At 49.5% G+C, this 461,373-nt stretch carries 408 protein-coding genes, 6 tRNA genes and 7 pseudogenes (2 of these 421 cut by a window edge); 59 read left to right on the top strand and 362 right to left on the bottom strand.

The window, feature by feature from the left end:
• The 13 genes from MCJ35_RS17880 to MCJ35_RS17940 all read right to left on the bottom strand — a co-directional run.
• On the bottom strand, positions 1–178 hold the start of the coding sequence (locus tag MCJ35_RS17880) for a DUF7088 domain-containing protein (protein WP_025486116.1). Its footprint begins 2,087 nt before the window's first position; the window shows 178 of its 2,265 coding nt (coding positions 1–178); it begins with the start codon at positions 176–178; the stop codon falls past the left edge of the window.
• Positions 175–1,113, bottom strand: coding sequence for an ABC transporter ATP-binding protein (locus MCJ35_RS17885; protein WP_025486114.1), 939 nt, complete (start codon positions 1,111–1,113; stop codon positions 175–177). The genes MCJ35_RS17880 and MCJ35_RS17885 overlap by 4 nt, the downstream gene beginning before the upstream one ends.
• A gap of 64 nt (positions 1,114–1,177) precedes the next feature.
• Positions 1,178–2,581 carry a Sapep family Mn(2+)-dependent dipeptidase gene (locus MCJ35_RS17890; RefSeq protein WP_025486112.1) on the bottom strand — a complete coding sequence of 468 codons (1,404 nt, stop codon included), beginning with the start codon at positions 2,579–2,581 and terminating at the stop codon, positions 1,178–1,180.
• 25 nt (positions 2,582–2,606) lie between these two features.
• Positions 2,607–3,683, bottom strand: coding sequence for a M24 family metallopeptidase (locus MCJ35_RS17895; protein ID WP_025486110.1), 1,077 nt, complete (start codon positions 3,681–3,683; stop codon positions 2,607–2,609).
• Positions 3,684–3,691: 8 nt separating this feature from the next.
• Positions 3,692–5,086 carry a Sapep family Mn(2+)-dependent dipeptidase gene (locus MCJ35_RS17900; protein ID WP_025486108.1) on the bottom strand — a complete coding sequence of 465 codons (1,395 nt, stop codon included), beginning with the start codon at positions 5,084–5,086 and terminating at the stop codon, positions 3,692–3,694.
• A gap of 106 nt (positions 5,087–5,192) precedes the next feature.
• Entirely contained in the window at positions 5,193–6,398 is a 1,206-nt protein-coding gene (locus MCJ35_RS17905) for a M20 metallopeptidase family protein (protein ID WP_034577720.1), read from the bottom strand.
• Between the two features lie 9 nt (positions 6,399–6,407).
• Positions 6,408–7,745 carry an ABC transporter permease subunit gene (locus tag MCJ35_RS17910; protein WP_025486104.1) on the bottom strand — a complete coding sequence of 446 codons (1,338 nt, stop codon included), beginning with the start codon at positions 7,743–7,745 and terminating at the stop codon, positions 6,408–6,410.
• A 2-nt stretch (positions 7,746–7,747) separates the two neighbouring features.
• Complete coding sequence (locus tag MCJ35_RS17915; RefSeq protein ID WP_008718891.1) at positions 7,748–8,830, bottom strand: ABC transporter permease subunit; 1,083 nt, start codon at positions 8,828–8,830, stop codon at positions 7,748–7,750.
• A 2-nt stretch (positions 8,831–8,832) separates the two neighbouring features.
• On the bottom strand, positions 8,833–10,434 hold the full coding sequence (locus MCJ35_RS17920) for a sugar ABC transporter ATP-binding protein (protein WP_008718892.1): 1,602 nt from the start codon (positions 10,432–10,434) through the stop codon (positions 8,833–8,835).
• A 157-nt stretch (positions 10,435–10,591) separates the two neighbouring features.
• Positions 10,592–11,812: a DUF3798 domain-containing protein gene (locus MCJ35_RS17925; protein ID WP_025486102.1), complete on the bottom strand. Its 1,221-nt coding sequence runs from the start codon at positions 11,810–11,812 to the stop codon at positions 10,592–10,594.
• A gap of 396 nt (positions 11,813–12,208) precedes the next feature.
• The gene (locus MCJ35_RS17930) at positions 12,209–12,889 is read right to left on the bottom strand and encodes a FadR/GntR family transcriptional regulator (RefSeq protein WP_025486100.1); all 681 of its coding nucleotides are present in this window, start codon (positions 12,887–12,889) and stop codon (positions 12,209–12,211) included.
• 421 nt (positions 12,890–13,310) lie between these two features.
• Positions 13,311–13,841, bottom strand: a complete 531-nt coding sequence (locus MCJ35_RS17935) for a GNAT family N-acetyltransferase (RefSeq protein ID WP_025486099.1) — start codon at positions 13,839–13,841, stop codon at positions 13,311–13,313.
• A gap of 258 nt (positions 13,842–14,099) precedes the next feature.
• Positions 14,100–14,738: a hypothetical protein gene (locus MCJ35_RS17940; RefSeq protein WP_025486098.1), complete on the bottom strand. Its 639-nt coding sequence runs from the start codon at positions 14,736–14,738 to the stop codon at positions 14,100–14,102.
• A gap of 311 nt (positions 14,739–15,049) precedes the next feature.
• Between MCJ35_RS17940 and MCJ35_RS17945 the strand changes: the two genes are divergently transcribed.
• Complete coding sequence (locus MCJ35_RS17945; protein WP_008718902.1) at positions 15,050–15,559, top strand: DedA family protein; 510 nt, start codon at positions 15,050–15,052, stop codon at positions 15,557–15,559.
• Positions 15,560–15,571: 12 nt separating this feature from the next.
• The gene (locus MCJ35_RS17950) at positions 15,572–16,840 is read left to right on the top strand and encodes a glycosyltransferase (protein ID WP_025486097.1); all 1,269 of its coding nucleotides are present in this window, start codon (positions 15,572–15,574) and stop codon (positions 16,838–16,840) included.
• Between the two features lie 39 nt (positions 16,841–16,879).
• Here MCJ35_RS17950 and MCJ35_RS17955 read toward each other — a convergent pair whose 3' ends face one another.
• The 67 genes and pseudogenes from MCJ35_RS17955 to aguA all read right to left on the bottom strand — a co-directional run bounded on the left by MCJ35_RS17955 (position 16,880) and on the right by aguA (position 94,231).
• Complete coding sequence (locus MCJ35_RS17955; RefSeq protein WP_162158544.1) at positions 16,880–17,437, bottom strand: transglutaminase domain-containing protein; 558 nt, start codon at positions 17,435–17,437, stop codon at positions 16,880–16,882.
• A 260-nt stretch (positions 17,438–17,697) separates the two neighbouring features.
• On the bottom strand, positions 17,698–19,101 hold the full coding sequence (locus MCJ35_RS17960; RefSeq protein ID WP_025486093.1) for a sugar transferase: 1,404 nt from the start codon (positions 19,099–19,101) through the stop codon (positions 17,698–17,700).
• Between the two features lie 77 nt (positions 19,102–19,178).
• Complete coding sequence (locus tag MCJ35_RS17965; protein ID WP_025486092.1) at positions 19,179–19,688, bottom strand: hypothetical protein; 510 nt, start codon at positions 19,686–19,688, stop codon at positions 19,179–19,181.
• Positions 19,689–19,738: 50 nt separating this feature from the next.
• The gene (locus MCJ35_RS17970; protein WP_008718910.1) at positions 19,739–19,915 is read right to left on the bottom strand and encodes a hypothetical protein; all 177 of its coding nucleotides are present in this window, start codon (positions 19,913–19,915) and stop codon (positions 19,739–19,741) included.
• A gap of 38 nt (positions 19,916–19,953) precedes the next feature.
• Positions 19,954–21,627, bottom strand: coding sequence for an EAL domain-containing protein (locus MCJ35_RS17975; protein WP_025486091.1), 1,674 nt, complete (start codon positions 21,625–21,627; stop codon positions 19,954–19,956).
• 24 nt (positions 21,628–21,651) lie between these two features.
• Positions 21,652–22,650: a radical SAM protein gene (locus tag MCJ35_RS17980; RefSeq protein ID WP_025486089.1), complete on the bottom strand. Its 999-nt coding sequence runs from the start codon at positions 22,648–22,650 to the stop codon at positions 21,652–21,654.
• An 11-nt stretch (positions 22,651–22,661) separates the two neighbouring features.
• Complete coding sequence (locus MCJ35_RS17985; protein ID WP_240299601.1) at positions 22,662–23,867, bottom strand: glycosyltransferase; 1,206 nt, start codon at positions 23,865–23,867, stop codon at positions 22,662–22,664.
• Positions 23,868–23,888: 21 nt separating this feature from the next.
• A complete protein-coding gene (locus MCJ35_RS17990; protein WP_008718915.1) occupies positions 23,889–24,554 on the bottom strand; it encodes an acylneuraminate cytidylyltransferase family protein in 666 nt (221 codons plus the stop codon).
• Between the two features lie 40 nt (positions 24,555–24,594).
• Entirely contained in the window at positions 24,595–25,611 is a 1,017-nt protein-coding gene (locus MCJ35_RS17995) for a glycosyltransferase family 2 protein (protein ID WP_025486087.1), read from the bottom strand.
• Positions 25,608–26,462: a 6-hydroxymethylpterin diphosphokinase MptE-like protein gene (locus MCJ35_RS18000; RefSeq protein WP_025486085.1), complete on the bottom strand. Its 855-nt coding sequence runs from the start codon at positions 26,460–26,462 to the stop codon at positions 25,608–25,610. Before MCJ35_RS18000 ends, MCJ35_RS17995 begins: the two co-directional genes overlap by 4 nt.
• A 30-nt stretch (positions 26,463–26,492) precedes the next feature.
• Positions 26,493–28,187, bottom strand: coding sequence for a glycosyltransferase (locus MCJ35_RS18005; protein WP_162158543.1), 1,695 nt, complete (start codon positions 28,185–28,187; stop codon positions 26,493–26,495).
• 15 nt (positions 28,188–28,202) lie between these two features.
• Positions 28,203–30,002, bottom strand: coding sequence for a diguanylate cyclase domain-containing protein (locus tag MCJ35_RS18010; RefSeq protein ID WP_008718922.1), 1,800 nt, complete (start codon positions 30,000–30,002; stop codon positions 28,203–28,205).
• Entirely contained in the window at positions 29,999–31,270 is a 1,272-nt protein-coding gene (locus MCJ35_RS18015) for a hypothetical protein (protein ID WP_008718924.1), read from the bottom strand. The genes MCJ35_RS18010 and MCJ35_RS18015 overlap by 4 nt, the downstream gene beginning before the upstream one ends.
• Positions 31,267–32,535 (bottom strand): O-antigen ligase family protein, encoded by a 1,269-nt coding sequence (locus MCJ35_RS18020; RefSeq protein ID WP_025486080.1) that lies wholly within the window; start codon positions 32,533–32,535, stop codon positions 31,267–31,269. Before MCJ35_RS18020 ends, MCJ35_RS18015 begins: the two co-directional genes overlap by 4 nt.
• A gap of 4 nt (positions 32,536–32,539) precedes the next feature.
• Complete coding sequence (locus MCJ35_RS18025; protein WP_227796255.1) at positions 32,540–33,583, bottom strand: glycosyltransferase family 2 protein; 1,044 nt, start codon at positions 33,581–33,583, stop codon at positions 32,540–32,542.
• The gene (locus MCJ35_RS18030; protein WP_240299602.1) at positions 33,580–35,109 is read right to left on the bottom strand and encodes a lipopolysaccharide biosynthesis protein; all 1,530 of its coding nucleotides are present in this window, start codon (positions 35,107–35,109) and stop codon (positions 33,580–33,582) included. Before MCJ35_RS18030 ends, MCJ35_RS18025 begins: the two co-directional genes overlap by 4 nt.
• Positions 35,110–35,147: 38 nt before the next feature.
• The gene (locus MCJ35_RS18035; RefSeq protein ID WP_025486072.1) at positions 35,148–36,272 is read right to left on the bottom strand and encodes a glycosyltransferase family 4 protein; all 1,125 of its coding nucleotides are present in this window, start codon (positions 36,270–36,272) and stop codon (positions 35,148–35,150) included.
• A 62-nt stretch (positions 36,273–36,334) separates the two neighbouring features.
• Positions 36,335–37,531 (bottom strand): nucleotide sugar dehydrogenase, encoded by a 1,197-nt coding sequence (locus MCJ35_RS18040; protein ID WP_268812678.1) that lies wholly within the window; start codon positions 37,529–37,531, stop codon positions 36,335–36,337.
• 21 nt (positions 37,532–37,552) lie between these two features.
• A complete protein-coding gene (locus tag MCJ35_RS18045; protein WP_025486068.1) occupies positions 37,553–39,811 on the bottom strand; it encodes a hypothetical protein in 2,259 nt (752 codons plus the stop codon).
• Entirely contained in the window at positions 39,808–40,752 is a 945-nt protein-coding gene (locus MCJ35_RS18050; RefSeq protein WP_008718939.1) for a sugar phosphate nucleotidyltransferase, read from the bottom strand. The genes MCJ35_RS18045 and MCJ35_RS18050 overlap by 4 nt, the downstream gene beginning before the upstream one ends.
• Before the next feature lie 31 nt (positions 40,753–40,783).
• Positions 40,784–41,263, bottom strand: coding sequence for an AfsR/SARP family transcriptional regulator (locus MCJ35_RS18055; protein ID WP_008718940.1), 480 nt, complete (start codon positions 41,261–41,263; stop codon positions 40,784–40,786).
• A 43-nt stretch (positions 41,264–41,306) separates the two neighbouring features.
• Positions 41,307–43,160, bottom strand: a complete 1,854-nt coding sequence (glmS, locus tag MCJ35_RS18060) for a glutamine--fructose-6-phosphate transaminase (isomerizing) (RefSeq protein WP_025486066.1) — start codon at positions 43,158–43,160, stop codon at positions 41,307–41,309.
• Between the two features lies 1 nt (position 43,161).
• The gene (gene glmM / locus MCJ35_RS18065) at positions 43,162–44,520 is read right to left on the bottom strand and encodes a phosphoglucosamine mutase (RefSeq protein ID WP_025486064.1); all 1,359 of its coding nucleotides are present in this window, start codon (positions 44,518–44,520) and stop codon (positions 43,162–43,164) included.
• Between the two features lie 80 nt (positions 44,521–44,600).
• A complete protein-coding gene (locus MCJ35_RS18070) occupies positions 44,601–44,897 on the bottom strand; it encodes a VanZ family protein (RefSeq protein ID WP_025486061.1) in 297 nt (98 codons plus the stop codon).
• A gap of 181 nt (positions 44,898–45,078) precedes the next feature.
• On the bottom strand, positions 45,079–46,344 hold the full coding sequence (locus MCJ35_RS18075; protein ID WP_025486059.1) for a nucleotide sugar dehydrogenase: 1,266 nt from the start codon (positions 46,342–46,344) through the stop codon (positions 45,079–45,081).
• Positions 46,341–47,453, bottom strand: a complete 1,113-nt coding sequence (locus MCJ35_RS18080) for an NAD-dependent epimerase/dehydratase family protein (protein ID WP_025486057.1) — start codon at positions 47,451–47,453, stop codon at positions 46,341–46,343. The genes MCJ35_RS18075 and MCJ35_RS18080 overlap by 4 nt, the downstream gene beginning before the upstream one ends.
• Before the next feature lie 82 nt (positions 47,454–47,535).
• Positions 47,536–48,054 carry a VanZ family protein gene (locus MCJ35_RS18085; RefSeq protein ID WP_081739224.1) on the bottom strand — a complete coding sequence of 173 codons (519 nt, stop codon included), beginning with the start codon at positions 48,052–48,054 and terminating at the stop codon, positions 47,536–47,538.
• Positions 48,055–48,062: 8 nt separating this feature from the next.
• Positions 48,063–49,259 (bottom strand): polysaccharide biosynthesis C-terminal domain-containing protein, encoded by a 1,197-nt coding sequence (locus MCJ35_RS18090; RefSeq protein ID WP_025486055.1) that lies wholly within the window; start codon positions 49,257–49,259, stop codon positions 48,063–48,065.
• Between the two features lie 60 nt (positions 49,260–49,319).
• On the bottom strand, positions 49,320–50,519 hold the full coding sequence (gene wecB, locus MCJ35_RS18095) for a non-hydrolyzing UDP-N-acetylglucosamine 2-epimerase (protein WP_025486053.1): 1,200 nt from the start codon (positions 50,517–50,519) through the stop codon (positions 49,320–49,322).
• 23 nt (positions 50,520–50,542) lie between these two features.
• A pseudogene (locus MCJ35_RS18100) lies at positions 50,543–50,683 on the bottom strand (UDP-glucose 4-epimerase); the annotation flags it as partial.
• Between the two features lie 677 nt (positions 50,684–51,360).
• Positions 51,361–52,392 carry a polysaccharide biosynthesis protein gene (locus tag MCJ35_RS18105; protein WP_025486051.1) on the bottom strand — a complete coding sequence of 344 codons (1,032 nt, stop codon included), beginning with the start codon at positions 52,390–52,392 and terminating at the stop codon, positions 51,361–51,363.
• 366 nt (positions 52,393–52,758) lie between these two features.
• Positions 52,759–54,261, bottom strand: a complete 1,503-nt coding sequence (locus MCJ35_RS18110) for a lipopolysaccharide biosynthesis protein (RefSeq protein ID WP_025486048.1) — start codon at positions 54,259–54,261, stop codon at positions 52,759–52,761.
• A gap of 10 nt (positions 54,262–54,271) precedes the next feature.
• Positions 54,272–55,612, bottom strand: a complete 1,341-nt coding sequence (locus tag MCJ35_RS18115; RefSeq protein WP_025486046.1) for a hypothetical protein — start codon at positions 55,610–55,612, stop codon at positions 54,272–54,274.
• 126 nt (positions 55,613–55,738) lie between these two features.
• Positions 55,739–56,893, bottom strand: a complete 1,155-nt coding sequence (locus MCJ35_RS18120; protein ID WP_130789699.1) for a glycosyltransferase — start codon at positions 56,891–56,893, stop codon at positions 55,739–55,741.
• The gene (locus MCJ35_RS18125; protein ID WP_025486043.1) at positions 56,890–58,065 is read right to left on the bottom strand and encodes a glycosyltransferase family 4 protein; all 1,176 of its coding nucleotides are present in this window, start codon (positions 58,063–58,065) and stop codon (positions 56,890–56,892) included. Before MCJ35_RS18125 ends, MCJ35_RS18120 begins: the two co-directional genes overlap by 4 nt.
• A 19-nt stretch (positions 58,066–58,084) precedes the next feature.
• Positions 58,085–59,170 carry a glycosyltransferase family 4 protein gene (locus MCJ35_RS32185; protein ID WP_025486042.1) on the bottom strand — a complete coding sequence of 362 codons (1,086 nt, stop codon included), beginning with the start codon at positions 59,168–59,170 and terminating at the stop codon, positions 58,085–58,087.
• Between the two features lie 39 nt (positions 59,171–59,209).
• Positions 59,210–59,731, bottom strand: a complete 522-nt coding sequence (locus tag MCJ35_RS31675; RefSeq protein WP_025486041.1) for an acyltransferase — start codon at positions 59,729–59,731, stop codon at positions 59,210–59,212.
• A 60-nt stretch (positions 59,732–59,791) separates the two neighbouring features.
• Positions 59,792–60,874, bottom strand: coding sequence for a glycosyltransferase family 4 protein (locus MCJ35_RS18140; protein ID WP_025486040.1), 1,083 nt, complete (start codon positions 60,872–60,874; stop codon positions 59,792–59,794).
• A 19-nt stretch (positions 60,875–60,893) separates the two neighbouring features.
• A complete protein-coding gene (locus MCJ35_RS18145) occupies positions 60,894–61,928 on the bottom strand; it encodes an acyltransferase family protein (RefSeq protein WP_025486039.1) in 1,035 nt (344 codons plus the stop codon).
• A 75-nt stretch (positions 61,929–62,003) separates the two neighbouring features.
• Positions 62,004–63,224, bottom strand: coding sequence for a glycosyltransferase family 4 protein (locus tag MCJ35_RS18150; RefSeq protein WP_025486037.1), 1,221 nt, complete (start codon positions 63,222–63,224; stop codon positions 62,004–62,006).
• On the bottom strand, positions 63,217–64,167 hold the full coding sequence (locus tag MCJ35_RS18155; protein WP_025486035.1) for a transketolase family protein: 951 nt from the start codon (positions 64,165–64,167) through the stop codon (positions 63,217–63,219). The genes MCJ35_RS18150 and MCJ35_RS18155 overlap by 8 nt, the downstream gene beginning before the upstream one ends.
• Positions 64,164–65,165, bottom strand: a complete 1,002-nt coding sequence (locus tag MCJ35_RS18160; protein ID WP_240299603.1) for an acyltransferase family protein — start codon at positions 65,163–65,165, stop codon at positions 64,164–64,166. Before MCJ35_RS18160 ends, MCJ35_RS18155 begins: the two co-directional genes overlap by 4 nt.
• Positions 65,166–65,185: 20 nt before the next feature.
• Complete coding sequence (locus MCJ35_RS18165) at positions 65,186–66,196, bottom strand: transketolase (protein ID WP_234852308.1); 1,011 nt, start codon at positions 66,194–66,196, stop codon at positions 65,186–65,188.
• A complete protein-coding gene (locus tag MCJ35_RS18170) occupies positions 66,193–66,864 on the bottom strand; it encodes a sugar transferase (RefSeq protein WP_025486031.1) in 672 nt (223 codons plus the stop codon). Before MCJ35_RS18170 ends, MCJ35_RS18165 begins: the two co-directional genes overlap by 4 nt.
• A gap of 43 nt (positions 66,865–66,907) precedes the next feature.
• Positions 66,908–67,666: an SDR family NAD(P)-dependent oxidoreductase gene (locus MCJ35_RS18175; RefSeq protein ID WP_025486030.1), complete on the bottom strand. Its 759-nt coding sequence runs from the start codon at positions 67,664–67,666 to the stop codon at positions 66,908–66,910.
• Between the two features lie 483 nt (positions 67,667–68,149).
• Complete coding sequence (locus MCJ35_RS18180; RefSeq protein WP_081739219.1) at positions 68,150–68,440, bottom strand: sugar transferase; 291 nt, start codon at positions 68,438–68,440, stop codon at positions 68,150–68,152.
• Between the two features lie 70 nt (positions 68,441–68,510).
• The gene (loaP, locus tag MCJ35_RS18185; protein WP_025486027.1) at positions 68,511–69,023 is read right to left on the bottom strand and encodes an antiterminator LoaP; all 513 of its coding nucleotides are present in this window, start codon (positions 69,021–69,023) and stop codon (positions 68,511–68,513) included.
• Positions 69,024–69,260: 237 nt separating this feature from the next.
• The gene (locus MCJ35_RS18190) at positions 69,261–71,204 is read right to left on the bottom strand and encodes a polysaccharide biosynthesis protein (RefSeq protein WP_051400673.1); all 1,944 of its coding nucleotides are present in this window, start codon (positions 71,202–71,204) and stop codon (positions 69,261–69,263) included.
• 95 nt (positions 71,205–71,299) lie between these two features.
• Positions 71,300–71,977, bottom strand: coding sequence for a hypothetical protein (locus MCJ35_RS18195; protein ID WP_025486025.1), 678 nt, complete (start codon positions 71,975–71,977; stop codon positions 71,300–71,302).
• A gap of 62 nt (positions 71,978–72,039) precedes the next feature.
• Positions 72,040–73,113: an LCP family protein gene (locus MCJ35_RS18200; protein ID WP_025486024.1), complete on the bottom strand. Its 1,074-nt coding sequence runs from the start codon at positions 73,111–73,113 to the stop codon at positions 72,040–72,042.
• Between the two features lie 8 nt (positions 73,114–73,121).
• Positions 73,122–73,850 carry a CpsD/CapB family tyrosine-protein kinase gene (locus MCJ35_RS18205; protein ID WP_240299604.1) on the bottom strand — a complete coding sequence of 243 codons (729 nt, stop codon included), beginning with the start codon at positions 73,848–73,850 and terminating at the stop codon, positions 73,122–73,124.
• A 15-nt stretch (positions 73,851–73,865) separates the two neighbouring features.
• Positions 73,866–74,642, bottom strand: a complete 777-nt coding sequence (locus MCJ35_RS18210) for a Wzz/FepE/Etk N-terminal domain-containing protein (protein WP_025486022.1) — start codon at positions 74,640–74,642, stop codon at positions 73,866–73,868.
• Positions 74,643–74,673: 31 nt separating this feature from the next.
• The gene (locus tag MCJ35_RS18215) at positions 74,674–75,405 is read right to left on the bottom strand and encodes a CpsB/CapC family capsule biosynthesis tyrosine phosphatase (protein ID WP_025486021.1); all 732 of its coding nucleotides are present in this window, start codon (positions 75,403–75,405) and stop codon (positions 74,674–74,676) included.
• Positions 75,406–75,778: 373 nt separating this feature from the next.
• Positions 75,779–76,660, bottom strand: coding sequence for a tyrosine-type recombinase/integrase (locus MCJ35_RS18220; protein ID WP_240299605.1), 882 nt, complete (start codon positions 76,658–76,660; stop codon positions 75,779–75,781).
• Positions 76,661–77,561: 901 nt separating this feature from the next.
• Entirely contained in the window at positions 77,562–78,131 is a 570-nt protein-coding gene (gene hxlB / locus MCJ35_RS18225) for a 6-phospho-3-hexuloisomerase (protein WP_353656080.1), read from the bottom strand.
• 20 nt (positions 78,132–78,151) lie between these two features.
• Positions 78,152–79,111, bottom strand: coding sequence for a ribokinase (locus MCJ35_RS18230; RefSeq protein WP_025486016.1), 960 nt, complete (start codon positions 79,109–79,111; stop codon positions 78,152–78,154).
• Between the two features lie 14 nt (positions 79,112–79,125).
• The gene (locus tag MCJ35_RS18235) at positions 79,126–80,109 is read right to left on the bottom strand and encodes an ABC transporter permease (RefSeq protein ID WP_025486015.1); all 984 of its coding nucleotides are present in this window, start codon (positions 80,107–80,109) and stop codon (positions 79,126–79,128) included.
• Between the two features lie 12 nt (positions 80,110–80,121).
• Entirely contained in the window at positions 80,122–81,081 is a 960-nt protein-coding gene (locus tag MCJ35_RS18240; RefSeq protein WP_025486014.1) for an ABC transporter permease, read from the bottom strand.
• Positions 81,074–82,591 carry a sugar ABC transporter ATP-binding protein gene (locus MCJ35_RS18245; protein ID WP_034577692.1) on the bottom strand — a complete coding sequence of 506 codons (1,518 nt, stop codon included), beginning with the start codon at positions 82,589–82,591 and terminating at the stop codon, positions 81,074–81,076. Before MCJ35_RS18245 ends, MCJ35_RS18240 begins: the two co-directional genes overlap by 8 nt.
• Positions 82,592–82,790: 199 nt before the next feature.
• Positions 82,791–83,822 (bottom strand): ABC transporter substrate-binding protein, encoded by a 1,032-nt coding sequence (locus tag MCJ35_RS18250; RefSeq protein ID WP_025486013.1) that lies wholly within the window; start codon positions 83,820–83,822, stop codon positions 82,791–82,793.
• Between the two features lie 631 nt (positions 83,823–84,453).
• The gene (locus MCJ35_RS18255) at positions 84,454–86,061 is read right to left on the bottom strand and encodes a response regulator transcription factor (RefSeq protein WP_025486011.1); all 1,608 of its coding nucleotides are present in this window, start codon (positions 86,059–86,061) and stop codon (positions 84,454–84,456) included.
• Positions 86,054–87,841, bottom strand: a complete 1,788-nt coding sequence (locus MCJ35_RS18260; protein ID WP_025486010.1) for a cache domain-containing sensor histidine kinase — start codon at positions 87,839–87,841, stop codon at positions 86,054–86,056. Before MCJ35_RS18260 ends, MCJ35_RS18255 begins: the two co-directional genes overlap by 8 nt.
• A 290-nt stretch (positions 87,842–88,131) precedes the next feature.
• Positions 88,132–89,073: a carbamate kinase gene (gene arcC, locus MCJ35_RS18265; RefSeq protein WP_025486008.1), complete on the bottom strand. Its 942-nt coding sequence runs from the start codon at positions 89,071–89,073 to the stop codon at positions 88,132–88,134.
• Positions 89,074–89,090: 17 nt separating this feature from the next.
• Positions 89,091–90,149, bottom strand: a complete 1,059-nt coding sequence (gene ptcA, locus MCJ35_RS18270) for a putrescine carbamoyltransferase (RefSeq protein ID WP_353656081.1) — start codon at positions 90,147–90,149, stop codon at positions 89,091–89,093.
• A gap of 28 nt (positions 90,150–90,177) precedes the next feature.
• The gene (locus tag MCJ35_RS18275) at positions 90,178–91,686 is read right to left on the bottom strand and encodes an amidohydrolase (protein ID WP_025486006.1); all 1,509 of its coding nucleotides are present in this window, start codon (positions 91,684–91,686) and stop codon (positions 90,178–90,180) included.
• A gap of 22 nt (positions 91,687–91,708) precedes the next feature.
• On the bottom strand, positions 91,709–93,109 hold the full coding sequence (locus tag MCJ35_RS18280) for an MATE family efflux transporter (RefSeq protein WP_025486005.1): 1,401 nt from the start codon (positions 93,107–93,109) through the stop codon (positions 91,709–91,711).
• Between the two features lie 15 nt (positions 93,110–93,124).
• Complete coding sequence (gene aguA / locus MCJ35_RS18285; RefSeq protein WP_008719024.1) at positions 93,125–94,231, bottom strand: agmatine deiminase; 1,107 nt, start codon at positions 94,229–94,231, stop codon at positions 93,125–93,127.
• Positions 94,232–94,456: 225 nt separating this feature from the next.
• Here aguA and MCJ35_RS18290 point away from each other — a divergent pair, with 225 nt between their 5' ends.
• Positions 94,457–95,254 carry a helix-turn-helix transcriptional regulator gene (locus tag MCJ35_RS18290; protein ID WP_025486003.1) on the top strand — a complete coding sequence of 266 codons (798 nt, stop codon included), beginning with the start codon at positions 94,457–94,459 and terminating at the stop codon, positions 95,252–95,254.
• Between the two features lie 74 nt (positions 95,255–95,328).
• On the opposite strand, the gene MCJ35_RS18295 is transcribed toward MCJ35_RS18290, so the two are convergent.
• From MCJ35_RS18295 to MCJ35_RS18315, 5 genes are all read right to left on the bottom strand, one after another.
• On the bottom strand, positions 95,329–96,876 hold the full coding sequence (locus tag MCJ35_RS18295; RefSeq protein ID WP_025486002.1) for a glycoside hydrolase family 28 protein: 1,548 nt from the start codon (positions 96,874–96,876) through the stop codon (positions 95,329–95,331).
• A 72-nt stretch (positions 96,877–96,948) separates the two neighbouring features.
• A complete protein-coding gene (locus MCJ35_RS18300) occupies positions 96,949–100,095 on the bottom strand; it encodes an alpha-mannosidase (protein WP_025486001.1) in 3,147 nt (1,048 codons plus the stop codon).
• Positions 100,096–100,141: 46 nt separating this feature from the next.
• Complete coding sequence (locus MCJ35_RS18305) at positions 100,142–100,987, bottom strand: carbohydrate ABC transporter permease (RefSeq protein ID WP_008719031.1); 846 nt, start codon at positions 100,985–100,987, stop codon at positions 100,142–100,144.
• 2 nt (positions 100,988–100,989) lie between these two features.
• Positions 100,990–101,883 carry a carbohydrate ABC transporter permease gene (locus tag MCJ35_RS18310; protein ID WP_008719033.1) on the bottom strand — a complete coding sequence of 298 codons (894 nt, stop codon included), beginning with the start codon at positions 101,881–101,883 and terminating at the stop codon, positions 100,990–100,992.
• Between the two features lie 78 nt (positions 101,884–101,961).
• Positions 101,962–103,305 (bottom strand): ABC transporter substrate-binding protein, encoded by a 1,344-nt coding sequence (locus tag MCJ35_RS18315; RefSeq protein WP_025485998.1) that lies wholly within the window; start codon positions 103,303–103,305, stop codon positions 101,962–101,964.
• Positions 103,306–103,523: 218 nt separating this feature from the next.
• Between MCJ35_RS18315 and MCJ35_RS18320 the strand changes: the two genes are divergently transcribed.
• Positions 103,524–105,290 carry a sensor histidine kinase gene (locus MCJ35_RS18320; protein ID WP_025485997.1) on the top strand — a complete coding sequence of 589 codons (1,767 nt, stop codon included), beginning with the start codon at positions 103,524–103,526 and terminating at the stop codon, positions 105,288–105,290.
• Positions 105,283–106,779, top strand: coding sequence for a response regulator transcription factor (locus MCJ35_RS18325; RefSeq protein ID WP_025485996.1), 1,497 nt, complete (start codon positions 105,283–105,285; stop codon positions 106,777–106,779). Before MCJ35_RS18320 ends, MCJ35_RS18325 begins: the two co-directional genes overlap by 8 nt.
• Before the next feature lie 91 nt (positions 106,780–106,870).
• Here the strand turns inward: MCJ35_RS18325 and MCJ35_RS18330 are convergent, their stop codons facing one another.
• The 26 genes from MCJ35_RS18330 to MCJ35_RS18455 form a co-directional block, all read right to left on the bottom strand.
• A complete protein-coding gene (locus tag MCJ35_RS18330) occupies positions 106,871–108,280 on the bottom strand; it encodes a right-handed parallel beta-helix repeat-containing protein (protein ID WP_025485994.1) in 1,410 nt (469 codons plus the stop codon).
• 41 nt (positions 108,281–108,321) lie between these two features.
• Positions 108,322–109,815: a glycoside hydrolase family 32 protein gene (locus MCJ35_RS18335; protein WP_025485992.1), complete on the bottom strand. Its 1,494-nt coding sequence runs from the start codon at positions 109,813–109,815 to the stop codon at positions 108,322–108,324.
• 13 nt (positions 109,816–109,828) lie between these two features.
• Complete coding sequence (locus MCJ35_RS18340) at positions 109,829–110,659, bottom strand: carbohydrate ABC transporter permease (RefSeq protein ID WP_025485990.1); 831 nt, start codon at positions 110,657–110,659, stop codon at positions 109,829–109,831.
• 23 nt (positions 110,660–110,682) lie between these two features.
• Positions 110,683–111,567, bottom strand: coding sequence for a carbohydrate ABC transporter permease (locus tag MCJ35_RS18345; RefSeq protein ID WP_025485989.1), 885 nt, complete (start codon positions 111,565–111,567; stop codon positions 110,683–110,685).
• A 36-nt stretch (positions 111,568–111,603) separates the two neighbouring features.
• Positions 111,604–112,836, bottom strand: coding sequence for an ABC transporter substrate-binding protein (locus MCJ35_RS18350; RefSeq protein WP_025485988.1), 1,233 nt, complete (start codon positions 112,834–112,836; stop codon positions 111,604–111,606).
• Positions 112,837–113,098: 262 nt separating this feature from the next.
• The gene (locus MCJ35_RS18355) at positions 113,099–114,082 is read right to left on the bottom strand and encodes a LacI family DNA-binding transcriptional regulator (protein WP_008719049.1); all 984 of its coding nucleotides are present in this window, start codon (positions 114,080–114,082) and stop codon (positions 113,099–113,101) included.
• A 149-nt stretch (positions 114,083–114,231) separates the two neighbouring features.
• A complete protein-coding gene (locus tag MCJ35_RS18360; protein WP_025485987.1) occupies positions 114,232–114,846 on the bottom strand; it encodes a dihydroxyacetone kinase subunit L in 615 nt (204 codons plus the stop codon).
• Between the two features lie 11 nt (positions 114,847–114,857).
• Positions 114,858–115,868, bottom strand: coding sequence for a dihydroxyacetone kinase subunit DhaK (locus MCJ35_RS18365; RefSeq protein ID WP_025485986.1), 1,011 nt, complete (start codon positions 115,866–115,868; stop codon positions 114,858–114,860).
• A gap of 30 nt (positions 115,869–115,898) precedes the next feature.
• Entirely contained in the window at positions 115,899–116,630 is a 732-nt protein-coding gene (locus MCJ35_RS18370; RefSeq protein WP_025485983.1) for an ABC transporter ATP-binding protein, read from the bottom strand.
• Positions 116,623–117,384: an ABC transporter ATP-binding protein gene (locus tag MCJ35_RS18375; protein ID WP_025485982.1), complete on the bottom strand. Its 762-nt coding sequence runs from the start codon at positions 117,382–117,384 to the stop codon at positions 116,623–116,625. The genes MCJ35_RS18370 and MCJ35_RS18375 overlap by 8 nt, the downstream gene beginning before the upstream one ends.
• A 19-nt stretch (positions 117,385–117,403) precedes the next feature.
• Positions 117,404–118,381, bottom strand: a complete 978-nt coding sequence (locus MCJ35_RS18380; RefSeq protein ID WP_025485981.1) for a branched-chain amino acid ABC transporter permease — start codon at positions 118,379–118,381, stop codon at positions 117,404–117,406.
• 12 nt (positions 118,382–118,393) lie between these two features.
• Positions 118,394–119,287, bottom strand: a complete 894-nt coding sequence (locus tag MCJ35_RS18385; RefSeq protein ID WP_025485979.1) for a branched-chain amino acid ABC transporter permease — start codon at positions 119,285–119,287, stop codon at positions 118,394–118,396.
• Between the two features lie 75 nt (positions 119,288–119,362).
• Complete coding sequence (locus tag MCJ35_RS18390) at positions 119,363–120,604, bottom strand: ABC transporter substrate-binding protein (protein ID WP_025485978.1); 1,242 nt, start codon at positions 120,602–120,604, stop codon at positions 119,363–119,365.
• Positions 120,605–120,635: 31 nt separating this feature from the next.
• Positions 120,636–121,646, bottom strand: coding sequence for a zinc-dependent alcohol dehydrogenase (locus MCJ35_RS18395; RefSeq protein ID WP_025485976.1), 1,011 nt, complete (start codon positions 121,644–121,646; stop codon positions 120,636–120,638).
• Positions 121,647–121,830: 184 nt separating this feature from the next.
• Positions 121,831–123,609: a sigma-54 interaction domain-containing protein gene (locus MCJ35_RS18400; RefSeq protein WP_025485975.1), complete on the bottom strand. Its 1,779-nt coding sequence runs from the start codon at positions 123,607–123,609 to the stop codon at positions 121,831–121,833.
• Between the two features lie 38 nt (positions 123,610–123,647).
• Entirely contained in the window at positions 123,648–123,881 is a 234-nt protein-coding gene (locus tag MCJ35_RS18405; protein ID WP_025485974.1) for a hypothetical protein, read from the bottom strand.
• Between the two features lie 207 nt (positions 123,882–124,088).
• Positions 124,089–125,612, bottom strand: a complete 1,524-nt coding sequence (locus tag MCJ35_RS18410) for a Na+/H+ antiporter NhaC family protein (protein WP_240299606.1) — start codon at positions 125,610–125,612, stop codon at positions 124,089–124,091.
• Positions 125,613–125,667: 55 nt separating this feature from the next.
• A complete protein-coding gene (locus MCJ35_RS18415) occupies positions 125,668–126,618 on the bottom strand; it encodes a N(5)-(carboxyethyl)ornithine synthase (protein WP_025485970.1) in 951 nt (316 codons plus the stop codon).
• Positions 126,619–126,859: 241 nt separating this feature from the next.
• Positions 126,860–127,447: a 50S ribosomal protein L25 gene (locus MCJ35_RS18420; RefSeq protein WP_025485969.1), complete on the bottom strand. Its 588-nt coding sequence runs from the start codon at positions 127,445–127,447 to the stop codon at positions 126,860–126,862.
• 183 nt (positions 127,448–127,630) lie between these two features.
• The gene (locus MCJ35_RS18425) at positions 127,631–128,293 is read right to left on the bottom strand and encodes an RraA family protein (RefSeq protein WP_025485967.1); all 663 of its coding nucleotides are present in this window, start codon (positions 128,291–128,293) and stop codon (positions 127,631–127,633) included.
• Between the two features lie 28 nt (positions 128,294–128,321).
• A complete protein-coding gene (gene uxaC, locus MCJ35_RS18430; protein WP_008719052.1) occupies positions 128,322–129,719 on the bottom strand; it encodes a glucuronate isomerase in 1,398 nt (465 codons plus the stop codon).
• A gap of 18 nt (positions 129,720–129,737) precedes the next feature.
• Positions 129,738–131,027: a TRAP transporter large permease gene (locus MCJ35_RS18435; protein ID WP_025485965.1), complete on the bottom strand. Its 1,290-nt coding sequence runs from the start codon at positions 131,025–131,027 to the stop codon at positions 129,738–129,740.
• On the bottom strand, positions 131,027–131,527 hold the full coding sequence (locus MCJ35_RS18440; RefSeq protein ID WP_008719056.1) for a TRAP transporter small permease: 501 nt from the start codon (positions 131,525–131,527) through the stop codon (positions 131,027–131,029). The genes MCJ35_RS18435 and MCJ35_RS18440 overlap by 1 nt, the downstream gene beginning before the upstream one ends.
• A 109-nt stretch (positions 131,528–131,636) precedes the next feature.
• Complete coding sequence (gene dctP / locus MCJ35_RS18445; protein ID WP_025485964.1) at positions 131,637–132,713, bottom strand: C4-dicarboxylate TRAP transporter substrate-binding protein; 1,077 nt, start codon at positions 132,711–132,713, stop codon at positions 131,637–131,639.
• Positions 132,714–132,765: 52 nt separating this feature from the next.
• Entirely contained in the window at positions 132,766–133,536 is a 771-nt protein-coding gene (locus tag MCJ35_RS18450) for an SDR family NAD(P)-dependent oxidoreductase (RefSeq protein WP_034577687.1), read from the bottom strand.
• Positions 133,529–134,641, bottom strand: a complete 1,113-nt coding sequence (locus MCJ35_RS18455) for a mannonate dehydratase (RefSeq protein WP_240299607.1) — start codon at positions 134,639–134,641, stop codon at positions 133,529–133,531. Before MCJ35_RS18455 ends, MCJ35_RS18450 begins: the two co-directional genes overlap by 8 nt.
• 120 nt (positions 134,642–134,761) lie before the next feature.
• Here MCJ35_RS18455 and MCJ35_RS18460 point away from each other — a divergent pair, with 120 nt between their 5' ends.
• From MCJ35_RS18460 to MCJ35_RS18480, 5 genes are read left to right on the top strand one after another with little or no spacing between them, the layout of a single operon-like run.
• Positions 134,762–135,667, top strand: a complete 906-nt coding sequence (locus tag MCJ35_RS18460; protein WP_008719063.1) for an AraC family transcriptional regulator — start codon at positions 134,762–134,764, stop codon at positions 135,665–135,667.
• Positions 135,660–136,631: an ABC transporter ATP-binding protein gene (locus MCJ35_RS18465; protein ID WP_025485961.1), complete on the top strand. Its 972-nt coding sequence runs from the start codon at positions 135,660–135,662 to the stop codon at positions 136,629–136,631. The genes MCJ35_RS18460 and MCJ35_RS18465 overlap by 8 nt, the downstream gene beginning before the upstream one ends.
• On the top strand, positions 136,612–137,316 hold the full coding sequence (locus tag MCJ35_RS18470) for an ABC transporter permease (RefSeq protein ID WP_025485959.1): 705 nt from the start codon (positions 136,612–136,614) through the stop codon (positions 137,314–137,316). Before MCJ35_RS18465 ends, MCJ35_RS18470 begins: the two co-directional genes overlap by 20 nt.
• A 12-nt stretch (positions 137,317–137,328) precedes the next feature.
• Complete coding sequence (locus MCJ35_RS18475) at positions 137,329–138,693, top strand: DUF7088 domain-containing protein (protein WP_025485958.1); 1,365 nt, start codon at positions 137,329–137,331, stop codon at positions 138,691–138,693.
• The gene (locus tag MCJ35_RS18480; RefSeq protein ID WP_025485957.1) at positions 138,690–140,051 is read left to right on the top strand and encodes a DUF4340 domain-containing protein; all 1,362 of its coding nucleotides are present in this window, start codon (positions 138,690–138,692) and stop codon (positions 140,049–140,051) included. The genes MCJ35_RS18475 and MCJ35_RS18480 overlap by 4 nt, the downstream gene beginning before the upstream one ends.
• A gap of 274 nt (positions 140,052–140,325) precedes the next feature.
• Here MCJ35_RS18480 and MCJ35_RS18485 read toward each other — a convergent pair whose 3' ends face one another.
• Positions 140,326–141,423, bottom strand: coding sequence for a GGDEF domain-containing protein (locus tag MCJ35_RS18485; RefSeq protein WP_025485954.1), 1,098 nt, complete (start codon positions 141,421–141,423; stop codon positions 140,326–140,328).
• Between the two features lie 199 nt (positions 141,424–141,622).
• On the opposite strand from MCJ35_RS18485, the gene MCJ35_RS32190 reads away from it, so the two are divergent.
• Positions 141,623–142,396 carry a LytTR family transcriptional regulator DNA-binding domain-containing protein gene (locus MCJ35_RS32190; protein ID WP_025485953.1) on the top strand — a complete coding sequence of 258 codons (774 nt, stop codon included), beginning with the start codon at positions 141,623–141,625 and terminating at the stop codon, positions 142,394–142,396.
• A 552-nt stretch (positions 142,397–142,948) separates the two neighbouring features.
• On the opposite strand, the gene citG is transcribed toward MCJ35_RS32190, so the two are convergent.
• Genes citG through MCJ35_RS18530 form a run of 8 tightly spaced genes read right to left on the bottom strand, consistent with a single transcriptional unit; the run spans position 142,949 to position 152,908 of the window.
• Positions 142,949–144,313 carry a triphosphoribosyl-dephospho-CoA synthase CitG gene (citG, locus tag MCJ35_RS18495; RefSeq protein WP_025485952.1) on the bottom strand — a complete coding sequence of 455 codons (1,365 nt, stop codon included), beginning with the start codon at positions 144,311–144,313 and terminating at the stop codon, positions 142,949–142,951.
• A gap of 18 nt (positions 144,314–144,331) precedes the next feature.
• The gene (gene citC, locus MCJ35_RS18500) at positions 144,332–145,387 is read right to left on the bottom strand and encodes a [citrate (pro-3S)-lyase] ligase (protein WP_025485950.1); all 1,056 of its coding nucleotides are present in this window, start codon (positions 145,385–145,387) and stop codon (positions 144,332–144,334) included.
• A gap of 2 nt (positions 145,388–145,389) precedes the next feature.
• Positions 145,390–146,934 carry a citrate lyase subunit alpha gene (citF, locus tag MCJ35_RS18505; RefSeq protein ID WP_008719111.1) on the bottom strand — a complete coding sequence of 515 codons (1,545 nt, stop codon included), beginning with the start codon at positions 146,932–146,934 and terminating at the stop codon, positions 145,390–145,392.
• 1 nt (position 146,935) lies between these two features.
• On the bottom strand, positions 146,936–147,835 hold the full coding sequence (locus MCJ35_RS18510) for an aldolase/citrate lyase family protein (RefSeq protein WP_008719112.1): 900 nt from the start codon (positions 147,833–147,835) through the stop codon (positions 146,936–146,938).
• Complete coding sequence (gene citD / locus MCJ35_RS18515; protein ID WP_025485948.1) at positions 147,835–148,134, bottom strand: citrate lyase acyl carrier protein; 300 nt, start codon at positions 148,132–148,134, stop codon at positions 147,835–147,837. The genes MCJ35_RS18510 and citD overlap by 1 nt, the downstream gene beginning before the upstream one ends.
• Before the next feature lie 21 nt (positions 148,135–148,155).
• Positions 148,156–149,421 carry an SLC13 family permease gene (locus MCJ35_RS18520; RefSeq protein ID WP_040380069.1) on the bottom strand — a complete coding sequence of 422 codons (1,266 nt, stop codon included), beginning with the start codon at positions 149,419–149,421 and terminating at the stop codon, positions 148,156–148,158.
• A 44-nt stretch (positions 149,422–149,465) separates the two neighbouring features.
• On the bottom strand, positions 149,466–150,620 hold the full coding sequence (locus MCJ35_RS18525) for a 2-methylaconitate cis-trans isomerase PrpF family protein (protein WP_025485946.1): 1,155 nt from the start codon (positions 150,618–150,620) through the stop codon (positions 149,466–149,468).
• On the bottom strand, positions 150,620–152,908 hold the full coding sequence (locus tag MCJ35_RS18530; RefSeq protein WP_025485945.1) for a hydratase: 2,289 nt from the start codon (positions 152,906–152,908) through the stop codon (positions 150,620–150,622). The genes MCJ35_RS18525 and MCJ35_RS18530 overlap by 1 nt, the downstream gene beginning before the upstream one ends.
• Before the next feature lie 355 nt (positions 152,909–153,263).
• Here MCJ35_RS18530 and MCJ35_RS18535 point away from each other — a divergent pair, with 355 nt between their 5' ends.
• Positions 153,264–154,190 (top strand): LysR family transcriptional regulator, encoded by a 927-nt coding sequence (locus MCJ35_RS18535; RefSeq protein ID WP_008719118.1) that lies wholly within the window; start codon positions 153,264–153,266, stop codon positions 154,188–154,190.
• Here MCJ35_RS18535 and MCJ35_RS32195 read toward each other — a convergent pair.
• Positions 154,185–154,313: pseudogene (locus MCJ35_RS32195) on the bottom strand (DUF6783 domain-containing protein); the annotation flags it as partial. The gene MCJ35_RS18535 and the pseudogene MCJ35_RS32195 sit on opposite strands and share 6 nt — an antisense overlap.
• On the opposite strand from MCJ35_RS32195, the pseudogene MCJ35_RS32200 reads away from it, so the two are divergent.
• Positions 154,290–154,502 (top strand): annotated as a pseudogene (locus tag MCJ35_RS32200) (DUF6783 domain-containing protein); the annotation flags it as partial. The pseudogenes MCJ35_RS32195 and MCJ35_RS32200 sit on opposite strands and share 24 nt — an antisense overlap.
• A 238-nt stretch (positions 154,503–154,740) precedes the next feature.
• Here MCJ35_RS32200 and MCJ35_RS18540 read toward each other — a convergent pair.
• The 4 genes from MCJ35_RS18540 to MCJ35_RS18555 all read right to left on the bottom strand — a co-directional run bounded on the left by MCJ35_RS18540 (position 154,741) and on the right by MCJ35_RS18555 (position 159,773).
• Complete coding sequence (locus MCJ35_RS18540; RefSeq protein ID WP_008719120.1) at positions 154,741–156,192, bottom strand: 4Fe-4S dicluster domain-containing protein; 1,452 nt, start codon at positions 156,190–156,192, stop codon at positions 154,741–154,743.
• A gap of 163 nt (positions 156,193–156,355) precedes the next feature.
• Positions 156,356–157,534 (bottom strand): SpoIIE family protein phosphatase, encoded by a 1,179-nt coding sequence (locus MCJ35_RS18545; RefSeq protein ID WP_008719122.1) that lies wholly within the window; start codon positions 157,532–157,534, stop codon positions 156,356–156,358.
• On the bottom strand, positions 157,534–159,531 hold the full coding sequence (locus tag MCJ35_RS18550; protein WP_240299608.1) for a [Fe-Fe] hydrogenase large subunit C-terminal domain-containing protein: 1,998 nt from the start codon (positions 159,529–159,531) through the stop codon (positions 157,534–157,536). The genes MCJ35_RS18545 and MCJ35_RS18550 overlap by 1 nt, the downstream gene beginning before the upstream one ends.
• Positions 159,532–159,533: 2 nt before the next feature.
• On the bottom strand, positions 159,534–159,773 hold the full coding sequence (locus MCJ35_RS18555; protein ID WP_008719124.1) for a (2Fe-2S) ferredoxin domain-containing protein: 240 nt from the start codon (positions 159,771–159,773) through the stop codon (positions 159,534–159,536).
• Positions 159,774–159,938: 165 nt separating this feature from the next.
• On the opposite strand from MCJ35_RS18555, the gene MCJ35_RS18560 reads away from it, so the two are divergent.
• From MCJ35_RS18560 to MCJ35_RS18570, 3 genes are read left to right on the top strand one after another with little or no spacing between them, the layout of a single operon-like run.
• Positions 159,939–161,105, top strand: a complete 1,167-nt coding sequence (locus MCJ35_RS18560; RefSeq protein WP_025485944.1) for an ABC transporter substrate-binding protein — start codon at positions 159,939–159,941, stop codon at positions 161,103–161,105.
• A gap of 56 nt (positions 161,106–161,161) precedes the next feature.
• Complete coding sequence (locus MCJ35_RS18565; RefSeq protein WP_025485943.1) at positions 161,162–161,899, top strand: ABC transporter permease; 738 nt, start codon at positions 161,162–161,164, stop codon at positions 161,897–161,899.
• Between the two features lie 32 nt (positions 161,900–161,931).
• Positions 161,932–162,564 (top strand): ATP-binding cassette domain-containing protein, encoded by a 633-nt coding sequence (locus tag MCJ35_RS18570; RefSeq protein WP_008719129.1) that lies wholly within the window; start codon positions 161,932–161,934, stop codon positions 162,562–162,564.
• A 101-nt stretch (positions 162,565–162,665) separates the two neighbouring features.
• On the opposite strand, the gene MCJ35_RS18575 is transcribed toward MCJ35_RS18570, so the two are convergent.
• The 7 genes from MCJ35_RS18575 to MCJ35_RS18605 all read right to left on the bottom strand — a co-directional run bounded on the left by MCJ35_RS18575 (position 162,666) and on the right by MCJ35_RS18605 (position 172,465).
• The gene (locus MCJ35_RS18575) at positions 162,666–163,757 is read right to left on the bottom strand and encodes a type I phosphomannose isomerase catalytic subunit (RefSeq protein WP_240299609.1); all 1,092 of its coding nucleotides are present in this window, start codon (positions 163,755–163,757) and stop codon (positions 162,666–162,668) included.
• Positions 163,758–163,797: 40 nt separating this feature from the next.
• The gene (locus MCJ35_RS18580) at positions 163,798–165,141 is read right to left on the bottom strand and encodes a hypothetical protein (RefSeq protein ID WP_025485942.1); all 1,344 of its coding nucleotides are present in this window, start codon (positions 165,139–165,141) and stop codon (positions 163,798–163,800) included.
• Positions 165,142–165,651: 510 nt separating this feature from the next.
• On the bottom strand, positions 165,652–167,328 hold the full coding sequence (locus tag MCJ35_RS18585; protein WP_034577671.1) for an Hsp70 family protein: 1,677 nt from the start codon (positions 167,326–167,328) through the stop codon (positions 165,652–165,654).
• The gene (locus tag MCJ35_RS18590) at positions 167,325–170,927 is read right to left on the bottom strand and encodes a tetratricopeptide repeat protein (RefSeq protein WP_025485941.1); all 3,603 of its coding nucleotides are present in this window, start codon (positions 170,925–170,927) and stop codon (positions 167,325–167,327) included. Before MCJ35_RS18590 ends, MCJ35_RS18585 begins: the two co-directional genes overlap by 4 nt.
• A 270-nt stretch (positions 170,928–171,197) precedes the next feature.
• Positions 171,198–171,815, bottom strand: coding sequence for a manganese catalase family protein (locus tag MCJ35_RS18595; RefSeq protein ID WP_025485939.1), 618 nt, complete (start codon positions 171,813–171,815; stop codon positions 171,198–171,200).
• On the bottom strand, positions 171,816–172,088 hold the full coding sequence (locus MCJ35_RS18600; protein WP_008719139.1) for a spore coat protein CotJB: 273 nt from the start codon (positions 172,086–172,088) through the stop codon (positions 171,816–171,818).
• The gene (locus MCJ35_RS18605) at positions 172,085–172,465 is read right to left on the bottom strand and encodes a spore coat associated protein CotJA (protein ID WP_025485938.1); all 381 of its coding nucleotides are present in this window, start codon (positions 172,463–172,465) and stop codon (positions 172,085–172,087) included. Before MCJ35_RS18605 ends, MCJ35_RS18600 begins: the two co-directional genes overlap by 4 nt.
• Positions 172,466–172,635: 170 nt before the next feature.
• Between MCJ35_RS18605 and MCJ35_RS18610 the strand changes: the two genes are divergently transcribed.
• Both MCJ35_RS18610 and MCJ35_RS18615 read left to right on the top strand, forming a co-directional pair.
• On the top strand, positions 172,636–173,004 hold the full coding sequence (locus tag MCJ35_RS18610; RefSeq protein ID WP_025485937.1) for a hypothetical protein: 369 nt from the start codon (positions 172,636–172,638) through the stop codon (positions 173,002–173,004).
• A gap of 197 nt (positions 173,005–173,201) precedes the next feature.
• Positions 173,202–173,636, top strand: a complete 435-nt coding sequence (locus MCJ35_RS18615) for a PaaI family thioesterase (protein WP_025485936.1) — start codon at positions 173,202–173,204, stop codon at positions 173,634–173,636.
• A gap of 295 nt (positions 173,637–173,931) precedes the next feature.
• Here the strand turns inward: MCJ35_RS18615 and MCJ35_RS18620 are convergent, their stop codons facing one another.
• From MCJ35_RS18620 to MCJ35_RS18635, 4 genes are read right to left on the bottom strand one after another with little or no spacing between them, the layout of a single operon-like run.
• Positions 173,932–175,215, bottom strand: coding sequence for a TRAP transporter large permease (locus tag MCJ35_RS18620; protein WP_008719147.1), 1,284 nt, complete (start codon positions 175,213–175,215; stop codon positions 173,932–173,934).
• Positions 175,212–175,724, bottom strand: coding sequence for a TRAP transporter small permease (locus tag MCJ35_RS18625; protein WP_008719148.1), 513 nt, complete (start codon positions 175,722–175,724; stop codon positions 175,212–175,214). Before MCJ35_RS18625 ends, MCJ35_RS18620 begins: the two co-directional genes overlap by 4 nt.
• A 38-nt stretch (positions 175,725–175,762) precedes the next feature.
• Positions 175,763–176,851, bottom strand: a complete 1,089-nt coding sequence (locus MCJ35_RS18630) for a TRAP transporter substrate-binding protein (protein WP_051400668.1) — start codon at positions 176,849–176,851, stop codon at positions 175,763–175,765.
• Positions 176,852–176,878: 27 nt separating this feature from the next.
• On the bottom strand, positions 176,879–177,901 hold the full coding sequence (locus MCJ35_RS18635; RefSeq protein WP_025485934.1) for an aldo/keto reductase: 1,023 nt from the start codon (positions 177,899–177,901) through the stop codon (positions 176,879–176,881).
• 253 nt (positions 177,902–178,154) lie between these two features.
• Here MCJ35_RS18635 and MCJ35_RS18640 point away from each other — a divergent pair, with 253 nt between their 5' ends.
• Positions 178,155–178,955, top strand: a complete 801-nt coding sequence (locus MCJ35_RS18640; RefSeq protein ID WP_025485932.1) for an AraC family transcriptional regulator — start codon at positions 178,155–178,157, stop codon at positions 178,953–178,955.
• Between the two features lie 100 nt (positions 178,956–179,055).
• Here MCJ35_RS18640 and MCJ35_RS18645 read toward each other — a convergent pair whose 3' ends face one another.
• The 17 genes from MCJ35_RS18645 to MCJ35_RS18725 form a co-directional block, all read right to left on the bottom strand.
• Positions 179,056–179,478, bottom strand: coding sequence for an amino acid-binding protein (locus MCJ35_RS18645; RefSeq protein WP_025485931.1), 423 nt, complete (start codon positions 179,476–179,478; stop codon positions 179,056–179,058).
• 17 nt (positions 179,479–179,495) lie between these two features.
• Positions 179,496–180,794: a phenylacetate--CoA ligase family protein gene (locus tag MCJ35_RS18650; protein ID WP_008719159.1), complete on the bottom strand. Its 1,299-nt coding sequence runs from the start codon at positions 180,792–180,794 to the stop codon at positions 179,496–179,498.
• A gap of 54 nt (positions 180,795–180,848) precedes the next feature.
• Positions 180,849–181,424, bottom strand: coding sequence for an indolepyruvate oxidoreductase subunit beta (locus MCJ35_RS18655; RefSeq protein WP_008719161.1), 576 nt, complete (start codon positions 181,422–181,424; stop codon positions 180,849–180,851).
• 1 nt (position 181,425) lies between these two features.
• Positions 181,426–183,174, bottom strand: a complete 1,749-nt coding sequence (gene iorA / locus MCJ35_RS18660) for an indolepyruvate ferredoxin oxidoreductase subunit alpha (protein ID WP_008719163.1) — start codon at positions 183,172–183,174, stop codon at positions 181,426–181,428.
• Positions 183,175–183,230: 56 nt separating this feature from the next.
• Positions 183,231–184,547, bottom strand: a complete 1,317-nt coding sequence (locus MCJ35_RS18665) for a phenylacetate--CoA ligase family protein (RefSeq protein ID WP_120057752.1) — start codon at positions 184,545–184,547, stop codon at positions 183,231–183,233.
• Positions 184,548–185,051: 504 nt separating this feature from the next.
• Complete coding sequence (locus MCJ35_RS18670) at positions 185,052–185,843, bottom strand: class I SAM-dependent methyltransferase (protein WP_025485928.1); 792 nt, start codon at positions 185,841–185,843, stop codon at positions 185,052–185,054.
• A gap of 91 nt (positions 185,844–185,934) precedes the next feature.
• Complete coding sequence (locus MCJ35_RS18675) at positions 185,935–186,522, bottom strand: TetR/AcrR family transcriptional regulator (protein WP_008719171.1); 588 nt, start codon at positions 186,520–186,522, stop codon at positions 185,935–185,937.
• A gap of 265 nt (positions 186,523–186,787) precedes the next feature.
• Entirely contained in the window at positions 186,788–188,095 is a 1,308-nt protein-coding gene (locus tag MCJ35_RS18680; RefSeq protein WP_051400666.1) for an amidohydrolase family protein, read from the bottom strand.
• A complete protein-coding gene (locus MCJ35_RS18685; RefSeq protein WP_025485925.1) occupies positions 188,092–189,453 on the bottom strand; it encodes an amino acid permease in 1,362 nt (453 codons plus the stop codon). The genes MCJ35_RS18680 and MCJ35_RS18685 overlap by 4 nt, the downstream gene beginning before the upstream one ends.
• 155 nt (positions 189,454–189,608) lie before the next feature.
• Positions 189,609–190,829, bottom strand: coding sequence for a MerR family transcriptional regulator (locus tag MCJ35_RS18690; protein WP_025485924.1), 1,221 nt, complete (start codon positions 190,827–190,829; stop codon positions 189,609–189,611).
• 18 nt (positions 190,830–190,847) lie between these two features.
• Complete coding sequence (locus tag MCJ35_RS18695) at positions 190,848–191,216, bottom strand: MerR family transcriptional regulator (protein WP_025485923.1); 369 nt, start codon at positions 191,214–191,216, stop codon at positions 190,848–190,850.
• Positions 191,217–191,311: 95 nt separating this feature from the next.
• The gene (locus MCJ35_RS18700; RefSeq protein ID WP_008719176.1) at positions 191,312–191,821 is read right to left on the bottom strand and encodes a CBS domain-containing protein; all 510 of its coding nucleotides are present in this window, start codon (positions 191,819–191,821) and stop codon (positions 191,312–191,314) included.
• Between the two features lie 156 nt (positions 191,822–191,977).
• Positions 191,978–192,442: a hypothetical protein gene (locus tag MCJ35_RS18705; RefSeq protein ID WP_025485922.1), complete on the bottom strand. Its 465-nt coding sequence runs from the start codon at positions 192,440–192,442 to the stop codon at positions 191,978–191,980.
• Positions 192,420–193,307, bottom strand: a complete 888-nt coding sequence (locus MCJ35_RS18710; RefSeq protein ID WP_025485921.1) for an AraC family transcriptional regulator — start codon at positions 193,305–193,307, stop codon at positions 192,420–192,422. Before MCJ35_RS18710 ends, MCJ35_RS18705 begins: the two co-directional genes overlap by 23 nt.
• Positions 193,308–193,457: 150 nt before the next feature.
• Positions 193,458–194,213, bottom strand: coding sequence for a M23 family metallopeptidase (locus MCJ35_RS18715; protein WP_025485920.1), 756 nt, complete (start codon positions 194,211–194,213; stop codon positions 193,458–193,460).
• 40 nt (positions 194,214–194,253) lie between these two features.
• A complete protein-coding gene (locus MCJ35_RS18720) occupies positions 194,254–195,207 on the bottom strand; it encodes a SpoIID/LytB domain-containing protein (protein ID WP_025485919.1) in 954 nt (317 codons plus the stop codon).
• A gap of 178 nt (positions 195,208–195,385) precedes the next feature.
• Positions 195,386–196,882, bottom strand: coding sequence for a carboxypeptidase M32 (locus MCJ35_RS18725; RefSeq protein WP_240299610.1), 1,497 nt, complete (start codon positions 196,880–196,882; stop codon positions 195,386–195,388).
• A 257-nt stretch (positions 196,883–197,139) separates the two neighbouring features.
• Between MCJ35_RS18725 and MCJ35_RS18730 the strand changes: the two genes are divergently transcribed.
• The 4 genes from MCJ35_RS18730 to MCJ35_RS18745 all read left to right on the top strand — a co-directional run bounded on the left by MCJ35_RS18730 (position 197,140) and on the right by MCJ35_RS18745 (position 201,597).
• A complete protein-coding gene (locus tag MCJ35_RS18730) occupies positions 197,140–197,787 on the top strand; it encodes a GntR family transcriptional regulator (protein ID WP_008719198.1) in 648 nt (215 codons plus the stop codon).
• Between the two features lie 112 nt (positions 197,788–197,899).
• The gene (locus MCJ35_RS18735) at positions 197,900–198,868 is read left to right on the top strand and encodes an aminopeptidase (protein WP_025485917.1); all 969 of its coding nucleotides are present in this window, start codon (positions 197,900–197,902) and stop codon (positions 198,866–198,868) included.
• Between the two features lie 14 nt (positions 198,869–198,882).
• Positions 198,883–200,442 carry an AbgT family transporter gene (locus MCJ35_RS18740; RefSeq protein WP_008719202.1) on the top strand — a complete coding sequence of 520 codons (1,560 nt, stop codon included), beginning with the start codon at positions 198,883–198,885 and terminating at the stop codon, positions 200,440–200,442.
• A 15-nt stretch (positions 200,443–200,457) separates the two neighbouring features.
• Complete coding sequence (locus MCJ35_RS18745; RefSeq protein WP_034577661.1) at positions 200,458–201,597, top strand: M20/M25/M40 family metallo-hydrolase; 1,140 nt, start codon at positions 200,458–200,460, stop codon at positions 201,595–201,597.
• Between the two features lie 75 nt (positions 201,598–201,672).
• On the opposite strand, the gene MCJ35_RS18750 is transcribed toward MCJ35_RS18745, so the two are convergent.
• From MCJ35_RS18750 to MCJ35_RS18775, 6 genes are all read right to left on the bottom strand, one after another.
• Positions 201,673–202,611, bottom strand: a complete 939-nt coding sequence (locus tag MCJ35_RS18750; protein ID WP_025485915.1) for an AEC family transporter — start codon at positions 202,609–202,611, stop codon at positions 201,673–201,675.
• Positions 202,612–202,742: 131 nt separating this feature from the next.
• Positions 202,743–203,621, bottom strand: a complete 879-nt coding sequence (gene lsrF, locus MCJ35_RS18755) for a 3-hydroxy-5-phosphonooxypentane-2,4-dione thiolase (protein WP_008719209.1) — start codon at positions 203,619–203,621, stop codon at positions 202,743–202,745.
• Between the two features lie 62 nt (positions 203,622–203,683).
• Positions 203,684–204,868: a substrate-binding domain-containing protein gene (locus tag MCJ35_RS18760; protein WP_025485914.1), complete on the bottom strand. Its 1,185-nt coding sequence runs from the start codon at positions 204,866–204,868 to the stop codon at positions 203,684–203,686.
• 82 nt (positions 204,869–204,950) lie between these two features.
• Positions 204,951–205,940 carry an ABC transporter permease gene (locus MCJ35_RS18765; protein WP_008719212.1) on the bottom strand — a complete coding sequence of 330 codons (990 nt, stop codon included), beginning with the start codon at positions 205,938–205,940 and terminating at the stop codon, positions 204,951–204,953.
• Positions 205,937–206,956, bottom strand: coding sequence for an ABC transporter permease (locus MCJ35_RS18770; RefSeq protein WP_008719214.1), 1,020 nt, complete (start codon positions 206,954–206,956; stop codon positions 205,937–205,939). The genes MCJ35_RS18765 and MCJ35_RS18770 overlap by 4 nt, the downstream gene beginning before the upstream one ends.
• A 16-nt stretch (positions 206,957–206,972) precedes the next feature.
• The gene (locus MCJ35_RS18775; RefSeq protein ID WP_025485913.1) at positions 206,973–208,496 is read right to left on the bottom strand and encodes a sugar ABC transporter ATP-binding protein; all 1,524 of its coding nucleotides are present in this window, start codon (positions 208,494–208,496) and stop codon (positions 206,973–206,975) included.
• A gap of 428 nt (positions 208,497–208,924) precedes the next feature.
• On the opposite strand from MCJ35_RS18775, the gene MCJ35_RS18780 reads away from it, so the two are divergent.
• The 3 genes from MCJ35_RS18780 to MCJ35_RS18790 are packed head-to-tail and all read left to right on the top strand — an operon-like array spanning position 208,925 to position 211,803.
• Positions 208,925–209,839, top strand: a complete 915-nt coding sequence (locus MCJ35_RS18780) for a sugar-binding transcriptional regulator (protein WP_025485912.1) — start codon at positions 208,925–208,927, stop codon at positions 209,837–209,839.
• 28 nt (positions 209,840–209,867) lie between these two features.
• A complete protein-coding gene (lsrK, locus tag MCJ35_RS18785) occupies positions 209,868–211,433 on the top strand; it encodes an autoinducer-2 kinase (RefSeq protein ID WP_025485911.1) in 1,566 nt (521 codons plus the stop codon).
• Between the two features lie 19 nt (positions 211,434–211,452).
• Entirely contained in the window at positions 211,453–211,803 is a 351-nt protein-coding gene (locus MCJ35_RS18790) for a cupin domain-containing protein (protein ID WP_008719223.1), read from the top strand.
• 173 nt (positions 211,804–211,976) lie between these two features.
• Here MCJ35_RS18790 and MCJ35_RS18795 read toward each other — a convergent pair whose 3' ends face one another.
• Genes MCJ35_RS18795 through MCJ35_RS18810 form a run of 4 tightly spaced genes read right to left on the bottom strand, consistent with a single transcriptional unit; the run spans position 211,977 to position 215,932 of the window.
• Complete coding sequence (locus MCJ35_RS18795; RefSeq protein WP_025485910.1) at positions 211,977–213,248, bottom strand: TRAP transporter large permease; 1,272 nt, start codon at positions 213,246–213,248, stop codon at positions 211,977–211,979.
• A 4-nt stretch (positions 213,249–213,252) separates the two neighbouring features.
• Positions 213,253–213,741 (bottom strand): TRAP transporter small permease, encoded by a 489-nt coding sequence (locus tag MCJ35_RS18800; RefSeq protein WP_034577667.1) that lies wholly within the window; start codon positions 213,739–213,741, stop codon positions 213,253–213,255.
• Between the two features lie 14 nt (positions 213,742–213,755).
• A complete protein-coding gene (gene dctP, locus MCJ35_RS18805) occupies positions 213,756–214,781 on the bottom strand; it encodes a TRAP transporter substrate-binding protein DctP (RefSeq protein WP_025485907.1) in 1,026 nt (341 codons plus the stop codon).
• A 14-nt stretch (positions 214,782–214,795) separates the two neighbouring features.
• The gene (locus MCJ35_RS18810) at positions 214,796–215,932 is read right to left on the bottom strand and encodes an amidohydrolase family protein (protein WP_025485906.1); all 1,137 of its coding nucleotides are present in this window, start codon (positions 215,930–215,932) and stop codon (positions 214,796–214,798) included.
• Between the two features lie 265 nt (positions 215,933–216,197).
• Here MCJ35_RS18810 and MCJ35_RS18815 point away from each other — a divergent pair, with 265 nt between their 5' ends.
• Complete coding sequence (locus MCJ35_RS18815; RefSeq protein ID WP_025485905.1) at positions 216,198–217,127, top strand: LysR family transcriptional regulator; 930 nt, start codon at positions 216,198–216,200, stop codon at positions 217,125–217,127.
• A 22-nt stretch (positions 217,128–217,149) separates the two neighbouring features.
• Here MCJ35_RS18815 and MCJ35_RS18820 read toward each other — a convergent pair whose 3' ends face one another.
• Positions 217,150–218,067, bottom strand: a complete 918-nt coding sequence (locus tag MCJ35_RS18820) for a LysR family transcriptional regulator (RefSeq protein WP_025485904.1) — start codon at positions 218,065–218,067, stop codon at positions 217,150–217,152.
• A 180-nt stretch (positions 218,068–218,247) separates the two neighbouring features.
• Between MCJ35_RS18820 and MCJ35_RS18825 the strand changes: the two genes are divergently transcribed.
• The 3 genes from MCJ35_RS18825 to MCJ35_RS18835 are packed head-to-tail and all read left to right on the top strand — an operon-like array spanning position 218,248 to position 221,260.
• On the top strand, positions 218,248–219,270 hold the full coding sequence (locus MCJ35_RS18825; protein WP_240299611.1) for a C-terminal binding protein: 1,023 nt from the start codon (positions 218,248–218,250) through the stop codon (positions 219,268–219,270).
• Between the two features lie 5 nt (positions 219,271–219,275).
• The gene (locus MCJ35_RS18830) at positions 219,276–219,983 is read left to right on the top strand and encodes an RraA family protein (RefSeq protein ID WP_025485902.1); all 708 of its coding nucleotides are present in this window, start codon (positions 219,276–219,278) and stop codon (positions 219,981–219,983) included.
• A complete protein-coding gene (locus MCJ35_RS18835) occupies positions 219,980–221,260 on the top strand; it encodes an SLC13 family permease (protein WP_025485901.1) in 1,281 nt (426 codons plus the stop codon). The genes MCJ35_RS18830 and MCJ35_RS18835 overlap by 4 nt, the downstream gene beginning before the upstream one ends.
• Before the next feature lie 214 nt (positions 221,261–221,474).
• Here MCJ35_RS18835 and MCJ35_RS18840 read toward each other — a convergent pair whose 3' ends face one another.
• The 9 genes from MCJ35_RS18840 to MCJ35_RS18880 all read right to left on the bottom strand — a co-directional run bounded on the left by MCJ35_RS18840 (position 221,475) and on the right by MCJ35_RS18880 (position 230,226).
• Entirely contained in the window at positions 221,475–221,927 is a 453-nt protein-coding gene (locus tag MCJ35_RS18840) for an NUDIX hydrolase (protein ID WP_002567924.1), read from the bottom strand.
• 566 nt (positions 221,928–222,493) lie between these two features.
• On the bottom strand, positions 222,494–223,264 hold the full coding sequence (locus MCJ35_RS18845; protein WP_025485899.1) for a sugar phosphate isomerase/epimerase family protein: 771 nt from the start codon (positions 223,262–223,264) through the stop codon (positions 222,494–222,496).
• An 18-nt stretch (positions 223,265–223,282) separates the two neighbouring features.
• Entirely contained in the window at positions 223,283–223,801 is a 519-nt protein-coding gene (locus MCJ35_RS18850) for a VOC family protein (protein WP_008719244.1), read from the bottom strand.
• Between the two features lie 17 nt (positions 223,802–223,818).
• The gene (locus MCJ35_RS18855) at positions 223,819–224,280 is read right to left on the bottom strand and encodes a VOC family protein (RefSeq protein ID WP_008719245.1); all 462 of its coding nucleotides are present in this window, start codon (positions 224,278–224,280) and stop codon (positions 223,819–223,821) included.
• A gap of 18 nt (positions 224,281–224,298) precedes the next feature.
• On the bottom strand, positions 224,299–225,261 hold the full coding sequence (locus MCJ35_RS18860; protein ID WP_025485896.1) for a sugar phosphate isomerase/epimerase family protein: 963 nt from the start codon (positions 225,259–225,261) through the stop codon (positions 224,299–224,301).
• 134 nt (positions 225,262–225,395) lie between these two features.
• Positions 225,396–226,541, bottom strand: coding sequence for a Gfo/Idh/MocA family protein (locus tag MCJ35_RS18865; RefSeq protein WP_025485894.1), 1,146 nt, complete (start codon positions 226,539–226,541; stop codon positions 225,396–225,398).
• A gap of 49 nt (positions 226,542–226,590) precedes the next feature.
• Complete coding sequence (locus MCJ35_RS18870) at positions 226,591–227,589, bottom strand: ABC transporter permease (protein WP_008719250.1); 999 nt, start codon at positions 227,587–227,589, stop codon at positions 226,591–226,593.
• A 26-nt stretch (positions 227,590–227,615) separates the two neighbouring features.
• Positions 227,616–229,121, bottom strand: a complete 1,506-nt coding sequence (locus tag MCJ35_RS18875) for a sugar ABC transporter ATP-binding protein (RefSeq protein ID WP_008719252.1) — start codon at positions 229,119–229,121, stop codon at positions 227,616–227,618.
• Positions 229,122–229,191: 70 nt separating this feature from the next.
• Positions 229,192–230,226: a sugar ABC transporter substrate-binding protein gene (locus tag MCJ35_RS18880; protein WP_008719253.1), complete on the bottom strand. Its 1,035-nt coding sequence runs from the start codon at positions 230,224–230,226 to the stop codon at positions 229,192–229,194.
• 319 nt (positions 230,227–230,545) lie between these two features.
• Between MCJ35_RS18880 and MCJ35_RS18885 the strand changes: the two genes are divergently transcribed.
• Both MCJ35_RS18885 and MCJ35_RS18890 read left to right on the top strand, forming a co-directional pair.
• Positions 230,546–231,562, top strand: coding sequence for a LacI family DNA-binding transcriptional regulator (locus MCJ35_RS18885; RefSeq protein ID WP_051400664.1), 1,017 nt, complete (start codon positions 230,546–230,548; stop codon positions 231,560–231,562).
• 25 nt (positions 231,563–231,587) lie between these two features.
• Positions 231,588–232,529, top strand: a complete 942-nt coding sequence (locus MCJ35_RS18890) for an alpha-hydroxy acid oxidase (protein WP_025485891.1) — start codon at positions 231,588–231,590, stop codon at positions 232,527–232,529.
• On the opposite strand, the gene MCJ35_RS18895 is transcribed toward MCJ35_RS18890, so the two are convergent.
• The 17 genes and pseudogenes from MCJ35_RS18895 to ruvA all read right to left on the bottom strand — a co-directional run bounded on the left by MCJ35_RS18895 (position 232,526) and on the right by ruvA (position 253,605).
• Positions 232,526–233,494, bottom strand: a complete 969-nt coding sequence (locus tag MCJ35_RS18895) for a transketolase family protein (protein ID WP_025485890.1) — start codon at positions 233,492–233,494, stop codon at positions 232,526–232,528. The two genes, MCJ35_RS18890 and MCJ35_RS18895, sit on opposite strands and share 4 nt — an antisense overlap.
• Positions 233,495–233,496: 2 nt before the next feature.
• Positions 233,497–234,342: a transketolase gene (locus MCJ35_RS18900; RefSeq protein ID WP_025485888.1), complete on the bottom strand. Its 846-nt coding sequence runs from the start codon at positions 234,340–234,342 to the stop codon at positions 233,497–233,499.
• Between the two features lie 11 nt (positions 234,343–234,353).
• Positions 234,354–235,343 (bottom strand): ABC transporter permease, encoded by a 990-nt coding sequence (locus tag MCJ35_RS18905; RefSeq protein WP_034577666.1) that lies wholly within the window; start codon positions 235,341–235,343, stop codon positions 234,354–234,356.
• Positions 235,343–236,839, bottom strand: coding sequence for a sugar ABC transporter ATP-binding protein (locus MCJ35_RS18910; protein ID WP_025485885.1), 1,497 nt, complete (start codon positions 236,837–236,839; stop codon positions 235,343–235,345). Before MCJ35_RS18910 ends, MCJ35_RS18905 begins: the two co-directional genes overlap by 1 nt.
• Before the next feature lie 59 nt (positions 236,840–236,898).
• On the bottom strand, positions 236,899–237,936 hold the full coding sequence (locus tag MCJ35_RS18915) for a substrate-binding domain-containing protein (RefSeq protein ID WP_025485884.1): 1,038 nt from the start codon (positions 237,934–237,936) through the stop codon (positions 236,899–236,901).
• A gap of 13 nt (positions 237,937–237,949) precedes the next feature.
• Positions 237,950–239,413 (bottom strand): glycoside hydrolase family 32 protein, encoded by a 1,464-nt coding sequence (locus MCJ35_RS18920; protein WP_025485883.1) that lies wholly within the window; start codon positions 239,411–239,413, stop codon positions 237,950–237,952.
• 35 nt (positions 239,414–239,448) lie between these two features.
• On the bottom strand, positions 239,449–240,690 hold the full coding sequence (locus MCJ35_RS18925) for an ROK family transcriptional regulator (protein WP_025485882.1): 1,242 nt from the start codon (positions 240,688–240,690) through the stop codon (positions 239,449–239,451).
• Positions 240,691–241,013: 323 nt separating this feature from the next.
• Positions 241,014–243,329, bottom strand: coding sequence for a xanthine dehydrogenase family protein molybdopterin-binding subunit (locus MCJ35_RS18930; protein ID WP_025485880.1), 2,316 nt, complete (start codon positions 243,327–243,329; stop codon positions 241,014–241,016).
• Positions 243,330–243,439: 110 nt separating this feature from the next.
• A pseudogene (locus MCJ35_RS18935) lies at positions 243,440–243,886 on the bottom strand ((2Fe-2S)-binding protein); the annotation flags it as partial.
• On the bottom strand, positions 243,883–244,677 hold the full coding sequence (locus MCJ35_RS18940) for an FAD binding domain-containing protein (RefSeq protein WP_008719264.1): 795 nt from the start codon (positions 244,675–244,677) through the stop codon (positions 243,883–243,885). The pseudogene MCJ35_RS18935 and the gene MCJ35_RS18940, both read right to left, overlap by 4 nt.
• A 137-nt stretch (positions 244,678–244,814) precedes the next feature.
• Positions 244,815–244,910: a DUF6783 domain-containing protein gene (locus tag MCJ35_RS32205; protein ID WP_353511658.1), complete on the bottom strand. Its 96-nt coding sequence runs from the start codon at positions 244,908–244,910 to the stop codon at positions 244,815–244,817.
• Positions 244,911–245,126: 216 nt separating this feature from the next.
• Positions 245,127–246,581, bottom strand: coding sequence for a peptidoglycan D,D-transpeptidase FtsI family protein (locus MCJ35_RS18945; RefSeq protein ID WP_240299612.1), 1,455 nt, complete (start codon positions 246,579–246,581; stop codon positions 245,127–245,129).
• Positions 246,571–247,917 carry an FtsW/RodA/SpoVE family cell cycle protein gene (locus tag MCJ35_RS18950; protein WP_025485875.1) on the bottom strand — a complete coding sequence of 449 codons (1,347 nt, stop codon included), beginning with the start codon at positions 247,915–247,917 and terminating at the stop codon, positions 246,571–246,573. Before MCJ35_RS18950 ends, MCJ35_RS18945 begins: the two co-directional genes overlap by 11 nt.
• Positions 247,918–247,922: 5 nt before the next feature.
• Positions 247,923–250,250 carry a U32 family peptidase gene (locus tag MCJ35_RS18955; RefSeq protein ID WP_240299613.1) on the bottom strand — a complete coding sequence of 776 codons (2,328 nt, stop codon included), beginning with the start codon at positions 250,248–250,250 and terminating at the stop codon, positions 247,923–247,925.
• A 122-nt stretch (positions 250,251–250,372) separates the two neighbouring features.
• Entirely contained in the window at positions 250,373–251,485 is a 1,113-nt protein-coding gene (locus tag MCJ35_RS32585) for a cell division protein ZapA (protein ID WP_025485874.1), read from the bottom strand.
• A 323-nt stretch (positions 251,486–251,808) separates the two neighbouring features.
• Positions 251,809–252,816: a Holliday junction branch migration DNA helicase RuvB gene (gene ruvB / locus MCJ35_RS18965; RefSeq protein WP_025485873.1), complete on the bottom strand. Its 1,008-nt coding sequence runs from the start codon at positions 252,814–252,816 to the stop codon at positions 251,809–251,811.
• A 159-nt stretch (positions 252,817–252,975) separates the two neighbouring features.
• A complete protein-coding gene (gene ruvA, locus MCJ35_RS18970; protein WP_025485872.1) occupies positions 252,976–253,605 on the bottom strand; it encodes a Holliday junction branch migration protein RuvA in 630 nt (209 codons plus the stop codon).
• A 268-nt stretch (positions 253,606–253,873) separates the two neighbouring features.
• Here ruvA and MCJ35_RS18975 point away from each other — a divergent pair, with 268 nt between their 5' ends.
• Positions 253,874–254,956 carry an exonuclease gene (locus tag MCJ35_RS18975; RefSeq protein WP_008719281.1) on the top strand — a complete coding sequence of 361 codons (1,083 nt, stop codon included), beginning with the start codon at positions 253,874–253,876 and terminating at the stop codon, positions 254,954–254,956.
• Between the two features lie 58 nt (positions 254,957–255,014).
• On the opposite strand, the gene MCJ35_RS18980 is transcribed toward MCJ35_RS18975, so the two are convergent.
• The 11 genes from MCJ35_RS18980 to MCJ35_RS19030 all read right to left on the bottom strand — a co-directional run bounded on the left by MCJ35_RS18980 (position 255,015) and on the right by MCJ35_RS19030 (position 266,932).
• Positions 255,015–256,601 (bottom strand): M56 family metallopeptidase, encoded by a 1,587-nt coding sequence (locus tag MCJ35_RS18980; RefSeq protein WP_025485871.1) that lies wholly within the window; start codon positions 256,599–256,601, stop codon positions 255,015–255,017.
• Complete coding sequence (locus MCJ35_RS18985; RefSeq protein ID WP_008719284.1) at positions 256,598–256,969, bottom strand: BlaI/MecI/CopY family transcriptional regulator; 372 nt, start codon at positions 256,967–256,969, stop codon at positions 256,598–256,600. Before MCJ35_RS18985 ends, MCJ35_RS18980 begins: the two co-directional genes overlap by 4 nt.
• A 255-nt stretch (positions 256,970–257,224) precedes the next feature.
• Positions 257,225–258,109, bottom strand: coding sequence for a site-specific tyrosine recombinase (locus MCJ35_RS18990; protein WP_025485870.1), 885 nt, complete (start codon positions 258,107–258,109; stop codon positions 257,225–257,227).
• A gap of 219 nt (positions 258,110–258,328) precedes the next feature.
• Positions 258,329–259,735 (bottom strand): lipase family alpha/beta hydrolase, encoded by a 1,407-nt coding sequence (locus MCJ35_RS18995; protein ID WP_025485869.1) that lies wholly within the window; start codon positions 259,733–259,735, stop codon positions 258,329–258,331.
• Between the two features lie 33 nt (positions 259,736–259,768).
• On the bottom strand, positions 259,769–260,329 hold the full coding sequence (locus tag MCJ35_RS19000; protein ID WP_240299801.1) for a hypothetical protein: 561 nt from the start codon (positions 260,327–260,329) through the stop codon (positions 259,769–259,771).
• Positions 260,330–260,376: 47 nt separating this feature from the next.
• Positions 260,377–260,967: an NUDIX domain-containing protein gene (locus tag MCJ35_RS19005; protein ID WP_025485867.1), complete on the bottom strand. Its 591-nt coding sequence runs from the start codon at positions 260,965–260,967 to the stop codon at positions 260,377–260,379.
• A 272-nt stretch (positions 260,968–261,239) separates the two neighbouring features.
• Complete coding sequence (proC, locus tag MCJ35_RS19010; protein WP_240299614.1) at positions 261,240–262,037, bottom strand: pyrroline-5-carboxylate reductase; 798 nt, start codon at positions 262,035–262,037, stop codon at positions 261,240–261,242.
• Positions 262,038–262,190: 153 nt separating this feature from the next.
• The gene (locus MCJ35_RS19015; protein WP_025485866.1) at positions 262,191–263,459 is read right to left on the bottom strand and encodes a diaminopimelate decarboxylase; all 1,269 of its coding nucleotides are present in this window, start codon (positions 263,457–263,459) and stop codon (positions 262,191–262,193) included.
• Between the two features lie 127 nt (positions 263,460–263,586).
• Positions 263,587–265,023, bottom strand: coding sequence for a pyruvate kinase (gene pyk, locus MCJ35_RS19020; protein ID WP_025485864.1), 1,437 nt, complete (start codon positions 265,021–265,023; stop codon positions 263,587–263,589).
• A gap of 102 nt (positions 265,024–265,125) precedes the next feature.
• A complete protein-coding gene (locus MCJ35_RS19025) occupies positions 265,126–265,974 on the bottom strand; it encodes a hypothetical protein (RefSeq protein WP_025485862.1) in 849 nt (282 codons plus the stop codon).
• 16 nt (positions 265,975–265,990) lie between these two features.
• Entirely contained in the window at positions 265,991–266,932 is a 942-nt protein-coding gene (locus MCJ35_RS19030; RefSeq protein ID WP_008719300.1) for a magnesium transporter CorA family protein, read from the bottom strand.
• A 366-nt stretch (positions 266,933–267,298) separates the two neighbouring features.
• On the opposite strand from MCJ35_RS19030, the gene MCJ35_RS19035 reads away from it, so the two are divergent.
• Positions 267,299–271,624, top strand: coding sequence for an acyl-CoA dehydratase activase-related protein (locus tag MCJ35_RS19035; protein ID WP_240299615.1), 4,326 nt, complete (start codon positions 267,299–267,301; stop codon positions 271,622–271,624).
• 108 nt (positions 271,625–271,732) lie between these two features.
• Here the strand turns inward: MCJ35_RS19035 and MCJ35_RS19040 are convergent, their stop codons facing one another.
• The 14 genes and pseudogenes from MCJ35_RS19040 to MCJ35_RS19105 form a co-directional block, all read right to left on the bottom strand.
• The gene (locus MCJ35_RS19040) at positions 271,733–273,430 is read right to left on the bottom strand and encodes a methyl-accepting chemotaxis protein (RefSeq protein ID WP_025485861.1); all 1,698 of its coding nucleotides are present in this window, start codon (positions 273,428–273,430) and stop codon (positions 271,733–271,735) included.
• 148 nt (positions 273,431–273,578) lie between these two features.
• Positions 273,579–274,072, bottom strand: a pseudogene (locus MCJ35_RS19045) (helix-turn-helix transcriptional regulator); the annotation flags it as partial.
• A 130-nt stretch (positions 274,073–274,202) separates the two neighbouring features.
• The gene (ade, locus tag MCJ35_RS19050) at positions 274,203–275,963 is read right to left on the bottom strand and encodes an adenine deaminase (protein ID WP_025485858.1); all 1,761 of its coding nucleotides are present in this window, start codon (positions 275,961–275,963) and stop codon (positions 274,203–274,205) included.
• Positions 275,964–276,003: 40 nt separating this feature from the next.
• Complete coding sequence (locus tag MCJ35_RS19055) at positions 276,004–277,365, bottom strand: NCS2 family permease (RefSeq protein ID WP_240299616.1); 1,362 nt, start codon at positions 277,363–277,365, stop codon at positions 276,004–276,006.
• Positions 277,366–277,441: 76 nt separating this feature from the next.
• Positions 277,442–278,473: an adenosine deaminase gene (gene add / locus MCJ35_RS19060; RefSeq protein WP_025485856.1), complete on the bottom strand. Its 1,032-nt coding sequence runs from the start codon at positions 278,471–278,473 to the stop codon at positions 277,442–277,444.
• A 174-nt stretch (positions 278,474–278,647) separates the two neighbouring features.
• Positions 278,648–279,460, bottom strand: coding sequence for a GntR family transcriptional regulator (locus tag MCJ35_RS19065; RefSeq protein ID WP_025485855.1), 813 nt, complete (start codon positions 279,458–279,460; stop codon positions 278,648–278,650).
• Positions 279,461–279,704: 244 nt separating this feature from the next.
• Positions 279,705–280,622, bottom strand: a complete 918-nt coding sequence (locus MCJ35_RS19070; protein WP_008719313.1) for an ABC transporter permease — start codon at positions 280,620–280,622, stop codon at positions 279,705–279,707.
• Positions 280,622–281,689 carry an ABC transporter permease gene (locus tag MCJ35_RS19075; protein WP_025485853.1) on the bottom strand — a complete coding sequence of 356 codons (1,068 nt, stop codon included), beginning with the start codon at positions 281,687–281,689 and terminating at the stop codon, positions 280,622–280,624. Before MCJ35_RS19075 ends, MCJ35_RS19070 begins: the two co-directional genes overlap by 1 nt.
• On the bottom strand, positions 281,686–283,200 hold the full coding sequence (locus MCJ35_RS19080; RefSeq protein WP_025485852.1) for an ABC transporter ATP-binding protein: 1,515 nt from the start codon (positions 283,198–283,200) through the stop codon (positions 281,686–281,688). Before MCJ35_RS19080 ends, MCJ35_RS19075 begins: the two co-directional genes overlap by 4 nt.
• Before the next feature lie 37 nt (positions 283,201–283,237).
• Entirely contained in the window at positions 283,238–284,314 is a 1,077-nt protein-coding gene (locus MCJ35_RS19085) for a BMP family ABC transporter substrate-binding protein (RefSeq protein WP_025485851.1), read from the bottom strand.
• Between the two features lie 14 nt (positions 284,315–284,328).
• Positions 284,329–284,988, bottom strand: coding sequence for an HAD family hydrolase (locus tag MCJ35_RS19090; RefSeq protein WP_025485850.1), 660 nt, complete (start codon positions 284,986–284,988; stop codon positions 284,329–284,331).
• A 13-nt stretch (positions 284,989–285,001) separates the two neighbouring features.
• Positions 285,002–285,781 carry an MTAP family purine nucleoside phosphorylase gene (locus MCJ35_RS19095; RefSeq protein ID WP_008719322.1) on the bottom strand — a complete coding sequence of 260 codons (780 nt, stop codon included), beginning with the start codon at positions 285,779–285,781 and terminating at the stop codon, positions 285,002–285,004.
• Positions 285,778–285,957: a hypothetical protein gene (locus MCJ35_RS19100; RefSeq protein ID WP_155858475.1), complete on the bottom strand. Its 180-nt coding sequence runs from the start codon at positions 285,955–285,957 to the stop codon at positions 285,778–285,780. The genes MCJ35_RS19095 and MCJ35_RS19100 overlap by 4 nt, the downstream gene beginning before the upstream one ends.
• Before the next feature lie 72 nt (positions 285,958–286,029).
• Positions 286,030–287,046 carry a LacI family DNA-binding transcriptional regulator gene (locus MCJ35_RS19105; protein ID WP_025485846.1) on the bottom strand — a complete coding sequence of 339 codons (1,017 nt, stop codon included), beginning with the start codon at positions 287,044–287,046 and terminating at the stop codon, positions 286,030–286,032.
• A gap of 176 nt (positions 287,047–287,222) precedes the next feature.
• Between MCJ35_RS19105 and MCJ35_RS19110 the strand changes: the two genes are divergently transcribed.
• A complete protein-coding gene (locus MCJ35_RS19110; RefSeq protein WP_025485844.1) occupies positions 287,223–287,681 on the top strand; it encodes a hypothetical protein in 459 nt (152 codons plus the stop codon).
• 15 nt (positions 287,682–287,696) lie between these two features.
• Here MCJ35_RS19110 and MCJ35_RS19115 read toward each other — a convergent pair whose 3' ends face one another.
• The 15 genes from MCJ35_RS19115 to MCJ35_RS19185 form a co-directional block, all read right to left on the bottom strand.
• Entirely contained in the window at positions 287,697–288,626 is a 930-nt protein-coding gene (locus tag MCJ35_RS19115; protein ID WP_008719330.1) for a CPBP family intramembrane glutamic endopeptidase, read from the bottom strand.
• A 43-nt stretch (positions 288,627–288,669) separates the two neighbouring features.
• Positions 288,670–289,527, bottom strand: a complete 858-nt coding sequence (locus MCJ35_RS19120) for a hypothetical protein (RefSeq protein WP_240299617.1) — start codon at positions 289,525–289,527, stop codon at positions 288,670–288,672.
• Positions 289,528–289,616: 89 nt separating this feature from the next.
• The gene (locus MCJ35_RS19125; RefSeq protein ID WP_025485841.1) at positions 289,617–291,527 is read right to left on the bottom strand and encodes a sigma 54-interacting transcriptional regulator; all 1,911 of its coding nucleotides are present in this window, start codon (positions 291,525–291,527) and stop codon (positions 289,617–289,619) included.
• A gap of 155 nt (positions 291,528–291,682) precedes the next feature.
• Positions 291,683–292,642: a D-2-hydroxyacid dehydrogenase gene (locus MCJ35_RS19130; RefSeq protein ID WP_025485839.1), complete on the bottom strand. Its 960-nt coding sequence runs from the start codon at positions 292,640–292,642 to the stop codon at positions 291,683–291,685.
• Positions 292,643–292,671: 29 nt separating this feature from the next.
• Positions 292,672–293,574 carry a sugar phosphate isomerase/epimerase family protein gene (locus tag MCJ35_RS19135; RefSeq protein ID WP_025485838.1) on the bottom strand — a complete coding sequence of 301 codons (903 nt, stop codon included), beginning with the start codon at positions 293,572–293,574 and terminating at the stop codon, positions 292,672–292,674.
• Between the two features lie 57 nt (positions 293,575–293,631).
• A complete protein-coding gene (locus tag MCJ35_RS19140) occupies positions 293,632–294,543 on the bottom strand; it encodes a sugar phosphate isomerase/epimerase family protein (RefSeq protein ID WP_025485837.1) in 912 nt (303 codons plus the stop codon).
• A gap of 54 nt (positions 294,544–294,597) precedes the next feature.
• Positions 294,598–295,533 carry a transketolase family protein gene (locus tag MCJ35_RS19145; protein WP_025485835.1) on the bottom strand — a complete coding sequence of 312 codons (936 nt, stop codon included), beginning with the start codon at positions 295,531–295,533 and terminating at the stop codon, positions 294,598–294,600.
• The gene (locus MCJ35_RS19150; protein WP_025485834.1) at positions 295,533–296,384 is read right to left on the bottom strand and encodes a transketolase; all 852 of its coding nucleotides are present in this window, start codon (positions 296,382–296,384) and stop codon (positions 295,533–295,535) included. Before MCJ35_RS19150 ends, MCJ35_RS19145 begins: the two co-directional genes overlap by 1 nt.
• Entirely contained in the window at positions 296,381–297,046 is a 666-nt protein-coding gene (locus MCJ35_RS19155; protein WP_025485833.1) for an aspartate/glutamate racemase family protein, read from the bottom strand. Before MCJ35_RS19155 ends, MCJ35_RS19150 begins: the two co-directional genes overlap by 4 nt.
• Positions 297,043–297,897, bottom strand: a complete 855-nt coding sequence (locus MCJ35_RS19160; protein WP_025485832.1) for a sugar phosphate isomerase/epimerase family protein — start codon at positions 297,895–297,897, stop codon at positions 297,043–297,045. The genes MCJ35_RS19155 and MCJ35_RS19160 overlap by 4 nt, the downstream gene beginning before the upstream one ends.
• A 419-nt stretch (positions 297,898–298,316) precedes the next feature.
• Complete coding sequence (locus tag MCJ35_RS19165; protein ID WP_025485831.1) at positions 298,317–299,303, bottom strand: tripartite tricarboxylate transporter substrate-binding protein; 987 nt, start codon at positions 299,301–299,303, stop codon at positions 298,317–298,319.
• Positions 299,304–299,339: 36 nt separating this feature from the next.
• A complete protein-coding gene (locus tag MCJ35_RS19170) occupies positions 299,340–300,848 on the bottom strand; it encodes a tripartite tricarboxylate transporter permease (RefSeq protein WP_025485829.1) in 1,509 nt (502 codons plus the stop codon).
• A 17-nt stretch (positions 300,849–300,865) separates the two neighbouring features.
• Positions 300,866–301,315, bottom strand: coding sequence for a tripartite tricarboxylate transporter TctB family protein (locus MCJ35_RS19175; protein WP_025485828.1), 450 nt, complete (start codon positions 301,313–301,315; stop codon positions 300,866–300,868).
• 22 nt (positions 301,316–301,337) lie between these two features.
• Positions 301,338–302,339, bottom strand: a complete 1,002-nt coding sequence (locus MCJ35_RS19180) for a PdxA family dehydrogenase (RefSeq protein WP_025485827.1) — start codon at positions 302,337–302,339, stop codon at positions 301,338–301,340.
• Positions 302,340–302,560: 221 nt separating this feature from the next.
• A complete protein-coding gene (locus tag MCJ35_RS19185) occupies positions 302,561–304,477 on the bottom strand; it encodes a sigma 54-interacting transcriptional regulator (protein WP_025485826.1) in 1,917 nt (638 codons plus the stop codon).
• A gap of 292 nt (positions 304,478–304,769) precedes the next feature.
• Here MCJ35_RS19185 and MCJ35_RS19190 point away from each other — a divergent pair, with 292 nt between their 5' ends.
• The gene (locus MCJ35_RS19190) at positions 304,770–305,837 is read left to right on the top strand and encodes a 2-keto-3-deoxygluconate permease (RefSeq protein ID WP_025485824.1); all 1,068 of its coding nucleotides are present in this window, start codon (positions 304,770–304,772) and stop codon (positions 305,835–305,837) included.
• Between the two features lie 41 nt (positions 305,838–305,878).
• The gene (locus MCJ35_RS19195) at positions 305,879–307,054 is read left to right on the top strand and encodes an amidohydrolase family protein (protein WP_025485822.1); all 1,176 of its coding nucleotides are present in this window, start codon (positions 305,879–305,881) and stop codon (positions 307,052–307,054) included.
• Positions 307,055–307,151: 97 nt separating this feature from the next.
• Here the strand turns inward: MCJ35_RS19195 and MCJ35_RS19200 are convergent, their stop codons facing one another.
• From MCJ35_RS19200 to MCJ35_RS19260, 13 genes are all read right to left on the bottom strand, one after another.
• Entirely contained in the window at positions 307,152–307,793 is a 642-nt protein-coding gene (locus tag MCJ35_RS19200) for an RpiB/LacA/LacB family sugar-phosphate isomerase (RefSeq protein WP_025485820.1), read from the bottom strand.
• A 10-nt stretch (positions 307,794–307,803) separates the two neighbouring features.
• Positions 307,804–308,724 carry a transketolase family protein gene (locus MCJ35_RS19205; protein ID WP_025485818.1) on the bottom strand — a complete coding sequence of 307 codons (921 nt, stop codon included), beginning with the start codon at positions 308,722–308,724 and terminating at the stop codon, positions 307,804–307,806.
• Entirely contained in the window at positions 308,724–309,545 is an 822-nt protein-coding gene (locus MCJ35_RS19210) for a transketolase (protein ID WP_025485816.1), read from the bottom strand. Before MCJ35_RS19210 ends, MCJ35_RS19205 begins: the two co-directional genes overlap by 1 nt.
• Positions 309,546–309,580: 35 nt before the next feature.
• Positions 309,581–310,267, bottom strand: coding sequence for a FadR/GntR family transcriptional regulator (locus MCJ35_RS19215; protein WP_025485814.1), 687 nt, complete (start codon positions 310,265–310,267; stop codon positions 309,581–309,583).
• Positions 310,268–310,314: 47 nt separating this feature from the next.
• On the bottom strand, positions 310,315–310,971 hold the full coding sequence (locus MCJ35_RS19220) for an RraA family protein (protein WP_025485813.1): 657 nt from the start codon (positions 310,969–310,971) through the stop codon (positions 310,315–310,317).
• A 23-nt stretch (positions 310,972–310,994) separates the two neighbouring features.
• Positions 310,995–311,672, bottom strand: coding sequence for an RraA family protein (locus MCJ35_RS19225; RefSeq protein WP_025485812.1), 678 nt, complete (start codon positions 311,670–311,672; stop codon positions 310,995–310,997).
• A gap of 10 nt (positions 311,673–311,682) precedes the next feature.
• Complete coding sequence (locus tag MCJ35_RS19230; RefSeq protein ID WP_240299618.1) at positions 311,683–312,405, bottom strand: carbohydrate ABC transporter permease; 723 nt, start codon at positions 312,403–312,405, stop codon at positions 311,683–311,685.
• Positions 312,406–312,570: 165 nt separating this feature from the next.
• A complete protein-coding gene (locus MCJ35_RS19235) occupies positions 312,571–313,863 on the bottom strand; it encodes an extracellular solute-binding protein (RefSeq protein WP_162158541.1) in 1,293 nt (430 codons plus the stop codon).
• Positions 313,864–313,957: 94 nt separating this feature from the next.
• Complete coding sequence (locus tag MCJ35_RS19240; RefSeq protein WP_025485808.1) at positions 313,958–314,791, bottom strand: carbohydrate ABC transporter permease; 834 nt, start codon at positions 314,789–314,791, stop codon at positions 313,958–313,960.
• 362 nt (positions 314,792–315,153) lie between these two features.
• The gene (locus tag MCJ35_RS19245; protein WP_008719354.1) at positions 315,154–316,293 is read right to left on the bottom strand and encodes a glycerate kinase family protein; all 1,140 of its coding nucleotides are present in this window, start codon (positions 316,291–316,293) and stop codon (positions 315,154–315,156) included.
• A gap of 113 nt (positions 316,294–316,406) precedes the next feature.
• Entirely contained in the window at positions 316,407–317,585 is a 1,179-nt protein-coding gene (locus MCJ35_RS19250) for a CdaR family transcriptional regulator (RefSeq protein ID WP_025485807.1), read from the bottom strand.
• A gap of 114 nt (positions 317,586–317,699) precedes the next feature.
• On the bottom strand, positions 317,700–318,947 hold the full coding sequence (glyA, locus tag MCJ35_RS19255; protein ID WP_008719357.1) for a serine hydroxymethyltransferase: 1,248 nt from the start codon (positions 318,945–318,947) through the stop codon (positions 317,700–317,702).
• 186 nt (positions 318,948–319,133) lie between these two features.
• Positions 319,134–319,343, bottom strand: coding sequence for a hypothetical protein (locus MCJ35_RS19260; RefSeq protein ID WP_025485806.1), 210 nt, complete (start codon positions 319,341–319,343; stop codon positions 319,134–319,136).
• Positions 319,344–319,673: 330 nt separating this feature from the next.
• Here MCJ35_RS19260 and MCJ35_RS19265 point away from each other — a divergent pair, with 330 nt between their 5' ends.
• The 3 genes from MCJ35_RS19265 (at position 319,674) to MCJ35_RS19275 (ending at position 321,974) form a co-directional block, all read left to right on the top strand.
• Positions 319,674–320,012, top strand: coding sequence for a hypothetical protein (locus MCJ35_RS19265; protein WP_025485805.1), 339 nt, complete (start codon positions 319,674–319,676; stop codon positions 320,010–320,012).
• 182 nt (positions 320,013–320,194) lie between these two features.
• Positions 320,195–321,445 carry a DUF2157 domain-containing protein gene (locus MCJ35_RS19270; protein ID WP_025485804.1) on the top strand — a complete coding sequence of 417 codons (1,251 nt, stop codon included), beginning with the start codon at positions 320,195–320,197 and terminating at the stop codon, positions 321,443–321,445.
• The gene (locus MCJ35_RS19275; RefSeq protein ID WP_240299619.1) at positions 321,426–321,974 is read left to right on the top strand and encodes a GDYXXLXY domain-containing protein; all 549 of its coding nucleotides are present in this window, start codon (positions 321,426–321,428) and stop codon (positions 321,972–321,974) included. Before MCJ35_RS19270 ends, MCJ35_RS19275 begins: the two co-directional genes overlap by 20 nt.
• 93 nt (positions 321,975–322,067) lie before the next feature.
• Here MCJ35_RS19275 and MCJ35_RS19280 read toward each other — a convergent pair whose 3' ends face one another.
• The 8 genes from MCJ35_RS19280 to MCJ35_RS19315 all read right to left on the bottom strand — a co-directional run bounded on the left by MCJ35_RS19280 (position 322,068) and on the right by MCJ35_RS19315 (position 331,761).
• Positions 322,068–323,174, bottom strand: a complete 1,107-nt coding sequence (locus MCJ35_RS19280; RefSeq protein WP_025485803.1) for a mandelate racemase/muconate lactonizing enzyme family protein — start codon at positions 323,172–323,174, stop codon at positions 322,068–322,070.
• Positions 323,175–323,189: 15 nt separating this feature from the next.
• Positions 323,190–324,191: a LacI family DNA-binding transcriptional regulator gene (locus tag MCJ35_RS19285; protein ID WP_025485802.1), complete on the bottom strand. Its 1,002-nt coding sequence runs from the start codon at positions 324,189–324,191 to the stop codon at positions 323,190–323,192.
• A gap of 34 nt (positions 324,192–324,225) precedes the next feature.
• Positions 324,226–325,509, bottom strand: a complete 1,284-nt coding sequence (locus MCJ35_RS19290; protein WP_025485801.1) for a TRAP transporter large permease — start codon at positions 325,507–325,509, stop codon at positions 324,226–324,228.
• Entirely contained in the window at positions 325,509–326,054 is a 546-nt protein-coding gene (locus MCJ35_RS19295) for a TRAP transporter small permease (protein ID WP_025485800.1), read from the bottom strand. Before MCJ35_RS19295 ends, MCJ35_RS19290 begins: the two co-directional genes overlap by 1 nt.
• A gap of 29 nt (positions 326,055–326,083) precedes the next feature.
• Positions 326,084–327,181, bottom strand: a complete 1,098-nt coding sequence (locus MCJ35_RS19300; protein WP_025485799.1) for a TRAP transporter substrate-binding protein — start codon at positions 327,179–327,181, stop codon at positions 326,084–326,086.
• Between the two features lie 301 nt (positions 327,182–327,482).
• Positions 327,483–329,273, bottom strand: coding sequence for a single-stranded-DNA-specific exonuclease RecJ (locus tag MCJ35_RS19305; RefSeq protein ID WP_025485798.1), 1,791 nt, complete (start codon positions 329,271–329,273; stop codon positions 327,483–327,485).
• Positions 329,274–329,336: 63 nt separating this feature from the next.
• Positions 329,337–330,698: a branched-chain amino acid transport system II carrier protein gene (gene brnQ, locus MCJ35_RS19310; RefSeq protein ID WP_008719373.1), complete on the bottom strand. Its 1,362-nt coding sequence runs from the start codon at positions 330,696–330,698 to the stop codon at positions 329,337–329,339.
• A 142-nt stretch (positions 330,699–330,840) separates the two neighbouring features.
• On the bottom strand, positions 330,841–331,761 hold the full coding sequence (locus MCJ35_RS19315) for a LysR family transcriptional regulator (RefSeq protein ID WP_025485797.1): 921 nt from the start codon (positions 331,759–331,761) through the stop codon (positions 330,841–330,843).
• Positions 331,762–331,914: 153 nt separating this feature from the next.
• On the opposite strand from MCJ35_RS19315, the gene MCJ35_RS19320 reads away from it, so the two are divergent.
• Entirely contained in the window at positions 331,915–333,258 is a 1,344-nt protein-coding gene (locus MCJ35_RS19320) for an enolase C-terminal domain-like protein (RefSeq protein ID WP_025485796.1), read from the top strand.
• A 96-nt stretch (positions 333,259–333,354) separates the two neighbouring features.
• Positions 333,355–334,656 carry an SLC13 family permease gene (locus MCJ35_RS19325; RefSeq protein ID WP_025485795.1) on the top strand — a complete coding sequence of 434 codons (1,302 nt, stop codon included), beginning with the start codon at positions 333,355–333,357 and terminating at the stop codon, positions 334,654–334,656.
• Here MCJ35_RS19325 and MCJ35_RS32210 read toward each other — a convergent pair.
• A pseudogene (locus MCJ35_RS32210) lies at positions 334,585–334,860 on the bottom strand (DUF6783 domain-containing protein); the annotation flags it as partial. The gene MCJ35_RS19325 and the pseudogene MCJ35_RS32210 overlap by 72 nt on opposite strands.
• On the opposite strand from MCJ35_RS32210, the gene MCJ35_RS32215 reads away from it, so the two are divergent.
• The gene (locus MCJ35_RS32215) at positions 334,777–334,950 is read left to right on the top strand and encodes a DUF6783 domain-containing protein (RefSeq protein ID WP_329602257.1); all 174 of its coding nucleotides are present in this window, start codon (positions 334,777–334,779) and stop codon (positions 334,948–334,950) included. The pseudogene MCJ35_RS32210 and the gene MCJ35_RS32215 sit on opposite strands and share 84 nt — an antisense overlap.
• A gap of 510 nt (positions 334,951–335,460) precedes the next feature.
• Here the strand turns inward: MCJ35_RS32215 and MCJ35_RS19330 are convergent.
• The 6 genes from MCJ35_RS19330 to MCJ35_RS19355 all read right to left on the bottom strand — a co-directional run bounded on the left by MCJ35_RS19330 (position 335,461) and on the right by MCJ35_RS19355 (position 342,455).
• Positions 335,461–336,435 (bottom strand): ABC transporter ATP-binding protein, encoded by a 975-nt coding sequence (locus MCJ35_RS19330; RefSeq protein ID WP_025485794.1) that lies wholly within the window; start codon positions 336,433–336,435, stop codon positions 335,461–335,463.
• The gene (locus tag MCJ35_RS19335) at positions 336,425–337,552 is read right to left on the bottom strand and encodes an ABC transporter ATP-binding protein (RefSeq protein ID WP_025485792.1); all 1,128 of its coding nucleotides are present in this window, start codon (positions 337,550–337,552) and stop codon (positions 336,425–336,427) included. The genes MCJ35_RS19330 and MCJ35_RS19335 overlap by 11 nt, the downstream gene beginning before the upstream one ends.
• Positions 337,553–337,563: 11 nt before the next feature.
• Positions 337,564–338,469, bottom strand: a complete 906-nt coding sequence (locus MCJ35_RS19340) for an ABC transporter permease (protein WP_008719388.1) — start codon at positions 338,467–338,469, stop codon at positions 337,564–337,566.
• Positions 338,469–339,392, bottom strand: coding sequence for an ABC transporter permease (locus tag MCJ35_RS19345; protein WP_008719390.1), 924 nt, complete (start codon positions 339,390–339,392; stop codon positions 338,469–338,471). The genes MCJ35_RS19340 and MCJ35_RS19345 overlap by 1 nt, the downstream gene beginning before the upstream one ends.
• 176 nt (positions 339,393–339,568) lie before the next feature.
• Complete coding sequence (locus tag MCJ35_RS19350; protein WP_025485791.1) at positions 339,569–341,263, bottom strand: ABC transporter substrate-binding protein; 1,695 nt, start codon at positions 341,261–341,263, stop codon at positions 339,569–339,571.
• A gap of 127 nt (positions 341,264–341,390) precedes the next feature.
• Positions 341,391–342,455, bottom strand: a complete 1,065-nt coding sequence (locus MCJ35_RS19355) for a hypothetical protein (RefSeq protein ID WP_025485790.1) — start codon at positions 342,453–342,455, stop codon at positions 341,391–341,393.
• A 203-nt stretch (positions 342,456–342,658) separates the two neighbouring features.
• On the opposite strand from MCJ35_RS19355, the gene MCJ35_RS19360 reads away from it, so the two are divergent.
• A tRNA-Arg gene (locus MCJ35_RS19360) sits at positions 342,659–342,732 on the top strand.
• Positions 342,733–342,970: 238 nt separating this feature from the next.
• On the opposite strand, the gene MCJ35_RS19365 is transcribed toward MCJ35_RS19360, so the two are convergent.
• The 24 genes from MCJ35_RS19365 to MCJ35_RS19480 all read right to left on the bottom strand — a co-directional run bounded on the left by MCJ35_RS19365 (position 342,971) and on the right by MCJ35_RS19480 (position 359,447).
• The gene (locus MCJ35_RS19365; protein ID WP_025485788.1) at positions 342,971–343,282 is read right to left on the bottom strand and encodes a hypothetical protein; all 312 of its coding nucleotides are present in this window, start codon (positions 343,280–343,282) and stop codon (positions 342,971–342,973) included.
• Positions 343,283–343,387: 105 nt separating this feature from the next.
• Complete coding sequence (locus MCJ35_RS19370) at positions 343,388–344,662, bottom strand: dicarboxylate/amino acid:cation symporter (RefSeq protein WP_034577637.1); 1,275 nt, start codon at positions 344,660–344,662, stop codon at positions 343,388–343,390.
• 71 nt (positions 344,663–344,733) lie between these two features.
• Positions 344,734–345,627, bottom strand: a complete 894-nt coding sequence (gene rfbD / locus MCJ35_RS19375) for a dTDP-4-dehydrorhamnose reductase (protein ID WP_025485786.1) — start codon at positions 345,625–345,627, stop codon at positions 344,734–344,736.
• A 127-nt stretch (positions 345,628–345,754) separates the two neighbouring features.
• Complete coding sequence (locus tag MCJ35_RS19380) at positions 345,755–346,351, bottom strand: GTP pyrophosphokinase (RefSeq protein WP_025485785.1); 597 nt, start codon at positions 346,349–346,351, stop codon at positions 345,755–345,757.
• Positions 346,352–346,615: 264 nt separating this feature from the next.
• Positions 346,616–346,687 (bottom strand) — tRNA-Gln (locus MCJ35_RS19385).
• Positions 346,688–346,724: 37 nt separating this feature from the next.
• Positions 346,725–346,798: transfer RNA gene (locus tag MCJ35_RS19390), tRNA-His, on the bottom strand.
• 38 nt (positions 346,799–346,836) lie between these two features.
• Positions 346,837–346,910, bottom strand: a tRNA-Arg gene (locus MCJ35_RS19395).
• 155 nt (positions 346,911–347,065) lie between these two features.
• Positions 347,066–347,476, bottom strand: a complete 411-nt coding sequence (locus MCJ35_RS19400; protein ID WP_025485784.1) for a PTS sugar transporter subunit IIA — start codon at positions 347,474–347,476, stop codon at positions 347,066–347,068.
• Positions 347,477–347,558: 82 nt separating this feature from the next.
• Entirely contained in the window at positions 347,559–348,428 is an 870-nt protein-coding gene (locus tag MCJ35_RS19405) for a PTS system mannose/fructose/sorbose family transporter subunit IID (protein WP_025485783.1), read from the bottom strand.
• Positions 348,425–349,210, bottom strand: a complete 786-nt coding sequence (locus MCJ35_RS19410) for a PTS mannose/fructose/sorbose/N-acetylgalactosamine transporter subunit IIC (RefSeq protein WP_025485782.1) — start codon at positions 349,208–349,210, stop codon at positions 348,425–348,427. Before MCJ35_RS19410 ends, MCJ35_RS19405 begins: the two co-directional genes overlap by 4 nt.
• Before the next feature lie 18 nt (positions 349,211–349,228).
• Entirely contained in the window at positions 349,229–349,717 is a 489-nt protein-coding gene (locus tag MCJ35_RS19415) for a PTS sugar transporter subunit IIB (RefSeq protein ID WP_025485781.1), read from the bottom strand.
• A 14-nt stretch (positions 349,718–349,731) separates the two neighbouring features.
• On the bottom strand, positions 349,732–350,664 hold the full coding sequence (gene murQ / locus MCJ35_RS19420; RefSeq protein WP_025485780.1) for an N-acetylmuramic acid 6-phosphate etherase: 933 nt from the start codon (positions 350,662–350,664) through the stop codon (positions 349,732–349,734).
• Positions 350,658–351,338 carry a PIG-L deacetylase family protein gene (locus tag MCJ35_RS19425; RefSeq protein ID WP_025485779.1) on the bottom strand — a complete coding sequence of 227 codons (681 nt, stop codon included), beginning with the start codon at positions 351,336–351,338 and terminating at the stop codon, positions 350,658–350,660. The genes murQ and MCJ35_RS19425 overlap by 7 nt, the downstream gene beginning before the upstream one ends.
• Before the next feature lie 15 nt (positions 351,339–351,353).
• Positions 351,354–352,292 carry a GNAT family N-acetyltransferase gene (locus MCJ35_RS19430; protein WP_008719412.1) on the bottom strand — a complete coding sequence of 313 codons (939 nt, stop codon included), beginning with the start codon at positions 352,290–352,292 and terminating at the stop codon, positions 351,354–351,356.
• A gap of 92 nt (positions 352,293–352,384) precedes the next feature.
• Positions 352,385–353,230, bottom strand: a complete 846-nt coding sequence (locus MCJ35_RS19435; protein WP_008719414.1) for a MurR/RpiR family transcriptional regulator — start codon at positions 353,228–353,230, stop codon at positions 352,385–352,387.
• Between the two features lie 232 nt (positions 353,231–353,462).
• Positions 353,463–353,533 (bottom strand) — tRNA-Gly (locus MCJ35_RS19440).
• Between the two features lie 39 nt (positions 353,534–353,572).
• Positions 353,573–353,647, bottom strand: a tRNA-Pro gene (locus MCJ35_RS19445).
• A 201-nt stretch (positions 353,648–353,848) separates the two neighbouring features.
• Positions 353,849–354,349: a YfcE family phosphodiesterase gene (locus MCJ35_RS19450; protein ID WP_008719415.1), complete on the bottom strand. Its 501-nt coding sequence runs from the start codon at positions 354,347–354,349 to the stop codon at positions 353,849–353,851.
• Positions 354,346–354,966: an RdgB/HAM1 family non-canonical purine NTP pyrophosphatase gene (rdgB, locus tag MCJ35_RS19455; protein WP_008719419.1), complete on the bottom strand. Its 621-nt coding sequence runs from the start codon at positions 354,964–354,966 to the stop codon at positions 354,346–354,348. The genes MCJ35_RS19450 and rdgB overlap by 4 nt, the downstream gene beginning before the upstream one ends.
• 62 nt (positions 354,967–355,028) lie before the next feature.
• Entirely contained in the window at positions 355,029–356,723 is a 1,695-nt protein-coding gene (locus MCJ35_RS19460) for a lectin like domain-containing protein (RefSeq protein ID WP_051400661.1), read from the bottom strand.
• A 44-nt stretch (positions 356,724–356,767) separates the two neighbouring features.
• On the bottom strand, positions 356,768–357,931 hold the full coding sequence (locus tag MCJ35_RS19465) for a THUMP domain-containing class I SAM-dependent RNA methyltransferase (RefSeq protein ID WP_008719421.1): 1,164 nt from the start codon (positions 357,929–357,931) through the stop codon (positions 356,768–356,770).
• Between the two features lie 20 nt (positions 357,932–357,951).
• Positions 357,952–358,509 carry a phosphodiesterase gene (yfcE, locus tag MCJ35_RS19470; protein WP_025485775.1) on the bottom strand — a complete coding sequence of 186 codons (558 nt, stop codon included), beginning with the start codon at positions 358,507–358,509 and terminating at the stop codon, positions 357,952–357,954.
• A 49-nt stretch (positions 358,510–358,558) separates the two neighbouring features.
• On the bottom strand, positions 358,559–358,891 hold the full coding sequence (locus tag MCJ35_RS19475) for a rhodanese-like domain-containing protein (RefSeq protein ID WP_025485773.1): 333 nt from the start codon (positions 358,889–358,891) through the stop codon (positions 358,559–358,561).
• Between the two features lie 289 nt (positions 358,892–359,180).
• On the bottom strand, positions 359,181–359,447 hold the full coding sequence (locus tag MCJ35_RS19480; protein ID WP_025485772.1) for a hypothetical protein: 267 nt from the start codon (positions 359,445–359,447) through the stop codon (positions 359,181–359,183).
• Positions 359,448–360,119: 672 nt separating this feature from the next.
• Between MCJ35_RS19480 and MCJ35_RS19485 the strand changes: the two genes are divergently transcribed.
• The gene (locus MCJ35_RS19485; protein WP_008719434.1) at positions 360,120–360,323 is read left to right on the top strand and encodes a cold-shock protein; all 204 of its coding nucleotides are present in this window, start codon (positions 360,120–360,122) and stop codon (positions 360,321–360,323) included.
• 166 nt (positions 360,324–360,489) lie between these two features.
• On the opposite strand, the gene MCJ35_RS19490 is transcribed toward MCJ35_RS19485, so the two are convergent.
• From MCJ35_RS19490 to MCJ35_RS19505, 4 genes are all read right to left on the bottom strand, one after another.
• Positions 360,490–361,212 carry an NlpC/P60 family protein gene (locus MCJ35_RS19490; protein WP_025485771.1) on the bottom strand — a complete coding sequence of 241 codons (723 nt, stop codon included), beginning with the start codon at positions 361,210–361,212 and terminating at the stop codon, positions 360,490–360,492.
• A 192-nt stretch (positions 361,213–361,404) separates the two neighbouring features.
• The gene (locus MCJ35_RS19495; protein ID WP_025485770.1) at positions 361,405–362,097 is read right to left on the bottom strand and encodes a C40 family peptidase; all 693 of its coding nucleotides are present in this window, start codon (positions 362,095–362,097) and stop codon (positions 361,405–361,407) included.
• Between the two features lie 199 nt (positions 362,098–362,296).
• Entirely contained in the window at positions 362,297–362,806 is a 510-nt protein-coding gene (locus MCJ35_RS19500) for an HAAS signaling domain-containing protein (protein WP_025485769.1), read from the bottom strand.
• A complete protein-coding gene (locus MCJ35_RS19505; protein ID WP_025485768.1) occupies positions 362,806–364,743 on the bottom strand; it encodes a fructose-bisphosphatase class III in 1,938 nt (645 codons plus the stop codon). The genes MCJ35_RS19500 and MCJ35_RS19505 overlap by 1 nt, the downstream gene beginning before the upstream one ends.
• A gap of 142 nt (positions 364,744–364,885) precedes the next feature.
• On the opposite strand from MCJ35_RS19505, the gene MCJ35_RS19510 reads away from it, so the two are divergent.
• On the top strand, positions 364,886–365,689 hold the full coding sequence (locus MCJ35_RS19510; protein ID WP_025485767.1) for an MBL fold metallo-hydrolase: 804 nt from the start codon (positions 364,886–364,888) through the stop codon (positions 365,687–365,689).
• A 170-nt stretch (positions 365,690–365,859) separates the two neighbouring features.
• Here the strand turns inward: MCJ35_RS19510 and MCJ35_RS19515 are convergent, their stop codons facing one another.
• From MCJ35_RS19515 to MCJ35_RS19540, 6 genes are all read right to left on the bottom strand, one after another.
• On the bottom strand, positions 365,860–367,074 hold the full coding sequence (locus MCJ35_RS19515) for an iron-containing alcohol dehydrogenase (protein WP_025485766.1): 1,215 nt from the start codon (positions 367,072–367,074) through the stop codon (positions 365,860–365,862).
• A gap of 84 nt (positions 367,075–367,158) precedes the next feature.
• Positions 367,159–367,941 carry a sugar phosphate isomerase/epimerase family protein gene (locus tag MCJ35_RS19520; protein WP_025485765.1) on the bottom strand — a complete coding sequence of 261 codons (783 nt, stop codon included), beginning with the start codon at positions 367,939–367,941 and terminating at the stop codon, positions 367,159–367,161.
• Positions 367,910–369,091, bottom strand: a complete 1,182-nt coding sequence (locus tag MCJ35_RS19525) for an ABC transporter ATP-binding protein (protein WP_025485764.1) — start codon at positions 369,089–369,091, stop codon at positions 367,910–367,912. The genes MCJ35_RS19520 and MCJ35_RS19525 overlap by 32 nt, the downstream gene beginning before the upstream one ends.
• Positions 369,092–369,104: 13 nt before the next feature.
• Positions 369,105–369,929: a carbohydrate ABC transporter permease gene (locus MCJ35_RS19530; RefSeq protein WP_008719450.1), complete on the bottom strand. Its 825-nt coding sequence runs from the start codon at positions 369,927–369,929 to the stop codon at positions 369,105–369,107.
• The gene (locus MCJ35_RS19535) at positions 369,919–370,809 is read right to left on the bottom strand and encodes a carbohydrate ABC transporter permease (protein ID WP_025485761.1); all 891 of its coding nucleotides are present in this window, start codon (positions 370,807–370,809) and stop codon (positions 369,919–369,921) included. The genes MCJ35_RS19530 and MCJ35_RS19535 overlap by 11 nt, the downstream gene beginning before the upstream one ends.
• A 158-nt stretch (positions 370,810–370,967) precedes the next feature.
• Positions 370,968–372,377, bottom strand: a complete 1,410-nt coding sequence (locus MCJ35_RS19540) for an ABC transporter substrate-binding protein (protein WP_025485758.1) — start codon at positions 372,375–372,377, stop codon at positions 370,968–370,970.
• 341 nt (positions 372,378–372,718) lie between these two features.
• Between MCJ35_RS19540 and MCJ35_RS19545 the strand changes: the two genes are divergently transcribed.
• Positions 372,719–373,708, top strand: a complete 990-nt coding sequence (locus tag MCJ35_RS19545) for an Rpn family recombination-promoting nuclease/putative transposase (protein ID WP_240299620.1) — start codon at positions 372,719–372,721, stop codon at positions 373,706–373,708.
• Positions 373,709–373,898: 190 nt separating this feature from the next.
• Here the strand turns inward: MCJ35_RS19545 and MCJ35_RS19550 are convergent, their stop codons facing one another.
• The 9 genes from MCJ35_RS19550 to MCJ35_RS19590 all read right to left on the bottom strand — a co-directional run bounded on the left by MCJ35_RS19550 (position 373,899) and on the right by MCJ35_RS19590 (position 383,380).
• Positions 373,899–375,089, bottom strand: coding sequence for a BMP family ABC transporter substrate-binding protein (locus MCJ35_RS19550; RefSeq protein ID WP_227797080.1), 1,191 nt, complete (start codon positions 375,087–375,089; stop codon positions 373,899–373,901).
• A gap of 2 nt (positions 375,090–375,091) precedes the next feature.
• Positions 375,092–375,679, bottom strand: coding sequence for an AAA family ATPase (locus MCJ35_RS19555; protein WP_025485757.1), 588 nt, complete (start codon positions 375,677–375,679; stop codon positions 375,092–375,094).
• Between the two features lie 24 nt (positions 375,680–375,703).
• A complete protein-coding gene (locus MCJ35_RS19560) occupies positions 375,704–376,660 on the bottom strand; it encodes an ABC transporter permease (protein ID WP_025485756.1) in 957 nt (318 codons plus the stop codon).
• Positions 376,657–377,760: an ABC transporter permease gene (locus MCJ35_RS19565; protein ID WP_008719459.1), complete on the bottom strand. Its 1,104-nt coding sequence runs from the start codon at positions 377,758–377,760 to the stop codon at positions 376,657–376,659. Before MCJ35_RS19565 ends, MCJ35_RS19560 begins: the two co-directional genes overlap by 4 nt.
• 3 nt (positions 377,761–377,763) lie before the next feature.
• Positions 377,764–379,287 carry an ABC transporter ATP-binding protein gene (locus MCJ35_RS19570; RefSeq protein WP_155858472.1) on the bottom strand — a complete coding sequence of 508 codons (1,524 nt, stop codon included), beginning with the start codon at positions 379,285–379,287 and terminating at the stop codon, positions 377,764–377,766.
• The gene (locus MCJ35_RS19575; protein WP_025485754.1) at positions 379,287–379,769 is read right to left on the bottom strand and encodes a nucleoside 2-deoxyribosyltransferase; all 483 of its coding nucleotides are present in this window, start codon (positions 379,767–379,769) and stop codon (positions 379,287–379,289) included. Before MCJ35_RS19575 ends, MCJ35_RS19570 begins: the two co-directional genes overlap by 1 nt.
• A 34-nt stretch (positions 379,770–379,803) precedes the next feature.
• Entirely contained in the window at positions 379,804–380,778 is a 975-nt protein-coding gene (locus MCJ35_RS19580; protein WP_240299621.1) for a nucleoside hydrolase, read from the bottom strand.
• 61 nt (positions 380,779–380,839) lie between these two features.
• Positions 380,840–382,330: a YjjI family glycine radical enzyme gene (locus tag MCJ35_RS19585; RefSeq protein ID WP_240299622.1), complete on the bottom strand. Its 1,491-nt coding sequence runs from the start codon at positions 382,328–382,330 to the stop codon at positions 380,840–380,842.
• Positions 382,331–382,345: 15 nt separating this feature from the next.
• Positions 382,346–383,380 carry a LacI family DNA-binding transcriptional regulator gene (locus tag MCJ35_RS19590; RefSeq protein ID WP_025485753.1) on the bottom strand — a complete coding sequence of 345 codons (1,035 nt, stop codon included), beginning with the start codon at positions 383,378–383,380 and terminating at the stop codon, positions 382,346–382,348.
• A 480-nt stretch (positions 383,381–383,860) separates the two neighbouring features.
• Here MCJ35_RS19590 and MCJ35_RS19595 point away from each other — a divergent pair, with 480 nt between their 5' ends.
• On the top strand, positions 383,861–385,087 hold the full coding sequence (locus MCJ35_RS19595; RefSeq protein ID WP_130790305.1) for a M23 family metallopeptidase: 1,227 nt from the start codon (positions 383,861–383,863) through the stop codon (positions 385,085–385,087).
• 20 nt (positions 385,088–385,107) lie between these two features.
• On the opposite strand, the gene MCJ35_RS19600 is transcribed toward MCJ35_RS19595, so the two are convergent.
• Genes MCJ35_RS19600 through MCJ35_RS19620 form a run of 5 tightly spaced genes read right to left on the bottom strand, consistent with a single transcriptional unit; the run spans position 385,108 to position 390,505 of the window.
• Positions 385,108–386,556 (bottom strand): four-carbon acid sugar kinase family protein, encoded by a 1,449-nt coding sequence (locus MCJ35_RS19600; protein ID WP_025485751.1) that lies wholly within the window; start codon positions 386,554–386,556, stop codon positions 385,108–385,110.
• A gap of 14 nt (positions 386,557–386,570) precedes the next feature.
• Entirely contained in the window at positions 386,571–388,070 is a 1,500-nt protein-coding gene (locus MCJ35_RS19605; protein WP_025485750.1) for a tripartite tricarboxylate transporter permease, read from the bottom strand.
• A gap of 10 nt (positions 388,071–388,080) precedes the next feature.
• Positions 388,081–388,557 carry a tripartite tricarboxylate transporter TctB family protein gene (locus MCJ35_RS19610; protein ID WP_025485749.1) on the bottom strand — a complete coding sequence of 159 codons (477 nt, stop codon included), beginning with the start codon at positions 388,555–388,557 and terminating at the stop codon, positions 388,081–388,083.
• An 18-nt stretch (positions 388,558–388,575) separates the two neighbouring features.
• A complete protein-coding gene (locus tag MCJ35_RS19615) occupies positions 388,576–389,667 on the bottom strand; it encodes a tripartite tricarboxylate transporter substrate binding protein (RefSeq protein ID WP_025485748.1) in 1,092 nt (363 codons plus the stop codon).
• 43 nt (positions 389,668–389,710) lie between these two features.
• Positions 389,711–390,505 carry an HpcH/HpaI aldolase family protein gene (locus tag MCJ35_RS19620; RefSeq protein WP_025485747.1) on the bottom strand — a complete coding sequence of 265 codons (795 nt, stop codon included), beginning with the start codon at positions 390,503–390,505 and terminating at the stop codon, positions 389,711–389,713.
• 294 nt (positions 390,506–390,799) lie between these two features.
• On the opposite strand from MCJ35_RS19620, the gene MCJ35_RS19625 reads away from it, so the two are divergent.
• Positions 390,800–392,716 carry a sigma 54-interacting transcriptional regulator gene (locus tag MCJ35_RS19625; protein ID WP_240299623.1) on the top strand — a complete coding sequence of 639 codons (1,917 nt, stop codon included), beginning with the start codon at positions 390,800–390,802 and terminating at the stop codon, positions 392,714–392,716.
• Positions 392,717–392,822: 106 nt separating this feature from the next.
• Here the strand turns inward: MCJ35_RS19625 and MCJ35_RS19630 are convergent, their stop codons facing one another.
• Positions 392,823–394,061, bottom strand: coding sequence for a DUF1015 domain-containing protein (locus MCJ35_RS19630; RefSeq protein WP_025485745.1), 1,239 nt, complete (start codon positions 394,059–394,061; stop codon positions 392,823–392,825).
• Positions 394,062–394,111: 50 nt separating this feature from the next.
• Here MCJ35_RS19630 and MCJ35_RS32220 point away from each other — a divergent pair, with 50 nt between their 5' ends.
• Positions 394,112–394,177 carry a DUF6783 domain-containing protein gene (locus MCJ35_RS32220; RefSeq protein WP_353656125.1) on the top strand — a complete coding sequence of 22 codons (66 nt, stop codon included), beginning with the start codon at positions 394,112–394,114 and terminating at the stop codon, positions 394,175–394,177.
• Positions 394,178–394,374: 197 nt separating this feature from the next.
• Here MCJ35_RS32220 and MCJ35_RS19635 read toward each other — a convergent pair whose 3' ends face one another.
• The 11 genes from MCJ35_RS19635 to MCJ35_RS19685 all read right to left on the bottom strand — a co-directional run bounded on the left by MCJ35_RS19635 (position 394,375) and on the right by MCJ35_RS19685 (position 407,916).
• Positions 394,375–395,538, bottom strand: a complete 1,164-nt coding sequence (locus MCJ35_RS19635; RefSeq protein ID WP_025485744.1) for a phosphoglycerate dehydrogenase — start codon at positions 395,536–395,538, stop codon at positions 394,375–394,377.
• A 62-nt stretch (positions 395,539–395,600) separates the two neighbouring features.
• The gene (gene serC / locus MCJ35_RS19640; RefSeq protein ID WP_025485743.1) at positions 395,601–396,686 is read right to left on the bottom strand and encodes a 3-phosphoserine/phosphohydroxythreonine transaminase; all 1,086 of its coding nucleotides are present in this window, start codon (positions 396,684–396,686) and stop codon (positions 395,601–395,603) included.
• A gap of 250 nt (positions 396,687–396,936) precedes the next feature.
• Complete coding sequence (gene ilvB / locus MCJ35_RS19645; RefSeq protein WP_025485742.1) at positions 396,937–398,619, bottom strand: biosynthetic-type acetolactate synthase large subunit; 1,683 nt, start codon at positions 398,617–398,619, stop codon at positions 396,937–396,939.
• Between the two features lie 38 nt (positions 398,620–398,657).
• On the bottom strand, positions 398,658–400,322 hold the full coding sequence (ilvD, locus tag MCJ35_RS19650) for a dihydroxy-acid dehydratase (protein ID WP_025485741.1): 1,665 nt from the start codon (positions 400,320–400,322) through the stop codon (positions 398,658–398,660).
• Between the two features lie 52 nt (positions 400,323–400,374).
• Positions 400,375–401,460 (bottom strand): 3-isopropylmalate dehydrogenase, encoded by a 1,086-nt coding sequence (gene leuB, locus MCJ35_RS19655; protein ID WP_025485739.1) that lies wholly within the window; start codon positions 401,458–401,460, stop codon positions 400,375–400,377.
• 160 nt (positions 401,461–401,620) lie between these two features.
• Positions 401,621–402,967, bottom strand: a complete 1,347-nt coding sequence (locus MCJ35_RS19660; protein WP_330507694.1) for an HD-GYP domain-containing protein — start codon at positions 402,965–402,967, stop codon at positions 401,621–401,623.
• 215 nt (positions 402,968–403,182) lie between these two features.
• Complete coding sequence (locus tag MCJ35_RS19665; protein WP_008719491.1) at positions 403,183–404,157, bottom strand: hypothetical protein; 975 nt, start codon at positions 404,155–404,157, stop codon at positions 403,183–403,185.
• A gap of 100 nt (positions 404,158–404,257) precedes the next feature.
• Positions 404,258–404,893: a GNAT family N-acetyltransferase gene (locus tag MCJ35_RS19670; protein ID WP_008719493.1), complete on the bottom strand. Its 636-nt coding sequence runs from the start codon at positions 404,891–404,893 to the stop codon at positions 404,258–404,260.
• A 44-nt stretch (positions 404,894–404,937) separates the two neighbouring features.
• Positions 404,938–406,980: a M28 family peptidase gene (locus MCJ35_RS19675; RefSeq protein ID WP_025485735.1), complete on the bottom strand. Its 2,043-nt coding sequence runs from the start codon at positions 406,978–406,980 to the stop codon at positions 404,938–404,940.
• 22 nt (positions 406,981–407,002) lie between these two features.
• Complete coding sequence (locus MCJ35_RS19680; RefSeq protein ID WP_025485734.1) at positions 407,003–407,383, bottom strand: ACT domain-containing protein; 381 nt, start codon at positions 407,381–407,383, stop codon at positions 407,003–407,005.
• 53 nt (positions 407,384–407,436) lie between these two features.
• Positions 407,437–407,916 carry a GNAT family N-acetyltransferase gene (locus MCJ35_RS19685; RefSeq protein WP_025485733.1) on the bottom strand — a complete coding sequence of 160 codons (480 nt, stop codon included), beginning with the start codon at positions 407,914–407,916 and terminating at the stop codon, positions 407,437–407,439.
• Positions 407,917–408,161: 245 nt separating this feature from the next.
• On the opposite strand from MCJ35_RS19685, the gene MCJ35_RS19690 reads away from it, so the two are divergent.
• Together MCJ35_RS19690 and MCJ35_RS19695 are read left to right on the top strand one after the other, a co-directional pair.
• Complete coding sequence (locus tag MCJ35_RS19690; protein WP_025485732.1) at positions 408,162–408,710, top strand: DUF6323 family protein; 549 nt, start codon at positions 408,162–408,164, stop codon at positions 408,708–408,710.
• Between the two features lie 50 nt (positions 408,711–408,760).
• Positions 408,761–409,645: a DUF6179 domain-containing protein gene (locus MCJ35_RS19695; protein WP_025485731.1), complete on the top strand. Its 885-nt coding sequence runs from the start codon at positions 408,761–408,763 to the stop codon at positions 409,643–409,645.
• Here MCJ35_RS19695 and MCJ35_RS19700 read toward each other — a convergent pair.
• The 6 genes from MCJ35_RS19700 to MCJ35_RS19725 are packed head-to-tail and all read right to left on the bottom strand — an operon-like array spanning position 409,608 to position 414,515.
• Positions 409,608–410,333 carry a phosphatase gene (locus tag MCJ35_RS19700; protein ID WP_025485729.1) on the bottom strand — a complete coding sequence of 242 codons (726 nt, stop codon included), beginning with the start codon at positions 410,331–410,333 and terminating at the stop codon, positions 409,608–409,610. The genes MCJ35_RS19695 and MCJ35_RS19700 overlap by 38 nt on opposite strands.
• A 38-nt stretch (positions 410,334–410,371) precedes the next feature.
• The gene (locus MCJ35_RS19705; protein WP_025485728.1) at positions 410,372–411,238 is read right to left on the bottom strand and encodes a metallophosphoesterase family protein; all 867 of its coding nucleotides are present in this window, start codon (positions 411,236–411,238) and stop codon (positions 410,372–410,374) included.
• Between the two features lie 17 nt (positions 411,239–411,255).
• Positions 411,256–412,038, bottom strand: coding sequence for a phosphonate ABC transporter, permease protein PhnE (gene phnE / locus MCJ35_RS19710; protein ID WP_008719508.1), 783 nt, complete (start codon positions 412,036–412,038; stop codon positions 411,256–411,258).
• On the bottom strand, positions 412,035–412,814 hold the full coding sequence (phnE, locus tag MCJ35_RS19715) for a phosphonate ABC transporter, permease protein PhnE (protein ID WP_008719510.1): 780 nt from the start codon (positions 412,812–412,814) through the stop codon (positions 412,035–412,037). Before phnE (MCJ35_RS19715) ends, phnE (MCJ35_RS19710) begins: the two co-directional genes overlap by 4 nt.
• Positions 412,804–413,577 (bottom strand): phosphonate ABC transporter ATP-binding protein, encoded by a 774-nt coding sequence (phnC, locus tag MCJ35_RS19720; RefSeq protein WP_025485727.1) that lies wholly within the window; start codon positions 413,575–413,577, stop codon positions 412,804–412,806. Before phnC ends, phnE (MCJ35_RS19715) begins: the two co-directional genes overlap by 11 nt.
• Positions 413,578–413,600: 23 nt before the next feature.
• Positions 413,601–414,515 carry a phosphate/phosphite/phosphonate ABC transporter substrate-binding protein gene (locus MCJ35_RS19725; protein WP_025485726.1) on the bottom strand — a complete coding sequence of 305 codons (915 nt, stop codon included), beginning with the start codon at positions 414,513–414,515 and terminating at the stop codon, positions 413,601–413,603.
• A gap of 234 nt (positions 414,516–414,749) precedes the next feature.
• On the opposite strand from MCJ35_RS19725, the gene MCJ35_RS19730 reads away from it, so the two are divergent.
• A complete protein-coding gene (locus MCJ35_RS19730) occupies positions 414,750–415,436 on the top strand; it encodes a cyclic nucleotide-binding domain-containing protein (protein WP_008719515.1) in 687 nt (228 codons plus the stop codon).
• A gap of 140 nt (positions 415,437–415,576) precedes the next feature.
• Here the strand turns inward: MCJ35_RS19730 and MCJ35_RS19735 are convergent, their stop codons facing one another.
• The 5 genes from MCJ35_RS19735 to MCJ35_RS19755 are packed head-to-tail and all read right to left on the bottom strand — an operon-like array spanning position 415,577 to position 421,574.
• Positions 415,577–417,805 (bottom strand): CehA/McbA family metallohydrolase, encoded by a 2,229-nt coding sequence (locus tag MCJ35_RS19735; protein WP_025485725.1) that lies wholly within the window; start codon positions 417,803–417,805, stop codon positions 415,577–415,579.
• A 13-nt stretch (positions 417,806–417,818) separates the two neighbouring features.
• Positions 417,819–418,403: an AAA family ATPase gene (locus MCJ35_RS19740; RefSeq protein ID WP_051400660.1), complete on the bottom strand. Its 585-nt coding sequence runs from the start codon at positions 418,401–418,403 to the stop codon at positions 417,819–417,821.
• A 46-nt stretch (positions 418,404–418,449) separates the two neighbouring features.
• Positions 418,450–419,277, bottom strand: a complete 828-nt coding sequence (locus tag MCJ35_RS19745) for a carbohydrate ABC transporter permease (RefSeq protein WP_025485723.1) — start codon at positions 419,275–419,277, stop codon at positions 418,450–418,452.
• Positions 419,274–420,176 (bottom strand): carbohydrate ABC transporter permease, encoded by a 903-nt coding sequence (locus tag MCJ35_RS19750; RefSeq protein ID WP_025485722.1) that lies wholly within the window; start codon positions 420,174–420,176, stop codon positions 419,274–419,276. Before MCJ35_RS19750 ends, MCJ35_RS19745 begins: the two co-directional genes overlap by 4 nt.
• 12 nt (positions 420,177–420,188) lie before the next feature.
• On the bottom strand, positions 420,189–421,574 hold the full coding sequence (locus tag MCJ35_RS19755) for an ABC transporter substrate-binding protein (protein WP_025485721.1): 1,386 nt from the start codon (positions 421,572–421,574) through the stop codon (positions 420,189–420,191).
• 204 nt (positions 421,575–421,778) lie between these two features.
• On the opposite strand from MCJ35_RS19755, the gene MCJ35_RS19760 reads away from it, so the two are divergent.
• The 4 genes from MCJ35_RS19760 to MCJ35_RS19775 all read left to right on the top strand — a co-directional run bounded on the left by MCJ35_RS19760 (position 421,779) and on the right by MCJ35_RS19775 (position 429,070).
• Positions 421,779–423,563: a cache domain-containing sensor histidine kinase gene (locus tag MCJ35_RS19760; protein WP_025485719.1), complete on the top strand. Its 1,785-nt coding sequence runs from the start codon at positions 421,779–421,781 to the stop codon at positions 423,561–423,563.
• Positions 423,556–425,205 carry a response regulator transcription factor gene (locus MCJ35_RS19765; protein WP_025485717.1) on the top strand — a complete coding sequence of 550 codons (1,650 nt, stop codon included), beginning with the start codon at positions 423,556–423,558 and terminating at the stop codon, positions 425,203–425,205. Before MCJ35_RS19760 ends, MCJ35_RS19765 begins: the two co-directional genes overlap by 8 nt.
• 515 nt (positions 425,206–425,720) lie before the next feature.
• Complete coding sequence (locus tag MCJ35_RS19770; protein ID WP_025485716.1) at positions 425,721–428,165, top strand: hypothetical protein; 2,445 nt, start codon at positions 425,721–425,723, stop codon at positions 428,163–428,165.
• Between the two features lie 53 nt (positions 428,166–428,218).
• A complete protein-coding gene (locus MCJ35_RS19775; RefSeq protein ID WP_025485715.1) occupies positions 428,219–429,070 on the top strand; it encodes a hypothetical protein in 852 nt (283 codons plus the stop codon).
• A 103-nt stretch (positions 429,071–429,173) separates the two neighbouring features.
• Here the strand turns inward: MCJ35_RS19775 and MCJ35_RS19780 are convergent, their stop codons facing one another.
• Both MCJ35_RS19780 and MCJ35_RS19785 read right to left on the bottom strand, forming a co-directional pair.
• Entirely contained in the window at positions 429,174–429,533 is a 360-nt protein-coding gene (locus MCJ35_RS19780) for a hypothetical protein (RefSeq protein WP_025485714.1), read from the bottom strand.
• A 146-nt stretch (positions 429,534–429,679) separates the two neighbouring features.
• Positions 429,680–429,760, bottom strand: a pseudogene (locus MCJ35_RS19785) (maltose acetyltransferase domain-containing protein); the annotation flags it as partial.
• Positions 429,761–429,976: 216 nt separating this feature from the next.
• Here MCJ35_RS19785 and MCJ35_RS19790 point away from each other — a divergent pair.
• The gene (locus tag MCJ35_RS19790; RefSeq protein ID WP_240299625.1) at positions 429,977–431,737 is read left to right on the top strand and encodes an RnfABCDGE type electron transport complex subunit G; all 1,761 of its coding nucleotides are present in this window, start codon (positions 429,977–429,979) and stop codon (positions 431,735–431,737) included.
• A gap of 112 nt (positions 431,738–431,849) precedes the next feature.
• On the opposite strand, the gene MCJ35_RS19795 is transcribed toward MCJ35_RS19790, so the two are convergent.
• From MCJ35_RS19795 to MCJ35_RS19950, 31 genes are all read right to left on the bottom strand, one after another.
• On the bottom strand, positions 431,850–433,031 hold the full coding sequence (locus MCJ35_RS19795) for a DUF6070 family protein (protein ID WP_488473302.1): 1,182 nt from the start codon (positions 433,029–433,031) through the stop codon (positions 431,850–431,852).
• 196 nt (positions 433,032–433,227) lie between these two features.
• Positions 433,228–433,746 (bottom strand): DUF6070 family protein, encoded by a 519-nt coding sequence (locus tag MCJ35_RS19800; RefSeq protein ID WP_025485712.1) that lies wholly within the window; start codon positions 433,744–433,746, stop codon positions 433,228–433,230.
• A gap of 60 nt (positions 433,747–433,806) precedes the next feature.
• Positions 433,807–434,088 (bottom strand): hypothetical protein, encoded by a 282-nt coding sequence (locus MCJ35_RS19805; protein WP_025485711.1) that lies wholly within the window; start codon positions 434,086–434,088, stop codon positions 433,807–433,809.
• 119 nt (positions 434,089–434,207) lie between these two features.
• Positions 434,208–434,423, bottom strand: coding sequence for a hypothetical protein (locus tag MCJ35_RS19810; RefSeq protein ID WP_025485710.1), 216 nt, complete (start codon positions 434,421–434,423; stop codon positions 434,208–434,210).
• A gap of 278 nt (positions 434,424–434,701) precedes the next feature.
• Positions 434,702–436,393 (bottom strand): ATP-binding protein, encoded by a 1,692-nt coding sequence (locus tag MCJ35_RS19815; RefSeq protein WP_120055386.1) that lies wholly within the window; start codon positions 436,391–436,393, stop codon positions 434,702–434,704.
• A gap of 305 nt (positions 436,394–436,698) precedes the next feature.
• Positions 436,699–437,109, bottom strand: a complete 411-nt coding sequence (locus MCJ35_RS19820) for an MmcQ/YjbR family DNA-binding protein (protein WP_025485705.1) — start codon at positions 437,107–437,109, stop codon at positions 436,699–436,701.
• 139 nt (positions 437,110–437,248) lie between these two features.
• Complete coding sequence (locus MCJ35_RS19825) at positions 437,249–437,737, bottom strand: cysteine hydrolase family protein (protein WP_025485703.1); 489 nt, start codon at positions 437,735–437,737, stop codon at positions 437,249–437,251.
• Positions 437,738–437,782: 45 nt separating this feature from the next.
• The gene (locus tag MCJ35_RS19830; protein ID WP_240299626.1) at positions 437,783–438,394 is read right to left on the bottom strand and encodes a DUF6709 family protein; all 612 of its coding nucleotides are present in this window, start codon (positions 438,392–438,394) and stop codon (positions 437,783–437,785) included.
• A 67-nt stretch (positions 438,395–438,461) separates the two neighbouring features.
• Positions 438,462–438,845 carry an ACT domain-containing protein gene (locus MCJ35_RS19835; RefSeq protein WP_025485701.1) on the bottom strand — a complete coding sequence of 128 codons (384 nt, stop codon included), beginning with the start codon at positions 438,843–438,845 and terminating at the stop codon, positions 438,462–438,464.
• 49 nt (positions 438,846–438,894) lie between these two features.
• Positions 438,895–440,169: an MFS transporter gene (locus tag MCJ35_RS19840; protein WP_034577590.1), complete on the bottom strand. Its 1,275-nt coding sequence runs from the start codon at positions 440,167–440,169 to the stop codon at positions 438,895–438,897.
• A 4-nt stretch (positions 440,170–440,173) separates the two neighbouring features.
• Entirely contained in the window at positions 440,174–440,347 is a 174-nt protein-coding gene (locus MCJ35_RS19845; RefSeq protein WP_081739201.1) for a helix-turn-helix domain-containing protein, read from the bottom strand.
• A gap of 166 nt (positions 440,348–440,513) precedes the next feature.
• Complete coding sequence (locus tag MCJ35_RS19850) at positions 440,514–441,065, bottom strand: YcxB family protein (RefSeq protein ID WP_240299627.1); 552 nt, start codon at positions 441,063–441,065, stop codon at positions 440,514–440,516.
• A gap of 37 nt (positions 441,066–441,102) precedes the next feature.
• Positions 441,103–441,435 carry a PH domain-containing protein gene (locus MCJ35_RS19855; protein WP_025485699.1) on the bottom strand — a complete coding sequence of 111 codons (333 nt, stop codon included), beginning with the start codon at positions 441,433–441,435 and terminating at the stop codon, positions 441,103–441,105.
• 15 nt (positions 441,436–441,450) lie between these two features.
• Positions 441,451–441,975: a hypothetical protein gene (locus MCJ35_RS19860; RefSeq protein ID WP_025485698.1), complete on the bottom strand. Its 525-nt coding sequence runs from the start codon at positions 441,973–441,975 to the stop codon at positions 441,451–441,453.
• A 113-nt stretch (positions 441,976–442,088) separates the two neighbouring features.
• A complete protein-coding gene (locus tag MCJ35_RS19865) occupies positions 442,089–442,631 on the bottom strand; it encodes a hypothetical protein (protein WP_025485697.1) in 543 nt (180 codons plus the stop codon).
• 80 nt (positions 442,632–442,711) lie between these two features.
• Positions 442,712–443,749 carry an SMI1/KNR4 family protein gene (locus MCJ35_RS19870; RefSeq protein ID WP_025485696.1) on the bottom strand — a complete coding sequence of 346 codons (1,038 nt, stop codon included), beginning with the start codon at positions 443,747–443,749 and terminating at the stop codon, positions 442,712–442,714.
• A gap of 363 nt (positions 443,750–444,112) precedes the next feature.
• A complete protein-coding gene (locus MCJ35_RS19875; protein WP_025485694.1) occupies positions 444,113–444,385 on the bottom strand; it encodes a hypothetical protein in 273 nt (90 codons plus the stop codon).
• Between the two features lie 127 nt (positions 444,386–444,512).
• Entirely contained in the window at positions 444,513–444,797 is a 285-nt protein-coding gene (locus MCJ35_RS19880) for a hypothetical protein (RefSeq protein WP_025485693.1), read from the bottom strand.
• 88 nt (positions 444,798–444,885) lie between these two features.
• Positions 444,886–445,638, bottom strand: a complete 753-nt coding sequence (locus tag MCJ35_RS19885; protein WP_025485692.1) for a hypothetical protein — start codon at positions 445,636–445,638, stop codon at positions 444,886–444,888.
• Between the two features lie 67 nt (positions 445,639–445,705).
• On the bottom strand, positions 445,706–447,130 hold the full coding sequence (locus tag MCJ35_RS19890) for a HAMP domain-containing sensor histidine kinase (protein ID WP_120055368.1): 1,425 nt from the start codon (positions 447,128–447,130) through the stop codon (positions 445,706–445,708).
• Positions 447,127–447,786 carry a response regulator transcription factor gene (locus MCJ35_RS19895; RefSeq protein WP_025485691.1) on the bottom strand — a complete coding sequence of 220 codons (660 nt, stop codon included), beginning with the start codon at positions 447,784–447,786 and terminating at the stop codon, positions 447,127–447,129. Before MCJ35_RS19895 ends, MCJ35_RS19890 begins: the two co-directional genes overlap by 4 nt.
• An 800-nt stretch (positions 447,787–448,586) precedes the next feature.
• On the bottom strand, positions 448,587–449,297 hold the full coding sequence (locus tag MCJ35_RS19905) for a LytR/AlgR family response regulator transcription factor (protein ID WP_025485690.1): 711 nt from the start codon (positions 449,295–449,297) through the stop codon (positions 448,587–448,589).
• Between the two features lie 363 nt (positions 449,298–449,660).
• Positions 449,661–451,214: a ribonuclease Y gene (gene rny, locus MCJ35_RS19910; protein WP_025485688.1), complete on the bottom strand. Its 1,554-nt coding sequence runs from the start codon at positions 451,212–451,214 to the stop codon at positions 449,661–449,663.
• Between the two features lie 125 nt (positions 451,215–451,339).
• Positions 451,340–451,966, bottom strand: coding sequence for a regulatory protein RecX (locus MCJ35_RS19915; protein WP_025485687.1), 627 nt, complete (start codon positions 451,964–451,966; stop codon positions 451,340–451,342).
• On the bottom strand, positions 451,963–453,132 hold the full coding sequence (gene recA, locus MCJ35_RS19920; RefSeq protein WP_025485686.1) for a recombinase RecA: 1,170 nt from the start codon (positions 453,130–453,132) through the stop codon (positions 451,963–451,965). Before recA ends, MCJ35_RS19915 begins: the two co-directional genes overlap by 4 nt.
• A 317-nt stretch (positions 453,133–453,449) precedes the next feature.
• Entirely contained in the window at positions 453,450–454,502 is a 1,053-nt protein-coding gene (locus MCJ35_RS19925; protein ID WP_025485685.1) for an acyltransferase family protein, read from the bottom strand.
• 213 nt (positions 454,503–454,715) lie between these two features.
• Positions 454,716–455,885 (bottom strand): ribose-phosphate pyrophosphokinase, encoded by a 1,170-nt coding sequence (locus tag MCJ35_RS19930; RefSeq protein ID WP_008719563.1) that lies wholly within the window; start codon positions 455,883–455,885, stop codon positions 454,716–454,718.
• Between the two features lie 120 nt (positions 455,886–456,005).
• Complete coding sequence (locus MCJ35_RS19935) at positions 456,006–456,986, bottom strand: ATP-binding protein (protein ID WP_025485683.1); 981 nt, start codon at positions 456,984–456,986, stop codon at positions 456,006–456,008.
• A 19-nt stretch (positions 456,987–457,005) separates the two neighbouring features.
• Entirely contained in the window at positions 457,006–458,418 is a 1,413-nt protein-coding gene (locus tag MCJ35_RS19940) for a DnaD domain protein (protein ID WP_240299628.1), read from the bottom strand.
• 315 nt (positions 458,419–458,733) lie between these two features.
• Positions 458,734–460,119 (bottom strand): UDP-N-acetylmuramate--L-alanine ligase, encoded by a 1,386-nt coding sequence (gene murC, locus MCJ35_RS19945; protein ID WP_025485682.1) that lies wholly within the window; start codon positions 460,117–460,119, stop codon positions 458,734–458,736.
• A gap of 150 nt (positions 460,120–460,269) precedes the next feature.
• Positions 460,270–460,794 carry a QueT transporter family protein gene (locus tag MCJ35_RS19950; RefSeq protein WP_008719572.1) on the bottom strand — a complete coding sequence of 175 codons (525 nt, stop codon included), beginning with the start codon at positions 460,792–460,794 and terminating at the stop codon, positions 460,270–460,272.
• A 380-nt stretch (positions 460,795–461,174) separates the two neighbouring features.
• On the opposite strand from MCJ35_RS19950, the gene MCJ35_RS19955 reads away from it, so the two are divergent.
• A protein-coding gene (locus tag MCJ35_RS19955; protein ID WP_240299629.1) for a sensor histidine kinase crosses the window boundary here: on the top strand, positions 461,175–461,373 show its beginning. The gene runs 1,097 nt beyond the window's last position; only the first 199 of its 1,296 coding nucleotides appear in the window; its start codon is at positions 461,175–461,177; its stop codon lies beyond the right edge, outside the window.

A 461,373-nucleotide genomic window follows, 5' to 3' on the forward strand; every position in this document is an offset into this window, starting at 1 on the left:
TCACGATCAGCAGCACAACGGTCGTATTGCCCAGCACATACCCGAACTCCGGCACGCCGCCCTGAAGGTTGAAGGCAGTGAAGAATACCCCTGCAATCAGCAGCAGGAACGCCGTATACAGGTACCCCATCATGGAGCGGTAGAATGAAAGCACCTCTTTTTTATAAATCGCTATCATGATCTGTCCCTCCCCGTCAGTTCCAGGAACACGTCCTCCAGGCTCATGGCGGCGGACTGAAGCTCCATTATGGGACAGTCGGCTCCTGCCAGCAGCCGGAACACCTGTGCCCTGGGGTCCGTCTCCTCATCCGTCTCCAGGTGGACGGCTGCAAAGCCTGATTCATGGGGCGCCGTGGTAATGGCCCGCAGCCCCCGGATTCCTTTCAGCAGTTCCCGCAGAAGTCCCGGTTCACCCTGGACCAGCATATCATAGACATTGGTGCGCTGCATCCGTCTTCCAAGGCCCTCCGGCGTATCGCTGGCCACCAGTTTCCCCTTTGACAGGATCAGTATATGGTCACATACGGCGCTGACCTCAGACAATATGTGGCTGCTGAGGATCACGGTATGTCCTTTCCCCAGTGATTTTATGAGTTCCCGGATGTCGATGATCTGTCTGGGATCCAGCCCCACGGTGGGTTCGTCCAGGATAATGACCTCCGGGTCCCCTAACAGGGCGCAGGCAAAGCCCACCCTCTGCCTGTACCCTTTGGACAGGTTCTTAATCAGGCGCAGCCTCATGTGGGTGATGCCGGTCAGCGCCATCACCCGCTCCACTTCCCCGGGAAGTCCCTTTCTTGGGACACCTTTCAGTTCCCCTGCAAATTTCAGGTACTCCTGGGGATTCATATCCGGATACAGGGGAGGGATCTCAGGCAGGTACCCGATATGGCGTTTGGCCTCCTCCGGCTCCAGAAAAATGTCATGTCCGTCAATAAGCACGGTTCCCTCGGTGGCAGACAGATAGCCGGTAATTATATTCATGGTTGTGGATTTACCTGCTCCGTTAGGTCCCAAAAAACCGTATATCTGTCCTTTTTCCACTGTGAAGCTCAAGTGGTCCACTGCCCGGAAGCTCCCATATTGTTTTACCAGGTCCTTTACTTCTATCACTGGTCCATTTCCTCCCTCATATCTGGCACTTAGTGCCTCCCGGCGCGTCAACGCCAGTCAGGCCCTAGTTCCTGGTCAAAGCATACATGGCATTTCCAAACAGCTTTGCGTCCAGGATATATTCATCAATGTCAATACACTCATCCGGCCTGTGGCACAGATCCGGGGTTCCCGGGAAAATGGAGCCGAAGGGCACGATATTCGGCACCACCTGCGCATAGGTCCCGCCCTCATGGCTGGGGGTCGAATCCCTGCCCGTCAGTTCCTCGTAAACGCCCCGCAGCGTCCGGATCATGGGGTGGTCCATGGGGAACCTGTATGTGTTATGGGCATCCACCTCGTCTATCACCATTCCCGCCGGAACAACCTGGGCAGTAAAATCCGCTGTCACCTGGTCCTTGTAGGTATAGGGATAGCGGATATTGACCACCCATTTCAGTCCGTCCTCATCCACATCCATCTTCGAAAGGCTGAACGTAAGCCTGCCGCACTCATCCTCGCGTTTCATGCCAAGAAGGCTTCCGTCCGTGGTCATTCCTATCTTCTCAGCAAAGAACCGCAGGAAGGTCCCCATGGAGCCGTCAATGCCCAGCCCGTCTAAGAACATCAGGATTGCCACAATGGCATTCTTACCGTTAAAAGGCGTACAGGAATGGGCGCACAGTCCCCTGGAGGTAAGCCGTATCCTGGTTCCCTCCCGGCTGGCCGTCACATCCCTTCCGGTGGTCCGGCGGTACTCCTCAACCAGTCCCATCACGCGCCCTGCCTCTGTTTCATCCGAGGCCTCCAGCTCTGCCGAAGCCCTGTCCGGTACCATGTTGAGGATTTCCCCTCCATGCAGTCCCACGACCCTGACCTTGGAAGTGGATTTCCCAGTCAAACCATAGGACATGAAATAATAGTTAATCCCCCTTTCCGTAAAGGACATGGGGAAAAGTCCGTCCGGCGTGAATCCGGCGTCAGGCGCCCCGCACTGGGATACATAATACTTCATGTCATCCATGCCCTTTTCCTCATTGGTCCCGCCCACGATGCGGATACGGTAATCCCCAAGGGGCAGTCCGCATTCCTTAATGGCATGAAGGGCATAAAGAGAAGCGATGAAGGGGCCTTTATTGTCCACGGTGCCACGTCCGTAAACCCGGTTATTGTGGATTTCACCGCCAAAGGGAGGATACGTCCATCCATCCCCCTCCGGCACAATATCCAGATGGGCAAACACCCCAACCACCTTGCTTCCTGTGCCGTATTCAATATAGCATACCCTGTCTCCCACATTTACAACCGTCTCAAAGCCCAGCTTCCTGCCCAGGTCCATGGCAAACTGCAGGGCCTGCCGGGACGCCTCCCCGTAGGGCGCGCCTTCCTTCGGCTCGCCGTATTTGCTGGGTATGCGTACAATCTCAGAAAGCGACTCCACCATCTGCGCGCTGTTCTTTTCAATACAACTGTTTAATTCTTCCATCATCGTCCTGATCCATCCTTTCTCCCTGTCAGACAATCTCCAGTTCCTTGCTGTAGGAATTAAGTATCTCGCACCCATCCCCGGTCACCAGCACCAGGTCCTCAATGCGCACGCCCACATTTCCTTCCAGATAGATGCCTGGTTCTATGGAGAAGATATTGCCCGGACGGGCTGTTTCCTGGTTCGCACTGGACACATCCCCATAATCATGGACCTCAATCCCGATAAAATGCCCCAGCCTGTGGGTGAACTTATCGCCGTAACCAGCGTCCTCAATTACCTTCCTGGCCGCCGCGTCAATATCACAGAACCTGACGCCTGGTTTTATGATTGCCTCTGCTGCCCGGTTGGCCTGAAGCACCAGTTCATACACCCTGCGGTGTTCTTCATCGGACACTTCCCCGCAGAAAAAGGTTCTTGTCATGTCCGCGCAATAACTGTCCTTCTTGCATCCCACATCCAGAAGTATGCAGTCCCCTCTTTTAAGGGCAACGTCCCCGCAGCGGTAATGGCCTATGGCCGCATTGGACCCAAAACACACGGAAGGAGGGAATGACAGGTCATCGGCCCCCAGCCTCTGGTATATCTCTTTTATCTGGTTGGACACTTCACGCTCCGTCACGCCTTCCTTTAACAGCGCCTTAAATTCAGCCATGGCCCTGTCATTGATGGCGGAAATCCTGCGCATGGCCTCCATTTCCTCCTCATCCTTCACGGCCCTGGCCCCGTCCACGCAGATGGATGCATCCACATATTCCGTGCCGCATCCCATGGACATCAGGGGCAGAAGGAAACGCGCCGGCATATTTTTATCCACCCCCAAGGGTTTGGCATGGTCCGTACAGTCTGCCAGCATCTGAAGATACGGGTCCGTGTCAGAAAAACGCACGGTCTTCACGCCGGGATCTGGCGGAAGGGTGAACATATTGTTCACAAAGAAGCAGTCATCCCTGTGACGGCCCAGGTATAATGCCACCAGGCGCTCCCCTGCATCCACCCAGATGCCTGTCAGGTAAAAGATGGAGTTGGCGTCGGTTATGATCATCTGTTCCAGTCCCATCCGTTCCAGCCTGTTAAGTACTTCATCCACTCTCGTCTTCTTCATATGCCCTCCTAAAATTCAATCTGCATCAGCCTGTACAGCGCAAGGATATAGATCTTCAATGACATCTTAAGCCGGTCAATGCCGATTCCCTCATCAAATGTATGTATCTTCCCCACAAAATCAGGAAGCGGCTCAGCCGGGATCTCAGTCCCAAAGCTGATTGCGTTCTTAAAATGACGGGCATAGGTGCCTCCGCCCATGGTAAAAGGCTTGCCGTCCACCCCGCGGATTTCATTGCCGGCATCCAGGCAGGCTTTGATTTCCGGCTTATCCACACCGATATAGAAGGGAACGCTGTCCTCCACATCCGTTACCTTTACCCCATACCGGGCGCCCAGATCGGACAGCTTTTTCACCAGGTCACTGCCAGTGGTATTGGTTGGATATCTGGAATCAAAGTTCTGCTTCAGCACACCGTCCTCCATCCTTATCATCCCGCCGATGATGCTTAACGGCGGGAAAATGCCATCGTCACACTGGATACCCAGCCCATGCCCCTGGTAGTCCTCACACAGCAGGGAAACGACCTTCAGGAATTTTTCTTCCTCTTTGGTCACAAGGCTGTTTTCCAGGAGATAATCCGCAATCAGGCCGATGGCATTAATGGTCCCCTCTGCATGGGAGGCATGGCCTCCAATACCGGCAGCCTCAATCCTTACGCCCCCGTCCACGGCAGTAACCATAATCCGGTCTGCCTCCGGGCACTGTTCCGGATTGGCGCGGATAACCGCGGACGCCTGATCGGCTACCGCGTTATGGGCCATACCGCCCTGGAAATCCATGATTGCCCCGTCTTCAAACCGCCCGCTTGTAAAATTGCCGCACAGGCAGCCTTTCTCCCCGTTACACAGCGGGAACTCCGAATCCGGTGTAAAAAGGAATACCGGCTCCTCATAGTGATGGATATAGTATTCCACATCCTCCATGCCGCTTTCCTCATCACAGCCCGCCATCATCCGCAGACTGTAGGGAAGGGGGGCGCCCAGGTCCTTAAAAAACTTTCCCATATAATAGGTGAGGATCAGGGGGCCTTTATTATCCACAACGCCCCGTCCCATCAGGTAACCGTCCTTTACCACCATGTCATACGGGTCTGTATTCCATCCATTGCCCGCAGGAACCACATCCAGGTGTGCAATGGTGCCGATGTACGCCTCTTTTTCGCCGGGAAGCTCCGCGTAGCCCAGGTAATCCTCACAGTTCACGGTCTTAAATCCCATACGGCCTGCAATCTCCAATGCCTTGTCCAGGGCGCGCCTTATCTCCCTGCCAAAGGGGGCGCCTGTTTCCGCCTCCGACTTCACACTTGGGATATCCACCACTGCCTTTATATCCTTTATGATATCCTCCATGTTTGCCTCTATGAACGCATCTGCCTTGCGCAGTAATTCCTGTTCTGTCATATCTCTCCTCCTTATGGGCATGTAATGTGCTTTTCTTTTAACAGGACCCCTGCCGAACCGTATGGTCAGGCAGGGGTCCGTATGATGATACGTATGGATTGGGGGTTTACATATCCTGCCAGTCAAAGGCGAACTGGGTCATGACTGCCACACCGGACCAAAGGGTCTGTTCATTCAAATCGAATCTGGAACTGTGCTGCGGGAAATCCCTTTCATCCCCAAAGTTTCCCCCATGATAATAATACACGCAGGGAACCCGTTTTGTAAACTCACTAAAATCTTCCCCGCCAGGGATTGCGATTTTTACCTCTATCACATTTTCCTTTCCCAGGGCTTTTTCGGCAATGGGGACAAACCTTCGCACCATCTCAGGGTCGTTGTCCGTGGTGCCCAGGTAATGGCCGTATCCAACTTCAGCCGTACAGCGCATGGTCTTGGCCACGCCCTCGAAGATTTCCGTCAGACGCTGGTAATAGAACGCCTGGTCCTCCTCGTTGTTGGAGCGGATGGAACCTTCCAGGCAGCAGGTATCGGGGATGATATTATTCTTATCCCCTGCATGGAACATGCTCACCGCACAGATGGCCGGCTTGTTGGGCTGCTTTTCCCGGCTGAGCACGGCCTGAAGCTCTGTTACCGCGTAGCAGGCGGCCAGCAGCGGGTCCGCCCCAAGATGGGGCTCCGCGATGTGGGCGCTCTTTCCATGGAATTTAGCCCACCAGCCAGTGATACAGAAGGAGGAAGGTTCCGGTGTCCAGCCAATCTGGGCAGGCCCTACCTCCTGGAAACGGCTGGTGCCTGAATGATGGCCGATCATGGCGTCCACCTTCGGATTTTCCAGCACACCGTCCTCTATCATCTTAAGCGCCCCGTTATCCCCTTCCTCGCCTGGCTGCCATATCATTTTCACGGTGCCGCGAAGCTTATCCCTGTTCTCGAACAGGATTTTTGCGATTCCCAGGCCCATGGCCGTGTGACCGTCATGGCCGCAGGCATGCATACAGCCGGGATTCCTCGAGGCAAACGGAAGTCCTGTTTCTTCCAGGATGGGCAGGGCGTCACAGTCAGCCCGGATTCCAAGGCATTTCCCCGGAAGGCTGCCACGGATCACGGCCGCCACGCCGTGGCAGTCCTCCCCGCCGATTCCTGAACGCACTTCCTCTATCCCGATTTCCTTTAACACCCTGAGGATGATTTTCTCGGTTTCCACGGTCTTCATCCCAAGCTCCGGGCACTGGTGAAGTTCCCTTCTCCAGTCAATGACCAGATCCTCCACTGATTTAGCAAGATCTTTTGTAATGATATCTGACATATGTCCCTCCTATTTTGCATCCAGTTCAGCCAGCTGCTGACGGTTTTCTTCTTCAATCCTTCTCCTGTCCGCTGCAATCTTCTTCCATGCATACAGGATCAGCGATACCGCGATGATGCCGTAACACAGGAATACCCGGAAATACTCGCCCAGCTGGGGATCGTTAAAGAGCACCTTGCCGGCCAGGGGGGTGATGAAGAACAGGATATGGAACAGGATGGTTCCTGAGAACACCTGGCCCATGGTTGCCTTGTCAATGGACGCGCCGCCCACCAGCAGGGCTGCCACGGCATAGGTCCCCACCTGTTCGTGGCTGTTGAAGGTCTGCACATTACCGATGTTCTGAAGGAAAATGATCTGCCCCCAGGACGCAATCACGGTTGACAGCACGGTCGCCACGATACGCGTCTTATCCACATTGATACCGGCCGCCGTGGCCACCTGCATGTTCATGCCCACGGTCCTGATGTCCTGTCCAAGCTTTGTCTTTGTGATGAACACCACCAGAAGGCAGACAACCGCAATCACGATGGCTGTAAGCATGGGAATCTGTACAATGAAAAATGCCTTCTGCACGGATTTAACGGTCTTCATGAGGATCTGGAGCACTGCAAGGAGAATGCTGGCCGCCAGAAATCCTTTGGTCGTAAACAGGGCTTCCCTGACATCTGATTTCTTTTTCACTATCTTATAAGCCAGGATACACACGGTCACCGCCGCAAAAGCAGCCAGCAGCCATGGAAGCAGCTTCACGAACATCACCTTCCATGCATTGTCCACCGCGTACTTTGTCTCGGCGTGGAAATCAATGGTGTTCCTCAGGCCCACATAGATGGTCTCGCCTGCCTCGTTCTGGGAATTCAGCATGATTTCGGGGTTTACCATCGGGATGACGCTTCCTACCATGAAGATGAAAATCAGGTCATATACACCCACGGCAAAGAACCCAAGTATCATGCCCGTGATCATTTCCTGTCCCTTTACCTTATTAAAAAGGATTCCTGTAAGGGTTCCAAGGACAATGGACAGGACCGTTGCAATGATGCCAGCCAGGATGATACCCTTTAAGCCGTCATAACTCCAGTGGGTAATCAGGATCAGTCCGATTTCACCTGCCATGGCGCCCAGCACGATACTGAAGTTCAGTCCCATGCCGCACAGCACCGGGAGGATCAGGGATACAATGAGGATTGCGTTCCTGCCAACACGTGATACGGTCTCTGTGATCACATAGCCCGCATTCTGTCCGGATATCTTAATGCTTGCCAGACACAGTACGGTGAAAAGGATAGGGACCATATTGCCCTGAAGGAAGTCTAACACTTTATTACGTTTCTTATTTTCCATGGTTATTTTCCTCCATTCGCTCTAATTTTGGTCAATGCGTACAGGATGATGCCGTTCTGGACAATGATGCGGACCACCTCAGAGATACTTCCCGCATTGATGACCGCATTGGCAACCGGGGTTGCCAGGGTCAGAAGGCACTGGAACAGGATGACCCCCAGGACCACATTGAATACGCTTGCTTTTTTCGGTGTGGCGCCGCCAATCAGGATTGCTGCCATGGCTGGAAACGCCATCATCAGCGGAGCTGAATAGAACTGGTAAAAACCATAACTCTGTGAATAGATGTTAATGCCGATGGCCGCAATCACGGTGGAGGCCACGATACCCATGGTGCGGACCTTGTTGTTATTCACGCCCAGGGTCCTGGAAAAGCCCGGGTTCACGCCGCTGCAGCGCATGATGACCCCTGCCTTTGTCTTCATGAACAGCCACATGAGAAGGCAGCCCACTGCAAATACCAGCAAAAGTCCGGTTGACACGGAGAAATCCTTCCAATACGGATTGTTCTGCAGGATACCCATCTGCTTAAAATCAATCCTCAGGAAATTATCCAGCACTTTGTCATAGTTTTCTTCCAGCGTCATGGTCGTACGCAGTCCCACGCCCGTGATGGGCCACACAATCTTGGGATTGTTGTACGGAAGCACCAGCCAGGCAATGGACATCAGGGATACGATGGAGAACGCCATATAGTTTCCGACCGTCATCTCAGAGCCTTTTACATTATTAAGCAGCACCGCGTAAAAATACCCCGCTATGAGGGCAAATGGCACCGATACGATACACGCGCCCCAGAACCCCGCCAGACCGCTCCAGTTAAACTGGACCGCGATGGAGCCGCCCAGAAGGCCGCAGAGGATGCCGATGGGAAGGCCGAAGTTCAGTCCGGCCCCGCAGACAATGGAGACCATCATGGCCAGGACCAGGAATCCGTTCATGCCGATACGCACCAGGCAGTCTGAATATATCATGCCGGGATTGATTCCCAGAGGGAATACGGAAACCATGAGCACCAAAAGGAATCCAATTACCACAAGGCGCGAAACGCCCAGGAAGTTAACAGCTCTTTTTATCTGGTTCATTCTTATATCGCCTCCTCATCTGCATCTACCAGCTTAGAACCGCTCATCAGCAGTCCGAATTTGTAGTCCTTATCATCGGAACGGAGGATTCCGGCTATCTTTCCCTCCGTGACAATGGCAATGCGGTTGCACACGGAACGCAGCTCTGCCAGCTCACTGGAGGTAATGATGACTGTAACCCCTTTTTCCTTATTCAGCTTCATCAGGGAATCCAGTATCATCTTCTTTGCGCCGATATCAATACCCCTGGTGGGCTCCGATACAAACAGGATATCCGGCTCCAGGGTCAGTGCCCTGGCAATACACACCTTCTGCTGGTTGCCTCCTGATAAACTCTTTACCGGCTGTGCATGTCCGGTACAGCGGATATCCAGGTCCTTAATCATCTTTTTTGCATATTCAACGGCGCCCTTCTTATCATAAAAGGGGATGCCGAACTTTTTCACGATGAACTTGTCCTTTGTCTTAAGGGCCGCAATGGAAATGTTCAGCTCAATGGACTCGTCCAGCATCAGGCCCACGCCGCGCCTGTCCTCAGACACAAATGCAATCCCGTCGTCCAGGGTGTCCTTTGTCTTTGTCACATCCAGGACCTTGCCGTGTACCTTCACCTCACCCTTGGAAGGATAAAGCCCCATGACCCCGTTGGCAATGCTGATTTTCCCATGTCCGGCCAGTCCTCCGATTCCGAAAATCTCGCCTTTCTTTACCTGGAAGGACACATCCCTGGCAACCTCGCCGGGCATGCTGACCCCGAAATGGTTGAATTCCAGGCAGATTTCCTCATTTTCCACCTCATGGCCCATCTCACGGTTCAGTATCTCAACCTCGCGGCCTACCATAAGCTGTGACATCTTAACCGTGCTCAGGTCAGCCGTGTGGTAATCCCCCACCATCTCGCCGTCCCTGAGGACAAACACGTGATGGGTATTATTCTTCACCTCATCCAGCTTATGGCTGATGAAAATGAAAGCAATCCCGCGTTCAGCCACGGAGCGCACACAGGCCAGGAACTGCTCTGCCTCTGTCTCGGTAAGCACCGCGGTGGGTTCGTCCAGCACGATCAGCTTGGTATTCTTTTTATCCAGCTCCCTGGCAATTTCCACAAACTGCTTATATCCCACCGGAAGGCTTCCCACCCTGGTCCTGTCGCTGAGTTCAATTCCCAGGGAATCCAGGGTGGCCCTGGACTCCTTGTGCATGGACGCCCTGTCCACCAGGTCCAGGCGTTTGCCAAAGACCAGGCTGGCCGGTGTCTTTTTCACATTCTCCCTGTTCAGCTTAATGTTTTCAGCCACATCATAGCCGTCAATCAGCATGAACTCCTGATGCACCATGCCGATTCCGTATTTCATGGCCTCTATGGGGGATTTGATATGTACTTCCTCTCCGTCAATCAGGACGCTGCCCTTAAAGCCTCCCGTCTGCTGGATTGCGGGCATGCCGAAGAGGATATTCATGATGGTGGATTTTCCAGCGCCGTTTTCCCCAATCAATGCCACAATCTCACCTGGCTTCACTTTTATGCTCACATCCTTCAGGACTTTATTTCCAAAGAAATCCTTTTCAATGTGATTCATCTCTAATATGTATTTACTGCTCAATGTTCTTCTCCTTTCCAGTAACCCGTAGCTATCCCAGGGTTTTACTTACCTGTCTTTTATAAAAGGAAGGGATGCTGCTTATCTGCATCCCTTCCTTTTGAAAGCATCAGGGAAGTTTCGTTCCCCATATAAAAATTGATAGAGAGAGATTTAATCCTTAAAATCTTTCGTAGCTACACATGATGAAGAAGCCGTTGTCATATGTGGTTCCGCCGTCCGTGATGTTCTCTACGTCCACTTCGCCGCCTGCTGCTTCGCTCAGGGTCTGCTTAAATACTTCTGCATCCAGCTTCTCTCCGTTTGTCTTGCCTTCACAGAACGCTTCAGCATAAGCATAGCTTCCTGTCATGAACAGGGTCATAAGCGGTGCGGTCCATGTTCCCATGTGGCCTGTCATATCTGCCTCTGCCAGTTTCTCAGAAATGGCGTTCATCATGTAATCGGAATCATATAACTTGTCAGCCGGTACCTCAATGCCCAGGGCTGATGGGAAACCGACGAATGGGGAAGGATCGGACGGCATGGTGAAGTAGGACTTTGTGTTAACCACGCACTTGATCATCGGCTCCTGCTGGCTGGTATTGGTGCCAAAGAAAGCGGTCTCCGTGCCATACTGGTCAACTGCGCGCGGAACATCCTCTAATACGAACTGCTGTGTTCCGGAGGTACCTGCATCTGACATGGGGTCAGGTGTGGTGGTCTCTACCAAGGTCAGGCCCAGCTCTGCGCAGCGGTCCTTCATGTTCTGCAGACGGTCAGCGGTTGGCTGCCATGCCAGATGACGGGGGAAGGAGTAGTGCACGAATGTCTTAGCGCCCATATCGCTTAACTCATCCACCATCTGGAAGCCCATCTTCGGAACGTTGGAATGATAGAAAACGTCACAGTTTGAAGATGTTGTGGCGGAATCATCCTGGTAGCCTGCTGCAATCAGAAGGATGTCAGGACGTACCTCACGGATCTTCTGGCATGCTGCCGCAGTGCCCTGTACGGCCTGGCTGAAGATGATTGCCTTCACATCCGGGTCAGAGGCAAGGCTCAGGGCTGTGGAAATGGTTGTCTCCTGCTCAGTTGCAAATTTATCAGGGAAGGTTGCCAGCACAACCGTATCCGGATGCTGTTCCTGAAGCATCTCAGCCGCACGGTAGCTCTCCTCACTCTGTGAAACTGTCGTGGTCATGATACCGATCTTGTAATCGCCTGCTGCTTCCGCAGGAGCCTCGCTGCCCTCAGCTGCCCCGCTGTCTGCCGCTGCCTCGGCTGCCGTTGTCCCGGACGCTGCTGCTGTGGTAGCCGGTGCCTGGGAGCCGCCGCCACAGGCCACAAGACCTGCCATCATGGTGATTGACAGCATTACTGATAGAATTTTCTTTCTCATAATCAAAATCCTCCTTTTGTATGATGCTTAACGTTTCATTAAGCTGGCATTCGTGCCATTAATATGTCATTACCCGCCTAAATCCTCCCCTTGTTCTTAAAAAGGACTTTTGCCAAATAGGTATGACGTATCGCTAATTTGTATTATAGCAACATGCTAATCGAACGTCAATATTTTTTTGTTCATTATCATAATAATGTTAGTTTTACCTATATTTCTTCTTATTTTTTGGTTATTTTGCATGTTTTTTTACCTTTTCCAAGCAATGGGAGGGGGCTTTAAAATAAAAAAAAGATATGATGACTTTCTGCATTTTACAAAATCATCATACCACCTTGTTATTATTGTTTCCTATTATCACTGTAACCAGACAGAGTTTACAGGCTTTCACAGCCATCATAGCGGCTGTGAAAGCCTCCTTTTATTAGCCATGACATGCAGCATCATGGACTCCCTTGCATCCCGGCAGTCATGCCGCTTAATTGCCTCCGTTATCTCCCTGTGCCCCACCACGGTTTCCTCCAATAAGGTATAGTTGGTAAGTTCCGAAAAAATCCGTACGGAAGATGCAATAATCGGAATGATATTGGCTGCAATATAATTTTGGCTGCACACTGCTATCTGTGAATGGAAGGCCACATCACTTTTTACATGGGACTTCCCGCTTCTAATACAATATTCCACTTCCAGGCACCGCTGTTCCAGTTCCCTGATATCATCTTCTTTTGCGTACTGGGCAGCCAGGGCAGCAATTTCAGGCTCAATGATGATCCTCATGTCCACCAGGTCCTTTACAGCCTTCTCTTTGTTCTCTATAAGGCAAAGCCCCAGCGGGTCATCCGATACCCCGTACTTTTCACAGACAAATGTACCCGCCCCCTGCTTTACCGTTACAATGTTCCTGGACTCCAATATCCTGACCGCCTCCCTGATAGTTCCCCTGCCCACATATAACATCTGTGCAAGTGAATGCTCATTGGGAAGCTTGTCACCCTTTTGCAGCTTCTTCTCCAATATGTATTCAATGAGGCGCTCCGATACCTTCTCAGGCAGCGAACGTTCATCCTGTTTCTCCATGGTCCCCTCCAATTCCAATCACTCTCCCGGCTATGCCATTTCCATTTATTGCATACGCGCTTCTAATCCATATTATTCGGTCGGCCGCCTGTTGTCAAGACAGATTATCCGCTATAATATGGAACAGAAGTGATTATGACACAAGAAAGCAGAGCATTCAGAATTGTCTATTTCCTATTGGATGGAGGTCAATCCATTATATGGGGAAATATGTTTTGAAACCATGGCGGACAGCAGGTGTATTGAAATCCTTCACATCGGCGCATAGGATGACGAACCTGGTTCTTTTGAGATAATGGATGGATATGCAGAAAAATGACTTGAAACGCCGTAAAGGCTGCCACAGGTAGATTCAGCTGCAGCAACTGATGCGGTTGTAGCTTTACCGGTTCCAGATGAGCCGGTAACTACAACCCATGATTCACATACCATGATCTAAATCCAACTCAAAAAATATCTGTTCCTCCGGAATCAGCCCCTGAAGCATGACGCTGGCAATGCCTGCATACCGGAATCCCAGCTTTGTGTAAAGTGCAGAAGCCGGTTGATTGCCCGCATATGTATCCAGGCGCATTACCCTGCACTTCATCCGCCTTGCCTCCTCTATGGCGTAGCGCACCATCTTTGTTCCGTATCCGCGTCCGGCGTTTGAGGGCGGTATGCACAGTGTATGCAGTATCAGGACCTCATCATCCCTGGCCGGATATTCCCAGGCAATCCCGTAATATTCCTCGGACTGCACCTGGTTCAGTATCATGCTGGCACAGATTCCGCCATCACACTCCATTACATAGAGCGTCCCGGCCCTACAGCTGTCCTCAGCCACGCTTCTGGTGGGGTACACGCCCAGCACCCAGTTGGAGTTGCTGCCGTTATCCTTTTCATGGGTCAATAACTCTGTGTAGCCCCGCTCCACCGCATCAATATCATGTTCCGTTGCTTTCCTTATCATCACTCATCCTCCAGGCAGGTTATATAGAGGAAAATGCTTCCTCCCAGCGCCGGACACAATGGACGGCGCAATTAAATCCCAGTATACACTATATGGAGATATAAGTAAAACCTCATTTTCATACACACCTTCAATCATGGTCCAGATAGACCGCAATGTCTACCGGTAACCTCCATCCCCGCCAGCTAAGTTTACAGGCCTTCCTCCTCCACCGATGCAGGTACTATTAATTGGCCTGTATACATCTGGAACATGCCATTATATAAACCCGTACAAAACATGTTTCAATTCCCCGGCAAATTCCTCATCATCCAAATCCCAGGGAAATGATTGGATTTTTTCAAACACATTGTTCCCTGCCGCCTCAATATTGTCCGTCCACTTAATAACCAGAAATGTCCTGGATGGTAATTTTAAGACACTTAAGCGGAAATATACCCCGTTCAGCATCCAGCACGGACCGGAACGCATCGTAATCCGTTCTGCCCCAAATGACTGAAGTATCGTCCTGACGGTTCTCCCGCGGACTTTTGCAGTGGCTGCGTGCTTCCTGGGCGCATTTCCAACAGGCTTATCTGACGCCAAATTCCGCTTTTTAACCGCTTCAAACTGCTCGGTCAATGTGCCATGCTCCTCATCATGACGCTTCTTTGCCCGGTCATTCAACCGATATGCCACGTAAAGCATGAACAGGCCCAAGATACCCGTCATACAGAACAGGATGTCCTCAAGGTTCCATATGATTTCCAAACCGCCAGCCGCAGCCAAAAGGCGCATTCCACCCATAAAAACAAAAATCATTCCCAAGTTACCAATCAGCGTTGCGGTGTCGCTGTAGTGGTAAATGATACATCCCCATCTTATATGACTGTACCAGGATATTTTCTTCTGTTCCATATCTGCTCCGTATCATGATGCTGCAGGCCTGACGGGCCAAGGCGCCTGCCTGACAGTAAATGTTTCTTATAACTCCATCATATCACATACCGGCAATAAAATCACTTATCTGTATATCCTCTCCTGCCTGCACATAAGTGGCAATATCCTATTTTTACATAGCATATTAATTCCAACAACAGAAATTCCCGGATTTTTCTTAATAAGGGACAGGTGATTACTTATAACTTCTTTAGAAATATTTTTGCTTTTTCTATGGGGCCTGTTTAGATTCCTGACTTATGATATGGTCCATCAGGAGGACGCATAATATGGATATTCAGGTATTAACACAATATTTCCTGCAATATGGAGCTGTTTTTATATTTGTCATCATTCTTTTGGAATACATGAACCTTCCGGGATTTCCGGCAGGAATCATCATGCCGCTGGCGGGCATATGGGCAGCCAGGGGACAGATCAGTTTTTTCATGGTAATGGCCCTGGCCCTGGCGGCCGGGCTTCTGGGAAGCTGGATTTTATACGGCATCGGCCGGATGGGCGGGAACCTGTTTCTGGACCGCTATCTGGAACGTTTCCCCAAACATGAACCAGTCATCCGGAAAAATTTTGACCTGATCAGGACCAGGGGCGCAACAGGAATCTTCATCAGCAAGCTGATTCCCATGATCCGTACCATTATCTCCATTCCTGCCGGCGTTATCCGGATGAATTTTGTTAAATACACCATAAGTTCAGCCCTCGGCATCTTTGTATGGAATTTTTTCCTGATTGGGGCAGGGTATATGATGGGTGACCAGGTGTTTCATCTGTTATCATAGGAGGAGGTCCACATGAATATTGCAATGTTTACCAACAATTATAAACCATTTATTGGAGGGGTGCCGATTTCCATTGAACGGCTGTCGGAAGGCTTGAGGTCACTTGGGCATAAGGTGACCGTCTTTGCCCCGGAACCAGATGGCAGACTGTCAGGGAATCCTGAAGAGGATGTGGTTCGTTTTAAGGTTATTTACCGGAAGGCGGACCGGGGGATGGCCCTGGGAAACTGTTTTGATAAGAAAATTGAGACATGTTTCAGGGATGGGGAATTTGACGTGATCCATGTCCACCATCCTGTACTGGTGGGACAGACCGCCCTGTATCTGGGAAAGAAATACAATATACCTGTGGCCTACACCTACCACACCCGGTATGAGGAATATCTCCACCATTTTAAATTATATGAGGCCATGGCTTCCGAGGAATATCCGGTAAGCTGGATTGCAAGGTACGGAAAGGAGGTCCTGGTGCCATCCCTTATCACCGCTTTCACCAACAAGTGCGGCCTGGTATTTGCCCCTACCAACACCATAAAGGAGCATCTTCTGGAACAGGGAACCAAAACCAGGATATCCGTACTGCCCACAGGGCTGGACCAGGCTGCATTTGAATCCGATAAGATACATTCCGCCGGAATCAGGGCTTTGTACAGTGACGGATGTCCATACCTGTTCGCCACCACCGCCCGTCTGGAGAAGGAAAAGAACCTGGAGTTCCTTCTGCGGGGAGCAGCATGTCTCAAGGGCATACTGGGCGAGGGATTCCGTTTGATGGTGATTGGGGACGGCACCGAGAGGGCCCGCCTGGATGAATTAGCCGGATTGCTTGGAATCAGCCGCCAGATTGTATTTACAGGGAAGATTGAGAATACCCAGGTACGGCATTATCTGAATGCGGCAGATGCCTTTCTTTTCACATCCAGGTCTGAAACTCAGGGAATCGTGCTCCTGGAGGCCATGGCTGCGGGATGTCCCGTAACAGCCGTACGGGCAAGCGGTGTGGTGGATGTGGTCAGGCAGGGGGTAAACGGGTATATGACCGCAGAAGATCCGGATGCCTTTGCCGCGGCTGCAGCCCGGCTGGTCCTGGATCAGGATGTATGGTCCAGGATGTCAGATGAAGCCCGCAGGACGGCCCAATCATATGAATCCGGACGGATTGCAGCCTTGGCGGCAGAACAGTACGGATTCATGATTAGGCAGAAGAAGGATGCCGGTTATGGGGAACATGGAAAAAGAATGTCTGTACCGTCTATTCTGCGGTTATTCGGAGCGGCCTGACCGGGCGGGGTGGCGGTTTACCGATTTACTGGTAAGCCATCACCACACATGGTCCATCCTCATCCTTGCCTCCAAAACCAGCAGCCATCGGTCAGACCCTGCCATGCTGTTCCAGGTTACATCTACGTATTCCCAGCCGTCTCCCAGCTTTACACGGTTCCACATATGAAGTTTGCCGTCCGTGTATCCTCTTACATTTTCGCATATGATCCCAGAGTAGCTGCACAGGGCAAGAAAAGCCCTTGCATAACCGTTGCATGTAGAGGTGCCCTCCATGATATTGGAATAACAGCTGGATTTCTCCAGGGTGGTATCATATACGGCGTTTGCGGCTATCCAGCCGTTTATGGCTATCACCTTATCCCGTTCCGCCATCCCGTCCAATGTCCGGCTGAAACGGATTAATTCCGATTCCACCGCCTCCTGCATCCTGTATATCTCACCAGGGTTGTCCAGCCGTACCTGCAGGATATACTGTCCCTGCACATTGGACGGTAAATAGGAAAGCAGCAGCCTGCCCGTATAATCGTAGTTCTGATAGACGTACCGGGCAAATGCGTTGACTTCCTCCATATCCCCGGAAAATCCCGGAACCATAACAAAAACCGGCTCATTTCCCAATTCTGGCAACTGGGAGAAGAGCCGGTGCATGCAATATTCGTATTCTGGTATATAATTGCTTTTTTTCTGTGTATAAGCAGAGGGGTCCTCAGGCAATTGGACTGTCTCAGCGCGGACCCTACTCATATCTGCAGGTATGTATGTAAGGGCGATTAAAAGCATCAGCCCCAGACCGGCCCGCATGATTGCGCGGAAAACGGCCTGCCCGGACCTCCTCCCTTTCCTGCCGGGCCTTATCATACGCTTCCCCTGCGTTTCAGGATTACAAGAATTGTCTTAAAAATAATCTTCACATCCATTTCCAGGTCCCACTGATCTATATACTGCCCGTCCAGTTTCACCACTTCCTCAAAGTCCGTAATATCGCTTCTCCCGCTTATCTGCCACAATCCGGTTATTCCCGGTTTCATGGCCAGACGCTTTTTATGGGAAAAGCTGTAGGCTTCATATTCATCCACGGTTGGCGGCCTTGTCCCCACCAGGCTCATGTCCCCTCTGAGTACATTAAAGAACTGGGGAAATTCATCCAGGCTGGTCCTCCTTATGAAATGGCCGATTCCCGGGATGATCCTGGGGTCATCATCCATTTTAAACATGTTTCCCCGGATTTTATTACGGGACATGAGCATTTCCTTTTGTTCATCCGCGTCCATGACCATGGAACGGAATTTATATATACGGAATTTACGCCCGTTCTTACCTACCCTTATCTGCGAGAAGAGGACAGGGCCAGGGGATTTAAAGAAAATCATGGGACCAATCATGAGTCCAATCACAAGGGTCATCACACATCCCACTGCGCCGCCCAGGATATCCAGGAGCCGTTTGCAGAACAGACGCCGCATGGGTATCTCCCGGTTAAAGCAGGTTATCACGTTCATGTTGCTGACCCGCTCCAGTGTTTTCCTGGGGATATCCTGCAAAAACTGTTCCATGTAGATATGGACCACCATACCGATGGACAGGAACTGTTTCGCCAGCTCCGCCTCCTGCCTGGGGTCATCCGGAATGCTTAAAAGTATCTCATCAACAATATGTCCTGTTATGTATTCTGATAACCCGTCCATGGAGCAGCTGACCGGGACTCCCTGGATTGTCTGTCCCTTCATGTCGCGGTCCGTAATTGCCACTCCCTGGATTTTGAAGATGGTCAGGATCCTGGAGGACAACTGCCTGATCAGGATTCCCGCCTGCTGTTCCGTTGCAATTACCATGATGGTCCTGGCGTATTTGATATTCTGGAATTTCCGGCGCAGACAGTTCTTAATCATCAGCCGTTCCGCATACATGAACAGGATCCCCACAAAAAACGTGGCAAACAGGACCAGGCGGGAAAACAGTCCGACAAGCCGGAAGGAGAACAGGCATATGACCTCCGTGGCAAAGATTATGGTCATCTGATGGATGACCGCAATGATTTCCTTCAGATATCCCCTGTGCAGGATATTCCTATAACCATCCGTCAGGAATGCAACTGATAACGTGATGATGACCAGAAGCAGACCCAGCTGGACATAATACACATACAGCACCGGATTCAGTTTGTCCTGGTTCAATAACACCATCAGGAACTGGGCCAGGCCTAAGGCCACCATATCCCCAATGATAAAATCCAGATGTTTCGTCCTTGCGTTCTTCATTCCGCGCCTCCCCTTATGGATTCACGCCCGCCCTGCCGGTCCCTGGGGCCGGACAGGCTCCCCCAGGCAGTACCTGTCTATACGATTTCTATCATCTGCACCATGCGCATCAGTTCCAGCGCACTTCTGAAGTTCACATCCACGCTGTTGGTCAGCCTGCCCCTGATGCTGCCCTGCATAGTGGAATTCTGACGGTATTTTACAATTGCAATCAGCACTTCCTTTGCCTTTCGCGCCTCCGGGAAAGGCACCAGGCTGCTTCGTTCCAGCAACCTGTCCTTTAAGCCCTGTGGATGGGCAGCCGCGGCGCTTTCATATCTTTTTTTCATTTCCTTATTCATGAAACGTGGGTCTGTCGTGCGCTGGGGCGCACCCAGCCAGTTACAGATTTCATCCATTTTCAGTACCATGTCCCCGGTGCCGGTAAACGGTACCGGGTCTTTCAGATAATAACTGCAGATATGGCCATGGACGCCATCCTGGGTCTTTCCCTGCATACAGATAAGCATGATGCTGAACCAGCCTGAGGCGGCCATATCTTCAAGGTACTTATCAATATCCTGACTGCTGTCTTCGTTCTGTTTCATAACGTAACTCCTTTTCTTAATGTATGTATGCTCCATCCACTCCGGCCCGCCTATAAACTCCTGCAGAAGAATACAGTATCGTCCGGTATCAGCGAAAGTTTCTTAATCATTTTCCTGTCCAGACAGTCCTTCACCCTATAGGGCGTTATGCTGAACCCATACTGTTTTAAATGCTCTGCACAGTCCATCCCGTAAAGGCGGATTTTCTTACGTATTTCCTCTTTCATGGATATAAACTCCTTCGTATTGCTTTATCCGCTGGATCTTATAATCTGTATATATACTTTTTCTCATATTCTTCCTGGGGCATGGGCCTGGCATAGTAATACCCCTGGACATAATTGCACCCTATTTTGTAAAGGAAACGCTTCTGTTCCTGGGTTTCAACCCCTTCCATTATGACAGGCATCCCCAGGTTATTGGCCATCTGGATTACGGATTCCAGTATGATTTTCCCCTTGCCGGGCGATTCCCCGCCGGACAGGAACTGCATGTCAATCTTAAGCACATCCACATCGATATCCTTTAACATGTTCAGGGAAGAATACCCGCTGCCGAAATCGTCCATCAGCAGTATGAAGCCTGCCTGGTGCAGCTTCCTGACTGCTTCCTGGATTAATTCCGGGTCGGACACATATGCACTTTCCGTTATCTCCAGGTTCAGCAGGCCGATGGGCACGCCGTACTGTTCAATGAGGCCGGACAGTATGTCCGCCAGCCTGGGGTTATAAAGGCTGATCCTTGAGATGTTCACCGTGATGGGATCCAGACAGATCCCATCCCCAAGCCATTTGTGTATGAGCTGGCATACATGCTCCCACACATAGTAATCCAGCCTGGAAATGAAGCCGTTCTTTTCAAAAATAGGTATGAAATGTTTCGGGGGCATCAGGCCCGTGTCGGGATGTTTCCAGCGTACCAGCGCTTCCGCCCCTATATCCCTGTCATTGGCAATATCAAATTTAGGCTGGAAATACACCACAAACTGTTCCTCGTCCATGGCGGTCTGCATACTGCTGACAATGGCTGCCTCCTCCACTTCCCGGATTCCCTCATCCATATCATAGAATCCAAGGTAGGACGCAAACTTGTTCTTGCATTTCTTGCTGCCGATAAAAGCCCTTATGTACATTTCCTCCACTGCAAGGTCAGGTTCTTCCACGATATAGGCGCCTACTGTGGGTTCCAGGAGATAATTCTTCTCAAACCCGGCCAGTCCCTCCTTTACCATCTGGACCTGCATGTGCAGCCTTTCACAGTCATAAGGCTCGCATATGCAGAATGTGTCTGCATTAATCCTTCCATAGGTACTGAACTCAAAGCAGCCGGCTATGCCCTCTATGATTTCCGCCATCGTTATAAGGAGCTTATCCCCCCTCAATTCACCGAATACGGCATTATACAGCCGGAACCGGTCTATGTCGAAACGCAGGAATACAAACAGGGTATCCATATGCCGGTCTATCATGCGCCTGGTCTCCGCAAACATCTTCTCACGGTTATACAGCCCCGTAAGCCTGTCCCGTTCACTCATATAGAGCAGTCCTTCATAAGACGGTATCCTGCAGTGCCGGACCGCACGGTCCAGCCGGTTCCTTAGTGTCTTAACCCGGATGGGCCTGGTCACATAATCCCATGCCCCATGGTCCAGGGCCTCCAGACCAGGATCCTCCTTTGCATCCTCCAGGATAACAAGGACCGGAATAGAGGCATATCCTGAGTTATGGATTTTATCCAGGAATCCCACTTCCCTGCCGTCCTGCTGCAGGTTTCCCAGCAGGATGGCATCCACCATACTTCCGCATGATATCTGCAGCATGGCGTCCCCTGCGCTTCCGGCTTCCAGGACCTTGTATTCTTCAGAAAGTATCTTCTTTACCGCCTCCCGCTCTCCGGGCCGGCTTTCAACCACCATTATGGTTTTTCTGTATTCATCCATGGCTTCCCTCCTTCCATCATCCATTTACCTGATAAAGGGATTTTCATCCAGGGAATACCTTCCGCCCTGCAGGAATTTATGTTTTATCACCCACCAGGCCGGTATCCATATATACCGGTGCATGGCAGGCGATGCGCTTCCAATCATCCAGCAGTTCCTGTCACATTCTTTTGTGATGCGCCGCACCTGCCTGGCCTGCTCTGAATTCCACAGTTCCTCCCACTCCTGTTCCTTCAGGTTTCCCATGACCGCCTTGTGCAGCATCCCGTTACACGGAATCACATCGCAGAACGGATCGATAAAAAATGCATTCCTGGACATATCGCACGGCAGAAGACGCTTATTGCCATATATGTAATTAATCAGGCCATGGTTGAAGTAGGCCCGGAACCATTTTTTCGGTGAATTGCTTTTGAGCAGTTCATTAATCAGCTTCTCAAAATTTTCAGCCACCCGTTTCCTCTCCACAATCCGGTTGTCATATTTCCTGAAATAAAAGGAATTGTGAAGGGCCGCGGTTGCAAACTCCATCCCCATCTTATCCGACAGAAGGTAAAGCGGGACCAGGTCACCACAGTTCATGTCCTGGACCGTCATTCCGAATCCCACGTCCGGGTGTCCCATCTCCACCAGGGCCGTCAGCGTCCCATATCCCCGCCTGTACCCATCCGGGATGCCCCTGATGCTGTCATTGGTCTTCTGAAGCCCTTCAATGCTGATGCGTATGCCCACCTTGGGAAATTCCCTGCACAGGCTGATGATACGGTCCGTAAAATAGCCGTTGGTGGAAATGACGATGCGGTCCGACTTTTTATACAGCTCCCTTACGATATCCGGTATATCCCTGCGGATGAAGGGTTCCCCTCCGGTTATATTGGTGAATGCCATTTCCGGAAGTTTCCTGATTACATCCAGGGTAATCTCCTCCTCCGGCTTAGTGGGATGTTTAAAACAGTCGCACATGTTACAGTGTGCATTGCAACGGTATGTCACAATCACGGTTCCATACAGGTTTCTTGCCATATTTCCTTACCTCACTGTTTTGTTTCATATAGTTTCAGCAGCTTGTCACAGTACATCTCCAAGGTGTCATACCGGATGTCCCCGCAGTTTTCCGCCCAACTGGCGCAAAGCCCCGGGGAATCCCACAGATGCCGTATCTTCTCTTTCAGCTCCTCCAGGTTTCCGCTGGCAAACAGGGAGCCGTTTACGCCTTCCTGTATCAACTCCGGGATTCCTCCAATCCTGGCCCCCAGCACAGGTGTCTTAAGAAGCTGGGATTCAATGACGGAAAACGGACAGTTTTCATAATATTCCGACGGATAAATGCTGAACCTGGCCTCCTGTATCAGCTGGGCCAGTGAATCCCCCTTAACGAATCCCACGTTCTTAATGTTAGGTATCCCGGTCACGCTGTCTGCCAGCGGTCCGTCCCCTGCAAAGACAAAGGGGATATCCGGCAGTTCCCTGCACGCCTTAAGAAGGGTCCCGATTCCCTTTTCCCTGGAATATCTTCCAAAATACAGGACATAGTCTTTCTTCCGGGCAGGTCCTGCCTCTATCCGGTCAGCAAAATTATGTAATGTAATGGTCTTATTCCTGAATAATTCTACCTGGTTCAATTTATCTTCCAGGAAATAGCTTGGACAGACAATCCGGTCAATGCAGCGGTAAACCTTCAGCCTTCTGTATATGGCTCCCTCGGCAGCACCCAGTATGCTCTTTACAAGGGACTGGTGGATACAGCGCTTCCTGATACAGCCAAAAAAACGGCCGCCCACACACTGCTCGCAGTTTTGTCCGTCCCCGGGGGAATTAAGCATATGGTTTGGACATATAAGCTGGTAATCATGGGCAGTGTACAGGACGGTTGTCCTTTTTCCCGTTTTTTTTTCAAAATCCCGGATACCATAGAGGATGGAAGGGGTCAGCTGATAATTAAAATTGTTGATATGGACCGCATCCGGCTTGAAATCCTCCAGGACACGCATCAGCTTTACCCTGGCTTCCCTGGAATATATGATTTTAAGTGGATACAGAAGACGCCTGTATCCGGTTGTGTGGAAATCCAGACTGGCTGTATATTGATTGATGCGGTTCCCAAGGGTGCGGCCTGGCTCATCCATGCCGAAATACTGGACCTGGTGGCCTTTCTGTTTCAGACAATCGCCAATCTTGATGATATAGGTTTCTGAGCCGCCCTTTGGCTTTAAGAATTTATTTACGATTAAAACCTTCATCCCGTCCTCCTGTCTGGGGATTCATCCGTTATAATGCCAATAGGTACTGCCTACGTACTCAGCCATTACCAAATCTTCTTCTGTATTGATGTCCACGGCTTCGAATTTCTGCACAAAGTAAATATACGGCTTCCTGCCGATACGGCAGCGGTACCGCTCCAGGGAATCCTTGGAAATCCCGTATAAGCCAGTGGTTTCCTCAATCACCGGCTGCATATCCTGGCTTCTCGGCAGGATACCCGGACGGTAGTTCACCGGCTGGCCATTGACCCAGTAAAAGCCGTGATTCTTCAATGCAGTAAAACAGGAATCATATGTCTCACTGTCAATCAGCGTATTGACACATTTTTTAATGGAATCCGCCTGAAGGTACGGCGCCGTGGCAAACAGCTGGAAATAGTAATCATATTCAGGATGAAGCTGATGGTGGTAAACAAGCAGGTCATTCCCATTGGCCGTATTATGTGTGAGCGCATCCAGGCGTTCAATCACATGAAGTCCATGATCAAGGGCATAGCCTGTGATTTCAGGACTGTTGGTATCAATATAAATGTCATCAAAGCAGTCCGCATCCATGGTATGTTCAATAATGTACTCATATAGCTTCTTGCCATTCAGCACCCGGAAGTTTTTGCCCGGGACACGTTCTGAATTGGCTTTGATAGGAATAAAACACGCAGTCTTCATAAGACAGTTCCTCCTTTGTGTGGGACATTCCAATTAACATTCATGCCCTGCTCCTGAATCCCAGGTTCCAGGCCAGTGTCTTTACCCTATGGTATACCCTCATGAACAGCCGTGGGGAGAGGCAGATAAGCAGTATGCTTATGATATTCACCGTCTTCCTTGGATGCTGGTCCTGCGCGGACAGATACTGAACTGCGTGGCTTTTTACATCAGAAGCAACCGCGCCGGCCTTTTCATGATTGTACAGCTTAAAATGCGCCAGACGGTTCAATATATCGATGCAGGTTTCCACATGCTTCAGGTCAAATGCTTCCAATACCGGGCGGCTCTCCTGGGCAATACAGGAAAATACAACCTTTTCCGCATCGTACAGGACCAGATACTTTCCATTGAACTCATTTTTATGGTACATCTGCCTGCAAAGTGAATCGGGATTCTCAGCGTACATGTACACCAGCCTGGGATTCACGCAGATATTGCTGCATTGTTTCAGATACCTGGTCACGAAAATCAGATCTTCCCCGTGGGTGTATTCCACGGGAAAACGGATCTGCGCTTCCTCTATTATGTCCCTGATGAAAATCTTGTTCCATAAAACGCCTCGGAATGCCGGGTTCCTGAACAGTTGGACAAAGGCAGACTCCCGCTCCATGACCTGAAGCCCGGCATACTGCTTCTTATAAAACGCCCCGTTTTTTTCATTGATATAGCCAAATACAGCCAATTCCACATCCTGTGCGGATATGGTGCCATACATGGCTTTCAGTGAACCGTCCAGCAGGTAATCATCCGCATCCGCAAAAACAACGTACGTTCCCTGTGCAATATCCAGTCCGGCGTTCCTGGCCGCGGATACGCCTTTCTTCTCCTGACTGACCAGACGGATCCGTTCATCGCCATAGCCCTGGATTACGGAGCTGGCTCCGTCGGTTGAACCGTCATCAACTACAATGATTTCCAATCCCTCAAATCCCTGGTTTAAAATTGAATCAATGCATCGTTTTATGTAGGGCCGGGCATTGTACATGGGAATAATAACTGACAGCCGTTTCTTCATATCACCTGTTCCAATCTGACTCTTGGGAACACTTCCAGTTCCCCTCCCCTGGTTGCATTATAAATCTCTGTCCCCCTCTGTCCTGCTGCTTCCAATGCACTCTTATATGCCTCTTCCGCCATCTCCTTATCGTAGACAGCAAGAACGATTTTCTTCTTCTGCTCCGCAGCCTTATACACATCCTTATATCTTGTGTCAAAATGCGACTGGACCGATGCATCATATGTGATTCTTCGGTTTTTATCAATCGTATGGGGGAAATGATGGTCCATTCCCAGGAGATAGATTTGGGAAAACCCCATATACACCGCCAGCTGGATGCTTGAGTATGTCACCGTGGAGGCATCGACCACTGTCTTTTCACAGTCATAAGAAAACGGAATCTTCTTTTTCCTCCGCAGGATTGCCCTGTCATCCATCAGATATGCATTGACATTGGCAAGGCAGGTTCCATTCCTCACCATGGAATTATAACCAATGAAGCAGTCACATTGGATTTTCCTTATGTTTTCCTCCTCTGCTTTCAGCATATCCTTATCCTGGCATAGATAAAATGTGGGCCGCCATCTGGTCCTGTCATACATCAGGTGGATACGGTTTGCCGCAAAGGTGTATTCATTCCTCAACAGTTCCAGATCCCCAGGTCTTAAGCTTGGACCGTTTCCTATGATGAAGCACCGCTGTCCTTCATAGACGCCTTTATACATGTTAATCCTTGCCCCATAGGTGGTCTTGCCATAGGATTTCCTCATCCTGTAAAATGACAGCGCCCCTACACCGGCCCTGAACCACCTGCGCAGGGCTGACAAAAAATCCGAACGGACCACTATGTCTTTAATCAGTTCCTTCATTGGTTCCCCCACCTTCCCATCTGTCACCCATCAATACCAGTTCACGTCCACCACAACAATTTCCGGTTTATTATTAATCCTCGGGAAGGGATGGCTCTGCCCAAGGCCCCTGCTGATAATGACAACCGATTCATTTATCTCATGCTGTCCTTCTGTAAGAGACGGGAAAAAGCCCTGTTCCGTGGCATAGACACCTCCCAGATAAGGAATCCGGACCATCCCTCCATGGGCGTGTCCGCAGAGAGCCAGGTCAACCGGCATGTCCTCCAGTTCCCCCATGAAGTACTCCGGATAGTGCACCAGCAGCAGCTTGAACTCCTCACTCCTGACATATTCATCCATAAACCGCTTCCCGCCGTACTCCACGTAATTGTAAGGTTCGTTAATCAAACCGGCAATATAGATGTCATTGGTATTTACCTGAATCATTTCCGCATCGTTAAAGAGCATGTGCACGCCTGTTTGTTCAATATCATCCCGTATTTTGGTCTTGCGGTGCGCATAGTCCACCAGTTCGTGGTTGCCCATCACATAATATACATCGGTTATATCCACCAGCTGCCTGCACAGATCCAGGACCACATGATAGTCATCATCATGTTCCATATTCATGTCCCCGGTAATGGCAATGATATCCGGCTCCAGTAGCTTCACCCTTGCAACAAGTTCCTGGTTATTTTCCCCAAATTCCTTCAGGTGCAGGTCCGACAGCTGTACAATACGGAACCCTTCCCTGACCTTCCCTGACTTGACATGGTAAAAGGAAAGTTCCAGCGTATCCTGGTCCGACATTATTTTCTGCCACACAGCCGCCAGGGCCAATAAGGCTACAATACCGATCATGACTCTTTTTAAAATGCGGCCCAGCTTCCCCATACGCCCCTTGCCCAGCACAAAACCAGGATTGATAAAGAACAGCCGGACTGCATACAGGATGCTTTCCGGGTACCGGTGCGCCTGTTTCCACAATCTCCAGCAGATTTCATTCAGCAGGTTGGTGCGGGCTGCCCTGTTCTGTTTGAAATCCTTTTTATATTTTTTATATACCTTCTGGTATCCGCGGATTCCCCGCATCGGATCAGAGGTAATCCGCTCCCCCTTGTGCACCCTCATATTGAATAGGGGGACATCTATCCCTGCTGCCTTATACCGTTTCAGGATCCGCAGCCACATCTCGTAGTCCTGCCTTGCCGGGAAGCCCACATCAAACATTCCGCAGTCATCGAATACGGTTCTCCTGACAACGGCCTGGGAAGTGGTTCCGATTGTGTCATTTTCAAGCATCCCGTTAAAATCAGGCTCCTCCTTAAACGTTCCTTCCTGGTGGTATAAACGCCTGTTCCCTATATCGCCGTCATCAAACACATATCCCTGGCAGAACACCAGCCCTACCCCGGGATTCTCAAAGCACGGGATCTGCATGGCAAGCTTTTCCGGTTCCCATAAATCATCGTCGTCCAGAAACGCAATGAACTCCCCATGGCTGGCCATGATTCCCGTATTCCTTGCTGCCTGTGCACCGGAATTATGAGGCTGCTTTATGTATATGATTTCCGGGTATGCCTTCAGTCCCTCCTCAATCCGGAGGGTATATTCCCCGTTCCCTCCGTTATCATCCACCACTATGATTTCCATAGGGACGTATGTCTGGGACAGCACACTGTCAAGCGCTTCCTTCAGCATGGTGAATTCCCGTTTATATGTGGTGATTATTACACTGACCAAACCTGCTTCCATTGTCTAACCTATTGTTATCCCTTCCATCTCATAAGCTTTTGAAATAAGTTTGTTAATCTGATAAATCCCTGTCTTCTTTGAATCCGCAATCCTGGCCTTCATCTCAATCATGACCCCTGGATTCCCATCGTTAAAGTGTTTAATGGCCTCGCTTAACAGGCTCACCATGAATTCCGCTTTGCCATAGGTACAGTTATCAAGCAGGCACAGGAACTGGTTCGCCCCATTATAGCCAATAAAACCATATTCCTTTGACAGCGATTTTAATATGTTTCCAATTTCTTCCAGAACCTTGTCGCCTGCAGAGTACCCGATGGTGCGGTTGACCTCTTTCAGGTTTTCAACGGAAAGCACCACACAGGTAAAGGTTCCCAGCGCCCCTCTTTTCTTAATCTTCTCAATCCGTTCATCGCAGCTGAGCCTGCTTGGAAGCCTGGTCTTCCTGTCCACATATAAAGTGTATTCCACAATATCACCGATACGGCCGATGAGGATTGCCCCGCAGCATCCGATGCCGAAGAACAGGACAAACGCCATTGTCATATAAAGCTTCAGGTTCAGCTGCGCATATGCATCCACACTGTTCTGCATTGCAATATTCTTACTGACCAGATAGCTGTTATATTCCCTCCCGGTCCGGGCCACAATCCCATAAAGGGAATCCATCCTGTCCGCCACAAGGCGGATACGGCCCTCCAGCATTTCATTGCTCAAAGACAAGGCTGCCCCGGTATTGTCCTGAAAGCATTGGAGGATATACTTTTTTTCCTCAATCTGCTGTTCCAGGCTGAATATCTCTTTGTTATAATCCACATAATGGGATATCAATGTATCATATGTATTCTCACTGTAGAAGATATTCCCCTCCTCATCCCTTCTCTCATAGATATCCTGAAGGATGATGGAGTTGGCGGTTTCCGCACCTTTCGTATCCGTGCTGTATTCCTGGGCTTCCAGGATTTTCGGATTATACTGCCCTATGGTAAGAAGCAGCTCGTCCGACTGTGCCTTCATCTTTTCCAGCTGGATCTGAAGGCTCTGGATTTCATCATTGGTTTTTTCAACCAGGACCGCCCTGTCCTTGGTCTTACGACCCGAAAGCACGTCCACATACAGCCGGTCCAGGCTTACTTCCTCCAGCAGCTGGTAGGATGTAATCAAATCATAAAAGCTGTATCCTGTCCTGGAAGAACGGAAGCTTGCCTGGTTGCTGTTTAGATACTCCAGTATCTCACCGATGGACTGTTTCATGATATCGATGCTCTCAATGTAATCGTAATTACCCTTACCTATATTTTCCACATTGTTGGGTATGACTGCCTTTGCGACATACTTTTCACTGTAAAAATCAAAATAGCTGCTGAGGACCGTGTTCAGCATGTTTTTGGCAAAATCCTCAGAATAGTCCTTTCCCACGGAAAAGGATATGTAATAGTCCGTGGGGGACTCTTCATACTCCTCCCCCTCCTTCAGGATGGCTTCCTTGCGCTTTTGCTCCTCATCCGAAATAATGGGTTCAACTTTAATCCTGCTCCTCACAAAATCCACGCTGACATTGCTTTCCAATTTTTCAATTGCATCCGCCACCACATTGGGGGAGTATATTTCACTGACATCGATGTCCGTTCCTGACGGGGTCTTTCCGCTTTTAGCATCTGTATTCGTATAGGAAATGATTGCGTAGGCAGTGTATACCTGCTGCCGGCTGAAATAACCATAAAAAATAATGCCGCCCAGGACCGTGCACAAAGCAATCAGGTATTTCCAATTGCTTACATATCGAACAATCTGGAATTCTTTCACTGCCCGTCCTCCCTTGTACTGCGCTTATTCTCCCTGTACATTACGGCCGTTGCCGCCAATGCTGTAAATACCGCTGACAGCAAAACTGCCTTTGTGAAATTCATCCTGGTCATGAGCCCCAACGGATTATCTTTTACCGTCACATAATCCTTATTTTTATATCTGGAGTATTCCACATCTATCTGCATGGCCTGGTTGGACACATTCTTTAATTCCGCGTCAATCTTCCATATCATTTCATCGGCCTTTTTAAGATCGGATGCCTGATTATCCGATCCCTTAATATGGTCAATGATGGACTGCCTGTTTTTTATATCCGCCCGTTTCTTTTCAGCGGTTTCCTCCGCGCCCACTGCATTTTCCGCCAGATGGTCAATCCCCGTCTTTGTCTTGGACATATAGAAATCCTGATTCCTGTCAACCGACGGGACCAGCACAACCCCGGTCAGCTTGGGGTCATATTGCTCGATGCAGCGTTTATAAAGGTTATATGTCTTTGTATTGAGGGAATATATGTTGTCATCCTTATAATTTTTATAATCCAGCAGTTCAACATAGGACTGGCGCTCTTTATAAAGGCCTTTCTCGGTAACAAATGAACGGAAATTAGACAGGTTGATACGCAGCAGGTTATCGACCTTGGCCCTGATATCCTGGAATGTGATGCCCCCGTCCGAGACAAAGCTTTTGTTCTCCTCAATCCTGCCATTCACATAATTCTTAAGCTGTATCAGTTTGGTGTTGTAATAACGGGCAATCTGGCGATACTCCAAGCCCTCCGTATCCGCCGGTCTGTACTGGAGGATTGATGTATTGTCCGTATAGTTGTCATAGAAATATTCCAGATACGCGTAGGCGACCATCTGAAGCATGGACTGGGCGTCCACGGATTTTAGTTCCTTATTGGAAATATATGTAACCTTGTACTGGGTTGCGATGTAATCCCTTCCGCTTTTCACCGGTACCTGGATGGTTATGTTCTCCCCCAGTTCTTCCGGGCTTATCTCCGTGACCCCGGCAAGCTCAAGCGCCCTTTCAAGCACTGCCTCTGACTTGATTTCATATGCATTGAAACGTGAACCATTGGGATTCAGCCCTTTGGACGCCCTTTCATAGTTATATGCAAACCAGATGGTTGAGGCTTGGAAGCTGCTTATGTAGAATCTGCATCCCAGGCCCAGCGTGACAATGGCCATGCACAGCATCAGTTTCCATTTATAGGTACGGAATGTATTTATGATTAAGAATACATTGCCTTTATGACTCATAAGCTGCCCTCCTCCTGAACCAGTCTGTGTTCATCCACATATGCAATAACCGTAATGTGTGCCACTATGTTAATTGAATAATAAAAGAAGGTATTATCCGTAAGGTATGTAATGAATGTGTATATGACCGTCAGAAGCATGAATCCGGATGCCCTGGAACCGAATTTTTTCTTCACAGCGGAAACTTTATACCAGGTATTGCTCCACAGCCAGTAGATGAATCCCCAAAAACCCAATTCGATGAAATGTGTCATTATATCATTGTGGGCCATGCCCGGGACATAGGTGCCCACCCCTGTTGTCTTATAATCGTTCCTGATTTTAAAGATATAACGGATTCCATATCCCAGGAATGCGGGAGACATCTCATAGTATTCTTTAAAGAAGTCATATAAATACCCCCTGCTCATGGTGTCAATCCCAAAGTAATCCATAAGCGGCTGGTACCAGCCCTTTTTAATCAGATACAGGTACAGGTACGAAAAAATAAACATTCCTGACACAATAACGGCCAGGAATGCGGTCTTCATTCTCTCAGACACAGCGTCATATATGATTCCCACCAATAACGCTGCCAGGATAGCCAGCACATCGATTCTCTTTAATCCGGTGGAAAAGAAAAATGCCGCGCATATGAATTCCACAACATACCACTGCTTATTCCTGGCACAATACAGATAATACATCACAAACACACCCAGCCCCTGGGTCAGGTCATGCAGTTCCATCTTCCTCATGATTGGGCCTGTTGTATCCGCAAAGGTAGTAATCAACGCGATATATTCCGACAGGAAGCTTCCGGCTCCATGGTTCCTGATAAGGTCCAGCAAAATCACAAAAACCGTTGCGCAGGACGCGTACAGCATATACGAAACAGTCTTCTTCCCAAACATATAATAGCCCGATGCCGCGCACAGTATATTAAGAAGAAGGCATACAACATTGATGGTCCCCCTTGTGACAAAGGATGTTTCCTGGCACCGCACCAGCCATATCACCATGGATATAAGCCCGATGCCGATTATCGGGACCATCATGATCATTGAGACGGAATATAGGAACCGTATCCTTTGGAAGTCCGCCGTAACCAGGATCCATAAGAGTCCCATGCCAATCACCAGGACGTCCGCCACGTAACGGATTCCCACCGGCAATACCGGCAGGCCGCCGTTATATTCAGCGGTGGCGTAAAATGCAGCAGTCATAATCAGGATGAATGCCGCTGCCATACTCTTTTTTACAATTTCACTGTTTTTTATATCCAAAGACTCACCTGACCAGATTATATGCTTTCCAAAAACATTCCAACAGGAAAAAGGACTGTATGTTATAGGTCAGGAATAGTATGACTGCGTATCTCCTGCTCTTTTTAAGAATACGTTTATAGCTGTCCTTTCCCAGATACCAAGCATAGGCAGTGCGTCTTATTAACTGTTCCCACTGCGCTTTCCTGTGTTTCCTGTCCGCGTTCCAACCGGGGTTAAGGTAATACAGGCGGAGGATTTCACAGTAATTCCTTGTGGCTTTATATTCAAACGCCCGGTTCCAGTCCTCTGGTTTTCCCTGGATGTACTCATGTAACACTTTGTTAAACTCCAATATATACTCCTGGATGGCAGGGTTGAACCGGTTGCAGATGGACTGTGGGTTCTTCCTGTAATGATAAACCACCTGGTCCAGGACACCCAGGCTGGAGGCGGCATCCAGCGTATGGAGATTGAACATGGTATCCTCCATCCTGCGAAGCTGCGGCAGGAAATACAATTGATTCTTTTTCAAAAAACCGGTTCTGTAGAACTGGGTGCATACCGAACCAAAACAGCACGGAAGGCCGCAGTATGTATTGTCCAGCAGTCCTAAACCCAGGTCCTCCTTACCATCCGTATCCAGCGCCAGCCAGCCTTTAGGGCCATATCCATGCAATACCGAGGCATGGGCCATGTTTTCTTCATAGGCAACGTACAGGATGTCCGGATTGTATTTTTCCAATATGTCAGCCGCACCTGAGAGTGCATTTAATTCAATCCAGTCGTCCGGGTCAATAAAATATATCCAGTCCCCACCCGCCCTGCGTATGCCTTCATTCCTTGCCTCAGATACCCCTCGGTTCTCCTGGTGTACAACCATGATACGTGAATCCTTATTCCCATAGCTGTCACATACGCTTCCTATATCTGTAGTGGATCCATCATCAATAAGGATTACTTCATAGTCACCTTCATAATCCTGTCCCAGTATGGAATCCATACATTGATGAAAATAAGCCGGATCCGTATTATATACAGGTACCACAAGAGAAAATTCCATTTTCATTTACCTTTCGCACTCACATATTCCTTAAGCATCCTGACAGCCAGGTTCCTGCAATAGATGAATTCCTCTGTTCTATAAAAAAGGACCACATTCAGGGACACCGATACAATACACGCCACCATAAAATACACCCACAGCCTTCCATATGGAGATGCCGATATCATCATATGGCAGAGGAGTTTGCTGATATACAGCCCTGCAAAGGCAGCCGCGGATATTTTAATCAGAAGCCATTGATAATGTGCCGCATCCAGGTACAGGAATTCCCGGTACAGCAGCCTGGTTTTTAATATGATCTGGATGATTAACGTGCACGTGGTTCCAAGCATGATTCCAAGTATGCCCCACTTAAGCCCCAGCACAATGGAGACAACCAGGTTTATGCTGCTTCCCAGAATCGATATGTTCTTATCCTTGGCAAACAATCCCGACACCATCATCATCCGCCACAGTGGCTCCCTGACCACAAAATAAAAGAAATTCACCACAAAGGAATACTGTAGGATATCATCCATCAGATATTTCCTGCCAAACAGGATTTCAACAAAGGGGTCCGACATACAAAGGATACAGGCGGAGCAGAATGTGGTTACCAGGTATATGATAAATGTCATCCTGCATAGGACCTGGTGGCACCGCTCCCTGCTTTCTGACACAGCCAGGTTCCCTATGCTCCCGGCCGCCGCATCGGGAATCATAAGCAATATCTTCCGTACATTTGATATAATTAATGAATAATTGGAATACAGACCAACCTGCAGTGTCCCCACCAGAACTGATATCAGTATGTTATCCGTGGAGTTGGTGATTTTCCCGGATAAGGTCCCAATAAAAAGATGTTTCATATTGGCAAAAATCTTTTTCTTTTCTTCCGTGGGAAGCCTGTCCCTTTTTTTCAAAAAAGGATACTGTCTGTCCGCAATATGGGCAATGGCCACATTATTGGCCAGGGTCACACCTACGTCCGACAGCAGGTATGCAATGAAATTATGGGTCAGCATCAAAACCGCCAGATTGGAAGCCACCGTAATGAAACGGAACAGGGTATTGGCGGCTGAAATCAGGTACATCTTCTGGTCCGCATCCAGAAGGGTCCGTTTGTATGAAAAAAAGTAGGAGCTGACTGTCTTCAGCAAAAATATCACATAGACAAGCCTAAGATATCCAATGTCAAATTCCGCATTCCTAATCAGGCATGATACAAAGGGCAGGAAACATAATCCGACCGCCAGGATGAATCCTGCTATGAGCCGGTATGCACTTTTGTAAAACCACATCAGCTGCGTCAGTTTCTGTTCGTCCTGTCCTGCCAGTGGTTTATAGAGATTATATGTTATGGCAGAACCCACCCCCAGTTCCGCAAGGGATAAGACGGCGATTACTTCTGTAAACAAACCATTGAGGCTGACCGCTGAAAGCCCCAGGATACGGACCAGGGCGGTTCTGGTAACCATACTCAAAAGGACGGTCAGGATTACGTTCACCTCGCCGTAAACTATGTTACGTATACTTTTTTCTGTTCTCATATGGACACCAGACATACTTTTCTAATTTTGATGTTATCTTATTTTGTTTTTTTCCTCTTTACCTGTCCGTAGACGCGTATATGCTCATCCACCGCATGATCCCAGCTGTACTTTTCCCTTACAAATGCAATCTGTCCTTCCCGGTCATGAAGGCTTACGTCCTCACCCAGCATCCGTTCAAGGCATGACTGCAGCATGGCTGCATTTCCTTTTGGGAAGCTCATGGCGAATCCCCCTGAAACATCAACATTTTCCTCAATGTCACTGACCAGGCACCGGACGCCATAGCTCATGGCCTCCAGAAGGCTGATGGACATGCCCTCGATATCGCTGGGCAGCACATATACGCAGCAATTGGCCATCAGTTCCTCCAGCACCTGCCCCTGGACAAAGTCAGTGAACAGGATTCTTGGGTCATCTCCGGCCATACCGCGTATCAACTTTACATATTCATTGTTTTTCGTCAGTTCACCTGCAATTACCAGCCGCTTATCCGTGTCCATTTTTTTATATGCACTAATCAGATAATGCAGGCCTTTCTCCGGCACCAGCCTGGACAGGAAAAGGATATAACCATTACTTTCCAGATTCCATCTGCGGCCAATCTCCTCCGGCTCCGGACAGGGTTTCAGGTTCACACCGTTGGGGATATAGATTGTCTCCCGCCCATATGTATGCCTGAAATACTGCTGGTTCCCATTTGACAATACAATCAGGGCATCGGAATAGCGCGCCGCATTCCCTTCCCCCCACAGGAGGTAGCGCGTTGCAAACCGGCCCCACTTGGCCCTCTGCCAATCCAGTCCATGTATGGTTGATACAACCGGGATTCCCAGCCACCTGGGCAGGAATGTCATGGCGCAGGGGCCTTCTGCATGGAAGTGTATCACGTCATACCGGCCAATTACCGCGCGCAGCACGGCAAGCACGGAATAGATGAATGCATTCAGGGAGGGGTTCGCCAAGGTAGGTATCCTTATGAGCCGTATTCCTTTATATTCCCGGCGCGGGCGCATTGCCCCCGCGCCAAAATCCTGCCATCGGTTATAGCAGTCAACCTGATGTCCCAAGGCTGTCAGGCGGACCGACAGTTCCTCCACGGCAATCTCAATCCCGCCTTCCCTGGATGGTACCCGTTTGTGTCCAATCATTGCAATCTTCATGCTGTCCCGCTCCCCTCCATCCTGTACAGAATTCCATGTTTTATCTTATGCTGCCCGGATGCTTAATCGCACTGGAATAAATCTCTTGTATATACCTTTCCCCGTACATCTGCCAGCTGCCGGTCATACCGGTTAGCCAAAATCACATCCGATATCTGTTTGAATTCCTCCAGGTCACGGATAATCCTCATCCCTAAAAACGAATCTGCTTTGACTGCAGGTTCATAGATGACCAGCTTTACGCCCTTCATTTCCAGCCGCCTCATGATTCCAAGGATGGAGGAATGCCGGAAGTTATCTGAATCCGCTTTCATGGTCAGGCGGTAAATTCCTGCAACCTCAGGGGATTTCTTTAATATCTGCCCTGCAATGAAATCCTTCCTGGTCTGATTGGCCCTTACAATGGCTGTCATGATGCAGTTGGGTATATTACCATAATTGGCCAGCAGCTGCTGTGTGTCTTTTGGCAGGCAGTATCCGCCATATCCAAAGGAAGGATTGTTGTAGTGGTTGCCAATCCTCGGATCCAGGCACACCCCGTTTATGATACTTTCAGTATCCAATCCGAACGCCTCCGCATAGGTGTCCAGCTCATTAAAAAAAGCCACCCTCATGGCCAGGTATGTATTGGAGAACAGTTTTACGGCCTCTGCCTCAGTTGGGCCCATATAGAGGATCGGCACCTCCTCCTTTAAGGAAGCGGCTTTTAGCAGGCCTGCAAATATGCGGGCCTTCTCCTGCTGGACGGGATTGCATGTATCCAGGCCCACAATGATCCTGGATGGGTACAGATTATCATGCAAAGCCCTTCCTTCCCTCAGGAACTCTGGTGAGAACAGGATGCAGCCTGTCCGGTACCTGGCCTGCATCTCATCGGTAAACCCCAATGGAACCGTTGACTTTAAGACAATACAGGCCCTTGGATTCATACGCATTACCGTGTCAATGACCATCTCCACAGAGGATGTATCAAACCTGGACTGTTCCGTATCATAATCAGTCGGGGTTGCTATGATGACAAAATCAGCATTTCCATATGCCTCCTCTGCATCCGTCGTGGCAAGCAGATTAAGGCTTTTTTCTTTTAAGTATGATTCCAGTTCAGAATCCGCAACCGGGGACTGCCTGCGGTTAATTTCATCTACCCTTTCAGGAAGTATGTCCACTGCATACACAGGATTGTACTGAGAAAGCAGCACCGCATTGGACAGTCCCACATACCCCATTCCGGCCACTGCTATTTTCATCTGTTTTTCCATCCGCCCGCCTCCTTTGCCACATCAATAGGAAACAGTAGCCTCGGGCGCCAGTATTTCAGCCACCTCATCGGAACCATAGGTGAGGATCTTCCCGCCTGAGCCAAGAACCCATTTCTGGTCATTCCCGTCAGTTACCTTGGTATTTTTCATGATTTTCCCGCTGGAATTAACCAGCCGTTTTCCTTCTCCCGGTATGTCAAATACTTCATATCTTGCCGAGGAATCTGCTTTCTGAATCCTTCCCTTATAGTAAAATGCCCCGTCCTTGATGCCGGTGATTCCTTTTCCCTTAAGGTCAAAATAATATTGGGAACGGGTGGCCCCTATGCCGTCATTCAGCATGGTCTTACCAGTGATACATTTCCGGTTCCCGTCCGGACCACCGCAATAATAGAATTCCCCGTTCACATCTATAAGACCATATTGTGCAGCCCCATACATGTCAAAGACATAGTAGCTGTCGTGGATTTTCTCAACGGCATAGCTGTTTTCACTGCCGCATTTCGGTTTTCCTGACTGGTCGAAGTAATACCATTCCTTTTGCCCGGTACTGTTAAGGTCCACTGGGCCGTCTATTTTTAACCATGTCCCATCTGCCCGTTCCCCCTGGAGGAATGTCTTATCCTGTTCGGATTCCGGCTGGTAGAAGTAACGGTAACCTTTTATCTCCGGCGTTGTTGTGCTGAGTTTTACCCAGCCCTGGTGCATGATACCCTTTTCATCAAAACAGTAGGTTACTCCATCCACCTTGACTTCCCTTTTTCCACTGGAGGAACGCTTCTTATTTCCGTTGGATTTACTAAAATAAAAATAAGCTGACTGGCCGTGGTCCTGTACGTAATCCACCACATCCGAATTATCCATCCAGCTTTCCGGGATTTCCAGCCACTGCCAGCCAGTTACCCTGGCTCCGTCCTTCCCACAGTAATAATAAGAGTATTCATCATCGTCATCATCCGCTGTCTCTGTCAGCCAGCCTGTCCGCATGACGCCTGAAGTATTAAAACAATAATGCTGTCCGTCAATTTTATACCAGCCATCCATGCGCACATATCCATCATTTGCCGCATAGTACCAGTTATTGTAATCTGAATTCCTGGAGTCCAGGCCGCTGATGACGAACCACTGGTCCTGATATAAGTATCCCTCATCCCCAATATAGCGTCTCTTACCGTTTTCCTCAGTCAGCCAGCGTTTCCGGTAATTAAGGCCATTGGCGTCAAAATAATAGCGTTTGCCCTCCAGTTCCCTGAAACCGCCTTTAAATACGGAACCGGATTCAGATGCATAATACCAGTTTTCAGTTATGGCTCCGGTACTGCTGTTGGTATATTCAAGCTTAAACCAGCCGTCATCCTGAAGGATTCCATTTTCATCCAAGTAATACCTGTCCCCATTCCCGTCTGTGTACCAGCGTTTCCGGTAATTAAGTCCATTGGCGTCGAAATAATACCAGTTCCCGTCCAACTCCCTCCATCCATTGCGCCATAACACGCCATTGGTATCAGCGTGATACCAGTTGGTATACTCCTGTCCATTGCTGTTGGTGCCTGTAATGGAAAACCACCCACTCTGCCGCGCCCCGTTCCCATCCACATAATAGCGGTCATCCCCCAGATTGAACCATCTGCTGCGGTAAGCTATGCCATAGGCATCGAAATAGCAGGTCTTTCCTTCCAAATCATGCCACCCATCCTTTAAGACGGAACCATCTTCCGTGACATAATACCAGTTGGTATAAGGCTGTCCCTTGCTGTTCACATTGTCAATGGAAAACCAGCCAGGCGCCTTCCTGGCGCCTTCCTCATCCACGTAGTAGCGCTTATCCTCAAGATTGAAGAACATTTTTCTGGGGGAATTGCCCCACTCATAGAAGTAATAATATTTTCCTCCCAGTTCATACCAGCCATTCCTCAGTATCTTACCGTCAGCCCCCGCATAATACCAGTTGGTGACCGGCTTTGAGGAAGGCAACGCGGGATTGGAGGTGGTGCTGAACCATTGGTTCTCATATCTTGTACCGTCCTCTTTTAAGCGGTACCGTCCATCGCCTGAATTCACCCAGTTGTTCTTAACAATCTGTCCATTTCCCCCTACATACCGCAGGGTTCCGTCTGCCCATGCAACCCACTGATTCACCAGTTTCCTGTCATTTTCCTTATAAATCCATTCCTGGGCAGAATCCTGCTGCCATCCGTCCAAGGCAAATGCGGATATGGACGGGATTGTCACGAATGCGGCGGTGCAGATGATGATTGGCATGATTTTTTTTCTCTTCATAATGTAATTACTCCTTGCCGGAAACTACTCCACAGAGCGTTTTCATAGACGCCTTCAACGGTTAGGTGTTTCAATGCCTGTCTGACAGACTGGGCATCTTCCTCGTAAGTAACCCCAAACCATCTGCCATTGGTCTTAAGAATCCTTACCCTTGCCTCCCCTGACTTTACCAGCTTATCTATGACAGCCGGCAGAAGAAACTCCCCGCTGTCCTGCGTACTGTCTGTAAGATCATCTAAAAATCCCCGGAATTCCTGTTCCAGACACCCGAAAAATGCAGGGTATCCGCCCCACATGTTCATGGATACATATTGATCCGCTGTTATCTGCATATCCCTTATTCCATCATGAAGGATGTCTCCATTACAGCCCATACGGACATTGGGAGTCTCAACCACGCCCTTCAGTAGTCCATTATCATCTAATATGCAGATACCTCTGGTAACCCCGCCATTTACAGACAATGTATTCTTCAGACGGAAACCTGCCATACACATTTCATATTGATAGGCACCGTCATGATTCCCCACCAGAAATTCATGGAGTTTTTCAAAGGCTTCACTCCCATAAAAATCATCCGCATTAATGACAGCAAAAGGTTCCCTGACTATATCCTTACAACATAAAACCGCCTGACCGGTTCCCCACGGTTTTTTCCGCTTATCCGGTACAATGTATCCGTCAGGTACATCCTCCAGTTCCTGGAATACATATTCTATATCCACCAGTCCCTTAATCCTGTCTCCAATCGTTTTTTGAAATTCCTTTTCAATCTCCTTACGTATGATAAACACTACTTTATTAAAGCCTGCCTGCACTGCATCATGGATGGAATAATCCATGATGATTTCCCCGGAAGGACCAAGCTTTGTCAGCTGCTTAATACCGTTTCCGAACCTGCTTCCAATTCCAGCCGCCATTATAATTAATGTTGTATTCATCTGCCTCATTTCTTTCCCTCTTAGTATTGTCTTAGCATTTGTTAACCTGATTCTCCTGCAGGGAATGCTTTTCATTATATGAGTTGTATATCGCATTTAAATATGGAACTGCCTCAGATGCCCACAAATATTCCGGCATATATTTTCCCGTATAGGCAGTAATGTACGTCCTGTTTTCTTTCATGAATTCATAGTAGTCACAGATAAACAGTTCTGTGTTGACTGAGTATACCCCGGGCCTGTGGACCAACAGTCCTTCACATCCATACTCCCTTAAAATCTGGCGCAGCCTGTACCCAATGACCCTTATATTATTTTTGGCTGTTCTTTCCGGTGTATTGCTGTATAAGATATACGCTATCTCGGAAAGAGGTACGCTGCCTCCTCTTTTGCTGACCAGGAGGGCCAATAGTTCCTTCGACTTTTTGCTGGAAAAATAGACTACCTGATTGTCAACGAACAGATCAAAACCGCTAAAGGTCTGTATGAAAATATGACTGTCTGCAGACATGACTGTCTTCCCTCCTCTCTTGTACCAAGTCTTCTGTTACCCGCTACTCCACGGTCACTGATTTTGCCAGGTTCCTTGGCTTATCCACGTCCAGTCCCTTAGAAAGGGATACATAATAGGCCAGAAGCTGAAGAGGGATGACAACCAGACTGGGATAAAAACATTCCAATGTCTTGGGAACGTATATGGTACAATCCGCCGTGTCCTCCATGCTGTAATTCCCGTAACTAGTAATCCCCAGGATATTTGCTCCCCTGCTTTTGACCTCCACCATGTTGCTGATTAATTTTTCAAACAGGCTGCCCTGTGTTGCAATACCGATGGTCCATATACCGTCCTCAATCAGGGAAATGGTCCCGTGCTTCAGTTCTCCGGCAGCATACGCCTCTGAGTGCATATAGGATATCTCCTTGAGTTTTAAGGAACCCTCCATGGAAGCCGCATAATCCAGGCCTCTGCCGATAAAGAATACATCATTGTTATGGGAAAACTTATTGGCAAACCATTGAATCCGCTCTTTTTCCTCCAGGATCCGGCTGATTTTATCAGGAAGGAGTAAAAGTTCCTCAATCATACCTTGATATGTCCCGTCATCCAGTTTTCCCCTTACCCGGCCAAAATAGATGGCCAGTACATAGACCGCTACCAGCTGGGCGCTGTATGCCTTGGTTGTGGCCACCGCAATCTCAGGACCCGCCCATGTGTAAAACACATAATCCGCCTCCCTGGCAATGGAGCTTCCCACCACATTGACAATCCCCATGACCGGAAGTCCCTGGTTCCTGGCCTCCCTCAATGCCGCCAGGGTATCCGCCGTCTCCCCTGACTGGCTCACCACAATGGCAAGGGTGTGGTCCTCAAACACAGGATTCCTGTAGCGCAGTTCACTTGCCAGATCCACATCCACAGGTATCCGCGCCAACTGTTCGAAAATGTATTTTGCACTCATACACACATGATAGGCGGAACCGCATGCAACCATCTGGATTCTCTTTAAACCGCATATTTCCTCGTCCGTCATCTTTAACTCATCCAACACGATCTGTTTGTCTTTTATCCTTGGGCTCAGGGTGTCCCGTACTGCCTTTGGCTGTTCATGGATCTCCTTCAGCATGAAATGCTCAAACCCATTCTTCTCCGCTGCTTCCGTGTCCCAGTCTATACGGGAAAATTCCGGCTCCAGCTCATCCTGGTCAATGTTATATAACCGGATGCCATCCTTTGTTATGCTGAGGATTTCCATATTTTTAACAAAACAGATATCCCTGGTATAATTAAGGATGGCCGGCACATCGGACGCTATGAAATTACCGCAGCCGGAACGCCCTGCAATCAATGGGCTGTCTTTGCGGACAGCGTATATCTCTCCCGGCCTGTCTTTAAACAGGATGCCAAGGGCATAGGATCCGCGGATCCGTACCATCATTCTGCTTATGGTCTCAATGGGATTCCCGTTATAATATTTATCCAGGAGATGGGCCAGTACCTCCGTGTCAGTCTGGGAAATGAATTCCACACCGTTTTTTTGCAGCTTATCTTTTATTTCCTGAAAATTTTCTATGATTCCATTATGTACTACCGCGACCCTTTTATCCCCTGCACAGTGCGGATGGGAATTGGCCACCGATGGTTCCCCATGGGTGGCCCATCTAGTATGGCCGATACCACAGGTACCGGCCACTGCCCTTCCATTATCCGTCATTTCACACAGAACCTTTAAGCGGCCTTTTGCCTTAACCACTTCCAGTGTTCCTGTTCCATCCTCTTCCTTGCCCTCTGGCCTGCCCGCCACCGCGATTCCGGCTGAATCATAACCTCTGTATTCAAGCCTTGCCAGGCCGTCCAACAGGATGGGGGCCGCCTGCATATCTCCTGCATATCCTACAATCCCGCACATGCTACAATACCTCCTGATGGCCTTTGGATATGATGACCTCTATGATCCGGTCAACGAATTCCCGGCATCTGGCCGGTTCCGCTGCCTCCACCATCACCCGCATGACAGGCTCTGTCCCGCTTTCCCTTACAAGGATCCGGCCATCCTTTCTCAGAGCCGCTTCCACCTGATTAATAGCATCCTGTACATCCTTATCCTCCCTGGCTGCCTTCTTATCCTTTACCCGGATATTCTTAAGGACCTGCGGGTAGATATGCACCGGCTCTGCTAACTTGCTGAGAGGCTGTTTTTTCTCCAGTATTACCTCCATCATCTTGATGGCTGTGAGGATTCCATCCCCCGTGGTTGCATATTTGCGGAAGATGATGTGACCGGATTGTTCGCCGCCAATACGGTAGCCGTTGGAGGCCATATTCTCATATACGTATTTATCCCCCACCGCTGTTTTCTCATATTCAATTCCGGCCTCATCCAGGGCTTTGTACAGGCCGAAGTTGGACATGACCGTGGTGACAATCTTATTACCCTGGAGTTTTCCCCGTTCCTTCATATAGCGGCCATATATGTAGAGGATAAGATCCCCATCCACTAAATTGCCCTTTTCATCCACACACAGGCACCGGTCCGCATCCCCATCAAACGCAAAACCCACATCCAGTTTCTTTTCCTTGACAAACCGTATAAGTCCGTCCATGTGGGTGGAACCGCAGTCAGCATTGATATTCAGGCCGTCCGGTTCATTGTTAATCACATAGGTGGTTGCTCCCAGGGCGTCAAACACGCTTTTGGCAATCATCCAGGCGCTTCCGTTGGCACAGTCCAGGCCCACCCTCATATTCTCGTAGGAACGGGTTGCCAGGGAAATAAGGTAACCCGTATAGCGGTTCCTGCCTGCCGCATGGTCCACGGTACGCCCAATCTGTTCCCTGACTGCAAGCGGGATTTCACCTGAGATGCCATCGATGTAGGCTTCTATCTTCAGGATGGTATCCTCGTCCATTTTTTCTCCCTGGGCATTGATTAATTTAATGCCATTATCATAGTAGGGATTGTGGCTGGCTGATATCATGACGCCGCAGTCAAAGCCTTCGGTGCGGGCCGCATAGGAAACGCTGGGAGTTGTGGTCACATGAAGAAGATAGGCGTCCGCGCCGGATGCCGTAAGCCCGGCGGCCAGGGAATATTCAAACATGTATGAAGAACGCCGGGTGTCTTTTCCAATGACAACCCGGCATCTCTTATCTTTTTTATTTCTGCTGTAGTACCAGCCCAGGAACCGGCCGATTTTGTATGCGTGTTCCACTGTTAGTGTTTTGTTGGCTTCGCCGCGGAAGCCGTCGGTGCCGAAGTATTTTGCCATGATTTTTCTCCTTATTGTATGCATTTTATAATTATGAAACGGACTTACAAATCACATGATATAGTGTCCTAATATCCTAATTAATTATTGTTGGTGTATCTTCTACATACCTCCATTACCACACACCCAATCATACAGCCTATTCCGTTATGAATCATATCATCCCATTCAAATAAACCCCTGCAAAATACCAGCTGGTATGTTTCAATTACCGCAGATACCACAGTTTCTATCAGCAATCCTTCCCACCATCTTATATTAAAATCCAACATTATCGGCAGAAGTAATCCCATGGGAATCAGAAGAACACAATTTAACAGGTTTTCTTTAAGCAGTTCACTATCCCCGTTTAAAACCTTCTTCCATGACCAGAACAACTCTAACCTATACTGTCGTTCTGTCGGTATCCGGGTAAATACCGCGGAACCAAATACAATTCCCGGAAATAAAAAAAGGCCTATTCACGGACCGCCCACGTCCTGCTGTGTTTTATGCGAATTTGATATAAATCCAAACAGTTTTGCCTCTCTCCCGTAATATCTCCTTATTATCTTTCCTCTAGTCCCTGCGGAACACATCCCTCGTATAGACTTTTTCCTTCACATCATCCAACTCTGTATCATACCTATTTGCAATAATAGCATCACATTGCTGCTTAAACCTTCCAAAATCATTGACTATTTCAGACCCAAAGAATTTCACACCATTTTCCAGCGTTGGCTCATATACAATTACGGTTGCGCCTTTTGCCTTTACACGTTTCATAACCCCCTGGATAGAGCTTTGACGGAAGTTATCGGAATTAGATTTCATTGTCAGCCGATATACTCCAATAACAACCTCTTTTTCGCTGTTTTCATCCCATGAGCTGTTTTCTTCGTAATAGCCCGCCATATGTAATACCTGATTGGCAATAAAATCTTTTCTGGTACGGTTACTTTCAACGATAGCAGACATCATATTTTGAGGAACATCTGCATAATTAGCCAACAACTGCTTCGTATCCTTTGGCAAACAATAGCCTCCATAGCCAAAAGAAGGATTGTTGTAATGCATTCCAATGCGGGGATCCAGACAAACACCATTGATAATTGCCTGTGTGTCCAGGTCCTTCATCTCCGCATAGGTATCTATCTCATTAAAATAAGACACACGCAGGGCAAGATATGTATTAGCAAACAATTTAACTGCTTCTGCTTCTGTGAATCCCATAATGAGCGTAACAATATCCTCCTTGACCGCTCCTTCCTGCAGAAGCTTTGCAAAAGTAAAAGCCGCTTCCGTGAGGACATCATCTGTTTCATCTGTCCCCACTATAATACGGCTTGGATACAAGTTATCAAAAAGTGCTTTGGATTCCCGGAGAAACTCTGGACTGAAAATAATATTCTTTGTATTGAATTTTTGGCGCACGGCCGCGGTATATCCAACCGGAACTGTAGATTTTATAACCATGATTGCTGTAGGATTCACTTTAAGAACCAATTGAATCACGGCTTCCACAGCAGAAGTATCAAAGAAATTTTTTTTACTATCATAGTTTGTCGGTGTCGCAATAACTATAAAATCGGCATCCCTGTAAGCCTGTACGCCGTCCAAAGTAGCTGTCAAATCCAGCGACTTTGTGGAAAGATACTTTTTAATGTACTCATCCTGAATTGGTGAAATACGCTTATTAATTTTCTCCACCTTTTCCGGGATAATATCTACCGCATATACTTTATGATGCTGGGATAGCAGTGTAGCAATGGAAAGACCTACATATCCGGTTCCCGCGACTGCGATAGTGTATTTTGTTTTTACTTGATGATTTATTTCTGTCATTGCCTTACTCCTCCTTGTTCTTTCCCCTGGTAAAATTCGTGATACCACTGTGCAAACTTATGCAAACCGTCACGCAGGCTTGTGCTCGGCTTGAATCCAAAATCACGCTCCAAAGCACTTGTATCCGCGTAAGTCACAGGCACATCTCCTGGCTGCATAGGAACTAACTTCTTATGCGCCTCGAAGTCATAATCCTCCGGCAGAACACCTGCGCCTAACAATTCTTGCTGTAATATATCTATGAAATCCAGCAGATTCTCCGGGCTATTATTTCCGATATTATACACACGGTACGGCGGAACCGGAAGCCCATCTTCGCCGTTTACTTTCTCCGGTGCACACTGCATGACACGCTTCACACCTTCTACGATATCATCCACATATGTAAAATCACGCATACAATTACCGTAGTTAAAAATCCGAATGGTCTCACCCTTCAAAAGTTTGTTGGTAAAACCAAAGTACGCCATATCTGGACGACCTGCCGGACCGTAGACTGTGAAGAAACGAAGTCCAGTAGACGGAATATTATAGAGTTTTGAATAGGCATGTGCCAGCAGCTCATTAGATTTCTTCGTAGCTGCATACAAAGATACCGGATTATCTACTTGATCATCCGTACTATAAGGAACCTTCTTATTAGATCCATACACAGATGAAGATGAAGCATAAACCAAGTGCTCTACTCCTGTCTCGCCATTATCATAAGAATGACGACAAGCCTCAAGGATATTGTAGAAACCGATTAAGTTCGATTCAATATATACATCCGGGTTTGTAATGGAATAGCGCACACCTGCCTGCGCTGCCAAATTCACAACGGCTGCAGGCCTGTATGTACTGAAGATATCATCAATCAGAGCTTTATCAGCAATAGAACCTTTGATAAATCTCCATGTGGAATCGGAAGCTTTAGCTGTTTTCTCAATCTGCTGCAGTCGATACTTCTTGATAGACACATCGTAATAGTCATTCAAATTATCGATTCCAATGATATTAACTGGTGACTGCGTGCGGATTAGTTCTAAAACTAAGTTAGATCCAATGAAACCAGCGGCACCGGTTACTAGGATTGTTTTATTTTTTAATGGGGTATTAATCGTTAACATAAAGTAACTCTCACTTTCTTTCTCGTTTGATATGCCATTTATTTTTTCAATAAGTTTGTCAGTATGCAGTGCTGCATTATTCTCAGATGGCTTCGCATTTGCCTAAATTTTTTTTAATCAGTTTATAAATCGTATATCCCAGTAAGCATCCTAATGTATTATGCAAAATATCATCAAATTCAAACAAGCCTCTCCTGGTAAGTAATTGCATCACTTCTATAATCAAAGATACTAAAAAACCAGATAATGCAGCCTGCTTGCAGGTTATCTGGTCAAAACCAACCGGCAGCAGCACTCCTAGAGGCATTAACATAAGCACATTCAGAATATTTTCGTATATAAAGATTGTATTTCCTTTGTAAATCTCCATATAACTCCAAAAAAGCATCAACTCATAGTTGTGCCCTGTCGGTGTCCTCGTAATAATTGTAAATGAGAAAACCAATGTAAGGTATGCTATTATCAGTCCCATCACCACGGATTTTCTTTTGTTTTTACATCTGTAATTTCCAATCATCGCAACAATTACCCCAACCGTCAGTGCAATCAAATAGTACACTGGTGAAGATAGCACTTGTGCTGTAATTATATATTTAAACATACGAACGATTATACCGGTTCAAAAAAAGTATCTGGTCTCTGCGGATTGAATATCTCATTGCAGGTCATAACCGTTACCAGGTTCTCTGTCTCACTCAGGTTGATAATATTGTGTGTCCAACCAGGAATCATGTGGATAGCTTCGATTTTATCGCCGCTTACTTCAAACTCCACCGTCTCTCCAGTGTTAATATTGCGCTCCCGAATTATCCCATGACCGGCAACCACAATGAATAATTCCCACTTGCTGTTATGCCAGTGCTGCCCTTTGGTGATGCCTGGACGACTGATGTTGATACTGACCTGTCCGCAGTCCTCGGTGTGAACCAATTCTGTGAAGCTGCCTCGGTCATCCACATTCATCTTCAGTGCATACTTGAATTTCTCGGTAGGCAAATATGTTAAATACAAACTATAGAGTTTTTTTCCAAATGAGCCTTCCGGCATCTTAGGTATCATAAGCGTCTGCGGCTGCTCTTTAAACTGCCGTAATAAATCCACGATTTCACCAAGTGTGACCTTGTGCGTAACCGGAACACAGCAATATCTGCCATCGCCCTGCAACACTGTTTCCACACCATCAAAATCACAGTGCTGTTCCTTACCTTCCAGAAGATCATACATTCCCTCAACAAGGTCATCAATGTAGAGAAGTTCCAATTCTGTGCTTCTGTCGTTCACAGTAAATTCTTCATCATTCGCCACTGCCCAGCAGAAGGTGGATACAGCAGAATTGTATCTCGGCCTGGAATGCCCCATCAGGTTTGGGAAACGATATACTGCAACCTTTACGCAAGTTTCTTTGGCATAATCAAAGAACAGCTCTTCCCCGGCCTTTTTAGATTGACCATATTCGGAATTGCCAAAACGTCCTGCCAGAGTTGCCTGTATGGAAGAAGACAGCATAATCGTTGCTTTATTCTTATGCTTCCTCAAGTTATTCAGAAGATCAGACGCAAAGCCAAAATTTCCTTTCATAAAATCCTCAGGATTCTCAGGGCGGTTCACACCGGCAAGGTTGAAAACAAAGTCCGCCTTTTGGCAGTATGTATCCAGCTCATCCGCCATGGAGTCCATGTCATACTCGTAGATTTCCTCGATTTTGATATTTGGTCTCGTTCTGTTCTTATTGTCTCTAATATTCTTAAGATTGTTCACAAGGGCAGTTCCCACCATTCCCTTGGCGCCCGTCACTAATATATTCATTATCTTTCCACCTCCTTGACTGCATTTTCAAATACAGTCAAATTATCTTCATGTTAGTACCTATTCTTCGATAAGAAGGTCTTGCACATCTTTTCTCCACACCATCTTGTTAATCACACCGGTGTAGCTCTGGATAATCTTAATTACCTTGGAACTCACATTTTCTTCGATATAGTCCGGCACGGGAATACCATAGTCTCCAGCTTTATTCATTTCTACAGCGGTATCAACAGACTGGAGCAGACCCTTCTCATCAATACCAGACAGAATAAAACAGGCCTTGTCCAGTGCTTCGGGCCGCTCGGTACTGGTGCGGATGCACACTGCCGGGAAGGGATGACCGATGCTGGTGAAGAAACTGGACTCTTCAGGTAACGTGCCACTGTCGGATACAACCGCAAAAGCATTCATTTGGAGATTGTTATAATCATGGAATCCCAAAGGCTCATGCTGGATCACACGCTTGTCCAGTTGGAAACCTGAATACTCCAGACGTTTCCTGCTGCGCGGATGGCAAGAATACAGGATAGGCATATTGTACTTCTCAGCCATCTTGTTGATTGCATTGAATAGAGACATGAAGTTCTTTTCAGTATCAATGTTTTCCTCACGATGGGCGGACAGAAGTATATACTTACACTTTTCCAGTCCCAGCCGGGCATGGATATCCGATGCCTCAATCTCAACCAGATTATTGTGCAGCACCTCCGCCATGGGGGAGCCGGTCACGTAAGTCCGTTCCTTTGGTAATCCGCAGTCTGCAAGATAGCGGCGGGCATGTTCAGAATAGGCCATATTTACATCTGAGATGATGTCCACGATACGGCGGTTGGTCTCCTCCGGCAGGCACTCGTCCTTGCAACGATTGCCTGCTTCCATGTGAAATACTGGGATGTGGAGTCGCTTTGCGCCAATTACTGACAGACAACTGTTCGTATCTCCAAGCACAAGAACAGCATCCGGTTGGATTGCAGCCATTAGTTTGTAACTCTGTGAGATTATGTTGCCGCATGTCTCTCCCAGATCTTCGCCTACTGCATTGAGATATACGTCTGGATCAGCAAGTTTTAAGTCCTTGAAGAACACACCGTTAAGGTTGTAGTCATAGTTTTGGCCGGTATGGGCAAGGATAGTATCAAAATATATACGTGTCTTATTGATGACGGCGGCTAAGCGAATAATCTCCGGGCGTGTACCAACGATAATCAACAATTTCAGTTTGCCGTTATTTTTCCATTGGATGTTGGTATAGTCATTCATTGTTGTTTAATCCTCCTTTAGTGAATATCATCCTGCCTCTTCTCATCACGAGAAAAGATACGGTTTTCATCAATGTTCGTTTTCAGAAAAAGGTTGAGAACCACATTGCCAGAAGACTTAGGGCCCCCAGTAATCATCAACACTTTTCCTGCAAGTAAACTCATTGTTTGTTTCTTCATTATATTATTTAGGCAGATTGCAAACTCAACAGCACCCAAATTTCTGCTTTTTTTCTTCCTCTATGCGTCAAAAGCGATTTATATGAATTTTCAAAAACAGTCGACAAAATCCCTGTTTTATGTAACACAGAGGTTTTGGAATCAATTCATCAATGAAGCATGGTATGGATAGCTCCCTAGTATCGTGTTAAAGAAAAATATGAGGACTCATTTTCTCCTCATACCATAGTACTGCCAAATAAATAGCTGCTCATGTGTGATATATAAATGGTATTAATTTCTCGTATTTTCCTTATTCAAACCGCATTTAATAGTAAACATAGCCGGATACTATAACAAATGAAGAATTCATAAAAGAAGAAAATCAAACTCCCAACTATTCGAATGCCAGGTATGACTCTACGCTTATATGTATCGCACCCTCCATCTCCACATACGAATATCTAACTTGGTATGTTTTCCAACCCATATCGGAAGTTTAATAGCATTTATAAATTTTTATGTTTTAAAGTTTATATATAATGTTTTCAATATGCTTATTTGAGTCAACACTCTTTTTACCCATAATACTCATCATAGCCTTTCAAGAAAATAAACTGATTGAATGTTGTCCTTGAATAATCGCCTACTTCCTAATTTCTTTCATAGCTCAATAAACATATTTATTTTGCAAGCTCGTCCTGGATATATGCCAGAGAAGCAATCTTATCCCTTGTTTGCTCAACCGTCAGCAACTGTGTATTATTAGAATTAAACTCGGTAAGAATATTTCGTTTTGTATCACCCTTATTGAAATACTTGTCATAATTCAAACCACGCTTGTCGCAGGGCACACGGTAAAAGTTACCCATATCGATAGCATGAGCGCATTCTTCGTTTGTTAAAAGTGTCTCGTACATCTTTTCACCGTGACGGATACCAATAATCCTGACGTCCTCTTTATTGCCGCCGAATAACTCACACACTGCCTCTGCCTGAGTCTGAATAGTACTGGCCGGGGCTTTCTGAACAAGGATGTCACCAGGTTCGCCATGCTCGAAAGCGAACAGAACAAGGTCAACTGCCTCATCCAGAGACATAATAAAGCGGGTCATGGCAGGCTCGGTCAAAGTGATGTGATTACCGTTTCTGATCTGGTCAATCCACAACGGGATAACAGAACCACGGGAACACATAACATTACCGTATCGAGTGCAACAAATCTTTGTCACATTGGTCGTTCTCGCTTTTGCAACGATGACCTTTTCCATCATTGCCTTAGAAGCACCCATAGCGTTTACAGGATATGCAGCCTTGTCCGTGGATAAACATACGACATTTTTAACACCTGCTTCTATTGCGGCGGTTAAAACATTCTCTGTACCAAGGACATTGGTCTTGACCGCTTCTATGGGAAAGAACTCGCAGGACGGAACTTGTTTCAGTGCTGCTGCATGGAATATGTAGTCAACTCCGTTCATAGCATTCTTAACAGATGCAAGGTCACGGACATCTCCAATGTAGAAGCTAATCTTGTCTGCAACTTCCGGCATTTCCACCTGAAATTCGTGGCGCATATCGTCCTGCTTCTTCTCGTCACGAGAAAAGATACGGATTTCACCGATGTCCGTTTTCAGAAAACGGTTGAGAACTGCATTGCCAAAGCTACCGGTCCCCCCGGTAATTAATAATGTTTTATTTGTAAATAAGCTCATATTAATCTACTCCTTTTTATTAATGTACTGTATCAAAGACTTTATCTTCTCTTCTAGGGTCATGGACTCCCACCTTTATTTTGATCTCTCACCGAAATCATTGTGCACCCCAGCAAATCCGTTCTATAAATTCCAGTAATTCTTGTACCCTTCCAAGCACAGTATTATTACCAATAAATAGCCTTTCGGGAGGGGGTATGTCGCTACCTATGCCTATGCATACATTTAGGCCACAATGTTTCAGTCTGGAACGGTATTCCTTCGTCCTCATTACTTCATACAACTTATTCAATCGAACTAAAATTATATATATGAATTGTTTAATCATCCTACTACTCTCCTACTCAATTTTTCTTCTTAAGACCGCTAAAGTCTCTTCTCATACTTCAAATATATTTTTTTTGCCAAAATATTGCACTCCTTATATCTTGGTACATAATTCAGCAGGAAAAGCATAACTATCGACAACACAAATATTCCAACAGCTTTCAGCATCCAATCAATCCAACCGGTAACAATGATTGGTTTCCAGAAGAAAAACGCCAATGTTAATATTAAAAAGCCGCTGAAATTTAACAGCAGATTTTTCATTAAACTCATCCAGCCAATTTTGCATTTTCGATACACGAAAAGAATTACATCCTGTGTACGGAACAAATACGAACAAATCGTTCCAATTAGCAATCCCTGCATACCCAATACAGGAAGTAGTGCCAGAGAAACAGACAAGTTAATTACTGCTTCGATTATTGAACCTTTTTTGGTTTCCTTAAACCATCCATATGCATTGATTGTTATTAATGCCGGAACCCTCACCAGATTCATCATTTGACAAATACAGAATAAAAGTGCAACAGATGGCAAAATATAATTTGTATCCGCAACCGAAGCTGTATATAACGAAACAAAGGGGATTGTCATGATTAAAGCTGTAGAAAGAATCGCAAACAAAATGCAATAGAAAAAACTTTCAAACAACTTGAATACCTTGTTATAGGTTTTCTGTTCTCCTGTTGCAAGTCTGCCAAAAGTTGCTAAAATTGCTTGGCTGAATGTTGTATTTATAATGGCAGCAATATTTGAATAGATATAATTGTACACAGAGTAAATACTGACATTCTTTAATGTTGAGGCTACTGTCAAAATAGTGACATCTGTATGATTAACCACAAGCCCTGCAATCTGATGTACCAAAACCGACCAACGCTGTAATATCGCCTGATTGTTTGGTTTTGCTTTCAGATCTAATTTTTTATAGTGTTTTTTTACATAAGCAAATATAATAATGGACTTAATAACTGCCGTAGCCACAAGTATTGACTGAACCACAATGATACTCTGATTCATGTAAATTGCTATCAACCTCAATCCACAAGACAATAATGTCAATACTGAGTCACAGATGTATATTATTCCAATCCGATTATCTGCTGTTAACAATATCACGTATTTTCCAAGAAAAGCATAAGTTATCACACTACTCAGTCCCGAAATAAAGGTCAATAGCCCAGCAGTTAATGCATCAACCTGGCTTGCTACAATACAAGGAATCAGAAACGCCAGGCCTACAAGCAGCATCAGAAACCAACGGCATATTTTCTCATATTGTTGCTTTGTTGCTGCTATTACAGCACTTACAGAATCCCAATTACTCTTCGCAAGCGGTACATAAAGTGCTTGTATAGACGCTGTACCAATTCCGGATTCAAGCAAAATCAAATATGTCAAAAATTGTGTAATACTGGAATAGAGTCCATTGATATCAGACCCAAAGCTTGAAAGTACATACTTCTGCACAATCAGACCAGTCACAATCATTATCACCTTGCAAATGATAGATAAAATCATATTCTTTCCTAGATGTTTCATTTTATTTTCCTCACAGTATCACAAGCACAATATATGCCAAAGCAAACATACTCCCATGAAACAAACTCAAATTAAAAAAGTAGTACAGAAATACAATTTTTACCATCACATCCGTACGGCTTCTCTGCTGGCTTCTCCATGCCATAACTACACCACGCAAAATATAAGCCAAAGAAACAGCCGTACCAATAAGTCCTATTTGTAGCAATAAATCTACATACGTATTATGAGGGACAAGCTCTCCATTTCCCGCAAAAAGCGAATTAAATCCGAATAATAATCCCACAATTCCCTGTTCCGAAAAAATATATTGCAGAGCTTTGCTTAACAATTCACTGCGTGAAGATGTAAATTCTGCCATATTTCCTAAATTTAGCAAGAAAAACTTTTCCTGCATTCTGACAATATAGGCATCAATCGTCTCATTTCGCATTGAATCCGGCATTGTCATATATACATTTATAATAATTAATATAAAAAATATTATGATTAATGCATTCCAGATTTTTTTTGGTATTGAATCACGTTTTATAAAAACAAAACAACCCAACACTATCAAAAATCCAATCAGACCTGATGTAGATAGTGTAACCGTCATTGAAAATACTGAACAAGCTATCATGATTGTTTTTAAATACCATTTGAAATTTGTATCAAACAACGTTATTGCTATTCCTATATTTAAAAGCAATGAGGAAAAATTTGAATCCCCAATACCAACGCCCAAGATACCCTTCCTTAAAAACGCTTTAGAATACTCATTCAGTTCATAAAATTCAACACCGCCTGTCACACAAGTATGCAGGCTAATCAAAAATACGGTGATTGCGATACCTTTAAAGAACAGCTCTCTTTCCTTAGTTTCTGACACACATTGAGCTCCTGCACATATAAAAGTCAACGTGTAGATAATATTTTTTATGCCGATTATACTGTAATGATACAAAGTGACAAGCATAATAACCAGAATGACAGCCGCTATCATTTGAGAAATACGAATTTGAATTCTATACTTATTTAACAGAAGAGCCAGTCCTAAAAAAAGTAACAGCAAATACGGGAACGAAATACTACCAAAAAATATACACCTCAATGCGTCATTGGCAACAATAATAATGCTAGTTACAAATGCTTTATATCCATTGAAATAGAGGTAAGTAAAACAAATAGCCATAATAGGACCTGTTATTGTCTGCAATGAGGGATTTATAAACACACACAGTATTGAAGTCATAAGGATAGCTAATACATAGCGCAATCTCCTATCTATCTGTTCCCTCGTAAAAAACAATAAAGCTTTATTATGCCCTTTATCCAAGTGTTCCTTGTCGTTCATTATGTTTTCAGGCAAAATAATCTACCTCCATATTCCAATAAACATTAGTATCAATTTGCAATAGGTCATGCATAAATTTTTATTCAGATTCACTTCATCCTCCTGTTATCTAGCTTCATACCCTGAAAAAGAATTTAAATTTCAAAGCAATGAAATAACAGCATTTACAATCGCATCATTCGCATAATTGAACTCTTTTGCACCTGCTTTAATTTTATTTCTTGCATCATCGTCCGAAATATAGCGTAAAATTCCACTGTAAATCCCATCCTCGTCATTGTCGTTAATAAAACCGTTTACACCGTCTTTAATGACCTCTTCCACAGAAGAAAATCTGGTGGAAACGACTGGAATGTCTAAAGTTAAAGCCTCATTTATGACCATCGGTTGCGCCTCATAACGTGAAGTCATCACAAAACAATCCGCTTGCCTGATATACGGGAAAGGATTGGGTTTTAAGCCAAGGAGAAGCAAGTAATCTTCTATCTTTTTTTCCACGATTCGGTCCTTTATTATCGCAAAATCCTCTCCATCACCTATGATATACCAAATAAAATCGACTCCTTCATTTTTCAAACGAAAAGCAACCTCAATCGCCCGATCAAATCCCTTCTGAGATGTAAATCTGCCCATAGAAATAAAAGTATACGTTCTTTTTTTTAAGAACTCGACTTCTTCTTTGGATTGGTTGATAATAAATTCCCGCGGAATAGTGTTATAGATTAAGTGAACATGGCTGGCAGACAAATGCAAATTTTTCAACATACTATTTTGAGATGCCTGAGATACACAAACTATTTCATCATACTGATCATAAAGTCTTTGTTCCTGTTCCACCGATTTTCCAATAGCAAAGCGATGATAATCATTATGTACCCATGCAATCCTTTTTTTACACCCTATATACTGTGCATAATCGGTTGACAAAGATTCTTGATACGCAATAACAGTATCATATTTTTCAGATTGCTTTTTTGCACTAGCACGGAAAAATAGTTCGACAGCTTTTTCTTTTCCACAAATTATATGGCATAATACAAAAGTCATTCTGATGAGCAAAGCAATGAACCCCTTACTTTTCAGCTGCTTTTTCGGACACATGACAGAAGATATGATTTTCTCTTCTGGCAGAACATGTGCCACCTGTTCTGCTCTTTCAAGAAAACAGCCTTCTCTTTGAAAAAGAAATAAATCTGCTTCATACCCTCTTTCTTTAAGTAATCCCAAAAGATTAAGCATAGAAGTAGCAGATCCACCGCTTCTCACGGCCGGTAAAATAAACAATACTTTCTTCATTGTTTCTTCAGCTCCCTAATGAATCTTTTCATCTCTTCCCGATAGCTCATATAATTAAATGCTGTTTCAGCTTCTTTTCGCGCCGCAGTACGCATAATGAATTTGTCTTCCGCATGCATCCTCAACGCTTTTCTGAAGCCTTCCGCACATGCTTCTGCCGTCTCATCTGACACCACAATACCTGTCTCTCCGTCTCTAATATATAGATTTAGGTCGCTGGTATGATTTGCAATCACAGGAGTACCACACATCATGCTTTCGCCAACCTTTGTGGGAAAACCAGCATTAGCATAGCGAAGATTTGGTCTCAATAGAACAGTAAAATCAGCACTTGCTATTTTCTCCTGTACATCTACATACGGAATTCGACCATGAACAAATATATTTCCTGTTAATTCTGTCATCATTTCCTCACTGATTCCAAGCTTCAGCAACTGATTCTTATTTGCTCCATAGAGATGCAATTCGATTTGATTTCTTTCTTTTATAGTAAGCAACAACAACGCTCTAATTGCGTTAGCAATATAGTCCTTTCTGGCTGGAGACCCAGCATAAGCAACAATTACTTTCTCATTATGATTATATTCGACAAAAGAATAGTGTTTCTTATCAATAATAGTAGGGATACGAACCACATTACAATTTCTTGCCTTATAGTACTCTGTCAACAAAGAAGAAATTCCTATAATATTCCTGGTTTTCACATGTTGTATGATAAGTCCATATCGATTATATAGAAAATTGATTTTTCCCCCTAATCCTCTGAACGAATTATTATTTTTCTGATACCATTCTACAGAATTATAAATTATTGCAACATGTTTCTCTTTCGCAAAATCCATCAAGAAGCTAATACTTTGAAATGCAAAATTACTCGCAACAATCTTATCAAAATGATATTTTTCCCATGATTCAGTTATTGCTTTCAGCACAAGCTGTTCTAAATATTTTTTCCTTTTGACCTTAGGTACAGATAAATAAGCAGAAGCGTCCACATTGGCGTATTTCAAACCATCTATCTCTCCGCTAAGAATTGTCCCTTTATCATATCTTGTTCCAATCAATATTGGATTCTCGCCGCAATTCTGGAATAATTTTGCTAAATTAATGATTCTAGTTGCATTTGCTGTCTGGTCTGGTAATGCTTGTGCGCCTATAAATAATACACTCATAATCTGCCTATCTCCTAAACTATTTAACATCCTTCATAAGAAAGTTTTCCCATTGGTCATAGATGACGTCCTCTGCAAAAACCCTTGCCCTGTTTCTCGCTGATACCCCAATACGGTCCCGTTTTTCTCTTGATTTAAGCAACTCTCTCATGGAACTTTGCAAAGCCTCTGCATTATTGCAGGGAACCAAAAGTCCGTTGATTGAATTTTGTATTAGCATCTTTGGACCTCCACATGGACAATCTGTAGAGATTACCGGTGTTCCAACAGCCATAGCCTCCATCAGAGCATTGGGCATTCCCTCAAAATCAGATGACAACACAAAGACTTTCGCAGTTGCCAATTTTTCTGGCACATCGGTAATTAATCCTGGAAGCCAAACACGTTTTGAAAGATTGTTTTCTTCAATATATTGTTCATATATTTCTCGCAAAGGGCCATCACCATAAATTATTAACATATCATTTGGAAAATCTTTTTCAATTTCTTTCCACGCCCTGAGCAACAACAGATGATTTTTTTGCTGTTCAAATCGTCCAACGGTCACTACATCCTGCACTGGTTCTATTCGATTTATTTCGTAAAACTTTCTTCCTACCGGATTCATAATGACAGTGGATTTGTCTCGTACTGATTTTTGAAAATAAGCTGCCGCATCCTTTGTCTGAAATACCACTCCGTCAGCAAAAGAGAATAACGTTCTTGCAATCCAGTTATTAACTTTTCCTTTTCCATACTCATGAACAGGTTCATTTCTAACAGAAACTATCTTTTTACATTTCAAACCAAGTGTTGCAAGCAATATTCTTTTATTTGGATTGCCCAAAAACGATAAAACCACATCCGGCTGTTCTGTTTTTATAGTCTTGCGCAAATCGAAAATCCTGCTGATGTTTTTAATAATTGGATTTCCTTCAAGAGATTTCCTCAGGTATATCCTTTTAACAGTTTCCGGTATGGGATAACTGTATTTTTGTTCATCAGTAATAAAATCATTCACCAAGACAACATCGTAGCTTTCATTGAAATATGTAACCAAATTAGACATCACTCTCTGAGCACCGCCACGATAAAGCGTGTCAATATAAAAAGCAACTTTTTTCACTTTGTCATTCTCCCTAGCAACCACTCACATAAATCACATCTAAATAGGCTTTTCTAATGTTTGCCTTTTTTGATAAACAACTGTTTTAGGCGGTACATCTTTATTTATCACTCCCCCCGCTGCGATAACAGCGCCCTCACCAATCCTCACACCTTTAAGGATGACACAATTTGCTCCTATCCAGGCACCTTTTCCAAGTCTGATTGGTTTAGTGGTGTATCCACCACATCCATCGTGATCATGGTCATATATATATGTCCCTGGTCCAATCGTAACATTATCCTCAATGTCAATTCTTTCATGTGCAACTACCATACTCCCACGGTTGATGAAGCAGCCATTGCCAATAGATACGCATCCATGTTTCGCTTTTATCTCAACTCCACCACTAATCCCCGATTTGTTACCAACAGATACCCTTCCACCGCCTTCCGTATAGATGTATGCAAACGGACTAATCAGATTAATCCATCCAAATTTCACTCGACATCCCAGGATTCTCTTTATCCATAGTTTTATTGTTGATGCTGTCATAGAAATAGCTATCCGAATATACTTCATCCTTATCTCCCTATCTCTTTAAAATCTCTGATGGAATAATACTACTATTTTTTAATTCAGCTAAGAAGTACCCTCCTCGTTCAATCTTTCATATATATTTATATACTTATCTACTACAATCTTTTCGATATAGCTGTTTATTACTTTCTTTCTATTGGTAGAAGAACATTTCATTCTCATTTGCTTTCCCTTCATTCTCTCAATCGCACTTGCTGCCGCCTCCGTGTCTTTTATAGGTACCACACAGCCGCCATCCTCACCAATCATATCTTTATTTGCAGCCCAGTCTGTCACAATACATGGCAACCCTGCCGCCATTGCCTCACAAAGGGAATTGGAAAATCCTTCTCCACCAAAATATGTGAGAAACATAAAAATATCTGCATTTTTTAGTTCCTCTTTCACACCCGCCTTATCTTTCGGACCTGTAAACACAGTATTTTTCAACCCTTTGCTTTTTGTATACTCTTCAATCGCTGTATCAACTCTTCCAACCATCCGAAACTGGATATTCGGGAACATTTCGGCTACGGAGATAAAATCATATGCACCTTTTGTTTTAACAACACCGCCAACGTATAAAACAGTTTTAATCTCATCCTGGATTTTATAATCATCTGCAATTTCATCCTCGGATATAAAATTAGGTATCAACTCATACGGCGTGTCTGTTATATTATCAAGGTAATCATTCGTTTGGGTGTTAAGGGTAATGATAAAATCACTCTTTTTGCATAGTTTCTTTAATAAAAATTTCCCTAATCTACTCTTCGTAGTATTCGGAACTGTACATCGGAAATGAATAATAAACTTCCTGCCTCTGCGTTTCGTTATACATGCGCATACATACTCCCGTATCATGGACAGTGTCGCCGATGGGATGCAGGAATGAACGATTTTTACCTGTTCATCTTTCAGTTCACGCTTAAGGCCAGACCAAATTCGATGGCATCGCTTGATTTCATCTACAAGATTCCTCCTGCTTTCTTTCTTCCCGCCGAACACATTGCGTTTTCCAATCATCTTCTCATCAACAACTGATAACTCCCAACCGTTCTTTAATTGCGCCTTCAACATTCTCTGTGTCCAACTCGCTATTCCGCCGTATGGCGGCGGAGTCGGTGCCAATAACACTGTTTTCATATAATTTCTCCAACCACTTTTATAATTGCCCCTTCTTCTTTGACCCAACATTTCCAACTATTAGGTATGAGACAGTCGCTATGCCAATCGTCACTATTAAGGCAATAAAGAAGTAAATCCAACTTCCTACCAATCCAAGTTCAATCAATATATTTACAATCACCATGTGGTAAATATATATCCCATAAGAAATATCATCCTTTATATTCAGTCCTGGAAATGCATAAGCAAAGCCAACCCATGTCACACCTTTGAGAATTGTTTGTAATAATCCATATCCTGCATCTATATCGAAGCCTGTGAAGATAACTGCAAGCAATAATGCCAATCCAACCCACCAGAATTTCTTTAAAATTGGCATAATCTCTTTAAAATAATTGCAAAGCAAAGCCCCTGTCATGAAAATCCAAAAATATGGGATAAATGTTGCTTCATAGAGTTTATATATTGTCTCCGAAAGCAATTTTTCCAATTGAGGTGAACCAATACCAATGGCAAGGCTTATAGCTATCGTTACAAACCATCTTTTTTTATTTTCGTGGCTTAGAAATTTCTTTATAACCCATGCTACAATGTAAAACTGAACAATCACTGTAATAGTCCATAATGACCCATTCGGTGTGCCACAACCAAATCCTCTTAAAGAATCCGGTGTCCAGAACTGCATTATTGTGGACTGTGTCACTATAAAAAGCATCAAGTCTTTTACATTCCACCTATCATATAAGAAAAAAATCGAAATAATACTTATGGTAATCGCACACCATAATTCCGGATAGATTCTAAATATTCGTTTTCTTACATATGTCTTAAGATTCGGAGTTTTCTCAATTGAATTCCAAATTAGAAAGCCACTTAGAATGAAGAAAATCGGTACTCCCTGAAAAATGGACATTATTATTCCTGCAACACTTGTCCCACTCAGGTTCATGTGCACTACGGCGTGTCCGTAGAACACTTGGATTGCTGCTAACAATCGGAGTAGATTAAGAGAGTTCTTTTGTATCCCCCCCCCCCAATCAGGCCTATTTTTTATTAGATTCATCTCATTCATTTTCTACCTCATTCACTGTTTTCATCCGACTTCTCACAATCCGATATCCCTTCTCAACCATGTAATTCTCCTAAGTTACATAATATGTTTTATAATTTCTTTATAACTTGCTGTTGCACTACACGATTCTAAAAGATACTGTCTTGCATTAATTCCCATTTCTATGCGCAATTCTGTACTATTAACAAATCGATTGACATTTTCAACAAATGCATGCGGATTATTGCTTGCATTCCATAATCCAATTTGATTTTGGATTAGTATATCCTTGAAATCTGTATGTTCATCCGTTGCTGCGATTATCGGCTGTGATAAATCAATATGTCCAAGCATACGTGAAGGGATATTTGGAACTGTAAAATTATAATCCAAAAAAACCATTCCGACATCGCATGATGCCATTAATAAATCATAGTCATACTTTGGTATATACGACAGTATTTTTACATTTTCACAGTTATTTTTTTTAATTTCTTTTTTTAAATCATCAAATGTATTCCCACTTCCAACAAATAGAAAAAACGCATCGTTGCATTCTTTTAAGTGTTTTACCAGCGAAATAATATACTCTGTTCCTTGAGCCCTGCTAATAACGCCACCATAAATAAATACAACCGCATCCTTGGGAATTTGATATTTTTCTCTGATTTCATCCTTATGAGAAGTTAATTCTGCAATTCTCTCATTTGACGATGGAATGATACTATTGGGACAAATATCCACCATTTCTTCTGTAATGCCTTTATTCAATTTAAGAATGTATTCTTTGTTTCCTTTTGACATTACGCCAATACTATCCGAATACCTGTACATCGACAATTCGCACTTTTCAAATATCTTGTACATAATTGAATTTTTACTCAGAATATTTAAATCAACAGCATTTTCCGGAAAAAAATCTTTATGTAAAAGATAAATATATGTCCCTTTTTTTTTCAATATTTTCATTACCGGCGCATATGTTATGGGAAGTGTCGCAAAAATTGCAATATCATAATGATTTTGTTTTAAATATTTATAATACACTTTCTTGAACCAAATTAAAAACCATAATGTTGCTATCCCTTTTTCAATCAAAGAAACTTTGCCTCGAAAATTTAAGCTTTTAACTCTAAATACATTAATATCTCCATTTTGTATACAAGTAGTACTTTTTTTATATTTACGTTCAATGGGTGTAACAACATCAACATGATATCCCTGGTTTTCAATTTCTTTTACAAGATCGAAATACAGATTCCCATATCCATCTTCGGGATATACTGAAGTAAAAAAAACAACATTCTTCTTATCCACAATCCATATTCCTTTCTACTGTTATCAAGGCCAATGTCTCGCTAATTTTTTCTGCAATCTTCTCACCACTCATGTCGTATTCATTTCGCAAATACTTTTGATTACCAACTTTGACACAGTATTGGTCATTCACGCCAATTCTCAACAATTTTGCCTTGGAAGGATTCTCAGCCATAACTTCGGCAACCGCCCCCCCAAAACCGCCGATTACATTATGTTCTTCGCAGGTTACAATCAATTCATGTTCTGTCGTACACTTCAAAATGGTTTTAAAATCCAGAGGCTTGACAGTTGGGAAAGTATATACAGTCGGCACGAGGTCTACTTTCCTCAACATTTCACAGGCAGTTTCGACTTCCTCAAAAATTGCACCCGTGGATAGAATTGCCACACGTTCACCTTTATGAACAGAAATCGCCTTTCCAATCTGAAAGTTTTCAATGCTCTTATGAATTCGCTTTTCACCGCCACGCCCCAAACGCAGATAACAAGTCCCCGGATAATTGATTATCGCCTTCGTTATTTCTTCTGCTTCTGCTAAATCACCGGGACAAAATACCGCTACATCTGGCAGTGCTCTCATAATCGCAATATCCTCTGTTGCTTGATGACTCATGCCCAGAGAACCATACACAAACCCTCCGCCAATGCAAACAATCTTTACATTTGCATGATGATAAGCACAGTCATTTCGAATCTGTTCCAAACATCTAAGCGTTGGAAAATTTCCTATGGAATAGGTAAATACAGTCTTACCTTCCAAAGCCATTCCTGCAGCAACCGTAGTCATATTCTGTTCTGCTATTCCGGCATTGGTGAACTGATTCGGGCACTTCTCCCAAAATGGCTTTAATACTCCAAATCCCAAATCACCTGTGATTAATTCAATATTTTTATTATTCTTTGCCAGTTCCACTAATGTTTTGACAAATGTGTCTCTCATTGTTTAACTCCAATCATTCTATCTAAAAACTTATTTTTAGGCAGATATTTCATATAAATCTCATATATAATCAGTGGTCCAAGTAAGACTACCAGAAACATGCAAGGATAAGTCACATACCACTGAAGTTTTAAAATGACCACCACCACAAACTCTGTTACTGCTTGTATCGGCCACGAGTATATGTATATCGTAAAGGCATGTGTCCCAATATATTTGATTACCCTCATTTCATGCTTTGAAAGTACAACAGCTAACGTAAGCATCAAATAAATCATCAAAACCCCTGTCAGCTTATATCCGACAGTGCCAAAACCATGCGCATATAAAATAAATGCGACTATCCCCGCTACGGCTCCCGCGTACCATTGAAATAATATTTCTTTATTTTTGATAATGAAATCTGATAAGAACATTCCAAGCAATGCATATACAAATTCAATCGAGATATCTTCTATTGCAAACCATCTAACAGGAATAGGGTAAAATGTTAATATAATGCCTAAAGAAATCCACCCCCCCCCCCAGCAAATCTTAATGATTGCGGACTTATTCGTAAAATTTTTGTATAGACAAGCACATAAAAGCGTAATCACCAGATATACAGGAATAAACCAAAAATGCCCCCAAATTCCCTCTCTCGGTATCAGCAGCATCCCCACAAAATTTGTTGCTGAGATTTCCATATTATCATTCATGTATGCACCCAGAGCACATTTTGGCAGCCAGGCAGCCAGTGTGAGAACCACGTATGGCAATATCAGTTTTTTTACTTTAAGCTTCCACCACTGTCCAATATTTCTGTTATTAGCTGTATATGCAGTCAATATTCCTGCGATAAAAAAGAACAAGGGCATATGAAACATATAAACAAATGTCGTTATTCTCTGCAAAAATCCCGGATAATCGGAGTGCAGAGGATGTGAATGTCCAAAAACGACAAGCAACACTGCAAATCCATACAATATCGTTATGAATTCTTGGCTCTTCTTTTTCATTGTGCTCTCCCTCATTCCATCTATACTCTGTATTCTCTTTCACCACTTCCAGACTTTGCCTCTACTCGCCTCATTTTTTCCGGATAAGTGGTCTTCCAGGTATATGTCAAGGTATGGTCATTATTGATATCGTCACTTTCCGTTGGCAACACAGGATTTGGAATTCCCTCCGGGGTGTATGGGTCTTCCACCCCCTCCGGTTTCGTCTGGTGCAGCTCGTTTACTGCACAGTCATATTCCCATCCATCATGTGGAAATCTATAATGCCACAGGATATCATTTTGCATAAATGAGATTCCGCATCCTTTGACTGTATTGGCAAGAATCATCATCGGCTTATGTTCACTTTCTTTTCCATTTTCTTTTGCCTTCTGAAAAGCCGCTTTGAGTTCTTCGTGATTATTTCCGTTGATTTCAATCACATTCCACCCAAAAGCTCTCCATTTGCTTCCGAAATCTTCTATTTCAAGCGTATTTTCCTGAAAATCCAAGCTCTGCATATGATTATGATCCACAACTGCAATCAGATTATTTAAGCGAAAATGATTTGCAAAGAGTGCTGCTTCCCATACAGAACCTTCATCACATTCCCCGTCACCAAGTACCGCAAATACTCGACCTGCTTTTTGGTCCTTTTTCAGCGCATATGCTATACCTGCTGCAGCCGACAAACCATGTCCTAACGAACCGGTAGAAAAATCCACCCCAGGAAGATGGTGGGAAACATGCCCGGATAAACGTCCCCCATTCTGATAATGGGTTTTTAGTTCTTCCACTGGGAAAAAACCACTTTCTGCAAGTGCAGCATAGATTGCTGCTCCTGCATGTCCTTTGCTTAAAATAACCCTGTCTCTGCCATTCCATTTTGGTTCTTCCGGTTTGTAGTCTAAAATATTTGCATATAACACTGCTATGATGTCAGCCACGGATAATACAGCTCCTATATGGCTTCCGCCAGATAAATGTGTCATTTCAATGCCATGACGCCTGATAAGCCATGCTAATTTTTCACTTTTCATACCATTTCTCATACCGTTTCTCCCATATTTACTTGCTGTCCATTGCTATATTCATCAACAATTTTCTGAATATCTTTAGGTAATTTCTGTGAATGCGTAACTACCTTGTATACCGTATAAAAAATACAGTATATGTCAGAAAAGAAATTATGGTGATATCTATAATAAAGCTGCAATTCTATTTTAAGGGGTCTTACACATTCCATATAAAATTCATCTGGGTCAACGGCAGCAGTGAATCCCTTAAACTGTTCAAAATTGGCCATAGAAGCCCAATCCGTAATTCCAGGTTTCAAATCGAGAATCGGCATTTCTCTATTTGTATACTTTTCTACATAAAAACGTAGCTCTGGACGAGGACCAACAAGACTCATATCACCTATTAAGACATTAAACAACTGCGGTAATTCATCTACTTTGGTTTTTCTAAGGAAGTGACCGATTTTTGTTATTCTGTCATCATCATCACCAACATTCCATTTGCCCTTTCCTTCACAATCTGCTCGCATACTCCTAAATTTAAATATTCTAAAATCCTTTCCATTCTTACCAACTCTCACCCCGCGGAAGAATACTCCACCGGGTGAGTCGCTGACAATTAGAATGGAAATAATCAAAAGAACAGGCGATAGAATTATCACCCCTATCAAGCTGCATATAAAATCGAAACAACGCTTCATACATACCTCCACTTAAAAATCTTTTATATTGAAAATGAAGCTTTTACATATTAGCACCATCTACCGGAATGTTTGTTGCCTGCATAAACGAAGATTTATCGCTAGCCATAAATACGATGGCATTTGCAATTTCTTCTGGTGTTCCAAATCTATTTGCTGCCTGATGATGTTTAAGAAAGTCTTCAACCCTCGGATTCTTTTCTTTCACAAATTTGTCCCAATAACTACCGGGGAAGGCCACGGCTCCTGGCATAACCGAACACATCAACACCCCTGTTGGCGCAAGTTGTCTACCGACTGTTGTTATATAAGCATTTAAAAATGCTTTGGCTGATGCATAAAGAGGATTTCCACGCAACATAACTGCAGAGATAGATGATACATGAATGACCCTTCCAGTTCCTCGCTCAATCATAGGGGGGATAAACATACTATTCATATCAATCGCCGCAACCGCATTAAATTTCAAGGCATAATTCCAATCATCAGCCCCTCCCAGATGATTTCTGCTAATCAAGGAACCACCAACATTATGAACAACAACATCAAAAACCCCGTACTTCTTAAGGAGATTTCTAGCAAATTTCTGCGTATTACATTCCATAATATCGCAAACTACGGTCTCGCACATTGGGGCACCACACTTAAGTGCTTCTTCCTTTAATCGAAGGAGCAATTCTTCTGAACGTGCTATTGCTACAATTCGGCACTCCTCAGCAGCAAATCCTAAAGCGATACCTTTTCCAATTCCTTTACTTGCACCAACAATAAGTACAAGCTTGCCTTTTAAGTTGAGATCCATAGTTTTATTCCCCATTTCATTTTATATTCTTAATAGTCGTATCCGATTTAGCGCAATTCATATGTAAGTATCCGCAGAACAATTGCCCATTTGGCATTTGAATAGTCGTCACCTTTCTTCTAACACACTTATAGTATTCTTCGTCCTCCTCCTTGATTGTTCTCTTTGTAAATATTACTCTTCCAGTTTAGATTGTTACCACTGCACAGATGCCCCTTACCCGCAATATTCGCAGATATGCGTTCACTTCCTTAATAGCCGTGTATACTGGACGAATAAGCACATATAATACATATGAATACTACGATGAGCCTGTATCCGTCACACAGTGTTTTCGGACGCAGGCATATGTCAAACCTCCTTATCAGATTTTTCCGCTCTTTCGATTGGGTCAATAGAACACTCAAAAAGCCCTCTTGAACTCATTGGTTCCGGCTCTTGAAATCTATATCCCATCGCAAAAATTTCATAAGAGGATTCAACTCAATCCGCTAAAGCCCTTGTAAAATCAAGGCAATTCTTGGTTATTGCTATTATATCCCCATCTCCCACTATGGGCAGGTCTCCCTTCAGGATATTTATAAGTTTGGGTAGTTCACCCAAACTAGTACTTCGCAATTTCCTGACAAAGTCCATAAGTCTCATCTCATCTGGCAAAAGATTTCCATTTTCATCTTTCCTGTCAGTCATTGTCCGAAATATATTGAGAGTAGATATCCTGTCATTTAACCCTGGATGTTCCTGCTTGAAAAATACCGGTGTTCCAAACTTTATACTTACATCCTATCTTCTCACAGGTAAGGTGTTCCACCTCTCCAGTTCTTGATAGATATGGTATTTATAACTATTCCCTATGCACAATCTCCAACCCTATCTTCACATCCATCCATCTGCCAAACATCTCAATCCGAATCACTGCCAGTCGCTTATGTCTGTCAATATATGTAATCTCACCTTCAAATTTTGACAAGGGACCTGACGTTATGATAACCTTGTCACCCTCTATAATCCCCTTGGACATTTCTGCTATATGGGCGCTCCCCCCCATCTTCTGCAAAATAACCTTTTCTTCCTCTTTTATAGGAACAAACTCCATTCCATCTCCAAGAATTTTTGTAAGCCCCGGCACTTTTTTCAGTTCCCAGAACAGTTCATCCACCTGTTCTGTAACAAGAAAAATATATCCCGGGAATAAAATATATTGTTCCTTATGCCATTCCCCTTGATAACGTTTCATACGCTCGTAGTATGGAATGAAACATTCCTTCAAAACAGATCCATCTATCATCTTTTTACTCAACTGAAGAACTGCTTCTTCCCTTCCGGTCCTCACCTGCACTGCATACCAGCGTTCCATCCCTACCCTCCAAATCTGTTCCTGGATTTAATTAAGGATTCTTTTCTGCAACGATATTACAACCTGAATTAGACAGTATTGATTAAAAAGGGCATGCTTCGCCATTCCATGGACATCCCAATACCCTGATCCAATCTAAGGTATATAGCTGTTCTTTCCACAGATAAACTTCAACAATATAACAGGTATGACACCAGAATGCGGCAAAGCGACAATTCTGCTTTCATACCCTTTCCCCTACTTGACTCCCAGATTATACATTGCTATTTTCTTATGTACTGCAAACCTTTCCGGATTCAAAGGTGTAACTGCAGAGTCCCGGCTGGCAGCTGCCTCTGCAGCTGCAATGTCTGAATCCATATTCTTATAATGGTATTCAGGTACCAGTTCATGCACAATCCATCTCACATTTGCTGTTTCACTAAGGGCTGCCTCCCCAAGCCGGTTTAACGCCCTTTCAAACCGATCATAATCCATTTCAATTGGTTTTCCAATGAATATCCTGTCATTGACCGTCTTTTGCAATCCTTCTTCATCCATGAGGAGTTCTTCATACAGTTTTTCTCCTGGACGCAATCCGGTAAAACAGATATCTATATCTTTGTATGGCTCATAACCGGATAAACGGATCAGGTTCTCAGCCATATCCAGAATCCTGACCGGATTGCCCATGTTCAGTACAAAGATTTCTCCGCCCTTTGCATAGGCGCCAGCCTGAATTACAAGACTTACTGCTTCCGGAATTGTCATGAAATAGCGTATGATATCCTTGTGCGTAACTGTCACCGGGCCGCCGCTTTCAATCTGCTGCTTGAATAGCGGGATTACACTTCCGTTGCTTCCTAACACATTGCCAAAGCGGACCGCAACAAATTCCGTACTGCTCTTCTGATTGCTCATCTGAACCACCATCTCACAAAGGCGCTTACTTGCCCCCATGATATTCGTTGGATTCACTGCCTTGTCCGTTGAGATGAGTATGAAACATTTTGCCTTATATTTAATGGAGGCCCTGGCTGTTTTATAAGTGCCCAACACATTATTCTTGATTGCTTCATTGGGGCTGTCCTCCATTAAAGGCACATGCTTATGGGCCGCTGCATGGTAGACAATATCAGGCCTGTATGTACGGAAAAGGTAATCAAGACGGTTCGTATTGCGCACAGAGCCAATCAGTACCACCAAATCCAAATGGGGATACTTACGTTTTAATTCCTGCTGGATTTCATAAGCATTATTTTCATATATGTCAAATATGATAAGCTGTTTTACCTTATGGCCTGCCAGCTGCCTGCACAGCTCACTGCCAATGGAACCGCCTCCACCGGTGACCAGCACTACTTTTCCCTTGACATAGCCCATGATTTCATCCAGATTAACATTTACCGGTTCCCTTCCCAGCAGGTCTTCTATTTCCACTTTCCGGAGTCTTGAAATCGTGACCTCGCCATTCATGATCTGGTATACACCAGGAAGTATTTTGACCTGGCATCCTGTTCCCTGGCAGATTTTCAGAATATCCTTTATGTCCTCAGGAGAAGCAGTAGGAATGGCCACATAAATCTCATCAATTTCCTTCTCCCTTACAATCCTTGCTATATCCTTTCGGTCACCAACAATGGATACTCCGTCAATGACCCGTCCCTGTTTATCCTTGTCATCGTCAATCAAGCAGACAGGATATCCATGGACCTTTTCACTGGCTTTCATTTCCCTAAGTATAAGCGTTCCCGCTTTTCCTGCACCGATTATCATCACCCGGGGCGGAATGCTTTTTTCAAGGAAGCGGTTTATCCTGTCCGTAATTTTCTGAAGTACCTGGAAACTGACCCTTCCACTCATGGTCGCTCCGGACATCAGCACAAACCACAGTACATAATAGCTCCTGGGCATACGCGCATCAAATAACAAAATCCCTACGGACTGCGCCAAAGCAGCAACCAGGCAAGCCAGCAGGACCTGCATCATCTCCCGGATGCCTGAAACTCCCCACATGATGGCGTAAAGGTGTCCCACATAAAATATAAGGGACACCACGGCCATCTGCAAAAGTCCGTACTTCCATACCTCCCTGGCATACTCAATGGGGACCGAGGAAAGACTCAGGTCAAATCTTAATCCCAGGGCCAGGCATGCGCAAATCCATACCATGACCATATCATAACCCCAAAGTATCCACATCCTCACCTTTTTACTGTGGGGAAGGTATTTTTCTAATACAAGTTTGTTTTTACCTTTCACTTTCACATTCCCCTTTTGTGCCGTAATTCAGGGCGTCATCGTTTGTATATTACAGAAAGCGTACCTGAGTTAGGAATATTAAACCAAATCATCTTGGACGCTGCATCAATCCTGCTTGGCTGTATTACGGTCCAGGTGCCTGTCAGGTTATTGTAAAAGAGTACCTGCACTTCCCCCAGTCCATCAACGAGATTCGGAACATATAACGGGACTTCCACCGGTCCTGCTTTCTCTGCATTGGTCACTGCATCTTTCGTCACAATTGCATGGGTCCCCACCAACGCGTTATATCCGGTTAAATCCACATCAGAAATCACCTGATTCAGTGGCAGCCCGCTGTTTATACCATTAATGGCATTTACTACGGTCTCAGGAAGCCCTGATACAGCTCCGCCGCTTCCCTGTACAAACTCAAGTGCAGTATTTCCCACAACAGCCTGTCCCCTACTGTTTGTTGTAACCGTTGTTTCCCCAACTGCCTGGCCAACGCCAATTCCAACCGCATTGGTTCCCTGGCCTGAACCGGTTACGGTAGAACTTCCTGCTAAGGTGCCTCCACCTAACACACTGTCTACCCTCTCCCCAATGTCATAATCACTATCCCCTCCACCAATTACCGGGCCTGTACCGGGACTGATAGCGGCAAAGGAAATCACTGCCTGTGATGCAGCAAGTGCAGCTACTAACGCAATTGTTGTAATCCTTTTTCTCATAATCTTTACCCTTCCTTTCTTGAATGAAATTAAACATTTATAATAAGTATTGGTTTTCATACCTATTTTCCTTTATACATGCCGTCCGTTTCCTCTCTATAAAACATATCCAGGATAATCGGCTGGATCTGCGGTTTATCAGGATGGTATTCGTCATAAATAGGGGTCTCCACTGCCTTTCCCGGAAGTGTCAGCATATCTGTCATTCCCAGTTCCTGGCCTCCTCCTAAAAAGGCCAAGGCCATGTCCATATACCTGTCTTTTGTCATGTCAGTCACCATGTAGGGTTCCATCTCCTTTAACAGTCCGGACACAAAGCTGTCATCTGTTCCTGACTTTATCTTTGCAGCCTGAAGCAGCCCTTCTATATAAGACTTCTGGCGTTCCGCACGTCCCAATGCACTTTGGGCCTGGCCGGTATCCCTGTAACGGATATACGCCTCTGCCTGCGTGCCTTTAAGCGTGACTGTCTTTCCGTAAATGAATTCAGGATCCACCCGTTCCATCCCCTGTTCCTCCACGGTAACGGTAACGCCTCCCACCCCATCATTCATGATTGGAAGGGCAGACATGCTGATTGCCATGTACCCGTCAATCGCCAGTCCTCCTAACAGATTGCTCACTGCCTCCTTCATATACCGGCAGCTTTTATCCCTGCCATCTCCATAGGCATAACCTAATGCAAGGTGCTGTATATCCCTGCCCAGGACATTGCCGCTTAAATCAGTCAGGGTTATCTCCGTCATGGTATCCCTTGGTATCATCAGGATTTTAACCTTATCCCTGGCTATATCCTGGGCAACAAGGAAGATTGCATCTGCCTGGCCTCCGGCCCCGGCAACCATGGTTTCCTCCAGACTTCCAGGCCTGTCTATTCCCATGCACAGGATTGCCTTGACATAGGTATTGCGGCGGAAAATCTTACCCTGATACTCTATTCTATCTATCTTACTTTCTTCCCCATCAAAGTCCTGTTCCTGATGCCACTGCAGGACATCTTCTGCCAATGCTCTTTTTTCCAAATACAGCTGGCCTGTCCGGTAAAGAAAAAATGCAGTAAGAACCGATGCCAATGCCAAGACTGCAGCCATCCTTTTTTTACAGTTTTGGAACCGAATGTTTTTTCTCCGTCTCATATTGTCCTTTATCTATTGTTTTCCTCAGCCTGATTTTCGCCCCCCCCCCCATCGTATTTACCATAATATTTCCTATAATATTTTTTATAATATCCATTTTCGTAGTCCATCCCCACCCGGTTCAGGACCGCTCCCAGAATACGGCATCCGCTCTTTTCCAATTGTGCCTTCACTTTCTGGGCCAGATGGTAACTGATTGTACCGCTTTCGATTACAATGACCGCTCCATCACATTGACCGGCAATAATGGCTCCATCAATAAGATTTGCCATGGGCGGCGTATCTATGATGATATAATCATATTTCTCCTTGGCTTTTTCCAATAATTCATTGAATAATGGGTCTTCCAAAAGTTCTGCCGGATTGGGGGAATATGGACCAGCCAGAATCATGTCGAAATTCTCCACATCAGTGGCATAACAGATATCATCCATTGTCTTCTGGCCGCTGAGATATTGGGACAGCCCGCTGGGGTTACCTTTAATTTCATATCTTTTTATGAATACAGATTTACGTATGTCCGCGTCTATCAGTAAAACCTTTTTTCCTATACTTCCAAAGGATGCTCCGACAGAAAAAGTGATTTCACTTTTTCCTTCATTGGGCAATGAACTTGTAAACATGATTGTTTTCAGGCTGCTTCCACAAAACTGTAAATTAGTCCTCAGTGTCTTGATGGACTCTTCAAAATGATAGTCCTTCTCACCTGTATTCTGCAGATTCAAAATTTGTTCCACGTCTTACTTCTCCTCTCAGCCTTTTTTTGCCTGGTTTTTCCGTTTTTTCCTGCTTCTCCTGCCTTCACTGCCCTTTGCCGGGTCATCCTTTTCCTCGCTGTTATTCTCCGGAATAACGGCCAGTACGCTGATGCCAAGATAACGGGATACATCTTCCTCTGAACGGATGGTGTCATTCATGATGACCTGAAGCGCAATAAATCCACATGCCGCCACGGATAAAGCAAGACCTCCCAAAGCAGCGTTCTTCTTTATGTTAGGGGAGGTGGGGTTGTCAGGCACGACACCATTTTCTATGATTTTTGGCGGTATCATTTCCATGATATCCCCAATATAGTCTGAGGATGCCTTTGCTACTGCATCCACAATGGCTTTTGCCCTGACCGGATCAGTATCTGACACAGACATGTTAAGAATTCTGGTATCGGCAGGATTTGAGATGCGGATCATACTTTTTAACTGGTTATAGGATAAACTCAGTTTCTGTTTTTCGATTACTTCTTCCAGCACGGGCCTGCTGGTAATCATTACACTGTAATCCTTTGTCAGCTGGCTTCCTATCTGCAGGTCAGCCAGGGAAGTGAGTGTTGTTTCCTTTGACAGCACATACACCATGGAAGTGGATGTATAAACCGGACTTAAAATTATTTTGCTGTATATCCCCGCCCCAAGACACCCTATCACTGCTGCCAAAATAATCATCCATAGTTTTTTTCTTAAAGCAAACAGCAGCTCAACCACATCAATCTCAATTGCATCTTCATTTCTGTCTTCATACATTTTGTTTTCCATTACAGTTACCTTTTCCATACTTTTTCTTTTGCTATAACATTCTGTCCTGCAGGATGAACCCTGGATTCGTCCTGGTAATCCGGTCAGATGTCCTTACCCCCATATTGTGTTCAACCCACGAAACCGCTGTCTGGATGTCCGGGGAACGGTCCGATGAATTATGCATATCCGTGGCAATAAAATGAATCGTTCCTTTTTTTAAGTTTTTTTTGCACCAGCGGGCCTTTTTATCCATCCATCCCCCATTCAGGCTCCGGGAGTTTATCTGAAGGTACGCCCCATATTCAACCAGCTCCTGTGCGCGCTCCTGTTCAAAAAGGCATCTATAACGCTCCACATGCGCAATTACCGGGAAATAGGATGCCTGAATCAGCTGGCGCACAGCCCTCTTCATTCTGCCAAGACTATCCGACGGTTCAAACTCCACCAACACATACCTGCTGCCAGCCAGTGTAAGGGCCCTTCCCTGATTCAGATATTCAATGAGATTTTCAAAATACTTTATTTCCTGTCCAAGGCTGACACCAAAGCCGTCTGCTATGGCTTTCGCATGGTAATCCAGACAGGTGCATGACTCCTGAAGCAGCCCTGTGTCCTGATTGCATGTAAAATGCGGCGTGGCTATAATGTGCCGGATTCCCTGCCCATATGCCAGTTTTAATAATGTTATGGCTTCATCCCAATCATGGGCTCCGTCATCCACTCCTGGTAAAATATGTGCATGTATATCAATCCAGCCTTTGCTAGGAAACTTCGTATTCATCAATACCTCTTCCATGCGCCTATAAAGAGTTCAGATAACAGCTATTGTTACAGTTCTTTTTCAAACCTGGCTGCCCTCTGAAATCCTTTATATTTATGCATACCACAGAATAACTATTCTGTGGTGCCTCCATCTAAGGAAAGACCACAGAATAACTATTCTGTGGTACATTCCTAACGGTTTTAGTCATAAATGTCATTACGAAAATAGATTGTTTTAATATTCTGATACAAACAACAAAATAGGATCCATGCCAAAAAGGCCGGTTAGACATTATTTTGCTCCCGGCCTTCTTGTGGTATGGAAAAAATAGCTATATGTATATTGACGCCACCGACATTTTGGTATAAAATACAAACAACACTAGATTTTGTTAAATCGTGTAACTGCTAAGTACCACAGAATAGTTATTCTGTGGTTTTTGTCTGTCAACTTCAATCCTCATCTTATCCATGATTTTTTCGTACTGTTTAATACTGGCTGCCACATAAATCCTTGTGGTTTCGATTGAAGAATGTCCGAGGATATCAGCAAGATGGGACAGGTTCTTTTCAATGGAATAAAAACATTTTGCAAAAAGGTGCCTGAAATTATGGGGAAATACTTTTGATGGTTGGACCTGCGCATCCCTGCACAGTCTCTTCATGGAATGGTATATATTGCTCCTGTCCAGGTTTCTTCCGCTTCTTGTCCGGAAGATGCAGCCCTGTCTTATGTTGGATACTTTTGTATATTCTTTTAATAAACGGACCAGATTCTTAGGAAAGATGATTACCCTGTATTTTCCTTTCATGGATATTTCAGCCCTTCCAGTTTCTATGGCTTCCACTGTGACAAAGGGAAGTTCACTGATCCGTATCCCTGTACCATATAAGACCATCATTAAATAGTACAACTGCTTATTTCCGTTTCTGTCGGCCGCCGCTATCAGTCTTTTGAAATCCTGTTCTGTAAGTTCCCGTTTTTCGTCTACATATACCCGTTTCTGTACTTTTAAGAATTTCACCTTAAACTCCAATAAATCCTTAAATTTTAAAAATGCGTTGATTGCTGAAAGCTTTCCATTTACAGTCTGCGGCTTGTACTGGCTGCTCAGATACTTCCGGTATTCTATAAGGGACTCCTTGTTTAAATCCATCTCCTCAATGAAGACCAGCATCTCTTTTACATCGTGCAGGTATTTACTGATTGTTGCTTCGGCTTTTTCTTCATTTCTCAGGTAGCTTTGAAATTCATTGATACATCCTTCTGTCATAAACGCCTCCATTGTCCTTCACATGCCTGATTAATATTCCTGATAAAGTTAATTGATTATTCCTGATTTTAGTCTCCCTGATTTAGAATCTTTTCATACTACGCAGAATGTTTTATATTGTCCGATTATTTAGGGCTATCATTATTTCCAATCATAACCGTACATGCAGAATATCCGCCATGTTTTGTGGGAATAGGATTCTCAATATCCCAAAGCAATAACCCCCCTGCAAAAAAAGAGCCTCGTAAAGAAACGCTCTTTACAAGGCTGCCTTAAATAACCACATATCAATTGTTGTCCCCCCTCAAACGCATCCTGACGAACAATACGTAGAGTGTCCTTTCAAATCTTCCTATAATATTATACTCCCCCGTTTCATAAATATAAATATATCTGTTACAGCGCGATTTTGCTGCATTTCTAAACTATAGCGCCAACAGTGTCAATGGTGTATGATAAATGCTGTTTTATAATACAACGAATAGCATCTATTCCATTGCAGCATCATGAATTGCTGCAGTGGAACGGATGCTTTTAATAACTTTCACGTCAGAGTTAATCACCCTTTATAAAAATATTAAATATCAACAAAGCTTTTTCCATCTGTACGGGGATTATAGCTTGATTCAGCATTTCCCAATATTTATAGAAAATATATGGATTCCATTACCAAAGACATACCGATAGCCAATCACTTCCTGATATTCATCTTATGATATTTACCTTAAATCCATATTATCCAATAGAATGCATCAACAATGTATATTCTGATTGGGAATCCGATAATCCGTGAACATGAAAGCATGGGTACATTTCTGGTAAATCCATTTGTATCATCATATCATATAGCGGCAATAAAATCATTTATTTTCCCAGGAACATTTACTGTCTCAAATCCACTTTATTCAAGATTCGCATGATACTGCCAGAGCTTCCCCACGTCAATCCCCCTGTCCTCCACCATCATCATGGCCGTGGTGTCCCCAAACAGCAGCAGGGACTGTTCAAACAGGGAAGTCATGGGCTGCCTCGAGCGGATTTCATCCTCAGCTTTTGCCCTGCTCTCCACCGGAATCCTGACAAACACATCCGCCACATCCCTAAGCCCGCTTCTGGGGTTGCTTCCAATGTGTACAACCGTGGCCCCCAGCGCTTTTGCCTTTCTGGCAATGCCTGCCGGGAACAGGGTTTCGCCGCTTCCCGAACCTACCACAAGGACATCCTTATCCGTGATGGCCGGCTCTGTAATCTCCCCCACCACCACGGTCCGTATCCCCAGATGGGCATACCGCTTCGCGATGCATTGGAGGGCCAGGAGAACACGCCCCACGCCTACGAAGAATACTTTCTCGGCTTTTAATATGGCGTCCAGGTATGCCTGGATTTCATCGTACCGTATGGCTGCCAGGGCTTCCCCGCATTCTGCTATGACTGTTTTCTCCATACGGTTATATAGTTCCTGATTAAACATGATAATCCCACCTTTCGTTCTCACTTATTTTGCTCCCGCCTTCCAACCTTATTTTCAAGCAGGAACCGTTCCACTTCCTTTGCCGTCGGAATGGACGGATGCCCGCCTTTCCTCGTGACACAGATAGCTGCCGCCGCGTGTCCATACCTTATAGCCGTTTCCATATCAGCCCCCTTACAGTACTGCACGGCCAGGGCGGCGCCGAATGTATCCCCGGCTGCGGTGGTATCAACGGCGTCTACATGGTACCCTTTCACCCATTTCATTTCCCTGCCGTCATAGAGCAGCGCTCCCCTGCTTCCCAGCTTCAGGAGCACATACCTGGGAGCCGCCTTCTCATAGAGCCATCTGGCAGCCTTCTCCGTATGCGCCTTCGTGTCCGGCACGATTCCTGTCAGCGCAGCTGTCTCAGCCTCGTTGGGGGATATGATGAAAATCCCCTTCAGCCGCTCCAGGGGTATGGACATGGCCGGGCCGGCATCCAGGAATACCGGGATTCCCCTCTGCCTGGCCATCCCGTAAGTCTGGTAAACCGTCTCAAGGGGCATCTCCAGCTGCATGACCACCATGTCGAAATCCACCTGGTCCATTGCCCTTTCAACATCCTCCGGCTTTATATGGTCATTGGCCCCTGATGCAAAGATGGAAAAATAATTTCCGTCCGCGTCAATGTTCATTGTGGACAATCCCGTAAGATGTCCCTCATCCCTGACCACAAAGGATGTATCCACTCCAGCCTCCTCCAGCTGCTTCATAAGCGCCCGGCCATTGTCGTCCGTGCCGATCCGCCCCACCAGATACGCATCTGCTCCCTGCATGGATGCCGCGTAAGCCTGGTTCGAGCCTTTTCCGCCTGTAACATATTCATAACCTGTACAGTAAATGGACTCGCCCATCTTCGGAATCCGCTCCACATTGTACATGATTAAATCCATATTCATGCTTCCCACAACCAGGATCTTAGGTTTTCCTTCCTTCATCTGACTCCCCTCCCCTATGGCTGCACGCCTTCCGCACATTTTGCTTTTTTAGAAAAATGGAAGATATCGGACTGCAGACCGATGGATACCAATATCAATCCCCCCATCACAATGTTCTGCCACCAGGAATTTAAGTTTCCCGCATAATTAAATATGGTGTTGATGATGGAAATGATGAGGATGCCGAAAAATGTACCGCTGAACCTGCCCTCGCCTCCGGACAGCTTCACCCCGCCCAGCGCGCACATGGCAATGGCAGTTGTCTCCCATGCGTCCCCGGCCGTGGGCTGGGCGGTATACAGCTTGGAGGCCAGCAGCATGCCGGACAGGGATGCAAAGAGTCCGCAGATTGTAAATGCCGCAATCTTCACCGTATCCACCTTAAGCCCCATCATCCTGGACGCCTCCTCGTTGCCGCCCACCGCATAAAGCGCCATCCCAAGCTTTGTCCTTCTGCTGACGAACATACAGGCCAGGGTAAGGACAGCCAATACGATAATCAGGATATGGATTCCAAAGGGCCTTGAGTCCCCCAGCAGGGATATGGCCGGATTGGTGATGGGAATGGGTTTTTTGGATGTCATCAGCATAATCATACCCCGCACTGCCAGCATCATGGCCAGGGTGGCAATCCAGGATGAAATCTTCATCTTAGCCACCATGAATCCATTCAGGAAACCGCATGCAGCGCCGGCCAGAAGTCCCAGCCCTATGCCCAGGAGCATGTTATCATTGCCGAACATTGCCATAAGCACGCCGCCCAGCGCCAGCACGGACCCCACGGACAGGTCAATCTGGCCAATCAATATGACGAAGGTCATTCCCAGCGCCAGGAAACCGCCGTCGCTGGCTCCCTTTTTTACCAGGTTCTGGACCGATGCAAAGGATAGGAAATTTCTGTCCGCAAACAGGATACCGGACAGGATGAACAGGATAAAAAACACTGCAATGGTACTTTTGGATTGAATCAACTGGTCTGTTTTCTTCTTGATATTCACGTCTGCCCCTCCTTATACGGACCTTTCCCGCTGAATATACACCGCAGCCACGATAATCACGGCCTTAAAGATATTGGCGTACTCATATGGAATGTTATTCATGTTCACCATGATGGTCAGAAGCTGCATGATCAGCGCGCCCACCACGGTCCCGAATATCTTCACACGGCCTCCCGACATACTGGTCCCGCCCACTGCAACCGCGGCGATTGCGTCCAGTTCCGCCAGACGGCCCAGGGAATTGCCGTCCGCTGCGCCGATTTTAGCGGTTGCCAGGATTCCGGCCACTCCGGCCAGCACAGCGCTTGCCATATAGACGAACATGATGGTCTTTGCCCCGCTGATGCCCGCCATCCTTGCGCTTCTCTGGTTGTCTCCCACTGCCTGTATGTACAGGCCCAGCACCATCTTCCTCATGATGAAATACACCAGGGCGATTACCGCCACGATGGGTATGATCTGGAAGGGCAGTATTCCGAAGAGTTTATAGCTTCCCAGCATTTTATACGCCTCTGCGTGGGGACCTGTTATGTTGAATATCTTGGCATCGTTTAACACCTGGGCCACGCCCCGGACTCCAATCATCAGGGCCAGGGTGACAACCATGGGCTGCACACGGAGTTTTCCCACCATGACGCCTGCTATCATGCCCGAAACCGAACACAGGACCAGCGCGCCAAGAATGGCCGCCAACAGTCCATAGGGAAGAAGCTTGGCCGAAACAATACCCGCCAGCGCCATGACGGCTCCCACGGATATGTCAATCCCGCCCGTGGCAATGACCATGGTCATCCCCATTCCCGTAAGGATTGCCACACATGTCTGCGTCACGATGTTCCAGGCCGTCCCTACGCTGAAGAAGTTGGGGGTAACCGCTATGTTCAGCAGCAGTATGGCTGCCAGTAAGATAAATGCGCTGTATTTCTGGATCATTGCCCGGTTATCTGCTTTTGTCCTTGCCTGATTACTCATTGTCCCCACCTCCCCCGGCTATCATTTCCATAATGACATCCTGCCGGATTTCATCGCCCAGAAGCTCCCCCATCTTACGTCCGTCCCGGATGACCACCACCCTGTCACAGTTCCGCTCCAGTTCCGCCATCTCAGAGGATATCATGAGGATGCTGATTCCTTTTTCCGAAAGCTCCCGTATCAGTGCCTCAATCTCGCCTTTTGCCCCAACATCAATTCCGCGGGTCGGTTCATCCATGATGATAAGCTTAGGGTCTGTGCACATCCATCTGGCCAGCAGCACCTTCTGCTGGTTTCCGCCGCTGAGTGTCCTGATTGCCTGTCCCTGTCCGGGCGTTTTAATGCCCAGGCTTTTTATGTAGCTATCCACGATTTCAGCCTGTCTCTTTCTGGGAATCACTCCGAAACGGCTGATTTTGGGAAGGAGGGCCACGGTCAGGTTCTCGCTGACCGACAGGTGGGGAAGGATTCCCTCCACCTTCCTGTCCTCTGTGCAGAATCCCATCTCCGAGGCAATGGCGTCTGCCGGACATCTGAACCTGCATTCCTTACCCATCCAGTAGACGGTTCCTTTGTCCGGCACCGCCGCACCGAAGAGTACCTTGGCAAGCTCTGTGCGCCCGGCTCCCAAAAGGCCGGCAAGCCCCACTACCTCGCCTTTCCTGATTTCAATCCCCAGACCGTTCAGCCTGGTGCCCTGCCGGATTCCTTCCATCTTGGCCAGGACCTGTGCCTGTTCCAGAAGATACCCTTTTTTCGTCCGCTCCAGCTGCTTTGCCTCCTTGCCGATCATGGCTGATATCAGCTGCCTCTGGTCTATCTCATGGATGTCCACGGAACCGGTCAGCGCCCCGTCCCGCAGGATTGTAATCCGTTCACAGATTTCAAATATCTCATCCAGGCGGTGGCTGATGAAGATAACGGCTATATTCCTTGCCTTCAGCTTACGGATGACGCCGAAGAGCACTTCCACTTCCTTTGTATCCAGGGAAGAGGTAGGCTCATCCATGATGACCAGTTTGGCGTTGACGGAAATGGCCCGCCCGATGGCCACCATCTGCTGGACCGCGGTCCCATAGTCGGACAGCGGCCTGGTCACATCCACATGGATTCCCAAATCAGCCAGGATATGTCCGCATTCGGATATCATCCGTTTCCGGTCAATGGTCCTGTACCTGGTCATCAGTTCCCTGCCCAGATACATATTCTCGTACACGGTCTGGAACGGCACCAGGTTCAGTTCCTGGTAAATGGTGCTGATTCCTTCCTCCTGTGCCTCCAGGACAGTCCTTGGATTAATATCCCGGCCGTCAAACTCAATGCTGCCCCCATCTTTCTGGTAAAATCCTGTCAGCACCTTAATCAATGTGGATTTCCCGGCGCCATTTTCCCCCATCAGGGCATGGACCTCTCCCTCCGCCACCGAGAAATCCACCCCTTTCAGGGCGCGCACCCCCGGAAATTCCTTTACGATTCCTTTCATTGATAATATGATTTTTCCTCTTGACATCCTCTCACCTCTGTCTGTTTCAATGGGAAACCTGGGTTTTTATCCGTGATTTCCCTGATTTTGCGTACAAAAAACAGCCATCCCAAATTCAGTGCTTTTGTCTTACCGTTATAATCAGAATGGCTGTCTGTTACTTTTATAGTCCTGCTCCGGCGTATCAGAAAAACATTGTCAATCTTATCCTATTTTCAAACAGGCCCTAATATCCAAGGGACACATCTGCATTGTTGACGTCATACAGCGTATCTTCATTGATGTAGGAAGCTTCCACCGTCTCCCCTGCCGCCATTTTCCCAATCAGGTCAAATGTCACCTCGCCAAAGTAAGGGGAGCAGGAACAGGTACACAGCAGTTCACCTGCAATCAGGGCTTCCATGGCATCCTTGGACGCGTCCACGCATACCACCTGCATATCCTTGCCTGGCTCAAATCCGGCTGCCTTAATGGCTGCAATGGCGCCCATGGCCATGTCTGCACCGTGGCAGTATACGATATCGATATCATTGCCCTGGGCCTGGAGCACATTTTCCATCACTTCCTGCGCCTTAGGCATGCTGTAATTAGCCACTTGGTCGCTTATGACCTTAAGGTCCGTATCCGCAATGGCATCCATGAATCCTTTCTGACGCTCCGTGGTGGATGTGGCTCCCTGGGTCCCCTGGATGATGACCACGTTGCCCTCGCCGCCGGTCACCTCGATTACCCTTTGGGCAACCTGTTCCGCTTCCCATACAAAGTCTGACATGACCTTGGTGGTGTATGCATTGCCTGCCTCGCCGTTAATGGAACGGTCAATGAGGATTACTCCGATTCCCGCGTCCATGGCAGATTTAAGCGCGGACTGCAGCCCATCCTCCTCCTGAGGAGCCACGATGATATATTCCACTCCCTGTGAAACCATATCTTCAATGTCAGACGCCTGTTTGGCAATGTTGCCGGACGCATCCGTATAAATCAGGTTTACCCCCAGCTCCTTGGCCTTCTCCTGGATGCTCTCTGTTTCCACTATCTTCCAGTTACTGCTGTTGTCACACTGGGAGAATCCGATGGTCATGCCTTCCAGCCCCTTCCCAGCCTCCGCACTCCCCGCCGCTTCCACAGCCTCTGTACCAGCCGCGTTACTGCCGATTGTCCCGGCTGCCTGACTGTCCGTGCCGGCGCCGCTTCCACAGGCACACATGGAAATCATCATCGCTCCCGCAAGTAATACGCTTACTAATCTCTTTTTCATTTAGAACCTCCTCGATTGCCCTGTTTGATTTGATAGCTTTATTATAGCGGACACCCCTATGGATTGAAATTCAATATTTCCCACACTTATTTTAAAATTCAGCAATGGATGGAACGAAAACAGGGCCTGCTGTTTTGGTAAAAGGGATATGCTTTCAATATTTGCTGTTTTTCTTTTAATATTTTGCAATGAGTAGTGGATATGGCATCCAATATGGCAACAAAAATTCAAAAGGGTACTTGAAAAAATCAAGTACCCTGTGTATAATTTACTTAGAAGTAATCAAAAGACTGTGGTGTGTCTGATGATTGCGCTTCGGATTACTACGGTAATTTATAGTTACGAGCTATCCTCTATGGCGGTAGAGGATAGCTATTTTCTATTCTGATGGTTATCTATGTAAGCAAGCGCCGCAAATATCACCAGCACCAATGTCAACACATTCTGCGTATCCATATTACATATCCTCCTTCGATTATTTCCGAAGGAAACCATCAGACTATCCTCTTACTTCTATATTCAATTATACATATATATTTTAGCATAAAGAAAATCCAAACGCAACGCAGGATGACCGCTCACACGCTCATACGCGCATCTTCATACGCATTCATACGCGTGTTTCCCTCACCTACCCATTCCTGTACTCCGACGGCGTCATCCCGCACATCCCCTTAAACACCGTGCTGAAATAAGACGGCGTGGCGTACCCGCAGGCAATCGCCACCTCATAATTCTTCATATTCGTATGCTTAAGGAAATACTTCGCCTTCTCTATCCTGATTCCCGTCAGATACTCAATAAAGGTCTGCCCGGTCTCATTCTTAATAATCATCCCCAGATAGGATACGCTGACGTGGGCATAGGCGGCCACATCGCCCATGGAAAGGCCTTCCTCGGAATAATGCTCCTCCACATACTGCGCGGCCCGCTCCATGATTCCCTTGTACCGGCTGCCGGATATCTTCTCAAAATAGGCATGGATTAAGAAGCATGCGCGGCCCAGCTCCTCAATCATGTCATTACGCTTCTTTTTCTCAAGAATCCTCTGATAATACTGCCTTGGGTCCCCCAGGATTTCTTCGGCGTTCCCGCCCGCCTCCTCCGGCAGCCGGATGCATTCCCCATATAGATTGGTGATGATCAGCACCAGCTGCATATAGGAGAGGACCTGCCTTCCCGACAAGGTATCCTGCAGTTCCCGCAGCGCATCCTCAATTCCCTGGGGACTTCCGCTTTTTATCTCAAAGAACAGGTTTTCCTTGTCAAATTCCGGTAAATCAAAGGAAGAAAATGCAGAACCGCTGCTGTCCGGTGCCGCAAGGCTCTTCATGAAGCGGACCTCGCTGTCCTTCCTGACATTCAGATAGGACTGATGCAGACCTTCCAGCCCCCTGGATATGGTTCCAAAGAACAGTTCCACCGGCCCTGTCTCCTCATTAAATGTCCCAAAGGCTTCCCGGACACGTCTGCCCTCCTGTTTCACCTCCCCAGGCGACTCACCACAGATGCACAGGATCCGCTCCCCCGCATTGGCGCGCAGCACCGTAAGTCCGTTCTGTCCGTCTTCGCCGTACAGCCCTTTTAAGGTACGGTTCACAAAATCCTCCAGACTCCTGTCCATATCGATGACATGCAGATAATCGCACTCCATGCTGATGACTGGGAATCCCTCAATCGCAAGGATTCCGGCTCCATAATACCGGTCCAGCACAGGCTCACCCAGACGTCCTATGTAATCCCCCAGCTCCTCCACACTGCATTTCTGCAGCAGGAGCTTTGTATACATCTGCTGGCGGAGCGCCTGCATGTCCTCATACCGCATGGACTTAAGCTCCATGAATTCCCGGTCCTTCTTCCGCTCTTCCTCGATTTCCATGCGCAGTTCCACCACGGTTTTCTTTAGCTGTTCCAGGTTGATGGGCTTTAAGATGTATTCCGATACCCCCATCTTGAGTGCCCTCCTGGCATACTCAAACTCATCATATCCGCTGATGACCACAATGCGTATCCCAGGATAATCCGCCTTTAATTTCTCCGCCATATCAATGCCATTCAGCCGCGGCATCTTGATGTCCGTAATGATTACATCCGGCGGATTCTGTTCCACCAGCTTCAGCGCCTTTTCGCCGTCCCCTGCCTCCCCGATGATTTCATAACCCAGGTCCGCCCAATCCACACAGGTTACCAGCCCCATGCGCAGAAGTTCCTCATCTTCCACAATCATTAATTTAAGCATTTTGCGCTGCCTCCTCCTTCTTGGGCAATGTGATATATACCTGCGTCCCCTTTGTATACTCACTTCTGAAATCCAGACCATATTCCTCCCCGAAATATGCCTGGATCCTCCTCTGGACATTGATTACCCCGTACGCATTGTCATTGTACCTTGCCCCGGATGCCATCATGGCCCTGAGCTGCGCCAGCCGTTCCGGCTTCATACCAAGCCCGTCGTCAGATACGCACAGAACCAGCCGGTCCTCTGTCTCTTCCCCGGTGATGGTGATGGTGCCGTGCTCATCCTTTTCCTTAATCCCGTGATAGATGGCATTTTCCACCAGGGGCTGCAGGATCATCTTAATCACCCTGTACCCCATCAGGTCTTCACTGACCTCAATCTTATAATCAAGTATCCTGTCATATCGTATTTTCTGGATGGAAATGTAGCTTTCCACATGCCTGATTTCCTCTGCCAGGCTGATGAAATCCTTCCCCCGGCTAAGCCCGATCCGCAGAAAGCCTGTCAGGGAATCAATCATCTCCGACACCTTATCCGTCCGGTTCATACGCGCCATCCAGTTGATGGAATCCAGGGTGTTATACAGGAAATGCGGCTTAATCTGGTCCTGGAGGGCATTAAACTCCGCCTGCACCAGCTTCTGCCTGGTGTCCCTCTCCCTGGCCATCAGGTCATCCACCTTATATACCATGTGGTTGAAGCCATGGATCAAATCCCCGATTTCATCCTTCCTGTCCTCCTCAATCCGTACCGAGAAGTCCCCATCCTCCACCTTCCTCATGCCGTCAAGGACCCTGCCCAGCGGTCCAGCGATGTTCTTAGCCCCAAACCAGGCCATGAACAGGGATGCGCCGCCGAAAAACACAATGAAAACCAGGATTGTGTTGCGCATCACCTGGGCCTCTGCATACATATCCTTATAAGATATAAGTCCCAGTATCTTCCAGTTGCTGTCAGACAGCGGAATCAGCTCTCCCAGATACTTCCTGCCTCCGATATTAAGTTCCAGGGCATCCCCCTCATGAAGGCTGTCCTGCCCTGCAATGCTTGCATTGATTGTCCCTATATCTTCCTCTGACAGTTCATCATTATTGGCATATATGATCCTATCGTCTTCGTTTAAGATGAAGGTATTCCCGCCGAAAACCATCTCCCCGTCCTGGATGGACTTAAGGTCTTCCACCAGCACGTCCACCACGGTGACGCCCAGTATATCCGTGGATGCCTTATCATGTATGGGCACTATGATGCTGATGGTCAGAAGGTTCAGGTTGTTGGCCACACTGGAGCCTTCATGAGGTTCCATCCATAAGGGTTTACCTGTCTCCATCACGGTCCGGAACCACGGCTCGTCCCGGTACTCCTCCTTATGAAGGCTGTAATAGCTGCGGAAAATAGCCCCGTTGGCCCCCAGCACGTAAATCCCGTTGATATTCTCCGAACTCCTCCAGGTGTAATACAATGAATTATTGAAATTAATCCGTTCCTTATAAATTTCTTTATCCGTATCCGGCAGCGGCCTTCGAAGGGCCTTCTGGATATCACTGTCCTCCGAGGTCACCTCCGCCATATGCTGGGCATCCGAGAGGACCCGGTCCGTATCAATGTTAATCTGGCGGAGGGAATTCCCCACCGAATCCGCTGTCAGACGGTATACGCTGTTCATACTGATAAAATAACACACGGCCATGCTCACCAGGAAGAGCGCTGCCAGGACCGCAAAATAGATTAAAAGTCTGGCCTGAATGGAATATTTCCATTTTTTAAAGTTCCTTCTCATAATCAGCCTCGTTTTTCTCTTGATTGTTAATCTTGATGGTTATCATTGTATCATATCGCGTTGTGTCTGACCATTGGATTTGTGGGAAGGATGGGGCAGCAGATATCTTTCTTTGGGATACTCCTCTGGTGTTGTATTTTAAATGGATTTGAAACAAAATGATAAAAAAGGGGAACAGCTTCATGCCATTCCCCTGCATCCCTATGCCATTTCCCTAAACCAGATCGCGTTTCAGCGGCAGCCGGTCCAGTACCTTCAGGATATTCCATTGTCCCAAAGATATCCAGCCCTTAAGCAAACGTAACCGTTGTGCCATCCATCCCTTCCAACGCCTCTATCGCCGTATCCAGGCTGGTGATGATTGCCTTCCTGTCCGGATACCTGCGGACAAATTTCATGGCGGCCTCCACCTTAGGAAGCATGCTTCCTGGAGCAAACTGGTTATCCCGGATGTATTCCATCCCATCCTTTAAGTTCAGATGGTCAAGGTTTTTCTGGTCCTGTTTTCCCCAGTTGACAGCTACCTTTTCCACTTCTGTCAATATCATCAGAATGTCGGCATCCACCCGTTCGGCCAGCAATTCGGCCGCATGGTCCTTATCAATGACAGCCGCCACCCCCTCCAGTGTCCCATCCATATTCTCAATCACCGGAATCCCTCCCCCGCCGCATGAAATCACGATGGAGGATTCCCATAAATCCTTAATCGCATCAATCTCCACAATCCTTCTGGGTATGGGTGAGGCAACCACCCTTCTGAATCCCCTCCCGGCGTCCTCTTTCATCCTGTATCCTTTTTCCGCCTCCAGTGCCTCTGCCTCTTCCTTTTTATAAAAAGGTCCGATGGGCTTCGTGGGATTTGAAAAAGCAGGGTCGTCCTTATCCACCACGATCTGTGTGGTCACGGATAGCACCGGGTAATTCATGTTCCTTTTATTTAATTCATATTTTAAGGACTGCTGGATATGGTAACCGATAAACCCCTGGGACATGGCGCCGCATACATCAAAGGGCATTGCAGGCGTCACATCCCTGGCTGCTTCGGATGCAAGCAATATCCTCCCCACCTGCGGGCCGTTTCCATGTACAATCGCAATCTCATATCCTTTACAGCAGATATCCGCAATATATCCGCATGTCTTCTTCACCACTTCCAGCTGGCCCTCTGCCGTGGGCTGGCTGTTTTTAGACTGAAGGGCATTGCCGCCCAGCGCTATGACGATTCTCGGCATATCTTCTCCTTATGCAATCAGCTGATTCCTCTTCCACCCATAAAGTTTTCCAATGACTCCTTTGCAGCCATCCGTTTAAGCTCTCCAGCTACATTTTCCCTCTGGTACTGGGTAAAATATACCAGCAGTCCCCGCATGGCGGTCAGACGGTTCCCCGCCTCCTCCCAGCACAGGGAGGAATCCGAATCAGCTACCTCGTCCGTTACATCCTCACCCCTGGTCGCAGGCAGGCAGTGCATGAATTTACATCCGATGTTCCCCAGTGACATCAATTCCCGGTTGACCTGATAATCATGGAATACGCGGACCCGTTCTTCCCTCGGCATCTCATTCTCATACAGTCCATACCATACGTCCGTATAGATAAAATCCGCTCCCCGCACCGAATCCCTGTTGTCGGTAACTTCCCAGGTCCCGCCTGAAACCCTGCAGTTTCCTTCCAGGATATCCTTATACTGCTCATTTAACTGATGTGCCTTTGGTCCATAGTGGACAAAATGCATTCCAAGCTTGGTGGTAATGAAGCCAAGGGAGGCGCATACCTGTGTCCCGTCACCCACGAACACAACCTTGCATTCCTCTAATTTCTTACCTCTTGGCAGGTTCTCCATGATTGTACACATGTCGCCGATTTCCTGGGTGGGATGGTTATAATCAGACATGCCGTTTAAGACCGGTATGGAACAGGATTGGGCCAGTTCCACAACCGTCTTATGTTCAATGACGCGGGCCATGACCACATCAATCAGCTGGGACAGCACCTTGCCCGTATCCCCTATGGTCTCATGGCCGCCCAGCTGTATCATGCCAGGCCCCAGGTACTGGGCATGTCCGCCCATCTGTTCCATGGCGGTTTCAAACGAAACCCGCGTCCTGGTGGAGGATTGCTGGAAAATCATTCCCAGCGTCCTGTTTTTCATCAGCGGCGGATAATAACCGTCCCTGATGCTTCTTTTTATCTCCAGGGAAAGATTTACAATGTCCAGGATTTCCTCTTTCGTCAAATCCTGCGTGTCAATAAAATGTCTCACCCCATTTGCATACATATCGCCATTTCCTCCTGATTCATCATTCATTTATTCCTCTATCGGTTTAACCACTGCATTAAGCCTCATAGACAACCTTGCCATCCACAATGGTCATCTGTACCTTAAAGTTGACAATATCATCCGGCTCCTCGTATGGATCCCGGTCAAGGACCGTAAAATCTGCATATTTGCCAACCTCCGTACTTCCCCGTTCCTTCTCCTCAAACGCCGCATACGCACAGTTCCAGGTATAGCACCTGATTGCCTCCGTCACGCTCATCCTTCTCCCCGGATGGGAGCTGTTCACAAGGGAGTGGATTCCCGACAACGGATTCAAACCGTTGATCGGCGAGTCGGAACCTCCGGCAAATACCAGGCCGGAATCAATCCAGGTCTTATAACATTCCATGCGGGCGGTCCGCTCCTTGCCAAAATACTGTTCCAGGTGTCCGCCGGGAAAATCATAAAGGTAGAGGTATTCCGGCTGTGCGGATATGACCAGCCCTAACTCAACAGCCATCTGGATCTGTTCGTCCGTTGGCAGGGTAAAATGTTCAATGCGGTGACGCAGGCCCTTGTCCCCCTGTTCCTTGATTACCCTCTGGTAGATATAGAGGATCTGGTCAATGGCCCGGTCCCCCATGGCATGGAAACTGCATTGCCTGCCATCCGCATGGGCTTTGGACACAATATGGTACAGCTCCTCATCCGTGTGATAAAGGAATCCCCGTGTTTCCGGCCGGTTGTCATATGGCCGGCTAAGGGCCATTGTCCACTGTACATCGGCCCCGTCCAGGGTAAGGCATCCGCCATGGCGCGGGAGATGGAACTCCTCTGCATCTTCATAGCGCCATATCTGTGGATAGATAACCATATGTATGGGCATGGAATCCTGTTTTTTCTGCCAGATACGGATATCCTTATTATTGCGGACAAACTGCCCTTCCAGCCCATGGAAACCCGTAATCCCCAGGCTTAATGCACTGGCGATGAAATCATCCATCATCCCTTCCAGATGTTCCTCGTCAATGGTGTCCATGATATCCATCAGCGCGATGAACTGGGCCGTATCGGAATTAATGATGCCCGTGTCATAATGCACCCCGTCCAGGTCCTCAGGGAATACCAGCTGGCTCAGTGCCCTTGTGTTCAGGGTGCTTCCATGTCCGTCCAGATTCAGGATCATGACTTTCTTTCCATGGGAAATCCGGTCGATGTCCGTGCGTGTGGGAACATTACCGCCCTCCATCATCACAGGCAGGTAACCGGATGCCAGGACTAAATCATCCTCAGAGGAAGCACAGCGTTCCTCCACCAGTTCCAGGACCTCAGCCGCACTCTTTGCATTGACAAGATTAACGGCGCTGGCCGTGACAGCGGAAAGCGAAGCGTGGATATGGGAATCAATGAGACCGGTAACGATTGTGCTGTCCGGCAGATTCAGGACCGAGACACCCTCCGGAACCGGACAGCCGGAGCCGATGGCTGCAATTTTCCCCTGATTAACGGCCACCCAGGTTGCTGTTGGATTCGATTCATCCATGGTAATGATTTTCTTTGCGTTGATTACCAGATCATATTTCATTGTTCATAACTCCTTTCAGAAACTATAGCCCGGACTGCTGCGCTTTTAAATTCCCGGTCTCCTTCACTATGAAACCAATTGCCAGGCAAAATGCCAGTAAATCCGACAGGAACTGGCTGTACCAGACCCCCATGACCCCAAACACGGATGAGAGCAGGAACATCAGTGGAATCACCACCACATACCGGCTTATGCCGATAATGATGGAAATCCTGACTTTTTCCACCGACTGGTAATAACAGGAAATAAAATATGCAGTCATACCAAGACTGGTCAGACATGTAAACAGGCGTATGGCGCGGGCGCCTGTCACAATCAGCTCTGCGTCGCCTCCTGCAAACAGCCGTATGATGGCCGGCGCAAAAATCACCACCGGGAGACTCACCACAATCAGCACCAGAAGATGGATCCGGATTCCCGACCGGAGCAGTTCCAAAAGACGTCCGGGCTTTCCTGCCCCATAGTTGAAGCTGGCAATGGGCTGAAGGCCATTTGCCATGGTCTGGGAGAAAATCATGACCGTATAGGCAATATAGGAATTGATGATGCCAAAGGCAGCCAGTTCAAGGTCTGAACCGTATCTTCCCAGCAGATGGTTGATGACCAGGGTAGAGATGAAGATGGCTGCCTGAAACCCCAGATACGGAAGTGCGATCTTAAAGGATGCCGCCACCAGTGAAAAGTCAATCTTCAAATCGGAAAGACGTATTTTAAATATTGTATCTCTATTAAACAAAAAGTAAAGTATTGCCATGAAACTAAGCCCCAGGGTACAGCCATAATAGATACCTGCCCCAAGGATGCCGATTTTCAGCACCATGACCCCATAGTACAGGATTGCCAGGGCAGTCATGGACGCTGCGCCCATGGCAAAGGAGGCGATACCCGGTTTTTCGTCCACCCGGAGTACAGAACCGAGAATCTGTCCCAGCACACAGAACGGAAGGCCGAACATGAATGCCCTGATGAAAATCACACATTCATTAACCAGCTCCGCAGGCGCTCCCAAAAAAGCAGCCACGGTCCTGGCATAAAAAAATACCAGGGCTGAAAAGACGGTCATCATGACAGCCATGAACCAAAAGACCGTGGAGAAGGTTTTCCTGGCGCCTTCCTCATCCCCGTCCCCCAGTTTAATCGCCGCAAGGCTGCTGATGCCAATGCCAAGCCCTGTTCCCAAGGCAAGGTTTAAGGTCTCAATGGGCATGACAATGGAAATGGTGGCAAGGCCGCTGCGTCCTAAGGCGTTGCCGATGATGATTCCCTCCGCAATGACCATGACAGCCTGGGCCAGCATCCCCCAAAATGTGACTACGCTGTAGTGAATGAATAAGGACTTAATGTCCTTCGTGCCCATTTCCCGTTCTTCCTCGGAATATTCAACGGCACCGGCCACTGTAACAGCTTCCTCTGCATATGACATGGATGGACCTCCTTTCTATTGTCTGGGGGCGGGATCCGGCTGCTGTAATGCCATGCAGTGGATATTGCCTCCGCAAAGGGACCATTCCCTGGTCCAGATTTTAATGATCTGCCTGTCAGGCATCAATTTGGCATACAGGTCGCATGCAACCTGGTCCATGGGATCCCCGTACTGTGGAACAAGCAGCGCATGGTTCATGAAATAGCAGTTAATATAAGTGACTGCCAGCGGAAGTCCTGCAACCCTGGACGCCGCGGCTTCACAGATATCGATTCCGGCATTTTCCTCCTCAGTAATATGTAATATATCCGGAAGGGGAATCTTATGGATCTCCAGCCTGCGTCCCCTGGCATCCGTTTCACTGCTCAGGATATCATAAGCCTCCTTTAACGGTTTATAATGGGGGTTATTAACATCATCGGTCCATGAGAGGGCCACCACCCCCGGCCTGACAAAGAAACACACATCGTCCACATGTCCGTCTGTCTCGTCAAATGCCATGCCGTCCTTTAACCAGATGACTTTTTCAAGATTCATATATTCCTTCAGGTATTCCTCCACCTGTTCCTTAGTCATATGAGGATTCCTGTTCCTGTTTAAGACACTGTTTTCCGTGATGATCAGGGTTCCCTGGCCATCGACCTGGGTGGCGCCCCCCTCCAGCACCATTTTCCTGGCATCATATCGGTCATAGTCTTCCAGGTCCAGCAGCTTGGCTGCAAATTCCGAATCATACTTCCATGGGAAATAAAGTCCGCCCTCCAGTCCGCCGTAGGCATTCCATCCCCATGTGACGCCGCGCATATCTCCTTTATCATTGATGACATAGAAAGGCCCTTTGTCCTGGGCCCAGGCGTCGTCCGTAGACATCTCCACCACCCGCACCGCTTCCGGGAGACGCGCCCTGGCATTCTCATACTGACCGGATGAACAGAATACGGTCAGCTTATCGTATTTTATGATTTCCTTTGCCACATCCACCAATACCTGCTGGGCCGGTTTGCCCCCGTTCCTCCATGTATCCGTTCTCTCAGGCCAGATTAAAAAGTCCTGTCTGCGTGGTTCAAACTCTCCCGGCATACGGAACCCGTCCTTCTTTGGCGTACTATGAATTATTTTCATGATAAATCCCCTCCTGTCCAATTTAAATCACTTCCAAATATATTCGGTAATCCCATCATACGGGATTTATACGAAAGGTACAATTACCCGGAGGCAGTACCACGAAAATTACTACCTGCCATAACACTTTCGTTCTATAAACCTTACGTCCGTCTACTCCCCCCTTGATTGTATTTCCCGTTTCTATATGCTAAAATAGGCATATCAGAATGGGAGAGGGGAATTATGGTGACTTTGACAGAGGAAGACTGGAGAAAGTTAGATGACTGTATCCTGAAAATCCATACCACTGAGGCACTGGATGCGATGCAAAGACAGTTTATGGAAGATTTGGACGGACTGATTCCAAACCAGAAGTCCTTTTTTGATCTGTGCAGCTGTAAAGACGGACAGTTCCATTTCTTCCACCCGGTATCCGTAAATATGACGGTGGAGCAGATTACTTCATATTATAAACAGTATCAGTTCTCGGATTATGTGGCATGGATTTTCAATACCGACCAGCCCATCATCTACAGCGACTCAGATATCGTCAGTAATCCTGTCCGGGAAAATTCCCTGATTTACAAGCGGTGGATGGAACCCATGGGTGTCTACTACAGCATGGGGAGCACAATCGTTGAACACCAGATCATGTTCGGTTCAATCACGCTGTTCAGAAGCCGTGATACCAGCGACTTCGGCGAACGGGAAATAGAAATCCTGAAAATCCTGAACCGCCACCTGTCCGCCAGCTTTTCCATGCGTTTTCCAAATGGATTAAAAAAGAATGATAAAGAAACCGACAAAAGCCGGATGAAGCGGTACGGCCTGACGGAGAGGGAGGAGGAAATCATGGAGCTGATCATTTCCGGCATCAGCAATCAGCAGATTGGTGAAAAACTCTTCATCTCGGAAAATACCGTTAAGAAACATATTAATAATCTGTACCGGAAGCTTGACGTGGTCAACCGCTCCCAGCTTATGACAAATTACTATAATCAGGCATCCATGCTGGTGGATATTAATGAGAGGAAGGATTAGGGCGGTTAAATCAAAAACCCTATAACACAAAACAAACAGCACCCCCCAGCATTCAGGATGGTGCTGTTTATGGTTTATTTCACATCATACAGCCGGATTTTATCTCTTGTATTGCAGCTGCGGGGGATTATCTCGACCTGTTCAAGCTCCAGACCGTCCACATGGCGGACCCATATCCCGCATGCGTCCACATCCCCAAAGGTGTTATTTTCCGGATATTGGTATAGATATTCTTCAATCGGATGTGGGATATCCAACATTTCTTCATTATCGCAATACACCGCCTTAAATAATTTCACCTTAATATTTTTAACGGCCTTTCGGATGTTTTTTCCTTCTTCGTTCCGGGCCTCAAATCCAAATATCAGGCTTGGCACTTCTACCCCCGTGGCATTTATATTCTCAATTGTGACATCCTCTATCATCCCACCCCAATATCTTCCGCTGCCATCCGGCGTATAGCCGGACTTATACTGATTGCGCATGTTAAGACATAGGAATAACGGGCAAAGCACCCTGTCCATGGTTATGTTACGCACGGTAATATCTGAAATCCGGCTGCCGTCCGCTGACTCGATAGAAATTCCTGATGTGCTTCCCGGATAAATATCGGGCATGAAAAAGCAGCAGTTTTCCACCAGTACATTGGAAATATTGTATTTTGTCTCCGTACCTATCTTAAAGGCATTCATCACGGTAATTACATGACAGTTGTGTATATATATATCCTCCATGTCCCGTCCCGTCTCCTGTGGGTTTTTGAGTACAATCCCATCGTCAGCCGTAGAAACAAAACAGTGGTCCAATTCCACATGGCTGCTTCCTGTGACATCGATTCCATCCGTATTGGCCACATGGCGGTTATTGTTGATTACGAAATCCTTCACCAGAACATCATCACAGCAAAACAGGTTCAGGGTCCAGTTCATGGCATCCTCGAAAATAACATTTTCAATCCGTACATTCCTGCAGCCATTGAACCATACCATATAATCCGGTCTTGAAGTGGGTCCGATTCCCTCCAGATACTTATCCTCTGAAAACCGTATCCTGCGCCTGTAGTTATAACGCAGCGCTGTTTCCGGCAGTTCCAGGTCAATGGTTCCCCGGGGTGCCAGATGGCTGTATGGCAATGGTTCCATCCTTGGCTTCAGTTTTGGCTCATATACATAATATTCCCCATTCCCGCACACTTTTCCTCCCCCTGTAATTACCAGGCCAGAGGCTCCCTCCGCGCGCAGGAACGCCCGGTCCATCCTTGCGTTCTCCCTGGTCGCTGCAATTGCTGCGCCCGGGGCAATATGCAGCGTTGTATTATCATATAGATACACCGTTCCCATGAGGAAGGTCCCCTCCCTTACCAGGATTGTACCCCCTCCGGCCCTGCGGCATGCATCTGCGGCGGCCTGGAATGCCTCCGTATTCAGCCTTCCCTCCTGTGCAACAGCGCCAAAATCCCGGATATCAAATACCGGCTTTTCCGGCGTATGCTGAGGAATGGGCTGCTTAAAGTCGATGTATTTTTCAAAAGGTAACCCTTCATAGTAATCCCCTTTGTAAACATTTCCCAATTCCGGGTAGGTCGGCGTCTCAAACTGTATTTCATTTTGTGTCTTATCCATCAATTTATTCCTCCTGCCGCTATTCGTTTAACTGTGTAGATAAATGTCTTAAGATTGCCTCATCCCAGATTCTTACATAAGAAGGCGTATGGTCTGGATTTCATATGGTTTCACATGCAAGGGAACCGTATCCCCATCCACAGCCAGTTCAGCCTGATCCTGCTCCAGCATATTGCACCGGAACGCCGCTCTGACCTGTGACGCCAGCTTAAGCCGGACAACACAATCCCGGTTAAACGCCTCATAAAGTCTCACGATGATCCCATTCCCATCATCTGCCGGCTTTATTACCTCCAGGATTACATTACTGCTGTCCACCGCCGCAAAAGCCTGGCCGGGAACCACCGGACCGCCGCTCTCCTCCTTAACCAGGGCTTCCATCGGATTGTTGAACGCATATGCCTTCTGGATGATTCCGGCCGTTTTCCAGCTGCCCTCATGAGGACACAGGGAATATGCAAATCCGTGATGCTCCCTGTCCGCATCCGGATTCGGATAAACAGCTGATTTGAGAAGGGTTAAGCCGATTACACCGTCATGGATATCGCATCCGTATTTACAGTCGTTCAGAATACTGAGTCCATAACCGTCCTCGGACAGGTCAATCCATTTGTGGGCACATACCTCGAATTTTGCCTGGTCCCATGAAGTATTCCGGTGAGTGGCGCGTTTTACATTTCCATACTGGATTTCATAAGTTGCTTCTGACGCATGGATGTTCACAGGGAAATAGTTTCTTAATAAAATCTGTTTTTCCCTCCAGTCAATCTGGTATTGGAGGTCAATGCGGTCCAATTGGGAATAGAAGATTAAATCCTGTTGGATTCTCGAGTCCAGATACATATGGACCACGCGGATCACAGTCCGTACCGGGCCGCTTTCCAACACTGTAATCTGTGCATCCGTATCAATGGGATACGCTTTTTCAGTATAATAATCATTGATATCCCAAGCATCATAATAATGCGGACGGTCCTCGTAAGTCACCAGACGGTTTCCGGTCTCATTGGCCTTAATCAGTTCACGTCCGGTCCTTTTATCCACAAATGAAGTAAACTGTCCTGCGCGGTTCAGTTTTACTGTGAAATATGGGGTTTCAACCAGCTGACCGTCAAATGAAACGCCAGTCTGCGCTTTTTCCATATCCAGTATGCTAAAAACCATATTCCCTTTTGCCGGGATTACGGGCGTGATAAAAATCCCGTTGCCATCATGTGTCTTCTGAATCGGACAGGCTGCGCCGCCTGAACATGCTGACGGATTTACCATTCGCTGCGGATATGGACAGAACACAATCCCGCTGCTCCCAAAAGCATTCATGTTATAAACAATCAGGCTGCCTTCTTCTGCCTGTATTCTTCCTGTCAATTTTCTAAGCATTGCAGATTTCAGGGCATTTCCCCGCTCAAACAGCTCTGTATATTCCTTTTTCGAGTCCTCATAAACCTCCCCGCAGGATGAACCCGGAAGGATATCATGGAACTGGTTCCGCAAAAGGATTTTCCACAATTCTTCCAGTTCCTCCCTGTGATCCTCCTGTTCCGCTCCCCACAGGCCCAAAACAGCCTCCAGGCCTTCCAGGTTCTCCAGAAGGAACTCGCCCCTGCGGTTATACTTTTTGTTGCGCGCCATGGAGGTGTAGGTGCCGCGGTGATACTCCAGGTACAGCTCCCCCACCCAGGCCGGAAGCTCTTTTTTGCCGGATACCTCCTGCTCAAGCTTCGCAAAGAATTCCCCTGCGGTGCTCATCCGGGTCCTTAAACAGCCTGGAATCCCCTGTGACAGCCTGCGCTGGTTCTCCAGCATTTCCCTGGTCGGTCCCCCGCCGCCATCTCCATAGCCAAAGCACATCAGCGCCTGGTCATTCAGTTCCTTCTGGCTATAACGCTGCCAGGTGCCCTTAACCTGGGATGCGTTCAGGTTTCCATTGTATGTGGTAAAATGGGGCGGACGCTTTTTACCTTCCACCAGCAGGCTGGCATTATAATCCCTGGCTGAAATGAAATGTGTGAGTATCCGGGTTCCATCAATCCCTTCCCACAAAAAGGTATCATAGGGCATCTTATTTGTTTCATTCCAACTAATCTTAGTGGTCATAAAGTAACGTATTCCACATTTTTCCATAATCTGCGGCAAGGCAGCAGAGTAGCCAAATACATCCGGCAGCCACAGAATTTCATTATCCACGCCAAACTCTTCCATAAAAAAGCGTTTTCCATAAACAAACTGCCGGATCAGGGATTCCCCGGATGACAGATTACAGTCCGCTTCCAGAAACATGCCGCCTTCTGCTTCCCATCGGCCTTCACGGACGCGCTGCCTGATCTGCGCATACACATCCGGAGCATTTTCCTTCACATATTCATAAAGCTGGGGCTGGCTGGACATAAAGATGAATTCCGGGTACTGGCGCATCAGTTCCAATGCCGAAGAAAAGCTTCTCACCGCCTTATCCCTCGTTACCGCCAGGGTCCAAAGCCATGCCACATCAATGTGGGTATGCCCCACCGTATAGACAGCTTCCTTTTGCCTGCCGCACTCCTTTTTGTAAAACTCCTGGTCCATGTAATCCTGGGCCTGCTTCAGGCTGTCAAAGAATTCCTTTGAGTAGGGTTTTCTCAGATCCAGAAGATTCAGGGAAGCGGTCAAAGCCCGCCGGATTACCATTGCTTTTGCACAATCCGGTTCCAAAAGTTCCAGTACATTCTGGGGCACGGCCAAATCATAATAGTATTTCTCTATCTCCCTGTGAAGTACCTTAATCCCTGATTCAAGACGCAGGCCCATGTTTTGATTACCGGTAAACGCGGACAGCTGCAGCCGGTAAATATCCCCTGCCTTGGCACTTTCACTAAGAATCACTTCCCTATGGTTCACATCCAGTCCCTGTTTTAAAACTCCGTTTAAATAGACGCGGAACTGGGGATTCGTCGCATCCCAGCTTCCCTCACGTCCGGTCCTAAGCTCATAAACCACACATTTTTCATGGAAATGGTCCGGTATCACAATATCTGTGCAGAACCAATAAAAGGTATGGTTCCCGCCCCAGACACTGTCCGCTGAAAAATCCTTCCACTCCTGACTCCCAATATTCCCTGCGTCCTTCCAACTATCCCCGGTACAGGCCATCTGATAATTTTCTATGGAGACAGCGTCTGACCAGCGCAGATTTCCTGTCTCTTTTATCAGCTTTTCGTTTCTCTCATCTATAAACTGCATCCGCTTTCCCTCTCATTCATTCCTCATCTTTCCGGAGTCCATGCTGTTATCCTTTTAATCCCGATGTACTGATTCCCTCCACCAGATGTTTCTGGAATACCAGGAAAATCAGTAACACAGGCAGGATTGATAAAGTTGCCATTGCGAACATGGCGCCGTAATCCGATGCAGCGCCCGGATCGCAGAAAAGCTTCAGCGCCAGGCTCACCGGGTACATGGCGGTCTTGCTCACATACAGCAGCGAGGACAGGAAATCATCCCACCTCCAGATAAAGGAAAAAATACAGGCGGTTACAAGAGCCGGCTTAATCAGCGGGAAAATGATGTACCGGTACAGGCCAAAGTAAGAACAGCCGTCAATCTTTGCCGCTTCATCCAGTTCATACGGTATGCCCGAAATAAAGTTGGACATCAGATATACAAAGAATCCCTGGATGGCAAAAAAGTAAGGCACGATTAAAGGCAGATAGGTTCCTACCCAGCCCAGCTTCTGGTACCACAGGTACTGCGGTATCATCAACACCTGCGCCGGGAGCATCATGGACAGCAGCATGGCCGTAAACAGGATTTTCTTTCCCTTAAACTGGAACCTGGCAAATCCATACGCTACCAGCGAGGAGGCCATGACGGTGCCGAAGGTGGCAACCACTGAAATCACAAGGGAATTCTTAAAAAAGGTGGAAAATGTTACCTTTCCGAATCCCTTCCAGCCGTTCACATAATTTTCTAACGTAAACTTTTCCGGGATCAGGGAGCTGGCGGTGATAAATATGGTATTGGACTCCTTAAAGGAGCTCATGACCATCCACAGAAGCGGGTATATCATGGCGATTCCGATGGCAAACACACCCAGGTTATAAACTATATTTGATAAAATACGTTTTGATTTCATAACTAAAATCCTCCCTCATATACCCAGAATTTTTTGGTTGCAAACAGGGCCAGGGTAATCAGTCCAATCACTGCCAGCATGACCCACGCAAGGGCCGCGCCGTAGCCTGTATTGTAGAACTCAAAGGATTGCTGGTACATGTAAACCGTATAGAGCAGTGTGGAATTTAACGGTTTTCCCTCTGTAATGATGTAGCATTGGGTAAATGCCAGGAACCCGCTTATGGTCTGCATCACCAGATTAAAGAAAATGGTAGGCGTCAGCAGCGGAAGGGTAATCTTAAAGAAACGGTATACCGGGCCGGAGCCATCCACCATGGCCGCCTCATAAAGCGAGGACGGAATCTGCTTTAACGCGGAAAGGAAAATCAGCATGGAGGAGCCAAACTGCCATACCACCAGAAGGATCAGCACCCAGATGGCCGTACTTGTATTCCCCAGCCAGGAAACGCTGCAGTTGACGCCCACCGCCTGGAGAAGGGAATTAATTACCCCATCCGAGGAAAACATCCGCTTCCAAAGAACGGAAACAGCTACCGAACCGCCGATAATGGAGGGCAGGTAGTAAGCGGCCCTGTAAAACCCTGAAAGCTTTGAGTTCTTAAGAAGAAGCATGGCCACAAACAGCGCAAACAGCAGCTTAAGGGGAACTGACACAAAGGCGAAGAAGAAGGTCACCTTCAGCGTTTTAAAAAAGGTTACATCCCGCAGCATATGCTTAAAATTCTCCAATCCTGTAAATACAGGCGGCGAGAGGATATTATAATCACAGAAGGAATAATACAGGGACATTCCCATTGGTACCACCAGGAACATAAAAAAACCGATAATAAAAGGCAGTGTAAAAAAATAACCCGCCGTATTCTTTTGATTTGCCAGTCGCTTGATTCTATTCATCTCAAATTCACCCTCTTAAAAGTTAATCGGGAAAACATTTTGTTTTCCCGACCTCTGATTTCCATGGTTGACGTATTCTTATTTTGACATCATTTCATTGCCTCTTGTAAAAAGCTCATTGCCGGCCTCCTGGGCTGTCATCTGCCCATAGCATACCTGTTCCTCCAATTGGTTCAGCAAATCAATCACCTCGCTGGCCCCGCTTGTGGCAGGTGGATTGACCTGGGAAGAATTAGGGCTTGCCACATTATTTATATAGGCAATCATCTCCTGTTCCGGCTGGGGCAGCTTGGACGCTATGGCGTCCGCCACGGATTGGGATACAGGAACGCCGCGTTCACCCAGAAGAATATCGTTGCACTCTGTGGAATTATTAAACCAGTTAATAAACTTAATTGCCTCCTCCGGATTCCTGGCGTCCCTGGAAACGCATAAAAACTGGTTTGGTTTTAAATAATTGGACTTCTTTACATCATTGGAAGGCCATGTGGTAATTCCAATCTCATTATCTTCCGCAGAGGACTCCACCAGAACCGGATACTGGTTGGAGAAATGGAAGGTACACCAGGCCATACTCTCCGGGCTGGTTCCATAAACAAGCGGATTCAGCTCCGTGGTCTTGGTACGCTCCACAAAAACAGAGGGCGACAATAACCAGCCTTCTTTAGTGCCCGTCTCATACAGGTCAAAATATTCCACATAATCAGACGCTTCTCCCCCAAGCCTGCCGTCCTCAAACATGGTAATGCCCTTGGACCGCAGCAAATATTCCACATACTGCTCCCCGTCCCCATACGCAATATTCGTCTTATATCCGGTCTTTTCATAAATCTGCCTGCATGCATCCAGAAATTCATCCATACTCATGTTTTCATGGATGTCCACACCCGCCTGCTCTGTTACGGTCTTGCTGTAGACAAACGATGGGGCGGCAATTCCGATACACAGGGCATACAGGCCGTCCCCCGACTTGCCGGATGCAATAATATCCTGATTACAGTCCGAGATATCCAGAAGTCCGCTCTCCACATACGGTGTCAAATCAGCCAGTAAGCCATTTTTCACATATTGGTCCAGATATTTGTAATCCATCTGAATAATATCCGGCAGTGAATTACCGGCCGCAGCGGTCGCCAGCTTATTCCAATAATCCGAATACTCGGATGGCTGTCCGTCAAAGGTGATATTCGGATTCTGCTCCGTATACAAATCCAGCACCTTCTGCGTCCTCTCATTTCTCGTCTGGTTCCCCCACCAGGCAAATATAAGTTCTCCCTCACTGCTGCTGGCCCCATTGGACTTTACCTTGGCCTGGGTAACTGCATCCGAAGAATCTGACTGTCCCGCCGTCTGTCCCCCGCCGCATCCGGCGCATGCCATAACCGTCATGGCAGCCGCCAGCATGAATGCTGTCTTTTTCATTTGAAACGCCTCCTATGCTTTGTTTTGTTGACTTTATTTTACCAGGATGCCGGATATGCCGTTAGCCCTAAAACCGGCTGGATTGTCCCAAAAAACCGACCTGTTCCCAAAAAACAGTGTTTCCTTTACCAAAAAACCGCTGCCTTTCTCTCCCTGGTTGCCTTTGCATTTCCAATGAATTATAATGAGGTTGGAATACAAGAACGGAGGAGGGAACTATGGGTTCCATCAAAAAACACTTTAATAACGCATCCCTGAAGAACAAGCTGTTCTCCATTATTTTGCTTAATGTAATCATCATCCTGTTCTGTTCTCTGTGCGGCAACTATCTATGCACCAGAATGTACAATGAACTGCTATTTAAGACAATTGCCGGCAATCTGTCCGTTTCTTCTTACAGTATATCAGAAAAGCTGCAGAACATAGAAACCATTTCTTCCAGCTTGATTGCCGACCAGGCGGTCCAGGAACAGCTGACCGCCCTGAAGGAATCCGACGACGCCATTGTCCGGAACAATGCCAACCGGACCCTGAACACCATACTGTTAAGCCATTTCGCCTCCCTGAAATCCAGCGGCGTGGCCTATATCTCCCTCTATAATGACGCTTTCTCCAACTGTACCAACTGGGCCCTTCTGTCCAAAACAGACCCTGAAATGATCCGGGCCGCCAGGGAAAACGCGGAGCATATGGGAGGCGCCGTCACATGGAATTACAGGGGGCGCAACGATTACCTCCTGCTCACAAGGAGTATCCTGAAGATTGACAACCTGTCCTTCTCAAATCTGGGAAGCCTGGTAATCGCAGTTGACTTAGACCAGGCGGTCAGGGCATCAAACCAGGCGTCTGCGCTCTTCAATGGCTCCGAGTATATCATAACGGACCAGGATAACCAGGTCATCTATGCCTCAAGCGCCCTTTCCGACGGTGACGCCGAATACTTTATGTCCAACTCAACGAAGCCTTACCAGCTTCTTACCTCCAACGGCCACACCTATTTTACGGTCATCGGAAACCTGCCGCGCTTTGAATACAGATACATAAGCCTGATTCCATTTGACTCCATTGACCAGTCCCTTAAGCTTGCCCTGGGTCTCATGGTTCTTGGACTGATTCTTGGATTCCTGCTGGTAGTGCTTCTTTCCACACGCCTAATCCGCTACATTGTAGGGCAGTTCAATTCCCTGATTACAAAAATGCAGGCCTTCCGTGAAGATAAGCTTCCTCTATCCATGGAAGAAAACGAATACAGCCTGCGCGAAGACGAGCTGGGCAAGCTCCACCAGCAGTTTGACCAGATGGCCGGCCGGATACAAACACTTGTGAAGGTTAATTATGTCAATGAAATCCTTACAAAGGACGCCCGGCTGAAAGCTCTGGAATCCCAGATTAATCCTCATTTTCTCTATAATACACTGGAATCCATTAACAGCATTGCGAAAATGCACGGTAATACTACCATAACCCAGATGGTCAGCGCGCTGGGCAATCTCCTGCGCGCCACCCTTTCCCATGAGGAACCGCTGGTCTCCCTTTCCTATGAATTGGAACTGGTAGAATCCTATATGACCATACAGAAAGTCCGTTTTGAAGACCGCCTGATATATGAAATCCACGGAAATCCCCTTCTGACGGATGTCTCCATCCCGCCTCTCACCATACAGCCTCTGGTGGAAAACGCGATTCACTATGGAATGGAGGAAATGACGGACGAATGCCGCATCCTTGTAGATACCCTTTTGGCAGATGGCACCGTCACCATACAGGTGAAAAATCAAGGCTCCTATTTTGAGCCTGGACTTTTAGAAAAACTGGAAAAAAAGGAAAAGCAGCCAAATGGTTTTGGCATCGGTTTACTGAACATTAACCAGAGAATTAAAATACTATTCGGAGACGCCTATGGCCTCACCCTGTACAATGAGGGTTCCTACGCCGTGGCATCCATTACCCTTCCATATGAAACCAAAGGAGACGCTGATGTTTAAACTGATTATTGCTGATGATGAGCGCCTGATACGCGAAGCGCTGTCCACCACCATTAACTGGAAAGACCTTGATATTGAACTGACTGGCATATGCCGCAATGGAATTGAAGCTTACGATATGATTTTAGACGAATCCCCGGATATCGTGCTGACCGACATCCGCATGCCCGGAATGAGCGGTCTGGATCTTATCCGGCGTACCAGCGAAGCCGGCATCCCGGTTCAATTCATCCTTCTGTCCGGATATGGAGAATTTGAGTACGCAAAAACCGCCATGCAGTATGGTGTAAAGCACTATATCCTTAAACCGTATGACGACCAGCAGATTATAGATTGTATCCAGCAATGCAAAAAAGACTGCTGCCAGGTCCGTTTAAACAGCCGTCCCGGTATGGAACATTTCACAGCGCAAAGCAATATCCTCCACAATGTCATGTCCAGCATATTCAATGATTGTATCTGCCAGGATAGGCGGCTGGACTCCATCCTTGACAATTATGAACAGTACATTGATTTTCATTTCACATCCTATAAGCTGCTGTACGTCTATTATCTGGCATTTGAGAATCTGGAACATTTTCTTGGCCTTATTAAGGACTATGTTAAAAAGAATCTGCCCCAGACCATTATTTATGGCGTTTATGTAAACCATACCCTTCTGCTGTTCTTCCAGAATACAGGCAATAACTGCAGGCAGCTTAGAACTTTCATAGAACAGCTTTCCCTGCCCGAACAGGACGTGACCCTGGAAACACAGCTGACCACCTACTCCAGCCTGAAAAACCTGCTGGAGGATGCGGTGTGTAAGCTGAAACGTTTCGGCATGATTTACTACATCAACAATTTCCATGCCATCTATACCTGCAACTATAACAATGTGATATCACAGCTGCAGGCATTATATACCCAAATGCTTCAGGGCGGGACTGACTCCCTGGCACAGGTAGAGGAACTGTTGAACGGAATCAGCAACATAGAATTCCTCAAGCAGCTGACCGGCAATTTACTGCTCAAAATCACAGCCTCCCAGCCATCCCAGTCCACCCTGGAACTGACAAACTGGCTGATTCAGCTGGACAGGGAAACGGATTTGGCACTGCTTAGGGAAATGGTCCTTACAAAATTAAAGGATATCATACAGGCAGGGCTGATTTCCGCACAGTACAGCTCCATGACCCAGCAGATTTTTGATTATGTACATAAAAACCTGCAGGATTCCAACCTTTCCCTGAAGGGGATTGCGGAAAATCACCTGTTCATGAATGTGGATTATGTCAGCAAAAAATTCTACAGGGAAACAGGCAAAAAGTTTTCCCACTACCTGACGGAAATGAGGATTCAGCATGCAAAGGACCTGATGAAAGCCAATCCTTCCGCATCCATCCAGACCATTGCCATGCAGATTGGATGCGGAAATAATCCCAAGTACTTTTCTCAATTATTTAAAAAGCAGGAAGGGATTACTCCCACTGAATATATGGGAAAATAGGGACAGGTACGGACAATCCATATCTCTTGTCCAATACCTGTCCGAAGAACGTCACATCAAATTTTTTATACATCCCCCTATCCGGGCCTGTTTAACCATTCCTCCCTGGCGTCGGAGTAGCCCTGAATGCATTTACCGTCCTATCCATAATGACCTGTGCGTCACTTCCTGAATCAAGAACCGTATTTTGAAACGCCGCGCTTTCCACCAGCACGGTTATCACCTCAAGTTCCTGCAATTCACCAGCCGTCAGCAGCGCCCCCACCTGTGCGGAGAAACAGGAGCCGGCTTCCGGGGCCTGCGTCCCCGGTATCTGCGTGTCCTGGCCCTCCTGTGTTTCTGCGGCCTGTACCTCCGGCCCTTCAGTGGTGGCAACAATATGATTATCCGAAATATAATTCCCCTTGCCCGAAACAACGCGTATGATTACAGGTGCTGCACCGTACGGTTTAATATACCGGGCATCTATGGTTTCTGAAATATGATTGGCAATGATGGAATTATGGTTGCCGCTGATATACAGGAGACCGTACAGGTCATCCAAACCATTATCATATCCCTGCATCGGGGCCCATGGTTCATGGTCCCGTAAAAAATGATTTGCAGAAACCAGGTTTTCCGAGCATCCATCCTTAAATACCAGCATTCCCGGATAAAATGAGTGGAAGCGGTTACCTGTAACACTGGAACGCATCACGCCTGCAAAGTGGACACTGCTTGTGCCACGGGGAAAAATATTGTTGGCCGTGACCAGAAGTCCTCCAAAATTCTGGGCATAGATTGAATACCCTTTATACCCGGCCCCTATGAGGTTATCGGTTATTTTTGATGCCTGCCCCGAACCGCGCAGTTCGATACAGTTGCCGCATTCAGCTATGAAATTATCATGTATTGTCAGTGCATCCGCGTGGTAACTGGTGATTCCGTGCTCTAAATACACAATCCCCATGCCCGTAATACGGAAAGAGTCCTGGGCGCTTGCAATATAGATACCTGTTTTTCCATTTGTATATGTATTTTCCGGGTCTGCTTTTCCTGAACCATCATCCACAAAATGAAGGCCGTCAATGCAGAAATCAGCAAACTCCACGGAACTGATTCTGGGATTCCCGCTGCGCTCCACATAAAATGCGGCTCCCGCCCATTCCCTGTCATCCGCCTCCTGGGAAATATCCACAAGTATGCGGCTTCCGCCCGGCCACAGCTCATGCCAATCTGCCCATTCACCCTCCGGCGTGTTGAAACGTATGCTTGAAGATGTAAAACCATGTCCAGACCCCATGATTTTCAGATAGCTGATATCGATGACCACCTGGGTGGCAAGATGATAATCACCCGGCGGGATATAAATCACTGCCCCCGGCTTTCCTCCTCCGTCATTATCAGAATCCCGTTGCCTTCTTTTGATATCTGCAATGATGCTGTTGATTACTTCCCCAATATCCTTATATGGATTGCCAACCGTCCATTCTGTTACGTCATAATAATTTATGCCAGCCATATCATTCCCTCCGTATCATCCATACTCAATCTGATCCGCTTCTAATCATTTCCCCTAAAACAATCCTTCATTCCATAGGACTCATACTCCCGTATTACCGCCCTGCCGCCATATGTACGGATTAAAATCCGGTTCTGTGCGTTTCCGGCAAAAATATTATTGGCATGATTGTCCTGATACTCATTGGCAAAAATTTCAAGGGAACTCTGGTCTGATAGGATATGGATATCCAATTCCTTTTTTCCTTTCAGGAACATTGTGCTTCTGGAAACGCCCCTGCTCCACCCATCGGATGCATTCCTGTCCACAGACATCTGCGCATTCTTAAAATCAAACAGGCAGACTGTCTTTTTTCCCTCACCGCTGCGCAGGATTAATTCCAGCATATCTGCATCTGTTTCCTCAAGGTCAATCTTCATCTTCAGTTCAAATGCCACGCCGTCCCCGGCTTTCAGTTCGGTCTCTGCTTCTGTTACCACAAACATATCCTGGCAGATTGAATCATGCCTTAAGATTTCTGTCTCGGCAACCGGAAGGAACTGCAATGTTCCATTCTCCATCATCCTGACTTCCCTTGGAATATTGAAAAAACCGCACCAGCCTTCCTTGTACGTCGGTCCCCAGTCCTTCCATAACGGCATCCACTCCCATTCATTGGCCCATCCTATGATGATTCGCCTTCCATCCGGCGCCAGGAAGGACTGGGGCGCATAATAGTCAAATCCCCAATCAACCTCACCGCTTATATAATGACTGAACCTGCCTGTCTGATAATCAAAATCCCCCACCAGATACACAGAGGTATGTTCACCCACACCCATGGGCGAAAACATCAGGACATATTTATCACCCATGGGATAAAAGTCCGGGCATTCCCACATATGCCCCCATTCCCCGCGGCTCTCGGCCAGTACATTGAAAAAGGTCCAGTGGAACATATCATCCGACCGGTAAAGCAGCGCCTGCGCCTTATGGTCGCGGCTTGCGCCGCATACCATATAATAAGTATCCCCATGCTTCCATACCTTTGAGTCCCTGAACTGATTCACCGGAACACCTTCCGGGGCTGTCAGGACCGGGTTTCCCTCATATTTTTCAAAATGGATCCCGTCCTCGCTGTATGCAATGCACTGTGTCTGCCCAACCCCATCGCCTTCATTGGCAGCCCCCGTATACATCAGGAACAGCTTGCCATCATGCTGGGCCGCACTGCCGGAAAAGCATCCGCCCCGGGGATGGTCATCATATGTCTCACTGGGCGCCAATGCCAATGGCAGATACTCCCAGTGCATCATATCGTCACTGATTGCATGTCCCCAGTGGATACTGCCCCAGAATCCCTCATATGGATTATACTGATAAAAGATGTGATATTTCCCGCGGAAATAAATCAATCCATTGGGGTCGTTCAGCCATCCGGTCTGCGCCATGAAATGATAGCGCTGGCGCATTTTTCCATTTTTCACAATATTCTTTTTACTGTCTATCTCATGCTGGGCCTTTTCAATATTCTGCAGCATTAATTCTTTCGACATAAGACTCCTCCGCTTAACCTTTTACTGCCCCGGCCGTCATTCCCTGCACAATATACTTCTGGGCTGCAAGGGAGATGATCATCACCGGGAAACTGAACAAAAATGCTCCTGCACACATGGGCCCCAAATCCAAATTGTATGCCGACAGGAATCCTGCCAATCCAACCGTGAATGTCTTTGCATCCGTGCTGGTCAGCAGTAACGCAATGAGGAAATCATTCCATGCAAGGAACAAGGTAAATATGAATGCCGTGGCCAATCCCGGCTTACAGATTGGCAGGATGACCTTGCTAAATGTCTGTAAACTGCTTGCGCCGTCCACAAATGCAGCCTCATCCAGCGTTGTGGGGATTCCCTCATAAAAGCTTAACATGGTCCACATGACAAAGGGCATGTTAATGGCGGCATACACAATAACCAACGCAATCCTTGTATCATATAGGCCCAGATTACAAATCAGTTCATAAATCGGCACTACGATGCTTGAAGTAGGGATCATCTTTAAGCACAGGACCAGAACCACCAATACAATGGATAGCTTCGCACCCGAACGCTGGATTGCATATGCCGCAAGGGCGCCCAGGAACAATGCGATGATGGTGCTTGCCAGCGAAACACTCAAACTGTTTAACAGATATTTCAGCGCATCCATCCTTTGGAGCAGATCCGAGAAGCTTTCAACGGAAAATACCTTTGGGAAAAAGCTTGGCGGAACTGCAATCACTTCTGTTCCGGGTTTAAATGAACAACAAATGACATATATGTATGGGAAAAGCCAGCACACAGTAAGGATTACGGACAAACTGATTCCCAGCATTTTCCCAATCTCACCTTTTTTTACCACTTTTTTACACCTCCTGCCAACCGTTAGCGGCCCTGCTTCTTCGGGTTCCACAAGCTCTGCATGAATACCAGTGTGAATATGACTAAGACTGCAATAAATACCACTGCCATCGCACTTGCATAACCGGTGTCATTATACCGGGTCAGGGTCTTGTAGATAATGATGCTGATTGTTTCTGAAGAGCGGTTGGGACCGCCTTCCGTCATTGCCCAGATAATGTCAAAGGTTCTGGCGGCGTCAATGATCCTCACTGACAGGGCAGTCAGTAAAACCGGTTTGATTACGGGAAGCTTAATCGTAAATACCTGCGCAAGCATACCTGCCCCGTCTATTCTGGCGGCTTCTAACATGCTGGTATCCAGCCCCTGCAATCCGGCCAGTATCATCAGCATCATAAACGGTGTCGTGAGCCAGATATCCGCAATGCAGCATGCAAGTAAGGACCATCGTTCGTCTGCCAGCCAGAGAATATCGCTGCTGCTTGATAAAATCCCAATCCTCGTCAAAAGCTCGTTGATGATGCCAAAGCTGGAGCTCATCATTAATTTCCAGGTAAGGCCGGCCACCAACGGCGCTATCATCAGAGGCGCCATCATGAATGAACGGATGATTTTACTTCCTTTATAATCCAATTCAAAAAATAGGGCAAACAGTAAACCAACCACCGTCTCAACACCAACGGCTACTACAATATAAATCAAGGTATTCCTTAACTGTTTTAAAAAACCTCCGGCGGTAAATGCGCGGATATAATTATCCAGGCCGACCAATGATTTACTGCCTGTAATCCCGATTTCATAGAAACTGTCAATTACCATTGTAATGATTGGATATATGAGAAATGCGCCCATAAAAAGTGCACCCGGCAGGAAGAATAATAATAAAGTTTTTCTTGAAATCAATCTCATTCCCATTTACCACCTTTTAAAAGACTATCTGCCAATTTATCTGCCAATTGATTCAATTTCAGTCTTTGCCGCCTCCAATGTGGCGTTTACATCTGCCCCGCCTAAACTGGACTCTACAACGCCAATGAGAACCTCTTCAATCTGTGACCACGTAGTCACCATAGGTCTTGCCTGTGACTGCGGCGCGCTTAATGTTTCAAGGACCGCTGCTGTATGCTCATTGCCAGCTTCCTTTCCGGCTTCTTCATATACGGAAGTCCTTCCGGCAATCTTTAAGGTGAGATTCATGTAGTCTGCATTGTGGCCATACATGAATTCAACGTATTTCCTGGCCATCTCCTTATTTTCGGAATTCTTCATGACACATTCATACCAGGGTCCTGTTGTTGCCCCAATGCCCGCGCTGCCGCCAATCATCGGCGCACAGCCTACCTTATCCGCCCCAAGGGCCTTTACTGCGGCCGGGTACTGATGGCTCCAGTTGAGCTGCATTGCGGTTTTTCCGTTGGTAAAAAGTTCCTGGGACTCCGTGGCAGCCGTTGCCAGTGAATCTGCCGGTGTATAATCCGCACCTGCATTCCCAACCATGAAATTCAGTGCGTCCACATATGCCTGGTCCGTAATGTTCACATTGCCGTCCTTATCAAACACAAGTCCTTCGGCGCCTGCCTGGCATGCGAAATCCAGGAATGAACATACGGCGTCGGAACCGCTGCCGAAAACAGTGGTGCCGCTCATGTCGTCTGTTTTCAGTTCCCTGGCAAGGGTCTGGTACTCCTCCCATGTGGTTGGGACCTTCTCCTCCGGAATAAGGTCTTTTCTGTAAATCAGTATCTTCGCATTCACCCACATGGGATATCCAAGGAGATTGCCGTCGATGGTCCCGCTCTCCTGTAAGGTGGGAAGAAAATCACTTGTATCCGCATCATTCACCGCTTCTATGGCGTCTGCAAAGGCTGCCAGCCAGACCACATCCATACAGGCCACGTCATGTGCCGCCTGCTTGGCTTTAATCTCCGTGGAAAGTTTGTCATACATTCCCGTGTAAGCCACCGCATCGATGATTACCTCGCACCCGGTTTCTTCCTTAAATGCCTCTGCTGTCTCTTTTGCAAGGGCTTCTGCGGGGGAACCGCTTTCCACCAGAACCGTGATGCTGTTCTTATCTGCTTTCCTGGACCCGCCTGCGCTGTTGTTTGAGCCGCATCCAACTACCATTGTCCCTGCCATTGCTGCTGCAAGCATGATACTGAGAATCTTCTTTTTCATTGTTCTCCTCCTCTGTTTTGATTTAATGATGAATGACTTTTTACCCGGGTGGAACCCGTTCCACATTTGTGAAAAATTATGTGCCTTATTTGTTTTCCGGAAATGGAACCCGTTCCATGTTTGTGAAAAAAAATAAGGCAACTGCTTTATATAAACACATTATACGCCCTGTTTTGCATAAGTCAATACTATTTTTCACTTCAGGCTTCACTTTGTTTATAATACAAGAAAATATCCAGGCCGTTTTGTGCACTTTTAACATTCATACTATAGTTGACCCTCCTTTACGCAACTCCACTTCGAGGCTTACCTGCTTATTTTTATAAACTTTTCCATTTACCAGGTTACAGACAAGCCGCACAGACTCTTTTGCAAGTTCTTCAATCGGCTGGACGATTGCCGTAAGGGACGGCTCCACCATCTCCGTTATGAAAGTGCCGTCATATGCCACGAACTTCACATCCTCCGGGACCCTGCGGTGTCTTCTTATGGTTTCATTCATGCATTCGATGACCGGTCTGTCCACGCCAAATACACCGTCAAATTCGATTCCCTTTGCGAATACGTCTTTCACGGCTTTCTTGTAATATTCTGAATCCAGACGGTTCCTGCCCAGTTCATAATCATACGTATATATCCCATTCTCCTTCATGATACGGGCAAATTCAAAATGCCTGTCATGATATGGTGATTCCACCGTTACCTTGCCGCGGAAATGAAGCACCTTCCTGCATCCGTTATCAATCAGTGTCTTCGCTGCAAGCCTTCCGCCCTCTTTGTGGTTCACTGCGATAACAGGGATATCCTCACCCAGATACCTGTCCAATGCAACAATCGGTTTATGGATTTTCCTGTACTCTTCCACTGCCAGTGAATGGGCTCCTGTAATGACACCATCCACGATATGCCGGTTCAGCATATCCAGATATTCCAACTCCGCATTAAATTCCTTTTCCGTGGTGCAGAGCATCATCTTAAAGCCGGCCTTATATAGTTCAGACTCCACATGGTCAACGAATTCCGCAAAGAACGGATTGGATGCATTTGGCACAAGGACCGCTATGATTCCCGTCCTCTTATGATACAGATTCCTTGCAAGCTCGTTCGGCGTATAATCCAATGTCTTCATGGCTGCTTCGATCCTGCTGCGCGTCTCATCCGATACATATCCGCTGTCATTCAACATTCTGGATACCGTTCCAAGACCTACATTAGCCAGCTTGGCAACATCCCTCATACTTGCCATATATTCACCTCCTCTGTCTCTTACTTACATTTTAATTGCTTTTGATTAAAAGTCAATTAAATTTAGTCTAAAAACAGATGGGCGGCCATAGCCTATTCCCGCTTCGGTAACCCACCTGTTATTTAACCTATGTCTTCCTAATTATCCAATCATTCACTCAAAGCCTCAAAAACCAACTGTCCAACCACGGCTCCACCATCCAGGTGCCCCAGGCTCTTCTCTCCATAATAGGCAGCCCGTCCATGAACCGGCTTCATCTGTTTTGTGGCCTCTGCCCCGTCAGCAGCAGCCCTGGCCGCATTCTTTAATGCCATCTCCAGAGTTCCTCCCTCTGCAATTGTTTTCTCACAAGCATTTACAGCAGGACAAAGGGAATCCAGTATGGTCCTCTCTCCTGGCTTGGAACCTGCTTTTTCCATAATTTTATTAATCCCGGCCTGGAAGGCATCCACTATCTCCGCGGGACCTGCCTCGCACTTTCCCTTCAGGCTTCTTGCCATCCCCATAAAGCCAAAGGAAAGTATGGTTCCCAGGCTGGAGGGTGCTGCTTCATTAAAAGCATTTCCTGACTTCATGAGAATTTTTCCCAAGTCCTCTTCCTCTGACAGTTCCATCAGCATATCGACTGCCTTGAATCCATCGCTCATGGATATACCCAAATCCCCATCTCCATTCTGCTGGTCCAGCTTTACAAGATAATCTTTATTTGCCTCAATCTTTCTGCTGATTTTCTTTATTGCATTTCCTAAACCCTGTACGTCCATACTATCTTACCTCACTTATTATAATTGGTATAAAATGGAGACCTGGCAACCTGTCCTAAAAGCCCCTTTAATTCCTCATCCAGCTTCATGATGGTAAGGGACAATCCTGCCATTTCCATGGAGGTTGCATACTCCCCAATATGAGGCATGTACACACTTATCCCCTGTTCTTTCAGCATCTGATGTATACGGCGGTAAACAATGAACTGTTCTTCCAAAGGAGTTGCCCCCAGTCCGTTAACCATGACAGAAACTTCATCACCGGCTTTTAACGGCATATCTTCTGTGATTTTGTCCAAAAGTATTTCAGCCACCTGGTCCGCGTTCATCATCTTACACACCTCCAGGCCAGGCTCGCCATGAATCCCCATACCAATCTCAATCTCATCATCTGCAATTGAAAAAGTAGGTTCCCCCACCTGTGGAACGATGCATGAGGATAATGCCACGCCCATGGTCCTTATATTATCAAGCGCATGCTGTGCTGCCTGGGCTACTTCCTCCAGATTCCCGCCGTTATCTGCCTTTGCGCCTGCTATCTTAAAAGCATATACCATTCCGGCCACCCCCCTGCGGCGGTCGGCTTCTGCCTTGGGCGCGCTGGCGACGTCATCCTTTACCAGGACCATTTTCGTCTGAATGTCGTCCTCCATATCCACGGTCTCACAGGCAAGTTCAAAGTTCATCCTGTCTCCGCCATAATTGCCAAACAGCACCAGGACCCCGCTTCCCTTGTCGCAAGCCCGTATCATATCAGCCATTTTTGCTGCGGCAGGGGATGCAAACACATTGCCGACCGTACACCCATCCAGAAGTCCCTGCCCCACATAGCCCAAAAAAACAGGCAGATGGCCGGAACCTCCGGCAGTGACAATTCCTACCTTTCCTTCCCTTGCACCGTAATTGCTTAACAGAATACGGTAATCTCCATCCAGCAGCTTTACTTTATCTCCATAAGCGGCAATGATACCTTCCATTGTCTCTTTTACAAAATCTTCTGGCTTATTAATCAATTTTTTCATTATGCCCATACCCCTTTCATAGTGAATCCCTTATTCATGCTGCTTCGCCTGTTTCCCCAGATAAGCCTCTGCTACCCTGGGATTATTGCGCATTTCTGAGGATGGACCGCTCATCTTAATCCTCCCCTGTTCAATCACATAAGTAAAGTCAGAAATCTTCATTGCAAGTCTTGCATTTTGTTCATTTAAAAGAATTGTCATTCCCGTCTTATTGATTTCCACTATCTTCTCAAACATTTCACCTACTAATAACGGAGACAATCCCATGGATGGCTCATCTAACAACAGGATTTTCGGTCTTGCCATCAACGCCCTTCCAATTGCCAGCATCTGCTGCTCACCGCCGCTCATACTCCAGGCCAGCTGCCTGCGCCGTTCCTTTAATCTTGGGAAAAGTTCATATACCATCTCCAATTCTGCCTCATATGACTTTTTTCCAAAATATCCATGCCACACAATGGTCCCTGTCTGAAGGTTCTCCTCCACCGACAAGCCTGGAAATACATGGCGCCCCTCCGGTACCTGGATGATGCCCATCCTGGCTATCTGACGGCTGTTTTTCCTTACAATCTCGGTCTGACCATCAACCATGATAGAACCCTTATGGGTAATAGCGCCCGATATGGAATTCATCAATGTACTCTTTCCAGCACCGTTACTTCCGATGAGACAGGTAATCTTACCTTTTTCAATCACCATATCGATTCCCTTGAGAGCTTCAATGGGACCGTAATAGGCATGTAAATCTTTAATCTTAATCATCAAAGTCCCTCCCCAGGTATGCTTCCAGAACAATAGGATTCACTGCAATCTCGTGCGGCAGCCCTCTTGCGAGGATTTCGCCAAATACAAGAACATCTATATTTTCACAGCTGCTCATAACCAGATCCATCTGGTGTTCTATCAGTAATATTCCGATATTGCGCTTCTTGGCAGCAAACATAAGCAGGTTCCTTGCCTGTTCTATCTCCTGAGTGGTCAGTCCGGCAGCCGGCTCATCCACAAGCATTACTTTGGGATGGCTTAACATCGACCTGACAATTTCCAGGATTTTCCTCTGCCCAAAGGGAATCGCTGTAATATCTTCATCCCAGTCAAACGTAAATCCCGCCATCTCCATCAATTCATCCAATTCTTTCAGAAAGTCGCTTCCCTTTGTCCCAACAAAGCTTTTAAGATACCCCAGCTGGTCATGCAGATCCACTCCCAACATCAGATTATCCCTGATATTCGAGCGGTACAAAAACCGTGGTGTTTGGAAGGTCCTGCCGATTCCCTTTCTTGCGCGGATATGGGATGGTATATTGGTAATGTCCTCCCCATGGAAAAAAATCTTCCCCTCATCCACCTCATAGATACCGCTTATAAGGTTCATCATCGTACTTTTGCCTGCGCCGTTGGGGCCAATCAGACCATGGATTTCACCTGGCTGTACTTCCAGATTGACTTTTTTCGCCGTCACAACACCGCCAAAACTTTTACAGACCCCTTCTAACTTTAATATTGCCTCGCCCATACTATCCTCCTCTGATTTCCTATGATTTTAGCTTATTCTTCCTTCTCATGGTCTTCAGGAAATCCGAAACGGCGCCGCCAATACCCATGGGCATGAAAATCATCATGATAATTACTGCGATACCGTATATAAACATCAGATACTTATCAAGTCCCCTGAGAACTTCCGGTAAAAAGGTAACAATCAACGCTCCAACGAAAATGCCCGGAGTGCTGTTAATTCCTCCCAACATTGACATGATGACGATAGTGGTACTCTTGGCAAAACTGAACTGGTCTCCTGATATGAAACGGTTATGCTGGGCCAGAAGGGTGCCTGAAAGTCCTGCAAAAGCCCCTGCTATTACGAATGCAATGACTCTTGTACGGTATATATTCACTCCCAGGGTCTGAGCTGCTAATTCATTGTCCCGGATAGAAGCAAGGGACCTGCCAAGACTTGTCCTGCGGATCCGTTCCACCAGAAGGGCCACTATGATGACTGCTCCCAGAAGAAGGAAATACCATTTCTTATAGCTGTCAAATACAAAACCGCCTGCTGACAATGTCCTGATTTCGGGAATTCCTTTTGGCCCTCCAAATGCCGGCTCATAATTTAAAAACAGCGTATACAGCACCTGCACAAATCCCAGTGTGGCAAAGGTACAGAATGAGCTTTTCAACCTAAGGAAAAGAATTCCTGTGGCCCAGGCAATGAGTGCGGTGAGCACTACCGATACAATAATGGCCGCATATCCGGGAAGTATGAAATTCATACGTCCGGAACAAAGATTTGCTGTGATATAGGCCCCGATTCCCATAAATGCCACACCGGAAAATACCAGCTGCCCGCACATTCCCAGCATAATGGAAAGGCCATAGGCCGTAATCATATTAATCAACGCCATATTCACCACAAGAACCGTATAATTGTTCATTTTAAGTGAGACTATCAATGAAAAGATAATTAAAAAAATAATCATTGCCCCTGTTTTAGGGTCAAACTTACATTTATTCATACTATTTCCTCCTTAAGCCTTATCAGCGACCTTATCAACAATTAACCCCTGTGGCCTGAATATCAGGAAGATAATCAGAATCAGGAATACAATCGCATCCTTATAGGAGGAAAACTTGACCGTAGCAAAAGATTCCACGATACCTACCAGCAGGCATCCTATAATCGCACCTTTAATGCTTCCAAATCCGCCTATGACCGTCCCGGCAAATGCCCTTAGCTGAAGGGATGCCAAGGATGTGGTAACTGTATATACAGGGGCTACCATATAGCCACCGATAGAAACCAGAACCGCAACCAGCATATAGGTGACAGCCGTTGTCATTAAAGTTGATATTCCCATTAATTCAGCTGCCGGTTTGTCCTGTGCGGCTGCCTGCATCATAATACCGATATACGATTTTTCAAACAGGAGATAAATCAATGTCATGACTGCAATAGCAACCACAATAATCAGCAGGAACTGTGCCTGAAGCCTTGTTCCAAAAAGATTGACAGTCAGGGCATTTCCCTTGGAATTCTTTAATATTGGTGAGATTGTTCTGGGCCAGGATCCGAATATGATCATGGTTCCCTCTGACAAGACCAGGGATGCTCCCATAGTGGCAATAATAGGCGCTACCGGATAAGATGCCTTTCTGAGGGGCCAATATGTCACTAACATGAATATCAGGCCTAATATTGCATAAAACACCAATGATAACGGTGCCGCAATATAAAATGGGAGCTGAAAATCCATAAAAAGCACACATGCAATATATGCCCCTACCATCAATAAATCGCCCTGTGCAAAGTTAAGGACCCCGACTGCCCGGATTAAAAGAATCAATCCCATTGCAATCATTGCATAAATCATCCCCATCGAAAGCCCATTTACCAGCATTGAAAAAAATATGCTAAAATTCACTTTTATACCCCCAATTCCATTCTATGCTTACCCGGGAATGCCGCCAGCTGGCAGCATTCCACCTAAGCCTGCCTGTTATCTGAAGTTAACAATCCTTACAGGAACAGCTTCCCCGCCTGTTGTCTCACAAAGCATGATATACGTTGACATTACATGATAGCTGTCCTCATATATCCTGTAATAGTTGTTTGCCCCCTGCAGGTCCGTACTTCCCATGGCTTCATTGATTTTCTCACGGTCTTCTGTGGTTCCTGCCCGTTCGCAGGCTTCTTTAAAGAGATAGACACAATCATAGCCCCAGGCTGACTGCATTGCACTTTTAGCGTCGTACAGTTTCTCATAATCCTCTTCAAATGTCACAGCACGCTCAGGCACATCCAAATCCTGTCCCAGGATATTAGGAGACCAGTCCGCCACCGTGTACCAGCCATTCGCTGCATCCTTTGCCACTTCGATAAAAGGAGCGCTTGCAAAACTGGAGGACCCCATAAGAGGGATATCACAGCCCGCTGACTGCAGCTGCTGGGCCAGGGCTACGTCCCATGCCTCACTGACCCCCATTACCACCAGGCCATCCACGCCACTGCCCAGAATCTGGTTGATAATGGAGCTGAAATTTGATTCATTCTCCGGTGCGCCGTAGATATTGTTTTCGGAAACCGGATTTCCCTTTTCTTCCATCGCCTTGACAAAATTATCCTTCTGTATGGTGGTAGAAGAAGCTGTGGTGTAAAGAACAGCCGGGTTCTTCATGTTAAGTTCATTTAAAGCAACGTCTGCCATGATTGGACCGGTAAAGTCATCTGTCACCCTAATCTGCCACACATAGGGATTCTTTGAAGCAGAGATATCCGGATTAGAGCCATTAGCAAAATATGGAACCCTATTTTTCTCTATCTCAGGAAGCACCGCCATGCAGTTAGTAGAAAAATAGGAACCAATGATAGCCGGTACGCCGCTTTCTATCAGCTTGATTGTAGCATTAATGGCAATGGACTGGTCTGTGCCCTCATCCTGCACATCCAGAACCAGTTCTTTCCCAAGGATGCCTCCGGCTGCATTGATTTCATTCACGGCCTGATTCATTCCATTCACATAGTAACCTCCGGTCAGCTGGTTAGGCCCGGTCAGGGGGGCTGTCGCCCCTAATACCACCGTTCCATCAAAGCTTGTGTTGCTGCTTTGTGCTGTCTCCTCTTCCATTTGCTGTGCCACAGTACTTCCCCCGGACGTCCCTGCAGTCCCATTGCCGGCACATCCGCTCATCATGCCAACCGTCAATGCCATGCTTAAAAACAGTGCTGCTTCTTTTCTCATAATAACATCTTCTCCTTCTATGCTTTTATTTTTATGGTCTTAACATTACTTTGCAGGCATCCGGGTCATTGCAGGCCACATCAAATGCCTTGGCAGCATCAGCCAGGTCAAATACATGTGAAATCAAAGGATCAATCTGTATCATTCCGTTTGCCACATTCTGCATTGTCTTTTCAATCCACCATGGACGGTCAATCTTAATGCGGTGCATCAGTGCCAGTGTCCGGATATCAAAACCATCGTTATGCCATCTGTTGATATACAGCTGCGCCGGTTCCAGCACCCAGCTGTAAAGCCCCATAATACCTCCATGCTTAAGCACATCGCTGCACAGCTGGATTGCCGTATCATTTCCTGCAACTTCAATCACAACATCAGCTCCCTGGTTATTTGTCTCCTTCAGTACGGTTCCTACCACATCATCCTTATTTGGGTTGAGTACAATGTCAGCCCCCATCTTCTTAGCCAGGTTCAGCTTACCATCCACTACATCCACGCAAATCACTTTTGCAGCCCCCATCTTCTTAACAACCTGGGCAATGATCTGTCCGGCAAATCCCACACCTACCACAACTACCACATCGCCTAATTCCACCCCTGACTGCATGCCTGCATAGATTGCACAGGCTGTAGGTTCTCCCAGCGAAGCTGCTTCCATGCTCATCCCCTCCGGAACCTTCACAACACCATAGCCGTTATGTACCACTGGCGCAACAAAATAATCCGCCATGGTATCATACCATCCAAAGGACATTACCTTGTCCCCCACCTTAAAATCAGTTACATTCTTTCCCACCTCAACAATCACGCCTGCTGCCTCATGTCCCATTTTTAATGGATAGGCATGATGGGCCTCATTGTTCCCGTCAACCTGTTCAACCTGTACTTCCCTGGGCATTTTACCTTCTGAATAATTCTTGTCTGTCCCACATATGGATGCCAGGTATGTCTTAACCAGCACCTCATTGTCACCTGGTTTTAAATCATGCTCCTCCACCACAACCTCATTTGGTTTTTTTGTCACTACAACCCTTGTTCTCATTATTTCCCTCCTGGTATTTAGTTATTTATATAGGCTTTCAGCCTTTGAACCTATATATAGCAACTTTCATGCCAAAGAGAAACAACGTTTTTTTCAGGCATTTCGAAACCTTTTTCTCATTTTTCTCAAATTCTTCGCACGAAAAATTCGCATTATGAGAATTTTTTTCATAATGCGAATTTTATCACTGCATTTTATTGATACGGCGGTACAGGGTTGCCAAACTGATTCCCATCTGTCTTGCAACCTGTTTTTTCCCTTCCGTAGTATCTCCATATTGTTTCAGTAACTCCTTCATATGAATCATTTCCCTTAATTTAAAATCCATTTCCCGTTCTTCCTGTGTGTTTACCTCCGCATGGAAAATCCTGTCTTCCATGACCTGGGCCGGCAAAGTGGAAATACCCATGATGCCTGATATACTGTCTGAATTCATGGAAATCATATACTGTACTACATTTTCAAGTTCCCGTATATTTCCTTTCCACTGATAGCGGCAAAGATGCTCCATTGCTTCCTGATCAATTCCGGAAACATTTACCTCAAAGAAAGAGCGGTATTTTTCTATAAAATAATGGACCAGCAGCGGAATGTCCTCCGGGCGTTCCCGCAGCGGCGGAAGATGAATCTCAAAAATATTCAGTCTGTAATATAGGTCTTCCCGGAATTTCCCCTCCTCCACCATCTTTTCCAGATTTCGGTTAGTAGCCGATATGATACGGATATTAAGGCTGACCTGTTTATTTCCGCCAACCCGCTCCAGCTTGCGTTCCTGCAGGACACGGAGCAGTTTTGCCTGAAGGTGGAATGGCATCTCCCCAATCTCATCTAGGAATATGGTTCCTGTATCAGCCAATTCAAATTTTCCTATCTTACCGCCCTTTTTTGCTCCCGTAAACGCACCTTCCTCATAACCGAACAGTTCCGATTCCAGAAGTTCCATGGGGATTGCCGCACAATTGACTGTAATGAACGGATTACCACACCGGTCCGATGCATTATGTATGGCCCTGGCGAACATTTCCTTTCCCGTTCCAGTCTCACCGGTCAGCAGAATATTTGGCATTGTCCTGGCTACCTTTTGGGCGATTTCTTTTAGGTGTCTCATTCTCGGACTGTTGCCTAATATATGACTGAAGGTAATCTGGTTTTCCCTGAACGCTTCACCTGCAATACGGCTTCCAATATTGACGATGGTTTTAAAATTCAGTATTTTTACTAAATCCTCCCGACCCTCTGCCACCTTATAAAATAGCGTCCCGTAACTTTCTTCTCCTATTTTTATCTTCTCATAGACATTCACACTCTCATCCTCAATCATTTTATGGAAAACAGGATCCGGTATCAAATCAAGGATATTTTTTTCCAGGACGGATTCATAATCCATTTTAAAAATATTCAGGGCCTTCCTGTTAATATTACGGATCATGTTATCTGCATCCAACAGGACATACCCATCTGAAATCTGTTCCAGTACCTGGTTTAATACTTGGTTCTGGCTGTCCAGTTTCCTATAAATCTGCTGTTCCTTCTGCCGTACCTCCTCTTCCTTCAATTTTAATGCAATTAGTTCGCACATGCTCTGGATAAAATTCAAAAGTCCCCTGCGTTCATCCTTTATCTTCTCAATATGCTCCTTTTCATAACATATAAGCCCCATCACCCCAATGACTACGTTGCCATGCACAATCGGACAATGGAGATACCCCATTTCCTTACAGCTGGCCCGCTGATTGCAATTCAGGCATGCAGGGCTTTTCCTGTCCACGGTAGTACTGATTGCATACTCCCCTGTTTCAACTACCCGTTTAACAATACCTCCATTTTTAGGTATCGGTTTATAAACGGTTCCCGCCACCCTCTGAAGATTACTGTCAATCACCTGTGTATCAATGCCGATTGCAAAGGTAATTCCTTGAGCTATTTTCTGAATAAAATCCCTGATATCCATTAATTCAGGCATTTCTCCCCCTCACCTTCATATGTTTTTCATGTTTATGATTACTTCTTTATAGTTTTATCATCAATAGAATAAATTCTCAATAGTTTTTGGTTTATAATCTCTGTATTCTTAGCCATATCCATTTTATTCATTTGACCATATTCTTTTAAAAATTCTGAAAAATATAAAAATAGCCCGGAAGAATCATCTCCCGGAACTATTTTACCAAATCCGCAAATATAGATGGTTCCCCGAATCCATCCCGCATCATCTGTCCCCGGCACCGCAGCCATTGATATTCCCCTTCCCAGGTCCTTATTTGCATTAATCCTGTCCAATACCTGACTGTAGAACGACACATCAGATATTTTTCATATATATCCCTAAAGACACTATGCGTTTTATCGTCCTACATATCATTTTATTATGGAGCCATTTTATTTCCAATATGTATCATGTGTACATAGGCATATAGTATGCGGCCTCAAAATAAAATCCGTCTACAAATCCACGGCGGACCTGGCAAACCGCACGGTCCTGCCCTTATGTTTACGCCTGGTCAGGATCAGGCATGTGGCGGCGCACAGGATACCTGTCTGTGTGGCAAAGGCCGCCCCAAGGCTTTCTGTATATCCGATTGTCAGGAAACCGGCGGCAGCCACTGCTGCTGAGAATAGGGCATAAGGCAGCTGGGAGACCACATGGTCGATGTGGACACACTGGGCGCCTGTGCTGGACAGTATGGTTGTATCTGATATGGGGGAACAGTGGTCCCCGAAGACAGAGCCTGAAAGCACCGCCCCAAGGCAGCAGTACAGCATCGCATCCCCCATCCCCAGGGCAGAAGCCATCTGCACGCTGATGGGAAGCATGATTCCGAACACGCCCCAGGAAAAGCCGGTTGCCAGCGCCATGACAGCGGAAAAGACAAAGAGGAGACATGGAAGGAGCTGGAAAGATATATTGTACTGGACCAGAAGCCCGGACAGGAATGCTCCTGGCCGGAGCATTCCAATCATATCAATCAGCACCCATGCAAAGAGCAGGGCGGTGGTAGCTCCCGCCACCTTTTCCATACCGTAAAATGCAGTGGAAAACAATTCATTTCCATGGAAATGCCAATATCTGTATACTGCCCATCCAAGTCCGGCAGCACAGCCCGCGCACAGTGACAGATAGGTGGACGCATGCTGGAGTATCTCAAAAATATCCCAGGAACCAGAGAAGATGCGCCCCGTCATATACATGGTACCCACACTCACTGCCACCAGGATGCTGATGGGCATGATCAGGTCGGAGGCATGTTTTTCATGGGTGTCGTCCGGCGGTCCGTCATCAGCCTTGATGGATGCCGCATCATTCATCCTGCCCAGGTTGATGTTCCATATGGCGCTGAGGAACACCACGGCCAGGGAAAAAATCGCATAGAAATTATAGGGGATGGTCTCTATGAACTGGTTTAACGGAGCAGCCGTCCCCGGCAGTATGATGGCAAACAGGGCAATGATATATGCCCCCCAGCTGGACAGCGGGCAGATGGAGCACACCGGCGCGCTGGTGGAGTCAATGATATAGGCCAGTTTTTCCCTGGAAACCTTATAGCGGTCCGTCAGGCTTCTGGAAACCTCGCCCACGGTCAATGCGTTAAAATAGTCATCTATGAATATGATGATTCCCAGCACAACTGCCAGAAGCTGGGCCATGGCCGCGTTCTTTACCCGTTTCTGTGCCCATCTGGCAAAACCTATGGTCCCGCCGTTTTTGTCAATGAACGCAGTCAGCATCCCAAGGCCAAGGATAAAGAGTACCAGCAGCATGTTGTCAAAATTCCAGTTTCCCTCCGTATAAAAGATCCGTGCCGCCGAACCCATGACAGCCTCAACCGCATCCCCCGGACGGAAGCCGCACAATATCAGCGCGCTGGCAATAATACCAGCCGATATGGAAATGACCACCCTTCTGGTAGCAATTACCAGTAATATGACAATCAGGGGAGGAATTAAAGAAATAGCAGTTGTCTCCATGATGTAACCCACCTTTCATCCAATCTATATAATCACGCTCATCCAACCGTCACGCTTAACGGCAGCTTTCCTCCAGGATCATTTTCCCTCCGTCAATCACCCTGCAGCCCTCCAGCACGCTGTCCTCTGTTTCCAGCACCAGCGGTTTGATGAAAAGCGCTGTCTTCTCACTGATGAACTCGGAAGCGCTTCTGTAAAACAGGCTGGGTGAATGGTCCAGGCAGTAATGCGCAATCCCCTCTTCCATATAGATGGGGGAATCCACGGCTGTTGGATGGGAAGTCTCAATGGCGCCGTGCTCATCACAGCTCACATCAATCAGCAGGGCACCTCTTTTTAAATGTTTCAGATCCTCCCTGGATATGATATGGTCCCTGCGCCCCGGGTCCCACAGCACGGCGTTCACTATGATATCAAACTGTCCCATCTCCTTCTTAAACTGCTGTTCCTGCCTGCGTCCATATACAGTGGTCAGGGCTGCATTGGAGACAAGGGCCTTATAAGCCCCCGCAGCCGTGTTGCCGCGTCCCAGCACGGCCGCCATCTTTCCCTCCATCAGCATGCCGTAGCTTAAACAGCCATGGATGACCGATGCCTGGCCCGCAAGGATATTATTCCTGTAAAAAATCTGGGTGTTATTCTCCAGCATTTCCTCCCAGGCATATACCTTAAGCTTCCTCTCCAGCAGAAGTGCCTTCATTTCAGGATCCACATGGGGATGGACCCAGCCGAAAACCGTGGTGCCTTCCCTAAGTTCCCCCAGATACTCCGCGTCCCCTGCTTTTGGGTCACAGATAATATCACATCTGTGCAGGATTTCTTCCCGGGGCGCAATGGAAGCTCCCATTTCCCCGTATTCCTGGTCGGATATCCCCAATCTGCTTCCATAGCCCTGTTCAAAGAACAGATATCCGGCAGCCACTCCCAGTTCCTTCATGTGGCGCGGCAGAAGCGCTATCCTGTTTTCATTTTCCTTATGGCTATTTATAAATCCCATGGTCTTCATAATCAGAACCCGCCTTTTTTTGTTTTAGTTATACCATCTTTTGATTCAATGGCAAGAGCAATTGGCAAGGATTGATTTTATCTTTATATGAACTGCCAAATCCTTATGGTTTGTTTATCTGAGGCAGGTGGAACGGATAAACATCTGTCTCCCGAAAAAAACACCACTAAAAAACGCCTGAGAACAGTAAGTTCCCAAGCGCCTATCATCATTTTTCTGGCATGCTTTTTTATGGACAGATTCAGGAAACCGTCCCGTCCCCGCCCTCCGCAGGCTCTTCCGCTGCTGCGTGTACCGCTGTAACCGTTGCGATGGTGGCATCCAGATCCGTGACAAGATCGATATTCCTATTCTTCGCAATATCCAGATCCCCTACCCGGATTGTATCGCCGGCTTTCATGTCCCCTACATCAACCTTCACCTTATCAATGAGTGCATCCGGCAGGGCTTTGTAGGATATTTCCTGAAGCTGCTGCTGCAGGACACCGCCTATCACCTTATCATGGTTTAAAAGGATGATTTCCGCAACGGAGTGGACTTTCTCACCGCTTACAAGCGCCTGGAAATCGATTTCCTCCACAAGTCCTTTCATCGAGTTAAAGGAAATGTCTTTAATCAGGGCATCGTAGACCTGTCCATCCACGTCTAACTGGATCTGGCTGCCTTTGTTACATGTTTTAAGGAGCCGTTCCACCACGGTCCTTTCAGCTTTAATGGGAATGGATTCCTGGATTTCCTTGCCGAAAATATTTCCGGTAACGAATCCCTCCCTTCTCAATCGTCTTGCTTTGATGGACATGCTTCTTTTTTCAGCTTTTAAAGTATTCATTTATCTTTTCCTCCAAAATCCTGATTGCTTAGCAGCCTTCAAATTTGATTTGACAAATAGGTGTGTTAAGTAAGTTTACTTTGTTACAACTACATTATAGCACTGTTGTCAAGCCTTTTTGTGGATAGCTTTAAGTACAAAAAGCCCCGGGAAGTTTCTCTCCCAGGGCCTTGAGTTTCAAATTTATAATATCCCAAAATGTGCAAATGCTTCCGTGGCCGACATTCCTTCCTCAATCGCCTTACGGACCCTCTTTTCACCAGCAGCTTTTTCCAGTGCTTTTTCAATCACTTCCTCATGTACCTGCCTGGGGATTACAAGAACGCCATCTATATCCCCAAATATAATATCCCCGTCCATAACCGTCACCTGTCCGATTTCAACCGGGCATCTGAACTCCAACACATATGTACGGATACTGGAGTCCTGCGCCCAGCATCCTTGACTAAAGACAGGAAAATCCTGCGCAAGGACCTGTGGTGTATCCCTATGGCAGCCATCCAGTACTGCCCCGGACGCTCCCCTCATTTTCGCTGCTGCTGTCAAAAGTTCTCCCCATAAAGCGCTGTTATGCGCGCCGGTGGCAATATATATCTCATTCTTTTCCAGCTGGTCCAGGGCTTCCGTCAGCAGGCCAAATGGTTTTTTCTGCGGGCTGAACACATCGCATTCCAAAACCGTACACGCCTTCCCCGCCAGTTTCATATGCTCCTTCAGCGGCCGTATATACTGCGGCAGGAACTGATGTGTATATCCCATCACGTCCAGGATGTCCCCCACTACCGGGGTATACAGTTTTTCCTTCATGAGGCTGAACATATCTTCCTCATTATTCCAGCTTTTCATCTGATATCCTCCGTTTTAAACCATGTATTCATACATCAAAATATGCTTTCGCATTGTAAAAGCTGATATCTGAAATCATTTTTTTCAGTATGTCCTCATCCTCCGGAAATTCTCCCATTTCCACCCAATTTCCAACTAAATTGCACAAAATACGGCGGAAATATTCATGACGCGGATAGGACAGGAAGCTTCTGCTGTCTGTCAGCATTCCGATAAACCTGCCCAACAGCCCTTCGTTGGCAAGATTCTTCATCTGCTCTTCCATCCCGTCACGATGATCCTGAAACCACCAGGCTGTTCCCATCTGAATCTTGGATGGAACACTGCTATCCTGGAAATTACCGGCCATGGTTGCCAGAACCATATTGTCCCGGTTATTGATGGAAAACAGGATGGTTTTCGGAAGCTGCCGTGTTTTTTCCAATTCATCCATATAGGCGGCCAGGGGAACCGCCAAGGGATGATCCCCGATTGAGTCAAATCCCGTGGCTTCCCCTACACAGGCTACCATCCTGGTATTGCGTGAACGGACCGGTCCCATATGAAGTTCCATTGCCCATTTCCTCCGGCTGTATTCCCGGCCCAGCCAGACCATCAGTGCTGACTTATAGGCATCCACTTCCTCCTGCCCCAAGTCTTCTCCTTCAATTGCCCTCCTAAAAATCTCCTCTGCCGCAGCTTCAGGAACCGGCGCCCACATAAACCGTTCAAACCCATGGTCTGCCGCCACACATCCACTTGCACCGAATGCATCCATCCTGATTTCTAACGCATTTTTCAAATCTTGAAAGCTGCGTATCTCCACACCGGACACGCTGCCAAGCTTTCTCATATAATCACGCCACGGTTTCTTTTCTATCTCCAGCGCACTGTCAGGCCTCATTGCAGGAAGTACTTTTACAGGAAAGCCCTCCTCTGCCAGCTTCCTATGATACTCCAGCGAATCGGCCGGGTCCTCTGTGGTACACATACCATAAACATTGGATGACATAATCAATCTTCTGGGTGTAAAACCGCCTGACTGTATGGCCGCATTGGCCTCCTCCCATATTTCCCGGCAGGTTGACGGTCCTAATACCTTATCAATATGAAAATACCGCTGCAATTCCAGATGGCTCCAATGATACAGGGGATTCCCCGCTGCATATGGCAGCGTTTCTGCATAGGCCTCAAACTTCTCATAATCACTGGCGCTTCCTGTAATCCGTTCTTCGCTGATTCCATTGGCTCTCATGGCCCTCCACTTATAATGGTCACCCCCCAGCCATAACTGGGCAATATTATCCGCGGGTCTGTTCTCATAGATTTCCCTTGCGCTCAGATGGCAGTGATAGTCGAATATGGGCAGGGTTTGCGCATATCGGTGATACAGTCTCTTAGCCGTATCATTATAAAGCATAAAATCTTCATCCATGAATCTCCTCATACCACTCCTCCTCATTCATCAGACGCCATATACAAGATTGGGCAGGAACAGCACAATCTGCGGGAAGAATACCAGGACAATCATCTCAAGCATGATTGCCAGAAAGAAGGGCAGGGCTTCTTTTGTATATTCCTCTATGGGACAGTCCAGTATCCCGCATACCGTATATAAGGCGGATCCCACGGGCGGAGTCATCACCCCCATGGTAACGATGGTGGCCATCAGTACTCCAAAGTGTACCGGATCAACTCCCAGTTTTGTTACCATTGGAAGGAAAATAGGCGTCAAAAGCAGGAAATTCACGTTACTGTCCAGGAACATCCCGGCAACAAACAGGAAAATCAGGATTACGATAACAAGAATCTGTGGATTCTCTGTAATTCCAAAAATAACTGACGCCAGCTTCTGCGGCAGGTTTACATACGTAACCGCATAGCTGAAAGGACCTGACAGTGTGATAATCAGCATTACCGCCGCAGTATCCATAAGGGAGGTCCTCAGCGCCCCTATAAATCCCTTAACCGTAAACTCGTGATATACAAATGCCCCAACCAGGATTGCATAGATAACAGCAAATGCTCCTGCCTCAGAAGGCGTACAGACCCCAAAGCGGATTCCTACAATCAGGATGACAGGAAACATCAGCGCCCAGATGGATTCCCGCAGTCCATGCCATACCTCCCCCCATGTAATCCTCGGTATCTCTGGACCTGGCTTCTCAAATCCCTTTTTGGTGGATGTAATCTTCACTGTCAGCATTAATACAAACATCATGATGACGCCTGGTACTATTCCTGCACAAAACAGCCGTCCGATTGAAACCTCGCCGATAAAACCATATAGAATCAATCCAAGGCTGGGAGGTATGGTCGCTGTTATCAGGCCAGTCAGACAGTTAACTGCTGTAATATATCCTTTACTATATCCGCGTTTCATCATTTCCGGGCCCAGAATCCTTGTCTCCATCGCGGCATCTGCCGTGGCGGACCCCGAGACCCCTCCCATCATTGTGCTCATGACAACCGACACCTGTGCCATACCGCCATACATGCGCCGTGTAAGAAGGGAAGCAAACTTAAGGATACGCTTGGTGATTCCTGACTCGTTCATCAAATTCCCGGCAAAAATAAAAAACGGGACTGCCAGGAAGGAATAGGACTGGGTCTGGGCTACAATTCTCTGAACCGTTATGGAAAATGGAATGTCCGGTGTCACGGCAAAAAATGCCAGTCCCGATATTCCTATTACAAAAGCAACGGGCATTCCTATTACAAGCAGAAACAAAAATGATACTAATAGCACTGACATTATGCATTTCCCCCTTCCATGCCTGCTGCTCCCCTGCCGGTCAGGCGCTTCACGGTTTCCCTGATTTTAAGGATGGCTGTCACTGTCATGAATACAGAAGAAACCGGAAGGCTCAGTGTAACATAGGAATAACTGATTGGAAGCGTCTGAAATGCGCGCTTCCAGCTATCTGCACTAAGTCTGAACCCAAAAATAATAAAAATGATAAATGCAATCAGGATAAGGACCTGAATCACAAGCGTCAGGCCATCCTGAACCCTATGGGGCATCTTTCTTGTGAGCAGGTCCAGGCCCACCAGTTTTCCCCGCCTGAACGCCACATCGGCTCCCAGGAATGCGGTCCAGGCCAAAAGCAGCTGCGACACATCAATGCTCCAGGCCAACGGATGCTGGATCAGCCTGGCAATGGCTGACAGAAATACCAGCAGCACCATGCTAAAGAAAAATACACAGCTTATGATTTCCTCCAGTTTACAAAAACCCCGGTATAATTTTTTCATCTGTATCCCTCCATAATTAAGCAGAAACAAAAGGCGGAGCCTGAAAAATCCATGCTTTCCACATTTTCCAGGGCTCCGCCCGCCGGTATGTTACCGGCCTTACCGGTTCCTACTTCATCTCAGCCATCAGCTGCTCCCTTACTTCCTTATATCCAAGCTTATCATATACAGGGGCGGTTGCCGCCTTAAATGCCTCGACATCCACATCATCATTAATGGTAACGCCATATTTTTCAACCATTTCCTTCTCATACTGCTCTGATAGGTCGGCGCATTTTGTCTGATATTCAGTACCCACCTCCTTAAAGGTATCGGTAAACAGTTCCCTATATTCATCTGACAGGGAATCCCTGAACTTTGTCCCGGTGACAGCAGAACCAATGAGCTGGAAATGCTCTGTTTTATTAATATAGCTGCATACTTCCCACAGGCGTGTGGCATAGAAGGATGGGGTCTGAACCTCCGCACCATCCAATGCCTTCTGCTGAATGGAAGTGTACACTTCGCTCCAGCTCATAGGCGTTGCAACTGCTCCCATGGCATCCACGGAAGACGTACACAATTCATTTCCAATGGTCCGGATACGCTGCCCTGACAGATCCTCCGGTTTTTTCACTTCTTTGTTCAGGCAGAAGTTTCTGGTACCTGAAAACCAGTTGGACGTAACCAGCCAGATTCCCTGATCTGAGAATTCCTGTTCCCACTTAGCATATAAATCCGTTTCCATGATTTTATCCAGCTGGGTATAATCATCTAAAAGATACGGCATCTGAAGCATACCGTAATCTTTTACAAAGGATGCGAGACGGCTGGGATCGGATATGGTAAGGATAGCAGCTCCCTGCATCGCCTGTTCTGTTAAATCATCCGTATCCCCTAAGGCTGAACTTCCGTAAACTTCAGCCGTGAACCCACCTCCTGAAGCCTTTGACAACCGGTCTGCTACCTCATGAAGCGATTTGGTCTGGATATCCTCTTCCCCCTGGGTATTCCCAAACTTAATGGATACTTTTTCAACCGCTTCAGGCGCTTCTGTTTTTGTATCGTCTCCTTTTTTGTCACCTGCATCTGCCGCCTCTGTCCTGGCCTCCCCTGCTGCAGGCGCGCCTGTTCCCTTTGAACCGCATCCGGATAACATGGATACTGTCATTGCCGCCATAAGAACCATCACCATTCTCTTTTTCACTTTTTTTCCTCCTTGTTTGTTATGATAAATTTGCATCGTTTTCTAAATAAAATCAGAAACCGATTGAACATCCCCCGTCAACCATCAGCGCTGTTCCTGTCACAAATCTGGAAGCCGCTCCTGAAAGATATACTGCCGCCCATCCAACATCCTTTGGCAATCCATAGCATTCCATGGGCGTATGGCCCAGAATCTTTTTCTGGCGCTCCGGGTCTTTGTCTGTTGCCTGATGGAACATAGGCGTATCAATAAAGCCCGGTACAATTGCATTGACCCTTATGCCGTCTTTTGCAACTTCTCCTGATATGGTTTTTACCAGCCCCAGGACAGCTGCCTTCGCTGCGGAATAGGCAGTTACATTCGTCATTCCCATAACCGCGGACATGGACGAGATGAAAATGACACTCCCCTGCTTATTCGCCCTCATATATGGAATCGCCGCCTGGGTAAGGGCGTAAGCGCCGAAGAGATGGACATCCAGTACGGACTGCAGATCCTCTCTTGTCACATCCTCCACAGCCTTTTTGCAATGTACCCCCGCATTGTTAATCAGGATATCCAGCCTTCCATAACGGTTTACGATTTCCTTTATGATTTCCCCTGCCCTGCCAGTATCCGTCACATCATATTCAATGCCGGCAACGCTGTCACCCAGATGGGCACAGGCTTCATTTAATACCTGCCTGCGCCGTCCTGCTATCACCACCTGGGCGCCCGCTGCCGCAAGACACTCTGCCATGGCCAGTCCCAGACCGCTTCCCCCTCCCGTGATAAGTGCAACATGGCCTTTCAGTCCAAATGCTTCCATCATTCCGTCATTCATGTCTCCCCTCACCTTCTTCCAGTATATGCATCATCAGTCCCCGTTCCATCATCTGCATGGCAGACCTCATATATCCCAGTGCAAATGCCATTCCCGCATGCCATGGCGCACCGCATAATATTTCCGGCGTATGGTCCGGCACGATTACGCCATCGAATCCGCACTGTTCCAACAGGGCCAGTGCTTTAAGCATATCAATGTCCCCGTCGTCGACAAATACTTCATTGTATTTAGGGACTTTCCCTTTTACATTCCTAAAATGTATATAGCTGATACGCTTTTGCCCGCCATATTGCCTTATGGCATCGTAGATATTTCCATGGGTCATCTCCTGGATACTGCCCATACAGAATTCCAATTTGTTGGATGGGCTGCTGCTGATATCAATTACCTTCTGATATAGCTCAGGCTGATATACCAGCCGGGGCGTCTGTCTCAACCCTTCAAATGGCGGATCATCCGGATGCAGGGCCATCTCCACCCCTGCCTCTTCAGCTACGGGAAGTATCTCCCTAAGGAAACGTTCCAGCCTGTCCCAAAGTTCTTCGGAAGAAACCGGGGCAATAGCGCTGCCGTCGGATTTGGCATAGGTCATATTCCAGATTTCTCCTTTTGGAATTGGTGAATCCACCTTAATCCTGGATGCGTCGAAACATGTCCCATACGCCCCGCCGCGGCATGAGCGTTCTTTCTGGTGCCCCCATACGCCTGCCAGACTGAAATTATATCCAAAGGAATGAATTCCTGCCTTCCCCGCATTGCATATGATTTCCTTAAGATGTTCCATCTGACGCGCCCTTTCCGGGCCATCCAGCAGGACATCATACCAGTCCGCCGGACTGAAATTCTCAATCCCATAAATAGTCAGGCCGTGCTGCCCCGCTTTTTCCTGAAGGGCAATCATCGAGTCTTCCTCCCAAATCCCTTCCAGGGCCTTTGCCTCCCCGTAATTCACTTTATCATTTGTTGCCGTGACAATCTGATTTGAATAGTAATCAGCCAGATGGACAATCAGATGGGTACAGCCACATTGCCTGGCAAAGGCAAAGTATTCATCTGTCAGCATATGGCGGTATAATCCCAATCCCAGTTTAATCTCAGCCATATATCCGTCCCCTTTCTCCGTTATGTCCCAAGTATACCGCAAAGCCTTTAAAAATACCTCTTGCATTTTATCAAATTTGTGCTATATATTGATATATAACAAAAAACAGGAGTATATTTTATGTTGAATATTATCAATGATATAAATCTCATAGACCCCCGCACCGAGTCACACTACCGCTTCCATACACAGCTTGACCCTTCCCAATATCCTCAGGTCCATGATTTCTATGAGATTGTCCTTGTAACTTACAGAAACCTGAACCTGCAGATATGCGGGAACCGTTTCACCCTGCAGCCCGGAGGGATGGCGTTAATCCGTCCCGGTGATATCCATTCCAAGTCAGGGAAGGACAATGCCCATATCAATCTGGCGTTTCCCTCCGCAACGATTGACGCACTGTTTGACTACCTATGCAATGAAAAAGAACGGGATGGTTTAAAACAGCTGCCCTACGTTCCTCCTGTCCAGCTAAGCCGACCGGAGCTTTTAAATATCCAGGAAAAGATGCAGCTGCTTAACACCATCCCCCCCAATGAATGTGAAAAAATCAGGACTACCCTGCGCAGCATACTCTTTGATGTGGTTACCCACTATTTCCTGCCCTCTTTACATTCCAATCATATCCACCAGTCCATCCCCCAATGGCTGGCTTCCGCCCTTACCCTGTGGCAGACCGGTGAACACCGCAGCGAGGGGCTGGATTTCTTCTGTGAACACACCGGATATAGTAAGGAACATATCTGCCGTACCTTTAAACGCTGTTTTGACATGGCGCCAACGGTTTACCTGAACAGGCAGAGGCTCAATTACGCCATCAACCTGCTTCTGCACTCAGACTATTCCGTGACAGATATTGCATACGAATCTGGTTTTTGCAGTCCCAGCCGTTTTTACCACACCTTCCGTAATACTTATGGAATCTCGCCAAAACAGTTTTGTTCACAGTATCATCCCTCCATATTACCTGAGCAGCCGTTAACACAATCTGATAATGAGCAAAGGAGTACTGCAGATAATGCTTGAAGTTCAATCCCTCACAAAATATTATGGGAAATCCATGGCAATTGAGGATATCAGCTTTTCCGTGGGCCGCGGAGAAATAGTAGGTCTCTTAGGCCATAACGGTTCCGGAAAATCCACAACCATGGGCATCATGACCGGGTGCCTGGCCGCATCCTCGGGACAGGTCCTGATAGATGGGGCCGATATTGCAACAGATCCGGAACAAGCCAAAGGAAAGCTTGGATATCTTCCTGAGATTCCTCCTGTTTATCCTGACATGACGGTAGAAGAACAGTTGACATTCGCGTCACGGCTCCGGGCTATCCCTGCTGCTGACTGTCCTGATGCAGTGGATGATGCATGCAGGAAACTGAATATAACGGGTGTCAGACACCGTCTGATTGAAAACCTTTCAAAGGGCTATCGCCAGAGGGTGGGGTTTGCCCAGGCCATTCTCGGCAATCCTCCCCTCATCATTCTGGACGAGCCGACGGTCGGGATGGATCCCGGACAGATCATCGAGCTGCGCAATGTCATATCAGAACTGGGAAAAGAGCGTACCATCATACTCAGTTCCCATATCCTTTCCGAGATTACGGCTGTCTGCAGCCGTATCATCATACTAAGCAACGGCCATCTGGTTGCTGATGATACACCGGAAAGGCTGCTTCATGCCGGAGATTCCGCCAGCCGTATTTACCTGTGTACTTCTGCGCTCCCGAAGATACTCCTTCCCCGTCTGGCCCATGAATGCGGCCTATGGAATGTGGAAAGCTGCGGGTCTGTCCTGGAAGGAAGATGGGATTATATCCTCTCCCCTGATGATGAAAGCCTTTTCTATCAGAAACTTCCTTTGCTGATCCAGGAAGCCGGGGCATCCATCTATGTACTGAAACCATTAGAGCAAGGGCTGGAACAGGTATTTCTGCAGCTTACCCAGGACAGACGTCATAAGGAGGCTTCCCATGAAAGCAATTTATCGTAAAGAGCTGGGCGGATATTTCCATACCATGTCCGGTTATGTTTATCTGTCCATATTCCTGATGATCAGCGGATATTACTTTGTGACTGGAAACCTGCTGTCAGGTAACGGGGATATGAAAAATTATTTTTCATCCATGGTCCAAGTGGGCATGTTCCTTCTTCCCATGCTGACCATGCGTTCTTTTGCAGAGGAACAGAAAACAGGAACCAACCAGCTTTTAATGTCCTCTCCCGTATCCGGCCCTGGAATTGTAACAGGGAAATTCCTGGCTGTCCTCACGGTCTTTGCCATCGGACAGTCTGTCAGCCTGATATATGGCGCAATTCTTGCCGCCTATGGACAATTTGACCCTTATCTCCTGTCAGGCAGCCTGGCCGGAACTATTTTGGCCGCATCGGCCTTCATATCCATTGGTCTGTTCATAAGTTCCGTCACTGACAGCCAGGTGGTGGCCGGGGTCATCAGCTACAGCATCCTTATGGGGTTATGGCTCATCGGATATATAGGAACCTTCCTGTCCTCATCCCCCCTCAAGGCGCTGGCTTCCTATCTGTCCTTATCATCGAAATTCATGGAATTTTCCATGGGACTCCTGTCCTTGACCTCTGTCACCTATTACATCAGCATTGCTTTCCTGTTTCTCTTTTTTACCATATTGATGCAGGAACGGCGCCGCATCTGCTAGGAGGGGAATGAAATGAAACCATTCACATCGGCCTTTTATATCAAAAGTGCAGCATTACTGGCAGCCGCAGTTATGATACTGTCTAACATAGCCGCTGACCATGCTGAAAAACAATTCGGACTCAGGCTTGATATGACAGCCAGCCATTTCTACCATCTGACCGATACCACGAAGGACACAGTTTCATCCCTGACATCACCCGTTACCATAACCGTATTAAATTCCAGGGAAGCCTTTCTGCCAATTATGCGCGAAATCCTGGACCGGTATGATACCGCCGGTTCCAATCTGGAGGTAGGATATATAGACCCTTATATAAACCCTGCCATTGCAGAGGATTTAAAAAACAAAGGATATAGTGCCGCCATGGACAATATGGTTGTCTCCGGTCCCTCTGCAACAAAGGTCCTTGCGCTTGAGGATATGTTTACGACCGGCCCTTCCGGGGCAGTTACCGGCATAGCCGCCGAACAGATGCTGACCAGTGCCATACTCTATGTTTCACGGGAGCAGGTTGGAATTGTCAGTTTTTCTGACGGACATGGCGAAAAACCCTCCGACACCCTCATCAACCTTTTTGAACAGAATAACTACCATATTGACCATACAACGCTATCCCTTCAGGATATTCAGGAGGATACCTCCCTGTTTATTCTCGCCGCACCGTCCAGGGACTTTTCCGATATGGAGATTGGGAAATTAGAACAGTACCTTACATGCGGAGGCCGGATACTGGCCTTCCTTCCACCAGATACCGCCGAACTTCTTCCCACACTCTCCGGTTATCTGGAAGAATGGGGGATTGGGACAACCAATGGGATAATAGAGGATACCAGGCTTAATGCGGATGCAAATGCAACCCATATCGTACCTGTCTATGCTTCCCATCCCATAAACCAGACATTAGGGAACTCCCGTATCTACCCTATCCTCCCTGTCTGTACGCCATTAAACCAGCTTTTCATCCGGCAAGGTACCGTGACTACATCCAAAATACTTTATTCTTCACCCAATGCAACGGTTAAAAATACCCAAAAGAGCGGCAGAAATGGCCCTTTTACCCTCGCGCTCTCTGCTGAAAAGCAATTGTCAGCCGGTAATACCGCCCGGATGATAGTCATCGGCAGCCAAGGAATTTATAACGATTTCCAGATGGATTCACCCAGCACTGCTAACCGTGACTTTCTTTTACAGGCCGTAAACTGGTGTACTGAAACTGATTTTCAACTGAACATACCGGTAAAATCCCTGGACCAGAAGCCCATAACCGTATTATCCTATCAGGGGGCTGTTATGGCTGCTGTATTCATCATGGTCCTTCCAGCCAGTGTTTTCATAACCGGTATATGCATCCGCAGGCGGAGGAAACATCTATGAGTACAATCAAAAAATGGAATCATGTATTGTCCGGCCTGTCCATAGGCCTTGTCTTCCTGCTGCTGTTTCTCTTGTTCCATTCCAGCCAGGGCCACCTGGACAGCCCTGAACTACCGCCTATAACAGATTTCCCTGTAAGCAGCATCAATGCTATTGCCATCAACCACTCCACTGATTCAATCGGATTGATTCTACATCCGACCGGAATTGAACTCCTTAATCAGGCGTCAGATGGTTACTCCCAGCAAAAGCTTTCTGCCCTTGTATACAAAATATGCCATCTGTCCGCATTGCGGATCATTCACCCCTCACAGGATACAGATTACTCTTTATCCCAATATGGACTTGATACCCCCTCTTCATCCATCAGTCTGATTCCCGCCCAGGGGGAAACCATGCGGTTCTATCTTGGTAATAAGAATCCAATCGATGGCTCCTGTTATGCAAAGACGGAACATGATGACACCGTTTATCTTATCAGCCCGGACGATACCTCCATGTTAACCCAGTCCCTTTCCCAGCTCAGGATTTTAGATTTATATCCCCCGCTTGCAGCGGACCAGCTTGAAAAGCTTGAAAAGCTGCAGGTAACCTGTGACGGGCGCACGTGGTCCATCCTCCGGGGCGCCGATGATTCCGGAAGCCTCTATCACCTGTCAGAACCGGTACAGCTTCCTCTGGACTGGCAGACTGCTTATAAAAAAATAATGGAACCATTTCTAAAACTGGTTCCAGATACTTTCCTGTCTGATTTTGCATCACCAAGTGAATATGGTTTGGACCATCCATCCATAACCCTGACGGCCGTAATTGACGGAAACGAATACGTCTCTTACTTTTCACCTGCTGACGGCGACCGTTGGTACTGTATGTCCAGGCAAACTTCACAAATCTGCAGCATTCCCGCAGGGCTTGTAAGCTTCATGACACAGGACTATATGGAATTCTTAAGTAATTCCGTGTATTCCAGAAATCTGGCTGATATTTCCTCCTTAACCCTCTCAAAGAATGGGGAATCGCAGGAAATCCAAATCTCAGGCGACGGCATTTATCTGGAAGGCAGGGCAGGGAACCAGGTTTATGATTACCAGATGCTGGCGGATTTCCATAAACACATCACTGCCATCCCCGCTGCCGGCCTGATGGAATCCTCTGATATAGTAAACACCGCCCCCTTCATGGCACTGACGTTTACCCTCCGCAATGGGCAGACTGATATTCTAGAGTTCCTTCCGGTCTCAGACCGTCTGTGTGCCATATCGGTAAACGGGAACATTGATTTTCTTACCTATACTTCCGTACTGCGGGATATCGTAACCTATTTTGAGGCCTTTACTGGAAAATCATTTGATGATTAACGCCCTCATACTCTCTGATCTGTCTGACGCGGAACACTCTGTTTTCAAAATGATGCTGGGCGGGGATATTAAACTTAAGTCAACCCCAAAAACAATCTATAACCAAAAGTCGGCCCTTCTTAAAAAGATTCATTTGAAAAACCAGTCAGAATTGATTCATATATTTGGCGGTATGCGGTTTGACTAATGCACATGCCAAGATATCATAAAACTGGGGCGGGATTTTGACAAATCCCACCCCAATGATTGACAAAGGGCCGGAAAAACAGTTAATTCAACTTTTTTTCACAGCCTCATCCATCCCAACTGCCGTTGAATCGGATTGGCTGCCCCTTGTTTCGCTTGCCTGTAATGGAAAGCTGTGTTGTAAAATAACATCCGCTGTATTTTTTGGCTGATTTCCATAAAACCGTTCCTTAACACGTCTTGAAATCAATTCTACCCCTGCAGCATCCGCATCGGACACTAATACCAGATATTGACAACTGCTGTACTGCACAAATACATCATTTCTCCGCAAACTATCATGAATCTGGGTCTTCAGCAAGAGCATCTCCTGCTCCCGGTACTCTGGTTTCAGGATTCCCCCTTCCTTTTCTGTCAGTGTAAATAAGATAACATAAAAGGATTTCAAATCATCCTTATGACCCTGACGGCATAAGGCACGTTCCAGGAAGCGGTATATGCCTTGAAACACCTCATAGCTCAGATAATAAGCCCCTTCCACAGGAGTACTTTCCTGTAAATCATACCGAATGAGTTTCGTATCCATTTCAACTCTTTTGTTCAACCGATCAGCCATTTGAGATTTCGGTGCACGGATATGGTGAAGTGCCTGTTTATTTTGCAGCAATAACTTGTCAGCCCGGCTAAACATCTTTATGTAATCATCCCGCTCCATATAAACAGCGTCACCGAAGGACGCTGACAATGTAAAGTATTTTGAGTTTTTTATCTTTATCTGTCCCAACCGCTTTTGTAACATCTGTCTTTTCTGTTCAAGTTCTTCCATATCCAGGGTATTGGGATAAAATATGACAAACTCATCCCCACCGGTGCGGGCCACCATATTATTCCCCATTGTTTTTTTCAGGATATAAGCTACATTCTGCAACAGTTCATCACCTGCAATATGCCCATACTGGTCATTGACATCTTTAAAATTATTCAAATCAAAGAGCAGCATGGCACCGCTATGTTTTGCGGCCAATGCCTCATTGATTTTCCGTTCAATCGTTATGCGGTTATATATTCCTGTCAGTCCGTCTAATTCTGTCAATGCCTTTAATCGTTGATTTTCCTGCTGTAACTGTTCCTTTGATAATGATGTCTTAATGTTAAGATCTGTCCCTTCCCATAATGACTGTTTCATTCACGCTCACGCTCCATTCTCACTGTGCCGGAACAAAAAACATTATCTTTATTTTACCACTGCTTTTTCAAATCGTCAATGTTATATGTAAACGGTAATTATTTTTTGTAAACGGAATTTTATTACTTTCATTCAATTGCAATCTAAGCAACATTGGATTATAATAAAAATACGAAATCACAGCACAGGAGGAAACGGAGTGAAATACCATCGCTATACTGAACAGGAGGTTATTGATAGGACGAAAGAGGCCATTCACTATTTCATCAGTAAACAGATTGACCCGTTTTTAGAAATGCTGGACGGGGACTTTGTCTGGGTGGGCGATTATGAACCGCTTTACATGAAAGGGATTACCGCTTTTCTGGAAAGTGTAAAGGAAGAAATACAAGTACAGCTCCCCATAAGTATTACAGAAGAAGAGTATGCATTATTATCCCATGAACGCCGTCTATGGATAACATATGGGCGCTTCACGGCAACCATCAATAGGCAGGTTTCGAGAATCCACTTTACGCTTGTCTGGCGCCAAAAGAATGACCATCTCCTGTTGCTCCATGCCAATGCAAACCACGCAAAACCCATGCCACAGTCAGACGCACAGTCCAGGATATTTGAATTGCCATCCTGTTCCCGTCCCCCGATACACACTACGGAGGCAAAAAAACAGGCTTTCCGCAGTTTAACCGGAAGCATCCACTACCTGCTGCCAGAGGAGATACGATATATTAAAGCTGATAACAATGTATGTCAGATTTTTACCACCTCAGGTTTCTTTTCCTGCCGTACCACTTTGAAGAAGATGACGGCCCCTCCCTTTCTACGGATACACAAAAGCTATCTTGTAAATTCTTCCCATCTTCGGGAAATCTGCCGCTACCAGGCCACGCTCTTAGACGGAACAAAACTTCCTATTGGGAAGGAGTGGTATATGGATCTTAAACAATGGATGATGAAGAATTGTAATGACTGACATGAAGATACCGTAACGCCAGCCGTCAGCAAAAGGCTTCCTAATACGGATCTCCTTTGATATGAATTAGATATGTATAGACCGGATTGTGGGCACTGCCCACATCATCCTGATTTTGTTGCACAAATCGCAATGGATTGGTATGGTATAAGCGGATATACTGATTGGATTGTTAAACAGCAAGTGGCATCCAAACTACCACACCTTAATGCGGCGCTGCGGCGGAATAGATGCTAATCCAGAAATACTGAGCCTACTGCTGCATTTATACCAGCCCCACCTTATCCAAGACTTCCTGCCCGTTTACATCACCGCGCACACTCCCATGACTCCTTCAGCTTTATACAACATATTGGTAACATATCCTTTGGCACTTCCGAAAGACCATGTCATACACGGCGAGGGCCACCATCCTTTTACGCAGCAGTTCAGCCAATCTCTTCTGTACTTCCCTGAATCGCAGGTATGGAACCATACAAAAAGGATTGCCAGAAAATAGACGGATAACGATGACCCTCTTTTTCTTATCTGGTATTTCAGCAAAAATTCAATTCACTCCCCATCATCACATCCGATAAAATATAAGAACCAGCAAATTGCCAACAGGTCGGCCGCCCCTCCCGGGGACAGGTTTTTACTTATAAACTGATGATCCAAATCTTTTATGATTGCCGCAGCCGGATATTTCTCCTGATTGAGAATTTCATTCAGCTGCTTTTTCACATCTATATACGTGGAATAATCCGATCTTGCAATGATATTCGTATCAACCGCTTCCGACAATAAGTAGAGAAGCGTAATGCTTCCCGCTTCATCCTTTGTACAGCCTTCTGCCAACGCCTTTTTCAATATTGGAAGACCGGCATGGAGAACGGCGGGAAATCCATCCGCCGCTTCTCCTCTGACGCCCTTTATTCCATATTTCTTATAAAGCTGACATCCCGCAGTGGGACGCTGCTGCTCTATATGGTCAAAAACAAACTCCGCATATGGTTTCGACAGGGCGCCGCATTCCCCCAAAATCTGTTCTGCTGTAAGTTTTCCCTTGTTCCCTTTTATTCTTCCAATGGCGCCGCAAATGATGCCCATTGAGAAAATAGCTCCTTTATGGGTATTCACATTTTGGGTTGCATCGAACATTGCACATTCAGCATTCACTCCTTCATACTGCAATTTCCGAAATGTTTTCTCTGGTGGTTCCATGGCGGTTTCAATGCCGGTTCGGACCATTGATTTGAAATGTGGAATAAGAGCTGCCGCACTATCCACAAAAGAATAAAAATCCATGTCACGATGCGATCCATTATTAAAACGATCCACCAATCCCGGTTTTGGTGATACAGAAACTTCGTAAAGCAGCGCCTTCATTGCGAAACCCGCTATCTTATCTACAAAATGATTCAAAAAGTATTCTTCCATCATCTGAACCGTTTTCTTCTGAAGTTCCTCTAACGGATGGACCCTGCGGGAAGAACACCGATGAACAGGGCCGCCGCAGATCAGACATCTGCGTTCACCCAGCCCCACTTCTCCCCGTTCCATCTTTGTTCCGTCACAAGCCAAAACATCAATATCAAAAAGTCTTCCCAGGGGATGCGTGTCTTCTATTTCCGACATGATACATTTTATTTCTATTATATCGCAATCCACAACAATAAACGCTTCATTTCCCGTGGCCTTATGTGTCTTTTCATAAAAAAGAACCGCGATTCCTCTGACTCTTAACTGATTAAAAATACATTCTGCTCCCTCTTCAAAGGTTTGCTGAATCAAATCAGAATTTTTCACCGGCCCCGCAATATTCAGCGTAAAACAGATTAAGTTTTTTTCATATTTCCGTATTAATTCCTGCTGGCGGAATGCTCTTGCTTCCCTCGCCGCCATCATGTCTGTAACCTGTACTTTTCTGATTTCCATCTTCACACCTCTTTTTAATCAGTAGTGTATGACGTCCCGCGCCTTTTGTATTGCTTCCAACACCGGACGCGCCTCCTCTGAGCAAAGATATTCCCATGTTGGTTTCGGAACAAATGGACAAACGCGTTCCAGCTGTCCATCGTGAATCCACTGCCTCACCCTGCTGGCGCTGATTACTTCCTCATTTATCTTTTTCCGCGGGATTTCTTCTGCTTTAATGCCCGCCTTATTCAGCTGTTCCAGCATGACACGATTGTACATGGCCGTTACCGTACTTTTCTTTTCTTCTCCCACAAATCGATTGGTAACGCCAAGTTCTCCGGCAATTCTTTCAAATATTGCAATGTCCAGTTTTGCGTGAGCCTCACATACAACCGCCTCTTCTTTAAGAAAATAGCTGGGAAATGTTCCCTGTGAAATCATATACGGTCCGCTTGCATGACAAATCACATTTTTCAGATGCGCAGTTCCCTTTTTTACCAGGTCCTGCCGGACAGAAAACGGAAACATGCTGCAGTCTTCACTTACCACAAAAACATGAAGGATATCACACTTTTTTGCCGCCTCCTCAACAAGAAACAGGTGCCCCATTGTAAATGGATTGGCGTTCATGACGACCGCTCCGGCCTGCGTTCCCAAAGCCCCGACATCATGACTCTCCCGCTTCAAACTGTCTAAATACTTGGAAAATCCATTTTTCCTGTTCTCCAGGAAGGTGACCATCCCATCCACATTTGCAATTTCATAAAACCCCAGATTCTGAAAGAAACGGGCCTCCCTTATTTTCGTATAAATAAACAGATGGGTATATCCCCTGGATATCTGGTACTCGGTCAGATGCCGGATCAACAGGTTCAAAAGCCCTCTCCCCTGATAGCGGTGATCCACCGCCATACAGCGGAGCGTATTTCCAAAACAGCTTCCCGTGGCCACCGGATTTCCCAAATCATCTAAGATGACACACGTATAATCCAGATTGCCGTCCCTTTGGATTCCTTCCTGTTCCAGGAGCCGGGCCACTGCAAGATTCATTTTACTGTCTTTTTCAGAAATACCCTCCACCATATAATCCATTTCTATTTCACCTCTCGCACAACATCCATAATGGTTCCGTCGCGGCCCTCAATAATACCTACGATTCGTTCACCAAATTTAACCGGCTGGGGAGTGCCTACGATATCATACGCGATATCCCTTAATTCTTCAATTGTCCTTAAAGGAACACAATCGGCCTTCTTTAACGCCTCCAACAGGTCCTGTCTGGCCGGATTGACCGCCACCCCATAATCGGTTACTACCACATCAATGCTTTCTCCCGGGGTTGTCACTGTTGTCACATCCGTACAGATTGCAGGAATCCTTCCCTGAAGAAGCGGGCATATGACAATCGTGCATTTTGCGCCCTGGGCGGCATCAGGATGTCCCCCCTGGGCGCCTGTAATGATCCCATCTGAACCAACTACCACATTACAGTTGAAATGTGTGTCAACTTCCAATGCCGCCAATACCACATAGTCCAGTTTGTTAACGAAAGAGCCTTTGTTAAACGGATTGGCGTAAGCGCCCGCGCTGATTCTGTGATGATTCGGATGCTTTACAGAATTAACGGCAAACAAGTCAAAGTCCTGGGTATCAAGTAATTTTCCTACAAGACCTTTATCCAGCATATCAACCATTCCTTTGCTCATACCGCCCACAGCAAATCCCATCTTAATCCCGCGTTCCTCCATAATTTTGGCAAGCAATGCGGCAGAAGCAATGGACGCTCCTCCAACTCCGGTCTGATAAGAAAATCCTTCTTTAAAATATGGCGTATTAATTACCACCTGGGTGCAGTAATCTGCCATCATGATTTTTCTGGTGTCCGTTGTTGGCTTTGCCGCCCCTGTGGCAATCTTTTCCGGAATGCCTATGGCATCCACCACGCACACATAATCCACTCTTGTCATGGCAACATCCGCCGGAAAATTGGGGAAGGGAACAAGACAGTCCGTAACCGCAACCACTTTATTGGCATGCTGTCCGTCAACAAAGGAATATGATAACACGCCGCAGTCGCTCTTTCCTCCAATGCCTTTGCAGTTACCATAATCATCACATGTGGGCGCCCCGATAAATGATATGTCTATGATTGTCTCCCCACTCTGGATTGCCCGCACACGGCCTCCGTGGGAACGCATGATTGCAGGCTTCTTCAGCTTTCCATGTGAGATGGCCTCTCCGATTTTACCTCTGACTCCTGATGATTCGATTCCGGTAATTGTCCCATCCTCGATATATTCCAGTAACGGATCATGTGCTTTTCCAAGAGAACTTGCACAAATTGTCACATCCCTGATTCCCATATCATGGACTTCCTTCATGACCATGTTGACTATGAGATCCCCTTCCCGGAAATGATGATGAAATCCAAGTGTCATACCATCATGAGCGCCGCATTTTTCAAGGGCTTCCCGAATGGAAGAAACCATTTTACTTGTATTGTGGTCCATGACAGGTTTTACAATGGGTCCCTGTTTTCTGTACTCAACACCTTCTTTATAGTTGTTGCCCTGAAACGGTTCCTTTCCCGTCAATTTGAGAATTTCATCCGGAATTTCACGTCCTACTGCATTTAACATCTCAAAATTCCTCCTTCAAAACTCCTGACGCTTTTGCCAGTTCAATGGTCCGCTTTGCTCCGTCATAAAAGGCAATATCTATCATTTTTCCATCCACTGTAAAAACACCGATTCCCAGCTTCTTTTTTTCTTCTATTTCTTTTACTACCTTCTGTGAAAAAACAATCTCCTTTTGTGTCGGTGTATATATTTCATGAACCGGGGCAATCTGCCGCGGGTTAATGACGGATTTTCCGTCAAATCCCATCAAATGGATTGTTTCTACATCCTTTTTGAAACCTTCCATATCGTCCAGATCCGTATACACAGTGTCAAAACATTGTACGCCCGCGGCCCGGGCAGCTATAATCATGTGCTGCCTTGCTCCCATAAGTTCCACCCCGGTACCAGTAATTCTTGTCTGAAGATCTTTTGTGTAATCTCCTCCGGAAAGAGCGATTCCAAACAGGCGTTCCGAAGCATTGCAGATATCCAGCGCGTTTAACACACCCTTTGCGGATTCTAAAGCCGCCATAACTAAAACCTTTCCAGGCTCGACCCCAAATTCGTTTTCCGCCTCTTCCACCGCCTTTTCTACCTGTTTCACATCCTTAGCAGTCTCTGTTTTCGGAATGCGGATACCGTCCGCTCCCCCGGCTACCGCACACCGGATATCCTCTTTCCAGAGACCTGAATCAAGACCATTGATTCTTACGATACACTCAATGCCCCTGTAATTAATTTCCCGCAGGGCATGATACAAAGAAAAACGGGCCGCGTCTTTTTCTTTTTCCGCCACAGCATCCTCAAGGTCAAGCATGATACTGTCCGGTTTATAAATATATGGATCCTTAATCAGCCCTGGTTTCTGCGCGTTTAAAAACATCATTGTTCTTCTGAGTCTTTTTTTATTTGGATTCATTACCGAACCGCACCTCCCCATGGCACATTTGTTGTCTGTCCGGCGCTTCTGTACACAGCGCACTCCACACGTGCCTTAATTGTACAATCTAACGCTCCTTTGTCCACAATCCTGATAAATACATCTTTCACATCCAGGCGCTCCAATGTCTCCCTGATTACTTCCTGTATCTGCTCTCCGAACTGATTCATAACCACACTTTCAAGCTCCAGTTCCACACTGCCGCTGCCCGGTTCAACCGTCACCATACAATCGCTGGACTCAAGCGTTCCGGCAATTGCCGCTTTGTCAATCTTCATCTTTTCACCTTCCTTGAAACTTTAATAAAACAACCCGCCAAGATTAAACACACCAAGCGCAGAAAGAATTACATTTAAAAATACATTTCCCACCGAGAGAAGGAACAGCGTCCGGAACATCTTGTTCAGTTCAGCCGTACTGGTTTCTCTTGCCGCGGAATAAGACGACATAATAATTGCGCCTCCGGTAGATAAGGGGCTGATGGCCGCTGCAAATGATGTAGCTGTGATTGCTGAAATCAGTTCCACGTAATTGACGCCGCTTCCAAACTTTTCGCACACCTCTGCCGCAATCGGATATAAAGTCGGCATAACAACCCCCGTTGTAGAGCTGACCCAGGACAGGATTCCCGAGGTGGCCGCCAGTATGGGAACCGCTGTCTTTTCAATCATAAATCCTGTCAGGAAATCGGAAACCAGGGTAATACCGCCCAGTGTATCAATCACATGAATCAGGACGCCAACTCCACATATAAACACAAGCGTCCCCCACGGAATCCCTTTTATTGCTTTCTTTTCATCAACAACGCCAAGAAGAACTAAAACAGCAGCCGTGGCAAATGCAAACAGGCCTGTGTCAAGCTTAAATCCGATACAGCATACAACCATTACAACGATTGCCACAATCGTAAGCAGCTGGTCACGATTAAACTTTGGAATGTCTGAAAGCTTCAGCGGATTGTCCGCTTTTACTTTATAGCCTTTATACAGTATGTATACAACAAGTGTAAACAAGAACCCCGAAAGCAGTGTTGACAAAAACAGATGAAGGCCAAATCCACTGTAACCCAGAGGCTCCGAAAGATTTTTAGCTAAAACACCCGTCAAAGAGAGAACCGATGCGCATCCGGCATTCGCCCCCAGTTTTGCATAAAGAGACGTTGCCATAGGATTGATATCCATTTCAAAGGCCAGATACATGGCAAATGTTGTCATCAAAATGCCCGCCGCAATATGCCCCGGACCGATTGCTGAAATGAATGCCGACAAAAAAAACATCAGAATGGGAATCAGGATTGTCCGTTTTCCTACAAGCGCAACCACCTTCTTAGAAAACAGATCCAATGTTCCATTATTGGATGCCATGCCAAACAGGAACGTAACACCCACCAGAGTCACAAACATGGAACTGCTGAATCCTGACACAATCTCTTTTGCCGACATGCCCCCAAATGTTCCCAGCGCAAATGCAACACCGATAGAAAGGAACCCCAGATTTACTTTTCTTATAAAACCTATTGCCACTACCACTACAAGCACAATAAGCGAAATAATTGACAGACTCATAATATATTTCCTCCACACATTTTAAATAGCGATTCTTGTTCCGGCTAAAACCGTACTCTTGCTACCCCTTCCATAATCAGATTCGCAGTGCGAAATCCAAACGTATCTTCGATTTCGGGAATCTTATTATGCTGCTGAAAGTCAACCCCGCATTCTAATATACCACCGGGATGCCCAATTCGTATATACTGCGTATCCATATGTTTTGAACACACCTGATTCACTATGCTGCCGGGAACCACAGCCGCTGCCGCGGTACACATGGCGCCCGTCATGGCGTAGCTGGGATGTGCTTTCTGCATGGACATCATTCTGGAAACCAGATCAATACTCTCCTGCGCCACAGTCTCTCCGCCCATGGTCTTATACTCTTTGGGCTGCGCCACAAATGTTATTTTAGGGATTCCAGGAGTCTCCCAGGCGGATTTCCGGTAATCGTCAATCAATCCCAGCTTCTCTGCCGCAAGTCCCCGAATTTTTTCCAATAAAGCAAGTACTTCCTCATCTGCATTCACATCATCCGGAAGTTCCTTTCCCGTCAGCCCTATGTCCTGCGCCTTCACAAACACAAGAGGGTTTGCCGCGTCAATGATGGAAACTTCTATATTTCCCAGTCCCGGAACTTCCAGTACATCAACTGCGTTTCCTGTGGGCAGCAGTCCCTTTCCCAATGTTCCCGCCGGATTTACAAATTTAAGTTTTACCGGCGCGGCCTTACCCGGCACTCCCGCTATACTGAAATCACCGTCATATACCACATTTCCATCTGATGTCCTGATGTCGGCAACAATCAGCTTATCCGTATTCGTATTATATATTCTGACTGATGTTTTATCATTCTGCGCTTTAATCAAGCCTTTTTCAATGGCAAACGGCCCAACACCCGATGAAATATTACCGCAGTTTCCTTTGTAGCTTACGATTGGTTTATCCACGGATACCTGTGCAAATGTATAATCTACATCTGCGTCAGGTCTGTGGGAAGGACTTACAATGGCCACCTTACTCGTTACGGACTGTCCGCCGCCCAGTCCGTCTATCTGGTTCTTATCCGGACTTCCCATCATTCTAAGCAGCACGTCATCCCATTTTTCGCGGTCATCCGGAAGATCGCTCTCTAAAATATAAACCCCTTTGCTTGTTCCGCCCCGCATAATAGTGACAGGAATATGGAATAACCCTGTTTCTTTATTTAACATTAGATTTCCTCCTGCTGCAACTGAACAGAATTATGTTTACGGTTGTAATTAATCAGAGAACCACAGCGGATTATTTCTTTTTCTTCCTCTGTCAGCGGCTCAATTGCCAGTGATAATTTTCTTATTTTATCACCAATAATAAATGCCGTAATTTCCTTCATGTCGGTGTTAAGCGCCTTTTTAATATCAGGTACAAATATATAATCATCCTCTGAAAAACCGGCAGGATCATTTAAAATAAAGGGTACCATTCCCCAGTTAATCAAGTTCGAGCGGTATCGCTTTGTGGCGTATTCCACCGAGATATTCGCTCCGCCAAGAAGCACTCTCTGGCAGGACGCCGCCTGTTCACGTGCCGAACCGTCTCCCGGCTTTACCGCGTAGATTGTACTTGAAAGATCAATTGACTCATCCTCTACTTTTTCATATCCCGGTATGGTATGTATTTTATCAAGAATTTCCCTTATTTCTTCAGGACAGTTTCCTCCTTTTCTTGCCTTTTCGTTATTCATAACCGCTTTTGCTTTCCCTACGTACTCCGGCGCCCGTCTGCTTAATGTAAACTCTGCCAGCCCCATAGGATTGGATCGAAAGGAACCGGTTTCTCCGGACGGGATAAGTTCATCCGTTGTTGTTACAGGATCCGTGATATACGCGCATACCTTTAGAAGCATATTCTCATTCAACTCCGGAAGCTGGGGCCAGGCCTTAATATTGGGACCACAGATCAGTTCCTCTTCCGGATTGCCCTTTCCAAATCCCTGATACACTCTGTTAGCATATACTTTGGAATCATAATGGTACTCAGGACACTCATACACATATCCCAATTCATCCGCCGCTGTGATTCTTCCCCGGTTGGCGGAAGTCGCCGCAACAGAACGCGCATCCATCAAGGCCACACTTGCAATCTGTCCATTACCCGGCTTAGATCCCTCACGGTTGGGGAAGTTTCTTGTGGTATGTCTAACTGCAAACTGTCCGTGGGCCGGTGTATCTCCCGCGCCAAAACACGGCCCGCAAAATGCAGTACGAATGGTCGCTCCGGCAGTGGTTAATGTTTCAATTGCTCCCTTCCTTAAGAGATCCATCATAACTGCCTGAGAGCTTGGATAGACACTTAAATTAAACGCGTCATTTCCTGTGGATTTATTTTCCAGCAGATAAGCAGCCTCCATAATGTTTGAATACGTTCCTCCGGAACAGCCTGCAATTGTTCCCTGATCCGCATACAAGGCTCCATCATGGATTTTCCCTCTAAGGTTCAACTGCAGCTCCGGATTTTTAATTAATTTTTTCGCATTTTCTTCCACTTCGTGGAGAATGTCATCCAGATTTTCATTTAACACACGAATTTCATATCCGTTTGAAGGATGGAACGGCAATGCAATCATGCTGTGTATGGCAGACAGGTCGATGTAAATGCACCCTTCATAGTATGCGATCTTTTGAGGCTCAAGTTTTTTATATTCGCCGCCTCTTCCATGAGCAGCCAAATACTTTTTCGTATCTTCATCGGTTCTCCAGATTGAGGAAAGACAGGTGGTTTCCGTAGTCATTACGTCAATACCATTTCTGTAATCCGTACTCATTGACGAAACACCGGGTCCGACAAATTCCATCACCTTATTCTTCACATATCCATTCTTAAAAACCGCTGTAACAATCGCAATCGCAATATCCTGCGGCCCGACTCCCGGATTGGGTTTTCCGTCTAAATATACAGCAATGACTTCCGGATACTTAATATCCCATGTCTCTTCCAAAATCTGCTTTACCAGTTCCCCTCCGCCTTCTCCAACAGCCATGGTTCCAATGGCTCCGTAACGTGTATGTGAATCAGAGCCGAGAATCATCTTGCCGCATCCCGCTTCCGTTTCCCGCATATATTGATGAATCACACCCATATGCGGCGGAAGGTAAATTCCGCCATATTTTTTTGCGGCAGTTAATCCAAACACATGATCATCTTCATTAATCGTACCTCCCACTGCACACAAACTGTTATGACAGCAGGTCAGAACATAAGGAATCGGAAACCGCTCCATCCCTGATGCACGCGCTGTCTGGATAATCCCCACATAAGTCAGATCGTGGCTGGTAATTGCATCAAACCGGATTTTTAAATTCTCTTTACTTGTTCCGGTGTTGTGATCCTGCAGAATACCATAGGAAATTGTACCTTCTTTATACTGTTCCTTTTTTTCCAAAAGTTCTTTTGGGGCTTCATTTTCTCCAACAACCGTTTCACCCTCCAGAAGGAACACACCCGAATCATATAATTTCATTCTTATTTATCCTTTCTCTGATTATCGATTCAGACTGGCCAGATCTGTTTTCTATATCCATATTGTATATCTCTAAATACAATGTGTAAAATTCATATTTTTCATTTATTTCATTCATTGAAACTATGCTTATATCTATTTTTTACATGCTTAAACTCGATTTTTTGTTGATTTTAGCCAACTTCTTTCTAATATTTACTTAATATTCCAATTTACTAAATATACCTATTTTTCATAAAAACTATAGTTTGTAACTATTTCTTGTCAACACAAAATAAAACGATTATAATCAATATATCGTTAAACGTTTTATATTTATCTACACATTAATAATTTTACAGAAAGGAATCATTTCATGGATTTTCGAGAATTGAATTACGTCCTTGCAATTGAAAAATATCAGAACATTACCAAAGCTGCAGAATCTCTTTATGTAAGTCAGCCCACATTAAGTAAATTTCTTGCAAACCTGGAACACGACCTTGGCCAAAAACTTTTTAGAAAACTTGGAAATAAGTACATCCTGACTTTTGCCGGACAAAAATACGTAGATACGGCAAGGGAAATCCTTCTTTTGAAATCAAATTTGGACATCGAGCTTGCCGACATCCTGAAAAAAGATGTAGGTGTTCTCAACGTAGCCTTTCCCCGCATGCGGTGCACCTACATGCTTCCGGCTACATTACCTGTATTTCAGGCTGAACACCCCAATATTAAAATAAATGTCTTTGAGGGAAGTTCTGACGAAAATGACAAACTTTTATTAGAAGGAAAAGCTGAAATCGCATTTTACAGCAAGCCGGAAACGCTGAATCCATTAATCGATTATGACACCATACGTAAAGAAGAGATGCTCATCTGCCTCTGCAAAGATCACCCGCTTGGCAGGTATGCACAGCCCAATCCCTCCAGCAGATATCCACGATTAGATCCAAAACTATTGAAAAACGAATTGATTCTCCAACTGATGCCCGAACAGAGAACACGACAGATTACCAGCCGGTATTTCAGCAACATAGGTCTAAACTTTGAAAATGTCATGACAACCAGCAGTCTGCCTGCTATCATGGAACTGGTTTCCGTTGGCTATGGAGCCTCATTTATATTCGAGACCCATCTCATGCACCACCATTTCACCAAATCCATTGACTGCTACAGTTTCGGTGAACCCCAGACCTTATCCGACTTTGTTGTAGCTTCCAGACACGGAAGTTATCTTCCCTCCTATGCTCACGATTTTATTAAAATTGCTCGGGATCTTTTTAATAATAGCAATTTATAGATACTCCCAATCAGACCCCAGCTGCAAACTAGAGCGTGTTTGAAAATTGCTTTCCGTCGGCTGTGCGTCCCACTTTGTGGGAGATTTGGTCCCGATGATGGAGGCGTAGCGGGCTACGCTGACTGAATCGGGGCCAAATATACCGCGAAGTGGGGCGTGCAGACGGCGGGAATGAATTTTCAAACACGCTCTAGGGTTCAAGCGGATTCGGGAATCTGCCGGCCGGTCTTGATCTGTCGCATGTCAGGTTTCATGACCAGCCTTAGCAACCACCTCTTTGGAGATTGCCCTGACCGCGGGTCCTGTTCTTAGATGCGCGTCTATCCTGTCATTGCTGTTTTCATGGCTCCCAGGGCGTAATCATTTATCCACCCTCCTGGCACTTGGTTCGCCTTTTACTGCTGCGGTATCTTATCTTAATAGGGTCAGTTATCATAATTAGGTACTTCAATTTAACCGGTGGTTAATAATCCCCATCCAAACATTACTTCATATTAATCCCAGATATATCAAAAGCCCCGGGAGACTCATCTCCCGAGGCCAAGGTTTCTTAATGCCGATGCATGGAAAACTCATCCATCGGATACTTCTTCAGATTCTCCAGTACGCGCCTTTCCTCAGCCGCGCCAATCAGCTGGTCCCTTGCCTTCTTGGCTTCCACTTCCGTCTTATGACGGCTGGGACCGCCCACGCAGCCGCCCACGCAGGCCATGCCCTCCACAAAGTCCTCCGGAAGCCTTCCCACCTTCATGAGCAGCAGGGCTTTCTTGCACTCTGCGGCGCCATTGCAGCGGGCCACCTTGATGTCGGTGCTCTCTTCCATCTCCTCCAGGCACTGGAGCACTGCCGCGGTAACGCCTCCGCCATTGCCAAAGCGTTTGCCGAATACGGAGCTTTCCTGGTAGTCATTCTCAGCCGGCTGCAGTTCCACGCCTTTTGCGCGCATCATGGCGCGGATTTCCCCGAAGGTCATGGCATAGTCCGCATTGCCTTCTATGTTCAGGTCCAGGCTTTCGCTCTTCTTGGCAATACACGGCCCGATGAACACGGTTATGGTTTCCGGGTTCTGGCTCTTTATCATCCTGGAGACAGCACACATGGGGGATACGGTGGTGGACATGTTCTCCAGCAGCATCGGGAAATGCTGTTTAATCATATTGACAAATGCGGGACAGCAGGAAGTGGTCATCTTCTTGCCTTCCTTATGGGCCTTTGCCCACTCTTCTGCCTCGTAGGCAGCTGTCATGTCGCCGCCCAGGCCGACCTCCACCATATCGGCAAATCCCAGCTGCTTAAGGGCTATCTTCCAGCTGGCCATGGTAATGTCTGGCCCGAACTGGCCTTCGGTGGCAGGGGCCACCATGGCAACCACGCGCTTTCCAGCCTTAATCAGACGGATCACATCCACCATGAATGTCTTGGAACCGATGGCGCCAAAGGGACAGCTGTGGATGCAGGCTCCGCACTGGATGCATTTCTTCTCATCAATCACGCAGATGCCGTATTCATCATATGTGATGGCGTCCACCGGACAGATTTTCTTACAGGGGCGCTCCAGATGGGCAATTGCGTTGTAGGGACAGGCCTGGGAACATTTGCCGCACTCCTTACACTTGGCAGGGTCAATATAGGCGCGTTCACGGCCCATGCTGATTGCCCCGAAGTTACAGGAATTCTGACAGGCCTTCCCCATACACTTGCGGCAGTTGTCAGTTACTATATAGGAAGCAATGGGACACTCCTCGCATGCCGCATTGATGACCTGTACCACATTGGAAGTGTCTTTGCCGGCCGGACATTTCCCCTCGGCAAGGCGTACCCTCTGCTTGATGATTTCCCTCTCCTTGTAGATACAGCAGCGGTAGGTTGCCTGAGGTCCCGGAATCATGGAGTAAGGAATCCCGTCCCGCTTTTCTTCCAGATTCCCATCCCATGCAGCCTTGGCCACTTCATAGAGAACATCATGCTTCAGACGCAGGATTGTCGCATCATTGGTTACCATTTCTTCTCCTCCTCATTATGAGCACCTGGCGCTACGCCGGGCAGGTCCCGGGGGAATCATCCCCGGTATCTGTCTGGCACGCACCAGATTGTTAATTTTATATCAACACCTGAAAATCTACTATATTTATACTGAAAATGCAAGTATTTATTAAGGTACAATCCTAATAATAGGTTACCACCACGGTTTTCCCCATCTCTTCTATCACATGCTTAAGCTGTTCCACCAGGTTCTGGCGGATGCCCAGGTCAAATGGCAGGCCCGGATTCTGGTAGGCGCTGTTGATTGCCTTTCCCACATAGAGGTGTACCTCGGTACAATCCTCAATCAATACCTTGGCCACCATGGAGCCGCCGTTGGGCTTATCCAGTTCCTGGAAAAACTCTTCCGATACAGTCTCATTCTTCACATACCTGCGCAGCAGCTGAAGCACGCGGTTCAGTGTCAGCACGCCTTCGGTCACCAGGTCAACACCGTCCATATATGCAATGGGCGGAATCTCCGGGTCCACATAATCCAGGGAAACATCCAGCTTTTTCCCCATCACCCTGGACACGATGGTTGCGCTGGTCCCGCCGCACACAATGGTCTTGGCATTGGAATCCGCCAGGAATTCATGGACCATCCGCACATCGTCCTCCGGGTTGCGCGCGGGTCCGGTCATCAGATGCACGGGCTTGCTGTCAATGATGCGCATACAGGCCACCGTTGTATCGTCACCCGGCCTGAACTGGTAGAGCTCATCACATGCCCTGCTGATGGACGCAGCCAGACGCATGGCGGATACAGTAAGGGGATACTGGCGCACCGCGTAATCCGCAATGTCCTGCCACAGCCAGCCAAAGTTCAACAGCTCGCCCACCCCCGCGTGGATGGTTCCGTCACTCATGAGGATCAGGGCATCACCCTTCTGTACCTTGAACCTGTATTCGTTAATCTCCTTGCCCTGGATGACGCGGACATTCCTCGGTATCTCCATGAGCCTGCCGTCCCGTATGAAAATGCAGCCCGGGTTGTCATATTCCACCAGGTAAGCGTCCCCGTTGTGATACACCTGAAGGATGCTGAAGGTGGAGTAAGCCACCTGCCTCACCTGGCAGATCGGAAGTGTCTCACTGATGGTATCCACACATTCTTCCAGCGTGGCGCCGTTGAGGAACATGGTTCCCAATATCTTGGAAGTCAGGGTGGACAGAATATTAGCCTTGACGCCGCTGCCCATGCCGTCGGCCAGGATCATGATGTTGGAATCCGCGGTCTGAAGCAGTTCTACCTTGTCCCCACAGAGGATTTCGGTATATTTATTCAGGCTTTTATAAGCAACATCCACTGTAATTCCCATTATCTACCTCCGTTGCCGCCTGGTTTCTTCAAATCAGCGCTGTTCAGATGGACGTACCCTGTCTTCCTGCCTGCGGGAGCCGCGCTTCCGATATGGACATAGCCCTTTTTCTGGTCAGGTACCGCAGCATTCCCTGCTATCCCGGCACCGCCTGCCGTCCCCGCGCCGGCCCCGGTATTCCCCGGCGTCATGACGCCGCTTAAGGGCCTTGCCCCGCTGCCAAGGTGCACGTCCGGAAGCGCGATGTCTTCCTCACCGCCCCCGTAGATGCCGTCGCTTCCATCCTCCAGCAGGGAATGGCAGAGCTTGGTCAGGGTGGTCTTGGTCTCGGCCGTTGTCTCGCCTAAGAGTCCGGCTATCTCCTGGGCCACCATCATCTGTTTATGGATTATCTTCTGGGCCAGGTCAATGGTTTCCAGTTTCTTCTCATACTCTTCCTTGGCCAGCTCTTCCTCCCTGGTGATATCGATGAAGGTGGCAAGGACTGCATTTTCCTTTTCTATGTATACAATGTTCTGTAAGGTGGAAAGGTTGTATTCCGGATAGTTCACCCGCTTGCCATGGATGTTCTGGTGCGTGTCGAACACCCACTGGAAATTAGCCGGGTCAATCAGCTCGTACAGGTACATCTTAAGGGCCTCGGAACGTGTCTTGCCAAAATACTTCTCCCCCACATCCGAGTACTCCAGTATCCGCATGTCGTCCCCTACAATCAGCACGATGTTGGGGGAAGTCTCCATTACCAGGTTGGCCATGGATTCCGCCTTCTCATGCATGAACGGGATGCACATGCTCACCTCCGCCTTGTGCTGGAATACGGCAATGGCCTTCTCACGGCAGGTAGGATAGCCGCAGGCGCCGCAGTTCAGCTCGTCTTCCGGCTTAAGCTTGTTGGTCATGCGCAGGATTTCACGTATCTGCTCTTCCGTGGGCTGTGTATCCCTGGGGGAGTGGTCCTCAAACCGCTTGCCGAAATGCACGTTCTCCCACACCGGCTCCATCTGGCGCTGCTCCGCCGGTTCCCGCGCAATGCTCTCCTCCATGTCCAGCTTGACCTTGAACCTGGAAATGAATTCGTCATTTACCGTAGGTCCCTTGATACATCCGCCGGAACACATATTCATCTCGATGAAGCATCCGTTAATCTCGCCCCGGGCCATGCTCTTGCACAGGTCGATGCAGTTGGCCACGCCATGTACATAGAACTTGCGGTAGCCGTCGCTCTCCTCCTCGGTTGCCAGCACGGAGCTTACCACTCCGTTGGTCACCGGATACAGGCGGTTGACCTTAGGGTCAAATGCTGTAAATGGCCGGTCCTCACAGTCCTCGATGACAATGTCCTCTTCCTCCAGCCACTTGTTGATATCATTAAAGTTCAGCACGGCATCAATATAACCTTCATGCCGCGGATCCTTGGACTCCTTTTTCTTGGCAATGCACGGTCCCAGGAACACCACCCTCACGTCCCGCCCAAGCTCTTCCTTCAGAAGCTTTCCGTGGGCAATCATGGGTGATACCACCGGAGCAAGGTACGGTACCAGCTGGGGATAATAAATCTCCACCAGGTCATTGACGCTTGGACAGCAGGTGGTAATGATGTTATCCATCTTATGTTCCCTGAGGATTCTGGCGTATTCAGCCGTCACGAAGGCGGCGCCCTCCGAGGTTTCCCTCACATCCTCAAACCCAAGGCGCATCAGCGCTCCGCGCACCTGCCCGATTGTCTTATATTTTAAAAGTCCCATGTAAGCCGGCGCAATGGATACCACTACCCGCATGCCTTCCCGCAGGAACCCCTTTACCATATCCAGATCGCTCCGGAGGGTCTTGGCGGACTGGGGACATATCTTGAGACAATGTCCGCAAAGTATACATCTGTCAGGCATGATGACCGCCCGCTCATCCTTTACCTGGATGGCCTTCACATCGCAGTAGCGGACGCATTTGTAGCAGTGCTTGCACTTTGTGGCTTTGAAATCAATGATTTCCATGCCCATAATCAAAGTCTCCCTTTTATCTCATTCTCGAAAAATTCCTCGGTATCTTCCGGTTTCAGTGAATAGAGCTCACCCTCCACGGTCACACATACGCCGTGGTCACAGTTGCCTGTGCAGAATGCGCCGTTTAAATCCACCTGGTCAGACAGGCCATTCTCAGCAACCAGCTTCTGAAGCTTTGCGATAATCTCCCTGGACCCTTTTAAATGACAGGCACTTCCAATACAAATCGTTACTTTCATCCCTTATTCCTCCACTATCTGCGTGTATTATGAGTTCACCCCAAACGGTATCTCCATTATCTCATATTGTGATATTTATATCAATAATATTTCTCAAATATTTTATAGAAAAGGAGGGCCTGTTGTGCTATAGTAAAGGATATTTATGAGAGGAGAGATTGTATTATGAAACGTTCCATTTCCATACTTTTAACTGCATTCCTGGGCGCTTCCCTGATGCTTGGCGGATGCGGCGGATCCGGACAGGGTTCCGCTGCCAAGGACACTGCCGCCAGCGCCACACAGGCAGAAACCCCTGCCCCTGATTCCCAGGAGACCGGCAGCAGCGGGTCAGAGGATACCGGGTCTTCTGAGGATAGCGGGTCTGACAGTCCGGCCGGGTCTGCCAAGGAGCTTACCGCGGACGGATCCGGGGATGAGCCGAAACTGACCTGCCAGGCCGGAATCCGCGTGGGTTCCCTAAAAGGCCCCACCTCCATGGGCCTGGTATCCCTGATGGACAAGGCCGCCAAGGGCGAAACCTCCAATGTATATGAATTTACCATGACCGGCAAGGCGGATGAGCTGGTAGGCAAGATTGCAAACGGTGACCTGGACATCGCCCTGGTGCCGGCCAACGTGGCCAGCGTCCTCTACGCCAAGACCCAGGGAAATGTAACGGTCCTGGACATCAACACCCTGGGCGTCCTGTATGTGGTTGCATCAGATGATTCCATCACATCCATGGCAGACCTTAAGGGACGGACCATTTACATGACCGGCAAGGGCACCACGCCGGAATATGTGATGAATTACCTCTTAAAGGAAAATGGCCTCGGTTCCGGCGATGTGGACCTCCAGTTTAAGTCTGAAGCCACCGAGGTTGCCTCTATCTTAAAGCAGGATTCCAGCGCCATCGGAGTGCTTCCCCAGCCCTTTGCCACAGCCGCCTGCATCCAGAATGAGGATCTGAAAACCGTTCTGGACCTGACGGAACAGTGGGACATGCTGAACAAGGACAGCGGCAGCATGCTGGTAACAGGCGTCACCCTGGTGCGCAGCGACTTCCTCCGGGAGAACCGTTCGCCCATTGAGGATTTCCTGAAAGACCATGCGGAATCCGCCCTGTTTACTTCCGGACATCCGGAGGAAGCAGCAGCCCTTATCGCTGCCCAGGGCATTGTGGAGAAAGCACCCATCGCCCAGAAAGCCCTTCCCTACTGCAACATCGTATGCATTACAGGACAGGAGATGAAGGATGCATTAAGCGGATACCTCTCCATCCTCATGGAACAGGATGCCAAATCCATCGGCGGCCAGATGCCCGGGGATGACTTTTATTACATGCCTTAGAGCGTGAAGGCCCCCAGGGGCGGATACCATATGACTGGTTGGCGGAGACATTTTTCATGAATCAAAACACCCGTATACGGAAATATTTCATCTGGCTGTTCTGGATTGCAGTGTGGCAGGCAGCCAATATGCTGATACACAACAATATCATATTCGTGGGGCCTGTGGATATGGTAAAGGCCCTCCTGGAGCTTGTCCGCGACAGTTCCTTCTGGGCCTCTGTCTTCAACTCCTTTGCCAAGATAAGCATCGGATTCCTAGGGGCCTTCATCCTCAGTATCCTGTTAGGCTGCCTGGCCTATGCGGTTCCTCTGGTAAAGGATCTGCTGGAGCCAATGATGATGCTGATCAAATCAGTGCCCGTGGCTTCCTTTGTCATACTCGCCCTTATCTGGATCGGTTCCCATAACCTGGCTGTATTTACCTCCTTTCTGGTTGTGGTCCCCATGATATACGTAAGTACCCTGTCCGGCCTTGAGCACACGGACAGGAAGCTTCTGGAGATGGCCCTGGTATTCCGGATGCCCCTGTTGAAGCAGATACGTTATATCTATATTCCCGCAGTGCTGCCCTACCTCATCAGCGGATGCAGGACCGCGTTGGGAATGAGCTGGAAATCCGGCGTGGCCGCCGAGGTAATCGGCATACCGGAAGGTTCCATCGGCGAACAGCTCTACTATTCCAAGCTTTATCTGGATACCGCCGGACTGTTTGCCTGGACCTTTGTCATCATCATCGCCAGTGCTGTTTTTGAACGCCTTTTCCTGTATCTTTTGGGTAAAGTAAAGCATTAGATGCATTTAGAAAGTTAGGAGCCACAGAGAGAATGATTGAACTGAAGCATATCTCAAAATCATATAACGGCATGCCCGTCCTTCAGAATATCAGCATGACCTTCCGGGATAACGGCTGTTACTGTCTTATGAGCCCTTCCGGGTCAGGCAAGACCACGCTGATGCGGATTCTCATGGGACTGGAGAAACCGGACACGGGTACCATAGGGATATCCGTGGCGGATGCCGGAAGGAACGTGGACACCGGGGACAGCCGGGACGTCAGCCATGGCCGGACCTCCCCCTCCATATCGGCCGTATTCCAGGAGGACAGGCTGTGCGAATCCTTTTCCCCTCTGGAGAATGTGACGATGTGCGCAGGACGCTCAATAAAGGCGTCCCGCGTCAGGTGGGAGATGGGAAAGTTATTGCCCGAGGAATGCCTGGACCGCCCCGTATCCACCTTAAGCGGCGGCATGAAAAGGCGGGTTGCGGTTTACAGGGCATTGCTCACCCCATCGGATATCCTTATCATGGACGAGCCTTTTACAGGGATGGACGAGGAACTGAAACACAGTGTCATCGCGTATATCCGTGAAAAACGGGACGGACGGATCCTGATACTCTCCACCCACCAGGAGGAGGATGTGAAGCTGATTGGCGGCGAACTGGTGCGGCTTGCCTAAACGGATGTCCTCCCCATGTATAATTGGATACCCTATATATAAACGGATGCTGCCTGCCGGGCAATCCCCAGGCAGGCAGCATCCACAAACCATCCAATCATCTATATATCCATTTTCATATCATTTCCCGGATAGACCATGCATAACTCCGCTCCATCCTCAACATCCACCTTGTAGTTTTGTACCGATGCTGCAATTGCGAAGCTGTCCCCCTGTCTGAAGGCCATCCTGCATCCGTCCGCTTCCATGACGCACGCCCCGCGTGTCACGAGGCCAATGGTAAATCGGCCGTGATGGCTGATGACGGAGTCCTTCATCACTTCTATCTTCCCCACATAAAAGCAGGGCGTGAATGTTTCATTTATCAGAAGCAGTTCTTTATATTCCGGGTTGTCTTTGAGCACAACCGGGCTGACCTTACATTTCCTGACTATATCCTCTTTTGAATATTCATTGTAGTCAAAGATATCCAGACAGAAGTCAATATCCCTTCCCATGAACCGTCCTTCCTTGGGAACGATGATGCCTTCGCGTTCAAATTCACACCGGACCACCAGGTCGGAGGGTTCCATGATTTCCAGCAGCGTAATCCCCTCTCCGATGGCATGGGGCATTCCTCCCGGAATATACCATACCTCCCCGGGCTTTACCGGTATCTTCTCAAAACACGCCTCCATCCGTTCCTTATCCTGGGTCTCTATGATATCCTTCCATTCTTCCCTGGAAGGGGAGTGCTGGAACCCCAGATAGATATACGGTTCAATATCCTCGCGCACCCTCAGGATATAATAGCATTCCAGCTTGCCATACCGCTTCCCCATGACGGACCTGGCAAAGTCCGACGTGGGGTGAGCCTGTATGTGAAGCCGCATGGAGGAATCCAGGATTTTATAGAGGAAACTCAGCTGCCAGCTTCCATCTTTGCGCATGCAGTCCCCCAGATAGTATTCCTTTTCCCCATCTACCACATCCCTCAGGTACCGTTTCCCTTCATCCGTATCAACCTGAATCAGTCCTTCATGCTCAATTACATCCATGCCCGGATTCACAGCTTCAACCATGGACCCCAGCCACTCCTCAGGCCTGTCGTTATCAACACATACCGGTTCCCCGTGAAGCCGGTCAATCCCAGCCCCGCCTAAATAATTTCTTCTTACACGGTTCCTCGGAAGTTTAATCAATGCTTTTTTCATCTTTAACAGTTCTCCTTTCACAAAACAGACGTCATTCCAGTCACATCAGCCCGCCATACATCACATACACGGCGGCGCAGCAGATGATTCCCACAATCCAGCCCGCAGGTATGGACATTTTCATATAATCCTTTGCCGAAACCTTGGTATATCCGAATCCCCACGCAACCCATGACTGAGTAATATCCAGATGCTGGGGCGCAATGGTGGTGATGGCGAACAGCGGATACAGGAATGCCACCGGCGCGCCTGGAAGTATGGCTATGACGACCGCCAGGATTGCCGTCCCGCATCCCACCAGGTTCATAGGGCCGCGGAAAAAGCCCAGCGGGGTAAGGACTGCAAACGCGATACACAGGGTAATGGCTGTCCTTGGAATGAACCCGCCCAGTATGGAGGTAAAGTAAGGGGCCGCAAATGCTGCCGCATTATTAAACATCGCAAGGGTGAGCAGGAAGCCTACCATGGGCGCCACATCAATGGCCCCTTCGGTAAACAGCTTAGCCAGGATCTGACATACGCCCCCATACGAACCTTTCAGTTTTCCCGTTGTCAGTAATGCGTAGACGCCTGAAAGGCAGAATCCCAGGATAATCGGTACCTTAAACAGAACCACGCCGAGAACAGGAAGTATGACCGATATCCATGATATGACCGGGGCATCCTCCCTCACGGATGCAGACGATACGGCCCAGCCATGGGATACCCCTTTGCTCATGGACAGGTTGGCAACAATCAATACCACCACAAGCGCAACTATCATGCACAGCATCCCAATCCGGAAATAATCATTGTATGTATAGCTTTCGGCAGCTGGTTCGAAGCCCGCGTATATGGTCTGGAACTGGTTGAAATTAACCACATTGGCAAAAATCCCGGCCATGATGGAACCCATGAAGCTGAACAGCGCCACCGGTGAGGGAACCCCCAAAGACAGCAGGATCGGCAGGACAATCACGGCGATGGAAATAACCGGACCGATTCCCGTCATTGACATGAAGATGATTGCAGTAACGATACAGACAAGCGCCATGGTAATCCTCGGCTTATCACCGCCCAGCTCAACCACCTTCCGGATTAAGGTTGCAGCGATTCCGGTATCCACCAGTATCCTTCCAAAAAACGCTCCGAAAAACACGTTGACCAGAATGGATTTGGCATATCCCGCCGGACCGTCTGCATAAACGTACGTAAGCACATCAATGAGGCTTTTCCCTTCCATCACGGTCGTGGGATTCAGCAGGTTGCCAAGCAGGGATAACACCGTCCAGAAGGTTGCCATAAGCGCAAACCCCACCATCAGGTTAAGGCCCTTGACACAATACCATATCATTCCCACAAAAGACAGAAACATAATAATTCCGATTATAACATCGATACCCATATTACTCCCTCACTTTTTAGTTTTTGCAATCGATTGCTAATTGATGCAATCATAATATCATATATTTCTCTGTTTTACAAGCTGTTTTTTATATATTTTAACTATTATTTTAAGTGTTTTTTTACTGTTAGTTCCTAATTTTTACATATTTTTATAATTTAGGATTCAATTTCTTGGCAATCGATGTAATAATTGTTTCATAATAAGGGGGACCCATCCGGTAATGCAGCAATCCCCGGCCTTCCCCAGTCCAACAATAATCATGATAGGTAATAAAAAAGCCTCCTGCAATCAGATAAAATCACAGAAGACTTTTGTATCCTTAAATGCACAAAACGCAACAAATTAGTACGAATTACTATGAATTACTATGAATTACTATGAATTACTATGAATTACCATAAATCATCATGAATCACCGTATATCGCCATGAATTATCATGATTTCCAATGAATCCATGGACCAAACTGCCCTCCGGGCCATAGATTCCATTCCTTTTCCGCATCCGCTCACCCATCCAGGCACGCCTTCAGCCTGTCCCCGGTCTCCCGTATGCGCTCCCCGTCCCGGCTGTCCAGTGCTGCTTCAAATGCCTGCATCAAGCTTTCAATCCGGCTCCTCCGTTCCCCCGTGCTCTTCTCATAGCACTGCTCCCCTAATAAAAGCAGGAGCCGGTTTTCTTCCTGGTCCCTGGGAGGAATCTTCAGATAGGAAAGTGCCTCCATCCTGGCCTTGATTTCCTCGTCCGTCATGGTGTTATGCCTGCCCTTGATGATCTGTTTCTTCACTTTCCCGGTGGAAACCACCTTCACCTCCACCTCCAGGATGGAATTGATGTCATAGGTATAGGTCACGTCCACCGCCTCTGCCCCCGCCGTGTTCTTCGGCACCTGGATATCCAGGCTTCCCAGCAGCAGGTTGTTGGCGGTGAGGCGGCTCTCCCCCTGGTACACTTCAATGCGTATCCTGTCCTGGTTATTGCGGATTGTGTAAAAACGTTCCGTGCGGCTGGCAGGAATGACCGTATTGCGCTCAATGATTGGGCAGAAATGCCCGGCCTCATAGACGCCTTCCCGGCGTTCCCGCGCCACCTCGGTTCCCAGGGTAAACGCGCATACGTCGGTCAGGATCATTTCCCTGACTTCCCTGTTCCTGCTTTTCATGGCTCCCTGGATGGCGGCCCCCAATGCCACGGCCTCATCCGGGTGCACGGACACATCCGGGAACTTATGGAACAGCTTCACCACGAAATCCTTAACCACCGGCATGCGTGTGGCTCCGCCCACCAGCACGACCTGGTCAATGTCCTGCAGCTTCAGATGCGCGTCCGCGATGCTCTTCTGGATGGGCCTGCGTATGCGCTCCAGAAGCGGCTGGCAGAGCTTCCCATATTCCGTAAGTTTCATGGACAGGTCCTTTTCCTCCCCCTTTATCCTGCAGCGCATCTTTACAGTTTCTTCCAGGCTGAACCGTTTCTTGGAGTTCTCCGCCGCCTCATGGACAGCCGCCCGCTCCTTCCATTCCAGCCCATCCTCCTTAAGCCCGTTCCTTTCATAAAACTCCTGTTCCAATATCCTGGTAAAATCCTCGCCCCCAAGATAGTTGTCCCCGGCCACGGCCCGTACCTCAAGGATTGGGCCGCTAAGTTCCAGGATGGACACGTCAAAGGTGCCGCCGCCCAGGTCAAACACCAGGAATCTTGTATTCTCTGTTTTATCGTACAGGCCGTATGTGATGGCGGCGGCCGTTGGTTCGCTGATAATCCGCTCCACCTTAAGCCCTGCCAGTTCCCCGGCCAGTTTCGTGGCCCTTCTGCGCTTGTCGTCAAAATACGCGGGCACGCTTATGACCGCCTCCTGGACCTGTTCGCCCAAAAAGCTTTCCGCATCCTCCTTCAGGGAACGCAGGACCATGGCGGACAGGTCTTCCGGCCGGAACTTGTGCCCGCCCAGGTCATATTGGCGTTCGCTTCCCATGAAACGTTTGAATAATTCCGCTGTCCGCTCCGGATGAAGGAGGCCGTATTCCCGGGCAGTCTCCCCTACCAGTATCTGCGCCTTCCCATCCACCGCCACCACGGACGGGGTCAGGTTCTTCCTCAGGCGGTTGGGGATGATGCACGCCCGGCCATCCACAAAGCAGGCGGCCAGGCTGTTGGTTGTCCCCAGGTCTATTCCGATTATCATTGTATGCACGTCTCCTTTTCCAGCATTTTAACAGCCATCCGGGCATCTTTATTGCATCCCAGCCAGATGACCTGGTCTGCCCGGGCAAATGCCATAAGTGCCTCCTCCTTCTTATGGTCCAGCATGAGCAGGAATCCCCTGGCTTCCAAAAGTTCCGTACACCCGTCCTCATCGCACCACCAGCACATCCCCCGCTCCTCATCCATCAGCCGGAAATATTCCCGGGCCTCATCATGGCGTCCCGTGAAATAGGACCAGCAGAACAGATTATAAAGCACCTGCCTGGACTCCGTGGTCGGCCTGGTCAGCAGTTCCTCCATGGAGAGGCCCAGGTCGGAACACTCCGTGTAGTCCGACTCCAGCCTGGCCCTGTATAAATCCCCGAATTTCCTGGCTTCCTTAAGGTCATTCCTCCAGTAATGGGTCCGTATGAGCATCTTGGTCAGGCTCCGGTAATAGCCGTATTTCTTCATCCGGCTGGCTATGTCATAGGCCCTTGAGAGATAATCCAGGGCCTTATCCAGATTGCCGAGATAATACCATGCCTCCCCCACGTTCTGGCACACTAAGGCCCGGCCTTCTTTGTCTCCTGCTTCATCCGCCAGCGCCTCCCGTGCAATGCCCTCTGCCTCACGGCATTTATCCCAGATTTCCCCGCCGGGGTTTTTCCGGAATTTCAGCCAGATATTCAATACGGCCTCAATCCGTTTTCCTTCTTCCTCCCAATCATCACAGCACCTTTTATCCAGGTCCGCGCTTCCATATTGCTCCCTTATCCACCCAAGGGCCTTGTCGTGGCGCCCGGCCTCTGCCTCCAGGTCCATCAGGTTTTCCAGGCATTTTTCCCGGCCGTCCGCTGTCAGGTTCCTGTCCAGGGCTTTTGTAAAATATTCAATTCCCTGGTCAATCTGTTTCATTCTGAGAAAGCACTGGAATACCCGCTTAAAGCATTCCTCTTCATCCGCCCCGAACTGGTCGCTGGCTTCCAGGCTTTTCCCACAGCACGCAATGGCTTCCTCATATCTTCCCAGGACCCGGAGGATTTTTCCCTTTAAAAGCCACATGCCGCTGTCCCCGTCCATTTTAATGCCCTGTTCAATCTCCTTAAGGGCCTTGTCATATTCCTTCATGTGCAGGTAGATATCCGCACGCCGCCTGAAGTTTTCTGCCCCCGGGCCGAACTTTTCTTCCAGCAGGTTGGTGTAATACAGGGCTTTTTCCCCATATTCGTTCTGCAGGGTCCTGGTGTATTTCTGCTTGTAGAGCACGCTGAGCCTCCAATAGCAGTTGGAGGATTCCGGGTTCTTTTGAAGCGCCTTATCATAGTATCCGATGGCCTTGTCCCATTCCCTGAACCGCTCATGGCACCTGGCAATATAATAATACAGCCTCTCGTAATCCATCCCCTGCTTCTCACATTGCTTCAAATGCAGGTACGCCTGTTTTGGACGGTTCCCATATTCAATCCAGTATCTTCCCAGGGCGTATCTGGCTGACAGCGATTCCCGGAGCCTCAGCGAGATTTCCGCATACCTGCAGTCCAGCCCCAGCTTCTTATATTTGTTGAATTGGTTGCCGCTGTCATTCAGGAATGCCCGCTTCAGGTAGGCATCTGCCAGTAATTCCCTGGATTCCTTATTCTGTTCCAGGTGGCGGATGACCGCCGCCGCATACCGGTCCGCCCGGCGCCAGTCCTCCGCGTCTTTTGCCAGCCTGTCCAGCACCCCAATCCGCTCCACCAGCAGTTCACTGCTGTTTACCCCGGCCTGTCCCGCGTCATCAATGACCCTCAGGGCATTTTCATACTTTCCGTATGCCTTAAATACCCTTACTGCCCTTATGTATATCTCCGGGTGTCCGTCATATATCTCCCTGGCCCGCAAGAAAGCGTCCACCACCTCCTGGTCCTTGCCCAGCCTTTCGCATGCCTCCTGAAGATAAAAGATGGCCCAGTAGACCCCGTCATCCAGCTGGAGGATTTCCCTGCACTGCTTTTCCATCTCCTGGTAATCCTGTCTGTCCCGCAGGACCATCACCTTGTACAGCCTGTAGTCCACGTTATCCGGTTCCAGCAGGACAGCCTGGCTGTGGGCAGCCAGCGCCCGGTCCGAAAAGCCCGCGGCCTGCTCCCGGTTCCCGTCTTCCCGCCTTATCTCCTGATGATAGAGGTCCCGCCATACGCGGCCTTCCACGTGGAAGCTTCTGGCCTGGCTGGCCTTCTGGCCGCCGGATTCCTGGCTTCCAGACTTCTGATCACCGTTTTCCTGACCGACGTTTTCCTGACCAACGTTTTCCTGACCAACGTTTTCCTGACCGACGTTTTCCTGCTTAAGACGCTTGCGCCACAGCCCTATCTCCTCAAGCGCCTCCCCGCTCCTGCCGTCCAGCATGTTAAGCATGGCCATCTGCTCATGAAAATCCGGCGTGTCCGCGATATATTCCGGATGTGCCTCAAAGAACCGCCTTCCCTCACCGCCCTGTTCCAAATGAACAAAGCAGCGGGCAAGAAGCAGGGCCTCCTCCTGATTAAGTCCTTCTGTCCTGGATGTGTAAAGGCGGATTATCTCCTGGTCCGCCTGTCCCAAAAGCCTGCGCGCCTCCTCGGTGCGTTCCAGCTTCCCGGCATTCCACACATGTTCCCTGGCCTTTTCCCAATTTCCCTCCTCTGCGTCCAGCCTGGCCAGACCCATAAGGGCCTGGTAAGCCCCATCGGACGTCCGCCTCTTCCCGCACAGATAGGCTGCATACAGTCCTCTGGCCTCTGTGCGGCAGCCACAGCTTATAAGGATGGAAACCACTGGCATGTAAACCTGCTCATCCTCCCGGTTTTCCATAATCAGGGAACGGGCCATCCCGGCAGCCTCCTCCGTCTTCCCTGTCAGGGCCAGATATTCAGCCTGCTCCACACCATACCATGGATGGTCTATGCCCAGCGACGCCAGATGCAGCAGCGCCCTGCCTCTTTCCTCCATTTCCTCCGGGGCGCCTGTCTTCTCCTTGTTCCGCAATGTGAAAAGGGCGCTGATGAAGCCATCATAATCAGCCTGTGTGTCTCCCTGAAGCCTGTCCATGGGAAATTCCCGGCCGTCATCCGTATCCAGCCGTTCCAGCATGAAATCCACGAATCCCTCAGGCAGATGCTCCCTGAACTCCTGATGATTCTTTTCAATAAGAAAGGTCCTGTCTAATATTTTCCATATCTTTACAGGCAATCTGAAGTGCTCAGACAGATATGAGAACATGGCCCATTTGGCCGGTTCCCCGCTGTCCACAGACCCAAGCACCGGCTCCCTTAAAAGGCTGTCCCATTCCGCTGGATCCAGACGCCTGGGCAGGCTGGTGTAAATGTCAGCCAGCTGTCTCAGGAAAATGCCTTCCGGCCCGCTCTCCTCCATCCACCCTGCACTTTGTATTTCCTCATCCGCAGGTGTCCTGGCATATCCAACCGCTTCCTCATAGGCCCGCCTCAACCGTTTAAACCCTTCTGCGTCATCCTCCGGATTAGAAGTTAACAGAAGCTTCCGATAGGCTGCCCGGATTTCATCTTCATCCCTTGTCTCCTCAATTCCCAAAATCCCGAATATCTCCTGAACGTTCAAGCTGCTCCTCCTTATGGTTCCCCTGACATCTTACTCCTTAGAATTATAACTGAGTTTTCCAGTATCTGCAAGATATCATGCGCCCATGGCTGTAGGTCAGGACACCTGACAGTATTTTCACCAGACAGCATTTCCGGCTGCAGTTTTCTCAGGCAGCTGTCTGCTCCCGCAGATAGAAAACGGGGATGCCATAAAGGCATTTCTGCCTCCTGCATCCCCATTTCCCCCTGGTCCGTTATTTGGTCCGTTATCCGGTCCGCTATCTATCCCTTACTGCTGGCAGGGATCGGTATGCATATCAAACTCAGGGTTAAACGCATAGAAATTCCGGCTGTCCAGTTTATCCTGGGTAATCCTCAGGCACTCCCCAAACCGCTGGTAATGGACCACCTCGCGCGCCCTCAGGAACTTAATCGGCTCGCATACGTCATAGTCCTTAACAACACGGAGGATGTTGTCATAGGTGCTTCTGGCCTTCTGTTCCGCAGCCAGATCCTCATGGAGGTCCGTAATCACATCGCCTTTGGACTGGAACTCACATGCGTTAAACGGGATTCCGCCTGCTGCCTGTGGCCAGATTCCGGTTGCATGGTCAATATAGTAAGGGCCAAAGCCCTGTTCTACCAGCTGCTCTGCCGTCAGGTTCCTGGTCAGCTGATGGACGATGGCTGCCACTATCTCCAGGTGGGCAAGCTCCTCTGTTCCTATATCCGTGAGCGCTGCCTTGCACTCTTTGTATGGCATGGTGTAACGCTGGGACAGATAACGCATGGAGGCTCCCATTTCCCCGTCAGGTCCGCCGTATTGGGACATTATGAACTGTGCCATCTGTGCATTTGGTTCCTTGATATTAACAGGAAATTCCAGTCTTTTTTCATATATCCACATTTATGAGCACACTCCTTCCCATGGCCATGGATCGCTGACCCAGGACCAGTATTCAGTATCCTTGTTGGCACTGGCGGTCAGGGGACCGAACTGTGCCTCATATGCCGCTGCCGCACTCTGGTATGCTGCCAGCATCTGATTATAGTAATCAATTGCCGCTGCATCGCAGGGATGGGTGTCTAAATAGAGGTTGGCGTCAACCACGGCAAACCCTGCCTCATCTACCTGACGCAGCATGGCTCCCTGTGAAACATTATAATCGAAGTTGGTCATCTGCCGCACCTCCCATAATTAAACTGAAGATCCAGGTCAGGGAAAATGGTCCCCTGTACCAGTCCCCTTTCAGGGGCATAGGTGGTCTGCCACTGCTGCCACGGAACATAGGCCATTGCAACCGGGTGCTGCTGTTCCAGACAGCCCGGCTCCGTTGACACACAGTCCATCTGATTCATATCAGGGTACTGTACGCCCATGAATGATTCAGCAGGAGCTACATTATAATCATTGTTTACAGCCCAGGGAAATGTGTTCATATCCGGATAATCCGTCTGCCTGAAAGAACCGCAGCTATTAGGGCCGGAGGTGTTGCAGGACACGTGTCTGCAGCCGCAGCCGCAGCACTGTCCCCTTACATCTGTATAAGAGTCCATATGATGGAAACTCCTTCCATTAACTTTTCTTTATTAATAGTTTATGTGGTTCCCAAAGGACCGTGACAGAATAATCCCCTGAAACAATCAGTAACACTTTGTCTGACTGTCCCATATGATATAGTACAAACCAATAAAAAAGGAGATGCGATATATGTGTTGTTTTAGATTTGGATGTGGATGTAGATGTAATCGTTGCTGTTGTGGATTTGGTTGTGGAAATATCGGCTGTGGCTGCGGCTGCGGTAATAACAATAGTGGATGCGGTTGTGGCAATAACAGCGGCTGCGGCTGCGGATGCGGCAATAACAACAGCGGCTGCGGTTGCGGCAATAACAGCGGCTGTGGCTGCGGCTGCGGCAATAACAGCGGCTGTGGCTGTGGCTGCAGACGTGACATCTGTGCAGGTGAGAGACGCAGGGCATATAGGGAAGGCTTCCGCAACGGATACTGGGAAGGCTTCAATGACGCAAGCTGGGGAAGGCCCTGTGGATTCCCTCAGCCCCGCGGCGGCGCTGCCCAGGCGCCGGTTGCAGTAGATGCAGGCGGATGTGGGTGCAACAACTAAACAGCTGGACTGACAGCTGATATTAATACACGGGGGTTCCGGTTGGAACCCCCTTTTTCATGACCCTTTTTCATTATATATCCCTGATTATGCGTTTCACGGCATTGACAACCCCTGCAGCCTTGGTTTATAGTGTTCTTTAGATTATTTTCAGCGGAGGAGAAAAACATGAACGCACAGAAATTGGAACAGATACAGAAGGTCTTTGCAAATGACCGGTTTGCCACTGATAACGGCGCTGTCATCGATGAAGTAGATGATGGATATGCAAAATGTTCGTTGGAAATACAACCACATCACCTCAATGCGGGAGGAACCGTCATGGGCGGCGCCATCTTTACCCTGGCTGATTTTACCTTCGCAGTGGCCTCCAACTGGAATAAACCGCTTAACGTGTCCACCACTTCCCAGATTACATACCTTGGCACTGCAAAAGGCACCCGCCTGGTTGCCGAGGCCCGCAAGGTTAAAGAAGGACGGAGCACCTGCTATTACCTGGTGGACGTATCCGATGACCTGGGCAATCCGGTGGCCCATGTGACTGCCAGCGGTTTTATAAAAAGCGGCACCCAGCTGGTTAAGGATTTGCCGGCACAAGCATGATTAGACAGGCTTTTCTGTCAGTTGTGCATCCCACAGAGTGGGATACACTTCACCTTAAAAATGTTCCTATTGTTTTACAAGGTACATATCGATATTCCATCATCGCTTTCATACCTGCCTCACTGGCACCGTCAACAAAAGGTAATGCCCATGACAAAAGGCGCCCTACTCCCGTAGAACGCCTTTCAATACGTACCTATACTTTGATATTCATGGGTTTGTCACCCCCTCACAAAACGTTGAAGGTGCCAATATTATTTCTTATGGTTTTCCGGAAAGAAGCCAGCCTTTCAGGTCATGCAATCATAAATGTAAAGAACGATGGGAATAGCGCAATTAACAGCAATACCATTACAAACCCCATAAAAAAGGGAAGCTCGCCTCTTGTAACCTCGCCAATGGACAGTTTCGATATGGAACATGCCGAAAAGATATTTACCGCCACAGGCGGCGTCATTGCGCCAATCACGCCGGCCAGGCACACAATCAGGCCAAATTCAATTGCCGTCAGCCCCATGGACATTGCCACCGGCCATAAAACCGGTACCAACAATACGCAGATTGCCGTTCCTTCCAGAAAGGTTCCAAAGAAAAGAAGCAAAACCGCAATAAGCACACAAAACAGCTTGGGACTCATGTTCAGGGCAACGATTCCAGACACCATGGCATCCGACATGTCAGAATAGGTAAACAGCCAGGAAAAGCTTGATGCTGTTGCAATAATGAAGAGAATCATTCCCGCGCTTTTGGCAGAGTTCAGTATGATTTTAGGAAGATCGCGTATTTTAAGCTGCCGGTAAACGAATACCCCAATCAGGAACGCATATAATACGGCCGTTGCCGAAGATTCAGTGGGGGTCATCAACCCGCTGTAAATCGAACCAAGGATGATGACCGGCATCAGCAGGGCTGGAAACGCACGTACGAATTTTTTCCAAATCTGGCTGTAATCCAACTTACCGTCCATCCTCGGCCATGCCTCACGGTGTGAAAAGTAAAACACCTCTGCCGACAGGATCAATGCAATCAGTATCCCAACGAAGATACCCACTGTGAACATATTTGTGACAGACGCTCCTGTCAAGGTACAGTAGACAACCATGATGATGCTTGGAGGGATTACCGGCCCCAGACCGCCGGACACAGCCAGCAATCCAGCGCAGCGTTCCTTTGGATACCCCAGCTTCACCATCTCCGGATACAGCATGGAACCGATTGCCAGGACCGTGGCCGGTGCGGAACCAGACAGGGCGGCGAAAAACGCACAGGCCACTATTGCCGCATATCCCAATCCGCCCCGGATATTTCCCACAAAGCAGTTGACAAATTCAACAATCATTTTAGAAATACCGCCGTTGGTCATCAGGTTTCCCGCCAGGACAAAGAAGGGTATGGCCATGATTGAAACATTATCCATGGACGTGAACAATCTCTGGGCAATAACCATGACAGGAAGGTCCGGATAACAAAACAGTATTGTGGCGGCCGCGGCCGCTCCCACAGAAACAGAGATAGGCACTCCTATCAAAAGAAGGATTACCAATATCCCAAACAGAGAAAACGCAACCTGCCCCATCATATATTCTCCTCCCCAGTCTCTTTCTTCCCGAATAATTTACGTACCATGACAATAAGTATTCCTGTTTCCACTACCGAGGCAATACCAAAGCTGACCGGCAGGGCTAGATATGGAATGAACATGGGTACCTTTAATGCCGGGGACTTCTGCCAGTTAGACATCTGCCCCTGAATAATCAGGATGGCCTGAGTAAACATAAGTGCTGAAAACAGGACCACCACCAGCTTCGCAACTATGGCAGCCACTTCTTTTATCCTGCCATGAAGCCTGTCCACCACTGTGGTCAATGCCATCTGGGAACCGTCCCGCAAGCCTAATTCCATTGCCAGCAGCGCAAGATATACCTGACAATACCGTGCAAGCTCCTCCAGCCATCCTATGGGCAGATGAAAGAAATTTCTATTCAGGACCTGAACAAAGGATGCCAGGCTCATTATAATGAAAATCATAACCACCATTAATTCTTCTAACTTACTGGCCCCTTTAATTATATTTTTTAATTCTCTCATGTTGGTCCTCTCCTCATATATCCTCGTATAACCGCCCCTTACTGCAGCTTGGCAAGCTCCTCATTCATCAGTTTCAAAGCTTCCTCATCAAAACTGAACTGCTTCATGGCCTCTTGTGTGCGGCTCTTCAGTTCGTCCAGGTCCAGGTCAAAGAATGTCACTCCCTGGCTTTCCAGATCGGTCCTGAAATCTGCCACGGAATCCCTCAACAGGGTTCTCTGGTACTGGCAGCCCTCAGCCGCTGCAGCAATTACCGCGTCATGATATTCTTCCGGGATCTTAGCCCACAGATCATCAGAAAACACAAGGTGCTGATAAGCGAATATCACCGGCTGGTTGCAGACATAATTACATACTTCATTAAATTTACTTGCCACAATGGTAGGAATGGTATTCTCTGCCCCATCAATGGTTCCCTGCTGCAGGGCGGTAAACACATCGCCGGAAGCCATCGGGGTTGCAATACAGCCAAGGGCATTGTATGCTGCCATATGGTATTCATTCTCCATGGTCCGGATTTTCAATCCTTTTAAGGAAGCCACGGAATCCACATTCTTTTTTGTAAACAGGGAACGGAATCCGGAATCCATCCACCCAACGATTTTGACCCCGCCGGCCTCCGCCTTGTCCTCCACATAATCGCCGAATGGGCCGTCTATAAATTTCCATGCCTGATCATAGTCGTCAAACAGGAACGGCTGGTCTAAAACCGCGGCCTCCGGGATGAAGTTCGTCAGGACGGCATTCGTAATGATACATGCGTCAACGGTCCCCAACTGGCACCCTTCATACAGATCGCGCTCATTTCCCAGGGAGTTGCTGGGGTATAATTTAAAAGTAACCTGTCCCTGTGTCGCCTCCGTAATCTTGTCACACATATACTGGTATCCTTTATAGTGAACGCTGTTTTCTGATTCTGCAAATCCCAGCTTTACCTCAATCTTCTCTTTTGCGGTTTCCCCTGAACCGGCCGTTTCCCCTGAACTGGCTGCTGCCTGTGTCTCTGCCGCCGCACCGCCTGTAGCCGGTGTATTTTCCTTCGGCGCTGAATTCCCGCATGCTGTCACTGCCGCCATACATACTACCACTGCTGCCGCTGTTATCATCCTATGGATTCTTTTCATCATAATCTTACCTCTCCTTTGTACATTCATTTACTTGCCCGCCGGGTTTCCACCCACGATTCCCTCTTCATCCAGCACGGTCTTAATCATTGCGTTCATCATGGACAGATCGCCGTCTTCTATCAGGAACCCGCCGCCCCTGGCATTCTGTTCAATTGCTTCCACCCTGCGCGATCCGGCATCCACATTGATATTTGGCGCCTGCTGAAGCGTCCATGCAATGGTCAGGCCCGCCTGGGTCGTCCCATACTTATCGCACAATGGTTTCCATGCTTCAATCAGGTCAATTATCCTCTTCCTGCGCTTTGGCTGATACCATACACTCCATTCATTCCTGGCGTCTCCTGGCGTCACCTTGCTCTCCATGGTGTAAGCTCCTGTGAGAAGCCCTCTTTCCAGCACGGAGTATGCCTGATATGTTATATTGTGTTCCAGGCACAGGCCGTTTAACCGGTCGTAGCTGGTTGGATCCAGCATGCTGTAACGCTCCTGGATCAGGTCCAGCTGTCCGTACTTTAAGTACTCCCGGATATCCTCCGCCGTCACATTGGAGGCCCCTATTGCCCTGATTTTCCCCTCTTTTTTCAGGTCCATCAAGGTTCCCATTGTCTCTTCAATCGGGGTAAATGCCGGAGGGACCGACTGCCAGTGTGTGATATAGAGATCAATGTAATCTGTTTTCAAGCGTCTCAGGGACCCTTCCAGGCTGCGCCGGACAGCCATTGGGGAAAGGTTGCGGTATATCTGATGCCCATCCCTTGTAAAAAAAGGAGAGCCCTCGCCGGTATCCCACTCCAAGCCGCATTTTGTCGATATGAAACACTTATCCCTGCGGCCCTGCAGCGCCTGCCCCAACACCTCCTCCGCGTGGCCAAACCCATAAAAATTAGAACTGTCAAACCAGTCAATGCCAAGCTCCAATGCACGGTGTATTGTGCGGATTGACACGGTATCGTCATTTGCCCCCCACACGCCGTCACCGCCAATGGACAGTGTCCCCATGGAAATCACGGATGCCTCCATCCCTGTATTACCAACCTTCATTCTTCTCATTAATCCTGCACCTCTGCCTTTCACTTCATCAAATCCGGATTTATTCTGATAGTCTAATACTAACAAGTTTTATTTCTAAAAAATATCCCGATGTTGACAATTTGTTGTTCTATATTGCCATAAAAAATCCCAACATTTCCCATGTAAAAAATCCCCCCTCTTTCAGCAGGGCGCTTTTCATGTTATAATCTTACTGTTAAAAGCAATCTCTTTTATGATTCAGGAACCGGCTAACCGAAAGGAGCACTGCTGCATGAAAATACCCTACACGATTGTCATGGAATCACTTCACCATAAATCTCTTAGCGAACCGCACTTCCATGATGAATACGAACTTTTATTCGGACTGAGCGACGGCGGGACCTACATGATAAACGGACACGCGTACCCTCTCTGCCATGCCATGCTCTTTGTTTTAAATAAATACGTACTCCATCAATGCATTGCCGATATATCCTCTTATGAAAAATACGTCCTTCACTTTTCTTCCGAGACACTTAAGATGCTGTCCAGTACGCAGACCGACATAGTATCCATTTTCGGCAACTTTGACTATATTGCACAGCTTCTAAGCGAGGAGCAGTTTCACTATTTCAATAACCTCCTGGCAAACTGCATGCCCAACGGCGGCGGATTCGGCGATGACCTGCGCCAGAATATGGCATTTGTTAATCTTATGCTGTATATCAGCAACCTGATCAGACAGAGGGAGTCTGTCGTGGGACTGTCCCTGAAAAACGAGTACAACTCCATCAAGCCTATTTTTGATTATATCCATAATCACTATATGGAGGAAATCCGTCTGGAGGAATTGAGCCAGAAATTCTTCATAAGCAAATACTATCTCTGCAGGCATTTTAAAGCCCTGACCGGCTTCAGCGTGGGTTCCTATGTCACAAACTACCGTATACGTGAAGCCTGCATCCTGTTACGCAAAGGCTATTCTGTCCAGCGCGCAGGGGAAGAGGTCGGCTTTGGAAACAATGCTTATTTTATCAAGACCTTTAAAAAAACCATTGGACAGTCACCTGGAAAATATGCAAAAAATTATTAGCCCTCATATCCCCGGCCGGCTGACGGGACAAAAAAGGGGCTGAGCCCTGACAGATCATCCTGTCCAGGCTCAGCCCTTTTCAATTTAATACAATCCACACCTACCAGCACATCTCCTCATTGGTGTACAGCACCAGTCCGCCGTCCTCAATGGCCTTTGCCGCCGCCGCCCCGTCGGATGCCTTTACAATCATGGCACGCCTGTTTGCGGATGCCAGGGCATACATATATTCAATGTTCAGTCCCTGGCTGCACAGTATATGGGTCATCTTGTGCATCTCGCCCACCTTGTCCTCCAGCTTCACTGCCAGCACATCGGTCAGCATGGCGGAAAAACCTTTGTTCCTCAGGCCGTCCTTGGCCTTCTCAGGGTCGGATACAATCATCCTCAGCATACCGTACTCCGTGGTATCAGCCATGCTCAGCGACAGGATGTTAATGTTCTCCTCCTTCAGCACTTCTGTTACCTGCTCCAGCCTTCCTTCGCGGTTCTCAATGAATACAGACAATTGCTTTACAAACATATCCATACCTGCCTTTCCTAAATCAGTTTCCTGTTATCAATTACATGCTTTGTCTTTCCCATGCTGCGTTCAATGCTCTTTGGCTCCACCAGCTTCACCTTGACGGCCAGCCCGATAGCGTTCTGGATGACATGGGCAATCTTGCCCGTCAGGTTCTCCAGCTCCCGGATTTCATCGGAGAAGAAACGCTCCTCCACCTCCACCTGCACTTCCAGTGTATCCAGGTTATTAATCCGGTCAACAATCAGGAGGTAATGGGGAGTGGTGCCGCCCATTTCCAGAAGGGCGGATTCAATCTGGGACGGGAATACATTGACGCCGCGGATAATCAGCATGTCGTCGGTCCTTCCCGTGAACCTTGCAATCCTGGCAGTGGTCCTGCCGCATTCGCAGACTTCGTGGTTAATGCTGGTCAGATCCTTGGTGCGGTAACGGATAAGCGGCAGACCCTCCTTGGTCAGGGTGGAGATGACCAGTTCGCCTTCCATGCCGTCCCGCAATGGTTTCAGGGTCTTCTGGTCCACGATTTCAGGCAGGAAATGGTCCTCATGGATGTGAAGTCCCCTGTGGAACTGGCAGTCCGTCGCCACACCCGGACCCATGATTTCGCTCAGACCATAGATATCGTGGGCATGGATTCCCAGCTGATGCTCAATCTGGGCCCTCATCCCGTCGGTCCATGGCTCGGCCCCGTTGATGGACGCCTTCAGCTTAATCTGGTCCCTTACCCCCATCTCCTCAATGGTTTCCGCGATGTGCAGCAGGTAGGAAGGGGTACACATGATTCCCGTCACCCCGAAATCCACCATCATGGTCACCAGCTTCTTGGTATTGCCAGTGGACATGGGCACAACCGTGGCCCCCATTTCCTCTGCCCCGTAATGGGCGCCCAGACCGCCTGTGAACAGGCCGTATCCATAAGCCACCTGTATGGTGTCCTCCTTGCCCAGGCCAGCCATGGTGATGCATCTTGCCACACACTCGCTCCACACATCAATATCCTTCCTCGTATATCCCACCACGGTCGCCTTTCCCGTGGTGCCGCTGGATGCATGGATGCGGGTAATCTGGGAATTATCCACTGCGAACATGCCGAAGGGATAGGTATCCCTCAAATCATCCTTGGTGGTGAACGGCAGCTTATCCAGGTCCTCGATTCCCTTGATGTCGCCTGGTTCCAGGCCCTCTGCCTGCATTTTCTTCCTGTAATACTCCACGTTGTGGTACACACGGTCCACCAGCTTTGAAAGCCTTGCGCCCTGCAGGTTTGTCATCTCATCCCTGCTCATACATTCCTTTGCCTCATTCCAAATCATCTGACTGTAAACCCTCCGTATTTTTAGGATATTTTTAATCTGCCAGCCGTACCGCTACAGTGAAAGCGCATATCCAATCTCAAAGGCCTGCTTATTCACTTCAATGGTCTTTGGCGGTACGGTTGTCTCAATCACGCGCAGCCAGTCTTCCTTCTCAAAGCCCATGTGCTTTGCCGCCGCTCCCAGGACAATGATGTTAAATGCCTTTGGGGCGCCCAGTTTCTTGGCCTCGGCCGTGGCTTCCACCACAATGGCCCTGCGTTTCGCCTTCAGTGTCTCAATCACATCCTCAGGATAAGCAGCCACCCCTGTCACCACCGTGATGGGGTCGATGCGCCAGTCATTGACAATCACCACGCCGTCCTTTTTAAGGAAATGCAGATAGCGCAGTGCTTCCAGGCGTTCAAATGCAATGAGCACGTCCGCCTGCCCCTCCTCCACAATGGGTTCATTTACCTTGTCACCATAACGCACGAAGGTCACCACGCTGCCGCCCCTCTGGGCCATGCCGTGTACTTCGGATAATTTTACATCATATCCCGCATTGATTGCAAGCTTTCCAAGGATACGGCTGGTAAGAAGGGTCCCCTGGCCGCCAACGCCTACAATCATGATATTCTTTGAAGTCATATTATTCACCCGCCTTTATCTGCTCGATTGCATCGAATTTACAAAGCTGCATGCACAGGCCGCAGCCATTACACATGGTTTCATCAATGGAAATGGTCCCGTCCTCATTCTTGGTGAGGGCCGGACATCCGGGCCTTAAGCATGCGCCGCACTTCTTACACCGGTCGGACAGCGGCCTGCACTTGTTGGGGAATCTGATGCCTTTTAACAGGGCACAGGGCGCCTTTGTGATGATGACGGAGACAGCTTCCCTTGCCACCTCGCGCTTGATGACTGTTTCCAGTTCCTTCTGGTCAAATGCATCCACCTCATAGACATGTTCAATGCCCAGGGATTTACACAGCCCTGTGATATTGATGGCAGGCACCACCTGGCCCTTTAAGGTCTTGCCGGTGGCTGCGTGGTCCTGATGACCCGTCATTCCTGTGGTGGAGTTATCCAGGATGATGACCGTGCCGGTGGCCTGGTTGTAGACCATGTTCATCAGCGAGTTGATTCCCGTATGCATGAAGGTGGAGTCGCCGATCACGGCTACCCAGTTGTGGATGTAATCCTTGCCCTTTGCCTTCTCCATACCGTGAAGGGTGCTGATGCTGGCGCCCATGCAGATGGTGGTGTCAATGACACTAAGGGGCGCCACCGCGCCTAATGTATAGCAGCCGATATCCCCTGCCGCGTGGATCTTCAGTTTGTTCAGCACGGTGTACACGCTTCTGTGGGGACATCCCGGACAGAGGATGGGCGGCCTTGCAGGAACCTGGGCCGCAGGGTCAACCTCCAGTGTCTGGCCCAGCACCCGCTCACGGATCAGGTTGGCGCTGTACTCGCCCTGGACCGTGAATATCTCCTTGCCTACCGCTTTCTGGATTCCCCAGGCCTTGACCTGTTCCTCCACAACCGGCTCCAGCTCCTCGAATATGTAAAGCTTATCCACCTTTGCCGCAAATTCCTCAATAAGCTTTCTTGGAAGCGGATTCAAAAGCCCCAGCTTTAACACGGACGCCTCAGGCATTGCCTCCTTCACATAGTTGTATGCAATCCCGCTGGTGATAAAGCCCACGGACAGGTCGTTGTATTCCACCCGGTTGATGGGAAGACCATCCGCATCCTCTGCCAGCTGTTTCATACGCGCTTCCACCACCACATGGCGCTTGATTGCATTGCCGGGCATCATCACATATTTGGCAACATCCCTTTCATACGGGATATCAAAGGGTTCCGCCCTGTCCTCCAGTTCTACCAGTCCCTGGGAATGGGACAGCCTGGTGGTGCTTCGCAGAAGGACCGGGGTGTCGTATTTTTCGCTCAAATCATAAGCATATTTCATGAATTCTTTTGCTTCCGCGCTGTCGGAAGGCTCCACCACAGGAACCATGGCAGCCCTTGCGACCATACGGCTGTCCTGTTCATTCTGGGAACTGTACATGCCGGGATCATCCGCCACCACCAGCACCATTCCGCCTCTCACGCCGGTGTAGGCCGCTGTATAAAGCGGGTCCGCAGCCACATTCATCCCCACGTGCTTCATGACGCACATGGAACGCACGCCTGCGATGGACGCGCCGATTGCCACCTCTGTTGCCACCTTCTCATTGGGGGCCCACTCCGCGTAAATCTCATCATACTGCGCCAGGGACTCGCTCACTTCCGTACTGGGCGTTCCCGGATATGCGGCCGAAACCTTTACCCCCGCCTCATAGGCGCCTCTTGCAATGGCTTCATTGCCAAGTAATATTTTTTTCTCAGACACTTTATCTTCCTTCCTTTCACTGTAATCTCCAATGGTATGTATCTGCCTGCATTTTATCAGACCCCGTCCTTGTCAGCGCGAAGGTCCGTTACCCGTTTGGCCTTACCCTCAAAACGCTGGAGGGTATTGGGGGATACCAGCTGTATCTTGGCATCCAGGCCCAGCATCAGGCGCATTTTCTCCCGCAGGCTGTAATCCAGCTTCTCCAGGGCAGCGTAGGAGTCCATCATGCTCTCTGCCTCTACTTCTACTTTTATGGTAAGGAGGTCGGAATGGTTCTTCCTGTCCACCACAATCTCGTAGTTGGGTCCAATTCCTTCCGTGTTAATCAGCACTTCCTCAATCTGGCTCGGGAACACATTGACGCCGCGGATCTTCAGCATATCATCCGTGCGGCCTGACAGGTTCTCCATCCTGGCCGTGGTGCGGCCGCATGGACATGGCTCATACATGAGCCGTGTAATATCCCTGGTACGGTAGCGGATTAAGGGAAGCGCCTCCTTGCTGATGCAGGTAATGACCAGCTCGCCCTTCTCCCCTGCCGGAAGCACCTGTCCTGTCTTGGGGTCAATTACCTCGGCGATAAAATGGTCCTCGTTGATGTGCATGCCCTTAAGCTCAAGACATTCCCCCGATACCCCCGGTCCCATGAGTTCGCTCATGCCGTAGTTCTGGGTCAGGTTCACATCCTCCCCCCAGACCTTGTGCAGTTCGCCCCGCATGGCCTCGGTCATCAGTTCGCTTCCCAGCACCAGGCTTTTTACATGCAGGTCCTTTTTTGGGTCAATCCCCATCTCCAGGGCCACCTCCGCAATCCGCATGGCATAGGACGGGGTCGCCACTAACAGCGTGGTCTCAAAATCCTTCATGTACATAAGCTGCTTCTGGGTATTGCCGGTGGAGGAAGGCACAATGGCCGCGCCCACCTTTTCCAATCCGTTGTGAAGGCCGAGGGCGCCGGTAAACATGCCATAGCCAAAACAGATCTGGGCAATATCCTCATCCGTCGCGCCCCCAGCCACCGCAAGCCTGGCCACGCACTCCTTCCATACTTCCAGGTCATTTTCCGTATAACCCACGACCGTCGGCTTGCCGGTCGTGCCGCTGGACGCGTGGATCCTGCGCAGCTGTTTCCTGGGCACTGCGAACAGGCCGTAAGGATAGTTGTCCCTCATATCCTGCTTTGTTGTAAATGGAAGTTTTTCCAGGTCCTTCAGGGTCTGTATGTCTTCCGGCTTCACACCGGCAGCTTCCATCTTGGCACGGTAAGCGGGCACCCTCTCATAGTTGCGGGTCACCGCTTCCTTCAGGCGGGTTAACTGAATGGCTTCAATTTCCGCTCTGGACATTGTTTCCTCTTTTGCCCATATCATTTTGTCTGACCTCCTTTTCCCTGCGGCCCTGTCTCTGTCGCACTTTGACGTATCAACGAATTGGCGCAGCGTAATGTCTGGCGATATTATACCATCTTTTTTTGGGTTTGTCTGCTGTTTTGATGCAAATTTCATGAATGTGGGGCGGGTGGCGGGGAGGCTACGTCTGCGAAACGGGGCAGGGCGGACGGCGGCGGGGCGGACGCGGAGTTCCGGAGGGGCAGCTTCTAAGGGCCTGACAGCCGGAAAGACGGGGGATCGGTGCTATTCGCTGAGAAACTCTGAAGAGCTTTCTCAGCTCAGAGCACCTTGGATTCCTGCTTTGATGCAGGAATCCACCCCCGCCTTTCCGGCTGCCAGGCCCTAAGAAGCTGCGGCCTCCTCCACTATGCGTCCGCCCCGCCGCCGCCCGCCCTGCCCCGCTTCGCAGACTGTGTATTCCGGCCGTGACTTAGGGGGAATACTCATCCATAGGGGAGTAGGGTTGTGACGGTGAGGGGTGGGTCATTTTTGGAAGATATCCAGGGCGTGGCTTGTCAGGCCCTGGACATCTTTGCGTTCGCAGGTGGCGAAGTGGTATTGCATGTATAAGTTAAATTGCCGGGCGTCCATGGCGTCTATGGATTCGCGTATCAGGAGGGCGCAGCCGTCGGATGCGACGTAGTGGAGCCGGGTTGTGGGGAATACGGACATTATGTGGTCGATGTCTTCCTTGCGGACAAGTTCAAACAGGTCTTTGGGCTGGGACCTGGCGGCGAATGTCCGGGAGTCGATTAAGCCTTCTTTTATGTATTGCGCGACGTTGATGGTCTGGCGGTTGAATCCTTCATCCAGGAGACAGCCGTCGGATATGACGTAGGCTGCAAATATCTTACCGCCCTTTTTGGTTACACGGATTGCTTCGCTTAGGGCCTGGCGTTTGTCCTGCGTATTGTAAAGGTGGTACAGGGGGCCTAACAGAAGGGTGATGTCGTATTGGCTGTCCGGGTGGGCGGACAGGTCCGTGGCATTGCCTTGGGCGATGGTTATGTTTTCGCCTGGCTGGGTGTTCCGGCGGAATATTTCTATGTTGCGGTCTACCAGTTCTACCGCGTCAACGGTGTAGCCCTGGCGCGCAAGGGCATGGGAATAGCGGCCGGTCCCGGCGCCGATTTCCAAGATGCGGGAACCGGGTTTTATGTATGCCTGGATGTAGCGCATGGTGGTGAGGAATTCTACTGAGCCGTGTTTTGAGGCCAGACGGGCATCCTCGTCATAGTGGTTATAAAAATCTGTTATGTATTGGTCTGTTTTCATGGGCTGCTCCTTTTATGAATAGGGTCATACGGTACATATATGCTGATGGATGATGCCTGATATCTGCGTTGGGGGCAGTGGGCTGGCGCCGTCAGATGGAGGGGTTCCAGTCCGGATTTTCCGGTTTTATGAATGCGGATAAAAAATTTGTCAGCATTGTCTCGGCGCTGGTCCTGCTCAGTGCCAGCTTTTTGGTTGCTGTCAGGACTGCCATGCCGTGGGTGTAAAGGAACAGGTCTAAATAGATTACCTTTGCCCGCTCTGGTTCCACTCCTATAGCCTTGGAAAACAAGGCCGCCTTTTTTTCGTTGCCGGCTTCTTTGTAGAAGTCTTTTGCTTCTGACATGTCTAAATCCATGTCGTTTATGAAAAGAAGCTTGAATAAATGGGTTTCTTCCCGGGCGAATTCTATGTAGGACAGGGGCAGGAGGAGATAGGGGCTGACTTTTACGGAATTCCCATAACCGGTTACATATTGCTCGTAATATCCATATGCATATTCCAGGAATCCGGCCTTTAATTCGTCCATGTTTTCGTAACAGGTAAAAATCGGACGGGTGGAGCATTGCAGTCTGGCTGCAATGCTTCTGGCGTTGACTGTCCCGAATCCTGTTTCTCTTGTGATGTCTAAGACGGTATGTAATATCATGTCCTTGGTTATTCTGGCTTTTGGCGGCATGCGGGTCCATCCTTCTTTTTTGGTTTTTTATGCAACATATGTTGTGTAACTATTGTTGCATAATAAGCTGGATGTGTCAAGAGGGAAGTTTGCCTGGACCGCTGATTGTCATCAAAACCTATTTGGGGAATGCGTATATATGGAATCCCGCCCTTGCCATAACGGCATGGAACAGATAAAAAATCAGAACCAAAAAGCCCTTATAGACGTTTGGTTCTGATTTTGTTCCCATACCATCTGTTCCTTAAAAGTATGGATTTAATTTTTATATATGGTATACGGATTTCCCCTCGATATACTTCGCCACGATGTTCCTGTCATCCCCTGCCTGTATCAGCCGCTCAATCCTCTCACAGGCAGAACGCCGGTTTAGGTCCGCAATGGAAGTATCATCCAAAACCACTGCGTCAAACAGGTATCCAGGCTCAAAGCTTCCTGCATTTCCCCAAAAACTGCCTCCTCCTTTTGTGGCCAGATAGAATGCTTCCGACCAGGAAAGTCCCTTCATGGGGGCGTCCGGGTCTCCTTCACGTTCTTCCGCTCCCCATCTTACACGGGACGCCAGGATTGCGTGTTTGATTACCTGGAACATCTCAAGGCGCCCCACGCCTGCCATATCCGTGCCAAGTCCCACGGCAATGCCATTATTGAGATACTCTCGGATTGGAGCGGTATTGGCTGCAAACATATTACATTCCGGGCAATGGGCAACCATTACATTTCTCTCTGACATCAGCTTCATCTCCGCCTGGTTCGGGAACACGCAGTGGGCCATGACTGCCGGAACCTCTGACCCCAGAAGCCCATACCGGTCGTATGCCTCTCCATAACATTGAAGGCCCGGCTCCAGTTCGTTCACCCACTTGATTTCATCCAGCCCCTCAGACAGATGGGACTGGACCGGAACCTTGTACCGGGCCGCCAGACTGCCAAGTCCCTCTAAAAGACTGCCGGAGCAGGTAGGTACATACCTCGGAGTAATGATTGGCTTCACCGAGCCATATAATCCATGGCAATCCAACAGCCACTGCTCTGTCTCATGAATACTTTCCCGGGCTGTCTCAATCAGGCCATCCATGGAATTGCGGTCCATATTCACTTTTCCTACATATGCTGCAAACCCTTTTTGATACAGAAGGGACATAAGCAGTTCCGTGGCCGGCCTGTGGATGGTGGCAAACATCACCGCCCGCGTGGTAGTGGTCTTCATCAGGTCCCCTGTAAAACGGTCGTATGCCCTATATGCATAGTCCAAATCCCTGTAGTGGCTTTCCTCAGGAAATGCATATATATCAAACCAGGTTCCCCATCCATCCGCGTCAATATTGCGTCCTAACCCACGGAATCCATACTGCGGCGCATGGAGGTGCATGTCGCAGAGTCCCGGGATTATGACATGGCTGCCGTAATCCTTCACCGGAATATCCCTGTACTGCCCTGGAAGTTCCGGGAAAACCCCGGCTGACAGCCCATTTTCACATACAATGTATGCCTGTTCAAAGCAGATGAAACTTTCTTTTTCCTCTGTATATACAACCGTCCCTTTCAGGGCAAATGTCCGTTCATCCATCATGCCGCCCTGCCTTCCTTTTTATTCTTTCCTTCCCAGAAATAATAGGCCGGAAGTCCGGTGGCTACTACTACAAAAGCGCTGAACAGACTTTTATAAGGAGCCCACAGGAAGGTGGATACCAGAAGGATGACATTTGCGCCCACGGAAAGAATTGTCATGAGCAGCCAGGATGGACATTTCCAGGATGGGTCATAGCCCGGTTTTTTATGCAGGCTGAACATGGTTGCAAATGAAAGGGCATTCTTACACAGGGCAACAAAGGAGAAGAACCCCATCAGCGCGCCGATATCAGCTGCAAACACAAGTATGATGGAAACCGCGCAGGAATACATGATGGAGTTAGCCGGTGTCTCCCATTTGGGATGGATTTCTGCAAATTTCCGGAAGAACAGGCCGTCCTTGGCCATGGCGTATTCAATCCTTGGCTGGCACATGATGGTTCCGTGCAATGATGCTATGATAACCACGATTGCAATAAACGCGGTAATGACCCCGGCGGCTGAGCCGATAACCGGTATCTGCGCGGCTGCCTCTGCCACAGGTGCGGATGAGCTGACCAGCTGTTTCATCGGAAGAAGCCCGGTGACAGCAGCAGCCAGACTGGTATAGATGGCAATGATCACAAACACAGTGATGATCAGTGCCTTTGGTATGGTCTTCTCAGGATTCTTCACCTCACCTGCCATGGAACACGCGGTTGCCATTCCCGCATAGGACCAGGTGGTAGCGGAAACGCCTGCCAGAAGGGCCTTGAATCCGGTTGCCGCACCTTCAACGGCCGGCGCACTGATCATGGTCTTATTCATGGAAAACAGGCCCACCCCAATAAGAAGTGCAAAGAGGAGCATTTTGAAGCTGGTCATAAATGTAAGGAACCTTCCTCCCACTTCCACGGAACGCATATTGATGGCCATAAATACCACGATCAGTGCGGTTGCCAGCAGCTTAATACCGATGCCGGCAATGCCCGGAATGAAAAATGCAATATAATCCGCCAGCGCCAGTGCCATGATGGAATAGGAGGGCGGGTCCCCTCCCCAGAACGTAGTCCATCCACACAGGAATGCCAGCGGCCTGCTCCCTGCTTCCCTGAACCAAACATAAAATCCCCCGTCATCCGGACAGGCAGCCGTGATTTCAGCAGCCACCATGTTCTGAGGTATCATGATGATGCCTCCTATAATGAATGCCAGGATTGTTATGGCTGCGCAGCCAGATGCGGCAGCCACCTCACCAACCGAAGAAAATATACCTGAGCCGATTACCGTGCCGACTCCCAGGGAAACCACTGCCCCTAACCCAAGCTTCCTCTTCAGTTCCCCCGGTTGTCCATTCCCCTGTTCCTTCCCCTTATCCATAAAAGGACCTCCTTGTCATGTGCTTTTATTTTGACTGAATCCAGGGATGCGCGCTTCCTGTTTCTGAATCTAATTAAACACCATGACATAGACATACTGTCAACATGAAATTTCAAGTCTTTTTATTAAAAATCTAAAGTTGACTGTAAAAGTCCTCATCTGTACTCTGCCAAAAAACAATACTCCCCCAGCAGATCCCCCTCTCCGTAGGATTCAATCACTGAGTAGGTCAGGACATTTTCATCCAATTCCCTGATTATCCCAAGGCCGCATGACCGGAATTCATCCTTAAGCGCCTTCAGTATGAACCTGTCTTTATAAGAATCAGGAAACATGCGTCTGTTATTGGCCAGTGTCCTGCTGCCTTTTTTTATATAAGTAAAAATACCTGCGGCGCGGGTTCCTTTATGGACAAATGGCAGCATGGCACGCTCAAGGGATGGCAGGTTAAAGCCCTGGACAACCTCCGTATGGAAATAATCCAGCACAATATCCACCACTCCTTTCCTTAAAGGATAGGACAGGGTGCTGTCCACAAGATAAAGGATTTTGTGGTTTTTGTCCATGGCTTCTATCATGTCCTTAATATCCCGTATCACTGACAGATCCGAATCCGCGATGATATATAATGCATCCGGATCCAGGTATAGGATTCCCGTGCTCAGGAAGCAGATTGTGTTTACAAAATTTTCCAATACTACTTTATTTTTCAGGGGCTGGTCCTGAATCTGTTTCAGGATCCAGTAAAAATTCTTCTGCAGCTGGCTGACCCCATCCGGTTTCAGACGCCCGTAGGTTTCCCTGTTCCTGTCTATTGGTACAATCCTCAGTCCGTCTTCCTGTTCCCCGCCAATGTAAATGCCGCCGCATATCCCGGCATGATAACCGCAGCTGCATGATACATGGGCGCTTTCCAGCTCCAGTTCCGCAATCCTGGCATCTTCATATGTAAACGTCCCACCACACCGCGGGCAGCAGAGCAGGGACAGCATTTCCAGGGGGATTCCCCTTTTTCTATGCCCCATCCCCTGTTCCAGCTCATCGAACTGCTGTTTCAGCGCATGGCACGCCTGGGCAATGCGCTGTTCCTCCTGGCAGATGCGCCTGTGCACCTGCCTGAGAAGAGTCAGTTTACGATGTTTTTTCTCCTGCAGCTCCATACCGTCATCCCGTTCCCATGCAAGCCACTCCCCAACCTCCTGCAGAAGGAATCCATCTCCTTTAAGTTCCAGGATTTCCTTAAGCTCCAGGCTGGATGCCTGGTCAAAATACAGCTGTCCGTCCATTTTACCGGGATGCAGAAGGCCCAGCTGGATATAATAACGCACGGTCCTCACTGAAATCCGGTTCTCCCTGGCAAATTCATGAATTTTCATGCCCATACCTCCATAGGTTCAGGGTTCCGGGGCAGAAGATGTCTCCAACTCCCCTATCCGCCGCTCAATCCGCAGTCTTCTGGTTTCCCAAACCTTCCTCTCATCCTCCAGCTCCCCAAGACGGTTCTGTACGTACCGCTGCAACAGCCGGCTGTCCTCTGGGCTTGCAAAATTAGACAGCCGGCGCAGGGATAATATCTGGTGTATTTCTTTTAATGAAAATCCGGCTGATTTTGACTTTTCAATCAGCCGCATATCGGCTTCGCAATCCTCATTAAAATAATATTGCCGGTTCCTTACTTCGGGAACCAGAAGGCCCAGCTCTGCATAGTACCGTACCGTGTGCTGCGGCAATTGGAACTTACGCGAAAATTCTCCTATTTTCATATAATCCTTCCCCCATTAAGAAAAACCGATGACCTCTTAAAGATCACCGGTTCCGCTTCCCTTCTATGTATAATCATCGTATCAACATACAATCATCATACCAAAGCGCTTTCCTGGCTGCGAAGCTTGACCACCGCGGACAGGTCTGTCTTCTTATGTTCCTTCTCTCCCTGGTCCAGGCAATTCTTGGCCTGTTCCTTTACCGTCTCACACTTCTGATAAAAATATTTGATGATATCTTTCCTGGTAATGATTCCTATAAAACACTTCTGATCGTCCAGAACCGGTACAAAGTTCTGGTTCAGGGCCTTTCCGATCAGATCCTCCATATCTGCGTCCGCCTTGACCGGACGGTTGTCACACCGGCGGCGGATTGCGGTCACTGGTATCCGCTCTGCCCCTTTCAAATCCAGATTGAACTGGTTCTTAATCCCCCATAACAGGTCCCCCTCGGTCAGCGTGCCCACATAACGTCCTGTCCTGCTGACAATTGGTACGGCGGAATACTTATGGTGTTCCATCTTCTCCAAAGCCTGTCTTAACGTATCATCTTCACTTATATACGCCACGTCACTTTTAGGAGTCAGGAAAAATAATATATTCATATTTTCACTCCTTCTTCCTGTATTCTCTTTCCAGTATAATGGGTGCCTCTGAACCGAATATGAACAAATTATTATAAAACTCTGAAATTTCTTAAGAAGCACCAAAACTATATCTGGTATTTTTGGCATATTATGTGAAGGGCAAGTGATACAAAGCTAAAACCTTGATTTCTCATAATTATATGGAATGCTTGTCCCCACCACCACATCCTCGATTTTTTCGAGTATAAGCCAGTCATCCATATTCCCCTGGTGGTCAAAGGCAAGAGGAGTGATTTCCCCTGCATCTTTTAACTCAACCAGGCATAGACATTTCTTGTGCCATCGTGTTTTCTGTTTCTCAGTCAGGTTCAATTTGGGCTGATTCTCCTCAAGGATTTCCGTGATTTCCTCTTCAGATAATTTTACATGGTTCTGTACAGCCTTCACTACCGCGGACGCCGTAATCCAGGAACTTCCCTTCTCAATGAAATAAAGGCGTTCCCCCTCAAAAACCCGGCTGTGGGGTATTTTCCTTCCCGCTGCCCCGCGCACAATCATTGTCTTTGTACCGGACAATATCTTATCCAATACCCTTTCACCCTTCTTGCCTGCATTATCACAATAAACCAAATGTACCATTTTCATTTCCTCCTGTCACCGGTATCCATATCTGACTCAGGTAATCCTCACCATACGGATTCCCGTCACTGTACCATTCCAGTTCCGGGCATGGCGCGTGGCGGAAGGGATATCTTACCAGCCATTCCCCGTTAAGGTATTTCCAGCCCTCCTGGATTGCCTGGGGCACCGGGCCCCTGCAGTCAAAAACAGCCCATGTCTGTTCCGGCAGTTCCCGTCCGGTCAGCCCCGGGGGAAGGCTTTTGTCTGATATGACCATAATCGAATATTCTATTTCATCCATGTCCCCACCGCAAAGGCTGAACAGGCCGAACATCCCCTTTTGCGCGCCCGTGTCCAGGGAACGCAGGACCGGATAGGTACCGTCCTTTTGGCATTCATTCCAGAACCCGGGTATCTTTTCATAATGTTCCCCATCCGCACAGGAAACCCGTATGGTTTTCCCAATGAGCCGGAATCCGGCCTTCCTCTGGACCTGCCATGAAAACTGCCGTCTCTGCGCAATCTGCAATTTAGGCATCACGCGCAGCTTCACCTCATTTTCCCGTGCTTCCTTTGGGGGGATGCCATGAAACTGCTGGAATGCTTTTGTAAATGACGTGGGCGAGTTATATCCGTACTTATAGCTTATATCCACGATTTTCATGTCGGTGCTTTTCAGATCGTATCCTGCCAGCGTAAGTTTCCGGAAGCGGATATATTCAGCAAACCCCATCCCATTCATATAAGAAAATACTTTTTGAAAAAAGTCAAAGGAACAGCCTGCTATCCTTGATATCTCTTCCCTGTCAACCGGCTCTTCCCTGGCCTGCAGATTGTGTTCCACATGGTCTATGATGAGCTGCAGTTTTTCATTCCATTCCATGGCCTGCCCTCCTTTCGTTTGGACGATAGATATTTTACCATGTATCCCGACTTCTTTCATCTCATTTTAAGTACCGGATGGATAGCATGGAACGGAAAAATAAAAACCGGCTGGTTTCCCTGCCGGTTTCCTGCTCACACATTGTCCGCTTTACTGCATATAATCCAGTGGGTCCACTGTCTTATCCTGATGCTTCATCTCAAAGAATACATTGACGCCTTCCACGGAATAATACTTGGTAGGCTCTGACACATAGCCAAGGGTCTGTCCCTCTTTCAGGTACTCTCCCTGGGCCACGCATACTTCCTTAAGCTGTCCGCAGGTTGCGGTGTACTCATTGCCCAGGTCCATGACAACATAGTTGCCGATTTCCTCATTGCTTCCCACTTCCAGGATCCTTGCATTGGCTGGCGCTGCCACCGGCGTGCTCACATCTGACTGGATAACGATTCCAGGGTTGCATTTGTACTGGTCAAGGGTAGGGAAATAAATGGTCTGGTCCATGCTGTAATCCAGAAGCACATTGCCTCTTACCGGCCACTGCATCCTGCTGGCGTCTGAAAAGTTAAGCACCAGCGCGTCTGCCGCATCCTTGCCGGCGCCTGCTTCTGCTGCCAGGTCATTGCCCTGGTTCTCGTTCTTTGCCACAGCTGCCTTGGTAGGAGCCGGGGTAACCTTCTGTGAATCCTTGACTGCATCGGATGCGCCTGCCACCTGGGCGGTTTCCGGCGTGGTTTCCTGGGCAATCATTTCTGGCTGGGGCATTTCAAGGTATGGATTTGTCTCAGTACCTTTTCCTCTTTGTACGGTAATGACACCTGCTGCGGCTACAATAGTCAGCAGGCCTAACACTAGCATGACAAGAAATAACTTATCCTTGAGCATCTGGTTTACTTTCTCTTTCACGTTTATCACCTCGGTACTATTCTTACCAAACCAGGGCGACTTATTCAGAAATGTAAGTAATATTTTTATAAAAATAACTTAGGATATCTTCTGCCTTCCAGCCGGCCTTTGCCTTCTCATTGGCAGCTGCCTGGCTTAAGCCGTAACCGTGTCCGATGCCCTTTACCACCGCCCGGATCTGGTCCTCATAGCTTTCCATTGTAAAGCAGGCGGACTGGAGTCCCAGGGCATACTGCACCTCTTCGCCGGAATAGCCGGCATTTCCAATCTGTATCTGGTCCACATAGCCCGCCGTGTCCCTGGACACAATCTGTATGGAATCCGGGATCTGTGACGCGTCCACTGAGCGGGCGCCTGTTTCCCCTTCCGGAATCCCGTTGATACGGGACACGAATTCATCTTTGGAAAATGTGGCAATCTGCATGTATCCCTCTGCTTCCACATCCCCCGGACAATCCACGTTTTCCAGGTAAGGGTGGGTAAAATCCCCCTTCCTCGTCATGCCTGCCGTGGCCCGGCAGAACATGGGGTCAATGCAGCGGTTCTCGTAGGTCATCACAATGCCGGAAGTGGCCTTTACCGCACCTTCCAGTTTCCTGTAATACTCAGGGAAACGGCTGGTGCCCCACAGGCTTTTTAACTGGTCCGCCTCCACATAGTCCATGTCCAGGGCCGACTCCGCTATCTCATCCATTTCCCCGGCCGCCTCCATCTGGCGGCAGATGTAGGTGCGCGCAATGATTGCCTGGGCCTTTAACGCCTCCGGCTCATAATCAACCGGTATCTGCCTGGCAATGACCCCGGGAAGATACTCCTCTATGTCCATATAATAAGAACCGCTGCTCCGGTCCAGCAGGATCCTGCGTTTTCCCGATACTTCCTTTTGCTGTTCATAGTGCAGCTCCTCCCCCCGGATGGTGCCTGTCCATGCAAGTGTGCCCACATAGGGGACCATTAGCCCGGTCAGGGCTGCCCATAGGATGCGTCTGTTCATGCACTCCCTCCCTCCTTTCCCTGAATGCGGCTGAAAAATCCCTCTGTCATCAATATATGTCCGGGACGGGCGCCCTATGTGCCGCCTTTTGGCGCATAAAAAAATATCGCCGCACCGGGCCGGGCCGGCGGGCGATATTTAGGATATTATATGATTTCCTGGGCGCCATGGGGCCGGGTCACTTCAAATCATAAATCCTGGTATATTTTTCCTTCAGATACCGCACATAATATTCCGGGTTAAAGTCCTCCCCTGTCACATCCTTTAATATCTGGCGGCTGGTCTTTAATTTTCCATACTGGTGGATATTTTCCCTCAGGTACTCACGGATGGCGTCAATACCGCCGTCCGCCAGAAGTCCCTCGAAGTCCATGGTCTTCTTCATATGATAATACAGCTGTGCCCCAAAGGCGCTGCCCAGGGCATAGGACGGGAAATACCCGAAGGAACCCTGGGACCAGTGGATGTCCTGGAGCACGCCCTCTGCCGGGTTCTCAGGGCGTATGCCCAGATATTCCTCATATTTATCCGCCCAGATACCGGGCAGCTTCTCCACATCCAGGTCCTCCTCAATGAGCATTTTCTCAATCTCATACCGGATCAGCACATGAAGGCTGTAGCTCAGTTCATCCGCCTCGGTGCGGATAAGGCCCGGGGTTACTTTATTGATGGCCTCCACGAACTGGTCCAGGTCCACCTGTGCCAGCTGACTGGGGAACATTTCCTGCACCTTTTTATAGATGGGCACCCAGAATGCACGGTTGCGGCCAATGATATTCTCAAAGAACCGGGACTGTGACTCATGCATTCCCATGCTGGCCCCCTGTCCGGCCGGGGTAAGGGTTAAATCATCCCGGATTCCCAGCTCATAGATGCCGTGCCCGGCTTCATGGATGACGGAAAACAGGGAACTGTCCACGCAGTCCGTGTAGTGGGTGGTGATACGCACATCCTTATTGTGCAGGTTGGTTGTAAAGGGATGGGCGCTGACCGCCATGACACCGCGGTCAAAATCAAAGCCCACATACCCTGCCAGGAAACGCCCCAGCTCCTCCTGCTTTTCCTCAGGATAATTCCCTTTCAGGAAGCCGTCCTCAATCTTTTTGCCTTCCTCCATTACCTTCTTGAGGAATGGCACCAGTTCCTTTTTCAGGACGCCGAAGAACTCATCCAGGTTCTCCATGGAGAATCCCTTCTCATAATCATCCAGCATGACATCATAGAGCTTTTTCCCATCCTTTGCCCGGTAACCCGCAAACTTTTTCTGGAACCGGATGACCTTTTCAAGGGTTGGGGCAAATGCCTCAAAGTCCTGGTCTTTCTTGGCCTTGGCCCACACGCTGGTGGCCCTGGCGGTCAGGCGGGCAAACTCCTGATACTCCTCCTGGGGGATGCACATGGTCTGCTCCAGCTCCTCTGTCAGTTCCCTCACATTGGCTGCCTCTGCCTCTGACAGTCCGCCCTGCTCACGGCACTCCTTTAAAAGCTTCCTCATCCCATCGCAGGTCACTGCCTCAAAATATTCGCCTGACAGCACACCGATGACCTGGCTTGTCAGTTCCCCTGCCTCCTTTGGGGCAAGCGTCTCATTGTCCCACTCAAATAAGGTCATGGCTGTCTTGATGGCCATGGCTTTGTCCATGTATGGTTTTAATTCTTCGTACGGCTTTGACATTTTCTCTCCTTCCTGCCCGACTGTCCATGATACAGAAACAGTAACAGGTCCTGGAAACGTGGCTGAAACGCGCTCCCATCCATATGATTCCCTGTCATTATACATCAATATACATGCGCACCGCAAATTTTATCTGTAAAAAAATACCGCTATGATTCTTACTTTTTTTCATATCAACGCATTAAAGTGCTTGCGCCATTGCTTTCAATATAGTACTATATATTCTATAGAATATAAAATAAACCGGAGACCCATCCATGATAGAAGATTTAAAAGCAGTCGGCAAGACCCCGCTCAGTGAAAAAGTATACAGCACCCTGGTGGAATCCATTGTAAAAGGCACCCTTCCCCCCGGGACCAAACTCCAGGAACAGCACGTGGCCAAACAGCTGGCTGTCAGCGCCACGCCGGTGCGGGAGGCATTCCGGCGCATGGAGCGGGATGGTTTCATTGAAAGCATCCCCTACTGCGGCGTCGTGGTGAAGGAGCTGGACTATGAGGAAATCATGGATGCCTATGCATGCCGGGCCAACCTGGAGCTCATGGCTGTCCGGGAAGCCGTACATAAGATTACGGACCAGCAGTTAGACCTTCTGGTCCATCTGTCCCACAGCGCTGCCAGCGAAGATGATTTCATGAAGACTTCGGAAAACAGCAGCCGTTTCCATCAGACCATCTACCAGGCAGCGGGCAATAAGGTCCTGATCCATCTGATGGATTCCCTCAGCACCGTCATCCTGCGGGATATGAAGTATTCGGCCATGGATCCCAAGCGCGAACAGGAGATACTGTCCGAACACAAGCGCATCGTCCAGGCATTCCTTGACTGCGATGAAGAAAAGGCGGTCAGGGCCATGTCCGTCCATCTGGACAACGGGCTTGCCTATATGAAAAAGAGAAGGTAACTCTTCTTTTTTTACCCCGATATATTCTATAGAATATTTAATATTGAATATCTGTCCTGAAATCAACATCAGGCAGGAACATATATAATACCATTGGAATGGAGGTAACAGAATGAAGAAAATACTGATGGCCCGAGGGGCCGACAAGGTGGTATCCACCTGTGTCAAAGTAAAACCGGGCGAGAAGGTGCTGATCATCACGGAAGCTTCCCGCCTGTCCATTGCGGAGGCCATTGCCGCAGCCGTATACCGGGTCCAGGCAGAGCCTATCCTGCAGGTCATGGTCCCCCGTGACACGGACGGACAGGAGCCGCCGGCTCCCATTGCGGCTGCCATGAAGGCCAGCGACGCGTTTATTTCCGTGGTGGGCAGGTCCATCACCCACACCCACGCTGTAAAGGACGCCATTGCAGCCGGTTCCCGCGGCGTGGTGCTGACCCAGTTCACCGAGGACATGATGATACACGGAGGAATTGAAGCTGATTTCGAAGCAGCCAAAACAGAATGCAAAGCCGTGGCAGCCGCGCTGGCAGGCTCAGAGGAAATCCATCTGACCACCGCCATGGGAACCGACCTTTACTACAGTGCCGCAGGAAGGCGCGGCAACGCCCTTTACTGCATGGTGGACAAGGGTGAGTTCTCAACCATACCCACGGTGGAGGCCAATGTCTCGCCTCTGGAAGGCACTGCCAACGGCGTCATCGTGGCGGACGGAAGTATTCCATACATAGGAATCGGCGTCCTGGACGAGCCGGTGCGCTGCATCGTTGAAAACGGGATGATTGTCTCCATCGAAGGCGGCCGCCAGGCCAGGATGTTAAAGGCGGACCTGGACAGCAAACAGGACCCCAATGTCTATAATGTGGCTGAGATGGGCCTTGGGCTGAACCCAAACTGCCGCTTCATGGGCTTCATGCTGGAGGATGAAGGCGTCTACGGCACCGCCCACATCGGCATCGGCACCAGCATCACACTGGGCGGCACGGTCAAGGCTGCCTGCCACTATGACCTGATCATGAAGGACGCAACCGTAACTGCTGACGGAAAAACCATTTTAAAAGACGGAAAAGTCGTACTGTAAGGAGGATATGATATATGACAAAAGAAAAAACCAGGAATAAGTCCCTGTTCAACCGTTTCTTGGACGTAGTGGAACGGGCAGGCAACAAGCTCCCCCATCCAATCGTTCTGTTCGGCCTCTTCGCCCTGGGCGTGGTGGTCATCTCCGGGCTGCTTCACGCCATGGGCGTTTCCGCGGAAGGCGAATTAATCAACAGCAAAACCGGGGAAGTGGAACACACCATCGTCACGATCAAAAGCCTGTTCAACACCAGCGGCATTGTCTACATGATGACCAATGCGGTTAAGAACTTCACCGGCTTCGCGCCGCTGGGCACCGTGCTGGTGGCCATGCTGGGCGTGGGCGTGGCGGAGCAGAGCGGCTGGATATCCTCCCTGCTGCGAAAGACCGTGGAAATCACACCGGCAGCCCTCATCACACCGGTGGTGGTATTCTTAGGATGTATGTCCAATGTGGCGGGGGACGCGGGCTATGTGGTGCTGATTCCCATCGGCGCCCTGATGTTCATGGCTTACGGCCGTCACCCCATGGCCGGGCTGGCAGCCGCCTTTGCAGGTGTTTCCGGCGGATTCTCGGCTAACCTGCTGGTAGGCACCCTGGATCCCCTGCTCTCAGGAATCACCAATGAGGCCATCCGCATCGTGGATGCCAATTACACGGTACAGCCCACAGGCAACTGGTTCTTCATGTGCGCCTCCACCTTTGTCATCACCATACTTGGCACCATCATAACAGATAAAATCGTGGAACCACGCCTGGGGAAATTTGAAGGCGGGACAGATACTGCCGGTTTCACCTCCAGCTCCATGTCACAGGAAGAGAGCAAGGCCCTCAAGACAGCCAACATCGTACTGGTGGTCATGGTCGTCGGAATGATTGCGCTGCTCATCCCCCAGTCCTCCTTCCTGCGCAACCCCGAGACAGGAAGCCTGGTGGACGGCTCTCCCTTCATGGACAGCATCATCATACTGATCGCGCTCTACTTTTTCGTTCCCGCCGTTGTTTACGGCAGGAAGGCCGGGACCTTTAAGGACCACCGGGACGTATGCGGCTCCATGAGCAAGAGCATGGCTTCCATGAGCACCTATATCTCACTGGTATTCGTGTCATCCCAGTTCATCAACTATTTTAAATACACCAACATCGGCACCATCATCGCACTGAAGGGCGCCAACTTCTTCGGCGCATCGGGAATCGGGCCAATACCGCTAATCATCCTGTTTGTCATCTTCTCCGCATTTGCCAACCTGTTCATGGGTTCTGCCTCTGCGAAGTGGACCATCCTGGCGCCAGTGTTCATTCCCATGTTCATGCTCCTTGGCTTCTCACCGGAGCTGACCCAGGTGGCGTACCGTATCGGCGATTCATGTACCAACGTCATCACCCCGCTTATGTCCCAGTTCGCAACCATCATCATTTTCGCAAAACGCTACGACGACAATGCGGGAATCGGAACCCTGGTGGCAACCATGCTTCCATACAGCCTGATCTTCCTCATCGGATGGACCATCCTCCTGGCATTATGGATGGCCTTCGGCCTTCCGCTCGGCCCCGGCGTTTCACTGATGCTGTAGGAAAGAGGAATACACATGGTCAACCGGAATCGATTACTGGAAACATTCATGGAATATGTCAGGATTGACAGTGAATCAGGAGATGAAAGGGAAATATGCCTGAAGGTGGAACAGGACCTGAAGGCCCTGGGCGCGGACGTGATACGGCAGGGAAATGCACAGGACACCCATTCCAATGGCTGGAACCTGCTGTGCACCCTGAAGGGCAGTCCTGGCCTTCCTCCCCTGATCCTCTCAGCGCACCTGGATACCGTATCTCCCGGAAAGGGAATCGAACCAGTCCTTGGACAGGACGGCGTCCTGCGCAGCAAAGGCCCCACCATCCTTGGCGGGGACGACAAATGCGGGGTAGCGGCCATGGTGGAACTGGCCCGGTCCTTAAAGGACCATCCGGTTCCCCACCGCACGGTCCAGCTTATCTTCACAGTGGGGGAGGAAAGCGGACAGTACGGGGCAAAGGCCCTGGAAAAAGACCGTTCCCTCCTGGAAACGGGTAATGCCCTGGTGCTGGACTCCAGCGGTCCCCCAGGGCGCATGGTCATCTCCGCCCCGGGCCACGCCGTAGTCCGGGCCGTGATTACCGGCAAGGCTTCCCATGCAGGCAACCGCCCCCTGGAAGGAATCAGCGCCATCACCACGGCTGCCCGGGCCGTGGCTGCCATGAAGCTGGGGAAGGTGGATGAGGAAACCACTGCCAATATCGGAACACTCAGCGCCGTGGGTGCCACCAATGTGGTGAACCCCCGCACGGAATTCATTGCCGAGGCCAGAAGCCGGAACAAGGAAAAGCTCAAGACCCAGACAGACCATATGACGGACTGCCTGAAGGCTGCCTGCCATGAATCCGGCGCGGCGCTGGATTATGAAATTGAACATTTATATGAAGGGTTCGATATCCCGGAGGACCATCCCTTCTTATTGGAGCTGTCAGGGATATTCCGCTCCATGGGCATTTCCCCCTTTACCGCCTCCTCCGGCGGGGGCAGTGATGCCAACGCACTGAACGCCATGGGAATCATGGCCGTGAACCTGGGCGTGGGGATGACCAGGGGGCACTCAACGGAGGAGGAGCTGGCAGAGACAGACCTGTATGATACGGCGCGGTTTCTGTGGGAGGCAGCCATATTTCACGGGAACGACTCTTGCCGGGGCTGAGCCACATTTCCCAGACACTCCCGCGCCCGGGCTAAGCCACATTCCCAGGCAAGTCCCGCCCTGCCAGTCCGGCCATCACGCGGCGCTGTAAGCCGCAATCCCGATAAAGAACACCACGGTCATCAGCGTACCCACGGAGAGGGTGGTGGATATATAGGCCCCATCCTCCCCCGTGTCCGCAAACAGCGGTATGATAAAGGGCGCGGGCAGGGCGTACATCAGCAGCATTGCCATGAAAAGCTCCTTATCAAAGGGAGTTACCGTAAATATGACGGCGCTGCCCGCCGCCAATACCGCTGCCAGCACTGCCAGGCGGAGCAAGACCGTCTTCACCACCGGGGCCATCAGCTCCCGTCTAAGTTCCAGCTCATATCCCACCACAATCAGGATCACGCCCGCGGTGGGCGCCGTGATGAAGCCAATGAGGCTTGTCACGATTCCTCCCATCTGCGAGCCAAGGATCACGCTTCCGGCTCCCGACACCCCCAGTATGATGCCTGCCGCCATGCCCAGGCACGCCTTATTGGACACAAGGCTGGCAACCACGTCCCGCGCCCCTGTCTTCTGCCCGTCCGTAATCTTAAGGGCCGACAGGTACACCGTGTACGCAAACACGGTCTGGCCGATATCAACCGTCGCAAACACGGAGGTTGCGCCGCTGCCCCCAATCAGGGCAAAGAGCGCGTATCCCAGCATCCCGCCCTCTGCCGAACTGAGCAGGAAGGGCATGAAACGGTCATATGGCTTCACAAACCGCCTGGTCAGGAAACCAAATCCCAGGGCAATGCCAAATCCCGCATAGACCACCGCAAACACAAGCAGCACCCTCATACTGTAGGAGGCTGTCAGAAATGCATTGAAAAGCACCACCGGCAGGGTGATGTTCCCAATCAGGCCCTTCAGTCCGGCCAGCCCCTTGTCATCAATATACTGTTTTTTCCTGCACAGGCATCCCAGGCCAATCATGGCAATCACGGGCGCCACCATCTGGGCTATTTTTAAAGCCAGTTCCATTTTCCATCCCCCCATTTTCCTAAAATCCTGAAACAAAAGGCAGGCCAACAACGCAGCCTGCCTTTTTTAACCAGCGGATCCGAATCCTTTTCATGTCTCAGGGCACCTTCCAACCGCGCCCCAGCCATCCTTTAGTGGATTGCATCCTCAAAGAATTCATATGCTTCCTTATCCGTAAATCCTTCATGCACAATCTTGCCGATGGCTGCCGCCATCTCCAGGGAATGGGTGCTCTGGAAGATGTTCCTTCCCATATCCACACCGCGCGCCCCTCCGCTGATTGCGTTGTAGGCCAGGGTCAGGGCTTCCTTCTCCGGAAGCTTCTTGCCGCCTGCCACTACAATGGGTACCGGGCAGGCCGCCACTATCTCTTCAAAGTTCTCACAGTAATAGGTCTTGATGATATTGGCGCCCATCTCTGCAACAATACGGGTAGCCAGCTTAAAGAACCGGTCCGTGCGCTCCATCTGTTTGCCAACAGCCACAACGCCCATGGTCGGGATGCTGTATCTCATTCCCAGGTTGATTGCCTTAGAAAGGTTCTCAATGCTGGACAGCTGTCCGTCCGCGCCGATAAAGGTCTGGATGGCCATACAGTCTGCATTCATGCGGATTGCGTCTTCGATGTCAACAGCCAGGATCTCATGGGATAAATCATCGTTGAGCATGGAGGAACCGGAAGTGGAACGCAGGGCAATGCCCTTGCCGCAGTCCGGTGACACGCAGGAGCGCAGTGCCCCCCTGGTGCCCATCAGCACATCCACGTAAGGAACCAGCTTGGGAATCACCAGGTCCAGACGCTCCAGGCCCGCGGTCGACCCCATGAAATATCCATGGTCAAATGCAAACATTACCGTATTGCCGCTTTTGGGGTTAAAAATGTTGGACAGATGTTTCTTCATGCCCCAGTCCAGATGATTGGCCCCCTTCACATAGAATCCTTCATTATTGGCAAAAGGAACGTCCACGTGATAATCCTTTGCAACCTTTACGCCTTCCAAATCAGCCATAATCAAAAATCTCCTTCCAAGTCTTTTCTTACAGTTTAATCAATTTTGTCCTATTTTTCAACTTAGAAGTTATAATCGTTCATGTTGTCTGCGTTGAATACGGTACGCTCAGGCAGCAGCACAACGCCGTTGTTGACTTCTGCTGTGGATGCGCCTTCAACCAGGCAGTCATTTGGCATAACTTCTACTTCACCGATGCTGGGGATATCAATCTTGTCGCCTACATGTACTTCGTTGCCTGCTGCAAGGTAAGCTGCAAGGTAGCATCCCATTGCGCCCTGTACGCCGCAGTCCCAAAGGCCCCACTGCTCAATAACGCCAGCTGCGCAGTAATCCTTGATGGACATTGGGGAAGCAAAACCGGTAATTGTAACGTCATCCTTTGTAAGGCCCTTGTTCTGGGCAGCTTTACACTGTCCGGGAAGCGCGGTGGAGTCGTTACAGATGATCAGGTCAATATCAGAGTGTGCTTCCAGGATGGATGCGCCGATGGAAACAGCCTTCTCTGCATCCTGCTCTGAGTAATAGTTATCAGGAGCTACATTTTCCCAGTTGGGGAAGTTTTCCTTGATGTAGGCTTCGCCTGCAACCTGCCAGGAGTTCTGGTCAGCAACCGTTGCCTGTGAATAATGCCAGCAGTACTTAATTGTATCAGCCTTTACGTCCTTGCCGCGGTTAGTTAAGGAATCAGCGCCCATGTCAACCAGCATCTTGCCTAACAGGTCCGGTGTTCCCTGGCTTACCATCAGGGTACGGGCCGTATCGGAAACGTCTGAATCCCATGTAACAACGGTTACGCCTGCATCCTTTGCCTCTGTCAGGGCTGAATCCAGTCCGGTGGCATCCACGGAAGATACACAGATTGCATCCACGCCGCTGGCAATTGCGTTGTTGATTACATTTACCTGGTCTGCAACCGCCGCATTGGCGCTGCCCTGGTAATCAACGGTAAAGCCCCACTCCTTGGAGTATTCCTGGGCGCCGTTATTAGCGGACTCGAAGAATGCATTGCCGGTCAGCTTGGGGATGAATGCAACGGTCAGGCCGGATACGTCCGCGCCTGCCGCCGGAGCCTCAGCTGCAGTCTCTTCCTTTTTCTCTTCCGCCTTTGTCTCAGCTGCCTCTGCCTTTGTCTCAGCCGCTGTTGTGGGCGCTGCCGTTGTAGGGGTGCTTCCACCGCCGCCGCAGCCTGCCAGCGAAACGGTCATTGCTCCTGCGAGAACCACTGATAACAATTTTTTCTTCATAATCTTGTTCCTCCTTAATAAATTATTATAGTTTTTTTGCATGTTCGTATTTACAGGGAAATCCTGTTCCCATAATACCTTTTTATTTTTTCTTTTTATGGACCAGCGCGATGATCTTCTGGTTATTCACCAGGGAGCGTCCGATGACCACAACAAGCAGGATCAGGCCCACCGGGATATCCAGATACTGCTGGCTTACCTTAAAGCAGAGGGGAAGCCCGAACCTTAAGACGCCGATGACCACCGCTGCCAGGGCTGTTCCAAGGACGCTTCCCTTGCCGCCCGTGCTCAGGGTTCCTCCCAGCACCACCGCCGTGATGATGGGCATGGTCAGGGTTGCGCCGATGTCACTCTTGGCCGTTCCCAGATAGGAGGTCAGGACAATGCCTGCGACCGCCGCGCTCATGGCGGACAGCACATAGGTGCTGAGGATGACCAGCCTGCTGTTGATGCCTGAATACTCGGCTGCATTCTGGTTCACGCCGATGAGGAAGATCTGCCGTCCGTACTTGGTCTTATGAAGCAATATGTAAGCAATGACGGCCAGGGCCAGGAAAATGAGCACCTGGTTGGGTATGACGCCGAACAGCTTAAACTTGGTAATCCTTATAAAGCTGTCAGGAAACCCGTTAATGCCTTTGTAGCTTTCCGTGGCTGACAGGTTGGATACCAGCAGCGCAAGGCCTGAGAACAGGAAGCTGCCACCCAGCGTCACCACCATGGGCTGGACCCCGCAGTAGGCCACGAAGTATCCGGAAAGGGCGCCGCACAGCGCTGCCACCACGATTCCAAGAAGGGCTGCCGCCCAGATGTTAAGTCCCCAGTCCTGCCAGGACACGCCCAGGACAATGGAGGTCAGGCCCACAATGGAACCGGCCTGTATATCGATTCCTCCTGTAATCATTACAAAGGTAACGAACAGGGAAATGATACAGATGGAAATCATATCGTTGATGCTCCCGAACAACACCCGGGGCATCAGGAACTTGCTGTTAGCTGTTGCGAATATGATGAACTCAAGGACCAGGATACAGAGCAGGACGGTCTCCCAGCTTTTAAATGCCTTTTTCATGACTGAACCCCTCCTTTTTTATCAGCATCCGCCGCTGTCCTTGCTGACAGTATGTGGTGCCGGTTCTTCAGGATGGCCCTGTTCTGCGTTACGGTATTGATGACCACGATGGTAATCAGCAGGATGCCTGTAATGGTATTGTCGTAATCAGAGGAGAAGCCCAGGAATACAAGGATCCTGCTGATACTGGACATGATGATGGCGCCGATGGACGCGCCGATCAGGCTTCCCTGTCCTCCTGTCAGTGCAATGCCTCCCAGGACACAGGCCGCGATTGCCTTCATCTCATAGCTGTTGCCCGCGGTGGGCGTTATGAAGCCGATCCGGGAGGTGTAAATCATGCCTGCCGCGGCAGCAAATATACCGCTCAGTATGTAAGCCATGATTTTGGTCTGGGTTGCGGGTATGCCTACAAGGGTGGCGCCTGCCGCGTTGTCCCCCACGGCAATGAAGTATTTGCCCTTCTTGGTCTGTGTCAGTATCAGATGGCCTGCAACCACAATCAGGATGGTCACCGCGTAAAAGGTGGTGAGCTGCCCGGCTATCAGGGTATTGGACATCCTTGTATACTCGGCGGGAAGGTTCTCCACCCACGCCCCCTTTGTATACACATAAATCAGTCCGCGCACCACACCGTTGACGCCAAGGGTAAATATAAGGGATGGGATCTGAAGCACGGAAACCCCAAATCCATTGACAAATCCTATCACTGCCCCGATGGCCAGCGCCGCCAGTATGGCTGCCAGCCAGTTGGATCCGTCCCTCAGCAGGGTTGCCCCCACTGCGGCGGACATGCCCAGGGTAGCGCCCACCGATACATCAATCTCACCCGTAAGGATGACAAAGGCGCTGCCCACTGCCAGCAATGTAAACACCACGCTGTCGTTAAAGCAGTTTAAGATGGATGTGGGCTGCCAGAAAGCCGGGTTTACACATCCCACAATGAATATCAATGCTGCCAGAAATAGAAAACTGCTCATTTCATGGGATTTGATTATCTTTTTCATTTGATTCATGTCTCTCCACCTGCTTTCATTCTTCTGCCACACCAAAGGATGCTGCCATCAGGCTGGCCTGGCTGATTTCCGCCTTGGACAGTTCTCCCTTGATACGCCCGGAAAATACCACCACTGCCCGGTCGGAAAGCTCCACGATTTCTTCCATATCAGAAGATATCAGCATGATTGCTACGCCCTGGGCCTTCAGTTTATGAATAATGGAATACACATCGCCCCTGGCCGCGGCGTCAATGCCACGGGTAGGCTCATCCAGTATGACCAGCTTGGGGTTGGTGGAAAGTGACCTTCCGATAACGATTTTCTGCTGGTTTCCTCCGGAAAGGCTTCCGGCCGTCTGGTCCTGGCCCGTAACCTTGATACGGAAATCATCGATGTAGCGCTGGGCAACCTCCCTTTCCGCTTTCCGGTCCAGGAAAAACCCGCCCATCTTCTTATCCATTAATAAGGAAGACGTTGTGTTGGCTGCCACGTCGCTGATGCCGAACAGGCCGTTCAGCCGCCTGTCCTCAGGCACGTAATTGATGCCTGCCTTCAGCACCTCTGCCGTGGAAAGACCGGTTACATCCTTACCGTCCAGGATTGCCTTTCCTTTTAAGACCTTATCCCTTCCGAATATGGTGGTGGCCAGCTCCGTACGTCCGGCGCCCACCACTCCGGCCACTCCCAGTACCTCGCCGGGGTATACCTTCAGGTTCACGTCCTCGAATCCGTATCCGGAATAATGCTGCAGTTCAAACACCGGCTTCAGGCCTTCATAGTGAATGGCCCCGGCCGCGTCCTTGCCGTCCTTTAATTCAGATTCATCCATATTGGGAGGAAGGAGTCCCTTTACCAGCATCTCCCTGGAAAAATCAGCAACGCGTCCTTTTAATGTAATGATACCGTCCCTCATGATTGCCACATGGGTTGCTATCTGGAACACCTCCGCCAGACGGTGGGTTATGTAGATGATCCCAATGCCCTTCTTCTTTAAATCCTCCACTATCTTAAAAAGGCTTTCCACTTCGTCAAATGTCAGGGCGCTGGTAGGTTCATCCAGAATCAATACCCTTGCGTTCCTTAAAAGCCCCCTCAGCAGCTCAACCAGCTGCTGCTCTGCGATGGAAAGGCTCATGGCCTTCCTGGTCAGGTCCAGGTGCCAGCCAATGTCATCCATGATCTGGATCAGCCGCTTCCTTAAGGGACCTGTCTTTTCCTTGAAACCGATCAGCACGTTCTCCTCAACCGTCATGTTGGGAAAAAGCATGGGTTCCTGGGGTACCATGTAGACCCCTTTTGCAAGTATGACCGAAGGTTTGAAGGTACTTATCTTCCCGCCTGCAATCACAAGCTCCCCTTCGTCAGGCTGGTAGATACCCATGATGATCTTCATCAGGGTGCTCTTTCCAGCACCGTTCCCACCTATCAAAGCCAGCACCTCGCCCTTACCAACATCCAGGTCAATTCCTTTTAAAACTGCGTTTAAGCCAAATGTCTTAAAGACGCCGCGGGCAGAAAGCAGCATGTCTTTTGAATCACATGTTCCTGCTTGACTCATGTTTACCCTCCTTAGCGCATCTGTATTTATCGTTTTTGATATTTTTGTTTGTTAATAAAACATTTGTAACACTTGTAAGTATACGGGAATGACATAAGTTTGTCAAGGGGTTTTCAGCATTTTAACATGATTTACGCGAATCCGCACAGACCATTTTTAGTGGTTTGTACCTTTTACTTTTCTGTTTTGCCTTATTTTTTCACGAATTAGTGCGCATTTATTAAGGTTCATTCCCCTATTTCATGTGTATTTCCCCCAATTTTGCATATTGACATTAATGTTGCCCTTTGATATACTAATGTCAAAGTAAACATTTTATTTGAATCAAAACATTTGTTTCACGTCTTTTCTATTGTTTGGCTTCATATGTTTTGCTTCATAATATAAATCATGTTACAAATCGTGATACAGGAGGTGTTAGGGCCGGTATGGATTATGAAGATTCCTTAATCGTTAAAACAGCCTGGTACTATTATATAGAAAACATGACCCAGCAGAAGATTTCCGAGAAGCTGGGGATATCCCGCATGAAGGTCATCAAGCTGCTGGAAAAGGCCAGACAGACAGGGGTGATTCAGTTTAAGATTTCTCCTGAGCGGAGCCAGCAGCTGATGCTCGAACAGAAACTCACCACCCAGTGGAACTTAAAGGATGTCTTTGTGGTCCCCACCCCGCCGAACGGCTCCAACCTCAACGAGACCATTGCCCAGGCAGCCGCCATGTATATCGGAGACAGGCTGACGGAGAACATGTTCATCAACATGGGATACGGGGACACCCCCAGCAGGGTGCTGAACCATCTGGCCACCATAGCCGAATCCCCCATCTCCGTGGTTTCCCTCACAGGCGGGGTCAGCTATTACCTGCCCAATATCCGTTCCAACATCTTCAATGCCAAGCTTTACCTGTACCCCGCCCCCCTTCTTGTATCCTCAAAGGAGATGTGCAAGGCCATGCGTGACGAGCCGCCCATCCAGGAGATTGCAAGGATGGTCCGCCTGGCCACCATGACCGTGGTGGGAATCGGGGCCATGAACGAGGATGCAACCATTATCTCCAACGGTATCTTGAATCCCAATGACTTCCTGTACCTTTCCATGCAGGGAGCGGTCGGCGATATACTGACCCACTTTTTTGACAAGGATGGCAGCCCTATCCACAGCGACATCGAGGAACGGCTGTTCAGCACCTCGTTGAATACATTGAAGAGCCTGAATAATGTAATCGGCATATCCGGCGGTCCTCAGAAGGTGGATGCCATACGCGCCGCCCTCAGGGGCAGTTATCTGGATGTTTTAATCACGGATGAGGACACTGCGATGCAGCTGATTGATTTAGATTAAAGGAGAAATCAAAAAGGAGGAGTTACATATGTCAAAGAAATACTTTCTTGCTGTTGATGCCGGTACAGGCAGCGTCCGGGCGGTCCTGTTCGATCTGGACGGCAACCAGGCCGCATGTGTGCAACAGGAATGGGAGCACAAAGAAGACCCCAGATATCCGGGCAGCATGGATTTTGACTGGACATACAACTGGGAACTGACCTGCGGATGCATCCGGGGCGTACTGAAGGAATCAGGAATCGCGCCGGAAGAGATTGCAGCCGTCTCCACCACCTGTATGAGGGAGGGGATTGTACTCTACGACGGATCGGGCAGGGAAATCTGGGCCTGCGCCAACGTGGATGCCAGAAGCGATGATGAAGTGGGCCGCCTGCGCCAGGCCTATCCCGGCCAGGAAAAGGAACTGTATCTGGAGTCCGGACAGACCTATGCCCTGGACGCCCTGCCACGTCTTCTGTGGGTCAAGGACAAGATGCCGGAAGTATACGAAAAGCTGGCCTATGTGGGCATGTTTAATGACTGGCTCATCTATAAGATGACCGGGGTCCTGGCCGTGGAACCCAGCAACGGTTCCACCACCGGCCTGTTCAGCCTCAAGAAGAGGGACTGGGATCCTACCATTGCAGAGCGCTGCGGACTGCGCACCGACATTTTCCCCGAGGTACGCGAGTGCGGCTCCACCGCCGGGACCGTGACAGCCCAGTGTGAGGCCCAGACAGGACTGGCCCAGGGCACGCCCGTGATTGTGGGCGGCGGCGACGCCCAGTTAGGCTGCATCGGCGTAGGGGTGGTGAAGCCAAACCAGGCAGCTGTCTTTGGCGGCAGCTTCTGGCAGTATGAGTACAACACAGGGGACGGCCAGACCGACCAGGACTGCCGTGTCCGCGTCAACTGCCACGCCGTACCGGGCGTATGGCAGTACGAGGCCCTTGCATTTAAACCCGGCCTTGTGATGCGATGGTTCCGGGACGGCTTCTGCCAGGCCGAGAAGGAGCTGGCAAAGCTTGAGGGCACGGACCCTTACGATGTGATGAACCGGTATGCCAAGGATATACCGGCCGGATGCTACGGCATGATGTGTACATTTTCCGATGTCATGAACTTCATCAGCTGGAAGCATGCTTCGCCCACCTTTACCAACTTTGAACTGGACCCGGTGCGCTTCTCCAAGTACACGTTCTACCGCGCCATCCTTGAGAACACAGCCCTGGTCACCAAGGGCCATCTGGACCTGGTCCGGGAGGCCACTGGCAACCAGCCTGAGGAAATCATTTTCGCAGGAGGCGCTTCCAAGAGCCCGCTGTGGTGCCAGATACTGTCCGATGTGCTGGGACTTCCCGTGAAGGTCCCGGTTGTCAAAGAGGCAACGGCCCTGGGTGCCGCCATCCTGGCAGGCTATGGGGTAGGGATATACGACGACATGTCAGAGGCAGCCGGGAAGCTGGTGAAATGGGACACCACCTATGTCCCTGATATGGAGAAGCATAAGATTTACTGTGAAATGTATGAACAATGGCGCAAGGTTTACAAGGCTCAGCTGGATATCTGCAACCAGGATCTGACCAAGAGCATGTGGGCTGCCCCAGGATTATAGAATAGGAGGACATATTAAGATGTTTATTGTAAATGAGAGTGAGAAAGAATACCGCTTCGGCAACAGCGGCCCCAAATACCTGATGAAAGGCCCGAGGATGAATTTTGCAGTGGTGCAGTTCCAGCCAGGGGAGGATTTTAAGGCGCATTACCACAATATCATGGAGGAGAACTTCTTTGTCCTGGAAGGAGAAATCGACATTGTGGTTGACGGGACCGTGCATCATTTAAAACAAGGGGATCTGATCCATATAGAACCTTCTGAAATCCACTACTGCGTCAACTCTTATGATAAGACAGTGAAGATGATATCCACATTGGCTCCTTATCAGGAAGTGGATAAGGTGGAGATTGAGGATTATACTTATTGATGGGATACCGTTTGGGGAAGGGTCCGGCCGTGGATATGGCCGGGCCCTTTTTCCGCCAAAAAAAGCGTAAATAAAATGCCCACCCTGTCTGGTCCACAGGGTGGGCGGCGTCCGTAAGGATATTTAGAATACTCATCCTGATTCCTACCGCCCATATCCTGAACAGTAAGACCTTACCCTCTAATCAAAAAGAGCGAAACCTGAGGCACAAACGCTATGATGACTACCGCGATGAACGCCGCAATCAAAAACGGCCAGACACCTTTCACCACATCTGAAAAAGTTGTATCTGCTGTCGATGCCGCGGTAAACAGGTTCAGCCCAAAGGGAGGCGTTATGAAGCCGACTACCAGACACACACAGAACACCGCGCCCAGGTGAACCGGATCAATCCCCAACCGCACTCCGATAGGAACCAAAATCGGGCCAAGGATAACGATGCTGGATAGTGTCTCCATAATACATCCAACCAGAAAGAGGATCAGCATCAATATAATCAGATACGATACACGGTTATTCAAATACGGAATTACAGCATTGGCGATTTTAACCGGTATCTTAGCAACCGCCAATGTCCATCCAAAACAATTAGACAGTCCCACGATGAAAACCACCATGGCCGAGGTCTGTATGGTCTTCATCATTGCCTCCTTAAAGCGCTGCAATGACAATTCCCGGTACAGGACACCTAATATCAAACTGTAAATCACGCACACCGTGGCGGCTTCCGTAGGGGTAAAAAATCCTCCATAGATGCCTCCCAGTATTATGACCGGCAGAAGAAGCACGCCAAGCGCTTTCCATATGGACCGTAATACCTCTTTTGTGGTATATACAGCCTTTTCCGGCTTAATCCCGCCTCTTACGGCAATAATCGTGTTAGTAATGATGAACAGTACCGCCATCAGTATTCCCGGAAGTATCCCAGCCATAAACAGCTTTGGGACAGAAACACTCATGGTACATCCATATACAATAATCGGGATGCTGGGCGGTATGATCGGCCCCAGAGCGCCGCCTGCCGCCAGTAATCCGGAGGCAGTGGTCCTGGAGTATCCAGCCTTCATCATAGTAGGAATCATCAATGCACCGATGGCCGCCACGGTTGCCGGACCCGAACCAGTTAATGCCGCAAACAGGGTACAGCAGATAATGGTTATGGTCCCCATGCTTCCCGGTATCCAGCCAAACATCTTTTCAACACAATCTATCAGCCGTTTCGACAGCCCCCCGGACTCCATAAGGTAACCCGAAAGTGTAAATAGAGGAATTGCCAGCAACACAAAGCTGTCCATCCCCAAAACACTTCTCTGTGACAGGATTACCAGCGGTTTCATGTGTGTAACCGTAAGAAACACAGCAGTTGACAGACCAATAGAATAAGCGATAGGGACTCCAAATAAAATAAGTACAAACAACGTGATAAATATAATTCCAAATTCCATGCCATCAGCCCTCCCTATCCATATTCATTTTGGCCTCGCATATATTTCTGACCGCATTCACAATCATGCCTATTCCCCCTACAGGGACAGACGCATAAATATATCCCATGGGAATACGCAGCGTAGGACTTGGCTGTGTCATGGTATAACCGATCATGCGCATCCCCTCGATAATCAGGATCAAAGCAAGAAGAATCATCAGTCCATGAATCACGATTTCATGAATATACTTCTTTTTACCCTTTAATCTGTTGTTGAGTATTGATACCACGGCATGGCTTCCGTATCTCACGCAGATACTGGCTCCCAGCATATTCATCCATACAAAACAGTATCTTGCAAATTCCTCCGTACCAGTCATAGACGCATTCAGCACATATCTGGTAACAACCTGAAGTGTCGATGCCACAATGATTCCTGCCAGCAGAACGACTGCAGCCGACTGGTATATTTTATTCATACAATCATCTATCTTCATTATCCTGTCCATCATTTCACCTCCCGCCATCATCTTCCCAGTTTCCGGAAAACCATATCCACATATTCCGCCCCAATGGTATCACGGTATGTTTTATAGACAGGCTCTGAGGCTTGTATAAACCCTGTCTTATCTTCCACGGAATTGACAACGACTCCCATATCTTCCATTTTCCCGATAAAATCCGTCTCAATTTCTTTTACAAATTCCCGCTGTCTCCTTCCAGCTTCAACTGCCGCGGTCTGGAACCACGTTTTTTCCTCCTCTGACAGGCTCTCCCATGTCTGCCTGGAAATAACAATTGCTGCCGGGGAATAAAAATGCTCTGTAAGCGACAGATACGAACAGACTTCCCCATACCCTGTGGCATAGAAGGAGGAGATGGGAAGCTCCAGGCCGTCAACCGTCCTCTGCTGTACCGCTGTATATGTCTCACTGAACGCCATAGTAGTAGGGTTACTTGCAAAAGCTTTAAATGCATCCAAATAGATGGCTGTTTCCGGAAGGCGTATTTTCATCCCCTTCAAGTCCCCTTCTGACTCAATTGGCTTTATATTGTTCATGACGCTCCTGAAGCCGCCCTCTCCCCATGCAAGGAATTTCACATCACAATCGTCATAGAGTTTCTGTTTCGGTCCCTCCATCACGGTTTCATCATCAAGAATACGATATGCCTCGTCACGGGATGTAAATAAAAACGGCAGGTCAAATGTCTGGAATTCCGGCACAAAGGACCCAAAACTGAAGTTGGTAATTAAGGCCGCATCCACCGTCCCCATTTTCATACCCTCAATCATATCCCGCTCACCGCCCAAAATGGAATCGGTCAGGATATCCACCGCAAACCTTCCGCCCGATGCCTTTGCCAACTCCTCACCGAAATAAACAGCCAGTACCTGATACTGGTCATCCGCCTTCGCACTGTTTACATGACCAATCTGAATCACCTTTGCCCCGTCCGTATCCGTCATGAATTTCTTCTGCCCGGTGCTGCAGCCCGATAAAACCGCTGCCGCACAAATCATGCTGATTCCTGCTAACAATCCCCTATGCATCCATGCATCCTCCTCTAAATAAAATCATACTGCCTGTGCAGGATAACACCCTCCTTAACCGTCAATTCAGGCTTTATCATCTGCAATCCGTATGCCGTATTGCCATAGCTGTCCTTCATCTCAACATTCCTATCCTCTATCCTGAATATAGCGATGTCTGCCGGAGCATCAATCCCCAATCCTCCCATCTGTGGTTCCTTCATCAGCTTAGCAGGTACTACCGTGCACCGTCTGATGATTTCAGGAAACCCCATCCCCAGATTCAACAGTTCCGTCATGATATGGGTAAACGAATATGCAGGGAACCGGTTCATGGATAAAAGACTTAAATCAGAGCTTACAATATCAGGGTAGAATCCCTCACCGATTGCCTGCCTTGCCACTTTTATGGAAAAGTTCCGGCTTCCATGCCCCAGTTCAAAGAGAATCCCCCGCTTCCTGGCCTCCCACACAGCCGGCAGCACCTTTTCATCATTCCCCAGAACCGTCTTCCCCTTTTCATGGAATACATGGCAATATATATCTCCCGGACGCAGCATCCCAAGCGTATCCGCTGTCTCCCCCGGAGAATCCGTGGCATGAACAGAAATCCTTAACCCTACTTCTTCTGCTACTTTTATTGTTTTTTCCAAGCACTTAAGCCCGTATCCGCCAACAATATCCTTCCCCTGCCTCAGCTTAATCCCTATGATATTATCCCTGTACTTATGGCATAATTCCCTCATCCGATCCACATCGAAAAGATCAGGATTACAGTTTTCATTAAACCGATGTGTCATTTGGCCAAGACTGGTGATATGAATGAAGCTTTTCATTGTCAAAATACTCCTACACACAACATCCCGGTAAAAGCCTTCAAAATTTGAGGTTCCCGCCGAACCTGCATCCACCATGGCCGTCACCCCATGAGGAATCAGAGCCAATTCCGCCGGCATGGAAAAATCGCTTATCCCATAAAATGCATGGGCATGGAAATCAATGAGGCCCGGAACCACATAGCATCCCGATGCATCAATGGATTGCGCACATTGGTATTCTGACAGGTTTCCGGCCGCTGCTATGGCACGGCCTTTAATCCCAATATCCATTACCTGGTCGATATCATTCTTAATATCCAGCACATGCCCGTTCCGTATAATCGTATCCAGCATATCCCTTTCCTTTCACGTCTTTTTATTTTGATAACTTTATGTTATTCTTTTCACAATTTACAATTGTATCATTCAATCTATATCTTAGAAAAACATTTTTAATTGTATCATATCCCCCCTCATCTATTGTCATTATTTCTTATTTCAGCAGTTATTTTTTAAATATTTTGTTTATATTTTCATATTAGTACATTCAGGCCTTGAAGTCCAATGACAATTACGATATACTAATTATAACTTTTTTTCATATTTATAGGAGGGTGAAATGATTAAGAACTTTGAATATTTTCTGATGATAGTCGAAGAAGGCAGCCTGTCAAAGGCAGCAGAAAAGCTATATGTATCACAACCAGCCCTCAGTAAATACCTGAAACGTCTGGAGGATGAGACCGGAATAGAACTCTTTAATCATTCCCGCTCCCCTCTTTCCCTTACCTATGCCGGAGAACAATACTTAAAATACATATCCGAGGTAGACCGGTTGGACAAACAGATGATAAAAGAATTATCAGAGCTAAAGACCAATAAGAGAGGGCGTCTCAAAATCGGGCTGGCGTTATGGCGCAGTTCCTGTATCCTGCCGGAGATACTGCCTATTTTCAACACCCGGTATCCAGATATCGAATTAACGCTCATGGAAGGCAACTCGGAATATCTGGTAAGCAACCTGCTTAAAAACCGTATGGACGTCTGTATCATGAATCCAATTGCCACTTTAGATTACAGCAATCTTGATTATGAAATCATCATGGAGGAAAAAATCTATCTTGCCGCCAACCGGAACCATCATCTGGTTTCCAGATACAGCCATGATACCGTATCCGATCCCCCGTATTTTGATGTCCGCCTAATCGAGAACGAGAGGCTGTTCCTCACAAAGCCAGGCCAGAACCTGACACGTATCCTCTCCTCCATGTTCAGCAAGAACCGGATGAGCCCGGCCAAAGTCCTGGAGACCGCCAATCTGACCACGGCCATCAACCTGGTCTCTGCCGGTCTGGGATTTACCTTCATCCCTGAAGCAGGAACCAAATCTGATTTACTGCCTCCCAACATCATGCTTTTCACCATAGACCAGCCGGCTTTAACCTGGCCGTTAGCTGTCTTTTTCAAGAAAGGAGCCTACATCACACCAACCTGTCAGAACTTTATCAATACGTTAAAAGAGGTCTATGCCATTCCATCCAGCAGATAGGCTGTTCCGGCTCCTGAATATGCTACAGGATTTCCTTCATGCAATCCACAAGAAGCCTGGCCTGTCTCCTAAGCGGCAAACTGTTCCTATATGCCACCCCCACCTCCCACCTAAGGGGCGGGTCATCGATGGAGAAGAAATACAGACCATCGTTCTGTCCCCGTATAGAAAGAACTGCTTCCGGAACAAACGTGACGCCTATCCCAATTTTGACCATATTCATTGCCGTCACGATATTAGATGTCTCCAGAAGGACATTGGGATGAATTCCCAGCTTATTCAGATAGTTCTGGGTTATATCCCTAATATTCTGTCCCTGCTTGAGAAGGACAAACTCCTCCTCTTCAAACTTAAGGAATTCTTCATGCGACAGAACATTCACCCCCTCGGGATTGCCTATCTCCACTCCTGCCAGTTTCGGATTATCTTTGTTCACACAGAATAATATCTTCTCGAACAGCAGATGCTCAAAGGTAAAATCATGGTAGCTGTTGGGAAGATGGAAAATAGAGAAATCAACTTTGCCCAGTTCCAACATAGACGCCATATGCTGGTGGGAGCCCTCCTGTATGCCCACATGGATCCTTGGATACCGTGCCCTAAAAACCGGCAGTACCACCGGCATCAGTATGGAGGACCTCCACACTGTGATTCCCATGGAAACCTCTCCTGTCTCGCTGCTCCGCAAATATGACAACTCCTCCAGCAGCCATTTTTCCCTCCTTGTTATCTCTTTCACATGGGATAAGTACAGTTCCCCTGCATCTGTCAGCTTAAGCGGATAAGAATCCCTGCAGAACAATTCCTCTCCAATATTCTCTTCCAGACGCTTCAGGTATTTGCTGAGGGATGGCTGGGATATGTACAGACGGCCTGCTGCTTTTGAAATGCTTCCCTCTTCCGCTATGGCCATGAAATACTCATAATTTTTAAATACCATTCTCTCCCTCCAAAACATTATTCCTAAAAGTCTATATATTTAATAGAATAACGTATCTTAGACAAAAAGTACAGACACGATTATAATTAAATCAGATTTCAGACAGGAACCTCTGCGATGGCCATCACCGGGATTAGTCTTTACTGAAATACTCCCATACACATAAAATGGAGGTACTCTATGTGGAATGCAGTTATCGTTGACTGTAACTACGGAAGTGTAAGCCTGGAAAATCAGGAATACATCAAACATGAATATGAAAAAAACGGAATAAATCTACGCCTTGCACATTATACAACCCCCCAGGAAATCCTGGATAACTGCAAGGATGCGGATGCAATATTAGGAACCGGCAATCCGCCCATCACAAAGGAGGTCCTGGAAGGGCTGCCAAAGCTTAAGGTTGTACAGCGCTTTGGCATCGGCGTCAATTCCATTGATTTGGAGGCAGCCACAAAAACCGGCACCCTGATACTCTACATGCCCGGCTTCTGCGTTCAGGAACTGGCCCTTCACGCCTCTGCCCTGATACTGAACCTTCTGCGCAATGTATCATTCTATGACCGGAATATACGAAATGGACAATGGCCCAAAGCTCAGGGATACATCCCCCGCAACCCCAAAGATCTGGTGCTGGGACTTTATGGTTTTGGCGGTTCCGCCCGCCCCTTATATGATATCTTCTATCACGGTTTCGGCACAAAGGTCATAACCTGCGACCCATATGTCAAAAAGGATATCAAGGAAAACTACGATGTGGAGATTGTCTACTTTGATGAACTTCTGGCACGGGCGGACATCCTTTCCATCCACGCCCCCCTAACAGCTGAGACGCGCCATATATTCAACCGTGAAGCATTTGTAAAAATGAAAAAAGAAGCCATGATCATCAACATTTCCCGGGGCGGGCTGATTGACCAGGAAGCCCTTACATGGGCCCTTGATCATGGGGAGATCCGTTTTGCCGGTCTGGATGTCTTTGAACAGGAACCGCTTCCCGCCTCCAACCCGCTGGTCCATCAGGATCAGGCTATCCTCACATGCCATAGCGCGTTTTACGGAGACCATGCGCAAAAGAACCAGATACAGTGGTCCATTGACCTGGTGGACTCTGTACTAAACAAAAAATGTATCAGGAAAACATACATAGCAAATAAAGACGTGACAAGTAAGATTAACGGTTTTCAAATTATGGAGGATTGATTATTATGAGTAAGAATATCGGATGTTGTATCGTAACAGGGCACAAACGCCCGGATGCTGCTTTAGTAAACCGTTTCAGGGAACTGCCCGTGGCAAATATCGATGACTGTATGAACAGGACGGCGGCCGTCCACCAGAACATACGCCCCATGAACAGCGCAAAGCTTTTAGGTCCGGCCTTCACGGTAAAGGTTCCACAGGGAGATAACCTGATGTTCCACAAAGCCATGGATCTTGCAATGCCAGGTGATGTCATCGTGATTGATGCAGGGGGAATGGACAACCGCGCCATCTTCGGCGAATTGATGGTTCAATACTGTAAGCTCCGCGGCATTGCCGGAGTCATTGTTGACGGAACAATACGTGATTATGACACTATCTCACAGATGGATTTTCCAGTCTATGCCCGCGGAATCAATCCAAACGGTCCATATAAAAACGGACCAGGCGAAATCGGAACCACCATCTCCTTTGGCGGCCAAATCGTACGGCCCGGGGATATCATAGCAGGGGATGCAGACGGAATCATCGTCATACGGCCGGAAGAAGCCGAGGAACTGGCCAATCAGGCGGATGCCGTGTTAAAGAAAGAGGCCGGTATCATGGAAACCATGGAAACAGCAGGCACCTACAGCCGGCCATGGGTCGATGAAAAGCTGAAGGAACTGGGGTGTGAGTATATGACAGACGAAGAGAGGAGAGCGTATCTATGACACCTGCAATCATTTCACTCATCATACTCGCCATCATGGCGTTCTTCTTTGTGACAGATAAACTGCCTTTGGCGCTTACTTCCATGTTAGGCGCAGTTGTTCTCGTCCTGGCAGGGATACTTCCAAAGGAAAATTTGTTCTCTGCTTTTTCAGGAAGTACTGTCGTTCTCCTGGCAGCAATGATGGTGATTGGTTCTGCTCTTTTCCACACGGGAATTGCGGAAAAAATGAGTAATATCATCGTAAAGGTAACAGGCACTTCTGAAAATGGAATCATGATAGCCACCGTACTGGTGGCCACCATCCTTTCTTCCATCTGCAGCGGCGTTGCTGTTGTGGCCATGCTGCTGCCCATTGTTATCGGAATCAGCATGAAGGCCGGTGTATCCGTGTCCCGTCAGATGATTCCCCTGGCCTTTGCAGCCAGTTTCGGATGTAATCTGACTTTGGTGGGTGCTGCCAGCAACATAGTCGTAAATGGCCAGCTGGAATCCTTAGGCGCCGCCCCGCTGACGTTCCTGGAGCTTGGCAAGGTCGGGGTTCCTATCTGCATCTTTGGTATCTTATATTTTTTAACCATAGGAAAGAAAGCCCTTATCCAGGGCGACTCATCTGATAAGGATTATCTCCTGGAATTTACCGGCAGTGCCGATGCCTCCTCCTCAAACCAGTTTAATTCCTTCAAAGCCATCCTATGCCTGATTATCCTGGCGGCCGTATTGATTGCCATGTCTGTAAACAGCAGCGCATTCCCCATGCATCTGGTAGCAACAGCCGGCGCCCTGATCATGATACTGACCGGATGCATCAAGGAACATGAGGCGTACAAAGCCATTGACTGGTCCACTATTTTCATCGTGGGCGGCATGAGCGCGGTATCAAAGGCAATGGATGTCAGCGGAGCCGGACTTCTAATCAGCAACGGGGCAATCCGGCTTCTGGGAGAACACCCCAGTAAGATTGCCGTACTTCTTGTCATCTTCCTGTTGACCTGTGTCCTTACCAATATCATGATGAATACCTCCACTGCCCTGCTGGTCACTCCGCTTTTCATCCCCATTGCATTTGCCCTGGATATTAATCCGGCCTCTATCGCAGTTGCAATCTGTGTCGCTGCCTCCAGCCCATTTTTAACCCCGGTAGGTTCCGGCACCAATACCCTGGTGGTGCGTCCCGGCAATCTGGGGTTTATGGATTTTTTCAAACCCGGTCTGGGCATGACCGTGGTTGTCACAGTTGTCAGTATGATTTTTATTCCTTTGTTTTGGCCTTTATAATACGCATACTGCTTTTTAATAACCAGAAAGATGGGGTTGCCAAAAATGTCGTACAGGGTACTGTCTGACCATGCCGCCCACAATGGTTCCGATTAGTTGAATAGCCGCCGCCCCGCAAGTATAGCCGCCACCCTGCAAGTTTAAGCTTGCGCGTCCTGGTCCGAAAAAGGCGCCCCGGTCAACCCGGAGCGCCCTTATATGCCTAACTATTCACTTAAAAATACTTCTTGCTTCCCCAAAGATTACTCTTCTTCAAATCCAGATACTCATTATATGCTTTTTCCAGTATCTGCTTCTCATTCGAAAACTTCAGCAGATGGTATGCTTCATAGAACTTATAATATCCGGAATCCAGAAAGTACTCTTCCCGCTGTGGTTTGCTGTAATAGCTGTCGGCCATCATCAGATACCAGTGTACGTCCTTTTCCACCACGTCCTGTGGGGTGTTGAATGAATATTGGCTCTTGCCGATATACTTGATAATGGATGCACTGACACCGGTCTCCTCCTTTACCTCGCGGAGCGCCGTTTCCTTATACTCTTCGCCAGCTTCTACTGTTCCCTTAGGCAATACCCATCCTTCATACTTATTCTTATAATTCTTGTAAAGGACGAGAATCTTCCCTCGAAATATAACCACACCGCCGCAGCTCGTTGCCTCAATCATTGCAATTCCTCCTGGTGTTGGTGTGAACCTGGCCGTGCTGTCGCCATACCCGAAAGTACGGCGGCACTGACCATAACTGGTCTTAGTATACAACTTTTGGAAGGGATATGCAAGGTTTATCTGTGTTTTGGGGCTGGGAGGTAACTGGTAATTCATTTGGCAATTCATCATGTTCATACTTTTAGTAATTTATTTTAATCCGCCAAGGCAGAATAACCCCAAACAAAGCGCCAGCGCAGCCCTCCATCCGCAAAAAAGGATACCCTGTACATTACACAAGGTATCCTTTCTGCCAATTTCCTGTCTATCCTGCCTGTCCTATCCAGATATCATTCCAGGCTACGCGGGCTTTTCCAAATCCCTACAGGTCTTTCCAAATTCCCGCAGGCTTTCCAGACCGACGCAGGTCTTTCCAAGCCTTCTCAGGCTATTCCAGACCCACGCAGGTTTTTCAGATTCCCGCAGGCTTTCCCAGCCCCACGCAGGTCTTTCAGATTCCCGCAGGCTTTCCCAGCCACGCAGGTCTTTCCAAGCCACCACAGGCCTTTCCCCCTGCACAGGCTTCCTCAATACTGCCTCAACCCCCTGATACTGAGTTCAGCGCTCTCAAGCACATCAATCTTACTGTTATCCTGCTCTACAACGGCCCATGAAAGCCCCAGCGCCTTTGCGCAGGAGAGGATCCGCAGGTTATTCATGTTCCCGGTGCCGATGGCGCAGAATGTAGGCGCTTCCTCCCCATCATCCGAAACCGTGCCGCCAAGGCTCTCATAATCCTTGACGTGGATCATTTCAAGCCGGGATTTCTTCCCTTCCATGTAATCCACGGGATCCACCCCTGCGAAATAGGCCCAGAACGTATCCAGCTCCAACCCCACCGAATCATCCGCAGATAAAATGGAGTCCAGGACATAGCCGTTCCCGCCTGCATCCTCCTTGAATTCAAAATCATGGTTGTGGTACAGCAGGCGCACGCCGTATTTCCTGCCAAGGGCAATCAGATCCGGGATCATATCCTTTATCTTCTGATAGCCTTCCCCGGTACGAAGCCCGGGCGCCAGCCAGGGAATCGTCAGGCAGGGGATTCCGGCCTCCTTGGCATAAATGAATTCCCCCTCTGCATCCGCTTCCCACCGTTCCAGCTGGACATGGGAGTTGCACGCTTCAAGGTTGCAGCCGGCAAGCAGTTCCCTCATCTCGTCTGCAGCTATCCCCTGATAGCTGCAGAATTCCACACCGTCATATCCCATGGCTGCAATTTTTTTAATTGTATCAATCAGCCCTTCTTTGGTTTTACATAAAGACTGGGCAGAGTATAACTGATATCCCATTTTCATGAGCCGGTTCCCCCTAAATCAATCGTGGTCGTTTGCAACCTGAAGGCTGTTCTCCGTATACTGCATTATCTCAATTTCATTCCCTTCCGGATCCTGGACATAGAAGCCGTAGGAATTACACTGACCAATGGTTCCCTCCTCGGCAAATGGCTTGGTAAAGGGTTCTTCCATCCACTCAGGACCGTGCCAGAGCGTAAGGCCCTTGTCCTCCAGTTCCTTTGCCGCCTGGAAAATGTCCTCTACCAGCAGGCATACATGGTGGAATTCCTGGTTTTTGGTGTCGTTCCTGCCGATATAGGGCACGTTAAACAGCTCGATGAATTCCTTCGGGGCGATTTTCATATAGCTGATCCACTCATCCCCCGGCTTTGCTTCTAACGGATATCCCTTCTCCAGGTAGCCGTCTATGATGTCCTGCTCAAAATTGATGGTGAACAGCTTCTCAAGCCCCATTACCTCCTCATAAAACTTTACCATTTTAGGGTAATCATTGCAGCAGAATGTACAGTGGCTCAATCGATTGATATATTTTCCCATTTTCTTTTCCTCCCGTTTTATAATTCCTTGTCATTTACAATCTGCAGGCTGTCAGGTGTGAATTCCATTAATTCCCACTCTCCGCCCTCAGGGTCAAACACGAACATACAGTGGCTCTTGCAGAGTCCCACGGAATCATCCGGCGTACGTCCCACCGGAAGGCCTTTTCCTTCCTCCAGGTCCTTTACAGCTGCAAAACGGTCATTCACCTCAAAGCATACATGATAGTGGGAGCGCTCACAGCGCTTCTTTGTGCCGTCGTAATAGTCCAGACGGTCAGACGGGATTTCCGGGATTATCTCTATGTACTGTCCCGGCGCCACACGGAAATAGGAAATCCATGTCTCCCCGTGTTCATTGATTAAATCAAATGCCTTCCTGAATCCCATTGTCTCCGTAAAAAATTCTTCCAGCTTTTCCAGATTGTTCTCCCTGCAGCGAAGCGCCACATGACCAAGTCCCTTGTATTTGATTGCCATAATCTCTCTCCTTTTCTTTTATGCCCACCACATTTGTGCAGGTTCTTCTTCTATAATGATATCCTGTAAGAATTGAACTGCCTTTTCCAAGCCTTCCTTTACCGACATAAGGCTGTCCTCATGTTCAATGGATACCACCCCGTCATATCCCGTCATCCGGAGCGCAGATATGATATCCTTCCAGGTCTGGCTGTCATGTCCGTAACCAACGGTCCTGAAAAGCCAGCTCCTGTTAATCTCGTCCCCATATGGTTTCGTGTCCAGGACTCCTGTCCTGGCCGTATTCCCCTTGTCAATCCGGCAGTCCTTGGCATGCACGTAATGGATGGCATCGCCCAGTTCCCGGATGGCGGATACCGCATCCATCCCCTGCCAGAACAGATGGCTGGGGTCGAAGTTGGCCCCTATCACATCATCGGTGGCCTCCCTCAGGCGCAGCATGGTTTCCGTATTGTAAACGCAGAAGCCGGGATGCATTTCAATGGCAACCTTTACCCCTGCGCGCTTTGCAATGGCCGCCGCTTCCTTCCAGTAAGGTACCAGCTTTTCATTCCACTGGTAGTCCAGCACTTTCATGAAATCCTCCGGCCAGGGGCAGGTAACCCAGTTAGGGTAGTGGGACCCGTCCGAATCGCCCGGGCAGCCGGAAAATGTCACGATGGTGTCCACCCCCAGCTCCTGTGCCAGGGCCACGGTATCCACAAATGCCTTATGGTCCGCTGCCGCTATCTTCTTATCCGGATGAATGGGATTGCCATGACAGGATAAAGCAGATATCACCATGTCGTTCTCTTCCAGAAGCTGTTTTAATTCCTTGATTTTATCCGGGTTTCCCAGAAATACATCCGGATTACAGTGCGCGCTGTTCGTCACCCTGCTGGTTCCCAGTTCCACCGCCTTCACGCCCAGGCCGTGCAGATAAGGAAGCACGTCCTTTAATGGCTGGGATGCAAATGGTACTGTTAATGTTCCGATTTTCATACTAAAACTCCTCTCTCACGGAGCCTCCGCCGCAGAAGGCTGCTCCGAATACTCCTATTACCATCTTGGGCAGATAACGGTGAGGACAGGGCCTCATATCTGCCCGAGGCCATATCAGGCGGTCCGCCCGTGATTTACAGCGTTACCCAGCCGCCGTTTTTTGCGCTTTCCATGCAGGCGTCCACCAGCTTCATGATCTGCACCCCGTCTGCAAAGGTTGCATAGGTCTGTCCGGTCTGGGAGAATGTCCCCCGTTCAATTGAAGCGTAGAACTCCCGGATTCCATTTCTCAGCGCATCGCTCCATGCAACCGGATGTCCGCCCGGAAGGGTGGCATACCTTACCGCGTCCCCGGAAAGCGCTGCCGGTGATGACCGGATGATCTGCACTCCGTTTTCCCTAGTGCCGATGGACAGTACATCCGGGCTTTGCTGCTGCCATTCCATGGAACACCGTTCCCCGGAAATTTCCAGACGCAGGTCATTGAGATGACCGCCGCTTACCTGGGACAGGTTCAGGTTCCCCAGCGTCCCATCCTCAAACCTTACCAGGATGAACGCCGCGTCCTCTGACGTGACAGGGACCAGTTCATACCCATCTTCCTCCACGCTGGCAAATGTCTCCACCTGCCTGTCAGGCTTCTTCCTAAAGGGATGGACGGTCATAAGCTCCGCCCGCACCGCCATGATTTTCTTACCCAGGGCATACTGGGCCGTATCGAACCAATGGCTTCCGATATCGGCCACGGTCCTGGAGTTTCCGCCCATGTCAGACGTAAGCCTCCAGTTATAATCCGTATCAAGCATCATCCAGTCCTGGGTATACTGCCCTGTCACATGGAAGATACGTCCAACGGAACCATTGTTCACCCGTTCCTTCATCTCCTGGACAATGGCATTGTTCCTGTAATTAAAGTTCACGCCTGCGGCCACATGGTTCTTTTCGGCAACCGCCACAAGCTCCTGGCCCTGTTCCACCGTGATTGCCAGGGGTTTCTCACAGTATATGTGGATTCCCTTCTCCATCACATATTTATTAATTTCGTAGTGCAGGCCGTTGGGCGTGCAGTTATGTACCACATCCGGATGGATTTCGTCTATCATCTGTCTGTAATCCGTGTAAATGCGCCCTACCCCTAATTCCGCCGCCTTTGCTTTAAGCGCTTCCTCATTGGAGTCCACCAGGGCCGCCACTTCATTGCCCGGTATCCTGCGGACCGCCTCCACATGCTGCTGTCCGGTGAATCCGGTTGCAATTACCGCTACTTTCCGTTTATCCATATTGATTTCCTTTCCCTATTACTTAGGAATTTACGCAATGCCGTACTAATTACGCCATCTTCGCCTTACTCATCCTGTCTGCCAGTTTTGTGGACATCACATCGAGGATAATTGCAAGAAGGATCATCACGCCTTTTGCTACCAGCTGCCAGTTTGAATCCACTCCCAGCAGGTTCAGGCCGTTGTTGATGACGCCTACAATCATACATCCGAAGATAGTCCCAACCACGTTGGCGCTTCCGCCTGAAAGAGGGGTTCCGCCGATGACAACGGCTGCAATGGCGTCCAATTCCGTGTTCTGTCCTGCCGCTACCTGGGCAGAGGCGGAACGTGCCGTCAGCACAGTGGCTGCAATGGCGATATATACCCCCATTACGGCGTACACGCCCCAGCGCACCCTTGCGATATTAATGCCGGAAAGCCTTGCCGCCTCCGGGTTTCCTCCCATTGCCAGCGCATAGCGGCCGAACTTAGTCTTATTCAGGATGAATACCATGATGAATACCATTCCCAGCATGATATATACCGGAATGGGGATTCCCAGCCAGTAGCCCTGTCCGATTACAATGAACTCCTGAGGCAGGTTGGAAACCGGAACCATTTTCGTCACCAGATAGGTGGCGCCTTTGAATGCGGACATGGTCGCCAGGGTCACGATGAACGGAGGCAGGTCAAATGCAGTGATGATTGTGGCACTGATCGTGCCGCAGGCAACGCCTGCCACGCAGGCCCCCAGCACAGCCACCGGAATCGGAACGCCCGCCACCAGGAATTTTCCAAGGATTACGCCTACCAGACCTACCATACAGCCAACCGCCAGGTCGATGTGGCCGGAGCTTAAAAGCAGCGTATAGCCGGCTGATAAAATAACACTGTATGCCACCTGACGGATCAGGTTCCTTAAGTTGCCTCCGCTGGTGAAGATTCCGTTTGTGCCAATTGCCATCAATATAAACAGGATGATCAGAATGACCAGCGCCTTATTATCCATTACGAATTTCCCGATGGGGGTATCCAGCAAAGTGTCTTTTTTCTTTGTCTTATCCATTTTTCCAATCCTTTCTCCGTATATAATTAAGCCTGGGATGCTCCGAATGCATGGGTTATCAGGCTTTCCTGGGTTGCCTCCGCCCGGTCGCATTCACAGACCACCCGTCCGTGGCGGATTACCAGGATCCGGTCGCTCATCCCCAGGATTTCCGGAAGCTCCGAGGAAATCATGATGATGGCCATGCCTTTTCCTGCCAGCGTGCTGAGAAGCTTATGGATTTCCGACTTGGAACCCACATCGATGCCCCTGGTAGGCTCATCCACAATCAGTACCTTAGGCTCTGTCAGCAGCCATCTGCCAATCAGGACCTTCTGCTGGTTGCCGCCGGAGAGCTGGCTGATCAGCTGTTTTTCAGAGGAACATTTGACCGCCATCATATCCCGGTTTTCCTCAAACACTTCCCGTTCCTTTTTGCTGTCAATCACACCCATTTTATTGCAAAGCCTGCCCAGCACCGCAATGGTGGTGTTGGCCTTGACGGAAAGGGCATATATGGATCCCGACCGCATACGGTCTTCCGTCAGCATGGCCAGGCCGTTGTCCAGGGCGTCCTTTGGATTCCTTATACGCACCTGTCTTCCGTCTATAAAGACCTCACCGGAATCCTTTGGGTCGCTGCCGAATACGGCGCGCATGATTTCCGACCGCCCGGCTCCCACCAGACCGCTGATTCCCAGGATTTCCCCCCTGCGGACAGAGAAATTAATATCCTTAAACACACCGATACGGTTAAAGTTCTTCACTTCCAGGACAACATCGCCAATCTCTGCCGTCTGCTTCGGGAACAGGTTGGTGATATCGCGTCCCGCAATCATATTGACCAGTTCAGGCTGCGTGATGTCCGTACAGTCCCTGGTAGCTATGTACTGACCGTCCCGGTATACGGATACACGGTCGCATATGTCGAATATTTCTTCCAGTTTATGGGATATGAAAATAATGGATACGCCCTTCCTGGATAAATCCGCTACAATCCGGTAAAGCGTCTTAACCTCGTCATCCGCCAAAGCCGAAGTGGGTTCATCCATGATAATCACATCTGCGCCATAGGAGGTTGCACGGATCAGCTCTACCATCTGCATCTGCGCCACCGACAGATTCTTCACCAGGGCCTTGATATCCAGCTTGATATCCAGTTGTTTCAACAGTTCTTCCGTCTTTTCATACCTGGCCTTTTTGTGGATCATGCCCGCCTTCATGAACTGGTTTTCCCGGCCCAGCCAGATATTCTCCGTTACATCCATGGTGGGGATCAGGCTTATCTCCTGGTGGATCATTGCAATTCCGGAATGCAGCGCATCCAGGGGACTGGTAAAATTCACCTTTTTCCCTTTATAAGTCACCGTGCCCTCCTCCGGGGTGTAGATTCCCAGGAGAACCTTCATAAGAGTAGACTTTCCGGCTCCATTTTCGCCAATGACCGCATGCACCTCCCCTTTCCGAAGCTCCAGGTCCACTTTATCCAGTGCCCTGACGCCGGGAAACAGCTTGGTGATTCCTTCCATTTTTAAAATTATCTCTTGACTCATATATCTACCTCATCTCAAGCGCCGATTATCAGTAAAGAAAGGGCGGGCTGTAACCGCCCTCTTGACATCCTTAATTCATATTCATGTATTCGTCTATGTTTTCGCTGGTCAGTACCACCAGGCCGTCCTCGCCTGCCGTGGCAAAAGAATCCGTAAATGTACCGTCAATCGCGCCTATGCAGATATCCAGGCGTACGCCCTCAATCTTTTCCTGGTCCGCCAGGACAGTCATTGTCTGGTTGCCAAGCTTAATCTGTTCACGTCCGATTTTTGTCCCGTCAACGCCCATTGTAAGGAAACCGCTCTTGCCCTGTGCGATAAGCGCATTGCACACCCCAAGGGTCATATCATCGGATGCAGTGGAAACAGCGTTCATCTCCGGATATCTCATGAGCCAGTCTTCCGTGATGTTAGTGGCCTTGTCCGTGCTCCAGTCCGCGTACTGGGAATCCAGGACCTTCACACGGTCCGGCATCTCCTCTGCCAGCTCCAGCACATCCTGATTCCTCTTAAGCTGCTCTGTCTGGGATGCAATTCCATAAATCAGGCCGAAGTTAAGGACCGTATCCGGGTTCTCATCCAGATAATTAAGGATGAACTTCTTTTTCATCTCCTTAATGGAATCCTCATCCATGCCGCGGAAGGAAATATCCACGCTTTCATCTTCCGTGCCGCGCTCTCCCATGGTTATGATGCCGGCTGCCTTTGCTGCCTGGAATGCCGGGATTGCGCCGCTGGTGTCAACTTCACTTATAATAAGGATGTCCGGGTTCTGTACAATCAGAGATTCCACATCGGCAAGCTGCTTATCCTGGCTGGCCTGCGCGTCGGTGGTAATGATCTCAATGGCAACATCGGGATGTTCCGCCATATAGGCGTCCGCCTCAGCCTGAAACGCAATCATGCTCCGTTTATTATTTTCATCCAGGTTTGAAAATGATTTTGCTATCTTATAAACCTTTTTCCCATCATCCGCAGCCTGTTCCCCGCTGGCAGTGCTGCTCTTGCCTGTTGTACCGGCAACCGCGTTTCCTTTGTCTCCTCCGCACCCTGCAAGGGATACCACCATTGCTGCTGTCAATAACATTGCTGCTGCTTTCTTCATTACTAAATCCTCCTCATAATTATATAAGTTTTATAACAGCCTTGCCGCCAACCATGTGATTGCGGTTTGTTTCATTCGTTTCATCGCTGTTTCTGAAATAATCATAATCCTTTCAGGAAAACTTGTCAACGCTTTTGTACTTTTTTGTGATTTTGCATAATTTAACATTTTTTTATTGTGCAATATGCACATTTTATTCCCACTGAAAATATTTTTCACTGAAATATATTGATTTTTTTCAGAAAACCGATTATAGTTGAACTAGAAACATAAATAATATTGTTTTTTTCTGAAAATCATTTGGAATTGGAGCAGTGCCATGAATACGAATTTAGATATGAATAAGAAAGTCAAAGTATCAGAAATAGCTGCTGTGGCAGGAGTTTCGCCTGCTACGGTATCACGGGTGATTAATCAGAGGGAAATCGTCAAGGGGGAGACTTATGAAAAAGTCATCCAGGCCATGAAACAGCTGGGATGCAGCATCAATGAATCCCCCATCCCCCAGCCCGCCTCCACAGGCCTTATCCTCATTAATATCCCTTCCCTTAACAACCCCTTTTACGGCGCCATCATAAAGGGGGCGCGTGCGTCGATTTCACGCCATGGTTATTCCATGTTGATTAATGAAGGCCATATTAATCCAGGCACCATTGACTTGCTTGTGAAAACACTCAAGCAGAACAAGGTAATCGGCCTGATTACCATGAACTGCATTGAAACGTCATTGATTAAGAAATTGTCGGATACCACCTGCGTGGTACAGTGCTGTGAATACAATGAGGATACCGACCTTCCATATGTCAGCATAAACGATGTCGCTTCCGCCAAGATGGCGGTGGAACATCTGCTGGCCCAGGGAAAGAAGCGGATAGCCTTCATCAACGGCCCCTTCCGGTATAAATACGCCAAGCACCGTCTGCAGGGATATATGCAGGCGCTGGAAGAAGCCGGGGTCCCGGTGGACCAGGAATATATCGTACAGCTGCCTGAGATAGACTCCGACCTGGCCACCTCCGCCGCCTTGCAGTTACTTAACCTGAGCGAACCCCCGGATGCATTTTTCACCGTATCCGATGTTTACGGTGCGGCGGTCCTGCGCGCCTGTTACCTCTCCAAGCGCAGGGTGCCGGAACAGGTGGCCGTGGTGGGCTTTGATAATCTGGAAATATCAAAAAGCCTGGTCCCCGCCCTGAGCACGGTCAACCAGCCCAAGTCGCAGCTGGGATTCATGGCCGCTGAAACACTTTTTGAGAAAATCGCCAATCCCGCCATACCCAACAAAAAAATACTGCTGGATACCGAACTCATTGTGCGCGAGTCCTCATCCCTGTAAAACAAACGAAAGGATTACTTATATTATGGAACACATGCTCCGCGAACCAGCGAAAGATTCAAATGAAATCACAAGGGAATATTTTGATGAAATACTTGTAGAAATGCGCCACATCGGTGCGGTTACCCCCGATACCACCTTAAACCTCTATGGGAAGACATTTTCCACCCCCATAATGATGGCCGCGCTCTCCCATCTGAAAGGCATGGACGGCAAAGGGGACGGGATGGTTGAAATGGCCCAGGGCGCCAGGATGGCAGGAACCGTCAACTGGGCCGGGATGGGGACGGAGGAACAGTTTTCTGCCATTGCCGCCACCGGCGCCCCCACCATCCGGATCATCAAGCCTTACGAGGACGAATCCCTTGTGTTAAGGAAAATAGCGCAGGCCGAAGAGCTGGGCGCCCTGGCGGTGGGGATGGACCTTGACCATGCATTTAACGCCAGGGGCAGGGCTGACAATGTCCTTGGACACCCCATGCGGCCCAGGACCTTAAAGGAGATTGAAAGTTACTGCCGCAGGACAAAGCTTCCCTTTATCCTCAAAGGGATACTCAGCGCGGCGGACGCAGGAAAATGCCTGGAGGCAGGAGCCGGGGGGATTGTAGTCTCCCACCATCACGGAATCATCCCCACAGCGGTTGCCCCCCTTATGGTCCTTCCTGAAATTGCAGACGTAATCAGAAAGAGGATCCCCATCTTTGTTGACTGCGGCATCATGAATGGAGCCGACGCCTTCAAGGCCCTGGCCCTTGGCGCCACAGCCGTCAGCGTGGGCCGACCTGTGATGAAGGCCATATCAAAAAGCGGCGCCCAGGGCGCCGCTGATACCATCGCTGAAATTACTGCGGAACTGGCCGGGATGATGGCCAGGACCTGTTCCCCTGATGTGGGGCATATTGACCCGTCCCTGCTTTGGAGACGGGGAGGCGGGAAGCACGGTTTTTCATCTGTTAAAGAATATTAAACGGCTTCCTTTGGTACACAGTTCATTTTAAGGCCGAGTGCCTCCTTGACGCACTGAGAGATATCTTCCGCGCACATATGATATTTCTTCATCAGTGCGCCGGCCTCCCCTGATTTTCCAAATATATCTTTTACCCCATGGCGGACTACGGGAACCTGGCAGCTCTGGCAAACTGTTTCACAGACAGCCGCTCCCAGTCCTCCTATTATATTATGCTCCTCCGTTGTCACGATTGCCCCCGTTTCCCTGGCACAGCGAACCACAAGTTCTTCATCCAAAGGCTTGATTGTGTGCATATCCACTACCCGGACGTTTACTCCTTCTTTCTCCAATACAAGCGCTGCCTTAAGTGCTTCCTGAACCATTAATCCGGTAGCAATAATCGCAGCATCCTCCCCCTGTCTCAATATCACGCCTTTTCCCAGCTGAAAATCATACTCCGGTGTGGATGTGACCGTCTCAACAGGAAGCCGTCCCAGCCTGAGATAACACGGACCTTCATATTCGGCTATGGCTTTTACAGCCAGGGCCGTTTCATTTGCATCGCAGGGGTTTACCACCACCATATTCGGTATTGTCCGCATCAGAGATAAATCTTCCAGACATTGATGCGTCGCCCCATCTTCCCCAATGGAGAGTCCTGCATGCGTTCCCACTACCTTTACGTTTAGTCTTGGATAACAGATACTGTTTCTGACCTGGTCATACGCCCTGCCGGCAGCAAACATCGCAAAGCTATGTATGAACACTGTTTTTCCAGTGGAAGCCATCCCTGCAGCCATTCCTGCCATATTACACTCTGCAATACCTGCATTGAAAAAGCGCTCCGGATAGGAACCTGCAAAATCCTTAGACATCGTACAGCATGCAAGATCTGCATCAATAGCCATGACATGAGGATTTTCCATGCCCAGCTGCAAAAGCGCCTTACCATATGCTACCCTTGTGGCAATTTTATCTCCCATTTTCATACCTCCTCCAACATCTGCAACCGTACTTCCAATTCTCCTTTTGCAGCTTCATATTCTGCCTTTGACGGTGCATGTCCGTGCCATGACACCTGGTTTTCCATAAATGAGACGCCTTTCCCCTTTACCGTACGGGCAAGGATCATTACCGGTTTTCCCGTTATATCCCTCGCCTTTTTCAAGGCCTGACTGATTTGTGCAACATCATTTCCATCAATCTGAAGTACCTCCCAGCCAAATGCTTTCCATTTATCTCCTAATGGTTCCAGAGGCATTACCTCGTCTGTCGGTCCATCTATCTGAAGACCATTAACATCTACAATGCCAGTTAAATTATCCAGCTTATATTTGGATGCCGCCATGGCTGCTTCCCAGATCTGCCCTTCCTGTATTTCCCCATCTCCCATAACAGCATAAACCCGGTATTTCTTTTTATCAGCCTTGGCAGACAATGCCATTCCTACTGCAGCCGACAGCCCCTGCCCCAAGGAGCCGGTAGACATATCAACTCCCGGAATTCCGTTCATTTCCGCGTGTCCAGAAAGATTGCTGTCCACATGACGGAACGTCTTTAGATGCTCCTCCGGAAAATATCCCCGCATAGCCAGTACCGGATACAGGGCGGCAGTACAATGCCCCTTTGAAAGCACCAGCCTGTCCCTGTCCTCATATCCTGGATGCTCAGGTGAGATATTCATTTCCTTAAAATAGAGCACTGTCAGGATTTCCATAACTGAAAACGCACCACCGATATGTCCAGACTGACATCCATATACGGCTGACAGCCCTAACATCCTTCCTTTTGTTGCAATTCTTTCATATTCTATCCTCTCATTCCTATCCATACACAACCCCCTCATTCCTTTTGTTCCCTGTGGTTTTTCAACGAATCAATATATATGGCCAGCAATACGATGATTCCCTTGACCACCAGCTGCCAGTAGGAATTCACCCCCAGCAGGTTCAGACCATTACTGATAATTCCAATGACCAGGACTCCCAGGACAGTTCCTCCAATCTGCCCTTTGCCTCCCGACATGGAAATTCCTCCAAGAACACATGCAGCTACCGCATCCATTTCATAGCCATCACCTACGGATGGCTGTGCAGAATACATCCTTGCCGCCAGGACAATACCAGCAAATGCAGTCAGAAAGCCTGAAATCATGAACACCATAGTCTCAACCTTTTTAATTGGAACGCCTGATAGTTTTGCGGCTTCACGGTTTCCTCCAATCGCATATACATATGTACCGAACTTCGTTCTGTTTAACAGGATGACAGCCACAGCAACGGCTACAATGGTATAAATTACAGGAAGCGGAATATAACCAAACAGATATCCTGTACCTATTTTTACAAACCGGTCATCCAATACCCTGATGGATTTTCCGCCTGTATAAATATACGCACCACCGCGGCACACATTCATCATGGCAAGTGTTACAATAAATGCGGGGACGCGAAGCCTGGATATAATATAACCATTAATGAATCCCACCAGCACGCCCACACACATACCTATCAAGATGGCCGCCGGAATTGGCACCGCACCATTAACACTAAGCCCAACCGTTACCACTCCTACCATGGCAATAATTGCGCCGCCTGATAAGTCAATCCCTCCCAGTATAATGACAAACGTCATGCCAATGGACAGGAACATATTCGTGGCTATCTGTCTTAGGACCGTCATTATATTAGCCTGCGTCAGAAAGGCAGGGCTTAAAACAGATATTGCCAGGAATAATGCCAGGAACACCACGATGATTCCCACATTATTAGAAATAAAACAGTTCCTGTCCCTGGACTGTCCAATCTTTTCCCCAAAATCCCCTTTTCTCATCATACTGCCGTACCTCCTGTCGCATAATTCATTATGGTCTCCTGGGATAACTCCCCCCGTTCCAGTTCAGCCTTAATCTGCCCATCCGCCACAACATATACCCGGTCGCACATATTAATAATCTCCGGAAGTTCTGATGATACCAGGACTATGGCCATTCCTTCCCGGGCAAGATTATCAATGATTGTGTAAATCTCCTTTTTAGCTCCTACATCAACCCCTCTGGTGGGTTCATCCAGTATCAGGAATCTGGGGCATGTAGCCAGTGCCTTTGCAAGCACCACTTTCTGCTGGTTTCCCCCGGACAGGTTTTTAACCATCTGCCCGGTTGACGGGGTCTTAATATTCAATTTACCAACATAATCCTGTACCACGGATATAAACTGTTTCCGGTCAATCAACATCCTCTTCACCAGACGGCTTATACTTGACAGGGTCAGATTAAAACTTACCGAATTATCAAGGATAAGCCCCTGTTCCTTCCTGCTTTCAGGTACTAAGGCCATTCCATGCTCCGTTGCCTGGCGCGTATTTTTAAAATGCACCTGCTCTCCCTCCATAACCATGGTTCCGCTATCCAGGGAATCCGCCCCATACACACACAGCATGATTTCGCTTCTGCCGGCCCCTACCAGTCCGGAAAATCCGACCACCTCCCCCTTTCCCACATGGAAAGACACATCCTTAAACACACCCTTTTTACTCAGGCCCTCTGCCTGAAATATAGTTTCCCTGCACTCATTAAAGTGACGGACATAATAATCCTCCCAGGTCCTTCCCACCATCATGCTGATAAGCCCATTAGGCTCAGCTTCTTTTATGGTCTGTGTTCCAACATAGCCGCCATCCCTGATTACGGTGACCCGGTCCGCAACCTTAAACAGCTCCTCCAGTCTGTGTGATATATAGATAACCCCTACCCCTTCTTTGGTAATACTTCGGATAGTGTCAAAGAGCTGTTCCACTTCACGTTCTGTCAAGGATGATGTAGGTTCATCCATCACTAATATCCTTGGTCCAAAAGAAAGGGCTTTGGTAATCTCCACCAGCTGCTGTTGGGCAATCGTCAGCTTTTCAACCGGTATCCGTACATTCAGATTGATTCCCAGTTTATCAACCATCTGCTTTGCTTTTTCGAACATGAGTGCCTTATTGGTAAAAAACGTTCCGGTTTTAATTTCCCTTCCCAGAAAAATATTTTCCGCAGCTGTGAGATGAGGGACAAGTACAATTTCCTGGTGGATGATGCCAATCCCCATTTGACGGGCTTTATTCACACTGTCTATCACCACCTGTTTTCCATGAATCTCTATTTCACCTGCATCCGGCCGGTAAATCCCCCCAAGTACCTTAATCAGCGTTGACTTCCCTGCGCCGTTTTCTCCCAGCAGGGCGTGCACTTCCCCTTCTTTCAAATCAAAATCAATTCCTCTCAAGGCATATACTCCGGCAAAATGCTTTTGGATACCCTTCATGCGTAACACTGTATTCCCCATACATTCAACTCCTTATCAAACAAGGAGGAGAGCGCCTTCCCTCTCCTCCCCAACGTATCCTACTGCCAGGAGCCCCTTGTTTTTTCAGCCTCCTCTATTGTCATTTCATAACACGGTACAGCTACCTCTTTTTCGATGGTTTCTCCTAGCAGATATTTATCCGCCATTTCAAAACAGGTTTTAGCAAGAGTAAATGGGGACTGTGCCGCCTCAAACCGTATTGTACCATCTATAAGGAACTCTTTGTCATCTGGAGAAGCATCCACTGTATAAATCATAGGAATTTCCCTTCCAACAGACTGGGACGCCGTAATAAAGCCCTGGGCAGAAAGACCGTTTATGGTAAAGCATGCTTCGATTTCAGGATGGGCTATGAGGATATCTTCTGCTGGCTGTATGGAACTATCCAGCATCCCACCCCCATCCAACTGGGCTGCGATTGTATATAATTCCGGCTTCTCTGCGTCCTTAAGGCCTGCCAGGAAACCGTCCATCCTGTCCCTGCACGCACCGTTACTGGGCATATCCAACACGCCTATGGATGTCCCTTCTGGAAAATCCTTAATCAGGGCCTGTGCACAGAGGTATCCTCCCAAATAATTGTCAGAGGCCACCTGACTGATAACCAAGTCCGAATCCGGCACAGGATTATCAATAACCATGACCGGTACCCCCGCATCATATGCGTATTGAAGTCCTTCCCTGGCCCCGTCCACATCGGCAGCCACGAAGAAAATCATATCCGGTTTGCTGTTTACCACATCCTCAATCTGTGTCAGCTGCAATGCGCTGTCCCAGTCACAGTCATAAACACTGTATGTAAATTTCTCTTTGTCACACAGTTCCTGGAACGTATCTGAAATCGCAATAAAGAAACTATTGGACATGGTACCTGACATAAAAACATATTTCCTATCCTTTTGTCCAGCTTCAGCTGTTTCGGCAGCACTCTCCGTTTCAGTATCCACTGTACTATCAGAAGTCACACTCTCCTTTACCTGTATAGTTGTCTCCTCCACCTTTGTATTACCGCCACATCCCGTCATGGTTCCAATCCCAACTGCCAGCCCCACCGCTACTGCTAACCATTTCTTCATATATTTCCTCCTCCTATTTTTCTTCCTCATTATAATATGTAAATAATTCCCCCACATCGTACTGCCAGGCAGTTAATGACCCATCCGGGTCAGTAGTTCCTGCCTCCACCCTGCATGCCCCTGTACAGGATGGAACAATTGTCACCAGACTCTCTGTACCATTCATCAGTACATCCATTACAGAGATATCAAAATAAATTTCCAGTCCCACTTTTCCTTCAGACTGCAATGCCTCAAGCCGTCTTCCATCTACTGTAAAATATCCATCTGAATAGGAAATCTCAACCGTCTGATCATCATAGCAGAATCGGATCCATACTGCTTTATCCGGCTCCAGTCCTGCTTTTACGGAGAATACGGCCTCGTTCATGATTACCACTTCTTCATCTTTCAAATCATGACACTCTTTCCTAAGCAGATAATACTCTTCTGGTACATTCTGCACCAAGGCTCCGTCTTCCGTAAGGGATAATTCCCTTGGCACGCATTGTACGCCATTCCATCCTCGGGTATTCACAAAACCTTCTACCGCTGCAAACATAATACATCTTCCTTTATTGTCGAATGTTATATTCGGTGCGTAAAAGGCCTTGCCTCGATCCACATACCCCCTTTTCTCCCAAATGAACTCTCCTTTATCAAAATCAATATCACCTACAAAATACTCAACCGGACCATGAGGTGAAACAATCAGAACCCAGCGGTCGCAAATCCGGGCCACAAGAGGGCACTCCATACTTTTCCTTGCATCCCCTGGATATCTGAAAAATACTCCCCGATATTCCCATTGGCTAAATGCGGCATTCTTTGCCTCGTACAAAAGCACCACACAATCCCCATCTTCCGCTTCCATCCTGCCCCCCAGAACCATATAGGTCCTGCCACCGCTGTCAAACGTAAACGGATCCCGCCAATGATAGATAAAATGGTCCCCATGGATATCATTTGTCATCACCGGGTTATTCTCATAATGAACCCAATGAAGCAAATCATCATCGCTTCCAACCAGCATCCTCTGCTGTGCCCCATCTACAGGTCCCCTTCTGCGTCCCAAGCTGGTATAAAGAATAACAGGGATCCCTTCATCATTTACCCTTGTACATCCCCACCATATAAAATACTCGTCATTCTCTATATCCGGATAGCAGACTGACGGCATATGCTCCCAATGCACCATGTCCAGGCTTCTGGCATGCCCCCATAACGCCACACTGTCAAAATACTCCGGCTCTTCCGGAGACCAGCGGTTATTGGGGGTACGATACGGCATACCGCTTCCTACCTCATAACTATCAGGATTGGAACCATACATCATATGGTAATATCCTTTATAGAATGTAAAACCACTGGGGTCATCCCCCCATTGCGCCGGAGAGTGAAAATGGTATCTTGGCCTTGTAGCATCCAAATCCGCTACGGTTTCCGCCACATGGCGTATCTTACCAGTCACCTCCATCAGCTTGTCCTGTGTTCCCATATCCTTCCTCCTGTCTTTATTCCCGATGCTACATGTTACTCTGTTTCTTCTTCCCCGAATTTCACTCTTTTGATGCAGTTTAAAAGCAGATTATGATTCAGCAGATACTCCACCGCAAAATAATATCCTCCCAGCATGATGGAATCCTCTGTAATTGCCGAAGCCCTGACCGATACACTCTCCAGTATCATAGGATGCACAAACTCTTCCATTGATTTTCTGACCTGGCTCAGAAAATCCTCTGATTCCGGATAATCCCTTCCCAGTATGATATAGTCCGGATTAAGTATATACACAATGCTCGACAGGCCATACCCTACCATCCAGGCCAGCTTATGAATCGCGTATTCTGCCAAGGGGTCTCCTTCCTGATATGCCTTAACAATCTCCCCGTACCCACTCTCCTCATTCAATATACTGTCCGGAAATTCATACAACCGTTCCCCTACATATTTTACTGCAATTTCCGTTCCTGCATGTTGTTCCAAAACCCCCTTATGGTTTGTCCCCTTCCTTTTCTGATTGTAATTAATTCCCATGTGGCCAATTTCCCCGGCTATCCCCAGCTTTCCCTCTACAATCCTGCCCTTGATGATAATACCGGCGCCAATTCCAACACCGGTAGAGCGCAGCGCCACCAGACTTATATCATTCTTGTCTTTTATATCATTCAGGTTTTTCCACTCGGCAAAAGCTGACAGCTTTGCATCATGTTCGGAAAGAAATGGTATCTGGAATTCCTGTTCCAGTTCTTTCCTGACATCAATCCTGCTTAACTGTTCAAACCCTGAAACCAATGCTATCTCTGTCTCCTTCTTTATGTAAGGCCCCGGCATCCCTAAACAGGCACCCACGATTCGGTTCTTCCCAATCTGTTCCAGCACTCCATAGATATCACCTTTCAGTGCTTTAAGGGTTTTATGGATATCCTCCTTTCTGGATATCTCCCTCTCACACTCCAGCTTCAGTTTTCCATTTAGTGTATATAGATATACTTTGTAATTTTTTCTGTTAATACTTACTGAAAGAATATACATTCCTTCAAGGTCCAGCTTCAAGGTATCCCCACGCCTGGCTGCCTCTGCCGGATTTCCGCTGGCATCTACTACTATCCCCATGTTAATGAACTCATTAATAATATTTGTAATCGTTGCTTTCTGCAGGCCTGTACAGGATGACAGTTCAGTCCGGGTAATCCCCCCCTTCTCCAGCATTAGTTTCAGAATCAGGCACCGGTTCATTTTTTGCACTTCACTATTGTTTAATCCTAATTGCAATTTTAGTCTCCTTTAACAAATATTTCTTTTAGTTATTTTATTTAACTACTTTCTATCTTATATTTGTAGAATATCACCCTTTTATCTCTATGTCAACTATTTTTTTATGTATTTTTCACATATGTTGATTAAATCTTTTAACCCCATCTCTTTCAAAGTCCCCCTTCCTAGTTCATTACCTGAACTTATTTCGATTAAACTCTCTATATCTTACAATCACAAATCCATCTTTCTAGCAGACAGCGCATTTTTCATCAAAAAAGGATACCTCATATTAGAGGCATCCTTTTTATATCTTTGCATTTTTACTTCTTACTTCCTATTTACGCCCCATTCATCCCCATGAACACCTTCTCAGCCGTAATGGGCAGTTCCCTGACCCTCACGCCCACTGCATTATACACCGCATTGGCAATGGCAGGTGACGGCGTATTGATTACGATTTCCCCAATGGACTTAGCTCCGTAAGGGCCGGTAGGTTCATAGCTGCACTCAAATTCCACCTGCACGTTTCCCACGTCCTGGCGGCTGGGCACCTTGTACTGCATGAAGGAATTCTCGTACACCCGGCCTGTATCGGAATACGTCACATCCTCGTACAGGGCCATGCCGATTCCCTGGGCCAGGCCGCCCTCGGTCTGCACCCTTGCCAGATTGATGTTAAGGGGCGTGCCGCAGTCCACTGCTGCAACAAACCGCAGCAATTCCACATTTCCTGTCTCTGTATCCACTTCCACCTCCGCGGCTCCCGCCATGAAGGGAGGAGGTGATACAGGCGAGGAATGGGACTCCGTTGCCTGAAGCGCATCCTCGTTGCTGCACATGACACGGTTGCCGATGTCCTTAATGGTAATCTCTTTCCTGCTCCCATCTTCCTCGCAGGTAAGCCGGTACACCCGCTTGCCGTCAAATTCCAGCTCATCCTCACTGCACTCCAGATATTTGGCAGCCTTATGCAGAATTTTCTTCTTTAAAGTCTCACACGTCTTTACCACCGCCATACCGGTCAGGTACGCCGTACTGGAAGCATACGAACCGGAATCATATGGTGAGATATCCGTATCCGTCCCGTATACCACAATATCATCCAGCTCACAGCCAAGGCATTCTGCCGCAACCTGCGCCAGGGTTGTATCGCAGCCCGTCCCCATATCCGAAGCGCCGATCATCAGGCTGTAAAACCCGTCATCATTCACTTTCATGCAGACGCTGGCCACATCCACGCCTGAGATAGCGGATCCCTGCATGGCCATTGCAAGGCCAACACCCCGCACCTTTGAACCGCTTACCTGCTTCCTGGGGTATTTTTCATCCCAGCCGATCATTTCCTTTACCCTTGCCACGCAGCGGTCCAGGGCGCAGCTGTTCGCCGGCTCGCCGTAATAGGCAGGCATGATGTCGCCTTCCTTTACCATGTTAAGCTCCCGCATTTTCACCGGGTCCATCCCTATCTCAGCCGCCAGTTCACTGATAGCGGATTCCACGGCGAAAATACCCTGGGTAGCCCCATATCCCCTGTATGCCCCAGCTGACATGCGGTTGGTATAGACCACGTCATATCCGAACCGGAACGCCTTTGGGGTGCGGTACAGCGGGATGGACTTGTGTCCGGAAAGCCCCACGGTCGTAGGGCCATGTTCGCCGTAAGCTCCCGTATTGGACAATGTATACACGTCCATGGCCTGCAGGATCCCACTGCCGTCACACCCAATCTTCACCCGCACCTCCATCTCATGGCGGGGAGAGGAGGCAATCTGGGATTCATAACGGCTGTATATGATCTTTGCCGGCTTTCCTGTCTTCATTGTGACAATAGCCGGATAAACCTCTGCCACCACGGTCTGCTTGGCACCAAAGCCGCCCCCAATCCTGGGCTTGATGACCCTGATCCTGGACTTAGGCACATCCAGCGCATGGGCAAGTATCCTCCTTGTGTGGAACGGAACCTGGGTGGACGCCACGATGTTCAGCCTTCCATATACATCCATGTAGGTGTAAGCGCGGAATGTCTCCATCATGGCCTGCTGGTTGGCCTTGGTGTGGTAAACCCGCTCAATCACATGGCTGCATCCGGCAAAAGCCGCGTCCAGGTCCCCATGGGCCTCGGTTCCGGAAGCACACAGGTTGCGGAGGTTGTCCGCGCCCACGCTGCAAAGGCTCTGCCAGCTTTCCTCCGGGTGCACCAGGATATGGCCGTCCTTGGCATCGTGCATATCAAGCACCGGCTCCAGCACCTGGTATTTAACACGTATCAGGCGCATGGCATGGTCCACTGCCGCCTCATCCACGCCAGCCACAATGGCAACCGCGTCCCCCACGAACCGGAGGCGCTGGTCCAGGATCAGCCTGTCATAAGGGCTTGGCTCAGGATATGTCTGCCCCGCCATGGTAAACCGCTTCTGCGGCACGTCTTTATATGTAAGGATGCACTCAATGCCAGGGGTTTTAGCCGCCACCGCACAATCTATCTCTGTAATCAGGGCATGGGCGTAAGGGCTTCTGAGCACCTTCACAATCAGGCAGTCCTTTAACGCCAGGTCATCCGTATATACGGGTTTTCCGGTTACCAGCGCCTTGGCGTCCTTTTTCACAACCGGAGCGCCGACAATGCGGAAATTCCTCTTCTGATTATGCTCCATCACCGTGCACCTCCTTCCTTGTCCGCGGCCGGAGATGTGTCCGCGGCTGCGGATGTGTCCGCGGCTACGGATGTGTCCACGCCTTCAGGCACGTCCGCCCCCAAGGTATCCTTCCTGCCCAGATATTTCTTCACAGCCCGCAGCTGGGACATATATCCGCTGCAGCGGCACAGATTGCCTGACAGGTATTCCTTAATGTCCTCCTCGTCCGGATGGTCCAGCTCACGCTCCATGGCCAGCACATTCATGATGAATCCGGGACTGCAGAATCCGCACTGTTCCCCGCCCTCCGCGGCCAGGAACATGCCGAACTCTTCCGCTTCTTTCTGAAGGCCTTCCAGCGTTGTCACATGACGTCCGTCCACGCGCACGGCCAGGGTGGAACATGAAAGCACGGGCTTTCCGTCCAGCCACACCGTGCACAGTCCGCAGTTTGCCGTCTCACAGCCGCGCTTAACGCTGTAGCATCCCAGTTCCCTAAGAAGGTCCAAAAGGATAACATCCGGCTCCACATCGGCCTGCACGTTCTTTCCATTTAATCGAAACTGTATATTCATCCTCTGTTCACACTCCTTCCCGTGAGACGTTCCATCAGGCGGCGGGTATAGACAGCTGTCAGCTGACGGCGGTATCCGCTGCTCCCCCTGGTGTTGGTTCCATAGGAAAATGAATCAGCCGCTTCACGTGCCATCTCTGCCAGGCTGTCAAATCCATCATCGGTAATCTTCACCACCTGGGCCCTGGATGGCCTGGCCCCCACCGACACATACCAGACATTGCCCCCGCGGGACACACAGCATGCAATCACCGGAAAATCCGTCTTCGTATTCCTCTGGGTGGCATAGGCGGCCTTGCGCCCGTCCTTCTTTATTATAATGCGTACCAGGATGTCCCTGTCATCCCGGCGCACAGGTCTTTTTGCAAATTCAGCCAAAGGCATGATGCCTCCATGGTAGAGTTCCACATAGGTATCCAGGGCCATCATGCAGGTCAGGATGTCAGAGAAACCGAAGCGGGCGAATATACTTCCTCCCACGGTTGCACAGTTACGCATCTGCACACCCACGATATGACGGGTACATTCCTTGAAAATGCCGCCAAAGTACTGGTTCAGCCCCTGGTGGATCTCCAACTGGCGAAGGGTGCACATACATCCAATCCTGAATTCATCCCCCGTCTCCTCAATCTTGTCCAGCCCCAGGCCCGACAGGTCCACAATGGTACGTTTTGTGACGCCGGTCATCTTCAGCCAGACATTGCCGCCCACCACCAGGCTGCTGCGCTTCTGGCACAGTTCATAGGCTTCCGCCAGACTGTCCACTTTTACATAATCTTCCGCTCGAAACACGCATGTTCTCCTTTCTTATCATGTGCACCTGGACAGCCATAGGATGGATGCCTGGGTGCGGTATTTTCCAGTTAAGTTAAAACGTCGTAAGTTGAATCCGTTTAAAGCCGGACTCCTTTGGTATCATTCACGTAATATTAATGCACTGTAGGGCGTGTTTGAAAATTGCTTTCCGTCAGCTGTGCGTCCCACTTTGCGGGACGTGCGGATGGCGGGAATGAATTTTCAAACATGCCCTAATGTCACAATCCTCTAAAATCAAAACAAACAGGGAGATTATAGCATGAAATCCCCCTGTTTTCTACAAATAGCGTTATTCTTTTGCAAGATATACCCTTGGTGAAATTGAATACCTTGAAACCATGTCCTTAATCCCGGCGCTCAATCCCATCACCTTTCCCGAGGTTCCATATTTCGTGTATGTCATGCTATATACCACATGCTTCATATCACCTGCTCATATAAATATCAAACAGCTGTCTGGCAATCGGCGCGGCAACCCTGCCGCCGCTGCCCCCTTCTTCCACCAGGACCGTAACCACCAGCCTTGGGGACTCCGCCGGTGCAAACCCGGTAAACCATGCATGGGTTTCCTTTCCAGTTTCAAATTCAGCCGAGCCTGTCTTGGCCGCCACCGTATATGCATCGGTGCGGACGGCTGACCCGGTTCCCTCTGTCACCACCGCGCGCATCAATTCAGTCAGTCCCGCCGCCTCCCCGGCCGTCATCAGGCTGCCGTAGGACGCAGGCATGAATTTCTTAATCTCCTCGCCGCCAGCCGTTTCAACCGAGTCTAGGAAATACGGCTTCATCAAGGTTCCGCCATTGGCAATGGCCGCTGTTATCATGGCATTGTGCATGGGCGTAATCTGCGTGGTCCCCTGTCCAATGGATGTCTGGAGTATTTCCCAGGTGTCTGCACCCGGTTCCATATTAAAGGAACCCTGCTTATAGGGCAGGCCCGCTATGGGGAGCGGGGAGTTAAACAGCAGGTCTTTGGCCGTATTCCTGAACCCGCCCAGGTTCAGTCCCAGTCCCAGACTGGAAAATGCCCCATTGCAGGAATTGGCAAAGGCCAGGGTGAAATCCTGATGCCCATGGGCCGTGCTGTGATAGCATTTTATCCTGTAATCCCCGTTTTCGTATACGCCGCTGCAATCAAACTGGTAATCCCGGTAATCTCCCGGATGTTCCCTCATATATTCCAGGGCAGTCACAATCTTGAAGGTGGATCCCGGCGGATAGAGGCCCTGGGTGGCCCGGTTTAACAGCTGGCCTTCCCCATTGTCCTCACCGGTCAGCCGGTCCCAGTCCTGAAGCAGGGTATTGGGGTCATAGCCAGGCTTGGACACCATGGCCAGCACCTTTCCAGTGTCCGGCTCCATGGCAATGACCACGCCTTTCCGGTCCCCCAGGGCGGCATACGCCGCCTGCTGGAGTTCTGCGTCCAGGGTGGTATAGACATTATCCCCCGGGTTCTTCCGCCCTGACAGCTCATTGCCCACCTGTTCCAACAGGTTCACATGGGAGGTCAGCAGGTAGAAATTGGCCAATGCCTCGATTCCCGTCTTGCCCTTGGCGGAATATCCCACCGCGTGGTCAAACACACTGCCGTAATAATAGACCCGCGTCTCATTGCCTTCCGCATCCACCTGTGTCTCAGCCAGGACCGTTCCGTCCCCCGCCATGATTTTTCCTCTTACAATCCGGTCGGAAAAACTGTCCAGGCGCGCATTATAGGAATTGTTGATCACATCCTCGCTTCTCACCTGAAGGAAATATCCCATGTACACAGCCAGCCCCAGGAACAGGGCCACGATTAGGTACGTAATACCCAGGATGCCGTTGTTGGCCTTTGGATTCGGAGCCGCTTTCTTTGACGTGTTCTTTTTATCAGACACCATCCAGTTCCTCCTCGTCATTTCTCTTTAATATATACAGCCCCTGTATGATTCCAAAAAGGATGAATGTGCTGAGTATGGAGCTTCCCCCATAACTCACAAAGGGCAGTGTCACGCCGGTGGATGGTATGAACTTGGTCACGCCCCCCACGGTCAGGAACACCTGGCTGATATACTCAATGCCAAGGCCAAATGCAATAAGCTTATAGAACACAGCCTGCATACTGGCCGCAATCATCATGAACTGGATAAAACACCCCAGACAGATAAGAAGGACACAGATGGCCAAAATCCCGCCCATTTCCTCTGAGACGGCGGAGAAGATGAAATCCTTCTCCACCACGGGAATCTTGCCCGGCATGCCCTGGCAAAGCCCCATCCCGAACCATCCTCCTGTTCCGATTGCAAACAGGGACTGGGTAATCTGATATCCCTTGTTGTCAATGTCAGCCCAGGGGTTGCTCCAGGCCGAAACCCTGCGGCGCACATGGTCAAACAGCTGGTAAGCCCCCACTGCGGCCCCTGTCCCTAAAAGCGTTCCCATACCCAGGTAAAACCAGTTGCTGGTAGCCACAAAAAGCATGAGCAGGTACGTGATAAAGAAAATCAATGCCCCGCCCAGATCCTTGGAAAGCACCATGATCAGCACATGGACAGCCGCCACTGCCGTTGCAGCCACCACGGTCCGGAAGTCCGTGGACTGATAGAACATGGACGCCGTGAAAAATACGAAGGTAAGCTTGACAAACTCAGAGGGCTGTATGGAAATCCCGCCTACGGTCAGGGACAGCTGTGCGCCGAAGCTTTCATTTCCAGCAGCATACACGATAAAGAGGACCAGGATTCCCAGTCCCGCGTACAGCCACTGAAGCTTATAAAGCTGCCACACCCGTTCCATGATATAAGGTATGACCCAGGCCAGGCACGCGGAAATCACCACGATGATGTACTGGCGGACCGCCTTATCCAGTCCCTTGTCCAGGGACAGTCTGGTAAGCATGATGAACCCGACGCACAACAGCATGCATGTATTGTTGACCAGAAGCCTGGATACATTTCTGTACAGGAAACGGTAAAGGTAGATATAACATAGGAAAAATACCACCTGGGCCGCATAAAATGCAATCAGCATCAGCTTTACGCCCTCGTTCCCTGTCTTCAGGTACATGACCACATAAGCCAGGAAGTGGATGGCGAACATGGCCCGGTTCTGTCCTCCGCACACCCGCTGCTTCCGGCCCACATCCTTCAGGGAAAAGTACCGGAAGTTGGCATAGGTATAGACTGCCATCAGCAGGATCATCAGGTATTTTGAAACTTCAACAATAAGATTGGTCATAGACGTCACTCCACTCCGCGCTTAAAATGGCCTCTGGTAAAATCCTTAAAGGGCGGTTCTTTCATCTCCCCGCGCAGAAAGGATGAGGAAAATGCTTCCAGCACCTTCCCTGTCTGCTGCGCATCCTCCACCGTGAGCTGCAGGCGGATGCGCGCCAGTCCCATGCGCCGGATTAAATCCTCACTGCCAAGCAGGGATACGGGGGAGGGATTATAAATGGTATTGTAGCAGAACCGGCAGTGGTTCTTCACCGGCAGCATGGCCCCGGTCCGGTCCTTCAGCATCAGCAGTCCCCGTTTATGGGTACACGACTTTACAGTCCTTGTGATGCACTGCGCCGATACCATCATGGGTGCGTGTCCATATACCACCAGTTCTCCCGGAATGTCCGCCTTGCTGCAGGCCAGGACCACCGGCCCCATCTCCCGGCTGTTAAGCTCCCACGGCATGGTCACTGCCAATGGATTCTTTGACGCCAATTCCTCAAGCGTCCCGCTGTTCCAGGCATAGACGGATGCGTCCGTGATGAACGGCAGGGAAATCCGGTTATCCTCCAGCCATTGGATTTCCTCCAGCGCACGGACCAACACTCCGTCAAAACCGGCATTTTCAAGGAGAGACTGGCTGTCTTTGAAAAACTTAAGGGCGTGGTCCCGGAAAATGTGGGGAAGGGCCAGGTAACAGGTCTTGCCTGCGGCGTGGCATCGGTCCGCTATATCTTTCCATGAAGACGGCGCGAAGCCATCCGCATCCAGATATACGGCGGATACGTCCTTTTGTCTCAGCACCGGCTCCAGCTGGCAGGGTTCCTCCACGGAGACGGTGAGGGTGAAGGGGACGGCAGGATGCCGGGATGCTGGGGCGGCTGATGGCTGGGCCGACTGGACGGTGGCCGATGATTGGGCTGTCTGGGCGGCGGCCGATGGCTGGGCTGTCTGGATAGCGCCCATATCATCCGGCATCACGGGCTGGGCCATGTCCCCGCCATCTTCCAACACCCGTCCCACCCTATATGGCTTGAGCATAGCGGATTCCAGGGCTTCCAGCCCGGACCTGCGCAGCTCGTTGAGCGCCTGTACAGGCAGGAACATTTCTCCCTTTAACTCTGCACTCAGATCTTCAAAGATAAATGGTGTGTTGCCTGTTTTATTCAGCTGTTTTAATACTTTTTCCTCTGTCATGGGCTGTTTCTGCGCTGCTTGTGGCGCCTGTCCTTTCACAGTTACCTCTGCTCCGCTGCAACTCAGGGTCATGACGGACGGCTTTCCTGTTTCCAGGATTACATGGCCTCTGACAGGTTCCTTTAATTCTGCCTCCACATAGGTGCGGTCCAGATAATCAAACAGCTTCTGGTTTCCTTCCCTGAATTCAGGCTTTTCCTTCAGGGCCACCATATCCCGTCCATTGTGCTCCTCATAGTATCCCGAAGTAAATCCTCCACGGTCAAACAGATCCAGAAGCATCTTCCTGTCATCCGGCTCCACATGCCAGCCTTCCCTTCCTTGGGTAAGATAGCGGTCCACATATTTGCGGTAAATGCTCACAACTCCTGCCGTGTATCTGGGACTCTTCATCCTGCCCTCAATCTTCAGGGAGTAGACGCCTGCTTCTAAGATGTCCGGCAGGATGTCAAGGGTACAGAGGTCCTTCAGGCTCAGGACGTATTTCTCATTCTCCCGGTTAATGGCAGGGGACTTTCCCTGACCGGCCTGTCCTTCGTATACACGGTAAGGAAGACGGCAGGGCTGGGCACAGCGTCCGCGGTTCCCGCTCCTTCCGCCGATAAGGCTGCTCATAAGGCACTGGCCTGAATAACAGTAGCACAGGGCGCCATGGACAAAGCTTTCGATTTCCACATCCACTTCTTGGTGGACACGGCGTATCTCATCCAGGGACATTTCCCTGGACGTCACCACACGGCTGCAGCCATAGTCCTTTAACATCCTGGCCCCGTATACGCTGGTAATGGTCATCTGGGTGCTGGCATGCAGTTCAAGTCCTGGGAAATTCTCCTTCATAATCCTTAAAGCCCCCAGGTCCTGCACAATCACACCGTCCAGTCCCTGCTCGTAGTAGGGCGTCATATATTCCACCAGTTCCTTCAGCTCGGATTCCTTGAACAGGGTATTGACCGTCATGTACAGCCTGCGGCCATGCAGATGCACATAGTCAATGGCCTCCAAAAGCCCCTTTTCATCCGGATTATCCGCATAGGCCCTGGCCCCGAATCTGGTGCCGCCCATGTATACAGCATCCGCCCCGGCAGCCACGGCTGCCTTCATGCTGGCCCAGGAACCTGCCGGTGCCAGTATCTCTGCCTGTCTTTTCTCCATCTTGTCCCAACCTTTCCTGAAAGAAAAGATGCCTCACGCATCATCATGAGACATCCCCCTTGTATCTGTTACAGCATCGCTCAAATGAATTATCTGCCGCCCTCTTGCGGCGCAGTATCATCTTACCTGCGTCCGCCTCTGTGTGAATTAGCTTTCTTAGCTGCCTGCAGGGCCTTTTTGGCTAACTCTTCATCTGAAATGCCTGTGGTATGTAATGTGACCGCCGCTTCCTTCCTGGCTGTTTCTGCGGGTGATGCGGTCTGTGTAACGGGTGTGGCTGCCTGTAACGGCTGGCTGCCTGTTGCCGTGTTTCCTTCTGATAGACTTACCGTGGTGGTGGTTTCCGTGGCTTGGACGGCTTCCATGGATTGGATAGCTTCCCTTGCCTGGATGGCTTCCGTGGATTGGATGCTTTCCCTTGCCTGGATGATTCCCCTGTCCTGGATGGTTTCACTGACCTGGATATTTTCCCTGGCCTGAATCGTTTCACTGACCTGAATGTTTAATTCCTTGGCCGTTCCTTCCGGATGGACGGAAAGCCCCTCCTTAACAGGTTCTGCAGCCTGGGCAATCCGCGCTTCCCTGACGGCTTGGGCTTCCATGGCGGTTTCTACTGTTTGAGCCGTCTCTGCCTTCCTGGCGGTTTCCGCGGCCCTGGCAGCTTCTGCTTCTCTGGCAGTCTCTGCGGCCTTGGCAGCTTCCGCCTCCCTGGCGGTTTCCGCAGCCCTGGCGGTCTCCGCGGCCTTGGCAGCTTCCGCCTCCCTGGCGGTTTCCGCAGCCCTGGCAGCTTCCGCCTCCCTGGCTATCTCAGATTCCCTGGCAACAGCCGCTTCCCTGGCTTCCTTTAATTCTTCTTCCATCTGGGCTGTCACTTTAGTAAGACGGTCCAGCTCCCTTTGGCGCTCCTCTAAATCCTTTAATACTGCCTCCAGCTTCATCTGGGTACTTACTAATTCATGTTTTAAGCTGTAGGTTTCTTTTTCCATGTCGTTTTTCTGACGCTCCATGCCTTCTGCCCACTCCAGCGCCTTGAAGTAGTCGTCTGCTATGTTTAACTCGGTCATGACGGTCTGGTAGTCTGCACTCTGCTTCGTGAAGCCGGGCAGCTTGCGCATCTGCGCACTTTTGTCGTTGACATAGCTGGCCGCTTTCTGGAGATAGGCTTCGTCCTCACTTCCGCCTAAGGTGTATATTTTTCCATCTATTAATACTTGGGTGTAATTTTTTGAGTCCATTTTGTTCTCCTGTTTTCTAGGGATGTTGGATGGAGCTTGACCGGGCCGCCGGGGATTCCCAATTGCCGGGTTGTGGCTGGCTGGTGGGATGGCTGGACCGTTAGTCCGCAGTGCCCGCTCGATTCCGCTGCGCTCCATCTCGCTCACGGGCTTCCCCCTATGGAAAAAGACAAATGGAAAATTCCTTATGTGCAAGCACAACGAAATTTTCCATCCGCCTTTTTCCGCACTGCTCATTGCCTGCGTGGATATTATACCACATCCCCCCCAAAGCCTCAACCCTGTGTGTACGGGGTTTTTCTACATTTCCTGACTGGGTGGGGTCAGGTTTGGTTTCCTTCTTTTGTGCATCCCAGGTGGCGGTAGGCTGATTCGGTGGCGGTGCGGCCCCGGGGGGTGCGGTTAATCAGGCCGTTCATCAGGAGATATGGCTCGTATACTTCTTCTAGGGTCCCGGAGTCTTCGCCCAGGGCCGCTGCAAGGGTGTCCAGGCCCACGGGGCCTCCAGAGAATTTTTCTATTATCATGAGAAGGATGTTCCTGTCGTTCTGGTCCAGGCCCAGCTTGTCTACATCCATGATATCCAGGGCAAAGTCTGTTACTTCCCTGGTGATGACCCCGTCGTATTTGACCTGGGCAAAGTCCCGGACACGCTTTAACAGACGGTTGGCAAGCCTGGGGGTCCCTCTGGAACGTCTTGCCAGTTCCAGCGCGCCCGCCTCCTCAATCTCCACGCCCAGCACGCGGGCCGAGTGGAGGATGATGGTGGTAAGCTCCCTTGGCGTATAAAATTCCAGCCTCTGGACCACGCCGAAACGGTCCCTTAGGGGCGCAGTGAGAAGCCCGGCCCTGGTGGTTGCCCCTACCAGGGTAAAATGCGGCAGGTCCAGACGGATGGACCTGGCGGTGGAATCCTTTCCCAGCATGATATCTATGGCAAAATCCTCCATGGCCGGGTACAGCACTTCCTCTACCTGGCGGTTCAGACGGTGGATTTCATCTACGAACAGCACATCCCCTTCCTGGAGATTGTTAAGGATGGCAGCCATCTCTCCCGGCTTCTCAATGGCCGGGCCGCTGGTCACCTTCATGCTGCTTCCCATCTCGTTGGCTATGATTCCGGCCAGCGTGGTCTTGCCCAGTCCGGGCGGCCCGTAAAACAGCACGTGATCCAGGGCCTCATTCCGGTTCCTGGCAGCTTCTATATATACTTTCAGGGTGGATTTAAGCTTTTCCTGCCCCACATAGTCCTTAAGGCACTGAGGACGCAGCGTTGTCTCTATACGCTCATCTTCCGCCGTTACATCTGTCGTTATAATCCTGCGTTCCATATACACCTCAACCCATCTTATATCAGTCTTCCGCCCCTGGCTTCAGGGCGTGCTTAAAAATTGCATCCGCCAGCCATGCATCCCACTTTCCCCCAAGGGATACCTCTGGCAGATTCCTTAGGGGCGTGTTTGAAAATCCATTCCCGCCCAAAACCACATCTACAGGAAGGACAGATGCTTTAGGGACGCCTTAAGCACGTCCTCGGATGTCATGCCCTCCGCCACTTCCACCTGTTTCACGGCCCTGGATGCTTCGGTGTTGGTATATCCCAGTGCCACCAGTGCCTGGACCGCTTCCTTGGCAGCCTCGGCAAGGCCCGCCATGGATGCGGCCGCCGGACCCACGCCGCTGTCCCCGGAGAGGGCCATGTTGCCTAATACATCGTCCATGGATATCTTATCCTTCAGATCCAGGATCAGCCGCTGCGCCGTCTTGTTGCCGATTCCGGGCGCCTTGGCCAACGCCTTCACGTCCTCGCTCACAATGGCCAGCCGTAAATCATCCGGCCTGAGCACGGACAGGATTCCGAGGGCTCCCTTTGGCCCGATTCCATTGACCCCGATTAACTGCCTGAACATGTCCCGGTCCTGGCTGTGAAGGAAGCCGTATAATGTCATTGCGTCCTCCCTTACCTGGAAGTAAGTGTAAATCGTCACTTCCTCCCCCAGCCGGGGCAGCTCCGGCTGCAAGGATGCGGGAACCCGGATTGCCAGCCCCACATTGCCTGCTTCCACTATGATACTATCCTCATCAATGCCCATAAGAGGCCCTTTTACATACGAAATCATAATCTGTTCCCATTCTTTCCGCAAAGCGCTGCCCGCCGGAGACCACTGTGTCATTAACAGTCCGCCGCTTCCTTTTCCTCCGCGGCGCCCGGCCGTGCGCTCTTTAATCATTACCTGCCATTCATCATAACATACAGGTTATCCCAATGCAAGCAGGTCGAACAAATATTCTGTTTCAGACTCTTGCGCCAACGCCCGATATAGGCTAAACTAACAAATGTACAGACTCATACTGCTGCGATAAAAGGAATAGAAGGAGTGACTTTACATGATTACCATCAAACATCCCGTTGACCTTCCCGATACATATCCCCTGGAGCGCATCGGCGCCCTGAAGGAACTTTTGTTTTTCGATATAGAGACTACCGGATTTTCCGGGGACACATCCCAGCTCTACCTCATCGGCTGTACCTACCATGACGGCTTTGGCTGGAAATTAATCCAGTGGTTTGCGGATACAAGGGAATCGGAGGCCCAGCTCCTGGAAAGCTTCTTTACCTTCATGAAGCGGTTCCGGATCCTGGTACATTTTAACGGGGACGGCTTTGACATCCCTTATCTGCTGAAATGCTGCCGCCGTCTGGGGCTTAATTATAATTTCGATTCCATCATCAGCTTGGATATCTACAAAAAAATAAAGCCCTACCGCAAACTGCTGGGCCTTGAAAACATGAAGCAGAAATCCATTGAACAGTTCCTGGGCGTGTCCAGGGAAGATAAGTGCTCGGGCGGGGAACTGATCCAGGTTTACAGGGACTATCTCATGAGCCATGAATCATTTTTATACGACCTGCTGATCCTGCACAATGAGGATGACTTAAAGGGCATGCCTTCCATCCTTCCCATATTGAATTACGCGGACATGCTGGAGTCCCCCTTCACGCTGACATCCCAGGAGGTCTGCGGTTCCTGGCCCTTCCTTAACCTGACCTGGCAGAACCCCTATTCCATCCCGGTCCCCCTGGAATATGACAGCGCCCCGGTGAGCATGGAGCTGCACCGGGACACCCTGACCTGTAACATTTCCCTGTATCAGGGAGAACTTAAATTTTTCTATCCGAATTATAAGGATTACTATTATCTGCCCATGGAAGATACCGCCATCCACAAAAGCGTGGGCGAATACGTGGACAAGGATGCCCGTAAGAAAGCCACTGCCCGCACCTGTTATACGAAGAAATGCGGCCTGTTCCTGCCTCAGTTCGGCCCGCTTTGGTCCCCTGCCCTGAAAGAGGATTATAAGGGCCTCTTAGATTATGTGGAGTACAGTCCCGACCTGCTGGCCGGGCCTGAGACAGCGGATTCCTATGCACGGCAGATACTGGATTACGTGAGCAGGAAGAGGGATTAGGGCAAGACAAGTACGGCACTGCGCAAATAACAGTGAATAGCGCGTCTGAAGACATGCCTCAGTTCCCATCCCCTCTCCAGCCATCCTCCGCCCGGTACACGCCTATCTGCTGGTTTAGGATTCCTGACATTTCCTCCGCTGGGACCTCCTTCATATCCACGATGGCGTCATTCCCATCCCGCTCCACCAGAAGACCGATGGTATTGTCCAGTCCGGCCATTGCGCCATTTACATAAATGCCGCACCCCGATGTATCACGGATTGCCTCCACCAGCTTCCCGTCAAAGGACAGGTATCCTGTCCGGGTGTCATAGGACAGGCCGTAAGGGCCATACTCCTTAACGTATCCTCTCAGGGAAGCCATGCTGCGCTCCGCCTCCGTGGCCTGTTTCAGAAACTCGGTTGTCCCTGTCTCCCGGAAGCCAGCCAGCTTCCCGCTTTCATCCCGCACCGCTTCAAGACACAGGCTGCCTGCCAGATCGTCCATCCTGTTATAGGTGCCGTCCGCATATTCATCCAGGAAATATCCCACTCCCCAGCTGTTATAGAATATGCGGTCCAGTTCCGGACTGTAAATCATTCCCAACGCTTCGTATTCCTTAAACTGCGGTGCCTCAGCCAGTATCCTGGCCGGACTTTTGCCCTCTGCGTCCAAGGCCCCGGAGGAAGCCTCCCCTGTAAGTCCTCCTGTATCCGCAGGTATATTGCCTGTGGAGGCAAACACGGTCATTGACATGGCAAGCACCAATATACTGCACACAATCCCGAATCTGGTCCGTTTATCATTCTTCATAAGTATCATTATCCTTTCTTTAACTGAACTTTTCCCAAAACCGTTGTATAATAATGAAACCTTATGATTCTTCTCCGAATACCGAAGCAGCGTCATGGCATAGGCCGCACGGCCTTTTTTATCCATTCCCAGCACCGCTTCCTGGTCGCACGCCAGTTCCATGTCCCGGTTAAAACAGTGCCACATCACCCAGACAAGCGGGTTAAACCAGTGTATGCATGCAGCCGTCAGCGCCACGATTTTCCACAGATTGTCATACCTTCTGATATGTACATACTCATGGCGCAGGATATGGTCCAGGGACCGGACATCCTCCATGTCCATGCTCTTTGGGAATATAATCCTGGACTTCCATATACCATAGGTGACCGGGCTGGCTATCCTGTCATAAACCATGAACCTCACGCTGCGGCGTTGAGGATGCGCTCCCTTCCACCAGCCCAGGTATCCCTGGTCCGGCAGGGGTAAGGCTTCGTCCAGCTTCCTGGCCTGTCCTATATAAGACCATGTAAAGAAAATCAGAAGCCCAAGGCAGACATCCAGCCAGGCCAGGAATACAATCCGCCTTAATAGCACGGCATCCCCCGTCCCCTGCTGGGCCGGACCGGCGGCTGTCCCGTCATGGGACGGTTCCTGGACAAAGAATATCCGGCCCTCATCCGCCCAGGCAGACTCAATCCCCATGGATGGCAGCTGCACCGGCAGTTCAAACGGCAGCAGCAGCCTGGCCAGGACGACAAACCACATAAGGTACAGGAACCGTGCTGAGAACAGCCTTCTACCCGCCCGGCGCAGGAATGCAATTGCCAGGATCAGGATTCCGGCCGAACCGCTCATCTGTAATAATCTCATGCTTCCTCCTGTCCCGCCTGCTTTAACATCTGCCTAAGTTCCTCCAGCTCCTCCTTTGACAAGGACTGCCCTGACAGGAATGCAGCAAAAAATTTTGATTTGGAGCCGTCGAACATGCGGTCAATCAGCTCCTCTGTCTCCGCTGCCTGTATCTCTTCCCTCCTCACCACGGCCCTGCACAGGAAATTAGGTTCGCAGCGTTCAATGGCGCCTTTCTCAATGCACTTCTTAATGACCGTGTACGTGGTGTTGCGGTTCCAGCCAGTCTCCTCCTTCAGGAGCTTTGCCAGCTGTCCGGCCGTGCAGTCCCCATGGTTCCACAGCATTTCCATTACTTTCAGTTCAGAGTCGAATAGTTTCAGTTTCATATAAACTCCTTTCAGTGACTATTGCAATAGTTATCACACTTTTAGACTATCACAGTAGTCACGATATGTCAATGACTATTTCAATAGTTACAATAATTTAATAGGCATGATAATTTAATAGACACGATAATTTAACAGGCATGACAATTTAACAGGCATGACAATTTAACAGGCACAATAATTTAACAGACAAAAAAGGGACTCCCCTTAAAGGAATCCCTCTAACTTTCCATCAATATCATACATCCCCCGCCATCACTTCCTCGGCAGGGCCGCCCTGTAATTCTCCCTCACCGTATTCCCCGAATAAGCCGCATACATCTGGGCGGTAGTGGAATCCGAATGTCCAAGCATGGCCTGGACCGCATGGACATCAGCTCCCCCGCGGATCAGATGGGCTGCAAAAGAATGGCGGAGCGTATGGGGCGTGATGTCCGCCTGTATACCGGCCTTCTCCCCATAATACTTGATTATCTTCCAGAAGCCCTGCCTGCTCATGGCCTTACCGCTGCAATTGGTGAACAGCCATGGGGATTCCTTGCCCTTTAACAGTTCCCGGCGCCCCCGCTCCAGGTACACGGACATGGCCTGGCTGGCGGTCTTGCCAAAAGGCACCATCCGCTCCTTCAGGCCGTCCCGGCAGGTGATATAGCCAATCTGCATATTCAGGTCCGACAGCTCAAGTCCAATCAGCTCGGACACCCGGATACCGGTTGCATACAGAAGCTCCATCATGGCCTTATCCCTGATTTCCTTGGGCGATGATGTCCCTGGCTGGTCAAGCAGCGAATTAACCTCATTGACACTCAAAATAACAGGCGCTTTCTTCTCAATCTTAGGCGCCTTCAGAAGTTCGGACGGGTCCCTGCGGATCATCCCCTCCCTGAACAGATAACTGAAAAATGCCTTGATGGAAGCAAGTTCCCTTGAAATCGTAGTTGTGGCCTTGCCCTCCTTTTCCAAATAAAGGATATAGGAGTTCAAACTGGTCCTGGTCACCTTTTCAACCTCTGTAATCCCCTTCTCCGCCAGGAAAGCAGCCAGCTGGTTCAGGTCCCTCTGATAGGAAATCTCTGTATTTTTTGAAGTTTGCCTCACATCCCTAAGGTAGCTGACAAAACTCTTTATCTCGGACGTCATCTCTTTCTATTACCCCTACCCGTTTCTACCAAAAATCACGGAAAACCCGTGTGCTGACTATCATTATATCCACATTTTCTTATAAAATCAAACACATTTTTCCCACTTTTACCCCCATTTCACGCTACTTAACATAAAACATACAACATGTTGGAAGGGGGCATTTTGGCTTGTCAATATCTTGTAAAAACAGCGGAAAAATTTTTATGTCCCAAAGCCTTAAAATCCTTTATTTTTCAGCTCTTCCACCAGTTTTACGTAAAATTCCACCACATCAAAGCCCCGGTAATCCTCCCGTTTTAAATCAATCATATCCCCATGGGAAATCCCCCGGTGCTTCCTGTTGGTGACAATCCCCCTGAAATCCCCCCACATGGCTGACTCCGGCGTCACCAGACCGTCGTTGGCCCCGTCCACTGCGCGGATCAGCAGGTAAGGAAGCCACAGCAGCGGGTCGCTCAGGCAGTCCTTCATCAGGGAGGTGTAACTCTGATAATAGACTCCGGGCACATCCGGCACGGTTTCATTGAACCGGCGGCTGGAATCCGTACTGAACTGATGGGTAGCAGTATAAAAGTCAGGATGGGAATCCCCAAAACGGCCAAACCCGCGGTCAAAGCATCCGGCAATGAACCGGTACAGTCCTTCCGGCAGACGGCAGGCGTAATCCACGAACCTGCATCCCCGGTGGGGCGTATTGATGGTTGTGAGGGAGGCCACCATGGGCGCCGCCCCCAGCATGGATATGGCGTAGCGGGAATCCAGCCCGCCCTTGGAGTGGGCGATGATATTCACCTTCCCGCACCCTGTTTCCTCCACGATTCCTTCAATCTTCTTACGGATGTCCCCTGCATTGTAAACCACTGTGGCAAATGCCTCCTGGTTCCCATAGTACACCGATACCCCGTATCTTGTAAGCTCCCTTGGAATCCTGCCCCAGTAATTAAAATACCTTAAATCCCTGAATCCAACGCCGTGGACCAGAAGAAGGGGGTACCTGGTCCTGCACATGTCCGACTCCGCCCGCACATTGCGGACCGACTGCTTATAGCATTCAAAGTCATACTCCTCATGGACCAGCCTCATGGCATGAAGAAGGACCAGCAGGTTCACCACCGGGATCCACATGGCCAGCACCATGATTACACGGGTCCTGAGCCTCAGGCGTCTGGAAGTAAGGAATATACGCAGGATCCCGTTCCAGAGAAGGAGTAAGAGCATGACGGCGGAATAGATACCGCTGGCCCATAAAATCCTCTTATCAGCCAGACCTTTCCCAAACCCGGGATAAAGCTTTAGAAGGATCGGGACCTGTGCAAAGAAGCCGTAGATGGCGGCATAACAGAGGCTCCGGCCGCCCTCCATGATTGTAATCCTCCAGGAGGCATAGGTATCCTTCCTCTTGGGCATGACCTGGAACACCATCCAGATAGCCCAGGTCATGACTAACACCATGACCAGTATAAGGTTTCTGGCAGCCTGCCCCAGAGCTTCAGCCGCCTTTAAATCCGGCCAGATTCCCATATACCAGCCATAGGCTGCCAGCGGGATGTTCACCGCAAACGGAATATAGAACGCCAGAAACAGCCGTTTCAGATATGTATGTCCTGGTTTCCTCTCCTTCATCCGTATTCCCTCCTGCATTTACTCTGAATGTATTTAAAAAAGCCCGGCCAGCAGCGGCGATATCCATATCTCCAGGAACGCCCCTGCCCCGGACATGGCTATCAGCAAAAGCCCCGGCAGGATATGAAGCTTCTTCTGCGCCTGGCCTGACCAGACAGAAAGCACGTACCATATCAGAAGATAGATAATGCCGTGGGGAAGTATGCTGCACAGAAATGCGGCTATCCCCAGGATTCCTTTCCTCATGGTCCACACCGAAAGCACCACGGCCAGGGACATGCCTGCATAGAATGTCAGGAACCCGAACAGCATCTGGCTGCACACGGTCAGCCCGGCCAGCCATCCGGCCCCTGCCTCAAAGGCCCTCTGCTTCCACACAGCCAGGAAATCCTTCACGGCATACCGTCCCCCGGCCCTCACTGTCCCCGCTGTCCCTGCCGCCCCAAGGACGCAGCCCTGTACCACGGGACCGCCGAACGCCAGTGCCGCCGCCGTCCCCGCCAGCACGCCCAGCACGAAGCAGGACAGCAGCCAGTCCTGATATGTAAGCGTTGCAAGGCCCATCCTTAACCGTCTCAATCCCACAGCCGTCATCCTCCCCATGAATATCTCTAAACTACTGTATTCCGGGGAGGCGGCCATTATGCCAAGTCGTCCTTTTTATCCACGCTGCGGTACTTCCTTGCATAGGCCATAATGGCTGCAATTGTCTTACCGTCCGTGATTTTCCCTGTATAAACCATCTCTTCCAAGTCTGCAAGTTCACATGGTTCCACATTGATGACCTCATCCTCATCCAGGTTCTGGTGGGACGGTATCAGGTTGTGGGCAACGAAGATATCAATGGCCTCATCACAGAACGCCACGGTGGTGGTAAGGCTCATCAGGTATTCCAGGCTATCCGGGGATTCCACCCTGAATCCGGTCTCCTCCTCCAGTTCCCTGAATGCGCAAAGCACCTTGGGTTCATCCGGCGCATCCAGCTTACCGGCCGGGATTTCCAGCGTAAAACGGTTCAGTGCGTTGCGGTACTGGCGCACCATGAGGATTTTCCCGTCAGCCGCCACCGGCAGGACGGCAGCCGCCCCATCGTGGTGGATAAAGTCCCACTTTGCCTCATGTCCGTTGGCAAGGACCGTGTCCTCATATATCTTCAGGATATTCCCCTCATATTTAAGCTGTCTGTCCAGACGCACTACCGGCATCCCTTCATTCTCAACTTTGTTTTCCATTGTCATTTAATCCTTTCCTAATCCTATCATGATTTTATTCCTTGTTTCAATCCACGCTCGGTATATTGTCGAAGTGCGACTGCATCCTACGTAGATGCGTGGTTGACCTCATGGCAGTGGGGGATACCGATTACTCTCCGCCCACCACTGCCGTTAAGTTTGTTTTTGGCAATTCATCTCACCACCTTAGAGGATGGGAGAATCCTTGCTAATATTCGTTGAAAATCATCTTATTTTCTGACGGTGTTTCCTCCCGGCCCGGTCCTCCCCGCCTACTTCATGCGCTGGGTCTTCTCATAACACGCATCCGCCGCTTTGATGACAGCGTTGCGCAGCCCATGCTCCTCCAGGGCCGACACACCGGCAATGGTGGTGCCGCCCGGCGAACACACCTCATCCTTAAGCTGTCCCGGATGTTTTCCTGTCTCCAGCACCATCCTGGCGCTGCCCAGGACGGTCTGTGCAGCCATGGCATAAGCTGTCTTCCTGGGCAGGCCGTACTTCACGCCGCTGTCAGCCAGGGCCTCGATGAACATATACACGAATGCAGGGGAGCTTCCGCTGACACAGCCCACTGCGTCCATCAGCCGCTCCTCCACCAGCTCCATGCGTCCGCAGGATGAGAAGATAAGCCTGATTTCCGCTTTCTCCTCATCTGAATAGATGCCTGCCTCATATGTAACCCCTGTCATGCCCTCCCCCAGAAGCGCCGGTGTATTGGGCATGGCCCTGACCACCCTTACACCGCCGCCCAGCCTGGCGCCGATATCCTGTATGGAAATGCCGGGGGCCAGGGAAATGATTACCTGTTCTTTTGTCAGCACATCCTTTATCTCCTCAAACACCACGTCAAAATACTGCGGCTTCACCGCAAGGATAAGATACTTTACCTGGGCCGCGCATTCCCGGTTGGAGCCGGCGTGGGCCACCTTTGTCTCAGATGTGACCTGGTCCATCTTCTCCTGATGGGCCGCAGTGAAAATCATGTCCTGAGGCGCATACACCTTGAGAAGTCCTTTCATGATGGCGCTTCCCATATTCCCCATTCCGATAAAACCGATCTTAGCCATTAATAATCCTCCTAATCATGAACTCCTGATATATCCGTCAGCTCCCCCGGCATGAATGTCCAAACAGGCACCGGGACGGCTGGGACCGCCAAAGCCGTTTCTTTTGGCAAAAACCCCGGCAGACTGCGCGTTGCTGCATGCCGGGGTTTTTCATCAGTCAATATCTTTGAGTATATCACAAAAATCAAATGTAGCAAAGTAGTCCTCAGGAGTTTCCGCCCTCCGGATCATTTCCACGGAACCGTCCTGCTTTAACAGCAGCTCCGCCGACTTTAGCTTGCCGTTGTAGTTATATCCCATGGCAAACCCATGGGCGCCCGTGTCGTGGATGAACAGCAGGTCGCCTTTCCTTATCTCAGGCAGCATGCGGTCAATGGCAAACTTATCATTGTTCTCGCACAGGGAGCCGACCACGTCATACATGTGGCCGCAAGGCTCATCTTCCTTCCCCATTACCGTGATGTGATGGTATGCCCCGTACATGGCCGGGCGCATCAGGTTCACGGCGCAGGCGTCCACTCCCACGTACTCCTTGTGGGTATGCTTTTCATGGATGGCCTTTGTCACCAGGGCGCCGTAGGGCCCCATCATGAAGCGGCCAAGCTCGGTGCAGATTGCCACATCATCCATGCCAGCCGGTACCAGGACTTCCTCATAAACCTTGCGCACGCCGTCCCCGATGGCCAGTATGTCGTTGGGTTCCTGGTCCGGGCGGTAGGGAATGCCGATGCCGCCGGACAGATTGATGAATTCCACATGGGCGCCTGTCTCCTCCTGAAGCTTCACAGCCAGTTCAAAAAGGATCTTGGCAAGCATGGGATAATACTCCACGGTCACCGTGTTGCTGGCCAGGAAGGCATGGATGCCGAAATGCTTCGCGCCCTTATCCTTCAGTATCTTAAATGCCTGGAAAATCTGTTCCGTTGTCATCCCATACTTGGAATCCCCCGGGTTGTCCATGATGTCATTGCTTACCTTGAACACGCCGCCCGGATTGTAGCGGCAGCTGATGGTTTCCGGGATGTATCCCAGGGTCTGCTCCAGGCACTCAATATGGGTTATATCATCCAGGTTGATGATGGCGCCCAGCTTTTCTGCGTATGCGAACTCCTCAGGCGGCGTGTCATTGGATGAGAACATGATATCATGTCCCTTAAACCCGCACGCTTTTGACATCATAAGCTCTGTCATGGAAGAACAGTCCGTGCCGCATCCCATCTCCTTTAACAGGTTCAGAAGAAAAGGATTGGGGGTTGCCTTAACTGCAAAATACTCCTTATATCCCTTATTCCATGCAAATGCCTGCTTCAGCTTCGCCGCATTCTCCCTGATACCCTTTTCATCGTAAAGATAGAAGGGGGTGGGGTATGTTTTCTCAATCTCTTTCAGCTGTTCAAGTGTTACAAATGGTTTCTTCTCCACTTCTCTTACTCCTTTCCCTTTTTGAGCGTATATGCGCCCTCCCTTAGATGCAAAAAGCCTGTCAGGAAGCACAATAATCCTTGCGGAATATTGTACCCCCTGCCAGACTCCTTTGTCCAGTACTATTTTACTCGATATTGATCACACGCATGATATTGGTCTGTGTGGCTGCCTCGTGGCGTCTTGCGTAGGTCACCACGCCTGCGGTGATGACTGCCAGCTCGCCCACTGTCACAAGGCCCCTTTCCTTAAGCTCTTCCACGGAATTCTCAATCAGTTCATCCGTGGATTCAGCGCGGCGTGACCATATTGGCACAACGCCCCACTGCAGCTGCATCTGGCGCACGGTCGCCATGCTTGGGGACATGCCGATGATCCTTGCAGCCGGCCTCCACTTGGAGAGCATCTGGGTGGTAAAGCCTGTGATGCTTGGAGCGATGATGACGTCTGCGCTCAGGTCATGGGAGGTGGAAACGGATGCGAAGCACACTGCGTTGGAAACATTTTTCATGTTCTGCTTGGACACCTTCCTCTGGCGGTATCCTGCATAGTCCAGATAGGACTCTGACTCCTCGGCAATGGAAACCATCATCTTAAGGGCTTCAACGGGATACTTACCCATGGCGGTCTCGCCGGAAAGCATCACTGCATCGGTGCCGTCATAAACCGCATTGGCCACGTCCGTCACCTCTGCCCTGGTAGGCCTTGGGTTGCGGATCATGGAATCCAGCATCTGGGTTGCGGTGATGACAATCTTACATGCCTCGTTACACTTGCGGATGATCTTCTTCTGGATATGGGGAACCTTTTCAGCGGGAATCTCCACGCCCATGTCGCCGCGGGCAACCATGATGCCGTCCGCCTCCTCGATGATGGCGTCCAGGTTCTCGATGCCTTCCGCATTCTCAATCTTGGCAATTACCTTCATGCTGGAACCCTGCTCATCCAGCATTGCCTTGATTTCCCTGATGCAGTCCGCGGTACGCACAAAGGATGCCGCGATGAAATCAAATCCCTGCTTGATGCCGAAACGGATGTCTTCTTTGTCCTTGTCGGTCAGGGCCGGGAGCTTAATCTTCACATTGGGGACATTGACGCCCTTTTTCTCGCCCAGCTCGCCGCCGTTAATCACCTTACATACAATGTCCGTGCCATTGACCTCCGTCACGTCCATCTCAATCAGGCCATCGTCAATCAGGATCTTATTGCCGGGAACCACGTCTTCGCCCAGTCCGCTGTAATTGATGTATCCGATGTTCTCATCCCCAATCAGCTCGCGGGTGGTCAGCGTATAGGTCTGGCCTTCCTTTAATGTTACTTTCTTACCGTCCTTCAGCTGCCCGGTGCGGATTTCAGGGCCTTTTGTATCCAGAAGCGCCGCAACAGGGATATCCAGCTCCTTGCGGACTTCCTTTAACAGTTCCAGGCGTCCCTGGTGCTCCTCATAATCGCCGTGGGAAAAGTTGAAACGCGCCACGTCCATGCCATTCTTTGCAAGCTCCATCATGACGTTCCTGTCATTGGTGTTGGGACCCATGGTACAGATAATCTTGGTCTTTTTCATTATTAAATCCTCCATAAACGTTGTACAGTGTGATATGTGAATGATCTGCCGGTTCTTAGGGCCTGTCTGTGTAAATGCTTTTGCAGTACAGCGCTCATGATGCTATTGGGGGGAATCCGGCTTTTTCACGTGTTGATGAGTATACAAATGATCCATGCAGTATTCGTAGCTGCCTTCACATTTTGAACAATAACGGAATTCCATGCCAGGGCTGTCCTTGTCCGTCCGGCCGCACACAGCGCACTTATGGCCGGTCTTGTTGGAAACCATGGGCTTGATCTTTTTCTGGAAATCCTTCTGGCGCTTCTTCTGTTTGTAACCCGTCTCCCCGGCCAGCACCATCCAGCCAAAGAAGATGAACATGTGCAGGATGCACACAAAAATCTGGACCCTGGTGTATATGTCACCCTTGACAAAGTAATAAATGTAAACCGCTGCCTCGGCGTACGCAATCCACTTGGCCTTCAGGGGAAGGACCATCATCAGCAGGACCTGCATATCCGGGAACATGAGTGCAAATACAAAAAAGAAGGAATACACCAGGTAAACAGGCGTAAGCACCATGGGGAAGCCTACCACCAGGTACATAAACAGGGATGCCGCCACATTCAACAGCACGCCCAGTATGATGTAACAGTTGAAACGGAACTTACCCCATACCTGTTCCACAATCATGCCAAAGGAACGGATGCAGTAGATGGCCAGGGCGTTAAACAGGATGTAGCCCATGGGGTTCCCTCCTGTAAATGCAGGCGGATATACAAAAAAGGTCAGGATCCTCCAGACCTGCCCCTGCATGATGGCAATGGGGTTTAAAATCAGATAATTCAGGAAGCCCGGCGCCACAAGGTACAGCACCGTGCCCATGGCCAGCATGGCACATACATAGTTGATGATCCCGCCGATTGCAAACCGGTTCATTTTCTGCTCAAACTTCTTTAGAAAATTCATGAATACTCCTTTTATGTCAGAATAAATCCTTCTTATTAAATATATAAGCTACCAACAGTGACAGGGCCAGGGCAAATCCCAGGACTATGACAAACCCGTAGGGATTGTTCGCAAAGGGCATTCCCCTGGAATTCACATTCATGCCATAGAAGCTGGCCACCATGGTGGGGATTGACATGACAATGGTTACGGTTGCCAGGAACTTCATGACAATGTTCAGGTTGTTGGAGATGACCGAGGCAAAGGCGTCCATGGTCCCGCTGAGGATCCCGCTGTAAATGTTGGCCATCTCGATTGCCTGTTTGTTCTCCACGATGACATCCTCAAGAAGGTCCGTATCCTCGGGATACTTCTTAATCTTCTCGGTCCTTAGGAGCTTCTCCAGCACCACCTCATTGGAACGCAGGGACGTGGTGAAATACACCAGGGACTTCTCCAGTTCCAGAAGCTCAATCAGTTCCTCATTCTTCTGGGACTGATGGAGCTTGCGCTCAATGACCTCGCTCTTCTTGTCAATGATGCGCAGGTACTGCAGGTACTGGGTTGCATTTTTATAAAGGATCTGCAGGATGAACCTGGTCTTCATGAATGTATGGAAGTCCCTTACCCTTCCGTCCATGAAGGACGTGAGCACGGGTGTCTCCTCCAGGCAGACAGTAATCAGCACATCGTTGGCCATGATGATGGCCAGCGGGATGGTGACAAACCAGTCCTTGCCGCTGCGCTCCTCTATGGACGGGATATCCACCAGCACCAGGGTGTATTCGTCCTCCACCTCGATTCGGGAACGTTCCTCCTCATCCAATGGCGCCTTTAAGTGGTCCGGGTCAATCTGGTATGCATCCGCAATGTCAATGATTTCTGAGGCTGTAGGGTTTGTTAACGCAATCCAGCAGCCAGGCTGCATCTCTTCTTTTTCGTGCATAGCACCGTCTTCGGTCTTAAAAATCCGTATCATGCGAACTCTCCCCCATTTTGAAATTATACGTTCTCATTATAGTGACTGCCCTGCGGTTTGTCAAATAAAATAGCCCCTGATTTTTCACAAACAATAAGTTTTTACAGGAATCATGCACAATTTTTCCCATTTCTTCACGATTTTTTAACGCCTGTCCCCAATTGTATTCCTACCTAATTTATGCTAAACTTTACTATGACCATTCGCGGCTTACTGCCGCAAATTGTTGCATAAATCACAGTTTTTTCCATAAAACTGTATTATGATGAACGCAAAACAACTTCTCAGCCCGGCACAGCCCTTGTATGGACATCACATGCGCCGCTGCTGCAAGTCACAAAGGAGGTTAGGGTAAAACCCACGTATATGAGCTTACATACAAATACCCTTACACTGGGAATCGATATCGGTTCCACAACCGTCAAAGTAGCATTGCTTGACCAGAACTACCATATAGTATTCTCCGATTATGAGCGTCATTATGCCAATATACAGGAAACTCTGGCAGAACTTCTGAAAAAGGCCTGCCCCATAACCGGCCCCGCCCAGGTCATCCCCGTCATCACGGGATCCGGAGGCCTTACATTGTCATCCCATCTGAACATTCCATTTGTCCAGGAGGTGGTGGCTGTGGCATCCGCCCTGCAGGACTATGCGCCACAGACAGACGTGGCCATCGAGCTTGGCGGGGAGGATGCAAAAATCATATATTTTACCGGCGGGATTGACCAGAGGATGAACGGGATCTGTGCAGGCGGCACCGGTTCCTTCATCGACCAGATGGCATCCCTGCTTCAGACCGATGCCAGCGGCCTCAATGAATACGCCGCCCATTACAAGGCCATCTATCCCATCGCGGCGCGCTGCGGCGTGTTTGCCAAGTCGGATATCCAGCCATTGATTAATGAAGGCGCTACCAGGGAAGACCTGGCCGCGTCCATTTTCCAGGCAGTGGTGAACCAGACCATCAGCGGTCTTGCCTGCGGTAAGCCCATACGGGGCAATGTTGCCTTTTTGGGCGGTCCCCTTCACTTCCTGCCCCAGCTGCGTGAAAGCTTCATCCGTACCCTCCACCTTACGCCGGAACAGATCATTGCTCCGGACCATTCCCACCTGTTTGCCGCTGTGGGCGCTGCCATGAACCCTCAGGAGAACCAGTCCGCTGTTTCCCTGGAGGCCATGATTGAACAGCTGTCCTCGGGTATCCAGATGGATTTTGAGGTAAAGCGCATGGAACCGCTGTTCAGGGACCAGGCTGACTACGACGAATTTTCCAGCCGCCATGCCAGCAACCACGTTAAGTCCGGCGACCTTCCCTCCTATGAGGGCAACTGCTATCTGGGCATTGACGCCGGTTCCACCACCACCAAGGCGGCCCTGGTGGGCGAGGACGGCACCCTGCTGTACCGGTTCTATGACAACAACAACGGAAGCCCCCTTGCCACGGCCATCCGCGCCATAACGGAAATCCGCAGCCAGCTTCCGAAGACAGCCCACATTGCCTATTCCTGTTCCACAGGCTACGGCGAGGCCCTTTTAAAGGCAGCGCTGATGCTGGATGAGGGGGAAGTGGAGACCATCTCCCACTACTACGCGGCTGCTTTCTTTGAACCGGATGTGGACTGTATCCTGGACATCGGGGGACAGGACATGAAGTGCATCAAGATAAAGGACGGCACCGTGGACAGCGTGCAGCTCAACGAGGCGTGCTCCTCGGGCTGCGGCTCCTTCATCGAGACATTTGCCAAGAGCCTGAACTTTTCCGTGGAGGATTTTGCCAAAGAGGCCCTGTTTGCCAGGAACCCAACGGACCTTGGCACCCGCTGCACCGTATTCATGAACTCCAATGTAAAACAGGCCCAGAAGGAAGGGGCCACGGTGGCTGACATTTCCGCCGGCCTGGCTTATTCCGTCATCAAGAATGCCCTGTTCAAGGTCATCAAGATTACCAATGCCTCTGACCTGGGCGCCCATGTGGTGGTCCAGGGCGGCACCTTTTACAATGATGCGGTGCTCAGGAGCTTTGAGAAAATATCAGGATGCCAGGCAGTGCGCCCTGACATCGCAGGCATCATGGGAGCCTTCGGCGCTGCCCTGATTGCAAGGGAACGCTATCACATGAACGGCGAGGCAGAAACATCCATGCTGTCCCTGGATAAGATCATTGCCCTTAAGTATACCACCTCCATGACCCGGTGCAAGGGCTGCAACAACCACTGTGTGCTCACCATCAACCAGTTTGGGAGCGGACGCCGCTTTATCTCGGGCAACCGCTGCGAGCGGGGACTTGGACTTGAGAAGGCCAAGAAGGAGATTCCCAATCTCTTTGACTATAAGTACCACCGCATGTTTGACTACGAACCCCTGCCCCTGGACCAGGCGGACCGGGGCACGGTGGGGATTCCCAGGGTCCTCAACATGTTTGAGAACTTCCCCTTCTGGGCGGTTTTCTTTAAGAAGCTGCGCTACCATGTGGTGCTCTCGCCCCAGTCCACCAGACAGCTCTACGAACTGGGCATTGAATCCATTCCCAGTGAATCGGAGTGCTACCCGGCCAAGCTGGTCCATGGACATATATCATGGCTCATCAAGCAGGGAATCAAATACATTTTCTATCCCTGCATTCCGTATGAGCGCAATGAAAGCCCGGAGGCGGGCAACCATTACAACTGCCCCATGGTCACATCCTACGCGGAGAACATCAAGAACAATGTGGAGGAACTGTCAGAAGAACATGTAAGGTTTGACAACCCCTTCATGGCCTTTACCAATGAGGAGATCCTGACCCAGGCCCTTATAAAGGAATTTGCCGGGAACCATCAGATTCCTGCGGATGAGGTGAAAATGGCTGCCCACGCAGCATGGCAGGAGCTTCTGGCTTCCCGCCATGACATGGAGGCCAAGGGCGAGGAAACCCTGGCATGGATGAAGGAGAACAAAAAACGGGGCATCGTGCTGGCCGGCAGGCCCTACCATGTGGACTCTGAAATCCACCACGGTATCCCGGAACTGATTACCTCCTATGGATTTGCGGTGCTCACAGAGGATTCCATCTCCCACCTTGGAAGGGTGGAACGGCCTTTGGTGGTAACCGACCAGTGGATGTACCACTCCCGCCTCTATGCGGCGGCCAGCTTTGTCAAGAGCCGGGATGACCTGGACTTAATCCAGCTAAACTCCTTTGGCTGCGGCCTGGATGCCGTGACCACGGACCAGGTGGCCGATATCCTGACCCGTTCCGGCAAGATTTATACCGTGCTTAAGATTGACGAGGTGAATAACCTGGGCGCTGCCCGCATCCGTATCCGCTCCCTGATTGCGGCCCTCAAGGTCCGGGACCAGAAGCACTACGAGCACAAGGTGGTTTCCAGCGCCTATAACCGGGTGTACTTTACCAAGGAGATGAAGAAGACATATACCCTTCTCTGCCCACAGATGTCGCCCATCCATTTTGACCTTTTAGAGCCGGCCATCCGCTCCTTCGGATACAAGATTGAAGTATTGCAGAACCACAACCGCAACGCGGTGGACGTGGGACTCCAGTACGTGAACAACGATGCGTGCTATCCCTCCCTGATTGTCATCGGACAGATCATGGACGCCCTGCTTTCCGGCAGGTATGACCTGGACCACACAGCGGTGCTGATGACCCAGACAGGCGGCGGCTGCCGTGCTTCCAACTACATAGGCTTCATCCGGCGCGCCCTGGAAAAGGCAGGCATGCCGCAGGTGCCCGTTGTATCGGTCAATGCCAACGGCATGGAGACCAACCCCGGGTTTACATTTACGGTCCCCCTTATCACAAAGGCCATGCAGGCCATTGTGTACGGCGACATTTTCATGCGCGTGCTCTACGCCACCAGGCCCTATGAGGCAGAACCAGGCAGCGCCAATGCACTCCATGGGAAGTGGAAGGCCCGCTGTATTGCCTCCCTGTCCAAACGCAGCGCCGCCATGATGGAATTCAGCCGCAACATCAAGGGAATCATACGTGATTTTGACAATCTGCCAAGAACCGATATCAGGAAACCAAAGGTGGGGATTGTGGGCGAGATCCTTGTGAAGTTCTCCCCCCTTGCCAACAACCACGTGGTGGAGCTTCTGGAATCCGAGGGGGCCGAGGCAGTGATGCCCGACCTGATGGATTTCCTTCTCTACAGCTTTTACAACAGTAACTTCAAGGCGGAGCACCTGGGCACGAAGAAGTCCACGGCGCGCCTGTGCAATGCCGGAATTGCCCTTTTGGAGTACCTGCGCAGGACTGCCAGGAAGGAGCTGTCGGCCAGCCGGCACTTCACGCCCCCGTCAGCCATCAATGAACTGGCTGAGATGGCCAAGGGCTTTGTGTCCCTGGGCAATCAGACAGGCGAGGGCTGGTTCCTTACAGGAGAGATGCTGGAGCTGATCCACAGCGGCGTGAACAACATTATCTGCACCCAGCCATTTGGCTGCCTGCCCAACCATATCGTGGGCAAGGGCGTCATCAAGGAACTGCGCCGCCACTATCCGCAGTCCAACATCATCGCGGTGGACTACGATCCAGGCGCCAGCGAGGTAAACCAGTTGAACCGCATCAAGCTGATGCTGTCCACGGCCCAGAAGAACCTGAAAAATGAAAAGGCCCCGGAACAGCCCCGGCAGATGAAGAAGCAGAAAAAGGCTTCCAAGGCAAAGACACTGCAGACCGCTTAGGCAGGCGGCAGATGAAGGCTGGTATATTTATGGCAGTATTATGAATTCAAAGGGACGGTCACGGAATTTAACACGATTCCGGATGACCGTCCCTTTATTTTGCCTTATTTACTGCCTTTTTAATTTAAACCGCCCAATCAGGTCCTTCATCATCCGCGACTGCCCAGCCAGTTCCTCGCTGGCCGCCGCGCTTTCCTGGGCAGTTGCTGAGTTGGTCTGTACCACGCTCGAAATCTGATCCACGCCCTGGGTCACCTGGCTGATGGAAACCGCCTGGGTATTGGAAGCTTCCGCAATCAGATCCACAAGACCGGCCACATGATGGGAGCTTTCCACCACCTCTTTTAACGCATCCGCGGTCAAGGCGGCAATTTCCGTTCCATTTTCAACAGCCTGAATGGTCTCTTCTATCAGGCCCGTTGTATTCTTAGCCGCGTCCGCGCTCTTCCCGGCCAGGTTACGGACCTCATCCGCAACCACCGCAAAGCCCTTTCCGGCTTCCCCTGCCCGGGCAGCCTCCACGGCCGCGTTCAGCGCAAGGATGTTGGTCTGGAAGGCAATATCCTCAATGGTCTTGATAATCTTGCCAATCTCGCCTGATTTACTGCTTATCTGGTCCATGGCAGACACCATGTCCTGCATCTTCCTGCTGCTTTCGTCCAGATTGGCGCCCTGGCGTTCGGATTCCTTGCGCGCCTTCTGGGCGTTTTCCGCAATCTTATTCACCTGGCTTGATATATCATTTATGGTGGCTGCCAGTTCTTCAATGGAGCTGGCCTGCTCCGTGGCGCCCTGGGACAGGGCCTGGGCGCCCATGGATACCTGTTCCGCCCCGGAATCCACCTGGCCCGCGGACTGGTCTATCATGTGGAATGCCTCGTTCAGTGAATCTATGATTTTTGAGGAGCTGGTATGAAGGGCAGCGAAATCACCGGAAAAGTCCTGCGTGTATGGAATATCCAGGTTTCCATCCGCAATGCTTCCCAGTATGGACGCCAGCTGTTCTATCACCGACTTCAGCCTGTCAACCAGCTCTTTTGTGGCATCTGCCAGTATCCCGGTTTCATCTTCGCTGTCCACTACCGGTACGGACGTCTGCAAATCGCCCTGGGACAGGCCCACCAGCCTCTCGGAGCATTGTTCCATCGGTCTTGAAATGGCGCGGGCAATAAAGGTTGCCAGTATCATGGATACACAGAAAGCTGCCACGGACAGGAGCGCCATGCATACAACGGTAAGATTGCTCTGCCTGGTTAATTCTTTTGACAGCCGGCTGCCCTCCGTGCGGTTGCTGTCCATCAACGACGTAACCGCTTCCTGTATCTTCTCGATATGTTCCAGCGCCTCATCCTGATACAGGTCCATGGCCTCTTTATCCTTATTCTGTTTTGCCAGTGTAATTACCTCCTGGGCATGCTGTGTGAATAAGGGCAGGTTTTCTTCAATGGTTTCGTAAAAGCTCCTTTCTTCTCCAACCAGGGTTGGTTCAATATTCGCCATGCACTGGCTGATTGCGGCTGCATTTTTATTTATGTCATCCTCAGACTGCCTGATAAGCTGGGTATTCTCCGGATCAGTGGCCATAATCGTCATGATATTGAAGGTATTGCTGGTCAAAGCCTCCATGAGAAGACCGATATCCCCTTGGGAAAATCCATAATTGGTCAGTGCGCCTGAATACTGCACATCCGCTTTTTTCATAAGGAACAAACTGATGAAACCGCTGCTGCTGGAAAGTATTGTTACCAAAAGAAACGCGATAAGCAGCTTTTTATTAATCTTTAGTGAACTCCACACCCTTTTCATTCAATGCCTCCTGGATTTATAATAAGATACTTATTATATCGGCTGGAGTTCCAAAATTAAAAGTCATTAGCGAAATTTTAACGTTTTTGTAATCCGCAGGACGGACATGGCGCTCTTTGACCCTTCTAATATATTTATGCCTGCTTACGCACCGGCCTGATATGATTCCCCAGTCGCAGAGCCTGCCCTCCGGATCATTGATGTACGCCATGACCTGCCCGCTTCCGCTGTTGCATTCGCTGCCCCCATCGTCATCCAGTTTACCCACGATACTGTCCAACAGGCCGCAGATTGTCTCCTGGTCCTGCCCCGGAATCATACCCTGCTTCTGCCAGAAATCCCAATATCCATTGCTCTCATAGTTTTTAATATGCAGGAATTTGTGCGCGAGAATGGTTACAAAATAAATTTTAATCTCGTCCGTGGATTTCACTCTTTCAGCGCAAAAGCCAGTTTCCTGCGCCGCAGGTAATCCCTGAACTGCATGCCCGATATCTCCTTGAATTTCCTGGTCATATGGAAGCCAGAATACCCCAGCCTGCCGGAAAGGCAGCGCAGGGTCAGCGCTTCATCATTATGGTTCTTTATGCATTTGTCGATTTCGTCAACAATGACCTGAATCTGTTTCTGCCATTCGTACATCCGTCTGTTCACCTCGTTTCGGCCACCCTGCATATATTATAGCAGAGTCCGGGGGCTGGCGCTTGACTTTACTTGCTGTCATTATATGTTTGCCTTCCATTTTATGGAAGCCCAGCTGTTTCTATGGCCTCTAAGCTTTAAGAGGCAGAAGCCTGTGGTTGAGTACATCCACCAGCCCCATATCGGTCAGCCCCAGGTCAGGGACCGTGGGCAGGGAGACAAAGCTCAGGGACATGAACGGGGCATCCATCCTGCATCCCAGGGACCTGGCCATTTCATTCAATTCATCCAGCCTTGTCATCACATCCTCTGCAGGCAGCTGGCTCATAAGGCCTCCTATGGGCAGCTCCATGCTCCCAAGTATCCGGCCATCTGCCGCCACCGCCAGACCGCCCTTTAACCTGGCCACCTCATTTACAGCCAAAGCCATATCCGTATCGTCCGCTCCCACCACCACGATATTGTGATGGTCATGGGACATGGAGTATGCCATGGCCCCCTTCTCCAACTGAAAACCGTGTACAAAACCAATTCCAATGTTGCCGTTCTTACCATACCGTTCCACCACGGCCAGTTTCAGTATATCCTGTTTCAGGTCAGCTAAAACAGCGCCATCCTTCACATCCAGTTCCCTTATGGTGTCATGGTTTATAATCTGCCGCGGCACCATGTCAATGACATGGACCCGGAGTGCATCCCCCTTTTCATCTGTCTTCACCAGGAAGGACTCCGGTATGATTGGATTCTTAAGTGTCACTGTCTCTTTCAGCCACTGGGGATATTCCCCCACAGGACACGCATTAAGCAGTCTCCCATTCTCAGCAACCACCTTTCCCTCAAAGATAACAGTCAGTGGCTTAACCACCCGCCAGTCCTCCACCAGCAGGATATCCGCCAGACGGCCCGGTGTTATGCTCCCGATTTCATCCTCCAGACGGAAATGCTTAGCGGCATTGACCGTTGCCATCTGGATGGCATCCATTGGATCCAACCCCAGTTCAACTGCCCTGGTCACATTGTAATTGATATGGCCTTCTGTCTGTATTTCCCTGGCATGCTTATCATCCGTGCAGAACATCAGGTTATCGGTGCTAAGCCCCAGGCTTACGATTCCTTTTACCAGTTCATCCACATTGCGCTCACTGCTGCCCTCGCGGATCAGCACTTTCATCCCCACCTTCAGGCGCTCCAGCATTTCTTCCGCCGTCACGCACTCATGGTCGTCGGAAATGCCGCTGGACGCATATACATTAAGCTCCTGGCCCAGCCTTCCGATGGCATGTCCGTTCACCACCTTCCTCCTTGCCAGGGTATCTGCAATCTTGTGAAGATATTCCTCCTTCACCCAGAGGATTTTGGATGGATCCAGTTCCCCCAGGCTTACACTCTCTTCCCAGTCCATGATTTCCGCCACTTCCTCCGCGCCCAGGACCGCTCCGGTTGTTTCCAGTCCCGGTGCAGTGGGGACGCGTGATGAAACCTCTATGAGCATCCGGTATGGCAAACGGCTCATGGATGCCAGCATGGCCTTCAGGCCGCCTACCCCTGCCACATTGGCAATCTCCATTAAATCCGCACACAGGGTGGTGGTACCCTGTGGCACCACCACCGAGGCCAGCGCCTCAGGTGACAGCATGGTGGATTCAAAATGCATATGGGCATCAATCAGGCCCGGTATGGCATATCTGCCGCGGCAGTCCATTACCGTTGCGGCTTTCAGCCCTGCTTCAGGGTCAATGGACACCACCCTTTTATCCTTGATGTAAATATCTGTCTCATATACCTGTGCGGAAAACACATTAACCAGCTTTACATTGGCAAGCTTCAGATCACATGGCACCCTGCCAAGCCCTGCTTCAATTATATTTTTAATGTCCTCAAAGGTCCTCATATCCTATACCTCCCAGTATACTATTATCCCCGCCTGTATGCTACAGCATGATATCAAGCGCCAGATAAACAATAAACACCGCCGTCAGAATCCACACGGTCTTTGTCATCTGCCGGGCTTTCCCCGCTGCAATCTGTCCCACACTATAACCAATCAGGCCAAAGAGGATCCCATATGCAATATTATATGTAAACGGCATGATTGCAACTGTCATGAACACGGGCAGCGCAATGGAAACATCATTCAGCGCAAGGCCGCGCAAAGGTTCAATCATGAAAATCCCCACCATTACAAGGGCGGGCGCTGTTGCTATGGATGGGATCATCAGGAACACCGGCGACAGGACCAGGGTGAGAAGGAACAGGATTCCGGTCACACAGGCCGTCATGCCGGTCTTTCCCCCTTCAGAAATGCCGGTGGCGCTTTCCGCACCATAAATTGTCACGGTACTGGTTCCAAGAACAGCGCCTACGGCAGCACTGCCGGCTGACACGAACAGCGCTTTGCCCGCGCAGGGCATGTTACCCTTCTCATCAATAAGACCTGCCTTGGTTGCCACCCCTAAAAGTACGCCGATGCTGTCAAACAAATCCACAAAAAGAAAACTAATGATGGCAAATACAACGCCCAGGATCATTTCCGGTGAACCGGTGAACATCCCTTTTAATGTAAGCTGCCCAAAGGTTGGAGCCAGGGCCTGGGCAGGATTATCAAACGCAATCAGCTGTGTGGGCAGGATTGTATAGGCAGCCCCGGTCACAGGGTCCTTGATGAACACTCCCAGCACGGTTACTGCCAACACCCCAATCAGGATTGCCCCCTTTACGCCCCGTATGACCAGGACCGCTGTAAAGAAGATCCCGGCCAATGCCAGCAGCGCCCCAGGATTGGCAAGGTCACCCAGGGTTAACAGGGTGTCCGGTGAGTGGACCACGATTCCTGCCTGGGTCAGACCGCTGAATGCAATAAAGAATCCGATTCCCGCGCCGATGGAATGCTTGATGCACTCCGGCATGGCATCCACAATCTTCTGCTGTACCTTGAAAATGCTCAGAAGCATGAACGTGGTGCCGGAAATAGCCACACATCCAAGGGCATTCTGCCATGGCAGTCCCAGGGTATTGCAGACATAATAGGCAAAATACGCGTTCAGTCCCATGGCCGGTCCCATGGCAAAGGGCAGGTTTGCCCACAGCCCCACCCAGATACAGGCAATGGCCGCGGACAGGGCGCTGGCCCAGAACAAGGCCTTCATATCCATACCCGTAGCGCCCAGAATCGCCGGATTAACAGCCACAATATACACACAGGTCAGGAAAATGGTGATACCTGCCAGAATTTCAGTTTTAGGGTCGGTCCCCCTCTCCTTCAGATGGAATATCCGTTCCAGTTTCTCATTCATTGTTAAACCCCCAATCTTTTCTTATTCCCCAAATGCTCCGTATCTTATCTTGCTTCCTGTTTCCTGCGCCTGTCTCTTATGCCTCGTTCTTTTTGAATGCCTCTACCCAGGCGTCAAACTGTTCCAGATACTTCTGTCCCTTAATGGAATATGCAAATGCGTTCCTGGCCGTCCGGATCAGTTCATCCTCTGTAAAATGCATCTCATCCAGGGCAATTGCATACTCCTGCACCAGATCCACCATATAAGGCGGGTCATCCGAACTGATGGATACGGGTACGCCTGCCCGCATCATGGTCACTGCCGGATGTTCCTCATAGTTCCTGGCAGCCCCGGTCCATATATTTGATGTGGGACACATGGCGCAGAGGATTTCATGTTCCTTCAGATACTTAAGCAGTTCAGGTTCATGGATGGACTGGCAGCCATGGTCAATCCTGCTTACGTGCAGCGTTTGGATGGCATCCCATATATTATAGGCGCCGTCATCCTCCCCCGCATGGGCGGTCAGGAACAATCCCATGTCTTCTGCAAGCCTGTAGCTGCCCTGGTGTTTGATACAGGGATGCCCCTTTTCCTCACAGTCCATTCCCAGTCCGTCCACCATGTCCCGGTAACCTTCAAGGTTCTTTACAAAACGCTCACACTGCTCAGGAGACAAGGTCCTGTCCAGGCCCGCAATATAGACAATCTCAACCCCATACTGTTCCTTCGCCTTTTTCTGGGCGCTGCGGTATCCCTCCATTACCACTTCCATGGGGATTCCCCGTTCCTCATTCAGCGGATAATCCAGGTGCAGCTCCTGGTAAACCACGTTCTGCCTCCTTGCATCCTTTGCCAGTGCAAGCACCACCGCCTCGTAATCCTCCTTGGTAATGCATACGGAATTGATGGTCCTGTCACAAAGCATGAAACCATTCAGCCCGTCCGCCTTCAGGATTCCTTCCACCCACTGCCGCAGTCCCTCCACCGTATCAGCAGGGAGCTTTACCCCATTCTTCCTGCCAAGATCCAACGCCAGGTCCCAGGGGATGGAACCTTCAATGTGGATGTGGTTCTCCGCCTTTGGCATGTTGACGATAAGTTTCATCTGACGTGTTGTAAGCATATCTTCTCCTCCTTAATATAGGTATTTAAGTATTATGGTAATACCTTTATATGTGTGAAATAATAATCCTGCGCCGTCTGGGGCATACAGGCCTTAGGGACGCAAGATGTATTATATTCAGCTTATGATTGTCTCCCGGCGCAAATACGCCGGACAGGTGATATGGCGGTCCGGTCAATAATGCTCCTGGCTCCGCAGGAGATTATAGCGGATATATTTGGTATCAAAAAACGCATTGGCTGAGATGACCGGCTGGTTATCCTGGTCATATGCCAGATTATCCAGCTCCAATACGGATTGGCACTCCATCAGCAGGGCGCTGTCCGTCACTGATCCCATCTCTTCCCTGGTCATGGTCAGTATCTCCACCCTGTCCCTGCACAGCAGCCTGCCCGCGTACCTGCGCAACAGTTCAAACGAGGACATGGATGACCACTCATCCTCCGATGGTTCCTGCTGAAACAATTCCCTTGGCATATAGTCAATACATACAATGGCCGGATGGCCATCCGCATAATAGACCTTCTCAATGCGGTACAACCGGGCGCCCTCCTCCACCTGGAGATTCCGGCAGTGCTTTTTCATGCGGTGGGACGCGCCCTGACCCATGGTTTCCTGATTCACGGTCCCCTGGCCCATTGCTCCCCTATTTATGGTTTCCTGGCTTATGAGCTTAATCTGCGCCTCATAGCCTCCCAATTCAATCAGGTGTCCGAACTCCTGGGCCGGATTCAGGCTGATTTTGATGGCCGCTGCCTCGGGGTTCACAAAAGTCCCCCTTCCATGAATGCGGAAAATCAGGTTCTCCTGTTCCAGTTCATCCAATGCCCGCCGCACCGTGACCCGGCTGACCCCAAACTTGCGCCCGATTTCCACTTCCGGTGGAAGTTTGGCAGACTCCTTCAGGTCCATATCCAGTATGTATTTCTTCAAATCGTGTTTAATATTATCACTTAGATTCTGTTTAATCACAGGCATCATCGCCATGTCAATACCTCTTTCCGGTATTATGGTAATACCTTTATACCCTATAGTAAGTATTTTTGTGGATTTTGTCAAGTGTTTTACGGATTTATATAAGTGATTTCCTCAAAACCGCATGACAGTTTACTTGAACAGGAAATATGTTTCGGTAAAAATTCCATTTAAAAAGCTGCCATGAACAGATTGAACGCTTCATGGCAGCATTTCCAACTTATCCGGTATAATCCGGCCAAACCGCATCCCTTCCCTACGCAGTCTCCACCGAAACCTTCTTCACCCTTCCCCGTATCCCCGAAACCAGCAGCACCGCGATGGTCATGAAATAGGGCAGGGCCAGCACGATCTGGGACGGGATCCCGAAGTTCTGCATGCTGGCCGCAAGGGCCTGGGCATAGGCGAACATGAAACTGTACACCGCTGCCAGCACCGGGTTCCCCTTTGCAATCATGATGGCTGCAACTGCTAGGAATCCCCTGCCTGCCGACATATTTTCCGTGAATATGGAGGTGCCGCCCAGAGGAAGGACCGCGCCGGCAATCCCCACGAAAAATCCGGTGATTAAAACAGAGTACCATTTATAGCGCAGGACATTGGTCCCGGTTGTCTGAGCCGCCTTTTCATTGATTCCCACACTGCGCAGCCTCAGGCCAAAGGGCGTTTTATACATGGCAATCCAGGTCCCGGCAATGGCCAGAAGGGTAAAATAGACCACCAGATTGTGGGTTCCGAACACTTCCCCTATATAAGGGATCCTGCTTATGACAGGCAGCTTGACAGAGGGCAGGCTGACCAGCCTTGGATCCATGAACGAGCCGCGTTTCCCGAAGATATTAAGGAGCAGGAAGGATGTAAATGCATCCATCCCCAGGTTCATGGCGATGCTGACCACCATGCCGCTGGAGCCAAGATGGAACACCAGGATGCCGAACAGGACGGAACAGGCCAGCCCTGCCAGGATCCCGCACAGCACCCCTGTGTATGGGTTCCCGGAGTAATAGGTGCCCAGCGTGGCAAAGAATGCAGCGCACAGCATGAAGCTTTCCAGGGCAATGTTAAAGATTCCCGTCCTGTCCCCGAAACAGCCGCCAATGGATGACAGGATAAGCGGCACGGCCAGACGCAGGGCCGCTGCCATGGTTATGGTTCCCAGTAAAATTGAAAGCATTATCCCACCACCGCCTTCCTCTTGACAGAACCAATCAGTTTACGGTAATCCACAGTGATGAACAGCACGAACAGGGCCTGAATCAAAAGCACGGTCAGGCGGTTCACGTCGCACATCCGCTCCATATGGAGGGACCCGGCTTTCAGGACGCCCCAGATAACGGCTACTCCCAGGACCGTAATGGGATGATTGCCTGCAATCATGGCAATCATGATGCCGTCCCAGCCAAGGTTATTGGAGAAGCTGGCGGTGAATTTCCCATACGTGCCCTGGACTTCAATACTGCCGCACAGACCGGCCACGAATCCCGACAGCAGGAAGATTGCCAGGAAGGTCTTTGTCACATTCACGCCCCCAATCCTTGCAAACCTGCGGTTCTCCCCCACCTGCTTCAGCTCATATCCGATTATGGTATACCTGTAAACCATGAAAATCACGATGACCAGCGCCACTGCTATGAGCACGCCCGTGCTTGCATTGGTCTTGGGTATCAGGTTGGTCAGGCGCGCCGTATCTGCTATGGGCGGCGTTGACAGGGCCAGTGAATCCCCGGCAGCGCTGATTCCCATTACTATATAAGTAAAATATTCGGTCAGCAGCACGGCGATATAGTTAAGCATCAGGGTCGTAATCATTTCGTTGACATGGAATGTAAGCTTCATCACGGCCGGAATCAGGGCAAACAGCATGCCCGCAATGCCGGCTGCCAGAAGACAGCCCGTGACATGCAGCGCTTTTGGCAGATGCACGTAAAAACCGAACAGGGCCGCCGCATATGCCCCAAAGTAAAGCTGGCCCTCAATCCCCAGGTTCATGACCCCGGATTTGAATGCAATGGTGGCCGCGATTCCCGTCAGGATACAGGGCGTGATCCACCGCAGGGTGTTGCCGAAGTTGCGGACGCTGCCAAATGCTCCCTGGAGGATATATTTCATGGCCGTAGCCGGGTTCTCTCCCTGCCATAGGATCAGCAGGCTGCCGATGATCATGACAGCCAGGAAGGAACACGCGTATTTCATGATGTTCCACAGGGCGTCCTGTCTCATCACCTTTGCTTCCTTGTTCATGGGCAGCCACCTCCTGTCATCAAAAGCCCTATATCCGTCTCTGTCTTTTCCCCATGAAGCCCCCCGTCATACAGCTGCCCGCCGTACATGACCAGGATACGGTCCGACACCTCCATGACCTCGTTCAGTTCATGGCTTACCAGCAGGATTGCCGTGCCCGCGGCAGCCAGGCTCTCTATCTTTTTCCATATGAACTCAATGGCCCCTATGTCAATGCCCCTGGTGGGGTCTTCAATGATCAGAAGGCTGTTATCCTGCAAAAACTCCCTGCCCACAATCAGTTTCTGTATGTTTCCACCTGAAAGGGTCTGTATCTTCAGGTTGGGTGAGGATGCCTTGACATTGAATTCATGGATGATGCGTTCCGTAAATGATATGGCCTGTTTCCGTTTCAGGATGAACCGGTTTCCAAACCCTTTGACAATATGGTATCCCATAATGGCATTTTCCCACAGGGACGCTTCCCGGTTGATTCCCTCGCTGATCCGGTCCTGGGGCACATATCCGATGTGGCGCAGCCGGTGTTCCCGGCAGCCCAGATGGGTGATGTCCCTTCCGTCAAAGGCCACCTCCCCCTTGCTGCATTTCCTAAGACCGAACAGGCCCTCCACCAGTTCCTGCTGGCCGGAGCCTGCAACGCCTGCGATTCCCAGGATTTCGCCCTTTCTGATTTCAAATGAGACATCCTTTAACTTTTCCCGTCCCTCATGGTCAGGAACACACAGATGCTTAACCTGAAGCAGCACATCCCCCTGTTCCTTGTCCTCCTTCTGGGCGGTCAGGATGACCTCCCTTCCCACCATCATGGTGGCAAGACCGTGTTCATCTGTTTCTTCCGGCTTCACCGTGCCGACATAGCGGCCGTTTTTTAAGACCGTGATGCTGTCCGATATCTCCATGACCTCTTTTAACTTATGGGTGATGAAAAGCACGGTCTTGCCGTTCTTAACCAGGAAACGGATTGCCTCGAACAGGCCCTCGATTCCCTGGGGTGTAAGGACCGAGGTGGGTTCGTCAAAAATAATGATATCCACTCCCCGGTACAGTATCTTTACGATTTCCACCTGCTGGAGCATGGACACGGACAGGTCCTGTACCTGTTCGTCCAGCGGTATGTTGAAGTGGTATTCCTCACAGATAGCCTCCACCCTCCTGCGCGCCTTGTCACGGTTCAGGAAAATGCCCCACCTGCGCGTTTCGTAACCCATCATGATATTGTCCAGTACCGACAATTCGGGAAACAGCATGAATTCCTGGTGCACCATCCCGATGCCGGCCCGGCTTGCATGGTTGGGGTTCCTGAAATCCATCTTTTTCCCATGTACAAACAGTTCTCCCTCATCCGGCCGGTAAAGGCCGCTGATGACATTCATCAAAGTACTTTTGCCTGCCCCATTTTCCCCGATAACCGCATGAACCGTTCCTTTCCTGACGGACAGGCTGATTTTATCATTGGCTGTCAGGCTGCCGAACCGTTTGGTAATTCCTTTTAATTCCAGCACAAAGTCCATAAATGCCTCCTTTTGTACCATCGGCCCTTTGCAGTCCCTATTTCAGCAAATCCTCCAGATTAAGGGAACCTGATTTTACGTCTTCAATTAATTTGTCCAAATCCGTCCTGACATCCTCGGGAAGCTTATCGTAATCCCTGTCGTCGAAAATGGCTGACTGTGTCTCTATCCCGTAGTTGGTACGTCCTGACACGAACTGCCCGTCCTTATAAGCGGTAAAGGAATCAAATACAGCGCCCCTGATATCGGTCAGGGATGACCAGAACACGCAGTCATCAATTCCGCCCTGCCACTCATCAACCCCGATACACCTGATTCCTGCCTCGGAACAGCCCTGGATCACGCCCAGTCCTGCCAGGTTGGCTGTCTGGAAAATCACATCCGCGCCCTGGCTGACCATGATTTTCGTCTGCTCCCCCGCCTTTACCGTGTCGCTGTCATCCCCCACGTATGCGGTCTGTACCGTCACATCCGGGTCCGCGTATGCGGCTCCTGCCAGATATGCATCGCGGAACCGGTTAATCACAGGAATGTCCAGGCTGCCGATCCAGCCGATTGTCTTTGACTGTGTGGTCCTGGCTGCCACAAAACCGGATACAAAGGCCGGTTCCAGGGAGTCCACGTACACATTGGCCACATTGTCATATTTGGTATCCAGGCTGCTGTCAATGAGACAGAACATGGTGTCCGGATACTCCGGGGCCAGCTCGATGGCCACTTCGTTTACCGTGTCGAACATGGTGTAGATGGGGTTGGCGCCCATTTCCGCCATTGCCCTGATCTGCTCTGAATACTCGGCCTTGTCCAGCGCCTCAATCAGCTTGACCGTGGCCCCGTACTCCTGTTCAATCTGTTCAAATCCGGTCCATGTCAGGTCGGTGAACGGAACCCCTGCCGGGGCTTCGCTGATCAGGCAGGTAAATAATTCTTTATCCTGCGCCCCTGCCCCTTCCTCTTTTTTCCCTGTTTCCCCGTCATCCCCTGCCTTGGCCTGTTCAGTCTGGGCCTGTCCGCCCTGGGACGTTTCCTTTGCAGTTTCCCCTTTGCCTCCGGCGCATCCGGCCAGCACGCACATGACGGCAGCAGCAGTTAAAAACAGTCTCATTTTCCTCATATCTTTCTCCTCCTTCATGACTCATCAAAAATGGAACACAGCTCACTGATATCTTTAATCACACAATCCGGTTTCTTTTCCTCCAGGGACCCAAGGGGCCAGTTCCCGGACGGCACCCCCACCGTATAAATCCCCGCAGCCACCCCGGCTTCTATATCAAAGGGGGACTCCCCTATGTATACGCATTCCTCCTTCAGGCAGCCGCACACGGCAGCCCCCTTTAGGATGGGTTCCGGGTCGGGTTTGAAGCGGATCACATCATCCCTGGTGACCAGCAGGCTGATATACCGGTCCAGTCCTGTCTGCTTCAGGATATGGGATGCGTTTTTCCTCCGCTCCGATGTAATCAGGCAGATCTTACAGCCCAGATTCCAGATATGGTCCAGGGTCTTCATGGCCCCGTCAATGAGCCTGGCCCGCTCCATATGGATTGGGTACTGCCTTTTATATTCCTCTATGAATTCCTCTATGGTACCATGGTCATCCGGTCTTACATCGGTCAGCGTGGTAAGCATCACTTCCACCGGAAGCCCGAACATGTCCATAATGTCCTCTTTGGCGGGTCTGCCCCCGCTTACCTTTTCAAATGCTTCTGCAAGGGCGTCACAGATGCAGTCCTGGGAATGGATTAAGGTCCCGTCCAGATCCGTGAGCAGCGCCTTATACCGCGGCATCCTCCGTCACCCCTTACTTCTTAAGGATTGCATGGTCCAGCGCATGGCTGCACGGGCAATCCCTTTCGTCCTTCAGGTCCGGTATGGCCAGATATAATACCTGCTTGAAATCCTCAATCCCCTGCTTTAACAGCCTTGGGAAATCGTCCGCTTCAATCTGCTCTCCCAGGCACCAGTTGGTGGGGACACAGATATGTGCATAGCAGATGGCCGCCTCCCTTGCAAAGACTGCTTCCGGAAGGGTGGTCATCCCTATCAGGTCAGCGCCCAGCTTACGGAACATGGTAAGCTCAAAGGGTGTCTCGAACCGGAGTCCTTCATTGACAAAGATGACCGCCTTGTCGTGCACATGTCCGGGCTTCACCTTGTTTGCGGCGTCAATCAGCGCGCGGCGCAGGTCCGGGCAGTAGGCAGGCGTCATATCCACATGGTAGGCCTCCACCTCGTCGTCATACAGGGACCGCGGAAACCTTCTGGTCCAGTCACAGAAATCATGCGGGATGACCAGGCTGCCCAGCTCGATGTCCGGATTGCTGCTTCCCACACAGTTGGTGGCCAGGATCTGTTCCACCCCAAGCTCCTTGAAGGCCCAGATATTAGCCCTGTAATTGATGCGCGGGACAATGATTTTGTGCTCTTCCCCATGTCTTGGAAGAAAATACACCTTCCGTCCCTGGATCGTGCCCTCGAAAATCTCAGAAGAACGTCCATATTTGTTATTGTGGACAAACATCCTGGGATTTTCCAGAAGTTCATAGAAGCCGCTTCCTCCGATAATTCCAACTGGTTTCATTTGTATTTCTCCTTTTCCTTTTTATGATTTGAAACTGAAATCGTTTTCAGTTCCTGTAAAAAAAATGTTGTCTTTGCCATGACCACATCTTTTATACTTCCATGTTTTATATTTCCATCTTTTATACTTCCGTCTTTTCTATGTCCATTTTCCAGCAGATATATTAACTGCGGCATATCCGGGGCACCCAATCGGTTATCCATGTGCCCCGGACACACCTTTTATGTCTTCCAGTCCGGCCTGCCTCATCACACCAGCTTCTGAACGGAGGTCCTTTCAATGAATTTCAACTCCAGGGCCTCGGTCCTTGCCCCGCCCCTCTCACCGGGCTGCTCCATCCGTTTCAGCAAAAGCCTGACCGCACCCACTGCAATGGCCGACGTATCCAGGCGGAAGCTGGTAATCCCATGGCGTTCAAAGGCCATGACATCCTCATCGCACTCCTCAAAACCGATGAGGGAAATATCCTTTCCCGGCGTCATCCCATGGTTCCTGACAGCTTCCAGCATGCCTGTTGTCAGGGTGTTGTTGCCTGCTATGATGGCCGTAGGCGGTTTTTCAAGCCCAATCAGCTGGGATGTATAGCGGATGCCCGCCTCTGTCTTCCAGCAGTCCTGTATGAAATACTCATCCCGCCACGGCAGCCCGTGCGCTGCCAGGCAGTCCCTGAATCCGCGGATGCGTTCCTCTGCAATCCCATGCCCCTCTGCGCCCACCAGGAATGCAATCCTGCTGTGGCCGTTTTTTATCAGATACCCTGTTCCCTGATACAGGGCTTCGTAGTTCCGGTTCATGATGCAGTCCAGGGATGTATTCTCTTCAAAGTACCTGTCTATGAGCACCACCGGCTTCTCTACCTGCTGCAGCCGCGTCAGTTCCTTTAAGGAGGTGGCGTCCAGAATGCCGTCCGCCATCTGGCAGATGGAGCTGCTTAAAAAACTGCATTCCTCATCTGCTGATTCTGTTGTATAGACCACCACGTAATAGCCGTATTTCTTCATCTCACGGATGACGGTGTTAATCAGCTGGGTGAAAAAATGATTGTCAATCACAGGGACAATCACCACCACGACCTGGCTCCTGCCGCGGACCATGGCTTTGGCCGTGAAATCCGGGACATAATGAAGTTCCTCAATCGCTTTCTGTACCCGCTCTTTTACCTCAGTATTAATCCATTTATAGTCATTCAGTACACGTGATACGGTGGATGGGGACACCTGAGCATACTCCGCCACATCTTTGATTGTGATTTTATTCTTTTTCATGTGCACTTCTTCCTCTTTTCCGAACCTGAAATCCTTTTCAGTATAGCAATATTACCATATCTGACATTATTTTGCAAGAGGTGCGGGGGGATATCCCAAAAAAGTAATACCAAACCGTTTCTTCTGTGTTACAATAAGGAATGGATATAAACCATATATGATTAGGAGGACAGATAATGTCATACACATTAACCAGCGTAACAATCCGTACGGACAATACACCGGAGGGCATGGAAAAGATTGGGGAATTATGGGCCGACGTGGCAGGAGGAAAGCTTCCCATCCTATTTGACAGTGCACAGAACTTCCAGACGGGGATTTCCCCCATCTCAAGATACAGCAATTATGCAGGAGATGAAACCGGCGCCTACGACCTCTCCGTCATGGGCGTGACAGCGGACTTCTTCCAGCACATGGAACATCTGGTCAGCGAAGGCGTGTACCGCAAATATGATGAGGCCGATGAAAGCGGCGACATAGGCACATGTACCAGAAAAGCATGGGAACGCGTGTGGGCTGAACAGAAAAACGGCGGGATTGTGCGGGCCTTCACGATGGATTATGAAAGCAGCGTGCCTGCGGAGTATACAAAGGACGGGAAGGCCCATTGTTATCTGTATATTGCGGTACGGTAAGGCTGCGGATGCTTATTACTGGGGCGGCAGGAACTTTCCCTTTTTCCCACGGTAATGCCACAGGACACACCCAATGGCCGCCAGGGTCACCAGGGTTGTGAACAGACCGCCTTCCGGGCCGAATAATCCGCCGTTTAACAGGTTTTCCTCACCGATGACCGTTGTGAACATCCGGGGCGTATTGATTCCGCTTACCTCAAATCCATATACAGGGCCTTGGAAATAATTCCAGGCAATGTGAAAGCCGATAGGAATCCACAGCTGGTCCGTGAACCAGAAAAGAAGGCCAAGGAAAATCCCCACAAGGCAGATATTGATAAAGCCCAGAAGACTGAAATTACTGTTGGAGGAGTGCGCGATACCAAACAGAAGCGCCGGAAGGATCAGGGCCAGCCATCCAGGTCTGGCCTGCCGCAGGGCATCCATGGCATATCCCCTGAAAAAGATTTCCTCGCCAAATCCCACTGATATGAACATGACCAGATAACCTATGAGCCACGGGTCCAGGCCTGCTTTCCCAAAACTCATGGATGCATTGCCGGTCAGGCAGATTCCCGCAGCAACCAGCGTAATCATGACCATACCAATGAGAAGGCCCTTGCCCAAATCCCTTAACCATCCCTTGCCGTGTATGCCAAGGTTTTTCCAGGATGAATGGAAGCCCCATTTCCACAGGGCAAGCGGCAGGAATATGATGACCAGGTTCTGGATGCATATCAGGATAATCATATACCAATGGTCCGCCTGCCCCCTGTATGCCTCCATCAGGCTGCCGTCCCCGTCCATGATTCCCAGGCTCATCAACAGGATCCGGAAGGCAAGGGAGAATGCCAGGGCAATCGCTACTATGATTACAGGTATGACCATATCCCATATCAATACAAGACTGAGGAACTTATATCCCCATCTGACCTGTCCCTGCTGGTTCTTAAACGGATTTTTCATCGTAATCTCCTATGCTGTCATTTATTTTCCTATCTGGAATCCATCACATACCGGCCGCCGGGATGCTGGAAGCCGTGGCGTACCGGTAACGCCATACGCTTGCCGGATAACCGGTCAGGATGGAATATCCCGTCTTATCCACCAGATCTATGGTGATGGTCACATCATTATCAATGCAGTACCTTGAGAGTCCTTCGGCTGAATCGTTGTTCCCGGTGAAGTCAAAACTGTAAATCCTGTCATATTCAAAGGGCATCATATGGATTTCGCCTAACACCACACCTTTCCCATCAATGGCCGTGACCCCGTACAGCCACACCTCATGGGCATCCAGGCTCAGGTTCGACTCCCCGCTTGGAAACATGAAGCAGTCCACTTCCCGGTCCATCACATAGCATTCCATATCGTGATGAATCTCGTTCTGATACATGGGCCGTCCCTCATTGTTCATCCACATTGTTATCACTGCATCCTCATCCCCGCACCGGATGCCGCCCACCTCATCCACGCTCTGTCCAGGCCCCGGCAGGAACGCGCCGTCAGCCCCCACCTGATATCCGTCCGGGGTGGTTGTATCCGACAACATATAGCCGCGTCCATCAAAATAATAATATCTGCCCTTAATCCATTTCCATGTACCTGCAGGATAGGTACCATCGTCGTCCTCATACCACCTGCCGCCGGAGTCCTGCTGCCACTGTCCGGCATATGAGATGGCGGATGACATGGCTGTGGCGGTTGTAATGGCCGCAATGCCTATGGCGGCCATGGCTGCGGCTTTTAACGCTGCTGTCTTTGGAAAAGAATGGAACGGCAGCCGCTTAGTCGGAACTATCTTAAACTGCCGCCCTTTTGCCAATATATAAACCAAAGACGCTATGACTCTTTTCATGAAAATCATACAAATCCCCCCTGCCCTTTCCTGCATTTCACTGCGGATACCCCTGCCAAAGCTTAAGTACATCCAGTATACCATAATCTTCCGGCACTTTACAGGGGCTTATTGCTTTCATTCTTTTCTTTGGCTATCCGCTCCATACGCCACAGGGTTGTCCTGCTGACCCCCAGTTCCCTGGCTATATCCTGTTTTTTCTTTCTAGGTTTCAGGGAGGAATATATATCCTCCGGTTCAGGAGGCTGGTTCCTGACTGTTTTCTGCCCAGCCAAAACATTGCTTTCCCCAGCGCGGAAGATTTTTAGCATCTGTATCTCCTTTAGCCCAATTTCCTGGGAATCGCTAAGCACCACCAGACGCTCGCAGATATTGCGCAGCTCACGCACATTACCGGGCCAGTGGTAATCCATCAGGCACTGGGCCGATTCCTGGGACAGTTTGGGTATGGGTTTTCCCATCTCACATGCAAATCTGGTAAGATAAAAATCCACCATTTCCTGTATGTCCCCGGACCGCTCCCTGAGAGGAGGAATTGTGATATCCAGCAGGTTCAGCCTGTAATACAGGTCTGCCCGGAACTGCCCTTCCCGGATTTTTTCCTCAATATTGATATTAGTGGCCGAAATCACCCTTACATCCACAGGCTGAAGACGGCTGCTTCCGATGCGGCGGATTTCCTTTTCCTGAAGTACGCGCAGAAGCTTGGCCTGGAGCGCAGTGGGTATTTCCCCGATTTCATCCAGGAAAATGGTTCCTTTGTGCGCCAGTTCAAACAATCCGGCCTTGCCGTTTTTGGATGCCCCGGAAAATGCGCCTGGCTCATATCCGAATAATTCGCTTTCCAGCAGGTTCTCGGGCAGGGCCGCACAGTTTAAGGCCACAAAGGGTTCCGCATTCCTCCTGCTCTCCCTGTGGATGCTGTGGGCGAACAGCTCCTTGCCGGTTCCTGTCTCCCCCACAATCAGCACATTGGAATCCACCCTGCTGTAGCGCTTTGCCATAAGGATATCCTCCCTGATTGCCTGGCTGGATCCAATGATATCGTCAAAGGAATACTTTGCGGTAAGTCCCTGTCTCACAAGGCTGTGGCGTATCTTAGTCTCCGCCTCCATGATCTGCTCCGTATAGCGCACCATGATGATGGCTCCTTTGCCCATCTTGTCCACCACCACGGGTTTGTACTCCGTGTAAAGCTTCCTGTCCTCCCACTGGATGATTTCTTCCTTTTCCCTTCCGTTTTCAACCACATCCTGCCACTTGAAGGCGGAACAGACAGCCGCCACAGGACATCCCATGAAGTCCATCCTGGTGGACAGGTGAAATGTCCTGTATGCCTGATTATTCAGGGCCTGGATCCGGCCGGCTGCATTAACGGCCACCAGGGCATCGGAACTGGTATTGAGGATGGCGCTGGTCATATTGAACCTGGCCCTCTCCATATTGATGGTCCTGGCTGCATCCATGGCCTGTTTCAGGGCCTGGTCAATGGCAATATCCTTGGTATGGATATGGACCCGCCTCAGGTTCTCCTTATCACAGAGCCCGCACATGGTACCTGCCCCCACAAACACGTCTGCCCCGCTTTCCTTTGCCATGTGTATGGCCTCCAGGGTGGAAGCCTCATCGTGGATTGCATAGTATTTAATCTCAGCCTGGCACAGACGCTCAAGTTCTGTCACCGCGCCGTTGTCCATGTAGCGGACACACAGCGCAATCTTCTTTGGGGCAAATTCCTGCCTGGCCTTTATAAGAGCCTCCAGGATATCAAAACTGGACAGCTGTATTTCCACCACATGCTTTTGCGGAAACAGGGAGACCAGCCTGTCATACGTCATACCCCTGGCCACCAGGATTTCCGCATCTCCATGACATGACAGGGATTCAGGGGTACCGAACACATGAAGCAGTTCAATCCTGATATCATCCTGGCCCTGAACCCGGCTGACAGCTGCCTCAAACCTGTTTTTCATATTCAAATATGGTATGAACATACGTATCGTAACCATTGACTGCCTTCCTCCTGTTCCCTTCACGCAAAAATGTACCCAACTATGAGACCATGCCAACGTGAACATTATATCATAATTGAGTACATCCGTGTACATCCGATTGCGCGGTTCCTGCTGCCGTCTGTTGCCTTCTGTCTGCGGCCTTCTATCGGTTAACGGTTCACCACATTCTGGGGCTTCCCATCCACAAACTGCCGCAGGTTATCCACCGCAATATCCATGAGTCTCTGTCTGGATTCCCTGGGTGCCCAGGCAATGTGGGGTGTGATGATCATGTTTTTGGCATCTAAGAGGGGATTATCCTCCCTGATGGGTTCTGAGGAAACCACATCCACGGCTGCCCCGCTTACTTTTCCACTGTTTAATGCTTCTTTTAAGTCTTCCTCCACAATCAGCGGACCTCTTGAGGTATTAAGGATCTTAACCCCATCCTTCATCTTTGCAATGGTGTCTTTGTTGATGATTCCCTCCGTGGACGGGAACAGCGGGCAGTGAAGGCTGATTACATCTGACTGGGACAGCAGCTGGTCCAGGGATACGTATCTGCAGCTGTCTGTTTCCAGGTCCTTGTTGGGGTATTCATCAAAAGCAAGGATCTTCATCCCAAAAGCCTGGGCAATCTGCGCGGTCCTCTGTCCAATCCTTCCAAAACCGATTACGCCGAAGTTCTTGCCAGCCAGCTCCACCAGGGGATGTTTCCAGAAACACCAGTCCTGATTGTGGGTCCACTCCCCTGCCTTCACACAGTCGGAATGTTCACCCACATGATGGCACAGTTCCAGAAGAAGGGCCATTGCATACTGGGCCACGGCGTCCGTTCCATAGGTGGGGATGTTGGAAACCACCACCCCTTGTTCCTTGGCAGCCGCCGTATCAATCACATTATACCCTGTGGCCAGGACACCGATAAATTTCATTCCGGGACACTGGTGTATGGTCTCTGCCGTTATCGGCGTTTTATTGGTATACACGGCCTGGGCATCCCCAATCCGCTCCGCCACCTTGTCCGCCGGGGTCCTGTCATACACGGTCAGGGTGCCAAGGGCCTCAAGCCCCTCCCAGCTTAAGTCTCCGGGATTTTCTGTATATCCGTCCAATACTACAATTTTCATGTCCATTTTCCTCCTCGATTGAATTTATATTAATCCTCTACCAGGGCCCAGGCACGGTTGATGACACGCTTTGTACCGGCAAGGATGATATCCCCGTCCTCATTGGCCCATGGCTTTACTTCCAGCGACAGTACATAGGGATTATCCTTATTGAAAAAGCCCTCTTCCTTTAACACGGTAAAGAAATCAACCAGCTGTTCCGTGTCATTGGCGCTTTCCGGGAATCCGAACCTTGGGTGCTGATCCCCGTATGCCTGGCAGCCCTCCTTTACCACGGCATTACCGATGTGCAGGTGGGTGATATAGGGGCGCAGGGTCTGGATTACAAACCTGGATGTCTCATATGTGGTAGGGAAATGGGACAGGTCCACCAGCAGCCCGAAGTTATTATGGGTCATGCGCATGTCAGCTGCAAACCTGGCCGCATAGGGCGCAGGTCCAATGAGGGCAGCCTTATCCATGTCAAAATCAAATACCTCCAGCTCCACCATCATTCCCAAGGACGCTGCATGGCTGCACACGGCCCTGGTGGTCTTAAGCAGCTGGGCATAAGCCTGTTCTTTTGTCTCAGGCTCCCACTTTCCTGCCAGGAATGCAATTCCCCCGGCCCCCATATACTTAGCCTCATTAACAGAGTCAATGAGCACTGCCTCGGCCTTTTTCCTGCCTTCCTCATTGAGGTCATTGGGATTCAGCTTAGGTCCCAACAGGCGGGGCTGGGCGCCGTAGCACACCTTCATATGGCCCTGGGCCAGCATGTCCTTTACCCTGTCCCTGGTCTCCTGATCCTCGATATGGGTGATTTCCAGTGCGCTGAAATATTCATCGCAGCAAATGGTCTTAACGGATTCAAGTATGGGGTAATCCACCGGGGGATGGGTCATCCACTGGATGGTTCCCACCTGAAAATATTCCTGAATCGGGTCTTTCATATATCATGATCCTCCTTTTTCTATTTACAATTTAACCATGTCCTGATTAATCTTCCCTTACACCAGCTCCCAGGCCAGGTTCAGGGTGCGTTTTGCATTGGCAATCACTGCCTCCGACGGTTCATCCTTCCACGGTTTTACCTCAAAACTGACAATGGGGCGGGTCTTTTCATTGAGGAAACCAATCTTTAGCAGCAGCCTCAGATACTCTGCCAGCTCATTTACGTCATTTTCACTGTCCGGGAACCCAAATCTTGGATGGTTGTCACCGTAGGCCTCACAGTCCGGGCTTTTAATGACCGTATTGCCCATATGCGCATGGATGATATAATCCTTTACCGGCAGGATGCCCTCCTCTATTGTCTCATGTATCATGGGAATATGGCTTAGGTCTACCAGCAGTCCGAAGTTCTCAAACTCCTCCCTGATGATGCCTGCATATCTGGCTGCCAGGGACGCAGGCCCTATGAGGGCTTTTTTGTCAATATCGTAATCAAATACCTCACAGCAGATGGGCATGTCTCCCTTATCCCGGGCATAGGCACACAACTCCCTTGTGGATTTTATAAGCTGATGGAGGGACTGTTCCTTTGTCTCCTCCCGGTACCTGCCTGACAGGAAGGAAAATCCCACACATCCCAGTTCATAAGCCTCGTCAATCCCTTCCTTCAGGGTGTCCACCGCCTTTTGCCTGCCCCCTTCATCAAGGTCATTCAGGTTCAGGCCGGCGGATAGCGTGCGTCCCTGCCCGCCGTAGGCAGACACCATATGGCCTGTCCGTATAAGCCCTGCCGCTGCCCTTCTGACCTCCGGGTCATTGATACGGGCCACCTCCACCGCGTCAAAGTAGTCATCCGCCACCACCTTACCGAGGCATTCAAGTATGGGGCCGTCTCCATCCCCCAGGCCTCTGTAGGCAACATGAAGAATCAGTCCCACTTTCATGAACTTCCTCATGGATTGTTCCATGTCCAACCTCCTTACGTCATTTCCCAGCCAGCCCTTTGCTGTCTGGCTGCCGGACTATTTGCGCTTCATGACAGCCCTGCACTTATCCGCAATGGCCTTAGGGCTGTATCCATACTTTACCAGCAGTTCTTCATAATCCCCTGACTCAGCGAAATCAACGGCCCCAATCCGCTCCATGGGCACGGGCCTGTGTTCTGCCAACACCTCTGCCACCGCGCTGCCAAGGCCTCCGTAAATGCTGTGTTCCTCCACCGTGACAATGGCTCCTGTGCCCTTGGCGCACTCTATGACCAGATCCTGGTCAATAGGCTTGATGGTATGCATATCCACCACCGTTGCCTGGATTCCTTCTTCCTCCAATAGGGCAGCTGCCAAAAGGGCCTTGTGAAGAACGGTTCCCGTGGTAATGATGGTCACATCCCCGCCTTCCCTTACCGTGATTCCCTTCCCGATCCCAAACTCCATATCAGGGGAATAATACACAGGCGCTTCTGCCCTGCTGAGCCTGAGGTACACCGGCCCCCGGTGTTCCGCCAGGGCGAATACGGCCTTCCTCGTCTCCACTGCATCCGCCACCGCGACAACGGTCAGATTGGGAATGGAGCGCACAAAGGCCAGGTCCGTAATGGCCTGATGGCTGGCCCCGTCATAGGAGTCCGACAGGCCGCAGTAGGTGCCGCACAGCTTCACGTTCAGGTTGTCATAGGCAATCAGGCTTTGGATGGGATCCGCTCCCCTGGTGGTCATGAAAACCGCAAAGGTGTTCACATAGGGAATCATCCCTTCCCTGGCAAACCCGGCTGCCATGGACACCATGTTAAGTTCGCTGATTCCCACGTTAAAATACCGCTCCGGAAAAGCCCTCCCAAATATACCGCTCTTGGTGGAGGATGCCACATCTGCCTCCAGGCCCACAATATTGGGATTCTGTCCTCCCAGTTCCTTTAACGCTGCGCCGTATGCATCGCGGATTGCTATCATTTCTCCCATTACTGAGCACCTCCTAATTCTGCCTTTGCCCTGGCATATTCCTCATCGTTGATGGCCTTCCCATGCCATATATTCCTGCCCTCCATAAAGGATATGCCTTTGCCCTTCACGGTTGCCGCCAGAATCAGGGACGGCTTTCCCGGATGGTTTTTGCCGTCTGCCCCGGCTGCGGCCTTGGCTTCCTTGACCGCCCTGCATATGTCCGCCACATCATGTCCGTTGCAAGGAATCACATTCCATCCAAATGCCTCCCATTTTGCCCTGATATCCCCCATGGGCATGATTTCTTCAAGGGTTCCGTCCAGCTGCACCCCGTTGTTATCCAGAATGCCAATCAGATGGTCAGCCTTGAACTTGGAGGCGGACATGGCCGCTTCCCAGACACAGCCTTCCTGTATTTCCCCATCTCCCATAATAACATAAGTATAGGAATCCTGTCCTTTTATTCTTGCTGACAAGGCCATGCCAAGCCCTGCTGACAGCCCAAGGCCAAGGGGGCCGGTGGACAGCTCCACTCCCGGGGTTTTGTGGACACAGGGATGCCCCTGAAGCATGCTGTCAATGTGCCGCAGGTTCTTTAATTCTTCCTTTTGGAAGAATCCCTTTTCAGCCAGCACCAGATACAGCATGGGGGCCGCATGGCCTTTGGAGAGTACCAGATGGTCCCTTCCCTCCATGTCCGGATGTTCCGGATCCACATTCATTATCTCGAAGTACAAGGCAGTCAATAGTTCCGTACATGACAGGGAACCGCCCGGATGCCCGGTCTGGATGCTGTGAAGCAGGTCAATGAGCTGGTTCCTGAACCGGCTGCATTGCAGCTGCAATTCCTCTTTTCTTTCATTTGTCATTGTCTTATTCCCTCCAACTTGTTCTTGATTTCCTCCACGCACAGCCTGGGGCTGGTAAGAACCGGACACCTGGTAAGGCCCCCAATGTCCTCCTCCAGGTGGGCCATGGATGCCTGGGCCAGAACAATGCAGTCATAGGCTGCAAGGTTTCCCGCCCTTTCCTTAAGGATACGGTCATGCAGTTCCATGTCCATGGCCTTCAGGGCCTGAAATGCGTCCGCACACACACAGGTGTCAATGGAAAGCTGCCGCCCGGCTCTTTCCCCTTCCCTGCGTATCTTTGATACTGTAGGGCTGACCGTACTTCCCGCCGTTGCCATCACCAGCACATGGTCCCCATATGTAATGCTCTTTTTTGCCATGGCATCGTCAATGGCAATGACCGGGACCTTGATGAAGGGCCGGATCATCTCCACTGCCGGGGTCAGGGTGGAGCAGGTGGTGGCAATCAGGTCCGCCCCAGTCAGTTCCTGGGCCTTGATGTCCAGAAACAGCCTGTTCCTGTTATCTGCCGTAAATTCACCGGTTTCATTGGGATTGTCAGCCAGAAAATCGTCCCACAGGTTATGTACCTTCACCTCACAGCCAACGCCCTTCCTTAACATCTCCTCAAAGCTTACCGCCACGCTCTTCACTGTGTGGATTAATGCAATACGCTTCATGTATCTCTCCTGTCTGCTGCTTTTCTTCCATAAACCCGTTCTGCAGCCGGTCCAAGACATGCCATGGCGCCCCTGGCAGCCTCCTCCATGGACGGAAGCTGGAATATTTCCGTACAGAAATTCCCATCATAGCCGCACTCCTTAAAAGTGGTAAGTATTTTCTCAAAATCCAACCCGCATTGGCCGGGATAACGGCGGTTGTTGTCAGCCAGGTGTACATGGATGTTATAAGGGCTGTACTTCCTGATGGCCTCATACAGGTCCTTTTCCTCCAGGTTCAGATGGAAGACATCCATCATCAGCCTGAAGTTGGGCCTGTTTACCCGCTCCACCATATCCACGGCCTCTGCCAGCGTATTGATGAAATTGGTCTGCATGATGGTCACTGTTTCCAATGCAATTTTCACGTTTTTAGGCGATGCATGATCTGCCAGCTCCCGGAATGCACAAACTGCCAGTTCCTCTGTCTCCTCCCGTGAGAGCTGTTCACAATACTGTCCCCGCACCCTTCCGATATTGATATTGGCGCCAAGGTAACCGGCAAAGTCAATGATTTCCTTGCTTCTGCGGATGGCCTCCCTGCGGTTGCCTTCCGCCGGACTGGTATAGCTCAGTCCCAGCTGCCCGAATATTTCTCCTGTACACACAAGGACAACGGACAGCCCGTATTTTTCAGCTGTCTGCTTCACTTCCTTCCAGTCAAGGGCTCCCGGATTCAGCGTCATAAGTTCCACGCCATCATATCCAAGCCTGGACAGGCCGCCAAAACTTTGGTCCAATGGTCCCTGGTAGGCTGTGACGGAACCAGCAATGGCCACGTCCGGGGTGGCTGCCTGATAACATAATTTCATCCTGCTTATCCTCCTTCCATAATGTCCGGCATCTTTTTGCCGATGCCTTTCTGACATATTTAAAGAGCAAGAAACGTGCCAACCTTTCCTATCCGTCCGGTCATTGATAATGCTGAATGAATCCCCAGGGAATTGAAGTATTTTTGTCAAAATGCAGCCACCGCCGTTGTTTCATTTGCGTTATGTTTCACAAACGTTTCTTTTTGTTTCTCACATATCTCCTTCAAATGTTTCATAACGTTTCATCCTATCCATTTTCCATGAATATCATTATAGTGCCATTGTATCCTGCCAGAAGCGGCCCTGTAATGGAATAAAACCCAAAAGCCATGGGCAGGGAACTGATTATCGTTTCCCCGCCCATGGCTTTTATCTGTCATATAGGATTCTGGCATAACATCTGCCGCCATATCCAAACCTTACTGGACGCCAATACTCTCCATATATTCTTTTTCGTAGGCAGTCACATACTCCGTTGCAGCCGCCATATCCATATAGTTACTAATCAATTTGTTCTTCTCCAGATAATCTGTCTTCCAGGCATCTGTCCCAGACACCTTCTTAAGCTGTTCACTCCAGAATGCGGCGGCAGAATCGCTCATGTCAGCCGGTGCTGCCACTCCGCGCCATACAGGCACTTCCACATTTTCATAATCCCCGATTTCACTTAAGGTAGGGGCATCGGCCAGATTACCTGCATAGCGTTCCGTGGACAGGGCCAGGACCGGAACCAGGGAACCTGCAGCCACATATTCCGTGGCTGCTGCTGGTTTGGATATGACAAACTCAATATGTCCGCCCAAGGCTGCTGTGATGGCGTCACCGGTGGAGTCATATGTTATGTAGGACATGACGTCCTTGCTGACCCCCAGCTCTGCAATCAGGGCATCATAGGTAGCGATATCATCGCCCTTGGAGCCTCCGATCACTACCTTTGTGCCGCTCTTTGCTGCCTCGATGGCCTCATTGAAATCAGCATATTTTGTATGGCCGCCCTTGAAAACAAGCTGTTTATCCACTGCCATGATGGCCAGGATCCTAAAGTTGGAGGAGCGGTTCTTCGTGTTCTGCACCATAGGCATCAGGTCACCGCTATTAAAGGTCAAAAGGGTGTAATCCGCCTTCTTTCCCTTTGTATTGGCAACTTCATTCCTTCCTATCTCGCCGCTTCCGTCTGTCTTGTTAGTAACAATGATGGTCTGTCCATTGACCATGTTGTCCTTTGTCATAATGTCAGATATCATTCTCGTATAGATATCGCTGCCGCCGCCCGGACTGGAGGTAACAATCCAGTTAATATTATCCTTTGGCTCAAAGGGGCCGCTGCTGCTTCCCTCCCCGCATCCTGTCACAAGCGCCGCTGCCGCCATCAAGGCTGCTGTCAGTAAAATACTCCTTTTTTTCATTTTGTTAACCCTCCTAATATTATTATGATAAAGCCATCAGGCCTTTGCTAATCTGGATTTCTTCCAAACTGCTTTTATGACAGGTGTAAAGATAAATGCCAGGAAAATAAGCATCAGCACGCATGTGATTGGTCTTGTAAAGAAAATGTCCAGGCTGCCTCCGGAGATAATGAACGCCTTGCGCATATTGGATTCCAGAAGCTTTGCAAGTACAAAGGAAAGCAGCATGGGCGCCGTGGGGAACCCGCTTTTGGTAAGGATGTAACCCAGGACACCGGACAGGAACATTACAATCACACCATACATGGAATAGCTTGAGCTGTAGGAACCCACCACACACACCGTGATGATGATGGGTATCATGAACTTCACTGGTACGGACAGTATCTTTATCAGGAACGGAATCACGGCAATAGATACAATCAGGGTAAAGATATTGGACAGGAACAAGGATGCAATCAGCCCCCATGTAAACTCCGGTTCATTGGTAAACAGCAGCGGCCCTGGGTTCAGTCCCCACATCATAAGTCCGCCTAACAAAACAGCACCTGTTCCGCTTCCCGGGATTCCAAGGGCCAGCAATGGAGCAAATGCTCCTGCCGCCGCCGCATTATTTGCCGCCTCACTGGCAGCGATTCCCTCAATGGCGCCTGTCCCTAACTCCTCCTCGCTCTTAAACTTTTTCTGGGCCGCATACCCCATGAAAGCGCCTGTGGTTGCGCCTGCACCCGGAAGCACGCCCACAAATGTACCCATAAGTCCGGAGCGTATGGACGGTGGCAGGAGCCGTTTAAAATCATGTCTGGTCAAAAGGCTTCCCCGGATTGTCAGTTTCACATCCCTGTTTGCCTTTGTGTCCGCGCCTCTTTCCATTACCAGGTTAATGACCTGCGAAAATCCAACGGTTCCAATGATGAATGGTGTAAACGGAATACCGCCCAGCAGATACATACTGCCAAAATCATATCTTGGCGAACCGGACAGGGTATCCATCCCCATACTTGCCAGCAGGATTCCCAGCATGGTGATGACAACACCTTTTATGGGGTTCTCACCCACCAGCCAGCTGATGGACGTCATTGCAATAAACAGCAGGGCCGTCATCTCTGAAGGACCGAACTTAAGGCCCACATTAGCCAGGGCCGGGCCTGTAAATGTCAGGATGATGATACCGATGGTCCCTCCGATAAAAGAAGCCATATTAGCAGTAAAAAGCGCCTGGCCCGGCCGTTTCTTCTTGGCTGCCATGGGATAGCCGTCCATGGCCGTACAGATGGCCGGGGAGTCCCCGGGTATGTTCAGCAGGATGGCGCTGAATGCGCCGCCGTACATATTGGAATAATAGAGCGCTCCCAGCATGATGATTGCGGTAGTAGGGTTGAATTTATAGGTAAGGGGCAACAGCAGCGCAACACCTGCAAGGCTTCCGATACCGGGCATGGCGCCCACTATCAGTCCCAGGATGGCGCCCAGCATGGCGGCTCCTATGTTGCTGAACGTAAACAGGGTGGAAAAGCCTCCTAACAACAGTTCTATATTTTCCATTTTCGATTGCTCCTCTCCTATAATATGTAATCCAGCAGGCCCATGGGGAAATACACTCCCAGCCACAGGCGGAACACGCCCACGGAAATCGCCACACAGACAGCCAGTACAATCAGCGTATCCTTCCAGCTTGTATGTTCAAAAACCTTCAGCCACAATACGATGAACAGATAACAGCTTGGAAGAAGGCCGATGATATAACTTCCCACAATAATCCCCGCGCCTCCCGCAATTACTAAAAGTTCATTTTTCTCATATTCGGCAGACTCCTTATCCTTCAATGACTGAAAAAAAGAAACAATACTGGTCAGGAACATGATAATGGCCATGATGGCTGGGAAAAAGCCTGGCCGTGGACCATCAACATGGCTCCAGAAGCCTAATTGTGTGAAACCAATCACTGCAAATACCACTGCAAATACAGCAAGCACCAGCGGTACAATCTGTTTCGTTCCTATCTTCTTCATATAAACCTCCCTTTTCTATCCATTATCCCCTCAGGTGGTTGGCCATCCTTGCCGCCATTTTCACTGCATTTTCAAATGCAGAAGTTTTTACAATCCCCTTGCCGGCTATATCATAGGCAGTCCCGTGTGCACAGGTGACAATAGGTGCCGGAAGTCCGCCGGCAATGGTAATCCCCTGGTCAAAGCCCTTTAGCTTCAGTGCAATCTGCCCCTGGTCATGGTACATGGTCACCACACCGTCAAAATCCCCGTTAAATGCCTTGATAAACAGGATATCAGATGGGAACGGGCCGTTGGCATCAATCCCCATTTCCCTGGCCTTTTCAATAACAGGCCCAATTACATCAATCTCTTCCCGTCCACATTTGCCGCCCTCACCGCAATGTGGATTAAGGGCCGCCAGGGCAAGCCTCGGCTTTTCAATTCCTGAATTCTTCAGGGACACATTAGCCAGGCGCACAGCCCTCATGATGGTTTCTTCCGTCAGGTTCTGGCTCACCATGCTGATAGGGATATGGCTGGTTGTCCGCGTGGTCCACAAATCCCCAAGGACATTGATTTCGCCAAAGGGGTCCGTGTGGTTAAACAGATGGGCCATGTAATGATGTTCACTTTCAAAGGGGCATCCGGCCTTTATCATGGCCTGCTTGTTTAACGGAGCAAAACAGAATCCATCGATTTTCCCTTCCTGATAAAGTTCAATAGCGGTCCTCAGCATATCCAGGCAGGCCTGTCCGCTTTTTATATGTATCTGTCCATAAGGCACTTCCTGGGGATTCAGATCCTTCTGGTCCAACACGGGTATTCCCTGATCCCAGTCCGCGTCCTCCACCTTTTCAATCACCTGCATGGGAATTTCCAGTCCACAGACACTGGCGCCCCGCTCAAATATCCTTACATCCCCAATCACAACCGGACGGCAGTATTCCTCATAAAACCCGGATGCTGCAAGCTTTGCTATGATTTCAGCACCCACCCCGGCCCCATCTCCCAGAAGTATTCCTAATATTGGTTTTCTGTTCATAAAATCATCCTTCCTTTTGATTTTTACTTTTGCTTTCATGTCAATATTATTAAGCAAATACCGTGCCAACTTTTTCAAAAGGAATGACCTGTTACAATTAATGTGTTTTTCCTCCTTAACTGCGTTGTGTATTCTGTATATTCCCATTGATTAAAACCAGAACACATATGTTACTTTTTTTGTTTTAATGTTTCAGCCTATATTTTTGTTTCTAAAATGTTTCATTCTGTTTTTTTGTTTAATTTTGTTTCATCCAGCAGATTGTACTTCTTCATTTTCCTCCACAGGGTGCTTTTATCAATCTTGAGATAGGCCGCTGTCCTGGTACGGTTATGGTCAAACCGCTCCAGTGCCTCAACCAAGGCCTGGCGCTCCGCAACCTTAAGGCCGGTATCCTTCTGCTTCCCGCCTGCCCCGTCCTCATCCCCAGGTATGCCGGGAAGCGCCTGCCTTACCTCCCCGGCCCCTGCCACAGGCCGCTCACAGAGAATGCAGATGCGCTCGCAGAAATTGCGTATCTCGCGTACATTTCCCGGCCAGTCATGACGCTTAAGCAATTCCATTCCCTCTTCCGATATCCTCTCCAGCACACATCCGGTCCGCTCATGCTCAAATCCCGTCATCTTCCTGACCAGATAGGGTATGTCCTGTCTTCGCTCCCTTAGAGGAGGTATATTAAGCTCCAGCACATCCAGACGGTACAAAAGGTCCCTGCGGAAATTCCCCCGTTCCACCTCCTGTCTTAAATTCCTGTTGGTGGCACAGATGACCCTTACATCAATGGGAATCACCGTGTCATTCCCCAGACGTATGATTTCCCTTTCCTGAAGCACCCGCAAAAGGCGGCTCTGAAGCTTTGGGGAAATATCACCGATTTCATCCAGGAAAATAGTCCCCCTGTGTGCAATCTCGAAAAACCCCATCTTCCCGCCCCTGGCCGCCCCGGTAAATGCACCTTCCACATAGCCGAACAGTTCACTCTCCAGCAGATTCTCGGGAAGGGCTGCACAGTTAATGGCCACAAAGGGGTTCTTGCGCCTGGGGCTGGAGTTGTGGATGCTCTGTGCAAACAGCTCCTTTCCGGTGCCTGTCTCCCCGTGGATCAGGATATTGGAATCAGCATAGCTGTATTTTTCAGCGGTTTTAATCAGGTTCCCCATCACAGGGCTTTTATATAAGATTTGTGTAAAATCATACTTAGCCGTAAATCCCGTGGAATATATCCGTTTTCGCAGCTTCCCTTCCTCCGCCTGGATCTGTTCCGTCCCCTGGAAGGTGATGACCGCCCCAAAATCCTGGGACTCGCCTGAAACAGGAACGCAGTTCACCATGACCGGGCGGCTTGAACAGTCACAGACTTCCGAGAGTATCTTCTTCTTTTGATGTATGACCTCCTCAATCCTGATGCCGGGAAATACCTCCCTTATATCAGTTCCTGCCAAAGGCTCCTTGCGTTCTTTCATATAGGAATAGCAGCAGCTGTTGGCAAGGGTGATGATTCCTTTCCTGTTTACCGAAATGATTCCCTGAAAGGAATAGTTCATGATACTGGCTATCTCATCCCGCTTCTCCCGCTCATACACCGTAACGGCAGCCAATGCCAGGGCCTCCGTGATGGCCTGGTTCACCGCCTCCCTGCCAGAACGTATCATGACAGCCGGGACATCACACTGCTTTGCAATCCCTACCGTTGAATATCCCCCAACGATGACCTGGTTTCCGTCCTCCTTTGCCCGCAGGACAGCGGTCTTAAGCATTATCTCATCGTCTTCCGCATAGCAGCTTACCCTCAGGCCCGGGTATACCTGGTTCACCTGCTCCGCCCCATAGACCATGTTAAAGGCGCCCACCACTGCAATCCTCTTAACATCCCACTGATTCAGGCACATCTTAACCGCAGCCAGCACATCATAGCCGGTGGTTTTAAGTTCAACACATGGAATCTTCCTCCGTTTCAGGGTATGGGCAGTGAATCCCCTGGCAATGATTACATCCCCATCCACATGCTCCAGCTTATTATTGTAATAATCCTGCACCACCTGGTACCGGATGTCCTTTGATTCCGGCCGCTCACTGATGACCCGCTGTATCACCGGCAGTATGTTGGGATATGGTGCAAAAAATACAAGTTTAACCATAACACTCCTCCTGGCATTTTCATTTATTCTATCTTACGGATTGCAATAATGGAATTAAGAAGTTGCGAATATTGTAAAAATGCAATCATGCTGGATTTGCATTTTTGTGCCATCTCTTTTATCAGGCCGGTTTCTTTATGCATACTTACTGATTCTTCCTATTCATTTTCATGTATTTGTTACAAAAAACAGGATTGCTTTTTTCCATCCCCCTATTTGGCATGGGGATTGCTTTTATATTCTGGCAGGAAACATTGCAATGATCCGAAAAAAAATCAAAGGAGATTCGATCATGAGATTACTGGCAACTATGAAACGTTTTCCCGCAGGTGTTATGGTAATCCCCCTGCTGCTTGGATGTACCATGAATACGTTTTTTCCGGACGCCCTTGCCATTGGAGGATTCACCACGGGCCTGTTCAAGAACGGCGTGCCTACTTTAATCGGCCTGTTCCTGTTCTGCAGCGGCGCTACCATTGATGTGAAGATGGCCGGTGCCACTGTATGGAAGGGTGTTGTACTCACTGCACTTAAATTTTTCATCGGCTTTGGTTTAGGGCTTTTATTAAATGCCTTGTTTGGGGAAGCTGGTTTTCTCGGCCTGGCGCCTCTGGCCGTCATCGGTGCCGTAACCAACTCCAATGGCGTTATCTACGCGACACTGGCCGGGGAATATGGCGATGAGACAGATGTGGGGGCCACCTCCATCCTGGCGCTTAATGACGGTCCGTTCTTCACCATGATTGCACTGGGTGCGGCCGGAATGGGTAATTTCCCGGTCACGGACATCATAGCAAGCATCATTCCCATGGTAATCGGATTCATCATCGGCAACCTGGACCATGAATGGAGAAAAATACTGGCCACTGGTATGATCCTCCTTCCTCCCTTTAATGGTTTTGCCCTTGGAGCAGGTATGAATTTCGGTAACATCTTAAGCGCAGGCATCTCCGGCATTGTGCTGGGCTTGTTAACAGTCCTGGCCACCGGCCTGCTTTCCTTTTTCCTCTACAGCGCACTGCGCAGGAAGGCAGACCCCATGGGTGCGGCCATCGGAACCACGGCCGGCGTAGCCACCACCACGCCCACTGCCGTGGCTATGGCAGACCCCTCCTTCCAGCCCCAGGTAGAGACAGCTACTGCCCAGACAGCCGCTGCAGTAGTCATCACTGCCGTACTCTGCCCTCTGATGGTATCCTGGCTGGCCAAGGCCTCCAAAAGATGGAATGAATCCCATGGTATCATAGAGGCGGTCCCGGTCATGGAATCAGGCGCTATGTCAGTGGATTCCAACCCCCTGCCAGCGGACGCAGGCCCTCTGTCAGCGGAAACAGGCGCCAGCGTTTCCCGGCAGCCTTAAAACATGTTTGGGACAATGACAGATGGAGGTAATGAATACAAATGGAACGCATCGTATTAAAAGCTGATTTAATCCTGCAGGGCAGGGAACTGGCCCCCATGGAAAAAGGATTACTGATAATTGAAAATGGCCGCATCCAGGACATACTGCCTCAGTACAGCCTGGCAGATTGCCACATTGCAGATGCCCGTGAACTGTCCTTCCCCGGCCAGACCCTGATGCCGGGCATGATAGAGTGCCATAACCATCTCTGTATCGATGCCACACTGCCTGAACATCTGGAACTGCTGGCATGGAGCAGCGAATGCCAGCTTACCATTCTGGCCCTCAAAGGGCTTAAGGAAGACCTGATAAGCGGTGTCACCACGGCCAGATGTATGGGCGATAAGTATTATATTGATGTAATCATGAAAAAACTGATTGAGGACGGCAAGGTCATCGGCCCCAGGCTCCTGACCGCAGGCATCGGCATGAAAGGCAGCCATGGCGCGGGGTACATCGGAAGCCCTCACTGTGGAACAGAAGAAATCAGGAATACCTGCCGCCAGAACCTGAAAAAGGGTGTTGACCTGCTGAAACTTTTTGTAACCCCAGGCGTCCCTGACCCTGACTCATCCTTTGTCCCCAGTTTCTTAAGCCTGGAGGAAATATCCATGGCCGTCAGCGAAGGCGCACGGCTGGGGGTTCCTGTGGCCGCACACTGTATTGGCGGGCAGGGTCTTAAAGACTGTATTGACGGAGGGGTGAAGGTGATTGAGCATATGTATATGGCCACGGAACAGGATGTGGAATGGCTGGCTGCCTCTGACTGTATAGTGGATCTGACCTCCGGTATTTTCCTGGATTCCAGCCGCGAGTCATTCCTGTCCCCTGCCAATGCAGAAAAAATCCGGCGCAACCGCCCACGCGTACGGGAAAATATTACCCGCATCATCCGCGCCGGGCTTCCCTTTGTCCTTGGCACGGATGCCTACCATGGCTATCTTTACCGTGAAGTGGAGTATGCAGTGAAACTGGGCTCTGATACGGTGACAGCCCTGCAGGGAGTTACTTCCCATGCCGCCGATGTCTGTGGTCTTGGACATAGGCTTGGGCACCTGTCCACCGGCATGGATGCGGATATCATCGCTGTAAACGGCAATCCCCTGGAGGACGTATCCTGTCTGTCACAGGTTGGTTTTGTGATGAAGGAAGGGTCTGTCTTTAAGCAGATGTAATCGGGTCTTACAGTATCCATAATGTAAAAAATAACCTCAGATGGTTGGTATTCAGCATGAACCAACCATCTGAGGTTATTTATCCTAAACTTCCATACTATGCCAGAATTCCTCTGATATACATAGCCAGTTCCTCATCTTTGCACTGTCCAAAGAAGAGCTCCGGGAATTTCTCTCCGGAAAAGGCCCCTTTCACAAGCTCCGAATCTAGTCCATTGAAGATTTCCACCAGATTTTCCTTAAATGTAACTTTCCTTACCTCATCCAGAATCTTTTTGTTCCTCTGTTCCGGCACTGCCCTCTCCCTTGGATATCCTTGTCCGGATGGCTCACAGAATAATTTCTCAAAAATATATTCCAAATTCAGGTCTCCGCCCCAGCCAAACCCTTTTGCGAAAGGAAGGGCAATGGCATTTCCATCATTAATCTGAGCAAATGTATATGCATCCAGCGCATCTTCCACATGTCCACAGATAACTCCAGGAAAGGAATTACAGGCCAGCATGGCCCCTTCGCCTGTTCCGCAGCCGGTAATCACGTAATCAGCCGCACCGCTGTTAAGAAGGGCTGCTGTCAGGATGCCTGCCTGAACATAGGTCAACTGTACCCGGTCATCCGCTGTATACATGCCATAGTTGTCCACTTCATAACCATAATGGTCAGCCACCTTCTTTAATGCGTTATAAATCACTTCGTTTTTCGCTGCCTGACTGTTTTCATTGATAAGCGCTATTCTCATATTTTACCTCTCACTTGATTTCTTCTTGCAAACGTTCCTTAATCCTGCCTATGCTTAACCCATACTCTTCCAACAGGGCTTCTGGCTTACCGGACTGGCCAAACCTGTCAAGAATACCGATTTTAACCACTTTCCTGCGGCCTTCCACCACATCCATGACAGCATCGCCCAATCCTCCGATGATACTGTGTTCCTCTACCGTAACAAGCCTTGGACATTTACAAGCATAATGCTCAATGCATTCTCTGTCAATCGGTTTTATTGTATGTATATTAATGACTGCAATTGAATACCCATCCTGCTCCAAAGCATCCACTGCATCCAGTACGTTTGACAATATGACCCCTGTAGTAAAAATGGCCATATCAGTTCCATCCCGTAACACATTCGCTTTTCCCACCTCAAAGGGACTTTCATCAAAAACCCGGCTGGGCAGCCTGGCAAGCCTGAGATATACAGGCCCCTCGATTTGAGCAGCAGCCTCAACAGCCTTGCGTGTCTCCTTTGCATCACAGGGTGATAGGATAGTCATACCCGGAATCACCCTCATTAAGGCGATATCTTCGATAGACTCATGGCTTCCCCCATCCTCACCCAATGTGATACCTGCATGTGTCATCCCCAATTTTACATTAAGTCCCGGATAGGCAATTCCGTTTCTCACCTGTTCAAATGCCCGCCCTGCCCCAAAGATTGCAAATGTACTGCAGAAAGGGATATACCCCATCGTAGACAGCCCGGCTCCCATGTCCATCATATTTGCCTCCGCAATACCTGCATTGAAAAAACGCTCCGGAAACTTCCTTTCAAAGGTTGCAGTCATGGTTGCATGTGCTAAATCCGCATCCAATACAACAACTTTCTCATTTTTCTCCCCTAAAGCGGCCAAAGCTTCACCATAAGCTACCCTTGTTGAAATCATTTCATGCATCATACCACCTCCTTAGACAACTCTTCCAAAGCCAGCTTTGTTTCTTCAGCATTGGGCGCCTTACCATGCCATCCAACCTGATTTTCCATGAACGATACACCTTTGCCTTTGGTTGTATGCGCAATAATACATTTTGGTTTTCCAGTGATAGTCTTAAGATATAGGCTTCCCACCACCTGCTCTATATCATTTCCATCCGGAAGTTCTATTACATTGAGTCCAAAGCTTTCCATTTTGCGATGTAAATCACCAAGAGGCATTACTTCATCATTCTGTCCATCAATCTGCAGTCCGTTATTGTCAATCACAATTGTCAGGTTATCTAAATGATATTTGGCTGCCGCCATACATGCTTCCCATACCAGGCCTTCCTGTATTTCACCATCTCCAAGCATTGTGTATACTTTAATATCCTGCCCAGCCTTTTTAGCCCCCAATGCCATACCTACTGCAATGGATATCCCCTGTCCCAGTGAACCTGTGGATGCGTCCACACCAGGAACCTTCCTTGCATCGGGATGCCCCTGAAGCATACTATGTATCTGTCTGAAATTTCCGAACTCCTTTACATCAAAAAATCCTTTTTCTCCAAGAATTGCATAATAACAAGGGGCTGCATGTCCTTTACTTAATACAAACCTGTCGCGCATAGGGTCATCCGGATTTTTTGGGTCAACACGCATCACATGATAAATGCCAACCATCAATTCCACAGCCGATAAGGACCCTCCCGGATGTCCGCTGGACGCCTCTGCAATCATACTGATAATATCTTTCCTGACCCTATTACATAATAGCTTCAGATTTTTCACCTCATCCATAGCATTTCCTCTCCCTATGACGGAAAGCCATGTTACTACAGCATTATATTCTCCATATCGACATCAATAAGCGCCAGGTGTCTCAACACAAAAATCTCGCCTATCTGGGCATCCCTTTCTTTTATTGCGTGCAGGATATCCTCATGAGCCTTAATGGCATTATATGCATTATGTTCAATCCGGAACGTCTTCAGACGGAAGACCGATATCTTCTCATTTATCCTGTCATTCATGAATTGAAGCATTTTATTTTTTGCCATCTTTACAATCCGTGAATGAAATTGTTCATCGCACTCTGCCATGGTAACACTGTCTTTCCTTTTTACACCATCCAAATACCTATGATGAATCTTTTCCAGTTCATGAATCTCTTCATCTGTCCCACGTTCAACAGCCAGTTTGATTGCCAGCGGTTCAATTGCCTGACGGACTTCCATAAACTCCTTAAGCTTAACTTTATTTCTAGAGAACCAATTTACCAGTTCATCCTGTTCTTCCGCATCTTTCCTGATAATATAGGCGCCTTTTCCATGCTGGATTTCAATCAGCCCCTGGGCTTCCAATACCCGAAGCGCCTCCCTGACCGTCCCTCTGCCTACAGAAAGTTCTTCGCACAGGCGTTTTTCCGTAAAAAGCTTCTCTCCAATCCGGCTTTTATCTGACCGGATATAATCCATCAGATAATCCGTGGTTTTTTGAACAGTTGAAGATTTTTCTTCCATTATGATGTTTCTCCTCCCCCTCCCGGAAAAGGATTCCAGGAAGTATCTTATCCTTTATATAATGCTTTAGTCTTAAAAACTTCAGAAATCATTGCCGAATCCGCTTCATCGTCAATCGCAGCTTCCATCCTCTTTTCATACTCCATATTGAGCAGGGCCTGATTTAAAACAAGATCTATATCTTTTTCCGAAACCACAAGTACACCGTCACTGTCCCCAAACACATAATCTCCTGATGATACCACCACCCCGCCGCAAGTCACAGGAACATCCAGGTCACGTTCTACCACCCTGCAGTTTCTTGGAGCCGGCATTATGGCAGCTCCCTTTGTAAATTGAGGGATTCCCATTTCCTTAATCGTTTCAACATCTCTGGTGTATCCATCAATAATCAGTCCATTGAGCTGATGATTTCCCAGAAAATGCATGATATTCTCACCACATATGTTTGCATCGGATGGAACATTCCACACCATCACCTCACCTGGCCTGCACCTTTCAATTATCTCAAACTGGTTCATCTCCTTATCCGGCGGAACCACATATGTAAACTGCGCTGTCCTGGCCCTGCCAAAAATCCTCATACCTGGTTTTGTAGGATAAACCCCTTTCATCCAGCATCCAACCTGATGCTGAACCATAGCATCCGTCACTGCTCCTGTTTCAATTTCACGAAAGATCCCTAACCTTTCCTGTTCGGTCATCTTTTAATCCGCCCCTCTCTATTTTACTTTATAATCTGGTTTCTGTTAATATCTATTTTCTTAAGATGCCCATATACCTCCCTCATCTGTTCCGAATTATAGCCTGCTTTTATGGCTTCCTCCAGCTCCTTTTCCCATACCATGTTAAGTCTGGCCTGTTCCAACACAATATCTGCATACTCCCACGGCACCACCATAACGCCATTGGCATCCCCGCAGATATAATCCCCAGGTCTGACCACAGCGCCTCCTACGGTTACAGGAACATTAACCGTCTTCTTTGTAGGCCTGAAGTTGACTGGTGCAGAATAGGCTGCCGGCCCCTTTGAAAAAACGCACCCTCCAATTTCTTCTATCTCATTAATATCCCTTATCTTCCCCTCAAGCACAATCCCATTAAGTCCATGACCCTTTATGAAATGAAAAATATTTTCTCCCATGATGTTGGCATCCATATCTACATTCCATACCAGGACATCACCCGGCTCCCCCATTTCTATTATTTCATAAGGCGTCAGTATTTCCTCTGGGTCGGATACCGTTTCAAACCTTGCAGTAACCGCACGTCCATATATTTTTGCTTTCTTACTGACCGGAAAGATTCCCTGCATCCATGCCCCAATCTTAAAACAGATAAGCGCATCTGTAATGCACCCAGGGTCTACTTCCTCAAAAACTTTTAACCGTTCTTCATTTGTCATTTTCTTTTCCTCACTTCATGGATTTTTTAATATATTGCACTGAGAGCAGAAGCACAATCGCCGCCATTACCACTGCTCCAGCAGAACCATAACCAAACTTCAGGCTTTTAATGCCATAGGTGTAAATAAATTGTGTGATTGTTGCCGTTGTATTAGCAGGTCCTCCTCCGGTAAGGATATTAATCTTATCAAACATCCTAAAGGAATCAATGGTTCTAAGCAGAAGGCACAGTACAACCGCACCACTGATACAAGGCATCGTAATATAACGGAATTCATGCCATCCATTCGCACCATCTATTTTTGCCGCTTCGTAAAGTGTCTGCGGCACGGTCTGTAAGGAAGCATAAATCAGAAGAAACACAAATGGCATACACTGCCATACGTCAATCAGAATGATGATGGGCATTGCTGTCCGTGTATCAAAGAACCAGTTAAACACAGGGATATGCATGAATCTGAGGAACTCATTTATGATTCCATAATTATTGGACAGCATGATTTTCCATATAAGTGCTGCAGTGACTGGCGGGAGAAGATTAGGAAGCAATAGGATGGTCCGCATGGTTTTCTTAAAATGCCTCAGACCATTTACATACACTGCCACACCGATGCCTGCCGCTGTTTCCAGAAGCGTACACGCCACGGTGAATTTTATGGTATTAATGACTGCCCGGATAAAATACGGATTCCTGGCCAAGTCAGCATAATTTTTTAAACCTATAAAACTCATTCTATCCTTTGAGATATAATAAAAGTTAGTCAGAGAATAGCACAGTGTGTATACTAACGGATATATACTCAGAACTGTCAAGATGACGAATGTAGGTGATTCCATCAATATGGCAAACGTTTTTCGTGAAATGCTTTTTTTCTCCAGCATACTTCTCCCTCTTTGTTAATTATCCATAATCTGTTCACAGGCAGTCTGTGCATCCTTAAGTGCATCATCTACAGATTTAGCCCCCTGGACCGCATTGTCAAGCTCTGTCCCCAATGTCACCGTAATCTCTGTCCACTGTCTAATCCTTGGCCTGTAAACAGCCTCTTTCAGTGCCTGGTATACATACTCCAGATTAGGGCTTTGTGCTATGATATCCGGATTTTCGTATACACTGGTCCTGGTAGGGACACCCCCATACTGTACGGAATCCATCTGCTGCCCGGCATCTGTTATGTATTTGATAAACTCCAAAGCCAATTCCCTATTCTGCGAATTTTCCGGAATGCCAAGATACCACAATCCATATATGCTGGATGGATATTCAGGATCATTTTCCCCTACTTTTTTAGGAATCATATTGAAAGCACTTGTATCATTTTCTAATGGTGTATACCAACCTGGCCAGTCAAGACTCATTGCACCGTTTCCAGACTGTACGGACGCCACAATATCATCCTTATCCATGATGGTTCCGTATTCCTTAAGGGTCATATAAAATTCCAGAGCCTTCTTAAACTCAGGAGTATTTATGGTCACATTGTTATTTTCATCCAGCACCTGCCCCCCATGTGCAAGAAGAATCGGATAAATATCGGTCAGGATATTCTCTCCAGCCTGGGCCCTCAATAGATATCCTTCCTTTCCAGACTCCTTTGCCTTTTTTGCCACTTCCAGGATGCCTTCCCAGGTATCAGGTGTTTTCTCATAACCTAAATCCTTTAATACCTGCTTATTATAGAACTGGACCATAACATTTCCATAAAATGGAACACCATATACATTCCCGCCATCGTCTAATCCGCCCTTGGTGGCCAACTCAATAAAATCCGGATCCAGGCTATAGCCCATCTCACTCATATTGACGATTGTTCCATTTTCAAGAAACTCTGACAACCAGCTTCCATCAATCATAAGAACATCATATGTTCCTTCACTATTCTGGGAATCCAGCGCAATCTTCTGGTACATATCTGTAAATCCCAAATCAAGGAATTCAAATTCACAATCATGTTCTTCTGCAAACGCAGGTGCAAGGTTTTTCATAACATCTGTATAGGAACCGGCTCTTAGCACAAGGGTGAGTTTCGCTTTTTCTCCCTCCTGTGTACCTGCATCCACCGATTGGCCTGCTGCCTGTTCTGTAGATTTCCTCTCTTCCTTTGGAGCTTTGCCAGATGCACATCCTGTCATGATTCCAGTTGCCAGCATTGTCCCCACAATTGCCATAGCTGCTAATCTCTTTCTCATAATCAACATTTGTAACTCCCTTCTTTTGTTTTAATACAGTAAAAATCCACAATAGTAACTTAAGCTCCTTACATGCTCCTGCCATCCCCCCTTCCTATTCTTTTACAGCTCCGCTGCTTAGACCAGATATCAGATACTTTTGAGCAAAAGTTATAAATACCGCCATCGGCAGTAATGATACGATGCCCCCCGCAGCAACCAGTCCAAACTGCGTGACATTATCTTCTGTGTTGAGAATGGATAACGCAATCGGTACCGTATATTCTTTTGACCTTTGAATAAAGATTACTGAATATGTATACTCATTCCAGGCGTATATGAACGATAACATTGAGATAGCCGCAATACCAGGCAACACCAAAGGTAATACCACCTTTCTGAAAAGCTGCCATTCTGTTGCGCCATCTATCTGGGCACTCTCTTCAATTTCTACTGAAAGATCCTGAAAAAAGCTGATAATAAACCATACGGTTAATGGTATGTTGATAAAAACACATGCACTTATAACCGGCATTAAAGAGGTCAGCATCTTTGTCTTAGAAAACAAAATATACAGAGGGATTGCAAATGATATCGGTGGAAGTACTCGGACCAGGAGAATCCAATATGTCATCAACCTTTTTGTCTTTATCTTAAACCTGGACCTTGCCAGGATATAAGCACAGGTCAGTCCGCATGCCAATGAAATGCAAAGGGAAATCAAAGTAGTAACCGCACTGTTTTTTAATGCAATCCCAAAATTCTTCTTAATGAATAAATTAGAAAAATGTTCCAATGTAATCTGCTTGGGAAATAGGGATATCTTTCCTACTAATTCATCCATCGGACGTATGGCAAGGCCCAACATCCACAAGATAGGAAACAGGGTAATTATCAAAAGAAAAACCCCAATACAAAATTGTATGATAACATTTGCTCGTTTCTTCATCTGTCTCCTCCCATTATTGTATTATGACTTTTAATTCTATCCAATGTGTTCATACATTCTTTTATATATTTTATACATTATTTTTATATTTTTGTCAATATATTAGGTTATTTTACTTATAGCCATAATCATTTTCGTGATTTTTAACAATGAATATAAAAATTTTATGTTTCCCTATGCGAAACCTATTGTCATACAAAAATGGCTATAAGCACCAATATCTGGTGACTTATAGCCATTTTACCTTAATCCATTTTTCTTATATTAATATACAATCCAGATTCTCCCCCTCCACAAAATAACCAAAAAGGAAAGATATCCTGCCCCAACAAACATGTCCTCTGTTAATTCAGTATCAGCCCTTACCGAAGCCCCATCCCAGCCTTCAGCATCCGGAACATCCTGTCAGCCGCGCTCACATACAGCTCCTCGGACCGCCCAAGGGCCTCCTCCAGCTCCATGGCGCCATTAATGGTAGTCATGATACTGTCCACGCCATAGTCAAAGATGGTCTCCGCCTTCTGCCCCATGCCGCCCACAATTGCAACCACAGGTATCCCGCGTTCCTTGCAGCGCTGTCCGATTCCGCTGGGCACCTTGCCAAAGGCGGACTGCCAGTCCATCCTGCCTTCCCCGGTCACCACCAGGTCCACGCCCTCTAACAGTTCATTAAAATGCACCAGATCCAGGACCGTGTCAATACCGGACTTCAGGGTGGCCTTCAGGAACACGCAGAAGGCTGCTCCCAATCCACCGGCAGCGCCGGAACCAGGAATCCTATCCACATCCACACCCAGTTTTTCCTTAATCAGAGCAGCATACTGAATCATGCCGCCTTCCATGATATCAAGGATTTCGGGCGTGCCGCCTTTCTGCCTGCCAAAGGTATAGGTGGCCCCGTCCGGCCCTGTAAGCGGATTCGTCACATCGCACATGACCGTGAACCTGGCTTGGGACACGGCTGGATGCATTCCGCTCACATCGATATCAGCCACCTTCATAAGGTCCTCTCCCCTTCCCTCCAGTTCATGGCCCTGGGCATCCAGGAACTTCACCCCGAGGGCGCGCATGGCCCCCATACCGCCGTCATTGGTGGCGCTTCCCCCAATGGCAATGGATATCTTCCTGTATCCCCTGTCCAGGGCGTCCTTAATCAGTTCCCCTGTGCCGTAGGTGGTTGTGTCCAGTGGATTGCGCTTCTCGGCAGGAACCATGGGAAGGCCGGAAGCCGCGGCCATCTCGATGATGGCGCTGTCCCCTTCGAATTCCCCGTAAAAGGATTCGCACTCCTCCATCAGAGGTCCGTGGACCACAAGCCTGCGGTATGTCCCGTTCAGGGCCGAGATGACCGCGTCAATGGTTCCCTCCCCTCCGTCAGCCACCGGTACCCCGGCTGTCTCGCAGCCAGGGAAGATGCGGCCCGCGGATTCCTCCAGCAGGGCCGTGATCCGCTCAGATGATAAGGTTCCCTTAAATGAATCAGATGCAAATAAAAATTTCATGTTCCGCCTCCCAAATAGTAGTATGTCATAACGGTTTCCTTATCTACTATTTTAGCCGCCCCAGGACCCGGCGTCAATGTTCCCCAGAACAATCCTTTTTCATTTTTTATGTTCTACAAGACTTCCTCCATCCCGTCCTTCACATCCCTGAAGAAAAGCATTGCCATATAAAACACCGTTGACTGGCTCACAAGCCGCACATCATATCCGGTCAGCTCCTCCAGCCGCTTCAGCCTGTAGGTCAGCGTATTCTTGTGTACATGGAGTTTTTCCGATGCCGCCTTGAGCGAACCTTCCGATTCGAAATATGCTTCCAGAAGCCCCATCCACTGGCACAGTTCCTCATATCCGCATTTCTTGAATAACTTATGTATATACTCGGCCTTCACCCCATCCCCCAGGTCCTCCGTAAACAGTTCCAGGGTAACGCTGTCATATGCAAGGATGTCTTTTTTTGCCAGGCCCGCGGAGCGCCATGCCTTATTGGCCTGTCCATAGGCCACGTGGATGTCCTCCGCCCTTCCGTCAATCCCCACCACCATGCGGATATTGAACTTTTTAAAAACCGCTGTGCGGATACGCCCGGCCAGTTGTTCCATCTGGCGGTCCGGGCATTTCTTTACCAGTATGATCTGCCTGCCGCCGCTTCTTAGCACAAGGCTTCCCCTGCCTGCAAGGGAGGCAGCCTCCCGTTCCACCTGCTCCAGCAGTTTCTGTCCTGAGGCAGTGGATGCATACTCCTCCAGCTCCCTGGCACTGGCAACCATGACGCGCCTGGGTACCGCAATGTCAATGCCAAGGGCAAATCCCCTCTCCTCCAAAATCCTGGGCTGCATCAGGCCGCTGCCAATGACCCAGTCCTCCAAAAACCGGTTTAAGACCCGCTGGCCCATACGGCGTTCATCCTGTTCTGCATTTTCCCGTATCAGGATCTCCACCATCTTCTTCACAACCTGACCATAGCCCACCACCTCGCCATACAGGCCTGTGATCCCGATGACGCCCACAATGCTCCCGCCATGGGTAATGGGCAGGTTCAGACCCGGCCGGGACGTGGACGTAGCGTGTTCCGTCTCCACATACAGCTCCGGCAGATGTTCCCCGATTAATTTCCTGGCGCCTTCATGCAGACTGCCGATCCTGGTCTCATCCGTGCTGGCAATCACATACCCCCTGCGGTCCATCATGTTGATGTTCTGTCCCACCACGGCCCCTACTTCCTCCACGATGGACTGGGCGCCCTGCCTTGACAGCTTAAGCCCGCTCTCCATTTCCAATTCATATTGTTCCATACGCCTGCCCCCGGACATACAAAAATCTTAATTGCCAAAACGGCTGCGCCTGAAGTCTCCAGACGCAGCCCCTTATCCTTTTGTTTCTGTAAATGTGTATTCCGCAAATCTTACCTATTTGTAAATCGGATACTTGTCGCAGAGTTTTGTGACCTCGCTCCTGATATAATCAGCCTGGTTCTCAAAATCCGTGGCTGCCAGCCAGATGCACTCTGCAATCTTAGGCATATCCTCTTCCTTCAGGCCCCTGGTGGTGATGGCCGGTGTTCCGATGCGCACGCCGGATGTCACAAACGGGCTTCTGGGGTCATTAGGAACCGTGTTCTTGTTCAGTGTGATGAATACCTCGTCGCAGCGGTTCTGCAGTTCCTTGCCGGATACATCCATGCCCCGCAGGTCCACTAACATAAGATGGTTGTCCGTGCCGCCTGTAAGCAGCTTGAAGCCCTGTTTCTGAAGCGCCTCTGCCAGCGCCTTTGCATTCAGTACCACCTGGTGCTGGTATTCCTTGAACTCGGGCTTAAGGGCCTCGCCAAAGCAGATGGCCTTGCCTGCGATTACATGCTCCAGGGGACCGCCCTGGGTTCCCGGGAATATGGCCTTGTTGAAATTAAACTTCTCAGCAGCCTCCTTGTTGGCCAGTATCATGCCGCCCCTTGGCCCCCTCAGGGTCTTGTGGGTGGTGGTGGTCACGACATCCGCGTAAGGGATGGGGCTTGGATGCTCACCAGCGGCAACCAGTCCTGCAATGTGCGCCATATCCACCATGAGATATGCGCCTACCTGGTCGGCTATCTCACGGAATCTCTTAAAATCAATGGTCCTCGCATATGCGCTGGCGCCTGCGACAATGAGCTTTGGCTTTGCCTCTTTGGCAATCCTCTCCAATTCGTCATAGTCGATGTATCCCTCATCATCCACGCCGTAAGGTACGATATTGAAGTAAAGGCCGGAAAAGTTAACTGGGCTTCCGTGTGTCAGATGGCCGCCGTGGTCCAGGTTCATGCCCATCACGGTGTCCCCTGGTTTTAACATGGCCACGAATACAGCCATATTGGCCTGGGCGCCTGAATGCGGCTGCACATTGGCATAATCACATCCAAACAGCTTCTTGGCGCGCTCGATGGCCATGGTCTCCACCACGTCCACGCACTGGCATCCGCCGTAATAGCGCTTTCCTGAATATCCTTCCGCATACTTATTGGTAAGCACGGTACCCATAGCCATCATGACCGGCTCTGATACGATATTCTCAGATGCAATCAGTTCCAGGTTGCGTCTCTGACGCGCGCATTCGGCCTGGATGGCCTCGCCCACTTCCTTGTCATATCCGGTGATAAAATCCATTACTTCATTAACCATTGGTCTTACCTCTTCCTTTCGTTTTAACATATTAACGTGACAGCCTTTTGGTGCTGATTATAACCTATATAGAAACAAAAAGCAAGACATTGAATCAACAGCGCCAGCACAAATCCGGCGGCACAAATCCAGAGGCACAAATCCGGCTCATCCGCAACAGTCCATGTCAATCCGGCTAACTGCGGATCAATATAAACCATATTGCCCTGAAACCAGTTCCCAAAGTCCCTTGCGGGCAAGTCTTTCCCTGGGAACCCTGAATGTGATTGTCACCACCCCGGGCGCCCGTCCAATCTCGATTGCCCCTGATATGGTAACCCTGTTCTGCACCTCAGGAACACTCATATCAAACAGTCCGGCTGCCATCCATATCCAGAAGAATAGAAGAATATCCATGCATCTGTGGCAGCGCCGCCAATCGGCCGGCCAGCTGGTCCGCAGTATTTCCGGAAACCGTGCGTTAAAATTTTGTTATCTTTTATCAGATTGGAAAAATAAGAATTGTTCATAATTTTTCCACTTAACCCCTTTGTTTTAGGGCTTTCTCAGATAAAAAACTGACAATTCCCCATCCATATTCTTAATAATTCCGTAATAAACATAGTACTTTCTTTATATTTTGGACACAATTTGGTCACAATTATAGTCTATTATCAATCTCGTTCCAGAAATTTACGTTTTATGGAAAACCTCATCGGGAGGTTTTCAGAGGAGAGGAGAACTATTATGAAGAAATCTATCGCAAAATCCATGACAGCCGTTATGGCAGCAGCAATGATCGCAGCAGGCCTGACTGCTTGTGGCGGTTCTGACAACAAGGCAGAGACCACCACAACTGTTGAGACCACTGTAGCTGCTACAGAGGAAACCACCACAGCAGAGGCTTCTGAAGAAGAGACCACTGTTGCTGAGGAAACAAGCGAGGAAGCTGATGCAGAAGCTGCCACAGAAGAGGCTGCTGATGCTGAGGAATCCAAGGAGGCTGACGCTTCTGAGGAAGAATCCACCGAGGCTGCTGATGCTGCCGTTGCTCCTGTAGAGGAGTCAACCGAGGCTGCTGAATAATCAGTACCAGGTAAATGGAAAAGGCCGGGGCGTTTTCGCTTGCCCCGGCCTTTTATGATTCCTCCATCTCCCGGATTTCCGGTCCGGGATAATGACAAATGTCATCCCATCCATGACAATCAACATCTATACCATCCCCCTCAAAAAGGCTATAATCATTATAACAGAAAGGGGGATGCCCAATGAATTCCAATGAATTTTACAATGAATTAAAGCAGCTCACAACGCTTGGTTACCTGGAACAGGCCCAGCTGGAACGTATTCAGGATGAATACATAAAGACCAGGAAGGAACACCATAACGCCTTTCTGATATTTGCCCTGATAGGCGTGGTCTTCATCGGCGCAGGCGTAATATCCCTGTTTGCCTATAACTGGTCCATGTTTTCCAGGGAAATGAAAGCATTCATCGCCTTCCTTCCCCTGCTGGGCGTCCAGGTACTTCTTTTCCTGAAAATCCGCGCCCAGGCTTCCGAGGTGTGGATCCAATCCCTGTCACTGGCACTTGGCATTGCCTTCTTATCTGCACTTGGGCTGATATATCAGGCGTACCAGATTTCCTACAGCCTCCAGTCCATGCTGCTGACCGGTTTTGTGCTCATGCTGCCCGTGGTGTACCTGCTGGACGGATACTATCTGGCCCTCTTATATATGGCGGGGATCTGCTGGACCGGATGGAACAGCGACTACATCCTTCTGGCCTCCCTCCTGCTTCCCTATTATATAAAATGTGTCAGGAAGGACGGGGCCTGCCGTCTGCTGTCCCTGTGCTTTTTTATCTGGATGCTGTATCTGGCAATCCTATATGTGCCCTATGGCGCCTTTTACGCCTGTATCCTTATCCTCCTGATTTACATGACCATTGAACGGCCGGCCCTTTATCCGGTGCTGGCAGGACGGATGTTATATGTCATGCTGTTCACAAAAGCTGTTTTCTATCTGTTCTTCAACAATTTTACGGAACTCTTTGGCTACGGAAGCCCTGACCCTTACTTCTACCACATGCAGGACCCCCTCTTATTGGCGCTGCTGGCAGGGGCTTTCATCCGGATCTATATCTTTTACACAAAAAAGGCCGGGAAGGCGCGGTTGGACCTCCTGCTGTCCGTTATCTTATGCGGGCTTCTGACAGCTGACCTGATGGTTTTCCCATATGCCTCCTTCCTTGCATATGAAATCCTTGTCAACCTCTGTCTCATTGCATTCAGCCTGTACAAACTGCTGCGGGGGATAAAATCCGCCAACCTGGCATCTGTCCGCCGTTACACGGCCGCCATCATACTGTATATCGTGTTAAAGGTATCCCTTGGCAATTACCAGCTGCTGGTCAAAGGGATTGTCTTCCTGATAGCGGGCCTGGCGTTCCTTGCCGTGAACTACAGGATGACCTTAAAGCTGAAGGGAGGGAACGTACATGAAAATACACCGCAATAAGATAATCCTGATTGTATCTGCATTGCAGCTTCTGATGCTTCTGGCTGTCATTGCCATGGTCTACGTGGTATCAGGCAACGGCCGGACCGTGACCCTGGAAATGACCGGTTATGACCCTTACGACGCCCTGCGGGGCCGCTATCTCCGGCTCAGCAACCCGGACAGCAGGGTTACACTGGAACCTGGTTCCATTGAACGCTACGAAAACAGGCGCGGAAACAGCATCCCTGTATATGTGGTCCTGGATACGGACCCGGACAGCGGTATATCAAGCTTTTCCTATGCATCCCTGGACCGCCCGGACAGCAGTACACCCTATATCAGATGCTCCTCCCGGTATCTGTGGTTATACGATGACGGGGCACAGGTTGCCATCCAACCGCGGATTGAACAGTATTACCTGAACGAACGGCATGCCGACGAGCTGGACCATTCCATTACCTGGGACAGCGATATCCGGCTTACGCTTAAGATATGGCGCGGTATGTATGTGGTGGATGGTCTTGTGGTTGACGGGCAGGCTTATTAACCATCCCATATCAGCAAAACCCGTGAGGAAATTCCTTAAAGGCAGATTTCCTCACGGGTTGTTACATCGTATCACAATAAAACCAGCTGACCCCTACACCCTATACTTCCCTATAGTATCCCAATTCAGGCTTAATCCTAAACCTGGCTCCTCAAATACAGTAACCATACCATCCTTCATCACAATACCCTGCTGGCAAAGTTCTGTCCGCAGCGGATTCTCATCCAGGGTGTACTCCATATACCTGGTATTGGAAAGGGATAATCCGAAGCTCAGATTCGCTGCCAGTGAAACCATGGAGGCTGAGAAATGGGGGATTACACTTTTACCCCAGGCAGCAGCCAGCTCCCCTACCCTTTTGGCTTCGCTGATGCCTCCTGACCAGATAGCATCCACCTGGACAATATCCACTGCATCATTTACAATAAAATCCCGCATCCCAAACCGGGTAAGGTTCGTCTCGTAACCGGCAATGGGTACATCTGTACTGTGGGCCAGGCGGATACAATCCTGCATGAAATCAGTAGACATGGGTTCCTCAAAAAACAGCACGTTTTCCTCCTCGCAGATTCTTGCCATCTTTAATGCGGTTGGATAATCCCAGGCGTTATTGGCATCAATGCCAAAATCCGCATCTCCCACAGCTTTCCTGACAGCCCTGACCCGCTCCACATCCTCATTAAAAGGAGCGCCGCCCACCTTCATCTTCATGGTCTTAAAACCCATATCAAGATAGCCGGTAAATTCCTCCTGAAGTTCTGTTAAACCTTTACCATCCATATAATATCCTGCGCTGGCATACGGCTCAAGTGATTCCCTGGCAGCTCCCAACAGTTTATAAACGGGCTGACCGGAAACCTTGCCCAGGATATCCCACAATGCAATATCCACAGCGCTGATGGCTGCCATAGTAATCCCTCTGCGCCCGTATCTGGACGTGTTCTGATACATGGCGTCCCACAGCTGCTGAATCATTAAAGGATTTTTTCCTATCAGGTGTGGCTTTAATGTCTCATTGGTGATTGTCTCCAGGGAATCCAGACATCCCAGTGCGAATCCCTCACCGATTCCTTCAACCCCTTCATCCGTCTTAATCTGAACTAAAAACACATCCCGGCTTGGAATGCCGGCCAACCCATCCCTTGGCGGGTTCTTTGGAAAAAATTTTAATTTGATTGGGTTGATTTCTGTTATCTTCATGGACGTTCCTCCTGGTCATAATAATGTCCTGCAGCTTTTTCTTTCTACCAGCTTTCCCTCCAGCACACAATGTGCTTCCTCGGCTTCAGGCTCCTGTATTAAATCTTTTAATATCTCAAAGCACCTGCACCCCATCTCGTATTTCGGTACGTGTATGGTCGTCAGGTCTATCCCACTGACTTTTCCCCAAAATATGTCATCAATACCAATGACAGATGCATCCTCCGGCACACGGTATCCTTCGTGTTTTAATGCATCCATTGCTCCTATGGCCATCATGTCATTGCTTCCAAGTATTGCGGTAAATCTGACTTTTTCCTCCAGCAGCTGCGAAACCGCCCTGTATGCCCCATCATAAGAAAGGTTGCCCTTGACAATCCTGCACTCATCCTTCTCAATTCCGGAATCCCGGAGCGCATCCAGATAGCCATTCAACTTCTGATGACTGCTGAAAGACTTCTGCTTTCCAAAAATAAAAACAATTTCACTATGGCCTAATCCAATCAGATACTCTGCCGCTTTATACGAGGAGCCGTAATCATCGCATACCACATAACTGCTTTCTGCATTCTCCAGTTTTCTTCCTAAAAGAACATAAGGGATGTTTGTCTCACACAGGTACTGTATCTGGTCTTCCTCCTGCAGCAGGCCCGCGTGTATGATTCCATCAACCCCCAGTTCCAGAAGCTTCGGTATGGAATCACAGCTATCGGTATTTCCCATATGGCAGCTCAGGATTGTTCCATACCCATATCCGGCGGCGGTTTCTTCCACCCCCTGGATAATTTCCGTGTAAAAAGGATTCTCCAGCTCAGGAACAATCAGACCAATCATATTCCTACGGTTATTGACCAGACTCCTGGCCGCACCATTCGGTATGTACCCCAGCATATCAGCTGCCTCTTTTACCTTTCTCACTGTTTCCGGGCTGACGTGCACATTGTTGGTCAGCACCCTGGAAACAGTCGAAGTTGATATACCTGATAACCTTGAAATATCTTTTATTGTTACCCGCATCTTGATTCTCCTATATGTTATATTTTTACATTCTTCAATAACCGCACAGCCTTGGAAGGAATGTGGTGATTGGCTCTATAAAGATAATGACCAGGGCCAGTATGACCTCCAAAACAGCATAAGGAATAATGGCCTTGTACATTTTTGACAAATCTATCTTAGCCACGGTTGAAGTTGTAAATAAAAGCATCCCCACTGGCGGCGTTATCATTCCAACGGTTAACGTGATGGAAACAATTAATCCAAACCTGAGCATATCCACCTGAAACACCTGTGCAGCCGGCATGAGTATGGGAACCACAATAAGAATCGCCGGAGCCACATCCATCAGCATGCCTACCATCACAAGCAGGAAGAATACAATCAGAAGGAACGAATTCTGGCTGCTGGCAAAGGATAAACAAAACCCTGATATCTTCTGGGGCAGCTGCATGGCGGTAATCCCCCAGCCCATGGCCGCAGCCATGGCAATGATAATCATGACCACGGATGTCATTCTTGCCGCATTGGCCAAACTATTGTATAAATCCTTCCAGGTAAAGTTTTTAAGACCGAAAGCTGATATAATTATAGCATAAACCCCCGCCACAACAGAAGACTCTGTAGCAGTAAATATTCCGGTTGTAATTCCCCCCAGAATGATGAATGGCATAAACAGCGCAGGAAGGGTTTTCCAGATTGTCTGCAATACCTTTTTCCATCCGGCGAAGTTTTCCTTATAAGGATAGTTCCGTTTTACTGCAAAGTAGTAATTCATCGCAAACATCCCGGTAGTCAGTATGATAGCCGGCACAATCCCTCCGATGAACATGGCTGACACGGAAACATTTCCTGCCACAATCGCGTAGATGATGAAAATATTACTAGGCGGCACTATAGGCGACAGGACCGCGCTGGCAGCTGTGACGGAAGCGGAAAAGTCCCTGTCATATCCCTGGTCTGTCATCATCTCTATCTCAATCGACCCCAGGCCCACTGCGTCCGCGTTAGCAGCCCCGCTGATTCCGCCAAAAAGCATGCTGGCCAGCACATTGGCATGGGCCAGGCCACCCCTGATATGCCCCACAAGCGCATCACAGAACAAAAGGATTCTTTTTGTTATACCACCTTTTGACATAATATCCGCAGCCAGGATGAAAAATGGTATGCAAAGATATGTAAATGAATTCACTCCCGTAATCATCTTGGTTGGAAGTATGGTCATCTTAGCGTCACACATATGTAACGAAATAATTGTTATAAAACCAATTCCCCAGCTAATAGGTACGCCAATGACAATGACAGCTATAAAAACCACCAGAATAATCAGTCCCTGCATTACTCAACACCTCCCTGTCCCATATTTTCAAATGGTTCCTTTTCTTTTGTGATAATCCCAAGAACATCAATGGCATATCTGACAAATATAAACAGCATACCAATCGTAATGGGTACATACATCATGAAACCAGGAAGGCCCATGGCCGGAGACCGGTAAGTACGGTTGGTATTAAGCACTACGAATGAATATCTGAATGCCACTACCGCCACGAACAGGCAGATGCACTGCACAACAATATACAAAAATAGCTTAGGAACGCCTTTACATCTGTTGATGAAAAACGTATTGGCAGATTCCAGCCCCTGCTTTACCGTAATCGGCAGTTCCAGGTATATGAGCCAGAACAAGCAGAATCTGGAAAGTTCTTCCGTAAATGACAACGGCAATATTAAAAACCGGGAAATAATGAACCGGTAAAGCACCTGCACAAAAATAGACAGGAATGCTGTTGCCAGCAATACTACCCCGCATACTTCAAAACACTTATGTATCCGGTTTTCTAACTGGTCCATTTTTCTGTATGCTAATTTCAAAACCTCCATCCTCTGCTCCTCCTAAACTCCTATTAAACTTAATGGCTTGACCTGTATGCTTCAATCTTTGCGATAAAATCATTGACCGGTTCCTCACCTATCAAATTGACAATATAGTCATGTGAACCCTTATATACGGCTTCATGCCAGAGTTCTAATTCCTCCGGGGTTGGTTCATATACGACGATATCCTCATTTTTCAAAAATTCCAGTCCTTCCTTTTCCTGCTTATCCACAAACTGGATAGCGGATTTCCGGGCCTCTGCCACGGCCTCATCAAATATAGGTTTCAAATCCCCGGGAAGGCTTTCATACCACTGGTGATTTACCACAAATGGTGATATGGAATATACATGCCCATCTGTTACCATATATTTTTGGACTTCATATGTTAAATCACTGATAATAAATGCTGTCGGGTTTTCCTGGCCATCCACCACTCCGTTCTGCAGCGCTGAATATAATTCAGACGAAGACATGGGGGTTGCTATGGCTCCCAGGGATTCAACCATTTTCACATAAAGCTCATTCTCCATAACGCGGAATACAATTCCCTTCATATCATCCGGAACCCTTATTTCCTTTTTATTATTGGTAAAATGTCTGGCCCCCGCAGTAAAACATGTGGCAACATCTATACCCATGGAATCTTCCACTGTCTCAAAGGTTTTCATCATCTCCCCGTCAGCAAGCAATGCATTACACTCCTCATTGCTTCCTATTGAGCCCGGTATCTGCCACAGGTTCAGCTGCGTGTCATTAGAAATCAGCGTGCTTATATTGACCAAAGCTGTCTCTATATTGCCATCGGATACACCCGACAATACTTCACTAAAGGACCCCAGCTGCGCTGCGGGATATATCTGGATGTCAAACCTTCCAGGTGCTTTTTCATCCAGGTAATCTTTAAAGGTCTGTGCAAATTCAGTCTCCAGGCAGGTTTCCCTGGTCAGTTCAGGCGAGTTATAAGAAAACTTAAGTTTAATCACATCACCTGTACCTTCTTTTGCTGCCTCTGTTTTCTGTGTTTCCGGCTTTTTGGACGGTTCCTCTGTAGATGTGCTGCCTCCACATGCAGTCAGGATTCCCATCATCACACATGCTGCGGTTACAAATACGGTTAGCTTTCTCTTCATAAATTTTACCTCCTTATACTTGATTTACAGTTTTTGCTCTTCATGGGAACGTTCCCACACATATCCTAAGGATAGGAACGTTCCCATGATAACGTTCCCACACTTTATTATATAGCATATTTCACAATGACTGTCAATATTATATTTATTTTTTCACCAATTTTACACCTTCCATATAACACTGTTAACATGTAAAAAGGATGGACACGTAATAAAGTACCATGCTCCATCCTTTTATCTTAAAATTAAGTTGCATACGCTCTTGCGGCAGACAGCTGTCCCTATCCATTTACGCCTTATCTCAATGGAACTTCCAGTCCTTCACCACTATCTGAAGATTCCTGTTCCCATTATATTCATTTATCCCGGGGTAGTAGATGATATCCATGACCCTGCTGTTTCCCTTTTCCTCCATAAACAGGTCGCCCTCTGTAAATACCACCCCGTTCATGGATACCCCGCGTTCATTGACCAGGCTCAGACGCACCACATTCCGGTTCCTGCCCATGACGCTGGCGCTCCGTATCACCATATTCTTCTGTGCAAACTGCGGTTTCTCATTGCCCTGTCCGTAAGGCTCCAGCAGTTCCAGTTCCTTCACAAATGACTCCGATATGTACTCAAAAGGCATGGCCACATCTATCCAGACCCTGGGGATGAAATCATCCTCCGTCAGACGCTCCCTGGCGTTCTCATTAAGACGGCGCCGGAACTCATCCACGTCTTCCTCCCTCAGGGAGAATCCCGCCGCCATGGGATGGCCTCCGAACTTGAGAAGCAGGTCCTTTACCTCCACCAGCGCATGGAACATGTGGTAAGCTTCAATGGAACGCCCTGAGCCCTTGGCACAGCCCTCTGCGCGTGTCAGGACAAAGGAAGGCTTGCCGTACCGTTCCCTCAGCCGCCCTGCCACAATCCCTGCCAGTGACTCGTGGCAGTCCGGCAGGAACACCACCAGAACCTTGTCATCCTGGTATAGTTCATCCACCATGGCCGCCGCATCGTCAATACCCGCCTGGGTCATGTCCTTTCTCTGGTCGTTAAGCTCCTTAAGCTCCTGGGCCATGCGGTCCGCCTCCATCTCATCCTCACAGAGCAGAAGCCCAAGGGCCAGCTTGGCGGTCTGAAGCCGTCCGCTGGCATTGAGACAGGGTCCGATGACAAAGCCGATGTGGTAGGCCGTAATGGAGTCCGATGCCAGGTTATTCTTCTCTATCAGCTTGCGCAGGCCAAGATTGGATGTATGGCCCAGGCGGCAAAGCCCTTCCTTCACAATGATGCGGTTCTCGCCCTGGAGCTTCATCACATCCCCTACCGTTGCAATGGCCGCAATCTCAAGCATGTCCAGCCATTCCTCCACAGGCACCCCGCATTCCTCAAACAGCACCTGTACCAGCTTGTAGGCCACCATGCCGCCGCATATGCCGGGAAATGGATACCTGCAGCCCCTCATCTTGGGATTCACAATGGCATCCGCAGGCGGAAGCACCTCGGTTCCCTGGCAGGAGTCCTCCGCATCCGCATCATTTCCATCCTGGCCGCCCGCATCATCTCCAGCGCCGCTGTTTCCGCTCTCCTCCACCAGTATGTCATGATGGTCCGTAACCACCACGGTCATCCCCAGTTCCTTTGCCCTGGCAATCTGGCTGACCGCCGCGATTCCGTTGTCGCAGGTGAGTATGGTATCAATGCCGTCCTCTGCCGCTGCCTCAATGATCATCTCATTAATCCCATACCCGTCCTTAATCCTGTCCGGTATCTCAAAATCCACATCGGCCCCAATCCGTTTCAGCGCCCGGTAGAGCAGATAGGTGGAGCAGACGCCGTCAATATCATAGTCCCCCACAATGCGGATGGGTTTCCCTTCCTGCACCTTGCCCCGCAGGATTCCCACCGCCTTTTCCATGTCCGGCAGCAGACGGGGGTCGTGCAGGTCTTTTACGGAACCATGCAGGTAATGCCCGATGTCCTCCATCCCCTCAATTCCCCGGTTACGGATAATCCTTGCCGTTACCGGACTGATTCCATATGTCTCCGCAATTTTATTAAAATCCGCCTTTTTAGCGTGCAGCATCCATCTTGTCTGTGTCATGTCCCATCCTGTCCTTTTCTGTGTCAATTACAATTCCATCAATCATTCTGAATCAATATTTTCCTATAAATCATTTTCCTCCTCCATCACAGAGGAGACAACAATCCCAGCCGCCATCCCTGCCAATGCAGGCACGACCCATCCCAGTCCGGCCCCATATCCCGGAAGGTAGGTGGTTGCCTGGCTCAGGAAAGGTATGGTAACCTTACTCTGCTCCAGCGCATATACCACGCTGACAATCCCTGTGAGCAGGATGCTGCACGGGAACATGGACGGCCACCTCCTGGTCAGGGGTCCCAAAAATGCCAGCACGATCAGCACGATTGCCACAGGGTATATGGCGTTCAGCACTGGTTCCGATACGGTCAGTATCCGGTTCAGCCCCGCGCTGGATATCACCAGGCTGACAGCCGCAAACACAAATACCCACACCCTATATCCAATCACCGGGATTATGGTGGTAAAATACTGGCTGCAGCAGCTTAAAAGTCCCACGCATGTATTAAAGCACGCGATGAGGAAGATAACCCCCAGGATCATCATCCCTGCATTCCCAAACAGGCTGCCCGCCACATAGGTAAGTATCCTGGCTCCGTTCCTTGTATCGGCAGCCGCTGCACCCGCAGGCGCCCCGATGTGGGCCAGCGCCCCATAGACCAGGGCCAGAAGGATGCCGGCAATCACTCCCGCCTTTACGGTTTCCCTGACAACCGCGCCCTCCTGGTCCACGCCCTTGGCCCGGATATTGATGGCAATGATAATGCCGAAGTTAAGGGCGGCAATGGTATCCATGGTCTGATATCCTTCCAGAAAGCCCTTGACCACCGGGCCAGCGCTGTAAACCGCCTCCGGCGCCCCATAGGGACCCATGGGCCATACCAGGCATCCGGTAAAAATCACCCCGATTAATATCAAAAGTGCGGGGCAGAGCACCTTCCCCAACCGGTCCGTCAGCTTCTCCGGCCTGAAGGCCACTGCCATGGCCGCCATGAAGAAAAGGGCCGAATATCCAAACTGCGCCGCTGTCTGAAGGGTAAAACCCGTTCCTCCCACAAGCTGCCCCATCTCAAACCGCATCCCGGTCAGAATGGGAAGCACCGTCATCTCAAAGGAGGTGCTGGCCGTCCTTGGAATGGCCAGACATGGTCCGATGGACAGGTAAATCAGCAGCGTGAACAGAAACGCGAAGGCAGGATGTACTTTCTTTGCCAGGCTGGGAAGCCCGCCGGAAAGCGCAACCGCCGCCACGCCCAATACAGGAAGCCCCACCGCGCTTATGAGGAACCCCTCCATTGCCCGCCATGTAAGGCTGCCTGCCTGTGCCCCAAGAAAAGGCGGGAAAATCAGATTCCCCGCGCCAAAAAACATGGAAAATAATGTAAATCCAACAAGCAGCAGATTGTGCTTTGATAGTTTCTGTCTCATATGTACGTCCCCGCTCAATACAAAATAAGAGATAAGAGTTTATCCCCCGATTTCTCTTATCTCTTCCTTTCCCTATGATACCACAAAACAGGACATGTTTCAACACCAACACCACGTCCCTGCAGACACACGCATGCACGGCTCAGTCCCCTGGCCCGTCTTCATCCTGCCGTTCAAAATATCCGCGTATGTACCGGAACAGCGCTCTTTCCGGCTCGTTCTGGATCAGGTTCTTCCTGCGCACCAGGGCATTATAGCGGTACATCCGGGGATTCAGGGAATAATAGACAACATTTTCCCTGTCACTGACACAGGACCTGGCAATGAACGTGACGCCAATCCCTTTTGCCACCATGGCCCGGGTGGCAATGATGCTGTTGGTCTCGCACATGGTACTTGGCTGGAACCCTGCGGATGCAAATATCCGGTCTGCCAGTTCCCTCAGAGTGGACCCTTTCTTGGACAGCATGAAATTCTCATCCTTAAATTCCCGGACCAGTTCTTCCCTGGTCAGATTTCCGGTCCGGTTACGCAGGCAGTAACCATGGGCCGCAGGCACTGCAAAAAGCACCTCTTCCTTCCGGAGAAGGGACACCTGTTCCCCTGCAAATGCATCCGCGCAGTTCAGCGCCATGACCGCACAGTCAATTCCCTCCTCCAGGATCATCCTTGTAAGCGTGGGCACATTGGATTCCGTAATCTCAATGGTAACCTGGGGAAACTCCTTCTTATAGACAGGTATGATCTCCGTCAGCATCCTCAGGCCGAACTGGGAAGTCACCCCAATGGTGATATGGCCTTTATGGTTCAGCCCCCGGATGTTATGGTACAGGTCCTTCTGGATCTGGATTGCCTTCCTGGCAGCCTCCACATACAGCTCCCCTGCCGGGGTCAGCAGCAGTTCCCCCTTGGCCCGTATGAAAAGCGGTACCCCAATCTCCTGTTCCAGCCTGGACAGGTACTGGCTCAGGGAGGACTGGGATACATAAAGCTCTTCCGCCGCCTTTGTCATATTCTTTTTCCTGGCAATTGTCAGCACATAATTCAAATATTTTGTATCCAATGTAATCCCCTCCCGCACATCCATGATTGGATATATTTACTATTAGCAAATGTGATTGCTCCAATTATTTTTACATATTGGCCTGTTTCTCCTAACTGTATTATAATGAAAACCGTCAGAAAAACAAGCGTTTCAAGAAAAGGAGCAGATGATATGTTAAATAATACGCCGGTCATCACAGACATGAAAGTCATTCCCGTGGCTGGATATGACAGTATGGAAATGACCCTGAGCGGGGCGCACGCACCCTATTTTACGAGAAATATTGTAATCCTTGAAGACAACTCCGGCCATACGGGAATTGGGGAAATCCATGGCGGTGAATACACCTGTGAATGCCTGACCAGCTACATCCCCCTGGTAGTGGGGCAGGAAGTCGGTAAATACCGCTCCATTCTTGGAACCATCCACCGGGGAGGCAGGAAAGCGCCTGGGGATGACGGGGAAGGGATACAGACCCTGGACATCAGCAAACTCAAGTTCGTGGTCCAGGCAGAATGGGCCATTGAATGCGCTCTGCTAGACCTGCTTGGACAGCACCTGGGTGTTCCTGTGTGCGAGCTTCTGGCTGAAGGAAAGCAGCGCAGCCAGGTGGAAGTGCTGGGATACCTGTTCTATGTCTCAGATAAAGGCAAAACCGGGCTTCCTTACATAGATGAATCCAACAGCAGCGATTCCTGGTTCCGAATGAGACGCAGGGAGATGGTCAGCCATGAACAGATTGTGGAACAGGCCTGCTGCCTTCAGGAAAAATACGGATACCGCAACTTCAAACTGAAAGGCGGCGTATTCTCCGGTGAATATGAGATGGAGACCATACGCGCCTTAAAGAAACAGTTTCCAAACGGACGCATCAACATAGACCCCAACGGGGCATGGAGCCTTCAGGAGGCCATCGGACTGTGCCGGGACATGGGCCATATCCTGTCCTATGTGGAGGATCCCTGCGGACCTGAGGCAGGATTCTCCAGCCGTGAGATCATGGCTGAATTCAAGAATGCAACCCATATTCCGGTTGCCACCAATATGATTGCCACCAACTGGAGACAGTTTTACCACGCAGCCGCGTTAAAATCCGTGGACATCGTGCTGGCAGACCCGCATTTCTGGGGACTTGAAGGAAGCCTGCGCATGGCGGCGCTTTTAAATGACTGGGGACTTACCTGGGGAAGCCATTCCAACAACCATTTTGACATAACCCTTACCACCTTTGCCCATGTGGCCGCCGCCGCCCCGGGTTCCCCCACCGCCCTGGATACCCACTGGATCTGGCAGGACGGGCAGAACCTGTTAAAGGATACGCCTGCCATCCGGGACGGTTATCTGGAGGTTCCTGACCGGCCTGGTCTGGGTGTCACCCTGGATATGGAGAAGGTGATGGAGGCAAACCGGCTTTATCATTCCATGCCAAACCATGACAGGGATGATGCAATGGCCATGCAGTATCTGATACCAGGATGGAAATATGATTCCAAAAAGCCCTGCCTTGTAAGATAGGCTTGAAACAGGCATGCTGCCCCGGCATAGGGCAGGCCGTTCCTGACAGCAGGCCGCTCCTGCGGCAGAAAACAAATAATGGGAGGATAATGAAACATGAGTTATACCGCAATTATAGGCTTCGCGATGATGATATTAATCACCACGCTGCTCTTAAAGAAGAAAGTCAGCACCTTGTTTGCATTTACAATCATTCCCATCATTGGCGCCTTTTTAATCGGCGCCAGTGTCCCGGAGATATGCGGCTATATCAATTCCGGCCTGGGAAAAACCAGGGACCTGATGTTCATCATCTTCTTTTCCCTGCCCTATTTCTCCGTCATGTCGGAAGCAGGACTGTTCGACATCATGGTTGAATTCCTGTTAAAACACACCAGGCTCAGCGTCACCGTAATCTGTATCATCACCGTGCTGGTGTCCCTGATTACGGAAATTGACGGAAGCGTCACCTCCACTTATCTGGTTACCATCCCCATGATGCTGCCCCTTTACAAAAAGCTGAAGATTGACCCCAAGGTCCTTCTGCTGCTGTGTTCCGCCACCATGTGCGCCCTGTTCGTTACGCCGTGGAACGGCAGGACCTTAAGGGCGGCCACGCTCTTAGAGGGAATCGAAAGTCCACAGAACTACATTTTCATGAAAATGCTTCCCATGATGCTGATTTACATCGCGCTCTGCATTGTCCTTGCCGTAATCCTTGCGCGGCTGCAGATGAAGAAAGGCGCAGGGCAGGTAAGCGTGGACGTGGACACCCGGACGGTGATGGAAGCTTCTGAACTGAAACGGCCTAAATTGTTCTGGTTCAACCTGGTCTGGACAATCCTTCTTATAATCGGACTCAGCATCGTGCCCTGCCCGGACTACTTTGTATTTGCCATTGGCCTGATTGTGGCCCTCAGCGTCAACTACCCTGACCTGAAACTCCAGGGAAGCCTGTTAAAGAAATATTCCCAGGAAATGTATTCCACTGCCTGCGCCGTATTCCTGTCCGGAGTAGTGGTCGGGGTGCTGTCTGAAAGCGGAATGATGGATGCCATGGTGGATTTCCTTATCCGTATCATACCCGGTACCATGGGACCATGGGTATATCTTATCATTGCACTGTTTTCCACCCCGCTCATGCTTATCTTCACCAATGATATATGGCAGTATGCCCTGGTCCCCATTGTTGCCGGGGTAAGCAGCAAATTCGGCGTTCCCAATGAAATAGTGGTGCTTACACTTCTCATGAACATGGGCGCCATGATTTCCCCGGTTGCCCAGCCTCAGATCTATCTGGCCTGCGACCTGGCCGATGGCACGGAGTTGGCGGATTATGTGAAATTCTCATTTGTGCCGCTGTGGATCCTGTCCGTGCTTTGGGTTGTGATTGGGTATTGTATTGGGGTGTTTAGGTGATGGAAGGATTTTAGGTGCGGAGGGATTTTGGGGTGCGGACGGGGAGGTGGGGGCGTCCGTGAGCGGAAGGGGGCTGGGGGAGGTGGATACGGCTGCGGTGCTAGTAGTTCTAGGTCGTGTTTGAAAATTGCTTTCCGTCAGCTGTGCGTTCCACTTTGTGGGAGATTTGGTCCCGATGAGGGAGGCGTAGCGGGCTACGTTGACCGAATTGGGACCAAATATGCCGCGAAGTGGGGCGTGCAGATGGCGGGAATGAATTTTCAAACACGACCTAGGACTCTGGGAACCGGCTAAAAACAAGAGGCTTCTGCCCTAACTCGCTGCTGCTCTTTTCCTTGATTTTAGTTACTGGGCTCAGACAAAGGGCGCCAGCCTCTTAACGCCGCTTCCCACAGCCCAAGAACTACACGCACCTGTAGATGCATCCACCGCCCCCAGCCCCCTTCCGCTCACCCACTACGTTTCCTCGCGCCTGCATCCATTCAATCTGTACCGGTGGGATGGTTGACAGGCTTAGGCTTTTCTGATTGTTTCGTGATTCCGGCTTTGATTTTATTGGATGTGTCTGACTGTCAGAGGGTTTACTTCAATTATTGGAATGTATCAGAAATATCAAAATGCCGCGGGTCCACAAAACTTGATTGATGTTTATGTGGGACTGCGGCATTCTGTCTGTTGGGATTTTCTTTTAATTTGGATTCTGTTCTGTTTTGAATCTGTCTTATTCCGTATCTGCTCTACGCTGTACCAGCCTTATTCCGTATCTGTTCTACTTCCAGCCACCCTATGCCAGACTTATTTCCTTTATGTCAGCGGAAAGTGGCAGAATACCTGGCGTTCCCCGATTGTTTTTCCTTCTGGCACGGTTTGGATGCAGATGTCTTTTGCGTATGGGCATCTTGTGTGGAAGCGGCAGCCGGAGGGAGGGTTTACGGGGCTGGGGATTTCGCCTGTCAGGAGTTCTTTTTCATCGCTGCGTAGCCTGGGGTCTGCTTTTGGTATGGCGTTGAGCAGGAAATGGGTGTATGGGTGCAGGGGGTGGTCGTAGAGTTCATGGGTGTCCCCTATCTCGCAGACCATGCCCAGGAACATGACGCAGACCCGGTCGGATATGAACTTCACCACACTCAGGTCATGGGAAATGAACAGGTAGGTCAGCTGGTACTGCTCCTGCAGGTCTTTTAACAGGTTTAATACCTGGGACTGGATGGATACGTCCAGGGCGGATACCGGCTCGTCGCATATGATCAGCCTGGGATGCAGGGCTATGGCCCTTGCAATGCCGATTCTCTGGCGCTGTCCGCCTGAGAACTGGTGGGGGTACCGGTTGATGAACTCCCTTGGGATTCCCACCTCATCCATCAGCTCTTTGACCTGGCTGTCAATCTCGTCCTTTGTCCTGGCAAGGCCGTGGGTGGTAAGGGGTTCTGAGATGATTTCCCTTACGTTCATACGGGGATTTAAGGATGCGTACGGATCCTGGAAGATGATCTGCATCTGACGCCGGATTTCCGTAAATTCCCTGTCCTTCATCCTGGTGATGTCTGTCCCGTCAAATTCAACGGTACCGGATGTGGCCTCTATGAGCTTAATCAGGGTGCGCCCCAATGTGCTTTTGCCGCAGCCTGCCTCGCCTACCAGGGCCAGCGTCTCGCCTTCGTATATCTTTAGGTTCACACCGGATACCGCGTGCACCACATTTTTTCCTTTTTTGCCGCCTTCAAGGGCAAATTCCTTTACAAGTTCCCTGGCCTCCAGAAGTATTTTCTTATCTGCCATCTTCCGCCACCTCCCCGCAGGATGAGCCTGCCTGTCCATCCAGGCCGCATGATTCAGGGGCTGTGTCCTTCTGCCCCCTATCTTCATAAAGGAAACACCGTACCTTGTGGCTCATGCCGTTTTCATCTGTCCCAATCCCATAAAGCCCGGGCTTTTCCTCCATGCACCGCGCCTCTGCCTTTTTACAGCGGTTGCAGAAATTGCAGCCTGCCGGCAGATGCAGGAGGTTGGGTACCACACCTTCTATGGTATAGAGCCGCTCCTCCCTGCTATCCAGTTTGGGTATGGACTTTAACAGTCCCTGGGTATAGGGGTGGCTGGTGTTCCCAAACAGGTCGAATACCTCTGCCTGCTCCATTACCTTGCCCGCGTACATGACGTAGACGTAATCGCACACCTCTGCCACCACTCCCATATTGTGGGTTATCAGGATAATGGATGTTCCCTGTTCGTCCCGCAGGCGTTTCATCAAACGCAGTATCTGCGCCTCTATGGTAACGTCCAGGGCCGTGGTCGGCTCGTCTGCAATCATGACCTTGGGCTTACAGACCATGGCCATTCCTATCATCACACGCTGGCGCAGGCCGCCGGAAAGCTGGTGCGGATAGGAATGGTAACGCTTCTCCGGCTCCGGGATTCCCACCTCCTTAAATATCTCAATCACCTGACGGCTGGCCTCGGCCTTTGATACCTTCTGGTGCAGAAGGATGGCTTCCTGTACCTGCCTTCCCACCGGATACACGGGATTCAGGGAGGTCATGGGTTCCTGGAAAATCATGGATATCTCATTGCCGCGCACCCTGGCCCTCTCCTTTGGATTCAGATAGGTAATGTCCCTGCCGTCCAGGGTAATTCTTCCTCCCACCACCTTGCCGGGGTGGCGCAGAAGCCCCATCACGGACATGGCCGTCATGCTCTTCCCGCACCCGGACTCGCCTACCAGGCCGATTATCTTGCCCGCAGGCACCTCGATGGTCACATCGTCCACCGCCGGGACCGTACCCCTGGCTGTGAAAAAATAGGACTGCAGGTTCTCAATTGTCAGTACATTGTTACCTGCCGGGGCATTGTCCCCGGTCAAAGCATTTTCTTGTTTCAAAGCATTTTCCCTGTTCATCCGCCTGCCTCCTATTGTTCTTTTAAATACGGGTCAAGCACATCCCTAAGGCCGTCGCCAAGGAAGTTAAATGCCATGACCACAATCATGATTGCCACGCTGGGCGCAATGGAAAGCCACGGTTCGGAGAAAAGGTACTTCTTGCCGCGGACAACCGCAAGTCCCCAGCTGGCTGACGGCGGCTGCAGCCCTGCCCCAAGGAAGCTTAAGGAAGATTCCGTCAGTATGGCCGCCGGTATGTTAAGGGTAAACAGCACGATCAGGGACGGCAGGCAGTTGGGAAGGATGTGCCGGAACATGATCCTCCACTTCTTCACGCCGATGGAACGGGCCGCCTCCACATACTCCGCCTCTTTCAGGGAAAGGGTCTGGGAGCGGACAATCCGGGCCGTCCCCGCCCAGTTCACCAGGATCAGCGCAGCGAAAATACTCACAAGGCCGCCGCCTATGGTATAGGTAATGACCAGCGCCAGAAGCAGGGAGGGAAATGCAAGCATCACATCTGCCAGGCGCATGATTGCAAAGTCAACCCTGCCGCCGTAAAACCCGGCCAGCAGCCCCAGGACGGTTCCGATTGCCATGGAAATCAGCGTGGGGACAAGCCCTACAAGCAGGGATACCCTTGCTCCGTATATAATCCGGCTGAACAGGTCCCGTCCCAGCTCGTCCGTTCCCAGAAGGTGGGCCGCGCCGGGCGCCTGAAGCCGGTCGGTCAGTGTCTGGGCGTATGGGTCATAGGGCGCTGCCAGCGGTGCGAATATGGCGGCCAGCGCAATCACGATGATTACAATTGCCGCAAATGCAGCCAGTTTATTCTGGCGGACCATGGTCTTCATCTGGTCCAGCAGTGTCTCGGATTCCCCTATCTGTGACTCCACATCCAGGGAATTGATTGTTGTTATTTTTTCCTCATTCATCATGCGCCCTCCCTGATTCTCGGATCCAGTACCGAATACAGCATATCCGCTACCAGGTTACCTGCAATTACAAGAATGGTTGTAAAGATGACCGTGCCCTGCAAAAGAGGCATGTCCCTCGTCTCAATGGCATTCACCGCCAGACGTCCGATTCCCGGAATCCCGAACACGCTCTCAGTCAGCACGGCTCCTGAAAGCATGCTGGAAACCTGGAGCGCCATCATGGTGACCACGGGCAGCATGGCATTCTTAAGGGCGTGATGGACAATGACGCCCCATTCCCTGAGTCCCTTTGCCCTGGCCGTGCGTATGTAATCCCCCTGCATGGCCTCCACCAGGTTGGAACGCGTCATGCGGGCAATGCTTCCTGCCGAGTTCCACCCAAGGACAATGGCCGGCAGCACCATGGCAGCCAAGGAATCATATCCGGATACCGGAAACAGTTTAAGCTTGAATGCAAATACGTACTGAAGCACAAGCGCGGTCATGAATACAGGCATGGAAACCCCCAGCAGGGCGCATCCCATGAACAGGCGGTCCAACAGCCTGTTCTGTTTCACGGCAGCCACGATCCCGGCAGTGATTCCGATGATCCAGGCCACCACGGCCGCGCACACGGAAAGCTTGACCGTGTTAGGAAATGCTTCCAGTATGATTCCTGTCACATTCCGGTTCAGCCGGTAGGAGGTACCAAAATCCCCCTTAAGGGCATTGCCCACATACCGGAAAAACTGGATATACAGCGGCTGGTCCAGACCCATTTCCCGGCTGACCTTGTCAATGATGGCCTGGTTCACATGCTCGCCCAGCATGGTGGTGACCGGATTGCCGGGTATGATCCTCAGCATGATGAAAATAATCAGGACAACGCCTATAAGGACCGGTATGGATATCAGGATTCGTTTCAGACATTTTTTAAGCACTGGATTACCCCCTTCTTCCTTCTGGGAGTACTCTCAGAAACCACCTTGACGGGCAAAGAGGTTTCTGAGGGCACTCCGCATATCTGCCAAAGGTGCCGCAGTATATGCGGCACCCAGGCAGTCCGGCGGACGCCGGACTAATATCATATGTATGGCCCCGTCAAGGCAGCCGTAATTTATTCTGAAATGGACAGCGGATAGAAATCATTGTCGCTGAGGCCGTTCCAGGCAACCTTAAAGTTCTGCACGCGCTTGGAAACAGCGAAGAGGTGGAGTCTGGAAAACATGGGAACCCATGCAGCATCCTCTGATATGATTTTCTCCTCCAGGGCATTGTATTCCTTCATGCGCTCATCGTTGTCCAGGATGGTCCTGGCCTTTGCCACGCGCTCCATCACGGCTGTATCCGGATAGTTCAGGGAACGGGCCGTGGTTTTCTCCACATTGCCGAAGAAGGTGTAGATAAAGTTATCCGGGTCATTGTAATCAGCCGTCCATGTGGAAATGAAGGAACCAAGCTCGCCGGATTTCCTTGTCTCCAGCCATGTGGACTCATCATAATTCTTAATCTCCGCATTGATTCCCACCTGGGCCAGCTGCTCCTTGATGATCTCAAGGGCCATGGTCATGGTGTCGGAAGCCGACATATCAGCCGCAATCTCCATGGTGAATCCGTCCGGGTATCCTGCCTCTGCAAGCAGGGCCTTGGCGCCTTCGGGGTCATATTTGATTTCAGGCATATCCGGGTTAAAGCCAATCAAGCCGTGCGGGAAGATACCGTTCTCCAGCTGGCCCTTGCCGCCGTAAAGTGTGTCCAGGATTACCTGGCGGTCAATTGCCATCTGGACTGCTTTCCTGACCTGCAGGTTGTTAAACGGTTCTATCTTCTGGTTCATGGTAAAGTAGGTTGTTCCAAGACGCGGTCCGGAAACCATCTGGTCCGGATAAGTCTCCTGGAAACGGTCAATCTGCTCTGTCATATAGTCCATGTCCAGAAGATCCAGCTGGCCGCTCTCAAACATCATGGTCTGTGTCTCGGTATCAGGCACGATCTTGATTACAACGCCCGGAAGCTGGCTGGCTCCCTGGAAATAATCATCGTTCCTCACAAGTACAAGCTGGTCATTGTAAGTCCAGCTGGCAAACTTAAAGGGGCCGGTGCCAACGGTCAGGGCCGGGTCAAGGCCGAACTGGTCCCCTGCTTCCTCGGTGGCCTTTTCATTGTAAATGCATACGGCCGGGGTGGAGATGCAGGCCAGGAAACCGGAATACGGTTCCTTAAGGGTCAGCTTAAATGTGTAGTCATCCAGGATTTCAAAGCCTTCCAGCTCAGTTGCGGTTCCCTCAAACAGCTCTGAGGAGCCTTTTATCTGGTCCAGGAATTCGGAGTTGGTCCCTCCCTGTACCGTAAGCATGCGCTCGAATGTATATTTCACATCACTGGCCTTCAGTTCCTCGCCATTATGGAACTTCACGCCTTTTCTCAGGTAAAAGGTGTATTCCATGCCGTCATCACTGATATCCCACTTCTCTGCCAGGCACGGTTCAATGGAGGATGTCCCGTCATCCGCAACCTTGATTTCACAGAGGCTGTCATAGATATTAATGGGAATCTGATAATCCTTGGATGTCTTCTGCATGTCCGCTGTCTGGATATCCGCATTCAGGGCAACGTAAAGGAAACCCGTTGTGTCAATGCCGGTATCGCCCACGCTCTGTCCTGCGCCCGCTCCCTGGGCGTCTCCTGAAGCGCTGCTCTCTGCCGCTCCCGGCTGGGTTGCTGGCGTGCTGCCGCCCTGACCGCCGCAGCCGGACAGTCCCAGACCGGCAGCCATCATCAGTGCAAGTACCAGGCTTAATTTTCTTTTCATAGATGCTCCTCCTTTTTGTTCGGCCTCATACACAAAAAGACGCAGTACAACTTTTTTCTGCGTCATTGCATCCTCTTCCGAATTAATTGACTTATGAAAATAATAATACCATAGGGGATATCTCTTTTCAATGTTTTTGTTGCAGTTCTTCATTTACCAGGTCAAAGGTTTCTGTTTTATCATCCATGGTCACAGTTACCCGGATTACTTCATCCCCCTGCACAATCGCCCCGCCCCTGCTTGCTCCGCGAAGCTTAAATACCGTGTCCCTATATGGTATGGCATCGCTGAGGGACCCGCCTCCCACGGAAGTTTCATAAGAAATAGCAAGTTTTTTCGTCTGATTCAATACATCCAGGCCTTTTTTGTAAGATGCGGTTACCTCATACTGGCATTCACTCTCCGAACTCAGACGGCCATCCATATTGTAAAGTGTAATGGAGCCATCCACCTGGTACTCAAAATCCCATTCCTCATTGCCGCCTGTAAATGTAAAGCAGCGGCGGTCCACGGAATCAACATACTTTGTCATATCCGGTTTACGGATGAAATCAGTCAGCATGCCGGATGACATGATTACTTCCGGCAGCTGCCCGTAATCGCTGCTTTGATTGGAAGATGAGGCCGGTAAGACCATAGCAAGGTAACTGCCCCAGAATTCAAGGGAATCCTTATACACAGCAAAGGTCTGCGGTCCGGTTTCCTGCTGTTTCGGGTCAAGCTCCTTTATTTCATAGTAGGCATCAATTATCCCCTCTTCCTGGAGTTTCATCATGACGGCCTCATTATGGGCGCTAAAATATACAGGCAGGGATCCATCATATGCTTTCATGAATTCACGCACCTGTGCCAAGTATCCTGATTCCGAAACCGGGATAAACCGCAGTGGTTTGTCCAGCCGTATATAGTTCCCACGCAGCCGTTCGGGCAATTCCGTTTCTTTTGCCTGGGTCCACTCTATGTCTGTATCCAAAAACCAGACAGCCGCGTCCATACTGCCATCACCGTTTTCCTCTGTTGCCCCTGTATCCTCTGTTGCCCCCGTGTCCTCTGCCGCCCCCGTTTCCTTGCCTCCCCTGTCTTCCCCGCTGATTGTCACATCAGGCTCCGTTCCATCAGTAACAGATGCCTTACATCCTGCGGTAAGAACCACAGATAAGGACAGCATTGCCATTAAACCAGTTATACGCATTGCATCCACCTCCTCCAAACAGACCATTCATCGCGCCATATCTTATAGTCATAATATAGCATAATGCAGATATCAATATCTGTCATTTGTATTAAATGTTTATTACAATGGACTATAAAATTTTTTTCCAAAAACCATTGACATTTATCTCCAAAGGGGATATAATAGCTCTTGCGCTGTTAGAGATAAACAAGCAGCAGCATGCGTCAGTAGCTCAGCTGGATAGAGCATACGGCTACGGACCGTAGTGTCGGGAGTTCGAATCTTCTCTGGCGCATGAAAAAAGCCTCGCAGGTGAACCTGTGAGGTTTTTTGTTGTCTGTAATCTGTGTTGTCTGTAATCCTAATCCCATAAGCCTAATCCTATTAATCGAAAACCGGCCGCATGGTTCCTGAACCGCCCAGCCGGTTCCGTCCGCCTTCATTAGGAACGAAAGGATGCAACGGGATTGTCCGGTGTCACATACCGCATCCCGTCTTTTCTCCCGCCCCAGGGAACCTCCTTTGCAACGGTATCAGCCGTTCTCGTCCAGGACAGCCCGCACCACTTTAAGTATCTCCGGCGTGACCTTAATCATGCGCTGGCGTTTGGACACCTTAGCCACCGCATCCTCAAACCCCACTCCATCCCGCCCTGTCATGGCATCACGCATAAGGATATAATAGAGCATCAACCCACGGATTTCCACCCAGGGCAGCTTGGAGGCCAGCTCCTTCTCAACCGCTTTCTTCTGCTCGTCCCCTCCGGGAAAGATTCGGTACAGATAGTCACGCTCATCCCGCTCCCGTTCTTCCCTGCTCTTAAATTCAAGTCCAAATAAACTCATGGTTCCCTCCTGTGTATTCTCTGATATGCCGTACAGCAGCCCTATGACCTAAAACACGCTCTATTACCAGTATAAAATCCACAGCGGGGAACGTCAAGGACATCTTTACTCCCCCTCCCGCATCATCTCCGTGCCGTAGAACACACCGCGGTCCAGCGAACCGTCCTGACTGGCCACAATGGTGGTACATACCGCGTCCCCTGTTATATTGACAGCCGTCCTGCTCATATCCAGGATACGGTCAATCCCCATGATAAGCGCTATGGCCTCCACCGGCAGCCCTACGGACGCAAATACCATGGAAAGGGTGATAAGTCCCACCCCTGGCACGCCTGCGGTACCGATGGAGGCCAGGGTGGCGGTGAGTATGACGGTCAGATAGTCTGCCACAGACAGATGGATTCCGAATGCCTGGGCCGCAAACACCACGGCCACACCCTGCATGATGGCCGTGCCGTCCATATTGATGGTGGCCCCCAAGGGAATGGTGAATGAGGATACCCGCTTGGACACCCCCATTTTCCTGTGAAGGGTTTCAATCGACATGGGGATGGTTGCATTGGAGGTGGCTGTGGAGAAGGCAAATCCCATGACCGGAAGGAACTTTTTCAGGAACACCCTTGGGCTTAAGCCTGTAAATATCCTGAGTATGACCATATAAACCACCACACACTGTATGACCAGTGCAAGGAGGACGCCTGCCATATATTTGAGAAGAGGGACGAACGCATCAAAACCAATCCCTGAAAATGTCCTGGCCGTGAGGCAGAACACGCCGTATGGCGCCAGCTTCATGACCATCACGGTCATCTGCATCATCACATCATTGAACTGTCCGAAAAAGTTCCCCACTGTCTCAGCGCTTTCCCCAAGTCCTGCCAGAATGACCCCCACTAACAGCGCAAACAGGATGATGGACAACATGTCCCCGCTTGCCAGGGCATGGATTGGATTGGTGGGGATGATATCCAGCAGGGTGTCCGCCAGCCCGGCCCGCTCTGCAATGGACACATCCGCCGCCTCGATGGACGACATGTCAAGCCCCTGGCCCGGATTGATTACATTGGCGGTAAGGATGGCAGCTGTTATGGCAAGGGCGGTGGTGACCAGATAAAAGCCCAGCGTCTTCACCCCTATCCGTCCCAGCTTCCCGGTATCCCCCATGGCCATGCTGCCGCAGACCAGGGAGCAGAACACCAGCGGAACCACCAGCATCTGCATGAGACGCAGGAACCCATTTCCAATCACATAGAAAATGCCGTCTATCATCAGACCGTCCCTGAAAGGCCCTGCCGGTACCACATAGTGGAACAGGATTCCGGCAGCCGCTCCCATAAGAAGTCCGATGAAAATTGCCGTGGTAAGCCCCGGCTTCCCCATCCCGCCTTCTTCCGCCCCATTCTTCCCCATTCCCCTATCCTTCCTCCCGTCATCCTTCCTCCATAACGTCCTCATCTCCCCTGCCTCCAATCCATACCAGCCATATCTGGATCCTGACGCCTGCGTCTCCACTGCTCCATATACGCTTCCAGCATGACCTTCCAGTCAGGAAGCAGAGCAATGCCGGAAATCCGCAGCATCATGTTATCCAGTACGCTGTAGGAAGGCCGCAGGGCATTCAGGTCATCATCCCCGCCCCGGGCCTGCACCACCGAGGCGCCGGTCCCTGACAGGCGCACTGCCTCCCTGGCAAATTCATAACGGCTGCAGCTTCCCTGTCCCGTCACATGATAAAGGCCGTCCTCCCCGTGGTACATCAGTTCCACTGTCTTTTCCGCCAGCTCCTCCGCCCCTGTGGGCGCTGCGTACTGGTCTGCGGCCGCATGTATGACCTGTCCCTGTTCCGCCATCCTTAGGATCTGCCCCAGGTAAGGGCTTCCCGCCCCGAATATCCAGGAACTCCTGATGATGATATGCCTGCTGCAGAATTCCCGTACAAAGTTCTCCCCTGCCAGCTTTGATTTCCCATATATGGTCTGTGGACCGGGGGTATCAAATTCCGTATACGGCTCCCGGCTGTCCCCGTCAAACACGTCATCCGTGGAAAACTGTACCAGCCTGGCCTTCCCCATCCTGGCGGCCACGCTGAGATTCCTTGCCCCCAGTGCATTTACCTTAAACGCAAGCTCCGGTTCCCGCTGGCACCGGGCCAGGTCCGTAAGCCCTGCGCAGTTAATGATGAAATGGGGCCGGTTCATTCCTGCATACTCCATCACATCCCCTGAAACCGTGATATCCACGGAATCCACATCCGTCAGGAGAAGCTCCACCGGTTCTGACCTTAAAAGCCCTGTCAGCTTGCGCCCAACCCTTCCATTTGCACCGCATATCCATATTTTCTGCATATCATTTCTGCCTTCCTGTTCTTTATCTTGCTATTATTATGTACAGAAGGCGCAAAAAAACGGCATCCGAAGATAAATTCCGCGGATGCCGGCCTGATAGCCTGATGGATGGTTGTCCTAAGACCACCTACTTCCTTTCATTGTGCGTTTCAAATTCATTTTCAATCTCTTCCAATATATGTGCGTAACGGCAGAATTCCGCTTCCAGCCTGTCCTTGTTCTCCGGCTGTTTTTTATAGCACACCCGATGCTCCATACTGGCCCAGAAGTCCATGGCCATGGTCCTAAACTGCACTTCCACCGGAAAATACTCCATGGTGTCCAGACAGTACACCGGTATGCCTAAAACCAGGTGCAGGCTCCTGTAACCATTGGGCTTGGGTGATAGTATGTAGTCCTTTTCCTTAATCTCCACAAGATCCGTCTGGCGTTTCAGGATATTTACCATGTTATAGATATCATTCACAAAATAACAGATGACGCGTATGCCTGCAATGTCCTGAAGCTCGTTCCGGGCATTGGCGATGCTGTCCGTAAATCCAAGACGCCTGAGCTTATCCTCAATGCTCCTCTTTTCCTTAAGCCGGCTCTGGATATTATGGATGGGGCCGGAAACATTCTTTTCTTTATACAGGCTGTGATTCAAAACCTCCAGACGGGTATTCAGCACACGCCTTGCATCCTCATAGGGCTTGATTAAATCGTAATATTGCTCATTGGTCATCCCTCGCCCCTGCCTCCCTGTCATTTTCTTTTCTCCGGCATGCCCTTAACATGCCCTTATGATCCGCATGTCCTTAACGCAGCCTTAACGCAGCCCTATCACTGCCATATTTATCCAGCATACAGGGAATTTGTGAGTATTTTGTGATGGGATTCTGAAATTTTCATTAGGATTCTATGGAAAAATAAAAGAAAAAAAGCAGCCATACCATGGGGATACGGCTGCTGACCGGGCCGCCCTCTGGCGCGCCTGTCATGAATGGAGCTGGGCCGGCGGGATTCGAACCCTCGAGTGCAGGAGTCAAAGTCCTGTGCCTTACCGCTTGGCGACGGCCCAATAAATCCGGATAAAAAAAAATTCCCAATAAGGGAAGGGTGAGTAGAGGGATTCGAACCCTCGGCCTCCAGAGCCACAATCTGGCGCGATAACCAACTTCGCCATACCCACCATAATATTATTATTCGCTTTTCAGAGCTTGCGCTCAATGAGCCTGAAGGGATTCGAACCCCCGACCCACGGCTTAGAAGGCCGTTGCTCTATCCAACTGAGCTACAGACTCATGCTCGCTGACAACTTACCATGATGCCACACTTTGTCCGTCTACCGTTGTCAACGAGTCATAGTTTACCATAGGTTCTGTAAGATTGCAAGCACTTTTTTAATTTTTTTCCCTGGTTTTTTCGTGGATTATCCTGCCGGACGTCCGACGCTCCCCTACATCGTTCCTTCCATCATGGCAGACACATCCATGATTCCCTCTTTCCCAGCCTGGATAACCTCAGCGGGCAGCTGCTCAAATGGAACATTTTCCCGTATGAACAGGGCCTGGACAATGGATGCCATGTTGGCTCCCGCCACCACCTTGAGGTTCTTGCCCATCGGTTCTGTCAAAAGCTGCACCGCCACGTTAAAGGGCGAGCCGCCCAGGATGTCCGTCATCAGAAGCACGTCATCCGATTCAAGGGCATTGATGGCCTGGATCATGTGGGACTTAAGCTCCTCTATGCCCTCTCCTTTTGTAAAATTAACAACCTGTACCTGTTCCGGCACCCCGGCCACCAGCTGGATGGCGCTCATCACGCCCTGTGCATACTGTCCATGGCCGGTTATCACAATACCTGTCACCTTAATTCCTCCTGATATCTATTGTCTTCTCCCCTTTTCAGACACCTGCCCTGGAGCGTGTCTGAACATCCAGTCCCGCCGTCTATGCGTAGAACCCGCTCATATACCCGATTCCGGTCAGTATGGCTGCCAGGACAAGGATCAGTCCCATCAGCTTAAGGGGTGACCACTTCTTCTTGGCATACAGCCAATACACGCCCAGGGTCAGCCCTAAGGGCACCAGACGCGGGAAAATGTTGTTGATTGTGGCGTCTGCGTTAAAAATCACCTGTCCTGCCAGCACCTCCCCGGTAGCGGCGTCAAACACGTCCTTCACAATCTGGAATGGGATGGAACAGCTGACAAAGGATGCAGTCAGGGCGCCGACCACCAGAAGTCCCATGAAGTTCATGGAATTGGTCAGGATATCCATCTTCCCGGTTGCCATGAACCCGGACATGCCCTCCAGGCCCGACTTATATCCAAAGTAGAATAATTTCCTGGACAGGATACAGGTCAGCACCGGATAAGCCAGCAGGTAGATGGCCGCGCCCACCCATGCCATGGAACTGTCCAGTCCCTGTGAGATGGACATACATATGGTCAGGAGGATGGGGATGATGGTGGCCACCCACAGTGAATCGCCGATAGCGGAGGTGGGACCGATAAGGGCCACCTTGACGGTGTTGATCACATCCGGCGTGCACTGTCCATTGGCATTGGCTTCCTCCATGCCGCACACGATACCGTTACAGATGGAGCCTACCTGGGCCTCTGTGTTAAAAAGGGTCACATGGCGCTTCAGGGCCTCGGCCTTTTCCTCTTTGCTGCCGTACAGTTCATCCACAACCGGCGCCATTGCCTGGCCAAAGGCCATGCCCAGCATACTCTCCGCCTGCTGGGAGCAGCCGTTCCAGAAAAACCAGTTCCAGAAGGATTTATCCAATGTTTTTTTGCTTAACTGCCTGCTCATACCCTTGCCTCCTTTTGCTCAATCTGAAACACATAGTAAATCACTGCCAGCAGGGTCGCGATGACAGCCACTGCCATGGTGTTTAAGTTAAAGTACGTCACCAGTACGAAGCCCAGCAGGAAAATGCAGATCTGCCACTGCTTTTTTAACAGGAATGAGATGATGATCCCCATTCCAAGGGCAGCCATCATGCCCCCAAAGGTGCTGAGCAGGGTCGTAAGCCAGCCCGGTATCATGGATGCAAAGTCAGCCTGTGCCGATGCGGCCGTCATGGTGGTGAGAAGGATCACGGCCGGGATAAAACGGCAGGCCAGACCAATCAGCTGTCCGCATACAACATTGGGGATATACATCTTTCCTGTTTCCCCTGCCTCGGCGTATTTGTTGGCAAGGCGGTTTAAGGGCAGGTTCAGGGCGTAGGACAGGTTCCACACCATCTGTCCCACCAGACCGCCGATTCCAGCGAACACCACGGCCAGGCCGATTACCTGAGTGCTTTCCATGCCTTTTCCGAATACCAGCGCCCCGGCCGTGCCTATGTAGGTGGCATAGGATAAATCCCAGGCCACTGCGCCGCCCGGCGTCACATTACCCATGTACATGATCTGCAGGGCAATGCCCACAACCATGGCTGTCTGCAGGTCCCCCATGATCACGCCCACCACAAAGGATGCAACCAGCGGCCGTCCCAGGGTATACCATCCTATGGTATTACCTACAATGGAGCCAATGGAACCCAGATACACAAACAGTGAAATTGCTATAATCTGTAAGACACTCATTTCTTCCCCTCCTATACGTTAAATTGTTTTCTTAAATGCTTCCCACGTTGTTCTGGATGAGGTGGGCAGCTGGTGGAAAAATACCTCCAGTCCGTCATTTGCAAACCCATCCAGTATTTCCACATCCTGGTCGCTGAGGTAGAATATCCCCGTGGCCCCGTCCAGCTTATGCCTGGAATCCTCCTTTTTAGCCAGGTTCCCCAGCATGATTGCCTTGGCCCCTCCTATCTCCTCCTTAAGGGCTGTCAGGACTTCGGGCTGCTTCACAATCATCAGCCGGTTCCCGGTTCCCGGGGTTTTCAGTATCTCCCTGGCCTCCTGGGTCGTGACAATGTGTGTTTTGTAGGTGCCCGGCACGCCCATGGTCATGATGGTCTTGAGCATGGGATTCTTGGCGCTCACATCATCCACTGCCACGATTTCCTTAATCTGCAGCGTGGGGCACCATGCCACGATGGTCTGTCCATGTATCAGCCTGTCGTCAATTCTTACATACAAATCTGCCATTGCAGTTCCTCCTTTCAGGTACGGCCGCGCGCACCATCCAAACATTTCCTGACAAATCCTTTGTGGATTTCCAGACGTTCCTTTGCTTCTTCGGCGGTTACCCCTGCCAGGATCATGACAATGGCGGCTTTAATCCCTCCATCTGCCTCTGAAAGGGCTGCCTGTGCCGCCTCCTCCGTGCAGCCGCATGCCATGGATACAATCCGTTTGGCCCGCTCCACCAGTTTCAGGTTCGTGGCCCGCATATCCACCATAAGGTTTCCATATACTTTTCCGATTCCCACCATGGATGCAGTGGAAATCATGTTCAGGATCATCTTCTCCGCAGTTCCCGCCTTAAGCCTTGTGGATCCTGTGAGGATTTCCGGCCCCGCGTCCACCTCGATGGCAATGTCCGAATAGGCGGAAAGCTCTGCCGGGCGGTTGCAGGAAAGTCCCACGCAGCACGCGCCCGCTTCCCTGGCATATTCCAATGCGCCGATACAGTACGGGGTACGCCCGGAGGCAGAAAGGGCCACCACCACATCCCGCCCATCCACATGGAGCTGTTCCAGGTCCTTCCTGGCTTCCTCCTTGGAATCCTCCGCTCCCTCCTGGGCGCGGACAAAGGCTTTCTCACCTCCTGCAATGATTCCCACCACCTCGTCCGTGGTGGAAAATGTGGGCAGGCACTCCACTGCATCCAGGATTCCCAGCCTGCCGCTGGTCCCTGCCCCGGCGTAAACCAGCCTTCCCCCCTGGTTCAGCGCGCGGATGACAGCCTCCACGGTTTCCTGGATCTGAGGCAGCACCTGCTTTACGGCCTCAATGACATTTTTATCCTCTTCGTTCATCACGGTCAGGAGTTCCCCCACACTCATAAGGTCCAGGTCCAGTGTCCTGGGGTTCCTGCTCTCTGTCTTTAAACCGGATAATACTTCCTTATCCTTCCCCTTCAGTCCTACCATAAGCGTTCCTCTATCTGGCTTGCATACATGTAGCCCACTGTATTGCAGTCGTTTCCTGATTCAATTCCCCTTACCTTCAGGTTGGTGGTATAGTAAGGAATATACGGGAAATCGTTGATTTCCCCCTTAAATACCTGGTACTCCTTAAGGGCCTCAAACCACTGCTCCGTCTCCCCGCTGCTGAGGCTGTAATACGCCTGGGGGATAAAGCCCTGCAGGTCCTCAAAGGTCTCGCCGTACACCAGCCGGATGGGATTCCCCTTTTTCCTGAGATGCTTCACGGCCAGGGTCACCGCGTCATGGGTATTGATATGTCTCGGATGCATGGAACCGCGCCAGTGGGTGATGACCAGCTCCACCTTTTCCTCTTCAAAATATCCTTCCAGCCTCCTGGCAAAGTCCTCCAGGGTGGGCATGCTGCTTGACACATATCCCAGCCAGATGGTATCGCCGCCCAGGGCCTTGGCCGCCCTCTGGTTCTGGTCCAGAAGCGACTTAAGATATGCCTGTTTCTCCTCCTCCGTCGCACTTGGGTCCTCCAGCCTGCCCTGGGTCACATGGATCAGGGTGCAGTGGCTGCCCTGCTTTGCATATTTTAAGATCAATGGTCCTCCAAGCAGCTCCGCATCCAGTGAATGGGCTCCGATACTTACCACGCGTTTTGCTATTTCCATTTCCTGTTCCCTCCCTTATATATCCTTGCGGTAATCCTTAAATGTCCTGAACACATGTACCCCGTGGCGTTCATAGAACCTGCGGCCCGGGTCATCCGTGGACACAAAATACAGGTGGTAGATCCCCCTCTTCTCCATCTCCAGCTGGGCCAGGTCAAAGAGGATGCTGCCAAGCCCCTGGTTCCTCACGCGCTCCGCTGTTCCAATCGGCCCGAAACGCATGGGATTTTCATCAATCATCCTGGTACAGAATCCGCATATCTTATCCTCTTTATCAAGTACCAGCAGGATACAGTCCTCTGCCCGGTCATGCTGCATGGTCAGCAGGCAGTTGCGCTTCCATCCGCCCCCGAATTCATCACGGGCAAAATTCAGCAGGTCCACCGCGTATTCATATGAAAACATCTTAAAATCAAATCCCGCCTCATTGGCCTTTTTCAGCCGTTCCTTTGTCTCATCCGACAGGCGGTAGCCGTGCAGGTCCTTGCACATGGAATAGCTGGTCTTACCCTTCACATAACCGTGCTTTTCAAAAAATGCCGCTCCCCCCGCATAATTCTCCGTATCCACGCCCGGGAAAAAGTAACTCGGGCTGTAGGCCGCCAGGGTGATGTTCCTGGCCCCCCTTGCCTTTAAATCCGCCTCCGCCCTCATAAGGAGCTTTGTGCCGATTCCTTTTCCCTGGTATTCCCCGGACACAAACATCACATTGATCCATCCGCGCTCAGGTTCCGTCCCCCGCTCCAGATAGGGGAATTTTCTTTTGGTGGCCAGCAGGAATCCCACTGTCTTCCCATCCTCCAGCGCCACATAGCACAGGTCCGAATCAAAGTTGTCGTCCAAAAGCGCCTGCTGGCGGAATTTATGTACGGTTATGGGGTCTGCGAAAAGCTCCTGGTTCCAGAGTCCCACCACCTGGGCTTCATATGCCTGGTTATAGGTTAAGAGTTCCATGATAGTCCCTTCCTTCCTTAATATAGTCGTTTTCCTTAAATACAGCCGGATTCCTTATATACAGCCGGGATTCTTAAATACAGCCGGATTCCTTATATGATATCCTTTGTTATTACATTGCTTTTGAGCCTGGATATATTCCTCTCATAATTATTCTTCACATATGCGGTAAACAGTATGTCGATGATGTTCAGCTGGGATATCCTGGACGCGGTTGCCGCGGTCCTCACCAGCAGTTCCTTGGCCGACACGTACAGTTTGCAGTCAGCCAGGCGGGTCAGTTCATTCTCAGCAAACCGGGTCACCGTGATGATTGGGACATCCTGTTCCTTCAGCACCTTGGCGCAGGTCAGCATTTCCTTGGTCAGGCCTGAGTAGCTGAATATGACGGCCACGTCCTCCTTTGTCAGGTTCCTTGCGCACACAAGCTGGGAATGCCAGTCATCATTGCAGATACAGGGCTTGTTAAGCCTAAGGAACTTAAGATACATATCCCTGGCAGCAAGGAGCGAGGAGCCGATTCCAAACAGCCCTATGGTCCTGGCCCTCTCAAGGATGTCCACACAGCTTTGCAGTTCGTCCAGATCCACTAATTTGCGTGTGTCCTCCAATGCCTGTATGCTTCTGTACGTGACCTTATCCACAATATCCTTCAGTCCGTCGTCCCGGCTGATTTCCGTGCTGATGTCCTTACGGGCCTGGCTGCGCAGCGCAATCTCGTAATTCAGGGAGCTGCTGAATTCCTTATAGCCGCTAAACCCCAGCTTCTTGCACAGACGGATGATTGTGGCCGCCGAGGTATAGGTCCTCTCAGCCAGCACATGGATGCTGAGCTTGGATGCTTCCTCCGGCTTTTCCAACAGGTACCGGACCAGATCCTTTTCCGCCCCGTTGGCCTGTACCCTGTACTCCTGCAGTCTTACCAATACATTCTTCATCGTATCCCGTCCTCACTTTTAATTATAGGAAATGAAACTAAATTGTCAATAAATCCATTATATAACGAAACTTTGTTTCAATCAATGTAACAATTATTCCTTTTCAAATTAATTGTTTGAAACTTGTTAACAATTCCTTCTTGTCTCTGTTATTTTTATCACAAACCGTCCTGCCGACTTTGGGAACATTTTTCCACGCAAAAAAAGAAGCCTCATAAGGCTTCTCCCTGAGAGCAGGTGATGGGAATCGAACCCACGTATCTAGCTTGGAAGGCTAGTGTTCTACCATTGAACTACACCTGCATATAAACAATCATTCAGTTATAATCATTCGGTTATGAATCGGGGTGACAGGATTCGAACCTGCGACCTCCTGGTCCCAAACCAGGCGCTCTAGCCAAGCTGAGCCACACCCCGGTACCGGTATAATATACCCGTCATTCTCTCCCGTCTCACGACGCAAAAGTTATTATATACTATGCCGGTTAGAATGTCAATGTTATTTTTATTTTTTTGGTTCCCGCTCCCCCTTGACGTTTTCCCTTTGACGCTCTCCTTCGGCCTTTTCCGGGAAATGGGTTCCGCCCTTATATTCCGCCCTTTCCCGTGGTCATATTCCTACAGGAAGTTCAGGGCAAAGTGGGCTTCCCCCTCCTTATCAATCTCCATCAGCATGTAGGATGGCCTGTGGCCGTCCTGGCGCGGATAGGAAAGGCTTCCCGGGTTCAGTACAATCAGGTCCTTATCCCCCGGCTTTTTGTCAATCTCGTAAAACGGCCTGTGGGTGTGTCCATACATGGCGATGTCAAATCCCCTGGCCCTGGCCTCCTCAGCCAGATACTCGGCCCCAACGGAGACATTATAGTAGTGCCCATGGGTCAGAAGGGTCCTGTAACGTCCAATCATGATATCCTTTTCCCTGTCCAGGCAGGAGAAAAAGTCATTGTTGCCCAGAATCATCTCCAGGTCACAGCCTTCATTCACCCAGGTGGCAATCATGTGCTCACTGCCCTCCGCGTCCCCCAGATGGATCAGCATATCCAGGGGGCCTGACCGCGCAATGACCTGCTTAAGGTTCTCGTCCTTCCTATGGGTATCACTGACAATCAATATCTTCATCCCGCGTCCTCCCCATCCTTTTTAAGCACTTCTTCAAGGACCGTCTTCATGGCCCTCAGCGCCTTTCCCCTGTGGCTGATTGCATTCTTCTCCTCCATGGTGATTTCAGCCGAGGTCATGCCGTAGGCGGGAAGATAGAGAATCGGGTCATAGCCAAAGCCTCCCTGTCCCGCAGGTTCATCTGCAATCAGGCCCTCCATGGTTTCCTCTGTGTGTAGCACCCGGCCGTCCGGCAGGACTGCGGCTATATTGCACACAAACCGCGCGCTGCGCTCCTGCCCAACTGCCTGCTTCAGCCTGTCAATGATATTCCTGTTCTTAATCTCATAGGAGGTATCCTCCCCCATGTATCTGGCTGAGTATATTCCCGGTTCCCCGCCGATATAATCCACTACCAGGCCGGAATCATCCGCCAGCACGATATCCCCTGTCAGGTTCCACACTGCCCGTGCCTTAATCTCGGCGTTCTCCCCAAAATCCGCCCCATCTTCCACGATTTCAGGATTCACCCCTGCCTCCTTCATGGACAGCACGGGCAGTCCCAAATCCGCCAGCAGCACCCTTATCTCCCGCATCTTCCCTTCATTGCCGGTTGCAAATATTATTCTATGTCCCATTTCCTCAATCCTCATCTGTCATTTCCCCTGATAACCGCCGGTACGGCCCTGCAGGCGCCGTACTATTCCGTATATGCCTTCAGGCAGAGATTGCACTTCTGTGTTTCTTCCACATGCTCCCAGACACTGCCGTTATGGCTTAGGTATCCCTCGCCGTCCGACAGGTCCACCTGGGCAATGCCGTCCCCTGCATCGTATTCAATGGCAACCGGATGAACGGTTCCCGGTGTTGTTATTTTTATAATTATAGCAAATTTTTCATTATCATCCAATCTTATTTTTTCTTTCAGGGGCACGGTATAGTAACCTGCGTTGGCGAGTTTCCCCCTGACCACCGGGGTCCGGCTGTTAAGGGCCTTCTCCATCCGGTGGCTGCCCGCTTCCGGCAGGTTCCTTGCCACATATATCTCATACTCCGTATCCTTATCCGTTGCATAGAATCCGGCGGCAGCCAGGTCCTCCCCTTTCCCGGCCCTGTAAGTATTGGCAAACCACGCCTCGTCCTGGCCATATCCAATCTGCCCCACCCAGCCGCAGAGGTCGCTCTGGTATATCTTCTTATAATTGTCCACCGGTTCCACGCCCGTGTAGACAATGTTGTGCACACCGATATTGCTGTCATGATAGGACACATAAAAATATCCCTGGTCCCCAAAGTCCTCCCCCCAGCTGTTGGTACAGATGAACGCGCCATCCCCCTCCAGCTCCATGTTGAAATTCTCCTTTGGATAATTGTCATCCCAGCCCACGATGACGGAGTCATGGTTGGGCTGCTCACTGCCGATGTAACAGTATGAATTGGTTTCCCGGTTATAGTACACGGATTCGCTTTCATAATCCCGCATGGATGTGAACAGGGAGCTTTGGACGCCGCCCTGTAAGTATACCGCGCGCTTAACCGCATCATAATCCTTTGGACCAAGGACCTGGATTTCCTGCACATGCTTTGAGGGCTTCAGATTGTCCGGTGAATACCCATCCCCATAAGGATCCTCCGATTCCAGCACGGGACCCTGCCATGCCAGCAGATACGCCATGGACATGGTATATTCCCCTCCCTCATCCTGTCCCAGCAGGAAGCTGTTGTGCATGGTCATATGGTCCACGGCAAACATCTCCCTGTCCGTTGGCAGAAGTGAGGATTCCAGGGCTGTCAGGGAGGCGAACGCCCAGCATGTCCCCAGCGAACCCTGGTTGCCAATCTGGGGCGCCCTTCCTGCCTTCCTGTAGTCATAGGATTCCGGAAGCTTTATGTCAGCGCCCCGGCCCCGGTTCCAGGTGTAAGGAAATGCCTTTACCTGATTCCCATCCGTACGATCCGCGCCTGATTGTCCATGTGCTCCTGTCTGCCCATCCGTCCCGGATGTCCCCTGACCTGAACCGCCTGGCTTTCCCGCACTTCCATGGCCCGTATCCGCTGGTCCTGAACCGTCTTTTCCCTCTGAGCCGCTGCCTGTCCCGGTACTGCCCATGGTTCCACGGCCATCCCCTGTGCCGGAACTGCTCTGTATCCCGGTGCCGCTCTGGGTCCCGGTGCCGCCTTCTGATTCAAAGCCGTCCTGGATTCCGGTGCCGCCTTCCAATCCAAAGCCGTCCTGGGTCCCGGTGCCGCCTTCCAATCCAAAGCCGTCCTGGATCCCGATGCCGTCATCGGCTCCAGTGTCATCCACGGCTTTCTCCATCCCCTGCCCTCCCCCAAGAAGGCGTGAACATCCGGCCGAATTGCCTGCCAGGATCAGGCCCAGCAGGATCAGCATCAGCCGTTTTCTCTGTCCGTATGATAAAAAGGTATTGCTATGTCTCAATTCTCTCTGCTCTCCTGACTTCGTCTGGGAGGCTTGGGACCCATAAACTGGTAAAAATATGTTTTCATCATTCCATTATAAATCTTGCGGTTCTTATCCGCTTTGCGCCCGATGTACTTCTCAGTATCCTCATAGGAAGTGATAAGATACATGGACCATGCGTCAAGGGCAGCATAGCGCTCCCCGATTTCACGGTACAGCGCCGGAAGGTTGGATTTATCCTCAATACGCTCACCATAAGGCGGATTCGATATGATGAAACCATACTTCTTAGGATGGCTCAGGGCGCTGACCGGCCGTTGCTGGAAGTGTATCATATCAGCCACTCCTGCGGACTCCGCATTGGCCCTGGCCGCCTTCACGATATCGCCGTCAATGTCATATCCCTGGATATCCACCTTTATATCCGTATCCACCAGTTCATTGGCCTCATCCATGGCCTCATACCAACATTTACGTTTAATTATGTTCCTCCATTCTTCCGAAAGGAAGGAGCGGTTCATGCCCGGCGCCATATTGGCTGCCAGCATGGCCGCTTCAATGGGAAATGTCCCGCTTCCGCAGAACGGGTCCACCAGGATGCGGTCCCTGTTCCACGGTGTAAGCATGATCAGGGCAGCCGCCAGTGTCTCCGTAATAGGAGCCTTGCTGGTCAGTGTCCTGTATCCACGCTTGTGCAGGGAATCGCCGCTGGTGTCAATGCCTACCGTCACCATGTCCTTGTACAGGAAAACGCGCAGGGGATAACTGGCTCCATTTTCAGGGAACCATGTGACGCCGTAATGTTTTTTCAGGCGCTCCACCATTGCCTTTTTCATGATGGACTGGATATCCGAAGGGCTGAACAGCTTACTTTTAATGGAAGATGCCTTGGCAACCCAGAACTTACCATCCTCCGGGATATATTCCTCCCAGGGTATGGCCCTTGTGCCCTGGAACAGGTCCTCGAAGGTCTCTGCCTTAAAGCATCCCACCTTTAACAGCACCCGCTCCGCGGTGCGCAGGAAAATATTGGCCCTGCATACAGCCTCGTCATCCCCGATAAAGGTGACACGCCCGTCTTCCACCAGGGATATCTCATATCCCAGATCCAGTATCTCTTTTTTCAGCACCGCCTCCAGGCCAAAATGGCAGGGTGCAATCAGTTCATATGTCTTCAATCAATTATCCTCTCCGCATATTACAGCTTAATTTCTTTTACCACATCCCCATCCAGGGTAAGGATGGAGAATACGCCGTCCTCCAGCATGGCATATGTGTTGGGGTTGCCTCCCTTGGGTATGGAAACCGACCCCGGGTTCAGCACCGTAATGGTCCCGCATGCTTTTGTGTCCACCTTCTCCGCCTTCAGCAGATGGGTGTGTCCATGAACCAGTATGTCGCCTGCTTTCATGGGCGGAAGGTTATCCTGGTCATATACGTGGCCATGGGTTGCATAGAAGGTCCTGCCGTCTATGACAAACAGCCCGTAATCCGCCATGATAGGGAAATCCAGCACCATCTGGTCCACCTCCGTGTCACAGTTCCCCCGGACCGCGTAAATCTCATTCTTCATGGGATTTAACATGGCAATGACTTCCTTGGGCGCATATTCCTTTGGAAGGTCATTGCGGGGACCGTGATACAGTATGTCTCCCAGAAGGACCAGGCGCCCTGCCCCCGACCTTCCATATATATCCAGCATCTGCCTGCAATAGTACGCAGACCCGTGTATATCTGACGCAAACATTATTTTCATAGGTTTATCCTCCAAAAACAGGGTTTTGTCCTGAAATTTCAATGCATTTCTATTCTATAGCCGATGCAGGCCTTCTGTCAATGTATTTCCCCCGGTAATTCAACATTCCGCCGGCCAGGTCCACTGCCTCATACCCCATTCTCCACAGGTCGCGGCAGGCCAGCATGCTTTTCGCCCCCCTGTCGCAGTAAAACACCACGGCGCCGTCCTTTCTTATCCGGTCCAGGCTGGCCTCCAGATCCTCAAAAGGAATGTTCACGCTTCCCCATATCCGGTCCCTGCCAAACATCCACGGTTCGCGCAGGTCCACCAGCTGCGCCACCTTTCCCTGCTCCATCCATTCATCAAACTGTCTATATGATATCATTGGAAATGTCGTCATTTCCCATTCACCTGCCCTTTCCTTTATGTCCGTCAGGTCCGGGTACCGTACGGGATAAGTTCCTGTGAATCCAGCGCCAGCCTGTCAGACGTGTCCTATTACCAATATATGCAGGACCGTGCCTGTGGTGCCGGACAGGCTGGCATGAATCAAAAAAAGCCTGGCAGGATAATGCTGGTTTCCTGTCCAGGCAGCTGTATTGACAACCCAAAAGCACCAGAAAAAGGCCACCGTTTTAAAACGGCAGCCTTCTCCTTCCATTCCGGCATGGACCGGAATGCAGCCAATCTTAGTAGTTTGAGTCGTTTCTGCTGCTGTTCTGGCTGTTGTTCTGTGAACTGTTCTGAGAATAGTTCTGGGAGCTGTTCCTGGAGCTATTCTGAGAGCTGTTCTGGGAATTGTTCTGAGAGCTGTTCTTGGAGCTGTTCCTTGAGCTGTTCTGGGAACCGTTCTGGGAATTGTTCCTGGAGCTGTTCTGGCTGTTATTCTGCTGATTCATGTTGCTGCTGTTTCTTGAGCTGTTTTCCATGTCGTTGCTGTAGTTATTATTAGACATTTTCACTACCTCCTAAAAACACGTTTTTTGTTACAGGCTTAGTATGGCAGGAATTCCGTCTGTTTATTCCTTAAAAATAAAAAATCAGTCCACATCACTGCAATCCGGTCCGCTGGCACCTGGTTCCGTTCCTTCAGGGTACGGCAGATACAACGGGGATATTATGACTTTCTCACTATTAACATCCAATTTCCAGGAGCAGAATTCATCCATACGTGCGTAATTAACTGCCGTTATCATCCTGTGCCGGGCGAAATTTTATAAACCCAAACAATGGTTGCACACTTTTCATGTTCATATCATCAAAATATGGTTGCATTTTTCTAAAAAATATATTATAAATAATATGAGGTAAAATGGTTTCCCTTAAACCATTACCTCATCCTTATTAATTATTTATACTCCCCTTGAGTAAACACCGGATAGCTCCCCTATCCGGTGTTTCTCTGTCAACAGGGCTATGATTTCTAAGTTTTCGAAATTTTCGAAATTTTATTAAATAATTTTGATTTTTCCATTGACATCCCCTCCCCTATATGTTATAGTAACAAAGTATTTTTGATTAAATTCTGATTTCACATATTTTTGTAAGTCATGAACACGATTGATGATTTACAAAAATATGTGATTTTATTTTATTCAAAAAAAATAATATTACAGGAGGTATCTTTCATGAACAAAGGTACAGTTAAATGGTTTAATTCACAGAAGGGCTTCGGCTTCATCACAAACGAGGAGAACGGCGAGGACATTTTCGTTCATTTCTCAGGAATCGCATCCAATGGCTTTAAGTCATTAGAAGATGGACAGTCCGTAACATTTGACATCACTAACGGCAACCGTGGTTTACAGGCTGTTAATGTCTGCGTAGCTTAATCCGGGCTAAACAAGGACTCTAATTGAGGACGGGCGGGATTCACATCCTGCCCGTCCTTTTTTGCGCCGGTACAATCCGGCCAACGCAGGACAGGGACGGACGGAAAAAGACGCGTCCCGGAATGAACATTCATCCCGGGACGCGTCTTTTATCTATTTGAAAATCTTATCCTAGCACATTCACTATCTTAACCGGATTCCTGTAGTTCCAGTTCGATATGGTAATACCTGTACGCTCCGTGGAAGCATGTACAATCTGCCCGTTGCCAATATACATGGCTACATGGTTGATTCCCCTGCCGCCTCCGTAAAACAGCAGGTCTCCTGGCTGCATCTGGTCTGCGCCGATGGGCACGCCCTGGCTGGCCTGTCCGCCTGAAGAGCGGTTCATGCTGATTCCGGCGGAATTCTGAAGCACATATCTTGTAAAGCCGGAACAATCCACGCCTGTGCGCGGGTCGCTGCCGCCATACTTATATCTTCCGCCTACAAACTGCATGGCATAATTCACCACCTGCTGGCGCTTATAGCTGTTGGAAGACTCCAGCGCATCCTGCTGCACTTCCGCAATCTCATCTTCCGTCACCTGCTCCACCGTGGCATTGCCTGATACGGGAAGGTAACCTTCGGTATCGTTCACCCGTACCTTCATCCATCCATTCCCTAAATCCTCTAATACCTCGTATGTATTCCCTGTCCGGGCTGTCATAAGCACTTCTTCGCTGTCCATGTTCCGGTTGATGTTCACACTCTCAGATGTGATGGTTGCCACATATGTTCCGGCTGTAAAACCAGGTCCGATGGCTGCCATGGATGTGAATGAATTCATGATCATCAGCATACCACACACAGCGCCTGTTCTTATCAGTTGACCTAACATACTTCTCATTAAGGAAATCTCCCATCGCGGTTTAGTTTTGAATGAATGATGATGCCCTATTTGTTACGTAAATGTTACATTCATTACAGATTTATTATAGCACGTTTTCATGTTTCGTCAACATCTTTATATATTTTTAATACTTTTTATATCATTTTTAACAAAACCGCCATGAAACTTAACAATAGAAAAGCCTGTGTCTTATGACAGCAGGCTTACAATCTTAACCGGGGTGCGGTAATCATATGGGGAAGTCTTGATTCCCGTTTTTTCTGTGGATGCATGGACTATCTGTCCATTGCCAATATAAAGGGCCACATGGTTGATGCCGCCGGATCCGCTGTAGAACAGCAGGTCACCTGGCTGCATCTCCTCCTCGGATACCTGCCTTCCATAGGATGACTGTCCTCTGGAAGAATGAGGAAGGCTGATGGATGCGGAGTTGGAAAGCACGTATCTTGTGAATCCGGAGCAGTCCACGCCGCGGTTGGGGTCAGCGCCTCCGTACACATACCGGCCGCCCACGAACTGCATGGCATATTCCACTACCTGACGGCGCTTTTTGACGTTCTCATCCACGGATTCACGGGCTTTTTCCACTATGGTGGCATTGCCTGCGGTGCGGATGAAGCCTTCCCGTCCGCCGGTCCTGATCTTCACCCAGCCCTGGTTGGCATTGGAAAGCACCTCATAGGTCTGGCCTCTCATGACCTGGCCCTGCCTGCCGGAGAACTCGCTTGCATATGTATAGACATCCACGCTGGGGGCTTCTATCTTAACCACATAGGAAGAACGTGTCTTTACCTCGGCCTGCCTGGCTGCTGCCTGGCTGTCCTTTGGACAGGAAAGCACCAGCCCCGTGCACAGGCATAATGCCCCTGCTAATTTCAACATCCCTTTACAAAATCCACCAAAATCCACTGAAACTCTCCTTAACTTATCCTCTATATTCCCATTCAATATGTTACGTAATTATTACATTTGTTAAGATAGAGTATATAATTAATTCACATATTTGTCAATATAGGGACGGGAGATTCTCTCAGCGCCAATGTCTTTATCTATGTCTTCACCTATGCCATTACCGATCCTCTTATCTGTGAGGCCCCCTGAACATCCACACTACCATCATGATTAAAAGTATGGGCCAGATATAGGACAGGATCCATCCCGCCAGCCCCATGATGCCGAAGAAAACGGTCATGATCAGGAATATGACCAGCAGCACCACCAACCCGGCAATCAGCCTCACATACCACTTACTGAAGTCCACATAGTGGACATGGGGGTCTGTCTGCCTGCCGTGGGGCGTTCCGTTTTCCCTCTGGGTATAACTTCCCTGCGCCTCATCAAAGGCAGGGCCTGAACCAAACGTCTCAAAGCCATCCGGCCTGTCTTCGGTGTCCAGGGCCGCGTCCACAATGGTCCTGGCGATGATCTTAGGGCCGCCCAGGCTTTCAATCACATCCTCCTCGGCCTGTCCCTTGGCAGCCTCATCCGATATATAGGAATCATAATATCTCAGGTTCTCCTGAATGATGGAATGGGGCACGCGCCCCTCCAGTTCAGCTTTCAGTCCCTGCAAAAATTCTAATCTGTTCATTACTCAACCCTTTCTTTTATAGTACCTTCCCTGTAGGCAGCCACCAGTTCCTTCAGGTCCGCAATCTGTCCTTTCAGTTCCCGTCCCTTGTCCGTGTCAGCCACCATGACCCTGGATTTTACCTTTTCCACCACGGATACCTTGGGTGTGCTTTCTTTCTTCGGGTCAAAGGGCATGTGTTCCGCCAGGGCCAGGTGATGGGAATTATAAATCAGGGTGTATCCTGCAATCCCAGTGGTACTTTGATATGCTTTTGACAGCCCTCCGTCAATGATGAACAGCTTCCCGCCTGCCTTCATGGGCTTTTCGCCGTCCTTTAATTTCACAGGCACATGTCCGTTGATGATATGGGAACCCTCCACGGGAAGGCCGAATTCCTCCAGCAGCCTGTTGCAGAATTCCTCTTTTACACTTAACTGGTAGTAGGGGTTCATGACCTCTTTATGGGTTGCCTTTTCCGCCACGAAATAATGTTCGAAGGTGGTCATCTTATCCTTGCCGAACACCGGGGACTTGGCCCCGCACCAGAGATACCACATCATATCCACGGCCCTCTCCCGGCCCTCTGCCCCCTCAGGCATGAAGTATGCGTTCTGCATCTGCCTGTCAAAGTAATCCATCAGTGACTTCCCCCCATAGGAAACGCCGTCTATGGTTATGGTGTCAAAGGAACCGTCCTTCTTCATGGGGATGCAGCCATGGTACAGAAGATTGGAGTTGTAACATTTATACATGCCTCCATGGGAATAGAGGAAACGCACATGCCTGTGAAGCAGCCCGCTGTGCTTAAAGGATGCCTGAAGGGTCCGCAGCAGCTCTTTTTCCCCGCGGCTCAGTTCCAGGGGATTCTTAGGGTCCACGGTGGGGAGGTTCATATCCATCATGGGATACTCCTTGCCGTCAATGGACACTGTCCCATCTTCATAGTTTACATTGGCCAGCATCACCCGGTCATCCATCTCATATTCAGGATGGCGGCGTATCATGGCCCCCTCCACCTTGAACTGGATGACGGCAATGGCCTTGTGCATCTTGGCTGCCAGGCCGGGATCCACGGCGTCATAGATGTTCTCGTCCAGGATTTTGGGCATGAACCTGGTGCAAGGGTCATCCTGGTATACCTTGGCCGCAAACATGGATAGGGGGCGCAGGTTGATGCCATAGCCGTCCTCCAGCACGTCAAAGCTGTTGTAGCTGATTGCAATGCGCAGCACGTTGCAGATACAGGCCAGATTGCCTGTGGCGGCTCCCATCCAGGAAATATCATGGTTGCCCCACTGCACGTCCACGTCATGGAAACACATCAGCTCATTCATGATGATATCCGCCCTTGGGCCTCTGTCATAAATGTCCCCGATAATATGCAGATTGTCAATGGTAAGGTTCTGGATCAGATGGCACAGCGCAATGATGAACTTGTCCGCAATGCCGTTGTCAATAATGGAATGGATGATTTCATTGTAATATAACTTCTTATTGTCATCATTATAGTCCACGTGGAGCAGTTCATCGATGATATACGCAAATTCCATGGGCATTTTCTTGCGCACCTTGGAGCGGGTGTACTTGGAGGATACCTCCTTGCAGCTCTGGACCAGGCGGTAGATGGTTATCTTCTGCCAGTCCTCGGTAAAATGTCCCTGCTTTATCATTCTTCCCAGATTCCGCTCCGGATAATAAATCAGATTGGCCAGCTGCACCTGTTCCTCTTCCGGGATCAGGTGTCCGAAGGTATCCTTGATTTTCTCGCGGGTAATGCCCGAGGACGAGCGGAGAAGGTGGATGAATGCCTCATATTCCCCGTGCAGGTCGCTGAAAAAGTATTCCGTTCCCTTTGGAAGGCTGCAGATTGCCATGAGGTTCACGATTTCACTGGTCGCCGCCTTTACCGTAGGGTATTCTTTTGCCAGAAGCTGTAGATATGCCAAATCCCTCATTGTCATATTCTCCCCAATCACAATTGCATTTTATTTAAAGTTATAGTAACATATTCTTAACTAAATGAAAAGTTTTTCCAGCTGAACAAAGGGTTAATATTGATTAAGAATATCTAAATTTTTTCAAAGGAGACGGGAATTTATGGAAGAATTATACGTGTTTGGAACAGGCAATGCCCAGGCAGTGCACTGCTATAACACCTGTTTTGCCATCCGGGAGGGAGATGGATTTTTCATGGTGGACGCAGGAGGGGGCAACGGCATCCTGCGGATCCTTGAGGATATGGATGTGGATCTGTGCCGTATCCACAACATTTTCGTGACCCATGAACACACGGACCACATACTGGGGATTGTATGGATGGTGCGCATGATTGCCACTGCCATGCGAAAGGGCAGATATGAGGGTGAACTGCGGATTTACTGCCATCAGGGCCTGGTGGACACCATATCCACCATCTGCCGCCTGACCATGCAGGCCAAGTTCTACAAGATGATCGGCAGCCGTATCTTCCTGGTGCCCGTGGAGGATGGCGAGACGGTCCGCATCATGGACTATGACGTAACCTTCTTTGACATCCTTTCCACCAAGGCCAGGCAGTTCGGCTTTACCACCATTTTAAAGAACGGGCGCAGGTTCACCTGTGCAGGGGACGAACCCTATAACCCGGAATGCCGCCCCTATGTGGAGGGCAGTGACTGGCTTCTCCATGAGGCCTTCTGCCTGTACCGTGACAGGGAGATATTCGAGCCATACGAAAAGCATCACAGCACGGTAAAGGAAGCCTGTGAACTGGCCGAAAGCCTGCGCATCCCCAACCTGGTGCTGTGGCATACAGAGGATAAGGATCTGGCCCAGCGCAAGAAACTCTATACAGCTGAGGGCAGGGAGTATTACCATGGGAACCTGCTGGTTCCGGAGGATGGGGAAATCATTGCGCTGTAAGGCTGCCAAGGTCCGTTTCTCCATCCGCGTCTGCCAAGGTCATAGCCCTCACCTTATCCTTCCCCATACCAGCTTATGGGGGCGGGTCAGGGCGAAAATACTGCGGAAATAAAATCGGACTGCGTGCTTTTCCAATAAGCCCGCAGTCCATATTTATGCCTTTTTACCGCTTATCCATATATGGTAACCGGACCGGATGTCTCCGGGTCCATTGCCATCCTGTAAATCTGGATCATCTCTTCCTTGCCCAGCTCAACAATTCCAGGCAGCCTGCGTGTCCCCATGTTGGTGCACTTGTCCGCCATCTCCTCAATCTTTTCCGGCTCCACGCCCAGTTCCCTTATGGATACCGGCATGCCAAGGCTCTTATAGAAATCCTCGGTTGCCTGGATTCCTGCCAGGGCGGTTTTCATGGGGTGTTCAAAGTCCATGTCAATGTTCCACACATTGACGGCATACCTTGCAAAGCGGTTCACGTCATGGACACATACAAACCTTGCCCAGGAAGGCCACAGGGCTGAAAGTCCTGCGCCGTGGGCAATCCTTGGGTACATGCCGGAAAGCTCATGCTCCATCTGGTGCACCTGCATCAGGAAATCCCTGCCCGCGCTGGTCAGGCCGTTATGGGAAAGGCTGCCCGCCCACATAAGGGTTGCGCGGGCCTCATAATCCTCAGGATCCTGGTCCGCAGCCTTGCCGGCTTCAATGGTGGATTTAAGCAATGCCTCCGCAATCCGGTCCGTAAGGTCCGTATCCTTTGTCTGGCTGAAATACCGCTCCAGTGTATGCATCATGATATCCACGGTCCCGCACCCGGTCTGGTACTTATTCACACTGTAGGTCAGTTCGGGATTACAGATGGAGAACAGGGGACGGTGTGTGACGCTGTTAAAGCCCCTCTTAAAACCATTTTCCTCATTGGTGATGACGCAGGATGCGCTCATCTCGCTGCCTGAGGCGGCCAGGGTCAGGATGGTCCCCACGGGAAGCGCTTTCTGCGGAACGGCCTCGTGCTTAAAATAAGTCCATACATCCACATCCGGATTGCCTGCGCCGTCCGCAATACACTTGGAAGAGTCAATGACGCTTCCGCCGCCAACCGCCAGCACAAAATCAACATTTTCCTTCAGACATAGTTCGATTCCCTGTCTTGCCATGGAAAGGGTGGGGTTGGCCTGTACGCCGCCCAGGGTCACGTACTCAATCCCCTCTTCCTTTAACGAATCCAGGACCGCGTCCAACAGCCCTGTCTTCCTGGCGCTGGCTCCGCCAAAATGCACCAGCACTTTCTTAAATCCATACTCTTTTACAAGTTTCCCTGCCTGAAGGTGGGTATCCTTTCCAAATATCATTCTGGTCGGGGTGAAAAATTCAAAATTCTGCATGATGTAGACCTCCTGTTTTAACATTCAAACTGTCTTCATTATACAAAAAAGCCATGCTCTTTTCCACCTGATTTTAATCTTATTTCAAAAAATGCTGAGCAGCCTCTCTATATCCTCACAGATCCCGTCTTCATCCCATGAGGTCCCGGCCGAGTATTCCAATACCCAGTCCGCCTCCGGCGTAAGCTCCATGCACTTGTCCAGGAACCGTTCCACGTCCAGCGTCCCGTCCCACAACCTCTTGTGGCTGTCGTGAAGCCCGTCATTGTTGTGCAGATGGTATGCCACAATCCGGGACTGAAGTTCACTCATGACCCGGGGCAGGTTCCATCCGTTGGCATGTGCGTGTCCGATATCAATCAGTACCTGATAGCCTTCCTCCCTGCACACACGGATGAATGCATCTTCATCCAAAAGCATATTTCCCCTGCTGATGACGCCTGCATTCTCTACTACTACCGGAATACCGCAGGCCCGGGCCATTTCCCCAACCCTCCGGTAATTGGCGCAGGCAGTCCGTATCATCCCGTCCTTTTCCCGTACCCGGCAGTTATTATGGTGATATACCATATACCGGCTGTCCAGCATCTGTCCGTACTTAAGGGTGGCGGCCGTCATATCCATGGTCCTCCTGTACTCCTCCGTGTCCTTGGCAGCACTGTGCTCCGCCCCGTAGTATGGTCCATGGAAACTGACCGGCACTTTCTTTAGTTCCGGAAGACATTTCTGCAGCAGTCCTTCATACCCCTCTTCATGAAACATGGGAAACAGTTCCACCCCCAGCCTGCCTTCATAGCGGTCCAGATAGAACAGCACCTTCTCCAGTTCCCCTGCCTCATACATATTGGTACTGATTAACAAAGCCATGGTTTTGGCCTCCTTTACCTGTTTTTTCTTCCGGCTGTACAATATAGGGGGCATTGGCTGCTTTAATCTGTTCCGGGTATCCAAGGGATATCTGGCTGACACGGTCGAACAGGTGGATCCGTTCAAAGTCCGGAATAATATATACCTTCTGGCCGGGAGCCGGTATATTGCCTTCACTGACAGCAATGAGCTCCATGCCGTCCGCCTCCACGTACACCCCATAACGGTTCCCATAATCCTCCACGTACTTCACCGTGGCAGCAATGGCATTATCCTCCGGCTTCCCGCTGAGTACCATGTGCTCAGGCCGGATGCCAAAGTACAGGCGGCCCGACGGATTCTGTTTTGCCAGGGCACACCACATCCCGGGAAGGCGTATGCTCTGACGGCCAATGACCAGTGTCCCCTTTATATAAGAGGACTCCACGATATTCATGGAAGGCGAGCCGATAAAGCGTGCCGTGAACACATTGGCCGGACGGTTGTAAACATTCGAGGGGGTATCAAGCATCTGCATCTTCCCCTCATGCATCAGGGCAATCCTCTGCCCTACTGTCATGGCCTCTATCTGGTCATGGGTCACGTAAATCATGGTCTGTCCATAAGTCTCATGGATCTTCACCAGTTCCTTCCTGGCCCGCAGCCTGAGCTGGGCGTCCAGGTTGGACAGCGGTTCATCCAGAAGGAAATAGGCCGAACGCTTGACAACCGCCCTTGCAAGGGCCACCCTCTGGCGCTGTCCGCCGGACAGATCCTTAGGTTTCCTGTCCTCCAGCCCTTTTAAATCCAGCATTTCCACCACGTCCTTCAGCCTGGCCTTAATTTCCTTCTGTTCCATCTTGTGTGCCTTAAGCCCGTAAATGATGTTGTTCCTCACGGTCATGTGAGGGAAAAGGGCATAGTTCTGAAACACCATGGATACTCCCCGTTCCCCGCAGGGCACGTCATTGACCAGGCGGCCGTCCATGAAGAGACTGCCCTTTGTCAGCTTTTCCAGCCCGGCAATCATGCGCAGGGTGGTGGACTTCCCGCACCCCGACGGCCCAAGAAGGATCAGGCGTTCCCCTTCTTTTATCTCCATGTTCAGGTCCTTGACAATCACATTTTTATCATAAGCTTTGTCAACATGCTCAAATACAATATTCTTCATCTGCTTCCTCCTTTTATCCCTTAATGCCGGACATGGCAAAGGTATTTATGATATAACGCTGGAACACGATATAAAGGGCAAGGGGGATCATCATGGTCATGACCGACACGGCCATGGCAATGGTAAATTCCGTCCCGCCTTCCGAACTGATATACATCTGCAATGCCAGGGACAGTGTATAATTTTCTTTTGATTTGAGGATCAATACCGGCCACACGTATTCATTCCAGGAATTAATAAAGAATATGATTCCGGTCGAGATGATGGAGGGCCGTACCAGCGGTATGACAATGTCCTTCATGATTTTCAGGTTCCCGATATCCTCCATCCTGGCGGCCTCTATCAGCGCCCTGGGAATCCCCCGGATGGACTGCCGCAGAAGAAAGATTCCCAGCACATCCGCCAGCTGGGGAAGCGCCACCCCCCATATCCTGTCACTAAGCCCTGCCTTTGATATCATCAGGTAATTAGGTATCATTGTTACCGTAAAAGGGATGAACATGGTGCTGAGCATGATGAAATACAGGACCCCTTTTCCTTTAAAATCAAAATATACAAAAGAATACGCGGCAAACAGGCTGGTCACGGTCTTAAACAGCGTGACCGTGGATGCAATCAGGAATGTGTTGGCCGTAATCCGCAGGAAAGGAAGTTTACTGAATACGTGGATGTAATTCTGAAGGGTGGGCCTGGCCGGTATGATCTGAAACACGGTGTTGAACGCGTCCTGCATTGTCTTAAAGGAATTGGACAGTGCGAACAGGATGGGCATCAGAAGCAGGAACACCGCCCCCAGAAGAAGGAGATGCCATCCTGGCTGCATTTCCCTAATTTTCATAATATACCCCCTTCTCCACAAACCGGAACTCCAGCACCAGAAGCAGGATGAATAATACCATGGTAATCACGGAAACCGCAGAGGACGTGCCTGTACGGTACAGGGTAAATGCTTCGTGGTAGGACATGTAAATCATATTGGAGCTGGCGTAATTAGGCCCTCCCTGGGTCACCACCTTGATGGGGGTGAACACATACTGAAGCCCCTGGACAATGGTGGTTATGAATACGTAGATTCCGGTGGCGGAGCTCATGGGCACCACCATATCCTTAAATATTTTCCACAGGGGCACATTGTCCAGCCTGGCAGCCTCTATGACTTCGGACGATACGCCGGACACGCCTGCAAGGATGATGATGAAGTTATATCCGAACACTTTCCAGGAGGTCACAAGGCTCAGCACCGCAATGACCCAGCCTTCTGTCTTGGACCAGAAGGGCAGGGACAGGCCAAACGCCTTGAGCACAAGGGCCACAGGCCCGGAAATCGGATTCAGGATCCAGATATAAAGGATTGAACCCACAACCAGCGAGATGACGCTGGGCAGGAAGAATACGGCCTTATAAAATCCCTGGCCTTTCCGGATGACCGCGGAGAGGATGAAGGACAGGATATAGGGCAATACAAAATTCACTGCCAGGAGAATCAATATATACAATACGGTATTTCCCGCAATCCTCCAGGAATTCGGGTCCTTTACAATGGATATGTAGTTTGCCAGGCCCACGAACTTCTTCACCGGCTTTACCATGTTCCACTCGAAAAAGCTGAGATATATGGTATAAAACAGCGGATAAAACATAAATACGGCAAACACGGCAAGGGATGGGACCAGGAATACATATCCCAGGATGGTCTGCCGTTTTTCTTCACGATTCAATGATTTCTACCTCCATATACAAATGATGCAGATACCTCCTGGAAGGTATCTGCCTGAAAACCTGTCTGTGTGCTGCACTGCCCCTGCGGCTGCTGGTCCTGAAACTGTCAGACAACCGTTCCGGTAACTGCTCATCTGCCGTCCCGGACGTATCTGCCCTACTGGGCCAGAAGCAGCTGGTTGATGGCATCCTGGGTGCTTGTCATTCCCTCCTGGGCAGTTACCTGTCCGCCAAGGATCTGGTCCCTCATATCCAAAAGCATCTGCTCCGCCTGAAGTCCGGCATCCCCCGGAAACGCGGTCCACGGCACAACTCCGTCCATCTGTTCAATGGCCGCTGTCATCATCTGGTTTTCCGCCAGGAAATCCTTCAGCCCGTTCTCCGCCTCTGCCACGTCCTTCCTTGGAGGAACATACCCTGTCCCCTCGGTCCAGGCAGCCATGGACTCCACACTGTAAAGGTATTTCTCAAATTCCCATGCTGCCTTTACCTGGTCTTCGCCCTGAGCCGTTATGGCCAGGAAACAGCCTCCGGCAGGCACCATGCGTTCCCTGGTTCCCCATACAGGGGATTTGACCGTTGCCACATCGAACCGGGCGCCCTTTTGCACGGAGGCCCTTCTGGCGATGGTGGTATAGAGCATTGCACAGTTTCCGTCAATAAAGCTTTGGCAGCCTTCTTCCCATGAGATATGAAGGGCCGTCTTATCCTTCACCATATCCGCATACAGCTGCATGGCCTCTATTCCTTCCGGTGTTGCAAAGGATGCCTCCTTCTTCCCCCCGCCGTTCACAGTCAGCATCCTTGCCCCATTGCTCTCAATCAGGCCCTGCTGTGCCCAGAAATCCGCAGGTTCCTGCATATAGAATCCGTACTTTCCCGTCTTCTCCTTGACCGCTGCCGCAAACTCACTGACCTCCTGCCATGTTGCAGGCCCCTCTTCAGGAAGCCCTGCCTCCTTCAGTATATCCTTATTGATATACAGCACGGGATTGCTCAGGGAGTAGGGAATCCCCACCTGGGAACCCTCACTGTCCACTGCCAGTCCCAGTACATTGGGAAGGAATTTATCCTGAAGGAAGGTCTTATCTTCCGTGTCATACATGTCAATTGCATCCTGAGGTGACACATAAGAAAAGTTATTGGAAAAATAGTCCAGGAATGCCCATCCAATCTGCACCAGGGCCGGGGAATTACCTGCTGCTGCCTCTGCCTGTAGGTTCTGCATCAGTCCCTTATACATATCCGGATTATATTTTGCCACCACCTCAATATGGTCGTTGCCCTCGTTAAACTTTTTTACCAGCTCATCAACCGTAAGTCCTCCCTGGGTCTCTGCATTGCAGTGCCAGTACTCAATCACTGTCTTATCCGTACTTTTGCCCGCGGTTTCATCGGCAGGACGTTCCCCGCCCTGGGCCTGCTGGGTGGTCTGGCTTTCCTGGCTGGTCTGGCCTGCTGCTGCCTGTCCGTCCGTTCCCTGTGTGGATGATGCGCCGCAGCCTGCCAATGACGCAACCACTGCTGCTGTTGTAAGAGCCAATATGCGTTTCACACATTTCCTCATTGATTTGATTCCTCCTTGTTTTCACAATCTTGTCTTTTTCTATCCTAAAGAATGAATGTAAATTCCATAAGAGAAGTTTTGTAAATTCTTGGTATTATTTGTGCGGAAGGGATTTTCCGGGCAGTTGTGGATTTATATTTCTTTATATTTATTTTAGGAAACAGATATGAATCCTTCCTTGTATCTGCCTTCATCCTGTGCTATGATTTCCATAACGCAGGATATTCCTGTCCTGCCGGAGCATGTTTGATAACAGCTCTGATCTGGGATACTCTGGCGGTTCTGCCATCGTTACCCTTACCGATACCCATTAACCCATAAAACTGAAAAGGAGTGATGTTGTGGCAGAGCGGAACCTGTACATGAGGAAGCTGCTGAACCATCCGGCGCGTTTCGCTGATTTCTATAACGGAACCGTATTTGGAGGCCGGCAGGTTTTAAGACCGGAACAATTGTCTGACGTGCCCAATGAGCAGGGAATTGTAATCCTGGATAAGGATGGGAAGAAACGCGTGGTGGAGCGCAGGAGGGATATCATTAAAAAGGCCTCCTTTGGGGCATATTTCATATTGGCTGCCGAGGAAAACCAGGATACCATCCATTATGGCATGCCGGTGAGGAACATGATGTATGACGCGCTGGATTATACGGAACAGATGGAATGCCTGAAGCAGGCCCATCGGATTCAGGGCGATGCGCTAAGCGGCGGCGGGTTCCTGTCAGGAATCACCAGGGAGGACAGGCTGATGCCCGTTGTTTCCCTTATCCTGTATCACGGCTCCAAACCCTGGGATGGACCCAAATCGCTTTATGACATGCTGGGACTGGATGCATCCGCGAAAGAAACCCTTGCTTTAAAGCAGGTGCTTCCCGACTACCGGATTAATCTGATCGATGCGTCCAACATAGAGCATCCCGAGCTTTTCTGCACCAGTTTACAGCACGTATTCTCTATGCTAAAATATAATACAGATAAACAGAAGTTCTACGGATATGCAAAGCAGCACCAAAAGGACCTGCAGGATATGGATGACGATTCCATGCTGGCCATGCTTACTCTTTTAGGTGAACAGAAACGGCTGCTGAAAATTCTGGAAACATCTTCAAATGATACAAAGGAGGGAACCGATGTGTGTATCGCCATAGACGAATTGATTAACGATGGGAAAATCGAAGGAAAAATTGAAGGAAAAATCGAAGGAGAGCACAGGCTTGCAACCCTGATGGACAGACTGTTCAAGGATGGACGGGTCGGAGATGCCAGGCTGGCTGCCAGCAGTCCGTCTGCCCGGAAGATATTATATAAGGAATACGGATTGTCAGAGGATTAGGGCGTGTTTGAAAATTGCTTTCCGTCAACCCATTCCCCGGCACCATATTACAGAACCAAAAAGGGCAGGCAGCCCCAAGTGCCGCCCGGCGCATCTACGCCGGGCCGTACCAGGGGCTGCCTGCCCAAATCCAAACTTCCTCCCAAAAGGGAGGTCCGGGGAGCCAGTACCCCCGGACCAATTTCACCTCTTACTGGCAATTCTCATTAATAAATGCCTTTACCTCATCCTGTCCCTTGCCGATGGCGCTCTTAACCTCGATGGAGCCATCTGCGATTCCGGCCTTTGCTTCCTCTAACTTTGCCTTGCCCTCATCAGACAGAAGTCCGTTTAACTGGTCGCCCTCCACGATGCCTACAGCGCCGTCGGACAGACCCAGAATCTCATACTCGCCAAATGGCAGTGTGCCGTTGTCCAGGTACTCGCCGATTACATTGTATACGGCATTGCCCACTTCCTTGATGACGGATGTGGCAAACTTCTCCTGGATGGCCTTGTCATCCACATACTGCAGGGACTGGTCGCTGTCCACGCCGATTACAAACTTCTGGGCCTCTTCTGCAGCATTGTGGACACCGTTGCCGGAACCGCCTGCGCATGCGAAGATCACATCCGCGCCAGCATCATTGTACTGGGTCATGGCCTGTGTCTTGGCTGTGTCAGGATCGTTCCATGCGCCTACGTAGTTGTATACAATCTTGATGTCAGGATTGTAGTACTTGGCACCCTGGATATAGCCCCACAGGAATTCCTGGATGACCAGGGACTCGTCCATGCCGCCGATAAATCCGATTACATTGGTGGGGTCCATGCCCTCTGCGCCGTTGGCAGCAATATCAGCCGCCGCAATGCCGCCCAGGAAGGCTGCCTGGCTTGTGGCAAAGTCAACACCGTACGCATTGTTGTTCTCACACTGGTCGATTACGTCCTCGCTGATAATGGTGAATGCAATGTCAGGATACTCATTGGCAACCTCCACCAGGTTGTCCTTGAAATCTGAAGCAGTGATGATCAGGTCAGCGCCCTTGTCAGCCGCCTCATACATGGCCTGCAGGTTTGCCTGGAGGTCAGCGGTGGTCTCCACCACATGCACATCCGCCCTGTCAGCATAATCCTTCACTGAGCGGTCGCCTCCGGCCGCCATGCTGTCCCAGTAAGACAGGTCGCCCCTGTCACGGATGAATACATAAACCTGCTTCTTCTCCCCGCTGTCAGCAGCCGCTTCTCCTGCGTCCTTGCCGGCTTCTGCGCCAGCCTCTGCCTTTGTCCCATTGTCCTTGGCCGCCTCTGTGGAGCCGCCGCCTCCGCCGCAGCCCGTGAGCATTCCGCCCACCATTACGGCTGACATTGCCAGTGCTGCAATCCTCTTCCAGTTCTTCATAATTACTTGTCCTCCTTTTTCTGTTCTGCTTCTTTTTTACACATTTCATAAAGCTTTAAACGGTAGGAATCATCATACTCATCCCAGAGGGGCTGTACCTTGCTGGCCTCATCCAGGAAATAGAAGACATCCCTTCCCATTGCCCTGCCCTTAATGGTATGCATGTCGATTGCATACTCCGGAATCTCAGGAACATATCCTGCCTCAAATTCCCTCATGATGATATTCTTGATATGGTCGGTTGAGCGCTCCTTCTGGCATCTGCACATATAACGGATTGCGTGCATGAAGAAGATGGGCCTGTCGCCGTCCATATATGCATACTCCTTGTGAAGGTCGTACATGGTCTTTACGAATACAGGGGCCTGGGTGTCACCGAAGCCCACATCCTCCACGGAGATTACCAGCAGACGGTTCCACATCTTCTCCTCGTGGAATGTGGATGTGATATAAAGCTCATATGCCATGCGCAGGGCCGTGTCCTCCTCTGCCCTTCTGATGCATTTTTGCATTGCCGAGATAACCAGGTCTGCCTCCAGACCATTTTTTGTTCTTGTGTTTGACCACGGATCATAATATTCCTGTGCCATTTTCATTGTCCTCCTTGTTATTTATCATGCGGCCTGTTGAGAGTGTAACTGTTCCAGGCTTGCAAGCTTCTCTTTTCTGCGCGCCACCATCTTCCTGATGGACTGGATGATTACCAGCACAACAATGATGAACAGGTATGGGAACGCTTCTATCAGTTTCAGGTCTATCTTACTGTAAAGCTGTAAGTACACGGTAATGGTATCGGAAAATCCATAGAGCAGGGAGCTTAAGCAGCCCACGATGGGATTGCCCTGGCTCATTGCGTCCATTGCAAGGGACATATATCCCCTTCCCGCCACCATTCCGGTTGTAAATGATTTAAGGGCGCCCATGGAAAGGTACATGCCGCCAAATGCGCAGGATACGCCGCAGATGGCAAGGGCTGCGAACTGGTGCTTTAACACGCTCAGTCCCGCGGCCTTGGCAGCCGCCGGGTTCTCACCCACGGCCCTGATGTTGATGCCCAGCTTTGTCTTATAGAGCATCCACGCCGTCACTGCCACAATGGCCCATGCTATGTAGGTCACCAGGTTCTGCCCGGAGAATATGGTTCCCAGAACCGGGATGTCCTTAAGCACCGGGATATTCACAACCGGGAAGGTAAGGCTTTTCAGCGCGCTGGAATTTGCCTTGCTTCCGGTCAGCATGACCAGCACGAATACGGTCCCTCCGGTTGCTATCAGGTTCACCGCAACACCGCAGGCGTTCATGGCGCCTTTCATGACCAGGGCAAAATACCCGAATATGAAGGAAATGATCACGCCCATGGCCACGGCCGTCAGGCAGCCGATCCACAGGTTCTGCGTAAACGCGCTGGCAATGACGCCGGTGAGCGCGCAGATCAGCATGGTTCCCTCGATTGCCAGGTTGAATATGCCTGACTTTGTCATCATATTGGCTGCAAGAGTTGCAAGCATAACCGGTGTTGTACTTGCCAGCACTGTTTTCCAGAATGTCGGTGATAAAAAGAACTCCATCATGCCGCTGCACCTCCTTCTTCTGCTTCTGCCTGTCTAAGGGACATTTTCTGGTCATGCCGCTTCTTTATAAAGTACAGGAACCGCTGGGATGCAACCAGAAGGATGATGATTCCCTGTAAGAAGGTTACGATCTCAGGGTCAAGGTCCGTGGACCTGGACATGATTTCAGCGCCAACCCTCAGGTACGCAATGAAAAACGCGGTCAGGGGTATGAAGGTGGGGTTGCCGTTGGCAAGCATGTAAATCAGAAGTCCGTCCCACACATAGGCGGTCTGGGACTGCCACTGGAAACGTTTATAGACACCTACAATCTCAATGGCCCCGCCCATTCCTGCAATGGCCCCGCCGATAAACTGCGCCATCAGGATGACAAAACCAGTCTTGATGCCGGAAGCCTTTGCAAACGCAGGATTGCTTCCCGTCACACGCACCTTATATCCAAAGGAGGTCTTGTTCATCAGGAAGATGACGAACAGCGTCACCACGATGACAATGACAAAACCATAGTGGAGGGTGGTGCCCTTAATCATGGTTCCCAGCTTTGCATGGTCCGGGAACTTATAGCTTCCCCAGCTTCCGCTCTTCTCAAGGAAAAAGGAGCTGATGATGGAAAGCCCGAAATAGTAGAAGATGGAATTAGCCATGATGGCCAGCACCACCGGGTTTACCTTGGTATATTTGTTCACAATGACAGGAAGCATGGAAATCACGCCGCCCACCACGGCTGCCGCCAGAATCAGGGCCAGCTGGTGCAGGCCGTTTGGAAGGGGGCAGGCAATGGCGATTGCGCTGGCGACAACAGCCCCCATGTAAAAGGATGCGTCAGAGCTGATATTGAAGATACCGCTTTTTAAGCACAGGGTCAGGCCAAGTCCGGTAAACACCAGGGGGATTGCCCGCACCACAACGTTGAAGAAGCTCCTCTTGGTCTCCAATGGTCCCAGCATCAGCTTCTGGATGGCAAGCCCCGGTGTCTGGCTCACAAAGAAGATGATGGTAAATACAATGAGGATGGACAGCAGCAGGGCTGCGCCGATTCTCATGACACTGAAATAATCCATTATGTCAAATCGTTTTTTATTTGATTTTATTTTCTCCATGATTTATCCCAACCCCTCCTGCTTTTTGAGGCCAAGCATGTAGAGCCCAAGCTCCTGCTCGGTTACCTTTGGCGTGTTGCTAAGGGCACCCACCACCTTTCCCTTATGCATGACAAGAATCCGGTCACTCAGGGAAATCAGCTCATTCAGATCTGCTGACGATAAAAGGATGGCCTTGTTGTGGCTGCGCATTTCCAGAATCTTTGAATGGATGAAGGAGATGGCCCCCACATCCACGCCGCGGGTGGGCTGGTTCAGCACCAGCAGGTCGCTGGGCGCCTTAAACTCCCTTGCCACAATGGCCTTCTGGATATTTCCGCCTGACAGGCTTCCGATGGACTGGTTTTCATCCTTTGTCTTGACCATGAACTCCTTGATCTGTTCCTGGCAGTGCTCCTTTACCCGGCCCGCCTGGACCATGCCGAACTTATTGGCAAAGGTGTCGATGTTGGAGACAATCAGGTTTTCCTGAAGGCTCATCTCAGGGGCGCACCCTTCAATCATACGGTCCTCGGGCACATGGGACATGCCGTTCTTACGGATATTGGTAACAGATTCGTGGGTTATATCCCTGCCGTTCAGGGATATCTTCCCTTCCAGGGCGCGCATGTTTCCTGTTATGATGGAAATCAGCTCGCTCTGTCCGTTGCCCTCCACGCCTGCGATCCCAACGATTTCCCCTTTGTGCACCTCAAGGCTTACGCCCGAAAGCTTGGGAATCTTGAACTTGTCCACATATACCAGGTTCTCCACCTTTAACACAGGCTCCCCCGGCTTCACATCTTCCTTATCATACTCAAAGGATATCTCCCTGCCCACCATCAGGTTGGATATGTCTTCCTCCGACACATCCCTGGTCAGATATGTACCCTTTGTAACCCCGCCCTTAAGGACCGTGATCCTGTCGCTGATGCGCTTCACCTCATTGAGCTTATGGGATATGAAAATGATGGTCATGCCCCGGCTTTTCAGTTCCAGCAGGCGCTCGAACAGCTCCTCTGTCTCCTGGGGCGTCAGCACGGCGGTGGGTTCATCCAGGATGATCAGCTTGGCGCTGCGGTAAAGGATTTTAAGGATTTCCAGCTTCTGCTTCATCCCCACACTCATATCCCTGACCCTTCTGGACGCGTCAATCTCAAAATTATACTTCTTTGCCACCTCATCCGTAATCTGGATGTCCCGCTTCTTGTTGGATACAAAGCTGGTCTTATCCAGTCCCAGCATCATGTTCTCCGCCCCTGTCAGGGAATCCACCAGCATGAAGTGCTGATGCACCATGCCGATGCCGTGTTCAATCGCCTCTTTACTGGACTGCAGCTTCAGCTCCTGCCCCTTCATGTAGATATGGCCGGAGGTAATGCTCTCCAGGCCGTAGAGCATTTTCATCAGCGTACTTTTACCTGCCCCGTTCTCGCCTACCAGCGCATGGATCTCACCCTCGTCCACCGTGAAATTCACATTGTGGTTGGCAAGCACGCCGCCTTCATAAATCTTTGTTACGTCCTTTACTTCCAGCAAATGTTCCATCAGTTTCTCCTTTCCGCCTCTTCCCGCTCCCGGATTTCCTTCAGGCAGTGCTCCAGGTCCCCCGGTATCACTGTCATGCTGCAGCCAAGCATCAGGTTCACCGGCAAATCAAAATCCTCCACCGTAAATCCGTCTGCGTCAGCCCTGGCCCCCACCTTCTCAAGCATGGTCCGCCCGTCATCCAGATAGCCATATATCTTTTTCCCAAGGGCATAGGCATACCCGATTTCAAAGCAGGTCCCGCTGTCCGGCTCCATACCCCGGAAGGCATTGAGGTTGGCCACCACATAATCACAGCTGTCCAGGTAATGGATATTCTTAAGGAATATCCGCTCCCCCAGTGTCTTCCCCTCATCAGCAGCAGCCTTCTGGGCCTGCATCTCAAATCCGTATTTACTGCACAGCTCCTGGTACACAAAATACCGTTTTTCTTTCCAGTCCGGATAAAACACATCAAATCCAGCCACATAGATCCGGTCCATACACACTCCTCCCTGGCTATCCCCAAGCCCCGCTTTAATGTTCCCGCAAAAGCGCTTCCACTTTTCCAAAGAATTCCTCTGAAAATGCCTCCACGTCCACAAACAGCGCTGCACTCATCTCATACTTCCTGTCATTGCACCGCAGCACGTTCTCCGTTGTCTTCCCTGCCTGCGGGCCTTCCGTAAAGCACATCATATGCATGGGAATGGTGGTCAGTATCTCCGGATGCACGGCCGCCACGGCCGCCAGCGGGTCATGAAGCCCGCATCCGCCCAGATATGGATGGAACTTCCGGTACGCGCCCAAATAATGCTTCAGGGCCTCGTACAGGAACAGGGCGCTCCTGGTGCCGATGCCGCGCCAGCGTTCGTGGTCCTCAAAGCTGAACAGTGTCTTGCGCGTCACGTCCAGCCCCACCAGCACAACCGGCAGCCTGGAATCCAGCACCTCGGCCGTGGCCGGGATGTCCAGCCTTACATTGGCCTCGCTGAGCGCTTCCGTATACGTTCCGGTATTGCCCGGGGAGGCAATGGCCCCTCCCATCACATAGACAGCCCCAGCATTCCCTGCTGTGGCACTGTCCTTTCTCAGCACCCTGGCAATGTCGGTAAGAGGACCGCTTGTAACCCAGTACAGCTCCCTGCCGTACCGCTCAATCATACCAAGGATGAAGTCCGTGGCTTCCCCCGGCCTTGCCCCTGCACAGTCCTCAGGGCTGCTTGGTCCCAGCACGCCCCCAAGGCCCTCGCACCCGTGAAAACGGCTTCCTCCGCTGTAATCATTGGGAATACCGCTCAGAGGCGTCTCACTTCCCATGACCACAGGAATATCCTCCCTGCCAAACAGCTTAAGCACCGCCTTGGTATTCCGGTACACATTGCCGATATGCCCCATGCCGTAGGATACGGTTATCCCTACCACCTCGCATTCCTTCTGGGCCAGAAGGTAGGCAATGGCCAACGCGTCGTCGATTCCCGTGTCACAGCTGTATAATATCTTTTTTCCCATGTTAAACCCCCGGTTTCTTAGATGAATTTCCTCTTATGGCATCCGCTCAAAACCGGACCAATCAGACCTTCCTCACACTGCGTTCAAATATATGAAGTCCCCTGCTGGCCCCGCTTCCCAGCACGGTGGAATTGCCCAGGCAGGCCTCCCCCGCCTCATACCGTTCCATGTCCGAGCGTTTCACCAGATAACCGGTTACGCGCACAACATCGGAATTGCTGGAATAGAATGAAAAATACCGCATCCCCTCATCAAAAGCGCCTCTTATGATATCCAGCACCGCCATGGGGTTCTTCCTTGCAGTTTCCTCAAATGGAAACAGTTCGCCGATTCCCGCCGCAAAATGCTTCTGGGTCCTGGCGGTAAACATAAGCTGCTTTGGCAGCGGCGGCTCCTCCCCCACCGGTATCCTGGTGTTGGGGGTCACCCCGGTATCCGTGGAAATCCCCACCTGGCCGTGCATTGCAAAACTGCCGTATCTGGGCTTGTAGGAAGCCACCTGGTCATGGATCCGGTCCAGGACCATAAGCGCGAAGTCCTCTGCCTCCTTGCCGTGGCCATAGCGCTCTTCAGGCTTCTGGAGCCTTAACACCGTATTCACGCACTCGGCCAGCCCCACCAGCCCGAACATGCCCACGAACTTATCTTTATGGATCAGCCCTTCATCACTGAGGAACGTATTCTCAAGGAACCGCGCCTCCTCAAATATATATGTATCCCGTTTGTCCATCTGCTCACACTGGGCGGCCACTGCTGCCGGCAGCAGTTCATTAAGGAAATGCTCCCTGCCCTCCGCCGCCTCCCCAAGGGCCCTCATATCCAGCCTTCCAAGGGTCAGGCCGCCCCCGCCGATGGGAAGGGCGTTATAGCAGCTCACAATGGCATAATCCGGTCCCCAGTCAGCCGTATACATGGCATCGTTGACAAAACTGGGTTTTGCGGTGATAAGTCCTGTCTCAATGGCCATGCAGGCAAAGTCATCCGTGGTATGCCCGTTATAAATCAGGGACATGTTGGGAACCGGACGCTGCATCTGCGCCGACAGTTCCAGTATGATCCTCCCCGCCCTTGTGTCATAAGGACCGATATCCGCATGGCAGAAGGAATCGCTGATGGTCCGGTCCACATGGGTCAGGAAAATACGGATGGCATGCCTGGCCTCCTCCTCATCCCTCACAAAAGGCTCCAGCAGCCGGTCGATATGGCCGATGTACACAGGACCCCCGATGACGGAAGGCACATGCCTGTAAAGGATTAAAAGGTTGGACACCGCGTCCCATATGTCCCGGGGCGGATCCAGCATCAGGAACCTGCTGCCCTGTTTCATGAATTTATCATAGTCGGGAAGCACATACCTTGGACGGTAGGGCGCATTGCCCTCCCCCATGTCAAACACAATGCCCTTGTCCACAAACCACTGGGCCTCCCTGCTAAGGGGCACCGGGTCCGGCGTGTTCTCGGCCGCCTGGGCCAGGGCTGTCAGCCTCTGGGGATATGTAAGCCTTGGATCCGATAATATGCCTTTGATGGTTTCTTCAATTCCCTGCGTCATAAACAAACCTCCTAATTAAAATACAGCCTCCGGGGCGCCCTGCCACTTCTCGCTGCCGCGGATGATCAGCCTGGTCCGCAGCATCACTTCCCTGCGGCGTTTTTTCGTATCCGGCCCCTTCATGCGGTCCGTCAGAAGCCCAAAGGCAATCTCCCCCATTTCCTGCATGGGCCTGTCCATGACGGTAAGCTCATATCCAATGGAATTGAGAAGGGAAATGTCATCGAACCCCACCAGCCCCAGATCCTTCCCGGGCAGCAGGTTATGCTCATTCATAAAGCGGATGCAGCCCAGGGTACAGGAACTGCAGGTTGCCAGCACGGCCGTGGGCGGATTGGCAAGTCCCTGGAAGGCTTCACATGCCTGGTATCCGCTTTTTTCATCAAAATCGCCTGGGTAGATATATTCATCCCTTATCTTAAGCCCATGGTCCTTCAGGCACTGGATGTATCCCTCCAGCCTTGTCCTGCCCTTTTTCACCACTTCCGGACAGGTGATGATCCCTATATCCCGGTGCCCTGACTCAATCAGCAGTTCCACACCGTCATACACCACTTTCTTATTATCTATGAGCACGATGTCAAAATCACCGTCCTGGAAATCCCTGTCAATCAGGACCACCGGAATCCCGGATTCCTCTGCATTCCACAGAAGCTCCTCCGTCCGCACATCCGGTTCAATGACCGGCAGCAGCAGGATTCCCGACACCCGGTGTTCCATGGCCTGGGCCACTGCATTCCGCTCCCTTTCCTTGTCCTCAGAGGTATTGAAGAACAGGATACTGTATCCCTGCATGGCTGCCTGCTCCTCAATGGCATCCAGCACATTGGCAAAAAACGGATTGAGCCTGTTTGACATGATCACGGCAATCATGGAAGTGTCATTGCGCGTCAGGCTCCTGGCCACTGCGTTGGGCCTGTATCCATGCTCTTCGATTACTGCTTCAATCTTTTTGCGGGTCTCATCCTTCACATAGCCTTTGTTGTTAATCACACGCGATACCGTTGCAACCGAAACCCCTGACAGCCTTGCAATATCGGATATTGTCATATCAGCCTCTCCCCCTTCTGTAATAATTCCATCTATATATTAATTCTATCTTTGCAACCGTTCCTGTCATCCGTTTTATGATAGCGTTTACATATGTTACCGTTTACACATTTTCATTTAAAATCGTCCCCCCTCCTGTAATTTTACTGAGTAAAATGGCAGTTATGAGACGTATTTCAATTAATCTGGAGGATTCGGCAACATGCTCCCTCCTATAGGTAACCGCTTACACATTTTCAATCATGATTTTAGCATAGTTTACGGTATTATTCAATAGTAATTATGCATTTTGTATATTTTTTTCTTTTGTCCTCTCTGATTTTTACGTATTTCACAACATCCAGGGTGCATCTGAACTTCCTCCCCTCCCCGCCTCCCCTGTGCCGGGGTATGGGGCCACGGTCATATTCCCGCCCAAACCATCATAAAATTAACATAGAAGCCCTTCATATGGGGCCCCTTGTCAGGAGGCGGTATATCATGAAATTCATCGACATGCTCAGGAAGCATTTACATATCAGTACAAAGACTGTCATCTATGTGGAAATGACAGCCCTCAGCGTGCTGTGTCTCAGCATTTTCCTGTACAGGACAGACCCGGGCCAGGCCGTGATGAGCCAGGCCGCCAGGCTTGCAGGTTATATCAATCCTCTGGAGGACGCTGGGACCCCTGGCCAGGACGGCAAGGAGGAAAAGAAAAAAGAGTACATCAAGTGGGTGGAGTTCCATGTGACCGCAGAAGCCATGAACCAGGCCTTCCGCTACGATGTGGACACCTGCCAGGCAGAAAGGCACCTGAACTGGGTGGACCTTTTAGCTTATCTTGGGGCCAGGTACGGCGGTGACTTCAGCAAATATAAGCCGGAGCACATGAAAGCCGTGGCTGAGAAGCTGAAAACCGGTGAGACCACCATGGAAGAACTGACAAAAGACATGAAATATTACACTTACTACAGGGAAGCTTACGGCGCCGTGTTAGACGGCATGGTAGGCCAGTTCCAGGCTGAAATACCGTCCAGCGAGGCGCCTGCGGCCTATCTTCCCTCAGGTGTGGCCGGAGGCGCTCCCGGCGACCCTGCCACTGTCTGGGTGACAAAATACGGGCTGAAGGCATTTTCCCCCATTGCAAAAGGGTTTCCCTACAGCGACTTTGACGACTTCGGGGTATCCAGAAGCTATGGTTTCAAACGCCAGCACCTGGGCCACGACATGATGGGACAGGTGGGCACCCCTGTCATTGCGGTGGAATCCGGCTACGTGGAAGCCATGGGCTGGAACCAGTACGGCGGCTGGCGGCTGGGCATCCGCAGCTTTGACCACAAACGCTACTACTATTACGCCCATCTGCGCAAGAACTATCCCTATCAGTCAGGCCTTAAGGAAGGTTCCGTGGTCCAGGCCGGGGATGTGGTGGGGTATCTTGGGCGCACCGGATACAGCCGCACCGAGAACACCAACAATATCGATGAGCCCCACCTCCACTTCGGGCTGGAGCTGATATTTGACGAATCCCAGAAAGAGAGCAACAATGAGATATGGGTCAGCTGCTACGAGCTTGTGAAGTTCCTGAACATGAACCGCAGCGAGACAGTAAAAGTGGAGGGCACCAAGGAATGGAAACGTCTTTACCAGACAAAGGATCCCCTGGTACCCGCCACGCCGTCCGAGGCAGCGCCTCCTGCGCCGTCAGCCTCACATGAGGAATAGGCTGTTGAATTCCCGGACACTTAGCCCATAAGTTTTTCCACCACATCCCGCAGCGTGGTATCCCCTCCCACATTCCCCGGGAAAATGATATAAGGGATGCCGGGGAACCTGCTTTCCGGCCCGGTCCGCCACACAGGCACGCCGGGCCCTATCTGACCCAGGACCCAGGCGCGTTTTACATGAAGCGCCTTTGTGCCCACATCGCTGGATGTAATGCCTCCTTTTGCAACAATAAAACCGGGAGCCGTCCTTAACCGTCCTGCCAGCTGCTGTACCGCCTCCGATATCCTGACCGAACGTTCCAGCGCCTGTTCCGGCGTATCGCCTTTTACGGACAGGAGGCGGCGCCTGGTATATACAGCAACGGTTATCCCCTGGCTGATGTATGCCTCCTCCTGTTTTATGACTGAATTGATTTCTTCTTCCATGGCGGCATCATCCGTCACCTTGTCTGAGTCGAACTCAATCAGCCGGATTCCCGGCACTTCCTTTAAAGCTTCCAATTGTGCCGTGGTTTTCTGTGTGTGGGACCCCACCAGGATCAAACCACCTGCCCCGCCGCATTTTCCCATGACCTCCCTGCCGCTTCCCATGACCTCCCTGCCGGTGAGAAGCCCCCTGTCCTCCACTGCCGCAAATTCCTTCACAAAACCTGCCGCGGTCCGGAACAGGAACCGTTTGCCCCGTCCCATTGCCCGGTACAGCGCAATGCAGAACACCTTAAGGTCCAGGGGGGTCAGCGCATTCACCACTACCTTCCCAAATCCCGCCACCGACATCAGCTGCTGTTCCACCCCGTCCAAATCCATGGCCCTCAGCTGTCCGGTGGATATGCACGCCACATTTTCCTTTTTGTATGTCCCCTTGGTTTTTTCTTCAATATATTCCCTTAAATCCGAGGACTGGTAGCCAAAGGTCTTGTCCTTTGCGAATTCCGTCATGGCTGCCGGGATGAGCCGGTTCCCTTCTTTCACATAATGCACATTCCCGTATGTGTACCTGCCTCCCTCACTGAAAAAGGGACAGATTATCTCCCCGTGGATTTCCTCCCCGGTGCAGGCTTCCAGCGTTTCCTTAAGCACCTGTGTTTCCAGGGGATAATGTCCCCTGAGGGTGGAGTCCCCCCTGCTGACCACCACGAAACCGGTTCCCAGTTCCTGGCTTACCGACGCCAGTCCCTGCCCGATTTCCCGGTGTACCTGCCGGGTCCGGTCCTCGCTGAAGCTTCTGGAATTAGTCAGGAGGAAGAACATCTTCCCCTGTTCCAGGAATCCCCGGCGGATGCTCTCACGGCTCCAGTCCGTATACACAGGAACATCATGTACGGTCTGCACGCCCGTGGGGTCGTCATCCAAAACCACGATCTTATGTCTGTCCTTCCCTGCCTCCTCCTTTAATAAAAGCCGGATGGCCTGTGAATCCAGGCCATCCTTCCAGGGTAAATCATCATAGTATAACTGCTTATCCATATCCGTCTCCTCCTCTATGGGGCCGTCACCCCACGTCTTTTTTTCCTGTCCTTCAGCTCGCTTCGCACAGACAGCACCACCATGACCGCTGTCAGGATGAAGAACACCAGGGCAATGGGGGATGACAGGATGGGAAGGAAACTGCCCTCGGTGCGCATCAGGGAACGTCTTACATTTTCCTCCAGAAGGGGCGCCAGGATGAATCCCACCACCATGGGCGCCAACGGGTATTCCCAGCGCTTAAGGATATACCCCACCAGCCCGAATATGACCATGACCAGTATATCAAAAATACGGTTGTTGGCTGAAAATGAACCCACAAAACAACAGGCAATCACCACAGGCAGCAGATAGGAGCCTGGAATGCTTAAGACCTTGGAAAACAACGGAAGCCCCAGAAGCTCGGATACCATCATCACCAGGTTGGCGATGATAAATGCCGCAAACAGCGCATAGACCAGGGCAGCGCTTGTTTTAAACAGCAGCGGGCCGGGGGTGATGCTGTGGATCTGGAATCCGGCCAGCACCATGGAGGTGGCATTATCCCCAGGGATACCCAGGGTCAGAAGGACAATCAGGGCGCCTCCGATGGTGGCATTGTTGGCTGTCTCCGATGCCACGATGCCGTCCATTATCCCGGTTCCGAACTTTTCCGGATATTTGGAACGTTTTTTACAGAACGCATACGCCAGGAGGTTGGAGGCATTCCCTCCAATCCCGGGAAGTATCCCCACTGCCAGGCCTATGAACGCCGCGGGGATGGCATTTCTCAGCTGATATACAAATTCCCTGAAGCTTAACCCAAACCCTTTGACCTTGGCGGACGGCGCCCTCTGTATGGCCGTGGGGCCTTTGGCGGCGGTATCGATTATCTGGGATACCGCAAAGGTGCCGATGAGCAGCGGAACCAGGTTGAATCCCGCAGCCAGGCTGGATATACCGCCCGTGTACCTGGTATAGGAACTAAGGCGGTCAATTCCCACAAAGGAAAACCCGATGCCAAGGAGGCAGGACAGGAGCCCCTTATTGATATTGCCCGCTGAAAGTCCGGACACCGTGGTAAGCGCAAACAATATTACCGCAAAATACTCGTAGGGCCCAAACTTCAGCGCCACCCCCGCAATGGCCGGTCCCAGATAAGTCAGTACCAGGGCGCTGAATATGCCGCCCACAAATGAGAAAACAATGGCGGTCCCCAAAGCCTTGCCGGCTTCCCCCCTTTGGGCCATGGGATAGCCGTCAAAGCAGGTGGCGATGGAGGACGGGGTTCCGGGAATCCCCAGGAGGATTGCTGAAATCAGCCCTCCTGAGAGACCGCCCACATAGATAGCAATCAAAAACGCAATGCCGTTAACCGGTTCCATGCCAAATGTAATCGGCAGGAACAATGCCAGAGCCGTAAATGCCGATAAGCCCGGTATGGCGCCAAAGACAATCCCGGCAACCACGCCTCCGATGATAAGAAACAGGGTCACAGGATGGAGCACTGCCATAAATCCTTCAATTAGCTGCATGATTTCCTCCTTATCCTAATAATCCAGTGGGAAGGAAAATGCTGAATGCGCGGTAAAACAGCTCATAGATAAATATGGGTGTCACAACCGACACAACCGCCGTTATCACGATTCCCTTCCTGGACTTCAAACGTTTTTCAGGCAGAAGCAGCAGGATCTGAGCCATAAGATAGAGGGCCGTCATGATGATGAATCCCACGGTCTGCACCAGCAGGGCATAGGCAAAAAGGATTGCAATGGTAGCTGCCGCCCTTGCATTAAAGCCCCCCGTTCCCTCATCCCCTTGTTCCTTCTTCTCCTTTTTCAGGCCCCCCGCCACCTGCACCACGGCCAGCAGCCCCATGATGACAGCCACTGTCCTCGGGAAAAACTGCGGACCCATGGCGTCATTGGTGGTGACAACAATGGCATAGGAACCTGCATACAAAGCAACTGCAATGAGAAAAAATATCACGCCTGATAGTATTTCCTTTTTGTTATGTGACATTTTGCCTCCTTCCCAAGCCTATTTGCTGCTGGTTGCCAGGAACTCATCCTTATACGGCACCAGTGTTTCCTCATAGAATCTGTCAGCGTACTCCTGGGCTTCCTTCTTCGCAATATATTTGACAGTCAGGTAATTCTCTTCCATTGTCTTTACGAATTCCTGGTCCTCAGTTACCTGCTTCAGGGCATCTGACAGGATATCCACGATTTCGTCCGGGGTATCCGGGTGCACGCCCAGCCAGAACCATTTGCTGCAGTCAATGTCCTTCAAACCATACTCAGAAGGCAGGGGCACATCCGCAAGCAGTTCATTCTTTTCACTCCCCAGCAGGCAGAGCGCCTGGAATTCCCCTGTTGCAAAATAATCCTTTGCCAGCGCATATGCCAGGACCGCCGTATCTGTCTGCTGTCCTAAAAGCGCCGTCATCTTGGCGGCATTGTTTCCGATGTCCATGGGTTTGAACCTGGCGTCCCACTCCGTGTTCATGGCAATGCCGTAAACCTGGTTTGCCGCGCCAATCTTCATGCCATACTCAATGGTGCCCGGGGCTGCCTGGGTGCGCTCCACCACGTCCTTAATGTTCTCATATCCCGAGGCCTTATTGGCTACCAGTACCGTTGTATTATCAAACAGCGGGATTCCCACGGTCTTAAAGCTGTCAATCACAATATCCGTTGTTCCCATCATGTTAGGGATATACGCATCCAGTCCGTTGATGACCATGGTATACCCATCCGGCTCCCCGTCCAGGACCTGCTGCATGCCAAGGATGGTCGCCCCGCCCTCCACATTGGTCACCACCACATTCACTCCCAGGTATTTTGAGAGGTACTGTGCAATGACGCGCGTATTATAATCCGTATCCCCTCCCGCCTTAACAGGGCATATGATCTGAATGGGCTTTTTAGGGAAATCCGCCTTAGCCGCAGCTTCCCCTTCCTCTTTTGCACTTCCAGGCTCCTTCGCCTCCTTGTCTTCACCGGCAGGATCTGCTGTTGTCCCTGCCGCTGTCTCTGCGGGTTTTGTCTCCGCAGGCTTGCTCCCTGCGCACCCTGCCATGGATATTGCCATGACTGCTGCCAATGTGACTGCCATGATATTTTTCTTCATACTCTCAATCTCCTTCTCCTTGTGTTTTATCATCAGTGCCTGTTTACCGCTGTGGATACGTTTCCCTGAACCGGTCCACCTGTTCCAGTGCCATCTTCCCCAGCGTGGTGGTATCAGACATCATGACCACCATGCTGTATCCTTTTTCATACAATCCCCTGGCCTGCTCAAAACTCCCCGCCACCGTTGCAAGGAATTTATCAGAGTGCAGCACAACCTCCTCCACCCTGCGGATGGCCTCCTGCACCTCCGCGTCCCCGGGATTGCAGAAATGTCCAAAGGAAGTGGCCAGATCCATGGGGCCGATGAAGATACCGTCCAGCCCATTGGTGCCCACGATCTCCTCAATGTGGTCCACCGCTGTTTTGGTTTCCACGGCCACAAGCACATCCAGTTCTTCATTGGCATAATCCAGATAATCCCTCTGGTTCATGCCATACCCCCCTGCCCTTGGACTGGGGGCAATGCCCCTGATCCCCTCCAGGGGATACTTGCATGCGCTCACCGCCCTTGCCGCCTCCTCAGCATTGTTTACATAGGGAACCAGTATACCGCTTACGCCTGCATCCAATATCCGCTTAATCGTCACAAAGTCATTCCACGGCGCCCTCACAAAGGGTACTGCCTCATAATGGGAAATAGCCTGCATCTGGCTTATAAGGTTCATTATGTCCCCTGGCCCGTGTTCCATGTCCACCATCAATATGTCAAATCCGGCCTTTGCCATGATCTCGGCAGTAATGGGACTGGCTGCCTGAAGCCATGCAGCTGACAGCTTCTTTTTCTCCGCCAGCAGGCGTTTGGCCCTGTTGCGGAAAGCTTCTCCTCTTCTCAGCATTTTCATCATCCTCCTGATTCATATCAGCCAGATACAGCCACTGATATCTGACCTGGCATCTGTCCTTATATAAAGCAAGTTCCGTGCCAATCTCTGAGACGCACCAAAAATCCTCCTTTTTTATATAACCTATACAAAAAATACTCATAGTTTTGGGCACTAATCCCATATCTTATCCTCCCTCCCCCTTCATCCTTTCTCAGTGTATATTTCATAATGTTGCAACTTTTTGTCTTATATGAAATATATTGTTTTATTCTTCCGTTAGATGTGATATCATGATAAAAACGATATATGGAAGCAGAACCGCTTTCCGGAAAGGAACAGGAAATCATGGTAAAGATAGCCCTTGTGGTGCCCTGTGAAAACTTCATAGCAGATGCCGCACAGATATTGAGCCAGCACAACCAGTTCCATGGACAGGAAGATTCCGAAACCTATGTCATGGACGAAATCATCATGAACAACTCCGATACCGGACACGTGCAGATAGACGCCGATATCATCCTCACCCGCGGCCTCCTGGCCCAGATACTGGCCAATCTCCCGGGCGACATCCCTGTGGTCCGGATCTCGGTCCCCACTGCGGATATCCTGCGGACCATCCGCAACTGCACACAGCGCTACGGACAGAAACAGATTGGGATCATTGCAGCAGGAAACATGCTGGCAGGCATCACGGGCTTATCCGACCTGTGTGACGCCCCCATCAAAACATACCTTCTCTCCCCCAACTGGAACAACGAGGCCCTGGTGGACCAGGCAGTCCGCGAAGGATGCGAGGTCATCATCGGAGGGCTGAACACCTGCCGTTACGCACAGATGATACATATCCCCAACATGCTTATCGAAACCAGCAAGGAAGCATTCTGGGACGCCCTGTCTTCTGCCAAGCGCGCCCTGCTCATCTTCCGCAAGGAACAGGAGAAATCCATGCGCCTTCAGACCATACTGGATATCTCCCATGACGGCATCATCTTCATCGACCCTTCCAGGCGCGTTACCACGGTCAATAAAAAAGCCCAGTCCATCTTCGGCCTGGACAACAGCTGTATCGGGAAACGGATCATTGATTTTCCATTTCCCCTTGAGCTGAAAAACATATTATCCGACAACAGCGAATACACCAATAAACTCCTCCAGCATAACCGCACCCTGCTGAGCATCAGCAAGACCTTTGTAAGGACCCAGGCATTCTTATCCGGTTCCATTGTAAACATCCAGCTGGTCAATGAAATCCAGTCCCTGGAAGGCGATATACGCAAACAGATCTATGACAAAGGCCTTGTTGCGAAGCTGACCTTTGACGATATGGTGGGTACGGCCCCCGCAATGGCATCCGTCATCCGCACTGCCAGGAAATACAGCCAGACAAACTCCAACATACTCCTTATAGGGGAAAGCGGAACCGGAAAAGAAGTGCTGGCCCAAAGCATCCATAATGCCAGCAGCCGCAGCCTCTGTCCCTTTGTGGCGGTAAACTGCGCGGCAATCCCGGACACGCTGCTTGAAAGCGAACTGTTCGGCTATGTCACGGGAGCCTTTACCGGGGCGCGTAAAAACGGAAAAGCCGGGTTGTTTGAACTGGCCCACACAGGCACCATCTTCCTGGATGAAATCGGGGAAATCCCCCTGCCGCTCCAGGCCAAGCTCCTGAGGGTGCTCCAGGAACGCGAGATCATGCGGGTCGGGGGCGATTCCGTCATCCATGTGGATATCCGCATCATTGCAGCCACCAATAAGAACCTGGAAAGCCTGGTCCGCAGCAACCAGTTCCGGGAAGACCTGTTCTACCGCCTGGATGTGCTCAGGATAAACATACCGCCCCTGAACCAGCACAGGGAGGACATCCCTCTCCTGATCTCCAGATACATGAACAGGAACTTCCCCGGCATCACGACGGGGCCGGAAGTCATCCAGTTCCTGTGCCGGGCCGACTGGACCGGCAATATACGCCATTTATTCAATATCTGCGAACGCATGGCCGTCTTATGCAGCAACGGCCATATTGATCTTGAATGCGCCAGGCTGGCTTTCCCTGAATGCCACCCCTCCCAGACCGTTTCCGTTCCCGCCGCCTCCACAGAAGACAGCCAGATCATGGAAGCCCTGTCCTCCTGCCGCTTCAACAAGGGACAGGCCGCTGCCATGCTGGGCATGAGCCGTTCCACCCTTTGGAGGAAGATGAAGGAGTACCACATAGAGGGTTGATCCTGATAATATAAAAGACGGGCAGCGGATGAATGCATCAAAACATCCGTCCGCTGCCCGTCTTCCATATTATCTTTTTTCTTTTTCCGTACCATCAGGCCTCATCCTACCCCAGCCTGTGGATAAACAACCCGCTCCGCAGCTTCGGCTCAAACCAGGTAGACTTAGGCGGCATGAGCCGCCCTGCATCCGCAACCTCCAGCAGTTCACGGATGGAAGTGGGATACATGGAGAAGGCCACTTTCATGTCTTCATGGCAGCGGCGCTCCAGCTCCTTAAGTCCCCGGATACCACCTATGAAGTCCACCCGCTTATCCGTACGCGGGTCACCGATGCCCAGCACGGGATCCAGCAGATGGTCCTGGAGTATGGACACATCCAGTCCATCCACCGGGTCATTGCTCATGTATTCCGGCCTGGCTTTCAGGCAGTACCACTTTCCTTCCAGGAACATGCCGAAGGTCCCCTTTTCCTCAGGTGAAAAAGCTTCCGTTCCCAGTTCCTCTATGCAAAACCGCTCCGCTGCGGCCTTTAAGAACCCTTCCCGGTCCATCCCGTTTAAATCCTTCACCACCCGGTTATAAGGCAGTATCATCAGCTCCTCATCCGGGAACAGCACGGACAGGAAGTAATTAAAGGGTTCCTCGCCTGTATACCCCGGATTCTCCTCCCGTCTCTTAAGCCCTACCTTCACAGCGGAGGCCGCCCTGTGATGTCCGTCCGCAATATAGGTTGCAGGTATCCTCCCAAATGCATCCTGCACAGCCCGGACCATTGCCCTGTCCCCAATCACCCACACCCTGTGCCCGATTCCGTCATCCGACACAAAGTCATAGATGGGCTGGCCGGACTTAACCTGGGCCACAATCTCCTTCACGGCCTCATCCTGCCTGTAGGCCAGGAATATGGGGCCGGTATGGGCATTGGTGGTATCCACATGGCGGATACGGTCAATCTCCTTGTCCTCCCGTGTATTCTCATGCTTTTTAATCACACCGCCCACATAATCGTCGATGGAACAGCAGGCCACCACCCCGGTCTGGCTGCGCCCATCCATGGTCAGCTCATACAGATAGTAATCCTCTTCCCCATCCGTCACATACACGCCTTCTTCAATCTGTCTGTCCAGTATCTCCCTTGCCTTTACATATACCCTGTCATCATACGTATCCACATCATCCGGGAACTGGGTTTCAGCCCTGTCAATGTTCAGGAAGGAAAGGGGATTCCCCTTCACTGCCTCACATGCTTCCTTCCTGTTATATACGTCATAGGGAAGCGCAGCCACCTTATCCGCCTTCCCGGCCTCCGGCCTGACACACACAAACGGTCTTACAATCGCCATATCCTATCTCCTTTTCTACTAGAGCGTGTTTGAAAATTGCTTTCCGTCAGATGTGCGTCCCACTTCGTGGGAGATTTGGTCCCGATGATGGAGGCGTTGCGGGCTACGCTGACTGAATCGGGGCCAAATATACCGCGAAGTGGGGCGTGCTTTGTCCTAAGGGGGTACCTCTGGTGGATTCCTTAGGGCAGATGGCGGGAATGAATTTTCAAACAGGCTCTAAGGCCCCCACAGCAGGTTTCCCAGCCATGAAAGCCCTAATATAATATACCAATGTACTGGCATGACTTCTCCTGCCAGCAGCTCACGTTTTTTATTTTACCACGCGCACCCTGAGGACTCCCTTGATGGCCCTCAGCTTCTCAATGGTTGACTCCTCTGCCTTATGCTCCAGGTCCAGCAGGGTATAAGCGTATTTATCACGGCTCTTATTGGTCATGTCGGAAATATTCACGCCCTGGGAAGCCAGTGTTCCGGTCACCTGGCCGATCATGTTGGGGATGTTCATGTGCAGTACGGCCACACGGCTTTCCGTCTGGCAGATTCCCATGTCGCAGGATGGATAATTCACGGAATTCCTGATATTGCCGTTCTCCAGATAATCCGTTATCTCCTTCACGGCCATCACCGCGCAGTTGTCCTCGGACTCCTGGGTGGATGCGCCCAGGTGGGGCATCAGGATCACATTCTTCATATTGGCAACCTTGGGGTTGGGGAAGTCGCTTACGTAGTAGCGGACCTTGCCCGACTCCAGTGCAGCGGCCATGTCGTCGTCATTGACCAGCGTATCCCTGGAAAAGTTGAGGATTACCACCCCGTCCTTCATCATCTCCAGTTTTTCCGAATTAATCATGCCCTTGGTGGAATCCAGCAGCGGCACATGGATGGTGATATAATCGCAGTCCTGGAAAATGGTGTCCACATTGGTGATATGCTTTACATTCCTGGACAGCCTCCATGCTGCGTTGACCGATATGTAAGGATCATATCCATAGACTTCCATCCCCAGATGGGTGGCTGCATTGGCGACCTCTGCGCCGATTGCGCCCAGGCCCACAACGCCCAGCTTCTTCCCCTTGATCTCACATCCCGCAAATGCCTTCTTGCTCTTCTCCGTATCCTTTGTGATGTTGTCATCCTCGGCATTGGCCCTGCACCACTCGATGCCGCCCACAATATCCCTGGAGGCCATCAGCATACCCGCAATCACAAGTTCCTTCACGCCGTTGGCATTGGCGCCCGGTGTGTTGAATACCACGATTCCAGCCTCTGCGCACGCATCCAGCGGGATGTTGTTCACGCCTGCGCCTGCGCGGCCCACCGCCTTCAGGTTCCCGGGGAACTCCATGTCATGCATGGACGCGCTGCGGACCAGTATGCCGTCAGCCTCAGCCACATCGGCTGTCAGCTCATAATCAGCGGGAAATAACTCAGTGCCACATTTTGCTATTGGATTTAAGCAATGGATCTTTTTCATAATTATTACTCTCCTCTTCACCGAAACTCATTACCAACACTTATACCATGCCGTGCCGGCTCCTATCTGCCATGTTTCTCCTCAAAACCAGCCATGAATGCAACCAGCTTCTCCACGCCTTCCATGGGCATTGCATTGTAAATGCTGGCGCGCATGCCGCCTACGGTCCTGTGGCCCTTCAGGTTCTCAAAGCCTGCTGCCTTGGACTCCTTTACAAACAGGGCATCCAGTTCATCATCCCCCGTAACAAAGGGAACATTCATCAGGGAGCGGTCCTTCTTCTCCACGGTCCCCTTAAACAGCCTGCTCTGATCCAGGAAATCGTACAGAATCTTAGCCTTTTTCTCATTGAATTCCTTCATGGCCTCCAGGCCGCCCCTGGCCTTCAGCCACTTGAACACCTTGCCGCACATGTAAATGCCGTAGGTCGGCGGTGTATTGTACAGGGATCCTGCGTCCACATGGGTCTTATAGCGGAGCATGGTGGGGGTCCCCGGGAATACATCCTCATCCACCAGGTCTTCCCTTATGATTACGATAACGGTTCCGGCCGGTCCCACATTCTTCTGTGCCCCGGCAAAGATCAGGCCGTACTTAGCCACGTCAACCGGTTCGGACAGGAAACAGGATGACTGGTCGGCCACCAGAAGTTTACCCTTGGTGTTGGGAAGGGTCCAGAACTTGGTTCCATAGATGGTGTTGTTCTCGCAGATGTATACATAATCGGCGTCCTCTGATACGTCCAGGTCGGAACAGTCCGGAATGTAGCTGAAGGTCTTATCCGCGCTGGAAGCAATGGCATTGGCCCTGCCGTACATCTGTCCTTCCTGATACGCCTTCTTGGCCCACTGCCCGGTCACGATGTAATCCGCCACCTTGTTCTTCATCAGGTTCATGGGCACCATGGCAAACTGCTGGGATGCGCCTCCCTGAAGGAACAGCACTTTGTAATTGTCCGGAATATGTAAGAGATCCCGCAGATCTGATTCAGCATCTTTAATGATGGCGTCATAGGCCCGAGATCGATGGCTCATCTCCATCACTGACATTCCTGTCCCCTTGTAATCCAGCATCTCTGCTGCGGCTTCCTTCAGGACGTCCTCCGGCAATACGGCCGGTCCTGCTGAGAAATTGTAAACTCTGCTCATCTTGTTCTCCTCCTTAAATGGTTGTGGCTACTGCACATTTCCTCTTTTATATATATACACAGATGACTTCCACCTATGCAGCCCTTGGGGGAATATGTCCGGAATTCCATTCCGCGACACGCCCCGGGCCAGCATAAGAGGAAGCCGTCTGAACGTATACACATCGTACATCCGTCCCATTACTTCCGTGCACTTTACCAAGGTAATCTGATAACGTTCCCGAAGTATTAAAGACTACTATACACTGTTTTTAATTAATTTTCAAGTCTGTATCGTCAAAAGCATCTGCGATTGGCGCTCCCGGCGATACCATTGGGAATACCTTGTCATCACAGCTGATCTGGCAGTCAATGACAACAGGCACATTAAGGGAAATGGCCTCCCTTAGGGTCGGCTCCAGTTCCTCCTTCTGTGTTACCCTGTACGCCTTTGCCCCCATGGCCTCTGCAAGCTTCACAAAATCCACGGAATCATTGAGTATGGTCTGTGAGTAGCGTTTGCCGTAGAAGAGGGTCTGCCACTGGCGCACCATGCCCAGCACATGGTTGTTCACAATCAGTTCCACCACAGGGATATTATAGCGGGTAGCCGTGGCTATCTCATTCATGTTCATGCGGAAACAGCCGTCCCCTGCAATATTGATGACCGTCTTATCCCTGCAGCCCATCTTGGCGCCGATGGCAGCCCCCAGGCCGTAGCCCATGGTACCCAGGCCGCCGGAGGTAAGGAGGGTCCTTGGCTGGCGGTAATTGTAATACTGGGCGGCCCACATCTGGTGCTGTCCCACCTCAGTGACAATGACCGCATCGCCCTGGGTCACCTCATTGACCGTCTGTATGATGAACGGTCCGGTGAGCATGTTCTTGTCATAGCGCAGGGGATACATATCCTTCATGCGCTCGATATGGGCAATCCACTCGTCATGGTTAATGGGGTCAAGGCGGGCATTGAGCTTGCGCAGGATGACCTTCACGTCGCCGATGATGCTGGCATCCACCTTGATGTTCTTATTGATCTCAGCCGGGTCAATATCCAGCTGGAGTATCTTTGCGTTCTTGGCAAACTTGGATGCATTGCCGGTCACCCGGTCGCTGAACCTGGCGCCGACCACGATCAGAAGGTCTGCCTCCGTGATGCCGAAGTTGGATGTCTTGGTGCCGTGCATGCCCACCATCCCGGTGTACAGCTCATCGCATCCGTCAAATGCGCCCTTGCCCATCAGGCTGTCCGCCACCGGGGCCTGGATCTTGTGGGCAAATGCCCTCAGTTCCTCAGCCGCATTGGACAGTACGGCGCCGCCGCCCACAAAGATGAACGGCTGCTTGGACTTGCGGATTATCTCGATGGCCCGCTCCATGTCCTCCTCCCGGATGGTATCGCTCTGGCGCACGATTTCCTCCGGCTCTTCCCTCTCATACTCGCAGGGAGCCGCCGTCACATCCTTGGTGATATCCACCAGTACCGGGCCGGGGCGCCCTGTCTGGGCAATGGTAAAGGCCCTGCGGATGACCGTTGCCAGACGGTTCACGTCCTTAACAATGAAATTATATTTGGTAATGGGCATGGTCACGCCCGTAATATCAATCTCCTGGAAGCTGTCCTTGCCCAAAAGGCTGTTGGTCACATTACAGGTAATGGCCACCACCGGAACAGAGTCCATGTAAGCGGTTGCAATACCCGTGACCAGGTTGGTTGCCCCGGGTCCCGAGGTCGCCAGGCACACGCCCACCTTGCCGGTGGCCCTTGCATAGCCGTCCGCCGCATGGGCAGCGCCCTGCTCATGGGATGTAAGGATATGGGTAATCTCATCCTGATGCTGGTACAATGCGTCATATATATTCAGGATGGAACCGCCCGGATAACCGAACACGGTGTCCACTCCCTGTTCCTTCAAACACTCAACTACAATCTCTGCCCCCGTCAATTTACTCATAATTACCGCACTCCTTTTCTCGTTATCTGTTCCGTGCCCTATTTAACCTGCAGCACAGCGCCCCTGTCAGCCGATGTCACAAGGGATGCGTACCTTGCCAGGTAGCCCGTTGTCACCTGAGGTGTCCTTGGCTGCCACTTTGCCTTTCTCGCAGCCATCTCTTCATCCGGAACCAGGACATTCATCTGATGGTTGTCAATATCAATGGAAATGATGTCGCCTTCCTCCACAAGGGCAATGGGTCCGCCCACAGCCGCCTCAGGAGAAGTATGGCCGATGGATGCCCCCCTGGATGCGCCTGAGAAACGTCCGTCCGTAATCAGGGCCACGGATGAGCCAAGTCCCATGCCCGCAATGGCGGAAGTGGGATTGAGCATCTCCCTCATGCCCGGGCCGCCCTTTGGTCCCTCGTAACGGATGACCACCACGTCCCCCGCCTTGATCTTGCCGCCCTTGATGGCGTCAATGGCGTCCTCCTCGCAGTCAAACACCCTTGCAGGCCCTTCATGCTTCAGCATCTCAGGGGCCACTGCGGAACGTTTCACAACCGCGGAATCCGGAGCCAGGTTGCCTCTTAGGATGGCGATACCGCCGGTCTCACTGTATGGGTCCTCCACCGGACGGATGACATCCGGGTTCTTGTTGACACAGCCCTTTATGTTCTCGCCCACGGTCTTACCCGTGACGGTCATGCAGTCCAGGTTAAGAAGGCCCTTCTTGCTGATCTCATTCATGACAGCGTAGATGCCGCCGGCTTCATTCAAATCTTCTATATAAGTAGGTCCTGCCGGCGCCAGATGGCACAGGTTCGGTGTCTTTGCACTGATTTCATTGGCAATGTCCACGTTCAGCTCAACCCCTGCCTCATGGGCAATGGCCGGAAGATGGAGCATGCTGTTGGTGGAGCAGCCCAGAGCCATATCCATGGTCAGGGCGTTCATGAACGCTTCCCTGGTCATGATGTCCTTTGGACGGATATCCTGCCGGTACATCTCCATCACCTGCATCCCTGCATGCTTTGCCAGCTTGATGCGCTCGGAATATACGGCGGGAATGGTCCCGTTGCCCTTCAGCCCCATGCCCAGCACCTCTGTCAGGCAGTTCATGCTGTTGGCAGTGTACATGCCGGAACAGGAACCGCAGGTAGGACATGCCTTGTTCTCAAATTCCCTTACGTCCTCCTCCGACATATTGCCCGCGGCATATGCGCCCACAGCCTCGAACATGCTGGAAAGGCTGGTCTTGTGGCCCTTAACATGGCCTGCCAGCATGGGGCCGCCGCTGACAAATACGGTGGGCACATTAATCCTGGCCGCCGCCATCAGAAGGCCGGGGACATTCTTATCGCAGTTGGGAATCATGACCAGGGCGTCAAACTGATGGGCCAGGGCCATGCATTCGGTGGAATCCGCAATCAGGTCCCTGGTCACCAGGGAATACTTCATCCCGATGTGGCCCATGGCAATGCCGTCGCACACCGCAATGGCCGGGAACACCACCGGGGTGCCGCCTGCCATGGCAACACCCAGCTTCACTGCCTCAACAATCTTATCCAGGTTCATATGGCCGGGAACAATCTCATTATAGGAACTTACAATGCCCACCATGGGCTTCTTCATCTCTTCTTCCGTCATACCAAGGGCGTTGAACAGGGACCTGTGGGGCGCCTGCTGCATACCTGTCTTCACTGCATCACTTTTCATGTTGTATCCCCTTTCACTTATCTGGTTCTATCTTATCCGTCATCCTCACCGTCTACCGGATACGCCCCGCAATCAGATCCCCCATGGCCGCGGTTCCCACCCGGGTGCATCCCTCCGACATGATATCCCCTGTCCTGTACCCGTCCGTGAGCACGGACTGCACGGCTGCCTCAATGGCGTCCGCTTCCTTATCCAGGTCAAAGGAATATCTTAAAAGCATGGCCGCCGACAGTATGGTTGCCAGCGGATTGGCAATATCCTTACCCGCAATATCCGGGGCCGATCCATGGCTTGGCTCGTAAAGGCCGAACCTGCTCTCATTCATGCTGGCGCTGGACAGCATTCCGATGGATCCGGTAATCATGCTGGCCTCATCCGAAAGGATATCGCCGAACATGTTCTCCGTAAGGATTACGTCAAACTGGCCCGGGTTCATGACCAGCTGCATGGCGCAGTTGTCAACCAGCATATGGGAAAGCTCCACTTCCGGGTAATCCTTTGCAACCTCTTCCACCACCTTGCGCCATAACCGGGAGGAATCCAGCACATTGGCCTTATCCACGCTGGTTACCTTCTTCCTGCGCTTCATGGCAATGTCAAATGCCTTGACGGCAATACGCCTGATTTCCTTTTCATTGTATGTAAGGGTGTCGGTTGCCGTCATCAGGCCGTCCACCTCTTTGGTCCACCTGTCACCAAAATAAAGGCCGCCTGTCAGTTCCCTCATGATGACCATGTCAAACCCGTTGCCGATGATTTCCTTCTTAAGGGGGCAGGCCTCCGCCAGTTCCTTATAGAGGTAAGCAGGACGGATGTTGGCAAACAGCCCCAGTCCCTTGCGGATGGCCAGAAGACCTGCCTCGGGTCTCAGATCAGGCGCCACGTCATACCATCTGGAGTTGCCCACATCGCCACCCACCGCGCCTAACAGCACCGCGTCGCTCTTTCTTGCCGTCTCCAGGGCCTCCTCTGTCAGCGGGACCCCATAGGCATCGATGGAACAGCCGCCCATCAGGATCTCTGTATAGTCAAAGGTGTGTCCGTAGACCGCTCCCACCTTATCCATGACCTTTTTTGCTTCCCTTACAATCTCCGGTCCGATTCCGTCACCCGGAATCACAGTAACATTATAATCCATCTTGCATATCTCCCCTGTCTTCTATTCTCTCTGGTTATGGTTATCCAGAATAATACGATTTCTTACAATCATATATCATTTAAAGTCTTATTTCAACCTTTCACGATTATTTTCCCCATAGTCAAATATACAAGTTTGGAATTATTGACATGAACAAAAGTTATGGCTCCCCCTCTTTTTCCTCTAACTGATACAGGATTTCCCAGTACCTGTCCTGCATTTCCTGGTACTTTTCCAGAAGCGGGCCTGTCTTTTCCCGAACCGAATCCATGATCTCATCATAGCGTTCCACCAGCAGTCCCACAATCCCGCTGTCCAACAGTCCCTGCTCCGCCATGCCGGTCAGGACGCCCAGGGTCCTGTTCTTGGAATAAGCCCCTTTGTAACTCCTGGTGCCTGTAAGGGCGCTGACAATATCTGCAATGGCCACGATCCTCTGCGGCACATTCAGGTCCGCTGCCCGGAGTCCCCTGGGGTAACCGGATCCATCCAGCTTCTCATGGTGGCGCAATGCGATGTTCTTCACCGCGTCCGAAACACTGTCCCCCAGGATATACTCTGTCAGGTTCACATGGTTCCTCATCACGTTCATGGCCTGGGGGCTCAGCTTCCCAGGGTATTCCAGGATTTCAACCGGTATGCCGATTTTCCCCAGGTCATGCAGCATGGCCCCGCACATGACGTCATTTACCGCATGCTTCTGTCCGCACAGCAGGATGGCCAGCTCGGAACTGATGACCGAGGTGGTTATGGTATGGGTAACCGTGTGGGGGCTTCTGAAATCAATGGCGTATATCAGCATCTGGAGGATGGACTCCTTCTCCTCCTCTGTAAACGGGACTGTTTCCATTATCCGGTCAAACTGGGGGGAAATCCCTATGTAATCGCAGGAAGGCGGGACCAGGGGCGTATCCAGCAGCAGGTCGATGACCTCTGAGGAGAACTTCCTGTCCCTCTCCCGCTCCAGGTAAGTGAGGAAGGGTTCCCTGCCCATGCGGTTCTTAGGATTCTCAAAGTAAATATCCAGGCGGTCCGCCAGCTGCAGCATCTGGGCCGCCTTCTTAACCGGTTCAGACACATCGTCCATGTTCTCCAGCTGTTTCCAGGAAGAGTGGTGGAACAGGACCACCTTGGACAGTTCCTTAAACAGTGAAAAATAATCCAGGAACAGATAGCCGTAAATGGAATGGTTCCAGACATGTTTTGTCTCAAACTCCACCATATGGTCAATTTCGTCTGTCTTGTACGCCCCGATGTCGTGAAGCACGGCCAGGGTGAGGAGGTTCCTCATCTGTACAGGGGTATATCCCCCCTCCGCCTTCATCATCTGGAACATGATATTGGCAACCCGCTCCCCATGGCCCATGAGCCTGGGATCCACCAAATTGAACGCGCGCTTGGCAATACTTATAATGTCCTTGTTGCTTACCGGAAGAATGTAATCGTACATGGACTTCCCTCTTTCCGGCTGTACCAGAACCCGGTTGCTGGCAGCCTGTTTTTTCATTTCCCTCCCTGTATTCTTACATAAAAGCAGGTATAAATCAACTAATATCGGAAAATATAACCAGTTTTCCCCCATATGGAAAATGCTGCAGAAGATGGAATCCATCCCTGCAGCATCCTGTCTGTCGCATATTCATTCATAAGGCCTGTCCTTACCGTGTCCTGAATGCCCCGGCGCCGCCGGCCCATCCTGGCCCTGTCTTCACCAGCCTGGCGCTACTGGATTATCTTAGCCCCGTCCTCACCAACCCAGTAATTGTCCGGCGTCATGCAGTTGACCTGCATATCCCCGTTCTCAGAACAGTAATACTCCTTGCCCTCCCACTGGATCCAGCCGGTCTGCATATAGCCCTGGGCATCAAAGAAATACCACTTGTCCCCAACCTGCTTCCAGGCATTGGCGGGATAGGTCCCGTCGCCGTTATCATACCACCATCTGCCGTTTTCCGGTGACTGGGCCCAGGCGCCGCTTCCTCCGGTGGGGTTATCCCTGAACTCCGCCGCCTTGTCCCCGGTTATATAGACACTGGCGGATTCAACCCATTCCCCTCTTTCACCATCCTCAAACCGGCTTACCGGGCGTACCTTTACGGTATAGGAGGTATCCCCCTTCGTCATCCGGTCGCGGCAGTTGCAGCTGTTGGTGTCCACCACCATGGAGGAACCCACGGCCTTGTCATCCCGGTAAATCCTCACTTCATAGCTTCCCGCAGCGCTGATGGCGTCCCAGGAGGCGATGCCGTTATCTGAAAGCTTCAGGTTCTCCACATCGCGGATTGCGGTCTGAAGGGACGGAAGCTCCACATCCATAAGCAGGGTGGAACTGGAATCCTGGCGGGTGGCCTTGATGAACGTGGCTCCCCCTTTTAAGGTAATCTTGTCCTTTGGAAGGGACTGGAAATAATAATCATCCTCCGCGGTCAGTGTGATCTGGATCCTGGGCACCGAATCATCCCGCCACTCAAAATCGTCATTCAATATGTCATATCCGTCCACGGAATACTTGTTGCTGTTGCTCTCAATCTCGATTTCCTCCTGGCCGAAATCCGTCTCCGGCTGGATGTTGGCTTTAATGGTCAGGGAGATGGACTTAATCGCCTTACGGCTGGCAGCATAGGACGGCACGGCCATGGATGCGGCCATCACGCCTGCCAGCAGTCCAAGGACCACCCTTTTCTTCATACGAAACATGATACTCCTCCTTTACAAACTCAGTCATACCCTTACTTTATCCAGATTCACATGGTATGTCAATAAAGATTTCCTTACAATTCCCATATGGTAAAAAGCCCTACTGCACCTCCCTGATAAGGCAATACTGCTTTAATGGGAAATGCTTCTGGACCACGCCAAAGACCTTGAACCCAAAATGCTCATAAAGGGGCACATTGTCCGGGTTATGGGTTTCCAGGGATATCATCAAACCGTGGTTTTTGGCATATCGGATCACCTCCTCAAGAAGCATGGCCCCCAGCCCGTGGTGCTGCATGCTGGGGCGCACCGCCAGATAGATGATATGCAGCCGGTTCTCCTGGTGCAGCTGGGCCGTCCACCTGGAATTCAGGTAATCCCTTCCCTGCACGAAATTCCACAGCGTCTTAAGGCTTGGGTCCTCCTTGATCAGGTACTCGTCCGTGCGGATACGCGCCCATGCCTCCGTGAGATAATATGTAAACGGATTATACGGTTCCGATTCATCCGAAACCACCAGCAGGGCATTCATATCCGGGCTGTCCGAATAGATCTCACATGTTTCAAAGAATTCCGTCAGGTCACATTCGAACAGCTCCGGCATCAGCCGTGTCCTTGTCTCCTGGTCCGGTATCAGCCTGCAGTACAGCGGGTCACTTAAAAAGCATTGTGTCAGCAATTCCTCCAGTTTAGGGAAATCTTCCTTCCCAACCCTGTAAAGCTTCTGGCTTTCCATAATAAAATCCTACCTCTTTTCCTCTCTTCGTATCATCCGGCCTGTCATGCCAGATCCATGCAGCCCATAAGCGCCTGGGCCATTTTTTCCACACAGGCCGTCATATATTTAATATCATCCCTGTAGCACAGCGCCTGCCGCCCCGCCACCTGCTTGAGGGTCTGCATTTCCCCCTCAAGGTCCGGCGCTCCTTCGCAGCTTTTTGCCTTAAGCCCTGTGACAAGTCCAAACAGGTTCTCATGGTGGACAATCCTGCCAGCCCCCCATTTCAGCCGGCCGGCGGGCTGGTCCAGCACATATTCCGTAAAGTAGCAGAACACCTCCCTGTCAAACAGGAACGCGTACCTGTTATTATCAATCCCATACACCGCTTCCAGCGCTCCCCGCACATCCCCTGTCCCAAGACAGTCCATTGCCCTTGAGACAGCCTTCAGGTTGTTCTGGACCGCTTCCTGGGGGAACAGCACCTCATCATGCCAGTTCAGGCGGACAAAATAGTCCTGTTCCTTCCTGAACGCCCCCAGAAGCGCCCTGTTAAGTTCCCGGCAGGAGGCGGCAAGGCGCCCGGCTTCCTCCTCCCTGCCGGACCTGAGCATTTCCCTGTAACAGCGGTTCTTATCCTTAATGATATCATACAGTCTCCCGCCAAGTGCGGCGGTCCGGTCAATGGCGGCAAAGAGTGTCTTCCGGTCCGCGCCTGTCCTTTCGCACGTTCCAGGGTCCACGCTCTCCTTAACCGCTTCAAACAGGCGTCTGAAATCCAGAGGGACCACCGCCGTCCGGTCCAGGGCAAGGACCAGCCTCCCATACAGTTCATGGTGGAACCGGTACACGGGTTCCTGGTAAAAATTCTCATTGTCATACTGGGAATGATAATGGGTTTCCATGAATTCCCCTGCGCTGAAGTCATTGACCATGGAAGGGATTCCCGCAATGGCCATGGAAAAATCGTCGGACCAGGTCTGGATCGGATACACCACCTCCACCCCGTCCGGGTAGGCCTGCCCGTCCGCCTTTATCCCGCAGAGGAACTCCTCCAGGAAATCCACGTATTCATAGGTGCAGCGCACCCCATCCTTCCTGCCGTGGGCATGGGCCGGCAATTCAAAGTTCAAATCCGCGATTACCTGGCCCTGCCAGCCGGGACAGGCCGTAAACACCTGCTCATAAGCCCCGGTGGACCAGTCATACTTGGATCCGGCCACGCCCCACTCTTCCGCGGCCATGGCACAGAAAACCAATGTCTTCCTCGGCCTGTAGCCGATGGCAAGGATGGCCCTTGCAATCCCAAGCATCATGGCCACGGCCGCGTTATCGTCCTGGAACCCGCTGAAGTAGGAGTCATAATGGGCGGACAGAAGTATCTTCCCATCTTCCTCCTGGCCGGGTATGCATCCCACGATATTATAATCCCCACACCCACGTGTTACCGTGGAGCACGCATCGAACATCACCCGGGCTTCATTATCAATCATGGAGGCCCGGATGATATCCGCATCTGCCCTGGAGATGGAAAATGCAGCCGCATCCTCAGGCCCCGCGATGTCCTGGGCATTGAGGGCCGTGTCATGGATTTCCCCATACCCCTGTTCCTGGACCGCCACCAGGGCCGCGGCCCCCTTAATATGGGCCTGGTACACGGGGAAATTAATCCACCACCCGTCCCGCTGGTTGATATCTATCAGCACCAGCTTCCCTTCCACATCCACGTTCCGGTAGGACTCCGCCGTTCCCTTACCCAGATAGACCATGGAAAATGCCTCAAAACCATGGGTATGGAAATCAGTCTGGTAGGCCCCCAGCTGAAACTCATGCTCCTGCCCCTGTCCGTCCGTGAAACGCATCACGGCCTTCTCAAATTCCCAGCCGTCCACCCGGATCCTGTCCTTATGCACATCACGCAGTCCCAGGGCCTGCATTTCCCGTAAAAGCATTTCCCCGGTTTCCCACTCCGCCCTGGAACCCGCGGTCCGGTAGCCCAGCACGGCATTGGTCTTAAATGCCTCCATCCGTCTGGCCAGCCCGTAGGAATAATCCGTGTCCACGGCCAGGGCCAGGGCTTCTTCCCATTCCTCCAATGTCCTCACGTTCCATCACCTCTAAGTCAAATCATGAACATACCGCGGGGCAGACCTGATATCCTTCCTCCTCCAGGGCCTTGAGGGCCTGGTCAAATTGAGCGCCTTTGGTCAGGACATAATCCGTGTTGTAGGTTGACACCACAAAAATGCCGATTTCCTGCCTGGCAAGTATGTCCGATATCCTGGCAAGTATGCCAATCAGGGAGAAATCCAGTTCCCCCTGAATCCGGAACGCCTTAAAGCCATCCTCCCTGGAAACCGTAGTCTGGGGAACGTCCCCTGTCCTGCATACCAGCGACAGCTCCTCATCTGTCTTCCCGATGAAATAAAAATCCCGGTCCAGGTTTACCTGGGATAAATCCTCAACCTTGCATACTGAAAAATCCCCGTCAATCACTTTTATTTCCATTTATGATCCTCTCCCTTCCATATGTCTGATTCCCGGCACGGTGCTTCTTCCCATCACGCGTCCAGGGCACCCCCCGGCAGTTCCATCTCATCCCGCATTCCCACGAACCCGTACTTTTCATACAACGGCCTGCCCATACTGGTGGCTTCCAGCGTAATGAATGGGATACCGGCCCGCCTGGCCTCCTTCACTAACAGATCCAGCGTATGATACGCGATCCCCTGCCTCCGGTAATCCGGGTGGGTATACATGTTCATGATGTACGCCTTCCAGCCCGTGGGATTATGGCAGGTGGGCATGACCCGGTAGAAGCTGACACCTCCCGCCCCTGCAAACCGGTCCCCGTCAAAGACCAGATAGGCGGTGTGGGTGCCGTCCCTAAGGGCCTGCGCATAATAGTCATACGATTCCTGCCTGACCTTTGACATATCAACTGTCTCATCCAGATGGTTGGCCGCCCTCAGCACCTGGATCCTCGTCTCAGTCAGCATGTCCAGGTCCCGGATGCCTGCCTTTCTATATAATAGGTCCATTGATGATTCCCTCCTGTGCGCCCGATATTGTCATCCCCTATTATACCTGATAGCCGGACGAATGCATAGTATTGGCTGCATCTTACAGGACAAAAAAACACCCAGCCGCCTGCGTGCTGGATGAAATCATCGTATCCTCCTATGTTTCCCACCTTTATAATACCACAAAAACAGCTGATATACAAGACTTGTAATGACATCGCGGCAGCCGTATAATGAGTTTCCACTATAAGGAGGAGGCGTATATGCAAGAGAACAGAACCATCTACGAAATACTGCTTCAGGAAAAGGAGAAGCAGGAACTGGCAGACCTTGTTTCATTCAATCAGAAGACGGAATCCTTCGGACTGTCCCTGTCGCAAAAAGAGGCCCGCGAACTGGCTGCATGCAGGAACGAAAGCCTTAGGAAATGGCGGCGCGTGGAATTTGGGAAGAGCATCCTTACATCCCTCATCTGGACTTTCTGCGATTCCCCGTATCTGAATCAGGACAACTATGCCGAAACGCTCCAACAGCTTCAGGATATCTTCTATGAATTTAAAAATGAGACCTCGGACCGGATGACGGACCAGGAACTCCTGAATTTCATGCGGGAGCAGTTTGACGGCGTGTGCTTTGGCGATGCCAGCTACCTGGAGGAAACATGCCTTAGCCGTCTGGCCGCCGGGATAAGGGCCGGATACACCGGCTTCCATGGCACGGACGGACGCGGTTCCTATCATGGCTTCAACCAGGAAACGCGCTGGGATGCAGACTTATATATGGAAGCGCTGAAAGACCTGTGCTGGCGGTAACCCGGGGAATCATTGCATTTCCCACGACCTGACAAAAAGGAGGAATACAATTGAATTATCAGATTGAACAGCTTCTGCCCCTGGCCGCAGAACTGGCTGACCGCTACACGTCTAAGGAAAGCAGTTCCGTGACCTACGAAACAGCAGGCGCCCTGATGGAAGCCGTGCTGTACTGCATGAAAGAATGCGGGAACGAGGGAAATGCAGTCATAAGCCCGGGCCATATGCCCGGGGCACGGGAGATTTACCGGCGGGGCGCCGGACTGGTCATGGAAAAGGCGCGCAGGGCCAGGGTTCTCTATGATGCCATCATCCGGGATTTTGAGGACTATGGGTGTATGAATTACCGGGACACCATCCAAAAAGGCATGCCGGAATTCTTCCTGCATTATGACCCGGTCTTTGCTCCCGGCAGACATATACTGAGCCTGGACTATCCCCTGCTGTGCGGCAATCCTCCCTTATGCGGGGTTGACCTGATCTTCGGGTACCTGAAGGGGATATGGACCGAGATGCAGTTCCTGAACCGCTTCCATCCCGATGCGGTCCGCCGGATCCTCAGCCAGATATCGCCGGAATATAAGGAGCTGTACCTGGATAACCTGTGCAGCCCCGTGCTTCTCCATGTGGTGGGATGCGTGCTTTCCAAACAGGCCCCGGATGACCCGGTGCCGGTACAGCCCCACCCCGGCAGGATCCGCGCAAGGTTCAGCCGTGCGGGCATGGACGGAATCACTGCCTGTGTCACCTCTGCAATCCACGAGGCTGCCGGGTATGGGGCTGCGGGACATACGGCCGCGGACCGGCCGCCGGCCGCCTATTTTGAAAAAGCCGCCCCGGGCTACGCTGCCCGGATAAAAAACGGAATTGACAACAATTGCCTGGACGCGGTATTTTTCATGGACATGCCTTCCTCCGGTCCAGAAGCTCCGTAAATGTCCCGATTGAGGTATTCGCCACCAGCTCCAAGGGAAAATCCACTTCCCGAAGCACCTCTGCCGCCTGGTCAAATACGCCAACAGCCCCGGCGTAATGGGCATCCGTGCCAAGGGTGACATGAACCTCATACTGTCTGCACAGCTCCAGCATGGCCTTCATGTTCTCCCTGGTATTCAGGCGGTAAAATGCAGTTTTTACAGATGAATTGTTGATTTCCAGCAGGACCTTCTGCTCCTTTGCTTTTTTCACCAGGCGTTCAAAGTCCACCGGGATATAACCGTCCTCCGGGTGACCGATGATATTGACATAAGGGTTTTCCATTGCCTTTAGATAAGCCTGGGTATTCTCCTCCATGGTCCCGGCATTGGTACAGGCCGTATGGAAACTGGCAATGCATATATCCTGCCGTTTCAGGATATCCTCATCCAGATCCACATTCCCCTCAAAGTCCAGTATGTTAAGTTCCACTCCATAAAGCATGCGTACCCCATGCATTTCCTTTGGAAGCACATGATAGTTCATAAAATGCAGCCTGTCGCTGGAGTCGGCCAGGGCAGGCCCATGGTCCGTGATTGCCAGCAGTAAAAGCCCCCTGTCCCCGGCGGCCTTTGCCATTTCCGCTACCGTGGAATAGGCGTGGGCGCTGGCAATGGTATGCGTATGTGTATCTAAAACAAATCCCATTTCCTTACCTCCTAAAATAAAACCGCACCCTTACGTCCCTAAAACGTCAGGGTGCCCAGGATACGGCCATTGGCAAAGGTTTCGCTTCTGCACATCCTGACCATCCCATCTTCCATCCTGTAAACATTAAAACCATACTTTTCCTGGAAACGCACCTGTCCCCCGCCCATGTCATCCCCGCAAAAGGACAGGCTGTCCGCTACATGGCAGGAACGCCCCGCCGCCTGGCCCGCATGATGATGGTGGGTGTGGCCGCAGAGGATCAAGCAGACCCCGCTGTTCCCAATCAGCGACAACAGCTTCCCGCTTTCAGGCAGGGGCGGGATCTGTCCCTGTTCAGGCAGCAGATGATGATGGGTCACCAGTATGGACGGATTCCTGCCCACTGCATCCAAAGCCCGCTCAAGCCACGCCGCCTGCCTGTCATCCATACGGCCGTCCGGCACTCCCTGGACCGAGGTGTCAAAGGCAATCACGGCCGTGCCGCCCACCCAACGGATTGTATTGTATGGGGCAGAACCCATTTCCTCCAGCCAGCCTTCCCGGAAACTCCTTTTATTATCGTGGTTCCCCAGTGTCACCACCAGGGGGATATCCCCTACCCTCTCCCGTATATGATGTTTCAGGCACCGGTAATCCTCCGCCGTCCCATCCTCAGTCAAATCCCCGGTGATGACCACAAGGTCGATTGTTTTCCAGTCCCTGGCCGCCCTGTCCAGACAGTCATCCAGAAAAACCAGGGGATTCTGCATGGCGGACAGCATGGCCTGATATCCGTCCGGCCCGGCCAACCGGCCCCCACTTTCATGTTGCTTATCTTCACCGTCCGCCCGGCCCCGGTCCGCCTCTTTCCGGCGGCCCAATTCCCTCCGGTAATGGATGTCCGACAGATGTAAAATGTACATTTCCTATAACCTTCCTTTTATTTCAGCTTCTTGCGGATAAATCCGGCCAGGCTGTCAATGGCAAACACTGCCACAACCACGCCTATAAGTATGACACTCACCTTATCCCAGTTCCTGGCCTGGATGGCAAATACCAGCGGCGCCCCGATGCCTCCCGCCCCCACCAGTCCCAGGGTGGAAGCGCTTCTCACCGCAATCTCAAAATGGTTCAGGGAAAGGGAGCTGTATATGGGCATCAGCTGCGGTATCCTTGCAAAGAACATGGTCTGCCAGAATCCGGCGCCCACAGCGGTCATGGCTTCCACCGGACTTTCCTCCATGGCCTCCATCTCCTCCGTGTACAGCTTGCCCAGCATCCCGATCTGATGGACGCCAATGGCCAGCACGCCTGCAAACGGCCCCGGTCCCACCATCTTCACAAAGATGATGGCATAGACCAGTTCAGGAAATGCCCTCAGCACATTGCAGACAGACTTTCCCGCCTTGGATACCCACGGGCAGGAGCGCCATAAATTGGCAGAACTTAAAAGCGTGATAGGCAGGGCCAGGACCGTTGCGATGGCCGTGCCTAAAAAGGCAATTCCCAGTGTCAGCAGCAGAAGGCTTAATAAATCCTCCCCGCTTCCGTCATAAACATATGCCCAGGCCGGTCTTGCCAGCCCCCGGAACACATCCCCTGCCATGGAAGGGGAGAAATACGCCAGGCCCGAATAATCAATGCCAGCCGCAGAATAAACCAGGACTGCCAGCACCACCGCGGCAATCATCCACTGTTTCCTTGTCCTCTTATCTGTCATCATGCCAGCCTCCTTCTGATTGCTTCACTGAGGCCGTCCACTGCCGCCACCACCACAAGGATCAGGAGAATGATGATGGACACCCGGTCATACTGGAGCAGGGCCAGGGATGAATTGAGGATGATTCCGATTCCTCCGGCCCCCACATAGCCCAGCACCGCGGAGGCCCGCACATTCACTTCCAGGGCATAAAAGGTATAGCCCGCCACCTGGCTCATGATCTGGGGCGCCACGGACCAGAACGCAACCTGCACCTTATTGGCACCCACGGAAACCGCCGCCTCGACAGGCCCCTCGTCAATGGCTTCAATGGCCTCATACACCAGCTGTGAGACCAGGCCGAAGGTGAACACGGCAATGGTCATGACACCGGTAAATTCCCCGATTCCCACAATGGCAACCATCAGCGCCGCCAGCAGCAGGTTGGGTATGGTGCGCACGATATCCAGGAAAAACCGGATGGCTGAGGTGACCACGCGGTTTCCTGTCACCACCGTGGTTCCCAGGAATGCCACCGGCACCGCAAACAGCACCCCAAGGGCTGTCCCCACCACCGACATCTGAAGGGTGGAAATCATAGGGCCTATAAGTCTGGGAATATATGTAAAATCCGGTCTCAGGAAACGCGACAGGAATCCCGACATCTGCTCCAGGTTCCCAAACACGTCCAGGATATCCGCTTCCGTAACAGCCGCGCTTGCAGCAACGCACAGACCGATGACAAGCGCGATGAACAGATGCTTATACCAGTTAAAATGAATGGTATCTTTAAGCTTCATCGCCAGCCCCTTCCTTTTCTTTTCCGATATCCCTGCCGTAAATCCGTTTCAGTTCCCCTGCCGTCAGCTCCTCCGGCGTCCCGTCGAAAATCACCCGTCCGCCCTGAAAGCCCAGTATCCTCCCTGCAAACTCCTTTGCCAGTTCCACGGAGTGGATGTTGATGATGACCGTCTTTTCCATATTCCGGTTAATCTGCCTCAGGTCTTCCAGAATCTTCCTGGTGGTCACCGGGTCCAGGGATGCCACCGGCTCGTCGGCAAGGATGATATCCGCCTGCTGGACCAGGGTCCTGGCAATGGATACCCGCTGCTGCTGTCCGCCGGAAAGCTCATCGCTTCTGGAGTGGAGCTTGTCCAACAGCCCTACCTTTTCCAAAGCCTCGCTGGCCAGCCGATAATCTTCCTTGGAAAATATCCCCAGGATGCTTTTCCAGGTGGGGTAATATCCCAGGCGGCCTGAAAGGACATTCTTCTGCACCGTGCTCCGTTTGACCAGGTTAAATGTCTGGGATATCATTCCGATATGGCGGCGGATGACCCTGAGCTGCTTCTTACCGGCACTGGTCACCGAAACACCGTTAATGCGGATATCCCCTTCCGTGATATCGTGGAGACGGTTGATGGCCCGCAAGAAGGTGCTCTTACCTGCACCGCTGAGGCCGATGACAGCCACAAACTCGCCGTCCCCAATGGTTAAGTCCACCTGGTCCAATCCCTTTACCCCATTGCCGTAAGTCTTGGATACATGCTCAAATGTAATCATGACGCGTCCCTTTCCAGCCAATCCTACTCAGCTGCCTTTGCCGTATAGTCCTTTACCGTATCGTAAACGGAATCATCCGCTTCCTCATACCCCTTGTGGTTCCACAAAGACATGGCCTCCTGGCCCGCCTCATCATCCTTCATGTTCAGGAACACTTCCCTGACCTTTGCCTTTAACTCCGGCTCCATCCCTGTCCGGACCGCAATGGCGTCATTGGGAATGTCCCCCTCCGTGAGGTAGAGCACCCTCAGGTCCTTAAGCAGGTCCTGGTCTGAGAACTTGGACGCAAACACGTTCCTGGCTCCCTCAAATACAAAACATGCATCCTGCTGTCCGCTTAACACAGCCGTCATCTCGCTTGGGATATCGTTGACCGTGGTCAGGGTGCAGTCCTTGGCCGGATCCATACCCAGGTCCTTCATCTCCGCAACCGGATAGATATAGCCGCTGGCTGAATTAGGGCTTAATGTGGCAATCCTTTTCCCCTTTAAATCCTCCAGCGTCTGAAGGTCGCTGTCTGCCCTGACAAGCACCTCTCCCTTAAATGTGCCGCTGAGCTTCCCCTCCTCAGGAAGACCTGTCTCATGGTTGTAAGCGCCAAGCTGTGAAGTGAGGATTGCTTCTGCCGCCTTCTGGTCCCTTGCCTGCACATATGCGGCAGGAGGCATGATCCCGATATCCACCTTTCCCGAAGCCATGGCTTCCACAATGGTGGAGTAATCCGTTGCCAGCGTCACATTTACCTTGCATCCCAGTTTCCCGGACAGGTATTGTGCGAATGGCTTTGCCTTTGCCTCCATGGAACCGTCGTTATTCGTTGGCACGAACTGGACGTTCAGCTCCTTTGCGTCTGCCGACGCCTCCTTTTTACCACATCCCGCCAATGTCAGCAGGCTTAACCCCAGTGCTGCCATACAGACCACAACCTTCTTTTTCATGTCCCTGTTTCTCCTTTCGATGATACCGCTGTTTTCTTTGTCTGTTTCAATGTAGTTCACAGCAAGTATATCAGACTGTCTCAGGAACGCAAAATGACCTATGTCACATTTTGTACAATGTTTACCTGCATTTTACCCCAATTTTCCAAAAAACGCCTTCCCGCTCTTGCGGCATGCCCCGGCGTTGACTATAATGGGGGAAGCAGGACATGAAACGAAAGGGGGAGGACAGACATGAAACGGGACCACGATGAGAAAAAACTGCATTCCTATATCCGGGACAACCATCTTGAGACATATATGTCTGCCGATATTTTCTCCATCTCGGAGCTGCTCCTGTTTGACAAGAACGAATACCTGGTGGAAGCCGGATACCCGGCCGACTACCTGTGCTTCCTTGTGAACGGCGAGGTCATCATTTCCGCCTGCTCCACCAATGATAAGAGCACCTGTATCAGCTACTGCCACCAGTTCACCATTATCGGCGAGGCAGCATCCCTCTGGCAGATGGCGCCCTGCCGCAGCGTAAGGGCCATGACCCGTTGCACCTGCATCGGCATCAACCTGACAAAGTACCGCCAGCTTCTGCTCAATGACCTGCTGTTCCTCCAGAATATATGCCAGATCCTCACCTGCAAGCTGAACACGGAAAACGAACTTTCCCAGACCCTGTCCGACCCACTGGAGGTACGGCTCTCCCGCTTTATCCTGGAATACTCCATCGGCCAGATGTTCACCTTCCAGCTGACCAACTGTGCGGATATCCTCAACACCAGCTACCGCCATCTCTTACGGATGTTAAAATGCTTCTGCGCCATGGGGATCTTAAAGAAGGCCAGGAACTGCTATGTCATCATGGACGGGACTCGGCTGGGGGAGATTGCGAACGGGACACTGGTGATAGGTAATCCCCAGCCTTAAAAGGCGGGAATGGGGATTCAAATACGCCCTGACATAAAAAAGGCCTCCGGCGCGCCGCCCTGTCCGGGCGGTCTGCGTGGGGAGACCTTTTATTCCATCTGTCATGCGGGATACCTGGATACGGTTCCCCTATCAACATCTTATGATGCCTCATCTACCCAGATTGGGCTGGTCCAGGCCATGTGCCCGTCTTCTTGGACAACCCTTACGTAATAGTAGTCATCCTTCTTCCATTCCACATCCCTGTATGAGAAGTCACAGCGCCCGTCCCCGGTTTCCCGTTCCGTCAGCACCTGGTTGTCCTTTATAAGCTGTACCCGGCCTTTTCCTGTTCCAAGGGCGCTGACATCCAGAAGGACAGGCTCATCCGCGGGCACGGAAATTTCCTGGCCCATGTGGGCGGTCCCTATCTTGAGGGAAGCGAGGATCCTGGCCCCTGTGGTAGCACAGGTGAAACGGTCATACATGGCGTCATAGATGCTTTCCCTAGTAAACTCCCTGGCAAACACCGCGAAAATCCCGCCTTCAATCCCATGCTCCATCTGATGGGAATCACTTCCTGCCGTAAAGCCGATGCGGTATTTCCTTGCCAGCGCATCCTGCACCCCGTGGCCTTCCAGCTTGCCTATGTTCTTCGTATAGACGGAAGTGCTTTCAAAGTCCTCAAAATTGGCGTGGCGTGAAAATATCTCCACCAGGCGCTGGATCCCAGGGTCATGGAAATCCCAGTCCGTGGCAGCGCTGACCAGCCCCCACAAGGCCGCCGGATGGTGCGGGAATGCCATGGCGTCATACTGCTTCAGGCTTTCAAACAGCTGGAACGGCGTCATTCCTTCTATGTCGCCGGAACGGAAAATATCGCCCTCATCCCCGCGGTAATAGATATTCTTATGTCCGTAATCATACTTATATTCGTTCGGCGTCCACTCATAGGCCAGCAGGCATGACAGCTCCCCGTCCGTGTTCATCAGACGGTTGGTCGTCCTCATCCACTCCCACTCGGACTGGGATATCCAGTCAGGATAGCAGTCATGGTCTGTTAGGGCCGTGAAATCCAGGCCCGCCCTGGCCTTTGCGTAGTGGTAATACTGGTCGATTTCCCCAACCCCATCCGAAATCCCGCTCTGTCCATGGATATCCCCGAACAACAGCTTCATGCCGCCGTACCCGTTCTTCTCCATCCAGGCCTCCATCTCCTCCTCCGTCCTGGCCGGGAATTCCTTGTTCCCCAAAATGGGCTGTACAAAATGGTCGATGGATTGTTCCACTTCCCGGTCAAAATGCGGCCCTGCCTCATCCACGTTCATGACATGGTACACAATGCTTGCATTGCGGTCCATGTGTCCGTTTTTATATGCAAACTGCCACAGGAGATGGATGTTGTCATCCTCGTCCACCATAACAGCCGGGTGGACCGCGCAGTGGCTGTCATCATAGGACATGACCACGGGTTCCGACCACTCCTGCCCCTTTAAACGGTACCGCACATTAATATTATATTTTCCCCATGTATAGGCAAATACACACGTGCCCTTGCGGTTGGATGCCGCAGAGATATCATGATACCAGTTCTTGTTGGAGGAAAGGGCCTTCGCCTCCCCTGCCGTCACCATTCCATCCTCCGCCCCCACATCTGCGGTGCAGTATGAAAACCCAGCCAGGTCCCCATATTCATACCAGCACACGGCCGCGCCCCGGGCCTGGGCGGATACCACCGGGCGGGAAGCCCACTGTCCGCCTGTATTGACGCGTGTTTCCCCGCTCCAGCCCGCCTCTGTCCTGACCCTTACAAGGACATCATAGCGGTTCCCGTCAAAGGAATCGTATGCTATGTACAGGTTGCCGTCGCCGCCCCGGCAGCCCGTGGGCCGGTAGGCTTTCCCTGCCAGGGACACCACCTCCTTTGATGAAATGCCGTCCTCATCAACCCAGCACAGGACGCAGCCGCTGTATCCCTTTCCCTGTTCATTGAATACAAGGGCCAGGCGCCCGTCCGCTTCAAAAAGGAACGGATAAAACAATGCCTCACCCCGGGCCGCAGTCATGATTGGGCTGTAGCTTCCCTGCTTATGATACCTTAACAGGATCTTCCATTCCCCGTCCCCACACTCCGACCATGCGTACCAGACAGTATCCCCCGCCGCACAGACAACGGGCCTGAGGGCCTCCCCCTCTCCCGACAGCCTGGTCTTTCCCCCGACCGCGCCGTCCTCCAGATACCCGGCGTAGACGGCATCGTGCCTGTTCTTAAACTCCTGCCAGCAGACATGGCACTTCCCGTCCCTTCCCATGGCAATCCCGGGATACTGGCTGCTGCTCTTTTTTATATCCGTCAGTTCAAAGCTTCTATTTTTTGTCCAACCGCCCATATCTGTCTCCGTTTCATGCATTTAAGCTGCTATATTCCTTCATGGCCCTTTCCTTCAGGGACCTGGTGTGCAGATTTTCCTCATCCTCATATTCCGGGAACACCCTATCCCCGTCCGTGTAGAAATACATGGTATCCCTGCCCATCTCCTTCCCGCGTCTGGTGTGCTTATCCAGCGCGTAATCCGGTACGTCAATCACGTGCCCCCTGTCGTATTTGAGCATCTGGAGGTTCTGGTAATAGCTGCTGGAACGCTCCTTGGGGCATCTGCACAGATAGCGGATGGCCTGGATAAAGGGCAGCTGCCTGTCCCCATTGTCACGCTCAAACAGGTCCTTTGCCTGATAATATGAATACACGATATTCACGGCCTGCAGGTCCCCGAAACCGATGTCCTCCATGGCAATCATGATAAGCCTCCTCCACATCACATGCTCCAGCTCCCTGCTGGTCAGGTACAGCTCATAAGCAGCATCCACCGCGTCCTCCTCCAGTCCTCTCCTGACCGCCTTCTGAAGCATGGATATTATCTCATCCGCAGTAAGGCCGTTTACGGTTTTGGCATTTTCCCATGGGTTTACAGCATTTGTTTTTGGCATAATAATCAGTCTCCTTCTCATTCATTTCATTCTCATTCATCTCAATTTATCCCTTCAGCGCTCCGGCGCTGATTCCTTTTTCCACCTTCTCCTGTGCAAACAGGTAAAACAGCACGGTAGGTATGATGCACATCAGGACAGCCGCAAAGATAACGGAATAATAGGTCCCGAAATCACCTTTAAAGTTCAGCAGGGCCACTGAAATGGTCCTGTTCTGTTTCTTGGATATAAGCACATTCGCCAGCGCCAGTTCGTTGTATACGGAAAGGAAGGCCACAATGGCGCAGGTGGCAATGCTGGGCTTTGCAATGGGCACGATTATCCGGAAAACCGTCTGAAGCAGCCCGCATCCGTCAATGGCAGCAGATTCATCCAGTTCCCTGCTTATCTCCGAGAATGCGCCTGTCATGATAAAAAACGTCATGGGCATATTGATGCCCGCATAAAGCAGGACCAGCACCAGCAGGTTGTCCTGCCCGTGTATCAGGTTCACGCCCTGTACGATGGGCACAATGGCGCATTGGACAGGAACCATCAGCGCCGCCATGAAGTACAGGGTAACCGTATTGGTAAATAATATCTTTTGCCTGGCAACCACATAGGAAAGCGGTATCACCAGCAGAAGCATGATGCTGATGGCCCCCACGGAAATGGCCAGGGAGTTAAATATGGCCCGCAGGATACCCGACATGGCATTGGCTGTCATGAAATTCCCAAACCGCGGGGAAAACGTGGGCACAAAATAATTGGAAAAAATCTCACTATCCTCCTTTACCGATGAAATCACGGTAAAGTACAGGGGAAATGCAGCCGTCAGCAGCCACAGCACGGCCAGGCTCCAGTATACGGCGCGGCCCGCAGTTAATTTCCTCATATCAGGCGTCCCTCCTTCTTTTCCCTGAACAGGGCATTCACAACAATGGTAATCAGCAGGCAGAATACCACGGTCATTACGGCGATTGCATTGGCATACCCAAACTTACTGTGTGAAAATGCAGCCGTATAAAGCAGGGTGCTGGGCAGCTGCGTGGCGTTGCCAGGTCCTCCGCCGGTCAGTGACATCAGCAGGTCAAACACCTTAAAGGATCCGGTCAGTACCAGGATGACGGAAATCTTCAGCGTCCCCTTCATCATTGGAAGTGTGATATACCTCAGTTTCTCCCACGGCGTCACACCGTCAATCACGGCGGCCTCATAGACATCCGTGGGCAGGGCTGCCATCCCGGCGGAAAGGAGTATCATCTGGAATCCCACGTCGCACCATACGTGGACAAAAGCCACGGTCCACATGGCGGTATTGATATTCCCCAGCAGGTTCACATTTTCCGCAATCCGCAGATGGTTCAGGATTGCCGGCACCGGCCCGATTTTGGGAAAGCAGAGAAAGGTGAACATCAGGCCTATGGCCACACGGTTAATCAGCACCGGCATGAAATACACCACCCGGAACAGCCGTTTCCCGCAAAAGGTCCTGTTGATGACCGTTGCCAGGAAAAAGGCAATGGGTATGGTACAGAACAATCCCGCGGCCATGAGGATTGCAATATTCTTAATTGCATAAGCTGCCGCATAATCCGTAAAAAAGTTCTGGTAATTGGCAAGCCTGACAAACTGCCTGGGTGAATCCGGCACCCCGTTCCATTCAAAAAATGAAGTCGCCAGCATATTGAATATGGGGTAAATGATCACACAGGAGTATACCAACAGCGCAGGCAGCGCCAGCAGGACAGCTTCCCCACGGACCTTCTTCCTTTTTCTCCTACCACGTTCCATAGATACCCCCATTTATTTCCCGAATGCCTTCTGGTATTCCGTATTCAGCGTCCCGGCAATATCCTCAGCGCTTCTTCCCACAAACAGCGTCTGCAGTTCCGAGGCGGTCAGGTCCGCAATCACCGGGTCGTTGCAGTAGGCGGTCAGCATGGCCGTTATATCGCTGCAGTTCTTATATTCCTCCATGAAATCCGCCATGATATTCCCCACCTTGTCCTGATCAAACTCCACTTCCAGCGGATAGGCCCCGCCTCCCATGGTCCCGGCATACTGGTTGAAGGTTTCCTGTGAAAGCATGAATGTAAACAGCTTTACCGCCGCATCATATTCCCTGGTCCCTGGTTTGGAGCCGATACAGAGCCCTTCAAAATAGTCCGTGAACCAAATATCCTTATATTCCGGCTTATCTTCAAACCCAAAGACATTGACACATATCACATCCTGGCTGTTGGACATATCCTGGATCTTAGCAAACTGGTAGCTTACCTCGAACATGACCGCCACCTTTCCCTGCTCAAAATCAGACATGACGTTATCATAAGCAAAGGAAATTGCATCCGGGCCGAACATCCCCATATCAACATAGGATTTAAACTTATCCAGCACAGCCATGACCTGAGGGTCATTCCAGTCCACCTTGCCATCCATGAACTTCTTCTGGAAATCCATGCCATACATCTTCATTCCCAGCATGGTGTAGAACTGGATGCATTTGGGCTTATTCTTGGCGGAAAGCCCCACCGGCGTTATGCCGTCCTCTATCAGCGGCCCTGCAATGGCCTCCATGTCCTCCCATGTCCGGGGGACTTTAAGCCCCTTTTCCTCCAGAAGCTTCGTGTTGATGAACATCTGTATGGTTGCCAGATTATTGGGTACCCCGTATACGCCTTCCAGCCCCCTGTCCTTAAACTCATACCCCAGGAAAAACTTAGGGTCGGACGGTCCGGTCCAGTCCGGCGACTGTATCAGGGACTCCACATTGGCAATTGCCCCATTTTTCGCCAAATCGTATCTCGGCATCTCATAGGAACATGCAAATACATCCGGGGCCGCTCCTGCGGCAATCAGGGATTTCATCTTGGATATGTAGGCATCGGAATCCGTTACCGAGATATCCTCGATTTCCACATCCGGATTCTGGCTTCTGAACTCATCCAGCTTGTCCATGAAAAACTTGGCCCGCTTATCCTCTGGATTGGTATATCTGGAAAGATAGGTCAGCCTGACCTTACCCTGCCCGCCGCCATCCTGTTTACTTCCATCCTGTCCGCTTCCATCCACAGACGCCTCTTTTCCATCTCCGGTTCCCGCTGCATTTCCTCCCGATGATGCGCCGCCGCATGCTGTCAGCGAAAATGCCATGCTCATGGCCAGTGCCACACTAAGCAGTTTCTTCATTTTATTTACCTCCTGGTATACAATAGGGACATGTCCTGTTTCAGTAAATCCACTATACCACAGGAGCGGAAGGACAGACATGGAAATTTTTTCGGTGCCTTGTACTTTTATTCACTCTTTGTTTTTCCATTGAAAACCAGCAGGGCTGCTGATATAATTTCCATATAAATCATTTACCTGCATAAGCCGGGGAAGGGACATGCCATGAGGTTTTATTCCATCAAAACAAGGTTGACTGTCATGTACGCAGTCATCATCATCCTTCTTATCAGCTGTACCTCCCTATCCGTGGGACTGCTCAGCTCCAACGCACTGATGGACAAATCCATCAACTCTGCCCAGAGGGAACTGACCTTAATCAGCGAGAAACTGGATCTGTTCGCAGCAAAACTGGAAACCGAATCCCTGTACCTGACCAGGATGCAGGGCAGCGCTTCCACGGACGACCCTTACCAGCAGTTCCTCTACACCAGCGGCGTCCTGTCCTTCCTCAATGACTTTATCCTGATACAGCCTTCCGTTGAGTCCATTGCCTTTTATGACAACCAGGGAAACCTGCTGTACAGCGACGCCAAATCCAACATATCCGCAATACCGGAAGCAGCCGCTTCCTATATCGAAGCATTCAAGGAGGAAAAACCAAGCTCCAAATGGATTGATTTCCATTATCCCAACTATCCTGAATCCTTCCACGCCTCGGACTGGGTGTGTTCCTTCCTGAGGAAAATCTACACCTTCCAAGGGGAGCTGATGGGGATCCTGGAGCTTAACCTCAGCGAGGAGTCCTTCCAGTCCATCTATGACGTGGCCATTGCAGACAGCTACGATTTCTATATCATGGACAGCACACAGACCATTATCTCCGCGGGCGACAAATCAAAAATCCATATGAGCCTTAAGGAGCTTCAGCAGGTTTATCCGCCTGCCCCGCACACAGGCCTGTTCCACGCGTCCTCCGAATATCTTTATACCATGCATACCAATGAAAAGCTGGACTGGACCCTTGTAAGCACCCTGCCCATGCATGTCATACTGAAGGAGGCGCAGACACTGGTCCTCACCATCTTCCTCATCGGCGCCCTTGCGGTCATACTGGCATTCATACTGCTGCGTTCCATTACCGGCTTCATCATCCGTCCATTAAGCAGCCTGACCGCCACCGTGGAAGAAATAGCGGACGGGAATTACACCATCAAAGCAGATACCGGCACCCGGAACGAAATCGGCCGTCTGGCCGCCCGCATTAACAGCATGTCCGAAAATACACTTCAGCTTTTAGACACAATCAAAAAAGAAAGCGCCCTGAAGCGCAAATTTGAATTTTCCTACATACAGCTTCAGATGAACCCGCATTTCTTATATAACACGCTGGAAACCATATGCGGGATGATTGCAGTGGACGAGAAAAAGAAAGCCATAAAAATGATACAGAATGTATCATCCTTTTATAAAAAGGTGCTGAGCAAAGGCATCCCCATCATTACCATAGAACAGGAGCTGGAACTGACCCGCTGCTACCTGGATATCCTGCGGCAGCGGTACTGTGAGATTTATACCTATGAAATCGTATTGGCCCAGGAGGCAAAGGAATACCGGATACCCAAGCTGACCCTCCAGCCATTTGTGGAAAATGCCCTGATTCACGGAATCCTCCCAACAGGAAAGCCCGGAAAAATCACCATCACGGCGGCCGCGGACAGCGGCCGGATTACCATCACCATCCAGGACAACGGCATGGGCATGGATGAGGAAATGCTTCACTCCCTGCGCCGCCTGCTGGAGGAGAGGGACTTTACCAATGAAAAAGCAGCCGGTTTCGGCATCATAAGCACCTATCGGCGTCTGCTTCTCTTCCTGGACGGACCGGACGCCGGAATCAGGGTGGACTCTGCGCCCGGACAAGGTACCTCCGTCCGGCTGCTGCTGCCCTTAAACCAGTGTTCCGGCGCACCGGACGAAGACGGGCCAAAGGAGGCGGGTCATGTATAAAGTATTAATTATTGATGATGAGTATTATATCAGGCAGCGGTTAATAACCTGTATTGAATGGGAAGAGGAGGGATTTGAGATTGCAGGGGAGGCGTCCAATGCAGAAGAAGCCCTCTCTGTATTGGAAAATGGGGGGATTGATATGGCCGTGGTGGACATCTCCATGCCCCAGAAGGACGGCCTGACCCTGATACAGGAACTAAGGGAAAAGGATCTGGCGGTTAAGATCATCATCCTGTCAGGGTACGGCACATTTGCCTATGCCCAAAAGGCCATCGGGTACGGTGTGACCCAGTACCTGTTAAAGCCCATTGATGAAGATGACCTGATTAAATCCCTGCGCCAGATAAAGAAGGCACTGGATTCTGAACGGGCCATCCGGAATATCCGGCAGACAAAACACCGCACGGACCACCAGCTTTCCACCATCAGGAAAGAGAATTATTTTAAGAAAATATTCACCACCCACCCCCTGTTTACCCAGGACCGTCCTGTCCTTGAGCCGCAGATGAAGGATTACGGCATGACAGAGGGCGCTGCCTGCCGTATCCTGGTCTTTGATTTTAAAAGCCGTCACCTGCAGTCACTGGACCTTAAGGACCTGCAGCTATTCCGGTATGCCGCCAACAACATACTATGCGAACTGTCCCAGCCCCTGTTCCGCGCCATTGACGCCTCGGACATATTCAGCCACGGTGTCCTGATCTGCGAATGGCCGGACCAGGAGGATCCGCAGCTCCTCCCCTATCTGGAACAGTCCGTAAAGAAAGTGAAGGAACTGCTGGGCCTTGACATATGCTTTGGGTGCAGCGCCGTTTTCCCTCTTTCCCTCCATGGACTGAACAAGGAATACCAGCGCGCCCTTGCCTCCTATGTCCTGTGCAACATACGGGGAGTGGATTATGTCATGAGCCAGGCCGCAAACCAGGTCATCAGCCAGGCCACGGGACAGGCCAAAGAGCCCGTAACCCAGAACCTGTACGGGATAAACCAGGCAATGGCGCGGATTGAAGCATGCTTTTGCGCGGGCCAGGAAACGGAATTATACCGCTCCCTTGCAGTTTTCTTTGATTTACTGGAACAGGACCCCCTTCCTTTCTTTTACCTGGAACAGAAGCTTTCCAGGCTGGTCATGCTCTGTACCGGCAAGGCCGCTGAACATTCTGGCCGCCAGCCCCTGACAGATGACCTTTCCTTTGCACTGGGCTATAAGGAACTTTTATTCGCCGGATATGACCTGAACTATCTGAGGCAGAAAATCCAGGCCCTTTTCCTATCCATGACAGCGGCCCAGGATATATCTGTTGCCGGAAGTGCAAAAGAGGCCCTGGTGGAAGAAGCGGTCAAATTCATTGACGCCCACTATTCCCGGTGCGACATGAGCCTTACGCTGCTCTCCCAGAACCTGCTCATAAGCCCCGCATATCTGAGCAGTATATTTAAGAAGATTAAGGGGATTTCCATCAACCAGTACCTGACCCAGTCCCGGCTTGACAAGGCCAGGGAACTCTTATCCGGCACAAGCCTGACACTTACGGAGATTGCAGAGCGTGTCGGATACAATGACCTGTTTTATTTCTCCAAGGTTTTTAAAAGGTACTTTGGCGTGGCGCCTTCCGCATATAAGCCGCCGGCCCATTAAGAGGGACGGCGGCTTGGATTAAAACCATAACTGCAATACCGGCCATCAGGATTGCGGCCAGACATTCAACCGCCTTAAGAATCTTATTATCCAACGCTTCCATTTTTTATAGGACCCCCTCACCTTAACATACGTATCACATCATTTACTCTGCATGGCTCATGGCTTCATCATAGTCTGTAACGGTCCATTATCGGCAAACCATTTATCATACAATATAGGAATCCGTTTTACTTCCCAAGGCACTGTTTTTGAATAAATTAATGACCAGCCTTCCGTCAGGCCGCCAGACCAGATTGCATCATTCCGTCCTGCAATATAGGGCTATTGGACGGAAGATTCAGCAGGGATGGACGGCGCACAAAACCCTTGACAAACAAAACGTATAGGAACATACTGAATATAATTACTATACAGCAATGCCATTAAACGCATGGGAAATCCACGTTGTGGAGGACGGTTCCCTATAAGACCATGGACAAAAAATAGAAAGAAACGTAAATCAGGAGGTGTCCTTGCGATTCATCCCAATCATAAGCCTAAGTATTCTCATACTGCTTTTAACCGCCTGTTCCGCGGATACGGGTTCCTCCGTAACCCCATCCGCAAGCCTGTCCCAAGACCAGCCCCATCAGGATATACTGGCATCGCCGCTGACAGACAGCGGTTTATCCTTACTGGTCAAGGACTTTACATATACCCCCAAGCCCCAGGCGGATCCTGGGCCAGCTGAAAACTTTTTCGGGTTTCCAATTGAATTAGTCAGTGATTTAAAGGACAGGATGTATCGGGAAGACGCCGATAGCTGCATAAGATATTTAAATCATCTGAATGACAGGGATTACCGTATAACCCATGACGAATTTTTCTCATTGCTTGATATGACGGATGAAACAACAAAATATATGTTCAATGCAGACAGATCCGGATACGTATTCTATGGATGTGATACGGACAATGACGGAATGGATGAGTTGATTGCGTTTGAAAAGGACGGACGGGGGACCAGTTCCTATATTTATATGCTGACCAAGGGCGAGGAGGGTTATGCCATCCTTAACAGCAATTATCTTGATGACGTCCGCCTTTTTTCGTTATTTCAGTATGAAAATGCATTTTATTATGCTGCAAGCTGTTATGATGATTCCACCGGAACAGTCAATCTTCAGATGTTCATGCTGAACCGCAATTTCTTCAAGCTATCAAATATCGTAGACAGCATATGTTTTAACCGGACATTTGATATATCAGAACCAGACCTCCTTTACTGCAATGAAAATCATCCGGATATACGCCTTGTCCAGGACTATCTTGAAGACATTATATATGACGTCATCTATGCAAACAGGGCAAAAGAAACGTTTCATGGGGATGAATGGGCTTTCCTGAATAAGGAGCGGCCGTTCCTGAATGAGGATACGGATGATTGGAATCATGATACGGAAGATCAGGCCATAGACTGGAGCCGCATGTATATTATGGATATAAACAATGACGGGAACGACGAGATATTCACAAAATCCCCTCCAGGTTACCAGCAGCCGTTTGCACATAGGGTCAATTGGTATGGCGGTGATTTCCGGCCATGCCCGGCATCGGTGGAGGAATGGGCGGATGAGGACTATCGGTCCGTTGATATGTGGTTTAAAAACATCAATGGGAAAATAATCACATTTACTTTGTACCAGGAGATCCAATCCGGCCTGCAGTATCTTATTGATGCCAGAATACAGGAACGTGATGGGCACACCATCCTGATGGATTATATGGTTGTATTGGAACCCACGGATATCCGGGTTACGGAGTTCGGCATTGGTACGGATGTTTCCATCTATAAACCTTTGATATACCAGGATCCGGATTTAGACAAGGCATTTCCTTATAATCTGCCGGATCTGGCTGAAGTATTTTTACTAAAAGTACAGGGACCTTCTGTTACCATTGAAAATAATTGTGATATACCTGATGATTTCACAGAAATCCTGGAGGGTTTACTGACCGATGGCTCCCTGGATGATTTAGACAGTGAGCTGGGAATGGATCCATATCGGATGAATGAGAAGACTTTTCAAAGCAGATATGGAGCATACACCGGATATGCCGAACGCACACTTGAAGGCGGGACACAGTCTGTGTATCAGATAACCCTTGGCAATACCGATTACTTTCTTTTATTGCAGTATAATGCTGCGGGAAAAGTTGGGGATTTACATATCTATCAAAAGGCAGCAGGCCGGCTGACCTATGTAAGCACCTATCAGCCTACGCATCTGTGGGCAAAGGTGATTGAATATTCCGGCAAATTATATATTGCCCAACGGCCGTCGCCGTGGTATGAACACCCGCGCTATCTTGACAGTACACGTATCCATCAGCTGATACCGGAAGGCGGACAGGATATCCTTATCGATGCGGTTCCTGAAACCTTTCAGTGGCAGAAAATATATGATGACCAGGCTTATTACGGACCCGCTGTTACCGGATACCTGGAAGGGATAAAAACGGAATTGATGGACCTGTCATACCTGACCAAAGAGGATGCAATCTATTTGGGCGATGAAACTCCTGAGATTGATCAGGATAAGCTTCTAAGGCTAGGTTCCGTTACATCCCCTTATGACACTTTTTATAAAATTGACTTCAATAATGATCAGAAGGATGAGTATATCTCAAAAGAAAAGTCTTACAACAGTATTTACACCGGCATATATGAATTCACCCATAAGGGGATTGCAGGATTGGGATACGACGGGAAGGCGGGCGGGACTTTGGGACGGCCGGTCCAGCTCTGGTTTAAGGAAATAGAAGGAAAGGTTTTTACATTCCGGCTGTTTTATGATGAGGAATTATACTACTATATATTAAATGTATCCTTGATAGAAGGGACTGGCATCACACAGGTCCAGACTTACATGATTGTACCCAAAGTCGATTATATTGCTTCTTATGGCTGTGACTGAGAGTCCGGCAGGGAAGAGCATTTGGATCGGCAAACAGGGCAAAGGAGGATGGAATGGATTTAAATTATCAGGAAATTGCGGACAGGGCCGCTGCGCATGCCTTAAAAAGCGGTATCATACTTGATTATTCGGAAAAAAGCATTGTGGAAGTGGAATCTATCTTAGGGGGGTATTATAACCATCTTGCAGAATACGACGGCAGGGAAGGTGCGGATACATTATGGAATATTGCTGTCCACTATGGAATTTACCTGGGTGAAACCATGCTGCGCCTTCGGTTGGGTGAAAAGGGCTTTGCGTGGTACATGGACAACGGAATGCCGGTCCTGAAAAACCGGACAAGCGCTCAGGTATCCCCCATTACAAAGGCCCATAAACGGATGTTAAATGGGCCTGAGGACAATGTAAAAAGCTTCTTCGATGTGGCAATCCTGTTGGCAGATGGTAAATTCCCCACCAAACACGTCGTCCACCGCGCCATCAATGTCCAGCTGCCCTCGGGTCAGATCATAGAAAATGTGCCATACCGGGACATCACTCCTTACATCATGATGATTGAGGAGGGCCGGGAGGATTTCCTGATATTGGAGTCCCAGGATGGATTTTTCCAGTTTTACGGGATAGACAACCAGTTTGTCGCAGAGGTACGCGTCAATCTGCCAAACGGCGATTTCCAAACGTATTCCATCATTGATAAGGAAAAAGAACAGCAGATGGAACGGATCCGCCTTTCCACCCCCTATGGGCAGTTTACTCCTACGGAGCGGGAGGTGGTGCCCTTAGGGCTGGTCCAAACAGTAGTCAGGGCATACTATGAACATATAAATACAGAAGACTTCCTTAAATCCATCCCATGTGTTGACACCACCGAGGAAACGAAACGATGTATGGGGCTGATAAAATAAGAGATTGGTTCATTTGCATGACAGTCAGACAATTTTAAGGATGCCGCGCTTCGACAAGGGCATTTTTCGCCAGAATCCGCAGCATCCTTTTTTTAGAAGTGTATCAGCGGACCGTCACCTTAAACCGGCAATCCTCCGCCCCGCCTAATACAGTATGTATTATTTCAACCTGTATATCCTTGTCCGGCAGCAAATCCTGTAAAATATATAAAACGCTGTTCCTTGAGCATTCACAATGAGACACATCCGTTACCTTGCCGGATAGGACCTCATCACAAACGCATTTAGGATATCCTATTTCATAGATATGTCCAGGTTCGATTACTCTTGCAATGAGCATTTCCGTGTTACCATATTTTTTATACTGCTCATCCAGGCTGCATCCGCATTCTTCAAATTGCGCGCGCTGAATGGGCAAAACCGTGTCCTTTACACAATCAATTGCTTTTTTCTTATAGTCCAATATTTACATCTCCTTTACAATACAGATTTACTAAAAATAGGATACACGAAACATTACAAACAATCAATAGATAAATATTAATATACTATTATTTCTATAAATTCCAATTTCTTCCAATATGTCCATTTTTACAGTTTCTACATGTTTGCCTTGTGCCATTGTGATAAAAGTTCAGTATCCCCACAGTCATAAAGCTGTCCGGCTAGCATTTTTTCCCTCTCAGTCATGATTCCCTCCTCATATCCAGTCATATCTATTTTTTATTTATTATATCATTAGGAATGCGACATAAGTATGCCATATTATTTAGAAAATATTTTTGGATCTTCATAATCCCGTTTACCTGATTTCCGGATAGTCAAATCTCATTTTGGAAGTGGGCAGTCTATGGTATAATGGACCTATCAAATGAGCATTGAGTGCAGGAGGTTTCAGGAGGTTTTATGAAAAAAACAATTATGATATGCGTGCTGATTGCCGGTATGCTGGCGTCCACCGGATGTTTTGGAAGCCGTGTGAAGGCGCCCAAGGGGGTGTTTGCGCCAGAGGAGGCATTTGCGGAGATTCCCCACAGCAGTTTTGAAGCGGAGTGGCTGGAGGGAGGCATGAAGGATGAGGACGGCCATGTCTATGAGGAGGTCTATGATTTTGTCCTGGTCATGGATAAGGCGGTGATTCCCTACACGGTGTCCGGGAAGCTGATCCAGACCTGCGGATATGACCCCTCTGAAGGCACCTGGAATGTGGATCGTCGGACAGAGGACGTAACCCAGGAAATGGACCTTACCATGTACCACTGGAAGCTGGAAAATAATCCTGCATACGAATACACGGAGACATTCATCAAAACCGGCCCCAATACCTTTGAGACCGGGGAACCGGATCACCCCACAGGCATACATTTTACAGTAGATGTCCTGTCCGGCGGCACGAATCTGAAGGATGAAAGCGGAAAGACCAACCTGCCGGGCGGACAGTGGACAGCCAGACTCCATCTTGAATCCAACGACAAATCAGGGGTTAACTTCAAGGGTGAGGCGGCTATTGACCTGCTGGGCGGTTCTTACGGCTACAATGATCTGCGGTGGGTGGTGACCATCGATGAACTAAAGCGCGTGGAAAAGGAGCTGAATACCACGGATGAGGAACGGGCCAATGAGCAGCAGGAGGGATTCCGGAAGATATTTCCTGAGGCAGACAGCTTTGATGTCATGGATTTTGACCTTGCGCAGGACTGCAATAAAGAGCTGGCTTCCTCAGACTTCGGTGATGTGGGCGTGGACGCGGCGGCAGCTGCAAAGGAAAGGGACGGCGTATTATTGGGCTGGGTGGTAAATGCCCATTCGAAGGACAGCTACATGGGAAATGTGTCTGTCTCCGTGGCGTTTGGGAGAAGCGGCACCATCCGCGGCCTTGAGTTCCTGGAGCTGGAAGATACGCCCGGACTGGGTATGAGGGCCAGGGAGGATGTGTTCAGGGAACAGTTTGAAGGGAAGGGCAGAGAGGCTTTGACTGTGACGGATTCCGGGAATCCCAGGGCTTCGGAGATAGACGCCATCAGCGGGGCAACCATCACGTCCAATGCGGTTACAAACGCAGTCAATGCGGCGATATACTATGTACATCATTATACAGACGCAGAGGAGCTGGCCAATCAGGAAAACCAGGCATACAACCCGGCAGCCAGTCCGGCGAACCGTCTGCCAAAGGAACAGATGGCGTATGATACGGCATATGAGGTGCTGATGTCCATCAGCACCTATGACTACCAGCTGCTGGCAGAATATGCCCACCCGGAAAAGGGAATCATCTTCTCGCCTGACCCTTATGTGGACTATAATGAGGACCCGGTATTTACGCCTGCGCAGATCCGGGAGTTTGATTCCGGCGGCAGCTATCAGTGGGGGTATTTCTGCTCCAGTGAAACGCTGATTAAACAGACGGCAGATGCCTATTTTGATGATTATGTGTATACAAAGGATTATCTGCACTGTGAACAGGTGGGAATCAACCAGGTGTTCCGAACCGGGAACTGCCCTGAAAATGCAGGGGAGCTGTTCCCCGACGGCGTTTTTGTAGAATACCATGATCCGGGAACAGAGGAGTTCGACGGCCTGGACTGGTCCAGTTTGAAGATTGTGATGGAGGAGTATGAGGGAAGTCTCAAGGTGGTGGCAATCGTGAACTCCTGCTATACACTGTGATAATCATTCTGTCCGGGATGCCCGCAAAGCGTATTTACGGTTACCAATGACCTGTTCTGGAGGCCTTCAACAAATGTGGAGCCTGTTGAAGGCCCGGCTTTTCGCAGGGCCTTCAAGTTCCCTGCTGTCCATTGATACGGTATTGATATTCCGGTATGTTCTCAATGCCATTATCTAAAATCTTATTCCCTAAATATCGAAAACTGCCATCCTCTGCGAATCGCACCACAAGCTCGTGGGTTATGACTGCATCATTGCAAACCATCATCTCACAAACTGCATCAACCGTTAAAATAAGCGTGCCATCATCATTTTCTTTGATATCAATTACCTCCGGTAAAGAGGTTCCAAAGAAATTCGGCGCATGATTTAAACAGCCAAGCCGTTCCCAGGCATATGTTTTATTTTCTTCATTGAACACAGCATATTTCTGTATCTGCTCTGCTGTTATTGGAAGATACTCCATAATCAGTTCCTCAAACCTTTCCTTCGGAATCCCGTCCGAATCCCCCTCTGGTTCAAACCGTTCCTGGTATTTCATTCCATACAGATATTCATACAATCCATTATAATCCAGCTCCTCCATATGTTCTTCATCCCAGTTGGAACATAACAGGTTATTCCCTTGATAAGCCAGACCTTTTACGCATTTCCAGGACATTTCACGCAATTCCTCTGTCATTGGCTTTATTCTAAGCAGGCGGCTTCCATCCACCGTTTCCGTAACTTCCGGATACTCCGGCACACATAATTGGTAGCAGAACCATCCTTTGTCAGAGTAACTCCACTCCTTTATCCTGGTATAAGCCACATATGATATCTCTGAAGTACCGTCCATCCCCCATACGGCATTGGCCGATAATTCATACATATCCGTTCCGTCATATCTGTATTTTATTCTTCTGATCCCGCCATCTGAGCGGATTTCATATATTGTCTGTGTACCGTTTTTCCCCTCCATGCATTGCTTCAGGAAATGGTCTGCTTTTTCATGGTTCTCCATGTTGCCATAGATGATTGTGGTCATAACAGGGAATCCTGTTTCACTCACTTTTTCCTGCATAGCAAGCAAGGTCTCATCATTTAGGACAATATTAGACGCCTCTCCTTTATCTGCCTGTCTATAGATATCAAGAATAAGTCCCATCATCATTTTACAATCAGCCTCAGCCTCTTTCCAATCCCCCTCTTCCACCGGAAGGTCATATCCCTTTTGTAACCGTTCTTTCCCTTCCTTGTCTTCACTTGCCGCACCTTCCTCTGAAGCCATCTCCTCTACGGATAATTGTTCCATTGTCCCATTCTCTTTTTGGCAAGCACATATTAAAACGCTTATTATCAGCACCATGACCAGAGCATATACTTTTTTTCTTAACATACCATCATCCTTTCAACCTTACTTGGCGGCAACCCAGGATTTTTTGCCCCATGGCATCAGACAAGCCGTGCGCCGTCTGTGATAGGAGTAATTGTTCCGTCCGCATGTTCCATTATCCGTCTCCATACATCTTTTTCCATTCTTCCATGGACAGGCGTGGGGTATGCCATGTTTCTTCCGCGTTGTCCTCAGCTGATATGATTTTGTTGGACACATACTGAACCCCTCCATCTTCCAAAGGGCGGACCACTAATTCCCCATAGTCATCTTCGCTCCAGTCCACAATAAACATATTATTATTTTCATAACCAATCGTGAGTACATACTGCCGGTTCAATTCCCTGTATTTTTCATCCAGGGGCTGCACCCTGAACGCCTTATATTCCTCTGCATCGCTCACCATATATGCATATAAGACCTCTGAAAACCAGGTTCCCGAAAACATAAGATATCCTTCTTCCGTGTAATCCCATGAATCCACATTGTAACTTTCCGTACCCATGTTTTTCAGTTGTACACCATCATATTGATAAGATGTCTGTGTGATTTCTATATTCCCATTCCCTGCTTTCAAATCATATTTTGTGAATCCGCCTGACCAGGAAACTTCTATGTCTGCTGTCAATTCCACACCATGATCAGCCAAACTGCTAAAAAGAATAACATATAAATTGGTTCATTGCAAATCCTTTCATTGATATGCTATACTACAAAAACCGTAGCTGTCCGGCAGGGATGCAATCCAATCTTCAGCCGGAAAACTATTTTGAATCGCATATTCCTCATACCAGGGTGTGTTTGGAAATTCATCGCCTCCATTACTTAATGTAAGTAATCTGTGCTCATTGATAATGCTCCAGGCAACCTGACCAAGATTTGATTTTGCAATTTGCTCCAGATATGGTTTCGCACTTAACGCTTCAAGATATTCCTTTGGATTGATTTTATCTACCTTCCTGGTTAACTGTAACAACCCGGGTTTTCTTAAAACTCCGGCAGCCCAAACCGGTGTCTGGTTTTTCTCCTTTTATCCATCTAAATTCCTTGAATCGGTATCTCCCATAGTAATATGGAGTTTCTTCCAAATCCACTTTATAAACATATCTGCGTTCTTCCCGGCAGGATAATTCCGGAGTTTGATAATCCCCTGCTGAATAAGTACGCATTGCAGAGTATTGCCGAATTACAATCCCTCTCCACATTTTTGTACCAGATACATCCATTCCTTCTTCGTGAAAAAATGCCCTGCTCGCCCCTTTGATTTAAACTGGATTTTGTTTCTGCAGCATTTACAGGTGATTTCTCCATGATGCTTCGGCTTCCTAATCGGAACTTCTTTGCCGCAATAGGTACAGTAACCCGTTTTAGCTTCATTTCTCGCATAATCATAAAATATATAGTTTTGATGTATTCCGTGCTTATCAACCTAATTCTATTAACCAAGTTCACCCCTTTCTACTATTTATATAATAAAAAATGGTTTTCTTTTTTTCATAATATGCCTCTAAGTTTCCCTTCATCAATACAATAGGTGTAAATGCATTTAAAATTTCCTGTTTTTTGGTACAACAATCATGCGCTCAATTTTAAATCTCCGCCGGTTCGCAGCTTTTCTGCAGCATGACAGTCAATGTAAACGTCCTGTCGCGGCAGGTGTAATCCGCGCTGCCCAGATATTTCTCCGCGCACCGCACGATGTTCTGAAAGCCCAGTCCATGCCGGTGGGCATCCTGTTTTTTGCTCTTAAGCAATCCATGTCCCGCGCTTAACACCACGCCGTCAAAGCTGTTTTCGACTTCAATCAGGAACATGTTATTTCTGCAGTAGGAAGTGACGCTTATGAACCGCCCGGCATCCGTGTCCTGCCCACACAGTGCTTCGCAGGCTTCCAGTGCATTATTCAGGGCGTTGTTCAGGATGATGCTTAAGTCGAACACATCAATCCCATAGTCAGAGGGGAACCGGAATCCGCTGTCAAAACGGATTCCCATCCCCCTGGCCTGCTGATATTTTCCATTCAGCACAACATCGGTCACAGGGTTGCCCGTATGAAAGGAAAAGTTCAGTGCATCCAGTGCCGTCCCAATCCCTGCGAAATACCCGGACAGTTCTCCATTCTCTTCCACGTTGACACCCTGCGCGGCCAGCAGGCTCTTGATGTCGAACAGGTAATTCTGCATATCATGCCGCATGGAGCGCACACCGGTGTAGAGCTGTTCAATCTCCCGGATATGGTCCTGCATCTGGTCCACCTGACTTGCCATAAGCGCCGCCCGCTGCTTATCCTGCATATAAGCAATGAGCTTTTGATAGATATGATAGGCGTACAAAATACATAGGATGGTGGCAGCAGCCACAAAAGAAATCAAAAAATACAGTGACAGGTCAAAAAACGGATTACCGCGTGCCGTCCATTTTACAAAAGCGGGATTGCTAAGCAGCGATTTTGCCACGTTGGTGAAGGTGAAAAATACGATTCCAGTGAATGCGGGTGACAGCAGGAAAAACAGTTCATTCCTGGGGATTCCGTCATCCTCTAAAGGCGCACAGCGGGTCAGCTTTCTGACTGCCAGAATGAGTACGATGCAGGAGATCAGAAGCATCAGGCATCCGGCCCAATCAACCCCAACCGTTATAGTCGTCCTCCAGGCACCTTCGTGATTCTCGACCCAGGAATAGACCGGAAAGAGCGAGGGCGAAGTCGAAACGCGGAAATAATCACACAGCCGCACAAGGAACCGTTCCCCATACAGGTGCAGAACGGAGCACAACTCATACAGCGCCAAAAAAGTAATTGCCAGGTAAATCCGCTTGCTGAACCTGCCCCGGTAAAAAAGAGTGATTACCCCGATCAGAAAGACCAGGTCCAGCACCGGAAGCAACGGGGATAGGGAGTCCGGTAAAAAGATCTTCCAACGGCAGTAAAAAACGAGACAGGAAATTCCTGCCAATAGACTGTTACTAATCCAACGGGGGACACGCAGCCGTGGCTTCAAAAAACGGGCCAGCATGCAGACCAGGCAAATGCCTGCCACAGCCGCAAAAAGGAACGATATCCGTTCAGAAAGGGAAGCATACTCAACACCCTCCATAGCTTGAAGCTGTTCCTCCGTATAAACCTCTTCCACTGGTACCAGGGAAACGGAAGGATTCTCTTCAACCCGCCAGCCATTCTCAGATTCCGGGTCCGGCACCAATTGGATGCTGTAAATCCCCGAGCTGCCTGACGTACCGGACTCCTCTGAATCAGAAACAGTTTGAATGAAAAATTTATCCATTTTACATTTCCTTTCCATCGCTCAAAAAATAGTTCTGCTTAACTTTCCAACAAACTGGAAGCTGTGTTACTGACAAATTAGTGCGGAAGCAGCAGAGGTACGCCAGGCCACGTCAATTCTGGCATAGAATCCAATTTGTTCAAATAGACAAATATAGTTTGCTTATCGCCCCAAATTCCCGAATCAGGCTTTCTTCTGGGTAGCCCTCTCTAAATTAGCCACAACTCCAATCATTCTCCCCCGAAGAAAACCACTGCTGCCTTATCGAGGCTGCCGTCAAACTCTATTTCGTGAAATAAGTGTCTTTATTTTTTCAATATTCCCTGCTGTACCTTTTTACTTAATGATGAACGTACTAATTTATAAGAAGCATACACAATATCTGCAAGTACATCCTGCGGCACATCACCATCCAGATATACAGTGCTCCAATGCAGCTTGTTCATGTAGTAACCTGGCACGATGTCCTCGTACTTGCTGCGCAGCATATCACTGAAAGCAGGTTCCAGTTTCAAGGTAATAATAGGACGCCCGTTTCTGTCATCAATGCCGATATATGCGTACATCTTACCACATATCAGATACCTGTATGCCTGCCATGCAGGTTGAAATTCCTTTTCCGTTGAAGGCTGCTTTTGTAAGCATTCATCCAACCATTGGTAACTTTTCATGCTGATGTCAGACCACGGTGTTACGCTGCTTATTATCTCCGCCATAATATATTCCCTTTCCAGGATAAGCCTGACGATTCTGCTAACCGCCTAAACCTTATCTCTAATTCCAATTTTGGTTGTAATGCCGTATCGCTTCCTGATAAACCGCTAATCATTTGCTCCTGCTATATCCCAGCACAAATCACATGACTTCGCTCAGTTTCTCGACAATACACCCTTTGCTCTCATAGTATTGAAGCATCTCATTGATTTTTCTTTTATCGTAACTGGTGATGCAGTCAGACAGCACGTGAACGATATAACCTCCTTTCGTCATATTGTAGCAAGTGGATTTTACACAGGCGATGGCATCCGCACCGGCAATATAAAACTCACCGATTTCATTTTCACTTACAAAAGCTGCAAAACCTTCGCTTGTCAACGCATTACCCTTGGTTTTCAGGAAAATATTTTCAGATACAATTTTCAGATCAGGAACCAGTTCAGCTCCATGTGTATCGGGCTTAAAGGTTCTTGTACCGGCAGATAAATTGTTATGCTTAATGTAAACGACAGGAATATCACTGGCTGCTGCCCAATCAACGGCTTTGTTGATATTTTCAATAATTTCCTTGTAATTCTTTGTAATGTCATTTTGAATGTCGATAACTACTAATGCTTTGTTTTTCATAATCTTACTCCTCAAATTTTACTTTTTTGTCTTCTGAACTAAAATCTAAAGAATGCCTGTACGCTGCCGGCGGGCATATTCTCTGAGTCCCGGCATATCCTTTTTCAGGTAGAGTTTTTCCACTTCCTGATTGTGTCCCACAACAATATCACGATGTTTTTCCATAAACTGCTGCAAAATATAATCTACTGCCTTTTCGGTTATGGAGATGCTTCCTCCTTTATGGTTTGCATAGCGCACCATCAGGCTTGTATCTGTTTTGATGACAGCATTTACCCGTGTTACTGATTTGTACGCCCAAACCACTTCCTGAACAGGTATCACATTCGCGTAACAGGGGCCGTTTATACATGCGATGATATATTCTTCATCCATACGGCACCAGTCGCGCAGCTGCTCACCGCTTTCCCATGTTTTCTTAAGGCTTGCAAGCGTAACCTCCGGATTCTGTGTGGTGCTGACATATCTTCTCAGGCTTTTCACAAATACTTTTTCAGGGTCCTCCTTGATTTTTCTAAGCAGCGCGGTAATTGTAAGGATTAATATAGCGGCGCTGAAGATTTCCCCGTACCGTTTCATGGCTGCAGGCGTTATGCTGCTGCCTTTCGCCAATTCATCGGCAATGTGATATAGGTCAAAGAAAAAAATGATAAACAATGCGGCTCCGAAGGCTGAAATTAAAACCATCACCATTATCAATTTTTTATTGTTTTTCCTCCAATTATCATACATTTGATTTGTCTCCCACAATTTTATATCCGGCACGATCAAGAACGTCTAATGCCCTCTGGTAATTTTCTTTTTTCGTCAGCACATAGTCGGTATTAAAAGTTGAAATTGCAAAAATTCCGATCTTATTTTCTGCTAAAATCCCTGAAATCTCAGAAAGTATCCCAATCAGCGAAAAGTCCAAAACGCCCTGGATACGAAACGCCCTCCAGCCATCATCTCTTTCCGTTACATTGAGCGGCACATCTTCTGTCATACATACCAATGACCTTTCTTCATCCGTCTTGCCGATAAAACTATACTCTGAATCTAATTTTACAAGTGAATAATCTGCAACTTTGCATACCGAAAAATTATATTCTATTCTTTTTATTTCCATCATGAATGTTTTCTTCCTTTAATTTTTAACAGCCCGTTACACATCATAATTATAATTTGCGGATTTCCTTATTCTGATATGAGATCAGGCTGAATAATGCCCCTGTCACTCCCGTACATAAAAACATGACTGCCATGCCGCTGCCTGCTCCTGTTCCTGCCAATTGCTGTAAGACTTTTACCGGCGCCAAATCCGTCCTCATCAACGGTTCTAACACATAGTCGGCCAGGAATCCTCCCATCAGAATCCCCACCGGAATGGTACCAAACTGAAGTGCATTTCTAACCGCAAAAACCCTTCCCTGAATCTCACCCGGTACATGGCGATACAGCAGATCCATCTGTCCTGCATTGATAAACGCAATCGGCAGACTTGCCGCTACAGCTGCAATAGACCAGACAATTGCAGTCCTGCCTAACCCCATCATGACATCCCCCAACAAAAATGAAAGCATGGCGGAAACATATATCATTCTTACACTGTTTCCTTTTACTTTGCCCGATGAAACAACAAGACCTCCCACAATGCCACCGACACCCATTGCCGCATTGACAACACCAAGTATCTCATGATTGTTTCCGCTTCTGGCTAATATCATAGGAGACAGGATGTTTTCATAAGTTAATCTGGAAAAAAAGTTTAAAAGTGCCATGGTAAGTATAATCATTAAAATCCCCTGATTGCTGCGCAAATAGACAAGCCCTTCCCTGGTTCCTGAAAGCATAGAAGTTCTTCCCTTTTTCTTCTCTTTTTCTTCTGGTATTTTTATTACAAATGCCAGCACTGCAAAAGCAAAAACAAAGCTCGCTAAATCAATGATAATCACGAGCGGCAACCCACCAAATGCATACAGTGAAGCAGCCAGCACAGGGGCTAGAACGGTCACCAGACTACCGGAAAATGCATTCATTCCACTTACCTGCTTAATCCTGTCCTTTGGCACAATTCTGCCGATTGCAACAGCTGATGCCGGACCCTGAAAAGCATTCATAAATCCGGTAATAAAATTCACCAGGTAAATATTCCATATCTGAAGACCACCACTCATACTAAGTGAAAAGACAGCAGTCGAGCAAAGTGCCGCTATACTGTCCGATGCCAGCATGATTTTCTTCTTGCTATGGCTGTCTACAAAAGTGCCGGCGAATATGCTGGCAATAATATATGGAACATAGTTGAAAAATGACATAAGCGAAACCGTCATTGCCGATCCGTTTTGCTCATATGCCCACAAAATCAATGTAAAACCCGTCATAGCACTGCCAAGCTGGGACAATGACTGACTGAGCCAAAATACAATATATGTTTTTAAACCGTGATTCATTGGATCATTCCTTTACTCTCTCGTTTCCAAACCGATACCCAATCCCCCATACCGTCTCAATATAGGCTCCCGCCTCCTGCCCCAGTTTCTTCCGCAGGCGCCCTATATGGCTCATGATATTGCTTTCATCTTTTACAAACTTGTCTTCCCAAATTTCAGCATATTTGTAATATTTCATCTGATTTATTCGGCCGTTTTACCAGTTCCATCAATGTTTCATACCCATACACAGATATTATAAACTCTGTTATAGCATAAGAATACTGGTATCCTCCGATTTCAAAAAATTGTTTAAAGTCTTTCCCTGTTCAAACAGATTTCCGCCATTTCTATCAAAACTTAAATCACCCTTTTTTACTTTTCCGTGTCCCTTTATTGTTTCGTTTCTTCAATCGGTCAATTTTAATTTTTTTGTTCTTTGTTTTTAAAAATGCGGTCAGCCTATCAATCTCTTCCGGTCCCAGCCCGCTTTTAAAGATTGGGACAAACTGCCTGCTCTTCACCTGTAAGGCCAGGATATGTTCTGTTTCAAAAATCCGGCTTATGAAAGCATACCGGAACTTTCCTTCCGCATGGTTGGTGAGATTCCATACTACAATCCCCTCGTCATCAAACCAGGTGGTGTACTGATATCCCGTAACCCCGTTAAATTCCTGCATATTACTCAGATTTTTTTTTACGGTTATTCTTTTATATACGACAATCTGCCATATAACAAGAAACAAACCAGTGGAAAAGAAAACAACCGCAAGCGCTGGATATCTTGCAGCACTGAATACGATGCATAACACAAAATAAAGGATAGCTGCCCTTTTTCCTGATTTGGGAATCCCCTTTTTCGCTACCTCCTTCAATACCGTTTCATCAAGAATACCTGTTGTTTTAAATAGTTCCATCACAGACCATCCCTTCCGTTTCATCTGCATCTCTGTATTATACCATATCCATATAGTTCCGAATCATGGCAATATATTGATCTCTCTTTCTCAGCGAGAGGCGGTAACTATCCCCATTTTTCATTCGTATGAGGATACCTGTGCTGAAAAACACAACCCGATAGGGCGTCACCGATTGGATTTCTGAATACGGGATTTCAAACCGTACACGCAATTTTTCAATCACACCATTCCCAACAAAAATAATGCGCCGGTTGGTAAACATATACTTTCCCGGAACCTGATTTCTCAACGAGCCGGGAGTCTCCCAGCAGTCTCCTCCTGCTTCCTTTACGCTCTCCTCACCAGGGAGTAATTCATAATTCTTCATGGATGTTCCTCCTCACTAACCATTTATTCTTTCCGCAAAATCTTTTATATAAGCCTTAAACTTTTTGTTGTCCTCCGGCTGCATCATGAGTGGAATTGCATACTCTGTCACCGTCATTGAAAAAAATCGGTTACTGTCTTTAAAATAAAAGGAGACTTTCCCCATGGCTCCGAGCTTCACTTCCTTTAAGACATCCGTTGTAATATGTAAGATAAATTCCCGGTCCACCTCCATCTCTGCCTTAGAAGGACAAGGCACTGCCATGATATACATCTCATCTTCCCTGTAACGGACGATAAAGCTGGGCAGAGAGGCGTAACCGGTCTGGATTCGGTCATACCCTTTCACCGTGGAAATCGCATCTTTCGCCCCCTGGGCCATCACGATCTCAAATCCAGCGGTTTCCGGAACCGCCGCCTCGGAACCTTCCCGCACTGCCTGAAGGAACTCTTCGTATTTTCTCTTTGTTTTCTTCTCCGTTGCCTTAATCAAAACAAGCGCTATTACTAACGGAACACTTAAAAATAAAATTAGATACATGATTTTTTCTCCTCAATATCATATTTAACCATCATCTGGCCGGTCAAAGCTGACCGACAGGCAGATGGAGCCAATAAAAACACCGATAATATAGATAACATTTTTTACAATATTCAGTGATTCACCTCCGCTGCCAGATTTTTAATATATTTCATAAATGCCTCATACTGTTCGGTCTGCGGAGCAATCACCTGTGGGCCAACACCTGCGACAAAAAACTGTTTATCTTTAAAAATGATATCTACTTTCCCCAGTCCTAATTTAATTCTCTGAACCTGGTCTTTTGTAAAATGCAGAATTACATCCTTGTCCACATCAATTCTTTTCCGTGAGGAATATTTAGCTGCCATAATATACATTTCATCACCGCGATAGCAGATGATGTAGTTGGGAAGCGAATCATAACCGCTTTGGATACGCTCATAACCCTTCATCGTCATAACCGCATCTTTAATACCCGCAGCCACAACCTTCTCAAAATCCTCCGTCTCCGGAACCGCCGCCACTGCCGCATCCTGAATTACCTGGGGAAACGGGTCGGAAGTTCTCTCCACCTTTCTTTTATAGCGCACAATCAGTATCGTTGCCAGCACGGCAATAAGGATAGGGCCTCCCACAAATGTAATTAAAATACCTATAACTCCTGTTCCTGCCATTTTCATTTCCTCCTGCTGCTGTGATATATTTATACTTTATAAACTTCTCAGACATGGTATCAGATACCTCTGCCTCATAATCATTTTCCCACTGCCATGATATGCTTCAAAAAATCCATGAAATTACCAAATGCTTCTGAAAACTCCCACTGGCCCATGCCATGAAGCCCAAAATAGACAGGCGATTCTTCCATGGAAAGATCAATGCAAAACGGATCAGCATTCCTGTCCGCAATCACAAGATAATCTTTATTCCAAGAATCAAAGTTCTTTTTTTCAGTCGGATTATAACGGTAACCGTCCTGACATTTGATGAGATTATGGGCTCCATATAGGGTAATGGAACCATATCCCTTCATCTTTAAATCTGCTATAACAGGCGAAGCTTTGAGCAGAAAATCCCTGTAGTCCGCCGGTAAGTGCCATCTCTGATCAATCTGTTCCATATCGGTCGGCTCCGCCTGAACCAGCCAATTCGTTGGATTAGCCAGATTTTGTTTTTTCTCCCGTTTCTGCTTTAGCTTTTTATCAATTTTTGAATAAACCTTTTCTGCAGCTGTTTCCGGGGAATCCAGACAAATATGGCGGACTGGCTCTGTGAAACCCTTCCCGCAGGGGAATCCCTGTTCAGCCCATTGCCGGATAGCTCCATAATCAATGTTACTTTCTTTCCAAAATCCCGGGTCTATAGGTTTTCCCTGTTCGAATGTGTTATTGGTTACCTTCGACAACTGCATGATAATGTTTGCTTTACATGCTACCGGGAAGTCATGAAGGAATACAAATGGGATCAGCGCATTACAGGCGGCTTTACCGACTGCTTTCACGTATCCTTCGATTCCCCAGTATGCCTTATTGCTGTCCCCTGACTGGATACAGGACATGAAAAAGTCACTGTAAGCGGAATCCGGCTTATCCATCAACTCAACGACCTTCCCCACTGCAAACCCACGATGAAACTCAACCAAACCGTTGTCACCATACCGCATAAGCGCCGCCATAATCCTGTCTCTATTTTCTTCATTGATTTTTTTCGCAAGATAAAGGATTGTGTTGCACGCAGCGACACTGTCTGTCGTCAGTTCCAGCTTTTCTATCTTTTTCTCTAATAAATCCATAAATTCCCCCACTATTCCAACACACCATTTTTAATCTGGTAAAAAAACGCTTCCGCCGTAAAAGTAAAATACCGGCATAGGTACTTTCCCGCCAAATCGTCCATCCAACTGAGTATACATGAGAACAAGCAGCGCCATAGACATTACGCCCTGTATAACAGACCGGAGTTTTTCCTTGGAAAAGCCCCGTTTTTCCATTCTATTGACTAAAAGAACCCGATGTTCACCATTCCCTGCATATGTAAACCGTCTGCCACTCTGGCTATCGTAGGAAAACGGAACTACCTTCAACTCGTCAATGACGGAATCTTCATTTGCAATTAATTTTTGAAGCAATGTGGTTGTATTTTCCGGTAGTGTGAATTAAAGGCTGATTTCACGCATCCATTTTTTGACTTCTCGCAAAATGGTATCCCCGCCGCAGCTATAAATCCTGCTATCAGGAATAGGAGCAGTGAGAATAATTGAAGGCCCCTCGCCCAAAGGCTGCCATAGCTTCCATAAGATTGGGCGAATAATATATTCCGCAGCCAGCGTATAACCGTAAGCAAACAGTGGGACAATTCCCACCACACAGACCAATAAGTACAAATAAAACCATCCGGAAACTTTCCCAGATGGCTGATAGAACTTCATGATAATCCCCCCTGAAATTTACAAAATTTATCAATATAATTATACTGCCTGACAGAAAATAGCGTTGTTCTTTTCATTCCATTTTCATAGCCCATTCATTACAACTATGCCGCAGATTTCTACCAGCCTAAGCAATTCCTTCCCCTCCGGTCACCCTCTTAAAGTAATTCTCTAATGTATCTTCACAAAGGTGAAGTTCTGACACTCCCAGACCGTTTTGCACAAGCGTTTGATTAATACCGGCAACAGACAGGGAAGTGTCAAAGAGTAATATATTGTGGTCGTCCTTTACCTTAAAATCCTTTGCCTGATATTCGCTTTCCAATAGCCGGGCAGCCCAGGCGGCATCCGATACCGTGATATGGATAAACCTCCTGTTAAGATGGGAAAGAAGTAGCTTTTCCCTTATCATAGCATGAAAATGTCATCAGAATATCACAATCAAAGACGGCACCTGCTTCCTTGCCGGATAAGGTGCCGCTTTTGTATCATAACCCCAATCAGCCCAACCCTTTGCCCTCTTCAAACGGCGTGATTGACTTTACTGCGCTCTTTTCAGTCATATCTTCAAAATATCTCACTTTTCCTGCCAGTGAATCCACTCCAATCAGAAGGGCGCGTCCTTCTTTATGCCGGATTACCACTGTTATGGTATCGGATGAAGCTGCTGCGCTGCCGAGAACCTTTAAGCTGTCTTCCGCTGCCAGCTGATGGGATACCACGAATTGTTTTGCGGTCTCTTCTGCGGACTGTGCAGTAACCGGCATTTCACTTTTTACCCAATCCACATAACTTAAATGGATTCCTTTTACCTCTCCCTCCGCATTGAAGGATACATCATACATCGGTTTTGTGTCGATATGTTCCATATCAATCACAGTGTCTGCCGTGATTTCGCCGAAGTTAAGCTCCTCCGGAAGGAATGTAACGGCAGTCTGCTGCTCTGCCTCGTATTCCGGCATTGCGTCCATATACTGTACACTGACAGAATATCCGGTTATATCCGTCATATGGACCCCAAAATAATTCTCAAGGGCAGCTTTTGCCTGTTCAACAAACGCAGCATCCGGTTGAGGTTTTCCGGTCTCCTTGGCATTTACCAAAGTTTTCAGCATATCCCCGCCGGCAGTAGTTACCTCGGACTGTCTTCCCGCTTCATTTGCATATGCGCTCCCACAACCTGACAGGCTGAGCATAAGCACTCCCGCACATAAGATTCCTGTCACTTTTTTCATGTTTTTTCTGTTTCCCATTACAATCTCCTCGTTTTAATATATTTACCAGGTAACTGGTATGGACTCATCTTAACCGGAAATTGTATCATGATTGTAACATCGGAAAAATGATTGTAAATTTCGTTCCCACCTTCACTTTGCTTACAAGTTCCAGTCTGGCATGATGAAGCTTTACGATATCCGAACAGATGGAAAGTCCCAGCCCTACCCCTTGGTTTCTTCTGCCCCTGACCTTATCTACCATGTAAAAGGTCTCAAACACTTTCTTCTGTTCTTCCTCCTGGATTCCTTCCCCCTCATCCTCAATCTCTACAATCGCCTCCCCTGCCTCTCTCCCTATGGAAATCCGTATGGTATCTCCCTCTTTTGACGCTTTCCTTGCATTATCCGTCAGATTCCCGAGAAGGTTTAACAGCAGGTCTCTCTCTGCCCGTATCATGACCGGTTCCTCCGGAACCAGTACAATCAGTTTCATCTGTGCCTTTTGAACTGATGGCTGCAGAATGGTTTCCGCCTCCATCACCACCTCCCTTAAATCACAGGGAACCAGCTCAAAGCTGTGATGTTCTAAAAAAACAAGCTGAAGCATCAGTTCAGACAGTTTTTCAATCCTTTTTCCCTGCTTAAAAATACGCTCCCCCAGTTCCTGCGACGTGTCCTGATCGAGATCCGCAGAGCGCAGCAAATCAGCATATCCTACCACCGCTGTCAAGGGTGTGCGCAGCTCATGTGAGAAATTATCAATGAAACGCCGCTGTTCCTCTGTTGTCTTTTCTAATGCGGATATTTTTTCTTTGACGGCCCGTGCCATCTCATTATAACGCGCCGCCAATTCACTGATTTCATCGTTTCCCCGTACCTCAACAAGTTCCGTATAATTACCGTTGCCGGTTTTTCTGATTGAATCGGTTAGAAGACGCACAGATTTTGTCAAATGTCTTGATATCCCATACATCCCCACAGCCAACACGGCAGCTGTTACAAAAAAGAGACCAAGAAAGTACCGGTACTGCCGGCCGCGATTCTGCACAAAGTCTGTAATTTCCATGAAACAGGTGGCGCCATATGTCTGATACGGTAACGTAAACAGACTGGAAAGACGCAGAAACTGCTTCTCTCCATATTGCAGGATTTTATACTGTGGAGTGTAGGTCATTTCTTCCATCGGCATAACCGGAAGCTCCAAATCAAGATTGGAGTATACCTCCTGCGTATTTTCTCCGGCCTCTGTAATCAGATAATACACACCCCGGATTCTGGACCGGTTCTCCATATATTCCCGGATATATCCATTTGTCCTTCCCAGCCCCCGTCTCGAATCACGGACGCTGCTGGTATAAATATACCATTTCAGGCCCTCCGTGATACTTTTTCGTTCTTCTGAGAGCTGATTTAGGTTCAGCCCAAATACCTGCCGTGTATTCTGTTCCATCAGCAGAATACCGGTCCCAAGAAATATCACAAGGAAGAAGGTAAGCGGCCACAGACAGAATCTCTGCCATAATTTCACGTCTCTGAGACCTCCAGCCTGTAGCCCACATTCCGGACAGATACAATCGAATGCTCCAGCCCCATCTTCCGTTTCAGACGCTGCACATGGATATCCACTGTCCGGCTGTCCGAGTCGAACTCACCGCCCCACACTTCTTCATATATGCGCTCCCTGTAAAGGGCGATATTCCGATTCCGGAGAAACAACAAAAGCAAATCATACTCCTTAGCGGTGAGTTCCACCGGGCGGCCGTCTTTTTGGGCCGTTTTTGCCTCCATGTCAACCTCTATTCCTGCAACAGCAATCTTATCCCGGCTTTTACCATACCGCCTTAGGACAGCTTCCACCCGGGCCGCCAGCTCTGCCAGTTCAAACGGTTTGGTGATATAATCATCTGCCCCCAGCTTAAGTCCCCTCACCTTGTCTTCCAGTCTGGTCCTTGCCGTAATGAAAATCACAGGAATTTGGTAGTTTTTGATATATTCCATCAGTTCATAGCCATCTGCCCCCGGCAGCATGATATCGAGGAGAATTAAATCATACCGCCTCGTCTCCAAAAGCCCGGCAGCCTCAGCTCCGTCATAAACACATTCACACTGATACCCCGCTCTGGTAAGCCCTGCTGATATGATATCTGCAATCATCCCTTCATCTTCTACAATCAGAAATCCCATAGCGTATCTCACCTCACAGTAAAATTTTAAATGCATACCGTTTCGCACACACCGTAACTCAATCATCAGATACACATACAGGCCCTGTCGTGGCTGTTCTTCAGTTCATAGATAGCACATGGCCGTTTCACGGTAACTTCCGCGGCTCTCAGATAGAGTTTCGCAATATCAGGGGAACTATAAGGATAATTCCATCGTTGTAGTAAGCCCTCAGCATCGTACTCAATACAAATACATCATCCACAAGTGCCGCAGATATACTGTGTATGGTTTACTAAACAATTCCGGCAATCCAACAGTGGCGTCATTCTGTTTTTCCCAGAGTAGCATCCAGGACATATCTTCATTTCAGATTACCTCTGTTCTTAGAATATCAAATAATTTACCATCCGTAACAAATTGTTAAAGTACACAAATAAAAACCATTCGGGAATTTTTTCAGATGGCTAATAGGACTTTCAGACTACCTACTAAATTTTTACAGTATAATTATACTGCTTAGAAGAAAAAAATGTGGTTCTTTCCATTGCATTTCCATATCCTATTCATTACAACTATGCCTGTCATTTACAGAATTATATTGTGCGTGGTAAACGCAGCCAACGGTATACGGAATGGGATATAGATACCCAGAAACAGAAAAAAACAATATTACTCCATAAAGAAAGACATGGCTAAAGAGGGGATTGTAAAACAAAAAGCATGCCGCATACCGCCATACCATACATCCCCTCCTTTTCCTTAAACGCTCGGATTCCAGGCCTTATTCCATACCGCTTCCAAGCATTTGTTTTTATCCCCTACTTGTAATTCCTCTTTAGAAAATGTAGATATGCGTCCACGAATTCTGTATATCTGTTTTTAGCTAAAATAAGATTCGTACCATCCGACAACATGATACTTTTCCTGTCATATTTCTCTATTTTTTCAAAATTTACCAGATATCCACGATGGCATCGGTAAAATCTGCTGTCAAGACGCTGCTCCAGCTCAGCCATTGTTGCATATATTTCCACAGCTTCTTTTTCGGTATGAATCATTACTTTTCTTAAGTTGCTTTCTATATATAAAATCCGACTTGGAATAATCCGGAAATGACAGGATTTCGTATGGAAGGTCAGGGCTTCTTCTGTCTGCCGGGAGCACTCCGAAACAGCCGCCAGGAGTACCCTTTCAAATTTATTTTCGTCTAAGGGCTTTAAAAGATACTGAAAAGCAAATAAATCAAGTGCCTCAAATACATACTCATCATAAGCGGTAATAAAAATTACGGAAGGACTACGTGAAAAACCGGCATAAGTATTGTCACGCAGCTGGCGGACTGTCTCCAGCCCATCCACCCCCTCCATCTTAATATCCATTAGAATAATGTCAAAATCTGCCCGGCTCCTTAAAAGCTCACTGCCGGTATGATACATTGCGACTTTACAATCAGGCAGAAGCTTCTGGCATAATTTTTCTAAATAGGTAAGCATATGGATATCATCATCACAAATACCAATGGACAGCATGACCATACCTCCTGATAAGAAACTGAGTATTTACCACTTTATAGTTTTATCATAAAAGGGAATCCTATGTAAAGCATAAGTCACGAATGGGGGATGGATATGTAATGAAATGAAAAAATCCAATCACGCAAAAAGACATAAAATCTCCTCCGCTTCATGGCAGCAACTGTAACCGTTATTGCAGGGACCATTTCATGCCATGGCATATATCATGTACAAATCAACATTTATTTCTGCTTTTTGCAGTCCATCCGGCTATTATTTCAGACCAATAAAAAACACCCTGAATCCGTATGAATACTTCATTCATACGGATTCAGGGCATTTATCTTTTCACTTCTTATGATTACGTTACGTAATCCATTACTTCGCGTAATCCGTAACCCTTGACTCGCGGATTACATTTACTTTAATCTGTCCCGGATACTCAAGCTCGTCCTCAATGCGCTTCGAAACATCCCTTGCCAGCAATACCATATCATCATCGCTGATCTGTTCCGGAACAACCATGATACGAACCTCACGGCCTGCCTGAATAGCAAAAGACTTGTCCACTCCCTTGAAGGAGTTGGTGATATCTTCTAATTGTTTTAATCTGTTTGTATATGTCTCCAACGTCTCGCGCCTTGCACCAGGCCTTGCAGCAGATATGGTATCAGCTGCCTGGACAATGCAGGAGATAAGGTTGGTGGGTTCAACATCGCCATGATGGGACTCCACTGCGTTCAGCACGGTGGCAGATTCCTTATACTTCTTACAGAGGTCTGTACCAAGCTGTACGTGAGTGCCTTCCATATCATGGTCAACGGATTTACCAATGTCATGTAATAAACCGGCACGTTTTGCTAAACGTACATCCACACCAAGTTCTGACGCCAGAAGCCCTGACAGCTGGGACACTTCAATGGAATGCTTCAGCGCATTCTGTCCATAGCTTGTCCTGAACTTCATCTTACCAAGTAACTTAACCAGTTCCGGATGAATTCCATGGATTCCAACCTCGAGACAGGCTGCTTCGCCCTCTTCCCTCATGTTGTTCTCCACTTCCTTCTGTGCCTTCTCTACCATTTCCTCAATTCTGGCCGGATGAATACGTCCATCCACAATCAAACGCTCCAATGCAATTCTTGCAACTTCTCTACGTATTGGATCAAATCCGGATAAAACTACTGCTTCCGGGGTATCGTCGATAATCAGTTCCACACCGGTAAGGGTTTCCAGGGTTCGTATGTTACGTCCCTCACGCCCGATGATGCGGCCCTTCATCTCGTCATTTGGAAGCTGTACAACGGAAACCGTTGTCTCGGCAACATGGTCTGCTGCACAGCGCTGGATGGCTGTTACAACCAAATCCCTTGCCTTCTTGTCAGCTTCTTCTCTTGCCTTGTTTTCAAGTTCCTTAATTAATTTAGCTGTGTCATGTTTTACATCTTCTTCAACAGATTTTAAAAGATATTCTTTTGCTTGTTCGGAGGTTAGACCGGATATCCGTTCCAGTTCCTGTATCCCCTGCTCATACTGGGCTTCCACTTCAGCTGTACGCTTACTGAGGACGTTCTCCCTTCTGACCAGGTCAGCCTCCTTCTTTTCCAGGGCATCTGCCTTTTTCTCAACGTTCTCTTCCTTGCTCAATACACGTTTTTCATAACGTTGAAGTTCTGCTCTTCTTTCCTTGGTTTCCTTCTCTAATTCATTCTTCGTCTTTAAAGATTCTTCCTTGGCTTCCAGGAGAGCTTCTCGCTTCTTTGTCTCAGCGGTTTTTAATGCCTCATCTATTATTTCCCTTGATTTCTCTTCTGCACTTCCTACCTTGCTGTCGTACTGCTTACGCTCGTAGTTACGTGCTGCAAACCAAGTAATAATAATAGCCACAATTATCACAGCGATAATCACTATAGGGACCATTATCTCTGACACAGGAGCACCTCCTTATTAAATTTTCATTGTACTAACTACAACGTATTAATTTTATACTTTTTTCAGAATTATGTCAAGTATCTTCCCCTTATTTTCGCTGCAATACAGTCAATATAGACAAAAGTTCATTCCGGCCATTCTTCCCTGTCTTCTGTGCTGATTTCCCGCATGACACGGTTGATTACATCGTAAGAATATCCTTTTCTTCCCAGAAATGCGGATAATCGGCCCTTTTCCTCATAGGAAATCCCAGTTTTTCCCTTCAGGCGTTTGCGCAGAAGCTGCCTGGCATTTTCCACATCATCTACCTGGTGCCCGGAAAATGCCTCGCTTATCTCCTCCTGTGACACCCCCTTTTGGGAAAGTTCATAGACCAGCTGCCTGCGGCTCTTCCTGTTTCCATAGGAACGGACATAGCTTTCCGCATAGGCCCTGTCGTCAATAAACCGGTACTCCTTGAGGAAATTCATGGCATAACTCACCGCCTCCTCAGGATATCCGGCTTCCTGCAGTTTCTTCTTCATCCAGGTCTCTGTCTTGCCCGAGGACTTAAGCAGGTATAGGGCGCGCTCCTTGGCCCGCCCTAACAGTACTTCATTCAATATGCGCTGGTAAACATCCGCTTCCAGTTCCTTTCCCTCTTCAATCCCAAACCGTTCCACCTCACCCCTGTATAAAACAAAGGCAAAGCCTTCCTCAAGGAAGACTTTGCTTTTTCTCTTATCTACAGGGATGATGGATGTGACCATCATGACAGTCCTGGGGCATCCGGTGTGTCAGCCCCTTCGGTCTTGGTTCCAGGCGCCTTGGGTGCTTCCAGCCTGGTTCCCTTCTTTAATTCCTTTGCCTTGGCTTCCTCAGCCTCTGCCGCGGCTTCTTCAGCGCCCGGCAGTTCGTACCTGACCCTTACCTTTGCCTCCACCTCTGCACACATCTCAGGGTTATCGGAAAGATACTGCTTGGAATTCTCACGGCCCTGGCCAATCTTGGAACCATTATAGGCAAACCAGGCGCCGCTCTTCTCTATGATGTTCTCCTTTACAGCCAAGTCCAGGATATCGCCAACCTTGGAAATGCCCTTGCCGAACATGATGTCGAATTCAGCTTCTTTAAACGGAGGTGCAATCTTATTCTTAACAACCTTGACCCGGACACGGTTACCAATCACTTCGCCGCCCTGCTTCAAGGTCTCAATCCTGCGCACGTCCAGGCGCACGGAAGCATAGAACTTAAGGGCGCGTCCGCCAGTGGTTGTCTCGGGGTTGCCGAACATGACGCCCACCTTCTCACGCAGCTGGTTGATGAAGATGACGATACAGTTGGACTTGCTGATGACAGCAGTCAGTTTACGCAGGGCCTGTGACATCAGCCTGGCCTGGAGTCCCACATGGGAATCCCCCATCTCGCCGTCAATCTCTGCCTTCGGAACCAGGGCGGCCACGGAGTCCACGATAACAATGTCAACCGCGCCTGAACGCACCATGGTCTCGGTAATCTCCAGGGCCTGCTCCCCGTTATCCGGCTGTGATATGTACAGGTTGTCAATATCCACGCCGATGTTCTTGGCATACACGGGATCCAGGGCATGCTCTGCATCGATGAAGCCTGCAATCCCGCCCCTCTTCTGTACCTCGGCAACCATGTGCAGGGCAACCGTGGTCTTACCGGATGACTCCGGTCCGTAGACTTCTATGATCCTGCCCTTGGGCACGCCGCCCAGGCCCAACGCAATGTCAAGGCTGATGGAGCCTGTGGGAACAGTCTCGATATTCATGTTGGCCCTGGAATCCCCCAGCTTCATCACGGACCCTTTGCCGTAAGCCTTCTCTATCTGTGTAAGGGCCGCATCCAGGGCCTTTAACTTCTCATCTTTATTCATATCCCTGTTAATTACATTACTCTTCTCTTCTCTGGCCATGATATCCTCCGATTCGAACAAACGTTCTCTAATAGTTACAATCATAGTATAATTCAGCTCAAATGTCAACCACTAATTTTCCCGGTCCCCCCTTTTCCATCCCTTACTTTACTTGTGAATACCGGGCGAACCGCCCTCCACAGGTGCCTGTGCATACACCCACTGACCGCGCATCTGGCGCAGACAAAAGCCATCGCAGAAGAAAGTCTGCGGAACAGGTTAAGGATAGCATAGAATGGGTTAAAATGCAAGTGGGGCGTGCAGATGACGGAAAGCTACAGACACACATCTGACGGAAAGCATTTTTCAAACACACCCTAGCGGTTGCCGGACAGGACACGGTAAATCCCGGGAACAGTGGACTGAAGGCATTTCCTTAAAAGATTACTTATGATTACCATGAACAGCGGCATAAGCAGGAACATGGCCAGGGCTGATGCAGGAACGGAAGGAAGGAGGATGGCCCCGGCCTTGTTAAAGAGCCTGACCCAGGCAAAGTGGATGGCGTATAGGAAAAAGTTATGCTTCATCCATTCCCCGGCCACAGGCAGGCGGATGCCGGACAGCAGGAGCCAGACAGCGCATACTCCCCAAATACGCTGCAGTACGGCGGACAGGGGCCTGGCGTAAAGGAACGCCATGGGACGGCTTAAGAAAAGGATCAGGGCCAGCAGCAGGACGGCAGCGCCGTAGTACAGAAGACGCCTCCTTCCCCCGGGAGGCACGGACTCGGCAAACCGTCCCCATCCCTGCCTGTGAAGGCTTATATAAGCGGCCGCGCAGGTGTAGAACAGGGCGTCCATGTTAAGATGAGGGAAATCCCAGCCATGCCACAGCGCAAAAGCAATCATCACAAGGGCCGCTGCCCCGGACAGGGTGCGTTTCATCACAGGATAGATGACAGGAGCCAGGGCAATGAGGAGGATTAACTGATATAAGTACCAGAATACGGGATTATAGGCGTAATTCATAAGGGCGTCCATGAGCTGCCCAATGGTGACGGGCACCGGAGGCTTTCCTATGAGGCCGGATATGGCAGGAATCCGGGTAACGGTTACGTATCCCGCATAATATAGGAAATTCCAGATCAGATAGGGTACCAGGATGCTCCGGATACGCGACTTCCATTTGGGGACCAGTCTGGACCAGTCAAACCTGCGGTAAAACAGATAGGAGGACACCATGAAGAAGCCCGGGACAGATATCTGCCCCAGCCCTTCTCCCAGGATCCACTCCAGCCTTTCCACCCCGGCCGCTGCCTGAGTGGCTCCCAGGTATAACTCCGCATTAAAAGAATGTACCCATACAACCAGAAGGCTGAACAGGAATGTAATCCAGTAAACCTGGTTGTGAAACTGCTTTTCTTCCATATGACATATCCTCTCCTGCAGCAAAACCAAAGGTAACATGTACAAAAGCCAAAAGGCCGCTTCCCGGAACTCTACTGTCCTCATTCAGGGAAACGGTCTTTCTATACGGACACGGATTGTATGGCGCTTCATACCGCGCCCAGGGGATGTCCGGACATACCCCCGCCTTCCCGTAAGCCCGGGTCGGGGATGGATGTCCGGACAGCCCTGCCATCAGCTGCGGTACTGCGCCAGCAGTTTATTAATCCGCTTGGTAGGTGTCAGCAATTCACTTAAAGATGCATCGTGATTTAAATTGTCAATGATGAGGGCAATGTACTTGCTCATGTCAACATCAATATAGTAAGGCCTCTCAAGCAGGGACGGTGTCTGATAAACCAGGTTGGTTGTCAGGATCCTGTCGATAATGCCCTTGTCATAATACTCGTCAAACTTGTTAAGCCCGCCTGTGAACAGGCCGAAGGTGGAGCATACAAATACCTTCCTGGCCTTCCTGCGCTTCAGTTCCTTTGCCACATCCAGCACGCTGTCGCCTGAAGATATCATGTCATCGATAATCAGCACATCCTTGCCCTCCACGCTGGCTCCCAGGAACTCATGGGCCACAATGGGGTTGCGTCCATTGATGATCTGGGTGTAGTCACGGCGCTTGTAGAACATGCCCATATCAAGTCCCAGCATGTTGGCAAAATACACGGCGCGCCCTGTGCCGCCTTCGTCCGGGCTGATGACCATCATGTGGTCACTGTCAATCTGAAGGTCTGTCTCGTTCTTCAGCAGGTACTTTAAGAACTGGTAGATGGGCTGGACCGTCTCAAACCCTCTTAAGGGAATGGCGTTCTGTACCCTTGGGTCATGGGCATCAAACGTGATGATGTTCTCCACGCCCATGTTCACCAGCTCCTTAAGGGCCAGCGCACAGTCCAGGGACTCCCTGCCGGAGCGCTTATGCTGTCTGCTTTCATATAAGAAAGGCATGATTACGTTAATCCGGTGGGCCTTTCCCGCGGCTGCCGCAATCACACGCTTTAAATCCTGGAAATGGTCATCCGGCGACATATGGTTGGTCATGCCGAACAGGGAATAGGTAAGGCTGTAATTACATACGTCAACCATGATATACAGGTCATCGCCCCTTACAGACTCAAGTATCAGTCCCTTTCCCTCGCCGGAGCCAAACCTTGGTGTGATGGCATTTAAAATATAGGAATCCCTCTGATATCCGGAAAATGCAATGGTGGATTTGTGCTCGCTCTCACGCTCACGTCTCCAGTCTACCAGATAGGCATTGACCTTGTCTCCTAATTCCGTGCAGCTTTTAAGGGGTATAAGACCCAGGGGGCCAACTGGAATTGTCTCAATGATTTTTTCCTCATATAACATGGTTTTAATCCTCCTGTTTTAGGCTGGCGGCTTCTTTGCCGTAACCAGCATATACTTTTATACCATCATTCTCCATGGTTCGTCAAGGGCATATCCCTCAGGAATTGCCATGTTTTACAGTTATTTTTTTAACAGTCTGATGTCTCCCCCATATAATGGAATCATCCGGTATCCGCTCATGATCCTGGACGTGACGCGGTCCGTATAGGAATCCCGCAGCCGGGCCGGCGAAAGGTTGGTGGAGATAATGGTGGAGCGCTTCATGTTCATCCTCTCATTAATACAGTAGAACAGCTGGGACGAGGTAAAGCTGTTATTCAGTTCGGTCCCCAGGTCATCAATGATCAGCAGGTCGCAGTCCAGGATGAACCGGTACATATCCCGCATCTCCTCCGCGTTCTCATAATCAAACTTATTCCTGGAAAATATCTCAAACAGGTCGCTGGCCGTGAGATAGATGACCGAGTGGTAGGTGTTCATCAGTTCCTTGGCAATGCAGTTGGTTAAGAATGTCTTTCCAACCCCGGTACTGCCTGTGAATAACAGGTTCTCATGCTTCTTGTCAAACTGCTTCACGAATTCCCTGCACTCCCTGACCACACGCCGCATATAATCCGCATTGGTCATGCCAATCTGGGGCAGTATCTCCTTATTGTCGTAGTATTGGAAGGAAAGGGCTGAAAAATTCTCCTGTTCCAGGATATCCTCCAGATTGGACTGGTCATGGAGCAGCTTCATCTGCGCCTTCAGGAAACAGTGGCACTTCCTGCCGTCAACCAGGCCGGTATCCTGGCAGTCCGGGCAGTTATACCACAGCTCCAGGTAATTGTCCGGATATCCGGCAGCCCGGATGATCAGCGCCTTCTGCTCCCTCAGGTCCTGCAGGTCCTCCTTCAGCTTATCAAGGGCGCCTGAATCCCCTTCCAGAAGCTTCCTGGCGCAGGCCACCGAACGGCCGGCTATCTCGGCTTCCAGTTCCTTTACCACAGGAAGCCTCCTGTAAATCTCCTGGCGCCGTTCCTCCAGCTGGTGATGGTTCTCAATCTGCTGTCTTCCGTACGCCCTCATGATTGCGTCATACTGGGAATTGCTTAGTGCCATTATCTGCCCTCCTTACATATCAGGGCTGCTGCCCTACCCATTCCTTAACCTGCTTTAGCATCAGGGCATCGTAGTCCGTGTCCCTCTGTTCAAAATTATGGAACTGGTTGGGCGCCCCTTTCCTGGTACGTTTTCCCTGGCCGGACACAGCTGTGTCATACGTTTGAAGACGCTTGTCCCTGGACCTGGAAGTGTCCTCCCTGGCCGCCGTCCGTCTGGCATCCAGCTCCCTGATATCCCCGATGCCCCTGACACCGGCTTCCTTCCAGTCCGTGAGGATCTTATCCGCGTACTGGAAACTGGGGTTGTGGATGGCCGTGATGGTCCTGTTGCAGGCCTCCAGCACCACGTCCCGGTTAAAACCGTAGTCCTTGAACCATTTATCCATCAGCTTCTGTTCCGGCGCAGCCGGTTTCCTGCTGTTTATCCCAAATGCCTTCATCACTGCAAATGAATCCCTGTTATAGGAAGCCGAATAATCCTTTGCCTCCTGGGCCGTATGGATTCCCTTCTCATGCCAGCTCCTGGCCACTGCCTCAATATAGCGTATGGAGGTATGGCCGTTCTGGACACAGTATTCCACCAGGTATTCCAGCAGTTCCTCATTCATCCCCAAATCCTCATACAGATAAGCGAAAACCTGGCAGTCCCTGGGGGTAAATACCTTGTTCAGGTACTTCTGGGCAATATAGAGGAGCTGTGAAAAACCTTCATCCTGGGAAAGGCGGTTTACCTGTTCCGCAGAGTATACAGGCTTGTCCCTGTTCTCCTGGACCGCCTGGTTCTGTTCCCTTCGTCCCTGCGCCATATCCCCCTGCCCATGGGCATCCCAGATTCCCGGTGCCTGCCCATGGGTATCCTGGATTCCTGTCCCCTGTCCATGGGTGTCCTGGATTCCTGTCCCCTGTCCATGGGTGTCCTGGATTCCTGTCCCCTGCCCATGGATGTCCTGGATTCCTGTTCCCTGGACACGGATGTCCTGGATTCCTGCTGCCTGGACACGGATATCCCCGGCCATGGCGCCATTGACTTCATAATTCCCCAGCACCTGGTCATGGGCAGGTGGCTGGTGAACCTCCGGCAGACCGGCGGCCTGGTTCCTAACCGCCTGGGTCCTGGCAGACACTCCCCTTGACTGCACCGCCCCCTCATCCTGACGGCCCATGGACGCACAGGATGCAGGCGCTTCCTTCCTGGTTCCGGAAAGGATTCCCAGCTTCTCCCAGTAGGCCAGTGCCCTGCGCACATCTGATTCCGTATGGTCCAGGGCATCTGCAATCCCCTCTATGGTGAGGTCCTCACCCTGATGGCGCAGCACAAACAGGTATACCTTGACATATTCCCCATTGGCCCTTGCCATATATTCATCAATAAATTCATGAGCCACCGCAGTGGACGGCACGCTCCATCTGTCCTTAAAATTCACACCCATCTCACCACTCCTTACATCTTCTGGCCCGCAGACATGTCTTTTCCTGCCGGCCGGGCGGCACATGCGTTACATTCCATATCATAACACATCCACATCTAAAAGAAAATAGGCGCATTTTTACACAATCCGACTTGTGGATAATGTGGATAATGTGGAAAAATAGTGGACATAATTGTTCGCGGGCATGCCCAAATCCCCTTTTTTCCGTATAAAACCAAGAAATTCGAAATTGATTGACATTTTTTTATGTTAATCAAAAAATCCACATAGCTTCTTTACATAAAATGTTGAAAACTATGTGGATAATGTGGATAACTACTGGCCTAACAGCTTTTCCCCTACTTTTACAATGTCTCCGGCACCCATAGTTATCAACACATCGCCGTTTATACAATTTTCCAAAATAAATGTCTCTATGTCATCAAAGGACGGGATATAGTGGGCCTTTGTCCCAAGCCGCTCGATGCGCTGTGCAATATCCCGTGAGCTTACGCCCAGGGTATCGGTCTCCCTGGCAGCGTATATATCGGCAAGTATCACCTCGTCCGCGGCTGAAAGGGTCTCTGCGAACTGGTCCAGGAACGCCTTGGTCCTGGTGTACGTGTGGGGCTGGAACACGCACCACAGCTTCCTGTGAGGATAATTCTTTGCAGCGGACAGGGTTGCCTTTATCTCCTGGGGATGGTGGGCATAGTCATCAATGATGGTAATCCCGCCTATCTCCCCCTTTTTCTCAAACCTTCTGTCCGTGCCCGTGAACTTCCGAAGCCCTGCCATGACAGCGTCAAATCCGGCTCCCAATTCCATGGCCACGGCAATGGCCGCCAGGGAATTATACACATTATGCTCCCCTGTCACGCCCAGGGTGATGCGGTTCACCACTTCCCCCTGGATGACCAGGTCATAGGAGGGCCTTGCAAATCCGTCATATGTGATATCCTTTGCCGTATAGGTGCTGGAACTGTCCTTGCCAAAGGTGACAACCCTGCAGCCCAGCCCCTTCGTAATCTCCTCAACCGCATCAATGCCGCTGTTGATTACCAGAAGCCCCCTGGAGGGAAGCTTTTCTGCAAACAGCCGGAAGGAATGGCGGATATCCTGGATATCCTTAAAGAAATCCAGGTGGTCCTCCTCAATGTTCAGTATGACCTCCATGGTGGGATGGAATGACAGGAAGCTGTTGGTATATTCGCAGGCTTCCGTGACAAACAGCTCCGGGCTTCCCACCCTGATGTTGCCGCCTATATCCTGAAGGATGCCGCCCACGGAAATGGTCGGGTCCAGATTCCCTGCTAACAGGATATCCGTAATCATGGATGTGGTGGTGGTCTTGCCGTGGGTCCCGGATACGGCAACCGCCTGCTTATAGTTGCGCATCATCTCCCCTAAAAGCTCTGCCCTGGAAAGCATGGGGATCCCCTTTTCCTTAACAGCCATGAATTCCGGGTTATCCTCATGGATGGCGGCAGTATACACCACCACGTCAATGCCCGGTTCCTTCTCTATATTTGCAGCCCTCTGACCGTAGTACACCCTGGCGCCTCTATCCGTAAGATGGTCTGTAAGCCCTGTCTCATGGGAGTCAGAACCCGTAACGGTAAATCCTTCTTCCAGGAGGATTTCCGCCAGACCGCTCATGCTGATGCCTCCAATCCCGATAAAATGAACATGTTCCGGTTTTCCAAAATCTATCTGATACATAATCAATAATCCTTCCCTGTGCCCATAGAGCTGTCCGCAGCGCTGTCTGCACAAAAATATCTCTTCCTTATTATATCAAAAAAACACTGAAAAGCTATATAAAAAATGGAGAATTACCGTCCCCGCGGCAACTCTCCGTCATGTATCTTACTAAAATATATTATGTTCGTGCTGTGTCCGTGCTGTCCGGCCGCTGAAAATCAGGTTCTTATACCTGTCCAGGGTTATCAGCAGTACATTCCCAAGGACACCGATGGCCAGTATCTCACCGATTCCAACCGTTCCCATGGCCACGAGGATTAAATCCTCAGAACCATACGCATACCGCAGCACCCATGGGATGATGATGGTATTGGCAAGGATGGGCGGGATGCACACGCACCATCTGTGCTTCCTCACATACCATGAACCGGCTGCCCCAATCAGCGTTGCCAGGCTTCCGAATACCACGTCTAAGGGCATTGCCCCGCAGAGCAGGTTGGATAGCAGGCACCCCACAAACAGTCCCGGCACTGCTGCCGGCGTGAAGAAGGGCAGGATGCAGAGGGCCTCTGAAATCCTGAACTGGACCGGGCCAAAGCTGATGGGTGCAAACAGGATGGTAAGCACCACATAGATGGCTGCAATCATGGCCCCCTGGGCCAGCACATACAGCTTGTTGTTACTCTCTCTCATATTCTGTTGTCTCCTTTAGTTTTGTTTTAGGTGTGGAAGGTCTCGAACACACCATCTTATATGTCTTATTGACTGATAAAGTATAGCATCAGATTGCACAATTATCAAGACTTATTTTACCGGCTGTCTTCCCCTTCTCATTTACCTTCTCATTTATCCCCTTCTAATTTAAAGAACAAACATCATATGGGTAATGCCGCATTTTCTGTTTGATAGATATGCACAGGCTGATTATTTTATGCTATACTCACCATATACATCATAGTCCGGGGCATGAATCACAGCCTGCACCATCCATCACACCCTCACTACAACTACCGATTACTGACTGCATTTCACAGTCCGCCCCATCCACCCTGCGCATGAACGAGGTCCCTGCCATGAGTACAACCGGCTACATCAACATATCTCTTGAATTGTTCGGAGGACTGCTCTCACTGATATTCATCCTCAGCCTTTCCCTTGGCAGCCTCAAAAAGGAAACGCTGGAGCGGCTGTATATCCGCGTGCTTTCAATCAATACAATCCTGTTGTTTTCCGATGCCGCCGCATGGATCTTCAAGGGGCATCCTGACAGGT

This window comes from Enterocloster sp. OA13, from assembly GCF_022440595.1.
Taxonomy (GTDB): domain Bacteria; phylum Bacillota; class Clostridia; order Lachnospirales; family Lachnospiraceae; genus Enterocloster; species Enterocloster hominis.

Bases quoted from the DNA above. Each gene is read 5' to 3' on its own strand.
- MCJ35_RS17890 (WP_025486112.1), bottom strand. From the start codon at position 2,581: ATGATGGAAGAATTAAACAGTTGTATTGAAAAGAACAGCGCGCAGATG.
- MCJ35_RS17895 (WP_025486110.1), bottom strand. From the start codon at position 3,683: ATGAAGAAGACGAGAGTGGATGAAGTACTTAACAGGCTGGAACGGATG.
- MCJ35_RS17900 (WP_025486108.1), bottom strand. From the start codon at position 5,086: ATGACAGAACAGGAATTACTGCGCAAGGCAGATGCGTTCATAGAGGCA.
- MCJ35_RS17905 (WP_034577720.1), bottom strand. From the start codon at position 6,398: ATGTCAGATATCATTACAAAAGATCTTGCTAAATCAGTGGAGGATCTG.
- MCJ35_RS17910 (WP_025486104.1), bottom strand. From the start codon at position 7,745: ATGGAAAATAAGAAACGTAATAAAGTGTTAGACTTCCTTCAGGGCAAT.
- MCJ35_RS17915 (WP_008718891.1), bottom strand. From the start codon at position 8,830: ATGAACCAGATAAAAAGAGCTGTTAACTTCCTGGGCGTTTCGCGCCTT.
- MCJ35_RS17925 (WP_025486102.1), bottom strand. From the start codon at position 11,812: ATGAGAAAGAAAATTCTATCAGTAATGCTGTCAATCACCATGATGGCA.
- MCJ35_RS17930 (WP_025486100.1), bottom strand. From the start codon at position 12,889: ATGGAGAAACAGGATGAACGTTCGCTGCCTGAGAAGGTATCGGAGCGC.
- MCJ35_RS17935 (WP_025486099.1), bottom strand. From the start codon at position 13,841: ATGATAAGGAAAGCAACGGAACATGATATTGATGCGGTGGAGCGGGGC.
- MCJ35_RS17940 (WP_025486098.1), bottom strand. From the start codon at position 14,738: ATGGAACAGAAGAAAATATCCTGGTACAGTCATATAAGATGGGGATGT.
- MCJ35_RS17945 (WP_008718902.1), top strand. From the start codon at position 15,050: ATGGATATTCAGGTATTAACACAATATTTCCTGCAATATGGAGCTGTT.
- MCJ35_RS17950 (WP_025486097.1), top strand. From the start codon at position 15,572: ATGAATATTGCAATGTTTACCAACAATTATAAACCATTTATTGGAGGG.
- MCJ35_RS17955 (WP_162158544.1), bottom strand. From the start codon at position 17,437: ATGGTTCCGGGATTTTCCGGGGATATGGAGGAAGTCAACGCATTTGCC.
- MCJ35_RS17960 (WP_025486093.1), bottom strand. From the start codon at position 19,101: ATGAAGAACGCAAGGACGAAACATCTGGATTTTATCATTGGGGATATG.
- MCJ35_RS17965 (WP_025486092.1), bottom strand. From the start codon at position 19,688: ATGAAACAGAACGAAGACAGCAGTCAGGATATTGATAAGTACCTTGAA.
- MCJ35_RS17970 (WP_008718910.1), bottom strand. From the start codon at position 19,915: ATGAAAGAGGAAATACGTAAGAAAATCCGCCTTTACGGGATGGACTGT.
- MCJ35_RS17975 (WP_025486091.1), bottom strand. From the start codon at position 21,627: ATGGATGAATACAGAAAAACCATAATGGTGGTTGAAAGCCGGCCCGGA.
- MCJ35_RS17980 (WP_025486089.1), bottom strand. From the start codon at position 22,650: ATGGCAAGAAACCTGTATGGAACCGTGATTGTGACATACCGTTGCAAT.
- MCJ35_RS17985 (WP_240299601.1), bottom strand. From the start codon at position 23,867: ATGAAGGTTTTAATCGTAAATAAATTCTTAAAGCCAAAGGGCGGCTCA.
- MCJ35_RS17990 (WP_008718915.1), bottom strand. From the start codon at position 24,554: ATGAAGACTGCGTGTTTTATTCCTATCAAAGCCAATTCAGAACGTGTC.
- MCJ35_RS17995 (WP_025486087.1), bottom strand. From the start codon at position 25,611: ATGAAGAAACGGCTGTCAGTTATTATTCCCATGTACAATGCCCGGCCC.
- MCJ35_RS18000 (WP_025486085.1), bottom strand. From the start codon at position 26,462: ATGAAGGAACTGATTAAAGACATAGTGGTCCGTTCGGATTTTTTGTCA.
- MCJ35_RS18015 (WP_008718924.1), bottom strand. From the start codon at position 31,270: ATGAGTCATAAAGGCAATGTATTCTTAATCATAAATACATTCCGTACC.
- MCJ35_RS18025 (WP_227796255.1), bottom strand. From the start codon at position 33,583: ATGAAAATGGAATTTTCTCTTGTGGTACCTGTATATAATACGGATCCG.
- MCJ35_RS18030 (WP_240299602.1), bottom strand. From the start codon at position 35,109: ATGAGAACAGAAAAAAGTATACGTAACATAGTTTACGGCGAGGTGAAC.
- MCJ35_RS18035 (WP_025486072.1), bottom strand. From the start codon at position 36,272: ATGAAGATTGCAATGATTGGACACAAACGGGTACCATCCAGGGAAGGC.
- MCJ35_RS18040 (WP_268812678.1), bottom strand. From the start codon at position 37,531: ATGGAAAAACAGATGAAAATAGCAGTGGCCGGAATGGGGTATGTGGGA.
- MCJ35_RS18045 (WP_025486068.1), bottom strand. From the start codon at position 39,811: ATGAAGAGAAAAAAAATCATGCCAATCATCATCTGCACCGCCGCATTC.
- MCJ35_RS18050 (WP_008718939.1), bottom strand. From the start codon at position 40,752: ATGAATACAACATTAATTATAATGGCGGCTGGAATTGGAAGCAGGTTC.
- MCJ35_RS18055 (WP_008718940.1), bottom strand. From the start codon at position 41,263: ATGTCTGCAGACAGTCATATTTTCATACAGACCTTTAGCGGTTTTGAT.
- glmS (WP_025486066.1), bottom strand. From the start codon at position 43,160: ATGTGCGGGATTGTAGGATATGCAGGAGATATGCAGGCGGCCCCCATC.
- glmM (WP_025486064.1), bottom strand. From the start codon at position 44,520: ATGGCAAAATACTTCGGCACCGACGGCTTCCGCGGCGAAGCCAACAAA.
- MCJ35_RS18075 (WP_025486059.1), bottom strand. From the start codon at position 46,344: ATGACAGAAATAAATCATCAAGTAAAAACAAAATACACTATCGCAGTC.
- MCJ35_RS18080 (WP_025486057.1), bottom strand. From the start codon at position 47,453: ATGTTAACGATTAATACCCCATTAAAAAATAAAACAATCCTAGTAACC.
- MCJ35_RS18085 (WP_081739224.1), bottom strand. From the start codon at position 48,054: ATGTTTAAATATATAATTACAGCACAAGTGCTATCTTCACCAGTGTAC.
- MCJ35_RS18090 (WP_025486055.1), bottom strand. From the start codon at position 49,259: ATGAATATATTAGTGACGGGCGCCAAGGGAATGGTGGGAACTGCCCTT.
- wecB (WP_025486053.1), bottom strand. From the start codon at position 50,519: ATGAATGACTATACCAACATCCAATGGAAAAATAACGGCAAACTGAAA.
- MCJ35_RS18105 (WP_025486051.1), bottom strand. From the start codon at position 52,392: ATGAGCTTATTTACAAATAAAACATTATTAATTACCGGGGGGACCGGT.
- MCJ35_RS18110 (WP_025486048.1), bottom strand. From the start codon at position 54,261: ATGAAACATCTAGGAAAGAATATGATTTTATCTATCATTTGCAAGGTG.
- MCJ35_RS18120 (WP_130789699.1), bottom strand. From the start codon at position 56,893: ATGAAGAAAGTATTGTTTATTTTACCGGCCGTGAGAAGCGGTGGATCT.
- MCJ35_RS18125 (WP_025486043.1), bottom strand. From the start codon at position 58,065: ATGAGTGTATTATTTATAGGCGCACAAGCATTACCAGACCAGACAGCA.
- MCJ35_RS31675 (WP_025486041.1), bottom strand. From the start codon at position 59,731: ATGAAGTATATTCGGATAGCTATTTCTATGACAGCATCAACAATAAAA.
- MCJ35_RS18140 (WP_025486040.1), bottom strand. From the start codon at position 60,874: ATGAAAACAGTGTTATTGGCACCGACTCCGCCGCCATACGGCGGAATA.
- MCJ35_RS18145 (WP_025486039.1), bottom strand. From the start codon at position 61,928: ATGAATGAGATGAATCTAATAAAAAATAGGCCTGATTGGGGGGGGGGG.
- MCJ35_RS18155 (WP_025486035.1), bottom strand. From the start codon at position 64,167: ATGAGAGACACATTTGTCAAAACATTAGTGGAACTGGCAAAGAATAAT.
- MCJ35_RS18160 (WP_240299603.1), bottom strand. From the start codon at position 65,165: ATGAAAAAGAAGAGCCAAGAATTCATAACGATATTGTATGGATTTGCA.
- MCJ35_RS18165 (WP_234852308.1), bottom strand. From the start codon at position 66,196: ATGAGAAATGGTATGAAAAGTGAAAAATTAGCATGGCTTATCAGGCGT.
- MCJ35_RS18170 (WP_025486031.1), bottom strand. From the start codon at position 66,864: ATGAAGCGTTGTTTCGATTTTATATGCAGCTTGATAGGGGTGATAATT.
- MCJ35_RS18175 (WP_025486030.1), bottom strand. From the start codon at position 67,666: ATGGATCTCAACTTAAAAGGCAAGCTTGTACTTATTGTTGGTGCAAGT.
- loaP (WP_025486027.1), bottom strand. From the start codon at position 69,023: ATGGAACGCTGGTATGCAGTGCAGGTGAGGACCGGAAGGGAAGAAGCA.
- MCJ35_RS18190 (WP_051400673.1), bottom strand. From the start codon at position 71,204: ATGTGGATACTTTGGGGTTATGATATGGTCATGGTATGGATTTGCGCA.
- MCJ35_RS18195 (WP_025486025.1), bottom strand. From the start codon at position 71,977: ATGAGAAAAAGGATTACAACAATTGCGTTAGTAGCTGCACTTGCTGCA.
- MCJ35_RS18200 (WP_025486024.1), bottom strand. From the start codon at position 73,113: ATGAGACGGAGAAAAAACATTCGGTTCCAAAACTGTAAAAAAAGGATG.
- MCJ35_RS18210 (WP_025486022.1), bottom strand. From the start codon at position 74,642: ATGGAAAACAAAATGTATGAAGACAGAAATGAAGATGCAATTGAGATT.
- MCJ35_RS18215 (WP_025486021.1), bottom strand. From the start codon at position 75,405: ATGAATACGAAGTTTCCTAGCAAAGGCTGGATTGATATACATGCACAT.
- MCJ35_RS18220 (WP_240299605.1), bottom strand. From the start codon at position 76,660: ATGACAGAAGGATGTATCAATGAATTTCAAAGCTACCTGAGAAATGAA.
- hxlB (WP_353656080.1), bottom strand. From the start codon at position 78,131: ATGTTTAATCAGGAACTATATAACCGTATGGAGAAAACAGTCATAGCA.
- MCJ35_RS18230 (WP_025486016.1), bottom strand. From the start codon at position 79,111: ATGAAGGAAGGAAAACCTAAGATCCTGGTTGTGGGAAGCATGAATATG.
- MCJ35_RS18240 (WP_025486014.1), bottom strand. From the start codon at position 81,081: ATGAGTAATCAGGCAAGGACAAAAGCAGATAACCGGGCAATGATCCAG.
- MCJ35_RS18245 (WP_034577692.1), bottom strand. From the start codon at position 82,591: ATGTCAAGAGGAAAAATCATATTATCAATGAAAGGAATCGTAAAGGAA.
- MCJ35_RS18250 (WP_025486013.1), bottom strand. From the start codon at position 83,822: ATGAAAAAGAGATTAGTAAGCGTATTACTTGCGGGAGCGATGATGATT.
- MCJ35_RS18255 (WP_025486011.1), bottom strand. From the start codon at position 86,061: ATGCTTAAATTAATGATTGTGGAAGATGAGGAACTTCTGCGCATGGGG.
- MCJ35_RS18260 (WP_025486010.1), bottom strand. From the start codon at position 87,841: ATGAGAAGGAACTTTAAAAAATGGAAATATTCCATTCAGGCCAGACTT.
- arcC (WP_025486008.1), bottom strand. From the start codon at position 89,073: ATGCCGAGAATCGTCATAGCGCTGGGCGGCAATGCCCTTCAGTCTAAA.
- ptcA (WP_353656081.1), bottom strand. From the start codon at position 90,149: ATGAATGATGAATCAGGAGGAAATGGCGATATGTATGCAAATGGGGTG.
- MCJ35_RS18275 (WP_025486006.1), bottom strand. From the start codon at position 91,686: ATGAAATATGATCTGGTAATCAACGCAAAGAAAATCATTACCATGGAT.
- MCJ35_RS18280 (WP_025486005.1), bottom strand. From the start codon at position 93,109: ATGTCATATGCAGAGGAAGCTGTTACAGTGGCCGGTGCCGTTGAATAT.
- aguA (WP_008719024.1), bottom strand. From the start codon at position 94,231: ATGAAAATAATTCATAGTACGCCAAAGAAGGACGGGTTCCGTATGCCG.
- MCJ35_RS18290 (WP_025486003.1), top strand. From the start codon at position 94,457: ATGGTGACTTTGACAGAGGAAGACTGGAGAAAGTTAGATGACTGTATC.
- MCJ35_RS18295 (WP_025486002.1), bottom strand. From the start codon at position 96,876: ATGGATAAGACACAAAATGAAATACAGTTTGAGACGCCGACCTACCCG.
- MCJ35_RS18300 (WP_025486001.1), bottom strand. From the start codon at position 100,095: ATGCAGTTTATAGATGAGAGAAACGAAAAGCTGATAAAAGAGACAGGA.
- MCJ35_RS18305 (WP_008719031.1), bottom strand. From the start codon at position 100,987: ATGAAATCAAAACGTATTTTATCAAATATAGTTTATAACCTGGGTGTG.
- MCJ35_RS18310 (WP_008719033.1), bottom strand. From the start codon at position 101,883: ATGAATAGAATCAAGCGACTGGCAAATCAAAAGAATACGGCGGGTTAT.
- MCJ35_RS18315 (WP_025485998.1), bottom strand. From the start codon at position 103,305: ATGAAAAAGACAGCATTCATGCTGGCGGCTGCCATGACGGTTATGGCA.
- MCJ35_RS18320 (WP_025485997.1), top strand. From the start codon at position 103,524: ATGGGTTCCATCAAAAAACACTTTAATAACGCATCCCTGAAGAACAAG.
- MCJ35_RS18325 (WP_025485996.1), top strand. From the start codon at position 105,283: ATGTTTAAACTGATTATTGCTGATGATGAGCGCCTGATACGCGAAGCG.
- MCJ35_RS18330 (WP_025485994.1), bottom strand. From the start codon at position 108,280: ATGGCTGGCATAAATTATTATGACGTAACAGAATGGACGGTTGGCAAT.
- MCJ35_RS18335 (WP_025485992.1), bottom strand. From the start codon at position 109,815: ATGTCGAAAGAATTAATGCTGCAGAATATTGAAAAGGCCCAGCATGAG.
- MCJ35_RS18345 (WP_025485989.1), bottom strand. From the start codon at position 111,567: ATGAGATTGATTTCAAGAAAAACTTTATTATTATTCTTCCTGCCGGGT.
- MCJ35_RS18350 (WP_025485988.1), bottom strand. From the start codon at position 112,836: ATGAAAAAGAAGATTCTCAGTATCATGCTTGCAGCAGCAATGGCAGGG.
- MCJ35_RS18355 (WP_008719049.1), bottom strand. From the start codon at position 114,082: ATGGCAAGTATGAGGGATGTTGCCAAGCTGGCTAATGTAGGTCTTGGA.
- MCJ35_RS18360 (WP_025485987.1), bottom strand. From the start codon at position 114,846: ATGGACGTACAGGGTTTAGGAAATGCAATAAAGAAAATCAGCAGAAAG.
- MCJ35_RS18365 (WP_025485986.1), bottom strand. From the start codon at position 115,868: ATGAAAAAATTGATTAATAAGCCAGAAGATTTTGTAAAAGAGACAATG.
- MCJ35_RS18370 (WP_025485983.1), bottom strand. From the start codon at position 116,630: ATGATTAAGATTAAAGATTTACATGCCTATTACGGTCCCATTGAAGCT.
- MCJ35_RS18375 (WP_025485982.1), bottom strand. From the start codon at position 117,384: ATGGGCGAGGCAATATTAAAGTTAGAAGGGGTCTGTAAAAGTTTTGGC.
- MCJ35_RS18380 (WP_025485981.1), bottom strand. From the start codon at position 118,381: ATGAATAAATGTAAGTTTGACCCTAAAACAGGGGCAATGATTATTTTT.
- MCJ35_RS18390 (WP_025485978.1), bottom strand. From the start codon at position 120,604: ATGAGAAAAGAAGCAGCACTGTTTTTAAGCATGGCATTGACGGTTGGC.
- MCJ35_RS18395 (WP_025485976.1), bottom strand. From the start codon at position 121,646: ATGAGAACAAGGGTTGTAGTGACAAAAAAACCAAATGAGGTTGTGGTG.
- MCJ35_RS18400 (WP_025485975.1), bottom strand. From the start codon at position 123,609: ATGCCTGAATTAATGGATATCAGGGATTTTATTCAGAAAATAGCTCAA.
- MCJ35_RS18405 (WP_025485974.1), bottom strand. From the start codon at position 123,881: ATGGCTGCGGTGCCGGGGACAGATGATGCGGGATGGATTCGGGGAACC.
- MCJ35_RS18410 (WP_240299606.1), bottom strand. From the start codon at position 125,612: ATGGAGACAACTGCTATTTCTTTAATTCCTCCCCTGATTGTCATATTA.
- MCJ35_RS18415 (WP_025485970.1), bottom strand. From the start codon at position 126,618: ATGAAGACCATGGGATTTATAAATAGCCATAAGGAAAATGAAAACAGG.
- MCJ35_RS18420 (WP_025485969.1), bottom strand. From the start codon at position 127,447: ATGAATACTTTAAAAGCTGAAAAAAGAAGCATGTCCATCAAAGCAAGA.
- MCJ35_RS18425 (WP_025485967.1), bottom strand. From the start codon at position 128,293: ATGAAAAGCTGGAATAATGAGGAAGATATGTTCAGCCTCATGAAGGAA.
- uxaC (WP_008719052.1), bottom strand. From the start codon at position 129,719: ATGAGGAGATTCATGGATGAAGATTTTATGCTTTATAATGATACGGCT.
- MCJ35_RS18435 (WP_025485965.1), bottom strand. From the start codon at position 131,027: ATGTCAGTGCTATTAGTATCATTTTTGTTTCTGCTTGTAATAGGAATG.
- MCJ35_RS18440 (WP_008719056.1), bottom strand. From the start codon at position 131,527: ATGAAAAAATTATACCGGGGTTTTTGTAAACTGGAGGAAATCATAAGC.
- MCJ35_RS18450 (WP_034577687.1), bottom strand. From the start codon at position 133,536: ATGAATGACGGAATGATGGAAGCATTTGGACTGAAAGGCCATGTTGCA.
- MCJ35_RS18455 (WP_240299607.1), bottom strand. From the start codon at position 134,641: ATGGCTGAGATTAAACTGGGATTGGGATTATACCGCCATATGCTGACA.
- MCJ35_RS18460 (WP_008719063.1), top strand. From the start codon at position 134,762: ATGTTGAATATTATCAATGATATAAATCTCATAGACCCCCGCACCGAG.
- MCJ35_RS18465 (WP_025485961.1), top strand. From the start codon at position 135,660: ATGCTTGAAGTTCAATCCCTCACAAAATATTATGGGAAATCCATGGCA.
- MCJ35_RS18470 (WP_025485959.1), top strand. From the start codon at position 136,612: ATGAAAGCAATTTATCGTAAAGAGCTGGGCGGATATTTCCATACCATG.
- MCJ35_RS18475 (WP_025485958.1), top strand. From the start codon at position 137,329: ATGAAACCATTCACATCGGCCTTTTATATCAAAAGTGCAGCATTACTG.
- MCJ35_RS18480 (WP_025485957.1), top strand. From the start codon at position 138,690: ATGAGTACAATCAAAAAATGGAATCATGTATTGTCCGGCCTGTCCATA.
- MCJ35_RS18485 (WP_025485954.1), bottom strand. From the start codon at position 141,423: ATGAAACAGTCATTATGGGAAGGGACAGATCTTAACATTAAGACATCA.
- citG (WP_025485952.1), bottom strand. From the start codon at position 144,313: ATGGAAATCAGAAAAGTACAGGTTACAGACATGATGGCGGCGAGGGAA.
- citC (WP_025485950.1), bottom strand. From the start codon at position 145,387: ATGGATTATATGGTGGAGGGTATTTCTGAAAAAGACAGTAAAATGAAT.
- citF (WP_008719111.1), bottom strand. From the start codon at position 146,934: ATGTTAAATGCAGTAGGACGTGAAATTCCGGATGAAATTCTCAAATTG.
- MCJ35_RS18510 (WP_008719112.1), bottom strand. From the start codon at position 147,835: ATGAATCCAAATAAAAAAAGACTCAGAAGAACAATGATGTTTTTAAAC.
- citD (WP_025485948.1), bottom strand. From the start codon at position 148,134: ATGAAGATTGACAAAGCGGCAATTGCCGGAACGCTTGAGTCCAGCGAT.
- MCJ35_RS18520 (WP_040380069.1), bottom strand. From the start codon at position 149,421: ATGAGTCTGTCAATTATTTCGCTTATTGTGCTTGTAGTGGTAGTGGCA.
- MCJ35_RS18525 (WP_025485946.1), bottom strand. From the start codon at position 150,620: ATGTTAAATAAAGAAACAGGGTTATTCCATATTCCTGTCACTATTATG.
- MCJ35_RS18530 (WP_025485945.1), bottom strand. From the start codon at position 152,908: ATGAAATTATATGATTCGGGTGTGTTCCTTCTGGAGGGTGAAACGGTT.
- MCJ35_RS18535 (WP_008719118.1), top strand. From the start codon at position 153,264: ATGGATTTTCGAGAATTGAATTACGTCCTTGCAATTGAAAAATATCAG.
- MCJ35_RS18540 (WP_008719120.1), bottom strand. From the start codon at position 156,192: ATGGTAACCAATGATGCGACAATCCTGCGTCTGAAGCATGATGTTCTC.
- MCJ35_RS18545 (WP_008719122.1), bottom strand. From the start codon at position 157,534: ATGGGAATTACAGTGGATGTTGCTTATAAAAGCCTGAATAAATATACC.
- MCJ35_RS18550 (WP_240299608.1), bottom strand. From the start codon at position 159,531: ATGGGCATGGAAATCATTGATTTCAAAGCCACAAAGTGCAAGCACTGC.
- MCJ35_RS18555 (WP_008719124.1), bottom strand. From the start codon at position 159,773: ATGAAAGTAACGATTTGTATTGGAAGTGCCTGTCATTTAAAAGGGTCC.
- MCJ35_RS18560 (WP_025485944.1), top strand. From the start codon at position 159,939: ATGAAACGTTCCATTTCCATACTTTTAACTGCATTCCTGGGCGCTTCC.
- MCJ35_RS18565 (WP_025485943.1), top strand. From the start codon at position 161,162: ATGAATCAAAACACCCGTATACGGAAATATTTCATCTGGCTGTTCTGG.
- MCJ35_RS18570 (WP_008719129.1), top strand. From the start codon at position 161,932: ATGATTGAACTGAAGCATATCTCAAAATCATATAACGGCATGCCCGTC.
- MCJ35_RS18575 (WP_240299609.1), bottom strand. From the start codon at position 163,757: ATGAAAAAAGCATTGATTAAACTTCCGAGGAACCGTGTAAGAAGAAAT.
- MCJ35_RS18580 (WP_025485942.1), bottom strand. From the start codon at position 165,141: ATGGGTATCGATGTTATAATCGGAATTATTATGTTTCTGTCTTTTGTG.
- MCJ35_RS18585 (WP_034577671.1), bottom strand. From the start codon at position 167,328: ATGATAATCGGAATAGACCTGGGGACAACCAACAGCCTGGCCGCCTGC.
- MCJ35_RS18595 (WP_025485939.1), bottom strand. From the start codon at position 171,815: ATGTGGATATATGAAAAAAGACTGGAATTTCCTGTTAATATCAAGGAA.
- MCJ35_RS18600 (WP_008719139.1), bottom strand. From the start codon at position 172,088: ATGACCAACTTCGATTATAATGTTTCACAGGGAGCCATGCTGCGTCAG.
- MCJ35_RS18605 (WP_025485938.1), bottom strand. From the start codon at position 172,465: ATGGACTCTTATACAGATGTAAGGGGACAGTGCTGCGGCTGCGGCTGC.
- MCJ35_RS18615 (WP_025485936.1), top strand. From the start codon at position 173,202: ATGAACGCACAGAAATTGGAACAGATACAGAAGGTCTTTGCAAATGAC.
- MCJ35_RS18620 (WP_008719147.1), bottom strand. From the start codon at position 175,215: ATGATGGGGCAGGTTGCGTTTTCTCTGTTTGGGATATTGGTAATCCTT.
- MCJ35_RS18625 (WP_008719148.1), bottom strand. From the start codon at position 175,724: ATGAGAGAATTAAAAAATATAATTAAAGGGGCCAGTAAGTTAGAAGAA.
- MCJ35_RS18630 (WP_051400668.1), bottom strand. From the start codon at position 176,851: ATGATGAAAAGAATCCATAGGATGATAACAGCGGCAGCAGTGGTAGTA.
- MCJ35_RS18635 (WP_025485934.1), bottom strand. From the start codon at position 177,901: ATGAGAAGAATGAAGGTTGGTAATACAGGGATGGAGGCATCCGTGATT.
- MCJ35_RS18640 (WP_025485932.1), top strand. From the start codon at position 178,155: ATGAAAATACCCTACACGATTGTCATGGAATCACTTCACCATAAATCT.
- MCJ35_RS18645 (WP_025485931.1), bottom strand. From the start codon at position 179,478: ATGTTTGTAAAGCAATTGTCTGTATTCATTGAGAACCGCGAAGGAAGG.
- MCJ35_RS18650 (WP_008719159.1), bottom strand. From the start codon at position 180,794: ATGATTTGGAATGAGGCAAAGGAATGTATGAGCAGGGATGAGATGACA.
- MCJ35_RS18655 (WP_008719161.1), bottom strand. From the start codon at position 181,424: ATGACTTCAAAGAATATCATGATTGTAGGCGTTGGCGGCCAGGGGACC.
- MCJ35_RS18665 (WP_120057752.1), bottom strand. From the start codon at position 184,547: ATGATATGGGCAAAAGAGGAAACAATGTCCAGAGCGGAAATTGAAGCC.
- MCJ35_RS18670 (WP_025485928.1), bottom strand. From the start codon at position 185,843: ATGAAAACAGACCAATACATAACAGATTTTTATAACCACTATGACGAG.
- MCJ35_RS18675 (WP_008719171.1), bottom strand. From the start codon at position 186,522: ATGCCGCCAAAAGCCAGAATAACCAAGGACATGATATTACATACCGTC.
- MCJ35_RS18680 (WP_051400666.1), bottom strand. From the start codon at position 188,095: ATGATGGATGAACGGACATTTGCCCTGAAAGGGACGGTTGTATATACA.
- MCJ35_RS18685 (WP_025485925.1), bottom strand. From the start codon at position 189,453: ATGGATAAGGGGAAGGAACAGGGGAATGGACAACCGGGGGAACTGAAG.
- MCJ35_RS18690 (WP_025485924.1), bottom strand. From the start codon at position 190,829: ATGAAAATTCATGAATTTGCCAGGGAGAACCGGATTTCAGTGAGGACC.
- MCJ35_RS18695 (WP_025485923.1), bottom strand. From the start codon at position 191,216: ATGAAAATAGGAGAATTTTCGCGTAAGTTCCAATTGCCGCAGCACACG.
- MCJ35_RS18700 (WP_008719176.1), bottom strand. From the start codon at position 191,821: ATGAATATATTATTTTTCCTGACTCCTAAAAGTGACGTGGCGTATATA.
- MCJ35_RS18705 (WP_025485922.1), bottom strand. From the start codon at position 192,442: ATGGTACATTTGGTTTATTGTGATAATGCAGGCAAGAAGGGTGAAAGG.
- MCJ35_RS18710 (WP_025485921.1), bottom strand. From the start codon at position 193,307: ATGGAATGGAATGAAAAACTGCAGCTCATCATAGACCATGTGGAACAC.
- MCJ35_RS18720 (WP_025485919.1), bottom strand. From the start codon at position 195,207: ATGAACAGACGCATCCTATGGGCAGCCCTGACCGGGCTAATGGTCCCC.
- MCJ35_RS18725 (WP_240299610.1), bottom strand. From the start codon at position 196,882: ATGTCAAAGCCGTACGAAGAATTAAAACCATACATGGACAAAGCCATG.
- MCJ35_RS18730 (WP_008719198.1), top strand. From the start codon at position 197,140: ATGATAGAAGATTTAAAAGCAGTCGGCAAGACCCCGCTCAGTGAAAAA.
- MCJ35_RS18735 (WP_025485917.1), top strand. From the start codon at position 197,900: ATGAAGAAAATACTGATGGCCCGAGGGGCCGACAAGGTGGTATCCACC.
- MCJ35_RS18740 (WP_008719202.1), top strand. From the start codon at position 198,883: ATGACAAAAGAAAAAACCAGGAATAAGTCCCTGTTCAACCGTTTCTTG.
- MCJ35_RS18745 (WP_034577661.1), top strand. From the start codon at position 200,458: ATGGTCAACCGGAATCGATTACTGGAAACATTCATGGAATATGTCAGG.
- MCJ35_RS18750 (WP_025485915.1), bottom strand. From the start codon at position 202,611: ATGGAACTGGCTTTAAAAATAGCCCAGATGGTGGCGCCCGTGATTGCC.
- lsrF (WP_008719209.1), bottom strand. From the start codon at position 203,621: ATGGCTGATTTGGAAGGCGTAAAGGTTGCAAAGGATTATCACGTGGAC.
- MCJ35_RS18760 (WP_025485914.1), bottom strand. From the start codon at position 204,868: ATGAAGAAAAAATTGTTATCAGTGGTTCTCGCAGGAGCAATGACCGTT.
- MCJ35_RS18765 (WP_008719212.1), bottom strand. From the start codon at position 205,940: ATGAAAAAGGCATTTAAAAGCTGGGAGACCGTCCTGCTCTGTATCCTG.
- MCJ35_RS18770 (WP_008719214.1), bottom strand. From the start codon at position 206,956: ATGAATCAAATGAAAAAGATAATCAAATCCCATGAAATGAGCAGTTTT.
- MCJ35_RS18775 (WP_025485913.1), bottom strand. From the start codon at position 208,496: ATGAGTCAAGCAGGAACATGTGATTCAAAAGACATGCTGCTTTCTGCC.
- MCJ35_RS18780 (WP_025485912.1), top strand. From the start codon at position 208,925: ATGGATTATGAAGATTCCTTAATCGTTAAAACAGCCTGGTACTATTAT.
- lsrK (WP_025485911.1), top strand. From the start codon at position 209,868: ATGTCAAAGAAATACTTTCTTGCTGTTGATGCCGGTACAGGCAGCGTC.
- MCJ35_RS18790 (WP_008719223.1), top strand. From the start codon at position 211,453: ATGTTTATTGTAAATGAGAGTGAGAAAGAATACCGCTTCGGCAACAGC.
- MCJ35_RS18795 (WP_025485910.1), bottom strand. From the start codon at position 213,248: ATGGAATTTGGAATTATATTTATCACGTTGTTTGTACTTATTTTATTT.
- MCJ35_RS18800 (WP_034577667.1), bottom strand. From the start codon at position 213,741: ATGATGGACAGGATAATGAAGATAGATGATTGTATGAATAAAATATAC.
- dctP (WP_025485907.1), bottom strand. From the start codon at position 214,781: ATGCATAGGGGATTGTTAGCAGGAATCAGCATGATTTGTGCGGCAGCG.
- MCJ35_RS18810 (WP_025485906.1), bottom strand. From the start codon at position 215,932: ATGCTGGATACGATTATACGGAACGGGCATGTGCTGGATATTAAGAAT.
- MCJ35_RS18815 (WP_025485905.1), top strand. From the start codon at position 216,198: ATGATTAAGAACTTTGAATATTTTCTGATGATAGTCGAAGAAGGCAGC.
- MCJ35_RS18820 (WP_025485904.1), bottom strand. From the start codon at position 218,067: ATGGTATTTAAAAATTATGAGTATTTCATGGCCATAGCGGAAGAGGGA.
- MCJ35_RS18825 (WP_240299611.1), top strand. From the start codon at position 218,248: ATGTGGAATGCAGTTATCGTTGACTGTAACTACGGAAGTGTAAGCCTG.
- MCJ35_RS18830 (WP_025485902.1), top strand. From the start codon at position 219,276: ATGAGTAAGAATATCGGATGTTGTATCGTAACAGGGCACAAACGCCCG.
- MCJ35_RS18835 (WP_025485901.1), top strand. From the start codon at position 219,980: ATGACACCTGCAATCATTTCACTCATCATACTCGCCATCATGGCGTTC.
- MCJ35_RS18840 (WP_002567924.1), bottom strand. From the start codon at position 221,927: ATGATTGAGGCAACGAGCTGCGGCGGTGTGGTTATATTTCGAGGGAAG.
- MCJ35_RS18845 (WP_025485899.1), bottom strand. From the start codon at position 223,264: ATGAAAATGGGATATCAGTTATACTCTGCCCAGTCTTTATGTAAAACC.
- MCJ35_RS18850 (WP_008719244.1), bottom strand. From the start codon at position 223,801: ATGGGAAAATATATCAATCGATTGAGCCACTGTACATTCTGCTGCAAT.
- MCJ35_RS18855 (WP_008719245.1), bottom strand. From the start codon at position 224,280: ATGGCAATCAAATACAAGGGACTTGGTCATGTGGCGCTTCGCTGCAGG.
- MCJ35_RS18860 (WP_025485896.1), bottom strand. From the start codon at position 225,261: ATGAAAATCGGAACATTAACAGTACCATTTGCATCCCAGCCATTAAAG.
- MCJ35_RS18865 (WP_025485894.1), bottom strand. From the start codon at position 226,541: ATGGATAAACGGAAAGTAGCGGTAATTGCAACCGGATTCACCGGACAG.
- MCJ35_RS18870 (WP_008719250.1), bottom strand. From the start codon at position 227,589: ATGGATAAGACAAAGAAAAAAGACACTTTGCTGGATACCCCCATCGGG.
- MCJ35_RS18875 (WP_008719252.1), bottom strand. From the start codon at position 229,121: ATGAGTCAAGAGATAATTTTAAAAATGGAAGGAATCACCAAGCTGTTT.
- MCJ35_RS18880 (WP_008719253.1), bottom strand. From the start codon at position 230,226: ATGAAGAAAGCAGCAGCAATGTTATTGACAGCAGCAATGGTGGTATCC.
- MCJ35_RS18885 (WP_051400664.1), top strand. From the start codon at position 230,546: ATGAATACGAATTTAGATATGAATAAGAAAGTCAAAGTATCAGAAATA.
- MCJ35_RS18890 (WP_025485891.1), top strand. From the start codon at position 231,588: ATGGAACACATGCTCCGCGAACCAGCGAAAGATTCAAATGAAATCACA.
- MCJ35_RS18895 (WP_025485890.1), bottom strand. From the start codon at position 233,494: ATGGGAGATAAAATTGCCACAAGGGTAGCATATGGTAAGGCGCTTTTG.
- MCJ35_RS18900 (WP_025485888.1), bottom strand. From the start codon at position 234,342: ATGGATAGGAATGAGAGGATAGAATATGAAAGAATTGCAACAAAAGGA.
- MCJ35_RS18905 (WP_034577666.1), bottom strand. From the start codon at position 235,343: ATGAGAAAAGGGGATTTTGGGGAAAAGATTGGACAGTCCAGGGACAGG.
- MCJ35_RS18910 (WP_025485885.1), bottom strand. From the start codon at position 236,839: ATGGGGAATACAGTGTTACGCATGAAGGGTATCCAAAAGCATTTTGCC.
- MCJ35_RS18915 (WP_025485884.1), bottom strand. From the start codon at position 237,936: ATGAAGAAATGGTTAGCAGTAGCGGTGGGGCTGGCAGTTGGGATTGGA.
- MCJ35_RS18920 (WP_025485883.1), bottom strand. From the start codon at position 239,413: ATGGGAACACAGGACAAGCTGATGGAGGTGACTGGTAAGATACGCCAT.
- MCJ35_RS18930 (WP_025485880.1), bottom strand. From the start codon at position 243,329: ATGGAGCATAATCAGAAGAGGAATTTCCGCATTGTCGGCGCTCCGGTT.
- MCJ35_RS32205 (WP_353511658.1), bottom strand. From the start codon at position 244,910: ATGTTTGAAAATTCATTCCCGCCATCCGCACGTCCCGCAAAGTGGGAC.
- MCJ35_RS18945 (WP_240299612.1), bottom strand. From the start codon at position 246,581: ATGGTGTCTGATAAAAAGAACACGTCAAAGAAAGCGGCTCCGAATCCA.
- MCJ35_RS18950 (WP_025485875.1), bottom strand. From the start codon at position 247,917: ATGACCAATCTTATTGTTGAAGTTTCAAAATACCTGATGATCCTGCTG.
- MCJ35_RS18955 (WP_240299613.1), bottom strand. From the start codon at position 250,250: ATGGAGAAAAGACAGGCAGAGATACTGGCACCGGCAGGTTCCTGGGCC.
- MCJ35_RS32585 (WP_025485874.1), bottom strand. From the start codon at position 251,485: ATGGACTCAAAAAATTACACCCAAGTATTAATAGATGGAAAAATATAC.
- ruvB (WP_025485873.1), bottom strand. From the start codon at position 252,816: ATGGAACGCAGGATTATAACGACAGATGTAACGGCGGAAGATGAGCGT.
- ruvA (WP_025485872.1), bottom strand. From the start codon at position 253,605: ATGATTTCGTATGTAAAAGGGCCTCTTATGGGCATTGATGAGGATAGT.
- MCJ35_RS18975 (WP_008719281.1), top strand. From the start codon at position 253,874: ATGATTACCATCAAACATCCCGTTGACCTTCCCGATACATATCCCCTG.
- MCJ35_RS18980 (WP_025485871.1), bottom strand. From the start codon at position 256,601: ATGAGATTATTACAGATGAGCGGTTCGGCCGGAATCCTGATCCTGGCA.
- MCJ35_RS18985 (WP_008719284.1), bottom strand. From the start codon at position 256,969: ATGAAACTGAAACTATTCGACTCTGAACTGAAAGTAATGGAAATGCTG.
- MCJ35_RS18990 (WP_025485870.1), bottom strand. From the start codon at position 258,109: ATGACGTCCGAGATAAAGAGTTTTGTCAGCTACCTTAGGGATGTGAGG.
- MCJ35_RS18995 (WP_025485869.1), bottom strand. From the start codon at position 259,735: ATGAAGGAGAGGAAACCAGGACATACATATCTGAAACGGCTGTTTCTG.
- MCJ35_RS19000 (WP_240299801.1), bottom strand. From the start codon at position 260,329: ATGACGGCTGTGGGATTGAGACGGTTAAGGATGGGCCTTGCAACGCTT.
- MCJ35_RS19005 (WP_025485867.1), bottom strand. From the start codon at position 260,967: ATGGAAAACAAAGTTGAGAATGAAGGGATGCCGGTAGTGCGTCTGGAC.
- proC (WP_240299614.1), bottom strand. From the start codon at position 262,037: ATGGCTAAGATCGGTTTTATCGGAATGGGGAATATGGGAAGCGCCATC.
- pyk (WP_025485864.1), bottom strand. From the start codon at position 265,023: ATGAAAAAGACCAAGATTATCTGTACCATGGGTCCCAACACCAATGAC.
- MCJ35_RS19025 (WP_025485862.1), bottom strand. From the start codon at position 265,974: ATGAATTTTCTAAAGAAGTTTGAGCAGAAAATGAACCGGTTTGCAATC.
- MCJ35_RS19030 (WP_008719300.1), bottom strand. From the start codon at position 266,932: ATGATACGGATTTTTAAGACCGAAGACGGTGCTATGCACGAAAAAGAA.
- MCJ35_RS19035 (WP_240299615.1), top strand. From the start codon at position 267,299: ATGAGCTTACATACAAATACCCTTACACTGGGAATCGATATCGGTTCC.
- MCJ35_RS19040 (WP_025485861.1), bottom strand. From the start codon at position 273,430: ATGAAAAGGGTGTGGAGTTCACTAAAGATTAATAAAAAGCTGCTTATC.
- ade (WP_025485858.1), bottom strand. From the start codon at position 275,963: ATGAGGACCTTTGAGGACATTAAAAATATAATTGAAGCAGGGCTTGGC.
- MCJ35_RS19055 (WP_240299616.1), bottom strand. From the start codon at position 277,365: ATGAATGAGAAACTGGAACGGATATTCCATCTGAAGGAGAGGGGGACC.
- add (WP_025485856.1), bottom strand. From the start codon at position 278,473: ATGCTTACAACACGTCAGATGAAACTTATCGTCAACATGCCAAAGGCG.
- MCJ35_RS19065 (WP_025485855.1), bottom strand. From the start codon at position 279,460: ATGGCGATGATGCCTGTGATTAAACAGAATCTAAGTGATAATATTAAA.
- MCJ35_RS19070 (WP_008719313.1), bottom strand. From the start codon at position 280,622: ATGCTTTCAATTTTACTGGGAACCATAACCATGGCAGCGGCCCTGCGT.
- MCJ35_RS19075 (WP_025485853.1), bottom strand. From the start codon at position 281,689: ATGAACAAGGAAGCAAAGGTGATGAGACAGGACGCCCTGTGGAACATC.
- MCJ35_RS19080 (WP_025485852.1), bottom strand. From the start codon at position 283,200: ATGGACTTTGTGCTGGAATTAAAAGGAATTACCAAACGGTTCGGCAGC.
- MCJ35_RS19085 (WP_025485851.1), bottom strand. From the start codon at position 284,314: ATGAGGAAAATGAGACTGTTTTTAACTGCTGCTGCCGTCATGTGCGTG.
- MCJ35_RS19090 (WP_025485850.1), bottom strand. From the start codon at position 284,988: ATGCCGCGGTATAAGGCGCTGCTCACGGATCTGGACGGGACCTTAATC.
- MCJ35_RS19095 (WP_008719322.1), bottom strand. From the start codon at position 285,781: ATGAAACCAGTTGGAATTATCGGAGGAAGCGGCTTCTATGAACTTCTG.
- MCJ35_RS19100 (WP_155858475.1), bottom strand. From the start codon at position 285,957: ATGCCGCAGTTAATATATCTGCTGGAAAATGGACATAGAAAAGACGGA.
- MCJ35_RS19105 (WP_025485846.1), bottom strand. From the start codon at position 287,046: ATGAAAAAGAATAAAATCACAATCAAAGATGTGGCGGAGTATGCTCAG.
- MCJ35_RS19110 (WP_025485844.1), top strand. From the start codon at position 287,223: ATGTCATACACATTAACCAGCGTAACAATCCGTACGGACAATACACCG.
- MCJ35_RS19115 (WP_008719330.1), bottom strand. From the start codon at position 288,626: ATGAAAAATCCGTTTAAGAACCAGCAGGGACAGGTCAGATGGGGATAT.
- MCJ35_RS19120 (WP_240299617.1), bottom strand. From the start codon at position 289,527: ATGATTTTCATGAAAAGAGTCATAGCGTCTTTGGTTTATATATTGGCA.
- MCJ35_RS19125 (WP_025485841.1), bottom strand. From the start codon at position 291,527: ATGGTTACGATACGTATGTTCATACCATATTTGAATATGAAAAACAGG.
- MCJ35_RS19130 (WP_025485839.1), bottom strand. From the start codon at position 292,642: ATGAAAATTGTAGTATTGGACGGATATACAGAAAATCCCGGAGACTTA.
- MCJ35_RS19135 (WP_025485838.1), bottom strand. From the start codon at position 293,574: ATGAAAGACCCGATTCAGGAATATTTTCAGGTGGGAACCATCCAGTGG.
- MCJ35_RS19140 (WP_025485837.1), bottom strand. From the start codon at position 294,543: ATGGAACAATCCATGAGGAAGTTCATGAAAGTGGGACTGATTCTTCAT.
- MCJ35_RS19145 (WP_025485835.1), bottom strand. From the start codon at position 295,533: ATGGGAGAAATGATAGCAATCCGCGATGCATACGGCGCAGCGTTAAAG.
- MCJ35_RS19150 (WP_025485834.1), bottom strand. From the start codon at position 296,384: ATGACAAATGAAAGAAAAGAGGAATTGCAGCTGCAATGCAGCCGGTTC.
- MCJ35_RS19155 (WP_025485833.1), bottom strand. From the start codon at position 297,046: ATGAAGCGTATTGCATTAATCCACACAGTGAAGAGCGTGGCGGTAAGC.
- MCJ35_RS19160 (WP_025485832.1), bottom strand. From the start codon at position 297,897: ATGAAATTATGTTATCAGGCAGCCACCCCGGACGTGGCCATTGCTGGT.
- MCJ35_RS19165 (WP_025485831.1), bottom strand. From the start codon at position 299,303: ATGAAAAAAAGGAGTATTTTACTGACAGCAGCCTTGATGGCGGCAGCG.
- MCJ35_RS19170 (WP_025485829.1), bottom strand. From the start codon at position 300,848: ATGGAAAATATAGAACTGTTGTTAGGAGGCTTTTCCACCCTGTTTACG.
- MCJ35_RS19175 (WP_025485828.1), bottom strand. From the start codon at position 301,315: ATGAAGAAGATAGGAACGAAACAGATTGTACCGCTGGTGCTTGCTGTA.
- MCJ35_RS19180 (WP_025485827.1), bottom strand. From the start codon at position 302,339: ATGAACAGAAAACCAATATTAGGAATACTTCTGGGAGATGGGGCCGGG.
- MCJ35_RS19185 (WP_025485826.1), bottom strand. From the start codon at position 304,477: ATGGTTAAACTTGTATTTTTTGCACCATATCCCAACATACTGCCGGTG.
- MCJ35_RS19190 (WP_025485824.1), top strand. From the start codon at position 304,770: ATGAGATTACTGGCAACTATGAAACGTTTTCCCGCAGGTGTTATGGTA.
- MCJ35_RS19195 (WP_025485822.1), top strand. From the start codon at position 305,879: ATGGAACGCATCGTATTAAAAGCTGATTTAATCCTGCAGGGCAGGGAA.
- MCJ35_RS19200 (WP_025485820.1), bottom strand. From the start codon at position 307,793: ATGAGAATAGCGCTTATCAATGAAAACAGTCAGGCAGCGAAAAACGAA.
- MCJ35_RS19205 (WP_025485818.1), bottom strand. From the start codon at position 308,724: ATGCATGAAATGATTTCAACAAGGGTAGCTTATGGTGAAGCTTTGGCC.
- MCJ35_RS19210 (WP_025485816.1), bottom strand. From the start codon at position 309,545: ATGGATGAGGTGAAAAATCTGAAGCTATTATGTAATAGGGTCAGGAAA.
- MCJ35_RS19215 (WP_025485814.1), bottom strand. From the start codon at position 310,267: ATGGAAGAAAAATCTTCAACTGTTCAAAAAACCACGGATTATCTGATG.
- MCJ35_RS19220 (WP_025485813.1), bottom strand. From the start codon at position 310,971: ATGACCGAACAGGAAAGGTTAGGGATCTTTCGTGAAATTGAAACAGGA.
- MCJ35_RS19225 (WP_025485812.1), bottom strand. From the start codon at position 311,672: ATGACAAATGAAGAACGGTTAAAAGTTTTTGAGGAAGTAGACCCTGGG.
- MCJ35_RS19230 (WP_240299618.1), bottom strand. From the start codon at position 312,405: ATGAGTTTTATAGGTTTAAAAAATTATGCTGACTTGGCCAGGAATCCG.
- MCJ35_RS19235 (WP_162158541.1), bottom strand. From the start codon at position 313,863: ATGAGAAAGAGATTAGCAGCTATGGCAATTGTGGGGACAATGCTGGCA.
- MCJ35_RS19240 (WP_025485808.1), bottom strand. From the start codon at position 314,791: ATGAAGAAACGAGCAAATGTTATCATACAATTTTGTATTGGGGTTTTT.
- MCJ35_RS19245 (WP_008719354.1), bottom strand. From the start codon at position 316,293: ATGAAATTTTTATTTGCATCTGATTCATTTAAGGGAACCTTATCATCT.
- MCJ35_RS19250 (WP_025485807.1), bottom strand. From the start codon at position 317,585: ATGGAACAATATGAATTGGAAATGGAGAGCGGGCTTAAGCTGTCAAGG.
- glyA (WP_008719357.1), bottom strand. From the start codon at position 318,947: ATGGTTAATGAAGTAATGGATTTTATCACCGGATATGACAAGGAAGTG.
- MCJ35_RS19260 (WP_025485806.1), bottom strand. From the start codon at position 319,343: ATGGATATTCTTCTATTCTTCTGGATATGGATGGCAGCCGGACTGTTT.
- MCJ35_RS19265 (WP_025485805.1), top strand. From the start codon at position 319,674: ATGAAGAAATCTATCGCAAAATCCATGACAGCCGTTATGGCAGCAGCA.
- MCJ35_RS19270 (WP_025485804.1), top strand. From the start codon at position 320,195: ATGAATTCCAATGAATTTTACAATGAATTAAAGCAGCTCACAACGCTT.
- MCJ35_RS19275 (WP_240299619.1), top strand. From the start codon at position 321,426: ATGAAAATACACCGCAATAAGATAATCCTGATTGTATCTGCATTGCAG.
- MCJ35_RS19280 (WP_025485803.1), bottom strand. From the start codon at position 323,174: ATGAAGATAACAGAAATCAACCCAATCAAATTAAAATTTTTTCCAAAG.
- MCJ35_RS19285 (WP_025485802.1), bottom strand. From the start codon at position 324,191: ATGCGGGTAACAATAAAAGATATTTCAAGGTTATCAGGTATATCAACT.
- MCJ35_RS19290 (WP_025485801.1), bottom strand. From the start codon at position 325,509: ATGCAGGGACTGATTATTCTGGTGGTTTTTATAGCTGTCATTGTCATT.
- MCJ35_RS19295 (WP_025485800.1), bottom strand. From the start codon at position 326,054: ATGGAGGTTTTGAAATTAGCATACAGAAAAATGGACCAGTTAGAAAAC.
- MCJ35_RS19300 (WP_025485799.1), bottom strand. From the start codon at position 327,181: ATGAAGAGAAAGCTAACCGTATTTGTAACCGCAGCATGTGTGATGATG.
- MCJ35_RS19305 (WP_025485798.1), bottom strand. From the start codon at position 329,273: ATGACACAGACAAGATGGATGCTGCACGCTAAAAAGGCGGATTTTAAT.
- brnQ (WP_008719373.1), bottom strand. From the start codon at position 330,698: ATGAGACAGAAACTATCAAAGCACAATCTGCTGCTTGTTGGATTTACA.
- MCJ35_RS19320 (WP_025485796.1), top strand. From the start codon at position 331,915: ATGTTAAATAATACGCCGGTCATCACAGACATGAAAGTCATTCCCGTG.
- MCJ35_RS19325 (WP_025485795.1), top strand. From the start codon at position 333,355: ATGAGTTATACCGCAATTATAGGCTTCGCGATGATGATATTAATCACC.
- MCJ35_RS19330 (WP_025485794.1), bottom strand. From the start codon at position 336,435: ATGGCAGATAAGAAAATACTTCTGGAGGCCAGGGAACTTGTAAAGGAA.
- MCJ35_RS19335 (WP_025485792.1), bottom strand. From the start codon at position 337,552: ATGAACAGGGAAAATGCTTTGAAACAAGAAAATGCTTTGACCGGGGAC.
- MCJ35_RS19340 (WP_008719388.1), bottom strand. From the start codon at position 338,469: ATGAATGAGGAAAAAATAACAACAATCAATTCCCTGGATGTGGAGTCA.
- MCJ35_RS19350 (WP_025485791.1), bottom strand. From the start codon at position 341,263: ATGAAAAGAAAATTAAGCCTGGTACTTGCACTGATGATGGCTGCCGGT.
- MCJ35_RS19355 (WP_025485790.1), bottom strand. From the start codon at position 342,455: ATGCGTATAACTGGTTTAATGGCAATGCTGTCCTTATCTGTGGTTCTT.
- MCJ35_RS19365 (WP_025485788.1), bottom strand. From the start codon at position 343,282: ATGAGTTTATTTGGACTTGAATTTAAGAGCAGGGAAGAACGGGAGCGG.
- MCJ35_RS19370 (WP_034577637.1), bottom strand. From the start codon at position 344,662: ATGGGGAAGCCGGGGCTTACCACGGCAATTTTCATCGGACTTCTTATG.
- rfbD (WP_025485786.1), bottom strand. From the start codon at position 345,627: ATGCAGAAAATATGGATATGCGGTGCAAATGGAAGGGTTGGGCGCAAG.
- MCJ35_RS19380 (WP_025485785.1), bottom strand. From the start codon at position 346,351: ATGACCAATGAGCAATATTACGATTTAATCAAGCCCTATGAGGATGCA.
- MCJ35_RS19405 (WP_025485783.1), bottom strand. From the start codon at position 348,428: ATGAGCAGGCAGTTAAGCAAAAAAACATTGGATAAATCCTTCTGGAAC.
- MCJ35_RS19410 (WP_025485782.1), bottom strand. From the start codon at position 349,210: ATGAGTGTCTTACAGATTATAGCAATTTCACTGTTTGTGTATCTGGGT.
- MCJ35_RS19415 (WP_025485781.1), bottom strand. From the start codon at position 349,717: ATGGCAGATTTGTATGTAAGAATTGACGACAGGCTGATACATGGACAG.
- murQ (WP_025485780.1), bottom strand. From the start codon at position 350,664: ATGGTAGGACTGAAGGGGAAGGATAAGGAAGTATTATCCGGTTTAAAG.
- MCJ35_RS19425 (WP_025485779.1), bottom strand. From the start codon at position 351,338: ATGGAAATAGCAAAACGCGTGGTAAGTATCGGAGCCCATTCACTGGAT.
- MCJ35_RS19430 (WP_008719412.1), bottom strand. From the start codon at position 352,292: ATGGAACTCTTAACCTATAACCAGGCATATGAAGCCCAGGTGGTGGGA.
- MCJ35_RS19435 (WP_008719414.1), bottom strand. From the start codon at position 353,230: ATGAAGAATGTATTGGTAAGACTGCAGGAGTACAGGGTACAGGCCAAC.
- MCJ35_RS19450 (WP_008719415.1), bottom strand. From the start codon at position 354,349: ATGAAGATATTGATTGTCAGTGATACCCATAGGAAGGACGAGAACCTT.
- rdgB (WP_008719419.1), bottom strand. From the start codon at position 354,966: ATGGGACATAGAATAATATTTGCAACCGGCAATGAAGGGAAGATGCGG.
- MCJ35_RS19460 (WP_051400661.1), bottom strand. From the start codon at position 356,723: ATGCTGATCCTGCTGGGCCTGATCCTGGCAGGCAATTCGGCCGGATGT.
- yfcE (WP_025485775.1), bottom strand. From the start codon at position 358,509: ATGAAAATAATGTTTGCGTCAGATATACACGGGTCTGCGTACTATTGC.
- MCJ35_RS19475 (WP_025485773.1), bottom strand. From the start codon at position 358,891: ATGACGACATTTCCAATGATATCATATAGACAGTTTGATGAATGGATG.
- MCJ35_RS19480 (WP_025485772.1), bottom strand. From the start codon at position 359,447: ATGTCTAATAATAACTACAGCAACGACATGGAAAACAGCTCAAGAAAC.
- MCJ35_RS19485 (WP_008719434.1), top strand. From the start codon at position 360,120: ATGAACAAAGGTACAGTTAAATGGTTTAATTCACAGAAGGGCTTCGGC.
- MCJ35_RS19490 (WP_025485771.1), bottom strand. From the start codon at position 361,212: ATGAGAAGTATGTTAGGTCAACTGATAAGAACAGGCGCTGTGTGTGGT.
- MCJ35_RS19495 (WP_025485770.1), bottom strand. From the start codon at position 362,097: ATGTTGAAATTAGCAGGGGCATTATGCCTGTGCACGGGGCTGGTGCTT.
- MCJ35_RS19500 (WP_025485769.1), bottom strand. From the start codon at position 362,806: ATGAACAGATTAGAATTTTTGCAGGGACTGAAAGCTGAACTGGAGGGG.
- MCJ35_RS19505 (WP_025485768.1), bottom strand. From the start codon at position 364,743: ATGAGGGATTTGGCATATCTACAGCTTCTGGCAAAAGAATACCCTACG.
- MCJ35_RS19510 (WP_025485767.1), top strand. From the start codon at position 364,886: ATGGAAGAATTATACGTGTTTGGAACAGGCAATGCCCAGGCAGTGCAC.
- MCJ35_RS19515 (WP_025485766.1), bottom strand. From the start codon at position 367,074: ATGCAGAATTTTGAATTTTTCACCCCGACCAGAATGATATTTGGAAAG.
- MCJ35_RS19520 (WP_025485765.1), bottom strand. From the start codon at position 367,941: ATGGCTTTGTTAATCAGTACCAATATGTATGAGGCAGGGGAACTGGAG.
- MCJ35_RS19525 (WP_025485764.1), bottom strand. From the start codon at position 369,091: ATGAAGAATATTGTATTTGAGCATGTTGACAAAGCTTATGATAAAAAT.
- MCJ35_RS19530 (WP_008719450.1), bottom strand. From the start codon at position 369,929: ATGAAAATTAGGGAAATGCAGCCAGGATGGCATCTCCTTCTTCTGGGG.
- MCJ35_RS19540 (WP_025485758.1), bottom strand. From the start codon at position 372,377: ATGAGGAAATGTGTGAAACGCATATTGGCTCTTACAACAGCAGCAGTG.
- MCJ35_RS19550 (WP_227797080.1), bottom strand. From the start codon at position 375,089: ATGAAGAACTGGAAGAGGATTGCAGCACTGGCAATGTCAGCCGTAATG.
- MCJ35_RS19555 (WP_025485757.1), bottom strand. From the start codon at position 375,679: ATGGCACAGGAATATTATGATCCGTGGTCAAACACAAGAACAAAAAAT.
- MCJ35_RS19560 (WP_025485756.1), bottom strand. From the start codon at position 376,660: ATGATGGAGTTCTTTTTATCACCGACATTCTGGAAAACAGTGCTGGCA.
- MCJ35_RS19565 (WP_008719459.1), bottom strand. From the start codon at position 377,760: ATGGAGAAAATAAAATCAAATAAAAAACGATTTGACATAATGGATTAT.
- MCJ35_RS19570 (WP_155858472.1), bottom strand. From the start codon at position 379,287: ATGGAACATTTGCTGGAAGTAAAGGACGTAACAAAGATTTATGAAGGC.
- MCJ35_RS19575 (WP_025485754.1), bottom strand. From the start codon at position 379,769: ATGGACCGGATCTATGTGGCTGGATTTGATGTGTTTTATCCGGACTGG.
- MCJ35_RS19580 (WP_240299621.1), bottom strand. From the start codon at position 380,778: ATGGGAAAAAAGATATTATACAGCTGTGACACGGGAATCGACGACGCG.
- MCJ35_RS19585 (WP_240299622.1), bottom strand. From the start codon at position 382,330: ATGACGCAGGGAATTGAAGAAACCATCAAAGGCATATTATCGGATCCA.
- MCJ35_RS19590 (WP_025485753.1), bottom strand. From the start codon at position 383,380: ATGACAATATCCGATATTGCAAGGCTGTCAGGGGTTTCGGTTGCAACG.
- MCJ35_RS19595 (WP_130790305.1), top strand. From the start codon at position 383,861: ATGAAATTCATCGACATGCTCAGGAAGCATTTACATATCAGTACAAAG.
- MCJ35_RS19600 (WP_025485751.1), bottom strand. From the start codon at position 386,556: ATGGATAAGCAGTTATACTATGATGATTTACCCTGGAAGGATGGCCTG.
- MCJ35_RS19605 (WP_025485750.1), bottom strand. From the start codon at position 388,070: ATGCAGCTAATTGAAGGATTTATGGCAGTGCTCCATCCTGTGACCCTG.
- MCJ35_RS19610 (WP_025485749.1), bottom strand. From the start codon at position 388,557: ATGTCACATAACAAAAAGGAAATACTATCAGGCGTGATATTTTTTCTC.
- MCJ35_RS19615 (WP_025485748.1), bottom strand. From the start codon at position 389,667: ATGAAGAAAAATATCATGGCAGTCACATTGGCAGCAGTCATGGCAATA.
- MCJ35_RS19620 (WP_025485747.1), bottom strand. From the start codon at position 390,505: ATGCTGAGAAGAGGAGAAGCTTTCCGCAACAGGGCCAAACGCCTGCTG.
- MCJ35_RS19625 (WP_240299623.1), top strand. From the start codon at position 390,800: ATGGAAGCAGAACCGCTTTCCGGAAAGGAACAGGAAATCATGGTAAAG.
- MCJ35_RS19630 (WP_025485745.1), bottom strand. From the start codon at position 394,061: ATGGCGATTGTAAGACCGTTTGTGTGTGTCAGGCCGGAGGCCGGGAAG.
- MCJ35_RS19635 (WP_025485744.1), bottom strand. From the start codon at position 395,538: ATGAAAAAGATCCATTGCTTAAATCCAATAGCAAAATGTGGCACTGAG.
- serC (WP_025485743.1), bottom strand. From the start codon at position 396,686: ATGAGCAGAGTTTACAATTTCTCAGCAGGACCGGCCGTATTGCCGGAG.
- ilvB (WP_025485742.1), bottom strand. From the start codon at position 398,619: ATGAGTAAATTGACGGGGGCAGAGATTGTAGTTGAGTGTTTGAAGGAA.
- ilvD (WP_025485741.1), bottom strand. From the start codon at position 400,322: ATGAAAAGTGATGCAGTGAAGACAGGTATGCAGCAGGCGCCCCACAGG.
- leuB (WP_025485739.1), bottom strand. From the start codon at position 401,460: ATGGATTATAATGTTACTGTGATTCCGGGTGACGGAATCGGACCGGAG.
- MCJ35_RS19660 (WP_330507694.1), bottom strand. From the start codon at position 402,967: ATGAAAAAACAGGCTGCCAGCAACCGGGTTCTGGTACAGCCGGAAAGA.
- MCJ35_RS19665 (WP_008719491.1), bottom strand. From the start codon at position 404,157: ATGTTTCGTATGAAGAAAAGGGTGGTCCTTGGACTGCTGGCAGGCGTG.
- MCJ35_RS19670 (WP_008719493.1), bottom strand. From the start codon at position 404,893: ATGGAAAGCCAGAAGCTTTACAGGGTTGGGAAGGAAGATTTCCCTAAA.
- MCJ35_RS19680 (WP_025485734.1), bottom strand. From the start codon at position 407,383: ATGGAAATAAAAGTGATTGACGGGGATTTTTCAGTATGCAAGGTTGAG.
- MCJ35_RS19685 (WP_025485733.1), bottom strand. From the start codon at position 407,916: ATGGACCTATTATATAGAAAGGCAGGCATCCGGGACCTGGACATGCTG.
- MCJ35_RS19690 (WP_025485732.1), top strand. From the start codon at position 408,162: ATGCAAGAGAACAGAACCATCTACGAAATACTGCTTCAGGAAAAGGAG.
- MCJ35_RS19700 (WP_025485729.1), bottom strand. From the start codon at position 410,333: ATGGGATTTGTTTTAGATACACATACGCATACCATTGCCAGCGCCCAC.
- MCJ35_RS19705 (WP_025485728.1), bottom strand. From the start codon at position 411,238: ATGTACATTTTACATCTGTCGGACATCCATTACCGGAGGGAATTGGGC.
- phnE (WP_008719508.1), bottom strand. From the start codon at position 412,038: ATGATGACAGATAAGAGGACAAGGAAACAGTGGATGATTGCCGCGGTG.
- phnE (WP_008719510.1), bottom strand. From the start codon at position 412,814: ATGAAGCTTAAAGATACCATTCATTTTAACTGGTATAAGCATCTGTTC.
- phnC (WP_025485727.1), bottom strand. From the start codon at position 413,577: ATGATTACATTTGAGCATGTATCCAAGACTTACGGCAATGGGGTAAAG.
- MCJ35_RS19725 (WP_025485726.1), bottom strand. From the start codon at position 414,515: ATGAAAAAGAAGGTTGTGGTCTGTATGGCAGCACTGGGGTTAAGCCTG.
- MCJ35_RS19730 (WP_008719515.1), top strand. From the start codon at position 414,750: ATGAAACGGGACCACGATGAGAAAAAACTGCATTCCTATATCCGGGAC.
- MCJ35_RS19735 (WP_025485725.1), bottom strand. From the start codon at position 417,805: ATGGGCGGTTGGACAAAAAATAGAAGCTTTGAACTGACGGATATAAAA.
- MCJ35_RS19740 (WP_051400660.1), bottom strand. From the start codon at position 418,403: ATGCCAAAAACAAATGCTGTAAACCCATGGGAAAATGCCAAAACCGTA.
- MCJ35_RS19745 (WP_025485723.1), bottom strand. From the start codon at position 419,277: ATGAGGAAATTAACTGCGGGCCGCGCCGTATACTGGAGCCTGGCCGTG.
- MCJ35_RS19750 (WP_025485722.1), bottom strand. From the start codon at position 420,176: ATGGAACGTGGTAGGAGAAAAAGGAAGAAGGTCCGTGGGGAAGCTGTC.
- MCJ35_RS19755 (WP_025485721.1), bottom strand. From the start codon at position 421,574: ATGAAGAAACTGCTTAGTGTGGCACTGGCCATGAGCATGGCATTTTCG.
- MCJ35_RS19760 (WP_025485719.1), top strand. From the start codon at position 421,779: ATGAGGTTTTATTCCATCAAAACAAGGTTGACTGTCATGTACGCAGTC.
- MCJ35_RS19765 (WP_025485717.1), top strand. From the start codon at position 423,556: ATGTATAAAGTATTAATTATTGATGATGAGTATTATATCAGGCAGCGG.
- MCJ35_RS19775 (WP_025485715.1), top strand. From the start codon at position 428,219: ATGGATTTAAATTATCAGGAAATTGCGGACAGGGCCGCTGCGCATGCC.
- MCJ35_RS19790 (WP_240299625.1), top strand. From the start codon at position 429,977: ATGAAAAAAACAATTATGATATGCGTGCTGATTGCCGGTATGCTGGCG.
- MCJ35_RS19795 (WP_488473302.1), bottom strand. From the start codon at position 433,031: ATGGAACAATTATCCGTAGAGGAGATGGCTTCAGAGGAAGGTGCGGCA.
- MCJ35_RS19810 (WP_025485710.1), bottom strand. From the start codon at position 434,423: ATGGAGAAATCACCTGTAAATGCTGCAGAAACAAAATCCAGTTTAAAT.
- MCJ35_RS19815 (WP_120055386.1), bottom strand. From the start codon at position 436,393: ATGGATAAATTTTTCATTCAAACTGTTTCTGATTCAGAGGAGTCCGGT.
- MCJ35_RS19820 (WP_025485705.1), bottom strand. From the start codon at position 437,109: ATGGCGGAGATAATAAGCAGCGTAACACCGTGGTCTGACATCAGCATG.
- MCJ35_RS19825 (WP_025485703.1), bottom strand. From the start codon at position 437,737: ATGAAAAACAAAGCATTAGTAGTTATCGACATTCAAAATGACATTACA.
- MCJ35_RS19835 (WP_025485701.1), bottom strand. From the start codon at position 438,845: ATGGAAATAAAAAGAATAGAATATAATTTTTCGGTATGCAAAGTTGCA.
- MCJ35_RS19840 (WP_034577590.1), bottom strand. From the start codon at position 440,169: ATGAATCACGGTTTAAAAACATATATTGTATTTTGGCTCAGTCAGTCA.
- MCJ35_RS19845 (WP_081739201.1), bottom strand. From the start codon at position 440,347: ATGAAATATTACAAATATGCTGAAATTTGGGAAGACAAGTTTGTAAAA.
- MCJ35_RS19850 (WP_240299627.1), bottom strand. From the start codon at position 441,065: ATGGAACTATTTAAAACAACAGGTATTCTTGATGAAACGGTATTGAAG.
- MCJ35_RS19855 (WP_025485699.1), bottom strand. From the start codon at position 441,435: ATGAAGAATTATGAATTACTCCCTGGTGAGGAGAGCGTAAAGGAAGCA.
- MCJ35_RS19860 (WP_025485698.1), bottom strand. From the start codon at position 441,975: ATGTATCTAATTTTATTTTTAAGTGTTCCGTTAGTAATAGCGCTTGTT.
- MCJ35_RS19865 (WP_025485697.1), bottom strand. From the start codon at position 442,631: ATGGCAGGAACAGGAGTTATAGGTATTTTAATTACATTTGTGGGAGGC.
- MCJ35_RS19870 (WP_025485696.1), bottom strand. From the start codon at position 443,749: ATGGATTTATTAGAGAAAAAGATAGAAAAGCTGGAACTGACGACAGAC.
- MCJ35_RS19875 (WP_025485694.1), bottom strand. From the start codon at position 444,385: ATGAAGTTCTATCAGCCATCTGGGAAAGTTTCCGGATGGTTTTATTTG.
- MCJ35_RS19880 (WP_025485693.1), bottom strand. From the start codon at position 444,797: ATGATAAGGGAAAAGCTACTTCTTTCCCATCTTAACAGGAGGTTTATC.
- MCJ35_RS19885 (WP_025485692.1), bottom strand. From the start codon at position 445,638: ATGGGAAACAGAAAAAACATGAAAAAAGTGACAGGAATCTTATGTGCG.
- MCJ35_RS19895 (WP_025485691.1), bottom strand. From the start codon at position 447,786: ATGGGATTTCTGATTGTAGAAGATGAAGGGATGATTGCAGATATCATA.
- MCJ35_RS19905 (WP_025485690.1), bottom strand. From the start codon at position 449,297: ATGCTGTCCATTGGTATTTGTGATGATGATATCCATATGCTTACCTAT.
- MCJ35_RS19915 (WP_025485687.1), bottom strand. From the start codon at position 451,966: ATGATGGTCACATCCATCATCCCTGTAGATAAGAGAAAAAGCAAAGTC.
- recA (WP_025485686.1), bottom strand. From the start codon at position 453,132: ATGGCCAGAGAAGAGAAGAGTAATGTAATTAACAGGGATATGAATAAA.
- MCJ35_RS19925 (WP_025485685.1), bottom strand. From the start codon at position 454,502: ATGGAAGAAAAGCAGTTTCACAACCAGGTTTACTGGATTACATTCCTG.
- MCJ35_RS19930 (WP_008719563.1), bottom strand. From the start codon at position 455,885: ATGTTATATGAGGAAAAAATCATTGAGACAATTCCAGTTGGCCCCCTG.
- MCJ35_RS19935 (WP_025485683.1), bottom strand. From the start codon at position 456,986: ATGGCACTAAGCAATTCCCAGTATGACGCAATCATGAGGGCGTACGGA.
- MCJ35_RS19940 (WP_240299628.1), bottom strand. From the start codon at position 458,418: ATGGGTGTGAATTTTAAGGACAGATGGAGCGTGCCGTCCACTGCGGTG.
- murC (WP_025485682.1), bottom strand. From the start codon at position 460,119: ATGTATCAGATAGATTTTGGAAAACCGGAACATGTTCATTTTATCGGG.
- MCJ35_RS19950 (WP_008719572.1), bottom strand. From the start codon at position 460,794: ATGAGAGAGAGTAACAACAAGCTGTATGTGCTGGCCCAGGGGGCCATG.